This is a genomic window from Pantoea sp. JKS000250 (assembly GCF_003201065.1).
GTDB classification, from domain to species: Bacteria; Pseudomonadota; Gammaproteobacteria; order Enterobacterales; family Enterobacteriaceae; genus Pantoea; species Pantoea vagans.
Window position 1 is genome coordinate 1542779 of the sequence record NZ_QICZ01000001.1, and the last position, 456554, is coordinate 1999332.

A 456554-nucleotide genomic window follows, 5' to 3' on the forward strand; every position below is an offset into this window, starting at 1 on the left:
GCGCCGTCTGCTCGCTCACCGCCGTGTGCTGTTTCAGCGTGTCAGGATGCACGCCCAGCAGGCGAATTTTGGCATTTTCGCTGTAGGTCACAAAGCCGCTGGTGTAGAAGTCGCCGCTGCTTTCCACCGCGGCCAGCGTCATGCTGATCAGCCCCGCGGTACAGGATTCGGCAGTCGTCAGATGAAGTCCGGAGGAGAGTAAAATGTTACCCAGTTGCTCAGCGGTTTGATCTAATAATTTTGCCATTATGGTCTCCTGAGTATTCTGTCCTGAACACCAGGTATAGCGCAAAATCAGTGATTAAAAGCACGCAAGGCAATGTTTTTAAAGCGAAACGGTCTAAACCCGCAGCTGGATATGTGGCTTCCCACTTTCTGCCTGTGACACCACCTGCAAATCAGCCTGATACCAGCGCGTCAGCGTCTTTTCAGTCATCACCGTCTGCGGTGAACCCTGAGCCACCAGTCTGCCCGCGTGCAGCAGCAGTACGCGATCGGCCCATAATGACGCCAGATTAAGGTCATGTAACACGGTGCAGACGGTGAGATCACCCGTGCGCGTCAGCTGACGTAATAAACGCAGAGTCTGCTGCTGCCAGAAGAGATCCAGCGCCGAGGTCGGCTCATCCAGAAACAGCCAGCCGCGCGGTCTTCCCTCCTGCCAGAGCTGCGCCAGCACCCGCGCCAGCTGCACCCGTTGCTGTTCACCGCCGGAGAGCTGGCGGTAATCGCGATGCGCCAGCGAATCACAGCCGGTCAGTTGCATGACTTCAGCCACAATCTGCGACGTCTGCTTCTCAGGCCACGGCGCACGGCCCATCGCCACTACCGATTGCGCCGACTGGGTAAAAGTCAGGTTGTTCTGCTGCCGCATCACGGCCCGGCGTCGCGCCAGCTGCTCACGCGGCCATGCGGACATCACACGATCGCCCAGACGGCACTCGCCCCGGTCGGGCGCTAAAAATCCGGTGAGCAGCCGCAACAGGGTTGATTTACCTGCGCCGTTAGGCCCGATGAGCGCCACCCGCTCTCCACCTGACAGCGTAACGTCAAGATTATCGATAACGGTTTTGCCGTCGCGCGCCAGACAGAGTCCCGTCGCCTCTAACATCTCCATCATTCAAATCCTCGCTGCTGACGCAGGATCAGCCAGAGAAACCAGGGGCCGCCAATCAGGCTGGTCAGCAGCCCGACCGGCATTTCTGCCGGAACCACAAGTGTGCGCGCCAGCGTATCGGCCAGCAGCAGCAGAATCGCGCCTGCCAGCGCTGAACCGGGCAGCAGCCAGCGATGATCGCTGCCAAGACAAAAGCGCATCACATGCGGCACCACTAATCCCACGAAGCCGATCACGCCACTGACCGAGACCGCCGTACCGACCAGCAGCGCACTAAGGATCAGCAGCTGATGCTGGGTACGCTTCACATCAATTCCCATGTAGTGCGCATCCTCTTCACCTGCCTGCAGCAGGTTGAGATGGCGGGCACGGCTCTGTAACAGCAGCAACGCAGGCAGAATCAGCAGCAGGCAGATGAGCAGCGCAGGCCACTGCGCCTGGCTGAGGCTGCCCATCCCCCACAGTGACAGCTGACGCAGCTGCTGGTCATCGCTCAGCCACGACAACACGCCGACCGCCGCACCGCAGAGCGCATTAATCGCAATGCCGACCAGCAACAGCCGGGAGAGATTGCCCTCTGCCAGCCGACTGAAACTGAAGATCAGCAGCGTAACCAGCAGGCTGCCGATGAAGGCGGCAATCATCGGTAGCCACAGTGCCAGCTGGGGTGGCAACGCCAGTGGAATAACGATTGCCAGCGCGACCGCCAGCCCCGCGCCGCTGCTGATACCCAGCAGGCCAGGATCGGCCAGCGGGTTACGGAAAACACCCTGCATCACCGCGCCAGAGACCGCCAGCGCCATACCGATCGCCACCGCCAGCAGCACGCGTGGCAGGCGGATATTCAGCCAGATCTGCCAGATGAGATCGCTGAGCGGTGCCTGCAATAGCGCCCGCACCGACAGCGACATCGCCCCCAGATTCGCCGCCACTACCATCGCCACCAGCAGGAAAATCAGCATCAGCGTCAGACCCCGCAGCGCATTGCCATTAATCATGGTTCAGCGATTCCGCAGCCTGCCGCAATTTCATTATTGCCTGCGGCGTATCAAGGCCAAATCCCAGCAGCGCCTGGGTATCAATGATCAGCAGACGATGCTGCTGTCCGGCTGGCGTCAGCGCCAGGCCGGGTAACTGCCACAGTTGCGCTTCACCACCCAGGGTTTTCAGGCCATCCTCGCCGATCATCACCAGATCTGGCGCGGCGGCGATCACGCCTTCCTGCGACAGCGCCTGATAGTGCGGCACCGAACCCATGGCATTCTCCAGCCCGGCGCTGCGAATAGCGCCGTCGGCTGCGGTCTGATTTCCGGCCGCCATCGTTTTCATGCCGCTGTTTGCCATGATGTAGAGCACCTTCACCGGCAGCGATTGCTGCGGCAACTGGCGAATCTGCTGCGTTATTTGCTGCACCAGGGCCTGAGCTTCGCTTTCACGCTGCAGCGCCTGACCCACCGTGATAATTTTCTGCGGGATCGCCTGCAGACTGTTGTCGCCGCTGACCGTCACTACCCTGACGCCCGCGCGGGCAATCTGTTGTAGTACCAGCGACGGCTTTGCCTGCGCGCTGGCGAGCACCAGCGTCGGCTTCAGCGCCAGGATACCTTCGGCATTCAGCTGGCGCATATAGCCCACATCCGGCAGCCGGGCAGCCTGCACCGGACGCAGGCTGGTGCTGTCGCGCGCTACCAGCTGTGACTGAGCATCCAGCGAGTAGATAATCCGGGTGACGTCACCCCCAATCGACACCACCCGCTCCGCGGCCAGTGAGGGCAGCGTCAGCAGCAGCCACAACAGACTCAGGTGTTTCATGCCGCCGCTCCTGGCATGCGAAGTGCGTTCACCTGCTCACGCCAGCAGGCCTGTTCTGGCGTGCCTTCCGTACGCTGTCCATAGAGCTGGGCGATCTGCGTGCCGTCGGCGGCGAACAGTTCCAGGCTGGTCACAAAGCCATCGCCGGTGGGTTTGCGTGTAACCCAGCTTTCGCTGATCTGGTCCGCCATCAGGTGCAGCGTGAAGCGGGGATTGAAGATGTTGAGCCAGTTATCCATAGGTACCAGCTTCTCTACTTTGCCGGTGAAAATCTGGGTACAGCCACGGTTGCCGACAAAAATCATAATTTCGTTGCCCGCCTGCTGTGCCATCTCCAGGACACGCTCAAGTGCATCGTTGCCGGTCTGCCAGGCGAGATCCTCACCCACTGCGCGGAACGCCTGCGGCCGTGAGACCTGATGGCGCTTCAGCAGGGCAAAAAACTGATGAACATCGGTCATGGCGCGCCATTCACGGTCAATCGTGGTGGCATCAATGGTCTCTGTCTGAGTAGCAGCGGTAACCGGCTCAACCACCAGCGGCGTCGCAGCGGCGTCAGTGAAGTCGGCGATCAGCGCGTGCCATGCCGCCATGTTGGTCTGCTCCGTGACGTAAACTTTCAGCACCGCATCGCCGTGACGATCGAAGACCTGAATGCTGTGACGTACGCCCTTCGCGGTTGTCTCCTGCAGGGCAAAGGCGCTGAACCACTGTCCGACAAACAGACGCAGGTCGAGCGCCCGGGGATTCAGCACCAGGCCGCCATGTGCGCCGATCTGCACATTCTGATATTCGCCCAGATGCTCATGCACCGCATAAGCGTTACGGGTAATGCTTTTGGTCTCGCCGACCGCGCCCAGCGCCTTCAGCAGCGCCGGGAAATCGTGTTTCAGCGCCACGGCATCAACGCCGATACGCGCTTCACACAGTTCCGCTTCGCTGATACCGATCAGCGTGGCCAGATCGCGGGCATATTTCTTCGGATGTTCACTCTTCAGGGCGAGATAGTGCTGATAAATCGGGTTCATGGTTCGCTTCTCTTAGTCATGCCCTGCATCAGCGCAGGGCGGCGGTGATTAAAAATCGACATTAACACCTAACTGGAAAGTACGACCCGGCATTATGGCCAGTGCCTGATCGTTACGATCCTGTTGGGTAGCGCTGGTCAGCTGACGGCTGCTGAGGTAATCCCGGTATTTACGGTCGGTTATGTTGTAAAGCCCGCCGCTTAACCTGACGTTGTGCGTGACGCGCCAGTAGGCCGTCATATCCACCAGGCCATAACCCGGCACCCGCATGTAATCGGTGCTGGAGTCTGTCAGGCTGTTGCCGGTGTTGGTAAAGCTGTTGCGATTTGTGGCGCTGGCTTTCTTACCTTTAACAAACGTGGCGGTGACGGCAGCACCATAGCCGCGCGCCTCATCATCCCAGGCGAGTCCGACAATTGCTTTCATCGGCGCAACGCTCTCCAGGTCGACGTAGCGGTCTCCCAGGTAGCTCGACTTCGCCGCACCCTGGGTGTACCCAAACGCCAGATTAGCGCTCAGCCCCTCGACCTCGCTGAACCAGCTGCCGAAGTTCACCTTGCTGCTGATTTCAGCCCCATAGATATAGGCTTTGTCGCGGTTCTCCGCCTGATAGGTGGTATAGATGTTGCTGGGTACATTGACGAACTTACCCGGATTGGCCGCCCGGCTGTAGCGGGTAAAGGCAATGAAGTTTTTGTAGTCGTTATAGAACGCGGCAGCGTTAAGCGTCACGCCCTCTGCAACCTGGCCTTTTATACCCCATTCGTAGTTGTTGCTGGTTTCGGTTTTCAGATCGGCATTGCCAATCAGCGCATACTGCGCGGGACCGGCATAGCTGGAGCCAAGGTTCCATGAGCCATAGAGCTGAGAGTCGTTAGGGAACTGCGCGCCACGGGTATATTGCAGATAAGTCATCAATGCCGGGGTCAGATCGTACTGGAAGGCGATCGACGGCAACACCTGAGTGTCGCTGTTTGGCGAACCGTAGAGCGCGGAGACTTCGCTGGCGTCGAGCACACTGCTGTTTGTCGTCAGTGTCGCCATATCACGTGGGCGGGTGTTCTGATACGCCACACGCACGCCCGGCACGATAGCCGCACGGTGTCCGTCAGCATCGAAGCTGATGGTATCCTGCAGATAACCGCCAACCGTATAACTGCGGCTGTTAGCCTGCGGTTGCATGATCACGCTGGTGGCGCTCGCCGCAGGCGACTGACGGAAAGGCCGTTCGGTATCCACCAGACGTGCATTCAGCCCGGCGCTCAGTTCATGGCGCCCGATGCTTTTAAGCGCGCGGGTGTCAAAACCGTAGCTGTCGCTGTTGTAGTCGGAGTAGACGGTTTGCCAGGTGGTGGCACCTGACGGCATAAAGGTGTTGTCATGTGCCTGGGTCTGCTGCCAGTAAACGCGGGTTGTCAGACTGTCGATCAGGTCATTATAAGGCGTGTACTCATCCACCAGGCTGATGCCCCAGCGTCGTGTATCGCTCTGCTGCTGCGCCGTTCCCCAGACCGTATTGCCGGACGTGCTCCAGCTGTCGTAATGGCTGTGGTGCGTTTTGTGATAGTAATCGAAAGTCGCGCTGAGCTTGTGAAGATCATTGGGCTGCCAGATGCCCGAGGTCATAAAGGCATCGGAATGCCAGTTGGCTGGATAGGCATCAACCGTGTCACTGTTGTTGCGGGTCTGTTGGCCGTCACGACGACTGTAAACAAAGATCCCCCGCAGCGTATCATCGCCTGCTGCTGCCGTAACGCCGTTGTGCCAGCTGCGGCTGGCGGAGTCATAGTCGCTTTGATAACCGAAATAGTTGCCTTTACCAGGATGCAGATAGTCATCCGGGGATTTGTTACGGAACGAGACATTGCCGCCAATCGAGTTATTCGGCTGATCCACTGCCGTGGCACCCTTCTCAATTCCGATATGGCCAAACATATAGGGATCGATGTAATCGCGGCCAATCCCAAAGCTGTCGAGACCGGCACGTCCCACGTAGCTGCGGCCGGTGGCCTGCGGCAACGGAATGCCATCCACATCGAGACCCACGCGGTTGCTCTCTAAACCACGAATGTTGTAGCCGGTGTAACCGGCCCGGTCAAAGCCGCTCTTACCGGCTGAGGAGCCGCCACTGGTGCCGGTGGCGCTGATCAGCGGTTCATAACGCATGATCGATCCAAAATCAGTAGCGCCACGTTGCTGCAGATCGCTGGCAGAGAGCGTGGTTTTACTGCCCGCCGTTTGTTTAATTTCCGGTGCATTCACCGTCATTACCGGTTCAGCACTGCTGCCATAGCGGTCGGAAAGGGTCAGCGTGGCAGGTTCACTGCCCGCAGCATAGGTGCAGGTGGTATTGATAAAGGTGGCGAGCAACGCCAGCTCAGACAGACGCGGTTGCGTCAATCTCCGAAAACGTGGTGACATAGGCGCGAATTACCTGATTAATTGTTAGTATTCGCTCACTTGCTTGCTGGAACATAAAAAACGGCTCTGCATAAAAGCCGTAAAAAGTCAGAACATCATGCGGGTGTAATCATTATCGCCGCGAATTTAATGCAACTGATAATCATTATCAATCCTATTTACATTAAGACATAAACCACAGCGCACAAATTGTTAACCCGAATGCATCTGCATTTATCAATACGTAAAGGAAGAGAGTTATGGCGCAAAAACCTGTGGTTGTTATTCACTACTGTATGCAATGCAACTGGCTGATGCGGTCAGCGTGGATGGCACAGGAACTATTGCATACCTTCGCCGAGGATCTGGCAGAGGTCACGCTGAAACCCGGCACCGGCGGAATTTTTGAGATTACGCTGGATGGTCATCTGCTGTGGGAACGTAAGCGGGACGGTGGTTTCCCGGATGCGACTACTTTGAAACAGCGCGTGCGCGACATCTGTTTCCCGGATCGTACCCTGGGACACATCGACAAGAATAAGAGTGAAATCAGCTGATTAACTGTGTGTGATTTTATCAGCCGCGTCGTGCAGCGCCTTAATTAGCGTCTGCAGCGCGGCTTCTGAAATATCTTCCTGCGCCAGTCGTTGATTCAGAGCCATCTTTAGCCCGTGAATCGCCTGCTCCACAGCAGGAATACTGCGGTTATTGACCACGATCGCCAGCGTAGAGAGCCGCGTAATCAGGCTGGCTACGGTTTCGCGATTATCAGACAGCTGCGCCTCACCAGCCGCCGTCAATCGGTAGGCTTTACGCGCTGCCTGCGCATCCACCACCTGAATCGCCTCCATCTCTTCCAGCAGCGTCAGATTGGGATAGATGATCCCCGGGCTGGGCGAATACTCTCCCTTTGACAGCTCCTCAACGGACTTGATCAGCTCATAGCCGTGCGCCGCATTCTGCGCCAGGAAATGGAGCATCAGCAGGCGAATCTCACTCGCTTCCAGCATCTTTTCACGTCGTTTACGTCGTCCGCCGCAGCCGCCTGCGCGCGAAGTCTGTTCGTCAGATGAAGTGGACGTCGGATGCTGTTTCATGACCTGCCCTGCTGAAAAAAGGAGAGTGATGGTAGTCCGCCATCTGGCAAAACTCAATTGCCAGCGCGGCTTACTTCTGATGCCAGTAGGCCACCGCCCGTACGAAGTCGCTGTCGAGACCACGCTGCGAGGTAAAGTAGTCAGATAGCGCTTTGACAAACTCACCTTCGCCGGTCAGCCAGATAAAGTAATCCTCCGTCGGAATAGCGATCTGATCCAGCCGGGTAATCAGCTGGCTGAGCTGCGCTTTTTGCATCTGACCGCTGCCCAGCCAGTTTGTCGTTACGTCTGCCGTATCCGCTAAATAGTCGCGACCGGTCGCTTCATCGGTAAAGGCATAGAGATGCAGCGCCTGGGCGCGGGCGTCGCGCTTACGGCGGGCAAAAGCGGGCAGCCCGGTTTCGTCGCAGACGTAAAGCTGGAATGCGTAATCGGTCGGCACCACCAGCGAGCCGCGTGGCCCACCAACAATCAGTTTATCGCCCACCTGCGCCTGCGCGGCCCAGTCACTGGCCACGCCCTGCTGATGAATATAGAAGTCGAGGGTCAGTGAAGACTCACCATCGAATTCCAGCGGCGTGTAATCACGCGCCTGCGGACGTAAACCTTCCGGCCAGACAATACCTGCGTCGGTAATCTGTGGCAGAGCCAGTGCTTCACCTTCAGCAGAAGGGAAAAACACCTTGATATGGTCATCAAAGCCTGGCGACGTAAAGCCTGCCAGATCGCTGCCGCTGAACCGGATGCGCCAGAATTTCCCGGCAATCCTGGTTTTACTGGCGACCTGAATATGGCGAAAACGCAGTTCATTGCGGACGCGCTGCGGCGTGCGCTTATCGGCTGTTGTAGTCAAAATCTCTCTCCTGAAACAGGGTCTATGCCCGATAGTCAGGGGCATACCCGCCATGATTAAACAACAATGGAATAACAATCATTCTCATCTGAAGCGACAAGATTAGCTATGATATATCTTCGGCACAAGAACGAAAAATGCGATTCTGCAACTTAAGATATATTTTAAGCAGTGTCGTAAGCGAGGAGATACGGACGGGAAGCGGCATGAATCAGAAGCATCAGAGATGCAGCATGCAGGTAAAGAGTGCTTCAGATGCAGGTGAATGGGCCTCAGAGAGGAAGCCGCAGGTGCAGAGTATGAGCAGGTAAATCAGGCAGAAGCTGTCCGGCTCCTGACGAGCCGGGCATCATCTCGCGCCGCCGGTTCTGGCAGCGCATCAACACTTACAGCGTGTCGTTGAATCCGGAAAGGGAGGCATTGCTGCTGGTGTGATCCGGCAGTTCACCATCACCCAGAATTTCATGCTGGGTAACCTGAGAGTGCGGATGCAGTCCGGCAGGCGGTGAGAAAGGCTCAGCCTGCTGCGCCATCGCCATTGCAGGCAATGCCAGGATCAGGGAAATCATTAAGCGTCGCATAGTTGTCTTCGATTGTCGTTTTGGCCAGAAAAGGCCTGAAATGCAGATGAATGTTCCAGCCCTGCCACAGAAGTACGATGATTCAGATATGGCAAGGTTTCGGGGGAGGATTTTACGCCAGAATGGCAACTTATTTTATAAAATCGTGCGGTTTGTCACGGTTTATCGCACGAAAGATGCATTGGCAGGAGCAGAAGCGATCACCCCTGCCCTGCCGGCTACGCCTGCATCACCGGAATAGAAAAAACGCCGCTGAGCCAGTCGGGCTTACAGTGCGCAAAATCAAGACGCAACAGGTCTTTGCCCGGACGGCGCGACACGCCCAGCATGGGCAAATGCTGATAGTAAATATCCTCGATAAAGCGCGTCAGCTGCTCCGGCCTGCCGCTCCAGCGGATCGACGCATAGAGGCCGCACACCTCGCTCCAGCTGGCGGTATTGTCACCCAGCAGCCCGGCATGTTGTGGTGCCAGCGCCTGAAACAGGCTGATATTCTGTTGGTCTGCAGAGCTATGGCCGGGACCATACTGAAAGCCTAACCAGCCGTGCGTCGCATGGCTGCCCGCCAGCGCGACCAGATGCCGTGCCTGCTCTGCCACCCGGTGGTCGTGGTCGGCAATATACTCACCAAACCTGCACTCCCACTCCAGTGTCTCTCCGCACAGATGCAGTTCTTCCTCACGTTCCACCAGCGTCGCACGCTCTGCCAGCGATCGCACCAGAATGCGGCCATGGAAGTTTTTGACCGGCAAGTGAGGAATACGGCGAAACGCGCCAGGCGTCAGTGAAAAGTGGCCTTTGAACACCCGCGTGAAGTTTTGCTGGTTATCAAAGCCAAAACGTACGGCGATATCGATCAGCGTCATGCGTGTCAGACGCAGCGCCATGGCCGCCATCGTCAGACGCCGTTTGCGGGTATATGCCGCCAGCGTCTGTCCGGTCATCTCCTTGAACATGCGCTGCATGTGCCATTTGGAATAACCTGATTTCAGGGTGATTTGATCGATATTGAGATCGTCGGTGAGGTTGGCTTCTATCCACTCGACCAGATCGTTAATGTGCTGCTTTTTAATAGCCTGACTGAGCATGATGGCGATTTACGACGCGGGTTAGGACTGGAATTTTCGTTACAAAAGAATAACAAAAATTGCGAATCGGTGTAAGGAAAGGGTAAGGCGCACGCGCCTGTTCGGGGCGATTCCGCATTAATTGCTTAGGTTACTAACTAAAAAAGGCTGACTGACGTCAGCCTCAGACAACTCAGAATGTAAAGCGATGGGAGCATACGCCAGGAGCAAAGCATCGCGGGCCATGGATGGCCCGCGCTGAGCATGCCAGGGATGGTGTTTTTGCGTCTTTGCGGAGGGCGTATGCTCCCTGAGCTTGCTCGTTATCAATACTCGCAGTCGTCACGACAATTAATGACTACGCATTCCCGCCGCAGTCATCATCATACGGAACAGCGAGGCGACAACGCCCAGCGCCAGCACACTGGCGGCGTAGATAAACACCAGCCACATCACACGCTTCCACCACGGTGCTTTTGTCTCTGCGGTGTGATTGTGGTCTTTCATGCTGCTGAGGCTTTTCATATCAATGATATCCTGCGTCTGCTTTGATTTTTCCACGGAACACGTAGTAGCTCCAGAAGGTATAGCCCAGGATCATCGGGATAATCAGCAGGCTACCCACCAGCATAAAGGCCTGACTCTGCGGAGGTGCCGCAGCGGCCCAGATGGTCACGGATGGCGGAATAATATTTGGCCAGATACTGATGCCCAGTCCGGAGAAGCCGAGGAAGATCAGCGCCAGCGTCAGCAGGAACGGTGAATAGTGCGCCTCGCGTTTGATGGCGCGAATAATGCCCCACGAACAGAGCAGCACCAGCACCGGAACCGGCAGGAACAGGAACAAATTTGGCGTGCTGAACCAGCGATGAGAGATGTCGGCATGCGCAAACGGCGTCCACAGGCTGACGATGCCAATAATCACTAATAGCGCAATCACCAGCGGCGTCGCCAGCGCAGACATCTTACGATGCAGTTCATTCTCGGTCTTCATGATGAGCCAGGTACAGCCCAGCAGCGCATAGGCCACCACCAGACCCACGCCGCAGAACAGCGGGAACGGTGCCAGCCAGTCCATTGCGGAACCGGCAAAGCGGCGTCCCTCAACCGGAATACCATCCAGCAATGCACCGACCGCCACACCCTGACTGAAGGTGGCGATGATCGAACCGGCAATAAACGATTTGTCCCAGAATGCACGATGGCCTTCCACCGCTTTAAAGCGGAACTCGAAGGCAACGCCGCGGAAAATCAGACCGATCAGCATGGCGGTCAGCGGAATAGACAGTGCATCAGCGATGACTGCATAGGCCAGCGGGAATGCACCAAACAGGCCTGCGCCCCCCAGCACCAGCCAGGTCTCATTACCATCCCAGACCGGCGCGACGGTATTCACCATCATGTCGCGCTCGCCAGCATCTTTGTTGAACGGGAACAGCAGACCAATGCCCAGGTCGAAACCATCCATCACGATATACATCAGGGTTGCGAAGACGATAATCACAAACCAGATAACGGAAAAATCGATCATCTTAGTGGTCTCCATCCTTAAAGGTGGCAGCGGAAAGTGGACGCGCTGGCGTTTTCTTCTGACCCGGTCCACCCTCTTCGGTGATATGACCTTCGCCGACAACCGGTCCCTGCTTAATCAGACGCATCATATAGTGATACCCCACGCCAAACACCGAGCTGTAGACCAGAATAAAGGCAAGCAGGCTGATGCTCATGTGCATATCGCCATGTGCCGAGACCGCATCAATGGTGCGCTGCACGCCATAAACCACCCACGGCTGGCGACCGATTTCAGTGGTAAACCAGCCTGCCAGAATCGCAATCAGACCCGATGGACCCATCAACAGTGCAAACCACAGGAACGGACGCGACTCATAAAGACGCCCTTTGAAACGCAGCCACAGGCTGACCACGCCCAGTGTGATCATCAGCAGGCCCAGCGCCACCATCACGCGGAAGGACCAGAAAATTACCGTTGAATTAGGTCGATCCTCTTTCGGGAACGACTTCAGCGCCGGAACCTGCTTGTCCAGACTGTGCGTCAGAATCAGACTGCCGAGATAAGGCACTTCCAGCGCATATTTGGTGCGCTCCTGCTCCATATCGGGAATGCCAAACAGGATCAGCGGTGTGGCTTCACCCGGCGGGTTTTCCCAGTGTCCTTCAATCGCCGCGATCTTGGCGGGCTGATGCTCCAGCGTGTTCAGACCGTGAGCATCACCAATCATCGCCTGAATCGGCGCAACGATCAGCGCCATCCATAACGCCATGGAGAACATCCTGCGGATGGCAGGATTATTGTTACCCTTCAGCAGATGCCAGGCCGCCGATGAACCGACAAAGAAGGCACTCGCCAGGAACGCTGCCACCGACATATGAAACAGCCGGTAAGGGAAAGAGGGGTTAAAGACGATTTTGAACCAGTCCTGCGGAACCACGATGCCATTCTGAATGATGTAGCCCTGCGGCGTATGCATCCAGCTGTTAGAGGCCAGGATCCAGAAGGTAGAAATCAGTGTACCCAGGGCGACCATGCAGGTGGCAAAGAAGTGCAGACCCGGACCTACGCGATTCCAGCCAAACAGCATCACGCCCAGGAAGCCCGCTTCCAGGAAGAACGCCGTAAGCACTTCATAGGTCAGCAGCGGACCGGTGATACTGCCGGCAAACTCTGAGAAGCCGCTCCAGTTCGTGCCGAACTGATAAGCCATCACCAGCCCTGACACCACACCCATACCGAAGTTAACGGCAAAGATTTTGGACCAGAAATGGTAGAGATCGCGATAGGTTTGATCGCGGGTTTTGAGCCACATACCTTCGAGTACGGCCAGGAAGCTGGCGAGACCGATGGTGATGGCGGGAAAGATAATATGGAAGGAAACAGTAAATGCGAACTGAATCCTGGCCAGATGAAAGGCATCTAATCCGAACATTGCTTACCTCTTTGCCACATAGAACACCATGTATTTACTTATTATTAACAACTTAAGCCTGATGCGCTGACTTCTCTGCGCTTATTGAAATTCCCGCCGCAAATTTAGAACTATTCGCGACGAGGAAACAGAAACAGTGGGGTTAATGAAAACTATAACAGTCTTTGTTGATTTTGATCATTGTTTTTAACGGGAATTACTTATTTAAAAATAAGGCTTAAAGGTTAATCAGAGCGTATTTATGTGTCGTTAATGTTACGGTATTTGTCACTTTAAAAATTCACATCGGCAAAGCAAACCCTGACTAAAAAAAGCCTTCAACTGGCTGTTTTCAGACGTTATTTTGTTATAAACCCTGATTTCAGAAAGGTCAAATTTGAGAGCAAATAAATTAAATAATCTTATTTTTTAACGAGTTAAATCAGTAAATGAGTACCACCACCGATTTGTTTATTTTTTTGCATTACCCTTGCTAATTCAGACCTGCACCCAGGCAAAAAATAGCCAGAGCGGCGCCTTTAAGCGCCACGGGAGATGTTAATAAAATGGGTCAAAAAGCTGGGCTGAATTAACAGCGCGTCCGAAGCAGTCGGTTATTCCGGGCCAGAGCCTGATGAAATGATTTAATAACCAGCAAAGAGGCGAAAAAACCGCTTGGGTTATTTTCGCTGCCGTTACGTTATTCCGGTTTCAGGGAGAGAAATGGGAGAGAAGAACAGATTAAAAATCTCCTGCCAGCATCTCCACACCTTCACGACGGAATGGCTGACAGGCGGGGATTTTACTCAGCTGCAGACTTTTCACGCTGTGCCAGAATCCGGCTCAGGTTCAGCTCCAGCCAGTCCGCCAGCCCCACTACCTGTTCACTGACTTCGCGACCAAGCGGAGTCAGACGATACTCCACGTGCGGCGGTACGACATCGTAAGCGATGCGCTGCACGAAGCCATCTTCTTCCAGGTAGCGCAGATTCTGCGCCAGCATCCGTTCACTGACGCCACCGACCGCCCGGCGCAACGCACTGAAGCGCAACGTCTGGTCCTGTAAGGCCAGCAGAATCAGTACGCTCCAGCGGCTGGTCACCCGTTTCAGTACGTCGCGCGACGGACAGTTAACGTTAAGCAGTTCACCACGACTAAATTTTTCACTCAGCTTTTCAGACATTTAACCTGCGCACCTCAAACTAACAATTCTGTAAGTACTTACTAAAAATTAGTTTATACCCTAGTCTGAATTTCACCAACAGCCACAGGAGTCATCCCATGATTGCAGTTACAGGTGCCACCGGCCAGCTGGGCCGAATCGTTATCGATACATTACTGAAAAAAGTTCCGGCGGCAGAAATTGTTGCCGCTGTGCGTACGCCCGCCAAAGCGGCCGATCTTGCTGCGCTGGGCGTGATTGTCCGCCAGGCCGATTATGGCCAGCCAGAGACGCTGGAGGCCGCTTTTGCAGGCGTGGATAAGCTGCTGCTGATCTCGGGCAGTGAAGTTGGCCAGCGTGAGGCGCAGCATAAAGCTGTCATCGACGCTGCAAAGGCTGCAGGCGTGAGCTTTATCGCCTACACCAGTCTGCTGCATGCGGATACCTCACCGCTGGGTTTAGGTGTTGAACATCGCGCGACTGAAGCGCTGTTAAAAGCCGCGGGCATCCCGTTCGCCCTGCTTCGCAACGGCTGGTACACCGAGAACTATGCCGCCAGCATTCCTCCGGCGCTGGCACATCATGCGTTTATCGGCGCGGCAGGTGAAGGCCGCATCGCGTCGGCTGCCCGACAGGATTACGCTGAAGCGGCGGCTGAAGTAATGACTCGTGACGATCAGGCGGGCAAAGTCTATGAGCTGTCCGGCGACGACAGCTATACGCTGGCGCAATTTGCTGCGGAGATTGCCGCACAGAGTGGTGAGAAGGTCGATTACGTCAATCTGTCTCAGGCTGACTTTGCCGCCGCGCTGAAAGGCGCTGGCCTGCCAGAGGGTCTGGCGGAGATGCTGGCGGATTCTGATGCCGGTGCAGAAAAAGGTGGCCTGTTTGATGATTCGCGTCAGCTGAGCAAACTGATCGGTCGCCCGACCACAAGCTGGCAGGCGGTGATCCGCGCAGCACTGGCGAACCATTAATCCAGCTCTCTCTGAGCGGGCAACCCTGCCCGCTCACTTCTCACTCCTGCCCTGATTTCCGTTGCGTATGCCATTTTCTGCACCCTTTGCGGCTGCGGTTTCTTTTACAAAATGTGAATAAATGCCAGTTTTCTTCAGCTTAAATTTTTTTATTCATGCTGCTAAGAGATTCATCCGAAATGTGTTTTTTGTGAACACCGCTATATTTGGTTGAATTGACTGGAATTTATTAAAAAGCCTCGATTAATCGACAATTTTTATTACGTTCATAGATATTCTGCATTGTTGTTCCGCAGGATGAGAGGTCTATAATTTCTCCTTTGTGCAACCACGACCGCTCAGGAGGCCGTTATTAATACCCATCGCCAGCAACAAAATGCACTTGAAGAGGTTCGTGCCGGGGCGGAAGTTGAGTATCAATACGATCCCCATGAACTGAAACTGGATCGCATGCAGGATTCTGAACCGGAACCGGAGCTGATTGAAGGCTTACCGGCACCGGATGCGCTCACGCCTGCCGATCGTTATCTGGAACTGTTTGAACATGTCCAGATGTCGCGGATTTTTGAGGACAGCAAAACCTTCCCCGACTGTTCGCCTAAGTACGATCCGCTGGATGTGCTGATGCGCTATCGTCGACAGAAACGCAGCAGTGATTTCGACCTGTCGCGTTTTGTCGCCGATCACTTTTATCTGCCTGGCGTAAACGAAAGTTTTTATGTCTCCAACCCGGATAAATCGCTCAATGAGCATATCGATGATCTGTGGCCGGTTCTGACCAAAATGCCGCAGCAGCATATGCCGCACTCATCGTTGCTGCCGTTACCGAAACCCTATGTGGTACCGGGCGGACGCTTTGGCGAAACCTACTACTGGGACTCCTACTTCACCATGCTGGGCCTGGCGGAATCGGGCCGTGATGACCTGCTGCGTCATATGGCAGACAACTTTGCCTGGCTGATCGATAACTACGGCCATGTGCCAAATGGCAACCGTACTTATTATCTCAGCCGTTCTCAGCCGCCGGTATTTGCCCTGATGGTGGAGCTGTTCGAAGAGGATGGCGTGCGCGGTGCTAAGCGCTATCAGGAACAGCTGATGAAGGAGTATCAGTTCTGGATGGATGGTGCCGGCTCACTGATGCCAAACCAGGCTTATCGTCACGTCGTGCGGATGCCAAATGGCTCGCTGCTGAACCGTTACTGGGATGACCGCGATACGCCACGTGATGAGTCGTGGATGGAAGATGTTGAAACCGCGCGCGAATCTAAACGTCCGGCCAGCGAAGTCTATCGTGACCTGCGTGCTGGTGCTGAGTCGGGCTGGGATTACTCCTCGCGCTGGCTGCGTAACCCGAAACGTCTGTCGAGTATCCGTACGACACAGTTTATCCCTATCGATCTGAACGCGTTCCTGTACAAGCTGGAGCTGATGATTGCCACCCTGTCGCACGCCAAAGGCGAAGAGCTGACGGCGCTGGCCTGGCAGAAAAAGGCGGAAACGCGGAAACGCGCTATTACCCGTTACCTGTGGGACAGCACCGCTGGTGTGTTCCGTGACTACGACTGGCGTCGTGAGCGTTTTGGTGCCTTTACCGTTGCCTCGGTCGTTCCGCTGTTTGTGGGTCTGGCGACGCCGCATCAGGCGCACCTGCAGTCAATCTCCCTGCGTCATCTGTTGCTGAGCAACGGTGGCCTGCTGACCTCAATGGTGGAAAGCGGTGAGCAGTGGGACCGTCCTAACGGCTGGGCACCGATGCAGTGGATGGCCGTTGTTGGCCTGAATAACTACGGTGAAGAGACGCTGGCAAGTGAAGTCGCGGTGAACTGGCTTAATACGGTTAATAACTTCTATCAGCTGCACCACAAGCTGGTCGAGAAGTATGACATCAGCGGCGACCGCGCCCGTCCCGGCGGCGGCGGCGAGTACCCATTACAGGATGGCTTCGGCTGGACGAACGGCGTCACGCGTAAGCTGATGACGATGTATGGGCATTTAATGGCTGACTGAGTGTCGCAGCCTGTAAATCACTAAAACGCAAAAGCCGGGTCATTCCCGGCTTTTTTCATGCAGGCATTCAGGCGTTACTTCTTCGCCTCTGCGCCCGGCTGCGACGCACGTTGCAGGAATTTCTGAGTCACTTCAGGCAGGTGTTGCAGCAGCCACTCCGCCATAGCCACTTCCTGATCGCGAATCTCGTTAAGGATGCGAACGCCCTGCGTATCGCCCACCTGCTCCGCCGCAGCAATCAGGCTGGTGTAGCTGGCGATCTCAGCATTCTCAAAAACATAGCCACTGATGGCACCCTTTACCACTTCATCTGAGTTAAACATACCGCCTACCGCCTGACCGGTCGCCGCCATTTTACCCATCGCATCTTTCATCACAGAGTGATCGATAGCGTGGCTGTCGAGCAGCTGTTCCAGCAGGGTCAGCTGATGCTTAGTTTCTTCCAGATGTTGCGCCAGACGCTGTTCCAGCGCCGGATAGTGATCAAGACGGCCTGACATCTTGCTCAGCATGCTTTCTGCCTGCTTTTCCATCGCATGCGCATCGCGCAGCCAGTCATGATAATGTTCAATCGCAGTCATGTGTCACTCCTTAAGAGACGGTAATCGCCTCGGCTACCGAGGTGAGTTTCTCATCCGTTTGTTTCTCTTCATTCAGAGTCGCTGCCAGCAGCTCTGCCGCTTTGGTATAGCCCAGCTTCAGCGCCAGTGCATGCAGCGTGCCGTAAGTGGCAATCTCATAGTGCTCAACTTTCTGTGCCGCACCAATCAGCCCCTGATCGCGGACTTCGCCCTTTTCGACCGAGTCGATAATTTCCTGGGCTTCTTCAACCAGACCTTCAAGCGCATGGCATTTCATTCTTTTGATTTTGACTTCAGGTGTCACGTCTACCAGTTCATCCAGTCGTTCAATCTGAGCACGGGTCTCTTCAAGATGCTGATTAAACGCAGCGATAAGATTTTCGTCGCTGGCAGCACGCGCCATTTTAGGCAATGCACGGGTTATCTGTTTTTCAGCGCTGTATACATCGGAAAGGTCGTGGATGAACAGATCGTTTAACGTTTTCACTGTCATAAGATAGCCTCATTGATTAAAAAGCTGCGTCGGTAATAACGCAACGCCAGTCATATCGTTGGCACCTGAAAAGTTTAGTGGAGATTCTTAATATCGCACGCTGTGGCATTATGAATTTAATAAAAAAGTGGCATGCAAAATGCATTTTTCTTTTTGAAGCAGTCATTTAGCCGAAAAAGGTTTTAGGGCTGCGGCTTCGCTCGCTGCGGCGGAATTTGTACAAAGCAATAAATCTCTGTATAAATTTCTTAGGATTAAGTGTATAAAAAAAGCACCAGTCAAAACTTAGTTGTACGGAACTTTATTAAATCGTATAGATTTAATCGATCGGAAATAAAAAAACCGGCAGGAAAAACCCAACCGGTCTAATTAACAGCATCTCTCTGTGTCAATGATGAATCAGCGACATAATTCAGGAGGTAATTATCTTGCAGGAAAATGAAAAGAGAATCTGTGTAGCCCGGCAAACGCGTTAAGCTGCCATCCGGCAGCCTTAAAAGCGTTTAGCTTCTGCGGCTTACCTTACCTCCCTTGCGCCCGGCTTCGATGGCACGTTCGGGATCGTTCTTAAAGTTCCCGCCACTTTTCTGACCGCCCTTTCGCCCTGCTTCCGCAGCACGCTCTTTGTCAGCCGCAAAATTTCCGGCCCCACCACGATATTGAGTCATTCTGTGTTCCTCTTTGAAATTAAAATCAGAATTTGCACAGTTAATGCTTAATCAGGCCGATTCAGCAACCTAAATGTAGACAGAAAACCGCACCGTTCAAGCGAGACAAATAAAAAACCCGCTACCGATCTGACTTATTGGTCGTTCAACCCTCATCCGGACTGGTAACGCATTTCAACTATCTCTCTGTACTATTCAAAAAAGAGATACGGCCTAAAAAACATTGCTTCCAAAGATGGCCGCGCCCTATTAATCGATCATTTTCAAAAAATGTCCAATTGAAAAAAAGTAACCGAAGCGGCACTGAGATAACTTCATCAATATCAGTTAGTGAAGATGATCAACAAACGATCAATTTCCCTAAGCGAAGCGGTAAATATATTTACATAACGCTGTTTTAAAAGCTGAATTAAGCGAGACGCAAGACTTTGATCGCAACAGCTAAAAACAGCTGATTTTGATCAATAAATGATCAGTTGTACTAATTTAATGAAAGTTTTAATCAGAATGACACGCAATAGTCGGTACAGATATTCAGGATTAAACGAAGCGGTGATATTCAGGTAAATCGGGGATGAAAATCGGGTTTTCGGAATAGTACTAAAAAATGTTTTCTGTGGAGAAATTCATAGGTTTTATGAGCCTGCAGGCGGCGAGTAGAAGGAGAAATTAAAAAATGACGGATGGAATCGTGCAGTGCCTGTCGGGAAATCGTGCGTCAGTGGCCTGCAGGGAGGAAGCCTGGCAGCGTCAGAGGGGGTCAGACACGGCCGAATAAAAGGCAACACCACGTTTACCGTTTTTCTTTATGCGGTACATGGCTTCATCAGCACGTGCGAGGGCGGTATCAAAGTCATCTTTTACCTCAACCTGTGCCACGCCTACTGACGCGCCTATGTGCGCGTGCCCGTTAGCCAAATCAAAAGGGGTAAGCACCGCGTCAAGGCAGGCATGCGCCAGCTGTCTGACCTGCGGCTGCCTGAGTGCAAACGGCAATAGCAGGACGAACTCATCGCCGCCGAGCCGGCCAATAATCACTTCTGCCGGGGAGAGCTCAGTTAATCGCTGGCTTAACTGAATTAACACTTCATCACCGCTGCGATGCCCCAGGGTGTCGTTGACGTGTTTGAAGTTATCCAGGTCAATAAAGACAACGCAGAGCGGCCCCTGCGCTTTCATTTCACAGAAATCATTTTGCAGGGCATGGCGATTATTGAGCAGCGTAAGGGGATCGTGCAGCGCCAGCAGAGCGAGCTGTTCTTCATATTGCTTTTCTTTGGTCATGTCGATGTGAGTACCGATGACTTTAACCGGCTCGCCATGCGCGTTCCACTCGCTGACCCGGCCCCGATCCAGCACCCACGTGATACTGCCATTTTTGGCGATCATGCGATGCAGCGCTTCATAGTAAGGCGCTTTTCCGGCGATGTGATCGTTAAACGCGCGCAAAACTTCGGCGGCATCATCAGGATGCAGACTCTCTTTCCACGATTCGAAGTTGGCGTCGGTCTCTTTGGGCTGGAAGCCGAGCATCGCGCCCCAGCGCCGGTTGAAGATCACCAGTTTGCCGCTGGGAATATCGAGCTGCCACAGGAATAATCCGGTGCCATCCAGCGCCGCGTTGAGTTTTGTACGGGCGTCATGCGCTATACGCTTCAGACGCGCATTATGCTTTTTCAGGTTCTGTATCTGCAGACGCAACGCTTCTTCTGACATGACCGTGAGAGAACTGTAAAAAGGGCTATTGTGCCTGTCAGGTTGATTCTGTAAAGAGTGGCTAATAAAACACGATTAGCCGCGGTCAATTGCAGGCTGGACAGCACATCAGGCGGTGCGGGTCTGGCAACACAGCACAGAGGCGAAGCAGCAAAATGGTTTCACCGTGAAATCTGTTTGCATTGCTACAGCGTTGTGAGGCGAAATGCGCCGGACTGAAGTGAAATTCGGAAATGTCGGGGGAGTCTGGCGAACCTTCGATAACGGGTTCGTGCCATAACGCAAAAACCCGCCAGAGGCGGGTTCTTTAAATATGGTGCCCGAACCCGGACAAAAATGCCGGGAGCATTTTTGCATCGCGCGTCAGCGCGACCCGCAGGGCGAGCCACAGGATGTGGCGAGTGTATCGAATCTTCGATAACGGGTTCGCCTCAGAACGCAAAAACCCGCCAGAGGCGGGTTCTTTAAATATGGTGCCCGAACCCGGAATCGAACCAGGGACACGGGGATTTTCAATCCCCTGCTCTACCGACTGAGCTATTCGGGCAACGGGGCGCATTAAACCAAAGCGGCCCGGCAGCGTCAAACGCTTTTCACCAAAATCACATCGACTGACGGCTTTTCCATCAACTCAAATATCGGGTTTGACCCGGCGCAAAAATCTCGCGCCTGGCCGGATAAATTTTAGTCAGCGGAGCGGTAAAGGCTCCATTATGCCGCGATTTTGCCGATATAGGAGGCGAGACCAACACTAATAATAAGGATCGCCATGTTTTCCACCATTACATCAGGTATCGCTTCACGCCACGGCTGGCAGAAGCGGGCTCACTCAGCGGCCACGCTGAGCTCGCTCAACGGCTCAATCGCCATGGTTGAGTTCTCCCCCGATGGCACCATTCTCAGCGCCAATGCGCTGTTTCTGGCGCGCATGGGCTACACGCTGGCGGAGATTGAAGGCCAGCACCACAGCCTTTTTTGCACGCCGGAACAGCTTCAGTCGCGGGACTATCAGGACTTCTGGCTGCGGCTGAACCGGGGCGAAAGCTTCAGCGATAAATTTCTGCGCATGGCGAAAAATAGCCGCCCGATCTGGCTGGAAGCCAACTATGTGCCGGTGCAGAACCGCCATGGCCGGGTGATTAAAATCGTCAAACTGGCCACAGACATTACGGGCCATATCAACGATGCTCAGGAGCAGCGCGCCATTACCACCGCCATTGAACGGTCGATGGCGGTCATCGCCTTTAACCTCAAAGGTGAAGTGCTGAAAGCCAACGACAACTTTCTGAAAACCATGGGCTACCGTCGTGAGGAGGTAGAAGGGATCCACCACAGTCGCTTCTGTTCGCAGGCTGTACGCGACAGCCGTGAATATAGCGAGTTCTGGCAGCAACTGAACCGGGGTGAATTTGTCTCGGGTCAGTTTCCCCGGGTGAATAAACGGGGCGAGACGGTCTGGCTGCGCGCCACCTACAATCCGGTATTTGACGAACAGGGCCGGCTCTACAAAATCGTCAAATTCGCCACGGATGTGACCGCACAGGTGGAAAAGAATCAGCAGGAGCATGATGCGGCGCAGCGGGCTTATCACACCGCACTCCAAACAGATGAAAGCACAAAGCTGGGTGCCGATGTGATCGCCAGCAGCGTGGAAACCATGAATGCGCTGGCGGGTGAACTGCAGGGGATCTCCGGTGATATTACCGGACTGAGTGAGTCTTCCGATCGTATCGGCGCAATTGTGGAAGGTATTCGCCGGATCGCCGATCAGACCAACCTGCTGGCGCTGAATGCCGCCATTGAAGCAGCGCGGGCGGGCACCCATGGCCGCAGCTTTGCGGTGGTGGCTAATGAAGTCCGCACGCTGGCAGCCAACATTAACCGCGCCACTACCGACATTGAAAACCGGATTCAGCAAAATCATCTGCTGGCGAACCGGGCACTGAAAGGTATTGAGTCGAACCTGAAACGTGCCGATCAGGGCGTACAGCTGGCTCAGGAGGCGGGCGGCGTGATTGCAGAAATCCGTGAAGGCGCAACGGACGTGGTGCGTGCCATCGGACAGGTCACTAAAACGCTTAAAGTCTGATGCTCTGCGGGGGCCTTCGCCCCCCTTTTTTACGGTGTGGCCTGAGCGGGTGCTTCTGGCACCGGCGGGATAAAGATATGGTCCAGAATATCCCGCATCACGGGCGCAGCCGTTACCCCTTCCCCGCCACCATTCTCCAGAATTAACGCCACCGCCACTTTCGGGTCATTAAACGGTGCAAAGGCGGTGTAGAAGATATGGTCACGCAGCCGCACCGGGATCATCTTCGCGTTATAAGTCTGGTTCTGACGCAGGCTGAATACCTGTGACGTCCCGCTCTTCGCCGCGATGCCATAAGGAGCCGTATGGAAATATTTATAACCGGTGCCGTTGGGCGCGTTAGCCATGCCAAACATCGCGTGACGCACCAGCGACCAGTATGGTGAGTGAGGATCGCCAATCTGCGCCTCGTGCTGTTGTGGATGGTAGTTTTCCACCAGCGTGCCGCGCTGGGTTTTCTCCAGCAGGTGCGGTGCGATGACCCGACCGTTATTGATCAGTGCGACCATCGCCTTCACCATCTGAATCGGCGTCGCAATCCAGTAGCCCTGACCAATGCCTACCGAAACCGTATCGCCCTGATACCAGGCCTTTTTATGCACCTTCTGCTTCCACTCACGGCTTGGTAATAAGCCGTTGTACTCTTCATTCAGGTCGATGCCGGTCGATTTACCATAGCCAAACTGGCTGAGCATGGTGTGAATCCGGTCAATGCCCATCATGAAAGCCACCTGATAGAAGAAGGTGTCGGCAGACTCTTCTATCGCGCGAGTGACATCCAGCATGCCGTGCCCGGTTTTCTTCCAGTCGCGATAGCGCCGGTCCGTGCCCGGCAGCGTCCAGGTCGGCGCACCAAAGAACTGCGACTGTGGCGTAATCACATGGGTCAGCAGCGCCGACATCGCCATATAAGGCTTCACCGTGGAAGCGGGTGGATAGAGTCCCTGCGTGACGCGGTTGATCAGCGGCAGGTCTTTATCCTGCAGCAGCTTTTTGTAGGCCTGATAGCTGATGCCTTTCACAAACGGATTCGGGTCGTAGCTGGGACTGGAGACCATCGCCAGCACGGAGCCGTCGCGCGGATCTTCAATCAGCAGCGCCGCACGCTGTCCGGCCAGCAGGCTCTCCACATACTGTTGCAGATGCAGATCCAGCGTCAGCGTCAGGTTTTTACCCGCGACCGGCGGCACCTCTTTCAGCACCCGCACAATGCGGCCATGGTTATCCACTTCCACTTCCTGATAGCCCGGCTTGCCATGCAACAGCGCTTCGTAATAGCCCTCAATCCCCTGCTTGCCGATGTTGTGGTCAGCCGCATAGTTTTCGGCGATACCTTCCGCATTCAGCCGTTTGTAGTCGTTATCGTTGATTTTCGAGACATAACCGATCACATGGGCCAGATCGGCCCCATAGGGATATTCACGATCCTGGTAGGTCTCAATGCTGGCACCGGTAAAGCGGAACTGATTGACCGCAAAGCGGGCAACCTGCTCTTCGGTCAGCTCCTCCTTCAGCACGACCGGCTTGTAACGACTGGTCTGCTTCAGCGCACGGCGGAAAGTGTCGATCTCATCGGGTGTCAGATTTACGATGGGCGTCAGCGCCCGCAGCGTGGCGTTCATATCGTCAATTTTATAAGGCGTCAGCGTGATGGCGTACCAGCTGACGTTACGCACCAGCGGAATACCTTTGCGGTCATAAATCAGCCCGCGCGTCGGGGCGATGGGGATCATCTTGATGTCATTCTGGTTGGAGCGCGTCTGGTAGTAGGCATGGTCGCGCACCTGTAAGCGGAAAAGGTTTACGCCAAGAATAGTGAAACAGAGACAGACCAGAGCAAAGGCGATTGCGGCGCGACGGGCAAACAGCTTCTCTTCAGCATCGAAGTTACGAAAGTTCATCAGGGGGCATTATCAGGCGACTAATTATTATCTGTTATTGCACACTATGATAAAGCGCGATCGCCGGCGTGCCAGCGCGAAGATGCACAAGCCTCGGCAAAAGTGTGTCATTTGATGTGAATGTTACCGGGAAAGCGAGGCGGGAAACTCAGATCCTCCGGTTAAGGAGGATCTGAACAGGCGATCGGGCAGCGGTCGGGAATCGTCACCCGCCGCGCGGATTAATCACCCAGCAGGACAGACTCCAGCGCAATCTTGATCATGTCGTTGAAGGTTGTCTGACGCTCAGCAGCAGTCGTCTGCTCGTGCGTACGGATATGGTCTGATACGGTACAGATGGTCAGCGCTTTCGCACCGAACTCTGCAGCCACACCGTAGATACCCGCGGCTTCCATCTCAACGCCGAGGATGCCATATTTTTCCATTACGTCGAACATCTGCGGATCCGGCGTGTAGAAAAGATCGGCAGAGAAGATGTTACCCACGCGCGCTTCAACACCCAGGTTTTTCGCCGCATCAACCGCGTTACGCACCATGTCGAAGTCAGCAATCGCTGCGAAGTCGTGATCTTTGAAACGCATACGGTTTACTTTGGAATCGGTGCAGGCACCCATACCAATCACGATATCACGCAGTTTTACATCAGGGCGTACGGCACCGCAGGAGCCGACACGGATGATCTTCTTAACGCCGAAGTCCGTGATCAGCTCTTTGGTGTAGATGGAGCAGGAAGGGATACCCATTCCGTGACCCATTACAGAGACTTTACGGCCTTTGTATGTGCCGGTGTAGCCCAGCATGCCGCGCACGTTGTTCACTTCAACCGCATTTTCCAGGAAGGTTTCTGCGATGTGTTTTGCGCGCAGCGGATCTCCGGGCATCAGCACGACGTCTGCGAAATCGCCCATTTCAGCATTAATATGAGGGGTTGCCATTGTTTAATCCTTATTAAATTGCTGATTTACAGCATGTTCTTGCCATAGTCCATCTTGGACAGGCCAAAATAGTGTGCAATTGTCTGACCAATATCGGCGAAAGTCTCGCGGTATCCCAGTGAACCCGGCTCCACTTTCGGTCCGTAGATCAGAATCGGAATGTGCTCACGCGTATGCTCGGTGCCTTCCCAGGTCGGATCACAGCCGTGGTCAGCAGTCAGGATCAGGATGTCATCTTCGCCAACCAGCGCCATCAGCTCAGGCAGACGACGGTCAAACAGCTCCAGCCCGCCCGCATAACCGGCGACATCACGGCGATGTCCCCAGGTTGAATCGAAATCAACGAAGTTGGTGAACACAATCGCCTGATCCGGCGCGGTTTTCATCTCCTGAATCGTCGCGTCAAACAGCGCATCCAGACCGGTCGCTTTGACCTTTTTGGTAATGCCCTGCTCCGCATAGATATCGGCGATTTTACCCACGGAGATCACGTGACCGCCCTTCTCATCCACCAGCTTTTTCAGCATGGTGGCGGATGGTGGCTCAACAGCCAGATCGTGACGGTTGCCGGTACGCTCGAACTGACCCGCTTTATCACCCACAAACGGACGGGCGATCACGCGGCCAATGTTGTAGCCCCCTTCGGTCAGCTCTTCACGGGCGATTTCGCACAGCGCATAGAGCCGCTCAAGACCAAAGGTCTCTTCGTGACAGGCGATCTGGAATACGGAGTCCGCAGAGGTATAGAAAATCGGCTTGCCGGTTTTCATATGCTCTTCGCCCAGCTGGTCGAGGATCACCGTACCTGAAGAGTGGCAGTTACCGAGATAGCCCGGCAGGTCGGCGCGCGCAACCAGCTTGTCCAGCAGTTCCTGCGGGAAGCTGTTCTCTTTGTCGCTGAAGTAGCCCCAGTCAAACAGTACCGGCACACCGGCGATCTCCCAGTGGCCTGACGGCGTATCTTTACCTGACGAAAGCTCACTGGCGTAAGCATACGCGCCGGTGATTTTTGCCTCAGGATCCAGACCCGCCGGGAAGCGGCCGGTCGACAGCTCGGCGGCTTTACCCAGCCCCAGCGCGGTGAGATTAGGCAGATGCAATGGGCCTTTACGTCCCTTGTCTGCTTCACCGTTAAAACAGGCTTCGGCGATATGACCCAGGGTATCTGAACCTGCGTCGCCGAATTTATCGGCATCTTTACTGGAGCCAATTCCAAAGGAATCGAGAACCATAATAAAAGCACGTTTCATGCAAGTCTCCTGCGCATTGGCGCGTGACAAGTCAAAAAAAAGCGATCAGATCAGTATACCCGAATGCATCGCGGCTGGCACCGGTTACTGGTCAGTTAGCTGAGATCGCTCACACGGCGATAGACGACCGGCGTCTCAGCCGGGGCGGAATCCCCGAGCACCAGCGCAGCTTTAACCGCTGCGGCGGCCTGCTGCCATTTGTCTTCGCTGCTGGCGTGAATGACCGCCAGCGGACGATGCGCATCGGCACGTTCGCCCAGGGTGATCATTTCGCTGAAGCCGACGCTGTAATCGATGCTGTCGCTGGCGCGCTGACGTCCGCCGCCCATCGCCACCACCGCCAGACCCAGCGCACGGGTATCCATGCTGCTGACGATGCCTGGCTGGTCGGCATAGACCGGTTTGCTTAGCAATGGCGCGGGCAGATAAGCGTCGTAACGTTCGACGAAATCAGCCGGTCCCTGCTGGGCAGCGACCATGCGGCCAAACACCTCAGCCGCCTTACCGTTATCCAGCACCGTCATCAGCTTCTGACGCGCGTCGGCGTCGCTGGCGGCGAGTTTGCCGGAGATCAGCATTTCGCTACAGAGCGCCAGCGTCACTTCCAGCAGGCGCGGATTCCGCTGTTCACCGGTCAGGAAGCGCACCGCTTCGCGCACTTCCAGCGCGTTACCGGCTGAAGAAGCGAGAACCTGATTCATGTCCGTCAGCAGCGCGGTGGTCTGGCAGCCTGCGCCGTTGGCAACGCCAACAATCGACTGCGCCAGACTTTCTGAGGCTTCATAGGTTGGCATAAATGCGCCGGAACCCACTTTGACATCCATAACCAGCGCATCCAGCCCTTCTGCCAGTTTCTTGGCCAGAATCGAGGCGGTGATCAGCGGAATGGAATCGACGGTGGCGGTGATGTCACGCGTCGCGTAGAAGCGCTTATCCGCCGGGGCCAGCGAGCTGGTCTGGCCGATAATCGCCACACCGACCTGCTTAATGATGTCGCGGAAACGGTCATCACTGGGGAAAATATCGAAGCCCGGAATCGCTTCCAGTTTATCCAGCGTGCCGCCGGTATGACCCAGACCACGACCGGAAATCATCGGCACATATCCACCGCAGGCAGCGACCATCGGCCCTAACATCAGCGACGTCACATCGCCGACGCCGCCGGTCGAGTGCTTATCCACCACCGGCCCGTTAAGATTGAGTGATTTCCAGTTAAGTACCGTACCGGAATCACGCATCGCCATCGTCAGCGCGACCCGCTCTGGCAGCGTCATGTCGTGGAAATAAATGGTCATCGCCAGCGCGGCAATCTGACCTTCCGAGACGGTGTTATCACGCACGCCATTAATGAAGAAGCGAATCTCCTCTTCAGTCAGCGCCTGGCCGTCACGTTTTTTGCGAATAATTTCTTGTGGCAGAAACAAAGTAGCCCCCTGGTTCAGGGAAATCAGGATGGAGAACAGGCGGTCAGCGACCGCCTGAAAGATCAGTAACCCGCTTTGCTGGTGTCGCTGTCATGACCCAGGGTGTTGAGCAGGCTCGCCAGCAGGCTTGATGCACCAAAGCGGAAATGGCGTGCATCGGCCCAGTCGGCACCCAGCGTCTCTTCTGCCATCTGCAGATAGATCGCGGCATCTTCAGCAGTGCGCACGCCGCCCGCCGGTTTAAAGCCAACTTCCTTACTAACGCCTTTGTCACGGATCACATTCATCATGATCTGCGCCACTTCCGGCGTGGCGTTAACCGGCACTTTACCGGTGGAGGTTTTAATGAAGTCGGCACCCGCGTCGATAGCAATCTCAGAAGCCTGACGGATCAGCGCTTCTTCTTTAAGCTCACCGGTTTCGATGATGACTTTCAGCAGCACGTTCGCTTCAGCACAGGCGGTTTTACAGGCTTTCACCAGATCGAAACCAACCTGACTGTTACCGGCGATCAGCGCGCGGTACGGGAAGACCACATCCACTTCATCTGCGCCGTAGGCGATGGCGGCGCGGGTCTCTGCCAGTGCAATATCGATGTCGTCATTGCCGTGCGGGAAGTTAGTTACCGTGGCGATGCGGATTTCCGGCGTACCCTGCTCGCGCAGCGTTTTACGCGCAATCGGAATAAAGCGCGGATAGATACAGATGGCGGCGGTGTTACCTGCCGGGGATTTAGCCTGATGACAGAGGGCGATCACTTTTGCGTCGGTGTCGTCGTCATTCAGGGTGGTTAAATCCATCAGTTTCAGGGCGCGCAGGGCAAGAGGTTTAATATCGGTCATGAGGCTCTCCAAAAGATCGGGGTGCAACCCACCGGCTTGCCGGCGGAATGTTATAATAATAACACTCAGAAGCGGCCTGATATGTGCCAGTAGTCACATAGGGATAAGAAATTGATGCAATTGCGTCACAATCACTGTGACTTAAATCGCAGATAACAGCGTTTAATGGCCATTATACGCCAGCCGACCCAATGTTACTATTATCACATTTAAGCGCTGATGAGACAGATCCGGTCAGTTACGCAGCGTTGGGAAAGCGGGATCGAGCCGGAACAGCTGCTGACTGTTGTGCCACAGTGCATCGGCAATCTCTTCGGGTGACTCCTCTCGCAGGCTGCAGAGTACTTCCCACACCTGACGCGCCCGTTCCGGGCGGTTTGGCTGGCCCTGAAAGCCCTGCAGTGGCATATCGGGTGCATCGGTTTCCAGCAGCAGCGCAGAGAGCGGCAGCTGTGCTACGGTCTGACGGGTTTTGCTGGCGCGTTCATAGGTAATGGTCCCGCCAATGCCAATCGCATAACCCAGCTTAATAAAGGCCTGTGCCTGCTGCAGGCTGCCTGCAAAACCGTGCACCACGCCACGGCGCGGCAGATCGAGACGACGCAGAATCTGCGCCAGCTTGTCATGGGTGCGCCGCGAATGCAGGATCACCGGCAGCTGATACTGTTTTGCCAGCTTCAGCTGTGCTTCGAGAAAGCGTTGCTGCTTATCAAACTGCGGATTGTCGCGATAGAGATCCAGCCCGATCTCGCCGATCGCCACCAGCTTACGTGGCCGCTGTTGCAGTAAGGTTTCCAGCTGCTCAAGATGCACCTCAAGGTGATTTTCAATGACGATGGGGTGCAGGCCCAGCGCCGCGTAGAGCGGCGAATGTTCCGCGGCCAGCGCACAGACACGTTCGAAGCGGCTGGCATCAATCGCCGGAACAATGATCTTCTCTACGCCCGCCTCAGCTGCGCGCGCCAGGCTGGCGGCAACATCCCCTTCGAAAGGCGGAAAGTCGAAATGACAGTGCGTATCGATAAACGTCATGCCAGCGATCCCTTGTCGTAATCCGCATCATTGTCCGCCAGCGGCGGCGTGATAATCAATCGGGTATCCGGCGCATTGGCAACCGGCGCAGGCGGGGTGACGATACGCGCTGAGATCATCGGTTCAGCATCGCTCAGCCACTGGCCCAGCGTGGCGAGGAAATAGCGACCACAGCGCCGCCCCAGATGATAATCCTGATTCAGCGCGGCAACACGGCTGCCCAGGGCACTGCTGGCCAGCACGTGCGGCGGAAAAATTTCGATAATGCGCAAATCGTCGGGAGGATTCTCAATAAACTGCTGAATTTCCCGATAGCTCTGCTCATGCTTATTCAGCACGTTGATCATCGGCTGCAGCGCGCCAGTACTGAGCCAGCGCTCCATCCGTTTAAACCATTTTGGGGTGTAGAACATCTGCGATGGCACCGTGCGGATCACCACAATGGTATCCGCACCGCGACGTGCGGCCTCGCGCACCGGAATCGCATCGCTGATGCCACCATCGAGATAGCTTATCCCTTCCAGATTGACGCCCAGCCGGTAGAAACCGGGAATCGCACTGGAAGCTTTGATCAGATCCAGCCAGTTGTCGGCGGTGGGCGTAAAGTAGCCGGGCGAATAGTCGTCGCTGCGGCAGGCGCACATATAAAACTCGCGACCGCTGGAGAACAGCTGTTCCGCACTGCTCATCGCCAGCGGAAATTCACTGCGGGTGATATCGATCAGCCAGTCGAGGTCGATCAGATTGCCTCCGCGCACAAAACGCAGCGGATCAAAAAAGAGTTTACTGGTGGTATAGCGGGTAATCACGCGACGGGCGTAGCCGGGCTGACCACAGACAAAGGCAGAGAGATTTTGTGCACCGGCAGAGGTGCCAAGCATCAGCTGAAAAGGATTAAATCGGGCGCGCTGAAATTCGTCCAGTACCCCTGCGGTGAAAATGCCGCGCTGACCGCCGCCTTCACAGACCAGGGCAATTTTCTGAGCTTTAAAGGGTGTCAGGGCCAGAGGTTCAATGGCGCCGAGTGTGACGGGAATGCGTATACCCACTGTGCGAACCTCAAAAAAGGGTTCCGGGTATGCTGGAGGAGGGATCCGTTAAAGACAGCAGCATTCCGGAGAACCAGTCATCTATTCCTTTAACCGGCAGGCCAGCTGAACTGGCTTGCCATCGCAGCGATGTGAAGGTGTCCCTCTCTTCACGTCAGTCGCTGCAGATGACTGGTCTCCGCTCTATGCTTTGCGTTGCATTACACTGCAGGACTCATCGGCTAAAGCTTTTTACGGCCGGTAAACAGGCTGATGAGGAACAGGATAATACCAACGACGAAGACAACTTTAGCTGCCCATGCTGCTGTGCCCGCTAAACCGCCAAAACCTAACGCTGCAGCGATCAGTGCGATCACCAGAAAAATAATGCCCCAACGAAACATAAGCCTCTCCTTACCCTATTTAAAAATCGAACTGCTTATTTAATCCCCGGATGGGTATCTTTTATCCATGCGGTCAACGAAGTGACCGCACGCAAGCTTAAGATTTAACCGTCAGGTCATTCTTAACGCTTTTCACGCCTTCAATGGCTTTAGCGATGCTTTCTGCACGATCTGACTGTGCCTGAGTAGCAACATGCCCTGAAAGCTGAACAACACCGTCGGTGGTCTCAACTTTTACGTTGCGCGACGGAACAATGTCGTCTGCTAATAGCTTAGCTTTTATTTCGCTGGTCGTAGCGGCATCGCCGGCATAACCTTTCACTGAAGATGATTTGCTGTCTCTGACGTGTAGTTTGTCGCTGACGGATTTAACACCTTCGATTTTCTGCACCACCGCCACAGCCTTTTCAGCCTGATCCTGTGAGGTGACGAAACCGCTTAAGGTCACGACGCCGCTATGCGTTTTTACCGAGATATCCGTGCTTTTAATGGCGTCGTCATCCACCAGTGCCGCTTTGGCTTTGGCGGTGATGCCGCTGTCATCCATATAACCATCGACTTTTTTCATAGAACTATCGATTTTCGAACCCGCGCTGTCGGCTGTCTGTGACGCTTTCTGCGACACTGATTCGTCAGCCAGTGCACTGCCGCTGATCAGTGCTGAGCCAATCATGGCGGCCATCAGGGTTTTAGCAATCTTAGTCTTGTTCATCGATATCTTCCTTCTATCAGTTAACTCACCCAAAACTGTGGGCGAAACAGAGGCACAGGTGCCGCTGCGTTACAGGACGTAAGGACAAGAGAAGTCTCTTCCGCCGTCCGATAGAATAATCATAGACGGCATTTTGCGATTTGCCTGGCTAACTGGTTGATCACACGTCAAAACAGAAAAAAAACGGGGTTTTTAGGAGGAGTCTGGAGTGGGGAAATCAGGGCCATTCCCTGCTGGAATGGCCCTGAAACAGGCGATTAGTGCTCGCGCGTTTTACGGAAGGTCACGTCGGGATAACGTTCCTGCGTAATATTAAGATTGACCATGGTTGGCGCAATATAAGTCAAATTATTGCCGCCATCGAGCGCCAGGTTAACTTCGTTTTTACGCTGGAAGTCCTCAAACTTTTTCGCGTCGCTGCATTCAACCCAGCGCGCCGTAGAGACGTTAATCGCTTCGTAGATCGCTTCGACGTTATATTCGCTTTTCAGACGTGCAACGACCACATCGAACTGCAGTACCCCGACCGCGCCAACGATAAGATCGTTGTTATGCACCGGACGGAACACCTGCACGGCACCCTCTTCCGACAACTGAACCAGCCCTTTCAGCAGCTGTTTCTGCTTCAGCGGATCGCGCAGGCGAATACGACGGAACAGCTCTGGCGCAAAGTTCGGAATCCCGGTGAACTTCATGTTCTCACCCTGAGTAAAGGTGTCGCCAATCTGTATGGTGCCGTGGTTATGCAGACCGATGATATCGCCAGGATACGCTTCTTCAACGTGTGAACGGTCGCCCGCCATAAAGGTCAGGGCGTCGGAGATCACCACATCTTTGCCGGTGCGTACCTGACGCAGCTTCATCCCTTTTTCATATTTACCGGAGACCACACGCATAAAGGCCACGCGGTCACGGTGTTTCGGGTCCATGTTAGCCTGAATCTTAAACACGAAGCCGGTGAACTTCTCTTCTTTCGCTTCAACCGTACGGGTATCGGTCTCACGGGGCATCGGACGCGGCGCCCAGGAAACCAGGCCATCCAGCATGTGGTCAACGCCGAAGTTACCCAGCGCGGTGCCGAAGAAGACCGGCGACAGTTCGCCACTCAGGAAGGCCTCCTGCTCGAACTCGTGCGAGGCGCCCTGCACCAGCTCCAGCTCTTCACGCAGCTGTGCCGCCAGATCTTCACCGACCGCGGTGTCGAGATCCGGGTTGTTAAGCCCCTTCACGATGCGCACATCCTGAATGGTGTGGCCTTTACCGGTCTGGTAGAGATAGGTCTCATCTTTGTAGAGATGGTAAACCCCTTTGAACAGCTTGCCGCAGCCGATAGGCCAGGTGATCGGTGCGCAGGCGATTTTCAGCTCGCTTTCCACCTCATCCAGCAGCTCCATCGGATCGCGGATGTCACGGTCAAGTTTGTTCATAAAGGTCAGGATGGGCGTATCGCGCAGACGGGTCACTTCCATCAGCTTGCGGGTACGATCCTCGACGCCTTTGGCGGCATCGATCACCATCAGACAGCAGTCAACCGCAGTCAGCGTACGGTAGGTATCTTCCGAGAAGTCTTCGTGACCTGGGGTATCCAGCAGGTTCACCAGGCTATCGCGGTAAGGGAACTGCATCACCGAGGTGGTAATGGAGATACCACGCTGTTTCTCCATCTCCATCCAGTCCGACTTGGCGTGCTGGTTAGAGCCACGGCCTTTTACCGTACCGGCGGTCTGGATAGCCTGTCCGAACAACAACACTTTTTCGGTAATGGTGGTTTTACCGGCATCCGGGTGAGAAATGATCGCGAAGGTGCGGCGGCGTGCCACCTCTTCTAAAAAGGGATTAGACATGGAATTCTTCTCAATAGGCAGCGCAACGTACTGGCGCTGCTGATAAATCACGGTGGCCGGCAGAACCTTACCGGCGGGTAAACGGTGCCAAAACGATGTTTTATCGTTGGCGGGTCAGCGCGAAGTTACATTGGCGTGAAGTCCGGTTACCTGGTCAGCTTTAAGGCGGCATAGCATACAATATTTTGCGCGCGCGGCCTACAGGGAAGGGGGCGGGATTTCGCAGAGGGAGAATCGGAGAACAGCGGATGCGGCAACAGAATCGGGCAGGTCTGCACCCGCCCCCACTCTTTTATCCCAATACCTTTCTGACACAGGCTTTGAAGATCTGCACACCGATCTCCAGCGAGCTGAGCTCAAAACGCATGTCGGGATGATGCAGTCCTGGCGTCAGGTTAGTGCCCAGCCCCCAGAAGCCCGCCTTCACACCCGGACGCTTCACCGGATAGTAGAAAAAGTCCTCGCTGCCCGGCGTGGTTCGGGTCGGCAGTGCGCCCTCTTCACCCAGCACTTCAACGATGGCCGCGCGGATTACCGCCGTCGCCTCATCATCAATCTCGGCGGCGGGCATCTCTTTCAGCACGCGGACCTCGGCGGTGGCACCCAGTGCCGCCACGCTGTGAGTAATGGCACGCGTGACCTGCTCTTTCAGCTGCGTCATCGGCCCGTTCTCCTGAGAACGCAGATCCCACACCACGCGGGCTTCATCCGGCACCGAGTTGGTGACACCGGCATCACACAGGAAGCGGGTCGCCTTGACGCTCCAGGTCAGGCCGGGTGAAAGATGGAGGGCGTTGACGGCCTGAACCGCCTGCACGGCGGCATCCAGCGCGTTCACGCCAAGATGCGGTCGCGCCGCATGAGCGGGCTGACCTGTGATCGTCGCTTCCAGCGTGCTGCAGGCGGAGTAGAGCACCGCAGGCACCGCCTGACCAACCACGCACTCCTCAAGCGGACGCAGATGGAAGCCCAGAATCATCTCCACATCATCCAGTGCGCCACCTTCGATCATCGAGAGCGCACCGGCACCCAGCTCCTCGGCGGGCTGGAACAGAATCTTCAACCGGCCACGTTTCACCGTGCCCTCCTGCAGCAGCGCCGATGCTGCCGTCAGCACTACCGAAGAGTGTCCATCGTGACCACAGGTGTGACGCGCACACGGCACGCCATCAATGATGTGGCCCAGCGCATCCATATCAGCACGCAGCGCCAGCACCGGCCCCGGCACACCGCTGTCGATCTCCGCCACAATGCCGGTGGTGTTATTGATGTTGCGCGTCACCTTCAGGCCCGCTTTCTCGAGCTGATCGGCGATGTAGGCCGAAGTTTTCACCTCCTGAAAACCCAGCTCCGGAATTTCATGCAGATAGTGGTAATGCTCTAATACCTTAGACACAGCGTTACTCCTGAATAAACAGACGCATAACAGACATTGCGATCAGCGCGTTGATGATGCTCACCAGCATCAGCAGCGGCCAGTATTTTTTGGGCACATCGGCCACGCCCAGCAGCCGCCCCATATATTGCAGCTGCGATCCCATCAGGAAAATCGCCGGCGCCAGAATGGTGATATCTGCACCGGTCAGCAGCCCTTTGGTCAGCAGGCTTACCGCGACGCCGGTGCCCGCCGACGAGGAGAGCCAGGCGGTGAGCAACACAGTAATCGCCTCGCCCGGCAGGCCAAACAGCCCCATCACCGGCGCAAACACATGTCCGAGGAACTGCATAATGCCGAGTAGATTCAGCACTTCTGCCAGCACATAGGCCATCACCACATTCGGCATCAGATTGTGAATGGCGATGTGAAAGCCTTTACGCGCACCGGTCACAAACACATCAAAGGGATTACTGGGAGTGGCGATTTTATTTTCCATCCGCGAAATCCTTCTTATAAACACTGTTTAACACAGCGCGCGTTATCGCCGCACCGACAAATTTCAGCACGAACATTAATAACAGCGGAATAACGATCGGCAGCGTCATTGAGGCGAACAGCGCCGAACCGATGGCGAAGTAATTATTGATTAATCCGGCACCGGAATATTGCCAGGCACTCATCACCACCAGTTCTTTTTTGCCAATCTGTTTCTGGTCAGCCATCTCTTTGGTTAATGCCGCACCCGCGTCGGTGCTTTGCAGGTCAGTGATTAACGCCAGACCGCAACGACCCGGCAGCCCCATCAGCGGCTTAAGCAGCGGCGTCAGTAAGCGATGTGCCGCGCGAATCGCGCCATAGTGGGTAAAGATTTCCAGCACGCCCAGCGCCAGCATTACCGTCGGCGTCAGCGACAGGGCAAACAGGAAGCCTGCTTTGGCACTGAGTCCGCCTGCGCCGAGAAAGGTATTGCTGGCGGGATCTTTCATGGTGCCGAAGCTGCCGCCCAGCGTGGTGAAGTCAAACGCCCCCAGCCATTTAAGGCCCTCGACGTTATAAAACAGCCCTGAGAAAAACAGAATGGCAAAAATTAAAGCGATATAACTGCCTTTGGTCGCCGTCATTTTTACCGGATTAACCACACTCTCTTCTGACATTATTTTCTCCTGATAACATGGCCTGCCGCCCGTTTCCTGCCGTGGCAAGTTTCAATATATGGAACTCAGTTCTAAGCAGGATTTATGCCAGAGCCGCCTGGAGAACGATTGGTAACGCCTTATTTGCCGACACAGGACGTTTAATCCACGCCATACCTCTTATCGCGCTCTGAAAATGATTTTTCAGAACACAACGTTATATTTCCGGGACGTCATCAGATGGTGGGTATTTCGTCTGCCGCAGCGACCATTGCACCAGCAGAATAGCTATCGCCCGCACTATCATGGTGCTGATTCTCCTGATGTTGTTGCCTGATATTGCGCGATACAGAATGAGAATTGGTCGCATTCAATTTCCGAAATAATTCTATTTAAATCAATCAGATAAATTGACTTATTTTGCGGAAAAGGCTTCACTTTACTAACATGTATGATGCATAATTCACCGCATCCACCTGTTTATTTAACATCTTCTTAAAAGGACTCGGCCATGCTGACTGCTGAAATGACTGGGCGTTTAAACGACCAGCTGAACCTGGAATTTTTCTCTGCCAATCTTTATCTGCAAATGAGCGCCTGGTGCAGCGACAAAGGCTTTGAGGGTGCCGCTTCCTTCCTGAAGATGCATTCACGTGAAGAGATGCAGCACATGCAGCGTCTGTTTGACTACCTGAGCGATACCGGCGGTATGCCGGTGCTGGGCACCATCGCAGCGCCACCGGTTTCTTTCACCTCGCTGAATGAAATCCTGCAGCAGGCGCTGGAGCATGAGCAGCTGATCACCAGCAAAATCAATGAGCTGGCGCACGCCGCTATGACGTCACAGGATTACTCTACCTTCAACTTCCTGCAGTGGTATGTTGCCGAGCAGCACGAAGAAGAGAAGCTGTTCAAAACCGTGCTGGATAAACTGGCGCTGGTCAGCAACAGCGGCAACGGTCTGTTCCTGGTCGATAAAGACCTGGGCCGCATGAGCACCGAGAACCACGCAGAATAATATCTTTCAGGTCGGTTCAGGCTGCTGACAATTCCCTGGTACGCTTTCAGGAAGCAATGATAAAGCTTATGTAGCAGGGAATACGGTCAGAGGAGGAAAGCGTCCCGCGCCATGGACAAAAAACGCCGGGAGCGTTTTTGAACAACACAACGCGTTGGCCCGGCCAGGGGCGCACCTCCGGGATAAGGTGCGTAATCGCGCGGGTCGAGCGAGTCATGGATGACGGCTTTTGCGTCTTTCCGATCTGACCGTATTTCCTGCTCAAGCACGATCTCACAGCCAAGCAGGTCCAGTTTTGCTGTTGCCCTTAACGGCCCGCTTCGGGGCCGGACTTTTCTTCACTGCCTCCTCAACACAGCTATCCCAGCCGGTAACTCGCCGTTTTCTCGCCATTTACCCACAGCTCACGACGTTCACCCGCAGGCAGTAACAGCGTAATCTCCCGCCAGGCGGGCTGATAATCTCCGCGTTTTTCTACCGTCAGGTCGATGCGGGTAGCGCTGCTGCACAATGTCCAGCTCAGCCACAGCGCATTGCCCTGCTGCCAGCCATGGCTCTCGCCATCATCGTCAAACATTTCGCCCTGGATGGTTACGCCTTCCGGTGCCGGCCACAGTTGCCACTGCCGCACAGTATCGCGCCGCGCATCGGTGGTGGTTTCGCACTCACCCAGCGGGATCACCGCACCCGCCCGCACCAGCAGCGGCAGCCGATCCAGCGGCGCATCAAGGGTGATGGTCTCGCCGCCCGCAAACGCTTTGCCGCTGTGCCAGTCATACCAGCCGCCCTGGTTACGTGGCAGATAGACTTTCCGACTGCGCGCGCCCTGCTCCACGACGCTGGCGACCAGCAGATCGCGGCCCAGCATAAAGTCATCACACTCCTCATACGTCAGCGGATCCTGCTCATGGTCGAGGAAGGTCGGACGCAGCATTGGCTCATCTTCCACGCTCGCCTGCCATGCCAGGTTGTAGAGATAAGGCATCAGACGATAACGCAGGCGGATCGCTTCGCGGATCATCGGTGTCACGTCCGGGTACATCCACGGCTCGTTCACCGTGTGATCGTCATTCCACGAGTGGATGGTAAAGCGCGGATGCATCACGCCATTCTGAACCCAGCGCACAAACAATTCAGCGTCCGGCTTGTCGCCAGAGAAGCCGCCGACATCGTGTCCGACGTTAAACAGCCCGGAGAGACTCATTCCCAGCCCCATGCGGATGTTATAGCGCAGGGTCTGCCAGCTGGTACGGTTATCGCCGCTCCAGGTTTGCACATAGCGCTGCATCCCGGCACAGCCGGAACGGGAGATCAGATAGGGCCGCTTGTCTGGCGCAAACTGCTGCTGCGCTTCCATCGAGGCGCGCATCATCAGCAGCGGCATCACCGGCCGGATATGCTTGATGGCGATCGGCTGACCAAAACCGTGACAGCGCGCCTCACCATCCCACACTTCATATTCGTTGTTATCGTTCCAGGTGGAATCGATGCCTTTCTCCAGCAGCTGCTGCGTGACATTCTCCTGCCACCAGCGCACCGCTTGCGGATGGGTGAAATCAAGGTGCGATCCCTCATCATCCCAGAACACCGAACGCTCGGGACGATCGAACTCAGAGTCACGAATAAACAGCCCCTGCGTCGCCACTTCCTGGTAGCGCGGATGATCCTGCAGCAGACAGGGCTTGATGTTGGCCGCCAGCTTCATTCCGGCAGTGTGAAATGCGTCGCTCAGCGCGTTGGGGTTCGGGACTTTGTCGTAGTTCCAGTTGAAGACATAGCGCTTGTTATTGATCGAGGTATAACCGGAAGAGAGCTGGAACGAGTCGCAGGGGATTTCATGCTCGCGACACAGGCGGATAAAGGATTGCAGCTGCTGCTGTGCGTCCGGCGCGTCGGTGTAGTGCATGGTCGAACCGCTGTAGCCCAGGCTCCACCTCGGCTGAAACAGCGTACGCCCGGTCAGACGGACAAAAGCTTTGGTGACGTCGAGCAGCGTCGGGCCGAGCATCATATAGTAATCGAGATCGCCCGCCTCGGCACGGTAACGGCGATAAGGCAGATGGTAGTTATCCAGCTCGTTACCCAGATCGAGCCAGCTGCTGCTGAGGTTGTCATAAAACAGGCCGAAGCTGACGCCATCGCGCTGCGTCAGGGTAAACGGAATATGTTTATAGAGCGGATCGGTGCTGGCGGCGTTGTAGCCCATCGCGTCGAGATTACGCATCTCGAAACGCCGGTTAACGCGGTTCAGGTCGCCGCTCTTCTCGCCCAGACCATACACCCGATCCTGCGGCTGACGACGCTGATAGTGCTCGACGCCATCGCCGTGGGCATTGAGCAGATAGGCACCGGTGTGACGATCGGCGGTCAGCGGCTGCCAGCTGGCACCATCAAACTGCTCCCAGCTCAGGCAGAGCGGCTGATGCACGGTGACCCGCAGCTGTCGGGTGCTGATGCGCAGTTGCTGCGCATCATGCTCCACCTGAAACGCGGGCAGCGTAAAGCCATCCAGCGCCTCACGGTCACGTCCCTGCCAGGGCACATCGTGCTCTGGCGCAATGCTCCAGGTGCGGTTCAGCGCCAGCTCGCCGTCGCGCTTCAGCAGCACGCGCATCAGCTTCTCTTCCAGCACGTAAAGTCGCAGGAAATGTCGAGCGTCGACCTTGAGTTCAACAAAGTGATCGGCCTGCTGATGCAGCGTCCAGTTCTTCAGGGTTTTCATCGCGATATCCTTATGGGTTAGCAGGGCGCTGGCGGCGTTCGGCGATCAGCATCACCAGGAAAACGGCACCAATCAGGTCAAAGAAGCCCATCGCCACAAACAGCGGATTAAAGCCGATGGTATCGGCGGTAACACCGATAATCAGCGAGAAGATAAAGCTGGCGATCCAGGCGCAGGAGCCGCGCATGCCGTTAACGGTGGCCATCTGGCGGCGATCAAAACGCTCCACCACCAGCGCACTCAGCATGCAGGAGATCACCTGATGACCGAAGCCACCGACGGAGATCAGGGCGATCGCCAGCCAGGGATCTTTCACCAGCGTCATCAGCGCCAGCGACACCATCAGCAGCGCACCGGTGACGGAACTGGCGATAATGGAATTCACGCGGGTCATACCAAACCAGCGCACATAGATTCTGGTGAGATAGCCGCTGGCGACGCTGCCGAGGTCGGCGGCCAGAAACGGCAGCCAGGCGAACATGACGATCTGCTTAAGATCCATGCCGCGCTCGTTGGCAAGATAGAGTGGCACCCAGAAGCTCAGCACCGCCCAGGCGGGTTCAGCCAGAAAGGCTGGAATGGCGATGCCGTAGAATTTCTTCTCTTTACCAATCACTTTCAGCGCGGTGAAGAACGGCAGCTTTTCCCCCATCGCCTCGTTGTCCTGGTTAATAAAGGCGCGTTCATCATCGGAAAGACGGGGATGGCTCTCCGGCGAGTGATAGCCCCACCACCAGAGTCCCACCCACAGCAGGCCCAGGCCGCCGGTCAGCAGAAATGCGCCCTGCCAGCCAAAGGTAATGTGGGCAACATAGATAATCGGTGGCGCCAGCATCGCACCAATCGAAAAGCCGACGCCCGCCCAGCCCGCCGCAACCGGACGCTCCTTTTTCGGAAACCAGTCACCGATCGCTTTGGCGTTAGCAGGCGTGGCCGCCGCTTCGGACGCGCCCATGACAAAACGCAGCAGCGCCAGATGCAGCCAGCTTCCCGCACCGGCGTGCAGCAGACAGGTTACCGACCAGATCAGCGCGCAGATCAGGAAGCCCATCTTCAGTCCGATTACATCGATCAGCCAGCCGCAAATCGGCTGAAACAGGGTATAGGCGAGCTGAAATGCGGCTACGACCCACGAATACTGTTCGGTGGTCATGTTCAGACTGGTTTTCAGTTCCGATGCCAGAATGCCGAGGGAGTTACGGGTGATGTAGTTGACGGTCACACCCAGCAAAAACATTCCCAGCATCCACCAGCGCAAATTTTTAATCACGCGCACCGTGCGTGATGCACTGATGGGTTTCGTTGTTGATTCGAGGCTCATTGTGCCACTCCTGATTGCCATTGATGACGCACACCGCCTGCTGGCGTACCGCGTGTCCTTTTATCGAACTTAGAAAAGTGCGAAACGTGGGTACAGCCACTTTTTTGCAACGCTTTTCATGGCAGGCTTGATACCGACAGAAAATGGCTCTGAAACGCTTATCTGACGCGATTCAGCAGGCTATGAAAAATTTTTCATTAGCAGATTTGAAGGCGATCACAGAATGAAACAAAGGCTGAAAATCGGTGAGATTGCGGCGCTGAGCGGGGTCTCTATCAGCACGGTATCGCGGGTGCTGGCGGGAAAAGCGAATACCCGGCCCGCGACGCGGGACAAAGTGCTGGCCGTGGCGCAGCAGCAGGGCGTGCTGGATAACCTGCATAGCGGTCGCCTGCTGCTGAACAACCTGATGGTCTTTGCCCCGCCGCGCGCCTTTGACGTACGCAGCGACATTTTCTACTACAAGGTGATTCAGGGGATCAGCCAGGCGGTGGAGCCGCATGAGGTGCGGCTGCGCTACTGCCCGCTGGAAGAGGTGGAAAGTGATGCTGCGTTGTTTATCGACAAGATGCAGCAGACCGAAGCGGCGCTGCTGATCGGCATTGATGATGAGCATATTCATCAGCTGGCGGCGGAGATGAACAAGCCCTGCGTACTGATTAACGCCCGCGATCGCCGTATGCGCCTGCCCTCGGTCTCACCACATCATCAGCTGATTGGGGAATTCTCCGCGCGCTATCTGTTTGAGCAGGGACACCGGCAGATCCTGTCGCTGCACTGCCTGCGCCGCTACACCATGGAGCAGCGCTTACAGGGCGTACGTGACGCCTGGCACGCCATGAATCTGCGCTTTGACAGCCGCCAGCATCTGCTGACCCTGAACAGTTTCAGCAGCAATGAGGCGGCGGAGCGACTGGGTGAATATCTGCGCCACTGCCCTGACGCACTGCGCCCGACGGCGATTCTCGCCAGCGGGGATTACATCGCCGCAGGTGCCGTCACCGCGCTGGAGCAGGCCGGATTGCGGGTGCCGCAGGATATCTCAGTAATGAGCATGGACGGGTTTAACCTGGCCGCTATCCACGACATTCCGCTGACCTCGGTGCAGGTGCCACGTGATGAGCTGGGCGCCGCAGCAGTCAGAATGCTGCAGGAGATGCGGCTGAATCCCGGCACACCCACTGGCAGCCTGCTGCTGAATGGCAGGCTGGTGGTGCGCGAGTCGGTGCGCCGCATCCGCGATAATCTCAGCCATGCGCCGGTTCAGCAGCATGGCCTTTATGATTAACCCAGTGCTGATTAATCCAGCGTTTTCAGTCTCAATTCCGACGGCTGAGGCCGTCCGAACAGGAAGCCCTGGAACAGCGTACAGCCCTCATCGCGCAGCTTCGCGAACTGCTCATCGCTCTCCACGCCTTCAGCGGTAATCTGGATATCCAGACTGCGGCTCATGCCGGTAATCGCGCGGATAATCGCCAGCGCCTCGCGGCTGTCGCCCATATCGTTGATAAACGATTTGTCGATTTTGATTTTGTCGAACGGGAAGGATCGCAGATAGCTCAGCGACGAATAGCCGGTGCCGAAATCATCCAGCGCAATCTGTACGCCCAGCGCCTTGAGATTCTGCAGGGTACGGATATTCCCCAGTGAGTCATCCAGCAGCACCGATTCGGTGATCTCGACTTCCAGTCGCGCCGGATCGAGACCCGACTCTTTCAGCGCGCCTTCGACCACCGGCACCAGCGAGCTGTTTTTAAACTGCAGCGGTGAGAGGTTGACCGAGACCGACTGCTCCCCTTCCCAGCTCGCCGCTTCACGACAGGCTTCATAGAGCGCAAAAGCTCCCAGCATATGAATCAGGCCGGTCTCTTCTGCAATCGGGATGAAGTCGTTGGGCATGATCAGCCCGCGGATCGGATGATGCCAGCGCATCAGCGCCTCATAGCCAATAATCGTGCGATGATCGCCATTGGTGATGGGCTGATAGTAGAGCCGCAGATGCCCGCCGCTGATTGCATCGCGCAGATCGTTTTCAATCAGGCGGCGGCTGCGCGCCACATCATCCATCTCCAGCGTAAAGTGCTCATAGCGGTTGCGGCCATTACGCTTGGCTTCATACAGCGCCATATCCGCACAGCGCAACAGCTGCTCCGGCGTATTGGTGATGGTGGTGCTGAGCGCAATGCCTACGCTGAGCCCGACCGACAGATTATGACCCTCAACGTTAACCGGCGGACGAATCGCCTCGATCAAACGCTGCGCCACAATGCTCGCCTCCTCACTGTTCGCGACCGAGGGCAGCACGATAGCGAACTCATCGCCACCGATGCGCGCCAGCGTATCCTGATCGCGCAGCGTGTTACGCAGACGTTTAGCCACGCTGCGCAGCAACTCATCGCCAATCTGATGGCCCAGCGCATCGTTCACATTTTTGAAGTTATCCAGATCAAGGCACAGCGCGGCGGTCTGGCGCTGCGTCTGATTCGCGGTGCGCAACGCCTCACTCAGACGCTGGCGGAACAGAATGCGGTTCGGCAGGCTGGTCAGGTTGTCGTGGTGCGCCATATGGTGAATACGGGCATCGGCGGCACGCTGGTCGGTGACATCTTCCACCAGCAGCATCAGGTAGTTGCGGCGTGCATCCTGGCCATTAATCGCGGTGGCGCGGGTATGCAGAATGCGTTCGCCGCTGGCGGTCATCAGTAACTGCTCACGCTCATGCATGCCCTCACTGCGCAGTGCAACGTCCGCCAGATTGTTAAAATAATCACTGAGCTCAGGTGACATGCATTCGTGCGGACGCTTGTTGACGATCAGTGCTTTCGACAGGCCAAACAGTTGCTGAGTACGGTCATTCACCAGCAGGATCTCGCGGGTGATCGCATCTTCCACAATCACGCAGGAGGGAATATTAGCAATGATATTGTCCAGGAATTTAGATAAGGCGGTTTTCTGCGTGCTCTGGGCTTCGGCCAGATCCCGGGCGCGCAGGATCTGCTGCTCCTGCTCACGGCCTTCAGTGCGGTCGCGGGTGATCTTGGCGAAACCGATCAGCTTACCGTCATCATCATGGATCGCGTCGATGACCACATGCGCCCAGAACGCGCTGCCATCTTTACGGTAGCGCCAGCCTTCATCCTCAAAGCGGCCGGTTTTCAGCGCGATACCGAGGTTGGCTTCCGGCGTGCGGTTCAGTCGCTCCTGAGCGCTGTAAAACAGCGAGAAGTGCTGACCCACTACTTCTTCCGCTTTATACCCTTTGGCGCGCTGGGCACCGGCATTCCAGTTGACCACCACGCCGTCGACATCGAGCATATAGATGGCGTAATCGGTAACGCTCTCTACCAGCAGGCGAAAACGCTGCTCCTGTTCCCGTTGCTCACTGCGGACACGCTGCTGTTCGGTGCAGTCACGGGTGATTTTGGCGTAGCCCAGCAATTTACCCTGATCGTCACGGATCGTGTCGATCACCACATGGGCCCAGAACGCGCTGCCATCTTTGCGGTAGCGCCAGCCCTCATCTTCAAAACGGCCGGTACGATACGCAGTTTGCAGGTTCTGGCTGGGGATATGATTGAGTCGATCCTGCGCGCTGTAGAAACGGGAAAAATGCTGGCCAACAATCTCTTCCGCCACATAGCCTTTGGCCCGCTGTGCGCCGGCGTTCCAGTTCACTACGTTTCCGTCCTGATCGAGCATGTAGATGGCGTAATCGGTGACGCCCTCCACCAGCAGGCGGAAGCGCATCTCCTGTTCCCGCTCTTTGCGCTGCTGCTCCTGCTGCCGGGTGCAGTCACGGCAGACAGCAGCAAATCCTATCAGCTGAGTGGTCTCGTCGCGGATCGGATAGATGACCACGTGTGCCCAGAAGCTGCTGCCATCTTTGCGGCAGCGCCAGCCTTCGTTTTCGTAACGTCCGGTGGTGACGGCGATATCGAGTTCGCGCTGCGGCTGACCGCGACGGCGATCCTCGTCGTTGTAAAACAGGGCGGCGTGCTGTCCAATAATTTCGTCTGGCCTGTAACCAAGGACGTGCAGACCCCCACCGTTCCAGCTGGCGACAGTTCCGTCCGGTTTAAGCATGGTGATCGCGTAGTCGATCACGCTTTGTACCAGCATGCGATACATGACATCAGAGTTATTATCCATTGTTATTTGCCTGCTGATCGGTAGCCCGGTAAAGGCTTAAGAATGTTCTTAATCGCGAGCCGAGACTACAGCGGAAAAGGTCTGCGAAGACAAGCGTATTAAGAAGAATAACTAATCTTAACAGGGGAGTTATCGGCAGCGGCGAGCAAATGTTCAATGATGTGATGATCGGGATAAGCGCCTGAGCTCAGGCGTTAAGGCAGGTTTTACAGCCAGCCAGGTCAGAGCGCGAGACTGGCTCGCGCTTAATCATTTCTTGGCAGAAACGACGTTTACAGGTCCATCTGTTGCTGTAAATGCATCGCGGCAATCGGCTGCCAGATCTCGGTTAACGCGCCCTCTTTACCGGTGAACGGATCCTGTGTCGGCAACGGCACTTTTTTCACCTGCTCCTGCGCCATTTTCAGCTTCGCGGGTTCGTCGCGCAGCGTCTCAGGCGACATGCCGTGCGGATAGGCGCCAATCACCATAAAATCTTCGCTGGCGCTGACCTGCCGATGACCGACACCCGCCGGGATCAGCACCGCATCGCCTGCGCGCAGGGTGACCATCCGGCCACTGTCGCCGCCAAACAGCACTTCCGCCCAGCCTTCCGCAACCCCGAGCAGTTCATGGGTGTTGGGATGAAAGTGGGTATAGGGGAAAATCGGATAGCGCCAGGCAGGTGGCCAGCCGTTTTCGTCGAAAGTTTTTTCAAACCACGCTGCGATCTCCTCCTCTTCCGGCACCACGCGCGGCCAGATAATCAGAGGTAACGGGTTATTAGGTACGCCGCCCGACGGGATGGCGAGCATCAGATGCTGAGGATTATCAGAGGCCCCGGCCGCAAAAGTACCCGCGGCAAAGGACATCATTAATAACAGACTGGAGGATGAGGCACGCATACAGGTTCTCCGGTTTTTTTCTAAGTGTGGCAAACCCGCAGCACAATGCAATGTGCGCCAGACGACACAATTGAGATAATGGACTGATATTGCTGACTAAAGCCAAATGTGTCGTTAACAATAGGGCCAGATAGTGCCTGTACGCCTGCGGATAGCGGTTCTTACTGCGGCAAAGTGTTGCAAAATGTCAGGCGGCCCGGCACGCAGATACGGCAGCCCGATGTCCGGACACTCTTTTGATAAACTGTTATACAAAAATCGCACAGATCTGTTTCTGATATGCTTGACTGTTATCTGTTGTAATAGCTAACAGATGACAGTGAGGTAACAAATGGACGCTATTAAACAAATCCTGATTGACGAGATCGCCACGCTTAACCGCGAAGAACGTCGCGACAATTTGCCGCGCTTTAGCCTCTCGTTTCTGAAGAACCATCCCGGCCTCTGGGCCGTTATGTATCTCTGCTACGGCCTGTGCGTTGCGCTGATCTTCACCACCGAGATGCTCGGCTGGCCCGCGTTCTGGTTTGCCACCGCATTTGTGCTGGTGATGAGCGTGCTGATGCTGCTTGATATTAACCCGAAATATCGCTTTGAAGATATCGATGCGCTCGATCTGCGTGTCTGCTACAACGGTGAGTGGTATTACGTTCAGCCGGTGCGCGAACAGGCTATCTCACGCATTCTGTCGCTGCCTGAAACGCCGGAGCGGGTGAAAAGTGGTATCCAGCGTCTGCTGACGCAAAAAGGGGAAGTGGACTTTTATGATGTCTACTACCTGACCTGGGGCCACCAGGAAGCGGCACGCGTCTAATGCGCCTGCGGTTGCGCCATTAACTGACCCAGCGTTGCTATTGCCGCCTCGGCCCGACTATCCCACGGCCAGGCGGTATTCAGTCTGAAGCAGTGACTGAACTGCTCACCTGCCGAAAACAACTGCCCCGGTGCAATACTGATCCCCTGCGCCAGCGCCTGCTGGTAGAGCCGGGTAGTATTGATACTGTCCGGCAACGTCACCCAGAGAAAATAGCCGCCGCGCGCTTCGCTGACCGTCGCCTGCGGCGGCAGCACCTTCAGCAGCGCCTGACGCACCATCTGCTGTCGCTTCGCCAGTATCTGTCGCAGCCGCTTCAGATGGGTGTCGTAACGCCGCGTGGCAAGAAAGTCGGCCAGCGCCAGCTGCATCGGTGCGCTGGTCGAGAGCGTGCTCATCAGCTGCAGGCGCTGAATGCGCTGCGCATGCTGTCCCGCTGCTACCCAGCCGACGCGGAAACCCGCCACCAGCGACTTGGAAAACGAGCCACAGTGCAGCACGTTTCCCTGGCGATCCCAGGCCTTCGCGGGCAGCGGCGCAGCCTCACCCGCCCAGAGTTCGGCATAGACATCATCTTCAATCATCGGCACCTGATAACGCGCCAGCAGCGTCACCAGTTGCTGTTTGCGCTCCGGCGTTAACGTTACGCTCAGCGGATTCTGCAGCGTCGTCATCAGCCAGCAGGCTTTTACCGGCCAGCGTTGCAGCGCCTCCTCCAGCTGGATGAGATCGATGCCCTGCTTTGCATCGACCGGGATCGCCAGCGCCTTGAGCTTGAGCCGCTCAATCGCCTGCAGCGCGCCATAAAAACTCGGTTGCTCAATCACCACATAGTCGCCAGGCTCGGTCAGAGATTGCAGGCTGAGGTTCAGCGCCTCCAGTGCCCCGCTGGTGATGACAATTTCATCCGGCGACAGGGTGATGCCCTGACGCGCATAGCGCTGCGCCAGCAGCTGTCGCAGCGTAGCGTTGCCGGGTGGCAGATTGTGCAGCGCATCGGTTGGGGTCAGATGATGAGAGACGTTCGCCAGCGAGCGCATCAGCTGACGCTGCGGAAAGAGTGCCGGATCGGGGAACGCAGAGCCAAACGGCACGATGGCGGGATCGCGCGTGGCCTGCAGTACATCAAACACAAAGTCGTTGATATCGACCTGCTCACTGATCGCCACACTCAGCGGTGCAGCCGCTAAGGCACGCGGTGCCACGTAGTAACCCGACTGTGGACGCGAGACGATCCAGCCCTGACTTTCCAGCAGTTCATAGGCATGCAGCACCGTCATCAGGCTGACCCCCTGCTGCGCGACCTGCTGACGCAGCGACGGTAATCGGGTGCCCGGCAGCCAGATGCCGGCCTCTATCTGCTGCTGAATCTCATCCATCAAGCGCTGGTATTTCGCCACGGGTCGCCTCTCCTTGTTTACCGCGAGTCGTCTGACCGCGAGACTTTACCACGCACGGCGACCAATGACAGGCGGCGCGCATCGCTTATCGTCTCCGATTACGCTGATTCGGCGCTGCTCAGGCGCGTCAGATCACCGCCACCTGTGGCGTCAGGGGCTGATCGGCCTCAGTCATCGGGCTCACATTTGCCATCGCCGCTTCCGTTTCTGGCACCACAAAATTAGCCAGATCCGGCACCCGCTCAGGGGGAACCGGCTTGCCCAGCAGATAGCCCTGCAGCGTATTGCAGCCCAGGCTGGTCAGAAAGGCCTGCTGCTCAGCGGTTTCAACGCCTTCAGCCACCACTTTCAGCTGCAGCGACTGCGCCAGCGCCACAATCGCCGACACGATGGTGGCATCTTCTTTCTGATGCTGCAGCTCATTCACAAAGGCCCGGTCGATCTTAAGCTCGCTGGCCGGCAGCCGTTTCAGATAGAGCAGGCTGGAGTAGCCGGTGCCAAAGTCATCAATCGAGGCTTTCACGCCGAGCTGGGTCAGCTCGGTGAGAATACGCACGCTCTCATCGGGATCGCGCATCGCAGTGGTCTCCGTCACTTCCAGCGTCAGCAGTTCGGCCGGAATCTGATGTTTTGCCAGCGCATCCACCACCGTCTCTACCAGATTCGATTGTTCAAACTGCAGCGCCGACAGGTTCACCGCCACCGACCAGTCCGGATGGCCCTGCAGATGCCACTGGCGCAGCTGACGACAGGCTTCATGGATCACCCAGTTGCCGATGCTGACAATCATGCCGGTCTTTTCCGCCATCGGCAGGAATTTATCGGGTGACAGCAGGCCACGCTTCGGATGCTGCCAGCGCAGCAACGCCTCAAAACCGAGGATCGGGCCGCGCGGCGCACAATATTTGGGCTGATAGAACAGGCGCAGTTCGTCGTTCTCCAGCGCATGCCAGAGATCGTTATTCAGCTGAAGCTGGCTCTGCGCCTGAATGTTCATTGAGGGCTGGAAGAAGGTGTAGCCGTTGCGGCCATTATTTTTGGTGTGGTACATCGCCGCATCGGCGTTGAACATCAGTTCCCGCTCATCCACGCCATCACCGGGATAGACGGCGATACCCAGACTCAGTGAGACCACCAGTTCATAGCGTGAGATATCAAACGGGCGATCCACCGCTTTAACCAGCTTATCGGCGATGGCAGCTGCATCATTGGGATCGTCGATCTCAACCAGCAGCACAAACTCATCACCACCGAGCCGCGCCAGGGTGTAGTAGCCGGTCATCTGCTGACTCATCCGCTCGGTCACACCGACCAGCAGACTGTCGCCAATGTGATGTCCGAAGGCGTCGTTAACCGCCTTAAACCCATCGAGATCCATAAACATCAGGGCAAACTGCGTCTGCTCACGGTTCGCTTTGTTGATCGCCTGCTCCAGTCGATCCTCCAGCAGGATACGGTTCGGCAGCCGGGTCAGGTTATCGTGCAGCGCCAGCTGAGCCAGCTCGCGATTCGCTTCAGCCAGCGAACTGGCGAGAATCGAGGTACGCGCCTGCATCCGCGCATCCAGCATCGAGACCAGCAGGGTAATGCCCAGAATCGAGATGGTGACCACCGTGACCAGAATCGCCAGCCAGTTGCTGTTAACGCCCTGCCCGACCGGATGACTGTGGGTGGGAAACTCTGCTGCCATCATGCCGGTATAGTGCATGCCTGCAATCGCACAGCCCATCACCACCGAAGCGCCAATGCGCAGCAGTGTGACCCGGCCGGTCTGACCCTCACGCAGGTTAAACGCCAGCCACAGCGCCGCGCCCGAAGCGGCCAGAGCAATCACCACCGACAGCGCTACCCAGCCCCATTGCCAGACGATACCGGGCGAGAACATCAGCGCCGCCATGCCGGTGTAGTGCATCGCCGCGACACCACTGCCGAGGATCAGCGCGCCGCCCGCCAGGCGCGGCAAAGGCAGATTGCCACTGCTGCAGACCAGCCACAGTGCAAATATCGACGCGCAGACGGCAATGGCGGCGGAGAAGGCGGTAAGTCCGGCGTTGTAGCTCATGACCATCTCCATGCTCATCGACAGCATGCCGATAAAGTGCATCGCCCAGATGCCGATGCCCATGGAGAAACCGCCGCCGAACAGCCAGACCAGCGCCACTTTGCCGGTAGAATGTACCACCCGCCCCGCCATATCTAAGGCGGTAAACGAAGCCAGCATCGCGACAAGAACTGAGACGATGACGATAAAAGAGTCGTATGAGGTCGCTAACATAGTGCATTCCCGCGAAAGCCGTGCTGGTGGTTGGGCAGAGGTTTTTTAAATTTGTATGAGTTATCGGCATAGCCCGGCGGTTAATGAGCCGCGAACCCTGCCTCCTTTCCACTCATTCTGAGTGATGAAATCTATCGTCAGCTTCAGCCAGAAACCGACGACACCGGCTGCCGCAGTGCGGGAAAACTGAACGCGTCAACCCGATCCGGAGGCGTTGGCTTGCCCAGCAGATATCCCTGCAATGCATCAAAGCCTAAGCTGGTGAGCAGATGCTGCTGCTCTTCCGTCTCAACGCCTTCCGCTACCATGCGCAGGTTGAGGCTCTGCGCCAGCGTCAGCATGGCGCTGACCACGGTCGCATCTTCGCTGCCAGGTCGCAGGCAGTTGATAAAGCTGCGATCAATTTTAAGTTCACTGGCATCCAGATGCTTAAGATGCAACAGGTTGGCATAGCCGATGCCGAAGTTATCAATGGCGACGCTGACGCCTGCCTGCTGCAACTCCCGAATCCGCTGCTGGCTGAAAACAGGGTCGCGCATGGCAATCGTTTCGGTGATCTCCAGCATCAGCGCGCTCCCTGACAGCTGGTAACGCGCCAGCGTCCCGGTCAGCGTGCTGAGGAGATCACGCTGGTGAAACTGCAATGCCGAGAGATTCACCGAGACCGTCCAGTCGCTGTGTCCCTGGCTGTGCCAGATCCTTAACTGACGGCACGCCTCCTCAATCACCCAGTTGCCCAGCGCCACAATCTGACCGGTTTTTTCGGCGCGCGGCAAAAACAGCTCAGGCGTCAGCAGACCACGCTGCGGATGCTGCCAGCGCAGCAGCGCTTCAAATCCCATTAATCGTGTGCCGCCGGAACGGAATTTGGGCTGATAGAATAGCCGCATCTGCTGGCGATCGATCGCTTCCCACAGATCGTTGGCCAGCTCCAGCTGATACTGCGTTGCCGCGCTCATGGCGGGCTCAAACAGGCACCAGCCGTTTCGCCCACTGTGTTTGGTGTGGTACATCGCCGCGTCGGCATTAAACAACAGCTCCTGCCGGCTGCGGCCATGCAGTGGAAAGATCGCAATACCGGCACTGAGTGAAACGTGCAGTACATAGCGGTCAAGTTCAAACGGCGAACCGATTACTTTCACCAGTTTTTGCGCCAGCTGCCGGGCCGGGCTGATATCACACTCCGCCATCAGCACAAACTCATCTCCGCCCAGCCGCACCAGCAGCATGGTGTTACTGAGCTGACTGCGCAGCCGTTCCGCCACCGCCACCAGTAGCCGGTCACCGACGTGATGTCCCCAGGTATCATTGACCGCCTTGAAGCCGTCCAGATCCATATAGATCACGGCAAAGCGATCTTCATTCAGCGTCGCCTGTTTGATGGCGAGATCAAGCTGCTGCTCCAGCATCACCCGGTTGGGCAGCGCCGTCAGGTTGTCATGCATCGCCAGCTGACGCAGCTCCTGGTTAGCGCGATTGAGCCGGGTTGCCAGCCGCGCGGCGCGCACCTGAGCGTCCAGCATCGAACTCAGCAGGGTGATCCCCAGAATACTCAGCGTAATCAGCGAGACCCATACCGCCAGTCCCGGATTACTGACGCCGTGCGGCAGCATGGTGCTGTCGTGGCTGAACACCGCCGCCGCCATGCCCACATAGTGCATGCCTGCAATCGCGATCCCCATCACTATTGAGGCCAGCCCACGCATCAGCAGCAGATGATGGTCACCCTGCCGCAGATGAAACGCCAGCCACAGCGCCACCCCCGAGGCGACGAACGCAATCAGCACCGAGAGCGCCACCAGCATCGTATTCCACTCAGGTTGCGGATCAATCAGCAGGGCCGACATACCAAGATAGTGCATCACCACCACGCCCGCGCCCAGGATCAGCGTGCCGCGCAGCAGCCGCTGACGGGTGAGATGCAGGCCGCCAACCGTCTGGCCGAAGGCGAATATTGACGCCAGGATCGCCACCAGCAGCGAGAGGATCGTCAGCCGCGTGTCATAGCGCATCGTCATCGGCATCATCATTGCCAGCATCCCGATAAAATGCATGGCCCAGATGCCAATCCCCATTGCCGTGCCGCCCACCAGCAGCCAGAACCGCGCGCTCCAGCCATGGGAGACCGCCACCCGTCCGGCAGTGTCCAGCGCTGTAAAAGAGGCAATAAACGCCACGAGCAGCGAAACGCAGATCAGCACGCTATCCCAGGTGACAAGCAACATGTACAACTCCTCACCACCCGCAGAAAAGCAGGTGCTGTGTAAAGTCAGAAAAGTAATTTTAAAAACACCCAATGGGTGAAAGTTAATTAACTTCAGTATTTACTGGCCCTGAAGACCGGGCAAAACAGGCCCATAAACGCAGGGCCATTTGTGACCTGCATCTTATTAACCGCCTGCTGTCTCTGGCGGTAAATCGTTATTATGTCTGATTGGTACAGGAACATATCACCGAAGCAGAAAGCATACCAGAGGCCAAAAAAACAAGGGATTTTATTTTGCCGTCTCGCTTTTACGCCTTGCTGTAACTGGGTTATCGGCCAGAAAGACCATTTGATTAACGAAAAATAAACAGCCGCACTTCGCGTAACGCTTTAACTGATCTATAGTAAATAAAACTGATATAAATCATCATTCTTAAGTCTGAGATTTTTCTTAGGGCTACGGCGCTGCCGGACTTATTGTTTTTATTTCCTTACTTTGGGTTGAATCGTTAATAAACACCGGGTGAAAAAGCACTGACTCTCGATAATCCGTAAGGAAATATTATGAAACTCAAGCTTTTTCTGTTTGCCGCTGCAGGATTAACTGTTGCTGTTCCATCATTAACCCAGGCGGCTACGACCTCGGGAACCATCAATGCCACGTTAACACTGACCACCGGTTGTCTGGTAAACGGACAGTCAGCCACGGCGGGCGTTAACTTTGGTACCCTGAACTTTGGTAGCAGCGCCGCCACCTTTGATACCCTGAACGCCACCCTGGTCGGTGCAGCCGGTAACGGTATTTTTGTGCGCTGCACCACCGGTCAGGATTACAACGTGGTGGTGACCAGCAGCAATGCTGCGCCAGCCACTATCTATGGCACCGCCTCTACGTCGCCGCGTTATCTGATTCTGGGATCGAATAATGCGCAGGGTATCGCCTATACCCTCTACAGTGACGCCTCCTTCACCACGGCGATCGCCAACAATACGCCGATCGCCTCCAGTGGTACGACCGATCCGACGCGGGGAACCAACTACGCCATTTATGGCCGGGTGGTCGGCGGCGGCTTTAACCCCCTGATCCCTGCCGGAACCTATACCGATACGATCAACGTTGCCGTGAACTATTAACTGCTCTCGCAGGTAAAGAAAGGTGGTTCTCTGGCGAGCCTGCCTGACGATCGCACGCGGTCTGCCTTTGCTGATAGGGAGCGTTAACGCCTGGAGTCTGCCTACCAGCACTTTCCAGGTTACGGCGTCGATTGTGGCAGGCTGCGTGATATCCGGTACCAATACCGGCGTTTTCGGCACGCTTGATTTCGGCACGCAGTCTGGTGTGGCGACCAGCACCGTCAACGCCAGCTTCGTGCAGAGCACTTCCATTAACCTTGCCTGTACGCCAGGCACCACGCTGAGCATGAGCATCAATCAGGGCAGCAACTTCACGACGACCCGTAATCTGAAGCTGCCCAATTTCACCAATACCGTTCCCTATACGCTCTTTAGCAACGCCAGCCGCACCACGGTCATCCCGGTAAACCAGGCGGTGTCGCTGAGCTATAGCAATGCCAATAACATTACGCTGCCGATCTATGGCCAGCTACAACTGCCCGGCACTGCGCGCGCCGGCGTCTATACCGACACGCTGACCGTCACCCTGAGCTGGTGAGGTGATAGAAAACAAGGATATGATCATGAAGCCACTGCGCGCCCTGCTGCTGCTGAGTCCCACCCTGCTCTCTCCGGCCTTCGCCGCTAACTCGGTGATGATCTGGCCTATCGACCCCGCCATTAACCCTGAAGAGAAAGCCAGCGAACTCTGGCTGGAGAATCGCGGTAACAGTACGACCATGATGCAAATCCGGGTTTTCAGCTGGCAGCAGATTAACAGTCAGGAGCAGTATCAGACCCAGCAGCAGGTGGTCGCCAGCCCACCGATGGTGCGGATGGAGCCGGGCCAGAAACAGCTGGTCAGGCTGATTAAACAGACGCCCCCGGCGACTGGTAAAGAGCTGGCCTATCGGGTGGTGCTGGATGAGATCCCGACGCCGAACAATCCTGGCGAGAATCAGGCCGGGCTGACCTTTCAGATGCGCTATTCGGTGCCGCTTTTTGTGTATGGTACCGGGCTCTCCACCGACAGCGCCCGCCCTGCTCTGCGCTGGCAACAGGTCAGCGAGGGCGGCAAGCGCTGGCTTCAGCTGACCAACAGCGGCAACGGCCACGCCCGGCTCAGCAATGTGGCGATTGGCGGTCGCAAACTGGGCGAAGGCTTATACGGCTATGTGCTGGCAGACAGCACGCATCGCTGGCCGCTCACCTCGCCAGTGGGGGGCGAACTTACCGCTGACGTGAACAAAAGCCAGTGGCGCAGCGCTGCTCAGAAGTAAGCGCTGAATGAGACCCTTTTCCCTGCATCCCTGCGCGCTGGCGGTGGCCAGCGTGATTTACGCGCTTACGCCGGATCCTTTGCTGGCGGAGACTTACTCATCCCTGCCCCCGCCGCCCAGCCTGCAGAGCACCGGCAGCGGTCAGCGTTATATGCTGGAGCTGGTGATTAACCAGCAGGCGAACAGCAACATTGTGGCGGTGGAGCAGCGCGACGGTCATTTCTGGCTGCGCAGCGGCGATCTGCAGCGTGCCGGTCTGCCATCGGATAAGCTGGGCCAGCAGCCAGAGGTTGATGTCAGCAGCCTGCCATCCATCAGCGTGGAGTATGACGCTGCGCGGCAGCGCCTGCTGCTGACCGTGCCGCCTGACTGGCTGCCCGGTCAGGTCATTGGTGAGGCAAAGAACGGGCCGCGCTATCCAGGCCGCACCAGCAGTGGTGCGCTGATTAACTACGATCTTTATGCCAGCCGCACCGATAACAGCGGCACCCGCCTTGCCGCCGGACATGAACTGCGGATGTTTGGTGATACCGGACACGTCTCCACTAACGGAGTCTGGCAGCAACAGCTGGAAGGCAGTAAGACTTATCAGAACGATGGCTACATCCGCTACGACAGCTGGTGGAGCAATGAAGATGAGAACACGGCGGTAAGCTGGCGGGTTGGCGATCTGGTCACCGATTCGCTGGCGTGGAGCAGCAGCGTGCGGCTTGGCGGCATCCGCGTCGGCCGCGACTTCAGCGTCCGTCCCGATCTGGTGACCTATCCGCTGCCCGCTTTTTCCGGCCAGGCCGCCGTTCCCTCCACCGTTGATCTCTTTATCAACGGCTATCGTTCCAGCCAGGAAAATGTGCAGCCAGGCCCCTGGTCGATGACCAATGTGCCGTTTGTTAACGGCGCGGGTGACGCGGTGATCACCACCACCGATGCGGTGGGCCGTCGCGTCACTACCACCATGCCGTTTTACGTCTCCAGTAATCTGCTGAAGTCGGGCCTGTCGGATTATGCCTTTTCCGCTGGCGCGATCCGCGAGAACTACGGCATAAAAAACTTCGATTATGGGCAGGCCGCCGCCAGCGGTTCTTACCGATATGGCATGACCGACTGGCTGACGCTGGAGAGTCACGCTGAAGGCAGCGAAAGCCTGGCGATGGGCGGGCTGGGCGGTCAGTTGCGCGTCGGCAGCTGGGGCGTGGTCAACGGCGCGGTAGCGCAGAGTCAGCTTGAGGGCGAGAGCGGCAGGCAATACAGCTGGGGTTATCAGTACAACAACAGCTGGTTCAATATCGGCACGCAGCAGACCCAGCGCAGCAGCGACTTCGGCAATCTGGCGCTGGTCGGCAGCCGTGCCGGAAGCCAGGCGGATAGTCGTTACGCGCTGTCGCGCCGGAGTGCGCAGTACAGCGCCAGCGTCTCGCTGAACCAGTTTGGCAGCGTCGGTGCCGCTTTCATCGATATCACCGACGGCCAGGGCGACCGCACCCGCCTGTGGAACCTCTCATGGAGTAAAAACCTGTGGGGTAACAGCAGCCTCTATGTCTCTGCCAGCCGCGATCAGCAGGAGAAGAGCTGGACCGGTGCCCTCTCGCTGGTGATCCCGTTTGGTGAACAGGGCAGCGCGGCCATCAGCACCGAACGCGATCAGCGCGGTCGCGACAGCCAGCGTATCTACGCCTCCAGCGCCATGCCCAGCGACGGCGGGTTCGCCTGGGATGCCTCATGGGCGAATCAGAGCGGTGACAGCGGCGATTATCGTCAGGGCAGTCTGCGCTATCGCAATAACCAGATTGATACCTCCGGCGGTTTTTATGGCGATGATGACAACCTCACGCAATGGGCCGATCTCTCCGGTGCGCTGGTGTTAATGGATAACAGCGTCTTTGCCGCTAACGCCATCAACGACGCCTTTGTGCTGGTGAAAACAAGCTATCCCGACGTGAACGTGCGCTACGAAAATCAGTCGATGGGACGCACCAATCAACAGGGCTATCTGCTGGTGCCCGCCATCAGCAGCTACTATCCGGCCAAATATGATATCGACACCCTCGACCTGCCCGCCGATATGACCACGCCGCGGGTTGAGCAGCGCTTCGCGGTGAAACGTCAGAGCGGCTACCTGCTCAATTTCCCGGTGGAGAAACTGCGCGCCGCCAGTGTGATCCTGGTCGATGCGCAAGGCCAGCCGCTGCCGGTCTCAAGCCTGGTGCAGCGTCCTGACCATCCCACCGGATATGTCGGCTGGGATGGCATCGTCTGGATGGAAGATCTTACCGCCAGCAATCCGATCGAGGTAGTGACGCCAGATGGTCGCCGCTGCGAAACCGAATTGCATATCGCCAGCGGTCAGCCGCAGGCGCTGAAAACCTATGGCCCTCTGACCTGCGCGCTGCCGACTCCTGTTGCAGGCAGCGCTGCCGCGCCTGCTGAACCTTTTACGTCCGGAAATCCACTATGATGAGATCGCTGTTACTGGCTGGCCTGTTGCTGCTACTGCCGTCACTGAGCTACGCCGCCTGTACCCTGCCCGCCTCCACGGCAAGCTTTGGTTCGGTCACCACCTTTGTGGCGAATACCACCGTCAGCTCGGTCACCACCAACGCCAACGTCAACTGTGGCTCCGGCTCGTCGCTGTCGCTGCTCGGCAATAACCAGATAACCTTTCAGCTGACCGGCGCAACCACTGTCAGCGGCACGCGCGGCATCCTCAAGCGTAGCGGTGACACCGGCAGCGATAATGTGCCGGTGCAACTCTGCACCGACAGTGCCTGCGCCACCGAACTGACCATCGGTGGCACGCCCTTTGTCTATGGATCGCAGACTCTGATCAACCTGGCGGGTTTGCTGGGCAGCCTCAACTTTGCCATTCCGGTCTATCTGCGCACCGTTCCCGGTCAGGTGGTTGCCGCCGGAACCTATCAGGTGACGCTGAACATGGCGGTGACTTATCGCATCTGCACCAGCGTCGGCGTGGGCAATCTCTGCTTAAGTGAGCAGACCGGCAGCGGCGTAATCCCGATTAACATCACCGCTATCCTGACCAATGACTGCACGACGATTACCTCACCCAATATCAGCTTTGGCAGCGCGCCGCTGGTGGGCAGCTTTTCCACCGTCTCGCAGACCATCAACGTATTGTGCAGTAAAGGCAGCACCTATACCGTCGGACTGAGCAATGGCAGCTATGCGGTAAGCAGCGTCAGGAATATGGCGAGCGGGACGAATCGGCTGAGCTATGAGATTTATAAAAGTACCACCAGCAATCGCTGGGGCCCGGCAGGTACGGAACGCTGGAGCAGTACCACCTCGACGGCGGTATCTACGGATGGACTGACGCGCGGCTTTAACTACACCGCGCGCATCCTGACCACGCAGAACACGCCGCCTGCCGGTAACTACAGCGACAGCGTGGTGGTCGATTTGTCTTTTTAAAGGGAAGCGCTGGCCGGCGTCGCGCTGTGGCGCAACTGATACTGTTTCACCATCCGGCCAATCAACAGTGTACCGATCAGCCCGCAGACGGCAGCAAAGGTCAGCCAGACGCCCGGCATCGCCTTATCACCGGTGGCGTGGATCAGATAGCTGGAGATGGCAGGCGTGAAGCCGCCAAACAGCGCCGTCGCCAGACTGTAGGCCATAGAGAAACCGGCGGCGCGCACCTCAGCAGGCATAATCTCCGCCAGATACACCACCATCGCCCCGTTGTAACTCGCATAAAGAAACGACAGCCACAGTTCCGCTTCCAGCAGATGAGCAAAGCTGGCCGATCCCACCAGCCAGTGCAACACCGGCCAGGTGGTCACAATCATCAGCAGGGTAAAAATGATCAGCAGCGGACGGCGACCGACGCGGTCCGACAGCGCGCCCATCAGCGGCAGCCAGAACAGGTTTGAGACACCCACGCAGAGGGTGACCAGAAATGCCTGCTTATCGCTCATCATCAGCACGGTTTTACCAAAGGTCGGGGTAAAGGCAGTGATCATGTAGAACATCACCGTGGTAGTGACCACCATCAGCATGCCCGCCAGCACCAGCGCCCAGTTGCTGGCAACTGACCGCATGATTTCCGTCATGCTCGGGTGATGTTTACGTTTGCTGAACGCTTCGGTCTCTTCCAGCATCCGGCGAATGTAGAACAGGAAAGGCACAATCAGGCAGCCGACCACAAACGGGATACGCCAGCCCCACTCCGTCACCGCCTCTTTCGCCAGCAGATGATTGAGCATCAGGCCCAGCAGGGCGGCAAAAATCACCGCAATCTGCTGACTGCCCGACTGCCAGCTGACGAAAAAGCCTTTGCGACCTTTCGGCGCGACTTCCGCCAGATAGACCGATACGCCACCCAGCTCGACGCCTGCAGAGAAGCCCTGCAACAGGCGTCCCAGCAGAATCAGAATCGGTGCCGCCGCGCCCAGCGTGGCGTAGCCTGGCACCAGCGCAATGGTCAGGGTACCTATCGCCATTAAGCCCAGCGTCAGTAATAAGCCTTTACGACGACCATGATGGTCGATGTAGGCACCCAGAATGATCGCCCCCAGCGGGCGCATCAGGAAGCCGGCACCAAAGGTCATCAGGGTGAGCATCAGGGAAGCAAACGGGTCATCACCGGGAAAGAAGGTTTTGGCGATGGCGGTGGCGTAATAGCCAAACACCATAAAATCGTACATCTCCAGAAAGTTACCACTGGTGACGTTAAAGATGGTTCGGGCAGCACTTTTCGGCGGATTTTGTAAAGACGGGGTGTGACTCATAACGGCTTCCTGTTGTTTTTTAGCCGTTTTAGCCTGCCTGAGGCGAGATTAATGTGACCTGGCTCACCATTGCACTTTACAATTCTGTGTACATAAGTAACAACCAATTAACAATTCAGATCAGCCAGCATAAGTGATCCGCCAGGCGGCTGATCTGCCTGATTTTATCTGGCTGAAGAGTCGCCATAAAAAAAAGCGACCTTAACAGTCGCCTTTTCATGTTGCCGGATAACCCGCTATTTCTTCACGGTTTCCATGCCCATCAGGCCGATTTTCAGGTAGCCCGCCGTGCGCAGCTTATCCATGACGCTCATCAGCGTTTCATAATCTACCGACTTGTCAGCCTGGAAGAAAATGGTGGTCTCTTTGTTGCCCTGCGTCTGGCTGGTCAGTACATTCACCAGCGAGTCCGGGGTGACCTGATCGTTACCCACGTAAAGCTGTTTATCTGCTTTAATCGACAGATAGACCGGCTTTTCCGGACGCGGTTGCGGCGCGCTGGTGGAAGCAGGCAGATTAACGCGCACATCGACCGTAGCCAGTGGCGCGGCCACCATAAAGATGATCAGCAGCACCAGCATGACGTCGATAAACGGCGTCACGTTGATCTCATGCATTTCACCATCGGTTTCCAGATCGTCGTTTAATCGCATGGCCATAACAACTTACCCTAAGCGCAGTTTCTGGGCGGTCGCAGGACGCGGAACCTCTGTGGCGACGGTGCCCAGATCGATATCACGACTCTGCAGCAGCATCACCTGCGCGGCGACATCACCCAGCGAGGCTTTGTAGTTGGCAATCATGCGGGCAAAAACGTTATAGATGACGACGGCCGGGATCGCAGCAACCAGACCAATCGCGGTCGCCAGCAGCGCTTCGGCAATACCCGGTGCCACCACCGCAAGGTTGGTGGTCTGGGTTTTCGCGATGCCGATAAAGCTGTTCATGATGCCCCAGACGGTGCCGAACAGGCCGATAAACGGAGCGACAGACCCGATGGTCGCCAGGAAACCGTTGCCACGACCCGCATGGCGGCTGAAGGCGGCTACGCGGCGCTCAAGGCGGAAACTGGTGCGATCTTTAATGCCATTGGTATCTTCCACGCCAGCCGACAGTTCAAGTTCATTCTGCGCATCGTTCAACAGCACCACAGAGTGGCTGTGCCCGGTAAACGTCTGGGCAATGCGGGCGGCGTCATTCAGATTGCGGGCTTCGCCCAGTGCCAGTTGCTCACGCTTCAGGCGACGCTTAGCCGCGCTGAGTTCGGCATATTTGCCGAAGAAGATCGCCCAGGTCACCACTGAGGCCAATAACAGGCCAATCATGACCACCTTTACCACGATATCGGCATGTTGATACATGCCCCAAACGGAGAGGTCCGTTTGCATCAAATCACTGGCTACCACGCTGCTTCTCCAACTTCTGATTCAGGGATGCGAAACAAGCGCAAATAATAGCAAAACGGCGGCGAATTGATAGTCGTTCTCATTACTATTTACAAAGCTGATCCGCGTTATTGACCTGCTGTTGAGCAGGTTCAGGCACGGTTTGTGAGGATGTTTCTAAAATGTGAAGCCGCATGAAAATTTATTAAAACAACGTTTCAAAATGTGATGGAATTCATTCAATCAGCATTGCTGCATTTTACTCAGACACGTTTTCACTATGCTGGCTCCTTACGGCCCTCTGCGGTTAGCCCTGACCGCAGGCCGTCTTACCTCTGCGGGAGACAATATAATGAGAATGATGAGAACATGCGTGGCCAGTGCCCTGGCGGCGATGATAGCGAGCGCCACCGCCACGGCACAGGTGATTAAAGTGGCTGAAGTGCAGCCTGCCGGTTATCCCACTGTGGTCGCTCTGCAACATATGGGCGACAAACTGAAACAGGCCACCGATGGACGGCTGGAGATGAAGCTCTACGCCGGTGGCGTGCTGGGTGATGAAGATCAGACGCTGCAACAGGTGCAGCTGGGGGCTATCGATATGATCCGCGTCTCGCTGGCCCCGGTCACCTCGATTGCCCCAGAAACCAGCGTGCTGACCCTGCCCTACATTTTCCGCGACGTTAATCATATGCACAACGTGCTGGATGGCGATATAGGCCGCGAGATTGCCGACAAATTCGATAACGATCCCAACGCCCGCATGGTGTTCCTGGGCTGGACTGATGCCGGTGAGCGCAACATGATCACCAAGAAGCCACTGGTGAAGCCGGACGATCTCAGGGGCATGAAAATCCGGGTGCAGAACAGCGCCATCTCGCTGGCAACCCTGAAAGCGATGGGCGCCAATCCGGTGGCGATGGGCGTCAGTGAAGTGTTCAGTGCGATGCAGACCGGCGTGGTTGATGGCACCGAAAACAACCCACCTACCTTCGTCGCCCATAACTATATGCCGGTCGCGAAGTATTACACCCTCAGCGGCCACTTTATCCAGCCAGAGATGATCCTGTTTTCAAAACGCGCCTGGGATCGCCTGAAGCCCGACGATCAGGCCCTGCTGAAAAAGCTTGGCAAAGAGGCACAGGATGAGGAGCGCCAGCTCTGGGCGACCTATACCGAAGAGTCGATCGCCAAAATGAAGGCGGGCGGCGTCACCTTCCAGCAGACCGACCGCGACTTTTTCGTCAAAGCGACTCAGCCGGTACGCGATCAGTTTGGCGGCAAATATCAGGATCTGATGACCCGTATCGCTGAGGTGAAATAACCCTCCCCGCGCCACGCTGCCGTGTGGCGTACTTAATCAGGTATCAATTATGTCTGCTTATACGCGTCTGATGGATGGGCTTTATCTGCTCTGCATGCTGGTGGCCGCCGTGGCGCTGTTGATCATGGTGACGGTGATCCCGATTGGGATCTTCGCCCGTTACGTGATGAACGGCGCGCTCTCGTGGCCAGAGCCGGTTGCCATTATCTGCATGATTATTTTTACCTTTATTGGCGCGCCGGTGGGTCTGCGCGCCGGAACCCATATCTGCGTGTCGATGGTCACTGACCGCCTGTCGCCTGCCCGGCAGCGCCTGATGCTGCGCGTCAGCGATCTGTTGATGATCGTCACCTGTCTGGTGATCTTCCAGGCCAGTTACAGCCTGTGCGAAGCGATGTGGGTGCAGACCCTCGCCTCACTTCCGGCGGTGACCTACGGCGAGATGTATCTGCCGATCCCGATTGGCGCAATTTTCACCCTGCTGTTTGTTATTGAGCGCCTGCTGAGCGGCGATCAGAGCCAGCGGCCGATTGTCACGCTGGGCGGCACCCACTAACGCGGAGCAGAAAAATGGATGCATTGATCTTGATAGGCAGTTTGCTGGTGTTGCTGATGGTGGGTTTTCCGGTCGCCTTTGCGGTGGGACTGAGCGCCTTTATCGGAGCCTGGTGGATCGATCTGCCGCTGGAAGCGGTGGTGATTCAGGTGACCAACGGGATTAACAAATTTTCGCTGCTGACCATTCCGTTCTTTATCCTCGCTGGCGCGATTATGGCAGAGGGCGGTATTGCCCGTCGTCTAGTCAACTTCGCCTATATCTTTGTCGGCTTTATTCGCGGCGGACTGTCGCTGGTTAATATCGTCGCTTCAACCTTTTTTGGCGCTATCTCCGGGTCGTCGGTAGCCGATACCGCCTCGATTGGTTCGGTGATGATTCCGCAGATGGAGGAGAAAGGCTATCCGCGTGACTTTGCGGCGGCCGTAACCGCCAGCGGCTCCGTTCAGGCGGTGCTGACGCCCCCCAGCCACAACTCGGTGATTTACTCGCTGGCGACCGGCGGCATGGTGACTATCTCCTCGCTGTTTGTCGCCGGGATCTTTCCTGGCCTGCTGCTGGGGGCCTGCCTGATGGTGATGTGTCTGGGCTTTGCCCGTAAGCGCGGCTACCCCAAAGGCGAGCGTATTCCGTTTCGTCAGGCGCTGAAGATTTTCTTCGACGCGTTCTGGGGGCTGTTTACCGTCGTGATCATCATGGGGGGGATCCTCTCCGGCATCTTTACCGCCTCGGAGTCCGCTGCGATTGCCTGTATCTGGGCGTTCTTCGTCACCATGTTTATCTATCGCGACTTTAAATGGAGTCAGCTGCATATCCTGCTGTTCCGCACCATTAAAACCGTCACCATCGTAATGGTGCTGATCGCTTTCGCGGCCGGGTTTGGCGCGGTAATGACCTTTATGCAGCTGCCAACCATTATTACCGAAGCGTTCACCAGCTTCTCCGATAACAAATATGTGATCCTGATGTGTATCAACATCCTGCTGCTGGTGGTGGGCACGCTGATGGATATGGCGCCGCTGATTCTGATCCTGACGCCGGTGCTGCTGCCGGTAGCCACCGCGCTGGGGGTCGATCCGGTTCACTTTGGCATGATCATGCTGACGAACCTGGGCATCGGGCTGATTACGCCGCCGGTCGGCACCGTGCTGTTTGTGGCCAGCGCGGTGAGTAAGCAGAAGATTGAGCAGGTCGTCGGGGCGATGCTGCCGTTCTACGGCATGCTGTTCCTGGTGCTGATGCTGATTACCTATATTCCCGCCATTTCACTCTGGTTACCGCGCCTGATGGGCGTGATGTAAGGCAATGAAAACCGGCCCGCTCGCGGGCCGGTTTTTTTCCTGCGACGCACTCTGATAATCACCATTGAGTCTCAACCCTGCTGGCCGTTTCGTGATAACGTGAGAACTTAGTCTGAAGCGGTAAAGGCGACTCATGACCACCAGAAAAATTGATACCACGCTCGTTAGTGCAGGACGCAGCAAGCGTTATACCCAGGGCTCGGTGAACAGCGTCATTCAGCGCGCCTCTTCGCTGGTTTTTGATACGGTTGCGGAGAAGAAACGCGCCACCGCCGGTCGGGCAAAAGGCGAACTCTTTTATGGCCGTCGCGGCACCCTGACGCACTTTGCGCTACAGGATGCGATGACCGAGCTGGAAGGCGGTGCGGGCTGTGTGCTCTATCCCTGCGGCGCGGCTGCCGTGGCAAACGCGATTCTGGCGTTTGTCGAGGCGGGCGACCACGTACTGATGAGCGGTGCGGTCTATGAACCGACGCAGGACTTCTGTACTAAAATTCTCGCTAAGCTGCAGGTTTCCACGGGCTGGTTCGATCACTGCATCGGCAGTGAAATCGGTGAGCTGGTGCAACCCAACACCCGTGTTGTCTTCCTGGAGTCGCCCGCTTCAATCACGATGGAAGTTCAGGATATTCCGGCGATTGTGGCAGCGGTACGCGCTAAAGCGCCCGAGGCGATCATCATGATCGACAACACCTGGGCGGCCGGTATTCTGTTTGACGCGCTGGCGCACGGCATCGACATCTCGATTCAGGCTGGCACCAAATATCTGATTGGTCACAGCGATGCGATGATCGGCACGGCGGTCGCCAATGCACGCTGTATCGACCAGCTGCGTGAGAACTCTTATCTGATGGGCCAGATGGTGGATGCCGATACCGCCTACATGGCGAGCCGCGGTCTGCGTACACTGGGCACCCGTCTGCGTCAGCATGAAGAGAGCGCAATTCAGGTGGCTGAGTGGCTGGCGGCGCGCCCGGAAGTGGCACGTGTCAATCACCCGGCGCTGGCGCAAAGCAAAGGTCATGCATTCTGGCAGCGCGATTTTAACGGCAGCAGCGGCCTGTTCTCGTTCATCCTGCAGGAAAAATTAGACGCGCCCCAACTGGCGGAATATCTCGATCACTTCCATCATTTCAGCATGGCTTACTCCTGGGGCGGCTATGAATCGCTGATCCTGGCGAATCAGCCGGAAGAGCTGGCTGAGATTCGACCGGCGGGCGGTGTGGATTTCACCGGCACGCTGGTGCGGCTGCACATTGGTCTGGAGCACGTTGATGATCTGCTGGCTGACCTGGAGGCCGGTTTTGCGCGCCTGACGCGCTAAGTCAGATAAACAGAAAGTAAACAGAAGATAAACCACGTAGCGGCGGCCCGGAGAGTTTGCCGGGCACCGGCTCATTTGTTGTTAAAATTTATCCCGCATCGTTCAGCTTACCGGTGAGATTGCCGTGCTGCCTGAACGCAGACGGATTGTTCCTTGTGACGTGATGGAATCGCTAATGGGTGTTTTACACGAGATTGTCCAGGCGCTCTGGCATCAGGATTTTGCCGCGCTGGCAAATCCGGATGTGGTGTGGGTGGTGTACGGCGTGATGTTCCTGACGCTGTTTCTGGAAAATGGTCTGTTGCCCGCCTCTTTCCTGCCGGGCGACAGTCTGCTGCTGCTGGCAGGCGCGATGGTGGCTAAAGGGGTGATGGATTTTGTGCCGACGATGGTGATCCTCACGACCGCCGCCAGCCTCGGCTGCTGGCTGAGCTATCTGCAGGGCCGCTGGCTGGGGAATACCCGACTGGTGAAAAGCTGGCTGATGCATCTGCCGGCACAGTATCACCAGCGCGCCTGGAATATGTTTAACCGTCACGGGCTGATGGCGCTGCTGGTCGGCCGTTTTCTTGCCTTTATCCGCACTATCCTGCCGACCATGGCGGGCATTGCAGGCCTGCAGAATGGCCGCTTTCAGCTGTTTAACTGGCTCAGCGGCGTGCTGTGGGTCGGCATTGTGGTTGCCTTTGGTTATGGCATCAGCCAGGTACCGTTTATCAAGCGTCATGAAGATCAGGTAATGGCGATTCTGATGATACTGCCGATGGTGCTACTGGTGCTTGGCCTGTCCGGCAGCATTGTGGTGATCTGGAAAAAGCGTCGCCAGAAACGCGCCTGACGCGCGTCTGGCTTTCGGATCCGCCGCCACTCAGGCGGACGGATCCGCTACCGTCTGCCTGACACGACTCACCTCTTCCCCCGGCGTCACGCCGAAATAGCGTTTAAACTCTCGCGAAAATTGCGAAGGGCTTTCATAGCCCACCCGCACCGCCGCCGCACTCGCCTTGAGTCCATCGTGCAGCATCAGCAGCCGCGCCTGATGCAGGCGATAGCGCTTGAGATACTGTAACGGCGAGGTCTGCGTCACCGCTTTGAAATTATGGTGAAAGGCTGAGACGCTCATGTTCACTTCCGCGGCCAGCGCATCGACGCTGAGGTTTTCCGCATAGTGATTCTCAATCCGTCGCAGGGCGCGCGCGATGAGGCTGAACTGCGTCTGTCGGCTCACCAGCGAAAGCAGCGCGCCGCCAATCGGGCCGGTCAGCACATAGTAGATAATTTCCCGCACGATATGCGGCCCCAGCACGCGCGCATCGCGCGGCTGGGTCATCACATCCAGCAGTCGCTCCGCGGCGCACAGCATCGGTTCCGTCAGCCAGGCCGAGTGAATACCCGAAGTCTGCGGCTGCGGCTGAAACTGATCGTCGTCGCCAATTTCAATCAGCAGATCCTGCAGGCTGGCGGTATCAACCCTGAGACACAGCCCGGCAATCGGGATCTCCGGCGAGGCCCAGGTTTCGCACTCCACCGGCAGCGGCACGGTCAGCATCAGGTATTTGCTGGCGTCATACTGAAACACGGTGCTGCCGAGATAGCCGGTTTTGCTGCCCTGAAACAGGATGACAATGCCGGGCTGATACATCATCGGCGTACGGGGACGATATTGATTGGCATAAATCAGCGACACATTTTCGACCGGGCAAAGACGGTCGCGACCATGGGTCATTAAGGTGACTACCTGCTGTGCCAGCCGGTGACACAGTGCATCGTGCGCCATAGCGACTCCTTTACGGGCAAAAAGCCAGTGTGCCGTGCTAATGCCTGAACCGCCAGCAGCCTGGAGAATCAGGCAAGAAATTTACCGAATCGGGCAGAAGAGCAGACCCACTGTTGTTGCTGGCGCTGAGCAGGCTGAAAATTGTTGGCTAGACTTAAGCACAGTGAATTCTCACGGGTTAACCGCAACGGAAAGGAGCAACTATGGCAGACCAACCCATTATCAAACTGCGCGATGGCAATATGATGCCGCAACTCGGACTCGGTGTGTGGCAGGCCAGCATCGAAGATGCGCGTCATGCGGTGCTGAAAGCGCTTGAGGTCGGCTATCGCTCAATCGATACCGCCGCCGCCTATAAGAATGAAGAGGCGATTGGCCAGGCTCTGCAGGAAACCGACGTACCGCGCGAAGAGATTTTCGTGACCACCAAACTGTGGAACGACGATCAGCAGAATGTTCAGCAGGCGATGGAAACCAGCCTGGAGAAACTCAAACTGGATCAGGTCGATCTCTATCTGATGCACTGGCCGTGCCCGGAAAAAGACCACTACGTTGATGCCTGGAAGAAGATGATTGAACTGCAGCAGCAGGGGCTGACCAAAAGCATCGGCGTCTGTAACTTCCATGAAGCGCACCTGAAGCGTCTGCTGGATGAAACCGGTGTGACGCCGGTCGTGAACCAGATTGAGCTGCATCCGATGCTACAACAGCGCACGCTGCATGCGTGGAACGCGCTGCACCAGATCCAGACCGAATCCTGGAGTCCGCTGGCCCAGGGCGGCAAAGGGGTCTTCGACCAGGAGATCATCAAGTCGCTGGCGAAGAAATATGGCAAGACCCCGGCGCAGATCGTGATCCGCTGGCATCTGGATAGCGGTCTGGTGGTGATTCCGAAGTCGGTGACGCCAGCGCGTATCGAAGAGAACTTTAAGGTGTTCGACTTCCGTCTGGATAAGCATGAAGTGAGTGATATTGCGAAACTGGACAGCGGCAATCGTCTGGGACCGGATCCGGAAACCTTTAACTGACGTGAAGGTGACCTTAACCACTCCGCCCTGCTGTTGACGGGCAGAGAAGGCTTAACGCGGTCAGGCGTGTTCTTCCCACCTGACCGCGCTGTTATGCCGTGGGCTGCACCACCAGCTGACCCGCCGTACCACGATCGGCCAGTTCCAGGGTCTGACTGTGGTAGACAAACGGGAAGTGATCTGACGAACTTTGCGGGAAGCTGACCATCAGTTCCACGCTGCCATCGACCCACACCGTATCTTTCCAGCCACGATCTTCAGCCATCGGCTGTGCGCCATTCACACTTTTAATCAGGAACATCACGCCCTGAATATGCAGCGACTGCGGCCGATCGGCGTGCAGGATCCAGCGCTCAAAGGTGCCCTGCTGCGCAGTGGTGTCAATGCGGTTCATATCCCAGAGCGCGCCGTTAATGCCCGGCATGCTGTCACCGATGCGGAATTCACGGGTGCGCACCGCCACGCCATCCAGAATCTGGTCGGCCAGCAGCCGCATCGGCAGATTATCCGTCACCAGCGGCAGTAAGCCGGTTGGGCGCAGCGTCAGGATCAGGGTGGAAGTCAGAATAGAAGATGGCTCAAAGAAACCTCGCAGCCGATCCATAATGCCTGCCGCCGTTCCCGCCGTAATCGACACTTCGTCACCCTGCGACATATCCACCAGCACTTCACGACGTTCGCCCGGCGCCAGTGACAGACGCTGCACCGCAACCGGCGCAGGCAGATAGCCCTGATCGCTGGCAATCACCATAAACGGACGATTGTCGCTGAGCACCATCTCATAGCGTCGCGCATTCGAGGCGTTGAGCAGACGCAGGCGCACCCAGCCGCGTGACACCTCAACATAAGGATTGCGTACCCCATTCACCAGCAGCGTATCACCCAGGAAACCACCATCCTGCGGCGGGTCATAGACCGGCGTGGCAAAGTTATCGAGCCGCTTGTCCTGAATGATGATGGGGAAGTCATCGACGCCGTAATGCTTCGGCAGCGGCAGCTGTTTGCCGATGTCATCTTCCACCAGCCACATGCCCGCCAGACCGTTATAGATATGCGGCGCCATGCGGTTTGGGGTATTGGCGTGATACCAGCAGGTTGAGGCTGCCTGACGAATCGGCAGCACCGGCGCCCAGTCGACACCGGCCGACATCATACGTGGCGCGCCACCCATTAACGCACCCGGCAGCTGCAAACCGCTGACGGTCATGGAGACGGACTCATTCAGCCGGTTACTGTAGATCAGCTTAACGTCGTCACCGCTGTAAACCCGGACGGTCGGGCCAAGGTAGAGGCCATTAATGCCCCACACCGGCACTTTGTTATTGTCGCCATTGAATGACCAATGGCTGCGCTGCATCGTCAGAAACAGCGGCTGGCCGCGACGGGATTCCAGCAACGGCGGAACCGGAAGTGGCGTATCGCCATTGGCTGAAGAAGCGGCATGTGCCGCATGAGGGAGTAAACTGGCGCTAAGCGCCGCTCCGGCAGAAAGCTGGATGAACTGACGTCTGCTGAAAGACATAAAACTTCTGACCCTTTACGCGTGGCGCTAAGCGCCGGCCCTGTTTTTATTGATCTGTTTTTGCTGTGCTGCGTTCACGACGAGCCGGAAAAGGCTCGCCGCGCGGCATCCATGCAGGATAGTTCGGCGAATGACTGGCCGGTCAGATTTTTCCGTTTTTTTCGCGTTCTGCGACTTCGGCATTGAGCTCTTCCAGCTTCGCCGCCATCAGTTCGCGACAGTGAGTCGCCAGCTTACGCACCGACGAAGACTCGAATGCTTTTACATCAACCGGCGGCAGCATCTCAACAATGACCAGCCCGTTGTTCCAGCGATTGAGATCGATTTTGCCATGGGTATTGGAGACCACAATCGGAATGATCGGCACGCCCGCCGCCACGGCAGCGTGGAAGGCACCGGTTTTAAACGGCAGCAGGCCACGGCCACGGCTGCGCGTCCCTTCCGGGAACATCCAGATAGAAATGCGCTTGCGGTTAAACTGATCCACCAGCTCACCGATGGTGCCACGCGCTTTCGCCCGGTCATCGCGGTCAATCAGCAGGTTGCCGGTCAGCCAGTAGAGCAGGCCAAAAAACGGCACCCACAGCAGGCTCTTCTTGCCCACGGTGACCGTATAGGGCTGCACCATTTTGGCCGCGGTGACCATGTCGTAGTTGTTCTGATGGTTGGCGATATAGATCGCATTGCCATAATTCTCCGCGCCTTCCGGTCTGCGCAGATCGACTTTAAGACCAAATACCGTCGACAATTTGCCGAACAGATGGCCAAAAGTGGCGACGTGGCGCGGATCGCGTGGTGAAAAAAGACACCAGATACAGCCAAAGATACAGATCAGGATCGAATAAATGATGACGATAATAGCACGCAGAATCAGTAACATAGTTCCCTCATTGAGCCACGGCTGACGCAGGGTCAGCCGGGTTGTTTACGCTTCGCTATCCGGGCTCGCCGGACGCGCAGGCGCATCCAGTTCAACACGATCAATTTTTTGCAGGCCGCGCGGTAACAGCGTGCCGCGACGTCCGCGATCGGCGCGGAATTTCTGCAGCTCTTCACTGCGCAGCAGCATTTTACGCTTGCCCACGTGCAGTGTGATCGCGCTGCCCGGCGGCAGGATCATCAGCCAGGCCAGTTTGTCCTGACCCGCAGCGGCTTCTGCTGACGGAATGGAGATAATTTTGTTGCCTTTGCCTTTCGACATCTGCGGCAGTTCGCCAACCGGGAACATCAGCATGCGTCCCGCCTGGGTAATCGCCAGCAGCATGTCATCTTCATGATGCACCGCCATTGGCGTCATCACGCGGGCATTGTCCGGCAGCGTCAGCAGCGCTTTACCGGCGCGGTTGCGCGATATCAGGTCGCTGAAGGTACAGATAAAGCCGTAGCCCGCATCAGACGCCATCAGCAGGCGCTGGTCATCCGGCTCCATCAGCACCTGTTCTACCACCGCACCCGGCGGTGGCGTCAGCTTGCCGGTCAGCGGCTCGCCCTGTCCGCGCGCGGAAGGCAGCGATGTCGGATCCAGCGTATAACTGCGGCCGGTGGAGTCGATAAAGGCCACCGGCTGATTGCTCTTGCCGCGTGCGGCAGCCAGATAGCTGTCGCCCGCTTTATAGCTCAGTCCGGCGGGATCGATATCGTGGCCTTTGGCGCTGCGCACCCAGCCCATCTGCGACAGCACAATGGTGACCGGTTCAGACGGTACCAGCTCGGTTTCGCTCAGGGCTTTGGCTTCTTCACGCTCACACAGCGGCGAACGACGATCGTCGCCGTAGCTGGCGCTGTCAGCCTGTAACTCTTTTTTCAGCAGGGTATTCATCTTGCGTTCAGACGCCAGCGTCGCCTGCAGCTGATCGCGCTCTTTTTCCAGATCCGCCTGCTCGCCACGGATCTTCATCTCTTCCAGTTTTGCCAGGTGGCGCAACTTCAGTTCGAGGATCGATTCGGCCTGTGTTTCACTGATGCCAAAACGCGACATCAGGACCGGCTTCGGCTCATCCTCAGTACGGATGATATCGATCACTTCATCGATGTTCAGGAATGCAACCAGCAAACCTTCCAGAATATGCAGGCGGCGCAGCACGCGATCCAGTCGGTAGTTCAGACGACGTTTAACCGTGTCGCGGCGGAACACCAGCCATTCGGTCAGGATCTCGTGCAGGTTTTTCACCGCCGGGCGGTTATCCAGGCCGATCATATTGAGGTTAACGCGGTAACTCTTTTCCAGATCGGTGGTGGCGAACAGATGGTTCATCACCTGATCGAGATCGACGCGGTTAGAGCGCGGTACGATCACCAGGCGGGTCGGGTTCTCGTGATCTGATTCATCACGCAGATCCTCCACCATCGGCAGTTTTTTATTGCGCATCTGGTTAGCAATCTGCTCCAGCACGCGCGCGCCTGATACCTGATGCGGCAGCGCGGTGATAACCACCTCGCCCTCTTCTTTCTTCCATACCGCACGCTGGCGGATGGAGCCGCGCCCGGTCTGATAAATTTTGCGGATTTCGTCACGCGGCGTAATGATCTCAGCCTCGGTCGGGTAATCAGGCCCCTGAACAATATCCAGCAGCTGTTCCAGCGTGGTTTTCGGGGCGTCAATCAGCGCAATGGCAGCCTGAGCGACTTCGCGCAGATTGTGCGGCGGAATATCGGTCGCCATACCTACGGCAATACCGGTGGTGCCATTGAGCAGAATATTGGGCAGACGCGCTGGCAGAATTTTCGGCTCCTGCAGCGTGCCGTCAAAATTTGGCTGATATTCTACCGTTCCCTGGCCTAACTCACCTAACAATAGCTCGGCATATTTTGACAGGCGTGATTCGGTGTAACGCATAGCTGCAAACGACTTAGGATCATCCGGCGCACCCCAGTTACCCTGACCGTCGACCAGCGGATAACGATAGGAGAACGGCTGCGCCATCAATACCATTGCTTCATAGCAGGCGCTGTCGCCGTGCGGATGGTATTTACCCAGCACGTCACCCACGGTACGCGCCGATTTTTTAAATTTGGCGCTGGCATTGAGACCCAGTTCCGACATGGCGTAGATAATGCGTCGCTGTACAGGCTTCAGCCCGTCGCCGATATAAGGCAACGCGCGGTCCATGATGACGTACATCGAATATTTTAAATACGCATCTTCGGTAAAGGTATGCAGGGCAAGACGCTCTGCACCATCCTGCGTCAGTTCACTCATGAATTTTTCATCCTCACATCGTGACCCACAACGGCGGGACACCCGGCGGTGGTTTGGCGAGGATAGTACCTTATTCCCTGGTGTTAGTCACAGGGGAAGCACGGGACAAGAGGCGTCCCGCCGCGCGATTTCATGTGCCGGAGGCACGCCGGATTCAGACCGGCAAGTCCCTGACCTCTCTGCGGAAGTGAATCAGGGCTTTGCCCCTATCCACTGGCGGGCAATATCGCGATATTCACCGGTGGCGGTGCTGAGATGCACCCACTGATCGACATAGAGCTTCCAGCTGATGTCGTCACGCGGGATCATGTAAGCCTTCTCGCCATACTGCAGCGGTTTATCAGGATTGATCGCGCACAGCGTCGGGTAATGCTGCTGCTGAAAACGCGCTTCAGAGGCATCGGTGATCATCACATCCGCCTTGTTGTCGACCAGCTGCTGAAAGATGGTGACGTTATCGTGGAACAGCGTCAGCGAGGCTTCTGGCAGATGGCTGTGCACAAAGGCTTCGTTGGTGCCGCCAGCCGGTTCAATCAGCCGCACGTCAGGCCGGTTGAGCTGTTCGATGGTCTGCAAGCGCTCTTTATCACTGCAGCGCACCAGCGGGATTTTGCCATCCACGTCCAGCGGCTGCGCGAACCAGGCGGTCTGCTGGCGCTTCAGCGTGACGGAGACGCCGCCAACGGCGATGTCACACTGCTTTGCCAGAAAGTCTGGCATCAGGTTTTTCCAGCTGGTCTGTACCCACTCCACCTTCGCACCAAGCGACGTCGCCAGCGCGTTCGCCATGCTGATATCCAGCCCTTCATACTGACCATCGGGTCGCAGATAGCTGTAGGGTTTGTAATCGCCGGTGGTGCAGACTTTGAGCGTCTTAGAACTGAGAACGGTGTCGAGATGAGACTGCGCATGGACAGCACCGCTGGCCAGCAGCAAAGCGAGGATTAATTTTTTCATTCTGATTATTTTCTATGATTTTTTATGGTGAGTTTGCCCACCGATGGTGCCATAAACCGGCGTATTGTTGCTGCTACAGCAAAAGTGTTGTGATCAACCTCGCATTTTTCTGCGGCTGCGGCGCGCGTAAGCTGAGCGCCATATTCAGGAAACGAGGCAACCTATTCATGAGCAGGATTTTAATTATCGATGGCGGCAAAACTTTTGCCCACTCTAAAGGCGAACTGAACCACACGCTGACCGATGTTGCGGCCAGCCAGCTGCGTGACATGGGACATGAGGTGTCAGTCACCGTAGCTGACAGCGATTACGTGATCGCCGATGAAGTGCAGAAATATGTCGACAGCGATGTGGTGATTTATCAGATGCCGGGCTGGTGGATGGGCGAGCCCTGGACGGTGAAGCGTTACATCGATGAAGTCTTTACTGAAGGCCACGGTTCGCTCTATGCCAGCGATGGCCGTACCCGTTCCGATGCAGCAAAAAAATATGGTTCCGGCGGTCTGCTGCAGGGCAAAAAATATATGCTGTCGCTCACCTGGAATGCGCCGCTGCAGGCCTTTACCGACCCGGAGCAGTTCTTTGAAGGCGTCGGCGTCGATGGTCTCTATCTGCACTTCCACAAGGCCAACCAGTTCCTGGGAATGGACGCGCTGCCGACCTTTATCTGCAACGACGTGATTAAAGCGCCGGACGTGCCACGCGATATTGCCGCTTATCGGACCCATCTTAGCCGCGTTTTTGCGTAAGATGGTAAGGGGCTATCCCCTATTTTCCCACGAAAGAGGAATTCGCGAATGTTAACAGTCGTTGCTGAAATTTGTGTTAAACCCGGTCGCCGTCAGGCTGTGCTGGATGCAGTGAAAAAGCTGATCCCGCAGGTCTTAGAAGAAGATGGCTGCCATCAGTATGACGCGCTGCTGGATCACCAGGCGCAGGTGCCATGGAAGCAGAACTCGCCAGACTCTATTTTCATGCTGGAGCAGTGGGAAACGCTGCGCCATCTTGAGCAGCATCAGCAGATGCCGCACATGGATGCGCATCGCGCCATCATTAAAGATGATGTGATGGATGTGAAGATTCTGGTGCTGGAACCGAGTGCCTGATTATTGCTGAAGCCTTAACGCCGGTTGTGTAGCTGGGGTTAAGGCTGGTGATGAAGTCTCAGCGGGGTGCCTCTGGCAGCAATAAATTAGCTCAAAGCGCAGGGAACACGGTCAGAAGAGGAAAGCGTCCCGCGCCAGGGACAAAAACGCCGGGAGCGTTTTTGAACAACGCAAAGCGTTGGCCCGACAAGGGCGCACCTCAGGGATGAGGTGCGTAATCGCGCGGGTAGAGCGACCAGGGACTGGCTTGAGCGTCTTTCCGATCTGTCCATATTCCCTGAGCAGGCACAATCAGAAAGCAAAACCGGCCAGACTTTGTCACCCTCCTCAAACCTTTGTTCTGTGACAGAGGTTTTTTGTTTCTGACAGACCGGTTTAAAGCATCTGACGCCGATCAATCTCGGTGCGGAGAAAATCGAGAAAGCAGCTGATACGCGACGAGAGCGTGGTATTACGGTAATAAACCGCATGCACCGGCAACCGCAAATCGCGGGTTTCCGCGGTAAGAACCGGCACCAGTCGGCCAGCGGCACAATCTTCCCGGCTGACAAAGTCGGAGAGCCGTGCGATACCCTGTCCTGCCAGCGCCAGCTGCCGGATGGTTTCACCGCTGGAGGCTGCGAGTGTCGGCTTAACGCGCATAAAATCACCATCGGGCTGCCAGATCGGCCAGACGTTGAGGGTATCAGGATAGCTGAAGCCGATGGTCTGATGCTGCGCGAGATCGGCAACGCTCTGTGGCGTGCCCGCTTTCGTCAGATAGGCCGGACTGGCCATCAGCCGGATTGCACTACTGCCAAGCAGCCGGGAGCGCAGCGTGGAGTCGCGCAATTCCCCGATACGAATGGCAATGTCGGTCTGCTGCTCCAGCAGATCAATCATAATATCGTCGGTATTCAGCTCAAGCTGGATCAGCGGATAGCGGGCGCGAAAATCGTCCACCAGCGGCACAATCACATGCAGCATAAAGGGCGTCGCAGCGTTCACCCGCAGCCGTCCTGACGGCATCTCGCGCCGCAGCGCAATCTGCTCTTCCGCCTGCTCAACCGAGGCCAGGATCTGGCGCGCATGCTCCAGAAAGACCTGTCCCTCTTCGGTCAGTGCCAGCCGTCGGGTAGTCCGATGCAAAAGGGTGGTCTGCAGCTTACTCTCCAGCCGCGACAGCGCCCGGCTGATGCCCGAACTGGTCTGCGCCAGCTGCGATGCCGCCGCCGTAATGGAACCGCTGTCCACCACCGCCACCCAGGCGCGTAGCTCTTCCAGGGTAATTTTCACAAGGGTTACTGTCTCTGTTCTGAATCTGCCGGGTTCTCTGAGGATGTGCGGGCTGAAGCACAAAGAGAACAGGACGCTTTCGCGTCCTGTTTTTTACACTTCAATATCGGCCAAATCGCCTTTTTCCTGCAACCAGTTACGCCGGTCTTCGGAACGTTTTTTCGCGAGCAGCATATCCATCATGCGCAGCGTCTGGTCAACATCCTCTTCACTGATCGTCAGCTGGACCAGACGGCGGGTATTCGGATCCAGCGTCGTTTCACGCAGCTGTAACGGGTTCATCTCGCCCAGCCCTTTAAAGCGCTGAACGTTCGGTTTGCCCTTTTTGCGTTTCAGCTGCTCCAGCACGCCCTCTTTCTCATCTTCGTCCAGCGCGTAGTAGACCTCTTTGCCGAGATCGATGCGGTAGAGCGGCGGCATCGCAACGTAGACGTGACCATTTCTGACCAGTGAACGGAAATGTTTCACGAACAGCGCACAGAGTAGCGTAGCAATGTGCAGACCATCGGAGTCCGCATCCGCCAGAATGCAGATCTTGCCATAGCGCAGCTGCGACAGATCTTCGCTGTCAGGATCGATGCCGATCGCCACGGAAATATCATGCACTTCCTGCGACGCCAGCACCTCATCGGAAGAGACTTCCCAGGTGTTCAGGATCTTGCCTTTCAGCGGCATAATCGCCTGATATTCACGATCGCGCGCCTGTTTGGCCGAGCCACCTGCCGAGTCCCCTTCGACCAGGAACAGTTCTGTTTTATTCAGATCCTGCGCGGTGCAGTCCGCCAGCTTGCCCGGCAGAGCCGGTCCGCTGGTGAGCTTTTTACGCACCACTTTTTTGGCTGCCCGCATACGCCGCTGGGCGCTGGAGATCGCCAGCTCAGCCAGCATTTCCGCCGTCTGAATATTCTGGTTCAGCCACAGGCTGAAGGCATCTTTTACGACGCCAGAGACAAAGGCAGCACACTGACGGGAAGAGAGACGCTCTTTGGTCTGTCCGGCGAATTGCGGATCCTGCATCTTCACCGACAGCACATAGGCGCAGCGATCCCAGATATCTTCCGCTGAGAGCTTCACGCCACGCGGCAAAATGTTGCGGTATTCGCAGAATTCACGCATCGCATCCAGCAGCCCCTGACGCAGGCCGTTGACGTGCGTCCCGCCCTGCATGGTCGGGATCAGGTTAACGTAGCTTTCCGTTAACAGCTCGCCGCCTTCCGGCAGCCACAACAGCGCCCAGTCCACCGCTTCCACATCACCCGCAAAGCTGCCGACAAAAGGTTTTTCCGGCAGCGTCGGCAGGCCATTCACCGCTTCACACAGGTAGTCGGTCAGGCCATCTTCGTAACACCAGCGCTGTTCGGTATTGTTCAGCTTGTCTTTGAAGACAATCTCAACGCCAGGGCAGAGCACCGCTTTGGCTTTCAGCAGATGGGAAAGACGCGATACCGAGAAGCGCGGGCTGTCGAAGAAGCTTTCATCGGGCCAGAAATGGACGCGCGTGCCGGTGTTGCGTTTCGCCACCGTGCCGGTGACGGTAAGATCCTGCACTTTGTCGCCATTTTCAAACGCCATGTCATAGATTTCGCCATTACGGCGCACCGTGACTTCGACACGTTTTGACAGGGCGTTAACCACAGAAATGCCGACGCCGTGCAGGCCGCCCGAGAACTGATAGTTTTTGTTGGAGAACTTGCCGCCCGCATGCAGACGACACAGGATCAGCTCGACGGCGGGCACGCCCTCTTCCGGGTGGATGTCCACCGGCATGCCGCGACCATCATCAATCACTTCCAGCGACTGATCAGCGTGCAGAATCACTTCAACCCGCTTCGCATGGCCGCCCAGCGCCTCATCGACGCTGTTATCAATCACTTCCTGACCCAAATGGTTGGGACGCGTCGTATCGGTGTACATGCCCGGACGACGGCGAACAGGCTCAAGGCCAGTCAGGACCTCAATAGCATCCGCGTTATAGTTAGATTGACTCATCGTAAATGTCTGATTAGAAGGGTGAAATGGGGTGCGATTTCCGCATTACTCAGGGATGATTCAGACCGAGAAAGTCCAGAATCTGCGGGAAATGGCGCTCGAATCCAGTAAATGCATGATTACCGCCCTCTTCTACCGTATGACGGCACGCGCTGTAATAGTCGAGCGCCTGGCGGTAATCGAGAACTTCATCGCCGGTCTGTTGCAGCAGCCAGAGTAAATCGGGCGCTTCCAGCGGTTCAATCTGCATTACTTTGAGATCGTAAATGTGGCGTGACTCTAACACATATTGCTGGCCGGTGTAGGGATTCTGATTTTCGCCCAGGAAATCCGCCAGCAGCTCAAAAGGTCGCACCGCAGGATTAACGACCACGGCAGGCAGCATAAAGCATTGCGACAGCCAGGTGGCGTAATAACCGCCCAGCGAAGAGCCCACCAGCCCCAGCGTTTCGCCACTACGGCTCAGTACCAGATCTTCCAGCATGGCCGCGGCATCGGCCGGAAAAGTCGGCAACTGAGGCACGATCATCTCGATCCCGGGATGCTGCGTCTCTAACCATTGCCGGAACTGCGTTGCCTTCGCCGACTGCGGCGAGCTGTTAAAACCGTGCAGATAAAGCAATGCCGCCACGCGTCAGTATCCTTCTGAGTCTAAATCGGGACGAAAAGCGTCGGTGTCGAGCCGGTTGACCTCGGTCTCAAGGCCGCCATCCGGATGCAGGGTAAACCAGCGCCAGCCCGGTGCCACGGTATCAATTGTAAAGCTGGTGCAGTGCGGTTTGAACTGGACGCAGGTTGAGGGTGTGGCCAGCACGCGGCGGCCGTGCCACTCCAGATCCAGCTCCTGATGAATATGACCACAGACCAGCGTCCGGGCTAAGGGGTAGCGCTGTAACACCGCATCGAGCTGATGGGAATTACGCAGGCTGTGCTGATCGAGCCAGGTACAGCCCGAGGCCAGCGGATGGTGATGCAGCAGGACCAGCGTATGACGTTGCGGAAAGCGGGACAGTGCGTTGTCGAGCCACTCCAGCTGATAGTCGCTCAGCATCCCATGCGGGACACCGTAAACCTGGCTGTCGAGCAACACAATCTGCCACTGCTCACCCACCAGCACCTGCTTGTGGGCATTGATGTGCGCTGCCGCCAGCGTGTCGACCATCGCGGGCTGAAAGTCGTGATTACCGGGCAACCAGACACAGGGGCGCGGTAAACGTGAGATACCCTCAGCAAAATGCTGATAGGCTTCGACAGAGTGATCCTGGGCGAGATCGCCGGTGGCGATGATCAGGTCATAGTCGCGCTGTTGCGCAATAATCGCATCCAGCACCGCGTCATAACTCGACCAGGTGTTCACGCCAAGCAGCGATTCATGTTTTCCCGCGAACAGGTGAGTATCCGTGATTTGCAAAATCCTGATTTCGGAACCGTTCGCTGCAGGAAGAGTTAGCAGGCTATCCAAAGCGTTTCCTTCGTCTCCACGCCATTTACTGCATTATACGCATCAGCAGACCGGAACTGCCATTGCGCCATGCGCCAGGCAGTAGCGCAGCCAGTCTGCAAGAAACTGGTTTATCTGATGCTTTTCATCGCGCTGATGCAATTTTTTATTAGGATAATCATAGCGCGCTTTGAAGCGATAGATCTGTTGAGTTGAACACACTTCGGCGACCATCGCATCGTGATAGAGCCGGACCGACATTGAGGGCAGGCTCCAGTAACTTACGGCAGGCGCGACCTGGCGGATCTCCACCAGCGTGGTGTAGCGCGTCGACTCCTGAATCGTCAGCTGATAACGGGCGCCACTCACCTGATAAATCACCGATTCGCCCGCCTCATCGTTGCGCGGCAGCAGGCGGCGTAACTGGGCGAAGTTGGTTTCGCAGAGCCGCATCATTTCGGGAAAGTCAGGGGTATAGCGCTGTTTCATTTTTGTATCCACTCTTCGCGTAGTTTTTCATGGTGCAACGCCAGCCATTGCAGGGCGATGACAGACGCCGCATTGTCGATTATCCCCTCTTCCACCCAGCGATAAGCCTGTTCGCGGCTCACCACATGCACAAGAATATCCTCATTCTCTTCCTCCAGACCATGGCATCCCTCTGCCTGGCTGGCATCCACTTCCCCAATCAGCACCGACAGGCGTTCGCTGGTGCCACCAGGGCTGGCCAGATAGCTAAGCACAGGCTTAACCCGGCCAACGTCTAAACCTGCTTCTTCAACGGCTTCACGGCGCGCAACCTGCTCAACCGATTCGCCGGGTTCAATAATGCCGGCGACCATCTCCAGCAGCCAGGGTGAAGCACTGCTGTCATAAGCCGGGATGCGGATCTGTTCAATCAGCACCACTTCATCGCGTAAGGGATCATAAGGTAGCAGCACGGCGGCATGTCCGCGCTCAAAAACTTCACGCTGCACTTCCCCACTCATTTCGCCATTAAACTGGCGGTGGCGGAAGCGGTAACGTTCGACGGAAAAAAAACCATCATAGACGGTTTCGCGTGCAATAATTTCTACATCGTTTTTTGTGAAAGTCACAGGGGATTTTTTTTCTTCCGGCATCATCAGGTTCCTTGTGCAGATTGGAGTGGAGCGAAAAAAGCCTGTAACTGTGCTCCATGTAAGTAGTTCTTTCTGAATTATTTACGTAAATTAGGGGGAGAAGGCACGTTCAGCCAACTTATCTCACAGTTGCCCTCTGCTAGAATCGGCGATAATTTTTTGGCTTACCCGGCAGCGCACCCACTGCAATTTGCTGCAACAAAAGGAATGCAAATGAAAAAACTGCTCCCATTTTTAATTGGGCTGAGCCTGGGCGGTTTCAGCTTCGCCAGCCAGGCCGAAGACCTGCTTCAGGTTTACCAGCAAGCGCGTCTGAGCAACCCGGATCTGCGCAGCGCCGCTGCCGATCGCGATTCTGCTTTTGAGAAAATCAACGAAGCGCGCAGCCCCTTATTACCCCAGCTCGGCCTGGGTGCAGACTACACCTATAACAACGGCTATCGCGACAGCAGCGGTCTTCATTCCAACACGACCAGCGGCTCGCTGCAATTAACCCAGACTATTTTCGACATGTCGAAATGGCGCGCGCTGACCCTGCAGGAAAAAGCAGCCGGTATTCAGGATGTCACCTATCAGGTCGCACAGCAGGATCTGATACTGAACACCGCGACCGCCTACTTCAACGTGCTGAAAGCGATTGATACGCTTTCTTACACCGAAGCGCAGAAACAGTCGATCTATCGCGAGCTGGATCAGACCACGCAGCGCTTTAACGTTGGCCTGGTTGCCATCACTGACGTACAGAACGCCCGCGCGCAATATGACAGCGTACTGGCCAATGAAGTCACCGCGCGTAACAACCTTGATAATAACGTAGAAACGCTACGTCAGATCACCGGTATGGATTACATGTCGCTGGCTTCGCTGAGTATCGATCGCTTCAGAACCGATAAGCCCGAAGCGGTCAGTGCGCTGCTTAAACAGGCTGAAAGCCGTAACCTGTCGCTGCTCTCTGCACGTCTGAATCAGGATTTAGCCCGTGAGCAGATTCGCTCTGCAGAAACAGGTCATATGCCGACGCTGGATCTGACCGCCTCTACCGGCATGTCGAACAGCAAATATGGCGGCAGCCGTGCGAATCAGAGTGCCGGTTCTACTGACTCGATTACCGGTTCAAATCAGGTTGGCCTGAGCTTCTCTCTGCCACTCTATAGCGGCGGTAGCGTCACCTCTCAGGTGAAGCAGGCGCAGTACAGCTTCGTCAGCGCCAGCGAATCGCTGGAAAGCGCGCACCGCTCAGCCGTCCAGACGGTACGTTCATCGTTTAACAACGTGAATGCGTCTATCAGCAGCATCAACGCCTACAAACAGGCCGTCGTTTCTGCACAAAGCTCTCTGGATGCGTCAGAAGCAGGCTATCAGGTGGGTACGCGTACTATCGTCGATGTGCTCGATGCGACTACCGTGCTCTATAACGCGAAGCAGCAGCTTTCCGATGCGCGCTATAGCTACCTGATTAACCAGCTGAATATCAGCTATGCGCTGGGTACGCTCAATGAGCAGAGCCTGCAGAAACTGAACAGTCAGTTGGGTAAAGAGATCCCGACGTCACCGGAAACCGTGGCACCGGAAAATGCCCAGCAGACCGCACGTGTGGATAGCGGTCCGTCGGCAACCGGCTCTTCTGAGGCAGCGCGTCCTGCAGCTCGCCACAGCAGCGGTAATCCTTTCGGTAATTAATCTGCGGGCGGGCTGCTTTGCGGCCCGCCTCTCTGTTGAACGTATAACTAAGTAAAGATCCCTGTTGTATCAGGCCTCCAGCTTCAATTTTACCCCCCCATCCCCTATTCTATGCGCTACCTTTGGGCACAGGATAATCATAATGAAACGCACAAAATCTATTCGCTATGCCGCTTTTCGTAAGAGCTGGCAGGCACGCCATTTAACGCCCGTTGCTATCGCCGTTTCGGCGGTATTTATGCTGGCTGGCTGTGAACAGAACGATGAAACGGTTTCGATGTACCAGAACGCCGATGACTGTTCGAAAGCCAATCCGGGCCAGAGTGCGCAATGTACCACCGCATTCAATGAGGCTAAAAAAGAGGCGGAACGCACCGCGCCAAAATATGCCACCCGTGAAGATTGTGTCGCTGAATTTGGCGAAAACCAGTGTCAGCAGACACCGGCTCAGGCAGGTGTAGGCACCACCAATGCGGAATCACAGCAGAGCGGCGGAAGCTTCTGGATGCCACTGATGGCGGGTTACATGATGGGCCGCATGATGGGCGGTGGTTCAGGCTTTGCGCAGCAACCGCTGTTCTCGCCGAAAAATGCCCGTAGCCCGGCCAATGGTCAGTTTGTTGATGCATCGGGCCGTAACTACGGCGCAGCTACCTCCGGCAAAACCATGACCGTGCCGAAAACGGCGCTGGCACCAAAACCGGCCACCACGTCGACCATTACCCGTGGTGGCTTCGGTGAAACCGTTGCTAAGCAGAACAGCATGCAGCGCAGCAGCGCAACCGGCACCTCCAGCCGCTCAATGGGAGGCTAACGCCCCGATGGAACGCATTGCCATTTCAGAGCGCCCGGGCTGGCGCGAAAAAGCCACCGAGTTCGGCTTTCGTTTTCACACCATGCATGGCGAACCCTACTGGTGTGAAGAGGCTTATTACCAGTTTACGCTGGCGCAAATTGAGCATCTGGAAGAGGTCACCGCTGAGTTGCATCAGATGTGCCTGCAGGTGGTGGAAAAAGTGGTCAACAGCGAAGCGCTGCTGACTAAATTCCGTATCCCTAAACACACCTGGGATTTCGTGCGCGATTCATGGCATCAGCGTCAGCCATCGCTGTACTCTCGTCTGGATCTCGCCTGGGATGGCAAGGGTGATGTGAAGCTGCTGGAGAACAATGCTGATACGCCGACCTCGCTGTATGAAGCAGCGTTTTTCCAGTGGCTCTGGCTGGAAGACCAGCTTAATGCCGGTCAGCTCCCCGCCGGCAGCGATCAGTTTAATAGCCTGCAGGAAAAGCTGATTGAACGCTTTGCCGCGTTACATCAGCAGCACGGCTTTAACTGGCTGCACTTCGCCTGCTGTCGCGACACCGACGAAGATCGTGGCACCGTGCAGTATCTTCAGGATTGCGCCACCGAAGCGGGTCTGCCGAGTGAGTTTCTCTATATTGATGAGATTGGCCTGGGCGAAAAAGGTGAATTCACCGACGCTCATGATCAGGTGATTAGTAACCTGTTCAAGCTCTATCCATGGGAATTCATGCTGCGTGAAATGTTCTCCACCAAGCTGGGCGATGCGGGCGTGCGCTGGCTGGAACCGGCGTGGAAAAGCATCATTTCGAACAAAGCTCTTCTGCCGCTGCTGTGGGAGATGTTCCCGAATCACCCTAACCTGCTGCCCGCCTGGTTCGCGGAAGATGACGTGCCACACATGGAAAAATATGTGGTGAAGCCGCTGTTTTCACGTGAAGGGGCTAACATCCGCATCGTAGAGAATGGTCAGGAGATTGCCCGCGTTGATGGGCCGTACGGCGAAGAGGGAATGATCGTCCAGCAGTTCCATCCGCTGCCAAAATTTGGCGACAGTTATACGCTGATTGGTAGCTGGCTGATCGACGATCAACCGGCTGGGATCGGCCTGCGTGAAGATCGCGACCTGATCACTCAGGATCTTTCCCGTTTCTATCCGCATGCCTTTATCGGTTAACGCACCGCGATAATAACAGGCCAGCTTCTGGCCTGTTTTCTCTCAGCTTCGCCCTAACCTACCTGAACCGACAGCATGCTGATAGCACCCATCTCCATGCCATCAACCGGAATACTGATGACGTCATCCGGCTGACGTGCGCCCAGCACATAGAGCAGCGGCAGATAGTGCTCAGGCGTCGGGTTAGAGAGCGCCGCGCCAGGGTGATCCATAAAGTTGACCAGCGGATGAGAAGCCGCATTGCTCTGTACCGCCAGGTTGTCGCGGACGAACTGTTTGAAACTGCTGGCCCACGGATAGACTTCACTGTTGCCATCCCAGCGCACTTTACGCAGGTTGTGCACCACGTTGCCGCTGGCGACAATCATTACGCCCTGATCGCGCAGTGCTGCCAGTTTCTGGCCCATCTCAAAGTGCCATGCCGCAGGTTTAGTGCCATCAACGCTGAGCTGTACCACCGGAATATCGGCATCCGGGTACATCTTAATCAGGACGCCCCAGGAGCCATGGTCCAGTCCCCAATCCTGATCCAGCTTCACCTCAACGGGCGCTAACTGTTCCACCAGCTGCTGAGCCAGTTCAGGCGAACCCGGTGCCGGATAGCGCGTATCAAACAGCGCCTGTGGGAAGCCACCAAAATCATGAATGGTCTTCGGCTGTGCCATTGCCGTCACGGCGGTGCCACGCGTATACCAGTGCGCCGAAACCGCAATAATGGCGCGTGGACGTGGCAGCGTGTCGCCTGCGTGACGCCACGCGGCGGTATAGCGGTTCTCTTCAAGGGCATTCATCGGGCTGCCATGGCCTAAAAACAGGGCTGGCATGCGTAACTGGCTCATTCGTACTCTCCGGCATCCGGTGGTTTAATAGCCACTACGATACGCGCATTCGCCAGGTTATCACGCGGATAACCATGATGATGATCACCAGGAAATTTGAATGAAATCTGACGTGACAGATGGCACAGGTATTCAGCAGAGAGAAGTGTGGAAAAGCGCGAGTTCAGCCGGCGTCATGGCGGTATGAAAAAAATGAAACAGGCCCTGATCGGGGCCTGTTTATCGCAGCAGAAAGATTAGCTGGCGTGGCGCGTTTCGTGCGTACGACGCCAGGCGATCAGATCTTCAATAGTCACTACCGGCATGTTGTGCTGACGCGCAAACGTAATCGCTTCAGGCGCATGAGCCATGGTGCCGTCGTCGTTGGTCAGTTCACACAGCACACCCGCAGGCTTAAAGCCGGCCAGGGTCACTAAATCGATAGTCGCTTCAGTATGCCCGCCACGGGTTAACACGCCGCCTTCGCTGGCACGCAACGGGAAGACATGACCAGGGCGATGCAGATCGGCAGGTTTAGCATCATCGGCAATGGCCGCGCGGATGGTAGTGATGCGATCCTGCGCGGAGACGCCGGTGGTGACGCCTTCAGCCGCTTCAATGGTCACGGTGAAGCCGGTGCCAAAGGAGCTGGTGTTGTTTTCCACCATCATGGGCAGGTCAAGCTGCTGGCGACGCGCTTCGGTCAGGCAGAGGCAGACGATGCCGCTGCCGTGACGAATAGTCAGCGCCATCTGTTCAACAGTCATGGTTTCTGCGGCGAAGATCATATCGCCTTCGTTTTCACGATTTTCATCGTCGAGTACCATCACACCGCGTCCCTCACGCAGGGCGGCGATAGCACGTTCTACACGCTGTTCAGGCGTGCCAAATTCAGAAAGTAGCGTCTGATTCATGGTAATAAAAACCTTAAAATGTATGGGTTACCAGAATCAGGGCGTGCTTAGGAGTGACGTCAAAAAGACGTGGCAATAACGTGATGCAGACACAATTGTCCGACAGATGTCGTTACCCTCTCCCATCCGGACTGTAACCGTCGGCCCCGGAATTACACCGGATCTGCTGACCTTTACCTCTCTTTTCATCAAGATAAAGCGCTCGCGGGCTTTCAGCCGAAGCTGATTTACCGCCGGTGGGGAATTGCGCCCCGCCCTGAGAATAAGCCTTTCAACTATAACGCCGATCGTTTGAGGCGGCAATCATCAATAGCGCAATTGCTTTTGCATTTCCTGCGTTACCGATTTGAGGTTTATCCTTTTCATTTCTGGCATTACACTTAACACTTATTACGTTGGTAAACACGCTGACACAGCTCCCCGTAACCAGGAAATCATCATGATCGACACGAAAAAAATTGAACAACTTGCCCGTCAGGTTCACGAAGCGATGCCTAAAGGTGTTCGTGAGTTTGGTGATGATGTCGAAAAGAAAATTCGTCAGGTTCTTCAGGCGCAGCTGACCCGGATGGATCTGGTCAACCGTGAAGAGTTTGATGTGCAGACGCAGGTATTACTGCGTACGCGGGAGAAACTGGCGGCGCTGGAGCAGCGTCTGGCCCAGCTGGAAAGTCAGGGTTCATCAGCGGGTACGCCTCCGACGGCAACCGCACCGGCAACACCTGTTGCAGCGGCTACACCATCTGCTTCAGTAGCCACCTCACCCGCCGTTTCACCGCCACCGGTTGCCGATGTCGTGAAACCTGTTCCGGACAACAAGTCAGAATAAGCGTTAAGCGGGAGCCAGGCTCCCGCTTACCCTCTGCGTTAGCTGCCGCGAATGGTTTTGATGATGTTGGTAGTGGAGATACCATCTTCGAAGTTCAGCACCTGCACGTCGCCGCCATTTGCCCAAACTTCTTTACTGCCCGCGATATCTTCCGGCTTGTAATCACCGCCTTTGACCAGCAGGTCAGGCAGAATGCCTGCGATCAGCCGCTGCGGCGTATCCTCTTCAAAGACAACCACCCAGTCGACCGCTTCCAGCGCACCCAGCACGATCATCCGGTTTTCCTGCGGATTGACCGGACGGCTTTCACCTTTCAGACGCTTAGTAGACGCATCGCTGTTCACCGCAACGATCAGTCGATCGCCGAGCTTGCGGGCGTTGGCCAGATAAGAGACATGTCCCGCATGCAGAATGTCGAACACGCCATTAGTCATCACCACTTTTTCGCCACGACGGCGGGCCATCTCAACGGCGGCTTTTAACTGCGCTTCCGTCATGATACCAAAACCCTGTTCCGGGCGGGCATGAATCGCATTTTCCAGCTCAACCGTACTGACGGTCGAGGTACCGAGTTTACCCACCACCACGCCCGCCGCCGCGTTGGCCAGGAAGCAGGCTTCTTCCAGCGAGTCGCCCGCTGCCAGCGCTGCCGCCAGCACGCCAATCACCGTATCGCCGGCACCGGTCACGTCGTAGACTTCCTGCGCCTGAGTCGGCAGATGCAGAGGCGCTTTGCCCGGCTGCAGCAGCGTCATACCGTTTTCAGAACGGGTCACCAGCAGCGCGGAGAGATCAAAATCAGCGATCAGCTGCGTGCCACGCGCCACGATCTCCTCTTCATTTTTGCATTTGCCGACCACGGCTTCAAATTCGGAGAGGTTCGGCGTCAGCAGCGTCGCACCACGGTAGCGCGCAAAATCAGTGCCTTTTGGGTCGATTAATACCGGCACACCTGCTTCGCGCGCAAGGGTAATCATGGTCTGCACGCTGGAGAGCGCGCCCTTGGCATAATCGGACAGCACCAGCGCACCCGCTGCGGCCAGTGACTCACGCATCTTCTGGTGAATCGGCTCCGGATCGACCTGTTCAAAGCCCTCTTCGAAATCGAGGCGGATCAGCTGCTGATTGCGGGAAAGCACGCGCAGTTTGGTAATGGTCGGATGGCTTTTGACCGCCACGAAGTCACAATGAACGTTGACGTCTTTCAGCGTGTTGCTCAACACGCGTGCCGCATCATCTTCACCGGTCAGGCCAATTAGCCGGGACGCGGCACCGAGTGCTGCAATGTTCATCGCTACGTTTGCCGCGCCGCCAGGGCGCTCTTCAACCGTGTCCACTTTCACCACCGGAACCGGTGCTTCAGGGGAGATACGGCTGGTTGGGCCATACCAGTAACGATCCAACATTACATCGCCAACAACCAGCACTGAGGCTTGGCCGAACGCGGGCAGAGTCACTTTCATTCCAGACACTCCAGACTGCATTAAAAATAGTGCGCGGATGATAGCACAGTTGCGATTTGTGCTATCAGCATCACGCCAGGATAGACGCAGGCGTTATCAGCCAGCGCTGCCAGCTGTTCAGAACCGTCTGCCGTTCCGCTGCGTAAGCCTCTGGCTCAACGTGGCCCGGCAGCTCCTGCAGGGCGCGATGGTGCAGGGCGTCGCGCAGCGTGACATAAGCCTGCGTCAGCGCCTGCGCTTCATCGGCGGGCATTTTATGGTATTTCGCCATCAGCTCAAAAATGCGCACATTGTCAGACCAGCGCGTCAGTTCAGGCTGCTCAGCGGCGTAGCGTAAGACAAGATATTGGGCGATGAATTCAATATCAGTGATGCCTCCCGCATCGGCTTTGATATCCCAGCGACCTTTATGTTTGTTGCTGAGGTGAGCGCGCATCTTTTCACGCATCTCACGCACTTCGGTTTGCAGCGCGTCTGCAGGACGTGGCAGCGACAGAATCGTCTGACGAATCGCGTTGAAACGATCACCCAGCGCTGCTTCGCCAAACACCACGCGCGCCCGGACCAGCGCCTGATGTTCCCATGTCCAGGCTTCACTGCGCTGATACTCTTCAAATGCCTCAAAGGTACTGACCAGCATCCCCGCCGCGCCAGAAGGACGCAGACGCGCGTCCACTTCGTAGAGAATGCCGGAGGCAGTGCGGGTACTAAAGAGATGCATAATGCGCTGAGCGAGCCGCAGATAGAACTGACGACCATCGATGCTGCGATCCCCTTCGGTCACCGCGTCTGCCGGACAATCATGCAGGAAGACTAAATCGAGATCGGAACTGTACCCCAGTTCCCAGCCACCCAGCTTGCCGTAGCCCAGCACCGCAAAACCGCGTTCATGTTCATTGCTCAGGTGGGAAGGACGACCGTAGCGCTGCACCATCATGTTCCACGCCTGACGCACCACAGAGTCGATGATTGCTTCCGCCAGCCAGGTGAGATGATCGCTGACTTTCATCACCGGCAGCGTGCCCGCGATGTCAGCAGCAGCGATACGCAGATGCTGCGCCTGCTTAAACTGCCGCACCGCTTCCAGCTGCTGCTCTTCATCTTCAGTGGGGATGCGCAGCAGATACTGCCGCAGCTCGTCACGATAGGCGTCGGTGGCAGTCGGCTGATAGAGCGTGGCAGGATCGAGCAGTTCATCCAGCAACAGGGGGTGACGCGCCAGCTGGCTGGCTACCATCGGTGAGGCCGCACACAGGCGAATCAGGTGACGCAGGGCACCGTGATATTCGGTCAGCAGCTCCAGATAGGTGCTGCGGGTCAGCACGCCGAGCAGCAGTGGCGTCAGACGGCTCAGCGTGACCGCCGCGTCTTCACGCGGGCAGACCTCGCTCAGCAGGCGCGGCATCAGCTGATCCAGCGCCTGACGGCCACGCGGGCCGATGGTGCGCCGGCTGATGTCCTGACGAAACGCCTCCAGCGTCTGATGCAGCGTAAGCCGCTGATCGTCGCTGAGCTGCGGCACCAGCGGAGCCAGTTCACTATCTTCCAGCTGGTCCTGCCACAGCACCTGAAACTCCGCCAGCTCACGCTGATCGCCAATCTCAGGCGTATCTTCCCCAATCAGCTCATCAAAGATTGTCCGTACCGCTGCCATCTGAGCATCAAGTTGGATCATCAGCGCAGACCAGTCAGCACAATCCATCGCCCACGCCAGCCGGGCGCGATGCAGCTCATCCTCGGGCAGCGTCTGGGTCTGCTCGTCGCCCAGGCTTTGCAGCAGATTCTCCAGCCGCCGCAGGAACAGATAGGCGTCACGCAGCGCATCCACCTGCTCAGCAGGCAGCAGGGCCAGCGTTTTGATCGCCTCAAGCGTCGGCAGCAGCGAACGCAACTGAAGCGAGCGTTCACGTCCGCCGCGAATCAGCTGGAACACCTGCACGATAAACTCGGTTTCACGGATGCCGCCCGCGCCCAGTTTGATATTGTTTTTCAGCCCGCGTCGCCGGACTTCACGGCTGATCATCCCTTTCATGTTACGCAGCGACTGGATCACGCTGAAGTCGATGTAACGCCGATATACGAACGGCCGCAGCATCTGCTGCAGCTCCAGGCTCCAGCGGTCGTGGTCATCGCCCATCAGGCGGGCCTTGACCATGGCGTAACGCTCCCAGTCACGTCCCTGCTCCTGGTAGTAATCTTCCAGTGCGGCAAAGCTCATGACCAGCGGACCGCTGTCGCCAAACGGCCGCAGCCGCATATCCACACGATAGACAAAGCCATCCATGGTGGGTTGATCCAGGACTTTGATCAGCCGCTGGCCCATGCGGGTAAAGAACTGAGCATTATCGAGCTCACGCCGTCCGCCGCGCGTGGTGCCGTTTTCTGGCCAGGCGAAAATAAGGTCAATGTCAGAGGAGAAGTTCAGTTCACCGCCACCCAGCTTGCCCATGCCCAGAATCAGCAGCGGCTGCGCGTCGCCGTCGGCATTACAGGGCGTACCAAAATCACGGCAGCAATCCTGATATACCCAGTCACGCGCCGTGCTGATCAGCACCTCAGCTAAGAAACTAAGCTGTTGCAGACTCTGTTCAGTCGTGGCGTGTTGCAGAGCCTGCATCCAGGCGATACGCACCAGCATACGGCGGCGAAACAGCCGCAGTTCGCGCATCAGGCTCGCTTCACTGTCAATGCCGCTGAGTACCTCATTTAGCCATACAGCGTAGTGCTGCCACTCATCAGGCTGCGGCGGCTGGTCGAGCATCGTCTGCCACCAGTCGGGATGTTGTTGCAGGTTTTCCAGCACGAAATCGCTGAAAGCCAGCCCGGCGGCCTGCTCCGGGCTAAGCGAAGTCAGCGGAACCCCAAGCTGTCGGGCGGCCTGGTCGGCCTGGTCGCGTAGCAACGCGGGAAGTGCTGCCAACATAACGCCCTCCTTGATGGCGGTACGAATTACCCGTTAGCGGCCAGCGCCGCTGGTGAGCCAGAATGGCTGCTGTTTCAGAGCCTGCGACGTCAGCCAGGCTAATCCGGATGACTGCTTTTCATGAATCGCCGACAGCAGTTGCTGCCAGGGTTCGAGCCAGGCCATCACCGTTTCCACGGGATAGGAACCCGCCAGCAGGTGCACCGTCAGCAGCTGACGCGCCAGACGGGTAGCTTTGTCCTGATACTCATTGGGCTGTTTGACCGTGATGAATGTCTCTCTCAGATCGGCATTGACGCGGCTCAGCATGATGTCGCTGAAACGCTTAAACGAACCCTGCAGCTTGGCTTCTCCTTTGGCATCGATCCACTGACGCCACTGAGACTCCGCCAGCCAGTGGGTCAGCGCCAGCTGCGTTTCAATCGAGAGGGAAGATAAGCAGAACGCCGCCGCCTCCTGCTCTTCGTTTACCAGCGTCTCTTCCAGCGTGGTCAGCTGCTGACGCAGAGCACTGCTGGCTTTGCGTGGCACCAGCGCACCAAACAGGCTGAACGCCTGACGCAGCAGATCCAGCGCTTCGCGCACCGTATCCTGCGCCGCCGCGTTGCCGCGCAGCCAGACTTCTTCATGATATTGCCAGTGACGCAGCCCCGCCGCCATTGCAGCGACCATGCCCTGCTCAACGGTCGCTTTAGCGCCTGCTTTCAGCAGCGGGAAAGCCTCAATCTGGCGCGGCGGATTACCCTGCGCCAGCTGATAACCGCGGGCGGCTTTGCTCAGGCTGCCCATACGCAGACCGCCCAGCGCCACCAGTTGCTGCGCAAAGGCCAGCAGATCCTGGCGTTCGCCACTTTTCAGCTCCAGTTCGATCTCGCACAGCGGTTCGCTAAGCTCACCCGCCGTGACCGCGCCCTGATCAAACGCGACTTCAATTTCACTGTTGCCTGTGGTGATCAGCCAGATTTCGCGCTGGAAATGGGTGGTGAATAGCGGCTGTAACCGCTGTTGCAACGCCGCGACATCGGTGCCCTTAGGCCAGATCTCTGCGGGCAGGCGCGCAATATCCAGCACCGGCTCGCTGAGCTCAACGTTATATTCCGGACGCTGATGCAGGCCGCCGAGCGTCTGCCCCGCCGCTTTTAGCGTCATTTCATAGCGCTGATCGACGCCACGGATACGTAATCCCATATCCCAGCGTCGAAGCTGGTTGTCGTCAGTTTCGAAGTAGATGTTGGTCAGCTCGCGAGCAGCCTGATGCTGATGCGGCAGAGTGGAGAGCAGTTCAGCCAGTTTCCCGGCTGCCTGTGGAGTTGCAATGAACTTTAGTTCGATTTCGATGGTCATAATTTTTTATTCACTACGCCGCTGGCACTTAAGAGGGTTTTTCCTGCATATTTCAGGCGATTATCAGCAGGTTACTTACGCTGCCGCCTGGAGGGCAAGGGGTTATCAGGCGAAGATTAATGCACAGAAGCCGCGCTGTCTCTGCTTTCTTTGCTCTTTCGCAGACCTTTTCGCACTCTCATGAGACCAGGATAGTTCTCATTCAGATTTATGCGAGGCCTCTCCAGACTGTGCCGGTAAATTTTAGTCAGACTAAGCCAAACGAAATCGAATGAAAAAAATCACACTCGCTGGACTCACTTTGCTGGCCCTCAGCACCCTTGCACCTGCCCATGCCGATGAAAAACGCTATGTTTCTGATGAACTCTCAACCTGGGTCCGCAGCGGGCCGGGCGATCAGTTCCGCCTGCTCGGTAAGCTGAACGCCGGGGAAGAGGTGCAGCTGCTACAGACTAACAATGACACCCATTATGGTCAGATCCGTGATTCGGAAGGCCGCACCACCTGGATCCCCCTGTCGCAGCTCAGCGCCAATCCGAGCCTGCGCACCCGGGTGCCGCAGCTTGAGCAGCAGGTGAAAGATCTGACGGCCAAGCTGGATAACATCGACAACAGCTGGAACCAGCGTACTGCTGAGATGCAGAACAAAGTCGCCAGCAGCGACGGCGTGATCAACGGGCTGAAAGGCGAGAATCAGAAGCTGAAAAATGAGCTGATCGTCGCCCAGAAGAAAGTCAGCGCCGCTAACGTTCAGCTGGATGACAAGCAGCGCACCATCATCATGCAGTGGTTTATGTATGGCGGCGGCGTGCTGGGCGTTGGCCTGCTGCTGGGACTCTTACTGCCGCACATGCTGCCGCGCCGTAAGAAAAGCGATCGCTGGATGAACTGACCCCCTTCTGTCGGGTTTGAGCAGGGGATCGCAGGATCTCCCTTTTGGCATGTCTGCAATCCGGGGAATCTGTGCAACAATAAAATGAGATGCACCGCTGATTTCAGGCGCGGGATACGCCCGGCGTGCAGGTCATTTCTTTTTCTCTGGAGTTTTGCGTGAAGACGTTTCTTGTTGGCGGAGCGGTGCGTGATGCGCTGCTGAATCTGCCGGTTACAGACAAAGATTGGGTGGTAACAGGCTCCACGCCCGAAGCCATGCTTGAGCAGGGTTATCAACAGGTCGGTCGCGATTTTCCCGTTTTCCTGCATCCCGTCAGTCGCGAAGAGTATGCGCTGGCCCGGACCGAGCGGAAAAACGGGAAAGGCTACACCGGCTTTGTCACCTGGTCTGCGCCCGACGTGACGCTGGAGCAGGACTTACAGCGCCGCGATCTGACCATCAATGCTATTGCGCAGGATGAAAACGGCGAGCTGGTTGATCCCTACAACGGCCAGCGTGATATTGCCCAGCGCCTGCTGCGTCACGTCTCAGAAGCCTTCAGTGAAGACCCGCTGCGGGTATTGCGCGTCGCGCGCTTTGCTGCGCGTTTTGCCCATCTCAACTTTCGTATTGCCCCCGAAACCCAGCAGCTGATGCAGCAGATGGCCGAAAGCGGTGAGCTGTCGAATCTTACTGCCGAACGGGTGTGGAAAGAGACGGAAAAAGCGCTGAGTTCACGCAATCCGCAGGTCTATTTTCAGGTTCTGCGCGACTGCGGTGCGCTGCAGGTGCTGTTTCCTGAGCTGGATAATCTGTTTGGTATTCCTGCACCGATTAAGTGGCACCCTGAGATCGACACCGGTGTGCATACGCTGATGACGCTGGCGATAGCGGCCGCGCTCTCCAGCGAGATCGATGTGCGCTTCGCCACACTGTTTCATGACGTCGGTAAAGCGCTGACACCCCCTGCGCTGTGGCCGAGCCACCACGGTCATGGACTGGCAGGCGTTCCGCTGGTCGAGGCGCTGTGCCAGCGGCTGCGGGTGCCCAACGCAATTCGCGATCTGGCGCTGATCGTGACCGAGTTTCACGACATTGTGCACACCATTGAGCGGCAATCTGCGGCGTCACTGGTAGCGCTGTTCGACCGCATCGATGCCTGGCGTAAGCCGCAGCGCGTTGAGCAGATGGCGCTGACCAGCGAAGCAGATGCGCGCGGACGTGCCGGGCTGGAGAGTATGCCTTATCCGCAGGGCGACTATCTGCGTCGTGCTTTTGCGCTGGCGCAGGCGGTGCCGACAAAAGCGGTTGTCGAAGCGGGATTCAAAGGGATGGAAGTGCGGGAAGAGATGACGCGACGACGCACTGCCGCCGTCGCGCAGGGTCTGGCGATCGGGCAGCCTGACTAGCAGGCTGCCACGGGTTTACATGAATATCATGTAAACCGCTGCCGCCACGATAAAGCGGTAAATGGCGAACGAGACAAACGAGATGCGTTTGATCAGCTCAAGGAAGGCTTTAATCGCAATCAGCGCCACGATAAACGCCGTTACGAAGCCCACACCAAACATCGGAAAGTCTGCCATGGTCAGGAAGCCGATGCTCTTATACATGTCCAGTACGGTCGCACCCATCATCATTGGCACTGCCAGGATGAAGGAGAACTCTGACGCGGCATAGCGGCTCACACCCATCAGCATCCCGCCAGAGATGGTTGCACCGGAACGTGAGAAGCCCGGCCACAGCGCTAAGCACTGGAAACAGCCAATCATGAAGGCCTGACGATAGGTAATATCATCGACGCCGACGGCTTTCGGCTGTTTTGGCTTGAGATACTCTGCGGCCAGCAGCAGCACACCCCCCACGACCAGCGCGTACATCACGTTGATCGGATTGAACAGCGTTTTGATCTGATCGTGCAGCACCAGACCCACGACCACAGCCGGAACCATACCCAGCAGGATATGGATCAGCGACAGACGTCCGGTGCCAGTGCCTTCATGTTTGACTTCGCCAAAGTGAATGCCGATCAGGCCAAACAGACGGCGCCAGAACATCACTACTACAGCCAGAATCGATCCTAACTGGATCACAACTTCAAAGGTCTCGGCTTTTTCACCTTCAAAGCCCAGCAGGTGACCCACTATAATCATGTGCCCTGTGGAAGAGACCGGTAAAAATTCGGTCAGCCCTTCCACAACGCCCAGGATTGCAGCTACCCAAAGCTGATGAATATCTGCCATCAAATGTTCCCTCTATCCGTTTCAAAACCATTAAAAAGGCGGTAGCGTGTTGCTATCGCCTGAAATCATGCCGCAATTAGCCTGAATCAAACCTTAAGGTCCGCTCCGTTTCGCCTGCTGTAACGAAACGGTCCACGCTATGACAGACAGTAATTTGGTTTGGTTTCATTGTGATGGCAATCACATCGTATTTATTTAGGAATAGTCCCGCGCTCAATTCGCACCCCAACCTGCGCCGCCTGGGCTACAGCGCCCGGTTTGCTTACCTTTATACGCACGCCAGGCGAATTGAAACGGTTCATCAACAGATCCGCGATTTCTTCAGCTACCCGCTCAACCAGGGCAAAACGCCCCCCGTTCAGATGGGTCAGAATCGCCGAGGAGACATCGGCATAGCTGAGACAATCTTTCACATCGTCGCTGCTGGCCGCCAGACGATTATCCCAGGCCATTTCGACATCGAGCACCAGCTTCTGCTGTATACCCTGTTCCCAGTCGTAAACGCCAATGGTGGTGAACACCGTGAGTTGTTCTATAAATACGATATCCATGATGAGGGTCTCTGTTTTTGGCTAAGCCGGATACCACTTCCGGCGGATTATGCGTATTATCCACGGTTGATGAGATCAAAACGACCCTAAAGGGAACGGTACGGTGTTATGAGTGCTTTCGCGCTTGGTATGATTATTTTCGCGTATCTTTGCGGTTCGATTTCCAGTGCGATTCTGGTTTGCAAACTCGCTGGCCTGCCCGATCCCCGCACACACGGTTCCGGTAATCCGGGTGCCACCAACGTACTGCGTCTGGGCGGTAAAGCCGCAGCAGCAACCGTATTAGTGTTTGATGTGCTGAAGGGGATGGTGCCGGTCTGGCTGGCTTATCTGATGCACGTGACGCCGCTCTATCTTGGCCTGACCGCCATTGCCGCCTGTCTCGGACATATCTATCCGGTGTTCTTTCACTTCCGCGGAGGCAAAGGTGTGGCAACGGCATTTGGCGCGATTGCGCCGATTGGCTGGGACTTAACCGGGCTGGTCACCGGCACCTGGCTGCTCACAGTTTTACTCAGTGGCTATTCCTCGCTGGGGGCGATTGTCAGTGCACTGATCGCGCCATTCTATGTCTGGTGGTTCAAACCGCAGTTCACCTTTCCGGTGTCCATGCTCTCCTGTCTGATCCTGCTGCGTCATCACGATAATATTCAGCGGCTGTGGCGCGGTCAGGAAGGCAAAATCTGGAAGCGCAAAAAGAAATCTCAGCCATAAAAAAAGCCGGCAATAAGGTGTCCAAAAAATGTGGCTGTGCGACCGGCACTGCTCAGGAAACAGGGTCAGATCGGAAAGACGCAAAAGCCGTCATCCCTGACCGCTCGGCCCGCGCCATCCATGGCGCGTGACGCTTTCCTCTTCTGACCCAGTTCCCTGCGTGTTGAGCTTATCCGTTGCGGCCAGATGCACTCTCATTCAGGCTGTTGAGTCTGCTTTTTTTACGTCAGATGGCAGGCAACTCCGCCAGCGGCCAGCGCGGTCGCACACTGACACTTAACTCGCCCCGCGTTCCGCCTTTTAACCGCACCATGCCCGCATACGCGATCATCGCACCGTTGTCGGTACAGAACTCCGGGCGGGCGTAAAACACTTCGCCGCCGCGCTTTTGCATCATGACCGCCATCTGCTCGCGCAGTGTGCGGTTAGCGCTGACGCCCCCGGCAATGACCAGACGCTTAAAGCCGGTCTGATCCAGCGCGCGCTTACATTTTATCGACAGCGTATCCACCACCGCATCTTCAAAGGCGCGGGCGATGTCAGCACGGGTCTGCGCATCATCAGGATTGCCGCGAATCGTATTCGCGGCAAAGGTTTTCAGGCCGGAGAAGCTGAAGTCCAGGCCCGGACGATCGGTCATCGGCCGCGGGAAGGTGAAACGCCCTGCCGTACCCTGCTGCGCCATCTTCGACAGCATCGGCCCGCCCGGATAATCCAGACCCAGCAGCTTCGCCGTCTTATCAAAGGCTTCGCCCGCTGCATCATCGATCGATTCACCCAGCAATTCATATTCACCGACGCCAGTGACACTAATCAGCTGGGTATGTCCGCCGGAGACCAGCAGTGCGACAAACGGAAATTCCGGTGGATTCTCTTCCAGCATCGGTGCCAGCAGGTGGCCTTCCATATGATGAACCGGCACGGCAGGCACTTTCCACGCAAACGCCAGCGCGCGGCCAATGGTGGCGCCGACCAGCAGCGCACCCACCAGTCCGGGACCGGCTGTGTAAGCCACGGCATCAATCTGTTGCGGTTCAAGCCCCGCCTCTTTCAGCGCCGCCTGAATCAGCGGCACGGTTTTACGCACGTGATCGCGTGAGGCCAGTTCCGGCACCACACCGCCATAATCGGCGTGCAGTTTTACCTGGCTGTAGAGCTGGTTAGCCAGTAATCCAGCCTCGTCATCATAGATTGCGATGCCAGTTTCATCGCACGACGTTTCAATACCCAGAATTCGCATTGCATCACCTCATTCTTGCGGCGCGCAGTTTATCACAGCAATGCGATGTGCAGCGCGAGCATCCCGCGTAAAAAGTCATTTTCTGTCGGCTAAAGAGTGCGCTATACTCCCGCCCCTGGAAAAACCGGCAGCCGCACAGGCAAACGCTCCTGTTGGTTTCAAATTATCCATGGTGCTTTACAAACCAACATGAGTTGGAGTAAAATGCTGCACCATTTTGAAATGTGCTGGCGCCGCAGTCAGCAGCAAAACCGAATTTTATCGAGGTGAGAGTTACATGCCGGTAATTAAAGTACGTGAAAACGAGCCATTTGACGTAGCACTGCGTCGCTTCAAGCGTTCATGCGAGAAAGCAGGCGTTCTGGCTGAAGTTCGTCGTCGTGAGTTCTATGAAAAACCGACTACCGAACGTAAGCGCGCTAAAGCGTCAGCAGTTAAGCGTCACGCCAAGAAACTGGCTCGCGAAAACGCACGCCGCACTCGTCTGTACTAAGTCGTTCCGGAGGTCCGCCTCCACCGCGTGATTCACGCAGACAGAGTCAAGTAAAAGGCCGTGCTTTCCGAAAGGAAGCGCGGCTTGTTGCCGTTTATGAGCTGAAAATCTGGGGCGTATGGCTGGACGAATTCCACGCGTATTTATCAATGATTTACTTGCCCGCACGGATATCGTGGATCTTATCGATGCCCGCGTTAAGCTGAAAAAGCAGGGTAAGAATTTCCATGCGTGCTGTCCTTTCCATAATGAAAAAACGCCCTCTTTCACCGTAAACGGCGAAAAGCAGTTCTATCACTGTTTCGGCTGTGGTGCACACGGCAACGCTATCGACTTTTTAATGAACTTTGATCGTCTGGAGTTTGTTGAAAGTATTGAAGAGTTGGCCACTTCTCACGGTTTAGACGTGCCTTACGAAGCAGGCAGCGGGCCCAGCCAGATGGAACGCCATCAGCGCCAGAGCCTGTATCAGCTGATGGAGAACCTGAACGGTTTTTATCAGCAGGGTCTGCAGCAATCCAGTGCGCAGCCAGCACGCGACTATCTTGATCGTCGTGGTCTGAGCGCCGACATCATCAATCATTTCGCCATAGGTTACGCGCCAGCCGGCTGGGATAATGTTCTCAAGCGTTTTGGTAAGCAATCGGAAGACCGCGAATCGTTGATGGAAGCGGGCATGCTGGTCAGCAATGACAAAGGCCGTACCTATGACCGGTTTCGCGACCGCGTCATGTTTCCGATCCGCGATAAACGCGGACGCGTCATCGGTTTTGGTGGTCGCGTACTGGGTAACGATACACCGAAGTATCTGAACTCACCGGAAACTCCTATTTTCCATAAAGGCCGCCAGCTTTATGGCCTGTATGAAGCAGTTAAGAACCATCCTGAACCCGCCCGCCTGTTAGTGGTCGAGGGATACATGGACGTGGTTGCGCTGGCGCAGTACGGCATCGATTATGCCGTTGCGTCATTAGGCACCTCCACCACGGCTGAACACATTCAGTTGCTGTTTCGCAGTACCGACACCGTGATCTGCTGTTACGACGGCGACAGGGCGGGTCGTGAAGCGGCATGGCGTGCGCTTGAGACCGCATTGCCTTACATGAATGATGGTCGTCAGCTACGCTTTATGTTTTTACCCGATGGTGAAGACCCGGATACGCTGGTACGTAAAGAGGGTAAAGCCGCCTTCGAAGCGAGGATGGAGCAGGCGATGCCGCTCTCTTCGTTTTTGTTTGATAGCCTGCTGCCGCAGGTTGATCTGAGCTCACGCGACGGAAAAGCGCGTCTGAGCACGCTGGCTTTACCGCTGATTACGCAGATCCCCGGTGAAACCTTACGTATTTATATGCGTCAGGAGCTGGGGAACAAGCTGGGTATTCTTGACGACAATCAGCTTGAAAAGCTGATGCCAAAGCTGGCCGCAAGCGGAACGGCGCCGGTTGCGCCACCGCTGAAACGGACCACCATGCGTGTGCTGGTAGCATTGCTGATTCAGAACCCGCAGCTGGCGACCCTGGTGCCTTCGCTTGATGGGCTGTCTGAGTCAAAAATGCCGGGTTTACCGCTATTTATTGAGTTAGTGGGTCGTTGTACTGAGAATCCTGGATTGACCACCGGACAGCTACTAGAGTTATATCGCGGAACAAATTTTAGTCAGACGCTTGAAACGCTGGCGATCTGGAACCACATGATAGTAGATGAAGAAGCCGAAGCGGTGTTTCAGGACTCGCTGGCCAGCATCTACGATTCTGCTCTTGAAGAGCGCCTGGAATTTTTGATTGCGCGTGAGCGCACCCAGGGACTGAGCGCCGATGAGCGCCGTGAACTCTGGACACTCAGTCAGGCGTTTGCCAGGAAATAATTTTGCACGCTGCCCGTTCTGACGAAGGGCGGCGTGGCTGTTTTAAAGCCGGGAGCGTTAAGCCAGTCTGGTTACCGCCAGCGCACAGCTCCCGCAGCGTACTGAAGTACGTGAGGAGAGCGAGCACTGCCGGAAAGCAGAATGGCGAGTAAGCCAGGCCTGTACCACCAAAAATTTATACAAGCGGCTTAAGTGCCGATTACTGTTGGGCAAAGCCCACGCCGCGACGAAGGCAGCGGCAAGAATTAAACGCCTTCACTGCTATTGTTGGCGCGCTGCCGACCGACACCAATCTAATTTAACAGAAGTGTGGATACCGTCTTATGGAGCAAAACCCGCAGTCACAGCTCAAGCTTCTTGTCACCCGTGGTAAGGAGCAAGGCTATCTGACCTATGCTGAGGTCAATGACCATCTGCCGGAAGATATCGTCGACTCAGATCAGATCGAAGACATCATCCAGATGATTAACGACATGGGTATTCAGGTGGTTGAAGAAGCCCCGGATGCCGACGATCTGATGCTGAATGAAAACAGCTCCGATACTGACGAAGATGCCGCGGAAGCTGCCGCTCAGGTGTTATCCAGCGTTGAATCTGAAATCGGGCGCACCACCGACCCGGTTCGCATGTATATGCGTGAAATGGGTACCGTTGAACTGCTGACGCGCGAAGGCGAAATCGACATCGCCAAGCGTATTGAAGACGGTATCAACCAGGTTCAGTGTTCTGTAGCCGAATACCCTGAAGCGATTACTTATCTTCTGGATCAATACGACAAAGTTGAAGCAGGTGAATCACGCCTCTCCGATCTGATCACGGGTTTCGTCGATCCTAACGCAGAAGAAGATCTGGCCCCGACGGCAACGCACGTGGGCTCCGAACTTTCTGAAGCCGATCGTAACGACGACGATGAAGAAGATGAAGAGGATGATGACAGCTCCGACGACGATAACTCTATCGACCCGGAACTGGCGCGCGAGAAGTTTTCTGACCTGCGTAAGCAGTATGAAACCACCCGCGACGTGATTAAAAGCAAAGGTCGCAGTCATGCTGCTGCCGTTGCCGAAATTCAGAACCTTTCCGACGTCTTCAAGCAGTTCCGCCTGGTACCGAAGCAGTTCGATTACCTGGTAGGCAGCATGCGTACCATGATGGAACGTGTCCGTACCCAGGAACGTCTGATCATGAAGCTCTGTATTGAGCTGTGCAAAATGCCGAAGAAAAACTTCATCACGCTGTTTACCGGCAACGAAACCAATGAAAGCTGGTTCAAAGCCGCACTGGCCATGAACAAGCCGTGGTCTGAGAAGCTGCTGGAAGTGCAGGATGACGTAATGCGTTCCCTGCAGAAACTGGCACAGGTTGAAGAAGAGACCGGCCTGACCATCGAGCAGGTTAAAGACATTAATCGTCGCATGTCCATCGGTGAAGCTAAGGCCCGTCGCGCCAAGAAAGAGATGGTGGAAGCGAACCTGCGTCTGGTTATTTCGATTGCCAAGAAATATACCAACCGCGGTCTTCAGTTCCTCGACCTGATTCAGGAAGGTAATATCGGCCTGATGAAAGCGGTAGATAAGTTTGAATATCGCCGTGGTTACAAGTTCTCGACCTATGCGACCTGGTGGATCCGTCAGGCTATCACCCGCTCTATCGCTGACCAGGCGCGTACCATCCGTATTCCGGTTCATATGATTGAGACCATCAACAAGCTCAACCGTATTTCGCGCCAGATGCTGCAGGAGATGGGCCGTGAACCGACGCCGGAAGAGCTGGCTGAGCGTATGCTGATGCCGGAAGATAAAATCCGCAAAGTGCTGAAAATCGCTAAAGAGCCGATCTCGATGGAGACGCCGATTGGTGATGATGAAGATTCACATCTGGGCGATTTTATTGAAGACACCACGCTGGAGCTGCCGCTGGATTCTGCTACCTCAGAGAGCCTGCGTTCTGCTACTCACGACGTGCTGGCTGGCCTGACCGCGCGTGAAGCGAAAGTACTGCGCATGCGTTTCGGTATCGATATGAACACGGACCATACGCTGGAAGAAGTGGGCAAACAGTTTGACGTTACGCGTGAGCGTATTCGTCAGATTGAAGCGAAAGCCCTGCGTAAACTGCGCCATCCGAGCCGTTCGGAAGTGCTGCGTAGCTTCCTCGACGATTAAGTCCGACAAAAACCCCGGTTCGCCGGGGTTTTTTATGCCTGCCTGTTAGCGCCTCTCCCCTGCTCTTCGCAGGTTCAACTGCTCTCCGGATGCAGTTCCAGCCAGAGCTGACGATACGCCTCAACCATTTCGTCCAGTGATGCGCGATTCAGGCCGCTGGGATTGGGCAACACCCACACCTGCGTCTTTCCCATATAGATCGGCTGCTTCCCCCATTCGACTTTGCTCTGCTTAAAGGCGCGACGAAACGCATCTTTACCCAGAATCGCCAGCGCCGCGGGCTGATAATTCAGCACCTTTTCCATCAGACGTTTACCGCCGTCCCGCAGCTCATCAGGCGCTAACTCATTCGCCTGCACCGTGGGGCGCTCAACCAGCATCGTGATGCCGCAGCCGGTTTCCGTCAGGCGCTGCTCCTCTTCGGGTTTCAGCTGTTCCCGGGTGAATCCCGCCAGATGGATTACCTTCCAGAAGCGATTACCAGGATGTGCAAAGTGGAACCCCTGATGGGCCGTTGACTGGCCTGGGTTAATGCCGCAGAACAGCACATCAAGACCGGAACTGATGATGTCGCGGATAGCGTGTTCACTCATGCTGCGACCTCCAGCGTGCGCTGCTTCAGCGCTGTACGACTGCGTTGCAGCAGCACGCAGGCCTGCTCCGCATCCGGACAGGCTCGCGCCAGCGCCAGCGCGCCAATCATCTCTGCCATCATGCTTGAAGCCTGCGTATCCGCATCCGTCCACCCCAGCTCACTCAGCAACTGCGTCAGACGGGCATGCATCGTACTGAAGCCCTGAGCGAAGATCTGTCGCGCCGGTAGGGGAAGATGCGCCACTTCGCTCACCAGCGCTGCCAGCGGACAGCCCTGCGCCGGTGAATTGCGATGCGCCTCGGAAAGATAGCTATCAATAAAGTCTGCCAGCTGCTGCGCTGGCTGGCTCACGGACTGAGCGGGCTTAAAGGTATCGGCTTCAGCGAACATATGCTTCAGCACCTCCTCAACCAGCTCCTCACGTGACGCAAAATGCGCATAAAAACCGCCATGTGTCAGCCCTACCCGCTTCATCAGCGCCGCCACACCGATCCCTTCGGTGCCGGTTTCACGCATCACGCGCGCCGCCTCATCAAGGATACGCTGCCGCGTCTGTGCTTTGCTGCTCTGCTTCTCCATCTTATTTCCTTCGGTTTCTGCCCGGTAGCTTCTGGCTATTATAGTAATTATTACGGTCATCATATTCCAGCTTGACGGCTGATATGATGATCGTCATATTTATAGCCATTATGACGATCATCATACGAGGAAGAAAAGATGTCAAAATCAGGCACAGCATTAATCACTGGCGCATCCAGCGGTATCGGCGCGACTTATGCAAAACGACTGGCAGCACGCGGTTATGATCTGATCCTGGTCGCCCGGGATCAGGCGCGACTCACCACCCTGGCGGATGCACTGGCACAACAGCACGCTATCCGGGTGACCGTCATGAAGGCTGACTTAACGGAGGAGCAGGACCTGAAGCGCGTGGAGTCTGAGCTGGCGAACAACCCAGAGATTACGCTGCTGCTGAACAACGCTGGCATGAGCGTGGAAGGCGAGTTTCTGGAGGCAGACATTACACGCATCAACAACATGCTGGCGTTAAATATTCTGGCCCCAACCCGACTGGCACAGGCGGCTGGCCGGGCATTTAAAGCACGCGGTCACGGCACTATTATCAATATCGCTTCGGTGCTGTCGCTGGTGCATGAGATGTTCAATGGCGCCTATAACGCCACTAAGTCTTATGTGCTGACCCTGACGCGCGCCATGCAGCGTGAACTCGCGGAGAGCGGTGTGCAGGTACAGGCGGTGTTACCTGGTGCGACGCGCACCGAAATCTTTGACCGTGCCGGTCAGTCGATCAATGACATCCCGGCTGAGATGCTGATGGACGTTGATGAGATGGTGGATGCCGCGCTGGCTGGTCTCGACAGCAAAGAGGCGGTAACCATTCCGGCGCTGGAGGATCTGCAGATGTGGCACAACTACGATCGAGCGCGTGGTGCGATGGTTCCTCACCTTTCCAGGGATAAATCCGCATCACGCTATCGCCAGAAGTGAGTCAACGTTAACTCATCGCGGCTGAAGTCCGGTTTCGTTAACGGTACGGAGAAGCATTATCCGTGCCGTTTTGCGACTTCAGCTTCACGCGTTGCCAGATTTGTTATAGAAATCAGCAGCTAAATCACTGCTGCTTATTTCAGCAACCAGTGGCGGAGTGCTGGATTGCCCTGAAGAGATACTTTATAATCCCCGCTCCGCTGGCCCCTTAGCTCAGTGGTTAGAGCAGGCGACTCATAATCGCTTGGTCGCTGGTTCAAACCCAGCAGGGGCCACCAATTTTTAGCTGTAAAATCAGTAGATTAAAGCCACCTTTCAGGGTGGTTCTTTTGTTTTTTGTTTTCTGATTTCTGAAGCGGCGATAAAGGTGCGGCAGATGCTTTATGAGAGTCACATGCATAGCATCTGAAAGGCAATGCTTTACTAAGCACATCCTTGAGATCTACTGTTTTAGATATGAGAAAATAAGCAATAAAAAAGGCCACGTTCAGTATCATGACCTTGACGCCTGATAATATAATTACCGATTACGTGACAAAGGAATCATGCTTCTCCTTTTAGCTTATCCATCAGGTAAGCAACAAAGTAGGCCAGCATGAAGAACCCGAAGAAACCCACAATTTTCCACAGCCATCCATCAAGTAACAACAAAGAGAAAAATGCGGCAAATGAGCAAAGACCTGTAGAGATAGCTTCAAAAATATTTGTGGTTTGTATACCAATGAACTTAACGAACTTTAGAAGAAATGATTTTGCAGAGTTCATTTTGTATCCTTTCACACATTAATGGATGGCTATTGATATAAACCAGATAGGGCTCGAGTGGCTTCTCTACGAAGAAATAGACCATATCTAAATTTATTCGGGAAACCTTTGAATAAGTCACAGGGAATCTCATTTGCATCCGTCTTGATGCGCATGAAGCCTCTTCAATTAATCCTTGCAGCATAATAACATTCAAAGATAGCGACGAACCAACTCTTACAAAACGTTTGAAGGGCTCAACTGTAACGATACGAGTTAATATTTTTTTAGCGATAAACTGAGCCAGAATAAATTGCGAACCAATTCTTCCCCCTAGCCTGCCAGCACTATAACCCAGCTTACTATTGATAGCCTGTTTACCTTCATCATCAAGCTTTAAGTAAAAGTCGTTAATCACAATAGTAACCAGTTGCCGGATGGGTTCATGTCTGTCTGCGGTGGCTTTGATCAACCGCATAAACCGTTCTGTTTCCCGTTGATTCCGGTTCTTAAGATCGCTCCCGGCAAGACCGCTTCCCTCCCACGTTCTTACAACTCCCTGATACATGCCTGAAGGGACAGATGAGATACCCTCCATAATCCCACGTGCAATTTGCTTTGCGTCCATACCTTTCCTTGTAAGCAAATAATATTCGTCGCAAAGAATATCTAATATGAAATAGCACTTCAATTGACACCCTGTTTCAGCGCCTTTATTCATCAGTCATAATTTAAGTTTTACTGTTTTCGATAATTTTCAACAGAACAGTGACTTACCATGCGGTTATACGCTTAAATCTTATAGTGAATCTCAATCCAAATAATCTCTCCCCACCCTATTCCCTCGCGCAAACCCCATGCTATCTTGTGGTTTTGATTTTTTCAGTGGGCAAAATTGATGACAAAGTTGCGGGTAGGGATCGTGTTTGGCGGCAAATCGGCTGAGCATGAGGTGTCGTTGCAGTCGGCCAAAAATATCCTTGAGGCGATCGACAAAACCAGGTTTGACGTGGTGTTGCTGGGCATCGACAAACAGGGACACTGGCGTCTGAATGATGCGTCGAACTTCTTACTGAACGCCGAAAATCCGGCGTTGATCGCGCTGAATCACGCCGCTGAAGATGTGGCGCTGGTGCCGGGTAACACGCAGCAGCAGATCATCACCCGCCACAACGCCCATCCGCTGTCGCAGATCGACGTTATCTTCCCTATCGTGCACGGTACGCTGGGTGAAGATGGCTCCCTGCAGGGCCTGTTGCGCATGGCCTCGTTACCCTTCGTCGGTTCCGACGTGCTGGGTTCTGCTGTCAGCATGGATAAAGATTTTACCAAACGCCTGTTACGCGATGCTGGCCTCAACGTGGCGCCATGGCTGAGCGTCACCCAGGCGCAGCGCGCGCAACTGGACGCCGAAGCCGTGATTGCCCGCTTTGGCCTGCCGCTGTTTATCAAACCTGCCAACCAGGGTTCATCAGTTGGCGTCAGCAAAGTGGATAGCATTGAAGAATTTGATGCCGCGCTGGCGCTGGCCTTCTCCTTTGACCGCAAAGTGCTGATTGAGCAGGGCATCAAAGGCCGGGAGATTGAGTGCGCGGTGCTCGGCAACGATGCGCCGGAAGCCAGCCCCTGCGGCGAGGTGGTGGTGCATGACGCCTTCTACTCTTATGACACCAAATATATCTCTGAAAGCGGTGCACAGACGGTGGTTCCGGCAGCCATTGCAGCGGAAACCAGCGATGCAATCCGTGACGTCGCCATCAAAGCCTTCTCCGCGCTGGAGTGCTTTGGCATGGCGCGCGTCGATGTGTTCCTGACCAATGACGGCGAGATTATTGTCAATGAAGTGAATACCCTGCCCGGCTTCACCAATATCAGCATGTATCCGAAACTGTGGCAGGCGGCCGGACTCAGTTATCAGGATTTGATCAGCCGTCTGATCGACCTGGCGATTGAACGCCACCAGCAGGCCAGCACCCTGAAAAGCAGCGTCAGCTGACCGAACCCGGCGACGTGGCGCTATGCCACGTCGCTGGTAATGGCGCGGTAGTTAACCGGCGAAGTCTGATTACGGCCATTGCGCTTCGACAGATAGAGATTTTTATCCGCCGCGGAGATCAGCCGGTTGATCACGCGATGCCATTCCGTCGCCTCATCGGCACTGCCATGGGCCAGCCCCAGGCTGACGGTCACCGTGGCCGTGCTGCCCTGCAGCCAGAACTTCTCTTTCGCCATCTTCTGCCGGATTGCCTCCGCCAGAAAATAGAGCTTTTCCGCGTTCTGGTCGAACAGCACCACCACAAATTCCTCTCCGCCAAAGCGACAGATACGCCCCGCTTTACCCACTACCCGCTGCATCCGGCGGGCGATCTCTTCCAGCACGCTGTCACCTGCATCGTGACCAAAATTGTCATTGATAGCTTTGAAGTAATCGACATCCAGCAGGATCACGCCCACTCTCCGATCCGGGAAAATCGGCTCCGCACGCAGGCTTTCATATAAACCGGAACGTGACAGCAGGCGGGTCAGGAAATCGTAATTCGCGCGCAGCGCCAGACGCTGATTAAGCTGGCGGATTGCATCCATGCTTGCGGCCACGATCAGCGGACTGATCGCGATGGTTGCCACGCCCAGCCGCGCAGAGGTCAGATGGCTAATCGGCAACAGATTATCGTCGCCCTGAATGTTCATCACACCATGAGAGACCAGAATGATTTCGGTAATGCCGGTCAGCAGGATCACCAGGCTGGTCAGCGGCATCGGCAACACAATGGCGCACCAGACCAGCGCCGGAACCGGCAGCGTCAAACTGCCCGCGCCGCCCATCATCGCGCCGATCATCAGCGAAACCATCACAGCGATGACCGGTGCCAGTTTGCGGATTTGCAGAAACTGGCGGGGCGACAGCGACGACCAGTCGCGCGTCAGCAAAAAGGGCAGCAGCATCAGCCCGGTTGAGAACTGCTCGCTAAACCAGTCACCCCATGCCACCGCCAGTCCGGTATTAAAATCAGCCTGCTGTGCCAGTGCTCCCCAGCTGGCACAGGCCAGCGCGGCCAGCAGACAGGCCGGAAAAATACGCAGCACACTGGTAATACGCTCGCTGCCAGAGTCGTGCTGAAGATGCTTTACTAGCAGCGTGGCAGCCACCAGCACAAACAGAAGATTCGCCAGGTTGAGGGTAAATGCAGAGAGCGCCCAGCCAGAAAATACGGTGTCGTTAAACACCATCGCGGCAAAAATGGCCAAATAAGAGCGGGTCTGATGCAGAAAAGGATTACGGACGATAACGCCAGTGACGATCGCGTTGACCGGCCAGAACAGAGACAGCTCCTGGGGGAAACGCAGGTGTCCGCCGATAAAGCAAAACAGCAGCGTGATCAAAAACAGCGAAAATGCGTTCTTCTTAGCGTTGTGCTCTTCAAACAGCTGTATGCGCATACATCCGGACCTTGTCGCAGAGAGGCTGGCTGTCCACGCCAGCCTGAACAGGCGCGTGGTGTCAGAATGATTAAATCCTGAATACCCTCAATGTCATCCGGCGATAAAGCCTCATTTCACGGGCTGATTCAGGAAAGTTATCCTGCAGAGGTTAAACCCATCAGATGACAGCAGAAATTAGGAACTTATTATGCCTCGCAAATAAAAAAATCGGATATCCGAGATATCCGATTTTTGCCTTTTAAACGACTTTACCGTTGCGCTAAGCGCTATTTTACCGCGACCGGCCACTGACTCAGGCGGATGCCACGTTTGTCGGCGTTATCACCAAAATCTTTCAGCACCGCTTTAACGTCCGGATCGATATACTCCGCATTGTAGTTATCAACAATGACGACGCTGTTCTCCGGGATCTCATCCAGCAATCCCTGCAGCTTTGGATTGTGCATAAAGGTCAGGTTCTGCTGGAAACGCAGCACGTAGTGGTCGTCATAGCGGGTAAGCTGCAGCGCGTTACGATGGCTCTTATAGATGCTGTAGAGGATTTGCGTGGCGATGCCGATGCCGATACCGACCAGCATACCCAGCGTGATAATGCCGACGATGGTGGCCAGAAACGGCACGTACTGCTGTGCCCCCATCCGGAACTGCTCAACAAACAGTTTGGGTGTCGCCAGTTTATAACCGGTATAGAGCAGCACGGCAGCCAGGCTGGCCAGCGGAATGGCATTCAGCATCTCACTGAACCACATGCCGCAAATCAGCAGCAGCACGCCGTGAATGAAGATCGAGAGCTTCGTCTGCGCGCCCGCACTGACGTTGACTGAGCTGCGCACAATCACTGCCGTTATCGGCATCGCCCCAAGAAAACCGGCCGCCAGATTACCGATACCCTGCGCGAACATCTCTTTGTTGGGCGATGGCGCGGGTGTCTGAGGACGCAATTTTTTCAGCGCCTCCTGACTCAGCAGGGTCTCCAGACTGGCGACCAGTGCCAGCGTCACCGCAACCACCCAGACCTGCGGATTCTGCCAGGCCATCCAGTCGGGCGTTTCCAGTTCAGCCACCAGCGCAGAGACGGTGTCAAAAGCGGGCAACGAAATGCGCGCCAGCCCCTGGGTCATTTCAGGGAAGAGACGCCCTCCTGCTACCGTTGCCAGACAGCCGATGAGCACAGCAATCAGCGGGCCGGGGATCCAGGCGAGCGCTTTGATCCGTTTCACCGGCGCGGTCGTCCAGAGACACAAAATGGCCAGACCGACACCCGCTACCACGATTGCGGGCAGCGAGAAAGTCATCTGGCCGGTCACCAGCGACACCAGTTCTGCATCACCAGCGGCACCCAGCGCTACCGGGATCTGCTGCATGATCAGCAACAAGCCAATCGCCGCCAGCATCCCTTTGATGACACTGCCCGGCACCAGCGAAATAAACCGTCCGGCGCGCAGCAGACCAAATACGCATTGCAGTGCCCCGGCGATAATCAGCGCGGTGAGAAAGGCGGAGAAGCTGCCCAGTGAGGCCATTGAGGCGACGACGATGGTGACCAGGCCCGCCGCCGGGCCACTCACGGCAAACCGGGATGGACTCAGCGAGGTGACCACCAGGCCGCCAATCACACCGGTAAGGAGACCGGCAAACGGGGGTAATCCGCTGGCCTGAGCGATGCCAAGGCAGAGCGGTAAGGCGACCAGGAAAACCACCAGACCCGCAGGAATATCGCGACGCAGGGTATCGAGGTTCATAATGAAGGCTCCTCTGCAGATTGATGAATCAGCTCTTTGAGATGGCCGGAGCGCAGGTCGTAAACACAACCAAACACCTCCAGTTCCTGGCCCGATTGCCAGATTTGCCTGACCGGTTCAGATTTCACCAGTCTGGCGAATTGCGCCTTAACATTGGCCTCAACCAGCCGATCGAGCTGTTCACCCGGCGATGCGTCTGAGAGGGGCATTTCTGCCAGGCCATGCTGAATATCATCACGCAGGGTCTGGATGCGTCTCGCCAGTGCGCTCTCCTGCCCGTCCAGTACGCTGCCCGGCAGATTCTGCGCGGCTTCTACACCGCCACAGCCATAGTGACCGCTTAATACAATGCGTTTAACGCCGAGAAAGAAGAGTGCGTATTGCAGCACGCTCAGTAAATTGTCATCGTCCTCGATCACCATGTTGGCGATATTGCGATGCACAAAGAGTTCGCCAGGATGGGAGCCGGTTAAGACTTCTGCCGGAACGCGACTGTCAGAACAGCCAATCCAGAGTGAGTGCGGCTTTTGCTGATGAAGGAATTTATTAAAATAATCCGGATTACGCTGGCGGCGCTGTAATGCCCAACTGCGATTTTTCGCTAATAAGGGTTTAAGTGTCGTCACAATCATCTTCTCTCTACTACCGGGATGTCGCATCCTGGCTAACCACAAAGTGTATCGGCTCACAAATAAAGCGTGAGCCGCCAGGTTAATAAGAACTGAGTCACAGAAAAAGGTTATAGACGCTAACCAATTTCAATGCACGCGCAATATTTCACAGCGATTTAACAACGCGGTTTTTGTCAGTCAACGGTCAGTAAAGGTCAGGCTTAAGTAAATTTAATTCAGCAGCAGAAATGAGGTCAGATAAACCAATCGCCTTATTAATCCATTAAAATCAATTAGCTAAAAAAGAAGTAAAAATAAACTAAGGTTGCCGCTGACAAATAAATACAAACATTAAATAAGGGGATATTCACTGCCATACCAACCGGCGTGCTTTTTACCAGGAATACTCTTAATTAAAAAGTTAACCATTAGCACAATCCACCAGCTTAATTACTGACAGCCAGTTAAATATGCCTGTAATAAGAGAAGAATGAAGCAAGAGATGATTAATTTGATTTGCAGCAGAATAGTGACGGCAGTAAGTAAATCAGGGCCATTTCTGAACAGAGCCTGAACGGGCAGGCTCTTTTTCTTGACGAATTATTTACCGTTCCAGCTCTGCAGCCGTGATTCCCGCACCGACAGCTGCTGTTCGGGTGTCAGTTTATTGTAGTTTTCCGCCATTCCACTCTCCCAGTCGCCGTAGAGCGGATTCGGCAGCACGATGAACTGCGTACCAAACTGCTGGTGGTTAAGATTCACAAAATCGCGACGCGTCTGATTACCCTTATGCCAGGTCGAGCCACCGAAATCGTTGAGGTTGTCGCCGACATAGAGCACCACGTTGTAGCCCGCGTTTTTGATAGCATCGAAACGCGCCTGCTTGTTGGAGCTGTCGGTATTCAGACGTACCGTTTTATCGCTGACGTTCGGGAAGCCGAGCTGCTGCATATTGGCGACCGTGGCGGTGTAATCTTTCTGATCGCGGTTCGACACATAGAACAGCGTACCGCCATTCTCTGTCACATGACGTGCGAACGCTACTGCACCCGGCACCGCTTTCGCCTGACGCGCCTGCGTCCAGGCTGACCAGGTTTTGCTGCTGAACGGCTGGCCGTTCTTCGCCTGCCATGCACTGTAGGCGCTGTTATCCAGCATGGTTTCATCCAGATCGACAATCACCGCTTTGGGTTTGCCGGTCAGCGACGGTGCATGATCAAACGCCATGCGCGCGGTGTTAAACGCCTGCCAGGTCAGCGCCTGATATTCACCAGACTGCTGGAACCAGTTCAGCGCCAGCACCGATTGCTGGCCGAGCTGCTGTTGTGCGGTCTGATGTGACGACGAGGCGCAACCGGTCAGCAGCAATGCGACCAGTCCGGATGCAGCGAGTTTTGCGGAGGTTTTCATCATTTCATCCTTAAGGTGATAAAGGTCTGAGGAGAAGCTTCAAAAATGTAGCAGTTAACGTAAGCTGTGGGCAGCCCAACGCACGCTGTTATAACAGGAGATTCTTATGGCCGTGATCCCGCGCTCGCCATTGCTCGATTCGCTGGAGTGGCTCGATTATGCGTTTCAGCCCGCTGGTGAGCCGCCTCCCGCCGATGCCGCCTGGGGCCATCAGTGCCACAGCGCGACCGTGGTCACCGACATTGAGAACACCCCGTCGAAAAGCTGCGAGTCGGATGGCGTGATCGGCAGCGGGACGCGCCCGGTGGCGGTCTACACCGCTGACTGCCTGCCGGTGCTGTTCGCCGATCGTAATAAGCGAATCGTGGCGGCGGTGCATGCCGGACTTAAGGGCACGCTGGCGGGCGTGCTGACCCGCGCCGTGGAAAAACTGGGCGAGCAGGGCTGTGAGCCGCAGGATCTGGTGGTGGCCATCGGCCCGGCGATGGGGCCCTGCTGCTATGAACTGGCCGAACCGCAACTGGCGGAGATAGCGCAGAACCCGGCGTTTGCCCTCGGGCTGCGCTGGCACCAGAAGCAGCCGGTCAATCCGCTGGCGCAGCGTGCTCAGGCCTCTGCTCACCAGCAGGGCGTCTGGTTCGATTTGCCTGCGCTGGCGACGCAGTTGCTGGTGAACGCGGGCGTCCCGGCCGCGCAGATTGATAACGTGAATGTCTGCACCTACTGCATGGCTGAGAGCGGATCAAGCTACCGCTTTAATACTCACCATGGCAGCGGCTATCGCTCACGCTATTCGTGGATCCGGCGGCGTTAGCGGTTTCAGAGCCGGTTAATCGGTCTGAACATCAAAAGCGATGCAGGAGATGGCGGTGCTGCGTAACGCACAACCTCCCTGCTCCCACTCATTCGCCTTTCCCCACCGATGTTTATGATTTCACTCACACCCTGACATTCTTTCACTTTTTTTTAACGCAGAAGTGGCTAGAGTAAACTCATCCGACCACTTAACTGTGAGTGACTATCATGTCCGTCAATCCTGATTATCCTGCGCTGTTTACGCCGCTGGATCTTGGCTTTACTCAACTGAAAAACCGCTTTCTGATGGGATCGATGCACACCGGTCTGGAGGAGCATCCGGATGGCGCAGCCCGGCTGGCGGCGTTCTATGGCGAGCGGGCGCGTGAAGGCGTCGCGCTGATCGTCACCGGCGGCATTGCGCCCAATGCGCAGGGTGTCACCACCGCGCATGGCGCGATGCTTACCGATGAGGCGCAGTGCAGCTGGCATCGTCAGATCACGGCGGCGGTGCATCAGCATCAGGGCAAAATCGCCCTGCAGATCCTGCATACCGGCCGTTACAGCTATCAGCCCGATCTGGTTGCGCCTTCGGCACGTCAGGCCCCGATTAACCCGTTCACGCCACAGGCGATGAGTGAGGCGGCGATTGAACAGACCATTGAGGACTTTGCCCGCTGTGCCCGTCTGGCGCAGCAGGCGGGCTACGATGGCGTGGAGATTATGGGTTCCGAAGGCTACCTGATTAATCAGTTTCTGGTGAAGCACACCAATCAGCGCACCGATCGCTGGGGCGGCGACTTCCGCCAGCGGATGCAGTTCCCGCTGGCAATTACCCGCGCGGTGCGTGCCGCAACCGGCGACGCCTTTATCATCATCTTCCGGCTGTCGATGCTCGACCTGATCGAAGAGGGCAGCACGCTGGAGGAGACGCTGCTGCTGGCGGGCGAGCTGGAGCAGTGTGGCGTCACGCTGTTCAATACCGGCATTGGCTGGCACGAGGCGCGCATCCCGACCATCGCTACCTGCGTGCCGCGCGCGGCCTTTGCCTGGGTAACGCAGCGCCTGCGCGCCCACGTGTCTGTGCCGGTGATCGCCACCAACCGCATTAACCACCCCGCCGTTGCCGAAGAGCTGTTGCAGTCGGGCTGCACCGATATGGTCTCGATGGCGCGCCCTTTCCTTGCCGATCCTGCTTTTGTCAGCAAAGCACAGCGCGGCCAACCCGACAGCATCAACACCTGCATTGCCTGTAACCAGGCCTGCCTCGACCAGGTGTTTGCCGGGAAGATCACCTCCTGTCTGGTCAATCCGCGCGCCTGCCATGAGTCGCTGATGCCGGTCATTGCCACCATCGCACCGCGCAGGCTGGCGGTGGTAGGTGCCGGTCCCGCCGGAATGGCGTTTGCGTTGCAGGCAGCGCAGCGCGGTCATCAGGTGACGCTGTATGAAGCCGCGCCCGACATTGGCGGCCAGTTCAATATTGCCCGGCAGATTCCTGGCAAATCTGAGTTCAGCGAAACCCTGCGCTACTTCCGCAATCAGCTGGCGGCTGCGGGCGTGACGGTTAAAACCGGCTGTCGGGTCACGGCGGATCAGCTGTGTGACGCCGATGAAGTGGTGCTGGCAACCGGCATCCAGCCGCGCACGCCCGATATTCCGGGCATCGATCACCCCAGCGTGCTCAGCTATCTTGAGGTGCTGCGCGATAAGCGCCCGGTGGGTAAACGGGTGGCGATTATCGGCGCCGGCGGGATTGGCTTTGATGTGGCGGAGTATCTGTCACAGCCTTCCCATGACGAGGATCGGGCGGCGTTTTATGCCGAATGGGGCATCGACCACAGCCTGACGCAGCGCGGCGGCATCGTGAAACCTGAGCCGCCTGCCGCGTTACGGCAAATCTGGCTGCTGCAGCGCCGGACGGGGAAACCCGGTGCCGGCCTGGCAAAAACCACCGGCTGGATCCATCGCGCCAGTCTGCAGGCGCGCGGCGTGGAGATGTGGGGCGGCGTGGAGTACCTGGCGATTGATGACAGCGGCCTGCATCTGCGGCGCAACGGCGAAACGCTGCTGCTGGCGGTCGATAACGTGATTATCTGTGCCGGACAGGAGCCGCAGCGCGAACTGGAAGCCGCGCTGCGTGCACAGGGACAGGTGGTGACGGTAATAGGTGGCGCAGACGTAGCGCAGGAACTGGATGCGCGCCGCGCGATTGCGCAGGCGACGCAGCTGGCGTTAACGGTCTGACTAGCGCATTTTCACCGCGCGCAGCACCACAAACTTCTGGTTAGAGGCGATCAGCGTGCAGTTGCCGAACAGCTTCTTCAGCTTGTGGTGATAATCGAGGTGGCGGTTGCCGACAATACGCAACTCGCCGCCATACTGAAGGCAGCGTTTCGCATCGCGGAACATCTGCCACGCCAGATGATCGGTGACAGCGTGCTGCTGATGGAACGGCGGGTTGCACAGCACCGCGTGCAGCCGATCCGACGGATAGCCGCTCAGCACGTTGTTCACCAGGAACTGACAGCGCGACAGATCGTCAGGGCGGTTTACTTCCACGTTAAGCTTGCTGGAGGCGACCGCCATATAAGACTCATCAAAGAAATACACTTCGGCCTGCGGATTCTGCTCCAGCGCCACCAGCCCTACCACGCCGTTGCCACAGCCCAGATCGACAATCTCACCCTCAATGTTTTCCGGCAGATGCTGCACAAACAGCCGTGCGCCGATATCCAGCGACGAACGTGAGAAGACGTTGGCGTAGTTGTGAATCTGGTAAGGGGTGCCATCCAGCGGCCAGACCAGCGTCGGCGTCGCCTCACGCAGTGCAGGCTTGCTGAACTGGCTGAAAATCAGACGCGCTTTTTTCCACGCCAGTGAGGTTTTGGTTTCACCGATGATATGTTCGAACAGCTGCAGAGTCGAGTTATGGATCTCTTTGGCGCGCGCCGCCGCCAGAATCACCGTATCAGGTGTGACGACTTCGCGAATGGCTCGCAGCTGATGCTCCAGCAGCGCCAGCGTTTTCGGCACCTTAATCAGCACTGCCGCCGGAGCCGCCGGCAGTTCAGCCAGGCTATCAACAAAGTGTACGTCGCTATCATCCAGCCCATTAAAGGAAAGGTTCTGACGTGCGGCCTGCTGGCTGAGCCAGGAGTCGCTGACGTGCCAGACGGTGCGTGGACTCAGGGCGCAGGTTAATGCCCCGAAACTGTCGTTGAAGACCAGCACGGGTCCTTTCGGCAGCGCCTGCTGTAACAGATATTCATCAGCCGCATCCCAGGCTTGTAATGGACTTTCGTCACGCATCTGCGGGAAGCGATGCAGGATCAGTGTGCGATCGTTCAGTTCAAGTTGGCTCATGAATTCTCCGGCGTGGTACACTTTGGTTGATTTTCGCCCCAAAAACGGGGGCGCAGTATACTGTCTTTCGCCTGGAATCCCTAATGTCCTCACTGATCTACCTTCAGGGCTATCCTGCCCCTCTGCTTGAGCAGGTTCAGACGCTGATTACCCACCAGCGCTTAGGTGCGTTTCTGCAGGAACGTTATCCCGACACGCACGACGTGATGAGTGATAAAGCGCTGTATGACTACACTCAGGCGCTGAAAAACCGCTATATGCGCAACGCACCACCGATCAGCAAAGTGATGTGGGATAACAAGATTAAGGTGATGAAACACGCACTTGGCCTGCACACGGCCATCTCACGGATTCAGGGCGGTAAACTCAAGGCGAAAGCGGAGATCCGCATCTCGACCTTTTTCCGCCTCGCGCCAGAGCCGTTTCTGCGGATGATCGTGGTGCATGAGCTGGCGCACCTGAAAGAGAAAGATCACGATAAGGCGTTCTATCAGCTCTGCTGCCATATGGAGCCGGATTACCACCAGCTCGAATTTGATGCGCGACTCTGGATGACTGACCAGGCGATGCGCGGCAACGCAGCTTAAAGAAACTCCTGCGCTTTCTGAATCAGGCTGGTTTTGGTCAGCGCCCCCAGAAAGCGTCGCTCCCGGGGATTGTTCAGCACTGGCAGTCGCTCCAGCGTGACCGCCGCAAACGCCTCCCAGCCCTCGCGCATACTCTGATTCTCAAACACCACCGGGAAATCCTGATCCATCACGCACTGCACCGGTGAATCGAGGGTGATCTCCTGCGCCAGCACCCGGCGCGAAATCTCATGAATCGACACCACGCCGAGGAAAGCGCCGGCGGCATTAATGACATAGACGTAGCGTTCACGCTTCAGCGAGCTGACCGCCAGCGCCTGCCCCACTGACTCTTCCGGCTGCAGCGCCGCACCGGGAATGATTAACTCGGCAATGCGCATGTTATCGAAATCATATTTCGCCTCTGAACGGCTGAAATGATGACTCACTACTGGATAGGTACTGGCCGATTGCAGGCGATAGACCACCATTGAAGCCAGCACGGTGGCGATCATCAGCGGGAACAGCAGGCTGCTGTTAAGCGTCATCTCCAGCACCATCAGCATCGCCATCAACGGCGCCTGACTGACTGCCGCCAGCACCGCCGCCATGCCAATCGCGGCATAAAGCAGCACATTACCCAGCGGCAGATGCAGCGCTGCCCCCATCGTGGCGATGATGACGCCAAGCAGCGCGCCAATCAGCAGCGAAGGTGTGAAGAGTCCGCCGACGGCGTTCGACCCTACCGACAGGCTGGTGGCGAGGGTTTTCAGCACCAGCAACAGCAGCAGCCCCGGCAGCAGATAGTTGCCCGCCATCACTTTGACGATGACTTCATAGCCGTTGCCGAGGATATCGGTGGAGATCAGCGCCAGTAAGCCTACCGCAAAGCCGCCCACGCCCAGACGCACGGGCAGCGAGGCAACCCGGCTGAACATCATTTTGCTACGGGCGATGCACTTAATCAGCATCCAGCCCGCCAGTCCGGCGCTCAGACCAATCACTACCGTCATCAGCAGGCTGCTGAGATCCATGGCGAAGCTCGCCTCCGCCAGCGGATAGAGCGCGCTGCGAAAGCCCAGCGTCCACATGGTCATCACCGCCGTTGCCGAGGCGATGATCAGGGGGATCAGCCGCTGCAACGCGGAAATGCCGAAGGCGATCTCCGCGACGAAAATCGCGGAGGCCAGCGGCGCATGGTAGACCGACGCGAGGCCTGCCGCGGCCGCCATCGCCACCACGTCACTGTTTTTCAGGTTAAGCGAGGACGGTAACAGGCGGCCAATCGCGCTGCCGCACAGTGCCGAGAGCTGCACCATCGGCCCCTCTTTACCGATCGACGCACCGCTGCCGATACTGGCAATCGACGACAAGGCGCGGAACAGCGAGGTTTTGGTCGGCACCGCGTCGAGCCGGGCGTTGATCACTTCAAGGTAATCCGTTTTCACCGTCTGCTGCTGCTCGATGGCTACCGCATAACGCAGGAAATAGCCCGCCAGCACCCCGCCTGCGCCCACCAGCAGCGGCCAGAAGATCCACGGCCAGAGATGCAGTGATTCGGTAATGTCGCCGCTGCGGGCAAACAGCAGATGGTTGATCAGCTCAATGACGCCGCGAAAAGCCAGCGTCACCAGCGACGCCGCACACCCGACCGGAACGGCAATCAGCAATGTGGTCCAGTTTAATGCGTGCTTACTTGCTTTCACCTGTGCTCCCTGGTTGATGCCTGTTTATTATCGCTTCCGCATAGTATTGGAATGCGGATCGCAGGATCAATCCCTGCCTGCCCGGCGCGCTTGCACCGCGTCGGTGAGATGTTACTCTGCCGCTTTACCGCTGCCGGAGAGATGACGTGATTCGTTTTGCCATTGTGGGAACAAACTGGATTACACGCCAGTTTATTGATGCCGCTCATGAAACCGGAGCGATGAAGCTCTGCGCGGTCTATTCACGCAGTCAGCAACAGGCTGACGGCTTTATTGCCGATTATCCCTGCAAACAGACCTTCACTTCACTGGACGCCCTGGCCGCCAGCCCGGAGATTGATGCGGTCTATCTTGCCAGTCCCAATGCCCTGCACTGCGAGCAGGCGCTGCTGTTTATGTCGCACGGCAAGCATGTCATTTGCGAAAAACCGCTGGCCTCGAATCTGGCGGAAGCAGAGAAGATGATCGCTTGCGCCCGTGAGCATCAGGTGGTGCTATTTGAGGCGTTTAAAACCGCCAGCCTGCCGAATTTCCTGCGGCTGCAGCAGGCGCTGCCTGACGTGGGCAAACTGCGAAAAGCGCTGCTGAATTACTGTCAGTACTCCTCACGTTATCCGCGCTATCTTAACGGCGAGAACCCGAATACCTTTGATCCGCGCTGGTCAAATGGCTCGGTGATGGATATCGGTTATTACTGCCTGGCCTCGGCGGTGGCGCTGTGGGGCGAGCCGGATCGTGTGCAGGCCACCGCGACATTGCTGGCGAGCGGCGTGGATGCGCATGGCGTCGTCGTGCTGAACTACGGCGACTTCGACGTGACGATCCTGCATTCAAAGGTGAGCGATTCCAGCCTGCCCAGCGAGATTCAGGGTGAGGCGGGCGCGCTGGTGATTGAAAAGCTATCGGAGTGCCAGCAGCTGACCTTTATCCCTCGCGGTGCGGAAAAGCAGGCGCTGAGCCAGCCGCAGCATATCAACACCATGCTGTATGAAGCAGCCGCGTTTGCCCGGCTGGTTGAGCATCGTCAGGTGGACCATCCGGGACTGGAGGTTTCGCGCATTACCGCCGCGCTGCTGACTGAAATCCGCCGTCAGACCGGCGTGATTTTCCCGGCCGATCGGGCGGCTGTGTAAATATTTCTAAATATGTCTGCGAGGTGTTGCTTCCTGTGCGGCTAAACCGTAACTTACCCTCCTGCAAAGGGGAGTAACTTGTAAGCTGATTGATCGTCATTACGTTGCGCAAGCATCCGGTCATCAGGCAACCCGGAATCCATTTCTGTGTTGTAAGTGAGACCTTGCCGGAAGGCGAGGTTTGCTTACACAAAAATAAGCGGCTGACGTCTTCTGACTTCAGCCGTTTTTTTATTTTTAAGACAGGATACGAATATGCAAACTGTGGGTACGCCTTTACTCTGGGGCAGCTTTGCGGTTGTGGTGCTGATCATGCTGGCTATCGACCTGCTGTTGCAGGGACGCCGCGGCGCGCAGACCATGTCCTTCAAACAGGCGGCTGTCTGGTCGCTGATCTGGGTTTCTGTCTCACTGCTGTTCAGCGCCGCCTTCTGGTGGTATCTGGAGGGTAGCGCAGGACGTGAAGTGGCTAATACGCAGACGCTCGCCTTTCTGACCGGTTACGTGCTGGAAAAAGCGCTGGCGGTCGATAATGTCTTCGTCTGGCTGATGCTGTTCAGCTACTTCTCTATTCCGGCTAATCTGCAGCGCCGCGTGCTGATCTACGGCGTATTGGGCGCTATCGTACTGCGTACCATCATGATCTTCGCGGGTAGCTGGCTGGTCACGCAGTTCAGCTGGATCCTCTATGTCTTCGGTGCCTTCCTGCTGTTTACCGGCGTGAAAATGGCGCTGGCGAAAGAGGATGACGGTGCGGTCGGCGACAAGCCTGTGGTGCGCTGGCTGCGTAAGCATTTACGCATGACCGACGATCTCGACGGCGAGAAGTTCTTCACCCGCAAAAACGGCGTGCTGTTTGCGACGCCGCTGCTGCTGGTGCTGATTATGGTGGAACTCAGCGACGTGATCTTTGCCGTCGACAGTATCCCGGCGATCTTCGCCGTGACCACCGATCCGTTCATCGTGCTGACCTCAAACCTGTTCGCTATCCTGGGCCTGCGTGCCATGTACTTCCTGCTGGCGAACGTGGCGGAACGTTTCTCGATGCTGAAGTATGGCCTGGCGATTGTGCTGGTGTTCATCGGCTTCAAGATGCTGATTGTCGACCTTTACCATATCCCGGTCGGGATCTCACTGGGCGTAGTCGGTGCCATACTGGCGTCTACCCTGCTAATCAACGCCTGGGTTAACCGCAAAAGAGACCAGAAAAAGCTCGCACCATAATTACCTGCAGGGGCAGCGGATGCCCCTGTTTTATTTTGTGGCAGCCTGTCACGCCATTTCATCTCTCTGTCACACTTCCACTATCCAGCATAATAAAAACCTGACCTGTGCCACAGCGACAGAACTTTCTCTTTTCTCAGCCTGTCATTTCCTTATACTCCGCCGGGCAAACCGTTTTAGCCGATGTAAAACATCGCGTCTGAAACTACATCCGCGACAAAATATAGAAAATATTATGCAGAAAACTCTCTCCGCACGTCTGGGCACGCTGCTCGCCGGAAGCCTGGTGAAGCAAATCATGATTGGGCTGATCGCCGGTGTGGCGCTCGCCTGGATTTCACACGATGCCGCGCTGGCGGTCGGTCTGCTGGGTGAACTGTTTGTCAGTGCGCTGAAAGCGGTCGCGCCATTGCTGGTTCTGGTACTGGTCATCGCTTCGATTGCCAACCACCAGCAGGGCCAGAAAACCAATATCCGGCCAATCATCATGCTCTATCTGCTGAGCACCTTTTTCGCGGCGGTCGTCGCGGTGGTCTTCAGCCATCTGATCCCGCAAACGCTGACGCTGGCGGTGGGCAGCACGGAAATCGTTCCCCCTTCCGGCATTACCGAAGTGTTGCGTGGACTGTTGATGAGCATGGTGTCGAATCCGATCACGGCTCTGATGCAGGCGAACTACATCGGCATTCTGGTATGGGCGATTGGCCTGGGGCTGGCGTTCCGTCACAGCAGTGACAGCACCCGTGCTTTTCTCAACGATGCCTCTGAGGCGGTGACCTGGCTGGTGCGCTGCGTCATCCGCTGCGCCCCGGTTGGTATTTTCGGTCTGGTGGCGTCGATTCTGGCCTCAACCGGCTTTGGCGCGCTGTGGCAATATGCCCATCTGCTGGCGCTACTGCTGGGCTGCATGGTGTTGATGGCGCTGGTGGTAAACCCGCTGCTGGTGTTCTGGAAAATCCGTCGTAACCCCTATCCGCTGGTCTTCACCTGCCTGCGTGAGAGCGGCGTGACCGCCTTCTTTACCCGCAGTTCTGCCGCCAACATTCCGGTGAATATGTCGCTGGCGAAACGTCTGGATCTGGATGAGGATACCTATTCGGTGTCGATTCCGCTGGGCGCGACCATCAGTATGGCGGGTGCATCGATCACCATTACCGTGCTGACGCTAGCGGCGGTGCATACGCTGGGGATCAGCATTGATGTGCCGACGGCGATTCTGCTGAGTCTGGTGGCGTCACTCTGTGCCTGTGGTGCATCGGGCGTGGCGGGCGGTTCGCTGCTGCTGATCCCGGTTGCCTGCAATATGTTCGGCATTCCGAATGATCTGGCGATGCAGGTGGTGGCCGTGGGCTTTATTATCGGCGTCCTGCAGGATTCAGCGGAAACCGCGCTGAACTCCTCAACGGATATTCTGTTTACCGCCGCTGTCTGTCAGGCAGAAGCGGAGCGCGAAACCAGCCGGGCCTGATTCTGGAAGACAAAAAGACGATTAGTCGGTATATGGCCCTGGACGGCTCACAGTAAGCCTTTGCGCCTTGCCTGAACCAAGTACCGACTGAATTCGTTAACTGATTACATTTTTGAATTCAGATTTGGGTCTTACGCCTGTTTCACCTGATAAGCCGATAACAAGAAGGTCGCTTCAATGCCTGAATCACCAGGCAATGGGTAGCCGGGCGCGGCCTGACGTTTTTGGCATACTGCCCGTCCTTTAAAGCGGGCAGGATTTCAAATGGCGGACACGTTAGGGTGTGATAAACGCGATAGGGTTTAACGTGTGTCTTAAAACGAGCCCTTTCAGTAAGGTTTCAGATACCATCAAACAGAAAATCGAGGGCAGATTTTATCACCACCGCCTGACCGCTGATGTTCTCCACGTCTTCGCGTAGCGCCTTTTCCGGTAAACTCGCCATTTCGTGGGTCATCATCACGTATTTTTGCCCCTCTATGACCAGAATTGGCGTTAGCCGTTCAGCACGTGGCCCTTTGTAGTTCTCATGCGGGAACAGAGGAATAGCCATCCGGGTTTTCCGCCGGCCAATGATGTCGCTCTGAACGTCCAAAACTAATGGGTATATCTCCGCCTTCCCGGTGTTCCTGTAAACGTCAAACTGCATCAGAACGTCCTGTGTTCGTCAGAGAAAAGGCCATGCTCGTCACTGAGCTGGTTCAGATAGTCGATAGCGTCCGCGTTTTCATGTTTCCAGCGTTCTGCTGCGAGAGATTTCAGCTCTGCGCGCACCGCTTTAGCAAGTGTCTGAGAGAAGTTAATCCCTGCTTCACGCGCTTCCAGGGCCAGTTTCGTGTCGATAGTGACGTTGATGTTTTTTGTTGGTTTTGTGGCTACTTCACCCATATAAACCTCCAGCGTGCGTATTGATGTGGGTAGACTACGCACATCAATAGCTCGCAAACAAGGAAAATTAAGCCCAGGCGATCGAAAAGATGTTTCTTTGTGTCTGACATTCTCTTCGCCTTAAAGCGCAGGGAATACGGGCAGAGCAGGATAAGCGGTCCGCCCCCCGGATAAAAACGCCATGAGCATTTTTTGAACAACGCAAAACGTGGGTCCTGCAACCGGCCAGATTTTATCAACGATTTGAAACGACCCGCACTCTGGCGGGTCGTTTTTGTTTAGAGCGTCACACCGCTTTTGAAAATCGCCAGCTCGCGGAAATCGTTTTTCTCATTGTTGGTCTGCTGACCGCTGGCAATCGCCACAATGCTGTCGACAAAATCTTCCAGCATCGCATCCATGCTCATTCCCTCGATCAACCGTCCGGCATTAAAGTCGATCCAGTGCGGCTTTTTCTCCGCCAGCGGCGTGTTGGTCGCCAGCTTCACCGTCGGCACAAATCCCCCATACGGCGTGCCGCGTCCGGTACTGAACAGCACCATATGGCAACCGGCTCCGGCCAGCGCACTGGTGGCAACTGCATCATTACCCGGTGCGCTCAACAGATTCAGCCCCGGCGTTTTTAACCGCTCGCCATACTTCAGCACATCGACCACCTGGCTCTGTCCTGCTTTCTGGGTACAGCCCAGCGACTTCTCTTCCAGCGTGGTGATGCCGCCCGCTTTGTTGCCCGGTGACGGGTTCTCGTAGATCGGCTGCTGGTGATCGATAAAGTACTGTTTAAAGTCGTTGATCATCGCCACCGTTTTGCTGAAGGTCTCTTCGTCGCGGCAGCGGCTCATCAGAATCCGCTCTGCGCCAAACATCTCCGGCACTTCGGTCAGCACGGTGGTGCCGCCATTGGCGATCATCTGGTCTGAGAAACGCCCCAGCAGCGGGTTGGCGGTGATGCCAGAAAAACCGTCTGAGCCGCCGCACTCCAGACCAAACTTCAGCTCGCTGAGCTTGCCCGGCTCGCGCCGGTCGTGGCGCATTTTTTCATACAACGCATGCAGACGCTCCAGCCCGGCTTCCACCTCATCATCGTGCTGCTGGCAGACCATAAATTCGACCCGGTCACTTTCGAACGCGCCAAGCGTATCGCGGAAGGCATCGACCTGATTGTTCTCACAACCCAGACCAATCACCAGCACCGCGCCCGCGTTGGGATGGCGCACCATATTCTGCAGCATGGTGCGGGTATTTTCGTGGTCCTGCCCCAGCTGCGAGCAGCCGAAGGTGTGGCTGAACAGGAATGCACCATCAATGCCTTCTGCCTCCTGGGTCTCTTTCAGGAAACGCTGCAGGATCTGACGTGCAATCCCGTTGACGCAGCCAACGGTCGGCAGGATCCACAGCTCATTGCGGATGCCGACTTCGCCGTTAGCGCGACGGTAGATCTGCACCTCACGGTCACCCGGCTGCGGTGGCAGCGTCACAAAATCGGGCTGATACGCATAATGATCCAGATCGCTGAGATTAGTGCGGGCGTTCTGCGAATGGATGACCTCACCGGCGGCCACAGGTTGTGTGGCATGGGCAATTGGCAGCCCATATTTGATTACCAGCTCATCCTGCGCGATAGGCTTCAGGGCAAATTTATGCCCGCGTCCCACGGCCTGTTGCAGCGCCACGCTCAGTGGCGGCAGCGCTATCGTGGCGCCCGCATCCAGGTCACGTAACGCCACGGCGACGTTGTCGCGGGGATCAATTTTGATTGCATCTTGCATAGCGTTATCTCAGTTGGCTCAGCGCCTCACGCATTCCGTGAGCGATGATATTTTGCAGGTGTCGGGTAACAACCGCAGCCAGTCCGGGCTGACGGGTTAAATCTTCGCCCCAGTGTTGCGCGTCGCTGAGCACAGCGTGCACCAGCTGTTGCGGCGACATCTGGTCCGCATCAACCGCTTTCCAGCCGTCGGCGTAGCGCTGTAGCCACTGCGGCTCATCCTGTAACGGCCAGCTTTTTCCGGCTGACTCACCGTGGTAGAAAGCAATCAGCGCCGCCAGCGCAAAGGTGATGTGTGTCGGCCATTCACCGGTTTGCTGATGTGCGGCAAGCAGTGGCGTCAGGAGACGGGTGCGGAATTTGGTCATGCCGTTGAGGGCAATCGACAGCAGCGCGTGACGAATGAACGGATTGCGGAAGCGCCGCTGAACCGCATCGGCAAAGGCGTGCAGTTCGTTTGTCGGCAGATCCAGCGTCGGGATCACTTCGTGACGCAGCAGGTTGTCCACAAATCCGGCAATGGCCGGATCGGCCATCGCCTCACCCACGCTCTCAATCCCGGCCAGAAACGCCACCGGCACCATCGCGGTATGCGCGCCATTAAGGATGGCCACTTTCTGCGCTTTATAGGGCGCAATGTCATCCACATGCCGGACCTGCGGCGACAGCGCCGCCAGCTTCAGCTCACTGAACAGCGCCGACGGCCCCTGAATCACAAACTGATAGTAGACTTCACCCGCCACCAGATAGCGATCTTCATAACCCAGCTCACGTTGCAGCTGCTCGCTTTCCGCCGGGAAGCCGGTAACGATGCGGTCCACTAGCGTGTTGTAGAAGGCACAGTGCTGATGAACCCAGGTTTTAAATTCGGATGGCAGATGCCACTGATCGGCGTAGCGCAGAACCAGATCGCGCAACGCGTCGCCGTTATGGTCAATCAGCTCGCACGGCACCACCAGCCAGCCCCGATCGCTGGCCCCATTGAAGTGTGAATAGCGCGCCCACAGCAGTTGCGTCAGTTTGCCCGGGAAGCTACTGGCAGGCTGATCGGTGAGCTGGTCCGTGCCGACAAAAGTGATGCCCGCCTCAGTGGTGTTGGAAAAGACCATACGCAGGTCAGGATTCCGGGCCAGCGCCATAAATTCGCCGAACTGCTGCCAGGGCTGGATTTCACGGTTGAGGCTGCGGATCAGCCGGGTTTCGCTGACCTGCTCGCCCTGATCGTTCAGTCCGCGGATCAGCGTGGTGTAGAGGCCATCCTGCTGGTTCAGGCTGTCGCTGACTTCACGGTTGCGCGGCCGCACCACCACGATCCCGGCGTCGGTGCCCTGATGTTCATTCAGCCAGTCAACCTGCCAGTCGATAAAGGCGCGCAGGAAATTACCTTCGCCAAACTGGATCACCCGGTCGCGATAGACTGCACCGGGAAAGTCGTGGCGGTTTAGCCTTTTCATTATCAGGCTCCCAGCTCGATACCGAAGTAATCGCGGGCATTGTTAAAGCAGATGTTCTGTACCATCTGACCTAACAGCGCTTCATCGGCGGGGGCTTCACCCTGCTCTACCCAGCGGCCAATCATCTGGCACAGCAAGCGGCGGAAATATTCGTGGCGGGTGTAGGAGAGGAAGCTGCGGCTGTCGGTCAGCATCCCGACGAAGCGGCTCAGCAGGCCAATCTGCGCCAGCTGCGTCATCTGACGCTGCATACCGTCCAGCTGATCGTTAAACCACCAGGCTGAACCGAACTGCATTTTGCCCGCCTGACCTTCGCCCTGGAAATTGCCCGCCATGGTGGCCAGCACTTCGTTGTCGCGCGGGTTCAGGCAGTAAAGAATGGTTTTTGGCAGCGCATTATTGAGATTCTGCGCACCCAGCAGGCGTGCCAGCGGTTCCGCCAGCGGCTGGTCGTTGATGGAATCAAAGCCCACATCCGGCCCCAGCAGCTGATACTGGCGCGGGTTGGTATTGCGCAGTGCGCCAATGTGGTACTGCTGTACCCAGCCACGGCGGGCATATTCGCTGCCCAGCCAGACCAGTACCGCCGTTTTAAACTGGGCCGTTTCCTGCGGGTTCGGCGCGGCACCGCTACGACGACGCGCCAGGATTGCATCCAGCGTGGCGTCATCCGCCTCGGCATAACAGACCACATCCAGCGCGTGATCGGAAACTTTACAGCCGTGAGCCGCAAAGTGATCCAGCCGCTGATATAGTGCGCGGCGCAGATCGTCAAAACGCTGCACGCTGATGTCGGTCAGCTGCTCCAGCGTCGCGATCCACGGCAGGAAGGTGTCGGCTTCGATATTAAAGGCTTTATCCGGACGCCAGCTCGGCAGCACCTTGACGCTGAAGCTGGCATCGTCTGCCAGTACGCGGTGATGGCGCAGGTCATCCAGTGGATCGTCGGTGGTGCCGACCATCTTCACCTTCATCTGCTGCATGATGCCGCGCGTGGTAAAGCTATCCTGCGCCAGCAGTTCATTGCAGCGATGCCAGATGCTGTCGGCGGTTTTCTCAGAAAGTAGCGTATCGGTAATGCCGAAAGGCCGGCGTAATTCCAGGTGGGTCCAGTGATAAAGCGGGTTGCCGATGGTGTGCGGCACGGTGCGTGCCCAGGCATCAAATTTTTCACGATCGCTGGCGTTACCGGTACAGAACGCTTCAGCCACACCGTTGGCGCGCATTGCTCGCCATTTGTAGTGATCGCCCTTCAGCCAGATGTCATAAAGGTTAGCAAAACGATAGTTTTCGGCAATCTGCTGCGGCGGTAAGTGGCAGTGATAGTCGAAAATCGGCTGATCCTTCGCGTAGTCGTGATAGAGACGACGGGCGAATTCGCTATCCAGTAAAAAATCTTCGGTCATGAAACGTGACATACAAGCTTCCTCATCGACTGAACCACTGATGGCCCAAAGTTATCATACCAATTTTAGTCCGTTACGGATTTATTTGCGATCCTGCTCACATAAACGGCGGTCCCTGACTGCCGTTATGGACGTTTCTGTCGCCCGCAGCGCGCTAAATGGCTGTCATTACGCAGGTTTCCATTATCCCACAGTGCAGAAAGGGTTTTTGTGATGGCTCTCAACTTTTAAAGTTGTATAACAAGTTAGGCTCTCGCTCCATCATGAGGTCGTTAGAGACTCAGATAACGGCAAGGTCATAACAGGGTTGCTCACACAGAACCTGCGGGCGTGAGCAGAGCTGCATCACGTGCTGTCCCGCTCCAGATAACAACAGCGGCAAGACCGCATACAGAACTGGAAGAGGTAGAGGATGCGTAAGATCAAAGGGTTACGCTGGTACATGATTGGACTGGTGACGATCGGCACAGTGTTGGGATATCTGACCCGTAACACCATTGCCGTGGCGGCTCCGACATTAATGTCAGAGCTGCATATCACCACGCAGCAGTACTCCTACATCATTGCGGCCTATTCAGCCTGCTACACGCTGATGCAGCCGGTGGCGGGTTATGTGCTGGATCTTCTCGGCACCAAAGTCGGCTATGCCATGTTTGCCGTGTTGTGGGCAATATTCTGTGCCGCAACCGCGATGGCAGGCAGCTGGGGCGGCCTGGCTCTGGCACGTGGCGCCGTCGGCGCAGCTGAAGCAGCGATGATTCCGGCTGGACTGAAGGCAAGCAGTGAGTGGTTCCCGGCCAAAGAGCGTTCCGTCGCAGTGGGTTATTTTAATGTCGGTTCGTCTATCGGGGCGATGCTGGCTCCGCCGCTGGTGGTCTGGGCGATCGTGGCGCACAGCTGGCAGATGGCCTTTATCATGACCGGCGTACTGAGCATGGCCTGGGCGCTCTGCTGGCTGGTGTTTTACAAGCACCCGAAACAGCAGAAGAAGCTGAGCGATGAAGAGCGCGACTATATTCTCTCCGGTCAGGAAGCGCAGCATCAGACCGGCAACACCCGCAAAATGTCGGCCCTGCAGATTATCCGTAACCGCCAGTTCTGGGGCATTGCCCTGCCGCGTTTTCTGGCAGAACCGGCATGGGGTACGTTCAACGCCTGGATTCCGCTGTTCATGTTCAAGGTGTACGGCTTCAACCTGAAAGAGATTGCGATGTTCGCCTGGATGCCGATGCTGTTTGCGGATTTCGGCTGCATTCTGGGTGGCTATCTGCCGCCGCTGTTTCAGCGCTGGTTCGGCGTTAACCTGATCGTCTCCCGTAAGCTGGTGGTGACAATGGGTGCAGTGTTAATGATAGCGCCGGGCACCATCGGGCTGTTCACCAGTCCTTACGTCGCCATTGGTCTGCTGTGCGTCGGCGGGTTTGCGCATCAGGCCCTCTCTGGCGCGCTGATCACCCTGTCGTCAGACGTTTTTGGCCGCAACGAAGTTGCGACAGCTAACGGCTTAACCGGCATGGCCGCCTGGACCGCCAGCACCCTATTTGCGCTGGTCGTCGGCGCCCTGGCCGATACGCTGGGCTTCAGCCCGCTGTTTGCCGCACTGGCGGTGTTTGATCTGCTGGGTGCCGTTGTTATCTGGACGGTCCTGAAAAATAAACCGATTTCAGAGCTGAATACTGAAGCGGTTATTCCACAAGCTAGCATTGTTCGCAGTTAATCTGCCGGGCTGGCTTGCGCCAGCCCATTTCCTCGCACGCCCTGAAGTGGTATAACAACTTATCTGTCTGCTACCAGGATTGTGCTATGGACATCACTGAATCCCGTCGACTCTATCAACAGCTGGCCAGCGAGCTGAAAAGCCGCATTGAAACCGGAATCTATCCGGTGGGTGACAAACTGCCTGCTGAGCGCCTGATTGCCGAAGAGATGGAAGTGAGCCGTACCGTCGTCCGCGAAGCGATCATCATGCTGGAAGTGGAAGGCTATGTTGAGGTCCGTAAAGGTTCAGGCATTCACGTCATTGCCAGCCAGCAGCAGAATCGTATCGCCGCCACCAGCAGCCAGCTCGAGTTTGCCACCTTTGGTCCGTTTGAATTACTTCAGGCGCGCCAGCTGATTGAGAGTAACGTGGCGGAATTCGCTGCCACCCAGGTAACGCGTCAGGACATTATCGATCTGATGGCGATACAGGAAAAAGCCCGCCAGGAGGATCACTTCCGCGACTCCGAGTGGGACATGCAGTTTCATGTGCGTATTGCGCAATCCACCCAGAACAGTGCCTTAGCCGCCATCGTTGAAAAAATGTGGCTGCATCGTCTGCACAATCCCTACTGGCTTAAACTTCACGAACATATCGACCAGCGCAGCATTCTCAGCTGGTGCGACGACCACGATCAGATTCTTAAAGCGCTGATGCGTAAAGATCCCGCCGCCAGCAAACTGGCGATGTGGCAACATCTGGAAAATACTAAACAGATGCTGTTTAACGCGACGGCGGATGATTTTGAATTTAACGTGGATCGTTACATGTTTGGTGAAAATCCGGTCATCCTGCCTGATGGGTCCAATAACGCCCGCTAAACGTGCCTGAAAACCCCCTGAGATGGTCAGTTAATCTGCAATAGTGTCAGGTCATGTAAAGCTCCTTTTTACACGCCGTTTCACAAGGTAAAACTCCTGTTCGCCAGAGAGTTTTCCTGTCTCAGACAGGCGATTTTTGTTACAGTTATCGCCCTTTTATTACCCTTTGCGACAGGGTTTTATAAAGTCGCTGATTTAACAATCAATTCTGGAAGGATCCGGAAAACCCCGCCCAGGCTGCGCTCCTAAAATTTATAACGAAATGCCGGTCTGCGTTTAAGTCCCTGTGGGACATGTTTAACAATGATGTTCAGGAATGATTGATGGATATTTTGCAAGCGTTGCTGCATGCCCTGTGGCAACAGGACTACGAAACCCTCTCCGACCCCACGCTGGTATGGGCCATTTACGGCGTGCTGTTCATGATTTTGTTTTTAGAAAATGGCCTGCTTCCTGCCGCATTTCTGCCGGGTGACAGTCTGCTGATTCTGGTCGGCGTTCTGATTGCCAAAGGCACCATGAGTTTCCCATTAACGATTCTGGTTTTAACCACCGGAGCCAGCCTCGGCTGCTGGGTGAGCTACATTCAGGGCCGCTGGCTGGGCAATACGCCTACGGTACAGAAATGGCTCTCTCACCTTCCCGCCCAGTATCATCTGCGCGCGCACAGCATGTTCCACCGTCACGGCTTATCTGCCCTGTTGATTGGCCGCTTTATCGCCTTTGTGCGAACGCTGCTGCCGACCATCGCCGGGTTATCAGGCCTCAGCAATGCCCGCTTTCAGTTCTTCAACTGGGTGAGTGCTTTCCTCTGGGTAGTCATTCTGACCGTTATCGGCTTTGCGCTGGGTAAAACCCCCATTTTCCGTCGTTATGAAGATGAGATGATGTTCTTCCTGATGATGCTGCCACTGGCGCTACTGGTCTTTGGCCTGGTGGGATCGCTGGTCGTGTTATGGCGTAAGCGTCAGGCGAATCAGAACGGGAAAGCCGAGTAATGAAACTGCTGCAGGCTATTCCTAAACGGTGGATACCGTGGTTGATTGCTGGCGCGCTTGCGCTGACCGCGCTTTGTGTGGTTCCTCCTCTGATGCAGCACGAGACGGTGGTGCAGATTCGGGTTTCTCATGCTGGCGCAACGCTGCCTGATGGCTTTTATCTCTATCAGCAATTAAGCGCGCAGGGTATCCGTATCAAAAGCATCACACCGGCGGGTGACGCACTGATCATTCATTTTGACAGCGAAGAGCAGAGTCTGGCGGCGCAAAAAGTATTACGCCGCCTGCTGCCACAGGGCTTTATCGTCGCTCAGCACGATCACGCTCAGCACCTCTCTCTGGCGTAATCTGACCCTCTCTTTGCTTTCAGACCGCCGCAAAAGGGTGCGGCGGTCTGAAAGGCGCTCTATCTCCCGGTCTTCTTTGAACTTTTTACTATCGATGTCTATGCTTAACCGAGAGTCGATTTTCAGCACCTGCAGGCATAATGCCTGACGCGTGATGACGAATCAGGTCGCAATGGAAGGTTCAGGACCGATGAAATATCAAGTATTGCTGGGCGTCGCGCTGCTTTCGCTGTCGGGTTCGCTGCTGGCAGCAGAATCGCTTTGTGAACAGAAAGAACAGGATATTCAGCGTGAAATCGGGATGGCGCAGAAGCATAACAACCAGCGCCGGGTTAACGGCCTGGAGCGTGCGCTGACCGAAGTCCGGGCTGATTGCAGCGATAAAAAGCTGGAAGCCGCCCATCTGGAAAGAATTAATGCTCAGAAGCAGAAAGTGGCTGAGCGTGAGCACGCACTCAGGGAAGAGCGTGAAGAGGGCCATGACAGGGAGAAGATTGCCAAACGACAACAAAAACTGGATGAAGCGCGCCAGGAGCTGAAAAAGTTACAGGCGGAGCCCTATTAATCGGAATTAACCAACTGATGTTAAAGGAGTATTTTATGTCTAAAGACACATCATCGGAACATTTGCGTGCTGAACTGAAAAACCTTGCCGACACCCTGGAAGAAGTGCTGAGCAGCAGCACCGAAAAATCCAAAGGCGAGCTGGATAAACTTCGCAGTAAAGCGCGTGATGCGCTGGACAGCTCACGTGAGCGTCTGGGCGAATCAGGCGAGCGCATCGCAGCGACTACGCGCGAAGCGGCGCAGAAAGCCGAAGGCTACGTGCGTGAGAATCCATGGCATGGTGTGGGTATCGGTGCAGCGATTGGCGTCGCACTCGGCATGCTCATTTCGCGTCGCTAACCATGGCTGACTCACAGCAGAACCACGGCCCGGCTAAAGGGGTCATTAACATCGGCCAGCGTATCGTTACCACGCTGGTTGGCATGGTTGAGACACGCGTTCGTCTGGCAGTGGTGGAACTGGAGCATGAGAAAGCGAATCTGATACAGATGCTGTTGATGATTGGCCTGACAATGCTGTTCACTGCATTTGGTCTGATGAGCCTGATGGTTCTGATCATCTGGGCAGTCGATGCACAATATCGTCTGATGGCGATTGGCATCACGACCGGTACGCTGTTTTTGCTGGCGGTTATTTTCGGGCTCTGGACGCTTCACAAATCACGTCAGTCCACGCTGTTGCGCCATACGCGCAAAGAGCTGGAAACAGACCGTAATTTGCTTGAGGACCAGCGCTGATGAGCCGCCGCGAGCGTGAAGAACGCATCCATGAACTGCTTAAGCATGTGCAGCAGCAGCGGCTGGATTTAAGCGCTGCGCGGCGTGACTGGCTGGAAGGCACCGCCCACTACGATCGCGGCTGGTTTACTTTCCTCAGCTTACGTCGCTATCTGGCCATTGGCAGCAGCGCGCTCGCCGTTTACTCCATTCGCAGTCCGAGCAAGCTGTTACGCTGGGCGAAGCGGGGATTCGGTGCCTGGAGCACCTGGCGCATGATCAAGTCTGCTATGCCCCCGCGTTAATCCCGCTTAAAGCCGGTCCTGAAAAGGCCGGCTTTTCTTCTTCAGAATTTCTGAAGAACACTGACAGTATATCTCGCTTACAACCTTTCCACGCCGCGATTATCATCTCCAGCTATCAACCCAATGAATGCAGAACTGCTTTCAGCGGGCATAAACCCTGCGGGCAGCTTGCCCTGCATCCCTGATAGCGCTGGAGTAAATGATGAAAAAATTCGAAGACGTTGGTTTATTAGTGGCTCGTATCCTGATGCCAATCCTGTTCATTACGGCCGGCTGGGGCAAAATCACCGGTTATGCAGGTACTCAGCAATATATGGAAGCGATGGGCGTCCCTGGCTTTATGCTGCCACTGGTTATCCTGCTGGAGTTTGGCGGCGGTCTGGCGATTCTGTTTGGTTTCCTTACCCGTTTTACTGCCCTGTTCACTGCCGGCTTCACCATCCTGACCGCGTTTCTGTTTCACAGTAACTTCGCCGAAGGCGTAAACCAGCTGATGTTCATGAAGAACCTCTCTATCGCAGGTGGTTTCCTGGTGTTAGGTCTGGTCGGCCCGGGTGCATACAGCCTTGATCGCCTGATCAGCAAAAGAAAACCCCAGGCATCAATTGCGCGCTAATCTCACATAAAGCGTATTGCCACATATACTTAACAGGGCGGGGACATTTCCCCGCCCTGTTTGCATTGGAGCTATTATGGGACAGTTAATTGACGGTGTCTGGCATGACACCTGGTACGACACCAAATCTACCGGCGGACGTTTCAAGCGTTCAGAATCGGCTTTTCGCAACTGGGTAACGCCGGATGGCAGCGCCGGTCCGGTCGGTAAAGCGGGATTTGCCGCTGAGCGCGATCGCTATCATCTTTATGTCTCGCTGGCCTGCCCCTGGGCGCACCGCACGCTGCTGATGCGTCAGCTGAAAGGTCTGGACAGCATGATCGATGTCTCCGTGGTACATCCACTGATGCTGGAGAATGGCTGGACGTTCGATGACACCTTCCAGGATGCGACCGGCGATAAGCTCTACCAGAACGAGTTCCTTTATCAGCTCTATCTGCACGCCGACCCGCAATACAGTGGCCGCGTTACTGTGCCGGTATTGTGGGACAAGCAGCAGAACACCATCGTCAGCAATGAATCAGCGGATATCATCCGCATGTTCAACAGTGCGTTTGATGCGGTGGGCGCCCGTGCCGGTGACTACTATCCCGTTGCGCTGCGTGAAAAAATTGATGAGCTGAATGGCTGGATCTACGACACCGTGAATAACGGCGTCTATAAGTCGGGCTTCGCCACGTCGCAATCCGCGTACGATGAGGCTGTCACTGCGCTGTTTCATTCGCTGTCGCGCCTGGAGCAGGTCCTGGGCCAGCATCGCTATCTCACCGGCGATCAGCTGACCGAAGCGGATCTGCGTTTGTGGACCACGCTGGTGCGCTTTGATCCGGTCTATGTGACCCACTTCAAATGCGATCGTCACCGGATCGGTGATTACAGAAACCTCAGCGGTTTCCTGCGTGATATCTATCAGATGCCGGGCATGGCGGAGACAGTCAATCTGCCGCATATCCGTCATCACTACTACTGCAGCCACAAGACCATCAACCCGAGCGGCGTCATTTCGCTGGGCCCGGCGTTTGACTGGGATGAACCGCACGGCCGCGGTTAAATGTTGTTAGCGCCAAAAAGCAAAAACCCCGCCGAAGCGGAGTCTCTGGTAAAAGTCGACGCTGACCATTAAGCCGCATTCTTTTCATAGAGAGCGTCGTGGACAGTCATTCATCGCTGCCTGCACCAGGCCCACAAAAGCAAAAACCCCGCCGAAGCGGGGTTTATGGTAAAAAGTCGACGCTGACCGTTAAGCCGCGTTCTTTTCATAGAGAGCGTCGTGGACAGTCATTCATCGCTGCCTGCACCAGGCCCGCAAAAGCAAAAACCCCGCCGAAGCGGGGTTTCTGGTAAAAAGTCGACGCTGACCGTTAAGCCGCGTTCTTTTCATAGAGAGCGTCGTGGACAGTCATTCATCGCTGCCTGCAGCAGGCCCACAAAAGCAGAAACCCCGCCGAGGCGGGGTTTCTGGTAAAAAGTCGACGCTGACCGTTAAGCCGCGTTCTTTTCATAGAGAGCGTCGTGGACAGTCATTCATCGCTGCCTGCAGCAGGCCCGCAAAAGCAAAAACCCCGCCGAGGCGGGGTTTCTGGTAAAAAGTCGACGCTGACCGTTAAGCCGCGTTCTTTTCATAGAGAGCGTCGTGGACAGTCATTCATCGCTGCCTGCAGCAGGCCCGCAAAAGCAGAAACCCCGCCGAGGCGGGGTTTCTGGTAAAAAGTCGAAGCTGACCGTTAAGCCGGGTTCTGTCGTGGACAGTCATTCATCTAGGCCAGCAATCGCTCACTGGCTCAAGCAGCCTACCCGGGTTCAGTACGGGCCGTACCTTGTGAACCCCTATTTGGCCTTGCTCCGGGTGGAGTTTACCGTGCCACGAACTGTTGCCAGTCGCGCGGTGCGCTCTTACCGCACCCTTTCACCCTTACCTGATCCCATTTCTGGGCCATCGGCGGTTTGCTCTCTGTTGCACTGGTCGTAGGCTTGCGCCTCCCAGGCGTTACCTGGCACCCTGCCCTATGGAGCCCGGACTTTCCTCCCCTCTGCCCGTCTCCCCACAAGTGAGGACGACGACAAAGCGGCGACTGTCTGGTCAGCTTCGGCGCGGGATAATAGGACATTCGCCGGCATTTGTCACGCCTCTTGCTGCTCCAGCGCATACTTATAGAGGGCATTTTTCTTCACGCTGTGGATCTCAGCGGTCAGCGCAGCGGCGCGTTTCAGCGGCAGCTCTTTTTGCAGCAGCGCCAGCGTACGCAGCGCATCGGCCGGTAACGCGTCTTCGTCATCGACCTTGTGCCCTTCAACAATCAGCACCATTTCACCTTTACGACGATTCTCATCTTCTTTCACCCAGGCCAGCAGTTCGCCAACCGGTGCACCGTAAATTGACTCCCAGGTCTTGGTCAGCTCGCGCGCCAGCACGACGTAGCGTTCAGCCCCCAGCTCACTCACCATATCCTGCAGACTGTCGATCAGACGGTGGGTCGATTCATAAAAAATCAGCGTGCGTGGCTCCTGTACCAGCGCCCGCAGCGCATCGCAGCGGCCTTTGGTTTTGGCGGGCAGAAACCCTTCGTAACAGAAACGATCGGATGGCAGTCCTGCAGCACTTAACGCGGCAATGGCAGCACAGGCACCGGGCAGCGGCACCACACGAATACCCGCTTCACGGCAGCGACGTACCAGATGGTAGCCCGGATCGTTGATCAGCGGCGTGCCAGCATCGGAAACTAAGGCTATGCTTTGACCCTCCTGCAGCTTCGTTAACAGCAGTTCAGCCTTGTGCTGCTCGTTGTGGTCATGAAGTGAGAAGAGTCGCGCATTGATGGCGAAATGTTGTAGCAACAGCCCGGTATGACGTGTATCTTCCGCAGCGACCAGATCGACGCTCGAAAGCACCGTCAGCGCCCGCTGGGTGATATCACCCAAATTACCAATCGGGGTTGGAACGATGTAGAGCGTGCTGGCAGAAATCTCTGCCCGATCGAGTTGTTTCATTGTTTCATCCGAATTGCCGATTTAATATTGAGCATCTTGAAAAAAACATCACTGGATACAGTATGCTTCCTTCAAAAGTCGTTCGTCATAAAGCAGGACGCTTTCTGCCTGTCATTCTTGCTGGGCTGATTTTAGCCGCATGTAGCGGTCAGGGGCCGCAAACCTCAACCGTCAATATTCAGGGGCCAGTCACCGCCAGCTCCGCTTACTATCTGCAGCAAGCGCAGCAAAGCAGCGATGATAGCAAGACCGACTGGCAATTACTCGCAATCCGCGCCCTGTTGAAGGAAGGAAAGTATCCTGAGGCGACCCAGCAACTGAGCCAGTTGCCGCAGCAACTCTCTGAGACGCAGCAACAGGAATCCCTGCTGCTGAAAGCGCAATTGCTGATTTCACAGCAGAAAACCAAAGAGGCTGAACCGCTATTAGCTGCCGTGAAAACCGGTTCGCTGTCGCAGGATCAGCTGGCGCGTTATTACAGCCTGCAGATCGCCAGCGCCCAGGGTCGCCCTTCACTCTCACTGCTGCGCACCTATATTGCGCAGGAGCCGCTGCTGAAAGGCACCGATCATCAGGCCAACATTGACGCCACCTGGCAGACACTGACGCAGATGTCGCCGCAGGAGGCCAGCAACCTGGTGATTAATGCCGACGAAAATGTGCTGCAGGGCTGGCTCGATCTGCTCGCGGTCTGGCGCGCCAACGCGCAGGATGCGGAGATGCTGAAGTCAGCTATCAAAGACTGGCAGACCCGCTATCCACAGAACCCGGCGGCCAAAACGCTGCCGACGCAGCTAAGCCAGATGCAGAACTACACCAAAGCCTCAACCAGCATCATCGCGCTGTTGCTGCCGCTGAACGGCCAGGCGCAGGTGTTCGCGAATGCGATTCAGAAAGGCTTTAACGACGCGAAGAACGGCGTCTCCGCACCGGTCGCTCAGCCTGCTGCTGCCCAGCCTGCCGCTGCAGATGCGACGGCCAGCACGCAACCTGCCGCTGCAGCGGGATCGGCTGCCGATCCCATCAGCGCGCCGCAGCAGTCTGCTGACACCACAACACAACCTCAGTCACAGCCCCAGTCTCAGCCAGCTACTGCCGCACCGGCCAGCAACGCCCAGATTAAGGTCTATGACACCAGCAGCCAGCCTATTGAGCAGGTCATGCAGCAGGCTCAGCAGGATGGCGCGACTATCGTGGTCGGCCCGCTGCTGAAGAGCAACGTTGAAAAGGTCGCCAACAGCCAGACGCCACTGAATGTGCTTGCGCTCAATGAGCCGGAGAAGATCCAGAACCATCCGAATATCTGCTACTTTGCGCTTTCTCCTGAAGACGAAGCGCGCGATGCCGCGCACCATATCTGGGATCAGGGCAAACGCCAGCCGCTGTTGCTGGTGCCGCGCAGCGGACTGGGCGATCGCGTCACCAACGCTTTTGCTCAGGAGTGGCAGAAACTGGGTGGCAGCACCGTCATTCAGCAGCGATTTGGCTCGACATCTGAGCTGAAACAGGGCATCAACAGCGGTGCGGGCATCAGCTTATCGGGTACGCCGGTGAACGCTGCACCTGCTGAGCCGCAGGGTGTTTCGATTGCGGGCCTGACCATTCCGGCACCGCAACAGAGCACGCCAGATGTGGTCAGCACCAGCAGCGGTGGCGGCGTCGATGCGGTCTACATCGTCTCCACGCAGGATGAACTGCAGCTGATCAAGCCTATGATTGCCATGCGCACCGGCAGCCGCAGCAACATTTCGCTGTATGCCAGCTCGCGCAGCGCGCAGGCGGGTGCCGGCCCGGACTTCCGTCTGGAAATGGATGGCCTGCAGTTCAGCGATATTCCGCTGCTCTCCGGCAGCAACCCTGGCCTGATGCAGCAGACCTCAAAGTCATTCAATAATGACTACTCGCTGGTGCGTCTCTATGCCATGGGTATGGATGCCTGGACGCTGGCGAATCACTTCAACCAGATGCGTCAGTCTCCTGGCTTTACGCTGGATGGCAATACCGGCAAGCTCAGCGCCGACACGGATTGTGTGATCAACAGGAAGTTGACATGGAACCAGTATCGTCGGGGCGAAATCGCACCGGCCAACTAAATCGCCGTCAGATTGGTGCCGGGCATGAAGAAGATGCCCGGCGCTATCTGGAGCAGGCTGGCCTGATATGGGTCGCCAGCAATGTTCACTTTCGCAATGGTGAACTTGACCTGATTATGCGTGACGGGCACTGTTGGGTGTTTGTTGAAGTCCGCTACCGGCGCAATGCGCGTTATGGTGGCGCACTCGCCAGCGTTACCCGGAATAAACAACAAAAGCTGCTGCGCGCTGCCGCTCTCTGGCTGGCGCAACGCGGCGGCAGTTTTGAAACAGTGAATTGCCGTTTCGACATCATCGCCATTACCGGCAAGGCGCTCGAGTGGCTGCCGAATGCCTTTAATGCAGACGTTTAGAACCAGGTGGTCGTGTGCAGGAAAGAATTAAAGCGTGTTTTACCGAAAGTATTCAAACCCAGATTGCCGCAGCCGAGGCGTTGCCCGATGCTATCTCGCGCGCGGCTATGACGCTGGTACAGTCGCTACTGAATGGCAATAAAATCCTGAGCTGTGGTAACGGTGCTTCATCCGCCAATGCCCAGCATTTCGCCGCCAGCATGATCAACCGTTTTGAGACCGAACGCCCCAGCTTACCGGCGCTGGCCTTAAGTGCAGACAACGTGATGCTGACCGCGATTGGTAACGACCGTCTGCACGATGAAATCTATGCCAAGCAGGTGCGCGCACTGGGTCACGCAGGCGATGTGTTACTGGCTATCTCAACCCGGGGCAACACCCGCGACATCGTTAAGGCGGTAGAAGCGGCGGTAACACGCGATATGACTATCGTTGCGCTTACCGGGTATGATGGCGGAGAGCTCGCCGGACTGCTGGGTCCGCAGGATGTGGAAATCCGCATTCCGTCGCACCGCAGCGCCCGTATTCAGGAGATGCATATGCTCACCGTTAATTGCTTATGCGATCTGATCGATAACACTCTCTTTCCCCATCAGGAATGACCGAAGGAGCACGAATGAAAGCATTGAATGCTATAGCTATTCTGTTAACCGCCATGCTGCTGCAGGGCTGCGTTGCGGTTGTGGCTGGCGGCGCAGCGGTTGCCACCAAGACGGCGACCGATCCCCGCTCGGTAGGGACGCAGGTTGATGACGGCACCCTGGAGCTGCGCGTCACTAACGCGCTGGCAAAAGATCAGCAGATTAAAACCGATGCCCGCGTAGTCGCCACCGCCTATCAGGGCAAAGTGCTGCTGACCGGCCAGGCACCTTCGCAGGAGATCGCCAATCGTGCCAAACAGATCACCATGGGCGTTGATGGCGCAACCGAAGTCTACAACGAGATCCGCATCGGCCAGAAAGTGACGCTGGGCACCACGTCCTCCGACACCTGGATCACCACCAAAATTCGCTCGCAGCTGCTGGGCAGCGATCAGGTGAAATCCTCCAACGTGAAGGTGACGACAGAGAATGGCGAAGTGTTCCTGTTGGGTCTGGTGACGCAACAGGAAGCACAGGCCGCGGCCGATGTTGCCAGTCGCGTCAGTGGCGTGAAGCACGTCACCACCGCCTTTACCATGCTGAAGTAACCGATAAAAACGCAAAAAGGCGGCCCTGGCCGCCTTTTTTATTGCTTTTTTTTCAGACCGTTTCAGACCGGAATGTCGATAACCAGCGCGCGGGTCGCGGTTTTTGCAGTCAGCTGCAACTGCTTCTCTTCCTGCAAAAAGGCACCATCGCCACAGCCCAGCGTCTCCTGATGATCCGTGCCGGACATCGCCTCCAGCGAACCGTGAATCGACTGCAGATAGGCTCGCGGCCCCTGTATCGGCAGCGAGTAATGTTCGCCCGGTGCCAGCTCGACCTGATGGATCCACACCTGCTGACGCAGTTGCAGGCTGTCGTCCACGCCATCCGGCGAAGCAATCAGCTGAGACACGCGACCTTCCGTCAGGGCTATTTTCTGCATCCGCGGATTTTCGCGCTCCGGACAGGCGGCCAGCCAGAGCTGCATGCGCGTCAGCGGGCGATCTTTGCTCAGGTTAATTTCGGTGTAACTCACTCCGGGCTGAGCAGAGAGCAGCAGCGCTTCCCCTTCCCGCACGCTGATGGTGTTGCCTTCGCTGTCGCGGTATTCGGCTTCACCCTGCAGCACGATGTTCAGCACATCGACCTGAGGATAAGTGCGCGGCTGAAAAGCGGCACCCGGTGCCAGCACTTCCTGGTTCAGTACGCGCAGCGACGCGTAACCCATCAGTTTAGGATCAAAATAGTGGCCAAAAGAGAAACTGTAGCGGCCCTGCAACCAGCCGAAATCGGCCTGGCCACAGGCGGACGCACTGCGTGTCGTTATCATTATTTACCTCCGGCATCCGGTGACGAGGATCGGCCACGGACTTTATGCACCCATGGTAAAAGTCTGGACGCCGGATTGTTAGCCAGTTAATCTGCCCGGCATGTTCAAATTTCCTGACAGAGACCCGGGATGGCCAAAGAGCGTGCGTTAACCCTTGAATCGTTACGCGTTATGGATGCGATTGATCGGCGTGGCAGTTTTGCAGCAGCCGCAGATGAACTGGGGCGAGTGCCTTCCGCCCTCAGCTACACCATGCAGAAGCTGGAAGAGGAGCTGGATGTGGTGCTGTTTGACCGCTCCGGTCACCGTACCAAATTTACCAATGTGGGACGCATGCTGCTGGAGCGTGGCCGGGTGCTGCTGGAAGCGGCCGATAAGCTCACCACCGATGCAGAAGCGCTGGCGCGTGGCTGGGAAACCCATCTGACCATTGTTACCGAAGCGCTGGTGCCCATTGATGCGCTGTTTCCGCTGGTGACCCGTCTGGCCGACAAAGCCAACACGCAGTTTTCGCTGGTGACGGAAGTGCTGGCGGGCGCATGGGAACGACTGGAACAGGGCCGCGCCGATATCGTGATTGCCCCCGATATGCACTTCCGCGCCTCTACCGAGATCAACACCCGCAAGCTCTACACCATGATGAGCGTCTACGTCGCCAGTGCGGATCACCCGATTCATAACGAGCCGGAACCGCAGTCTGAAGTGACGCGGGTGAAATACCGTGGCATTGCGGTTGCGGATACCGCACGTGAGCGTCCGGTGCTGACCGTGCAGTTGCTGGATAAGCAGCAGCGCCTGACCGTGAGCAGTATGGACGACAAGCGGCGTGCGCTGCTGGCGGGCCTGGGCGTGGCAACCATGCCCTATTCATTAGTCGAGCAGGATATTGCTGAAGGTCGCCTGCGGGTAGTGAGTCCGGAGTATACTCGCGAGGTCGATATTATTATGGCGTGGCGGCGTGACAGCATGGGCGAAGCCAAATCCTGGTGTCTGCGCGAGATCCCGCGCCTGCTGGCGAAGAAAAACTAAGTATCATGGTTTCAGGGCGAAGCTAAGACCGGCTCAGGCAATCCATCGCCACCGCCCTGAAGCTGTTGAAATCGCTGCTGTCCCGCAGGCGGGTCATCGCCCGTTCACGCAGGAACGTCACAAACAGATCGTATATCGCCATTGCCTCTTCATACTCACTTTTGCTGATGGCCAGCAGGAAGATGACATAGGCGGTATCGTCGCCCCACGAGATGCCATGCGGAGCCAGCACGGTATAGACCACGGTTTTCTTTGCCAGCAGTCCCAGCGAGTGCGGCAGTGCGATCCCTTCGCCCAGCATGGTGCTGACAATCGCTTCACGCTCTTCAACCGACGGACAGAACGCCGCATCCACAAAGCCCTCCGCCTGCAGCTGATCGCACAGCTGACGAAACAGTTCAGACTGGGTCATCGGCCTGTCAACAATATGAAAGTGCTGGGCATCAAAAAATTTCGCCAACATATAGGGCCGCGTCCGGTCGACCAGCACCAGCTTGCCAATCTGCTCCAGCTGAAAACCGGTGGGAAACGGTGACATCACCACCACCGGTTTCTCTTTTTCACTGAGCCGGATGGTCGAGATAACAAAATCTTCGTCGATACGGCTGCGCGCCTCATATTCGCGCTGTGACAGGCGCGCCGTGACCTGTAACTGCGGGTATTTACGCAGCAGCATTGCCTCAATCATGCGCAGCGTAGAGTTACCGCTGTCGCACACCAGCAGCACCTGCGGATGGCGCTGATAGCCGACGTCATAGTGGCGCTCCAGCCCGACGCCAATATGCAGAACCAGAAAGCCGATCTCATTTTCGGAGATAACATACGGGGTATATTTCCCCCAGCTGGTTACCGCCGCTAAGGTGACATCGTAGGCCATCGGATAGTGCTGCTTGATGTTGCTGAGCAAGGGGTTGGGAATGTGGATCTGATAGCGCACCCGGGTAATCATGGTTTTGATGTGGGTGAGCAGATCGGCACGCAGTTGCTGATCGTTTTGCAGATTGAAGTTGTAGTGGGTGTTAATAAAGCTGAGCAGGTAATCCACTAAAGCGTCGGCGTCATCGGCATTAATAGCGCTGGGGGCGATCGCCTGAATGCGCCGCGCCGCAATATTGACCCGCAGCCAGTTCTCTTCCGCTGGTGAAATCGGTTTGCTGACCAGCGGGCGCATCAGATTAATCAGCTGATGTGCCGCTTCACGCACCTCATCACCAATCTCCTCGGCTCCCGGATCGTTTAACGGATAGCCTTCACTGATGCGACGCACCGCCACGGCGCAGTAAAGCCGCAGATAGCGCTCGCCCTCATCGCTGAGGCGAATATTGTGCTGGGCAAAGCAGTTTTGCAGCAGCGGGCGCAGCGTCTCCAGCATGCCGCTGTTGAGCGCTTCAATCGTCAGCAGCGGACTCTCCGGCTGCGCCTGATCGATTTGCCATAACAGATCGGTCAGGCAGGTCCGAATCGCCACTTCGCTGCCGAACAGCTTCATGCCGTAGTGTGGCTTGCTTTCAATAGTGAGGTGATAGCGCCCCAGCCATTCGCGGACTTCTGCCATATCATTCTGCAGGGTGGCGCGGCTGACAAACCACTCTTCGGCCAGCTCTTCAAGTTTCAGCGAATAGGCCGCAGTGAGAAAGCGGGTCAGCAGGTAGCGAACCCGGTCTGGCGAGGTGCGTGGCACCCGCAGCGGCGACGCGGTGTGCTGCTGCAGATGCTGAAAGCGCTGAGCATCCTCAATCTTCAGCTGATAGCCCGCGCCACGGCTCAGGATAAACTGCGCGCCATGCTCTGCCAGCAGCGCATTCAGCGCCGTGATATCGGTGCGCACGGTGCGGGTCGAGACGGCAAAACGCCGCGCCAGCTCATCCTGAGGCAGCGTTTCGTTTTGCAGGGCATCGAACAGTTGCGCGAGGCGCTGATTGGGAAATCTCACAAGCGTTACCTGTTTGCAGACAGAAAGTGGGAACATCAGCCTACGGCGATCGTCACACAACGTCCATGTTGCGCGATCGGCCTGCTGCAGGCTGATCGTGTCGATCTCTACGCCAGCAGCGTTTTACAGATGGTCAGTAGCTGCTGCACATCTTCGATGCGGGTCTCTCCGCTGGCTTTGTCGATGATCGAACTGTAGACGTGCGGGATCACTTTGCTGACGCCGGACTCCAGCGCAATGCGCACGATCTCGCCGAAATTCTCCAGATCGATACCGCCGGTGGGCTCCAGCCAGAAATCGAGTTTTGCACAGGCTTCCGCCACGGCGCGATACTCATCCACCACCTGCAGACCGCCCATCGGGAAATATTTCACCGAGCTGCCGCCCATATCCTGCAGCATCGCAATCGCCGTTTCGATAGGCACGATCCCGTCCTGCTGTTTTGCGCTGCGCGGTCCGGTAGAGATTTTCACCTGACCCGGCGTGCCGGTGGGCGAGATCAGACCGTTCACGATGGTCTGTGACTGGCCCAGCAGCGCACGACTGGTGGCGACGCCGGTAAAGACCTGGTTCACATGCTGCGGTTGCAGCACCGCGGAGATCTCACTCACCATCTGTGACTGATTAGGATCACCCGCACCCAGCCCCACCGACAGCGCATTATCAATCAGCGCAGCATACTCGCGCATATCAGCGATAGCGGCGTCATTGCTGGCGTAGTTTTTTGACAGCACGCCGACCAGCACGTGCCCTTCTGCTGCCTGCCAGATGGCGCGGGCGTTCTCTTTTGATCCCGCCAGGACGTTAAGGCAGATGCGATCCTGATAAAAGTTGGGGGTCAGCGTCATGCGTGTTTCTCTCCGTTTAACAGTGCCTGAATGCGGGTGAAAATAGTGTTCAGTTGATCAGCGCTGACGCTGCGCACGTCTGCTTCAATGATCCCCTCGTTGGCTTTGTAGCCACGGAAGTAGATCGCGACGTCGCCCTTTTTCAGCGCCTGCACCAGATCGCCGGTGCGCTGCTGGATTGCAGCTTCGTCAAAGGCGATCTCCGTGCGGGCGATATCACGTCCGGCGGCATCCCATACGATCCGAGCCGTCACGCCATGCAGGCCATTGAGCTGCTCAATAAACGGCGTCATTTTTTCCACCATCTGCGCGCCGCTGATTTTTGGCTGCGTCAGATAGTTTTCGATTGCCTGGGTCAGCCCCAGAATCCCCTCTTTGCCCACTTTCATTGCGCGGCCAATGCCGTTGGTCTGGCGTTTGACCCACTCAACGTAGTGGTGTCTGCCAATCACCAGCCCGCTGGTCGGCCCTTCAATCGCTTTTGCGCCGCTGTAGATCACCAGATCGGCACCCGCCTGGTAGTAGCACTGCAGATCCTCTTCCGCGGCTGCATCGACGATCAGCGGTACACCATGCTCACGCGCAACCGCCGCGGCCTGCGCTACATCAAGATGGCTCTTCTGCACGCAGTGATGCGATTTCACATAGAGGATTGCTGCGGTCTGCGGCGTGATCGCCGCCGCCAGCTGGGCAGGTGAGCACTCGTTGCTGTAACCCGCTTCCACCAGTTGCCCGCCACCCAGTGCCACCATGCTGCCGACCGGGGCGCCATAGTTCACGTTGTGGCCTTTCGGCACTACAATCTGGTGCGGGATGGTCAGCGGTGCGGCGTGCAGGTTATCCACCAGCCAGTCATTGTCTTTCACAATCACCGCCGCCACGCACTGGGCGATGCCTGCGGAGGCGCAGGAGACCACCAGCGCGTTCTCCACCTTCAGCAGACCGGCGATATAAGCACCGGTCTTATCCACCAGATCTTTCATTTCGAAGTAGTGGTCGAGGCCGTATTTCACCGTATCGATCACGTCACTCGACGGCGTAGAGACGCCGAGGATCGTCATACGGCCAGAGGCGTTAATTACCGGCTTCAGGCCATACTTTTCATATACCGAGGTCATGCGCTATTCCTTCTTCTGTCGCGATCCACGTGCCAGCGACCACGGCCGCCAGCGGAACCAGATGCTTCTCACCGGTTACCTGTTCACCTTCTGAATCGATAAAGGGCCGGCTTTCCTCTTTGACGCTAAAAACAGTCAGGTCGGCGTCATAGCCAACTTTCAGCTGGCCCTTGCGCAGCAGGCGCAGTCCTGTGGCCGCATTGACCGTCACGCAGTCGATCACCTGCGGCAGCGTCATACCGACGCTGAAGAATTTCGACATCACATGCGCCAGGCTGTGAACCGGCCCGGTCAGGCGATTACGGCAGTAGATGTCAGAGCTGATGGTGTCGGGCAGAATGCCCTGCGCAATCGCCACGCGGGCGACCTCGAAGCTGAAGCTGGCGCTGCCGTGGCCAACATCGAGTTTTACGCCACGTGCAATGGCATGTTTTACCGCCGCTTTGAGTTCACCCTGCGGCGTCAGAATGCGGTTGGGTTTGCCATTAAAGCAGTGCGTGATGATGTCGCCTGTGGTGAGCAGATCCGCAATCTGGTCGAGATTGGGTGGATTATTGCCAATGTGAACCATCAGCGGCAGACTGCCGCTCTCCTGCTGGATCGCTTTGGCTTTGATCAGCGGCTGGACGCCGTTCTGACCGACCACGCTGCTGCTGATGCGCGCCTTGAGGCCGACAATAAAATCGGGCAGTCGAGCCACGGCCTGCTGCACCGCCTCGCCATCGATCTGCGTCATATCGGCCAGCTCATTCTGAGTGACGATGCCGGTACGGGCGATATTGATCAGCGCATAGACCTGGGTTTGCGCCGCGCGCGTTAGCTGGTAGAAGTCATCAATGTGCTCTGCGCCGGTGCTGCCCGCATCAACCACTGTGGTGACGCCATGCGCCACGCCGATCGCGTCCGCTTCATCATGATAAATGGGCGATTTGGGATAGCAGTGAACGTGGGAGTCGATCCAGCCCGCGCTGAGGTAGTAGCGGCCCGCCAGATCGCGCTCACGCGGTGCGCTGCCCTGCACCTTGCCGATGGCAGCAATGCGGCCATCCTGCAGCGCAATATCGACCACCTGCTCATCGCTGAGGCGCGCATTGCGGATAATCAAGTCGTACATGGTTTCTCCTTAACGACAGCCCGCTGCCGGGCTGCCGGTGAGATCAGAGAGCAATCGGGAACAGCGCACCCAGGATCATCGCACCGAGGATGGCACCGCCGGTAATCGGCTTGTTCCAGAGATAGAACAGCAGCGCACCCAGCAGCGAGCCCAGACCAATCGGAATGGAGGCCGCCATGGCGGACAGGATGATCAGCGGCCCCAGAAAGCGGCCTGAAGCATTACCAGCACCCATCATCACGTCTGCGCCGTAGGTGGAGTCGCTCTGATTGATGGTGAATTTACGCGCCAGAATGATCAGGTAGCCAATCGCCACGCCAATCACCAGGCCCGTCGCCAGCGAAGCTGCGAAGTTCGCCACGGGGAAGATGATGCCCGCCCCCAGCAGCAGTGCCGGCACACCCAGCCGACCCCGGTCTGGATCGCGCCGCCGATATCGAGAATGCCCACCAGCGAGCCTTCAATAATGCGGGCAAACAGGAAGCTGGCACCAAAGGCGGCGACCGCGCCGTAGACGCCGGTTTCCATGCCGGCGCGCAGCATCGAGACAAACGCCACTTCGTTAAACGCGCCAATGCCATAGAGGTAATACATGTGGGTCCCGGCGAAAACCCCCGAGGAGAGCAGGCCAACAAAGATCGGGAAAGACCAGTCGGCGTACCAGAAGCCTTTATTTTCGTTCATCGCATCGCCTCTTATTTGCCGCTGACTGAGTTGTGGATCATGTCGAGCCAGCCGGGAATGCCGAGCTGGAAGGACTGCAGCAGCTTCATGTCGAAACCGCGGAAGAAGCCGCTCAGCACAAACAGCAGCACGATGGCGGTCATCATTACTTTGGTGACCCGGTTCCAGCCGCTCTCTTCCACGCCTTTACCGATCAGGATCCCCAGCACCAGACCTGGTACGGCGTTGCCCATGATCAGCTGCGCCAGACCGCCAAAAATGGTGGCCCAGAAGCCTGACTTTTTGCCTGCATCGATCGCCGCCAGCCAGAAGATGACCGGCATGACGGTGTTCACCAGCAGGTTTGCGGCGGGCACCAGCACTTTGACCGCCGTCACCTGCAGCGCAGCCGGCACAGCAGAGGCGGTAGAGTTGAGGAATGCGACCACGATCATGCCGATGATGCCGCAGGCGATGGCCATTTTTTTCGGATCGTGCAGCGTCTCCGCCACATTACGATTCTTCACCATCAGGGCAGCCGCACCCCAGTTTGGAATGATACGATGGTCCACATCCTGCGTGAATGAACCGGCTGCGACAGACGATGCCCAGGCATTGAAAAAGAAGCCAAGACCAAAGGAGAAATGAGATGCCGGATCGCCTTCACACGAGTTCAGCTCGCCCAGCGTACGAAACGCCCCCATGCCCTGGGTGGTGGGCGCGTGGAACATACGTGCAGCCCCCGCGCCAACGCCGACGCCTACCAGGCCCCCAATGATCAACGACTTAAACAAAATGATTAAAAACATGTTGTTGTACCTTGTTGTCGTTTTTACCCGCCCTATCCGCGCCGCCGCATCGCCCCGGCCTGACCGCCGCGCTATCGCTACAGCAGTGGAATGGGCAAACGGCGGGCTGATGTAAACAGGTTCTGTTTTATGATGCCGCCGTGAACGTCACCTGCTCGGTGTCGAAAACGGTGACGCTGACGGTGATCTCCAGCGTTACGCTGAAGCTCCGCCGTTGGCGCGCCAGAAAGAAAAAGAGAAACTTCTCGGTTCTGACGCTCTCCTGCGCACGCAGCACCCGGACATCCTGAGGTTCGATGCGCAGCAGAATTTTTTGCGTCGCGCGCAGAACCTGGTTCTGCACACGACTCAGGGCATCGGCAAAGGCTTTCGCTTTGGTGTCGCCTTTGCCCTCAACCGTCACCTGGGTAACGTAGTGTTCTTTCATAATCAGCTGCCGTGCTTCTTGTTCCAGGCCTGCACCAGCCGCTCGCCTAACTCTTCTTTATCCATAAAGCCGAAGCCCAGCACCGTGGCGCCTTCATTGATGGCGGTGACGCCTTCGTCAACAGAACGCATGCCGTGTTTGGCTTTGTAGCCATATTTGTTCTGCGCGGTGATAGCACCTGCGCCGCCGCTGCCGCAGAACGAGATGCCGAAATCGGCGTTTTCTGCCTTCATCACGTCACCCAGCTTCATGTCAGCGGCCACGCCTGGCACCACGACAGCACGACCACCCGCTTTCTCGATGCCCGCCGCCACTTTCTGGCCCTTACCTAAACGATCGCCAATCACTACTGTTACCATGGTGTGTTCCTCTCTAATTGTTTGATCGCGCAACTTCAATATGCACTGACAGCAGCCAGGCCTCTTCGCGGGGGAGATTGCCGAACAGGTCGACGACCTGCTGCGCCAGCGCGACCGTTTCAGGCGGAATATCCTCAAACAGCTCCGCTTCCACTTCCGGCAGCGGCTCCCCGCTCAGCGAGCGTGACGCCATGGCCCCGACATGCGATTGCAGCATCTGCTGCTGGACCGCATTGGGCTGAATGCCATGCTGCTGATAGATCGCCGCAATCTGCGTCATTACGCTGTCAGCCAGCTGTTGCACTTTCTCCGGTGGCGCTTCATACACCGGGACGCCGTTATTGCTCACCTTGCTACTCCTGTTAAACCGGATAATTCGCGTTAGAAATAAATTAGCGGTCATCACCCCGGCTGTGGAGAGGCAACATTTCCAGCAGTAAGTGGAAATTGAAGTGAAGGTTGTGCGTCAGATCGCAGGCTGCACGCTTAGTGCGATATACGTCGCAAAATGCGCCAAATGATGGCGTTAGCTTCGCAAGGCGGTGATGTTGTGCGGCGACCAGACTGCCGGGCGGTGGTTTACGGTGCGGTGATAAGCAGAAGTGATGGTAAAAACCGCCGGTCAGGCTGACCGGCGGTCGGATTAGCGGAATTTCTTATGGTTGGTATTACGGATGTCATCAAATTTAGCGGCTTCGCGCTTTGCGCCGTCCACGTTGTTGGCTTTCGCCAGCGCGCTGACCACGTCAATCTGTGCGATAAGTGAGTCGAGGCCCGCGTGGTAGTCTTTGATCTGCGCACTGTCAGCAGGCTGACCTTCCAGCTTATCGGGCGTCGACTTTTTGGCATCCTGCGCCGCGGTTCGCATTTTGGTTAACGCCTGCTGCATCTCCTGCGCACTGTCCGTTTTCTTAACGATTTTCAGATTCGCATTGAGCGTGTCCATATCCTGCTCCAGATCTGCCGCATAGAGGCTGACGCTGGAGAACAACAGAGAAGCCGACAACATTGCAATCACATGCTTACGCATCATTACTTCCTTTTTATTGTGATGAAAAAAAAGCAGCCAACAGGCTGCTTCAGGAATTCATCTTTATTGGCCCGCTATCTTCATCTCAGGCAGTAACACGGAACCGCACTGGATATTACTGCGGGTTTCAATATCGTCACCGATGGTCACCATGTTGTGCCACATCTCTTTAAGATTGCCGGCAATAGTGACTTCGCTGACCGGGTACTGAATGACGCCATTCTCAACCCAGAAACCGGCTGCACCGCGTGAGTAGTCACCGGTAATAGCGCTGACGCCCTGGCCCATCAGCTCGGTCACCACTAATCCGGTTCCCATCTGCTTCAGCAGGTCGTCAAAGCTGTGGCCCTGACCCGCAATGCGCCAGTTATGAATACCACCAGCATGACCAGTGCTGGTCAGACCCAGTTTACGGGCGGAATAGCTGGTCAGCAGCCAGGTCTGCAATACGCCATCTTTGATGATGTCGCGCGCCTGAGTCCGTACCCCTTCGCTGTCGAACGGCGTAGAGGCGAGCCCTTTCAGCAGGTGTGGCTGTTCACTGATGGTGAGCCACTCCGGCAGAATCTGCTGACCCATTGAATCCAGCAGGAAAGTCGATTTACGGTAAACGCTGCTGCCGCTGATCGCACCAACCAGATGACCAAACAAGCCGGTCGCCACTTCAGCGGCAAAAATCACCGGGGCTTTCATGGTCGGCAGTTTACGCGGGGCCAGACGGGAGAGCGTACGGCGCGCGCACTCGGCTCCTACCCACTCCGGGCTTTTCAAATCTTCAAATGCACGGCCAATGGTATAGGCGTAGTCGCGCTCCATGTTGCCATCCTGCTCAGCGATGACGCAGCTGGAGAGCGAATGGCGGCTTGAGCAGTAGCTCTGCAACATTCCGTGGCTGTTGCCAAAGACTTTGATGCCGACGTGGCTGTTGAAACTGCCGCCTTCGGTGTTGGTAATTCGCTTATCGGCACGCAGTGACGCCTGCTCCGCCTGCGCGGCCAGTTCAATGGCGCGGTCAGCGTCAATTTCCCACGGATGGTAAAGATCCAGATCCGGCGCATCATAGGCCAGCAGCTCTGCGTCGGCCAGACCGGCAAACGGATCGGGCGAGGTGTAGCGGGCAATATCAATCGCGGCCTGCACGGTACGTTTGATCGCATCCGGGCTGAGGTCGGTCGATGAGGCACTGCCTTTACGATTCTGATGATAAACGGTGATGCCCAGCGCACCGTCGCTGTTAAATTCAACGTTTTCCACTTCGCCATAACGGGTGCTGACCCCGATGCCGGTGGTCTTACTGACAGCCACTTCCGCGCTGTCAGTGCTTGCTTTAGCCAGTTCAAGTGCCTGCGCAATGGCCTGCTCCAGTACTTTTCGCTGTTCTGCAACCTGAGTAGATACGTTCATCGACCTGCCGTCTAATCTTATGTGTGAATGATTTGAGTCTATCAGAGTCAGAGAACAATTTCGCAGTCACCCGATAAACTGGTAGGATTAGCCTCTTTTTTTTGGGAGCCCGGAAATGACCAGACAGCCCGATGAGTGGCTCGACGATGTGCCAGATAATGACGAAGAAGAAGATGAAGAGATTATCTGGGTCAGTAAGAGTGAAATTAAACGCGATGCAGAAGAGTTAAAGCGCCTGGGAGCCGAACTGGTTGATCTGGGTAAAAACTCGCTGGATAAAATCCCGCTGGATGAGCGCCTGCGCACCGAGATCGAACTGGCACAGCGCATCAAGAAAGAGGGTCGCCGCCGTCAGCTGCAGCTGATCGGTAAACTGCTGCGCAGCATTGATGTGGAGCCTATCCGCATTGCGCTGGATAAGCTCAAGAATCGCCACAACCAGCAGGTTGCGCTGTTCCATAAACTGGAAATGCTGCGCGATCGTCTGATTGAGCAAGGTGATGAGGCGATGAGCGACGTGATTGCGCTTTATCCCGATGCCGATCGTCAGCAGTTACGCAGTATGATCCGTAATGCGCAGAAAGAGAAAGCGGGCAACAAGCCGCCGAAGTCTGCCCGTCAGATTTTCCAGTATCTGCGTGAGCTGGCCGAAGCGCAGTAATGCCATGGCGGGCAGTCTCGCCCGCCTCCCGGCAGCACTTACCGATAGATATAGAGAATACCGGTGCGCAGCCGCAACTGGCGTTCGCTCGATGTAGCAGAACGTCCGATATCACCAAAGGTGACGTAAGGCACCCAGACGCGATCGTTGCCAAGCGCATAATCGAACTGTAACTCCTGTTCATAGTCATCATGTTTATTAGCAAACAGTTTCGCATCCGCGTGCTTATACACCAGCTTATAGGTGGTGGTGAGGCGATCGGTTTTATTCCGCAGATAGAGATCAAAACGGTTAGCCGTGCGATGCCGGTCAGTATCGCAATAATCAATACCCCCGGTGCGGCAGTGATCGTCATGGGCATAATCAGTCAGTTCAAGGCGATATAATCCGCCAACAGACCAGCGGTCATTAATTTTATACCAGGGTGCCACACCAAACTTCCATTCGGTGCGCGAGGAGTTAAATTCCGGCTGAATAAAAGGCGATAGCGTCCAGTTCCCCCAGTACCAGGACTTCAGAAAAGTGACTTCCACCACATTTAACACGGTGTCGTTATAATATTTATCTTTTGGATCTGCGCCACCGGTTTTAAATTTGGTTTCGACGCCAAGAAACATATTATCCGGCAGTGTGGTACTCAGCCCCAGCTTGTCATAGTGTGTGCGGTCGCGAAGACGGTACTCGTGCCGGTAATCCACCGTAGCCGTTGCCAGCGCTGCCGCCGAAGTGCATAACAGCGTGACGCCCAGAGCTAATGATCGTGTTGTATTTTTTCCCATAAAAATGTCCTTATTCTCAGTAATAAGGGCAATGAATTATCCGAATTCATTTAACCCAAATTTAACTTATATTTAAACCCTGTATTAATATAAGATGCCACATAAAGAAAACCTGTTAATTGTTTCTTTAATCTGAATCCTTCTGATTATTATTTATTTCTCAGCTGCAACAGAGACGATGCTAAAAATAACCGGCAGGTGTGGCCTTTCTGTTTCAGACACTAATAAAGAAAATATGGCAACTGAAGGAAGAGTGAGCAGATCAGATTCAAACTATGCGGGATTTATTCAGGAAATAATATTAACGGCAATAACGCTTTAAAAAAAAGCGCCCGAAACGGGCGCCTGATTTTCAGGCCAGCCTGTCCAGCAGCTTCTGATGAATGCCACCAAACCCGCCGTTGCTCATCACCAGAATCGTGTCGCCAGGCTGAGCGGCTTTGGCCACCATTTCGACCAGGGTATCGATATCCGCGCTCCAGTGCGCAGGCGGAATGCACGCTTCTGCTACATCTGAAACCTGCCACGGAATATGGTGCGGCTGGAACAGGAAGACCTCATCAGCACGCGCCAGCGACGGCGCCAGGTCGTTTTTGCTGACGCCCATCTTCATCGTATTGGAGCGAGGCTCCAGCACGGCCAGGATACGTGCTCTGCCACCCACTTTACTGCGCAGGGCAGCCAGTGTCGCCAGAATGGCCGTCGGATGGTGAGCGAAGTCATCATAGACTTTGATGTTATTCACTTCGCCACGCACCTCCAGCCTGCGACGTGCATTGATAAAGGTGTTCAGCGCCTGGCCGGCATCTTCCGGCTTCACACCTACATGCCGCGCGGCAGCAATTGCCATCAGGCCGTTGTGCATGTTGTGTTCGCCCACCAGCGCCCAGTTCACTTCCCCGACTTTCTCACCGTCGAGCCAGATTTCCCAGTGAGACGCATCGTTGGTCAGCTTCTTCGCCTGCCAGCGCCCGTGCTCGCCAACGCTCTCCTGCTCGCTCCAGCAACCCATCGCCATCACCTGTTTGAGGTTAGGATCATGTTCCGGCAGCAGGATCTTGCCCTGGCCCGGCACGATCCGCACCAGATGGTGGAACTGTTTCTGGATCGCCCGCAGATCGTCAAAGATATCGGCGTGATCAAACTCAAGGTTGTTGAGGATCAGGGTCCGTGGAGAGTAATGGACAAATTTGGAACGCTTATCAAAAAACGCGCAGTCGTACTCATCCGCTTCAATCACGAAGAATGGACTTTTTCCTAATTTTGCCGAGACATCGAAGTTTCCAGGCACACCACCAATAATGAAGCCGGGTTCAAGGCCGCAGGCCTCGAGAATCCACGCTGCCATGCCGGCTGTGGTGGTTTTACCGTGGGTTCCGGCCACGGCCAGCACCCAGCGGTCGCGCAGCACGAAATCGTGCAGCCATTGCGGGCCGGAGAGGTAGGGAATGTTGCGTTCCAGCACTGCTTCCACACAAGGATTACCTCGCGTCATCGCATTGCCGATAATGACTAAGTCAGGCACCGGATCAAGCTGACTGGCGTCATAACCTTCCGTTAATTCAATGCCTTGCTGTTCGAGCAGTGTACTCATTGGCGGGTAAACGTTGGCGTCGGAACCGGTCACCTGATGACCCAGTGAACGAGCCAGCACCGCCAGACCACCCATAAAAGTGCCACAAATCCCGAGGATGTGAATGCGCATAACATGATCCATTACTCAAAAGTTCGGCGCACAGTGTAACGCCGCTCGCAGACGGAAGAAACGGATTAGGACTATGGTTTTTGAAGTTCAATCGGCTAAACTGCGTACGCATCCGTTGGCAGACTGTTACGCGTGCTGCCACTCCATCGAAGATTCAGGGAATGTGTTATGAAAACGTTGGGCGAATTTATCGTCGAGAAGCAGCACGACTTTCCGCACGCCACAGGTGAACTGACGGCGCTGATTTCAGCTATCAAGCTGGGTGCCAAAATTATCCACCGCGACATCAATAAAGCCGGTTTAGTGGATATTCTCGGTGCCAGTGGTGTGGAAAATGTTCAGGGTGAACAGCAGATGAAACTGGATCTGTTTGCCAACGAAAAACTGAAGGCAGCACTGAAAGCACGTGGCATCGTCGCCGGTATCGCTTCTGAGGAAGAAGACGAGTTCGTTATCTTTGAAGGTGAGGAAAACGGTAAGTACGTGGTGTTAATGGATCCACTGGATGGTTCTTCTAACATCGACGTTAACGTTTCCGTCGGTACCATTTTCTCTATTTATCATCGCGTCAGCGAGCCGGGTACGCCAGTGGTTGAAGCGGACTTCATGCAGCCAGGCAACAAGCAGGTTGCTGCCGGTTACGTGGTTTACGGCTCATCCACCATGATGGTGTACACCACCGGTGCAGGCGTGCATGCGTTTACTTACGATCCGTCACTGGGTGTGTTCTGCCTCAGCCACGAACGTATGACCTATCCACCAACCGGTTACACCTACTCGATTAACGAAGGTAACTACATTCGTTTCCCGCAGGGTGTGAAGAAATATCTGAAGTTCTGTCAGGAAGAGGATCTGCCAACGCACCGTCCTTATACCTCACGTTACATCGGATCGCTGGTCGCGGATTTCCATCGTAATCTGCTCAAAGGCGGGATCTACCTCTACCCAAGCACCGCCAGCCATCCTCAGGGCAAGCTGCGTCTGCTGTATGAGTGCAATCCGATGGCCTTTCTGGCCGAGCAGGCGGGCGGTAAAGCCAGCGACGGTCAGAAGCGTATTCTGGATATTCCACCGGTCACGCTGCATCAGCGCTGCCCGTTCTACTGCGGTAATGAGGCAATGGTAAACGACGTTGAGCGTTTCCTGGCTGAGTTCCCGGATTGCCGTCAGGGTTAATCTGGTCGTAGTATAAAAAGAGATATAAAAAGGGCGCGATTTCGCGCCCTTTTTGCTTTTATGCCGTCTGTAATCTGAACTGCGCCATGGTTGCCTGAAGCTGATCGGACTGCGCTTCCAGCGACTGAGTCGCGGCGGTTGCCTGCTCCACCAGCGCGGCGTTCTGCTGCGCCGCCGCATCCATCTGCGTGACCGCCAGATTGACCTGCTCAATGCCACGGCTCTGCTCGTCGGAGGCCATCGAGATCTCTTTCATCAGTGCCGTGACGCGCATGACCTCGCCAGAAATCTCATCCATGGTTTCACCAGCGCGCGTCGCCATCTCCGTGCCCTCTCTGACCCGCGTCTGTGAATCACTGATCAGCGTGCGAATCTCTTTGGCGGCGTTAGCGCTGCGCTGTGCCAGCGTGCGCACTTCATTCGCCACTACTGCAAAGCCCCGACCCTGTTCACCTGCGCGCGCCGCTTCCACGGCGGCGTTAAGCGCCAGGATATTGGTCTGGAAGGCGATGCCGTCAATCACGCTGAGAATGTCGCCGATGCGATTGGCGCTGTCGGTGATCTCATGCATTTTTTCCATCACGTAGCTGACCACCTCAGCGCCGCGATCGGCAGTCTCGGAGACCGCGCTAGCCAGCTGATTCGCCTGCTGAGCATTCGTGGCGTTAAGGCGCACGGTTGCCGTGAGCTGCTCCATGCTAGCCGCCGTCTGCTCCAGCGAAGCGGCAGACTCTTCGGTGCGCTGCGACAGATTGACGTTACCCGCGGCCAGTTCACGGCTGCCGATGTCGATCTGCATACTCGCTTCACGCACCTGACTCACCGAGGTGCGCAGTGACTGCTGCATCCCGCTCAGCGCGTGGTTAAGTCGTCCCAGCTCGTTGTTACTTGACGGTGGCAACGCCTGTGACAGGTCGCCCAACGCGATCTGCTCAAGATGGACAATTGCCTGGTTCAGCGGCTGCAGCAGCATCCGGCGCAGCAGTTGCCAGGCGAGCACCAGCAGCAGCAGGGTTAATACCCCCGCTACGGCGATCAGGATTTTCATTTTGGTTTCGTTGTAGGCCGCCTGTTCAAGCTGGGCCTGAGTGATCTGATCGGCCAGCTGGCTGAAGTCATTGACCGCCTTGTCGTAACTGGCCGCCAGCGTCGCCAGATTGCCTTCCAGCAGCTGGTAATATTCGTCGGTATATTGCTTATCCAGCGCATCCATCATCGGTTTGATGCCCTGATCGAGATAGGCTTTGTAACTGGCTGAAACCGCATCCGCCAGCATTTTGCCGTGCGCCGTCACTGTTCCGGCATCAACAAAACGCTTCAGGTGTTTCTGCGATGACACCACATCCGCCTGCGACAGTTTTGTCACTGCCGCGCCCTCTTCCAGCATACCAATTTCAATTTTACGTACCGCCAGCGCCGCGTTTGCGCGGGCCCGCATCAGATCGGAATTGCTCTTATACAGACTGTTCAGCTCGATCCCCTGAATGCGATTGATTACATCCAGCGAGCGATTGCCTTTATTAATTGCCACGATACCCATAAAACTCACCGCCAACAGCAGCAGTGTCATAAATGCCAGCAATGCCAGCAACCCCGTGCGAAGTGATAACTGTTTCATCCTGATAGTTTCCGTGTATGTGAAAAGGCGAATTTTGAAGCGGCCCTAAAGCGGAGAAATTATCGGCAGTAACGGGGCGAAACTTTAACTCTGATTAGTGTTAACAACTTGATCATCACAGAAACATCGCTCAATCTGATCGCCGCCTGCCCGCTATCCGGAGAAAAGAATGAAATCGGGATTACTTCTGATGCTACTGTTCGTCAGTACGGCGACGATAGCAAAGGATTTGCCTTCAGACGCCGCACTGGATCGCTGCCTCAATGACGCCTCTGCGACCCTTGCGATGAACCAGTGCTATGCTGCGGCCACAACGATCTGGGATCAGCAGATGAATCAGCAGTACAACACACTGATGAAGACCCTGAACGGCGACGCTAAAAACAGACTGCGTATTGCACAGCGCGCGTGGCTGAGCTACCGCGATAGCTGGCTTGCAGCGAGCCACAGCCAGCTGGCGACGCAGGGAACGCTGGGCAGCGTAGCGCTGAGTGCCCGGGCCTGAGCCTGGTACGCAATCAGGCATTGATGTTGCAGTCCCTCGGTAAAGGCAGTTGTGCCAACCCCGATGACTGCTGACCCATAACTCGCTTTTGCGCTGGCTGACGTCAGTGCGCTATTAACCTTCAGGGAGAAACCATGGCTGCTTACGCCTCGACATTGATTCTGATTGCCCTTGCCGTACTGAGCTATTTTGTTCACAACAACGCAGTCACCATTTCTATCCTGGTGCTGCTGGCGATTAAAATTACCCCGCTGGCGCAGTTCTTTCCCTACGTGGAAAAACAGGGCATTACCCTGGGCATCATTATTCTTACCGTGGCGGTAATGGCGCCGCTGGCCAGCGGCTCACTGCCCGCCTCCGCGCTGCTTAAATCCTTTGCCAACTGGAAGTCGATTGTGGCGATTGTGGTGGGGATTTTTGTCGCCTGGCTGGGCGGTCGTGGCGTGAACTTTATGAGCGTGCAGCCGTCGGTTATCGGGGGGCTGCTGATTGGTACGGTGATTGGCGTAGCGTTCTTCCGCGGCGTGCCGGTAGGACCACTGATTGCCGCAGGCATTGTTTCGCTGTTTGTGGCGGCTAAGTAGCGTTAGGGCGCATTCCGAAACGCCAAAAAGAGGGCATACTTTCAGAGTCAGTTGGCTATAATAGCCGACACTCAACATACGACTACTGAAGGAATGCCAGATGAGTTTGAACCAGGTGCCAGCAGGTAAAGACCTGCCAGAAGATATCTACGTTGTCATTGAGATCCCAGCGAATGCTGATCCGATCAAATATGAAGTTGATAAAGAGTCTGGTGCCCTGTTTGTAGACCGTTTCATGTCTACCGCCATGTTCTATCCGTGCAACTACGGCTACATCAACCACACCCTTTCTCTGGATGGTGATCCGGTTGACGTACTGGTTCCGACCCCGTATCCACTGGTCCCGGGCTCAGTGATCCGCTGCCGTCCGGTTGGCGTGCTGAAAATGACCGACGAGTCTGGCGAAGATGCCAAACTGGTTGCCGTTCCGCACACCAAACTGTCTAAAGAGTACGATCACATCAAAGATGTGAACGACCTGCCAGAACTGCTGCGTGCACAGATCACCCACTTCTTTGAGCACTACAAAGATCTGGAAAAAGGCAAATGGGTGAAAGTGGATGGCTGGGATAACGCCGAAGCCGCTAAAGCCGAAATCATCTCCTCTTACGAGCGTGCACAGAAGAAGTAATTCTGCTGCCGGTTTGTGAGTCGAAAAAAAAAACACCGTCCAACTGGACGGTGTTTTTGTTCAGGCCTCTGGCTCCTCATCGCGCTTCAGCCAGTCACCACTCATAATGCGCTGGCGTCCTGCCACTGAGCGTTGATAGACATAAAGCCATGCACTGCCAAACGGCGTCTGAGTCAGATAACGTTTGTACTCTCCCCCTTTGGTGCGAAGCGCATCCAGCTCCGCAAGGGTTGAGGCATCAATGCGGTACACTTCACACTGTACCGCTCCATTGCCCTCTATGACGCCGGGATAATGCCCCAGACTGTAAAGCTCAAAGCCTTCAATCTGGTGATCACCCAGCCACTGCGCATTCGTCATCCAGTGACTGTTTCCCTGTTTGCGCCGTAAACTGCCGTAGACAATTATTCGCATTGCTAAAACTCAAACTGATAGAGCAAATCGAGAGCCTGATCCACACCGGATACGGCTTCCAGATAGAGCTTAGGCATCAGGCGGTAACGCAAGGTTAACGTCGCCAGTGAATCAAATATGCCAACACCGTATTTTACCTGCAGACCCGGTAGTACATAGCCACTGACCTGCACCTGCTGGCTGTCGCCAACACCCGCAGTATCAACGGCCAGATTACTGACACCGAATGTCTCCCCGATTTTACCCACAACCTGCCCACTTTGTGCAACCCCTAAGCCAACAAGGGCCGAAGTAAGGGCGTTACTGTCGCCGTCACTGCCCAGTCCCTGACCACGCAGCAGGTAGGAAAGCGCTTCCTGCTGCGACATTGCCGGATCGGAGAAGACTTCTGCTTTCGGCTCATCAGCAAGGCCAGTGACGCGCAGACCGGCGGTGACGCCATCTTCAGTCGCATCCGGGTTACGGATAGCTTCCAGATTGACGTAAGGCTGATCAGGCGGACCGGCAAACTGCAGCTCGCCTTTACGGACGATCAGATCCTGACCATAAGCGTGGAAGCGACCGGACGGAATGTTGATCTGGCCATTCAGACCAAGCCCTGTCCTATCCTGTACCAGTTTAAGATCGCCATTCAGTTTCGCTTTCAGGCCAAATGCCGAGAGCCGCACATCGTTACCGACGTGGATCACCAGATTACTGTTAATCGGGATCGCGGCGGTTTGCGGTGCAATTGGCTTCAGCTGTTCATCCAGCATCACCTCATCCGACGAGACGCCAGTGGCGCTTTCCGGCACTTCCTGCACCGTGATGCGCGCCCACGGAATGTCGACCCGGCCATCAAGGTTAAAGGCGGCTGGCGTCGCTTCAAACACCAGATCCGGCGAGACATCCATACGCACCATCGGCGGTACGGTTACGCGAACCCGGCTGCCCTGCGCCGCAATGCGCGCACGCCAGTTATCAAGCTGACTCCAGTCCGCGTTACCGCTGAGGTTAATGTTGCCCTGCGCGGTCTGCACCAGCCCGTTCAGGGTCGAGCTCATGCCGTTGAACACCAGATTCAGGTTAGCGGCTGTGAGATCGACCGGCATAAAGTTGCCATCCACATCGACACCCGTCAGACCAAGCTGACCAAATACCTGCGGCTGCTGGATGCTGCCACCCAGACGCAGGCTGCTGTTCAGGCTGCCTTTGATCTTCTCACCCTGCATCAGCGCCGGATTGATCATCGCCAGCGAGATATTGCGGATATTAACGTTGCCGCCCAGCGTACGGCGGTTTTGCGGATCGTCGATCTGCACGTTGCCATCCAGCTGCCCGTTTTTGGCGATGCGGATCAGCCAGTCGAGCTTAGCACGTCCGTTTTGCAACGCGGCATTGAGGTTCAGCGTGTCGAAGGCGATCGGCAGGTTATTGCCCTGCACATCCTGCACCACTTTCACGCCGTTGCCTTTCAGCGCCACGGTGCCGGTCGGCAGCGCGCCGTCGGCCGTCCAGTTGACGCGCACATCGCCGCTGAACAGGCCGCTGAGCTGGGTCGCATCCGGCATAAACGGCTTCACCATCGCCAGGTCAAAGCGATTCAGCACGACATGCGCCTTGCCTGCCGGCCCGGCTTCTACCGGTTCTGGTACACAAATCTGTGCATTCGGGTTCTGCCAGCAGTGCGGCCCGATGGTCGCCGTCTGGCGGCTGTTGAGATAGTCGATGGCCATCGCGCGGGTCAGACGCCACTCGCCGACAGGCGTATCAAAATGGGTATCGTTCAGCGTGCCTCTCCAGCGTTCGGTCTGGCGATCGAAGCTGCCGTTCAGCGCCAGCTGGCCAGAGACCGGTTTGCCCTGCACATTCAGCTTCAGCTGATGCTGATGCTCGTTGCCGTCCGCATTCAGCGTCAGCAGGCTGATGTTCAGCGCATCCTGCTTCAGTTGCTCGACGCGCAGTTGCAGTTTACCCGCCACCTGTTCGCCGGAGCGCACGTCACCATTCAGCGTAACGCGATTGATCTGCATCTGCTGCCAGCGCAGACCACGGGCATTGAGATCGGCCAGCAGCTGTGGGGCTTTCAGGGTGCCACGCGCTTTGATAGTGCCGTTGACGACACCACCCAGACCGGGCAGCGCATTGTCGAGCTGTGGCGCGTCGATGCTGGCATCAAGATCCAGACTATCGCCCAGCGCCCCTTTGACATCCAGATGGTTGCGTCCCAGCGCCAGCTTAATGCCCGGCACCGTCCACTGGTTGTAGCTGTTACCGGTCAGCGAGCCGTCAGCGGTCACGGCATTCTGCTTCACGTTTCCTTTCAGCTGAAGCTGCGGCACACTCAGCTGCCAGCTGCCGCCATAGAGACTGCCGCGGGTGGTGATTTTTCCATCCAGCCGCGCCGGCCAGTCAGGATACTGTTTTGCGGTGTTGATCCCGGCCAGCGTCAGCTCACTGCGCCAGCTGATCGCCTTGCTCCAGTCCACCAGCGCGGTGAGGTCAATATTGCCCTGCAATGCAGCCACGCGCAGGCGATCCAGGCTGAACTGCTCAACATTGCCTTTACCCGTCAGCGAGACAGTGGCTGGTGGTACCGACTCGCCCTTCACGGCGGTCTGCAGTGACATCACATAGTCGGTGGCTTTGCCTTTAAACTGATAGTTCAGGTCATCCGCCTGATACTGAACCGGGCCGGTTAACGGCCAGCGTAACTGCGGGCTGGTTAACTGCAGTGACAGCGGCAGTCCTGCTACCGCCAGCTGCGTCGTGGCGTCCAGCTGCGCCTTCACCGGACCGGAAAGATTCAGTCCCAGCTTCAGCTCGTCGCGCATTGCACCATTCAGTTTCAGCGCCAGCTTTTCGCCTTTGATCGGATCGGTGTTAACCGTGCCGTTCAGGGTGAAATCGACCGGCCAGTTATCCGCCAGCGTCGCCTGTCCGCTGCCGTTGAGGTTGCCAAGATTCGAGTCCACTTCAAGCGTCGTCAGTTGCATATGACGATCGGCGGTTTTAGCTTTCAGCAGTAACCGGCTGACGGAGATATCGGTGTCGCCGGTAATGCGCAGCTGTTCACCCAGAATCTGCTGCACCTCAATATCCAGCGGCAGACGGAAATCGGGCAGCGCAGGCAGCAGCGGTTGGGCAAACATCGCCTGCAGCGTTTCACCCAGCGGTTTCTCCGCAGGATGAGGCTGCTGAACCTTCGGCTCCACCACCTCTTCATTCACGACTTTCGCCGCTTTCGGCAGCGCAATCAGCAGGCTTTGAATATGGGTCGGATTCAGCGTCAGCGCGCGATCCTGCCATTGCAGGCCAGTAGTGAAGTCGAGCAGCGAGATCGCCGTGTCATCCACTTTGACATTGATGTTGTGCAGGCCAAGGTGACGCAGCGTAATCGGGTATGGCGTACTGAGGTTAGTGTTGCCACTTTCCTCTTCCGGCGCTGGCGCAGCAGGTGTCATCTTCTTACTGTCGACGACCACGCTGATATCACGCAGGGAAACATCGTTAACGCATACGGAGGAGTGCAGCAGGCAGTTGAGATCCACCGCCAGATGGATTTGCCCGGCATCGACGCTGACGCCTGGCATCTCAAAACGCAGACCGTTGAGCGTCAGGTTACGCCAGCCGCCATCAACCTGTCTGATGGACAGGCCGGGCACCCAGCGCGATGCCCCCTTCAGCACTAAATGCAGCCCCGGCGTGGTACCGATTAAAAATGCCACACCGCCCAACAGCAGTACCAGAAAGATCAGAATACCGATCAGGACCTTTTTCCACAGCTTCATAGTTCTGGCCCCAGCCCTACGTAAAATTGTAATCCATGTGCCTCGTCATCCCCGATGGGTCTGGCGATATCAAATTTGATGGGGCCAACCGGCGAAGACCAGCGCACGCCGACGCCCGCGCCGGTTTTGATATTGCTCTGTTTGATGTCGTTAACGGCTTCACCCGAGTCAACGAACACCGCGCCCCACCATTTTCCGGTGACGTTGTACTGATATTCCAGCGATCCGGTGGCGAGTTTGGATGCACCAGTGAGTTTGCCGTCGTCGTCACGCGGTGAAATGTTTTTGTATTTGTAGCCGCGAATACTGCGGTCGCCCCCGGCAAAGAAGCGCAGATCCGGCGGCACTTTGTCAAAGTCGTTGGTTTCGATCCAGCCAAGATTGCCGCGCGCCACAAAGCGATGGCTGTCGCCCAGCGTGCGGATCCAGACGTTCTGCGCCTGCAGGATCAGGAAGTCAACGTCTGAACCCCAGGTCGTATCAGAGACGTCCACCGAGTAGCGCTGTGAATCGCCCCACGTCGGCATCAGACCGCCACGCGAACGGGTACGGTTTATGCTGACGCCGGGATAGAGCAGCATCGTGGTGTTGGTCACGCTGCCCTGCGTAAAGTGATCCAGGCTCCAGCGCAGGTTAACTGCCTTCTGCCAGCCGCTGCTGCTGTCCCAGTTACGCGACATCGCCAGCGTCGTGGTGTCGGCTTTAGTGTCGTTGAGGTCGGTGCGCTTCAGGCCGCCAGAGAAGGTGTAGTACTGCTCCAGCGGGCTTTTCAGCAGCGGCACTTTGTAGCTGAGATCGACCTGCTGTTCCGGCGCAGAAACGTAGGCGCTGGCCGCCAGGCTGTGGCCGCTATCGTTGATCCACGGTTTTTTCCAGGTGCCTTTCAGGCGCGGACCGACATCTGTGGAGTAGCCGACACCGGTTTCAATGGTGTTTTCGGTGCGGGGCGACATTACGGCATTCAGCGGCAGGACTTTGGTCTGGCGTCCCTTGCTGAATTCGGGCGCGACCACCACCGAATTAAACCAGCCGGTGGCGGAGAGACGCCGATTCAGTTCGGCTAAATCACGGGAGCTGTAGTAATCCCCCTCTTTGAACGGCACCAGGTTCTGCAGGTACTCTTCGCGAATCTGCGAACCCTGGAACGTGACGTCGCCAAAGCGATAGCGCTCGCCGCTGTCGTAATCAATATCCCAGAAGGCTTCCCGCCGCTCTACCGAGACGCCGAGTTGGCTTTTTTTAAAGGTGCCGTCGAAATAGCCGTTACGCAGCGCAAGATTTGAGAAGCCGCTTTTGAATTTGTCATATTGCCCGTGGTTAAGCTGCGTACCCACTTTGGGCCGTCCCTGCTTCACCCAGGCTTTATAATCTGCGTCATTGCGCGCATCGCCTTCGACCACGATGGTGCTGCCGCCGATTTTTACCGGTTCACCGGGGGTGACATGGGCCACTAATACCGGGCGTCCGCCCTGCGCTGGCGCGGGGCGGGATTCAAAATCAATGGTGGGTTCATAATAACCGAGTGCGCGCAGCCCCTCTTTTATCGCAACAGAAACACGCGCGCGAAAACGACCATCGTTAGAGACCTCATCGCTGCCGATGGTCGACAGGCGCGCCCTGACATTTCGCTGAAGATCCCCGGTTAAGCCGTCTACCTGTAATCGCACTGTCGCCGCCTCAAGGGCGGGCGCGGCAAGCAGCAGGCCAGCCATGCAATAAACATAAAATCGTGGCACCTGTACTCCTGTTAATCATGCCAGCCCCTTTTCCGCGGGGCACTTATTAATCATCTTTGCCCGCACTACCGCAACGGCAACACCCTCATCATAGCCGCACTTTATGGTAAACGGCGACGCAACGCTGACATCTAAGTCAAATAACAGGGTATTGTCGGTAAATGGAGATCGCGATACAACTCCCGAGGGGCGGAATGATCAAATCCGGATGACTCACTCAGATAAATCCGAGTCAATAACCGGCCGCTCTGGACGCAGATGCGGTGTGATGCGGCGGTTTGCCCTCTGGCGGCACAATGAGCGCTCCTGCTATAATCTGCCACCACAGGCATTCCGCCTGTTTTCATTTCTGCCCCGACATCTTTTTCCTGTCGAACAGGCGCAGACATTTTTGGCACGGATAGCTGTGATTCACGGATAAACCAACTCTGTTTGCGCTTACCCACGCTGCCCAGGCCAAAAATGACAAGTGGATAACCCTTTGGATCTCATATGTTAGATAGCTTGCTTGTCATTCTGTTGCTGATCGTAATCAGTGCCTTTTTTTCTCTGTCAGAGATATCGCTGGCGGCCGCCCGTAAGATCAAACTGAAACTGCTCGCCGATGAAGGCAACGTTAATGCGCAGCGTGTGCTTAAAATGCAGGAAACGCCGGGCATGTTCTTCACCGTGGTGCAGATTGGCCTTAACGCCGTCGCCATCCTGGGCGGTATTGTCGGCGACGCCGCCTTTTCACCGGTTTTCAGCGGCCTGTTTAACCGCTTTGTTTCACCGGAACTGGCGGAGCAGCTCAGCTTTATCTGCTCATTCACTATCGTGACCAGCCTGTTCATCCTCTTTGCCGATTTAACCCCAAAGCGGGTTGGTATGGTCGCCCCGGAAACCATCGCGCTGCGCATCATCAACCCAATGCGTTTCTGCCTGCTGGTGATGCGTCCGCTGGTCTTTCTGTTTAACGGCCTTGCCAACGTCTTCTTCCGTATTTTCAAACTGCCGATGGTGCGTAAAGATGACATCACCTCTGACGACATCTATGCCGTCGTTGAAGCGGGTGCGCTGGCGGGCGTGCTGCGTAAGCAGGAGCATGAGCTGATTGAAAACGTGTTTGAGCTGGAATCGCGTACCGTTCCCTCTTCAATGACCTCACGTGAGAATATCGTCTGGTTTGATCTGCATGAAGATGAGACCAGCCTCAAGACCAAAATCGCTGAACATCCGCATTCTAAGTTTCTGGTCTGCAGCGGTGATATCGATCATATCGTCGGTTATGTCGACTCTAAAGAGCTGCTGCTGCGTGTGCTGGGCAATCAGAGTATGGCGCTGAACAGTGGCCTGCAGATTCGCTCTGCGCTGATTGTGCCGGACACGCTGACCCTCTCCGAAGCGCTGGAAAGTTTTAAAACCGCTGGCGAAGATTTCGCGGTGATCATGAACGAGTATGCGCTGGTCGTGGGCATCATTACCCTGAATGACGTGATGACCACGCTGATGGGTGACCTGGTGGGCCAGGGCATGGAAGAGCAGATTGTGGCGCGCGATGAAAACTCATGGCTGGTTGAGGGCGGTACACCGATTGATGACGTGATGCGCGTGCTGGACATTGATGATTTCCCGCAGTCAGGCAACTACGAAACCATCGGCGGCTTTATGATGTATATGCTGCGTAAGATTCCGAAGCGTACGGATTTTGTGAAGTTTGCTGGCTACAAATTCGAGGTGGTGGATATTGATAGCTATCGCATCGACCAGCTGCTGGTTACCCGCATCGACGAACGACCGCCGGTGCTGAGCATGACGAAAAGTGAAGAAGAGTAGAATGACCGAGGGCCAGGTTCAGACTGTGAAATAAATAGTCTGACGGGCCAGACACTAAGGGCGCCATCGGCGCCCTTGATATTAGTTGAACTCAAGCTTGAGACGAACGACCTGGCGGTTAATTTCTGACATCACGCTCAGATGCTGTTTGTCTTTAACGCGCGGGATTAAGACTTTCCCTTTATCGAACTCGAACGCGCCAACGTCCTTGATATACAACCTTCCTTTGAACAGCGTTTTTACATATTTCGCTATTTGTAGCGGATTATAGCGCTGGAAGATCTTCATACTGACTAACTCCTGTACATTTTTAAAGCACGCTTCGCCGTTTCCAAATTTGGTTCCAGCCCATGAAGCGCGAATTCGCGATAACTATAGAACACTAAAATCGTCTGGTGTTCCGAAAAGTGAATTTTTTTACTGAATTGACACATCATTACAGAACACTCTGTTATCAGGGTCATACAAGACAGTATAAACCTTCATTGGTTAAGGAATTGTGGTGTCCATAACAAACCTGACACCTTTCCATGACAGGCGCATCATCCCTGCTTACTATTGCAGTAAAATGACTGACTGGTCCGATCACTTAAGGAAATAGCAATGCGAAACATTCTGACCGCTGTGGCGTTGTCTTTGCTGATACCAGCAAGCGTGATGGCCCATGACCTCAGGCTGGGATCACGAGTCCCCGCCACTGGCGTCAACGATAAGGGCGAATTGTTATTACAGCAGGAGAAGTTTAGCTACAAAAACTGGAATAGCGCGCAGCTCAGTGGAAAAATTCGCGTGGTCCAGCATATTGCTGGCCGCTCTTCCGCTAAAGAGATGAATGCGGCACTGATAGAGGCGATCAAAGCGGCGAAGCTGCCACACGATCGCTATCAGACCACCACTATCGTGAATACCGATGACGCCATTCCTGGCACCGGCATGTTTGTTCGCAGCAGCGTCGAGACCAACAAGCAGCAATATCCGTGGTCGCAGTTTATCATCGACAGCAAGGGCAATGTGCAGCATGCCTGGCAGTTACAGTCGGGCGGTTCCGCCATTGTGGTACTGGATAAACAGGGCAAGGTGAGATTTGTGAAGGATGGATCGCTGACGCAGGATGAAGTGACAAAGGTGATGGCGCTGCTGGCCTCACTGCTAAAAGAGTAATCGCTGAAATCCCGGCGGTCACAGCGCAACCGCCGGGATTTCATCAGCCTGCAAATTCAGACAGCATTAAAACAGGGAGACGCGGAAGCCAGGATTAAGGAAGGATTCGCGTGGCGCGTAGTCCAGGGTTTTACCCTGCCAGTCATGCACATGGGCGCCAGCGGCCATCGCCACGGCATGACCCGCGCCGGTATCCCAGATGTTGGTGGGCCCGAAACGGGGATAGAGCTGAGCTTTCCCTTCCGCCACCAGGCAGAATTTCAGAGAAGAGCCGGTGGCGACGGTCTGATGTTCACCCAGCTGTTTCAGGTACTCTTTCATCTCGGCGTCATCGCCATGTGAGCGGCTCACCACGACCAGCGGAGGACGCGCGTCACGGGCATGAATCTGTTCACGCTGACCGCCCTCCTCTTTCCACGCTTTACCGTCTGCAGCGGCGTACATGACGCCCAGCACCGGTGCATAAACCACGCCCATAACCGGCTTGCCCGCTTCGATTAGCGCAATATTGACGGTAAATTCGCCGTTGCGTTTGATGAACTCTTTGGTGCCATCCAGCGGATCGACCAGCCAGTAACGCTGCCAGTGCTGACGCACCTCCCAGGCTGGGGGATCTTCTTCTGACAGCACCGGGATCTCTGGCGATAACTGCTTCAGGCCCTTCATGATAACGTTGTGCGCCGCAATATCTGCAGCGGTCACCGGTGAATCGTCCGATTTGTGAGAAACGTCAAGCGGCGCGGCACCGTTATAGACCTGCATAATCGCGTCGCCCGCTTCGCGTGCCAGTTGGCAGATTTGCTCTAACATTTTTCACCTCGTTGTGTCTGTCTGCTGCGGGATAGGTTCACCCCAGCTAGTGACATTTTAGCAGTTCAGCCTGCAGTGCTCATGTGCAGGCAGGCTGACCCATCAATTCTTAGATATATCAATATCATAGTTATCCGACAATCGCCACGCCTGCGCCGCTGCGCCTCCGTCGTATAAGAATCCGCCGCTGGCTGATGCGTCAAAACGTTATATCCATCACGATTTAAAATGACTATCTGTCATGCTTTTACATTATTTTGAGAGCCTTAATTTAATTTGCAGCAGGAGCAAGCATGTTTAAGCCCGGAATGATGTTACTGGCCCTGAGCGTTTCCATCGCAACCCAGGCCGCAACGGTAGATTTGCGGATACTGGAAACCACCGATCTGCATAGCAATATGATGGATTTCGACTATTACAAAGACACCCCAACCGCGAAGTTTGGCCTGGTGCGAACCGCCACGCTGATTCACGCCGCGCGCCAGGAGGTGAAGAACAGTCTGCTGGTCGATAACGGTGACATCATCCAGGGCAGCCCGCTGGGTGACTATATGGCGGCCAAAGGATTACGTGAGGGCGAGATCCATCCGGTCTATAAGGCGCTCAATACGCTGGATTACAGCGTCGGCAACCTCGGTAATCATGAATTCAATTATGGCCTGCCCTACCTGAAAAAAGCGCTGGCAGGCGCCCGCTTTCCTTATGTAAATGCCAACGTGATTGACGTGAAGAGCGGCAAACCGCTGTTTACCCCATACATCATCAAATCCACCACGGTGGTTGATCGCGACGGCAAAACACAGACTCTGAAGATTGGCTATATCGGCTTTGTGCCGCCGCAGATTATGGTGTGGGACAAAGCCAACCTGCAGGGCAAGGTGCGGGTCGACGACATCACCGAAACGGCACGCCGTTATGTGCCTGAGATGCGCGCACAGGGTGCCGATCTGATTATCGCTATCCCCCACTCTGGCCTGAGCAGCGAGCCGTATCACACGATGGCAGAGAACTCGGTTTACTATCTCAGCCAGGTGGAAGGCATCAACGCCATCCTGTTTGGTCATGCACATGCGGTCTTCCCCAGTGAGGAGTTCGCAGCCATTAAGGGTGCGGACATTGCTAACGGCACGCTGAACGGCATTCCGGCGGTGATGCCAGGCATGTGGGGCGATCACCTGGGCGTGGTCGATCTGGTGCTGAGCAATCAAGATGGACACTGGCAGGTAAGCAGCGGCAAAGCGCAGGCGCGGCCGATTTATGATATCGCCGCGAAGAAATCGCTGGCGGCGGAAGATCCGGCGCTGGTGAAAGTGCTCGCTGACGATCACCGCGCGACGCGGGAGTTTGTGGCGAAGCCTATCGGCAAATCCGCCGATGTGATGTACAGCTATCTGTCGCTGGTGCAGGACGACCCGACAGTGCAGATCGTCAATAATGCGCAGCGCGCCTACGTAGAACACTTTATTCAGGGCGATCCGGATCTGGGCCGACTGCCGGTGCTCTCTGCTGCTGCGCCGTTTAAAGCGGGCGGACGTAAAAACGACCCATCGAGCTACACCGAAGTGGAGAAAGGCGCGCTGACCTTCCGTAACGCCGCCGACCTTTATCTTTATCCCAATACGCTGGTAGTAATGAAAGTCACGGGCGCACAGGTCAAAGAGTGGCTGGAGTGTTCGGCGGGCCAGTTTAACCAGATCGATCCGCACAGCAGCAAAACGCAGTCGTTGATCAACTGGGATTTCCGCACCTATAACTTCGACGTCATTGATGGGGTAAATTACCAGATCGATGTGACCCAGCCCGCGCGCTACGATGCGGAGTGTCAGCTGATCCACCCGGATGCTTCACGTATCCGTCAGCTCACCTGGCAGGGTAAGCCCGTCGATCCGCAGGCCATTTTCCTGGTCGCGACCAATAACTATCGCGCTTACGGCGGCAAGTTTGCTGGCACCGGGGATAAATACATTGCCTTTGCTTCGCCGGACGAGAACCGGGCAGTGGTTGCGGCTTATATCAGCGCGGAAACCAAAGCACACGGTGAAGTGCAGCCGAAGGCGGACAATAACTGGCGTCTGGCACCGATTACCTCATCCACCCCGCTCGATATTCAGTTTGAAACGGCACCGGGTGATAAGGCGACCGGCTTTATTCAGCAGCATGCACAATATCCGCTTCAGCCCAAAGGGACAGATGCGATTGGCTTTGCGATGTGGCAGGTGAATTTACAGCAGAAATAAGGCGGGAGAAGACGCTGCAACCGGGTTGGTTGCAGCGTCCGGGTATTACAGAATTTCCAGCAGCTCAACTTCGAAGATCAGGGTGCTGAATGGCGGGATAGAGGCACCCGCACCGCGCTCGCCATACGCGAGGTTCTGTGGGATGACCAGTTCCCATTTTGAGCCAACCGGCATCAGAGTCAGTGCTTCGATCCAGCCAGGGATAACACCGCTTACCGGGAATTCTGCCGGTTCGCCACGGGCAACCGAACTGTCGAATACGCTGCCGTCGATCAGTTTGCCGGTGTAGTGAACGCGTACGCGATCCTGACGTGATGGGATTGGACCTTCGCCCTGAGTAATCACGCTGAACTGCAGGCCTGATTCGGTGCTGCTCACGCCTTCACGCTGCGCATGTTCCTGCAGGAACGCCTGACCTTCTGCTGCCATGGCTTCGGTACGCTCACGACGTACGCCTTCCGCACGTTCGTGTACTTCACGCAGTGCGCGATGAACCACGTCAACCGGTACGGCCGGTGAGTTCCCTTCCAGCGCGTCGCGCAGACCCGCGAGCAGTGCTTCTGGTTGCAGACCCTGCAGACCAGATTCCAGCAACTGCTGGCCAACCTGTAAACCAATACCGTAACTTGCTTGTGCTTCGACGCTGTCGAAAGAAGGGGTAGTCATCTTCGTTCCTTTCACTCTCGGATAAATTCGAACCGGCAGCATAGCAGCGCAGGCCGCTGGCGTAAAATGCCCTGCGTCGCAGATGACTTTTGCGGGGGAAAGAGAAACAATAGAGCCGTCAAATTTATCAATGCTGGCAGGCACTTCGCGCCGGTATTGCCCATACTATAACTATCGATGGGGATCATCCCGTCTGTAGCACCTGAATAAGAGAGCAAACATGGGCCAGATTGCCCCACGACGCCGCAGGATGCGTGCACAACATATTGTATCCCGGCTGCAGAGCTGGCTGGCCGCACGCAGGTCACAGCAGCCTGCCGGAGAGGAGAAACCCCGAATGGCTTCAGACGCGTCATCCCGCCTGCCGACATGGCTTCAGCGTATCTGGCATTTTACCGACCACATTCGCTGGATGGACCCGCTGCCTGCGCCGCACCGTCGGGGCATCGTTGCCGCTCTGCTGGTGATGCTGGTGGCGTTTCTCTGGCCCGCCAGTACATTGCGCTATCCGGTTGATCAGCCTGTCGCACCGCAGGCTGAGAAAGAGGTGCCGATGCAGGCGGATATTTATGAAAACAACGGTACCCGTCAGCCTTCATCCTCGCAATCTCAGCAGACGCCAAAAGCCGATTCTCAGGGGGAATGGCGTAACCTGACCATTGCATCCGGTCAGACGCTGGCGCAGCTGTTTCGTGACAATAGCCTGCCGGTCAATGATGTGTTTGCGATGGCGCGGGTGGAAGGCAGCGATCAGCCGCTCAGCACACTGAAAAGTGGCCAGCAGGTTAAAATCCGTCAGGATGCGCAGGGCGTGGTAACAGGACTGACCGTGGATGGCGCTAACGGCCCGGTGCTGTTTACCCGTCAGCCCGATGGCAGCTTTATTCGCGCGCAGTAACGCGAACAGTGCCTGGAGAAAGGCATAAAAACAAAAACGCCGGCACAGGGCCGGCGTTAATGTCGTGCTCAGTTAATCAGGATTAACCAGCAACAACTTTCACGTTCAGTTTAGCGAAGACTTCGCTGTGAACCTGGAAGCTTACTTCATGCTCACCGGTAGTGCGCAGAACGCCGTTTGGCAGACGAACTTCGCTCTTAGCCACTTCAACCCCTGCTGCAGTCACTGCATCAGCGATGTCGCGGGTACCGATTGAACCGAACAGTTTACCTTCATCGCCTGCTTTAGACGTGATGGTTACCGTGCCCAGTGCATTGATTTTCTCAGCGCGAGCAGTTGCTGCAGACTGAACGTCAGCCAGTTTGGCTTCCAGTTCAGCACGGCGTGCTTCGAAGAACTCAACGTTTTTCTTAGTAGCAGGAACAGCTTTGCCCTGTGGTACTAAGAAGTTACGAGCGTAGCCCGCTTTAACGTTAACCTGATCACCCAGGGTGCCAAGGTTTGCTACTTTATCAAGCAGAATAACTTGCATTACCTTATCCTCTTAAAGTCGTTAATGGACAGTTGCCGATTACTGATGACGATCAGTGTACGGCAGCAGAGACAGGTAACGCGCGCGCTTGATGCAGCGAGCCAACTGACGCTGGTATTTTGCACGAGTACCGGTGATACGGCTCGGGACAATTTTACCGCTTTCGGTAATGTAGTTTTTCAACGTTGCGATGTCTTTGTAATCGATCTCAACAACGCCTTCCGCGGTGAAACGGCAGAACTTGCGACGACGGAAATAACGTGCCATTAGGCTAGTCTCCAGAATCTATCAATTCAATCTGCTCGGCATGGAACACCACTTTGCTCTGGCCATTTCGTGCCTGATGGCAACTAATGAAACCGTCGAGTGTGAGTTGCGTGCCGACCGTTATATGTTGAGTAATCACCTGATGGGCGCTGCCGCTAATAATAACAGGCATACGACACCAGGCTTGCCGGTGAAACCCGGCCTCCTCCTGCACTGAGCGGTGCTCAAGCACGAACTGACAGTGAGGAATTCCTGACGGGCTAACTCTTCGAACCGGTGTCCTGCACACAGTGCCAGACAGGCGAAGCCGATTGACCGTCACGATGGATTACTCTTCAGAATCCCCAGCATCTGACTCATCAGCGGATTCGTTAGCAAAATCTTCGCGACGATCACGACGCTCATCTTTCGCTTTAACCATCGGCGATGCTTCAGTTACCGCGTTTTTAACGCGCATAACCATGCTACGGATAACGGCGTCGTTGAAGCGGAAGTTCGTTTCCAGCTCATCGATCGCTTCCTGCGGCGCTTCAACGTTCATCAGAACGTAATGCGCTTTGTGCAGTTTGTTGATCGGGTAAGCCAGCTGACGGCGGCCCCAGTCTTCCAGACGGTGAATCGTGCCTTCTGCACCAGTGATAGCACCAGTGTAACGCTCGATCATGCCAGGAACCTGTTCGCTCTGGTCAGGATGAACCATAAATACGATTTCGTAATGACGCATCGAAATTGCTCCTTACGGATTATTCAGCCTCCTGTCGGGGTCAACCGCGGCCCATGGAAGCAAGGAACGTTATAGGCTGTGTCCCACAAAGGTTCGCTGTGACGAGCGCTTGTGGGACACAGCCTGAGAATGCGGCTGAAAAATTGACGCGTAATCATACTGGCGACGGTCCCCGAACTCAAGCGCACATTTAAACAAATTGCCGGCAGCGTGCCAGATACCGTGGCTTTTTGTGCTAATGATGTGAATACAGCGGGTTAATACCGCTTTGTTCAAAAACGCTGACAGAGAGGTTCAGAGGAACGATCTGGCGATAATATGCTCAGTCGCTAAACTGAATAAAGACGCGACGGTTCGCTTAGTGGCGTCATTGAGAGTGTGTTCCCTGAAGTGAGGAGTCGGGCATGAAAACGTTCGTCATCGCCACTTTACTGGGTCTCTTCCTGTCTCCACCCGCTCTTGCCAGCTATGCTGACTGTGCGCAGCAGATGAGAAGTCACAGCAGCGAAGCGGCATCGGGTTATGTCTACGTTAACCGGCTGGATACGCCGGAAAGAAACCCGGTTAATGCGCCTGCCAGAACAGCAGAAAAATCGTCTGCACACTGGTAAGGGCCGGTAAGTTTACGGGCGGCAGAGTCCTTCTCCGCCCGTTCATCGTTTAAAGCTGATTTTTAAAAAAACTGACCAGCGCCGTTAAAGCGGATGGGGTGATCTTGTGACCAATCTGCTTTTCTGACAGTGAGGTCAGATGCTGGGCCAGCCCGTTTTCACGCAGTGCGCGCTCCAGTCGTACGCTCTCCGCCCAGGGCACCACCTCATCCGCCTCGCCATGCCACAACAGCAACGGACGGTTTGACAGTGCCTCCAGATGGTTGCAGGGATCATAGTCCGCCAGCGGGGCCATGCGGGCCACAAACTGCGCCTTTTGCTCCGGCGTGTCAGCCACCAGCGGCGGAAACAGCGACTCGCTGAGCTGCATAAAATAGCCCGATCCCATCATGCAGGCGACGCTCTGAATCTGCGGATAACGTGCCATCGCACCCAGCGCCGTCATGCCGCCCATTGACGCACCCGCCACCGCGAAATGTCCGTCAGCGATCAGACTCTTATTACGCAGCGCAGTCTCCAGCAGCGGCAGCTCATCAATGTTCTGCTTCAGAATCTCCCAGAAGCGCCCCAGCCGTGCTTCGGCGTCACCGTGATAACGCGCGCCGTGCAGCTCGGCATCCGGCATGACTGCCCGAAATCCCGCCTGCGCCAGCGCAACGGCGAAGTAGGCGTAGACCTCTTTTGATGAGGTGAAGCCGTGATAAAACAGTATGGTCGGCAGTGGCTGATGTCGCTGTCCGGCAGGCGTAGCATGCAGGCATTCGATACCGGCCAGCGTTTCTGTGGTGAGTTCAATCATGGTCTCTCCTGAGCAGGGGCAAGGCGTGCCGTTCAAGTGTACGTTCTGCGGGTTAATTTGCGAAATTCCCCGCTGCGCTTAGTTATGCTTTTCCACGCTAAACTTTTTCCGCAGCGTGCCGTTGATCGTGTATTCCCCTAACTTGATCAAAGGTAATTTATGAAGCGTCTCTCTCTCAGCGGACTGAGTCTCGGAGTTAAGCTGTCTGTACTGACGTCTCTCAGCGTAGCGCTGCTGTTACTGGTACTGACACTGACTCAAAGCCACAACGCCTCGCGCCAGCTGGAAAATCTCGCCATTGATGACATGCACAATCAGGTGCAGGGCATCAGTGAAATGGTCACGATGTTCAATGCCACTCTCACCGAAGAGGTGTCTCATTACACCAGCCTCTTTACCAGCTTTCTGCCTAAGCGCTTTAGCCTGGATGAAAGCTCGCGGGTACAGGTCGGTGCCTTTTCGACGCCCGTGCTGCGCGCCGGGTTAAAAACGCTGAACCTCGACCAGAGCGCCGTAGACGATTTCACCGAACGTACCGCCGCCGTGGCGACCATTTTTGTGCGCGACGGCGACGATTTTATCCGTATTTCCACCTCCCTGAAAAAGCAGGATGGCAGCCGCGCGATTGGTACGCAGCTTGACCGCACAGGTGCCGCCTGGAAAAGCGTTCATCAGGGCGAGGTGTATCAGGGGCTGGCCACGCTGTTCGGCCACCGCTACATCACCCAGTATCAGCCAGTAAAAGATGAGAGTGGCAATGTCGTCGCCATCCTGTTTGTCGGCGTAGGCATTGATAAGCAGTATGCCCTGATGCGCGAGAAGATTCTGGCACGCCGGCTGGGCGACAGCGGCCATTTCTATGTGCTCAACGGCACGCCCGGCAAGAATCAGGGCGAGTATCTGTTCGATCAGCACAACGAAGGGAAACGGCCAGACTGGGATGACGCGACACTGCAGCCGCTGCTGACGCAGCCGCAGGGCATGCAGCAGGTGGAGATCAACGGTGAGCAGCAGATGCTGGCATGGCAGCAGTTGCCGGGCTGGAACTGGGTGATTACCGGTGAAGTTAACCGTGCCAGCCTGCTCGCCCCGATTACCCACAGCCGTAATCTGTTCCTGATTACCGGACTGATTCTGGTGGTGATCTTCGCGCTGGGCTTTGTCTGGTACAGCCGTCGGGCGATTACCCGTCCGCTGCAGCAGGTGATCCATCTGGCGGAGCAGTATGCCGCCGGAAATCTGCAGGTCCATATGGATACCCGCCGTCGTGATGAAGTCGGTCAGTTGATTATTGCGATTAACAGCATTGGCGATGGGCTGGAAAAAATCGTCGGCCAGGTGCGTGGCGCAGCGCAGGAGATCAGCGACGGCACGGACACCATCGCGGCCAGCAGCCATAACATCAGTGAGCAGATCGGGCGTCAGGCCAGCAGCGTGGAGCAGACCTCAGCCAGCATGGAGCAGTTTGGTGCCACGGTCGAACACACTGCTGACAGCCTGCGTCAGGCGATGTCACTGGTGGCCGAAGCCAGCGATATCGTCAGTCATGGCAGCCAGACGGTGGTGCGCTCGGTCAACACCATGTCAGCCATTAAGGTGTCATCGCAAAGCATTGCGGATATCACCCATGTGATTGAGTCGATCGCCTTCCAGACCAATATTCTGGCACTGAATGCGGCCGTTGAAGCAGCCCGAGCCGGTGAACAGGGCCGTGGCTTTGCCGTGGTGGCCGCAGAAGTGCGTGCGCTGGCACAGCGTTCCGCGCAGGCCGCCAAGGAGATAGATGGACTGATTGCCACCTCCATCACCAATGTGGCGGAGGGCCACCAGCTCTCTGAGCAGACGCGCGATGCGATGACCGACATTGTGACCCACATCGAACAGGTGCAGGCGCTGATGGGCGAGATCAACGTGGCAGCACAGGAGCAGGCGGCGGGTATCGGCCAGGTGAATCTGGCGATGAACCAGATCAGCCAGGCGACCCATCAGAACAGCGAACTGGTGGCACAGGCAGAAAACAGCGCACAGAACCTGAGTGATAAAGGGCATCACCTGACCCAACTGGTCAGCGTTTTCAGCCTTAAATCCTGACGTCATTCAGGACGATGACATACACTTACTGTTTCGTCCTGAACAGGGGTTTTGCTATGCGTTCCGCTTACTTACTGATAATAAGTCTGTTGCTGGCAGGCTGTTCTGCGCTTGAAACCACGCCCAAAGCCCCGCCTGCGCCAACCCAACAGGCGCAGGAGATTTCACGGGCACAGAGTGGCGGTTTGCCGAAGCTGGGTAACATTACCGTTAACGTGCATGGCTCACCGGATGATGCCCAGCGGGCCATCGCCGCTCAGGCTAATCAGGCTGGCGCGGCTTACTATCAGATTGTGATGCTGAGCGAAACGGTGATGCCCGGTTTATGGTACGCCAGCGCGATTCTGTACGGTGCCTCACCGGCCACAGGCACGGGCCAGTAACCGGTCAGTCACTGCAGCCTCAGACGGGTGCGAACCGCGCTGGTCGAGCCACTGCTGGCACCACGCATCAGCCAGGGGTGGCTCACTGTATTTCAGTAGCTGAGCGCCTGTCGCCAGCTGCAGCAGCGTGTGGGTGACGTCGCGCGCCTGCTCTTCGGGAACGTTCTTGAGCCTCAATCGCAGCTGACGCCAGCGCGTATCGAAATGCCGATTACTCCCTTTTACCGCCTCAAACTCCTGACTCAGCATCTCGGTCACCTCTGCATGGCGGCTGAGTACGCGCAGCACGTCAAGACACATTACATTGCCCGATCCTTCCCAGATGCTGTTGACCGGCATGTCACGATAGAGGCGCGGCAGCTCACTCGCTTCGCAGTAGCCGATGCCCCCCAGCACTTCCATCGATTCCGCCACAAACGGCGCACCCGCTTTGCAAATCACATATTTTGCCGCTGGCGTGAATAAGCGGGCAAAGGCGACCTCATGCGGTTTGGCCGGTTGTGACCAGGCACGAGCCAGACGCATCAGCAGGGCAGTTTGCCCCTCAAGCTGCAGCGCCTGCTGTGCCAGAACCTGCCGCATTAGCGGCTGATCCACCAGATTTTTCCCCATGACCTGACGCTGATGAGCATGCCAGAGCGCCACCGAGAAGGCGCGCCGCATCTGACCATGACTGCCGAGCGCGCAGTCAAAGCGCGTCATACCGGCCATTTTCAGGATCAGCCGTACGCCTTCGCCCTCCTCCCCCAGCAGCCAGCCGGTCGCGTCGCGAAACTCCACTTCGCAACTGGCATTTGAGCGATTGCCCAGCTTATCTTTGAGCTGCTCAAGCTGGATGGCGTTACGTGACCCGTCGGGCAACAGGCGCGGCAGGAAAAAGCAGCTTAGTCCCTCGGGCGTCTGGGCCAGGACCAGATGCGCATCACTCTGCGGCGCTGAGAAAAACCACTTGTGGCCGGTCAGCCGCCAGGCTTCACCCGGGCCTCGTGCGCCCAGCGGCTCGGCACGGGTGGTGCTGGTAAGCAGATCGCTGCCGCCCTGCTTTTCTGTCATGCCCATCCCGATCAGCAATCCGCGTTTCTGGTCGCCGGGTTGTGCGTGCGTGTCGTAGCGATCGCTGAGCAGCGGATCGAGCCAGCTTTCAAACGCGGCGGGCAGATAAGCCTGCAGCAGCGGAATGGCGGCGTGCGTCATGGTCACCGGGCAGAGCGTACCCGCATCTACCTGTGCGTGCAGAATAAAGCGTGCAGCGCGCGCTACACTGGCCTGTTCACGCACCGTCGGTTGCCAGCTGAGATTGTGCAGACGACTGGCGCAGACGCCCTGCATCAGCAGGTGCCAGGCAGGATGAAAGCGAACCTCATCCAGGCGCACGCCACGGGCATCGTAGCGCAGCAGTTCAGGCGGTTCAGCGTTGGCGAGCCGCCCCAGCTCCAGCGACTCGGCGCTGCCCAGCTGGCGGCCGACTGACGCCAGCCATTCCCCATCCCATCCGGCGCCTTCGCGTGACAGTGCCTCGCCAAGCGGCGTGTCGGACAGGAACAGGTTACTGTTGCTCAGAGGATGGGGCTGATTAAAAACGGTGTGTGTTGTCCAGGTCATAACCACTCCTCGCGGATGTCACTCACTAAGTATACCCGTCGTCTTTCAAGCTGCATTTTTGTTGGCTGCGTTCACTCACCCGAATCACTTACTCATGTAAGCTCATCGGGATTCGTTCTCTTGCCGCCTCAATGCAACCCGAAATCCTTTGGGTATATACGAATGACGCGCAGTTATGCCTGGTACAGAAACTAATTTGTGGCGAGGATCACATCGGGGATCAGGCGTTGCGCTGACGCACCGCTTCAAACAGGCAGACACCGGTTGCGACCGAGACGTTGAGTGAAGAAACACTGCCCGCCATCGGAATGCTGATCAGCTCATCACAATGCTCGCGGGTCAGACGACGCATGCCTTCGCCTTCCGCACCCATCACCAGTGCCATCGGACCGGTCATTTTGCTCTGGAAGACGGTATGATCCGCTTCCCCTGCGGTGCCGACCACCCAGATGTTGTACTCCTGCAGCAGGCGAAGTGTACGCGCAAGGTTAGTAACGCGAATCAGCGGCACATTCTCTGCCGCACCGCTGGCCACTTTTTTGGCCGTGGCATTCAGGGGAGCAGAGCGATCTTTCGGCACAATAATCGCATGAACACCCGCCGCATCGGCGCTGCGCAGGCAGGCACCCAGGTTGTGCGGATCGGTAACCCCATCCAGCACCAGCAGGAAAGGCTTCTCCAGGCTCTGCAGCAGATCCGGCAGGTCGCCTTCCTGATACTGACGACCCGGTTTTACCCGCGCCACGATGCCCTGATGCACACCACCTTCAACCTGGCTGTCAAGCCACTTACGCTCGGCCAGCTGAATCACGATCCCCTGAGCTTCCAGCGCGGCGACCACGGGTTGCAGGCGACGATCGTCGCGGCCTTTGAGGATAAAGACTTCCTGGAAACGTTGTGGATCACGTTCCAGCAGCGCCTGCACGGCATGGATACCAAAAATAATTTCGCTCATCGATCTGCTCAGTGGTTGGAAATGAATAAATGACCGCCCTTTCTGCGGAGAGAAAGGGCGGGTACGCGCATCCTGTTACGCTCAGCCTTCAGGCTCAGCTTTTTTTCTGGCGCGCTTCGCCCGGGTGGCGGCGGCGATTTTACGGGTTTTTTCCGAGACGTTTTTACTTTTTTTCTCGGTATTGGCCGCGGCAGGTTTGCCCTTGTCACCCCGGAATGCAGCATCCGGCTCGAAATTGGACTTTTTGTTCACGTTACGACGACGCTTCGCTGGCGCGTTGTCTTCACGCTTCGCCCGATCACGCGCGGTTTTACCTTCACCACGCACCTGACGCTGGCTGGAGATAAGAGCAAAGTCGATTTTGCGCTCGTCCATATGGACCGCCTCAACACGCACTTCAACGGTGTCACCCAGACGATAAGTGCGGCCGCCCGATTCACCGATCAGACGCTGACCTACCGGATCAAAGCGGTAGTAATCGTTGTCGAGGGTTGAAACGTGCACCAGACCATCGATGAACAGATCGCTCAGGCGGACAAAGAAGCCAAATCCGGTCACGCTGGAGATGACGCCGTTGAAGACGTTGCCGACCTGATCCTGCATGAAGTCGCACTTGAGCCAGTCCGCGACGTCGCGGGTTGCTTCATCGGCGCGACGTTCGGTCAGGGAACAGTGCAGACCCAGCTGCAGCATCTCCGGCATCTCGTAGTGATAGCCGCCGGTTGCTGTCGTCATATCTTTGGCGACATTGCGCTCCTTCGGCATCAGGTATTTGATGGCGCGTTGTACCAGGCCTTTACCTTCATCCTGCTCTTTTGCCAGCAGATATTTAATGGCGCGGTGCAGCGTCAGATCCGGGTAGCGGCGAATTGGCGAAGTAAAGTGCGCATACGATGAGAGTGCCAGACCAAAGTGACCGCGGTTTTCCGGATCGTATACCGCCTGCTTCATCGAACGTAGCAGCATGGTTTGCAGCATTTCTGCATCAGGACGATCGGCAACCTGCTTCAGCAGCGCCGCATAATCCACAGGCTGCGGTTTGTTGCCGCCTGGCAGAGTCAATCCCAGTTCGTTGAGCACGGTACGGAAGCTCTTGATGCTCTCATCGGTCGGGCGATCGTGATCGCGGAACAGTGCCGGTTCCTGATTTTTCTCAACGAAGCGTGCTGAGGCGATGTTCGCCAGGATCATGCACTCTTCGATCAGCTTGTGGGCGTCATTACGTGACGTGCGCTCAACCCGTTCAATACGGCGCTCGGCGTTGAAGATGAACTTCGCCTCTTCCGTTTCAAACGAGATACCGCCGCGCTCTTCACGTGCAGCGTCCAGTACCTGGTAGAGGTTGTGCAGCTCTTCAAGATCTTTGACCAGCGGTGCATACTGCTGACGCAGCTCTTTGTCGCCCTGCAGGATGTTCCAGACTTTGTTGTAGGTCAGACGCGCATGGGAGTTCATCACCGCTTCGTAATGCTTAAAGCCGGTGAGCTTACCTTTGGTCGAAATGGTCATCTCGCACACCATACAGAGTCGATCGACCTGCGGATTAAGCGAGCATAAACCATTCGACAGCACTTCCGGCAGCATCGGCACAACCTGCGACGGGAAGTAGACTGAGGTGCCGCGCTGATGCGCTTCGTCATCCAGTGGCGTGCCCGGACGGACGTAATAGCTCACATCGGCGATAGCGACCCACAGACGCCATCCGCCACCGCGTTTTTTCTCGCAGTAGACCGCATCATCAAAGTCACGGGCATCTTCACCATCAATGGTGACCAGCGGCAGTTTGCGCAGATCGACGCGGCCTTTTTTGGCCTCTTCCGGGACTTCTTCTTTCAGCTTGCTGACCTGAGCTTCCACTTCTGGCGGCCAGGTGTGCGGAATTTCATGGGTACGCAGCGCCATATCAACGGCCAGGCTGGTGCCCATATCATCGCCCAGAATCTCAGCCACTTTACCGATCGCTTTGGTGCGGCGGTTCGGACGCTGGACCAGCTCAACCACCACCACGGAACCCATGCGGGCATTCATCGTCTCTTCAGGCGGGATGAGGATATCAAAACTCAGGCGGCTGTCGTCCGGTACCACGAAGCCGGCACCGGCATCGGTAAAGTAGCGGCCAACGATCTGATTGTTGCGCGGTTCCTGCACGCGGACCACGCGCGCTTCGCGGCGGCCTTTGCGATCGGCACCCAGCGGCTGCGCCAGGATTACGTCACCATGCATACAGAATTTCATCTGCTCTGCGGAGAGGTAAAGGTCATCTTTCTGACCTTCTGCCCGCAGGAAGCCGTAGCCATCACGGTGGCCAATGACTTTACCGCGCAGGAGATCAAGACGTTCTGGCAGCGCATAGCATTGACGGCGGGTGAACACCAGCTGACCATCACGCTCCATGGCGCGAAGGCGGCGACGCAGCGCCTCAAGGTGCTCTTCTTCGTGCAGATTCATCTCTTCAGCCAGCTCTTCACGGCTGGCTGGTTTTTCACGTTTTTCTAACAGAGCCAGAATAAATTCACGGCTTGGAATAGGGTTTTCGTATTTTTCAGCTTCTCTATCCTGAAAAGGATCTTTTGACATAGCGGTTCCTCCGATGTCATTTAATATTTATTTCCGCCGGCGATTTGGACAGGATGATTTCATAAAGTGGTGTATTTCCTTCGACCAAATCTGCCAGCGTATAGCTATCCAGCTCCTGCAAAAAGCGCTGCACTGCATCGTGCAGTGCCTGCTTCAGACGGCAGGCTGGTGTGATGGAACAGGAGGCGCAGTCCACTAATTGTAGCGGTTCCATCTTGCGTACCACGTCGCCAATAACTATCTGACGAGGCGGCATACCCAGGCGAATGCCCCCATTTTTACCACGTGTTGCGGCAACGTAGCCCGCTCGGCTCAGCTGATTGATGATTTTGACCATATGATTACGGGACAAACCATAAGTATTTGTCACTTCCGTAATATTGGTCTGCTGACCTTCAGGCAACGCTGCCAGATAAATCAGCGCCCGTAAGCCATAATCAGTAAAACTCGTGAGCTGCACAGTAACCTCAGTGAACCTTCAGGCGTGGCATTGCATTATTCGCCCTGTGATTGATGTCAGAATTAAATCGGATCGTCATTCGATTAGCTACGATGATAAACCAGAGTCTGATTTGCCGTGCGTTTTTTTAAGCCAGCACAAGGTTTGACAAGCGAAGGGAGGTAAAGTGGCATCAAAGAGTGGAAAAACAAGGGCCGGACAGCGTCCGGCCTGAATGATTATGCGTCGAATGGATCGCGCAGAATCATCGTTTCACTGCGGTCTGGACCGGTTGAGATAATATCAATCGGCACACCCGTTACCTCTTCTACACGCTTAATGTAGTCGCGTGCAGCCTGAGGCAAACCTTCCAGCGTCTTCACGCCAAACGTAGTCTCGCTCCAGCCTGGCAGGGTTTCGTAGATCGGCTCAATGCCTTCCCAGTTCTCTGCCGCCAGTGGCGTAGTAGTCACTTCACGGCCATCAGGCATACGGTAAGCAACACAGATTTTCACCTCTTTCAGGCCATCCAGCACGTCCAGTTTGGTCATGCAGAAACCTGACAGGGAGTTGATCTGAACCGCGCGGCGAACCGCGACCGCATCCAGCCAGCCGGTACGACGACGACGTCCGGTGGTCGCACCAAACTCATTGCCCTGCGCACAGAGGAATTCGCCGGTTTCATCGAACAGCTCAGTCGGGAATGGACCTGCGCCCACGCGGGTTGAGTACGCTTTCACAATACCCAGCACGTAGTCGACATAGCGCGGACCAATGCCTGAGCCGGTTGCCACGCCACCTGCGGTCGTGTTGGACGACGTCACGTACGGATAAGTTCCGTGATCGATATCCAGCAGCGTACCCTGCGCGCCTTCAAACATAATCAGATCGCCACGCTTACGCGCGCTGTCCAGCAGTTCTGAAACGTCAACCACCATGCCAGTGAGGATGTCAGCGACTTCCATCACATCGCTCAGCACTTTGTCGAAGTCCACTGCCGGCTCTTTGTAGTACTCAACCAGCTGGAAGTTGTAGAAATCGACCACTTCTTTCAGCTTGGCAGCAAAGGTTTCTTTGTTGAACAGGTCGCTGACGCGCAGTGCACGACGGGCGACTTTGTCTTCATAAGCAGGACCGATGCCACGACCGGTAGTACCAATCGCTTTGGCACCACGGGCACGTTCACGCGCCATATCCATCGCAACGTGATATTGCAGAATCAGCGGACAGGCTTCAGAAATCAGCAGACGTTCACGTACCGGGATCCCGCGCGCTTCCAGGCCTTTCATCTCTTTCATTAAGGCTTCAGGAGAAAGCACTACGCCGTTACCGATAATGCTGGTGACGTTATCGCGCAGAATGCCAGAGGGGATCAGGTGGAGGACGGTTTTTTCACCGTTGATGACAAGCGTGTGGCCCGCATTGTGGCCGCCTTGATAACGCACAACGTAATTCGCGCGCTCAGTCAGAAGGTCTACAATCTTACCTTTACCTTCGTCACCCCATTGGGTGCCCAGTACGACGACGTTCTTACCCATTTCTCAAAATCACCGATTGCTTAAAAAAGGATTCTACCATCTGATCCCATGGTTTTCAGCACTTTTAGCATACGATTGCGCGCTTTTTTGCCTGAGTTTTGATCACTACAACATGTTGGGGATAATGGCGCGAAGAGGCACAATTTAGCCGGTCTTAACCCTGGTATCAGAGGTTGCCATGCAGGCTGAGCATGCAGTAAATCACCATGCCCGCGACCACCAGTCCGCCGCCAAAGCGATGCAGCAGATGGTCGGGTAAGCGGGTCATCGTCAGGATCATGCGTCGCCAGGCGCGTGGCATAAACATCGGTCCCAACCCTTCCAGCACTAATACCAGCGCCAGTGCCATCCAGATGCTTGTTTTCATCTTGCTACCCAAAAAAAAAGGCCGACAACATTGTCGGCCCACAGGTTATATCAGTTCTTAACGTGTCGCGTTAGAGGGCGCCTTCATATATCGGAAGAAGTCGCTATCCGGGCTTAACACCATCACATCCTGATTTTCATTAAAGCTGTTTTCATAGGCACGCAGGCTACGAATAAAGGCGTAGAAGTCAGGATCTTTGCTGAACGAATCCGCAAACAACCGCGCCGTTTCTGCATCACCGTCACCGCGAGTGATCAGGGCTTCACGCTGGGCTTCAGCCAGCGTACGCGTCACCTGATAATCGGCCTGAGCACGCAGTTTTTCTGCCTCTTCCTGACCCTGTGAACGCTGACTACGCGCTACGGCTTCACGCTCAGCACGCATACGGTTGAAGATTGCATCGGACACTTCGGTCGGCAGGTTGATCTGCTTGATGCGCACATCTACAACCTGAATACCCAGTGCAGCCATGCTGTTCGGATTCGGCGCTGGCTCGCTGCTGTTGGTTTCACGCTCTACACGGGCTGCTGCGCTGGCAATCGCATCATCAGCCGCAGGCGTGGCGATTTCATCATCGCTGCCCGCAGAACCGGTATTCAGCGCGTCACGCACATCGGTGGTCAGGCGACCACGGGAATCTGTGACGATATCCTTCACATCCAGACGACCCATTTCAGAACGCAAACGGTCACTGAACTTACGTTTCAGCAGCACTTCCGCCTGAGAAACATCACCGCCACCGGTTGCCAGGTAGTAGCGACTGAAATCGCTGATACGCCATTTGATGTAGGAATCCACGATCAGATCTTTCTTCTCTTTGGTGACGAAGCGATCGGCCTGGTTATCCATAGTCTGAATGCGTGCATCCAGCGTTTTAACCGTTTCCAGGAAAGGGATCTTAAAATGCAGACCCGGCTCAAACACCTGGGGTTTATTTTCGCCGTCGCGCAGGACTTTACCGAAGCGCAGAACAATGCCCCGCTGCCCTTCCTGCACCACAAACAGCGACGCATAGAGCGCCACCAGCACGACAATGATTAAAAATACTATTGGCTTACGCATCGATTACTCTCTCCCTTCGCGCTGGCTGTCGCTGCGCTGAGCATTCGCCCGACGCTGATCCATAATATTGTCCGGACTGTATGACGACGTGTCATTGCGGCTGGCGTTGCGATCGGAGGTGGCTGGCAGCGAAGAACTGTTACCGCCTTTCTGACCATTCTGACCCGATGTCGCCTGACCGCCACGCATCAGCTGATCCAGCGGCAGCATCATCAGGTTGTTACCCCGATCGTTAACCAGTACTTTGCGGGTATGGCTCAGCACACGTTCCATGGTCTCGATATAGAGACGCTCTTTGGTGATTTCAGGCGCGGCTTTATACTCCGGCAGAATCTTGGCGAAACGCGCCACTTCACCCTGTGCTTCCAGAACGGTACGCTCTTTGTAAGCGCGCGCTTCTTCCAGAATACGTTGCGCCTGGCCATTAGCACGAGGCTGAACTTCGTTGGCGTAAGCTTCTGCTTCACGAACATACTGTTCGCGGTTTTCACGTGCGGCAATCGCATCATCAAACGCAGACTTCACCTCTTCCGGCGGACGGGCAGCCTGGAAGTTGACGTCCAGCACCGCGATCCCCATGTTGTAAGGGCGAATTGTTTCATCGATTTCACGCTGGGTGTCGCTACGCACCACGGTACGGCCTTCGGTCAGAATGCGGTCCATGGTAGAACGACCAATCACGCCGCGCAGCGCACTGTCAGTGGCCTGACGCAGGCTGTCATCCGCGCTGGTCACGGCATAAAGATAACGTTCCGGATCGGTCACGCGATACTGCACGTTCATTTCCACGCGCACGACGTTTTCATCTGAGGTCAGCATCACGCCAGAAGCCGCCAGTTCACGCACTGCTTCAACGTTAACCGCGCGTACCTGATCAACAAATGTCGGTTTCCAGTTCAGACCGGGCTCAACCAGGTGACTGAACTTACCGAAGCGCGTTACCACGCCACGTTCCGCTTCTTTGATGGTGTAGAAACCGCTTGCAGCCCAGATGACTACAGCAGCAACAGCCACGATGCCAACGATTTTGCCACCGCTGCCGGAGCCGCGCTGACCGTTGTCGCTCTGTTTGCCACCGCCCAGTCCACCAAGCTTTTTGCTCAGCTTCCGGAAGATATCATCCAGATCAGGAGGTCCGGATTCCCGTCCTCCCTTATTTCCCCCAGAGTTGCCGCCTTGATTATTGCTGCTTCCCCACGGGTCGCGGTCCTGTCCGTTATTTCCGGGCTGATTCCACGCCATGTCTCTACTCCATTTATTGTAATTACGGTTTTTACCCTTCATCTTTCGGATTGCAGCGGTACTGGCTGCCTTCGCTCACCCCATTCACTTACCTTCGTAAGCGCCCGGGGATTCACTCAGTTGCCGCCTTGCTGAAATCCGAAATACCCGGGTAAATCCTGCGTATTCAGGCCTGCAACGAAAGTGCGACAATCTTCAATTTTTAAGGTAAATGCGTTTGGGCAATATCAAACAATGTAACTGGTCAGCGACGGTTCCTGTTTACATAAACGCATCCACTCAATGATGGGCATACGTATCTGCAATCCTACACTGCCGTCTTCTTCATTCCACTCTTTCTCAATCGCCTGCAACTGATAGAAACGGCTGCGAAGTCGCCCCGCCTCCGGTGGCAGACGTAACGCGTGCTGGGCAATTTCCCCTGACAGGCGCTCGGACAAAGCCTGCCACAGCAACGGAATGCCTTCACCGGTCTGGGCGGAAAGCCAGACGCGGATGGGCAGGTTCTCTTCGTTGCGATCGATACGCGGTTCGAATCCGTCGAGCATATCGATTTTATTCATGACCAGTAAGGTCGGAATTTCGTCCGCTTCAATCTCTTCCAGTACGGCATCAACGGCGGCGATATTTTCCGTAACGCGAAGATCGGCACCATCAATCACGTGCAGTAACAGCGTCGCCTGACGTGTCTCCTGCAGCGTGGCTTTAAATGCGGCAACCAGATCGTGAGGAAGATGGCGAATAAAGCCGACCGTGTCCGCCAGAACCACGTCTCCGACATCGGCAACATTCAGACGACGCAGTGTGGGGTCAAGTGTCGCAAACAGCTGGTCTGCGGCAAAGACGTTGGCAGAGGTCATAGCGTTAAAGAGGGTCGACTTGCCGGCGTTGGTGTAACCCACCAGCGAAACAGTTGGCACATCCGCTTTAGCACGAGACTGTCGTCCCTGCTCACGCTGTTTTTCAACCCGCTCAAGACGAGACAGGATCTGACTGATACGTCCGCGCAGAAGACGGCGGTCGGTTTCTAACTGTGTTTCACCCGGGCCACGCAAGCCGATCCCGCCTTTCTGACGTTCAAGGTGCGTCCAGCCACGTACCAGACGTGTCGCAAGGTGACGTAGCTGCGCCAGCTCAACCTGCAATTTACCTTCGTGGGTACGCGCGCGTTGGGCAAAAATATCCAGAATAAGACCAGTGCGATCAATGACACGGCATTCGCACAGGCGCTCGAGGTTTCTTTCCTGAGCGGGCGTAAGGGCATGATCGAATAATACGACCGATGCTCCAGTTGTTTTTACCGCATCGGCAATTTCAACGGCTTTTCCTTCACCGACAAAATACTTGGGGTGTGGCGCTTTACGGCTGCCAGTAACCACTTGCAGCGCCTCAACGCCAGCAGAAGAGACCAGAGTTTCAAACTCCTGTAAATCTTCTACTTCTTTGTCTTGGGAGAACCAGATGTGTACCAGTACGGCCTGCTCACCGGCATCATAACGGTCAAACAAGCTATAACCTCGCTAAATAAAAGACCAGGACGGAAAACCTCTGTTCTCCGTTCCTGGCTGTACGGCGACGCGTTATTCTGCGTTATCACCGTCTTGTTGTGGCTGTGGCTGCGCAGATGTGTTGCTGCCACCATGATGGTAATTGTTGCTGCCGCCACCGGTATTATTGCTATGGTGAGAAACCGGGCGCGAAGGAACGACGGTAGAAATGGCGTGCTTATAAACCATCTGGCTTACCGTGTTTTTCAACAAAATGACGAACTGATCAAATGACTCAATCTGACCCTGCAGCTTAATACCGTTAACCAGATAAATCGAAACCGGAACACGTTCACGACGCAATGCGTTCAAAAACGGGTCTTGTAATGATTGCCCCTTAGCCATTCTATCTTTTCCTTATATGCTTGTTGTTTGTTGCTAGTAGAACCTATGGTTCTGAAAAAAACTGCGTAAAAATTTGCGCACGATAACCCATCAATTGTACACAATCACCCATGCTTCGCACTAAGAACCTGTAACACTGTATCACGCGCCAGCCGGGGCTCGTCACTGTCAAGCCAGTGAACATTTTCCCAACCGCGTAACCAGGTCATCTGTCGCTTAGCAAGCTGCCGGGTTGCGCAAATTCCCCGATAAACCATCTCGCTGTAATCGATTTCGCCCGACAAATAAGACCACATCTGACGATAACCAACACAACGAATGGAAGGCATGTCCGTATGCAAATCACCTCGTGCAAACAGGGCCCGAGACTCCGCTTCAAATCCTGACGCCAACATCTGCTCAAAACGCAACGCGATGCGCTGGTGCAGCAATTCGCGGCTCGCGGGGGCGATGGCAAACTGTTGCACGTCGTAGGGTAACGCTTCACCGGATGTTTTTGTCAGTTCCGTTAAAGTTTTACCCGAAATAAAAAAAACTTCCAGTGCTCGCGAAAGTCTCTGCGGATCATTCGGATGAATACGACTGCCGGCAACCGGGTCGATTTCACACAGCTGGCGGTGTAAAGCTTCCCAGCCTTTTTCACGCGCCGTTTGCTCTATCCGCTGACGAACATCGGGATCGGCCGAGGGCAACGGCGACAATCCTTCAAGTAACGCCTTGAAGTAGAGCATGGTTCCACCAACAAGCAACGGTATTCGTCCGGCTTCAACGATATCCGCCATTTCTGCTAAAGCATCCCGCCGGAACTCCGCTGCCGAATAAGCTTCTGCGGGGTCGCGGATGTCGAGCAGACGATGGGGTGCCACTGCTAACTCCTCAGCCGACGGTTTCGCCGTGCCAATATCCATCTGACGATAGATTAAGGCAGAATCTACGCTGATTAGTTCCACTGGTAACTGCTTACGCAATTCAATTGCTAAAGCCGTTTTGCCAGACGCCGTGGGTCCCATCAAAAAAATAGCCTTTGGCCGGCCAGCCTGGTTTAGTTCACTCATGCTTCAACGCGTTGACCGCGCTCTCAATCTCTATGGGCTGTAATAAGCCTGAAGGCGGCGATTTCAGCAGCTGAGGGCAAAGCCGTTCAAGCTCTGCCAGCAGGTTGATCGCCTGTGAGTGATTCCAGTCAGAGGACTCTGTTTCCTGACGCCGCGCCAGCCACTGGGCCAGTTGCGTCGCAGAATTCTCCTGCTGCCGGGCGAGATAGCCTAACAGCTCAGGAATCAAGATTTGTAAATTTTGTGTTCGTAACGGTAAAGGCACCGCGCGCAACGTCACGTGGTCTCCTTCGGGCTGAAGTTCAATGCCCATCTGATTGAGCAGGCTGCTATTTTCTTTTGCCGCCTGTCGTTCTTCCTGGGCGACTTTCAGGCGCACCGGGATCAGCAATGGCTGCGGTTTAAGTCCCTCTTCGCCTGGTTCAAGCTGCGTCTGTTTCAGCCAGCGCGCCGCCACCGGCAACGCCATCAGCATTAATGTCTGATCCTGCTCCAGCAGTGCAAAATGATTGTGCAACACGGTCAGTACACGGCCAAAACTTTGAGCATGCGCGGCCAGTGGCGAAGGTCTTTCGGCCTGACGCGCTATCGGCTCGCGGGCTTTTGTCGGTGATGACGTGCTGACAGGGGTTTTCAGTAACTGCTGATAAACCGCCCCTTCACGCTGACGATACACATTCTCTTTGTTCTGCCAGGCCTGTGCAGGCTGTGTTTCACGCCCGGATGCTGCTGATTTCTTCTCGCTGGCAGACGCCGCAGGCTGCGCAAAATGATTACCGCCTGCTGCCTGACGGTTTTCCGGCTGCCAGCGCGGTGCGGGCTCTTCTGCCTGAAGCGCAGGTAAGTTCGGTGCCGCCATCGCCTGTAATGCGCTGACCACACCCTGATAGATAAAATCATGCACCAGGCGTGACTGATGAAACCGTACTTCATGCTTGGCCGGATGGACGTTGACATCAACCTGATGCGGGTCAATCTCCAGATAGAGCACATAAGCGGGCTGCTGGTCATCCTGAAGCTGGGTCTGGAATGCCTGGCGGATAGCGTGGTTAATCAGCTTATCGCGCATCATCCGGCCATTCACATAGCAATACTGCAGATCGGTGACCTGACGCGAACCGGCAGGGTCGGCAACCCAGCCGCGCAGCGAGAGGTCGTCATGCTGCCAGTCGATGCGCAGCGCATGCTGCATAAACGTGGTGCCGCAGATAGAAGCCAGTCGCCGTTCGCGCTGGCTCTCCTCGCTGACGGCCCGATACTGACGCATCATTTTACCGTTGTGGCTCAGCGACAGTGCCACGTCGAAACGAGCCAGGGCAATACGGCGAATGACCTCGTCGATATGACCGAACTCCGTTTTTTCGGTGCGCATAAATTTGCGGCGTGCCGGCGTATTATAAAACAGGTCCAGTACTTCCAGCGTGGTACCGCAGGGATGTGCCGCCGGTTTAACCGTTACCGCCATATCACGCCCTTCTGCATAGGCCTGCCAGGCTTCAGTTTGATCGGCGGTGCGTGAGGTGAGTGTCAGGCGGGAGACAGAACTGATACTGGCCAGCGCTTCACCGCGAAAACCCAGGCTCATGATCGCTTCCAGGTCATCCAGTGAGGCTATTTTACTGGTTGCGTGTCGGGCAAGTGCCATCGACAGCTCGCTTTTCACGATGCCGCAGCCGTTGTCACGAATGCGGATGAGCTTTGCGCCGCCCTTTTCAATATCAACGTCAATGCGCGTCGCGCCGGCATCCAGGCTATTCTCCACCAGCTCTTTAACCACGGAGGCAGGACGCTCAACCACTTCACCCGCCGCAATCTGGTTAGCCAGCTGGGGTGGTAAAATTTGAATCGGCATGATTTTCCTTTTAGCTGGCAGCCCGGCGCAGTGGCCGGGCAAACAATCAGGATGCAGGAATTTTAAGGTTCTGCCCCAACATGACGTTGGTCGACTTCAGATTATTAGTCTGCATTATCGCTTTCGGACTGACGCCGTAGTGTGCGGCAATGCCGGTTAATGAATCACCCACCACAACTTTGTGGCGCACAACGCCGCGTGGCGTAGCGGGCGCGGTGCGACTGGCGACTGCACTGGCCGGCACTTTCAGCCGCTGTCCGACCCACACCACATCCCGCTTCAGGGTATTCATCTCACGCAGGGTGTCCATGCTGACGCCATACTTCGCGGCAATCCCGGAAAGTGTCTCACCGCGCGTTACCGTATGGCGCTGCGTTGCGCCGGTATATTGCGTCACTCCGGTCGCCGGGTTGCTGGCGACGCTAACCGCTGGCGATGAGCCCAGCGGCCGGTTTTCCTCCTTTGGGATGGATTGTAGCGGGTGCGCCAGGAAATAAGTGCGCAGACCTTTGTAGATCGACTGCGCAATCTTATCCTGGTGTGCGCTACTGCCTAGCAGTCGCTCCTCCGAGGAATTACTGATGAAGCCGGTTTCCACCAGCAAAGAAGGAATATCGGGCGAACGCAGCACGCCCAGGCTGGCATGCTCAGGCAGACGTTTGTGCAGCGAGGTGACGCTGCGCATCTGCTGCAAGACTTTCTGCGCGATGTCATAACCGACACGCTGCGAGTGGCCGAACTGCAAATCCAGTACTGCCTGACTGAGGTAGGGATCGGCCTGACTGTTAGCCAGCAGGTCACCCGCGCCGCCCAGCAGCTCAGACTGTTTCTCTTTCTGTTCCAGCCAGTTTGCCATCTCGTTGTTGGCGCGACGGTTGGACAGGACCCAGACCGAGGCGCCGGTCGCCACATGGCTTGGCGCGGCGTCAGCGTGAATAGAGACCAGCACATTGGCATTAGCTTTACGCGCCACGTCGGAACGTCCCATGACCGAGATAAAATAGTCACCATCGCGCGTCAGGACGCCTTTGAACATCGGATCGTTATTGAGCAACACCCGCAGTTTGCGCGCAATGGCGATAGTGACGTTTTTCTCTTTCAGTCCGCGCTGCCCGATAGCGCCGGGATCCTGACCGCCATGTCCGGCATCGATTGCCACAATCACAGTGTCATTCTGGCTGACGGCAGTGCCGGGACGTACGGAACTCGCGGTGCTGGTCACGGACGTCACCGGATTCGAATTGAACGGGTTAGCCGCTGCGGCACTCTGCGCAGGTACGCGCGTCGGTGCTGTGACGGGCGCAGGCAGACTTCGCGTGACAGCGGGCGGCTTGCCGGTAATTGTGAAGACCACGCTGTAGCTGTTGCCATTGCGTTGGGTGACTGCCCGGGTTTTACCCGCCTGCGTCAGTTCAAACACCAGCCGCACGCTCTGTTTGTCTTTTGGGGTGCTGGTACGAATTCGCTTTACGATGTTTTCGCCACTGAAATTCAGCGGCAGCCCCTGAACTACGCCGCTCTGGCGCACATCCAGCACCACACGATTCGGGTTGTGCAGAGAGAAGAAGGCATAGACCGGCTGTCCGGCAAAGTTCAGCGTAACGGTAGCCTGACTATCGCCATTGGCCACTTTGATATCAGACAGCGTGGCGGCAAACAGGGGCGTACAGACCAGCAGCATCAATGATGCCAGTGCTATTTTCATCCGTGACATCATGCCTGATCCCTGCCCTGACCAACGTGTTCAAGCCATTGCTGGCCGGACGCGGATTGTGCCGTCAGTTCCGCTTCACGCGCCTCACCTACATAACGCAGCGTTAAGGTGAGATCGGGCTGCGGCAGAAAACCGGCACCCTGCTGCGGCCATTCCACCAGACAGATGGCTTCACCGCTGAAGTAGTCGCGGATGCCCATAAACTCAAGCTCTTCGGGATCCGCAAGGCGATAGAGGTCGAAGTGGTAGAGCGTACGGTCATCAAGCGAGTAAGGTTCAACGAGGGTGTAAGTAGGACTTTTGACATTGCCCTGATGGCCCAGCGCCTGCAGAAAGCCGCGGCTGAAGGTGGTTTTACCCGCCCCCAGATCGCCATAGAGATAAATCACTGCCGCGCTGCCACAGGCGCGCGCCAGCTGAGCGCCCAAACTGAGCGTAGCCGCCTCATCGGGCAAAGAGATAACACAGGTCTTCATGCTTCTTTATTCATCTCAGGATTAACAAACTGCCACAGCAGATCCAGTAAATCAGTGGCCAGCATACCGCGAGTACCGCGTTCTGCCGCAACCGCATCGGCCGCTGCACCATGTGCAACGCAACCCGCGCAGGCCGCATCGAACAGCGTCAGTTTCTGACCCACCAGCGAGGCAATAATTCCACTCAGAAGATCGCCCATACCGCCGGAAGCCATACCGGCATTGCCCACATCCGCAACGGCCATTTCGCCCTGCTCGCTGGCAATCAGCGTGCCGGCACCTTTCAGTACCACTACGCCACCATAACGTTGCGCCAATGTCTGCGCTGCATGTAAGCGGTCACTCTCAATTTCACTGGTCTCGATATTCAGCAAACGCGCCGCTTCGCCAGGATGCGGCGTAATAATGCGATTCTGACGTTTCTCAGCACTGATTGCCAGCAGGTTAAGTGCATCCGCGTCCCAAAGCATCGGCTTTTCACTGCCTGCTACCCGCTTCAGTGCCTGCTTTCCCCATTCACGCTGACCCAGACCGGGTCCAATCGCAATGACATCAGCCCACTCCAGCGCCTCCGTCAGGCGTTCATCCGTCAGTTCATCGACCATAATTTCAGGCCGTGCGGTCAGAATCGGAATAATATTATCTTTGTGAGTAAGTACTCGCACCAATCCACTACCGCTGCGTAACGCGGCTTCTGCCGTCATGCGTACTGCGCCAGCGGTACCTGCATCGCCTCCCACGACCAGCAGACGCCCATGACTGCCCTTGTGCGAGGTTGGTCTGCGTGGCTTAAGCCAGCGGGTTAATGTGCTGGCATCATAACGGGCGATAGGTGCCTCTTCTCCGGCCAGAAAAGCAGCCAGACCAAGATCGGCATACCAGAGCTTTCCGATGTAGTCTCGCGCCTTGCCAGTGATCTGGCCCGGTTTCAGGGCGATCATACTCAGCGTGTGACTGGCATTAATCACCTCGCCGGGCGCGGTGCCGTTGCGCGCGGATAAGCCGGAGGGCATATCAATGGCAACTGTCGGTGCTGCATGGGCGTTTGCCCGCTGGATCAGCATGGCATAGGGCTCTTCGGGCGCGCGATTGCTGCCGGTTCCCAGCAGGGCATCGACAATCACATCAATCTGCTCTGGCCAGGCCGCATCGGCCGCATGGATTTCACCGCCCGCGTCCAGCCATGCGTCCCGCGCGCGCTGCGCCTCTTCCGGCAGCGCTTTTTCACTTTCGCACGCCAGCACCGTAATGGTTTTCCCCGCCGCCTGGCCCAGTCGCGCCAGCACATAGCCATCACCGCCGTTATTGCCGTGACCGCACAGGATTAACCAGTGGCTGGCTTCGGGCCAGTGTGCTGTCAGATGCTCGTAAGCGGCCTGCCCGGCACGCTGCATCAGCTCATACAGAGTAATCCCGAGCACATCGGCTCCCTCTTGCTCAAGCTGCGCCACAGCCTGCGCAGGCCAGACAGAATATGGTAAACTGCGGCTGTTTTTCTTCGAATCCTGGTTACTCATGTCATACCCTCTCGATCTTCATGAACTCGCACAACAGATTAAACAGTGGGGATTGGATCTCGGCTTTCAGCAGGTCGGCATCACCGATACCGATCTCAGTGCAGAAGAGCCGCGCCTGCAGGAATGGCTGGATAAGCAGTATCATGGTGAGATGGCATGGATGGCGCGACACGGCATGATGCGGGCGCGTGCTCATGAGTTGCTGCCCGGCACGCTGCGCGTCATCAGCGTTCGTATGAACTACCTTCCGGCCAAAGCTGCCTTTGCCAGCACGCTGAAAAATCCCCGACTGGGCTATGTCAGCCGTTATGCACTCGGCCGTGATTACCACAAAGTATTGCGCAATCGACTGAAAAAGCTCGGAGAAATGATCCAGCAGCACTGTAGCGAGCTGAATTTCCGGCCGTTTGTGGATTCGGCACCGCTGCTTGAGCGCCCGCTGGCGGCTAAAGCCGGACTCGGCTGGACCGGCAAACATTCGCTGATACTGAATCGGGAAGCCGGCTCGTGGTTTTTCCTCGGCGAGCTACTGATCGACATTCCGCTACCGGTCGACTCCCCGCAGCAGGAGCAGTGTGGCCGCTGCGTTGCCTGCCTGACCATCTGCCCTACCAGCGCTATCGTTGAGCCTTACGTCGTCGATGCCCGGCGCTGTATCTCCTATCTCACCATTGAGCTGGAAGGGGCTATCCCGGAAGAGTTTCGTCCGCTGATGGGTAACCGGATTTATGGCTGCGATGACTGCCAGCTGATCTGTCCGTGGAATCGCTATGGACAACTCAGTGACGAAAGCGACTTTTCACCGCGTGCGGCGTTACATGCACCGGAGCTGCTCGATCTGTTTCAGTGGGACGAAGCGAAATTTTTACGCATCACGGAAGGCTCAGCGATTCGCCGTATTGGCCATTTGCGCTGGCTGCGCAATATTGCCGTGGCGCTGGGTAATGCACCCTGGTCGCCCCACATTATTCATGTGCTGGAACAACGACTGGGTGAGAGTGAACTGCTGGATGAACATATTCAGTGGGCAGTGAGGCAACAGCAGCAGAAACGCGAGCAGCTGGTAGTTGAAGTGCAGCCCGCCCAGCAGAAACGGCTGGTTCGTGCAGTTGAGAAGGGTTTACCGCGTGATGCATGATTGAACAGCGAGCCGCTGGATATCTTTTTCCACATGCTGTGAATAAAAATAAAAAGCTGTTGTCATTCAACTGCAACAACGCTGATTTCACTGTGAAACAACAAATTGAAATATCTTCATAAACATAAATATCAACAACTTATGAAAAAGTTGTGTTTATTTAATAATGAGACTACCGCTGCGGTTAAATCACAAAGCTGTGGATAACTCTGTTCAGAACGCATTTGCAGATCGCCCTGACAGGCACGAAAGATGGGAGGTGGTGCTGTGGATAACCTTCTGGAGACAACTAAAATCACGCGACCAAAAACAGTCGTATAACGAACTGAAACAGGGGGTGATGTAAAATCTGGAGCGGGAAACGAGACTCGAACTCGCGACCCCGACCTTGGCAAGGTCGTGCTCTACCAACTGAGCTATTCCCGCATAGAAGGGTACTGCTTTATAAAACTGGAGCGGGAAACGAGACTCGAACTCGCGACCCCGACCTTGGCAAGGTCGTGCTCTACCAACTGAGCTATTCCCGCAAAGAGGTTACTGCTTACATTTTAAATCTGGAGCGGGAAACGAGACTCGAACTCGCGACCCCGACCTTGGCAAGGTCGTGCTCTACCAACTGAGCTATTCCCGCGCCTTGTACCGACACTAAATTCTTCACCGGTACGGGGTGCGCATTATACGAGAAATCGTTGCTGCTGCAAGCGTCTGAAAGCAAAATTTTTCGCTTTCCGCGCGTTTGCTGATTAAATCAGCAACCTGGTGATTTCATGCGCACCCGTCGTCGATTAAAGCTGCAAAAAGTGTTCGCGGTAGTAAGCCAGCTCCGCCACCGACTCGCGGATATCATCCAGCGCCTGGTGCGTACCGCCTTTTTTGAAGCCGGGCAGGATTTCCGGTTTCCAGCGACGAGCCAGCTCTTTCAGGGTACTGACATCCAGATAACGATAGTGGAAATACGCTTCCAGCTCAGGCATATACTTAAACAGGAAGCGGCGATCCTGCCCGATACTGTTGCCACAGATAGGCGACGTGTTAGCCGGCACCCACTGTTTCAGGAATTCAATAGTCGTCAGTTCGGCTGCGCGATCGTCAATCTGGCTTTCCTTCACCCGCGCAACCAGACCGCTGTTGGTGTGGGTGCGGACATTCCACTCATCCATCAGCGCCAGCTGCGCATCGGACTGATGGACGGCCATGACCGGCCCTTCCGCCAGAATGTTCAGGTTGGCGTCAGTCACCAGGGTCGCAATTTCAATAATGCGATCGTGCGTCGGATCAAGTCCGGTCATCTCAAGATCAATCCAGATCAGATTCTGTTCATTTCCAGTAGCCATGCTGTTTCCTGCGGTTGCTGTAGTCGTCATTCACGATGAATAAGGTGTATCATAGACGTTTTGCCCAGCCGGGCGAAATCTGGCTAACGCTGTGAGGGTGAGTGAGTAAAAATAAACTGTCGAAGGGCCAACAACGTCGCGTAAGCGCTAACCACGATCGCCGTCTCAACCAGCGCAGAGAGCGTCCGGAAGCGGATGACAACCTGTTTGGTGAAGCTGCAGATGGGGTCGTTGTGAGCCGTTTTGGCATGCATGCTGATGTTGAGGATAGCGCAGGCGTCGCCCACCGCTGCAATATCCGCCGTACTATCCGTTCGCTGGTTACGGGCGACCGTGTGCTGTGGCGTCCGGCCACCAGCGGCGGCAAAGGCATTGTTGAAGCGGTGCATGAACGCACCAGCGTATTAACCCGCCCCGATTTTTACGACGGCGTAAAGCCGATGGCGGCGAATATCGATCAGATCATCATCGTCTCTGCGATCCTGCCGGAACTGTCGCTGAACATCATCGATCGCTATCTGGTTGCCAGTGAAACGCTGGACATCGAGCCGTTACTGGTCCTGAATAAAACCGATCTGCTGGATGACGAGGCGCGCGGCTTTGTTGATCAGCAGATGGATATTTATCGCGATATTGGCTATCGCGTGGTGATGGTCTCCAGCCGGGCGAAAAACGGCCTGGACGATCTGGAAGCGGCCTTAACCGACCGTGTGAGTATCTTTGCCGGTCAGTCTGGTGTCGGTAAGTCGAGCCTGCTGAATGCCCTGCTCGGCTTCGACAAAGATGAGCAGGTCGCGATTCTGACCAATGAAGTATCAGATGGCTCAGGCCTGGGCCAGCATACCACCACCGCATCCCGCCTGTATCACTTCCCGCATGGCGGCGATGTAATCGATTCTCCCGGCGTGCGTGAGTTTGGTTTGTGGCATCTGGAGCCGGAACAGGTTACGCGTGGCTTTGTCGAATTCCGCCCTTTCCTGGGCTATTGCAAATTCCGTGACTGCAAACATGGCAGCGATCCCGGCTGTGCGATTCGTGAAGCGGTCGAACAGGGAAAAATCAACCGGTCCCGTTTCGATAACTACCACCGTATTCTGGAGAGCATGGCGCAGGTAAAAACGCGTAAAAACTTCCCTGATGGTGAAAGTTAATCGGTGTAACCGCGTCTGAGCGGATGAGCTGCTGCATTTTGCGAGGTGGATTCCGATCAGGCGTCCGGAGCGTGCAGCGTGCCGGAAATCAGGTATAGTCGCCATCTGAACGGGGCACTGCTACAATCCGCCCCCTTTTTTACCATGTCCTGAAATAGCCAGGAGGCTAAGGTGTTTGATCGTTTAAAACTCGGCTTGAATCATATTCTCCCGAAGAAATGGCTGACTGAACTTGCCGGTTGGGGCGCCAGTCGCCGCGGTGGTTGGTTGACCAAACTGGTCATTGACATCTTTGTCTGGTTTTACAAAGTCGACATGGCGGAGGCGCGTAAGCCCGATACCGCCAGCTATCGCACGTTTAATGACTTTTTCGTTCGTCCGCTGAAAGACGATGCGCGTCCGGTGGATGCAGACGCCAGCCTGATCGCCCTGCCCGCAGATGGTGCTATCAGCCAGCTCGGCCATATTCATGGCGATCAGATTTTCCAGGCTAAAGGTCATCACTACACCATCGATGCTCTGCTGGCGGGTGATGAGCGGATGGCCGCTCAATTTGTGGAGGGTGAGTTCGTCACCACCTATCTGGCTCCGCGCGATTATCACCGCGTCCACATGCCGTGCAACGGTATCCTGCGTGAGATGATTTATGTGCCTGGCGATCTCTATTCAGTTAACCCGCTGACCGCGCGTAATATTCCCAACCTGTTTGCCCGTAACGAGCGCGTCATCTGCTATTTCGAAACGGATATCGGACCGATGGTGCAGATTCTGGTGGGTGCAACGATTGTCGGCAGCATTGAAACTGTCTGGGCGGGCACCATCACGCCACCGCGTGAAGGTGTGATCAAACGCTGGCACTATCCGGCAGCGGATGATGAAGGCGCGGTAGTACTGCTGAAAGGACAGGAAATGGGCCGCTTTAAACTTGGCTCTACCGTCATCAACCTGTTCGCACCTGGCCGCGTCAAACTGGCTGAAAGTCTGGAAGCAGAAAGCAAAACCCGTCTGGGCCAACCGCTGGCGATCGCGCTGCCTGTGGCGACAGACATTTCCGACGTCATCGTCGACTAAATTGAGTGTCCTCTGTGCGTTCGATTCTCCTCCTGCTGCTGAGCCTGTGGCTCAGCAGCCCGGCCTTCGCGGCCAGCCTTCCTGACGCCAGCCAGCTCAAACAGCAGCTGGAAGAGATAAAATCGGCCAAAAGTTCTCCATCCCAGGCGGAACAGATCCAGACGATTGAAGCTGCCTTGAACTTCCTCTCTGAACGCGATGACTCGCTGGAGCGCGCGGCGCAATATCAGCAGGTGATTGATGACTTTCCGCGTCTGGCGCGCGAACTGCGTCAGCAGATCGCCGCGCTGAGCGACAGCGGAAAAACCGTACGCAGCAACATGAGCAGCGCCGAGCTGGATCAGGAGATTCTGCAGGTCAGCAGCCAGCTGCTGGAAGAGGGGCGTCAGGCACGCCAGGAGCAGGATCGGGCGAGGGAAATCAGCGATTCGTTGTCGCAACTGCCGCAGCAGCAGACCGAAGCGCGCCGGGCGATGACGGAGAGTGAACGGCGGCTGCAGGGCGTCAGTACCAGTTCACCGCAGGGCCAGCTGCAACTGGCGGCGCGTCAGGCGGAAAGCGCCGCTAATAAAGCGCTGGTCGATGAACTTGAGCTGGCCCAGCTCTCCGCCAATAACCGTCAGGAACTGGCGCGGATGCGGGCTGAAGTTCACCAGCGTAAAGCGACACAGCTCGATAACTACCTGCAGGCACTGCGCAATCAGCTTAATGACCAGCGGCAACGAGAAGCGGAAGTCGCCTTGGCCCGCACTGAACAGCTGGCGGAAAACAGTGGCGATCTGCCACCAGCAATCAGCGATCAGTTTCGGGTTAACCGCGAACTCTCGGTTGCGCTGAATCAGCAGGCGCAGCGTATGGATCTGGTGGCATCGCAGCAGCGGCTGGCCACCAATCAGATTATTCAGGTCCGTCAGGCGCTCTCTACGTTGAGAGAACAGTCGCAGTGGCTGGGCGCCTCTAATCTGCTGGGCGAAGCGCTTCGGGCGCAGGTCGCACGTCTGCCAGAGATGCCTAAGTCCCAGCAGATTGATAATGAGATGGCACAGCTTCGCGTACAGCGTCTCTATTATGAAGATCTGCTGGAGCGTCAGGAGACGCTGCGCAAAGGACGGCAGGCCGATGGTCAGCCCTTCAGCGCAGAACAGAAGCGCATTCTTGATGCGCAGCTACGCACCCAGCGTGAACTGCTCAATTCCCTGATCTCCGGCTGTGACACCCTGATTCTGGAGATCACCAAGCTCAAGGTCGGCAACACTCAGCTGCAGGATGCGCTGACGGAAGTCAAAGACGCGACGCACCGCTATCTGTTCTGGACCGCTGACGTCAGTCCGATCGGTCTGAGTTATCCGCTGGATCTGGCTAAAGACCTTTCCCGCCTGCTGTCGCTGGATACGCTGGGTCAGCTCGGCAAAGCGATGGCGATGATGTTTACCAGCCGCAACTCGGTGCTGCCGATTATTGGTGCGCTGCTGCTGGTCGGTTTCAGCATCAGCTCGCGACGCCACTTCAATGCCTTTCTTGAACGTTCTGCCAGTAAAGTCGGCAAGGTCACCCAGGATCGTTTCCGTCTGACCATCCGTACCGTGTTCTGGTCGATTCTGGTGGCGCTGCCGCTGCCGGTGTTGTGGGGTGCACTGGGTTATGGCCTGCAGAACGCCTGGCCCTACCCTATCGCCGTGGCGATTGGCGATGGCATTACCGCCACGCTGCCGCTGCTGTGGGCATTTATGATCAGCGCCGCCTTTGCCCGTCCGAATGGCCTGTTCATTGTGCATTTCCGCTGGCCGCAGAACCGGGTGGCGCGCGCCATGCGCTACTACTCGCTGAGCATCGGGCTGATTGTGCCGCTGATTATGCTGCTAATCGCCTTTGGCAATCTGGAAGATCGGCAGTTCTCCTCGTCGCTGGGTCGCCTCTGTTTCATCCTGATCTGCGGAGCAATCAGCATTGTTACCGTCAGCCTGAAGCGGTCCGGTATTCCGCTCTATCTCGATAAAGAGGGAAATGGCGAGAACATAGTGAACCGGATGCTGTGGAACCTGATGATCGCCATGCCGCTGATGGCTGCCCTCGCCTCCGCTGTAGGGTATCTGGCAACCGCGCAGGCGCTGCTGGCGCGACTGGAAACCTCCGTCGCCATCTGGTTTCTGCTGCTGGTTATCTATCACATTATCCGACGCTGGATGCTGATTCAGCGTCGCCGTCTTGGATTTGACCGCGCCCGTCAGCGCCGTGCCGATATGCTGGCTAACCGGGCGCGCAGTGAAGAAGAAAAAGAGCAAAGCGCGCTGAATACCGACGCGATTGAAATCGAAGAACCGGTGATTGATCTGGATGCGATCAGTGCGCAGTCGCTGCGGCTGGTGCGTTCTATCCTGACGCTGATTGCCCTGGTCTCGGTGATCGTGCTGTGGTCAGAAATTCACTCGGCCTTCGGCTTCCTGGAGAATATTCAGCTGTGGGATGTCAGTACATCTGTACAGGGCGTGGAGTCGATTCAGCCAATTACCCTGGGGTCGGTGCTGATTGCTATTCTGGTGTTTATCATCACCACTCAGCTGGTGCGCAATATGCCCGCGCTGCTTGAGCTGGCACTGTTGCAGCATCTTAATCTGACGCCGGGTACCGGTTACGCCATTACTACACTGACCAAATATCTGCTGCTGCTGATTGGCGGGCTGATTGGTTTCTCGATGATTGGTATTGAATGGTCGAAACTGCAGTGGCTGGTTGCTGCGCTGGGTGTGGGACTGGGGTTTGGCTTGCAGGAGATTTTTGCCAACTTTATCTCTGGCCTGATTATCCTGTTCGAAAAGCCGATTCGTATCGGCGATACCGTGACGATCCGCGACCTGACCGGCAGTATTACCCGGATCAACACGCGTGCGACCACGATCACCGACTGGGACCGCAAAGAGATCATCGTGCCAAACAAGGCCTTTATCACCGAGCAGTTTATTAACTGGTCGCTGTCCGATTCCGTAACGCGGGTGGTACTCACTATCCCTGCCCCGGCCAAAGTCAGCAGTGAGCAGGTAACCACCATTCTGGTGCAGGCGGCCGAGCGCTGCAGTTATGTGCTTGATACGCCACCGCCGGAAGCGTTCCTCGTCGATCTGCAGCAGGGGATTCAGTTGTTTGAGATCAGGGTACATGCTGCAGAGATGGGGCACCGTATGCCGCTGCGTCATGAACTGCACCAGCTGATTCTGCTCGGATTTGAGCAACACGGTATCGAGATGCCGTTCCCACCGTTCCAGATGCGCATGGAAACGCTGGGTAAGAAGCTGCCTGCCAGCAACGGTGCGCCCGCGGCCCGCGCCTACAAATCTGGCGGCCTGTAATGCAAAACGCCCGGCAAAGCCGGGCGTTATTTCAGATCTGAGCCATCAGTTACTGTTTAACGAACTCTTCACCCTGAGCGATATCTTTCCTCAGCGTATTGAGCATGCCTGACAGCGCCTGCTGTTCGTAAGCGCTAAGTGTGCCAATTGGTCTGCGTTCAGCAATGCCATTTTTACCGAGCAGCAGCGGCTGAGAGAAGAAGCGGGCATATTCGCCCTCGCCTTCCACGTAAGCACACTCTACAACATTCGCCTCACCCTTCAACGCGCGTACCAGCGACAAACCAAAACGCGCGGCCGCCTGGCCCATCGACAACGTAGCCGATCCGCCACCTGCTTTAGCTTCCACGACTTCTGTGCCAGCATTCTGAATGCGTTTGGTTAAATCAGCCACTTCCTGATCGCTGAAGCTGACGCCTTTGACCTGTGACAGCAGCGGCAGAATGGTTACGCCAGAGTGGCCGCCAATCACCGGGACTTCCACCTGATCCGGCTGCTTGCCTTTCAGCGCGGCCACAAAGGTGTTAGCACGGATAATGTCCAGCGTGGTCACGCCAAACAGACGATTTTTGTCGTAGACGCCGTGCTTTTTCAGCACTTCTGCCGCAATGGCAACAGTGGTATTGACCGGATTGGTAATAACGCCAATCAAGGCTTTAGGGGCCGTTGTGGCAACCTGTTCAATCAGATTACGAACAATGCCTGCGTTCACATTAAACAGGTCAGCGCGATCCATACCAGGTTTACGTGCAACGCCCGCAGAAATCAGTACCACATCGGCACCCTGTAAGGCAGGCGTGGCGTCTTCTCCACTAAAACCTTCAATAGCGACAGCAGTAGGAATATGGCTGAGATCAACGGCAACGCCAGGCGTAACCGGCGCAATGTCATACAGTGAGAGTTCTGAACCTGCGGGAAGCTGGGTTTTGAGCAGAAGTGCGAGCGCCTGGCCTATGCCGCCAGCGGCACCGAGAACGGCAACTTTCATTCTTAACTCCTTATTAAGGTGGGGCAGAGATGGGCCGAAATTCTATCTGTGTCAGACCTTAATCAACTGCTCAGGCGATGATAAATATCCGCTGTTAATTCTACGTGTTTTCACACCTGCTCGCCGGATTCAAAAGTTACTTATCATTGCGCCTGAATGACCGACAACTTTGCCGTCGTCAGACAGAGAACGGCTATGTGCGTTTTCTGTTACTACTTCTGATACTACACCACCAATAATATAACAACTTTGCAACCTTCGCCTTTCGGGGCTGTGACGGGGGTTTTGGTCTGAGCGGATTTATTTGCTATTATCGCCGCCCGCTAGCCGCCCGAACTCTGCTCATCAATCGACCGATTGCATAAAAATGCATTTAAATGCATAATCACCACTCTGCCGCGGGCGGATGCGCGGTTATTCTCTCTATTTATTGGTAACCTATGCGAAACCCATCGAAACAAGACGATCTGATCAAGGCCTTTAAAGCCTTATTAAAAGAAGAAAAATTCAGTTCCCAGGGCGAAATTGTTCAGGCGCTTCAGGATGAGGGCTTTGAAAATATCAATCAGTCCAAAGTCTCGCGGATGCTGACCAAGTTTGGCGCAGTGCGCACCCGTAATGCCAGGATGGAAATGGTCTATTGCCTGCCCGCTGAACTGGGCGTGCCGACCACTACCAGCCCGTTAAAAAACCTGGTACTGGATATCGACTACAACGATGCGCTGGTGGTGATTCATACCAGTCCGGGCGCAGCACAGCTGATTGCACGTATGCTGGATTCACTGGGCAAAGCGCATGGGATTCTTGGCACGATCGCTGGCGATGACACAATCTTTATTACCCGTGCGCGCGACTTTACGGTTAAGCAGCTGCACAGCGCGATCCTCAACCTGTTTGAACAGGAACTCTGATCGCTGACTGACGGCCTGCTATCCCGCCCCGGGCCGTCAGTTTGTTCTCTCTGCCCATCGTTTTGCGGCACACTGCCGCGCTGTTTAATACTAATAAGCCAGCTTTAATACACCTGGCTCCTGGTCAGATCGCTTACTCTGCTTAACCTTCTGCGCTATTTTACACTGCTTTACATTAGTGATCCGGCATCATTGCCCGGATCCAGATCAAACTCCAGTCCAATACGCCTCATAGTTTCGCACTAAACGTTAAAGTGATCTATCTCACTGTTTTTCTGATTAAAATCATCGTAAAGGCTATTTTTTATGCTGTTTTTATAACGTTAAGTTATTAAAAGTAGGCATAAGGATAAAGAATCACAAAAAAACATTATTAGCCGGGTATTAATTTCTCTCGTTATTAGTTCTATACTTCTTTTCGTGATGCAAATCACACTAACTAGAAAGATAAAAATAGACGACGAGGAAATATCTATGAACGTAAAAACTACCATCGCTACCCTGAGCATTCTCTCTGCCCTGTCATTTGGTGCAGTAGCAGCAGAATCTATCGATGCCGCACAGGCACAGGATCTGCAGGCTGTCGGCACCATCAGTGTCAGCGGCGTCGCGGGTTCCCCGATGGATATCAAAAAGAAGCTCAGCGACAAAGCGGATCAGCAGGGCGCAAAAGCCTATCGCGTGATCGAGGCTTACAACAACGGCAATTATCACGCTACTGCCGCGCTGTATAACTAAACCCAATAATGCCAGCGGCTCTCTGTCTGACGCGCCTTTTTGCGCTCCGGAGGGCCGAAGCAAAATCTTCAGGAGAGTTGACCATGAAAATGAAATTAGCGATTGCTGCTCTTAGTCTGGCGTCCCTGTTTTCAGTGGGTGCCAGCGCCGCCAGCCTGGTATCGAATGAACAGGCGCAGGGTCTGCAGCCCATGAATCAGACCATCAGCATTGGTGGACGTAACGGCGACCAGACGCATATCCGTCAGGTGCTGTCAGAGAAAGCGGATGCACAGGGCGCAAGTCATTATCGCATCATCGAAAACAACCAGGACAACACCTGGCATGTCACCGCTGAGCTTTATAAATAATTAACCGTGATGACGCCTGAAGGCGCATAACAAATATCGACGACCGGCCCTTACGAGTAACCGCAGGTTGTTGAATGTATTGAGGAGATAATCATGAATATCAAAACAACCATCGCTACAGTCAGTCTGCTTTCCGTTATGGCGTTCGGCGCATCAGCCGCACAGCTGGTCACCAGCGAACAGACGCAGAACCTGCAGCCTGCGGGCACCGTAAGCATCAGTGGAACCGGGGGCTCCCCAATGGATTACCGCGCTGAGCTTTCACAGAAAGCGGATGAACAGGGTGCCAGCGCCTATAAAGTCATTGAAGCGCGCACCGGTGATAGCTATCACATCACTGCACAGCTTTATAAGTAATTCCTCGTCAGATCTATGACGAACCCTTTGGCCCCGCTCGCCGGGGCCTTTTTTCATCTGATGTATTATCTGACGTTAAAGTGCAGCCGGCCTTCCAGCTCCTCTTCCGCTTCATCAAATAACAGAATCAGCGCGCCATAGCGCCGTCGCTGTCCCCTGCCCAGATTGACAAACTCAATCTCCAGCGGCATCGGTAACAGATCTCCTGTCACGACATCCCACAATCCATCCAGATCGCAGATGCGGCGCTCCTCCAGTGCAAATCGCTCGCTGAACTGGCGAAAGAAATGGGACTGGTCGACTATTTCATTAAAATCAAAACGCTCGATTTTCATGCTGACGGCTCCCATGCTCCGTCTGCGGGCGACCTCTGCCGCCCGTTCATGACCGTTAGCTCAAACCGCCCAGGTGCAGCGCTTTGACCTCCAGATACTCTTCCATACCGAGTACCGAACCTTCGCGGCCCAGACCCGACTCTTTCACACCACCAAACGGCGCCAGCTCGGTGGAAACGGCGCATTCGTTAATGCCAATCATGCCGCTTTCCAGCGCCGCTGAAACGCGAAACACCCGTTGCAGATTCTGGGTATAAAAGTAAGCGGCAAGGCCGAATGGCGTATCATTGGCGCGGCGGATGACGTCATCTTCATCATCAAAGCGGAAACAGGCAGCTACCGGACCAAAGGTCTCTTCCTGCGCGAGCTGCATACCTTCGTGCGCCTCGGTAATGACGGTCGGCTGCCAGAAGTTGCCACCCAGCGCATGTCGCTCGCCACCCGCCAGTAATTTGCCGCCTTTGGCTACTGCATCTTTTACGTGCTGCTCAACCTTTTCCACCGCCGACGCTTCAATCAATGGCCCGACAATCACGCCTTCGTCCATGCCGTTGCCCACCTTCAGCTTGTTCACTTCGGCAGCCAGTTGCTGAGTAAACGCATCATAGACAGCGTTATGGATATAGAAGCGGTTTACGCTGACGCACACCTGGCCTGCATTACGGAATTTGTTGGCAATCGCACCCTGTACAGCGGCATCAATGTCGGCATCGTCGAACACGATGTATGGGGCATTTCCGCCTAATTCCATCGACACTTTTTTCATGGTTTCGGCAGCATTACGCATCAGCAGCTTGCCTACCTGGGTGGAGCCGGTGAACGAGATTTTACGCACCGCTTTGCTGGCCATGATCGCATCGCTGATGGCATGGGTATCACCCGCCACCGCATTCAGCACGCCATCCGGCACGCCCGCCTGCTTCGCCAGCGCCAGCAGGGCAAAGGCGGAGAGTGGCGTGTTATTAGCGGGTTTGATAATGCCGGTGCAGCCTGCCGCCAGAGCCGGACCCAGCTTGCGGGTCAGCATCGCCATCGGGAAATTCCACGGCGTAATGGCAGCCACTACGCCAATCGGTTCGCGGGTCGCCAGAATGCGGGATCCAGGTTTTGCCGGCGGAATGATCTCGCCGTTCGCCCTCTTCGCCTGCTCGGCGAACCACTGAATAAAGCTGGCGGCATATTCAACCTCTCCCTCCGCCTCCTTCAGGGGTTTGCCCTGTTCGGTCGTCATCAGCTCGCCCAGCCAGCGCTTGTTCTCAATGATCAGCTGGTACCAGCGAGTGAGAATTTCAGCACGCGCTTTTGCGGTCTGCTCCCGCCAGGCGGGAAAGGCGCGTTCCGCGGCGGCGATCGCCTGTTCCGTTTCCGCCTTACCGGCTTTTGCCACCTGCGCAATCACCTCGCCGGTTGCCGGATTGGTCACGTCAAAGGTGGACGCCGCCTGATGCCATTGGCCGTCCGCTAAATAGCCGGTCCGAAACAGTTCGCTCTCTTGCAGTGATTTCATTGATTCGCTCCTGTCAGTTTTGCTCTTCCGTCTGGAGAGTATAGTTGGCAAAAGCGACAGATTTTGTGATGGATAGGGATTGCACAGGCCGCTGCAGGTCGCAGCGGCCAGATTCAGATTTGGATGAGCGTGTTCTGGTATTTATCCAGCATCGTCGCCAGTCGTTTGACCGGTTCCGTTACGCTGACAGGAGCCTCGTAATGGACCAGTTTTTCCTGATAGACATCCAGCTCTTTGAGCAGACGTTCAAAGTAGTAACGGCGCTTGTCGTCGCTGCTGGCGGAGATCACCCGGTCGGCGGTGTAACGTAGCTGTCGGTGATACGCAGAGAGATCGGCGTTAACGGGCACTTCTGCGTCGCGTAATCGCTGATGACCGATAATCAGCGTCAGGGCGATGCGATATTTATTGATGTCGCCAGGAAACAGGTTCAGCAGCAGAAACAGTTGCTGATAGAGCGCCGGCAGATGATTTTCACGCCGACGCGCCTGATTGGTGGTCATGGCCGAGACCGCTGCATACATAAAGCGGTTCAGCAGTTTGCGGCCGGTGCGCGCCTTCGATTTATCCCGAATCAGCAGAATGACCATCATCGCGACAAAGCAGCCGATAACCTGACCGAGCACATTATCGAGGAAAACGTTAATGTGAAATTCCATCGGATTATCAAGGACCAGAACGTTAAGCGTACCAATCAACGCACCCAGCGTGCCGAGCTGACGCCGCTGAATGAAGATGCCGCCGATAAATCCCAGTATGCCGATGGCGATGCAGAGCAGTAGCGCGCTCTGCTGCGTCGCGGGCAGAACATACATAAAATAGAGCGCCCCGAGTGGAACCGCGACCGTCATGCCGTAGAGAAAATCCTTGGCCATCATCAGCGGATTAGGCATACGCATCGCCAGCGCGGTAATAACGGCCAGCATGACCATACAGCCACTGCCAGACGTCCAGCCCGTATAGAGCCAGAACAGCGAACCCAGCGCGGTTGCAACGAAGGTACGGATGCCGTTAATCATTGCATGATGTGTTTCAGCCGAACGCGCCTGAATCACCACTTCGCGCTGCAGAATCTCCTCTTCCAGCGAGGTTATCCGGCTGTTGCTTTTGATGCCTTTAAGCAGCAGCAGATATTCGGTGGCGCTGCCTACCCAACTGGCCAGCGTGACCGGCGTTATTTTGCCCGTAGCGCCAATCACCCGCCGCATCACTTTCATCCGCTTATGTACCTCTTCAACCGTCGAGGCCGGTTTTTCAACCATCAACCGATACTGGGGCGGAATGTAGTCCGGACGGGAATTCTGAATGAGGAAGGTTTCGGCAGCCTGCGTTATCAGCGTCAGTGACAGGGTATTAAGCATCTGCAAACGGCGGTTGCTGTTCTTCCAGCGTGACGACTCCATCATCAACTGGCTGCGCATGCTGTTCAGCGCCGTGGTACGCCGCACCAGCGCGCTCCAGGCTTTATCGACCTCTTCTTTATCACCATGGGCGACACAGAGTTGCAGCAGCTGGTAGTGGGCCACCAGCAGCGAATCAACTTCCGCATCGATCACTTTTTTAATCGAACGTGGCGAGAAGATCATGTCGGCCAGAATGGCGCACAGAATACCGAGTACGATTTCACTGCAGCGCTCAACCGCATATTGCGGCACCAGCGTCAGACCGCCGCTGGCATTAGCCGTCACCACAATAATCAGCGCGGTATAGCCCGCCAGTCCCAGCGCATAGGAGTTTTCTACCTTAATCAGCGAAGAGAGCCAGACGCAAAGCCCTGCCCAGATGCAGCACAGCAGCAGCATCACAACCGGCGCACGCACGGTGGCGATCATGATGGTGAGTGCAGCGATACAGCCGATGAATGTCCCGATAATACGTAAAACGCCGCGATAGCGCAGTGCACCGGAATAGGGATCGCCACCCGCTGCAAACGCGGTGCCGCCCGCCACGATCCCGGCGGTCATGACTGCCCAGCGTGGTGTTTCAAGGTTAAAGTGAAACCCTACCATCAGCGCTAACACCAGCGCGAAGGTCAGCTTTACCGGGAAACGCAGGAACTCGATCATATCGCCCTCTTAACCAAACTCACGCAGGCGATTGAACAGTCGGATCATGGGTGAAACCTGTTCAGGCTGACGATCGGCCTGACCGGTAATGACCACGGTCGCGGTGGTTCCCGCCGGGAAGCGATTACCGGGCTGCTGATCAAGCCGGATTCGCACCGGCACACGCTGTGCCAGACGGACCCACTCCAGATTGGAATCTACCGTTGCCATGCCTTTACTGTCGACCGAGCTGCTGCTGTTGGTGACGCCCGCCGCGACGCTGTCGACGGTGCCACGCAGCACAATGTTGCTGCCAAGTGGCGTCACTTCCGCGCGGAAGCCCTTCTCAACGCCGTGCAGTTTGGTCTCTTCCAGGTAAGCCAGCACATAGAAAGAGTGCTGCTGAACCAGCGCCACCGCCACAGAACCACGGGTAATAAATTCGCCCTGATAGACGTTGAGGTTGGTGACCCAGCCATCGGATGGCGCTTTCACGGTGGTGCGCTCAAGATCGATCTTCGCCAGATCGCGCGTCGCCACCGATTTTGCCAGCTGATGCTCGCTGGTTTGCAGATCGTTGTTAGATTGCTCGATCGCCTCGCGCGACATTGCAGAGGTACCAAGCTGATTACGGCGGCCGGCTTCGCGACGTTTCTCACTCACCAGGGCCTGGTAATATTCAACATCCGCCTGTGCCTGATCGAGCGCCTTCTGATAGCGAGGGCGGTCAACCACAAACAGCGTATCGCCCTTCTTCACCAGCTGGTTGTCGTGTACCGGAACCTCAGTAATCAGGCCAGTGACGTCAGGCGAGATCGCCACCACGTCAGCTGCAAAACGTGCATCACGGGTCCAGGGTGATTCGGTATAGAACACCCAGGCGCGGAAGATGATAACCACTGCGATGATGACCAGCAGAATCGTGATCGCGTAGCGCGCGATTTTTCTTATGAGTGCTTTCACTTCAACCTCAGACTAATAAACGGGAGACAAGGTAAAACACACAGCAGTAAAGCGCTGTATTAAAAAGTGCCGGATGCCAGACAAGATCGTAGATGCCGCTCGGCGTCAGCACGCGTTTCACTAACCAGAACAGCATCAGTGAAATAATCAATTCGATGAAAACGGGCGGAAAAGAGAGCCCAAACATGACAAATACCGGAAGCACACTCATCACAAATCCTTAGTTCGACCTTGCCGGGATACTTCGTTGCCCTTTCAGATGTTGCAGGAAAACCCTCTGGCAGCGCTATCCGAACCGCAGCTGGCTTAATAATAGCGTATCATCGAAGGGTTTAAGGCAATGAAGAATCACCGGGAAATACCCCGGCGCGCTTATAATAACGCGCCTGACTATAAGTTTTCTACAGAATGTGATCTAAATCACTTTTAAGCCAGAGTAAATAATGGAACGACTGAAAGGTATGTCTGTCTTCGCCAGAGTGGTCGAACTCGGTTCGTTTACTGCGGCGGCGCGTCAGCTCCATCTGAGCGTCTCATCCATCAGCCAGATCGTCGCGAAACTGGAGGATGCATTGCAGGTTAAGCTGCTGAATCGCAGTACCCGCAGTATCGGGCTGACCGAAGCGGGTAAAATCTATTATCAGGGCTGCCGCCGTATGCTGGCGGAAGCGACGCAGGTGCATGAACAGCTCTACGCGTTTAACAATACGCCGATTGGCGTGTTGCGGATTGGCAGCTCCTCGACCATGGCGCAGAATGTGTTAGCCGGTATGACCAGCGATATGCTGCGGGAGTATCCGGGGCTGAGTGTGAACCTGGTTACTGGCGTTCCGGCCCCGGATTTGATTGCGGATGGTCTGGATCTGGTGATTCGGGTGGGCGCATTAAAAGATTCCAGCCTCTTTTCGCGTCGTCTTGGCGCGATGCCGATGGTGGTATGCGCCGCAAAAAGCTATCTGGCCCAGCACGGCACGCCGGAGAAGCCGGGCGATATCGATAATTTTTCCTGGCTAGAATATAGCGTACGGCCCGACAACAATTTTGAGCTGATTGCACCAGAAGGCTTAGTCACCCGCCTCGCGCCACAGGGGCGTTTCGTGACCAACGATTCGCTGACGCTGATTCGCTGGCTCAAGTCGGGCAATGGCATCGCCTATGTGCCGATGATGTGGGTGATTGATGAGATCACCGCAGGCGAGATCGATATTCTGTTTCCGCACTATCAGTCCGATCCGCGTCCGGTGTATGCGCTCTACACCGAGAAGGATAAACTGCCGCTGAAGGTGCAGGTCTGCATCGATTATCTGACCGACTATTTTGAACAGGTGGCTGAACAGTATCAGCAGCACCGTAAAAGCTAACAACCCGCCGGGCGGCGGGTTGTTGAGGTCACATCAGGCGGTGCCGCCGATGGTCAGTTTATCCAGCTTCAGGGTTGGCTGACCGACACCGACCGGCAGGCTCTGACCCTCTTTACCGCAGACGCCCACGCCTTTATCCAGCGCCAGGTCATTACCCACCATTGAGATCTGCTGCATCGCTTCAATGCCGGAGCCAATCAGCGTCGCGCCTTTGACCGGTTTGGTGATTTTGCCCTTCTCAATCAGATAAGCCTCTGAGGTGGAGAAGACAAATTTGCCGGAGGTGATATCCACCTGACCGCCACCAAAGTTCGGCGCATAGATGCCGTATTCAACGCTCTCAATAATATCCTGTGGCGATGACTTGCCTGCCAGCATATAGGTGTTGGTCATGCGCGGCATCGGCAGATGCGCGTAGGATTCACGGCGTCCGTTACCGGTCGGGCTGACGCCCATCAGTCGCGCATTCAGCTTGTCCTGCATGTAGCCTTTCAGCACGCCGTTCTCAATCAGCATGTTGTACTGACCGGGAACGCCTTCATCATCGACCGCCAGTGAGCCGCGCAGACCTTCGAGGGTGCCGTCATCCACCACGGTACAGAGTTCAGAGGCAACCTGCTGACCGATTTTACCGCTGAACACCGAGGTGCCACGGCGGTTGAAGTCGCCTTCCAGACCATGACCGACTGCCTCATGCAGCAGCACACCTGGCCAGCCAGCACCCAGCACCACCGGCAACGCGCCAGCAGGTGCCGCCACGGCTGAGAGGTTAACCAGCGCCATACGCACCGCTTCACGCGCCCATGCGTCAGCACGTACGTCGCCATTTTCATCTTCAAGGAAGAACGCATAGCCGGTACGTGCACCGCCGCCGCTTGCGCCGCGCTCACGCTTGCCCTGATCTTCAACCTGGACGCTGATAGAGAGGCGAACCAGCGGACGAACGTCTGCCGCCAGCGTGCCATCAGTGGCCGCCACCAGCACCTGCTCGTAAACACCGGTCAGGCTGGCATTGACTTCCTGCACGCGCGGATCAGCCGCACGGGCGACTTTATCGACGCGATGCAGCAGGGCAATTTTGTCTTCACGCGTCAGGCTGCTCAGCGGATCGACCGCCGAATAGAGCGAACGGTTCATCACGGCAGAAAGCGTATGGGCCTTGCCGTTTCCCTGTTCGCGTACAATGCTGCGAGCCGCTTCAGAGGAAAGACGCAGCGCATTCAGCGTAATCTGGTCGGCATAGGCGAAGCCGGTTTTCTCACCGCTGACCGCGCGCACGCCGACGCCCTGATCGATATGGTATGAGCCATCTTTAATGATTTTGTCTTCCAGCACCCAGGATTCGTGAAAGCTGGACTGAAAATAGAGATCGGCATAATCCAGACGACGTTCTGAAAGCTGCCCTAACAGGGAAAATAGGTCCTGCTGATTAATGCCGTTAGCAGTCAGTAACTGCTCACTTACCAGGTTCAGAGTCATCGTTTCTCACTCATTATGTGCTCAGATAATCATAGCCTGCGGTAATTCCGGTACGGCGTCAAATTCACTTGTTGTCTGTTTCACGCGGTTTACGCAGCACTTCATTGATTTCCGGTTTATCCAGCGGGCCACTGATGTGATAACGCAGCAGCGATATCTTGTTCCACAGGGGTCCCAGAACTTTACTGGCGGCAAATACCGCCGCGCCAATCACCGGATTAATGGCAAAGGCAGTCGCTACGCCGACAGAGGCAGAGATCTCAGGCGCAACCACCGCTTCCATATCTATCTGACGTTTCACCAGGTCGAGATTGCCCTGCATGGCGATGTCGGCTTCCAGTCCATCCACCAGCAGGTTATCGGTGCGCATGACGCCGTTTTCGATCCAGGCCGTGCCGTTAATCGAATCGAAATAGAACGAGTTGGTAAAGGTGTCGCTGAAGTCGAAGCGCAGCTTGCGCAGCAGCGCATCGAAGCTCACCAGTCGCAGGATTTTTCCCGCCGTGCCGGTGTTCACATCCGCGATCTGGCCTTTGCCAAAGTGGGTCTTAAGGGTGCCGCTCAGCGTCTCTGCCGAGGGCTGCCACGGTGCAGAGCGCCAGTGCAGGTCGTAAGCAATATCAAAAGGCGCATCGCGCAGCGGGGTATTCACGCCAAACCAGTTGGTCGCATTATTAATATTCGGCCCCTTAAGCGTGCCCTTCAGCGAGGTGCGCTGGTCGTCCGCGCGATTAACCCACTCACCGTTAATTTTAAGCTGCGAGCTGCCGGTATCCACTTTTCCGTTAGTAAGCGCTAACGTATCTCCTTTAGGCTGCAGCATCGCGGAGACCTGACCATATTTCTGGCCCAGTACCCAGCACTCTTTACAGCGCAGCTGTAAGGCGGGCCACTGACTGAAGTTAATGTTTGTGGTTTGCTGAGAAGACGCTTTGCCGCCCTTGCCTGCCTCGTTTTCCCATTGCGGATTGTAGTAGAGGTAATCGAGGTTCACCTGCCATGGCGCTCTGGGGGCCATCGCCAGTTCACCGCGCAGCTCTTTCGCATTGACGCTGACCTGACCTCGGCCACCTGAACTTTGTGCCAGCGTCGCCTCAACCTCATGCCATTGCTGTCCGGCCAGCGTAACCGCAGGACTGCGCAGCGTAATGTTACCCGGCAGTGTAACGCCACCGGTCTGGAAGTCGCTCCCGCCGCCCGACACACCCGCTCCCGCAGAGCCGCCTGCAGCCATCATCGCTACCCAGGCCTCACCATCCAGCGCGGGCAGATTCAGTACCATGCCCTCATGATCAGGTAGCGCAGGCGTTTTCTGTGCATTATTCAGCCAGATGCCACGATCAACGCGCAGCGTCGGCTCCAGCAACCAGCGGCTGTTAAAACGGTGGTTTGCATCGACGCTGCCGCTGAGATCGAAATGGTTCAGGTCGCCGCTGGCCTGAATGGCAACTGGCATCGCCTCACCGGCTTTTTTATCGAGTGGTGCAGGTAAGTGACTGCTTACTTCTTTGGCATTACCGTTCAGCGTCACGTCATAACGTGCCCCGCCATGATGCGGCAGCGTAATATTGACGTCCCCCTGCCACGGCAGATGCCCGCCGAGCTGCTTGCTGACAGCTGCCGGAACCTGGCTGATTTTCGCGGGTTGCCAGTCGCCCTGAAGTTTGACGTTAACGCCAAAGTCATCCGGATTCTCCCGGGTGCTGAAACGGACGCCCATCGGCTGCCCAAACCAGTTCGCCCGCAGGTCCTCACTGGCCAGATTGCCGTTGTCATAACGGAAGCGGCCAGAAAGATTGTTGATGGTGGTTTTTAACGGTTTGATAAACAGCGAATTGTTATTGAGATCGACATTGCCGCGGGCGTGGACCTGCTCTCCATCCAGTGGAATATCCAGATTCAGATGACCACCGACACGGCCTTTAATTTCCAGTTGCTCCAGCGCGGCACCCAGTGACGGCTTAAGCGGCGTCTGATCGAAATAGTCAGCGATCTGCTGGCCTTCACCACTGATATCCCCGTCGATGATCAGTTTTTCTTTCAGGTAGTCAGGGATCACCGCCGTGACGTTGCGAGCATCTACTTCGCCCAGTCTGGCCACTGGCGCTTTCATCCACAGACCGTCGTTCAGGAAATTGAGGTCGACATCGAGATTGCTCAGCGCCGGCCATTTGGGCTGAAATGCATAGGTCGCCTGGCGAAGCGGCACCCAGACCTGGAACATGCCATCATTGTGCTTGAAAGGGAACAGCGCCGGGTTACCGGCAAACAGCAGCGTGGCGTTGTCCACCCTGCCACCCTTCACCGCCCCACTCAGATAGTGCGTCAGGCTGTTACCCATCAGCGGCACCGGGAAGTAGCGCCAGGCATCGCCCGCATCGGTAAGCCGGATACCCGCCAGAATATCCAGATGGGGCTCGCCGCCGCTATTCTGCTGGTAGCTGAAGTCGCCGCGCGCCCAGAGTGAGCGCGCTTCGAGGTCAAGGTTTTCACCCGCCAGCGTCAGGCCATGTTCATCTTTAAGCCAGCGCAGTGCCCCGGTCACCCGCTTAATCTCTAAGGGTGCCTGGAACATGTCGCCATAGGGGACGGTTGCCGCGCCCATATCCACACTGACCTGACCATGGCTCAGGCTGCCGCGTGCTTCTCCGCTCAGGTGACTGATGCCCGGCAACAGTTTCCAGTGCTGCCAGCTGAAATCACGCCACTTCACCTGTAAGCGGGTTTTTTCAGGCTGCTGTAATGGAATATCCAGCGCCAGGCCATCGATGGTGCCCTGTGGCTGCAGCGTCTGCCAGTTTTCAAACAGCGTCGGAGAGAGCGGCGCAAATAACGGAACGATCGGCGCAATATGACTCAGCACCAGCTGTGTGGCGCGCACCCGCACTTCCTGCTGACCATCCGGCCCCAGCAACTGCTTATCTTCAGGACGCCATAGCAGCGAGAAGTGACCGGCAGGCCAGGCCTCGCCGTCAGTACTGAGCCGCGTCTGCGGCACATTGACCACCCAGCCATTCTGGAAGCGTGACAGATGCGCGGTCAGCCCATCGACTTCTATGCGGTGTCGTCCGGTTTCGCCCTGCCAGCTGGCGCCGCCCTTGCGCAGCAGCAGATCGCCAGCATAGATGTCGCCATCACGCAGGTTAACCCAGGCCGCCAGGCTGAAGCGGGCGCTGTCCAGCCGAGTATTGTCGCGCACCCAGCGGCCCAGCCATGGACGCATGTCGACATCGTCGGCCTGCATCCAGATGCGGCCGTCATTAAGTAAACCGTTGCTGTCGTTAAGGTCGAGCCGCACCTGAACCACGCCGTGCTGACCGGTAAAGCTCGACAGACTGACTTCGCCTTCGGCGCGATGGCGGTTGTCTTCATTGACCCAGGTGAGTCGGGGGATCGCCAGCTCAGCATGCTGGCCGGAAGGCGTACGGAAACGAATGGTGCTGTCGCGCAGGTCAAAGTGGTCAAACTGACGCAGGAAAAGTTCGTTAATCTGCGCCGGACGGAAACTGTTTTTCTCTTTGTCGTTGTCGAGTAAGGGGCGATTCGTGTCGAGGTGCAGCTGCCAGAAGGTCAGATCGCGGAACTGCCAGCGCCAGTGCAGCAGAGACTGCCAGACGTCGAGCGCCAGATTGATACGTTTAATCGTGAGTTTGCCGTTTTCATGCAGATCGACGCTGAGGTCACGAACCTGCAGGGTTGGGCCGAAATTCTCCCATTTACCCTGTAACTGGCTGGCGTTGACCGGCACATCCGTTTTGTCGGAGATGAATTGCAGAAGGTTGTTGCGATAGCTGTCGAGATGCGGCATCACCAGACGCAATCCGCTGACCAGCAGCGCGACAATCACGATGATTGCCGCGACCAGCAGTAACAAAATCCTCGGCAACTGCCTCACTCACGCCTCTCCTTGTGTTCCGTAAACGACGGATAGTTGGTTCTCATACCCGACCGTCTTCGAATAAAAGCGTTAAAGATACGCATTTTATCCCAAACAAGGGCGTTTATTCAGCCCGATTACGGGCTGACGTTACATCATTACCACGTCGAACTGCTCCTGAGTGTAGAGCGCTTCAACATGAACTTTCACCTGCTTACCCACAAAGATTTCCACTTCAGCCAGCGCATGAGACTCGTCGGTTTTTAGCGCCTCACCGACTGTCGGTGAAACATAGACCAGGAAACGGTCAGAATCATAAGCGTGGTGAACCCGCACAATCTCACGCATGATTTCATAGCAGACCGTTTCAACCGTTTTCAGCGTGCCGCGCCCTTTGCAGACCGGGCAATCCTGGCACAGGACATGCTCAATGCTTTCACGGGTACGCTTACGCGTCATCTCCACCAGACCCAGCGCCGAAAAACCATTAATCCCGGTTTTAACCCGATCTTTACTGAGCGCGCTTTCCAGTGAATGCAGTACCCGGCGTCGATGGTCTTCATTGCTCATGTCGATGAAGTCGATAATGATGATACCGCCCAGATTACGCAGTCGCAGCTGACGCGCAATCGCCTGAGTGGCTTCAACATTGGTGTTGAATATCGTCTCATCGAGATTGCGATGCCCAACAAATGCACCGGTATTAATATCGATAGTCGTCATCGCTTCGGTCTGATCGATGATCAGATATCCGCCTGACTTTAGTTCAACTTTGCGATCCAGCGAGCGCTGAATCTCATTTTCAACGTCAAACAGGTCAAAAATAGGCTGTTTACCGTTGTAGAGCTCCAGTTTACCGGCCATCTCCGGAATATATTCGCCGGTAAATTCCACCAGCATGTCGCAGGTCAGACGCGAATCGACCCGAATGCGATCCAGCGCTGCGCCCGCGAAATCACGCAGGATACGCTGCGCCAGGGCCAGCTCGCCATAGAGCAGACAGCGGGTCTGGTTGCGCTTTTTACGCTCGCTGACTTTGGTCCAGAGACGTTTGAGAAAAGCCGCGTCCTGCGCCAGCTCCTCTTCGCCGATCCCTTCTGCGGCGGTGCGGATGATAAAACCGCCCAGATCGTCGCAGTAATCCGCCACCACCGCTTTAAGCCGATCGCGCTCTTTCTCACTCTCGATGCGCTGAGAGACACCGACGTGCGATGCGCCAGGCATAAAGACCAGGTAACGCGAAGGCAGGGTAATGTCGGTGGTCAGTCGGGCACCTTTGGTGCCCAGCGGATCCTTGACCACCTGAACCACCAGATCCTGTCCCTGACGCACCAGCTCGGCGATATCGCGCACGATGAAATTTTTCTTTTCGTCGCCCGCCACACATTCCGTATGCGGCATGATGTCAGAAGCGTGCAGAAAGGCGGCTTTTTCCAGGCCGATATCGACAAAGGCGGCCTGCATGCCGGGCAGAACACGGCTTACCCGTCCTTTGTAAATATTGCCAACAATGCCGCGCCGCGCTTCGCGCTCAATATGGATTTCCTGAAGGATGCCGCCATCAATGTAAGCAACGCGTGTTTCAGAAGGCGTGACGTTAACCAGTAATTCAGCCGTCATGTTGACCCCTTACGGCACGCAGTGACTGGAAATGGCTGAGCAGTTCCGCTGTCTCAACTAACGGTAATCCGACCACTGCATGATAACTTCCATTAATTTTGCGGACAAAGTTTCCTCCCCTGCCCTGAATACCGTATGCACCCGCTTTATCCATTGGCTCACCGGTCGCGATATAGTCGTCGATGTCGCTCTCAGTTAAGGTGCGGAATGTCACATCAGTCGTCACGATGCAATCCAGCGCCTGCTGGCTGTCGGCCAGCGCCACTGCCGTCATGACCTGATGCGTATGACCGGAGAGTTTACGCAGCATCGCGTGGGCATCGGCGGCATCGCGCGGTTTTTCCAGCACGTCACCATTCAGCACGACAATCGTATCTGCGCCCAGCACCGGCAGATCCTGCGCGGCCAGTTTTACGCCCGCCTGCGCTTTGTCATTAGCCAGACGGCGGACATAGCTCTCAGCCGCTTCATTCGGCTGACGCTGTTCTTCAACGTCAGTCACGATGCGCTCAAATGTCAGGCCAAGTTGAGTTAACAGCTCACGACGACGCGGTGAACCGGAAGCAAGATAGAGGATTACCATAAATTTCCTTATTGAACAGCGAACTGACGACGAATTTTTCTCATAAGTAAGAATAGCCAGGGCCAGAGAATACCGTCGACGACACTGCTCCAGAAAATTTCAGGTCGGAATGAAACGTTGATTACCAGGAATTCAGCCCAGAAGACAATTACATCCATCGCCAGTGACAGCACCATAACCATTAACGCTTGCTGCCACAACGCTAAGTTGCGGAATAACTGGAACTTAAAGGCTATCAGGTAGGCGATGATACTGAGTGCCAGCGCACGTACGCCCAGCGTGGATCCGGCAATCAGATCCATGATAGCACCCAGCATAAATCCGCTGCCGACGTTGACCCGATGCGGCAGTGCGAGAACCCAGTAGATAAGGATGAGCAGCAGCCATGAAGGCCGGAACATATAAATTTCATCCGGCCATGGCATGATCTGCAGGACTAACGCGACCAGGAAAGAGAGCCAGATGACCCAACGTCCCTGGCTGCGATATCGACTCAAGGCTGCCCCCCGCGTGAACGCGAGGAGTTGCTCTGTCCGCTACTGCCACTGCTGCCTGTTGATGGAGCAGGCGGTCCCATCTGTGCGGTAGGTGCAGGCGGACCCATTTCACCCGCAGGCGGTAAGACCTGCGGCATCATCTGCATCAGACGCTCATTCGCAACGCGATGAACCTCATCCTGCGGCAGCGGCATATCGCCATTGCGATCTGCGCCCCACAGCAGCAGCAGATAACGCAGACGCTGCAGACCCGCGGTCGGATGCGCCTGAATCACCGTGTAAGCGCGCTGAGTATCCACTTTCACTGAGGAGACCACGCCCACCGGATAACCCTCAGGGAAACGACCACCGATACCTGACGTCACCAGCACATCGCCGACCCGAATGTCCGTATTACCCGGCAGATGCTCAAGCTGGAGATCTTCAGTACAGCCGTTACCCGCGGCAATCACACGAATGTCATTACGCAGCACCTGAATAGGCAGCGCATGTGACGCATCGCAGATCAGCAGAACACGGCTGGTGAGCTGTCCGACGGCGATAACCTGACCGACCACGCCTTTATCACTGATGACCGGCTGACCTTCATAGACACCGTTAACGCTGCCTTTGTCGATCACCACCTGGTCGGTGTAAGGATCGGTGCCGGTGGAGATCACCTGCGTCACCATCTTTTGCTCATCCTGACGCAGCGGTGAACCCAGCAGTTCACGCAGGCGTGCGTTTTCCTGCTTATATTGCCCCAGCATTAGCAGGTTACTGTTTTTCAGGAAGAGCTCACGACGTAACGCTTTATTTTCCTGCTCCAGCTGCTGACGCGACGCCAGCGACTCCGACACGCCATCCAGCAGCTGACGTGGCCCATTAGCCAGGAAGTAAAACGGACTGACCGACGTATCCAGATAGTTGCGTATTTGGGTGAAAGAGCTCACACGGCTGTCGGCAATGATAATGGCAATTGCCACAATGACCGCCAGGAAAAGACGCAACTGCAGGGAAGGTCCCCTGCTAAAAATCGGCTTCATATAATCTGCGTGATCCTCGACAACAGGAGAGGAAGCGACGGCAAAACACCGTGCTTCCCTGGGCTGAACGCACTGTACCGGCACAGATTTCGCCGGTTCACATGCCACTCCCTCGCATGATCATTGCGTTCTCAGCCGGTTGAGGCAATTATTCTTCGCTGAACAAATCGCCGCCATGCATGTCGATCATTTCCAGCGCCTTGCCGCCACCGCGCGCCACACAGGTCAGCGGATCTTCAGCAACAACAACCGGAATACCCGTCTCTTCCATCAGCAGGCGATCCAGGTTGCGCAGTAATGCACCACCACCGGTCAGCACCATACCGCGCTCTGAGATATCGGAGGCCAGCTCAGGCGGACACTGCTCAAGAGCAACCATCACCGCGCTAACGATGCCGGTTAACGGCTCCTGCAGCGCTTCCAGAATTTCGTTGGAGTTCAGCGTGAAGCCGCGCGGTACACCTTCTGCCAGGTTACGGCCACGCACTTCAATTTCACGGACTTCATCACCCGGATAGGCTGAACCGATCTCATGCTTAATACGTTCTGCGGTCGCTTCACCGATCAGTGAACCGTAGTTACGACGCACATAATTAATAATAGCTTCATCGAAACGATCGCCACCAATACGTACGGATGAGGAGTAGACCACACCGTTCAGGGAGATCACCGCCACTTCGGTAGTACCACCACCGATATCAACGACCATTGAACCGGTCGCTTCAGAAACGGGCAGACCTGCACCAATGGCTGCAGCCATCGGCTCTTCAATCAGAAAGACTTCACGCGCGCCGGCGCCCTGAGCGGATTCACGAATCGCACGACGTTCTACCTGCGTAGCCCCGACGGGTACGCAGACCAGCACACGTGGGCTGGGACGCATAAAGCTGTTGCTGTGAACCTGCTTGATGAAGTGTTGCAGCATCTTTTCGGTCACGAAGAAGTCAGCGATAACGCCATCTTTCATCGGACGGATAGCGGCAATATTGCCTGGCGTACGGCCGAGCATCTGTTTGGCGTCATGACCTACGGCCGCGACGCTTTTCGGTGAACCGGCACGGTCCTGACGAATAGCAACCACGGAAGGCTCGTTCAGCACGATGCCCTGTCCTTTTACGTAAATCAGGGTATTCGCGGTACCCAGGTCAATGGACAAGTCGTTGGAAAACATGCCACGAAATTTTTTAAACATACTAAGGGATAATCCTGCAAGCTGGGGGCGGAAAATAAAATCCGCTTACTTTACCAACCACACGAAGCTGCCACAAGGCGCAAAAACGTTCTGCTTCGGTGAAAAAAGACGCCTGATTGCGTTTAAGTCATCTGAACCCGCGATCCGTAGCAGCAGAATGGCGACCAGACGCCATCAGTGCTGCATTTGCCTTGATTTCCGCTTGCCATGCCCGACATAAAATTTAACATTTCCGGCACGATGGTTATGGGTTCAGATGCGGCTTAACATTAAAAAAACCGTCAATTTCTGTCATTAAGACAGCAAATCATTAAATACGGTAACGTTGGGAATACTTCTTCACGTTACTGTTAACCGGAAGCGAAGGGGCAAAAAAGTCGCCCTGCCCGCCTGCCACACCTAGCGCCACTAATGTCTGCCACTCCGCTTTAGTGCGGACACCGGTAGCAAACACCTGAATACCCGTGGACTTACAGACCTCCAGCAGACTCTGTACAAACAGCTGATTGGCGGTCCGCCGTTCAATGTTGCGCACCAGACCCGCATCAAGCTTGATCAGTTCCAGCGGCAGGTGTCGTATATAGGCGCTGCTGACGACGGTTAAACCCGCCTGATTTACCGCTACCCGACAGCCAAAAGCCTTAAGTGCACGGAATACTGGCGTTAAATGGTCGATGTGTTGACAGACATCTGCCTCGGCAAGTTCAAATAAAAATCGTTTTCTTTGTGATTTGGGGCACTGCAGCAGCATATTCTGCAGCCAGAGGACAAATGAACGTTGCAGGAGAGAGGTTATCGTCACCGGCATCACCAGCGTCTCTTCCGGCCAGAGTTCAGAGAGTGCCGCGATGCGCGTGACCAGCTGACGATCCCAGCTATCAGCCATACCGAGCTGCTGCACCAGCGGCATATATTCTGCGGCCAGCACCTCTTTATCGCCATCGAAGATGCGGGTCAGCATGACCCGATGCTGTACCTTGCCTTCGGTATTCACGGTGGGTTTATGGTACAGCCGCGGACCGCCGCGACTAAGCGTGTTCTCCAGCAGGGTTCGCCAGCGCACGCTACCCCGCCCGGCGTCCTGAGGATTTCCTTCGCCATTAGTCCAGTTATTACCCCCCAGCAGTGCCGCACGTCGCGTGGCCATTTCGGCATTTTCTATCACCTGCAGGACGGTCTGCCCGCTGTGCCAGGCGGTGATACCGATGTGGATCAGATCATCGCGATTGACCAGGCGCATCGGCGGCAGAGAATCAACAGCATTGATCAGCTGATCGGCAATACTGTTTGCCTCTTTAAGACTGCGATGCGGCAGTAATACAGCAAAATCACTGCGAAAATAGCGTGCCAGCAAGGCGCCGGGATAGCGCAGCACAAAGGTAGAGAGCATGTTGACGAAATTGAACAGGTACTCCTCAACCAGCGCCGGCTCCAGTGAATCTTTCAGCGCGTCCAGATCGGGCAGGCGCACCATCATCACTACACCGTGGGTACCGACAGCTTCCTGATCTTCCAGCAGGGTCGCGAGCTGATTATCAAAGAACAGCCGGTTGTTAAGGCCAGTGCGTCCATCCTGCGCGGCAAAGGTGCGGATCAGCGTGTCGATACGCAGACGCTGTTCGCCCGCTTCCTGAAGATCCGCCAGCAGTACATCCATCGCGCGACTCGCTCTGGGTGGCCACTCATCCACATCCCGTTTCGGCACGACCCCGCGTTCGCCGTTGATAATCGCCTCTGCCCGTACTTCAAGATGCTCCATGCCACGCCACTGACGGCTGAGCCAGCGATGCATCATCAGCAACAGCAGACTCATCACCAGCATGGCCGTAAACAGAATGCCCAGCGTAGAGGTACCGGTGAATGAGCGCAGCCAGGTTTTGGCAGGATCAAGGGTGACAACCCGCAGCTGCAAACCGGTCTGATGCATCAAAGGCACATCGACCTGGATAAAACGATTGGGTTCGTCTTCCAGCATCTGGTTTTCGTGTCGGGAGAGTGTGAGGAAAGTCTGCCTGCCGTTATGAAGGGAAATCTGCTCGGCATTCATTATGGGCATCATGCGCGTAAGCCAGTTATGAAGCTGTTCTGGCGTCTCGGAGAACATCGCCTGATCGACCTCGGTCGCCAGCACCTGCGCCCGATGTTCAACCCGCTGATGACTGAACCAGAAAACACTGAATGCGCAGCCTGCCAGCATTAATGACATCGCCAGCAGGCTTAAAAAGGTAATAATCGCAGATAATTTTGTGGTTAATCGCATCCCTGTGCCTGTATTGCTGCGGTGATAACCGGATCACCCCACCTTGTACCGTCAGCCTGACGAAAACGCGAGCAAAATAGCATAATTTGCCGCTGCCGACAGCGCCGAGTCGCATGAAGCCGAAGTATATCGTCGGGACAGGATTGCTGATGTTGATCCCGACACTTTTCAGCGCATTCTCATCGCGCAGGCCAGCCAGGAAATTTCACATTTTCAGGGCGAAACTGGCTGATATCAGCGATAGTCATCATGCTGGTTGATGACATCCTGTCTGGAGAAGCCCCATGAAACGCATACCCTGTCTGACCGAAGCCGACGTAACGCCGGAAAGCATATTTAATATGAAGCGCCGCCAGGTGCTGAAAACACTGGGACTGAGCGCTGCGGCGATGGGTATGCCGGGCGTGGCAAATGCCGATATCCTCAGCTGGTTCAAAGGCAACGATCGCCCACCTGCCCCAGCAGGCCGGCCGCTCGACTTCACCAAACCGGCGCAATATCAGGCCGATCTGACGCTGACGCCTGCGGATAAAGTTTCTGGCTACAACAATTTCTACGAGTTCGGGCTGGATAAGGCCGATCCGGCTGCCAATGCCGGAACATTGAAAACAGAGCCCTGGAAACTGACCATTGATGGCGAAGTGTCGAAGCCCGTAACCCTGGATATGGATGACATCTTCAAACGCTTTGCTATGGAGCAGCGAATTTATCGCATGCGCTGCGTGGAGGCCTGGTCGATGGTGGTGCCCTGGGTAGGCTTCGAGCTGAATAAACTTCTCTCGCTGGCGGAACCCACCAGCAAAGCGCGCTTTGTTGCCTTTCAGACGCTCTACGATCCCGAGCAGATGCCGGGCCAGAAGGATCGCTTTATTGGCGGTGGCCTCAATTATCCCTATGTCGAAGGTTTGCGTCTGGATGAAGCAATGCATCCGCTAACCATACTGACCACCGGTGTCTATGGCAAAGCGCTGCCGCCGCAGAATGGCGCGCCGATTCGTCTGACGGTGCCGTGGAAATATGGCTTTAAAGGCATTAAGTCGATCGTCAAAATCACGCTGACCGACAAACAGCCGCCAACCACCTGGAACCAGATTGCCGCCGACGAGTATGGTTTTTATGCCAATGTGAATCCCCACGTTAATCATCCACGTTGGTCACAGGCGACAGAGCGGTTTATTGGCCCAGGCGGCAGTCTGAAGGTCGAACGTCAGCCAACGCTACTGTTTAACGGCTATGCCGAACAGGTGGCGTCGCTCTACCGCGGCATGGACTTACGGGAGAATTATTAGGTGGTGCGCCTGTCGATAAAACAGATCATGTGGCTCAAGGTGATTCTGCACCTGGCAGCCCTGTTGCCGCTGGTCTATCTGGTGCTTGCTGCGATGCAGGGTGGTCTGAGTGCGGACCCGGCAAAAGATATTCAGCATTTTACCGGCCGCATGGCGCTGAAGCTGCTGCTGGGTACGCTGCTGGTTTCACCACTGGCACGCTACGGCAGGCAGCCGTTATTAATCCGCACCCGGCGCCTGCTCGGCGTCTGGACGTTTGTCTGGGCCTCTCTCCACCTGCTGAGCTACTACCTGCTGGAATTGGGCGTGGATAATCTGCGTCTGCTGGGCAGCGAACTCATCTCCCGGCCCTATCTGACACTGGGAATTATCAGTTGGCTGATATTACTGGCCCTGGCGGTAACGTCGTTTCAGCGCGCTCAGCGCAGGCTTGGTAAACGCTGGCAAACCCTGCACAACGCGGTCTATCTTGTGGCGATTCTGGTGCCGATTCACTATATCTGGTCGGTAAAAACTGTGTCCCCGCAGCCACTTATCTATGCCCTCCTTGCTGCATTGCTGTTAGCCTGGCGTTACAAAAAATTTCTCAAATGGTGGCCCCGCTAGCACTTCACCCGTTGTTTTCCTCTGCTGTTTTCTGATAAAAGATGTGGCCCGCAGGCCACATCCGATCATCTTCGCAGATAAGACCAGTATTTTGCTGCGAAATGACACGAAACGGATATAATGCCCGGCTTTATTGCTCGTCGGGTCTTCTTTTTCAGCCTGAAAGGTGACAAATGAAGATTCGCAAGGTATTTTACGCGATGCCTCAATGATTGCGGGAGATGGCAGCACGATGGCGCATAAATTACATATTCTGCTTTTAAACGGGCCCAACCTGAATCTGTTGGGAACACGTGAACCTGAGAAGTATGGTCATTCCACGCTGAGTCAGATCGTTGATGATTTGACGCGTCAGGCAGACCAGTTGAATGTGGAATTGAGCCACCTGCAAACCAATGCTGAATTTCAGCTGATTGATCGCATTCATGAGGCCAAAGGCAATGTGGATTACATCATCATTAATCCTGCCGCGTTTACCCATACCAGTGTCGCACTGCGTGATGCCCTGCTGGCGGTAGAAATACCGTTTATCGAGGTTCATCTCTCAAATGTGCATGCCCGCGAGCCCTTCCGTCATCACTCCTATCTTTCTGATGTTTCTGCTGGCGTGATCTGTGGGCTTGGCGCTGACGGCTACACATGGGCTTTACAAACGGCAGTAAAACGCCTGTCTCAAACTAATTAATCAAACTGAGTACGGAACCCCACTCATGGATATTCGTAAAATTAAAAAACTGATCGAACTGGTTGAAGAGTCTGGCATTTCTGAGCTGGAAATCTCTGAAGGTGAAGAGTCCGTTCGCATCAGTCGTGCACCTGCAAACGTGGGTTACCCGATGATGCAGCAGGCTTACGCTGCGCCGGTTCAACAGCCTGCTCTGGCGACAGCCGTTGCCCCTGTTGCAGCCGTTGCCGAAGCGGCACCGGCTGAAATCAGCGGTCACATCGTGCGTTCACCAATGGTAGGTACCTTCTACCGTACGCCGAGCCCGGATGCGAAAGCCTTTGTGGAAGTTGGCCAGAAAGTGAATGCCGGCGATACCCTGTGCATCGTCGAAGCTATGAAAATGATGAACCAGATCGAAGCTGACAAATCAGGTGTGGTGAAAGCTATCCTGGTTGAAAGCGGTCAGCCGGTCGAATTTGACGAGCCACTGGTTATCATCGAGTAACGGGGCAGATCATGCTGGATAAAATTGTTATTGCTAACCGTGGTGAGATCGCACTGCGCATTCTGCGTGCCTGTAAAGAACTAGGCATCAAGACTGTTGCGGTGCACTCAAGCGCGGATCGTGACCTGAAGCACGTGCTGCTGGCAGACGAAACCGTCTGCATCGGCCCGGCGCAGTCAGTCAAAAGTTACCTCAACATCCCGGCGCTGATCTCTGCAGCAGAGATCACCGGCGCGGTGGCGATTCACCCTGGCTACGGCTTCCTCTCTGAGAATGCCGATTTTGCTGAGCAGGTTGAGCGCTCCGGCTTTATCTTTATCGGCCCGAAAGCAGATACCATTCGCCTGATGGGTGACAAAGTTTCTGCAATCAATGCGATGAAGAAAGCAGGCGTCCCGACCGTACCCGGTTCTGACGGTTCGCTGACGGATGATATGGAAAAAAACCGTGCCTTTGCCAGGCGCATCGGTTATCCGGTCATCATCAAAGCGTCTGGCGGCGGCGGCGGTCGTGGTATGCGCGTAGTGCGCGGCGACAAAGATCTGGAAGAATCCATCAACATGACGAAAGCGGAAGCCAAAGCGGCTTTCAACAACGACATGGTCTACATGGAGAAGTATCTGGAGAATCCGCGCCACATCGAGATTCAGGTACTGGCTGACGGTCAGGGCAACGCGATCTATCTGGGCGAACGTGACTGCTCCATGCAGCGTCGTCACCAGAAAGTTGTCGAAGAAGCGCCAGGCCCAGGCATCACAGAAGAACAGCGTCGCTTTATCGGCAACCGCTGTTCCCAGGCCTGTATTGAGATTGGCTATCGCGGCGCAGGTACCTTTGAGTTCCTGTACGAAAACGGTGAGTTCTACTTCATTGAGATGAACACCCGTATTCAGGTAGAACATCCGGTAACCGAGATGATCACCGGTGTGGACCTGATCAAAGAGCAGCTGCGTATTGCTGCCGGTCAGCCACTGTCAATTAAACAGGAAGATGTGATCATTCGCGGACATGCGGTCGAGTGCCGTATCAACGCTGAAGATCCAGTCACCTTCCTGCCAAGCCCGGGTAAAATCACCCGCTTCCACGCGCCAGGCGGTTTTGGCGTGCGCTGGGAGTCGCATATTTACTCAGGCTACACCGTACCGCCTTATTACGACTCCATGATCGGCAAGCTGATCACCTATGGCGAAACGCGTGACGTGGCTATCGCTCGTATGAAAAATGCGCTGGCGGAACTGATCATCGATGGTATCAAAACCAACGTTGAACTGCAGATGAAAATCATGTCCGACGAAAACTTCCAGCACGGTGGAACCAATATCCACTATCTGGAGAAAAAACTCGGCTTGCACGAGAAATAATCGCAACGCTGAGTCAGTCTGAGGCCGGTTAATCCGGCCTTTTTCTTTTGCCGCTGGCGTTAAGGTTGAATCATGGATGCTCGTTTTATACAGGCACATAAAGAGGCGCGCTGGTCGCTTTACCTCACACTGCTCTGGCTCGCTGCCTGGGGGCTTTCTGCCTGGCTGGGTGGCAGTGAAATCGGTGTTACCGGCCTGCCGCGCTGGTTTGAACTCTCCTGCCTGTTTGCTCCCCTGTTGTTCATTTTTCTGTGCTGGATGATGGTGCGGGTGATTTTCCGCGACATGCCGCTGGAGGATCAAAGTGAACAGTGAAATTATCCTGCCATTACTGATTTATCTGGTGCTGATTGCCGCGCTGTCGGTATTTGCCGTCCGTAAAAAGCGTGAAGGCAGCTTCCTGACTGAATATTTCCTTGGCAGCCGCTCAATGGGCGGATTCGTACTGGCGATGACGCTCACTACCACCTATATCAGCGCCAGCTCATTTATCGGGGGTCCCGGTGCCGCCTACAAATATGGGCTGGGCTGGGTATTACTGGCGATGGTGCAGGTTCCCGCCGTCTGGCTGTCGCTGGGTGTACTGGGGAAAAAGTTTGCCATTCTGGCACGCAAGCATAATGCGGTAACGCTGAATGATATGCTCTATGCCCGCTATCAGAGCCCGCTGCTGATCTGGCTGGCGAGTCTGAGTCTGCTGATTGCCTTTATCGGTGCCATGACGGTGCAGTTTATCGGTGGTGCACGGCTGCTCGAAACCGCCGCTGGCATCCCGTATGACACCGGCCTGCTGATTTTTGGTGGCACCATCGCGCTCTATACCGCTTTCGGTGGATTCCGTGCCAGCGTACTCAATGATGCCATGCAGGGCATTGTAATGCTGATTGGCACTTTTCTGTTGCTGTTCGCAGTGATTCATCAGGCAGGTGGCCTGAGCACGGCGGTGCAGAAACTGCATGACATCGATCCGGCTCTGCTGTCGCCACAGGGGCCGGGCGAGATTATTACGCCAAACTTCCTCAGTTCGTTCGTTGTGCTGGTCTGCTTTGGGGTGATTGGCCTGCCGCATACGGCGGTGCGCTGTATCTCTTATAAAGACAGTAAGGCCGTCCATCGGGCCATTATTCTGGGCACTATTGTCGTGGTGGTGTTGATGCTGGGCATGCATCTGGCCGGTGCGCTGGGCCGCGCGGTACTGCCGAATCTGACCGTGCCGGATAGCGTCATTCCGACGCTGATGATCACTGTTCTGCCACCGTTAGCGGCCGGACTGTTTCTGGCAGCCCCGATGGCCGCAATTATGTCGACAATCAATGCCCAGCTGTTACAGGCTTCAGCCACGCTGATTAAAGATCTCTACCTGCGTGTCGCCCCGCAGCAGCTGGAAAATGAGTCACGGCTGCGGCTGTTATCTGGCACCATTACCTTCGCACTGGGTATCCTGCTGCTGATTGCGGCATGGAATCCGCCCGATATGATTATCTGGCTCAACCTGCTGGCATTTGGCGGCCTGGAGGCGGTTTTCCTCTGGCCGCTGGTTCTGGGCCTCTACTGGGGACGTGCCAATGCCGCAGGCGCCATCACCGGCATGGTAACAGGTGGAGGCTGCTACGCTTTTATGGCGAGCCTTAACCTGCAGATTCTGGGTTTTCACCCTATCGTGCCCTCCCTGCTTTTAAGCCTGCTGGCATTTCTGGTGGGCAACCTGTTTGGACGCGCGCCGCACGTGGCCGACGCGCCGCAACATTGACGGAAAGAGAGACGTTATGCCGTGGATTCAAATCAAAATTAACAGCTCAGGTGAACATGCGGAAACGCTGAGCGATGCGCTGATGGAGATCGGTGCGGTTTCAGTCACCTTTCAGGATACCAACGACACGCCGGTGTATGAGCCGCTGCCAGGCGAAACGCGCCTGTGGGGCGACACCGACGTTATCGGCCTGTTCGATGCAGAAACAGATATGGCCCTGATTACTGCCGAACTGGCACAGCATCCGCTGCTGGGTGACGGTTTTCGTCACCGGCTCGAACAGATCGAAGATAAAGACTGGGAGCGCGAATGGATGGAAAACTTCCACCCGATGCGCTTCGGCGAGCGTCTCTGGATCTGTCCGAGCTGGCGTGATGTGCCGGATCCTGATGCCGTCAACGTCATGCTCGATCCCGGACTGGCATTTGGCACCGGTACGCATCCCACCACCTCGCTCTGTCTGACGTGGCTTGATGGGCTGGATCTGGAAGGCAAAACGGTGATCGATTTCGGCTGTGGATCCGGGATCCTGGCGATCGCCGCCCTGAAGCTGGGCGCGGCTCAGGCGATCGGCATTGATATCGATCCGCAGGCTATTCAGGCCAGCCGGGATAATGCTGAACGCAACGGTGTCTCCGATCGCCTGTCGCTCTATCTGCCCCACCAGCAACCTGACAATCTGCAGGCTGATGTGGTGGTAGCCAATATCCTGGCCGGCCCACTGCGTGAGCTGGCACCGTTGATCAGGGTACTGCCGAAGTCTGGCGGTCACCTGGGTCTTTCGGGCGTGTTAGAGAGCCAGGCGGAGAGCGTCTGTGAGGCCTATGCCAGCGAGTTCACACTCGACCCGGTTGCGGTCAAAGAGGAGTGGTGCCGGATTACCGGGATTAAATCCTGATTTTAGCGCTTGTCCGTTTGCGCTGATATCGCCGTCGCCATAACAAAGCGGCTTTACAGAATATTCAGCCAGCCCGTAGCGTAAGTTGCGGGCTTTCCCGATTTGAAATGGATGCTTGTATCGTTAATCACGGCCTGTGACGTTTTTTATCTGGCGAATTGACGTACTTTTCTGGAAAAACTTTTGCTCACAATTTCAGCATAAATATCTAAATCATTGTTATTTAAGACTATTAATGAATAACACCGATCATCATCCGGATTTCATTGATCTTTCTTGCTGATTGTTCAAAGTTTGGCCTTTCATCTTCCTGCAAAAATGCGTAATATACGCCGCCTTGCAGACACAGTATGGCCATTCTGACTTCATGCGTATTGGAAACCTCCAGCTGAGAAATCGACTGATTGCAGCACCGATGGCCGGTATTACCGACAGGCCGTTCAGGACGCTGTGTCACGAAATGGGTGCAGGCATGGCAGTTTCTGAGATGCTGTCTTCTAACCCGGAAGTCTGGGCTAGCGACAAATCTCGATTACGTATGGTTCACAGTGATGAGCCAGGCATTCGCGCCGTGCAAATTGCCGGTTGCGATCCCAGTGAAATGGCGCAAGCTGCACGCATTAATGTTGAGGCTGGTGCACAGGTCATCGACATTAATATGGGATGCCCTGCCAAGAAGGTTAACCGCAAAATGGCGGGTTCAGCCTTGCTGCAATATCCTGCCGTGGTGGAGTCTATTCTCTCCTCAGTGGTTAATGCAGTGAATGTGCCGGTTACGCTGAAAATTCGTACTGGCTGGGATCCTGAAAACAGGAACTGTGTCGCGATTGCCCAATTGGCTGAACGCTGCGGTATACAGGCTCTGACGATACATGGTCGCACTCGTGCCTGCCTGTTCAACGGAGAAGCTGAATATGACAGCATTCGGACAGTTAAGCAGAGTGTCTCCATTCCGATTATCGCGAATGGGGACATAACTGACCCGCATAAAGCCAGAGCGGTGCTCGACTATACAGGGGCCGATGCTCTGATGATAGGACGCGCTGCTCAGGGAAGACCGTGGATCTTCCGGGAAATCCAGCATTATCTGGACACTGGGGAGTTGCTTGCCCCGCTGCCGATGGCAGAGGTCAAGCGCTTGCTTGTTTCGCATATACGTGAGCTGCACGACTTTTACGGTTCAGGCAAGGGATACCGTATAGCGCGAAAGCACGTCTCCTGGTACCTGCAGGAGCACGCCCCGAATGACCAGTTTCGGCGCACATTCAACGCCATAGAGGATGCCAGCGAACAGCTGGAGGCGTTGGAGGCATACTTCGAAAATCTTGCGTAACGAAATAAAGAGCTGAAAGAACTATGTTCGAACAACGCGTAAATTCTGACGTACTGACCGTTTCTACCGTTAACTCACAGGATCAGGTAACTCAAAAACCTTTGCGTGATTCGGTTAAACAGGCACTGAAGAACTATTTTGCTCAACTGAATGGTCAGGATGTGAGCGACCTGTATGAGCTGGTTTTGGCTGAAGTCGAGCAGCCTCTGTTGGACATGGTGATGCAGTACACCCGTGGCAACCAGACCCGTGCTGCCCTGATGATGGGTATCAACCGCGGTACGCTGCGTAAGAAATTGAAAAAATACGGCATGAACTGATTTTTAGTTCTGTCTGTTAATCACGCCAGCCTTCGGGCTGGCGTTTTTATTTGTGCGTCATCGCACAAAGTAACGGCAGGGAGAGTGAAACAGTTGCCTGTCGTATGGTAACTATAGTTGCAATCGCTGGCGTGATATTTCATCCCCTCGCTTTCGTCCGATCTGATTTGATTTAAGTAATGTCCTGCCTCCAGCTTTGCTGCCTATGCCCGTCACTACTGGGCATGTGACGTCCTGCGCATAAAAAAGCAACGCCTTCTCTTCATACATTTCTGCCTGAGCGAGCGCTCACACTGCTCTCATATAGTGAAACTATTTGCACTAAATGTGATCGGGTCGACTCGCATTGCTTCCTTTTGGTGCGCCATATTAGCGAAACTTTCCAGGTGCTTCTGATTATTAACCGTTCTTTCATACGAATTCAGGATCCTGCAAACCTGGCATCAGCTTTGCAGAGTCGTGGATGGCTGACCGCCACAGACAGGAAAAACGCACACCAAAGTGCGCAAACATAACAACATGATCCCGCCACACAGGATGCTTTATGAAAAAGATGATGCTCTCTACGCTGATCGCTGCCGCCTCGCTGGTTGCCATTGCTCAGCAGGCACACGCAGGCACCACACTGGATGCGATAAAGAAAAAAGGTTTTGTTCAATGTGGTATCAGTGACGGCCTGCCGGGCTTCTCCTATGCAGATGCTGGCGGCAAGTTTACCGGTATCGATGTGGATGTGTGTCGTGCTGCGGCTGCCGCGGTATTCGGCGATGCGACCAAAGTGAAATATACCCCGCTGACCGCGAAAGAGCGTTTTACCGCGCTGCAGTCAGGTGAAGTGGATGTACTTTCACGTAACACCACCTGGACCTCATCGCGTGATGGCGGCATGGGCTTCCTGTTTGCGGGCGTGAACTATTACGACGGCATCGGCTTCCTGACTCACCAGAAAGCCGGTCTGAAAAGTGCGAAAGAGCTGGATGGTGCCACCGTCTGTATTCAGGCGGGAACAGACACCGAGCTGAACGTGGCAGACTTCTTCAAAGCCAACAAAATGCAATATACGCCGGTGACTTTCGACCGCTCGGACGAGTCAGCTAAGGCGCTGGACAGCGGTCGCTGCGATACGCTGGCGTCTGATCAGTCTCAGCTTTATGCCCTGCGCATCAAGCTCGGCAAACCCGATGAATTTATCGTCCTGCCAGAAGTGATCTCCAAAGAGCCGCTGGGACCCCTGGTGCGTCGTGGTGATGATGACTGGTTCACCATCGTCAAATGGTCGCTCTACGCCATGCTGAATGCCGAAGAGATGGGCATCAACTCGAAGAATGTTGATCAGATGACAGCTAAGCCGACCACGCCAGATATGGCGCATCTGCTGGGTGCTGAGGGTGACTTTGGTAAAGATCTGAAGCTGGATAACAAGTGGGCCTACAACATCATCAAACAGGTCGGCAACTATCAGGAAAGCTTTGACCGCAACGTCGGTAAAGACAGCGCACTGAAGATCGCGCGCGGTCAGAATGCGTTGTGGAATCAGGGCGGGATTCAGTACGCACCACCGGTACGTTAACAGACCTCACCAATCGGGCACCGTATTCTGCGGTGCCCTACCCCAGCTTTCGTTACTGAGGTTTCAACATGTCACAACGCCCAACCGTGAAAAGGGATTTTTCATTTGGTAATCCCACGGTTCGCGCCTGGATTTATCAGTTCATCGCCGTCGTCGCGGTGCTTGGTGTGGTGGGTTATCTGGTGCATAACACCATTATCAACCTTGCCAATCGCGGCATTACATCAGGGTTTGGATTTCTTGAGCGCACTGCCGGTTTCGGCATCGTTCAGCATCTGATTGAGTACACGGAGGGAGATACCTACGCGCGCGTGTTTCTGGTCGGATTAACCAACACGCTGCTGGTCTCTGCACTCTGTATTGTTTTCGCGTCGATTCTCGGATTCGCGGTCGGTCTTGCCCGCCTTTCTGATAACTGGCTGCTGCGGAAGCTCTCGAATATCTATATCGAAACCTTCCGTAATATCCCGCCTCTGCTGCAAATCTTCTTCTGGTACTTCGCGGTATTACGCAATCTGCCAGGCCCGCGTCAGGCGCTGAATGCGTTCGACCTGGCCTATGTCAGCAATCGCGGACTCTACGTCCCGTGGCCGACCTATGCACCAGGCAGCTGGCCGTTTGTTATCGCACTGCTGCTGGCCGTGGCTGTCAGCTATGGCCTGTACCGCTTTAACCGTCAGCATCAGCTGAAAACCGGTGAGTTACGTCGTACATGGCCCGCCGCTGCCGCAATGCTGATCCTCTTTCCTTTGCTTGCGCACCTTGGGTTTGGTGCAGCAACGCACTGGGATGTGCCGCAACTGCGCGGGTTCAATTTCCGTGGCGGCTCGGTGATGATTCCGGAGCTGGCGGCGCTGACCCTGGCACTGTCGATCTATACCTCGTCGTTTATCGCTGAAGTCATCCGCTCCGGGATTCAGTCGGTGCCGCATGGTCAGCACGAAGCTGCACGCTCGCTGGGTCTGCCAAATCCGGTGACGCTGCGTCAGGTGATTATTCCGCAGGCCATGCGCGTCATTATCCCGCCGCTGACCAGCCAGTATCTGAACATTGTGAAGAACTCCTCACTGGCCGCTGCTATCGGATATCCCGATATGGTGTCGCTGTTCGCGGGATCGGTGCTGAATCAGACCGGTCAGGCCATCGAGACGATTGCTATCACAATGGGCGTTTACCTGATTATCAGTCTGCTGATATCGCTGCTTATGAACTTCTACAACCGCAAAATTGCGCTGGTTGAGCGTTAAGAGAACGGGATAACTATGTCTGTCACTACGCATGAAACGCCCCCCGTGCCGACGACGCCTGTCAGTCGCGCCTGGCTTTGGGCTCGTAAAAACCTGTTTTCCAGCTGGTTTAACACGTTACTGACGCTGTTTTGCATCTGGGTTATCTGGCACGTCATTCCGCCTGCGCTGAACTGGCTGGTCTTTCAGGCAAACTGGATTGGCACTACGCGCGCCGATTGCACCAAAGAAGGTGCCTGTTGGGTCTTTATCCATGCGCGTTTCGGTCAGTTCATGTATGGGCTTTATCCACATGAGCTGCGCTGGCGTATTAACCTGGCGCTGGTGATTGGTCTGCTGTCGATTGTGCCGATGTTTCTCAAAAGCCTGCCCTATCGTGGACGCTACATTGCGGCCTGGGCCGTCATCTATCCGGTGATTGTCTGGTTCCTGCTGTATGGCGGCTATCTGGGACTGGAACGTGTGGAAACACGTCAGTGGGGCGGGTTAACGCTGACGCTGATTATCGCGTCGGTCGGTATTGCCGGTGCATTGCCGCTGGGCATCCTGCTGGCGCTTGGCCGTCGCTCACGGATGCCGGTGGTCCGCACGCTGTCGATTATCTTTATTGAGTTCTGGCGTGGCGTGCCCCTGATTACCGTACTGTTTATGTCATCGGTGATGCTGCCGCTGTTTATGTCTGAAGGCACCACCATTGATAAGCTGGTGCGTGCCCTGGTCGGTGTAATCCTGTTCCAGTCCGCCTATGTGGCGGAGGTGGTGCGCGGTGGCCTGCAGGCATTGCCGAAAGGTCAGTATGAGGCTGCAGAATCGCTGGCGCTGGGCTACTGGAAAACGCAGATGCTGGTCATTCTTCCCCAGGCACTGAAGCTCACCATCCCCGGCCTGGTTAACACCATCATCGCACTGTTTAAAGATACCAGCCTGGTCATCATCATTGGTCTTTTCGATCTGTTCAGCAGCGTCCAGCAGGCAACGGTCGATCCGACCTGGCTGGGCATGTCGACTGAAGGTTATGTCTTTGCTGCACTGGTTTATTGGATTTTCTGTTTTAGCATGTCGCGCTACAGCCAGTATCTGGAAAAGCGCTTTCACACCGGGCGTACATCGCACTGAGGTTTTACATGACTGACTCTATGACACACTCTTCCGACGCGTTGATGATTTCGCTTGAGAACGTGAATAAATGGTACGGGCAGTTTCACGTACTGAAAGACATTAACCTGCAGGTTAAACCCCGAGAACGCATCGTGCTGTGCGGCCCTTCCGGCTCCGGCAAATCGACCACGATCCGCTGTATCAACCATCTGGAAGAGCATCAGCAGGGGCGTATTGTTGTTGACGGTATCCACCTTAATGACGACGTGCGTAACATCGAGCGCGTACGCACAGAAGTGGGGATGGTATTCCAGCACTTCAATCTCTTCCCGCATCTGACCGTATTGCAGAACTGCACGCTGGCACCTTCCTGGGTGAGAAAGATTCCAAAGAAGGAAGCGGATGAACTGGCTATGCATTATCTGCAACGCGTGCGTATTGCTGAGCATGCGCATAAGTTTCCGGGTCAGCTTTCCGGGGGACAGCAACAACGTGTCGCCATCGCTCGCTCACTCTGTATGAAGCCTAAAATTATGCTGTTTGATGAGCCAACGTCAGCGCTGGATCCTGAGATGGTTAAAGAGGTGCTGGATACGATGATTGGTCTGGCTGAGGATGGGATGACCATGCTGTGCGTCACCCACGAAATGGGCTTTGCCCGAACGGTGGCTGACCGGGTGATCTTCATGGATCGAGGTGAGATCGTCGAAGTTGCGCCACCGCAGGAGTTCTTTGCGAATCCTCAATCGGAGCGTACCCGGGCGTTTTTATCGCAGGTTATTCACTGATTACCGACTCCGTTCATCTTACTACCCGGCCTGGTGCCGGGTTTTTTATGGCCTGACCAGCAGGTGCATTGAGCTGACTAACTGGATGCGATGATAAAGGTAAGGGACAGAAGGCTGATAAGAGGAGGTTTTATTGCAGATTATCGGCTTGCCACAACGAAAAAAGCCCTTCGCATATGCGAAGGGCTCTCTCTTATTTGATGCCTGGCAGTTCCCTACTCTCGCATGGGGAGACCCCACACTACCATCGGCGCTACGGCGTTTCACTTCTGAGTTCGGCATGGGGTCAGGTGGGACCACCGCGCTACAGCCGCCAGGCAAATTCTTTTATTTACCGAACTCGTGTCTTAACTGGTGCTGATACCCAGAGTCGAACTGGGGACCTCACCCTTACCAAGGGTGCGCTCTACCAACTGAGCCATATCAGCACACTAAATTTGATGCCTGGCAGTTCCCTACTCTCGCATGGGGAGGCCCCACACTACCATCGGCGCTACGGCGTTTCACTTCTGAGTTCGGCATGGGGTCAGGTGGGACCACCGCGCTAAAGCCGCCAGGCAAATTCTTTGTGCTCTGTCCTGTGTCTTCTGTGCTGATGCTGCGTTGGCCGCCCTCGCGCTGCTCAGTCACATACGTCAGTATGCTCCTTCACATCGGTCGGTTGCCGCCTTGCCTCAGCGCAGAATCCTTCGGACTTCAGTCCGCAGGATACAACTATTATCCGGTAACAAAGCTGAAAATCTGTCTCTCAAAAACGCCTCTGGCGTTGTAAGGTTAAGCCTCACGGGTCATTAGTACCGGTTAGCTCAACGCATCGCTGCGCTTACACACCCGGCCTATCAACGTCGTAGTCTTCAACGTCCCTTCAGGACCCTCAAGGGGTCAGGGAGAACTCATCTCGGGGCAAGTTTCGTGCTTAGATGCTTTCAGCACTTATCTTTTCCGCACTTAGCTACCGGGCAATGCCATTGGCATGACAACCCGAACACCAGTGGTGCGTTCACTCCGGTCCTCTCGTACTAGGAGCAACCCCCCTCAATTCTCCAGCGCCCACGGCAGATAGGGACCGAACTGTCTCACGACGTTCTAAACCCAGCTCGCGTACCACTTTAAACGGCGAACAGCCGTACCCTTGGGACCTACTTCAGCCCCAGGATGTGATGAGCCGACATCGAGGTGCCAAACACCGCCGTCGATATGAACTCTTGGGCGGTATCAGCCTGTTATCCCCGGAGTACCTTTTATCCGTTGAGCGATGGCCCTTCCATTCAGAACCACCGGATCACTATGACCTGCTTTCGCACCTGCTCGAGCCGTCACTCTCGCAGTCAAGCCAGCTTATGCCATTGCACTAACCTCACGATGTCCGACCGTGATTAGCTGACCTTCGTGCTCCTCCGTTACTCTTTAGGAGGAGACCGCCCCAGTCAAACTACCCACCAGACACTGTCCGCAGCCCGGATCACGGGCCTACGTTAGAACATCAAACATTAAAGGGTGGTATTTCAAGGTTGGCTCCACGCAGACTGGCGTCCGCGCTTCAAAGCCTCCCACCTATCCTACACATCAAGGCTCAATGTTCAGTGTCAAGCTGTAGTAAAGGTTCACGGGGTCTTTCCGTCTTGCCGCGGGTACACTGCATCTTCACAGCGAGTTCAATTTCACTGAGTCTCGGGTGGAGACAGCCTGGCCATCATTACGCCATTCGTGCAGGTCGGAACTTACCCGACAAGGAATTTCGCTACCTTAGGACCGTTATAGTTACGGCCGCCGTTTACCGGGGCTTCGATCAAGAGCTTCTCCTTGCGGATAACCCCATCAATTAACCTTCCGGCACCGGGCAGGCGTCACACCGTATACGTCCACTTTCGTGTTTGCACAGTGCTGTGTTTTTAATAAACAGTTGCAGCCAGCTGGTATCTTCGACTGGCTTCGGCTCGGGGAGTAAATCCCTCCACCTACGCGCCAGCGTGCCTTCTCCCGAAGTTACGGCACCATTTTGCCTAGTTCCTTCACCCGAGTTCTCTCAAGCGCCTTGGTATTCTCTACCTGACCACCTGTGTCGGTTTGGGGTACGATTCTGTGTTACCTGATGCTTAGAGGCTTTTCCTGGAAGCAGGGCATTTATCACTTCAGCACCGTAGTGCCTCGTCGTCACGCCTCAGCGTTGATAAGGGACCGGATTTACCTGGACCCTCCGCCTACACGCTTAAACCGGGACAACCGTCGCCCGGCTGATATAGCCTTCTCCGTCCCCCCTTCGCAGTAACACCGAGTACAGGAATATTAACCTGTTTCCCATCGACTACGCCTTTCGGCCTCGCCTTAGGGGTCGACTCACCCTGCTCCGATTAACGTTGAACAGGAACCCTTGGTCTTCCGGCGAGCGGGCTTTTCACCCGCTTTATCGTTACTTATGTCAGCATTCGCACTTCTGATACCTCCAGCATGCCTCACAGCACACCTTCGACGGCTTACAGAACGCTCCCCTACCCAACAACGCATAAGCGTCGCTGCCGCAGCTTCGGTGCATGGTTTAGCCCCGTTACATCTTCCGCGCAGGCCGACTCGACCAGTGAGCTATTACGCTTTCTTTAAATGATGGCTGCTTCTAAGCCAACATCCTGGCTGTCTGTGCCTTCCCACATCGTTTCCCACTTAACCATGACTTTGGGACCTTAGCTGGCGGTCTGGGTTGTTTCCCTCTTCACGACGGACGTTAGCACCCGCCGTGTGTCTCCCGTGATAACATTCCTCGGTATTCGCAGTTTGCATCGGGTTGGTAAGCCGGGATGGCCCCCTAGCCGAAACAGTGCTCTACCCCCGAGGATGAGTTCACGAGGCGCTACCTAAATAGCTTTCGGGGAGAACCAGCTATCTCCCGGTTTGATTGGCCTTTCACCCCCAGCCACAGGTCATCCGCTAATTTTTCAACATTAGTCGGTTCGGTCCTCCAGTTAGTGTTACCCAACCTTCAACCTGCCCATGGCTAGATCACCGGGTTTCGGGTCTATACCCTGCAACTTAACGCCCAGTTAAGACTCGGTTTCCCTGCGGCTCCCCTATACGGTTAACCTTGCTACAGAATATAAGTCGCTGACCCATTATACAAAAGGTACGCAGTCACCCCCATAAAGAAGGCTCCCACTGCTTGTACGTACACGGTTTCAGGTTCTGTTTCACTCCCCTCGCCGGGGTTCTTTTCGCCTTTCCCTCACGGTACTGGTTCACTATCGGTCAGTCAGGAGTATTTAGCCTTGGAGGATGGTCCCCCCATATTCAGACAGGATACCACGTGTCCCGCCTTACTCATCGAGCTCACAGCATATGTGCTTTTGTGTACGGGAGTATCACCCTGTACCCTGCGACTTTCCAGACGCTTCCACTAACACACATGCTGATTCAGGCTCTGGGCTGCTCCCCGTTCGCTCGCCGCTACTGGGGGAATCTCGGTTGATTTCTTTTCCTCGGGGTACTTAGATGTTTCAGTTCCCCCGGTTCGCCTTGCAGCACTATGTATTCATGCTGCAATGATGCACAGAGTGCACCGGGTTTCCCCATTCGGACATCGACGGCTGTAGCGGTTCATATCACCTTACCGTCGCTTTACGCAGATTAGCACGTCCTTCATCGCCTCTGACTGCCTGGGCATCCACCGTGTACGCTTAGTCGCTTAACCTCACAACCCACAGGCGTTTTACAACGCTGCGAGCTGCAAGCATTTGAGAGACTCGGACGCATCGTATTTTTCATTCTTATTACGGAGAATGAAAACGACACGTCGTTTCAATTTTCAGCTTGTTCCGGATTGTTAAAGAGCAAATATCTCAAACGCGGCCCGGCTGCTTACGCAACCAAATCGGTTTTGAGATACTGTATGGAGACACCTTTCACCTGTCACCAAGCAGGTGGCGTCCCCTAGGGGATTCGAACCCCTGTTGCCGCCGTGAAAGGGCGGAGTCCTAACCGCTAGACGAAGGGGACACGATAGTGTCACGACTTCGCAGCCGTCCTGCTCATTACTTTTTATCAGACAATCTGTGTGGACACTGCGCGGGAAGGTATCTTCAGGTAAGGAGGTGATCCAACCGCAGGTTCCCCTACGGTTACCTTGTTACGACTTCACCCCAGTCATGAATCACAAAGTGGTAAGCGCCCTCCCGAAGGTTAAGCTACCTACTTCTTTTGCAACCCACTCCCATGGTGTGACGGGCGGTGTGTACAAGGCCCGGGAACGTATTCACCGTGGCATTCTGATCCACGATTACTAGCGATTCCGACTTCACGGAGTCGAGTTGCAGACTCCGATCCGGACTACGACGCACTTTGTGAGGTCCGCTTGCTCTCGCGAGGTCGCTTCTCTTTGTATGCGCCATTGTAGCACGTGTGTAGCCCTACTCGTAAGGGCCATGATGACTTGACGTCATCCCCACCTTCCTCCGGTTTATCACCGGCAGTCTCCTTTGAGTTCCCGACCGAATCGCTGGCAACAAAGGATAAGGGTTGCGCTCGTTGCGGGACTTAACCCAACATTTCACAACACGAGCTGACGACAGCCATGCAGCACCTGTCTCAGAGTTCCCGAAGGCACCAAAGCATCTCTGCTAAGTTCTCTGGATGTCAAGAGTAGGTAAGGTTCTTCGCGTTGCATCGAATTAAACCACATGCTCCACCGCTTGTGCGGGCCCCCGTCAATTCATTTGAGTTTTAACCTTGCGGCCGTACTCCCCAGGCGGTCGACTTAACGCGTTAGCTCCGGAAGCCACTCCTCAAGGGAACAACCTCCAAGTCGACATCGTTTACGGCGTGGACTACCAGGGTATCTAATCCTGTTTGCTCCCCACGCTTTCGCACCTGAGCGTCAGTCTTTGTCCAGGGGGCCGCCTTCGCCACCGGTATTCCTCCAGATCTCTACGCATTTCACCGCTACACCTGGAATTCTACCCCCCTCTACAAGACTCAAGCCTGCCAGTTTCAAATGCAGTTCCCAGGTTAAGCCCGGGGATTTCACATCTGACTTAACAGACCGCCTGCGTGCGCTTTACGCCCAGTAATTCCGATTAACGCTTGCACCCTCCGTATTACCGCGGCTGCTGGCACGGAGTTAGCCGGTGCTTCTTCTGCGGGTAACGTCAATCGACGCGGTTATTAACCACATCGCCTTCCTCCCCGCTGAAAGTACTTTACAACCCGAAGGCCTTCTTCATACACGCGGCATGGCTGCATCAGGCTTGCGCCCATTGTGCAATATTCCCCACTGCTGCCTCCCGTAGGAGTCTGGACCGTGTCTCAGTTCCAGTGTGGCTGGTCATCCTCTCAGACCAGCTAGGGATCGTCGCCTAGGTGGGCCATTACCCCGCCTACTAGCTAATCCCATCTGGGTTCATCCGATAGTGAGAGGCCCGAAGGTCCCCCTCTTTGGTCTTGCGACGTTATGCGGTATTAGCCACCGTTTCCAGTGGTTATCCCCCTCTATCGGGCAGATCCCCAGACATTACTCACCCGTCCGCCACTCGTCACCCAAGGAGCAAGCTCCTCTGTGCTACCGTCCGACTTGCATGTGTTAGGCCTGCCGCCAGCGTTCAATCTGAGCCATGATCAAACTCTTCAATTTAAGTTTGATTTGCTTAAACAAGTTAAGCGGTGCTCATCTGTAAAACGTCATAATGAATTTCATTATGTGTTCACTCGTGAGGCTTTGATATTTTGTTGCGTCCGGAGACGCTGATATCAATCCTGCGAGTGCCCACACAGATTGTCTGATAAATTGTTAAAGAGCAGTGCGAACAGTGCGTTAGCGTCCTGTCGCGAGGTGGCGTATATTACGCTTTCCTCCTGCAGAGTCAACCTCTATTTCAGAAGTTTTTCTCCGGCGGCGCAGTCTCCTGTGCCTCTCAGCCCGTTTCCCGTTGCCGGTGTTCCGTGTCGATGGAGGCGCATTATAGGGATCCCGTTTGAGAGCACAACCCTTTTTTAGGATCTTTTATCTGAACGGTTATAAATGATCCAGATTGGTGAGATCGCCAGCGATCCCCGTCAGAATTGGCTTGTCAGCTGGCTAAAATGGCATCAGGCTGCAGTGAAAACAGAACAAAGGAGAACAAGATGACTTCCGCCCTACGTCCCTATAAAGATCTTTTCCCGCAAACGGGTCAGCGCGTTATGGTCGATCCAAGCAGTGTTGTTGTCGGTGATGTGATTATGGAAGATGACGTTAGCATCTGGCCGCTGGTTGCGATCAGAGGTGATGTGAATCAGGTCCGCATTGGTGCCCGTACTAACGTGCAGGACGGCAGTGTTCTGCACGTCACACATAAATCAGCCGCCAACCCCCAGGGCTTCCCTCTTATTATTGGCGAGGACGTCACCGTCGGGCATAAAGCGATACTACACGGCTGTACCATTGGCGATCGCGTGCTGGTCGGAATGGGATCGATTCTGCTGGATGGCGTAATAGTAGAAGAAGAGGTGATGATTGGTGCCGGAAGTCTGGTGCCGCCCGGTAAAAGGCTGGAAAGCGGCTATCTCTACCTGGGTAGCCCGGTAAAGCAGGTCAGGCCGCTGAATGACAGTGAGAAGGAAGGTCTGCGCTATTCCGCTAATAACTATGTTGGCTGGAAGGATGATTATCTGGCGGGAGATAACCAGATCCAGCCCTGATTATCTACATCATCCTGACGAATGGCCGCTTCGGCCTCATCTTCCAGATCCCAGCGATGGTGCTGAAACAGCGCCATCGCCTCTCCTTCACCAAAACGTGAATTCAGCGAATCGCGGCTGATTGCACAATTCAGCCGCATGCCGTTGACCAGTACTGGAAAACAGACCGCGTTCAGTTCAGCGTCATAGGATTCCTCATCCGGGAACTGTATCGCCTGATTCATGGCTGCATGGCCTGCTTAAGCTGAGCAATCACGGGCGTGATTTCCGGCATCACACCGTGCCATATGTAGAAAGCATGCGCAGCCTGACCCACCAGCATCCCCAGTCCATCGGCCAGATGATCACTCCCGTGCGCCTGACACCAGCGTAAAAAAGGCGTCAGCCCGCTTTGGTAAAACATGTCGTAGCAGCGCACTTCAGAATGGATGACCTCTGCAGGTAAAGGAGGCGTTTCTCCATTCACACCACTTGAAGTGGCGTTGATGATCAGATCAAAGCGCTGATCCGTCAGTTGCTCAAAACCAGATGCCCGGATAGTCCCGCTCGCGCTAAACAGGTTCGCCAGCTCTTCAGCGCGCGCGGCGGTACGATTGACGACGGTCAGTGTCACGCCTGCTGAAAGCAGCGGCAAGATAACACCGCGTGCGGCCCCGCCCGCTCCCACCAGCAAGACATTGTCGCCAGCGTTGATCATATTCAGCCGTTCAAGATCGCTTAACAGGCCGATACCATCCGTGTTGTCTCCCAGGATCTGCCCATCACTGAGCTTATTAACGGTGTTTACCGCACCGGACAGAGCTGCACGTTCGCTGAGCTGATCGGCAAATTCCCATGCCTGCTGTTTGAAGGGTAACGTCACGTTGGCACCACGACCTCCCTGTTCGAAAAAGGCAGAAAGCGATTGAGGAAAACCATAAACCGGGGCACAGATGCGACCATAGCGATGCTCAATGCCCGTCTGCTCAGCGAAAGCCTGATGGATCAGCGGCGATTTACTGTGGCTGATCGGATTACCGAAAACGGCGAAGTGATCCATGAATTAACCCTGACGTATGAGTTCGCCGCTGATGACATCGCGGATTTCAGAAGGATTGAGTCGTCCACCCGTTTTACCCGACAGAACCGGGAACGGCTCACCAAACTGCTGCTTCACTTCTTCAGCCGTACGGCAGGGAGGCTGGCCTGACAGGTTTGCGCTGGTCGAAACCAGCGGTTTGCCAAACGCCCGACATAGCGCCTGAACATCCGGATGGTCACTGACGCGAATGGCCAGTGAATCAAACTGTCCGGTAAGCCAGCGAGGCGTCTGTGGCGGCACAGGCACGACAAAAGTCACCGGGCCGGGCCAGCAGGCAAACATCCGCTCTCGCTGGACTACAGAAAGTTCGCGCGCCGAGATGTAAGGTTCTAGCTGACTGTAATCAGCCGCAATCAGGATGAGCCCCTTCTCTACCGGGCGCTGTTTCAGCGCCAGCAACGCCATAACGGCAGATTCACTGTCAGGGTCACAGCCCAGACCAAATACGGCTTCCGTGGGATAGGCGATGACCGCCTGACGATTCAGATGCTCTAAACAGGTCTCAAGTGAATCGGCGAGGTGTTGATTTTCCATGGTCTATGAATTCTCTTCAGCGATGGCTTTGCCACAACTCTTACTGGCGCAGAAGCGCTTAACGCCCTGCGCCGTCTTTTTCTCAACTAACAGCGGATACTCACAATAAGGACAGATTCCGGCAACGGGTGTCAGATTGACGACAAACTGGCAGGCCGGATAACGATCGCAGGAGTGAAACGTTTTGCCATAACGGGAGCGCCGCTGAACTAACCGGCCTTCATGGCACTGTGGACAGGCCAGCGAGGTTTCATCCGGTTTATCGATGGTTTCTGTGTATCCGCATTCCGGATAGAGGCTGCAGCCGATAAACATGCCAAAACGTCCCTGCCGCAACACTTTATCCGCACCACATTCAGGACAGGCGTGTCCTTCCAGCACTTTGACCACATGGCCATCGGCCTGCCCTTTTAAAGGTCGAATGTAGTCACAAGCCGGGTAGTTCGCGCAGCCCAGAAAAGGACCGTGTTTACCGGAGCGGATAACCAGTGCTGCCCCGCAAGCGGGGCAGGGATCCTGTTTACGCACGGTGAAGAGTGCAGCTTTACTCATAGCGATCAATGCATGAAAGGAAATTTAATGCAGCATACCTTCATTGGCGTCGAATAGCAGTTCTTCCATCTGCTGATAGGCATTTTCACATCCCGGGATGTTGAACAACACCATCAGCACCACCCATTTGAGATCCTCCAGATCAAACTCAGAGGTATCCAGCGCCATGATACGTTCGATGACCATTTCGCGGGTTTCCAGGTTCAGCACCTGAATCTGCTCCAGGAACAGCAGGAAACCACGGCTGTCAGCATCTAAACGTTTGCTCTCTTCATCGGTATAAATACGCATGGAGAGCGGATCATTTGTCAGTAAAATTGGTGCTACCAGACCTTCCTGATAGTCAGCCAGTCTTTCTAACCAGTTCAGCGCACTGTAAACATCTTCACGATGGAACCCGGCATCCGTCAGGTCATCTGTCAATCTGTCCTGATCAACACCCATTTCTGCTTCGTTGTGGATATATGTCTCAAACAAGTACATCAGTACGTCGAACATGGCATGCCCTCCTCAATCGGACATAGCCGCCGGGTACAGCTGCGATCCATCCTGCTAACTCCAGTTCCAGCAACTGAGCTGAGATAACTGGCACAGATTGGCCGGCACGTTCAGCGACAACGTCAACAGGTGTAACATCATCTCCTACGTTAGCCAACACATCAGCAAATGGCAATGGAGCATCGTCCCTCACCTCAGAATAAATTTCATCCGCCTGAGCCATGGGTAGCCAGTTAAGTGCATTTGCCAGATCTTCTGCGATGTTATTGGGATGAGCCACCAGCAGCGCGCCCTGCTGAATCAGCCAGTTTACGCCTTCGCTTAACGGGTTACCGAGTGCGCCAGGTAAGGCATAGACATTACGATTTTGCTCCAGCGCATAGCGAGCCGTCACCAGTGAGCCACTTTTCAGCGAGGCTTCTACCACCAGCACACCGTGGCTCAGGCCGCTAATGATACGATTACGGCGTGGAAAATTAAGGGGATGCGGTATGGTGGTCAGTGGAAACTCAGAAACGATAGCACCGCCCTGCCCTACAATCTCTGCGGCAAGACGGGTATGGTTTTTGGGATAAAGATGCTGCAACCCGCTTCCTAACACCGCCACCGTTTTACCGCCCACGTTAAGTGCGGCCTGATGCGCAACGCCATCAATACCCCGCGCCAGTCCGCTGGTGATGGTCAATCCGCCCAGGCTTAAATGCTGGGTAAACCAGTCACACCAGTAACGGCCATAGTGAGAGCTGTTCCGGCTTCCTACAATTGCTAACTGTGGTGTACTGATAACAGCAGGATCGCCATCAATATAAAGCAGCGGCGGAAAGCGATTGGTTTCTTTAAGACGGGCTGGATAAGCTGCATCCAGAGCGGTAATCAGATGATGAGCCGGACTCTGCGCCAGCCAGGAACAGACTTCCTCAATATTTTTTTCATTAAATTCATAATATTGCTGCCGCTGGCTGGCATCTAACCCAAGCCGGATAAGCTGCTCATCGTCTGCCAGTCCGGCACCTGTCTGCTGCGCCACGTCAACCCAGCGTTTTCCTGTCATTCCGGTGACGGCCGCCAGCCGCACATACTGCCCTGTTTTGTCCATCTCCTGCTCCCTGATCGCCCTTGCTTCCTGCCGCACAATGCTGTCAATCAGGCCTCGAAAAGTCTACAATATGAGGCAGTAATCTTTTCTTAACCGAATACAGATCTGGATATTTATGTCAGTTTTGCAGGTATTACATTTCCCTGACGAGCGTCTTCGCAAAGTCGCTGCGCCCGTTAAAGAAGTTAACGCAGACATTCAGCGTATCGTTGATGATATGTTCGAGACGATGTATGCCGAAGAAGGTATCGGTCTTGCGGCTACGCAGGTCGATATTCATCAGCGCATTATCGTGATTGATGTCTCTGAAAGTCGTGAAGAGCGTTTAGTCCTGATTAACCCTGAGCTGCTGGAAAAAAGCGGCGAAACCGGTATTGAAGAGGGTTGCCTCTCTATTCCGGAACAGCGCGCGTTTGTTCCACGTGCTGAGCGGGTAAAGGTTCGCGCACTTGATCGTGATGGTAAAAGTTTCGAGCTGGAAGCCAGCGAGTTACTGGCCATCTGCATCCAGCATGAGATTGATCATCTGGAAGGCAAACTGTTTATTGATTATCTGTCGCCTCTGAAGCGGCAACGAATCAAAACTAAGTTAGAGAAACTGGCGCGTCAGAACGCGCAGGCTTCCTGAGATCTTAAGAAGGGATAAACGTGTCTGCCCCGCTAAAAATCATCTTTGCCGGCACACCTGACTTCGCAGCGCGTCATCTTGACGCGCTGCTTGCTTCTGAACATCAGGTTATCGGCGTATTCACCCAACCCGACCGTCCTGCGGGCCGCGGTAACAAACTCACGCCGGGCCCGGTCAAAACGCTGGCGCTGGCACATGACATTCCGGTTTATCAGCCTAAGTCACTGCGACCTGAAGAAAATCAGCAGCTGGTCGCTGATCTGAAGGCAGACGTGATGGTCGTTGTGGCCTACGGATTAATTCTGCCAAAGGCCGTACTGGATATGCCACGTCTCGGCTGTATCAACGTTCATGGTTCGCTGCTGCCGCGCTGGCGTGGAGCCGCGCCTATTCAGCGCGCACTGTGGGCTGGCGACAGCGAAACCGGCGTGACCATCATGCAGATGGACGTGGGGTTAGACACGGGCGATATGCTGCATAAGCTGGCTTGCCCGATTACCGCTGAAGATACCAGTGCAACGCTCTATGACAAGCTGGCACAGCTTGGTCCACAGGGGCTGCTGGATACGCTGACGTTACTGAGCACAGGACAGGCTTCACCTGAAAAGCAGGATGAAACACTGGCCAACTATGCTGAGAAACTTAGCAAAGAGGAAGCACATCTCGACTGGACCCTCTCTGCAGACCAGCTTGAACGTTGTATTCGCGCGTTTAACCCGTGGCCGATGAGCTTTTTCACCATTGATGATCAACCCGTAAAAGTCTGGCAGGCAAGCGTTCTGCCGCACAGCGATCGTTCGCCGGGTGAAATTATCAGTGCGGATAAGCATGGCATAAAGGTCGCGACGGCTCAGGGTGTACTGAATCTGCTGCAGTTACAGCCTGCCGGTAAAAAACCGATGTCGGCTCAGGATCTTCTCAACTCGCGCCGGGAATGGTTTGAACCTGGAACCCTTCTCGACTGACTCCCAGGCCCGGTCACTCACCGGGCCTTTTGTTTGATGACAAAACCCTATGACTAAATCTATCAACCTGCGAAGCCTTTCCGCTCAACTTATTGAGCGTGTGGTCGACAAAGGCGAATCCCTGAATACCGCACTGCCGGCCGCCCAGAAAAAACTCTCTGACAAAGATAGCGCATTAGTGCAGGAAATCTGTTTTGGCGTATTGCGCACATTGCCGCAGCTTGAAGCGCTGATCGGCAGACTGATGGAGCGTCCACTGACCGGCAAACAGCGGGTTCTGCACTATCTGATTATGGTCGGGCTTTATCAGCTGGAATATACCCGTGTGCCTGCCCATGCCGCACTGGCAGAAACCGTCGCGGGCGCCGAAGTCCTGAAGCGTACCAGCCTGAAAGGCTTGTTAAATGGTGTATTACGCCAGTTTCAGCGCCAGCGGGAAGAGCTGCTTGCCAGCATTCAGGATGGTCCACAGCGTTATCTTCATCCGGGATGGCTGCTAAAGCGGTTACAGCATGCCTGGCCTGAACAGTGGCAGCAGATCGTCGAAGCCAATAATCTTCGTCCGCCGATGTGGCTGCGGGTTAACCGCCAGCACCACAATCGTGACGCATGGCTGGCCATGCTGGTCGAAAGCGACAGAAATGCACAACCCGCTGACGACGTACCGGATGCGCTGCGGCTTGACGCGCCTGCCCCGGTCAGCCAGCTACCCGGCTTTGATCAGGGTTGGGTGACCGTGCAGGATTTATCCGCTCAGCGCTGTGCTTTGCTGCTTGAACCGCAAAATGGCGAACAGATTCTGGATTTATGCGCGGCGCCTGGCGGTAAAACGACCCACATTCTTGAAATTGCGCCGGAAGCAGAAGTGATGGCCGTCGACGTAGATGCGCAGCGCCTTAAACGTGTTGAGGAAAATCTGCAGCGGTTGGGCATGAAAGCAGACGTTAAACAGGGTGATGGACGAACGCCGCAACAGTGGTGCGGTGATCGTCAGTTTGACCGTATTCTGCTGGATGCGCCCTGCTCTGCGACCGGTGTAATCCGACGCCATCCTGATATTAAATGGCTGCGTCGCGATCGCGATATCGCCGAGCTGGCAAAGCTTCAGAGTGAAATTCTTGACGCCATCTGGCCGCACCTGAAACCAGGCGGTACGCTGATTTATGCCACCTGCTCGATCCTGCCTGAAGAGAATCATCAGCAGATTGAGGCTTTCCTGCAACGCCAGCACGATGCTCAGGCAGAATCCCTCAGGGGTGCGCCGGCGAACGGCTTGCAGGTATTCCCGCAGGCCGAAGGCGGAGATGGTTTCTTCTACGCTAAGCTGATAAAGAAATCGGGTACAAACTGAGATGAGTATTGATAAGCGATGAAAATAATCATTCTGGGTGCAGGACAGGTTGGCGGAACCCTGGCAGAAAATCTGGTCGGTGAAAACAACGACATTACGGTGGTCGATACCGATTCTTCACGTCTGCGTCATCTGCAGGATAAGTTCGATTTGCGCGTTGTTCAGGGCCATGGTTCCCATCCGCGAATTCTGCGTGAGGCGGGTGCGGAAGATGCCGACATGCTGGTTGCCGTAACCAACTCGGATGAAACCAACATGATCGCTTGCCAGATTGCTTATTCGCTTTTCAATACCCCGAATCGCATCGCCCGTATCCGCGCGGCCGACTATTTGCGCGATGCAGACAAGTTGTTTATACCTGAAGCAGTGCCTATTGATCATCTGATCTCACCTGAGCAGCTGGTAATCGACAATATCTACCGGCTGATTCAGTATCCTGGCGCATTGCAGGTGGTTAACTTTGCTGAGGGAAAAGTCAGTCTGGCAGTGGTAAAAGCCTATTATGGCGGGCCGCTGGTAGGAAATCCGCTCTCGATCATGCGTGAGCACATGCCACACATCGATACACGCGTAGCCGCTATATTCCGGCAGGATCGTCCTATTCGTCCGCAGGGTTCAACCATTGTAGAAGCAGGTGATGAAGTGTTCTTCATCGCTGCCAGTCAGAATATTCGTGCGGTGATGAGTGAAATGCAGCGGCTGGAGAAACCTTATAAACGGATTATGCTGGTCGGTGGCGGCAACATCGGTTTCGGTCTGGCGCAGCGGCTTGAGAAGCACTACAGCGTTAAGCTGATTGAGCGGAATCCCCAGCGCGCAGCGGAACTTGCAGAACATCTGCATGACACTGTGGTGTTTTATGGCGATGCGTCCGATCAGGAGCTGCTCGCTGAAGAGCACGTTGAGCAGGTCGATCTGTTTATCGCCGTCACCAACGATGATGAAGCGAACATCATGTCAGCCATGCTGGCGAAAAAGATGGGTGCGAAAAAAGTGATGGTACTGATTCAGCGCCGCGCTTACGTCGATCTGGTCCAAGGCAGCGTCATCGATATCGCTATTTCCCCTCAGCAAGCCACGATCTCTGCTCTGCTGGGTCATGTGCGCAAAGCGGATATCGTGGGCGTTTCATCGTTACGACGCGGTATTGCAGAGGCGATCGAAGCGATAGCGCATGGTGACGAGTCGACGTCACGCGTTGTGGGTCGTTCGATTGATGACATCAAATTGCCGCCAGGGACTATTATTGGCGCAGTCGTTCGTGGTGATGATGTGATGATTGCCAATGATAACCTGCGTATTGAACAAGGCGATCATGTCATCATGTTCCTGACCGATAAGAAATTCGTGTCAGATGTGGAACGCCTCTTCCAGCCGAGTCCGTTTTTCCTGTAAATGCCGCTTTTACAGGCTAACTCAGCATGCTGCATGCAAAATTGCCGCTTAATTGGCTGTGTTGATGGCAAAAACAGTGAGGTTTGTTAGACTTTATGGCGTTGGCTTGGGCAAGGAGATAAGTATGAGTTTAATCAAAGAGTTTCGTGATTTCGCAATGCGCGGCAACGTAATGGATTTAGCCGTGGGTGTCATCATCGGTGCAGCATTCGGTAAAATCGTTTCATCATTAGTCGCTAATATCATCATGCCACCATTAGGCTTGCTGATCGGCGGAGTCGATTTCAAATCATTCGCATGGGTTCTTAAGCCCGCAACAGGCGATGCGCCAGCTGTTGTTATGCAGTACGGTATCTTCCTTCAGACCATATTTGATTTTGTCATTATCGCTTTCGCGATCTTTATGGCGATTAAGTTGATGAATCGTCTGTATAAGAAAAAAGAAGTGGAGAAGCCGGTTGCTAAACCGTCTAACGAAGAAGTCTTACTGACCGAAATCCGCGATCTGCTGAAACAGCAGAACACCCGGGTATAGTGAATAAGCCGCCACGAAGGCGGTTTTATTTACTATAAAAGCAGAAGGGCAGTGATAAGACGCTTTCTTATCACTGCCCTCCCATCCAGTCCCCTTACCATGTTTCTCTTTCCGCTTAAAACTGCCTTTACCCTTTTGCTTCTGCTCAATACGTTGTCGAAATAACGGGTCGTGCAGCAGTGCCTGAATCGCGTTATCGCGAATTTGCCCTTTAGTATGCTGATATTTACTCATAAAGCCTCCTGTTGAGATGGTCAGATACTCTATTCCTTTGCAGCAAAATAACAAGATGCTTATTTACTCAACGCCTCTCCACGCTCCAGTGCCTCAAGAATTGAGCACGAAATGCTACTGTGACTGTCACCACAACACGCATCCGAGAGGTGTCGCAAAGAGCGCTGCATCGTTTCTAATTCTGTGATCATCTGAGCCACTTCACTTAGCCGTTTTTCAACGATCGCTTTTGATTCCTGACATGTATGATGCGCAGGATCGACCCGGATGGAAAGCAGCTCTCTGATGGCTTCAAGGCTAAACCCGAGTTTACGACCGTAGCGGATAAATTTCAGACGCTGAAGATCGGCCTCGGTATATAGGCGAAACCCCCCTTCCGTACGACCGTCATGATCCATCATCTGCTGTTTTTCATAAAAACGGATGGTGTCTGGCGTGACGTCAGCAAGCTTAGCTAACTGTCCGATGCGAAACATCTACTCCTCCTCGCTGAAGTGATTCTGAAGGGCTGTCGAATAATCGCCATGCAGAAAATCCGTGCTCATACCCGCCTGGCGTAATCGCAGCGCCAGCAACTGAAGCCGATGACAATGATCCTGATAGTGATGATCCGCGGGATCGAGCTGGCGAATAAGATCGTTCACTTCCATCGCCTCCCGTCTTAACTCCAGCTCCGGCGGCAGAAAGCCCGCGTTTTTCAGTAGCCGGTAGCCCGCTCTTAATTCAGGAGGAACATGGCTGTCATCATCCAGCAGTAATGGCTTTCCAGAGCCCGGAAGATTGCTAAGCTCACCCTTTTCCAGCGCTGCCTTAATATGCTGTTCCGCAAGTTCATCAACCAGCCACATAATCGGCTCCTTTGAACATGAAAGACATCTTTCTAAGGTAGTAAATTTCAGGCAATAAAAAACCCGCCGAAGCGGGTTTTTTACGTTGCTACAGATTACTCTGCGGCTGCTTCTGCTTGAGCTTCTGGACGATCAACCAGCTCGATGTAAGCCATCGGAGCGTTGTCACCAGCACGGAAGCCACACTTCAGAATACGAGTGTAACCACCGGCACGGCTCGCGAAACGCGGGCCCAGCTCATTAAACAGTTTTGCCACGATCTCGTTATCACGAGTACGGGCGAATGCCAGACGACGATTAGCTACGCTGTCGGTCTTGGCAAGAGTAATCAGCGGCTCAACTACGCGACGCAGTTCTTTGGCTTTCGGCAGAGTCGTTTTGATGATCTCATGACGAACCAGAGAACCGGCCATGTTGCGGAACATAGCCTGACGATGGCTGCTGTTGCGGTTCAGTTGACGACCACTCTTACGATGGCGCATGACCTTATCCTTCTCAGTGAAACCTTAACCTGTGATCTGATTATTCATCAGCAATGCTTGCTGGCGGCCAGTTCTCGAGGCGCATGCCCAGAGAAAGACCACGCGAAGCCAGCACATCTTTAATCTCAGTAAGAGATTTTTTACCAAGGTTAGGCGTTTTAAGCAGCTCAACCTCGGTACGCTGTACCAGATCACCGATGTAGTGGATAGCTTCTGCCTTAAGGCAGTTAGCAGAGCGGACAGTCAATTCCAGATCGTCAACAGGGCGCAGCAGGATCGGATCGAATTCTGGTTTCTCTTCTTTGACTTCCGGCTGACGTACATCACGTAGGTCAACGAAAGCTTCAAGTTGTTCTGCCAGAATGGTTGCCGCACGACGAATCGCCTCTTCAGGATCGATTGTGCCGTTGGTTTCCATTTCGATGACCAGCTTGTCCAGGTCGGTGCGCTGCTCTACACGCGCTGCTTCAACATTGTAGGCGATACGGTCTACAGGGCTGTAGCAAGCGTCAACTAACAGGCGGCCGATTGGGCGCTCATCTTCTTCCGAATGAATTCGGGCAGAAGCCGGCACATAGCCACGTCCACGCTGAACTTTGATACGCATGCTGATAGCAGCGTTCTCATCGGTCAGATGGCAAATGACATGCTGAGGCTTGACGATTTCGACATCACCATCATGGGTAATGTCGGCTGCAGTCACAGGGCCAATGCCAGATTTATTCAGGGTCAGAATAACTTCATCTTTACCCTGAACTCTTACCGCCAGCCCTTTCAGGTTGAGCAGGATTTCCAGGATATCTTCCTGTACGCCCTCTTTGGTGCTGTACTCATGAAGTACACCATCAATTTCAACCTCGGTCACCGCGCAACCCGGCATGGATGAAAGCAGAATACGGCGCAGTGCGTTACCAAGAGTATGGCCAAAGCCACGCTCTAAAGGCTCAAGGGTCACCTTGGCGTGCGTCGAACTCACTTGCTCGATATCTACCAGGCGCGGTTTTAGAAACTCTGTCACAGAACCCTGCATTGTGTCCTCTCTTTGGTACTAAGCCTTACTTGGAGTAAAGCTCGACGATCAGGTGTTCGTTAATGTCCGCAGACAGATCAGTACGTTCAGGAATACGCTTGAACACACCTTCCATCTTAGTCGCATCAACTTCCAGCCAGGTTGGCTTTTCACGCTGCTCAGCCAGCTCCAGAGCGGCCTTCACGCGAGATTGCTTTTTGGCTTTCTCACGGATGCTAACGACATCATTCGGAGATACCTGATAAGAAGCGATGTTAACAACGCGGCCATTTACCAGAACAGACTTATGGCTCACCAGCTGACGTGCTTCTGCACGAGTGGCACCAAAGCCCATACGATAAACTACGTTGTCCAGACGACCTTCCAGCAGAGCCAACAGGTTTTCACCGGTATTGCCTTTCAGACGAGCTGCTTCTTTGTAATAGTTACGGAACTGACGCTCCAGCACGCCGTAGATACGACGAACTTTCTGCTTTTCACGTAACTGACCGCCGTAATCAGACAGACGCGGTTTACGCGCACCATGCTGACCAGGGGCTTGTTCAATCTTACACTTGGAATCAATCGCGCGAACGCCAGACTTAAGGAATAAGTCAGTGCCCTCACGACGGCTCAGCTTGAGCTTAGGACCCAAATATCTTGCCATTTTCTTTCTCCAACTATCCTAAAAAAACGGGCGTTATACGCGACGTTTTTTCGGCGGACGACAACCGTTATGAGGGATCGGAGTCACATCAGTAATATTAGTGATGCGGAAACCAGCGGCGTTCAAAGCACGAATCGTAGATTCGCGACCTGGACCCGGACCCTTTACCATAACTTCCAGGTTCTTAATTCCGTAATCTTTTACCGCTTCTGCACAGCGCTCTGCAGCGACCTGAGCAGCAAACGGAGTGGATTTACGTGAACCGCGGAAACCGGAACCACCGGCGGTTGCCCAACCCAGTGCGTTACCCTGACGATCAGTAATGGTAACGATGGTGTTGTTAAAAGAAGCATGGACATGAGCCACGCCATCTGAGACTTGTTTTCTTACACGCTTGCGTGCACGAACTGGTGCCTTTGCCATTATTTACTCACCCCGATTATTTCTTGATCGGTTTACGCGGACCCTTACGGGTACGTGCGTTGGTCTTAGTACGCTGACCGCGAACCGGAAGACCACGACGATGGCGCAAACCACGGTAGCAACCAAGGTCCATAAGACGCTTGATGCTCAGGGTGATTTCACGGCGCAGATCACCTTCTACAACGAATTTCGCAACTGCATCACGCAGCTGATCAATTTGTTCTTCAGACAGCTCACTGATCTTAACATTTTCAGCAATACCCGTTGAAGCGCAGATGGCTTTTGAACGGGTTTTACCGATACCGAAGATCGAAGTTAATGCGATAACGGTATGTTTTTGATCAGGAATGTTAATGCCTGCTATACGGGCCACTATGCACTCCTATAATTAAACAAGCACGTCCCATGCTGAAAAGCCCGTTTTCAGGATACTCAAATGGAAACGTACTGACATACAAAAGATTGGCTGGCTAATCTAGCCAGCTCAACCCGACTTTGCAAGAAAAATATGTGACAAAATCAGCCTTGGCGCTGTTTATGCTTTGGCTCGGCGCTGCAGATCACACGTACGACACCGTCGCGACGAATGATTTTGCAGTTACGACATAATCTCTTGACGGAAGCACGAACTTTCATTTTTACTCTCCGTAACTTCTCAACCAACTGAATTAACGGCCGTAGCCTTTCAGGTTAGCTTTCTTCAGTGCCGACTCATACTGACTGGACATCATCAGAGTTTGCACTTGAGCCATAAAGTCCATGATGACGACAACTACGATGAGCAGTGAAGTACCGCCAAAGTAGAAGGGAACCTTCATCGCATCACGCATGAACTCCGGGATAAGGCAGATAAAAGTAATATACAGCGCGCCGATTAAGGTCAGTCGCGTCATCACTTTATCAATATACTTCGCCGTTTGCTCTCCCGGACGAATTCCCGGTACGAATGCACCAGACTTCTTCAGGTTATCTGCTGTTTCACGTGGGTTGAAAACCAACGCCGTATAGAAGAAACAGAAGAAGATGATTGCAGTCGCATAGAGTAGCACATAAAGCGGCTGTCCTGGCTGCAAATACAGCGAAATTGTTGTCAGCCAGTTCCAACCGGTACCGCCCCCAAACCACGATGCAATCGTTGCCGGGAACAGAATAATGCTGGAAGCAAAGATGGCTGGAATAACGCCCGCCATATTCACTTTCAACGGTAAATGTGTGCTCTGTGCAGCGTAAACGCGACGACCCTGCTGACGTTTTGCGTAGTTCACCACAATGCGGCGCTGACCACGTTCAACGAAGATAACAAAGAAGGTCACTGCGAATACGAGTACTGCAACCAACAGCAACAGAAGGAAGTGCAGGTCGCCTTGCCGCGCTTGCTCGATGGTATGGCCAATGGCCGGCGGAAGACCCGCAACAATACCTGCGAAGATAATGATCGAAATACCGTTACCGATACCACGCTCAGTAATCTGTTCGCCCAGCCACATCAGGAACATCGTTCCTGAGACCAGACTCACAACAGCGGTAAAGTAGAAAGCAAAGCCTGGATTCATGACCAGGCCTTGCATCCCTGGCATATTCGGCAGACCGGTAGCAATACCGATCGACTGAAATATGGCCAATACCAACGTACCGTATCGGGTGTACTGGCTAATCTTACGACGGCCAGCCTCCCCTTCTTTCTTAATTTCCGCTAACGCTGGATGAACCACCGTTAATAACTGGATGATAATCGATGCCGAAATATACGGCATGATACCCAGTGCGAAAATAGAAGCACGGCTGAGAGCACCACCAGAGAACATGTTAAACATTTCAATGATGGTGCCACGCTGTTGCTCAAGCAGTTTGGCAAGTACAGTGGCATCAATACCAGGGATTGGAATAAAAGAGCCAATACGGAAGACAATGAGTGCGCCGATTACAAACAGCAGTCTGCGTTTCAGCTCACCAAAGCCGCCTTTGGCACTTTGAAAATCTAATCCCGGTTGTTTAGCCATCTGCTACTTATTCCTCGATTTTACCGCCAGCAGCTTCGATTGCAGCACGAGCACCTTTGGTGACACGCAGGCCGCGAACCGTTACCGGTGTAGATACTTCACCAGACAGAATTACTTTAACGAATTCAATCTGAACACCGACAATGTTGGCTGCTTTAAGCGCGTTCAGGTCGACGATACCGCCTTCAACTTTCGCCAGATCAGACAGACGAATCTCTGTGGTGATCATTGCTTTGCGAGAGGTGAAACCGAACTTCGGCAGACGACGGTACAGAGGCATCTGACCACCTTCGAAACCGCGACGTACGCCACCGCCAGAACGTGAGTTCTGACCTTTGTGACCACGACCACCGGTTTTTCCGAGGCCAGAACCGATACCACGACCCAGACGCTTGGTAGCGTGCTTAGACCCTTCGGCCGGAGACAGAGTATTTAAACGCATCTCTTACTCCTCCACTTTAACCATATAGGAAACCGCGTTAACCATACCGCGTACTGCAGGCGTGTCTTCACGCTCAACGGTGTGGCCAATACGACGCAGACCCAGGCCAACCAGAGTGGCTTTATGCTTAGGCAAGCGGCCGATTGAACTACGGGTTTGAGTGATTTTAATAGTCTTAGCCATCGTGATTACCCCAGAATTTCTTCAACGGATTTACCACGCTTAGCAGCGACCATTTCCGGAGATTTCATATTGCCCAGGCCGTCGATAGTTGCACGAACCACGTTAATCGGGTTAGTAGAACCATAGGCTTTTGCCAGTACGTTATGAACTCCAGCGACTTCCAGAACGGCGCGCATTGCACCACCGGCGATGATACCGGTACCTTCTGAAGCCGGCTGCATGAACACGCGGGAACCCGTGTGTGCACCTTTAACAGGGTGCTGCAGGGTGCCGTTGGTCAGCGCGACGTTAACCATGTTGCGACGGGCTTTCTCCATCGCTTTCTGGATCGCTGCTGGAACTTCACGCGCTTTACCGTAACCAAAACCTACGCGACCATTACCATCACCTACCACAGTCAGTGCTGTGAAGGAGAAGATACGACCACCTTTAACAGTTTTAGAAACACGGTTTACCGCGATCAGTTTTTCCTGCAGTTCGCCAGCTTGTTTCTCGATGTGTGCCATCTTAGACCTCTACCTTAGAACTGAAGGCCAGCTTCACGGGCAGCATCTGCCAGTGCCTGGACGCGACCATGATATTGGAAACCGGAACGGTCGAAAGAAACACCAGTGATGCCTTTTTCGATTGCGCGTTCTGCGATAGCTTTACCTACTGCAGCTGCGGCTTCTTTATTACCGGTATACTTCAGTTGTTCAGTGATAGCTTTTTCTACAGTAGAAGCAGCGACCAGAACTTCGGAACCGTTCGGGGCGATTACCTGTGCGTAAATATGACGCGGGGTACGATGTACCACCAGGCGAGTAGCACCCAGCTCTTTGAGCTTGCGACGTGCACGGGTCGCACGACGGATACGAGCAGATTTCTTATCCATAGTGTTACCTTACTTCTTCTTAGCCTCTTTGGTACGCACGACTTCGTCGGCGTAACGGACACCCTTGCCTTTATAAGGCTCAGGACGACGGTAGGCGCGCAGGTCCGCAGCAACCTGACCAATCAGCTGTTTATCAGCGCCTTTCAGCACGATCTCAGTCTGAGTTGGACATTCTGCAGTGATACCCGCGGGCAGCTGGTGATCGACTGGATGAGAAAAGCCCAGAGACAGGTTTACCACGTCGCCTTTAACGGCTGCACGATAACCTACACCAACCAGCTGCAGCTTCTTAGTGAAGCCTTCGGTAACACCGATAACCATTGCGTTCAGCAGCGCGCGAGAAGTACCCGCCTGCGCCCAGCCGTCAACGAAACCTTCGCGCGGAGCGAAAGTCAGAGCGTTGTCAGCATGCTTAACTTCAACAGCATCATTGATAGTACGAGTCAGCTCGCCGTTTTTACCTTTAATCGAAATTACCTGACCGTCGAGTTTTACCTCTACGCCGGCAGGAACAACGACAGGTGCTTTAGCAACACGAGACATATGTATCCTCCGATTACGCTACGTAGCAGATAATTTCGCCACCAAGACCTGCCTGGCGCGCTGCACGATCAGTCATGACACCTTTGGATGTAGAAACTACAGCGATGCCCATACCAGCCATTACCTTTGGCAGCTCATCTTTTTTCTTATAGATGCGCAGGCCAGGACGGCTTACTCGCTGAATGCTTTCTACAACAGCTTTGCCCTGGAAATACTTGAGAGTAAGTTCCAGTTCCAGCTTGATGTCGCCTTCGATTTTGAAATCTTCAATATATCCTTCTTCCTTCAGAACGTTGGCAATTGCCAATTTCAGCTTGGAGGAAGGCATGGTGACCGCAACTTTGTTCGCGGCCTGACCGTTACGGATACGGGTCAGCATATCCGCGATCGGATCTTGCATGCTCATCTGTGTTACTCCCGTGATTCAATTGGTGACAATTACCAGCTAGCCTTTTTCAGACCCGGAATTTCACCGCGCATGGCGGCTTCACGGACCTTGATACGGCTCAACCCAAACTTCCGCAGGAAACCGTGCGGACGACCTGTTTGACGGCAGCGGTTACGCTGACGTGAAGGGCTGGAATCACGCGGCAGACTCTGCAGCTTCAGAACAGCATCCCAACGGTCTTCGTCGGAAGCGTTCACATCAGAGATGATCGCTTTCAGTTCAGCGCGTTTAGCGAAGAATTTGTCTGCTAATTTTGCACGCTTAACTTCGCGCGCTTTCATAGATTGCTTAGCCATTAAGTAACCCTACCTTACTTACGGAACGGGAAGTCAAAGGCAGCCAGCAGAGCACGGCCTTCATCATCAGATTTCGCAGTAGTGGTAATGGTGATATCCAAACCACGAACGCGATCGACTTTGTCGTAGTCGATTTCTGGGAAGATGATCTGCTCACGTACACCCATGCTGTAGTTGCCACGACCATCGAATGACTTAGCGGACAAGCCACGGAAGTCACGGATACGTGGAACTGCAATGGTGACCAGACGCTCAAAGAACTCCCACATGCGCTCGCCACGCAGAGTTACTTTACAGCCGATCGGATAGCCCTGACGGATTTTGAAGCCTGCAACTGATTTGCGTGCTTTGGTGACCAGCGGTTTTTGACCGGAGATTGCTGCCAGGTCAGCTGCTGCGTTATCCAGCAGTTTCTTGTCAGCGATCGCTTCACCAACACCCATGTTCAGGGTGATCTTCTCGACCCGAGGGACTTGCATGACAGAATTGTAGCCAAACTCTGTCATGAGTTTCTGGACTACTTCGTCTTTGTAGTAATCATGCAGTTTCGCCATCGTACTACTCCAAATTACTTGATAGTTTCGCTGTTAGACTTGAAGAAACGGACTTTTTTGCCGTCTTCGAATCTAAAGCCTACACGGTCAGCCTTACCAGTTGCCGCGTTGAACAGTGCAACGTTAGAAACCTGAATAGCAGCTTCTTTTTCAACGATGCCACCTGGTTGGTTCAGGGCCGGAACCGGCTTCTGATGTTTTTTAACCAGGTTGATACCTTCAACGATGACCTTACCAGAAGACAGGACATTCTTAACTTTACCGCGCTTACCTTTATCTTTACCGGTTAACACGATAACTTCGTCGTTACGACGGATTTTAGCTGCCATTGTTCGCTCCTTAGAGTACTTCTGGTGCCAGAGAGATAATTTTCATGAACTTTTCAGTACGAAGTTCACGAGTTACCGGCCCAAAAATACGCGTACCGATAGGCTGCTCACTGTTATTGTTCAGAATAACGCATGCATTACCATCGAAGCGAATGACAGAACCGTCCGGGCGACGAACACCCTTCCTGGTGCGCACCACTACCGCCTTCAGGACATCACCTTTTTTGACTTTACCACGAGGAATTGCTTCCTTGATGGTAACTTTGATGATGTCACCGACGCCTGCGTAGCGACGGTGCGAGCCACCCAGAACCTTGATACACATTACGCGACGTGCACCGGAGTTGTCGGCGACGTTCAGCATAGTCTGTTCTTGGATCATTTTAGTGCTCCGCTAATGTCAACTACTACTTCGGGACCTAAACCTCAGGTCGTTAGAAAGCCCCATAATTGAGGGCGCGGCATTGTAACACCGGTTCTCACAGATGGGTAGAAAAAATAAACGGCTCTCAATCGAGCCGCTGATTTTCCCTGATGACAGGGAGGGCGTATTCTAGGGAATAGTGCGAACAGTAGCAAATGTAATCTGCCTTATTTTTCGTCGCCTCCCTAATAAAGTGCCCTTCTGACTCAACTAACCAGTTTTCTGGCCAGTTGGTTATGCTGATGCAGCACGGCTGGCAGTTCAATTCCGGCCAGTTGTCCGTCACGCACCCTGACTTTTCCGTTGATGATGCTGTAAGCGACCTGCCCCGGATTACAGAACACCAGGGCGGCGACAGGATCGTGCCCTGCCCCGGCAAGACCAATGCGATTCAGGTCAAAGATCGCCAAGTCAGCCATCATGCCCGGTGCAATGGCGCCCACGTCGTCGCGATTCAGCACTTTTGCTCCACCCAGCGTCGCCAGCTCCAGAGCCTGACGTGCCGTCATCGCATCCGGGCCGAACCCCACGCGTTGCAACAGCATCGCCTGACGTACCTCTGCCATCATGTCTGAGCTGTCATTGGAGGCTGACCCATCCACGCCCATACCGACATGGACACCGGCATCACACATGTGGCGTATCGGTGCAATACCCGAACCGAGACGCATGTTTGAACAGGGACAGTGTGCGACGCCGGTTCCGGTACGTGCAAAGAGCTCCATACCATGCTGATCCAGTTTAACGCAGTGTGCATGCCAGACATCCGGCCCTACCCAGCCGAGGTCCTCAACGTACTGCGCTGGCGTCATGTTGAATTTCTCGCGGCTATAGCGGATATCGCTGTCGTTCTCCGCCAGATGAGTATGCATCGAGACGTTGAAGCTGCGTGCCAGTGCAGCGGACTGCTTCATCAGCTCACGACTGACCGAGAACGGTGAACATGGTGCCACCACGATGCGTAACATCGAGCCGTGGCTGTCATCGTGATAGCGCTCAATCACACGCTGCGTGTCCCTGAGGATGGCGGCTTCATTCTCAACCAGCGAATCAGGCGGCAGGCCACCCAGGGATTTACCGACGCTCATGCTGCCCCGGCTGGCATGGAAACGCATGCCCATTAACGCTGCAGCCTCAATGCTGTCGTCAAGCTTACAGCCGTTAGGGTAGACATAGAGATGGTCACTGGTGGTGGTACAACCGGAAAGCATTAACTCGGCCATCGAAATCTGCGTTGAGATATGAATCATCTCAGGTGTCAGATTCTGCCATAGTGGGTAGAGGTGGGTAAGCCAGTTGAACAGTTCGCCGTTTTGTACCGCAGGAATAGCCCGGGTCAGGCTCTGATACATGTGATGATGCGTATTAATCAGGCCAGGTATAACAATGTGTCCCCGCAGATCGATAATCTCATCTGCGCTATCGGGTAACGATCCTGCTTCCCCGACCGCAACGATCTGATTTCCTTTAATCAGAATACTGGCGTTCCGTATTTCCCGCCGGTCGGCATCCATGCAGATCACGCATTCAGCATTCTTCAGTAACAGAGTTCGTTCCATGCTATTGCCTGTGGGTTGTGATTGTGTGCTACCCGATAATAGCGGCAAGCTTTTGGCAGAGCTAATCGCAGGCAACGCAGCTAACAGTGGCAGCTTTATCAGTGACCGGCGTAATCGGTCAGGACTCTCCATTTTCACAGCACATTTCCTTGTACAGTTATGATAACCCGGAACTTTATGGCCCGCAGCTTTCAGGCCTCATTGCCTGAACCGTCTCAGCTTAGACCTGACAATCTGCTAAATTTTTGAGCACCATCAAATCTGCTCTGTCACAGGCACAAATGGATCAACCCCCGATTACAGGCAAAAAAAAACCCCCTGCCGAAGCAGAGGGTTTCCTCAGAGAATACAATTCTTATTACAGAACCGCTTTCTCGATTACGCGAACCAGGGTCCAGGATTTAGTCTTGGACAGTGGACGGCATTCGCGGATTTCTACCACGTCACCAATTCCACATTCATTGTTCTCGTCATGGATGTGCAGCTTGGTCGTACGTTTGATGAATTTGCCGTAGATCGGGTGTTTCACAAAACGTTCGATAGCAACAACTGCAGATTTCTGCATTTTGTCACTTACTACACGACCCTGCAGAGTACGGATTTTATCGGTCATTACGAACCCGCCTTCTCAGTCAGTAAAGTCTTAACGCGTGCAACATCACGGCGAACCTGTTTCAGCAGATGAGTCTGCTGCAGTTGGCCAGATGCTGCCTGCATGCGCAGGTTAAATTGCTCACGCAGCAGATTAAGCAGCTCAGTGTTCAGCTCTTCAACGCTTTTTTCACGCAGCTCAGTTGCTTTCATTACATCACCGTCTTAGTTACAAAGGTGGTTTTGATAGGCAGTTTTGCTGCTGCCAGCTTGAATGCTTCACGGGCCAGCTCTTCTGGTACGCCGTCCATTTCATACAGGACTTTACCAGGCTGGATCAGGGCAACCCAATACTCTACGTTACCCTTACCTTTACCCATACGCACTTCCAGCGGCTTCTCGGTGATCGGTTTGTCCGGGAATACTCGGATCCAGATCTTACCTTGACGCTTAACTGCACGGGTCATAGCACGACGTGCTGCTTCGATCTGACGAGCAGTCAGACGACCACGGCCAACAGCTTTCAGACCGAAAGTACCGAAGCTGACATCCGTACCCGCAGCCAGACCGCGGTTACGGCCTTTGTGCACCTTACGGAATTTCGTACGCTTTGGTTGTAACATCAGCGACTCTCCTTACTTACGGCCTTTACGCTGCTGCTTTTTAGGTTGAGCAGCCGGTTCCGGTTGTTCAACAGCAGCCATACCACCCAGGATCTCACCTTTGAAGATCCATACCTTAACGCCGATTACACCATAAGTGGTGTGCGCTTCAGAGGTGTTGTAGTCAATGTCAGCACGCAGTGTGTGCAATGGCACGCGACCTTCACGATACCATTCGGTACGTGCGATCTCAGCGCCACCCAGACGGCCGCTAACTTCAACTTTAATACCCTTCGCGCCAAGACGCATGGCGTTCTGAACTGCACGCTTCATAGCACGACGGAACATCACACGACGCTCCAGCTGTGAAGTGATGCTGTCAGCTACCAGTTTCGCGTCCAGTTCCGGCTTGCGGACTTCGGCGATATTAATCTGTGCAGGAACGCCAGCGATTTTCGCGACGACCGTGCGCAGTTTTTCTACATCTTCGCCTTTCTTACCGATAACGATGCCCGGACGAGCGGTGTGAATAGTCACACGGATGCTCTTCGCTGGACGCTCGATAACGATACGAGAGACAGATGCTTTAGCCAGTTCTTTAGTCAGGAACTGACGTACTTTAAAATCGCTGTCCAGGTTGTCAGCGAATTCGTTGGTGTTCGCAAACCAGGTAGAGTTCCATGGTTTTACAATACCCAGGCGAATACCATTAGGATGTACTTTCTGACCCATTGCTAGTCTCCAGAGTCTCAGCGATCGGACACAACCACAGTAATGTGGCTGGTGCGCTTCAGGATGCGATCTGCACGACCTTTGGCACGCGGCATAATGCGTTTCATGGTCGGACCTTCATCAACGAAAATTTTCGTGATTTTCAGATCGTCGATATCAGCGCCATCGTTGTGTTCGGCGTTAGCAATGGCAGATTCCAGAACTTTTTTGACCAGTACAGCCGCTTTCTTATTGGTGTAGGTCAAAATGTCCAGTGCCTGCGACACTTTCTTACCGCGAATCAGGTCAGCAACAAGGCGAACCTTCTGAGCAGAAGAACGAGCGTGGCGATGTTGAGCTAAAGTTTCCATCTCTTCCTCCTACTTATTTCTTCTTGGCTTTTTTATCAGCCGCGTGACCGCGATAAGTACGTGTCGGCGCGAATTCACCCAGTTTGTGACCAACCATTTCGTCGGAAACAAAGACAGGAACGTGCTGACGACCATTATGGACAGCGATGGTCAAACCGATCATGTTAGGAAAGATCGTTGAACGACGGGACCAAGTGCGCAAAGGCTTCTTGTCACCGCTTTCCACCGCTTTCTCTACCTTCTTCAGCAAGTGCAGGTCAATAAAAGGACCTTTCTTGAGAGAACGTGGCATGGCTTATCCTCTAATATTATTTGCTACGGCGACGTACGATAAACTTATCGGTACGCTTGTTGCTACGGGTCTTCTTACCTTTGGTCTGAACGCCCCACGGAGTTACCGGGTGCTTACCAAAGTTACGACCTTCACCACCACCGTGCGGGTGATCAACTGGGTTCATCGCGGTACCACGAACGGTCGGACGAACACCACGCCAACGGGCTGCACCAGCTTTACCCAGAACGCGCAGCATATGCTCAGCGTTGCCGACTTCGCCCAGTGTTGCGCGGCAGTCAGACTCGACTTTACGCATTTCACCTGAACGCAGACGCAGGGTAACGTAAGAACCTTCACGCGCAACGATCTGCACGTAAGCACCAGCTGAGCGAGCAATCTGACCGCCTTTGCCTGGTTTCATTTCTACGTTATGCACGGTTGAACCCACCGGGATGTTACGCATCGGCAGTGTGTTACCTGCTTTGATCGCAGCATCAACGCCAGATTGGATCTGGTCGCCGGCTTTCAGGCCTTTAGGGGCCAGGATGTAACGGCGCTCGCCGTCTTTGTACAGAACCAGTGCGATGTTCGCAGAGCGGTTCGGATCGTACTCAAGACGTTCAACGGTTGCCGGGATACCATCTTTGTTGCGTTTGAAGTCAACAATACGGTAAGCCTGCTTGTGACCACCACCGATATGACGGGTAGTGATGCGACCATTGTTGTTACGGCCACCGGATTTGCTGTTTTTTTCTACCAGCGGGGCAAATGGTTTGCCCTTGTGCAGCTCCGCGTTTACCACTTTAACTACATGGCGACGACCCGGAGATGTCGGTTTACATTTAACAACTGCCATTGTCTTTCTCCTCCGACTTACTCAGCGCCGCCAGCGAAGTCCAGATTCTGGCCTTCTTTCAGGGTGACGTAAGCTTTTTTCCAGTCGCTACGACGACCGATACGCTGTCCTTGACGCTTAACTTTGCCCTTAACTACCAGGGTGTTTACGTCTTTAACTTCAACTTCGAACAGTTTCTCAACAGCAGCAACGATCTCTGCTTTGGTCGCGTCATTAGCAACTTTGAGAACGATGGTATTAGTTTTTTCCATCGCGCTAGATGCTTTTTCAGATACGTGCGGCGCGCGCAGTACTTTCAGCAGACGTTCTTCACGGATCATGCCAGCATCTCCTCAACTTGCTTAACTGCATCAGCAGTCATAACGACTTTGTCGAAGGCGATCAGGCTAACTGGGTCGATACCGGATGCATCACGCACGTCAACCTTGTACAAGTTACGCGCAGCCAGGAACAGATTCTCATCCAGTTCACCGGTGATGATCAGCACGTCTTCCAGAGCCATGTCTTTCAGTTTCTGTACCAGCAGCTTGGTTTTCGGTGCTTCTACAGCAAATGATTCGACAACGATCAGACGATCTTGACGTACCAGCTCGGACAGGATGCTTTTCAGCGCGCCGCGGTACATCTTTTTGTTAACTTTTTGACTGTGGTCCTGCGGCTTCGCAGCAAAGGTCACGCCACCTGAACGCCAGATTGGGCTCTTTACAGAACCTGCACGCGCACGGCCGGTGCCTTTTTGACGCCATGGCTTTTTGCCTGAACCGGTTACTTCGGCGCGAGTTTTCTGCGCGCGAGTACCCTGGCGGGCGCCAGATGCGTAAGCAACAACAACCTGGTGAACCAGCGCTTCGTTGAAATCACGACCGAAGGTAGTTTCGGAAACAGTCAGCGCGCTCTGCGCGTCTTTCAATACTAATTCCATTGCTATCCCCTTACGCCTTCACAGCTGGTTTAACGATCAGGTCGCTACCGGTAGCACCGGGAACTGCACCTTTAACCAGCAGCAGGTTGCGCTCAGCGTCAACACGTACTACGTCCAGACTCTGAACGGTTACGCGCTCATTACCCAGCTGACCTGCCATTTTCTTGCCTTTGAACACTTTGCCCGGAGTCTGGTTCTGACCGATAGAACCCGGAACGCGGTGAGACAAGGAGTTACCGTGAGTAGCGTCCTGGGTACGGAAGTTCCAGCGCTTAACGGTACCGGCGAAACCTTTACCTTTAGAGGTACCGGTTACGTCAACTTTCTTAACTTCAGCGAAAATCTCAACGCTGATGCTCTGACCTACAGAGTACTCTTCACCTTCAGCGGTGCGGAATTCCCACAGGCCACGGCCAGCTTCAACGCCAGCTTTAGCAAAATGACCAGCTTCAGGTTTGGTCACACGGTTTGCTTTTTTAGCACCGGTGGTAACCTGAATTGCCTGGTAACCATCGTTTTCCAGGCCTTTGACCTGAGTAACGCGGTTCGCTTCAACTTCGATTACGGTGACGGGGATAGAAACGCCATCTTCAGTGAAGATGCGGGTCATGCCCACTTTTTTACCGACTAAACCAATCATTGTTTCAACCTCTCAATCGCTCGATGACCTGATTAACCCAGGCTGATCTGCACGTCAACACCGGCAGCCAGATCCAGACGCATCAGAGCATCAACCGTTTTTTCAGTTGGCTCAACGATGTCTACCAGACGCTTGTGAGTGCGGATTTCGTACTGATCACGCGCATCTTTGTTAACGTGCGGAGAGATCAGAACAGTAAAACGCTCTTTGCGGGTTGGCAGCGGGATTGGACCACGAACCTGCGCACCAGTGCGCTTGGCGGTCTCAACGATTTCCGCGGTTGATTGATCGATCAGACGATGATCAAACGCTTTAAGACGGATACGGATTCTTTGGTTCTGCATGAGACCAGAGCTCCAAACTTTTTATAGACGAAAAAAATTACTACTCGAGCCCATTACGATTGATGGGAGAGTGTAATCGTTCAGCATATAACTCCCCAATTGGGAGTATTGTCAGGCGGCCTATATTTCAGCCGTCTGCGATTCTGCTCGAATCGCGCCTGCAATATCTGCAGGCCCGCGCATTATACGTAAATCTGTTCAGGAAGCAACCCGTGTTGCGGTTTTCCCTGTTAAATAGTGGCCGGTTCGTGCGGCACGCGTCGCAATGCATTGCCACAGAGCGGTTAAACCACAAATTTTGTTGCGAGCACTTTTCCGCCGTTATTTATCCATGGATGACACAGGATAAGAAGCCGATGAAAGTGCTCTTAACTTCTCATCCGGAGCAGCATCATGTCACTGTTCACTCAATTCATAGCACTCGCTGGCGGAGGCGCACTGGGAAGCTTTCTTTCGCTGGCCTGTGTGCGCTTCTCACCTGCCCTCTCGCCCGCTCAGTGGTTTGTCGCACTCTGCTTTCCCGGTTCACGGTGTGATTGTTGTCAGCAGCACCTGCTATGGCGCGATACGCTGCCATTGATTAGCTGGCCATGGTTAAGAGGCCGGTGCCGCTTCTGTCATCATCCGTTCGGTGCGAAAAGCTTTATCACTGAATGGCTGGTCGCAATACTTTGCCTGCTGGTGCTGCAAAGCTTCACCGATCCTGCCGACGCTATCTTCATCATTACTGCCTCCAGCCTGCTGCTTCTGGTGGCTGCCATTGATCGCCACCACTTCTGTATACCTGACCCGCTCAGCTATCTGCTGCTCTGGCTGGGATTACTTCACGCCACCGTAACCGGAAATGAAACAGCAGCGATATGGGGCGCCCTGTCGGGCTACTGTACATTATGGCTACTTGCCTGGAGCTATCGGCAGGTTCGGGGCCACGAAGGATTGGGTTATGGTGATATGAAGCTTTTCGCGGCGTTAGGGGCGTGCTGTGGATGGCAGGCACTACCCTGGATTGCACTGGGAAGCACTTTTCTGGCGCTGGCGACAATTGTAATGCTGCAGCGTCGGGGGATAATTCAGGGGAAAAGCCCGCTGCCGTTTGGCCCTTTCCTGGCCATTGCGGGCTGGGTAACGATCGTGCTGCAGACCCGATTCACTCTTCTTTGATTTGAGCCTGCAGATAGTTCTGGATGCCCATCTTCTGGATTAACTCAAGTTCCGTTTCAATCCAGTCGATGTGATGCTCTTCATCAGCCAGAATTTCAATCATCATGTCACGACTGACATAGTCATGTACCTTGTCAGCATAGGAGATGGCCTCACGCAGATCTTTAGCGCCTTCCAGCTCCAGATTCAGGTCTGAACTCAGCATCTCCTCGACGTCTTCACCAATACGCAGACGTCCCAGATCCTGAAGATTTGGAATGCCCTCAAGAAAGAGTATGCGTTCAATGTATTTGTCAGCATGCTTCATCTCGTCGATCGATTCGTGATACTCCACATCGTTGAGGCGCGTCAGCCCCCAGTTTTTAAACATGCGCGCATGCAGAAAGTACTGGTTGATGGCAACCAGTTCATTTCCAAGCAGTTTATTAAGATGGCTGATAACTTTGATATCGCCCTTCATTGTTAACCCTCCGCGTCTGGTTTATTAGAGCGTAGATGTGGTTAAAAAGAAGTCAAAAAAACGCGATAGATATTGTGGGTATTCACACATCCAGGGGCAGTCAGGCTATCTCTTTATAGAGCGGGGCATGCTGCATCTCTTCATCCATAATCTCACGCGCAGCACGAACGCATTTGCCACACTGTTTGCCTACCGGAACAAACTGGCGCAGCTGCTGAATAGATTTGGGCTGATATCGACGCACAACTTCACGAAGGGTTTTATCACTGATGGCATTACACAGGCAGACGTACATTGATTCATCACTCGGGTACATTTTCTGTACACAGTGTAAATGCGAATCGTTTTTATTTCAAACCTACCCTTTGCAGGGTTATGACCATTTTCAGAGCAAAAAAAAGAGCACCGGAGTGCTCTTTTTCACTGTGTTGCAATGGCCGTTTGCACGACCACAGCAGGTATCACAATTAAGCGATAACTTTAGCAACAACACCCGCGCCAACGGTACGGCCACCTTCGCGGATTGCGAAGCGCAGACCTTCGTCCATTGCGATTGGGTGGATCAGGGTAACAACCATTTTGATGTTGTCACCTGGCATGACCATTTCAACGCCTTCTGGCAGCTCTACTGAACCGGTCACGTCAGTGGTACGGAAGTAGAACTGTGGACGGTAGCCCTTGAAGAACGGAGTATGGCGGCCACCTTCGTCTTTAGACAGAACGTAAACTTCTGACTCGAACTGGGTGTGCGGCTTGATTGAGCCTGGCTTAGCCAGAACCTGGCCACGCTGGATGTCTTCACGCTTGATACCGCGCAGCAGAACACCACAGTTTTCGCCTGCCTGACCCTGGTCCAGCAGCTTACGGAACATCTCAACACCGGTACAGGTTGATTTCGCAGTATCTTTGATACCCACGATTTCAACTTCGTCGCCGACTTTAACGATGCCGCGCTCAACACGACCGGTAACAACAGTACCACGGCCAGAGATTGAGAATACGTCTTCGATTGGCAGCAGGAACGGCATGTCGATCGCACGCTGTGGTTCTGGGATATAGGTATCCAGATGCTCAGCCAGTTCGATAATTTTCGCTTCCCACTCAGCTTCGCCTTCCAGCGCTTTCAGAGCAGAACCACGAACGATTGGAGTGTCGTCGCCTGGGAAGTCATAGGCTGACAGCAGGTCACGAACTTCCATCTCAACCAGTTCCAGCAGCTCTTCATCATCAACCATGTCACATTTGTTCAGGAACACGATGATGTAAGGAACGCCAACCTGACGACCCAGCAGGATGTGCTCACGGGTCTGTGGCATCGGGCCATCAGTCGCAGCAACAACCAGGATCGCGCCGTCCATCTGCGCAGCACCGGTGATCATGTTTTTCACATAGTCGGCGTGGCCTGGGCAGTCAACGTGTGCATAGTGACGTGACGGGGTTTCATACTCAACGTGTGAAGTGTTGATGGTGATACCACGTGCTTTCTCTTCTGGTGCGTTATCGATCTGATCGAATGCACGAGCCTGGCCGCCGTAAGTTTTAGACAGTACGGTGGTGATAGCTGCAGTCAGGGTGGTTTTACCGTGGTCGACGTGACCGATGGTGCCCACGTTTACGTGCAGTTTGTTACGCTGAAATTGCTCTTTCGCCATGGCGATAATTCCTTACGTTGTGCCTTCACCATCTGGGTGAAGGCATCAGTTCAAATTTAAACCGTAGCTTATTTGCTACGAGCTTCAATAACGGCCTGCGCTACGTTGTTCGGCGCATCGTCATACTTCAGGAACTCCATGGAGTAAGAAGCACGACCTTTGGTCAGAGAACGCAGCTGAGTTGCGTATCCGAACATCTCAGACAACGGAACTTCAGCGTGAATCTGAACGCCAGTAGCGTTAGATTCCTGCCCTTTGAGCATACCACGACGACGGCTAAGGTCACCGATGACATCACCCGTGTTCTCTTCTGGCGTTTCAACTTCAACCTTCATGATAGGCTCAAGCAGAACAGGTGTCGCTTGTTTAAAGCCTTGTTTGAAGGCAATAGACGCGGCCAGTTTAAACGCCAGTTCTGAGGAGTCGACATCATGGTAAGAACCGAAGTGCAGACGCACGCCCAGATCCACAACCGGATAACCAGCCAGAGGGCCTGATTTCAGCTGCTCCTGGATACCTTTGTCAACCGCAGGGATGTATTCACCAGGAATCACACCACCTTTGATGTCGTTGACAAATTCGTAACCTTTCGGGTTCGAACCTGGCTCCAGTGGGTACATGTCGATAACAACATGACCGTACTGACCACGACCACCAGACTGCTTGGCGTGTTTACCTTCAACATCGGTAACTTTGTTGCGAATCGCTTCACGGTAAGCAACCTGTGGTTTACCCACGTTTGCTTCAACGTTGAACTCACGCTTCATGCGGTCAACGATGATGTCGAGGTGCAACTCACCCATACCTGCGATGATGGTCTGGTTAGATTCTTCATCAGTCCAGACGCGGAATGATGGGTCTTCTTTCGCCAGACGGCCCAGAGCCAGACCCATTTTTTCCTGGTCAGCTTTGGTTTTTGGTTCAACGGCGATAGAGATTACCGGCTCCGGGAACTCCATGCGCTCAAGGATGATGACGTTCTCTGGGTCACACAGAGTGTCACCAGTGGTCACATCTTTCAGGCCGATTGCAGCTGCGATATCACCCGCACGGACTTCTTTGATCTCTTCACGCTTGTTAGCGTGCATCTGAACGATACGGCCCAGACGCTCACGGTTTGACTTAACCGGGTTGAACACGGTGTCGCCAGTGTTAACAACACCAGAGTAAACGCGGAAGAAGGTCAGGTTACCTACAAACGGGTCAGTAGCGATTTTGAACGCCAGTGCAGCAAACGGCTCGTTGTCGTCTGAGTGACGAACAGCCGGCGTGTCTTTACCGTCGTCCAGCATACCGTTGATCGCGGTAACGTCAGTCGGTGCTGGCAGATATTCAACAACTGCATCCAGCATCGCCTGAACACCTTTGTTCTTAAATGCAGAACCACAGGTTACCAGGATGATTTCGTTGTTCAGAACACGCTTACGCAGAGATGTTTTGATCTCTTCTTCAGTCAGTTCTTCACCACCGAAGAATTTCTCCATCAGCTCATCAGAGCCTTCAGCAGCGGCTTCAACCAGCTTCGCACGCCATTCTTCAGCCAGTTCCTGCATATCAGCTGGAATATCTTCGTAAACGAAGGTCACACCCTGATCTTCGTCGTTCCAGTTGATTGCTTTCATTTTCACCAGGTCAACAACACCGGTGAATTTCTCTTCTGCGCCGATAGCCAGCTGCAGAGGAACGGGAGTTGCGCCCAGACGAACTTCCATCTGGTTAACAACTTTCAGGAAGTTAGCACCCATGCGGTCCATTTTGTTAACGAACGCAATGCGTGGAACTTTGTATTTGTTAGCCTGACGCCATACGGTCTCAGACTGTGGCTGAACGCCACCAACTGCACAGTAAACCATTACCGCGCCATCAAGCACACGCATAGAACGTTCTACTTCAATGGTGAAGTCAACGTGTCCAGGGGTGTCGATGATGTTGATGTGGTGTGGTTCGAACTGCTTAGCCATACCAGACCAGTAACAGGTGGTCGCAGCGGAAGTGATGGTAATACCACGTTCCTGTTCCTGCTCCATCCAGTCCATGGTTGCTGCGCCGTCATGTACTTCACCGATTTTGTGGTTTACACCGGTGTAGAACAGAACGCGTTCGGTAGTGGTAGTCTTACCGGCGTCGATGTGCGCACTGATACCGATGTTACGGTAGCGAGCAATGGGTGTTTTACGAGCCATTTGATTCCTCGGTTTTTCGGACGTTCAAAATTAGTCAACCCCAGCGGGTTGGCCCTTTGGGCGCCCGCTGGTTTAACAACTACGCGACTGTTACCAGCGGTAGTGAGCGAACGCCTTGTTGGCTTCAGCCATACGGTGAACGTCTTCACGTTTCTTCACTGCAGTACCTTTGTTCTCTGCAGCATCAGAAAGTTCGTTCGCCAGGCGAAGAGCCATTGATTTATCACCGCGTTTACGAGCAGCATCTACGATCCAGCGCATTGCCAGGGCATTACGACGAACCGGACGGACTTCAACTGGTACCTGATAAGTAGAACCACCAACGCGACGTGACTTAACTTCGACAGTCGGACGCACGTTTTCCAGCGCTACTTCAAAGGCTTCCAGGGAGTTTTTACCTGAACGCTGAGCCAGGGTCTCAAGCGCGGTATAAACGATTGATTCTGCAGTAGATTTTTTACCATCTACCATCAGGATATTTACAAATTTGGCCAGCAGCTCTGATCCGAACTTAGGATCTGGCAGAATTTTACGCTGACCAATGACGCGACGACGTGGCATGGAAATACTCCGTTGTTAATTCAGGATTGTCCAAAACTCTATGAGTTTATTATGACATTTAATTTAAAACGTTTGGCCTTACTTAACGGAGAACCATTAAGCCTTTGGCTTCTTCACGCCGTACTTGGAGCGAGCCTGCTTACGGTCTTTAACACCTGAGCAGTCCAGCGCGCCACGAACGGTGTGGTAACGCACACCTGGCAGGTCTTTTACACGACCGCCACGGATCAGGATCACGGAGTGTTCCTGCAGGTTATGACCTTCACCGCCGATATAGGAGGTAACTTCAAAACCGTTGGTCAAACGCACACGGCAGACTTTACGCAGTGCGGAGTTTGGTTTCTTAGGAGTGGTGGTGTACACACGAGTACAAACGCCACGTTTTTGCGGGCAAGCTTCCAGCGCCGGCACGTTGCTCTTTGCAACTTTGCGGACGCGTGGTTTGCGAACCAGCTGGTTAACTGTTGCCATTAAATAGCTCCTGGATTTGCTTTTGCTTCGTAAACACGTAATAAATCGCCTCGTAGAATTACGAGGAGGCAGAATTTTAGGGCTGAGTCAAAGGGGTGTCAAGAAATAACCAGGTTTTAGCCGATTACCAGACCATTTGTTGCGGATGCCTGATCGTTAGCGTGACAAAGCCAGTATAGTCTACCGACTGCACGCTGGTTGAAATTTGTTCAGTGAGTCCGCGCGCCTGGACATCTTCAGCAAGCACCCATAGCGTTGCTTTACACGCTGACAACTGCGCCAATGCGCGACTGCCTGCTAAGGCAGCCAGCACGCCATCCTGCAGCAGCAGCAGGTCATCCCCCTCACCCGCGATTAAAAGCAGGGTTTCGAGGTCACAGTGTGCCGGTGAATGCATTAAGGTGTGCAGCATTAACGTCTCTTAAAAAGTCAGAATGCGATCGTAGCTGGCCAGCGTCTGACGCAGCTCCGTCGCGTCCAGTAGCGTAACATCCAGCAACCGGTCAGCGTCAACCGCTAATCCACGCGTTATCAGCGATGTCCGGCAGAGATAACACTGTTCAATGTCATACAGCGCCAGCACGCCAAAGGTCGCGGCATAGTGACGACTCTTAATCGCCTCAGGCTGCTGGTGCAGATTGAGCTGCAGTACGCCATCACCAATAAAAAACAGGCCGATATCTTCACTGAGTGCCCCCGTGGCCAGCGCGGCATCCAGCCCTTCGCGCCCTGCACTGCTACCGTGCGGGGCCTGGGTAAAGACAAATGCGACACGATTCATCAGAACTGCACCATACGTTCACAGCTCAGCGCCGCTTCTGCCAGCGCACCCAGCCCGCTCAGGGTAAAACCCGGCTGCAGGTTACTGCCCGCCATCTGGAGTCGGGCCGCTTCCTGCTGATCGCTGACACCACGCCGCAGCGCAGCCGCGACACAGATGTTCAGTGCCACACCCTGCTCCTGATGTAATGTCTGCCACGCGCGCACCAGATCAAACTCATCGCTGGCCGGAGCGGTGAGCTGATTAGCGTTCAGCACCCCTTCGCGATAGAAGAAGACGCTTTCGAGCTGATGGCCCGCCGTCAGCAGCGCGCGGGCGAACAGATATGCACTGGTCGCCTGTTGCGTCCCATAAGCCGGGCCGGTGACCAGCAGGGTGTAACGCATTACCGATCCTGTCCCTGGAAGTCGCCATTTTTAAACTGGCGGATATAGAGATAAACGGTGTGCTTCGAGATGTTCAGCCTGTCCGCCACCTGATTGATGGCATCTTTAATGTCGAAGATTCCCTTCTCATACAGGTTCAGCACAATCTGACGATTCTTGGCGTTGTTCGACACGTTGCGATCGGCACTCACCTCTTCAATGGTGAACTCCAGCGTCTGCATCACCAGATCGTCGACCGAACTGGCGAAGTTGACGTTGGAATCAACCTGCTGCATCTCAGGCGGCATGAAAGTCGACATGATCTGTGAGAACGGCACATCCAGGTTCATGTTGATGCAGAGCAGGCCAATAACCCGTTGCTGGCGGTTACGGATCGCAATGGTGACCGACTTCATCAGCACGCCGCTTTTGGCACGCGTAAAATAGGCACGTGACACGTTGCTGTCCGCGCCATGCATATCATGCAGCATACGCAGGGCCAGGTCGGTAATCGGCGAACCGACTTTACGACCAGTGTGTTCACCATTGGCGATACGCACGGCCGAACACTTCAGATCTTCAAGCGAATGCAGGACAATTTCACAATGCGAGCCGATCAACATCGCCAGGCCATCCACGACAGCCTCGTACGATTTCAGAATATCGTAATCAGTTTCTTCGAACGGGCGCTGCTCCAGAAGATCGAAGTCGCTCAGTTCACCCGGATTGAATGGATTAGACATTGAAGAGTATCACCCTGAATGGCTGGAGCCTGTCACAGCGGCTTATGGGCAGACTCAATATTGGGATAATTAGGCAGGCATTAGTCTGGCAAATGTCGTCGGCTTATGCCAGAGGTTTGTCGTGAAGCTAAAATGAAACCGCCGCCCGGAGGCGGCGGTCAGCACATTACTGCGCTTTTTCTGCAGCAGCAGGCGCAGGAGCCTGTGCTTTTTCATCTGCTTTAGGCGCGGGTTTGATATCAAGCAGTTCAACATCAAAGACCAGAGTGGAGTTAGCCGGGATGCCCGGAACGCCGTTTTTGCCGTAAGCCAGATTCGGTGGGATCACCAGCTTGATCTTGCCACCTTTCTTCACGTGCTTCAGACCTTCAGTCCAGCCTGGGATAACGCCATCCAGACGGAATGAAAGCGGCTCACCACGGGTATAGGAGTTGTCGAATTCAGTACCGTCGATCAGCGTACCTTTGTAGTTAACCACGACAGTGTCGCTGTCTTTAGGTGCGTCGCCAGTACCTTCTTTCTCAACTTTATACAGCAGGCCGCTTTCGGTTTTCTTCACGCCGCTCTCTTTAGCAAATTTGGTTGCGAAAGCGTCGCCCTTTTCAGCGTTCTCTTTCGCATCTTTTTCCATTTTCGCTGAGGCTGCGCCTTTCACGCGGCCTTCAAAGGATTGCAGCGTCTGCTCAATCTCTTCGTCAGACAGTTTGCTCTTGCCACCAAACGCATCCTGAACACCAGCAATCAGCTGCTGCTTATCCAGTTTGATGCCCAGTTTTTCCTGCTCCTTCAGGGAGTTGTCCATGTAGCGACCCAGTGAAGCACCCAGTGCGTAGGCAGACTGCTGGTCTTCATCTTTGAAAGCCGCATTCTTAGGTGCCTGAGGCGCGGACTGTGGCGCGGCGGCTGGTGCAGCCTGTGGCGCCGCAGCGGTGTCTGCTGCCATTGCCATTGATGCATTCAGTGCAACAGCCATGGTGGTAGCTAACAATGTGACTTTAAACAGTGATTTCATCCATTCTCCAAAACCGAAGCGTCTAACCTCGGGAAACATTGCGGACTTCAGGGCCCACACTATAACTTTACGTGGCAGTGTCGAACACTCCCACAATGTAATTACCCGGTCTACCTCCGACCTTTATAACATCGGGAAGTTTCATCAGAGATGATGCCGCGCTGCCTTTTTTCAAGCGCAACGCCTCCGGGCGTGAAAAAAACAGGTGATTCCTGGCATTCAGGTCGTAGAATCACGCCCTGAGTCGCACCTTAACAGAGGAACAGGTCATGCAACAATCTGAGTGGGAACAGCGTCTGGAGACGTTAGAAAGTAAACTGGCCTTTCAGGAGATGACCATTGAGCAGCTGAACAGCGCGGTGGTTCAGCACGAGCTGGAGATGAACAAGATGCGTGAGCAGATGCGCATTTTAACCGACAAGCTCAAAGCGAATGCGCCCTCGATGGTCGCCTCACAGTCTGAAGAGACGCCACCGCCACACTACTGATGGTGGGCGGTGTCTGGCCCTGGCTCAGCCGGGCCGAACCAGAGTATCAGCCAAAAGAAAGGCCACCCGGAGGTGGCCTTGAAAGGTCTGTTGAGACTTAGTGGCTGCAGCCGCAACCGCCAGTACCACAACCGCCTTTACCGTGGTCGTGATCATGGCCGTGATCGTGGTCATGATGATGGCCATCTGCACCGTGAACGTGGCCATGAGCCAGCTCTTCCGGTGTGGCTTCACGGATAGCAACCACTTCAACGTTGAAGTTCAGGTTCTGACCCGCCAGCATGTGGTTACCATCAACCACGACGTGATCGTCTTCCACTTCGGTGATTTCTACCGGTACCGGACCCTGATCGGTCTCTGCCAGGAAGCGCATGCCAACCTGCAGTTCGTCAACGCCCATGAAGACGTCTTTAGGTACGCGCTGCACCAGGTTGTCGTCATACTGACCGTAAGCATCGTTTGCCGGGATATGCACGTCAAACTTGTCGCCGGCAACGTGGTTTTCCAGCGCATTTTCCAGACCAGAAATCAGGGAACCATGACCGTGCAGGTAGTCTAACGGTGCACTCACCGGTGACTCGTCAACTAACACGCCGTCTTCTGTACGTACCTGATAGGCCAGGCTTACCACCAGGTCTTTTGCTACTTTCATGATATCTCCTAACCGTTGAGAGCTGAGATCCCGTCTCATTGGTCTATTCTTGCGTGCAATAACACCAACCAGAAAGGTTCGGGGTTGAGTGCAAGAGGGGTTTCACTTTCTCTTGCGACTTCAGCCTTAATGGCGTCAATTGTAACGGAATTCAATCCCGCTGTAAGTTTAAGCGTGAAAAAAGCTGCCCGATTCCGCTATTCAGGATGGAAAATGCCGATAACCTGCTCATTGGTCCGAACCTGATCGCGCGCCTGCTTATCTGCCTCACGCATCTGATGACCACATTTCACACACTCCACCACATCGACATTGTTTTCACGCCACATCGCCAGCGTGTCCTTCTCCTGGCAGTGCGGGCATGTCGCACCGGCAATAAAACGTTTACGCATTAGCTTCTGCCTGTTTAAAAAGGTTATTGATCATCGTCCCAGCCGTCGATCTGCCGTTTTTCACGCTGCATTTCACGCTGGAAGATATCTTCCAGTTCACGCCGCGCTTCACGGACACGTGAAGCCTGTGCAGCGCTTTCAGAGAGCGTCGGCACCAGCTCGCGAAGCATCCGCATATCAAGCCGGCGAAAATGCTGCTGAGCGCGATGCGCCTGATGGGGATGCATCCCCAGTGACATCAATGTTTTACGGCCCAGCTCCAGTGCACTCGAGAAGGTCTCACGCGAGAACTGGGTAACGCCTGCCTGCAGCAGCTCATGCGCTTCCACACGGCCCCGGGCGCGCGCCTGAATCTGCAGCTGCGGAAAATGCTGCTGGCACAGATGCACGATAGTCATCACATCTTCCGGCTCATTACAGGTGATCACAATCGACTGGGCGCTGGCTGCACCGGCAGCACGCAGTAACTCCAGCTCGGTGGCATCACCGTAATAGACTTTGTAACCATATTTGCGCATCAGACTCACCACACTGATGTCCCGTTCCAGCACGGTAATGCGTTTGTTGTTCGCCATCAGCAGGCGACCTATCACCTGTCCGAAGCGACCAAAGCCCACCACAATGACCTGCGGCTGATCATCTTCGACAAAGTGTTTCTCTGCATTTTCGTCCGGCTCATTAAAGCGGCGTGCCAGCAGTCGGTCGATACCCTTCATCAGCAACGGCGTGGTCATCATCGACAGCGTCACCGTCACCAGCAGCATCGGCAGTTGATCGCCTGAGAAGAGCTTTGCCGACGAGGCCGCTGAAAAGAGCACAAAGGCAAACTCGCCGCCCTGACTCAGTACGCCAGCAAACTGCTGGCGCTCGGAACTGCGCAGGCCATAAATGCGCGCCAGCAGATAGAGCACCAGCGTTTTCACCGCAACCAGCGTTACCACGCCCAGCAGGATGGTCACAATATGGGTATAGAGCACTCCGAGGTTGAGTGCCATGCCCACCGAAATAAAGAACAGGCCCAGCAGCAGCCCCTTAAACGGATCGATAGCGACTTCCAGCTCATGCCGGTATTCACTTTCTGCCAGCAGGATCCCGGCAATAAAGGTGCCCAGCGCCATCGACAGGCCCAGCGCATCCATGAACAATGCGGAACCCAGCACCAGCAGCAGCGACGCCGCGGTAAAGACTTCGCGCACGCCTGATGCCGCGATGTAACGGAAGATCGGCCGCAGCAGATAGCGTCCGCCCACCAGCATGCCGGCAAACGCCAGCACTTTCATACCGACCTTCATCCAGTCGATGTGACCGCTGTCGGTGCCGGCCAGCAGCGGGATCAGCGCCAGCGCCGGGATGACAGCGATATCCTGAAACAGCAGCACCGAAAAGCCCAGTTGTCCGGCTTCGCTGCGGTTCATACCTTTATCCATCATCAGCTGCAGCGCCATGGCGGTCGAAGACATCGCCAGACCAATCCCGCCGATAATTGCCGCCTGCCAGCTAAAGTCGGTCAGCCATAATAAGCCACCCAGAATAGCCGCTGAGAAGATCACCTGCGCTGCGCCGACGCCAAAAATGGAGCGGCGCAGCGCCCACAGCTTTGCCGGGTTCAGCTCCAGCCCGATAATAAACATCAGGAAAACCACGCCAAGCTCAGAGAAGTGAAGAATCTCATCGACGTCGCTGATAAAGCCTAAACCCCACGGGCCGATAGCGATACCCGCCACCAGATAGCCCAGAACAGCACCAATACCGAGGCGAGCCGCCACCGGCACAATCAATACCGCCGCGACCAGATAAATCACCCCGGCGGTCAGCAGCGTTTGCCCTTCCATCTATATCCCTCCATTCGGCAGCGGTGCTGCCAGCCAGTCGCCATAGGCGCGGGCATAATTTTTCATTAACTCCGGACTCTGCCGACGCGCCCAGTAGACGATCATCGGCGGCATCCAGTGCATACGGCACATCTGCGCGGTCAGCTCAAAAGGACGCATAATGTCATTGAGCGAATAGCGGTTCAGACCCTGCTGTTTAAAAGCACTTTCCGGTTCTCCGGTCGTCACCACGCTGCGCCAGTACTTGCCTTCGAGCGCATTGCCATCCACACCATTGGCGAAACCGCGTGACAGAACGCGATCCAGCCACTCTTTCAGCAGCGCCGGACAGCTATAGGTATAGAGCGGATGCTGGAAAATGATGACGTCGTGTTCGCGCAGCAGCTGTTGTTCATAGTGAATATCGATAAAAAAATCCGGATAGGTCGCGTACAGATCGTGCACGGTGACGTGTTCCAGTGCCTGAGCCGGCTGCAGCAGGATCCGATTTGCGACCGAATCCTGTGATTCCGGATGAGCATAAAGCAGCAAAACCCTGGGTGGCTGCGACATCCTTTCCCTCCAAAGCGTCGTCATTGGTGCGGTTTTCCGCTACCATGCACGACGCAGCAAAATCTCATTATGTTGCCAGTAAATTAACATATTCTGACGATACGGCGCTTACATGATTGTCTTCTCAGCCTTACAAATTCGCCGCGGCATCCGCGTCCTGCTCGACAATGCCACCGCCACCATCAATCCCGGTCAGAAGGTCGGGCTGGTGGGTAAAAACGGCTGTGGGAAATCCACGCTGTTGTCGCTGTTAAAAGGTGAAATCACCAGCGATGCCGGTACCGTCACGTTCCCCTCTCACTGGGCGCTGGCCTGGGTGAATCAGGAAACCCCCGCGCTGGATAAAGCCGCGCTGGAGTACGTCATTGATGGCGATCGCCAGTTTCGCCAGCTTGAAGCAGAACTGGCAGACGCCAATCTGCGCGACGATGGCAATGCCATCGCGCTGCTGCATGGCAAGCTGGATGCGGTGCAGGCGTGGAGCATCCATGCGCGCGCCTCAAGCCTGCTGCATGGTCTGGGCTTCAGTCAGGAACAATTGCAGCGTCCGGTCAGCGACTTCTCCGGTGGCTGGCGCATGCGCCTCAACCTGGCCCAGGCGCTGATTTGTCGTTCCGATCTGCTGCTGCTGGATGAACCGACCAACCACCTCGATCTCGATGCGGTGATCTGGCTGGAGCGCTGGCTGAAGAGTTATGAAGGCACGCTGATCCTGATCTCGCACGATCGTGACTTCCTCGATCCGGTCATCGACAAAATTATCCATATCGAACAGGAGTCGATGTTCGAATACACCGGCAACTACAGCTCCTTTGAGCGGCAGCGCGTCGCCAAACTGGCTCAGCAGCAGGCGCTGTATGAGAGTCAGCAGGAGAAAGTGGCGCATTTACACAGCTACATTGATCGCTTCCGTGCGCAGGCCACCAAAGCCAAGCAGGCGCAGAGCCGCATCAAGATGCTGGAGCGTATGGAGATGATCGCGCCTGCCCATGTCGACAATCCGTTCAGCTTCACCTTCCGCAAGCCGGAGAACCTGCCTAACCCGCTGATGAAGATGGAGAAGGTCACCGCGGGCTATGGCGACCGTATCATTCTCGATGCCATCAAGCTCAACCTGGTTCCGGGATCGCGCATCGGCCTGCTGGGACGTAACGGCGCCGGTAAATCGACCCTGATTAAGCTGCTGGCGGGTGAGCTGGAAGCGATGGACGGCAAGATGGGGCTGGCGAAAGGGATTAAGCTCGGTTACTTCGCCCAGCATCAGCTGGAGTACCTGCGGGCTGACGAGTCGCCGCTGCAGCATCTGTCGCGCATTGCGCCTCAGGTGCTGGAACAGCAGCTGCGTGACTATCTGGGCGGCTTCGATTTCCGTGGCGATAAAGTCACTGAAAACACCGAGCGCTTCTCCGGCGGTGAGAAAGCGCGACTGGTGCTGGCCCTGATTGTCTGGCAGCGCCCTAACCTGCTGCTGCTCGATGAACCTACCAACCACCTGGATCTCGATATGCGTCAGGCACTGACCGAAGCGTTGATCGACTTCGAAGGTGCGCTGGTGGTGGTGTCGCACGACCGTCACCTGCTGCGCGCCACCACCGACGATCTCTATCTGGTGCACGATGGCAAAGTGGATGTGTTTGAGGGCGACCTCGAAGATTATCAGCAGTGGCTGAGCGATCTGCAGAAACAGCAGGCGCAACAGGATGCCGCACCGAAGCAGGATAACGGCAATAGTGCCCAGGCGCGTAAAGATCAGAAGCGCCGCGATGCCGAACTGCGCACCCAGACGCAACCACTGCGCAAAGAGATCGAGAAGCTGGAAAAGCAGATGAGCAAATGGCAGAGCCAGCTGGCCGATGCCGAAGCGCAGCTCTCAGACAGTGCAATTTATGATCCGAGCCGTAAAGCGGACCTGACCACCGCGCTGCAGCGTCAGGCGGAGAGTAAATCTGCGCTGGAAGAGGTTGAGATGGCGTGGCTGGAGGCCCAGGAACAGCTCGAACAGATGATGGCTTCATAAATAAACTCTCCCCGCTCGCGGGGAGAATCTTTTAACGCGGTTTATCGCCCAGCACCGTTGCCCGCTGCATGATGCGCCGGGCGGGATAGTAGTCGGCATTGGCATAATGCTGCGTCACCCGATTATCCCAGATAGCCAGATCGTCTGGCTGCCAGCGCCAGCGCACCTGAAACTCCGGTTTGGTGGCATGCGCAAACAGGAAGCCCAGGACGGCATCGCTCTCCTTCTCGCTTAAATCCACAATCCGAGTGGTAAAACCCTCGTTCACAAACAGCGCTTTTTTACCGCTGACCGGATGCGTGCGGATCACCGGATGCTGCACCGGTGGATGCTTCGCCACCGCCTGCTGCCAGCGCTGATGCTCCTCCTCGGTTTTGCGGTACTTATATTCCTGGAATGACTTTTTGAAATCATGCTCGGCACTCAGGCCTGCCAGCAACTGCTTAAAAGGCTCAGAGAGCGCCTCATAGGCCGCAATGCCGCTGGTCCAGAGCGTATCACCGCCCGCCTCCGGTAACACTTTTGAGGCCAGTAAAGCGATAGCCGGTGGCGTGTCGATAAAGGTGACGTCGGTATGCCAATTGTCGTTATCCGGCGGATTATCCTGATGCGTATCCAGCACGATAATCTCCTCAACGCCTTCTGCATGGGGATAGACCGGATGGATATGCAGGTCGCCAAAGCGGATCGCCAGGGCACGATGCTGTTCCGGCGTAATTTTCTGGTCACGCAGAAACAGCACCTGGTGGCGCAGCAGGCCATGGTAAAGCTGTTCAAACTGCGCATCACTTAATGGCCGGGAGACATCCAGGTTTGAAACCTGCGCGCCGATATAGGGACTAAGCGGGGTAAAACTGATACGTTCATTCATGACTGTTCTCCACTCCAGGGCGTCAGACGGCGCTGCAACGCGCGGAGCCCGAGTTCTAAACTAAAAGCGATAAAGGCGATCACTGCGATACCCGCCAGCACCACATCGGTGGCGAGAAACTCTCCCGCTGACTGCACCATAAAACCGAGACCCCGCGTGGCGGCAATCAGCTCCGCCGCCACCAGCGTTGACCAGCCCACTCCCAGACCAATGCGCAGACCGGTCAGAATCTCCGGCAGCGCGCCCGGCAGGATCACCCAGCGCAGCAGCTGCCAGCGGTTAGCCCCCAGCGAGCGAGCAGCGCGAATACGTACCTGCTGCGTGTTACGCACCCCGGCCAGGGTAGAGAGTGTCACGGGTGCGAAGATCGCCAGATAAATCAGCAGGATTTTCGAGGTCTCACCAATGCCGAACCAGATAACCATCAGCGGCAGATAGGCGAGTGGCGGAATCGGACGATAAATTTCAATCAGCGGATCGAGCAGGCCGCGAGCGACCGGGCTGAGGCCCATCAGAATTCCCACCGGAATACCGATAGCGGCAGCAGCCGTCAGCGCAATCAGCATCCGCGTCAGGCTGGCGGCCAGATGCTGCCACAGCGTGGCATCCATAAAGCCCTGCGCGCTGGCAATTACCAGCAGCTTGCTGAACACCTGCTGCGGCGACGGCAGGAACAGCGGAGCAATCAGGCCCAGCGCGGTGACGCCCCACCAGAGCAGTAACAGCAGAGAGAGGCTCAGCACGCTCAGCGTAAAGGCGGTTGAAAACGGCCAGCGCAGCCGACGGCGCACCGGCAGAGACTTATCGTGGATTAACGCGCTCATGCAAACGCCTCCCGCTGATCAAATACCCGGCTCAGCACATATTCGCGCTGGGCGATAAACTGCGGATCGGATTTGATGCTGCGGCACGACTCTCCCGCAGCAAAACGGCGGCCAAATTCGGGCCGTAGCCGCTCCACGATACGGCCCGGTCCGGGCGACAGCAGAATCAGTTCACTGGCGAGGAAAATCGCCTCTTCTATATCGTGTGTAATCAGCAGGATCTGCTTACCGCTGTCGCGCCACAGCGTCAGCAGCAGGGTCTGCATCTGCTCACGGGTAAAAGCATCCAGTGCGCCAAACGGCTCATCCAGCAGCAGCAGTTGCGGATCGGTGGCCAGCGCGCGGGCAATACCTACCCGTTGACGCTGACCGCCGGACAACTGCCAGATGGCGCGCTTTTCCGCCCCTTCCAGCCCAACCTGCCTGATGAGTTTCCGCGCTATGGCCTCACGTGCCTGGCGCGGCATCCCCGCCAGCTGCAGGCCAAAGGCGACGTTATCCAGCACGTTGCGCCACGGCAGTAACCCTTCATGCTGAAACACCACGCCGCGCTCCGCGCCTGGCCCGGTCACCGGCTGGTTATCCAGCGTGATGCTGCCCGACTCCACCGGCAGGAATCCGGCCACCAGATTAAGCAGCGTGGTTTTGCCACAGCCGGAGGGGCCGAGCACGACCAGCAGTTCCTGGCTATCCAGTTGCAGATTGATATCCTGCAACACGGGCTGTCCGGCATAACGGGCATTAAGGTGAGCGATGCGCAGCATAGTGCCTCCTTAGGGTTTAACTAATGGCTCGACGAAGCGGGAGGTCACATAACTGCTGTAGTCGTTATCTGCCTGCGGCACCCGGCCCTGCGCTTTCAGGAACTGCGCGGTATCGACGATCGCCTTATTGACCGGCTTGCCCAGCTGCTCAACCTGCTGCTGCGCCGTCAGGTAGGTATTGCCCCTCACCAGACCCGGCACCTGCGCTTCCGGCACGCCGCTCAGGCGTGAGAGTTTGCTGAGGTTATCAGGCTGCTTCAGCCAGCTGTCGGGACTGTTAAGGTAGGCCTGCTGCGCATCGATCGCGCTGCGGGCAAAGGCGGTCACGATCTCCGGATGCTGTTCGGCAAAATCTTTGCGGACTACCCAGACATCCAGCGTCGGTGATCCCCAGCTTCCCACTTCCGCAGAGTCGGTTAACACCTTGCCTTCTTTCTCCAGCTCATTGACTGCGGGCGCCCAGACGTAAGCACCATCAATATCGCCACGCTGCCAGGCCGCGATAATCGCTGGCGGCTGCAGGTTTATCAGCTGCACCTGTGACGGCTTAATGCCCCAGTGTTTCAGTGCAGCCAGCAGGCTATAGTGAGTAGTAGAGATGAACGGCACCGCAATGCGTTTGCCAATGAGATCTTTAGGAGAGGTAATGGTCTTTTTTACCACCAGCGCTTCAGAGTTGCCCAGCTGAGAGGCGAGTAAAAACGCTTCAATTGGCAGTTTCTGCGCTGCTGCGACCGCTAACGGACTGGAACCGATGTTGCCAATCTGGACGTCGCCGGACGCCAGTGCGCGTATGACGCCTGCACCGCTGTCAAACTTACGCCAGTCAACGCTGGCCCCGCTCTCTTTCGCAAAATTGTTGTCAGCCTGCGCCACTTTCGCGGGTTCGGCTGAGGTCTGGTACGCCACGGTGACATTGACCGCATCTGCCCGAAACGCCAGCAGTGCCAGCGCTGCGGCTAAAAAAGTTAAACGTGTTGCTGCCATGATCATTACCCCGCCGTTTTTATAGTGGAGGTAGTGTCTGCGGCCGCTATAGTTTCATAAAGGAATTAAAAATTATCCCTAATAGAAATAAGTTCTTAGATCACTATCTGCAAAACTAAGCTAAAAATCGCAAATGCTGAAAATAGCTAAAGTAAGCAAAAATGTCAGGCGCTCACATTATCCCTGTGCTATTGATATGCGTTCCCAATTTTTGCCTGTTAAGGTCTCTGTATCCGATGTCGATCGAGAAAGTCGCTCAGCTGGCTGGTGTCTCCAAAGCCACGGTATCGCGGGTTCTTAACGCGCATCCCGGTGTAAAGCCCGATACGCGTGAGAAAGTTCTGGCGGCAATCTCTGCCTGCGACTATCAGCCCAATCTGCTGGCGCGTCAGCTGCGTACGGCGCAAAGCAACATGCTGCTGGTGCTGATCTCGGATATCACGAATCCCTTCTGTTCACGCGTGGTTCAGGGCATTGAGGCCGAAGCGGAACTGCATGGCTATCATATCCTGCTCTGTAACTCCGCCTCGCAGCTTCAGCGCGAAGCCGCCTATCTGAGTCTGCTGACCGGCAAAGTGGTGGATGGCGTGATTACCATGGATGCGGCCTCAGGATTGCAGGATTTGCAGGCGCTGATCGCCGGTGCGCCCTGGGTGCAGTGCTGTGAATTTGATCCGGATATTCCCGCCTCCTCCGTCAGCATTGATCACCTTGAAGCCGCGCGTGACACCGTCCATTACCTCGCCGGTAAAGGGCGTAAACGCATCGGGCTGGTCAATGGCGACATGCGCTACCTCTACTCGCATCATCGTGAAAAAGGCTACCGGCAGGCGATTGAGGAGCTGGGGTATGCGTGGTCTGGCGTCTCTTATACCTATGAAATCTCTCCTGAAGCAGGCAGCCAGGGGCTGAGGGAGTTGATGGCGCTGCCGGAACCGCCGGATGCAGTGTTTGCGGTATCAGATGTACTGGCGGTGGGCGTGGTTCATGCGGCGCTGGAAGCAGGTCTGCGCGTGCCGGAAGATCTGGCGGTCGTCGGGTTTGATGGCGTGCCGTTTACCCGCAGCCTGAATCCACCGCTGACCACCATTGAGCAGCCGATGAATCAGCTCGGCGCGCGCAGCGTGCAGTTGCTGCTGCAGAAGATCCGCAATCCGAATGCGCCGGTCATCCGTGAGGTGCTGCCCTGGACGCGCGTTGAACGCGCATCCAGCTGACTCAGTGCCAGATTAACAGCACGCAGGCCGCAGTCAGCAGCCCCATAGCCAGGTTAAAGATTTTCCAGGCGCGACGGCTGCGCAGAATGCGGCCGATCATCGCGCCAAATGCCATCCAGATCGCGCCTGAGACCAGATTAACCAGAAACATGCCGACGCTTATCGCCATTACCGAATGACGATATGCATCACCCGCCAGACTGAAGCTGGCGACCGCGCCCAGCGCCATCAGCCAGGCCTTAGGATTGATAAGCTGCAGCAACCCACCCTGCCAGAACGGCATCGGCGCATCCGGTGCCTGATCGGTTTCCAGCTTTTCATAGCTGGACGTCGCTATCTTCCACGCCAGCCAGAGCAGATAGAGGCTACCGGCGATCTTCAGCACCAGGTGCAGCGACGGATAAAGCAGGATCAGACCGCCAACGCCAAAGGCCACCATCAGCAGCATCACCTGCATGCCGATCATGATGCCGATCATCAGCGGAATGGTGCGCAGAAAGCCAAAATTAGCGCCTGAGGCGGTGAGTAACATATTATTAGGCCCGGGCGTAATCGCCGCGACCCAAAGAAAGCCCAACATTGATAAGAAAAGACTCAGTTCCATAGCAATCGGGTACTCCTTACCCTTGCAAGAAAAAACTTATCGAAGCTAACAGTGTGATATGGAACAGACAAGCTTTTACCACATGAAATTTACCGGACCGGAAAACGAGCAATTCACGCCGCCTGACAGCCTGCGTAACGCCCACCTGCAGACAATGCTGCCGCGCCTGCTGCGTCGCCGTGTCACGTTCGTTCCTCACTGGGAGCGACTCGATCTGCCGGATGGCGACTTCGTCGATCTCGCCTGGAGCGAAGATCCACAACTGGCGCAGCATAAACCGCGCGTCGTGCTGTTTCATGGGCTGGAGGGCAGCTTTCACAGCCCCTATATTCATGGCCTGATGAACATCTGCCGTGCGCGCGGCTGGCTGGCAGTAGTGATGCATTTTCGCGGCTGCAGCGGCGAACCTAACCGGCTCAATCGCATCTATCACTCCGGCGAAACGGAAGATGCCCGCTTTTTCCTGCACTGGCTGCGTACCCGCTGGGGCCAGGTGTCGACCATTGCAATCGGTTTTTCGCTGGGCGGCAATATGCTGGGCTGCCTGCTGGGCCAGCAGGGCGCAGCTGCCGAAGTGGATGCAGGCGTCATTGTCTCCGCCCCGCTGTTGCTTGAGCCGTGTAGCGTAAAACTGGAACGCGGCTTCTCACGCTTCTATCAATACTATTTGCTGGCGCAACTGAAGAAAAATGCCCGCCGTAAACTGCACGCCTGGCCGGACACGCTGCCGGTCAATCTGGCGCAGCTAAAAGCACTGCGGCGACTGCGCGATTTTGATGATGCGATTACCGCCCGTGCCCACGGTTTTGTCGATGCAGCCGATTACTATCATCGTGCCAGCGCCATGCCCTGGCTGAAGCATGCAGAGAAACCGCTGCTGATCATCCACGCCAAAGACGATCCCTTTATGAGTGATGAGGTGATCCCGCACAGCAGCCAATTATCTGCCACTATTACTTATCAACTGACACCACACGGCGGCCACGTCGGTTTTGTCGGCGGGACATTACGCCAGCCCGAAATGTGGCTGGAACAGCGCATCCCGCAGTGGATCGCCCCTTTTCTGGATAACTGATCTCGTGATTATTCCCTGGCAACAGGTCTCTCCTGAGACCCTTGAAAATCTGATTGAAACCTTTGTGCTGCGAGAAGGCACTGACTATGGCGAGCATGAACGTAGTCTGCTGGACAAGGTGGCTGATGTGCGACGCCAGCTGGAAACCGGTGAAGTGGTGCTGGTATGGTCGGAACTGCATGAATCGGTCAATATCATGCCGCGCAAAGAATTTCGTGGCTGATGCACCCGGCACCCTTTCATGATAACAATGCTCATCGTCCGACCTCACAGGGAGCTTTTCTATGTCTGCACGTCATCCCATTATCGCGGTGACCGGTTCCAGCGGCGCAGGAACCACCACCACCAGCCTGGCGTTCCGCAAAATCTTTCAGCAGCTTGACCTGCATGCGGCGGAGCTTGAAGGTGACAGCTTTCATCGCTTTACCCGTCCGGAAATGGATATGGCGATTCGTAAGGCGCGCGATCTGGGACGTCATGTCAGCTACTTCGGCCCGGAAGCCAATGACTTTGGCCTGCTGGAACAGAGCTTTAAAGAGTATGGTCACAGCGGGCAGGGGCAGTCGCGTAAATATCTGCACACCTACGATGAAGCCGTGCCATGGAATCAGGTACCCGGCACCTTTACGCCCTGGCAGCCGCTGCCGCAGAACACCGATATTCTCTTCTATGAAGGGCTGCACGGCGGCGTGGTGACGGCGCAGCACAACGTGGCGGAACAGGTCGATCTGCTGGTGGGCGTGGTACCGATTGTTAACCTGGAGTGGATTCAGAAGCTGGTGCGCGACACCGGCGAGCGCGGTCATTCACGTGAAGCAGTGATGGATTCCGTGGTGCGCTCAATGGAAGATTACATCAACTACATCACGCCCCAGTTTTCACGCACCCATATCAACTTTCAGCGCGTTCCAACCATCGATACTTCCAACCCGTTCGCAGCCCGCGCCATTCCGTCACTGGATGAGAGCTTTGTCGTGATTCACTTTCAGGGGCTGGAGGACATTGACTTCCCTTACCTGCTGGCAATGCTGCAGGGTTCGTTTATCTCGCACATTAATACGCTGGTGGTGCCTGGCGGCAAAATGGGGCTGGCGATGGAGTTGATCATGGGCCCGCTGGTGAAACGGCTGATGGAAGGTAAACGGATTGAGTAAGAGAGCAGTTGACTTTCGTGCGGTAAAGAATGACTGCTGAGCAGGCTTCAGGGAGCATACGCCTTTCGCAAAGATGCAAAACCGCCATCCCTGGCGGGCTCAGCGCGGGTCATCCCTGGCCCGCTATGCTTTGCTACAGGCGTATGCTCCCTTCGCTTCACGTCCGGCAACCGCATCCGGTTTCAGTAAGACCGCTACAGACAAACCATGGGCACAACGAATCTGACAGCAGCATATAAGCTCAACACGCAGGGAACCGGGTCAGAAGAGGAAAGCGTCCCGCGCCAGGGACAAAAACGCCGAGAGCGTTTTTGAACAACGCAACGCGTTGGCCCGGTCACGGGCGCACCTCAGGGATGAGGTGCGTAATCGCGTGGGCCGAGCGCCCAAGGATGGTTTAAGCGACTTTCCGATCTGGCCCGGTTTTCTGCGCAGGCTCGATCTTACCACCCCCCAATGTTGCACGAGCCGTTAAGGGTCGTTTTCAGATACTACAGCTCAACCACCTCATAGCTATGCGTAATCGTCACACCTTTACCCAGCATGATCGCCACTGAGCAATATTTTTCAGCCGAAAGATCGACGGCGCGTGAGACCGCTTTATCCTGGAGCGCTTTGCCACTCACAATAAAATGCAGGTTGATGTGCGTAAAGATTCGCGGCGCCTCTTCACGACGTTCTGAGGTCAGTTTTACTTCACAATCAGCCACATCGTTGCGGCCTTTTTGCAGAATTGAAACCACGTCAATCGCGCTGCATCCCCCCGCCGCCATCAGCACCATCTCCATTGGGCTGGGCGCTTTATCACCCGAATTGCCATCCATCAGTATCTGATGGCCGGATGAGGATTCTCCGAGGAATGTCAGCCCTTCTACCCATTTCACTCTTGCCTGCATGATTTTTGCTCCGGAATACGCTGTTTTGTCGCCAGAGTACGCTTTCACCTGGTAAACAGCAATCCAGAGAAATCTGCCCGTAGCTGAAGCGAGACAACAGAAGACAGTCGGCAAAAGCTGTGCTACAAACAGTGCTGAAAATATTTTTCGTCACCCGATGGCGAAGCCGGGAAGAATGATGCGCACTGCGCCTGATGCGGCCCGAATAATTTCCTGAAAAGGAAACGCTTGAAGCTTTCACCGCCTGACAGGGAAAACTGCCCCCTGTATTTTGGGCACGATTACAACAGAGGATAATAGCGAATGGTTCTCGGCAAACCGCAAACAGACCCTACACTCGAATGGTTCCTGTCCCATTGCCATATTCACAAGTATCCATCCAAAAGTACGCTGATTCACCAAGGTGAAAAAGCAGAAACGCTTTACTACATCGTGAAAGGTTCCGTCGCGGTTCTGATTAAAGATGAAGAAGGCAAAGAGATGATTCTTTCCTACCTGAATCAGGGCGATTTTATTGGTGAGCTTGGCCTGTTCGAAGAAGGTCAGGAGCGCAGCGCCTGGGTACGTGCGAAAAGCGCGTGCGAAGTAGCGGAGATTTCTTACAAGAAATTCCGTCAGCTGATCCAGGTTAACCCCGACATCCTGATGCGACTCTCCTCGCAGATGGCGCGTCGCCTGCAGGTCACGTCTGAAAAAGTGGGTAATCTCGCTTTCCTCGATGTCACCGGACGCATTGCACAGACTCTGCTTAACCTGGCGAAGCAGCCAGATGCCATGACGCATCCCGACGGCATGCAAATTAAAATCACTCGTCAGGAAATTGGCCAGATTGTGGGTTGTTCACGTGAAACCGTGGGCCGTATTCTGAAGATGCTGGAAGATCAGAACCTGATCTCCGCACACGGCAAAACCATCGTCGTTTACGGCACCCGCTAATTCCTGTCATCCACGGCGTGATGGCAACATCACGCCGTTATTGTTTGTGTTGGGCCGATGTGGCGTCGAATCATTTACCATCCTGAAGTTAACTACGCCTTGCGGCAAACGCTGGTGCTCTGTCTGCCGGTGGCGCTGGGCTGGCTGGCTGGCGACCTGCAAAAAGGTCTGCTGTTCTCGTTAGTGCCCGCCTGCTGCAATATCGCCGGTCTTGATACTCCGCATAAACGCTTCTTCAAACGTCTGATTGTAGGCGGCAGCCTGTTTGCCCTCGGCAGTTTTCTGATCCAGTGGCTCACCCTGCATGCGATTCCACTGCCGCTGATCCTCTTCGCTATGCCTTTGCTGCTTGGCGTCACCGGTGAGATTAGTCCGCTGCATGGCCGTCTGCTGCCCGGCACCCTTATTGCCGCCATCTTTACCCTCAGCCTGATTGGGCGCATGCCCATCTATGTCACTCCGCTGCTCTATATCGGCGGCACGCTCTGGTATGGGGTATTTAACTGGTTCTGGTTTTGGCTGTGGAAAGAGCAGCCGATGCGTGAGAGCCTGAGCCTGATCTACCGCGAACTGGCCAACTACTGCGACGCCAAATATACCCTGCTGACGCAGCTGACCGATCCCGAAAAAGCGCTGCCGCCGCTGCTGGCTCACCAGCAGAAAGTGGTCGATCTGATCAACACCTGTTATCAGCAGATGCACATGCTGTCGGCCAGCCGCGATCACAGCCATAAGCGGCTGACGCGCGCTTTTCAGGTGGCGCTCGATCTGCAGGAGCATATCTCGGTCAGCCTGCACCGGCCGGAAGAAGTACAGAAACTGGTGGAGCAGAGCCATGCTGAAGCGGTGATCCGCTGGAATGCCAAAACCATCTCGGCCCGGCTGCGGGTACTGGCGGATAACATCCTTTATCACCAGTTACCCGACCGCTTTGCGATGGATAAACAGCTCGGCGCGCTGGAGAAAATTGCTCACCAACACCCCGATAATCCGGTGGGTAACTTCTGCCTTTATCACTTCAACCGCATTGCGCGCGTGCTGCGCACCCAGAAGCCGCTTTACCAGCGCGATCTGATGGCAGACCGCCAGCGCCGCCTGCCGCTGTTACCGGCGCTGCGCAGCTACCTCTCGTTTCGCTCGTCGGCGCTGCGAACGGCGGGTCGCTTTGCGGTGATGCTGATGCTGGGCAGCGCGCTGGCGCTGTTCTTCAACATCCCTAAGCCCTACTGGATCCTGATGACCATTATGTTCGTCAGCCAGAACGGCTACAGCGCCACCCGCGTCCGTATCCAGCACCGGGCGCTGGGCACCTTTGCAGGACTGGTGATTGCGGCTGCCACGCTGCGGCTGGCGGTGCCGGAGTCACTGGTACTGCTGATCATGCTGGCAATCACCTTTATCAGCTATCGCTTTACCCGCCAGTTCTATGGCTGGTCGATGATTGGCTTTACGGTTACGGCGGTTTACTCGCTGCAACTGCTGTCACTGAATGGCGCGCAGTTTCTGCTGCCGCGACTGATGGATACGCTAATGGGCTGTCTGATCGCCTTTGGGGGGATGCTGTGGCTGTGGCCGCAGTGGCAGAGCGGCTTATTGCGGCAGAACGCCCACGACGCGCTGGAAACCTATCAGGATGCGCTGCGGCTGTTGCTGGGCGATGAACAGTCGCCAGAGAAACTGGCTTATCAGCGCGTGAAAGTGAATCAGGCACACAATGCGCTGTTTAACTCACTGAATCAGGCGATGCAGGAACCGGCATTCAACTCCCGCTATCTGAGTGATATGCGGCTCTGGGTCACCCACAGTCAGTTTATCGTCGAGCATATCAATGCAATCACGATTCTGGCGCGCGAGCACACGATGCTGACCGCCTCGCTGGCTCAACGCTATCTGCAATCCTGCGAAATTGCGCTGCAGCGGTGTCAGCAGCGGCTGGAATATGATGGTGAAAGCTCACAGGTGAATCTGCTGGATGACCTGGAGAACATCAGTGAAGGACCGATCACGGTGGTGGAACAGCATGTGCGGCGCATTCTCGATCATCTGAGCGTGATGTACACCATTTCATCGCTGGCGTGGAACCAGCGACCGCAACATGGCCGCTGGTTAATCAGACGCTTACGCAAAAACTAAGCTAGCCGTTGAGCACTTTGCCGACGGCGGTGGTGAAGCGGCGCATGCCCTCTTCAATGTCAGCAGGCTCGATGATCAGCGACGGGGCAAAGCGCATCACGTCGGTGCCGGCCACCAGCACCATTACACCCTCAGCGGCAGCAGCATTCAGAATGTCGCGCGACCTGCCGGCATGCTGAGGTTTCAGCGCCGCGCCAATCAGCAGACCTTTCCCGCGAATGTCACTGAACAGGTCATACTTCGCGTCGATGGCCTGTAGCGCCGTAACAAAGTGCTGGCGACGCATCTCAACGCCCGCCAGCACGTCTGGCGTATTGATGATATCCAGCGCCGTTTCGGCGATGGCGCAGGCCAGCGGATTACCGCCATAGGTGGTGCCATGCACGCCTGGTGCCATAGTCGAAGCGATCTCATTGGTGGTCAGCATGGCGCTCACCGGGAAACCGCCGCCCAGCGCTTTGGCTGAGGTCAGAATATCGGGCTGGACGCCATAATGCTCATAGGCGAACAGTTTGCCGCTACGTCCCATACCGCTCTGCACTTCGTCCAGTACCAGCAGCGCCTGATGCTGATCGCAAAGTGCACGCAGTCCCTGCATAAATTCCTGCGTCGCGGGCATGACGCCGCCCTCACCCTGAATCGGTTCAACCACAATGGCGCAGGTGTGATCGTCAATGACCGCTTTCACGGCGTCCAGGTCATTGAACGGTACGTGGACGATATCCGCCGGTTTCGGGCCGAATCCATCAGAGTATTTTGGCTGGCCGCCGACCGTAACGGTAAACAGCGTCCGGCCATGAAAAGCGTTATGAAACGCGATGATCTTACTTTTGAACGGGCTGTGACGTTTGCAGGCATAGTAACGCGCCAGCTTAAACGCCGCTTCATTGGCTTCGGCACCGGAATTGGCGAAGAAGACGCGATCGGCAAAGGTCGCCTGAATGAGCTTACTGGCGAGACGCAGTGCCGGTTCGTTGGTAAAGACATTGCTGGTGTGCCACAGCGTTTCGCCCTGGCTTTTCAGTGTTTCCACCAGCGCAGGATGGCAGTGTCCAAGTGCGGTAACGGCAATACCACCCGAGAAGTCGATATACTCTTTGCCCTGCTGATCCCATACGCGACTGCCTTTGCCTTTTACCGGCACAAACTGCGCAGGTGCATAAACAGGCAAAATAACGTTATCGAACGTCTCCCGCGTGACCGCCATTTTTTCCGCTGCCATTAGTGACCCCATTTGAATGATTGTTGTGCAACATTGAAATAATAATCACAAAATATGCATAAAAAATCACTCAAAGGCAACTTATTGCGCAAGGAAATTGCGCAGCAGCTGATGTCCCTGCTCGCTGAGAATGCTTTCGGGATGGAACTGCACGCCTTCCAGCGCCAGGGTTTTATGGCGGAATCCCATAATTTCGTCAGGCTCGCCGTCACGCACCGTCCAGGCCGTCACCTCGAACGCATCGGGCAGGGAATCGCGCTGCACAATCAGCGAGTGGTAGCGGGTCACGGTAAGGGGATTATTGAGATTTCGGAACACGCCCTGGCCGGTGTGCTGAATCGCGGAGGTTTTGCCGTGCATCACCTGACGCGCCCGCACCACCTTCGCGCCATAGGCCTGCGCAATCGCCTGATGGCCCAGGCAGACACCCAGCACCGGCACGTTACCGGCGAAATGCCGAATCGCCGCCAGCGAGATGCCCGACTCTGACGGCGTGCAGGGGCCAGGGGAGATCACCAGATGGGTCAGCGGTAACGCTGCCATCTGCTCCAGGGTGATGGCATCATTGCGCACCACCTGAACCTGCGCGCCCAGCTCGCAGAAGTATTGATAAAGATTCCAGGTAAAGGAGTCGTAATTGTCGATAAGCAGCAGCATGACGCGTCCAGAATGATAAACCGCGCCGCTATTCTACGCGGTTAAGCCGCCTCACTCACCACTTTCGCAAACACCTGCTCCAGCGGAGTCAGGTCTCCGGCTACACCCGCCTGATTAGCGGCTTTCCAGCTTTCAGCATCCGTCTCTTCCCAGTTCAGCAGATAACCGGCATGCAGCGCCAACTGCTCAAAGAAAATCCGCTGCGCCCGGCCATTTCCATGACGGAAAGGATGCAGCATATTGATTTCGCAGTAGTAATGAGCGATGCGCTGAATAAATTCGTCACGCGGCAACTCAGCCAGGCCTTTCTCCTCTTCCAGCGCGGCCATCAGCGCGTTACCTTCCTTTTCGATATATTCAAAATGGCAGAACGGCGTCTCATCACGCCAGATATCGATGGTGCGCAGTTCGCCAGCCCAGCTGTAAATGTCCTGGAACAGCGTGCGGTGGATCTGGCGCAGGTAAGGCAATCCGGCATTACGCGGCCCCAGTTCCAGCGTGGTGGCACGCGCTGCACTGAAGCTCAGCTCCGCCTTGCGCAGTTGCGCGGCGTCATGAATGTCGGCCAGATTTTTCAGCACCGTGTCATGCTGCCACAGGTAAGGATCCTGGGTCACAGCGGTATTAGAGTCCATATTGCCTCCTCAGTGACGCCAGGCGTGCAGCCGCATCTTCACTGTTCAGGCTGGTTTCATTCGGCGCAAAGCCTTCCAGCTTACAGCTGGCCTGATAGCTGGCGCTTCGCCGCTGTTGCCACAGAGTGACCTTCTGTTTTTCGGTGAGTTTGTTCGCCATACCGCCTCCTGCTCAGGTTTTTGCCCTAAGTATAAGAGCAAATTCTGGCTTTGCCGGAAGCGACAGGCGGTCGCCATCCGCAGATGGCGACAAAAAGCGTTAAGGCAGGACTTTGGCAGAGAGGATAACTACCGGTTTGGACGGCACATTCTGGTACGGACCCACATCTTTGGTCGGAACCTGAGAAATTTTTTCAACCACATCCTGACCTTTCACAATCTTACCAAATACGGCATAGCCGAAATCGCGCTGGCCGTGGTCGAGGAAGGCATTATCCGCAACGTTGAGGAAGAACTGGCTGGTGGCACTGTCTTTATCGGCAGTACGCGCCATAGAGATGGTACCGCGCAGGTTACGCAGTCCATTGTCCGCTTCGTTTTTAATTGGCGCGTTGGTCTGCTTCTGCTGCATATCCGTGGTGAAGCCACCACCCTGCACCATAAAGCCCGGGATCACGCGATGAAAAATGGTGTTGTTGTAAAAACCGTTGTTGACGTAATCAACAAAGTTTTTCACAGAAACCGGCGCTTTCTGGTTATTCAGTTCGAGTTCGATATTGCCGGCGGAGGTGGTGAGCAGAACGTGGGTGTCACCTTTTGCGGCCAGCGCCTGGGCGGAAACGGAAGAGAGCGCTAACAGGGTGATGGCCGCTGTTAAAGTACGTTTAAACATGAAAGATTCCTTACCTGGGAGAGCGGGCACAAAAACGTGATTGATTGTAAAGAGACTCTATTCCATGAGCCAGCGTTTTACCTATATTTACGCTGTTGCGACAAAAGCGCTGAGCAAACGTTAAACAACCGTAATTGCGTGATTAAAATCACACAACACATGAAATATGGATCTGTAGTTTCACTGCTTGTTTATTAAGATCACAGTTCCGTTTACACTTTCTGACACTTTTTGGCACCCGGTTCTCAACAGGTTCAGAACATGACAAACCGTAATCGTATTGGCCTTACCTGGATAAGCTTCTTCTCCTACGCGCTGACCGGCGCGCTGGTGATCGTTACCGGCATGGTAATGGGCGATATCGCAAAAGATTTCCAGATCCCTATCTCCAGCATGAGTAACACCTTCACATTCCTCAACAGCGGCATCCTGGCGGCGGTCTTCCTGAACGCCTGGCTGATGGTGATTGTGCCACTGAAGCGCCAGCTGATTTTCGGCTTCGTCCTGATGGTGCTGGCGATAATCGGGCTGATGACCAGCCGCGATCTGACCATCTTCTCGCTCTGTATGTTTGTGCTGGGCGTGGTCAGCGGCATCACCATGTCGATCGGCACCTTCCTGATCACTCACATGTATGAAGGCCGTCAGCGTGGTTCACGTCTGCTGTTTACCGACTCCTTCTTCAGCATGGCGGGCACGCTGTTTCCGGTGCTGGCAGGCATTCTGCTGGCGCGTCAGCTACCGTGGTACTGGGTCTACGTCTGCATCGGCGTTATCTACGTCGCCATCTTCGTCATGACGCTGTTTGTGGAGTTCCCGGTGCTGCGCAAGCCTGAGAACAGCCCGGCCGTTGAGAAAGAGAAATGGGGTGTGGGCGTGCTGCTGCTGGCTGTCGCGGCACTCTGCTACATTCTGGGCCAGCTCGGCTTTATCTCCTGGGTGCCGGAATATGCCACCAAAGTCATGGGCATGAACATCAATGACGCCGGACAACTGGTGGGCAGCTTCTGGACGGCATATATGGTCGGTATGTGGGCCTTCAGCTTCCTGCTGCGCTTCTTCGATCTGCAACGCATTCTGATGGTGCTGGCGGGTCTGGCTACGGTACTGATGTACTGGTTCGTCAGCAGCAGCGATGCCGGCATGCTGAAATGGATCATCATGATTCTGGGCTTCAGCTCAAGTGCTATCTATACCACCATCATCACTCTCGGCTCGCTCCAGACCAAAGTGGCGTCACCGAAGCTGGTGAACTTCATTCTGACCTGCGGCACCGTCGGCACAATGCTGACCTTTGTGGTCACGGCGCCTATCGTTGAGAAAAGTGGTGTGCATACCGCACTGGCGACGGCGAATGCGCTTTACGCCGTGGTATTTGTGATGTGTGCCCTGCTCGGCTTTGTCAGCCGTCATCGTACTCACGGTCACGTCACGCATTAATCCTTCAGGGCGGCGAGCGATCGCCGCCCTGCTCATTAACGTCGGAAATCTACGCGCTCCCGTTCCCGCCAGTAAATCTCACTTTCTGCAGGCTTCGTCTCCGCCACCACCACGCCACGACGCACTGAATAGCGCACCGGGACCTGCCTTCTTACCGCATCAAAACCGCTCTCTGCTGGCAATATAATCAGACTGGCCTCGTTGCCGCTCTGAATGCCATAGCCTGCAAGCTGCATTGTCTTCGCGCTGTTATGCGTAATCAGATCCAGACCCGCATCAATCTGCTCATAGCCCATCAGCTGACAGACATGTAATCCCATATGCAGCACCTGCAGCATGTTGGCGGTGCCCAGCGGATACCAGGGATCAAACACATCGTCATGGCCAAAGCAGACGTTGATCTCTGCCTCCAGCATCTCTTTTACCCGCGTAATGCCGCGCCGCTTAGGATAGGTGTCGAAGCGGCCCTGCAGATGAATATTAACCAGCGGATTGGCGACAAAGTTAATGCCCGACAGCTTCAGCAGCCGGAACAGCCGTGAGGCGTACGCGCCATTGTAAGAGTGCATTGCGGTGGTATGACTGGCCGTCACGCGTGCGCCGTTGCCGTCGCGATGTGCCAGCGCCGCCACGGTTTCCACAAAGCGCGACTGTTCATCATCGATCTCATCGCAGTGAACATCGATCAGCCGATCATAGCGGTCAGCCAGCGCAAAGGTTTTATGCAGCGACTCGACGCCATATTCGCGGGTGAATTCGTAGTGCGGAATCGCACCGACCACATCCGCGCCCAGCCGCAGGGCCTCCTCCAGCAACGCTTCGCCGTTGGGATAAGAGAGAATGCCCTCCTGGGGAAACGCCACTATCTGAATCGTGATCCAGGGTGCCATCTCCGCTTTGACTTCCAGCATCGCTTTCAGCGCCGTCAGTGAGGGGTCAGACACGTCAACATGGGTGCGGACAAACTGAATGCCGTTGGCGATCTGCCACTTCAGCGTCTGCAACGCCCGCTGTTTGACATCTTCATGGCTGAGCAGCGCCTTTCGCTCGGCCCAGCGCTCAATTCCTTCAAACAGCGTGCCGGACTGATTCCATGCCGGTTCACCCGCCGTCTGGGTGGTATCCAGATGAATATGCGGCTCAATGAAGGGCGCGCAGGCTAAGCCGCCCTCGCCGTCCAGCGATTGCTCCACCGGAGAAGGCTGCTGCGGCTGGGCTGAAATTCGGGCTATTTTTCCGTCGGCGATTTCGATTTGCCACAATCCTTCCCGCCAGGGTAAACGCACGTTATTGATCCACTTAGGTGACAGCATGGCTGATTCCTTATCTGAAAAACCCGTGTGGTTAAAACTAACACGATTCATACCACCCGCGGCAATGCAGGATATTCAGCAGGTTAGCCGCGCCAGATAAACCTAATTAAAATCAACTATATAACTCTTAATGGGTATATGGCGTTGTGGTTGATGCATATCAATAAGCGTCAGAAAGGGCGCGCTATTGTAGCCGCAGATATCGCAAATTTGAGGCAAAAATGAGCAAGCACAATGTCGTCGTTATCGGTAACGGCATGGTCGGCCACCGCTTCATAGAAGAGTTACTTGAGAAAGCGGAACCCGACCAGTTTTCGCTGACCGTCTTTTGTGAAGAACCCCGCGTCGCCTACGACCGTGTCCACCTGTCCGCTTACTTCTCCCATCACACCGCCGAAGAGTTGTCGCTGGTTCGTGAAGGCTATTACGACAAACATCAGGTCAATCTGCTGCTGGGCGAGCGCGCCATCACCATTAACCGTGATGAGAAGCTCATCCACTCCAGCACCGGGCGAGCCGTTCACTACGACACGCTGATTTTTGCCACCGGTTCTTATCCGTGGATCCCGCCGATTAAGGGTGCCGAAGGCAGCGACTGCTTTGTCTACCGCACCATCGAAGATCTCAACGCCATTGAAGCCTGCTCGCGCCGCAGCAAACGCGGTGCGGTGATTGGCGGCGGCCTGCTGGGACTGGAAGCCGCGGGCGCACTGAAAAATCTGGGTATTGAAACCCACGTCATTGAGTTTGCGCCGGTACTGATGGCAGAACAGCTCGATCAGCAAGGCGGGGAACAGCTGCGTCGCAAGATTGAACAGATGGGCGTGCGGGTCCACACCAGCAAAAACACCCAGCAGATAGTGCATCATGAGCACGGCGGTAAAACGCTGCAGTTCGCCGACGGCAGTGCGCTGGAAGTCGATTTCATTGTCTTCTCCACCGGCATCCGCCCGCAGGACAAACTGGCAAAACAGTGTGGATTAACTCTGGGTCCGCGCGGCGGCATCGCCATTGATGACCAGTGCCGCACCAGCGATCCCGCCATTTACGCCATCGGTGAGTGCGCCGCCTGGCAGAATCGCGTCTATGGCCTTGTGGCGCCGGGTTACAAAATGGCGCAGGTCGCCAGCGACCAGCTGCTGGGCCGCGATAATGCGTTTACCGGCGCGGACATGAGCGCCAAACTCAAGCTGCTGGGTGTCGATGTCGGTGGCATTGGCGATGCGCGCGGCACCACGCCAGGCGCACGCAGCGTGGTCTGGCTGGATGAAAGCAAATCGGTCTACAAGCGTCTGATTATCAGCGAAGATCAAAAAACCCTGCTGGGTGCGGTGCTGGTGGGCGACACCAGCGACTATGGCAACCTGCTGCAGCTGGTGCTGAATGGTATTCCGCTGCCGGATAACCCTGAAGCGCTGATTCTGCCTGCGGGCAGCGGAGATAAACCGGCCATCGGCGTCGATTCCCTGCCTGACAGCGCGCAAATCTGCTCCTGCTTCGACGTCAGCAAAGGCGACATCATCAAAGCGGTTAAGGGTGGCTGTCAAACCGTGGCCGCGCTGAAAAGCAGCACCCGAGCCGGTACCGGCTGCGGCGGCTGTATCCCCCTGATCACCCAGGTACTTAACAGTGAACTCAGTCGTCAGGGTATCGAGGTCAATAACCACCTTTGTGCCCACTTCGCCTGGTCACGTCAGGAGTTGTATCACCTGATTCAGGTGGAAGAGATTAAAACCTTTGATGAGCTGCTGGCCCGCTATGGGCAGGGTTACGGCTGTGAAATATGCAAGCCCGCGGTTGGCTCCCTGCTCGCTTCCTGCTGGAACGAATACGTACTCAAGCCGCAGCACGCGCCGTTGCAGGACAGCAACGACCTCTATCTGGGCAATATCCAGAAAGATGGCACCTATTCGGTCATCCCGCGCTCGCCCGGCGGTGAAATTACACCACAGGGACTGAAAGTGATTGGCGAGATCGCCGAACGCTACCAGCTCTACACCAAAATCACCGGCTCGCAGCGCATCGGCTTGTTTGGCGCGCAGAAAGACGATCTGCCCGCTATCTGGTCACAGCTGATCGAGGCCGGATTTGAAACCGGTCAGGCCTATGCTAAAGCGCTGCGTATGGCGAAAACCTGCGTCGGCAGCGCCTGGTGCCGTTACGGCGTGGGTGACAGCCTCGGCTTCGGCGTTATGCTTGAGAACCGCTATAAAGGCATCCGTACACCGCACAAAATGAAGTTTGGTGTCTCCGGCTGCACCCGTGAATGCGCAGAGGCTCAGGGCAAAGATGTCGGCACTATCGCCACCGAAAAAGGCTGGAACCTCTACGTCTGCGGCAACGGCGGCATGAAACCACGTCATGGCGACCTGCTGGCGGCAGATCTCGATCAGCAGACGCTGGTCACCTATCTTGACCGCTTCATGATGTTCTATATCCGCACCGCCGATCGCCTGCAGCGCACCTCGCTGTGGCTGGAGAGTCTGGAGGGTGGCATCGACTATCTGCGTAGCGTGATCGTGGATGACAAACTCGGCCTTAACAGCCAGATGGAACAGCAGCTCGCCGCGCTGCGTGCCAGCGTTCGCTGTGAATGGCAGGCGACGCTGGAAGATGAGAGCCAGCTGACGCGCTTTGCCCACTTTATCAACTCGCCGCAGCGCGATCCTGCTGTGCAGCGGGTGGCAGAGCGCGATCAGCATCGCCCGGCGCGCCCCGAAGAACGTATTGCCGTGACCCTGATTGAGGAAACCGAATCATGAGCCAGTGGAATCCGGTGTGCCCGCTGACGCAGATCCTGCCCGCCACGGGCGTCTGTGCGCTGGTCAAAGGCCAGCAGGTGGCTATTTTCCGCCCGCGCGACGATGAGCAGCTCTATGCCATCAGCAATATCGACCCGTTTGCCGATGCCAGCGTGCTGTCACGCGGCATTATCGCCGAACATCAGGATGCGCTGTGGGTGGCCAGCCCGCTGAAAAAGCAGCATTTCCGCCTCAGCGATGGCTACTGCATGGAGGATGAAACGCGCTCCGTGGCGGCCTGGCCGGTGCGGGTCAATGCCGGACAGGTTGAAGTCTGCCTGTAACGCCTGTTAACAGCCCGCCTTAGCGGGCTTTTTTAAGGACCTCTGATGGACTATTTCCCCTTGTTCTGCCGCCTGCAGGGCCGACGCTGTCTGCTGGTCGGCGCGGGTGACGTGGCGGAGCGAAAAGCGCGCCTGCTGCTGGAGGCCGGTGCCGATCTTTGGGTCGGAGCCCCCGATTTCTCCCCTGCCTTCCTGCAATGGGCGCAGCAGAAAGCCGTCACGCTGCTACCAGGGCATTTCGATCCCGCGTGGCTGACCGGCTGCTGGCTGGTGGTCGCCGCCACCAGTGATAACGAGGTCAATCAGCAGGTGGCTGACACAGCTGAAAAACAGCAGATCTTCTGCAATCTGGTGGATGCGCCGCAGCAGGCCAGCGCCATTATGCCGTCGATCATTGACCGCTCACCGCTGATGGTCGCCGTCTCTTCCGGTGGACGCGCGCCGGTGCTGGCGCGGCTGCTGCGGGAGAAACTGGAGGCGATGCTGCCGCAGCATCTGGGTCAGCTGGCGCAGCTGGCAGGCGGCCTGCGCGATCGGGTGAAAAAGCAGTTCGGCTCCCTCAATGCCCGCCGCCACTTCTGGGAGCGCTTTTTTCACAGCGAACGGCTGGCCCAGACGCTGGCTAACGGCGACGGTGAACGCGCGGATCAGATTACCGACGCACTTTTTAGCGCAGACCTTCCGCAACAGGGTGAAGTAGCGCTGGTCGGTGCCGGTCCGGGCGATGCCGGATTGCTCACACTCAAAGGCCTGCAGCTGATCCAGCAGGCAGACGTCATCGTCTATGACCGGCTGGTTTCCAATGAAATCCTGAATCTGGTGCGCCGCGATGCCGAACGCATCTTTGTCGGTAAACGCGCCGGACATCACTGCGTGCCGCAGGATGCGATCAACCAGTTGCTCTGCGAACAGGCACAGTGCGGCAAACGCGTGGTGCGGCTGAAAGGCGGCGATCCCTTTATCTTTGGTCGCGGCGGTGAAGAGCTGGAAGCGCTGGCACAGCTGAAGATTTCGTTTAGCGTGGTGCCGGGCATCACCGCGGCATCAGGCTGTGCGGCCTACAGTGGCATTCCCCTGACCCATCGCGATCATGCGCAGAGCGTCAGGCTGGTAACCGGGCATCTGCAGAAATCCGGTACGCTCGCCTGGCAGACGCTGGCGGCAGAACAGCAGACGCTGGTGTTTTATATGGGGCTGGGCCAGGCCGGAGAAATTCAGCAGCAGCTGATAAAACATGGGATGCGGAGTGATATGCCGGTGGCGCTGGTGGAAAACGGCACCAGCACGCATCAGCGCGTGGTCACCGGGACACTGAAGGAGCTGGAAGCGTTAGTCGGTCAGGTGAGCAGCCCCAGCCTGATGATCATCGGCAGCGTGGTGAGTCTGCGCGACAGCCTGCGCTGGTTCTGAATGGGCAAATAAAAACGGCGGGCACAATGCCCGCCGTTTTTTATCCGCTCAGCCATTACGGCATCGCGACAAAGCCTACCGCCTCATAAACCTTCTTCAGCGTTTCCTGCGCCTGTGCGCGTGCTTTCGCCGCGCCATCACGCATTACCTGCTCCAGCAGCGCTTCATCGTTACGGAAGCTGTGATAACGCTCCTGCAGCTCAGAGAGCATGCCCGATACCGCATCGGCTACTGCGCCTTTCAGGTGGCCATACATCTTGCCTTCGAACTCCTGCTCCAGCTCGGCGATGGTTTTACCGGTCACGCCCGACAGAATATCCAGCAGGTTAGAGACGCCCGCTTTCTCTTTGATGTCGTAGCGCACCACTGGCGGCTCTTCAGAATCGGTAACGGCGCGTTTGATCTTCTTCACAACCGCTTTCGGATCTTCCAGCAGGCCGATGACGTTGTTGCGGTTATCATCAGACTTGGACATTTTTTTGGTCGGTTCCAGCAGCGACATCACGCGCGCGCCAGACTTCGGAATGAACGGCTCTGGTACCCGGAAGATATCGCCATAGATCGCATTGAAGCGATGCGCGATATCGCGGCTCAGCTCCAGGTGCTGCTTCTGATCTTCACCGACCGGCACCTGATTGGTCTGATAGAGCAGAATGTCTGCCGCCATCAGCACCGGGTAGTCGAACAGTCCGGCGTTGATGTTCTCTTCGTAACGTGCTGATTTGTCTTTGAACTGCGTCATACGGCTCAGTTCACCGAAATAGGCGTAGCAGTTCAGGATCCAGCTCAGCTGCGTGTGCTCTGGCACATGCGACTGAACAAAGATGGTGCTTTTTTGCGGGTCGATACCACAGGCCAGATAGAGCGCCAGCGTATCCAGCGTCGCTTTACGCAGTGCAGCAGGATCCTGACGCACGGTGATCGCGTGCAGATCAACAATGCAGTAAATGCAGTGGAAATCATCCTGCATCTGCACCCACTGACGCAGCGCTCCCATATAGTTGCCAATGGTCAGTTCGCCGGACGGCTGTGCGCCGCTGAAAACGATGGGTTTCATACTTAAGTCCTGATATTTACAGCCCCAGTGTGGGCAAAAGTTCGTCGAAAGAGTCGAGGGTTAAATCGGGCTGGCTGGTGGCAATCGGCTCGCCATAGTTATAGCCAAAGGTCATACCGACATTAGGTACGCCTGCCGCCTGCGCCGCCTGGATATCATTGCGAGAGTCGCCAACAAACAGCAACTCGTTCGGCAGTACGCCGAAGGTGCCCAGCACCATGAAGATCGCTGCAGGGTGCGGTTTTTTAACCGGCACATCGTCGCCACCGATAATCAGCGAAAACGCATCGGCAATGCCAAGCGATTCAAGCAGCGGTGCCACAAACGGCGTCGGCTTGTTGGTCACAATCGCCATCGGCAGCCCTGAAGCTTTTAAGGCATCCAGCGTCTGCTTCACCTGTGGGAACAGCGTGCTGCCCGCATCCACGGTGTCGGCGTAGTGGCGGTCAAACAGCGCGCGTGCATCACGCTGCTCTTCCGGCTGCGGCTCACGGCCCAGCGCGAAGGTCAGCGCACGGGCCATCATGATATCGGCACCGTTGCCAATCCAGGTTGAGACACGCTCAAGGCCCGCCTGCGGCAGCCGGAGATCGTTCAGCGTACGGTCGATCGCATCGGCAAGGCCTGGCGCGCTATCCACCAGCGTGCCATCGAGATCAAACGCCAGCGCACGAATATCAGTGAAATGAGCCATTGGCTTTCTCCAGTTCGTTGCGCATATCGTCGATCACTTTTTTATAGTCAGGATGACCGAATATGGCAGAACCCGCGACAAACATATCGGCACCGGCAGCCGCAATCTCGCGGATATTGTCGATCTTCACGCCGCCATCCACTTCAAGACGAATGTTGTAGCCGCTCTGATCGATACGTCTGCGCGCTTCACGCAGTTTATCCAGGGTGCCGGGAATAAATGACTGACCGCCAAAACCTGGGTTCACGGACATCAGCAGAATGATATCCAGCTTATCCATGACGTAATCGAGGTAGCTCAGCGGGGTCGCCGGATTAAACACCATACCCGCTTTACAGCCGTGCTCTTTGATCAGTTGCAGGGTGCGGTCAACGTGCTCGCTGGCTTCCGGATGAAAGGTAATATAGGTGGCACCGGCTTTGGCAAACTCCGGGATCAGCGCATCCACCGGTTTTACCATCAGATGCACATCGATGGGGGCAGTGATGCCATAGTCGCGCAGTGCTTTCAGCACCATCGGACCCATGGTCAGATTAGGGACGTAGTGGTTGTCCATTACGTCGAAGTGAACCACGTCACCTCCGGCCGCCAGCGCTTTGGCTGTGTCTTCGCCCAGGCGGGCAAAGTCCGCCGACAGGATTGAAGGGGCCAGCAAATATTGTTTCATCCGATTCTCCCACTGTTGTGCGCCAGCACTTAGGCTGGCGTAATGCGTTGGTCGCGGACGAAACAGACTAGCGATAAAGTGCCAGCAGTTCGTCGACCTTGGTGCGACCGGCTATGCTCCGGCTGATAGAACGCCGGGCTTTGACCACATGTAACACTGCATCCTGATACCATAAACGCGTCAGTGCAGTGTCGTGGTTAGAAATCAGTACCGGAATCCGGTGCTCCGACGCAGCCAGCTGTGCCGCTAACGCCGCCAGATTCTCCTGCTCACGCAGGCTGAAGCTGTTGGTGTGATAAGCCGTAAAATTGGCCGTGGCCGACAGCGGTGCATAAGGCGGATCGCAATAGACCACCGAGCCTTTACCGGCACTGGTCAGGGTAACATCGTACGATTCACAGACAAACGTCGCTTTTTGCGCGCGCTCGGCAAACCATAACAGTTCGGCTTCCGGAAAGTAGGGTTTGCGATAGCGGCCAAACGGCACGTTGAACTCACCACGCAGGTTATAGCGGCAGAGGCCGTTGTAACAGTGACGGTTCAGATAGAGGAACAGCAGCGCGCGCTGGTAGGCGTCGGTGCTGGTGTTAAATTCGGTACGCCGCTGGTAATAACAGATTTCGTTGTTACCTTCCGGCGTAAACAGCAGTTGCGCGTCACGGATGAAATCCGCCGTGCGCGTTTTGACAATGTTGTAGAGATTAATCAGGTCACTGTTGATATCAGCCAGATGGTAGCGATCAAATTCAGTGTTCAGAAACACCGAGCCCGCGCCAACAAATGGCTCGACCAGACAGTCGCCTTGCGGCAGATGACGATGGATCTCTTCTACTAAGGGAAATTTTCCCCCTGCCCATTTCAGGAAAGCGCGATTTTTTTTCATGCTGTCGTGGTTATTACATCTTATTGTGAGGCTGTGGCTGGACCGACAGCAGATCTGCGCTTAAAACGGGGCCAGAGCCTGGCCCCACATCCGCTATTGGCTGGCTTCTTTCTTCACCTGGCTGACGGGTTTTACCCACGGGTTCTTCGCACGCACGTCTGCAGGCAGCGATGCTACAGCGCGTTTGGCATCGGCCGGTGTGGCATAGGAGCCACTCACCAGTACGTACCACGACTGACCGTTACGGGTGGTTTTGTAGACGTGATATCCACTCAGATTTTGTTGCTTAGCCCAGGCATTCAGGCTTTCCGGCTTCGATGCACCACTCAGCTGCAGAGTGTAGCTGCCACCTGGCAGTGATTTGCTGGCTGAACTGCTGCCCGCAGCCGTGGTAGCTGGCGCAGAACTCACTGGCGTACGCGCTGGCGTGGTGTGCGTTTTGCTGTCACGGGTTACAGGCTTCGATGCTGTTTTATGCGATGAATCGTGCGCCGGACGAGCAGCGGTATTGGATTTGTTCGGTGTCTGACGGCCTGAAGGTGCCGTAACAGGATTAGCAGCCGTTCCGGCATTGCCGCTGACCGTTGCTGGCGCCGTTGGCAGTGAACTGCCGCCCTGCGTGCCCATCGCGGCACTGTCAACCTGCTGCTGCTGATTAGTCAGCGCGCTGTTCAGGTCGCCCGGCAGCGTGACACGCTGCTGGTTCGCGGGCGCATCAACCGGGGCGGCCTGCGTAGGCGTTGAAGCCACAGGCGGCATCGAGATGTCGCGCTGCGGATTAGAGGCAGCATCACCGCTGGTCGCCGCGTTATTTTCGCTGGTGGCGGGGGTAGTCTGCGCATCTGACGGAGGCGTCTGACCGCCGGACATTGAAGAAGAGCCGCCCAGGTCAATGTTCTTCTCGCTGCCGGAACCGCCATTGGTGGCAGGGGTTGTGCCCGCCGTGGCCGGTTTTTTCTCATCCGGGCCATTCAGCGCCGAACCAATTCCCAGTACCAGTAACAGCAGAACCAGGATCCCGACGCCCATCATGATACGCTGGCGCGATACCGGTGTTTTGGCCGCAGTAGAGGACTTACGAGGGCGCGAGGGACGGCGGTCGCTGGCGTCAGGCTTTAACTCGTCTTCCGGTTTAAACTCATCCATTTTGGCTCCTCCGTAAAGCGGCATTCCGCACTGCGCACCCTGCGCGCCGCGTCACCACTCAACTGCTTAATCTCAGGGTTGCTGACAATCGTTAATTGCAGCCAGCACCATATCATGTGCCACGCCACCACGCACTTCAGAGCGGCCAATCGACAGCGGGAGTATCAGCCGCAGTTCGCCCGCCAGAACTTTTTTATCGCGCATCATGTGCGGCAGATACATCTCTGCATTCATTGCCTGCGGCCCATGCACCGGTAAACCAGCACGCCTGAACAGGGCAATAATGCGGTCGGTCTCTTCCGCCCGGAATTGTCCCAGACGTTCAGCCGTGCGTGCTGCCATTACCATGCCCGCCGCAATCGCTTCACCGTGCAGCCAGTTGCCGTAGCCCATGTGTGCTTCAATCGCATGACCAAAAGTATGGCCCAGATTAAGCAACGCCCGCTGACCGTTTTCACGCTCATCGGCCGCCACGACGTCAGCCTTCAGTTCACAACAGCGACGAATGCAGTACGCCAGCGCCTGTTCATCCAGCGCCAGCAGAGCATCAAGATTCTGCTCCAGCCACTGGAAAAACGCACCGTCGAGGATAATGCCGTACTTAATGACTTCCGCTAAGCCAGACGCCAGCTCACGCGCAGGCAGCGTCTTCAGACAGGCCGTATCAATCACCACTGACGCGGGTTGATAAAACGCGCCGATCATGTTTTTGCCCAGCGGATGGTTAACGGCCGTTTTGCCGCCAACTGAAGAATCAACCTGCGACAGTAAGGTGGTCGGTACCTGGATAAAGCGTACGCCACGCTGATAACTGGCCGCAGCAAAACCGGTAAGATCGCCAATGACGCCGCCGCCTAAGGCGACAAGCGTCGTATCACGACCGTGCGGCTTTTGCAGGAGCGCGGTAAAGACCTGATCCATCACGGCCAGCGTCTTATACTGCTCGCCGTCGGGTAAGATCACCTGATCCACTTTTACACCTGCCGCTGTCAGCCGCGCTGTCAGCTGGTCAAGATAGAGCGGAGCCAGCGTCTGGTTTGTCACCACCATGGCGTTTTCGCCCGCGGTCAGCGGCCAAAAAGAAGCCGGATCGTTAAACAGTCCGGCGGCGATAGTGATGGGGTAACTGCGTTCCCCCAGTGAGACGGTGATCTTCTCCATGATGCCCGATACCTGTTAAAAAGCCTTCGAACGTTGGATCAACTTTTTTCCAACATGTGGATAATCTGATTCGCCACCACTTTTGCACTCTGATCATCTGTGCGGATGGTGACATCGGCGATCTCTTCGTATAGCGGGTTGCGTTCGCCAGCCAGCGCTTCAAGCACTTCGCGCGGCGGTGAATCCACCTGCAGCAACGGACGTTTTTTGTCACGTTGGGTGCGCGCCAGTTGCTTCTCGATGGTGGTTTCAAGATAAACCACAACACCGCGGGCGGAGAGACGATTACGCGTTTCCCGGGATTTGACGGAACCACCGCCTGTCGCCAGGACGATGCCTTGCTTCTCGGTCAGTTCGTTAATGATTTTTTCTTCGCGATCGCGAAAGCCAGCTTCGCCTTCGACATCAAAAACCCAGCCCACATCCGCTCCGGTGCGTCGCTCAATTTCCTGATCGGAATCGAAGAACTCCATGTTGAGTTGCTGAGCCAACTGACGGCCAATAGTGCTTTTGCCGGCACCCATCGGCCCAACCAGAAAGATATTGCGTTTCTCTGCCATTTTGTCGGTATTACTAAGAATTCGTTAATGATACCCCGCGTTCAGCATTTGCTGGCGGGACAGGAACTGAGACCTCATGAGCGTTAGCAAGAGTCAGATGAAAAATTATCTCAACACTCAAGGCTGTTTGGCAACCGATTATATTGCCTTCAGCACATCCATTTCTGAATTGGCCTGTGTTCGCGAAACTGTAACGCGCCAGCGCTGCGTCTTTACAACGCTGCTTACAGAGGAGTTTTCTGATCTGTTTGCCGGGATTTACCCTGCATAGACGGTTACACCGTATTGAAAATCGCTAAACCTTGTAAGCTAATTCCTCTCCTGCGTCAACGCAGATGGCCTTAAGGGACGCATTTTCCGTTTTATCCAGCCGTAAGCGCTGCTTCCCTGACCAATCGCGGCGTTATGAAGATCACCAGCTCTCTTTTTTTGCGCTGCTCCGATTGCTGACGAAACAACCCGCCAATCAGCGGCACATTTCCCAGCAGTGGCACTTTATTCTCTCCGTGACTACGCTGCTGCTGAAAGATACCCCCTAACGCCAGTGTTTGCCCGTCACTGACCGTGACCTGCGTCTCAATTTCCTGTTTATCAATGGATAATATGTCACTGTCGCCGGTTCTGATGCTGCGACCCGGCATGTTCTGACTGATATGGATCTTCAGCTGGATGCGGCCATTCCCGGAAATCGTCGGTGTCACCTCCATGCCCAGCACCGCTTCTTTAAACTCAATACTGGTGGCACCGCTGTTTCCCGCCGACACTTCATAAGGTATCTCCGTGCCCTGCTTAATCGACGCGGTCTGCTGATGTGAGGTAAAAAGGCGCGGACTGGCGATGATTTCAATCTGGTTCTCCTGCTCCAGCGCACTTAATTCCAGATCCAGAAGCTGACCGCCGATGCGCGCCAGCGCCATACCCACGCTGATGCCGGGTGAACTCACCGCCAGCGGAATATCCAGCCGGGGATGATGCAGGATGTCTGTCACGGCGGCGTCACCCGCCTGCAATCCCCACTTCACGCCCAGCTCCTGCAGATGCTCTTCGCTGATGGTGACGATATGCGCCGATAGCTCGATTTGCTCCAGTGGCAGGTCCAGTGCCCGTATCCAGCGTTCCGTCTCTTTCAACGCTGCCGCCGTATCGCGCAGTAACAGGGCGTTGGTGCGTTTGTCGACCGTCACGCTGCCGCGCGGTGTCATCAGCGACTGCCGCTCACTTAGCAGACTGGCATGCACCTCGCTGGCGCTGGCATAGCGCAATATCACGGCGCGCTGCTGCAAAGGCGTCTGCTGCAACTTTTCCTGCTGCTCCGCTTCCCGTGCCTGCTGCTGAGCCTGCTGCCAGCTCTCCGGATAGACCAGCAGCACATTATCCTGTTCTATCAGCGTCAGCTTTGCCATGCGCGCTACCAGGTCCAGCGCCTGATGCCACGGCAGGTTATCAAGCCGCAGCGATAACGACCCTTCCACCTCTGGCGCTATCATCAGGTTGATCTGCTGATAGTCAGCCAGCGCCTGTAAAATGCGCGCTACCGGCGCGTTATCAAATGTCAGGCTGAGAGGCTCCTCATCAGCGGCGTAAACCGGCAGCAGGCAGCTTATGAGCAGCAGCAGAGTAGCTATCCTTTTCATGCGAACGTCCTTTTAAGTAAAACGAAGTCTGTTGTGCAGTGCAGCTACTCGGTACCGCTAAGGAGAGGTTGCTGCGGGTCATATCAGCGAGTTGCCAGGGCGACAGGGGAAATGGCTTGCCTGTGCGGACTGCGACGCTCTCACCCTGCGGGTTTAGCAGCCAGGCATGAAAATCCGTCTCACGGCCAATGATCCCCTGCAGACGCCAGCCGGTAAGCGGCTCCACGAGCGCCTCACAAATCGAACCGGCAACAGGACGGAACGGATCACGTGCCAGCACACCGCCACAGCACAGCAGTAAAATCAGCAGGCTATGGCGCATCGTCGGGCTCCAGCCAGAGTTGAGCCACCAGATACTGCGGCTGCGCCAGCAGCTGGAAATGCACCGGAAACGCCAGAGAGTCATCGGCAAGCTCGGCAAAAAGTGACTGAAACGCTGGCCACTGCAGATGCAGGGTCAGCGTGCGTGAAGGAGAATCCGGCTGCCACTCTTCCAGCTGATGACGCCGTGCCGCCAGCATCGCTTCCACTGCCCGGCCCGATGCACCCGGTGCAGATCTGGCGGTCTGCATCGACTGCAGCTGCGCCTGCAACTGCGCTATATCCGGGTTCTGGCCCCACTGCCGCCGCCGCTGTTCCAGGGTACGGTTCAACTGCAACAGTTTCTGTTGTTCAGCGATCAGCGTCTGCTGCTGTGGCCGCAACCAGAAAACCCATGAGATCAGTAACAGGCCGGCTGAGACGGCGGAGAGCATGCCGTAACGCGGAAGTGCAGCCATCTGCCACCAGCGATCCCACCACTCATTCATCAGCAACCTCCTTCACCTCTGCCCGCAGTGAAAAGCGATAATGACTATCAGCCTGACGCTTAACGCTGCCCTGCCTCACCTCACCAAACAGCGCGACGGTGGTTAACTGCTCACGGAACTGCCGGACCGCCGCCATATCCTGCGCCAGCCCCTCCAGCGTGAGACGATTGTCGCGCTTCTCCAGCCGGGTCAGCCAGGCGGTGTCAGGCAGTAACGCGGGTAAATCGATCCAGAACTGATGCCATGCGGCCAGTTGTAATGCCTTCTGGCGCTGCTTCGCCTGCTGTTTTTGCACTGCCGTGCGCTGTGCCAGTAACGTCTTTTGCTGCGCCAGCTGCGCGTCCAGGTTTTCCAGCGCCTGCTGCTGTACCCTGCCCGTCTGCGCCACCTGCTCACGCGCCTGACAGATGCGCCAGCTTTGCTGCATGACTCCCACCAGAACAGCACTCAGCATCAGTAACAGCACGACAAGGCTCTGTCGCCGCTGCTGTTGCTGACGGCGCTGCCGCCACGGCAACAGATTCACTGCGACCATCATTGATCTCCGTCGCGCAGCGCCAGCCCGGCCGCCAGCGCAAAGGCACCCGGACTTTCCGGTAACGGCGGCTGTTTATAATGGAACAGATCAAAAGGGGAAAACGCGCGGGCATCAGCGGGCAGCGCAGAATTATCGGCTGAGCACCAGGCAACAGAACGGGCATCGGGGAAGGCCTGCTGCTGCAGTGCCGCAAGCGTGGTAGCTTCGCCGTTGTCAGCCGCGGTATGCACATCGCTCCAGAGCCAGCGGTTATCCTGCTGCAGCACCAGTACCGCACCCTCCTGCAGCGCGGCCTGCCGGGCCAGCCGCCTGAGCGCTTCGGTAGTCAGCTCGAACACCTGCGGCTTTAATCCCGCCTGCAGCAGTGGCGCTGCCCACTGGTCTATAATCTCCAGCCGGGCCGCCGTGACGCAGAGCTGGCCGCTCTGTGTGTCGGCCCGGTAATCCAGTGCCAGCGCAGCAGGCTCCAGCGGAAAGAGACGGCGCGCGGCCGCCTGCACATAGTGCCCCAGCGCAGGCTCATTGAGCGACTGTGCGGGCAGGGGAAGCTGGCGCTGCAGTACCAGCCGGGCGGGCAGCGCAACACGCAGCGAGTAACGACGCGGCAACCGCTGACGCCAGGCCGTTAAGGCTGCCAGTAATTCAGGCGAAGATTGCAGCACGCCGTTTCTTAACGTATCTTGCGGCAGCCGCTGCTGCCACCAGTGGCGTAGCTGCCAGCCATCACGACGAGGCTGGAGGGCCAGGGCACAAATCTGCCTATTCTGAATATCCAGCCCAATTTGCCAGGTATGAAAAGCCATGCGCGCGATCTCCTTATCGTCCGGGAAAGATGGACATATCAAAGCGTCTGGCTTGCCTTTATACTACCGCGCGGTTGTTTATAAACTGCTCAAACGACAAGAGATGGGAAATTCCAGGTGAAGTTCGTAAAGTATTTATTGATCCTTGCAGTGTGTTGCATCCTGTTGGGAGCTGGCTCGATTTATGGTTTATACAAATACATAGAGCCACAGCTGCCCGACGTAAACACGCTGAAAGATGTGCGTCTGCAAACCCCGATGCAGGTTTACAGCGCCGATGGCGATTTAATCGCCCAGTATGGCGAAATGCGCCGTATCCCTTTGACTCTGCAGCAAGTGCCACCTGTGATGGTGAAAGCGTTTATTGCGACCGAAGACAGCCGTTTCTATGAGCACCATGGTGTTGACCCTGTGGGTATTTTCCGTGCGGCCAGCATTGCGCTGGTTTCCGGTCACGCCTCACAGGGTGCCAGTACCATCACTCAGCAGCTGGCGCGTAACTTCTTCCTGAGCCCGGAACGCACTCTGATGCGTAAAATAAAGGAAGCGTTCCTGGCGATCCGCATTGAGCAGTTGCTGAACAAAGATGAAATTCTTGAGCTCTACCTGAATAAGATCTACCTCGGCTACCGTGCTTATGGCGTCGGCGCAGCTTCGCAGGTCTATTTTGGTAAGCCGGTTGACCAGCTGTCGCTGAGTGAGATGGCGATGATTGCCGGTCTGCCAAAAGCGCCGTCCACCTTTAACCCGCTGTATTCACCGAGCCGCGCCCTGTCACGCCGTAACGTGGTACTGGCGCGTATGCTGGATCAGCATTACATCACGCAGCAGCAGTATGACGAGGCACGCAATACGCCGCTGGTGGCGAAGTATCACGGTCCGGAAATCGCCTTCTCTGCCCCCTATCTCAGCGAGATGGTGCGTCAGGAGATGGTGAAACGCTACGGCGACAATGCCTATACCGACGGTTACAAGGTTTACACCACTGTCACCCGCCGTCTGCAGGAAGCCGCTCAGACCTCGGTGCGCAATAACGTCATGGCTTACGATATGCGTCATGGCTATCGCGGCCCGACCAGCGTGCTGTGGAAAGTGGGTGAACCCGCCTGGGATCAGACGAAGATTGAGAAGGCGCTGAAGCCGCTGCCGGTCTATGGACCGTTGCATCCGGCCGTGGTCACAGAAGCACGCAGCGATGAAGCGACCGTGATGCTGAAAGATGGCAGCAATGTGTCGCTGGCACTGGCGGGTGTGCGCTGGGCACGTCCTTATAAGTCTGACACCGTGCAGGGCCCGACGCCGAAAAGCGTGACGCAGGTCCTGCAGGCAGGCCAGCAGATCTGGGTGCGTAAAGTGGGTGACGACTGGTGGCTGGGCCAGGTGCCGGATGTGAACTCGGCGCTGGTCTCGCTGGACCCGAATGATGGTGCGGTGCGCGCGCTGGTGGGCGGTTTCGCCTTTAACCAGAGCATGTTTAACCGTGCGACCCAGGCGCTGCGCCAGGTCGGTTCTAACATCAAGCCTTTCCTCTATACCGCCGCCATGGATCGCGGGCTGACGCTCGCCTCCATCCTGAACGATGTGCCTATTTCACGCTGGGATGCGGGTGCCGGGGCTGACTGGCGTCCGAAGAACTCACCGCCAACGTATGATGGTCCGATTCGTCTGCGTCAGGGACTCGGCCAGTCGAAAAACGTCGTCATGGTACGTGCGATGCGTGCGATGGGCGTAGACTACGCCGCAGAGTATCTGCAGCGCTTTGGTTTCCCGGCTCAGAACATTGTGCACACCGAGTCGCTGGCATTGGGTGCAGCCTCATTCACACCGTTACAGGTGGTACGCGGCTACTCCGTAATGGCGAATGGCGGCTTCCTGGTCGATCCTTACTTCATTACTAAAATTGAGAATGAACAGGGCGGCACCGTATTTGAAGAGAAACCGAAGATCGCCTGTCCACAGTGCAATCTGCCGGTCATCTACGGTGAGACCAAAAAAGCGCTGGCGTTGAATGAAGAGAGCATCGAGAACGTTGCTGCTTCAAATAACAACCAGAATCAGGCGGTTCCTCAGCCTGAACTGGAGCAGGTTCCTGCGCAGGCACAGCAGGGTGAGCAGCAATATGCGCCGCACGTGATCAATACCCCCCTCACCTTCCTGATTAAGAGCGCGCTGAACAGTAATATCTTTGGCGAACCGGGCTGGATGGGAACCGGCTGGCGTGCCGGGCGTGACCTCAAGCGTAATGATATCGGCGGCAAAACCGGTACCACCAACAGCTCGAAAGACGCCTGGTTCTCGGGTTACGGCCCTGGCGTGGTGACGTCAGTCTGGATCGGTTTTGATGATGCGCGCCGCAATCTGGGCCGCAGCACGCTCTCCGGTGCGATTCCCGATCAGATTTCGGGCTATGAAGGTGGTGCTAAGAGTGCACAACCGGCATGGGATGAGTACATGAAGAGCGCGCTGGACGGTGTGCCGGTACAGCCGTTAACCCCGCCGGATGGCGTGATCACAGTGACTATCGACCGCAGCACCGGCAAGCTGGCCAATGGCGGTGGCAACACTCGTCAGGAGTACTTCATCAATGGCACCCAGCCAACCGAATATTCGGTGCATGATGTGGGTACGACGATTATGGATAACGGCGAGAGTCACGAGCTGTTCTGATGTGATATCCATCAATTGAAATTGTCTGAGGCTGGTCACTGTAAGGTGACCAGCCTTTTTTATCGGCCCGTTTATCCTGACGAAACAGGCGATGCTTTGCGTACCTGCGCGGCTCAGTCAGTCGGGGCGGGAAATAAGAAAGGTAAAAACCGAAGAAAGCATCATCTGTTGCTGAGAAAAATGCCGATCACTCTGAGCGATCGGCATTAATTGAGTCTGACAATATAAAGCAATGTGTATTAAGCGATTCAGTAAGTGAACCGAAGAAAAATAATATAGTTATTATATCGCTATGATTAGCGTAGTCTTCCCTGGTGCCAGCAAATATAATTATTGGCATATCAAACAAACAACGGTTACCAGCGTACTGTTAATTACGATCAATAACAGGAGGAATATTAACTCTTGCGCATCGCTTATCATCATGATAAGAATAGAAAGCTCAAAAAACCTCTAATTTGATTTAATCACCTATGGATATTTTTGTATATGGAAATTAAAGTGGGCCATACGCAAGACCCCAAAACCGAAGAATATATTATTCAGCGACTCTGGCAGCATAATGGACGCTTTGCTGACATTAACATGAAAACGCTGAATGTTATCCTGTATGACGATCAGAAAAATATCCAGGGTGGCCTGTTAGCCCATACCTGGTGCGGCACATTGGATATTCACTACCTCTGGATAGATGATGCCTGGCGCCTGCTTGGCACCGGACGTCAGCTGATGCAGACGGCGGAAGAGGAAGCACGAAATCGAGGCTGCCATATGTCCGTCGTTGACACGTTAAGTTTTCAGGCGCGTGGTTTCTACGAAAAGCTGGGTTATCGCGTTTATGGCGAACAGGATGGCTATGCGCAGCGCTACGCACGTTATTATCTGGCAAAAAGATTATAATCTGAACGCTTTCAGCGAGGCGCCATGGACAGCCCATACCGCAGTATCGATGAATTCATTTCTGCATTCGCCACCACCATGGATTTATTACCAACGCCCTGGGGTTTTAAGAATGCTGCATCGCAGCATCTTTATATGAATGAAGCTGCAAAATTGTATACTGCTACGCCTAAAAGTTATTTATTAGAGGGAAAAAAAGACTGTGAGTTTCCCACGCGCTGGAGTGATTGCGCCGATGAATTCTGCGATCACGATCAACAGGTAAAATTGAATAACCGTTGCGTAGCCGTGATTGAAACCCATTACTGGTATGGCAACAATTATCTTACCCCGTTTATCAGTGAAAAATACCCTGTTTTCGACAATCGAAATCAGTGGCTGGGCTGCATCTGGAATGCTCGTCCGGTTGATAACCTTACGGCAATGAGCTTTATCGACCCCAGAAAATCCTCTGTACTGACGACGCGTCTGGAACATGCCCTGTTCACCCCCGCCGAGCTGGATGTCATTTTTCTGCTGCTACGGCGCTTCAGCGCAAAAGAGATCGCCCGCATCTATAACCTCAGCGTAAAAACTGTCGGTAACCGCATCACCACGCTGTATCAAAAAGCGGGTGTGCATTCGCTACAACAATTTGAAAGCTACTGCCGTGCGGAGTCACTGGAGAATTATCTGCCAGAGCGGTTTCTCAGCACAGGCGTTATTTATATATAAACGGTAAGGAAACCCTGTCGTGAGTAAATTTGATGATTATCCACTGAGCCCTGTCCCGGCAAATAAAAGACTCTCACTGCTGAGCGTCGCTATTGTGCATATGGGTATGCTGACTGCGCTGGATCAGTTTATGCTCGGCGCGGTTCTGGGCAACAGCATGACGCTGGCAGAGGCGTTTACCGCAATCACGCTGGCCAGCCTGCTGTTTGGCGTGCTGACCTTTGCGCTCGGCTATGCAGGAATGCGCGAGGGACTGCCGGGGAGCTTGCTGGCGCGCTGGTGTGGTTTTGGTCGCCACGGCTCTGTGCTGATTGGCCTGCTGGTCGCGGTCAGCCTGCTGGGATGGTTCGGCATTCAGAACGCGGTGTTTGCCCGATCGCTGAGCTATGCCCTGAATGGCAAACTCAGCTTTGCAGAGTCGGCAGCACTTTCAGGTACCGTGTTGACGTTACTGGTTACCTTTGGCTTTAAGGCGCTGCGCTTTACCGCGCGCATTGCGGTTCCGCTTTTCATCGCGCTGGTCGGCTGGATTTTCTGGCACGCATTTCACGGTCAGTCTGGCCAGAACATACCGCCGGTTATCGCCAGCCAGGCCATTACTGTAAGCGCCGCGATGACCATGGTGATTGGTGGTGCAATTCTTGCCAGCCTGATGACGCCTGACCTGACGCGTTTTTCACGTCACGGCAAAGATGTGTTTGCCATCACGCTACTGACAATTCTGGCGGGCGAATATGGGGTCAATGGCGTAGCGATTCTTATCGCCAGAGAATTGCAGACATCAGATATCATCGCGATTATTACGCAAACCACCAGTTCACTGGGTTTGCTGGCTGTCGTTTTTTCTACCCTGCGCATCAATGACCTGAATCTCTATTCATCAACGCTGGGCATCGCTAACGCGATTGAAGGCGTGACCGGCTATAAACCGCGTTATCAGATGATTACGCTGCTGCTGGGGCTGCTCGGTACACTCTGTTCAGTGTTCGGGATTCTTGATCGTTTTGTCGATTTTCTGGAACTGCTGGGCGTCATCTTCCCGCCGATACTGGGCGTAATGATCGTTGACTACTACGTACTGAAAACTGACCGACAGACGCTGGCGCTCAGTCGTACCAGCGGTGCCTTACCGGCAACATCCCAGCTTATTGGCTGGCCCGCGCTGATCGCCAGCGTCGCAGGTGCGGCCACGGGTCTGCTGGTTGAGCGCGGCGTACCGGTGCTTAATTCAATTCTTGTCGCGTGCGTTATTTACCTGCTGACCGCGCCACTCTTAAAGCGATCATCGTCCTTACAGGAAAAAATTACTGCTGAATAAAGCAAAAACGCGCCTGTGGCAGGCGCGTTTCTTTTCTCAGCTGTTAGGCTTCAATAATTCAGCCGCCCCTGTTTCACCAGCCATTCGCGCGCCATAAACAGCGCACTGACATTGCGTGCCTCGCGGAACTCGGGTTCGTCCAGCAGCGACAGCATATCGCTCAGCGGCCAGCGGTGGACAATCAGCGGCTCCGGCTCATCGCCTTCCAGCTTTTCGGCGTAGAGACCTTCCGCTATCACAATATTCATCTTGCTGGAAAAATAGGAGGGGGCCATTGTGAGCTTACCCAGCGTGGTCAGCTGTTCGGCACCAAAACCCACCTCTTCTTTCAGTTCGCGCACCGCCGCTTCATTCACGGTTTCACCTGCATCGATCAGCCCTTTCGGAAAACCCAGCTCGTAAGTTTCCAGTCCGACGGCATACTCCTGAATCAGGATCAGATGGTCATCAATAATCGGCACAATCATCACCGCTTCACGCTCAGAGGGCTTCATCCGCTCATAAACGCGATGCGCCCCATTGCTGAAAGCCAGATCGACCGACTCAATAGTGAATAACCGTGAACGTGCCACGGCGGTGATATTGAGGATGTCGGGTTTTTTTGGAATTTTCATATCAGCCTCAAATTATTCTGTGTCGGCTATCTGGAGCGAATTAGCATACCTAACCACAGGCAATTGTGCGACAGTCAGGCAAGGACGTTATCGTTGCATAGATTACAGCGATTGAATAACAGCCTTTGGTTATCAGTTAAGACTAAATTTGCATTAGTCAATATGCTGCGATAAGTTTCAGATAATACCGATATTTAATCCAGTCTGTGCCAGTTACCATTCGGACAAGGCAGGGTTTAACAAATGCCAATAAGATATACGCTGGCACTATTTCATCGGGTGTCTGACTCCTCAGGGTTATATAATCTTCCGGAATGCCTCTTTTATAGTGAGCATAACCGGAGGCGAAAGTTTAAAGTGAAGGCAGCATTTTGGCTGAATTGAGCAGAGCATGAGCACAATCTTTATGATCCTGGCCATAGTGCTGACCTGTTCAATCCTGGCAGGTATTGGGTTCTGGTACGCTATGCGGCATCGCCCGCCGTTGGCGAAACCGCTGCCATTCATCAGTCCGCCCTGCCGTAAACTTTCTGCCCAGGAGCGTGAGGCGGTCGATAAATATGTCGCCGCGCTGGAAAAGCAGCCCCGTACCACGCTGACTACCGATAAGCGCAGCGCGCCTGAACGTCTGACACTCACGGCGCAGAGCAACAATGTCTATCCGGTTACCCGCGCCATTACCCGCTATGGCCTCTCGACTGACGATCCCCATAAATGGCGCTACTATCTGGATGAAGTTGAAGTTCATCTGCCGCCGCTGTGGGAACAGTACATCACCGACGAAAACTACGTTGAGTTAATCCGCACCCAGTCCATTCCGCTGGTAATCTCACTGAACGGCCACTCGCTGGTGGATTACGCGGTCGACCAGCAATCGCTGCCAACACTGATGCGCCCGGTGTCGACCAACGCCTCTATCCGCAAAGCAGAAACGGAAAATGTCGAACTGCTGCAGGTGCGCAAAGAGACAGCGGAAGAGTATCGGCTGTCACGGCCAGACGGCACGCGTGAAGCGGTGATGATCTCCCTTGCCTTCTTACTCTTTTTCTTCAGCCTGCTAGTGCCCACCGCACTAATGATCTGGCTGGTACTGACGGGCGCAGTCACGATCGCGGCCAGTCTGTGGCTGCTCTATCGTATTCCCGGTGAGCGCGGATTGCGTGATATCCACTGCCTGCGCGGCGCGCCAAAGCGCTGGGGCCTGTTCAGCGAATCTAATCAGGAGCAGAGCAACATTACGCTGGGGATTATTGACCTGGCCTATCCCCCGCACTGGCAGCCCTATGTGGCACACGATCTCGGTCAGGTGACGGATGTCGAAATCTACCTCAACCGCCAGGTGGTGCGTCAGGGACGTTTCCTGTCGCTGCAGGATGAAGTCAAAAACTTCCCTATCCAGCGCTGGCGGAAAAACGTGGTGCTGGCCTGTGGTTCGCTGATGGTGCTGACCATGCTGGTCACCTGGATCCCGCTGGGTATGCCGATTAAGCTCAGTCTGGCCTGGGCCAGAGGCACGGATAGTCTGGAGGTCAACAGCGTCGATAAACTCAGCAGCGTGCCGCTGAATATTGGCGACAATCTCAAAGTGAGTGGCACCGGCATGTGTTCCGTGCCGGACAACTACCAGAGCAACCGCAGTTACGCCTATATGCCGTTTGACTGCTCGGCGGTCTACTGGAATAACGCCATGCCATTACCGCAGCCACAATCTGACATCATAGACAAAGCCGCGGCGCTGCTGGATACCACGACAAAGCAGCTGCATCCGGAAACCAATACCGATCCCAAACTCAATCCACAGCTGGCGTCCGCGATTCAGAAGTCCGGCATGATTCTGCTGGATGATTTCTCCGATCTGGTGATGAAAACGCAGGATCTCTGCAATCAGCCGCAGGACTGTATGCGCCTGAAAAATGCGCTGGTGAACCTGGGCAATGCTAAAGACTGGGAAGCGCTGATGCGCCGGGCAGATTCCGGTCAGCTCAACGGCATGAATGTGCTGCTGCGGCCGGTAAGCGCCGAAGCGCTGGAAAATCTGGTCAATACCGCCACCTCGACCTTCTTTTTCCGTGAAACCCGTCGTGCGGCAGAAAATCTCAACAGCCCGCCGCCAGGGGGATTCCTGATCGTTAGCGACGAGGGTCGCCAGCTGGTGAATCAGCCACAGCCCACCGTGTCACTGTTTGATCTTGATCCCCCCTCTCAGTGGCACGAGCTGCAACGTATTTCTGCCATGCTGCTGCACACGCCGTTCAGCGCCAGCGGCATCATTACTGGCATTTCTACCGATGCCAACGGCACACGTCACATCATGCTGCACAATGAACCGGACGCTATGGCGCAGTGGCGCTATCTCGGCACCGTATTGCTGCTGCTGGTGCTGCTGACCTGCGGCGTGATCAACGGACTGCTGGCGCTGCGTCGCATGCACCGTAATCGCCAGCGCATGATCGATATCCAGCAATACTACGACAAGTGTTTCAACCATAACCTCGGCACTTTGCAGAGCGTGCGCTCGATATTCTGAGCCCTGCCCTTCTGTGCTACCCTGTCGCCCGGTTTTTTACAGGGTCTGACACTACGATGCTCAACTGGTCTGAGATTGATACCGTGCTGCTTGACATGGATGGCACGCTGCTGGATCTGGCATTCGATCGCCACTTCTGGCTGGAGCATGTCCCTGAACAGCTCAGCCAGCAACGCGACATCACCCGTGCAGAAGCCGACGCGATCATCACGGAAAAGTATCAGGCCGTCGCCCATACGCTAAACTGGTATTGTCTGGATTACTGGGCAGAGGCGCTGTCGCTGGACATCCGTGCCATGACCTGGGCGATGCGCAGCCGGATCGCACTGCGTGACGATACGCTGCCTTTTTTGCAGGCCCTGCGTCGCGCCGGAAAGTCCACGATTCTGCTGACCAACGCGCATCCTTACAATCTGGATGTCAAACTGGCGCAGACAGGTTTAGCGCCGCACCTTGATTTATTACTTTCCACCCATACCTTTGGGTATCCGAAAGAAGACCCGCGTTTATGGCACGCGGTACAACAGCACACCGGCTTTTCTGCGCCGCGCACGCTGTTTATCGACGATAGCGAATTGATTCTGGATGCTGCAACGTTATGGGGCATCGGCTGGTGTTTAGGCGTTAAGAATCCCGATTCGGGTCGTCCTGAACAAATCTTTCAGCGTCACCGCGCCACGGACGATTACCGGACGCTGATCTGAGTCAGGAGCAGTAATGAAAGAGAAAAGCAGCGAAGAGGTCCGCCTCGACAAGTGGCTGTGGGCAGCGCGCTTCTACAAAACCCGGGCGATGGCGCGGGAAATGATTGAAGGCGGCAAGGTGCATTACAACGGCCAGCGCAGCAAACCCGGCAAAGTGGTAGAGCTGAATGCGGAACTGACACTGCGTCAGGGTAATGATGAACGCACCGTGGTGGTGGCGGGTATCACCGCGCAGCGCCGTCCCGCCAGCGAAGCCCAGCAGCTCTATCACGAAACCGATGCCAGCATTGAAAAACGCGAAAAAATGGCGCAGGCGCGCAAGATGAATGCGCTGACTATGCCCCATCCCGATCGCCGACCTGACAAAAAAGAGCGTCGCGATTTGATGAAGTTTAAATTATCGGGCGATGAATAACGCCGTCTTCGCTGACGCACCATCGCCCCGTTCCAGTGAGAGAAAAAAATATGTCAGTCCAGGATCAACTACACCGTTATCTGTTTGAAAATGCCGCCGTGCGCGGCGAGCTGGTGAACGTCTCTGACACCTGGCATGAAACCGTGAAGAACCACGACTATCCGGCACCGGTTAAAACGCTGCTGGGTGAGATGCTGGTCGCCACCAGCCTGCTGACCGCTACGCTGAAGTTCGATGGCGAAATCACCGTGCAGCTGCAGGGTGACGGTCCGCTGTCGCTGGCGGTGATCAACGGTAACAACAATCAGGAGCTGCGCGGCGTCGCACGTATCAAAGGCGACATCGCGGACGACAGCACCCTGAAAAGCATGGTCGGCAATGGCTATCTGGTGATCACCATCTCCCCTGAAAAAGGTGAGCGTTATCAGGGCGTGGTCGGGCTGGAAGGTGACACCCTCGCGGCGTGCCTGGAAGATTACTTCATGCGCTCCGAGCAGTTGCCCACGCGCCTGTTTATCCGCACCAGCGACAAAGGCGCTGCCGGTATTCTGCTGCAGGTGCTGCCCGCGCAGGACACGGAGAAAGAGGTCTTCGAACACCTGGCGACCCTGACCGAAACCATTAAAACGGAAGAGCTGATCGATCTCCCTGCCAATGAGGCGCTGTGGCGTCTTTACCATCAGGAAGAGGTCACCCTCTACGATCCGCAGCCGGTGATCTACAAGTGCACCTGCTCGCGTGAACGCTGTGGCGAAGTGCTGACCACGCTGCCGCAGGAAGAAGTGGATGAGATCATCGCGGAAGATGGCAAAATTGACATGCACTGCGACTATTGCGGCTCAAACTACGTGTTTGACGCAGTAGACATTGCCGCCATCCGCAGCCACTCCCATGAGAATAACGACCGACTGCACTGATTAATCGGGCGGCGTCTGCCGCCCTTTCTCCATTCCCCCAGTCTATCCCCATAATTTTTCAGACAAATTATCTTTTTTTACTTTCATAACATCTTTTAAACGTTCGAAACATGGCCTTAACGCGCCCTGAGTCGCATTTTTAGATCACTGCCCTTTTTCCCTTAACGCAGAAGAGTAAACTGCGCGCGATCGTGCAAACGCCCGGAAGCCAGGGGCAGATGCCCTGAACAGCCCGGTTATCTTTGCAGGCTGTCGTAACGACGCGCAGTAAACCGTCAGTGATTCACCGCACCCGATACAACAGCCGGTGGCACGATCCCAACCTATCTCTGCTTTGCAGAACAGACACCGATTTAAGGAGCAGTAAAATGCGCGTTAACGGCCTGACCTCGCAAGACCTTGCCGCTTTGGGCATCGTGGATACCACGGAAGTGGTTTACAACCCTGATTACGACACGCTATTTCAGGAAGAGACGCGCCCGGACCTCGAAGGTTTTGCTCGTGGCACCCTGACGCAGAGCGGCGCGATTGCAGTAGACACCGGGATTTTCACCGGGCGATCGCCAAAGGATAAGTACATTGTGCGTGACGACACCACGCGCGATACCCTGTGGTGGAACGACCAGGGCACCGGCAAAAACGACAATCAGCCTCTGTCACAGGAGACCTGGAACGCGCTGAAAAGCTGCGTTACCCGCCAGCTTTCCGGCAAGCGTCTGTTTGTGGTGGATGCCTTCTGCGGTGCCAATGCCGATTCACGTCTGAGCGTTCGTTTTGTCACCGAGGTGGCCTGGCAGGCGCACTTCGTGAAAAACATGTTTATTCAGCCTACAGACGCTGAGCTGGCCGACTTCACGCCTGATTTTGTGGTGATGAACGGGGCCAAATGCACCAATCCGGACTGGCAGGCGCAGGGTCTGCACTCGGAGAACTTTGTTGCCTTCAATCTGACGGAACGCATGCAGCTGATTGGCGGCACCTGGTACGGTGGCGAGATGAAGAAAGGTCTGTTCGCCATCATGAACTACCTGCTGCCGCTGAAAGGCATCGCCTCAATGCACTGTTCAGCTAACGTCGGTAAAGCAGGTGATGTGGCGGTCTTCTTCGGCCTCTCCGGCACCGGCAAAACCACACTCTCCACCGATCCTGACCGCCAGTTGATCGGCGATGATGAGCACGGCTGGGACGATGATGGCGTGTTTAACTTCGAAGGCGGTTGCTACGCTAAAACCATCAACCTTTCTGAGCAGGCTGAGCCGGAGATCTACCGCGCCATTCGCCGCAATGCGCTGCTGGAAAACGTGGTAGTGCGCGAAGATGGCAGTGTTGATTACGCCGACGGCAGCAAAACAGAGAACACCCGCGTCTCCTATCCGATTAATCACATCGACAATATCGTGCAGCCGGTCTCAAAAGCGGGCCACGCGAAGAAGGTGATTTTCCTGACCGCCGATGCGTTTGGCGTGCTGCCACCGGTTTCACGTCTGACGCCGGAGCAGACGCAGTATCATTTCCTGTCAGGCTTCACCGCCAAACTGGCTGGCACCGAGCGTGGCGTGACGGCACCGACCCCGACCTTCTCCGCCTGTTTTGGCGCGGCATTCCTGACGCTGCATCCGACGCAGTACGCTGAAGTGCTGGTGAAGCGGATGGAGGCGTCCGGTGCGCAGGCTTACCTGGTCAATACCGGCTGGAACGGCAGCGGCAAACGCATCTCACTGAAGAATACCCGCGCCATTATCAATGCAATCCTGGCGGGTGAGCTGGATGATGCACCGACAGAAACGCTGCCAATCTTTAACCTGCAGATGCCGGTTGCGCTGGGCGAGCTGGACAGTGACACGCTCGATCCGCGTCGTAGCTGGGAAAGTGAAGAGAAGTGGACCGCTGCCGCCGAAGGTCTGGCACAGCGCTTTATTGATAACTTCGACAAGTATACAGATAACGCCGCAGGTGCTGCGCTGGTGAAAGCCGGTCCGCAACGCTAAAAGAACCGGCGCGGCAGTGATGCTGCCGCGCCGCGTTTATCAGTTTGAGATGCTGTTACTGCCATTGTTGTGACTCAGCGCCATCGTTTCCACTAACGGCAACCAGGCACGAATACGTAACCCGCCACGTTCGCTTTCGCCAATCTCCAGCGAGCCCTGATGGGCATCGATAATCCGCTGTACAATCGCCAGGCCGAGACCGGTTCCGCTGGTGCTGCGGGCGCTGTCGCCCCGCACAAACGGCTGGAACAGATGCGCCAGCTGATCCGGCTTGATGCCAGGTCCATCATCTTCCACCTGGAACCAGGCGCGATGCAGTTCCCGTCCGCTGCTGACCTTGATCCAGCCATTGCCGTAGCGTGCGGCGTTGACCACCAGGTTAGCCAGCGCGCGCTTAATCGACAGCGGGTTGATATCCAGCATTAACTCTTCCGGCATCACCGCATTTTCGATTTCACGCTCGTAGCCACTTTCCGCCGCCACCACTTCACCCAGCACGCTGTTCAGGTCGGCGCGCTCGGTCTGCATCTCCTGACCGGTGCGCAGGTAGTCGATGAACTGTTCGATGATGGCGTTGCACTCTTCGATATCTTTGTTAATCGATTCGGCCAGATAGCCATCCTGCTCGCTCATCATCTCGGTGGCGAGACGAATACGGGTCAGCGGCGTACGCAAATCGTGGCTGACGCCCGCCATTAACAGCGTGCGGTCATCCGCCAGCTGCTTCACCCCGGCCGCCATCTGATTAAAGGCACGCGTTACCGATCGCACTTCTGACGCGCCATACTCACGCAGCGGCGGCGGAATAATCCCGCGTCCCACCTGCAGAGCGGCGTGCTCCAGATCCACCAGCGGTCGGTTCTGGATGCGGATAAACAGCCAGGCACCGCCAATCGCCAGCAGCATAATCGCCAGGGTATAGCGGAACAGCGGTGAGAAGTCGCCCTGATGAATTTCCGTCAGCGGCACCCGCACCCAGATATCGGGCGACAGCCAGGTTTTCAGCCAGACCACCGGAGAGTTTTTGTTCACCTCAACCCGGACATCGGTCGGACCGCCGAGCTGCTGCCCCATCTGCTCGCTCAGGAACTCATAGTGCTGCGCCCAACGCAATCCGCTCTCCTCTGCTGCTGCATTGGTGTAGAGCGAGATCCCCAGTTCGCGGTAGATTTCCCGGCGAAACGCCGGGGGCACTTCCAGCTGCGTGCCATCTTCCAGCTGCAACCGGTCGGTCATCAGCATACGAACTTCGTAAGCGAGCACCTTATTGAACTGTTGCAGGCTGGGAAGAATGGCGAAGTTCAGCACCACCAGATAGGTCGTGACCAGGCTGACGAACAGCAGGGTAACGATCAGCAGCAGGGTGCGGGCAAACGAACTCCGTGGCGAGAAGCGCAGTCGCTTCATGCTTTACTGCCGTCCGGCACAAAGACATAGCCCAGACCCCAGACGGTCTGAATATAACGCGGATGCGCAGGATCCTCTTCCACCATGCGACGCAGGCGGGAGATCTGGACGTCGATCGAACGTTCCATGGCACTGTATTCACGGCCACGCGCCAGGTTCATCAGCTTGTCACGGGACAGCGGCTCACGCGGGTGGCTTACCAGCGCTTTCAGCACGGCAAACTCACCGCTGGTCAGCGGCATCGGCTCATCTTCACGGAACATCTCGCGGGTGCCGAGGTTAAGTTTGAATTTACCGAAGGCGATAATCGCCTCTTCCTGCGACGGTGCGCCTGGCAGTTCGTTGGCCTGACGGCGCAGCACCGCGCGGATACGCGCCAGCAGCTCACGCGGGTTGAAAGGCTTGGGAATGTAGTCGTCAGCGCCGATCTCCAGCCCCACGATACGGTCCACCTCTTCGCCCTTGGCGGTCACCATGATAATGGGCATCGGGTTGCTCTGACTGCGCAGACGACGGCAGATAGAGAGGCCATCTTCGCCCGGCAACATCAGATCGAGCACCATCAGATGAAAGGATTCACGGGTTAACAGACGATCCATCTGCTCGGCATTAGCGACACTGCGCACCTGAAAGCCCTGCTCGGTGAGATAGCGTTCAAGCAGTGCACGCAGACGCATATCATCATCGACGACCAGAATTTTGTAGTTCTCTTGCATTTTCAACTCCCAAAGGCGCTATTGCCTGAGCCAACATTGTTAAAAAAAGATGCCTTATAGTGACAGTCATTAATGGTTTATATTCTAGCCAAAATTGTTACAAAGCATATTAAACAGGAGCTTATATTTGAATTAAGGTGATTTCGGGCCTGTTTTAACCCATTTGCCCCTGCCCGGCCCCTGATACGGCAAATCTGAAAAAAAGGCCCTGTTTCTCTGTATCGCTGGCGTCAGAAGCGAGCCAGTTTTTAATCAATGAATCAATTCAGTGAGTTAGCAGATAATTTGACTTAATGATCAGCCATCATTGTAGATAAGCTCCAGATAATCTACCTCAACAGCGAAGCGGCAGCATAATATTCCAGTAAACCTGCGTAACGCCCCACGCTCCTCTCGGATTAGTTTCAGCGGCCCTCTCAGCAAGGCCAGTTTAAATTAAAGCCCTTTAAATCAATCAGTAAAGCCAACTTTTCGCCCCTCTCGTTTTGAACCAGACTGCTCTGGCAACATTCGATGTCTCAACGGGGAATACACAATGAAAAAAACAATTTTACTGCTGAGCGCGCTGGCATTAGGCAGCGTCAGCCCAGGTTATGCTGCCACAGCAACCGGTGAAGCCGCCGGTGCAGCAGCGACAACGACTGCAAAAGGTAACTCTGACGCCATCGGTGTGGGTGCAGTCGCAGCCCTGCTGGGCGTTGCGCTGGCCACCATGGGCGGCGGCGGCGGTGACGGTCACAGCACCGGCACCTCGACCACCACGGCGACTCACGCCGGAAAATAAGTTTAAGCATCTACTGGCTTCAGATTACTGATTTGATTTTGAATCACAGCACCAACCCTTTCGCCGCCGGGGAAATCAACGTGGGTTTTTAGCCTTTAAAAACCCTTTCCCCGACTCTTTTTTGCCGCGCCCTCTTTGCCTTACACTGTCGCTCCTGAGATCACTGTGGCCGGTATAGCATGAAAACCCGACTTATTACCCGCGAAGGCTTCGATAAGCTGAAAGCGGAACTCGACTATTTATGGCGTGAAGAGCGACCGGAAGTGACGAAAAAAGTCACCTGGGCTGCCAGTCTTGGCGATCGCAGTGAAAATGCCGATTATCAGTACAACAAAAAACGGCTGCGTGAAATTGACCGCCGCGTTCGCTATCTGACCAAAAGTCTTGAACAGCTGCGTATTGTTGACTATTCCCCCCAGCAGGATGGCAAAGTCTTCTTTGGTGCCTGGGTGGAAATTGAAAACGATGAGGGCGACCTCAAACGCTTCCGCATTGTGGGCTACGATGAGATTTTTGGCCGCAAAGATTACATCTCAATCGACTCGCCGATGGCGCGGGCGCTGCTGAAAAAAGAGGTCGGCGATGCCGCCACCGTTGAGACGCCACTGGGTCCGGCACTGTGGTATGTCAATGCGATTGACTACCCGCAATAACGATTCAGATTATCGCTGAAAGCCGCCCGCGTCTCTGGCAATTTTGACCATCAATCCGTATAACTGTCGGCTATTTCTCAACCCGGAAAGCAAGACAGTCCTGATGATGAAAGTTCTGAGCCAGATAATTGCCAGTGAGCTACAGGCGCGACCAGAGCAGGTTGACGCTGCCGTTCGCCTGTTAGATGAAGGGAATACCGTGCCGTTTATCGCACGCTATCGTAAAGAGGTCACCGGCGGCCTGGATGATACCCAACTCCGCCAGCTGGAAACCCGCCTCAGCTATCTGCGTGAACTTGAAGAGCGACGCCAGTCGATTCTGAAGTCGATTGACGATCAGGGAAAACTGACTGACGACCTCGCCCGCGCCATCAATACCACCCTCAGCAAAACCGAGCTTGAAGACCTCTACCTGCCCTACAAACAGAAACGCCGCACGCGTGGACAGATCGCGATTGAAGCCGGTCTGGAACCGCTGGCGGACACACTGTGGCAGGATCCGTCGCACATCCCTGAGCAGCTGGCGGAGCAGTATGTCGATGCTGATAAAGGCGTCGCCGATGTCCGTGCCGCGCTGGATGGTGCCCGCTACATTCTGATGGAGCGTTTCGCCGAGGATGCCGCGCTGCTGGCCAAAGTGCGTAACTACCTGTGGAAAAATGCCCACCTGGTCTCACGCGTGGTGGAAGGCAAAGAGGAAGCGGGCGCGAAGTTCCGTGACTACTTTGATCATCATGAAGCGCTGAGCACCGTACCGTCGCATCGTGCGCTGGCAATGCTGCGTGGCCGCAACGAAGGCGTGCTGCAACTCTCGCTCAATGCCGATCCGCAGTTCGACGAAGCACCGCGTGAAAGCCACGGCGAAACCCTGATTGCTGAACACCTGAACCTGCGCCTGAATAACGCCCCTGCCGACAGCTGGCGTAAAGCCGTCGTGAGCTGGACGTGGCGCATCAAGGTGATGCTGCATCTGGAAACCGAACTGATGGGTACGGTGCGCGAACGCGCAGAAGATGAAGCGATTAACGTCTTTGCCCGCAACCTGCACGACCTGCTGATGGCAGCGCCGGCGGGGATGCGTGCCACCATGGGACTGGATCCCGGCCTGCGTACCGGCGTTAAAGTCGCTGTGGTCGATGCCACCGGCAAAGTCGTGGCGACCGATACCGTTTATCCGCACACCGGCCAGACCGCCAAAGCCGCTGCCGCTGTTGCCGCGCTCTGCATTAAGCATCAGGTCGAGCTGGTGGCGATTGGCAACGGTACCGCTTCCCGTGAAACCGAGCGTTTCTTCCTGGATCTGCAGCAGCAGTTCCCGCAGGTCACGGCACAGAAAGTGATTGTCAGCGAAGCTGGCGCATCGGTCTACTCAGCCTCTGAACTGGCGGCGCTGGAATTCCCGGATCTCGATGTTTCGCTGCGCGGCGCGGTGTCGATTGCCCGCCGTCTGCAGGATCCGCTGGCCGAACTGGTGAAAATCGATCCGAAATCAATCGGTGTCGGCCAGTATCAGCATGATGTCAGCCAGAGCCAGCTGGCGAAGAAACTCGACGCCGTCGTCGAGGATTGCGTGAACGCCGTCGGCGTGGACCTGAATACCGCCTCGGTGCCGCTGCTGACCCGCGTCGCGGGCCTGACGCGCATGATGGCGCAAAACATTGTCGGCTGGCGTGATGAGAATGGCCGCTTCCAGAATCGCCAGCAGCTGCTGAAAGTGAGCCGTCTTGGGCCAAAAGCCTTTGAGCAGTGTGCGGGCTTCCTGCGCATTAACCACGGCGACAACCCGCTGGATGCTTCGACCGTCCACCCGGAAGCTTACCCGGTCGTGGAGCGTATTCTGGCCGCCACCGAGCAGGCACTGAGCGATCTGATGGGCAACGCGGGCAGCCTGCGTAATCTCAGCGCCCGCGATTTCATTGATGAACGTTTTGGTCTGCCGACCGTTACCGACATCATGAAAGAGCTGGAGAAGCCGGGCCGCGATCCCCGTCCTGAGTTCAAAACCGCGCAGTTCGCGGAAGGCGTGGAAACGCTGAACGATCTGACGCCGGGCATGATCCTCGAAGGTGCCGTCACCAACGTCACTAACTTCGGTGCGTTTGTGGATATCGGCGTGCATCAGGATGGCCTGGTCCATATCTCGTCGCTTTCTGACCGCTTTGTGGAAGATCCACATCAGGTGGTGAAAGCGGGTGATATCGTCAAAGTGAAAGTGATGGAAGTCGATCTCCAGCGTAAACGTATTGCCCTGACCATGCGTCTTGATGAGCAGCCAGGCGAAAGCAATGCACGTGGCGGCGCGAAGAATGCCGCCCCGCGCGAAGAGAAACGTCCGGCCGCCGGTAAAGGCCGTCCACGTCCGGTCAGCACGTCTGCGGGTAACAGCGCGATGGGTGATGCACTGGCCGCGGCATTCGGTAAAAAACGCTAATCTTTTCAGGGGGCCATCATCTGGCCCCCCTTTCACACCCTTCTCCCCGGTTGAAAATCCCCGCCATCGCGCTACGCTAAAAAGATGCCTGTCATAAAAACAACACCTGCTGTGGCACCCAATTCACGATGGAAACGATCACCGATCTGATTGAGAAGATTTATGCTGGCACATTCCCGGAGGCGACCTTTACGCGCCTGCAGGCTGACATCGCTACCGCCCGCGAGGCGATTAAGCTGCCGCGTAAGGCACACTGGGATGAACAGGATGTGGTGCTGATCACCTACGCCGATCAGTTTCGGGAAGCCGGTAAACCCACGCTCAGCACCTTTTCCCGTTTCTATCAGCAGCATCTGCAATCCACGTTTCCGCTGGTCCACCTGCTGCCCTTTTTTCCCTGGTCGTCCGATGACGGCTTTTCGGTGATTGATTATCATCAGGTCGATCCGCAGTGCGGCGACTGGCAGGATATTGCGCGCCTGCATCAGGAAACCCGGCTGATGTTTGACTTCGTCTGCAACCACATGTCGTCACGGAGCGCCTGGTTCCGCCACTTTCTGGCGCAGGATCCCGGCTGGAACGATTTCTTTATCAGCATGCCGCCCGCCACCGATCTCAGTGCCGTCACGCGACCGCGCACTTCGCCGCTGCTGACGCCGTTTAAGATGGCCGATGGCGACACCCGCTTCATCTGGACCACCTTCAGCGCCGACCAGATCGACCTTAATTTTGCCAATCCTGAGGTGTTGCTGCGCATGGTCAACGTGCTGCTCGACTACCTGATCCGTGGCGCTGACTATGTACGTCTCGATGCGGTCGGCTATATGTGGAAAACGCCCGGCACGCGCTGTATTCATCTGGAAAAAACCCATCAGCTGGTGAAGCTGTTTCGCGCCATTGCCGACCATGTCGCGCCTGGGACGGTGATTATCACCGAGACCAACGTGCCGCATCAGGACAACATCAGTTATCTGGGCAATGGGCACGATGAGGCGCAGATGGTCTATCAGTTTTCACTGCCGCCGCTGGTCCTGCATGCCATTCATACCGGATCGGCGCGCGCGCTGCGGCAGTGGGCCTGTTCGCTGGATCTCAGCAGCAACGACACCACCTTCTTCAACTTTCTGGCATCCCACGATGGTATCGGGCTGAATCCGGCACGCGGCATTTTGTCGGAGGTGGAGATTGTGGCGCTGGTGCGCGATCTGGCGCTGGAAGGCGCGCTCGTCTCCTATAAAAACAACCCCGACGGCACCACCAGCCCCTATGAAATCAACGTCACCTATCTGGATGCGTTAAATAGCGAAGCTGACGATGACGCCACGCGGCTGAAACGCTTTTTGCTGGCCCATGCGATTCTGCTGGTCTTTCCTGGCGTGCCGGCTATCTATATCCAGAGTTTTCTGGGCGGCCGTAACCATTATGATGGCGTACGCGCAGCCGGGCACAACCGGGCGATTAATCGGCAGAAGTATGATTTGCAGCAGATTGAGGCGGCGCTGGCGGGCGATGACTGGCTGCGTCAGCAGGTTTATACCCGTCTTGGCCAGCTGATTCAGTTACGACGTCGCCAGCCTGCGTTTCATCCTGATAATCCGATGACGATCTATGACAGCGAAAATGCCGTGCTGGTGCTCAGCCGTCATCAGCCAGAGAGCGGCGACGAACTGCTGTGCGTGTTTAATCTCAGTGGACGGTCAGTGATGACGCAACTGCCGGTAGCGCATACGTTGCAGGATGTGGTGAGCGGAGAGAAAATTGATGGCACCCAGCCGGTTAAGCTGGATGCCTGGCAGTTCATGTGGCTACGTTAATTACTTGTAGACTTCAGCGGTGGCGCTGAATTTACCGTGTTCGCGACCGGCGATCACCAGGTAATATTTACCGCCTTTTTCGTCAGCGAGCTTAGATAGCACTTTTTTAGCATCCATTGGCGAGGTGGTTTCCGCCGTGGTGTTAACGGTGCCAATCTTCTGCAGGTTCATTGTCTTAACTTCTTCTTTGGTGACTTCTTTCGCTGCCATCGCAGAAAATGAAATCGCGCCCATCATCATTGAAGCCACAACCCATTTAAAAACCTTCATTATGTTTACCCTCATTCATGATCCATTGTGAGATGTAAGCAGCCGCTAAACGCGTAAGGCAGTATGGAACGGCATAGTCATTTCCGTGACTAATCACATAAAATTGCAGCGGCCTTGCTCACAGAGAGAAGTATTGCTGCTGTCAGCGATTTTGCCAATATAAAGCAGCACTATCCTGATAAATTACTGATAAAGTTAGCAATATGCTGACAGAAGTTGTCAGGATGGGAAATAAAAGGTGCATGCGCTGCTTTTTCGATAACCACCGAAGGCGAATCTGGCAACATTTCATCTATCTCAGCGGCTATCCGGCGCGGCACCAGTCCATCCAGCGCCCCATAGAGTCGCAGGAACGGCAGCCTGATCTGCGGTAGCGCGTCGCGCAGATCGACCTGGCGCAGAATCTCCAGACCGCCATCCAGTACCGCTACCTCCGGCATCGGTTGTGACAGCACCACCTCTTTCAGCTGTCGCGCATCGGCACGCGCGGTTTCAGTGCCCAGCGTCTGCAGCGCCAGAAAGCGCTCCACCGTGCGCTGAAAATCGTTGCTGAGCATCTGCTGAAAGTTCTGCAGCGTCTCCGGTTTAATGCCGGGCCAGCGCTCTGTGGCGGTGAAACAGGGCGACGACGCCACGGTAATCAGTGCAGCCAGCTTTTCTGCCGCTGTCAGCGCCAGCTGCGTTGCCACCAGTCCGCCCAGCGACCAGCCCACGACTATCGCCTGCGGTGGCAGCAAAGGCAGTAGCTCTTCTGCCATCTGCGCCAGCGTCAGTGCACCAAAATCACCGCTTCGGCCATAACCCGGCAGATCGACCAGATGCAGGCGATAGTGCGGGCTGAGTCGCGGAATAATGCTTTGCCAGACTTCGGCATTCAGTCCCCATCCGTGCAGCAGCACAAGATCGCGTTTTCCTTCCCCGCAGGTGTGCCAGTAGAGCGACGTCATCAGTTACTATCCCGAAATTGATAAGGAGATCGCTATGCTAGCAATGCCCGCCCTGTGTTGGCTATGCCGGATGCCGTTACGGATAGCCCGGCACGGCATCTGCAGTTTATGCCTGCGCGAATTACCGCCGTTGCCATTGCTCTGCCCGCGCTGCGGATTACCGGCAGGCTCAGCAAAGGTCGCCTGTGGCCGCTGCCAGCTTAAACCGCCCGCCTGGCAGGCGCTGGTCTGCGTCAATGACTATTGTCCGCCGTTCAGCCAGTGGGTTAATCAGCTGAAGTTTTCTCACATAACCGCACTCAGGGTGATGCTGGCGCGGCTGCTTTTGCTAAGCTGGCTGAATGTTTACCGGCGTGGCACGGTGCCGCGTCCCGATCTGCTGCTGCCGGTTCCGCTGCACCGGCGGCGACGCTGGCAGCGCGGCTTCAATCAGACGGTACTGCTGGCCGCTCCGCTGGCGCACTGGCTGGGATGTGAATGGCGTGAAGGTGTTTCCCGCAGGCGCAGGGGCGCATTACAGCATCAGCTCAGCGCCCGGCAGCGCCGCACCAACTTACGCGGTGCCTTCCGCCTTGAAATGGCGGTGCAGGGACGCCATATCGCCCTGCTGGATGACGTCATTACGACCGGCAGTACCGTAGATGAAATCAGTCGTCTGTTACTGGCGCAGGGTGCCGCCAGCGTGCAGGTCTGGTGCCTGTGCCGTACCTTGTAGAGCGTCATTGATGGGCGTATTATAACCAACTAAATTAGTCAACTATTGAGCAATCGACATGATCCGAATTACTGACTCTGCCCAGGAACATTTTTCTAAACTGCTATCCAAACAAGAAGATGGCACCCAGATTCGCGTATTCGTGATTAACCCGGGTACGCCAACAGCCGAGTGTGGCGTCTCTTACTGTCCGCCCGATGCAGTTGAAGCTACTGACACCGAACTGAAGTTCGAAAAGCTCTCTGCCTACGTTGATGAGCTGAGCAAGCCGTATCTGGAAGATGCCGAAATCGACTTCGTTACCGACAATCTCGGTTCACAGCTGACGCTGAAAGCGCCGAATGCCAAAATGCGTAAAGTCTCTGATGATGCGCCCATGGTTGAGCGCGTTGAGTATCTGCTGCAGGCGCAGATCAACCCACAGCTGGCTGGCCACGGCGGTCGCGTGTCGCTGATGGAGATCACCGATGAAGGTTACGCCATCCTGCAGTTTGGCGGCGGCTGTAACGGCTGTTCGATGATCGACGTGACCCTGAAAGATGGTATTGAGAAAGAGCTGCTGGCCGCCTTCCCGGAACTGAAAGGCGTGCGCGATATTACCGAGCATCAGCGCGGCGAACACTCGTTCTACTGATGATAAAGCGCGGCAGCCCGGCTGCCGCGCCCTTCTTACTTCTCTTTCTTTCCTGACTGACGCTGCTGACTCACGACCTTCAGTAACGCATTCACTTCCTTGTCCGCAAAAATCTCCTCCAGCGTTTTGCTCAGCTTGCGTCGCCAGTTAGGGTACTGATCCACCGTACCCGGCACGTTAACCGGCGTGGTCATTCCGAGCCAGTCCTCCGGTTGTAGCCCCAGCAGCGCACTGTCGGTATCCGCCAGGAAGCGATGGATCGCCCGGTTCAGCGCAGGCGTCATAGCCAGCTTCTCCGCCTTCTTCTGGCTGCGAGCCGGTAAGGCACCCGCCTGATGCAGCGCATCCAGCAGCGCCTGCTTCTGTGCGGCACGCTGCTCATGTAACGCTTTTACCGCATCGCCCGGATAAAGACCCAGCTTCTCGCCCAGTTCCAGATCGCCCTGCTCCCAGAAGCCGGTCAGCGTCGGCAGATCATGGGTACTGGCGCTGGCGATAGACTGACGTGGATAGTCTTCAGGGGCGCGATAGCGCTCATCTTTCTCCTGCTCAAACCACAGCACCTTCCATGAAAAGACGCCGCTTTTACGCAGCAGGCTGACGATCTCCTGAGGCACGGTGCCGAGGTCTTCGCCAATCACCATACAGCGCAGCCGGTGGCTCTCCAGCGACAGAATAGCCAGCAGATCGTTGACCGGATAGGCCACATAAGCACCTTTATCCGCCGTCTCTCCGGCTGGCACCCACCACAGACGCAGCAGCGACATCACATGGTCGATACGCAGCGCGCCACAGTCACGCATATTGGCGCGCAGCATGTCGATAAATGGCTGATAGGCGCGCGCCTGCATCACATGCGGATCCATCGGCGGTAAGCCCCAGTTTTGTCCCAGCGGTCCCAGACGGTCAGGCGGTGCGCCCACCGAGGCCTTGAGGCGATAAAGCTCCGGGTCGTGCCAGGTCTCCGCACTGCCTTCCGCCACGCCCACCGCCAGGTCACGGTAGAGACCGACGCTCATGCCCAGCGCCTGACTGTGCGCCCAGCAGCCTGAGAACTGCTGCTGCGCCAGCCATTGCAGCCACTGCCAGAAGGCGATCTCCTGTTCATGCTGTTCACACCACTGCTGCACTTCCGGCGACTGACTGTTGCGCCACGCCTCTGGCCAGGCAGGCCAGCCGCCCTGCTGCGACTTGTCTGCCTGCCGCTCCAGCAGTATGCCATCGTAGGCAGCCTGATAGCGCAGGCTGTCACCGCCGTCACGCACAAAAGCAGCCAAGGAGAGAGGCTCTTCGCTCTGGCTGTCACGCGCCTGAAAGTGTGTCCAGGCATGGCGCAGCGCCGCCAGCTTCAGCGCCATCACGGCTTCGTAGTCAACCTGCTCCGCCTCACGTGCTTTGGTCAGCGCCTTCTGTGTTTTCGCGCTTTTCCACCATTTCTGCGCCGCCGCGCTTTGCTGAAAATCGGTCACCTGACTGACGTCGATATAGATTACGTTCAGCCAGCGGCGCGATGACGGACTATACGGGCTGGCAAAACCGGCGCTGGCGGGATAGAGCGCATGCAGCGGATTCAGCCCGACGAAATCGCCGCCGCGTTCAGCCAGCTGCACCAGCAGTTGATCGAGATCGCCGAAGTCGCCGATGCCCCAGTTCTGTTCAGAGCGCACGGTATAAAGCTGAACCAGTGCACCCCAGCGTTTTTCTCCGGCCTCCAGCGCCGGAGGCAGATAGCAGCGGCGCGGTGCGACGATAACCCGCGTCTGCCAGCTTTTCTTTCCTTTAGTGAGCGTCAGCTGGTGATAACCCTGGGTCAACGGTCCCGGCAGCGTAAAAGGCTCCCCGGCGGTTAACTCACCGCTGTGCTGTTTGCCCTTTTCAGTCTGCAATTGCCAGCTGTAAGTGCCACTGCCCTGAGCCGTCAGCTGTCGCTTACTGCTGCCGCTGAACACCGCGACCGGCGGCAACGGGGATTTACTGGCCTTCTGCGGTTCTGCCATCACCGCCAGCAGTGCGCGTTTGGTCTCATCGCTGACAGCCTCTTTCCTGCCGTTGACGTCGATGTAATCCAGTGAAATGCCTGCGGCACGGGCGGCCTGATCGAGTGAATTTTGCTTCATTGCTGCTCCTTAGCGCGGTGCCTGCCAGATACGTTGCTGATAGTCACGAATGGAACGGTCCGAACTGAACATGCCGGTTCGTGCCGTATTGAGGATGGCGGCGCGGGTCCAGCCTTCGGGGTCACGCCATAGCGCTTCCACCCGTTGCTGCGCCTCGATATAGGCCTGGAAATCGGCCAGCACCAGCCAGGGATCGCCGTGTTTCGTCAGGCTTTCCAGCATCAGGTCAAAGGCGTGCTTATCCCCATCGCTGAATTTGCCCTTCTCCAGCGATTTCAGTAAATCGTCCAGCGGCTTGTTCTGCTTACGCACCTTTTTCGGGTTGTAGCCTTTCGCCTTGAGCGCCTTCACCTCATCCACGGTGTGACCGAAGATAAAGATGTTCTCCTCGCCCACCTGTTCGGCAATTTCGACATTAGCTCCATCCAGCGTGCCAATCGTCAGCGCACCGTTCAGCGCCAGCTTCATGTTGCCGGTGCCGGAGGCTTCATAACCGGCGGTGGAGATCTGCTCAGAGAGATCCGCTGCCGGGATCATCTGCTCGGCCACGGTGATACGGTAGTCGGGGATAAACACCACTTTGAGTCTGTCGCCAACCCGCGGATCGTTGTTCACCACCTCCGCCACTTTGTTAATGGCGTAGATGATATTTTTGGCGAGGTAGTAACCCGGCGCGGCCTTAGCCCCGAACAGGAATACCCGTGGTGTAAAGGTGACATCTTCCGGTTTATTACACAGCGTCTGATAGCAGTAGAGGATATGCAGCAGGCTGAGATGCTGGCGCTTGTACTCATGCAGACGCTTGATCTGCACATCGAACAGCGCAGCCGGATTCACGATGATGCCGGTGTGCCGCGCGATATACTTTGTAAGCTGCGCTTTGTTCTGCTGTTTGATGCTGCGATAGCGCTGACGAAACGCCTGATCGTCGGCATAAGCCTCCAGACCGATCAATGCATCAAGGTTATTGGCCCACTCGGTTTTCAGCGTCTCATCAATCAGACCGGCCAGCGCCGGGTTACACTGCTTCAGCCAGCGACGCGGCGTAATGCCGTTGGTGACGTTATGGAATTTTTGCGGCCAGAGCTGGTGATACTCCGGGAAGAGATCGCTGACCACCAGACGGGAGTGCAGCGCCGCCACGCCGTTGACCGCAAAGCCGCTGACGACGCAGAGATTGGCCATCCGCACCTGACCGTCAGCCACCACCGCCAGCTTGTGCCACATCGCTTTGTCATCCGGCCAGCGCTGCTTCACCTGCTTCTTCAGTCGCTGATTAGTCTCTTTAATAATCAGCATGTGGCGCGGCAACAGGCTGCGCATCAGCTTCTCATCCCAACGCTCCAGCGCCTCCGGCATCAGCGTGTGGTTGGTGTAAGCAAACAACCGGCTGGTGATCTGCCATGCTTCATCCCAGCTCAGCTGATGCTCATCCAGCAGCACGCGCAGCATCTCCGGAATGGCAATGGTCGGATGGGTATCATTGAGCTGGATCACTTCGAAATCCGGCAGGCTGTGAATGCTGCGCCCCGCCAGATGGTGACGCCGCAGGATATCCGCCACCGCACAGGCGCACTGGAAATATTGCTGCATCAGGCGCAGCCGCTTGCCAGCCTGATGGTTGTCATTGGGATAAAGAACCTTGGTGAGCTTTGCCGCTTCGATACCGGGCTGCTCCGCCTGCAGGAAGTGGCCGTCATTAAAGGCGGTGAGATCAAACGGATGCGCGCTCACTGCCTGCCACAGGCGCAGCGGCAGCGTCACGCCGTTGCGGTAGCCGGTGACCGGCAAATCCCAGGCCTCACCGCGCAGCGTAAAATCGGGATGCCAGCGTACACCGCCGTTTTCCAGTTTTTCTACCCGACCGCCCATCGCGACGTCAACATCCAGCGCCGCGTTGTGGCGGAACCAGGGATAGCGTTCGCGCTGCCAGTCATCGGGCGCTTCAATCTGCTTACCCTCGTCAAAAGACTGGCGGAACAGGCCGTACTGGTAATTTAGTCCATGGCCGGTGGCGGACTGCCCTACCGTTGCCATTGAATCCATGTAGCAGGCGGCCAGCCGTCCCAGCCCGCCGTTGCCGAGCGCCGGATCGACCTCCTGCTCCAGCAGTTCGGTTAAATCGAGCTGCTGCTCAGCCAGCGCCGCTTTAACCTCGTCATACCAGCCGAGATTCAGCAGGTTGTTGCCGGTCAGACGGCCTATCAGAAACTCCATCGACAGATAATTAACGTGACGCTGCTGCACCGCCGGACGCGGTGCCGGTTGGGCGGCCAGCAGTTCGGCCAGCGCCGCGCTCACCGCCTGCCACGCCTGGTGCGGGGTCATCTGCTGTGCGGAGAGGAGACTTAACTGCTGCCACTGGCGGGTCAATGCGGCGTTAAAACGGGCTTTATTAAATTTTTGCTGCGGCATATCACTCCCTTCTGTTACGCAATGAGGTGAAGCAAAAATAGAAAGCGCACGGGCTGGCAACCGGGTGCCAGCAACCGTTAAGTAAAGACGTGAGTGAGGAAAAAAGCGACAGCAATCAAAGAAAAACGCCAGCCGGGCGGCTGGCGTAGCAGGAATCAGCAGAGTTCGAGGTGAACCTCTTGCTGCTCAATCACTTTCATAACGCTGGCGGGCGGCATTTTGTCGGTGTAGAGATAGTCCAGCAGACTCATGTTGCCCAGGTTAACCATGGCGTTACGACCAAACTTCGAGTGATCCACCACCAGCATCACGCAGCGTGAATTTTCAATGATGGCACGCTTGGTGCGGACTTCGTGATAGTCGAACTCCAGCAGCGATCCATCCATATCGATGCCGCTGATCCCCAGGATGCCGTAATCGAGCCGGAACTGGGAAATAAAGTCGAGCGTCGCTTCCCCCATCACCGCGCCATCGCGGGTCCGTACTTCACCGCCTGCGATGATCACCCGGAAGTCGGGTTTGCCCATTAACAGCATCGCCACGTTAAGATTGTTGGTCACCACACGTAAATCGCTGTGGTTGAGCAGCGCGTGCGCCACCGCTTCCGGCGTGGTGCCGATGTCGATAAACAGCGTGGCCCCATCCGGGATCTGGCTGGCAACACGCTGCGCAATCCGCGCTTTTTCCGCTGACCACATCATTTTACGATCGTGCCAGGCGGTATTCTCAGAGCTGGAAGGAAGCGCCGCGCCGCCGTGGTGACGCTGAATTTTGTTCTGATCGGCCAGATCGTTGAGATCGCGACGAATGGTTTGCGGGCTGACCTCAAAGTGATCCACCAGCTCCTCAGTACTGACATATCCCTGACGACGGACTAAATCGATAATCGCATCATGACGTTGCGTCTGCTTCACGTTCCTCTCCTGTTAACCCGCTTATATCCTGTCTAACGACGCGTGACGTGACGCGTATCCACCAGCGCCATCGCCAGCCCGACGACCAGACCGGCGACGTGCGCCGCGTTAGCAATCGCCAGACCAAAGACGCCGAACCAGCCAATCACCAGCCAGACCAGCGCAAATCCGATCAATCCCCTTTCAAGATAGACGCCGCTGTCAGGATCGCGCTCGCCGCGCAGCCAGCAGTAACCCATCAGCGCATACACCACGCCCGACAGACCGCCAAACCAAATGCCGCTGAACTTCGCCTGCAGCCAGCCGCTGAGCAGCGCCGAAATCAGCATAATCACGAACAGTTTGCCGCTGCCAAGGCGCTTCTCAACCGCCCCGCCGAGATACCACCACCACATCAGATTAAACAGGATGTGCAGCAGTGAAAAGTGCAGCAGCGCATGGCTGAACCAGCGCCAGACCTGCAGATGCTGGTCGGCATCCGGCCAGGAGAGCCAGGCCATCACGGTCTGATCGCCCATCACCTGCATCAGAATAAACACGACGATACAGAGCACCATCAGGGACATGGTCAGCGGACCGGCCCGCTCGCGGATGTTCGCCCAGATGTTGCTGCGCTCATAGCGCAGACCGCTGTCGGTCTTGCCGCTGTGCCAGCTGGCAGCCTGATAGCGCGGATGGTTAGGGTCGTGTAAAAACTGCTGAAGTTCGTTTTCGACTACTGAGATCTTGCTCTCGTCATCCAGCATGATGACGTAGTGATTTTCATGCTCGATGCGCAGCATGATGCCCTGCGTCGCCATGTAGTCCACAAACGCCTGCGCCATGCGCGGCTGATTAAACTGGGTAATGCGCATCAGTAACTCTCCATGTGACGGGCGGCAATTTATTCACTGCCGAGGGCAACCTGCTGAGGAAAGGCGGCACGCCAGGCATCAAAGCCGCCATCAATGCTGTAGGCCGCGCTGAAACCCTGTCCCAGCAGATATTGCGCCGCGCTTTTGCTGCTGTTGCCGTGATAGCACATTACCAGCACCGGCAGGCTGTGGTCTGCGCCACTGACAAAGTCGCTGAGGTTGGTATTGGTCAGATGCAGCGCGCCTGCCGCATGGCCCAGGGCATAACTTTGCGGATCGCGGATATCCACCAGCAGTGCACCCTCAGCCAGATGCGCCTGCGCCTGCTGCACGTTAATACATTCGAACATTTCCATGGAATCTCTCATAACAGCGTCGTCGTAATGGTGCGTAGTGTAACCCGAGAATCCACGCCGATAACCTGACAATCGTTACGGCTATCTGTTTTTTTGGTGGGCAGAATGTTAGCTATATCACGCAAAAATGTTTTTACCCGGTTAAAGACTGGCGTAAATGTTGGTTTGCGATTATTATTATGCTCGAAAACGAACATTAGAGAACTATTCCGAACATCGGAGGAGATGACGTGGAAACCAAAGACCTGATCGTGATCGGCGGCGGCATCAACGGTGCCGGCATTGCAGCAGACGCTGCAGGACGCGGACTGTCGGTGTTAATGCTGGAGGCGCGGGATCTGGCTTGCGCGACCTCCTCTGCCAGTTCAAAACTGATTCACGGCGGCCTGCGCTACCTTGAACATTACGAATTCCGTCTGGTCAGTGAAGCACTGGCCGAGCGTGAAGTCCTGCTGAAAATGGCCCCCCATCTGGCGTTTCCGATGCGCTTCCGTCTGCCGCACCGTCCGCACCTGCGTCCGGCGTGGATGATTCGCACCGGCCTGTTTATGTATGATCACCTCGGCAAGCGTACCAGCCTGCCAGGCAGTAAAAGTCTGCGGTTTGGCGCAGATTCGGCCCTGAAGCCGGAAATTACGCGCGGATTCGAATATTCTGACTGCTGGGTCGATGATGCCCGCATGGTAGTACTGAATGCGCAGGAAGTGGTGAAGCGTGGCGGTGAAGTCCGTACCCGTACCCGTGTAACCCGTGCCTGGCGTGAAGGTGGCCTGTGGAAGGTTGAAGCGGAAGATGTCGATACCGGCAAAACCTTTACCTGGCAGGCGAAAGGCCTGGTCAACGCCGCTGGTCCATGGGTCAAGCAGCTGTTTGATGACAGCCTGAAGCTGAAATCGCCTTACGGTATCCGCCTGATCAAAGGCAGCCACATCGTGGTGCCGCGCGTTCATACCGAGAAGCAGGCTTATATTCTGCAGAACGAAGATAATCGTATCGTGTTTGTCATCCCGTGGATGGATGAGTTCTCTATCATAGGCACCACCGATGTGGAGTACAAAGGCGATCCGAAAAACGTCAATATCGACGACAACGAGACCGAATACCTGCTGAAAGTGTTCAACGGGCACTTTAAAAAGCAGCTGATCGCCGACGATATCGTCTGGTCTTACTCTGGTGTGCGTCCGCTGTGTGATGATGAATCCGATTCACCGCAGGCGATCACCCGTGATTACACGCTGGACGTGCGCGACGATAATGGTCAGGCACCGCTGCTCTCCGTATTCGGCGGCAAGCTGACCACTTATCGAAAGCTGGCGGAACATGCGCTGGAAAAACTGGTGAAGTACTACCCGAACGCCGGTCCGGCCTGGACCAAAAACTGCGTGTTACCGGGTGGCAATATCTCCGGCACCCGTGAAGATTATGCAGCCAGTCTGCGTCGTCGTTATCCGTTCATCAGCGAAAATATGGCGCGTCACTTCTCGCGCACTTATGGCAGCAGCACGGAAACCCTGCTGGCTGGCGCGAAAAGTCTGGATGACCTGGGTGAGAACTTCGGACACGAGTTCTACGAAGCCGAACTGCGCTACCTGGTGCAGCATGAGTGGGTGCGTGAACTGGATGATGCTATCTGGCGTCGTACCAAACAGGGTATGTGGCTGACCAAAGAGCAGCAGGCTGGCGTTGCCGAGTGGCTGGCAGCGAAAGCGAAACCCGTTCTGTCACTGGCCTCCTGAGCAGAGACTTAAAATACAGAAAGCAGGCTTCGGCCTGCTTTTTTTATGGCATGTTCACCGGACCACTATTCAGATCTATTTCAGCGCTCACGACCAGAATAACCGCTAGATGAAAATTGAACATTGATCACACTTTTTTTTGTTAATCAGTTACGACCAGCAATATTCACTGCTGTAACTTTTACTTCATGTATCAGAGCCTAAACTCAACCCGTCGCTTATCTCTTCCCCCCTTTCTCTATCGTTACCTTAAATCTAACGTTCATTTTTTTTACTTAATTGAACGATGCATTAAGAAAGCTCAGACTTCCCTCAGCATAAACGAAGCAACAGCGATTCTAATCAGGAGGTTGAAATGAACACAGGCCAAACGCCTGCCCGGGAGTGGAACACACGCCGCAGTGAAAAAGCGCGCCGTATAGCTTCCTTTCCCCTTGATGGCAAAGTCATTCCTTCAGAAAGAGCTACCGAAGCACTGGAAACACTCATTGCACCAGGCGACCGCGTGGTGCTTGAAGGGAATAACCAGAAACAGGCTGACTTCTTATCCCGCACGCTGGCAGCGGTGAATCCGGCAAAGATTCACGACCTGCATATGATTATGCCCAGCGTCGGCCGCAGTGAGCATCTCGATATTTTTGAAAAAGGCATCGCCCGCAAACTCGACTTCTCTTTTTCCGGTCCGCAAAGTCTGCGCATGTCTCAGCTGTTACAGGATGGCCAGCTGGAAATCGGCGCTATCCATACCTATATCGAACTCTATTCCCGCCTCTATGTTGATCTCAGCCCGAATGTGGCATTGATTGCTGGCTACAAAGCCGACCGCAAAGGCAACCTCTATACCGGCCCGAGTACCGAAGATACCCCGGCACTGGTGGAAGCCGCCGCGTTTCGTGACGGTATCGTGATAGCCCAGGTCAATGAACTGGTCGATGACGAAACCGACCTGCCTCGCGTCGATATCCCCGGCTCCTGGATTGACTACGTCGTCGTCGCAGACAAACCGTTCTTTATCGAACCGCTGTTTACCCGCGATCCGCGCCTGATCAAACAGGAACATATCCTGATGGCGATGATGGCGATTAAAGGCATCTATGCCGAACACCAGGTGCAGTCGCTGAACCACGGTATCGGTTTTAATACCGCCGCGATTGAACTGCTGCTGCCAACCTACGGCGAGCAGCTCGGCCTGAAAGGCAAAATCTGTAAGCACTGGACGCTGAACCCGCATCCGACGCTGATCCCGGCGATTGAGAGCGGCTGGGTCGAGAGTGTGCACTGCTTCGGCGGTGAGCTGGGGATGGAAGAGTATATCCGCGCCCGTCCCGACATCTTCTTTACCGGCAGCGACGGCTCAATGCGCTCTAACCGCGCCTTCTGTCAGCTGGCCGGCCAGTACGCGGTTGATATGTTTATCGGTGCCACCCTGCAGGTTGATGGGCTGGCCAACTCCTCTACCGTGACGCGTGGTCGTCTTTCAGGTTTCGGCGGCGCACCTAACATGGGTCACGATCCCCATGGCCGTCGTCATGCAACGCCCGCCTGGCTGAACATGATCACCGAGCCAGACCCGATGCAGCGCGGTAAAAAACTGGTGGTGCAGATGGTCGAAACCTTCCAGGCAGGCGCGAAACCGACCTTCGTTGAAACCCTGGATGCGGTTGAGGTCGCCAAAACCTCCGGTATGCCGCTGGCACCGGTCATGATTTACGGCGATGACGTGACCCATGTGCTGACTGAGGAAGGCATTGCCTATCTCTATCGCGCAGAAAGTCTTGAAGAGCGTCGCGCTATGGTCGCTGCCGTTGCGGGCATTACCGACATCGGCCTGGGTGTGGATGCGGCACGCGTCGCAGCCCTGCGTAAAAGCGGCAAAGTGGTCTACCCGGAAGATATGGGTATCCGCCGCTCTGACGCCACGCGTTCACTGCTGGCAGCGGGCAGCGTCGCTGACCTGGTTGAATGGTCAGATGGCCTGTACAACCCACCTGCTAAATTCCGGAGCTGGTAAATGAAACTCCTGTCACAGACTCAAGCCGAGGCGCAGTCCAGCCAGCTGGCGACGATGGCGCGCGATTGTCTGATCGATGAAGCACGCCTGAGCCCTAAGCCGGGTCTGGTCGACAGTCGGGGAAACGGCGCGCATCAGGATCTGACGCTGGCGCTAATGGAGCGTTCCGCTCACAGCCTGATGCCAGCCTTTCTGGCGCTGGCCCGTCACAGCTGGCTGCGTCCCGCTGATATCGCCCTGCGCGAAACGGTAGGCCGCCTGGGCCGTGACGGTGAGCAGCAGATGATGGCGGCAACCGGCGGCGTTAACACCCATCGAGGCGCAATCTGGGCGCTGGGCTTGCTGGTGAGTGCCGCGGCCATGCACGGTGGCGCTGCCAGTGCCGACCAGCTGACCCGCACCGCCGCCGCACTGGCCAGCCTGCCCGACCGGGCTGCGCCAAAGCTGTTCAGCAAAGGGTTAAAAGCAATGCACCGCTATCAGGTGCCCGGCGCACGCGAAGAGGCGCAACAGGCGTTTCCTCACGTGATGAAGCTGGCGCTGCCGCAGCTGCTGACCAGCCGGGCGGTGGGTGCCAGTGAAAGTGAAGCCCGTCTTGATGCGTTGGTGGCGATCATGACCTCGCTCAGCGATACCTGCGTGCTGTCACGTGCGGGTATGACCGGACTGGTCGCCATGCAGCAGGGCGCACGCGCCGTACTGCTGGCGGGAGGCTGCCGCACAGCAGCAGGTCAGGTGGCGCTGTCGCAGCTTGACCGGCGCATGCTGGCGCTCAATGCTTCGCCTGGCGGGGCCGCCGATTTGCTGGCCGCGACGCTGTTTATTGATCGGGTCTGCTCGCCTGAACATTCTTATTTTTAGAGGCCATTATGGAACACATCACATTATCTTTACCTGCTAACCGCCTGCTCAATGGCAGAGCGCTGGCCGGGGTCGTTGGTTCCGGTGATATGGAAGTGCTGTACACCGCAACTGAAGGCCAGACACTGAACATCGATATCACCACCTCACTGGATAACAGCGACGCTCGCTGGAAGGCGCTGTTTGACCGCCTGAACTTAATTAACGGCCTGCCCGCCGGAAAGCTGATTATTCACGATTTCGGCGCGACACCCGGCGTAGCGCGTATCCGTATTGAACAGGTTTTTGAAGAGGTGAGCCATGCGTAACGATGCCAGTTTTATTGAATTACGGGCCCGTGAACGCGCCCATGCGCTGCTGGATGCAGGCAGCTACCGCGAACTGCTTGATCCGTTTGAAGGCATTATGTCGCCATGGCTGGCCCCGCAGGGCGTGGTGCCTCAGTCAGACGACGGCATGGTGGTCGCACGCGGCACCCTGAACGGTCAGCCTGCCGTGGTGGTTGCCATTGAAGGCACCTTCCAGGGCGGCAGCATGGGCGAAGTCTCCGGGGCGAAAATGGCGGCAGCGCTGGAGCTGGCGGCGGAAGACAATCGCAACGGCATTCCGACTCAGGCGGTGCTCTGCCTGGAAACCGGTGGCGTGCGCTTGCAGGAAGCGAATCTTGGCCTGGCGGCGATTGCGGATATTCACGCAGCGATTGTCGATCTGCGTCGCTACACCCCGGTTATCGGCATCGTCAGTGGCACCGTTGGCTGCTTCGGCGGGATGTCTATCGCTGCCGCACTCTGCAGCTACCTGATTGTCACGCGCGAAGCCCGTCTGGGACTGAACGGTCCACAGGTCATTGAGCAGGAAGCAGGCATTGAAGAGTATGACTCGCGCGATCGCCCGTTTATCTGGAGCATGACCGGCGGCGAAATCCGCTACGCCAGCGGCCTGGTCGATGCGCTGGTGAGTGACGGCATCAACGCGGTAAAAACCGCCATGAATGAGTTTATTGCCAAAGGCGTTCCGGCTCAGAACCGCAGCGATAACTATGCCGATTTTCTGTCACGTCTGTCGCAGTTTGATACCCGCCAGCAGGCGGATACCGCGCAGATTAAACAGCTTTTCGCCCGGGAGGAGAAATAATGACTCAGACAAGCAGCCGCGGTGCAACCTGGCTGGAAAAACTCGCACCCAATGCACAGCGTCTTAGCGGCCTGTGTGCCTCTGTTCAGGTGGCTGACGGCCAGCTCAATGGCGAAAACGTCCGCTTTATTGCCGTCGTGCCCGATCCACAAAACCACTATCCGCGCGCCGCGCAGGGTGAAGTCGGTCTGCTGGAGGGCTGGACGCTGGCGAAAGTGGTGAATGAAACGCGCGAAGCAGACAAAAACAGTGCCGTAAAACGTCCGATTGTGGCGGTGATTGATGTGCCAAGTCAGGCCTATGGCCGCCGCGAAGAGGCATTTGGTATTCATCAGGCGCTGGCGGGTGCAGCGGGGGCGTATGCCAACGCACGCCTTGACGGTCATCCGGTGATTGGCCTGATTGTCGGCAAAGCGATGTCCGGTGCGTTCCTGGCACACGGTTATCAGGCTAACCGACTGATTGCGCTCAACGATCAGGGTGTGCTGGTGCATGCCATGGGCAAAGCATCGGCGGCGCGTATTACGCTGCGTTCCGTGGAAGCGCTGGAAAAACTGGCTGCGACCATTCCACCGATGGCTTACGACGTAAATAACTTCGCCACGCTGGGCCTGCTCTCCGATCTGCTGAACGTGGGCAATCCTGATGCGCCGTCTGACGCCGATGTGGCGATGGTTGAGATTGCGCTGCACAAGGCGATCAGCGACGCTCGCCAGGATCCGAGCCTGAAAAGCCGCCTCGGTGCCTCCAATCGTCACAGCTCCTCCCTGGTTCGCGAACGTATGCGCGCGGCCTGGTAATTAACTAAAAAAATAAACCTGCCGAAACCGGTCTGACGGGGCGCATCGCTAATTGCGCCCCGGAGCAGTGGCCGTGTTCAGAATTATAAACATCGCTGTTTTTTAAAGAGTTCTTCTTAAATACAGGTGATTTATGATTTATATAATTGTTCATGCCCTTGCTCCGATCTTTGTCATTATGCTGCTGGGTTTCTGGGCCGGTAAGGCCGGAATGGTCAACAACAAAGATGTCTCTCTGCTTAATATCTTCGTGATGGATTTTGCACTGCCCGCCGCGCTGTTCAGCGCCACGGTTCAGACACCGTGGCCAGGCATTGTGGCGCAGTGGCCGCTGATTGTGGTGATCACCGGTGCAATGTGGATTACCTATGGCACCGTCTATTTCCTTGCGACCAAAGTGTTCAAAAAGTCACCGCAGGATGCGGCCGTTCTGACGCTGACCGTGGCGCTGCCTAACTACGCCGCACTGGGACTGCCCATTCTGGCCAGCGTGCTGGGTGAAAATGCGGCCACCTCCCTCTCCGTGGCGGTGTCGATTGCCTGTGGTTCAGTGCTGCTCACCCCGCTGTGCCTGCTGATCCTGGAACGTGAAAAGGCGTTTGCCGCAGGTACCGAACACGGTTCAACGCTGAAAATGCTGCCGATCCTGATGTGGCGTTCAGTAAAAAAACCTATCGTGATGGGACCGTTGATTGGGGTGGTTCTGTCAGCGCTGGGCGTTAAAATGCCGGATCTGGTGCTGGCCGCGATCAAACCGCTGGGCCTGGCGGCCACCGCCGCTGCGCTGTTCCTGACGGGTGTCATCCTCTCTGCGCGTCAGCTGAAACTCAACGCCGTCGTCGGCGTCGGTACTGTGGCTAAGCTGCTGATTCAGCCCTTTATCGCCTGGGGTCTGGTACTGGCGCTGGGACTTAACGGTTCAGTCGCCATCACCGCTATCCTGATGATTGCGCTGTCGGCCGGTTTCTTCGGCGTGGTGTTCGGCAACCGCTTTGGCGTGCAGTCACCCGATGCTGAAGCCGTGCTGCTGTTAAGCTCAATTCTGTGTATTTTATCGTTACCGCTGTTCATCACGCTGACATCAGGAATGTAATATGAGTGCGCCGCGCCCCCACGATCTGCTCTGGCTGCGTCACAGTGACGCGTTAGCCGCGGTTAAAGAGAGCTGGGTCAGCCCGTTCTGGCATCCCGATCTGCCGGTGGTGGTACGGCGCGACCACCGTGAATCCGGTCTGATTCCGGTGGGTGTGCGCGGTGAACGACGTGAGCAGCGCGCCGCCGGCTGGATTAGTCCAGCCGATATTGTCCGGATGGTGACGCCAGAGAGGCTGGCAGAACGGACATGGCTGCTGGATTCACCCTTTACCGCTTATGCGCCGGTTCGCGCGGCGATTGCGCTCAGCGAGACTCTCTGGCCCTGGCACTGGGGCATTACCGGCAGCACCGGTTATGCGCTGGCGACGCAGCGACTTGTGCTGCACGCTGCCAGCGATCTTGATTTAGTGATCCGCGCGCCAGAGCCACTGCCACGCGATGCGCTGCAACAGTGGCTGACGCAGACTGACGCACTGGACTGCCGGGTAGATACCCAGGTGGAAACGCCGTCTGGCGCGTTTGCGCTGAACGAGTGGCTGCGTGAGGGTCGCGTGCTGTTAAAAACCGATACCGGACCGATACTGACCGCTTCACCCTGGAGCAGGGAGAATCCATGAAAATACTCTTTACCTTTCCCGGCCAGGGCACCCAGCGTGCCGGGATGCTGCAGCATCTGCCCGACGGCGACGCGGTGTTAAACAGCGTGCGAGCGGTACTGGGCGACGAGACCGACCGGCTCGACAGCACTGATGCGCTGCGCCACACCCGCGCCGTCCAGCTCAGTCTGCTGATTGCGGGAGTCGCCTGGGCGCGCGAGCTGATCCGCCGTGGGGTGAAACCGGACATCGTCAGTGGTCTGTCGATTGGTGCATTTCCCGCTGCGGTGATTTCCGGCGCGCTCGATTTCAGCGACGCCCTGCGGCTGGTGGCGTTGCGCGGCGATCTGATGGAACAGGCCTATCCGCAGGGCTATGGCCTGACCGCCATCACCGGTTTAACGCTGAGTCGTCTTGAGAAACTGCTGGCTGGCAGCAATACCTACATCGCCAACCTGAATGCGGAAACGCAGATTGTCATTGCCGGTCGTGACGAGGATATGGCTGTCGTGGCGCAGAAAGCACTGGATGCCGGTGCCAGTAAAGCCGTTAAACTCGCGGTGAGCGTGCCGTCGCACTGCGCGCTGCTGGATAAACCCGCCGCTGAACTGGCGCGCGCATTTGAGTCCGTCAGCCTCTCGCGGCCCGATTGCGCTTACCTCAGCGGCTCCACCGGACGGGTGATTTGGGAGCCGGAAAAGATTGCTGACGATCTCGCCTTTAATATGGCGCGCACGGTGCAGTGGAATGATGCGATGGTTTCAGCTAATCAGCGCGATGCCCGACTGGCGATTGAGATGCCGCCTGGCAATGTGCTGACCGGCCTGACGCTGCAGGCGGGCTGGCAGGGCGAAGCGATTTGTCTGGAGCGTAACAGTATCGACGTTGCGCTGCATCTGGCTAAACGACTCAGTCAGTAAGGCTGCGGGCGTACATCCGCCCTTCTGCCGCCAGGGCCAGCAGGTCATTATCGCGTTCGCGACGGTGTGAGTAGACAATCGAAATCTGCTGACGCATCTGATAAGGCTCAGCCAGCGGCAGCAACTGAATGTTATTTTCATACACCTTCTTCATCCGTCCCGGGATCAGCGCCAGGCCAATGCCCGCCTGCACCAGGCTTATCATTGAGAAGATGTCATTTACCTGCGTGACCATGCGCGGTTCAAATCCGGCTATCTGAAACGCCTCCTGCGAACCGGTATAGGTGGCAAATCCCTCAGCCAGTGAAACAAAATCACGGTCGGCAAAATCACGCAGATCCACCGGGCCGGTTCCCTCCCGCGTCTCCCCGGCTGGCGCGGCCAGAAAGATACGGTCTTCAAACAGCGGAATCACATCAAAATGCGCATCGCTGAGTTCGCCGTCATCGGTGGCGATCAGAATGGCATCCAGCGCGTCATCTTCCAGCATGTTCAGCAGCATCTGATTGGAGCCCATGGTCAGATCAAGCTCCAGCGTGGGCCGGCGCAGTTTCATGCCCATAATCAGTCGGGGGATGGTTTCAAGCGTCAGCGAGTAGAGCGTGCCAAGCCGCAGACGACCCACACCGATACCCGCCACCTTGCGCGCCTCTTCAATACCTTTACCCATCAGGGTGGTCACGTCACGACAATAGTCCAGCAGCGTCCAGGCGGCAGGCAACGGCACCAGGTTACGGCCTTTGTGGATAAACAGCGGGCAGTCGATGCCCTCTTCCAGCGTGTGCAGCGCGCGGTGTACGCTGACGCTGCTGAGCGCCAGCACCTCCGCCGTGCGGGCAATATTCCCTTTGCTCATAAACATCATAAAGACGCTGAGCTTACGGAAGGTAATTTCCTGATTGATGTTGTCACTCATGGGACGCGGTTGCCTGTCGGGTCGTTTTGCTTTCCCGCATAGTAGCGATTCTCAGCCAGGGTGTAATGATCTGGCTCGCTCTGCGGGCAGATACCGGCACAGAAATCATAAGACGCTGAACCCTGTGAAAAAGCGTGCGGGATGGCGGGAGGGTCAGAACAGAAGATGGCAATGTGGCGGCCGGTTACCCGGCCGCACAGAACGTCAGAAAGGCGTACTGCCCGGACCCTACAGCCTTATTGGTGTAATGTTCCAGATCTCATCGGCGTACTCCTGAATGGTACGGTCCGACGAGAAGTAGCCCATGCCGGCGATATTTTTCGCTGCGCGGCGCTGCCACTCATCCGGTTTACGGTAGAGCGCATCCACCTTATCCTGGGTATCCACATAACTGCGATAATCCGCCAGTAACTGGTAGTGATCGCCGAAGTTAACCAGTGAATCGAACAGATTGCGGTAGCGACCCGGATCCTGCGGGCTGAACACGCCAGAGGCAATCTGTGTCAGCACCTGATGCAGTTCTTCGTCCTTTTCGTAATAGTCACGCGGGTTATAGCCGCCCTTACGCAGCGCTTCAACCTCCGGCGTGGTATTACCAAAGATAAAGATGTTCTCTTCCCCGACGTGATCCAGCATCTCAACGTTGGCGCCATCCAGCGTACCGATCGTCAGCGCACCGTTCAGCGCAAACTTCATGTTACTGGTGCCAGACGCTTCCGTCCCTGCGGTCGAGATCTGCTCAGAGAGATCGGCCGCCGGGATAATGATCTGCGCCAGGCTCACGCTGTAGTTCGGGACGAAGACCACCTTCAGTTTGTTCTTCACCTGCGGATCGTTGTTGATCACATTCGCGACATCGTTGATCAGATGAATGATGTGCTTGGCGACGTAATAAGCCGACGCTGCTTTACCGGCAAAGATATTCACGCGCGGCACCCAATCCGCCTGCGGATCGGCCTTGATACGGTTGTAACGGGTGATCACATGCAGCACGTTGAGCAGCTGACGTTTGTACTCGTGAATACGCTTGATCTGTACATCAAACAGCGCGTTCGGGTCGAGCACCACATCCAGATTCTTCGCTACCCAGTCGGCCAGCCGACGCTTGTTCTGATGCTTGGCAACCGCGACTTTTTCGATAAACGCCGGATAGTCGATCTGGGCTTTCAGCTCATCCAGCTGGCTGAGATCGGTACGCCAGTTGCGACCAATCTCCTCATCCAGCACCTCTGACAGCGCCGGGTTCGCCAGCGCCAGCCAGCGACGTGGAGTGACGCCGTTGGTTTTGTTGCAGAAGCGGCCCGGGAACAGACGGGAGAAGTCGGCAAACAGTGACTGCACCATTAAATTGGAGTGCAGCTCTGACACGCCATTCACTTTATGACTGACGACGACGGCCAGCCAGCCCATGCGTATCCGGCGTCCATCGTTTTCGTCGATGATCGAAATGCGCGACAGCAGATCCAGGTCATCAGGATAGTGATCCTGAATCGTCTTGAGGAAGAAGTCGTTAATCTCGAAAATGATGCTGAGGTGGCGCGGCAGGATCTTACCGATCATATCGACCGGCCAGGTCTCGAGCGCTTCGGTCATCAGCGTATGGTTGGTATAGGAGAAGACCTGACAGCAGACGTCGAAAGCGCTGTCCCAGCTGAATTTATGTTCGTCAATCAGCAGGCGCATCAGTTCGGGGATCGCCAGCACCGGATGGGTATCATTCAGGTGAATGGCGATCTTGTCCGCCAGGTTGTCCCAGGTCTGGTGCATCCGCCAGTGGCGATTCAGGATGTCCTGCACGGTCGCGGAGACCAGGAAATATTCCTGACGCAGACGCAGCTCACGGCCTGAATAGGTGGAGTCATCCGGGTAGAGCACGCGCGACACGTTTTCAGAGTGGTTTTTATCTTCCACCGCCGCAAAATAGTCACCCTGGTTGAACTTGCCGAGGTTGATTTCGTTGCTGGCCTGCGCACCCCACAGTCTTAGGGTATTGGTGGCATCCGTGTCGAAGCCCGGAATGATCTGGTCATAGGCCATCGCCAGGATCTCTTCGGTCTCCAGCCAGCGCACCTTCGTGCCTTCATGCTGAACGCGACCGCCAAAACGGACTTTGTAACGGGTATTGAAACGCTGGAATTCCCACGGATTACCATATTCGAGCCAGTAATCCGGCGACTCTTTCTGCTCACCTTCCACGATGTTCTGTTTGAACATGCCGTAATCATAGCGGATGCCATAACCGCGGCCCGGCATGCCCAGCGTCGCCAGCGAATCGAGGAAACAGGCCGCCAGGCGACCCAGACCACCGTTGCCCAGCCCCGGATCGTTCTCCTCTTCCATCAGCTCGGCCAGATCCAGACCCATCTCATCCAGTGCCTGGTTGAGATCGTCATAGATCCCCATCGCCAGCAGCGCATTCCCTAACGTGCGGCCCATCAGGAACTCCATCGACAGGTAATAGACCTGGCGGACATCCTGAGAGAGCTGAGCACGGCTGGAACGCAGCCAGCGCTCCACCATCCGGTCGCGCACTGCCAGCAGCGAGGCGTTGAGCCACTCGTGCTTGTTGGCGATCGAGGGATCTTTGCCGATAGTGAACATCAGTTTGTAGGCAATCGAATGCTTTAAGGCATCAACCGTCAACGTTGGCGAGGCGTAAGTGAAAGGTGCATTCATATCCAGTTTTCCCAATCCGTTACATCAAACGTTGGTAGAGATCACGGTAGGCTTGTGCGGCCACCTGCCAGCTAAAGTCCATGCCCATCGCCTGACGCTGAACGTAACGCCACAGTGAAGGACGGGACCACAACACAAACGCGCGCCGGATGGCCCGCAACAGCGACCAGGCATTGGCATCTTCAAAGCTGAAGCCACTGGCGATACCGTCGGCCAGGTTCTCCAGAGAGCTGTCATTGACGGTATCTGCCAGCCCGCCGGTGCGGCGCACTAACGGCAACGTACCATACTTCAGGCCATAAAGTTGAGTCAGGCCGCAGGGCTCAAAGCGACTCGGCACCACGATCACATCCGCGCCACCGACAATGCGATGGGAGAACGCTTCGTGATAGCCAATCTGCACACCCACGCTGCCCGGATGCTCCGCCGCTGCCGCCAGGAATCCCTGTTGCAGCTCGGCATCACCCTGTCCCAGCAGCACCAGCTGTCCGCCCTGCGCCAGCAGGCCAGGCAGCGCTTCCAGCACCAGGTCCAGGCCCTTCTGTTTAGTCAGTCGGCTGATCACGCAGAATACCGGCGCTTTATCATCCACCTTCAGCCCCATCGCCACCTGCAGCTGCCGCTTGTTTTCCGCTTTCGCTTCCAGCGTGTCGCGGTTATAGCGCGCACTCAGCAGCAGGTCGTGCGCCGGGTCCCAGATAGAGGGATCGACGCCATTGAGGATCCCGCTAAGACGGCCTTCCCGCATCCGCTGCGCCAGCAGGCTTTCCATGCCATAAGCAAATTCGGCAGAGGTAATTTCATGAGCGTAAGTCGGGCTCACCGCCGTAATGTGGTCAGCGTAAAAGAGTCCCGCCTTCAGGAAGGAGATCTGACCAAAGAACTCCAGCCCATGCATGTTAAAGAACGACCACGGCAGGCCAATCTCATCCATGTGATGCGCCATGAACAGCCCCTGGTATGCCAGGTTATGTACGGTGAAGACGGATTTAGCCGGACGACCACGCGCTTCCAGATAGGCGCAGGTCAGGCCAGCATGCCAGTCATGCGCATGCACGATCTCAGGACGCCACATAGAGTCCATGCCGCACGCCAGTTCACAGCCGACCCAGCCCAGCAGCGCAAAGCGCAGATAGTTGTCGACATATGCAAACTGCGACTCGTCATGGTAGGGACTGCCGGGACGATCGTAGAGGCCGGGCGCATCAATTAAGTAAATGCCCACACCATTAAATTCACCAAATAGCAGACGTATATGACCGGCAAATGTCTCTCGCTCCGTCACTACCTGGAGATCGGGTATGCCTTTGCGCAATGCGGGAAAAGCGGGCAACAGTACCCGTGTATCCGTGCCGCCCGCAATCTGCGCCTGAGGTAATGCCCCGACTACATCAGCCAGTCCGCCCGTTTTCAGCAGCGGGAAAAGTTCTGAACAGACATGTAAAACCTGCATCCTCGACCTCATTAAGTTATCCGGCACGCTCCGCGTGCCGATTGCGTAAGTTCCGCTTATCGCTTACAGCCCCGCTTTGGCCAGCCTTGCCAGCATGGCGCGGGTGACCAGTACGATCCCTTCATCCGAACGGTGAAACCGGCGACTGTCTTCATCGGGGTTTTCGCCAATAACCATGCCCTCCGGCAGTTCGCAGGCGCGATCAATCACACAGCGACGCAGGCGACACGATCGGCCCACTACCACATCAGGCAACAGTACAGTTGAATCAATATTGCAAAACGAGTTAACGCGGACGCGTGGGAACAGCACGGAATTGACCACCACCGAACCGGAGATGATGCAGCCGCCCGATACCAGTGAGTTCATGGTCATCCCGTGACTGCCGGAACGATCCTGAACAAATTTGGCCGGCGGCAGCGGCTCCATGTGAGTACGAATCGGCCAGGTGACGTCATACATATCCAGCTCAGGCATCACCGAGGCCAGGTCAAGATTGGCGCGCCAGTAAGCTTCCAGCGTTCCGACGTCGCGCCAGTAAGGCGGCGCATTGTCATCGTTCTGGACGCAGGAGAGCGCAAAGGAGTGCGCATAGCCTTCGCCGCTTGCCACGATTTTCGGCAGGATATCTTTGCCGAAATCATGGTTAGAGCCTGGCGTCTGCAGATCCTCCTCCAGCAGCTCATAGAGATAGTCCGCGTTAAACACGTAAATCCCCATGCTGACGAGCGACTGCGTGTCATCACCCGGCATGGTGGGCGGTTTCGCGGGTTTCTCCACGAAGTCGATCACCATGTTATCTTCGTCCACCGCCATCACGCCAAAGGCCGTAGCCTCATGTACCGGCACCGGTAAACAGGCGATGGTACATTTCGCCTCGTTCACCACGTGATCCAGCAGCATGCGTGAATAATCCATCTTATAAATGTGGTCCCCGGCAAGGATCACGATGTACTGCGCCTGATAGCGGCGAATTACATCAAGGTTTTGCGTCACGGCATCGGCCGTTCCGCGATACCACTGTTCGGTCGAAAAGCGCTGCTGCGCTGGCAGCAAATCGACAAACTCATTCATCTCTTCATTGAAGATCGACCAGCCACGCTGGATATGCTGAGTCAGGGTATGAGACTGATACTGGGTAATCACGCCAATCCGTCGGATACCGGAGTTGACGCAGTTGGAAAGGGCAAAGTCGATAATGCGGAACTTGCCGCCGAAATGCACCGCCGGTTTAGCACGTTTGGCCGTTAAATCGACCAGGCGCGTGCCGCGTCCGCCGGCAAGGATCAGAGCAACCGTCTGTGTAGGAAGCTGGCGGGCCAGCATCAGGTGATCTGTTCTGTCTAACTTAACCATGTCTGACTCCTTATGATTGCTTTTGGAACACGCACACACCGTGTGCGGGACCATGCCAGACAGTTAGCAGGATGGGGTTATCGTCCCCGGCGAAAGGAGGAAGGGCACGCCATTCTCCGTCTGGTAACACGATGTCATTCACCGTATCCGTGGCGTTTATTGTTATTAACCAGCGGCCGGACAGCAGGATCTGCAATCTGTGCATCCCCTGTGCCCATTCATCGTGTTGCAGTGGCTGGCCACCGGCATTGAGCCACTGCACATTACCGTCACCGTCCTGCCACCAGCGATCTGCGGTCAGCGCCGGAATGCGCTGGCGCAGAGCAATCAGTGCTGCGGTGAATCCGACTAATCCCTTCTCATCCGCCTGCCAGTCAAGCCAGCTCAGGGCGTTATCCTGACAGTAGGCGTTGTTGTTGCCGCGCTGCGTATGGCCGCGCTCATCGCCGGCCAGCAGCATTGGCGTGCCCTGTGACAGCAGCAGCGTCGTCAGCAGTGCCCGCACGCTGCGGCGGCGGCGTTCGATCACGTCAAAGCTGACGTTCAGCCCCTCTTTGCCGTGGTTGTGGCTGTAATTATCACCGTGGCCATCGCGGTTATCTTCCCCATTCGCTTCGTTGTGTTTACGTTCGAAGCTCACCACATCCCACAGCGTAAAGCCGTCATGGGCGGTGATCAGGTTAACCGTGGCGTGTGGCGGCCGGTCATCATGCTGATAGAGATCGCTGGAGGCGGCAAAGCGCCGGACGAACTCGCCATTGCTCAAGCCGCCATGCAGCCAGTAACGACGCGCGGTGTCGCGAAACTTATCGTTCCATTCGGCAAACGGTGGCGGAAAACGGCCAACCTGATAGCCGTCAGGGCCGATATCCCAGGGTTCTGCAATCAGCTTGACCTGAGAGAGCAGTGGACAGGCGCGTATCGCCTCAAAAAAGGGTGCATCACGCTGGTAATCGGGTGTGCGGCCCAAAACCGGCGCAAGGTCAAAGCGGAAGCCGTCGACATGGCAGACGCGCACCCAGTAGCGCAGCGCCTCTAAGGTCCACGCCATCACCTGCGGATGGTGGATATTCAGCGTGTTGCCGCAGCCGGTCCAGTTCTGATAACCGCCCTGCTCATCGAGCCAGTAGTAGCTGGCATTGTCGATACCGCGCATCGAGATCGTCGGGCCAATCTCGTCCAGTTCGGCAGTGTGGTTGAACACCACATCCAGCAGTACTTCAATACCCGCGGCGTGCAGGCTCTTGACCGCCTGCTGAAACTCCTGCAACGGCGTCACACCCGGCTGACCGGAGGCGTAACGGGGATCCACCGCCCAGAGCGCAAAAGGGTTATAACCCCAGTAGTTGCTCAGGCCAAGCTGCAGCAATCGCGGTTCGCTGGCGAAGTGGGCCACCGGCAGCAGCTCAAGAGTGGTAATTCCCAGCTTGCGCAGGTAATCCACCATAACAGGATGACCCAGCGCCGCGTAAGTCCCGCGCAGCGTTTCCGGAATTTCCGGATGCTGCTGCGTCAGGCCGCGCACATGGGCTTCATAAATTACCGTGTTGCCCCAGGCCGTACGTGGCGCGACATCGCCCTGCCAGTCAAAATCTTCGGCTACCACCACACCTTTAGGCGCAATCGCGGCGTTGTCATGCGGATCGGGCTGCGCTTCGCCGCCCTGAAACAGCGGGTCATCCGGAACATCGCCTTGCACCGCGCGGGCGCAGGGGTCAACCAGCAGCTTTGCCGGATTAAAGCGATGTCCCTGCTGCGGCGACCAGGGGCCATAAACCCGGTAGCCGTAGCGCTGTCCCGGTTTTAACGCCGGAACATAACCATGCCAGATATCCCCACTGCGGCCAGGCAGGTCAAGACGCTGTTCTGCGCCCTGTTCATCAAACAGGCAGAGCTCTACGCGCGCCGCATGCTGTGAGAACAGAGTGAAGTTAACGCCTTTGCCATCGTAACTGGCACCCAGCGGTTCGGGATCGCCGGCAGTAATGGTCATTCAGCCTCCCGCACCAGCCAGACTGTTGCCAGCGGCGGCAGATTGAGACTCAGCGACTGCGGTCGTCCGTGACTCTCCTGCTCATCGGTATACACCCGATGAATGCGCACGTCACTGCCGTGATACTCATGCTGATCTGTGTTCAGCACTTCACGCCAGTAGCCAGGCTGATTAACGCCAAAGCGATAGCCCGGACGCGGCACCGGGGTAAAGTTGCTGATGACGATCACTTCGTTGCCTTCACGGTCGCGGCGGACAAAGGCGAAGACGGAGTGTTCCGCATCGTTCACCACCAGCCACTCAAAGCCTGCCGGATCAAAGTCCAGCTGATGCAGCGGCGTGTAGTGCTGGTAGGTGTGGTTGAGGTCACGCACCAGACGCTGAACACCGTGATGCCAGTTGTCATCCCCTTCCAGCAGATGCCAGTCCAGGCTGACGTCGTGGTTCCACTCGCGGCCCTGAGCAAATTCATTGCCCATGAACAGCAGTTTCTTGCCCGGGAAGCCCCACATCCAGCCGTAGTAGGCACGCAGGTTGGCGAACTTCTGCCAGGCGTCGCCCGGCATACGATCGAGAATCGAGCGCTTACCGTGCACCACTTCGTCATGCGACAGCGGCAGCACAAAGTTTTCGGTGTAGTTGTACATCATGCCGAAGCTCATCAGGTTGTGATGGTGCTTGCGGTAGATGGGATCGACCTGCATGTAGTCGAGCGTGTCGTGCATCCAGCCCAGATTCCATTTGAACCAGAAGCCCAGTCCGCCGCCTTCGGTCGGACGTGTCACGCCAGGATAGTCGGTGGACTCTTCAGCCATGGTTACCGACCCGGACGCGACGGTGCCGAGCGTGCGGTTGGTGTAACGCAGAAATTCGATCGCTTCGAGGTTCTCACGGCCACCGAACTGATTCGGCACCCACTCCCCTTCGTTACGGCTGTAATCGCGGTATATCATCGACGCCACCGCATCCACGCGCAGGCCATCAATGCCAAAACGTTCGGTCCAGTAGAGCGCATTGCCCGACAGGTAATTGCTTACTTCGCGGCGGCCAAAGTTGTAAATCAGGGTGTTCCAGTCCTGATGGAAGCCTTCACGCGGGTCGCTGTGCTCATAGAGCTGCGTGCCGTCGAAGCGCGCCAGACCGAAATCATCGCTGGGGAAATGACCCGGCACCCAGTCGAGCAGCACGTTGAGGCCCGCTTCATGGGCGGCGTCAATAAAGGCGCGGAACTCATCACGGGTTCCAAAACGGCGGGTCGGTGCATACATGCCCAGTGGCTGATAGCCCCAGCTGCCATCAAACGGATGCTCGTTGATCGGCAGCAGTTCGATATGGGTAAAGCCCATCTCTTTAACGTAAGGCACCAGCTGTTCAGCCAGCTCCTTGTAGCTCAGCCAGAAGTTGTTGTCGGTGTGACGACGCCAGGAGCCCAGATGCACTTCATAGATGGAGATAGGCGCGTCAAAACCGTTGGCGGCTTTACGCTCCTCTTTCATCTCAACCGGCTCTGGCAGGCCACAGATCATCGACGCAGTTTGCGGGCGCATCTGCGCTTCAAAGGCGTAAGGATCCGCTTTGATGCGCAGTTCACCATTGGCATCGATAATTTCATATTTGTAGAGCTGACCGTTGACCGCGCCCGGTACAAACAGCTCCCAGATGCCCAGTTCCTGACGCAGGCGCATCGGATGACGGCGGCCATCCCAGAAGTTGAAGTCACCAACCACTGAGACGCGACGGGCGTTGGGTGCCCAGACGCAGAAGCGGGTACCGAAGACGCCATCGATGACGTCGCCATGCGCGCCCAGCGTCTCGTAAGGACGCAGGTGTGTTCCTTCCGCCAGCAGCCACAGATCCATCTCCTGCAGCAGCGGGCCAAAGCGGTAGGCATCATCGACCAGATTTTGCTGGCCGTGCCAGTTCACCGCCAACTGATAGCGGAAATGATTTTTACGGCGTGGAATGACGCCACTGAAGAAGCCGCGTGCATCCTCGCACACCAGCTGGGCCAGTTTACGCCCGGTGGAGGTTTCAATGACCCACACTTCGAGCGCTTCGGGGAGCAATGCCCTGACTTCCAGGCCTTGCTGAGTTCGGTGCATCCCTAGTAACGAAAAAGGGTCGGCATAATTACCCGCAAACAGGGCATTGATCGCATCGCGATCGGGAAGCTCTGACATGACTTTCTTCCTGTGATAATTGGCAGCCGAAATGAACGCAACATAGCCTGTCACGCTTCACCTGCGCTGCTCTTCATTGAGCCATACGTACAACGACAAAGAAGTCAGGCCATTCCGTGGGAAAATTTTTTTGCCGTGTACCACAACCATTTAGTCCGGAAAGCACAAGAGTGACCTGTGGCACATCATGGTTAAATCATAGCTTGGTCGCGGCAGTTGCCATGGACTTAAGCAAAATATTCTTTAGCGATCGGCAAAAAAGGGAAGCTGATCACTTAGTAAGCGAAACGGCAGATTGTTTCGTGTACGAAAGGGACAAAAAAGGCCGGATAAATCCGCGGATTAGTGTCATTTATGCTGCCCGGCGTGTCCGGATGAAAGACGCTGCATTTTTCACCGGACTGGAACAGCATCTCTGCCGGCAGACAATGTCAGACACCCGGCGTGATGAACGCAGACGGCGATGGAGAAAAGCTACCTGATAACGTGTTGTAAAGCGATGGTTAACAGCATGTTTCTAATCGACTCAGAGATAAGAGCATATAATGGCTAAGATACAGGGCACCTGTACTTCATCCTGCTCAGCATCTTCGTGTCGCCTGCTCTGTATTACAGGCAGAGTAACATTGTCGTTATGACCCAACGCCCTGACTGCACAGACACTCTGTAAGGATGCAAAAAGAATGGGTTATCGAAAAACAGGTTAAGCACGCCACACAGCCAGACGCCAGCCATCAGTGGCCCTACAAGCCATGAAGTACAGAGCGGTATGTTGCTTAAAACGCAATAACACCATTCCAGGCCAGTCAGCAAAAAAGCCCGCAACCATCAATGATGATTACGGGCTTTCATATAGCCATCCGATCTTTTTTGTCTTATCCGATCGGCATGACTCAGGCGATGTTTGCTGGTTAGTTGGTCAGCAACCGCAGCATGCGACGCAGCGGTTCGGCAGCGCCCCATAACAGTTGGTCGCCTACCGTGAAGGCGGAAAGGTACTCCGGCCCCATGTTCAGTTTACGCAGACGGCCAACCGGCGTGGTCAGCGTGCCGGTCACGGCGGCAGGCGTCAGTTCACGCATCGTCATCTCGCGATCATTCGGCACCACTTTGACCCACTCATTATGGGAGGCCAGCAGCTGTTCGATTTCAGCCAGTGGCAGATCGCGTTTCAGCTTCAGGGTAAACGCCTGGCTGTGGCAACGCAGCGCGCCGACGCGCACGCATAATCCATCAACCGGGATGACCTTAGAGGTGGCGAGGATCTTGTTGGTCTCCGCCTGGCCTTTCCACTCTTCGCGACTCTGACCGTTTTCCAGCTGCTTGTCGATCCACGGAATCAGGCTGCCCGCCAGCGGGACGCCGAAGTTGTCGGTTGGTAAGGTGCCGGAACGGGTGAAGTCGGTCACGCTACGCTCGATGTCGAGGATGGCGGAAGCCGGGTTCTGCAGCGCAGGCGCAACGTGATCGTGCAGCATGCCCATCTGGGTCAATAGTTCGCGCATGTGGCGCGCACCGCCGCCAGAGGCTGCCTGATAGGTGGCAACAGAGGCCCACTCCACCAGATCCTGCGCAAACAGGCCGCCCAGCGACATCAGCATCAGGCTGACGGTACAGTTACCGCCGACAAAGGTTTTGATGCCACGGTCAATGCCCTGGCGAATCACAGCATGGTTGACCGGATCGAGAATGATGATGGCATCATCCTTCATGCGCAGCGTAGAGGCCGCATCAATCCAGTATCCCTGCCAGCCGCTGGCGCGCAGCTTTGGATAGACGTCACTGGTGTAGTCGCCGCCCTGGCAGGTGATAATGATATCCAGCGCGCGCAGCGCTTCAATATCAAACGCATCCTGCAGGGTGCCCTGCTGTTTGCCCGCAAACGCGGGTGCCGCCTGACCATGCTGCGATGTCGAGAAGAAGACCGGATTGATTGCATCAAAATCACGCTCTTCACTCATGCGGGACATCAGCACTGAGCCGACCATGCCGCGCCAACCAACAAAACCTACATTCTTCATGTCGTGTCCGTCTAAGGCAGTTACACCTGCTTTTCATTTCAGAGGAGAGAGCCGCGTGCTATTTTCACGCCGCTCTGCGTAATAATAGGATTTACCTGTGTCCACTCACTCTACAAAATGCAGGCCGGGTAGCAAGTGAATTAATTCGATTACGCTAACTTTTTCAGCAGCGTAACTAATAACTCCGCTTTTTCGCGAACAACATGGCGCAAAACCGATGACTGAAATGATTTCGGCAACAATATTATTGTTGTTAATTATGGATCCACTGGGCAATCTGCCGATTTTTATGTCGGTTTTAAAGCATCTGGAGCCGAAACGGCGGCGGGTGGTGCTAATCCGTGAAATGCTGATTGCCCTGATCATCATGCTGCTGTTCCTGTTTACCGGCGAACGCATCCTGGCGTTTTTGAATCTGCGCACCGAAACCGTGTCGATTTCTGGCGGGATCATCCTGTTTCTGATCGCCATCAAGATGATTTTCCCGTCGGCTGAAAGCAGCAGTTCTGGCTTACCGGCGGGCGAAGAACCGTTCCTGGTGCCACTGGCGATTCCACTGGTGGCCGGGCCATCGCTGCTGGCCACATTGATGCTGCTGTCGCATCAGTATCCGCATCAGATGTCGCATCTGGTGGGTGCGCTGCTGATCGCCTGGGGCGTAACGGTCGCTATTCTGTTGATGTCTGGTCTGTTCCTGCGTCTGCTGGGCGATAAGGGTGTGAATGCGCTGGAACGCCTGATGGGATTGATACTGATTATGCTGGCAACCCAGATGTTCCTGGACGGCATCCGGGCTTATCTGAAGTTATAGAGAAAGGTCTGCGCTTCCCGTAATGCCGGGGAAGCGCAGAAACAGCAGGCCTAAGAGAGCAGTTCGAAAGCAATCATTCCAACAACTGCACCTACGGTGCCGAGAATGGTCTCCATCAGCGTCCAGGTTTTCAGCGTTTCCGCTTCGCTGGCTCCGGTGAAGCGGCCAAACAGCCAGAACCCGGCATCGTTCACATGGCTGATAATAATCGAGCCACCGCCGATGCAGATCGACAGCGCTGCCAGTTGCGCACCGCTGTAATGCAGCGGTTCAATCACCGGCATGATTAAGCCCACGGTGGTCAGACAGGCGACCGTCGCCGACCCCTGAATCACCCGCACCGCGCCCGACAGAATAAAGCAGGCCAGCGCAATCGGCAGACCCGCGCCGGTCAGCGCATTGCCCAGCACCGGCCCTACGCCTGAATCCACCAGCACCTGCTTGAATACGCCACCCGCACCAATCACCAGCAGGATAATCCCGGCCGGTTGCAGCGCGCTGCCGCACACCTGCATCACCCGCTCTTTATCCATACCCTGACGGTAAGCCAGGCCATAAATCGCCACCAGCAGCGCCAGCAGAATGGCAGTGAAAGGATGGCCGATAAATTCCAGCCACTCGTACAGCGTGGTGCCTTCGGTCGTGAAGCGTGCGCCGATGGTTTTCAGGCCGACCAGCACCAGCGGGAACAGGATCAGTGAGAGGCTGAAGCCAAACGACGGCAGCTTGCTCTCATCGACATCCGGCTGATGATCTTCCGGCGGTGCGCTGAAGGTAACGTGATTGCCGATGAAGTTGCCAAACAGCGGCCCGGCAATCAGCATGCCCGGGATCGCCGCGCAAAGACCCAGCAATATCATCCAGCCGAAGTCCGCGTGCATCTGTGAAGCCAGCAGCATCGGAGCCGGTCCGGGCAGCAGGAACGCCGCCGACGCGGCCACACCGGCAAACAGTGGAATGACCAGCTTCACCAGATTGCCGCCGGTACGCCGCGCCACCGCAAACGCGATGCTGATTAACAGCACCACCGCCACCTCAAAGAAAAGCGGCAGCGCGCAGATCAGACCGGCAATCCCCATTGCATAATGGGCGCGGCTCTGACCAAAGGTTTTCAGCATCCGGATGGCGATCTGATCCACGGCGCCGGTTTCATGCAGGATTTTGCCGAACATCGCGCCCAGCGCGACCACAATGGCAAGGAAGCCGAGCGTGCCGCCCATCCCCTTCTGCATGGTTTCCGCGATTTTGTTCAGTGGCATGCCGGAGAATAGCCCGGCACCGATGGAGACTAACATCAGCGCGACAAAGGCGTGCATACGGGCCTTCATCACCAGAAAAAGCAGCAGCAGGACGGAGCCTGCTGCGGTCAAAACGAGTGTTGCGGTATTCATCTCTAATCCTGGCTGATAGCGTCCTGGATAGTCGCAACCGTAGCCGCCACCACCTCGTCCAGTGAATGCGCGATATCCACGACCAGGACATCCGGCTCATCACTGCCCGGCTCTTCCAGCGTGGCAAACTGGGTGACCAGCATTTGCGGCTTGAAGAAGTGGCCTTTACGCGCCTTCAGGCGGGCTTCGATGGTGTCAAAATCGCCTTTCAGGTAAACGAAACGCAGGTTATCGTTGCCCTGACGCAGAATATCGCGATAACTTTTTTTCAGAGCTGAGCAGACAATGATGGAGATCGCCTGGGTGCGCTGCATGGCAAACGCGGCATCGTTCAGCGCCTGTAACCACGGCTGGCGATCGCTGTCATCCAGCGGATGACCATCGGCCATCTTCAGGATGTTGGCGCGCGGGTGGAGAAAATCACCGTCAAGAAAAGCGGTATTCAGCTGGTGAGAGACCTGGTTGGCGACAGCAGACTTTCCGCTGCCTGAAACGCCCATCAGGATAAAAACGTGATGCGACGGGGATTGCGTTGTCATTTTTCTGCTCCGGCAGGTGAGAATTTGCCAATGTTACCGATAACAATGTCGTTTCTCATTCTCCTGGCCGGTTAACAGCCTGGCAACCTTTTTACCAGGAAAAGCATGAAAGTGTGAGCTGACTCATAAAAACATCACAATCAGATGCTGCCACCTTCACTGATCTCAAAACCGATATCCCGCAGCGGATCATCACTGCTCTCACCGGCAATGCGCGCCAGCAACATCGCCGCCGCTTCACGTCCCATGCGGTCGCGCGGCGTCAGCACTGTCGCCAGCTGTGGTGTGACGACCTGACTGATATCATGGCCGTGAAAACCCGCTATCGCCATCTGAGTGGGTACCTGCAATCCCTGGCGCTGGCACTCAAACATCGCGCCGACCGCCAGGTCATCATTGGTACAGAACAGGCTATCCGTTTCAGGATAGAGACGTTGTGCTTCACGCAGCAGATCGCCACCGGCGCTGAATGATGAGGCATCCTCCATCATCACGCTGTGCGGCATCAGACCCGCTTCGCGCATGGCGATTTCATAACCGCGCTGCTTTTGCAGCGTGCGTTCATCAAGGCGTGCGCCAAGGTAGACGGTGTGACGATGGCCTTTGCTGAGGATCGCCTGTGTCATCTGCCGGGCCGCTTCGACGTTATCAAAGCCGACCGCCATGTCCAGGCAGGGTGTAACGCTGTCCATCACCTCAATCACCGGAATACCGGCCACTTCCAGCATACGCAGCGTGCCTGGCGTGTGGGTGCGTTCGGTGAGGATAACGCCATCGATGTTCCAGCCCAGCAGCGAGCGCAGTTGCAGCTCCTCTTTTTGCGGGTTGTAACCAAAGTGGGCGACCAGCGTCTGATAGTTGGCTTCGTCAGTGACGGCTTCAATGCCGCGCAATACGTCAGCAAAAACCTGGTTGGTGAGCGACGGCAGCAGCACACCGATGGCACGGCTGGTCGCGTTAGAAAGCATATCGGGGGCGCGATTGGGGATATAACCCAGCTCATCCAGTGCCACTGCAATCTTGTCCCGCAGGGCAACAGAGACCTGCTCAGGATTACGCAGGTAACGGCTGACGGTCATTTTAGTAATGCCGACGCGATCGGCAACATCCTGTAATACCGGTCTTTTCTTCTTCATCGTAGCGCCTGGGATCGCCCTGAAAGCTAAAGTACGATGAGTCTATCACTTTTCTGTCACAAAATTCCTAACCGGGCGCGACGAGGCGCGCCCGTTATCTGCTTAGACAGGTGGCAGATCAAACAGCAGGACTTCGGCCGCCGAGCTGGCTTCAATCGTCAGCGCGCTTTCGTCCCAGATCGCCAGGGCGTCGCTGGTGGTGACCGCGTTGCCGTTAACGGTAACATCACCTTTCACGACCTGAATCCAGATACGACGTCCCGCATCAATCGCAACGTTATCCTGCTCACCGGCAGCCAGTACCCAGCGCGACAAGGTCATGTCCTGATACACTTTCAGCGACCCTTCACGGGCATCCGGGCTTAACACCAGCTGGCGTCCCTGCACATCCGGGAAGCGGCGCTGATCGTAGCGTGGTTCAATGCCGGTACGCTCAGGAATGATCCAGATCTGATAGAGGTGCAACGGCTCGCTTTCGCTGGCGTTGTACTCAGAGTGACGTACACCGGTGCCGGCGCTCATGATCTGGAACTCACCAGCCGGGATCTGCTCTTTGTTGCCCATGCTGTCCTGATGCTCAACCGTACCGGAAAGCACGTAGGTCAGGATTTCCATATCTTTATGCGGATGGGTGCCAAATCCCTGACCGCCATCGATGACATCCTCATTGATGACCCGCAGCGCGGAGAAACCCATGAAGTTCGCATCGTGATAGCTGGCGAAAGAGAAGGTGTGCCAGCTATCCAGCCAGCCATGGTTTGCGTGACCGCGTTCTTCAGCTTTGCGTACATAGATCATGTTCAAATCTCCTCAATGTTTTTTATAGTGTGTCCCTGAGGCGGTTTGATTGATAGCTGAAAAACTTCACTCCTCTGTTCAAATTCATTGAATGATCGTGCAGGAGTGGCTGAAAAGCATTGAAGGAGAGCAGGCAAAAAAAAGCCAGCATCTAAGCTGGCGAAATAATACTGGAAGCAATGTGAGCAATGTCGTGCTTTTCCAGGCTGTCGGGCGACCTCCCGGAAACGCATGGCAATAATAATCATTATCATTCGCGTCTGTAAAGCCATTTTCACTTTTTTTAGCTTGATTAATGATCTGAATACCTTGATGTTTAAAAGGTTTTTATGGGAGAAAGGAGCGATCATGAGTGAAATAGTTGTCCGCCACGTCATGCCAGAAGATGCAGCCGCGCTGCACAGGATTTACAGTCAGCCAGATACCCAGGCCAGCACGCTGCATCTGCCTCACTCATCGCTACAGATGTGGCAGACCCGACTCGCTTCGCCACAGCCTCATTCACATCTGCTGGTGGCCTGCATCGACGAAGAGGTTGTTGGCCAGTGCGCATTGCATGTGGAGGAGCGCCCCAGACGCCGTCACGTCGCCTCTTTGGGGATGGGCGTGGATGAACGCTACCGGCAGCGAGGCGTCGGCACTGCACTCATGCGAGAAATGGTCTCGTTGTGCGACAACTGGCTACAGGTGAGCCGGATGGAGCTGACGGTGTTCGTCGATAATGGCCCGGCCATCGCCCTGTATCAGCGTTTCGGTTTTGAGATTGAGGGAACGGCTAAAGGATTCGCCATACGGCACGGTGAACTCATCGACGCGCATTATATGGCGCGGGTTAAAGCCTGACGTGTGATGATGAAAAAGGTCACCTGCTGGTGCCCTTTATGCTGAAAACCCTGGCACGGTTCGCTGTCAGTCATCGCCTGCACAGGAAACGGGGTCAGATCGGAAAGACGCAAAAGCCGTCATCCATGACACGCTCGGCCCGCGCGATTACGCACCTCATCCATGAGGTGCGCCCGTATCCGGGCCAACGCGTTGCGTTGTTCAAAAACGCTCCCGGCGTTTTTGTCCCAGTCGCGGGACGCTTTCCTCTTCTGACCCCGTTCCCTGCGCGTTAAGCTTATTTATTGCTGTCAGATTCACCTGGGTCAGGTTTGTATCAGTAACCCGCACTCAAATCATCAATGCTGCGCGGATCGGAAGCACCATACAGCATGCCGTCAGGCCCAATCATGATGCTCTGCGTACTGCCCATCGACGGCAGCACTTTCACATGCTGGCCTTTAGCTTCCAGCAGACGCAATGTATCAGGGCTGAAGCCCTTCTCCACCCGCAGCTGATCCGGCAGCCACTGATGATGGAAGCGTGGTGCGTTGGTGGCTTCCGCCACGTTCATCCCGAAATCAATGCTGTTCACCACCATCTGCAACACCGTGGTGATAATGCGGCTGCCGCCCGGACTGCCGGTCACCAGCCAGGTTTTGCCGCCTTTAGCGACGATGGTCGGCGACATTGATGACAACGGACGTTTCGCCGGCTGCACCGCATTCGCTTCCCCGCCCACCAGCCCGTAGACATTGGGCGTGCCCGGCTTGGCGGAGAAGTCATCCATCTCATTATTCATCAGGATGCCACTCTTGCCCGCCACAATTCCGCTGCCGAAATAGGTGTTCAGCGTGTAGGTGACCGCAACGGCATTGCCCTGCTTATCCACCACTGAGAAATGGGTGGTCTGGTTGCTTTCGTAAGGTTCGAGCTTGCCCGGTTTGATCTCACTGGAAGGCCGCGCCTTTGCCACGTCAATCTGCTGCGCCAGCGTTTTAGCATAGGCTTTACTGGTCAGCGCCTGCCAGGGCACCTTCACGAAATCGGGGTCGCCGAGATATTCCGAGCGGTCCGCGTAGGCATATTTTTCCGCTTCCGCCATCACCTGCATGGCGTCAGCGCTGCCAAAGCCCATCTTCGCCAGATCGAAGTTCTCCAGGATATTGAGAATCTGCACGATGTGGATACCACCGGATGAGGGCGGTGGCATTGAGAAGACTTCATAACCGCGGTAGGTACCACTGATGGGCTGACGCTCGACCGCCCGATAGGCCGCCAGGTCAGCTTTGCTGATCAGCCCGCCGTGCTGCGCCATCTCGCCGGCGATCTCATCCGCGATTTCACCTTTGTAAAAGGCATCCGGCCCCTGGCGGGCAATCAGTTGCAGACTGTGCGCGAGATTCTTCTGCACCAGCCGATCGCCCTTCTGCCACGGCGTGCCGTCCGGTTTGTAGAAGATCGCTTTGCTGTTGGGATGGGTGATCAGCACTTCTTTGCCATAGGTTTTCAGGTCATCCGCCAGCGCATCGTTGACCGGAATACCGTCACGCGCCAGTTTGATCGCCGGTGCCAGAAGGGTGCTCAGCGGCAGGGTGCCATATTTCTGCGCAGCCAGCGCCAGTCCGGCAACGGTGCCCGGCGTGCCGGAAGCCAGATGTGAGGTCAGCGACAGCTTACTGTCGGCGTTGCCCTGCTTATCCAGGAACATGTCGCGCGACGCGTGGCCCGGCGCCATTTCACGGAAATCGATAGCGGTAGCGCGGCCAGAAGCCGTGCGCAGCAGCATAAAGCCGCCGCCGCCCAGGTTGCCCGCCTGCGGATGGGTCACGGCCAGCGCAAAGCCCACGGCGACCGCGGCATCCACCGCATTCCCGCCCTGACGCAGAATTTCCACGCCCACCTGGGTTGCCAGCGCATCCACCGACGCCACCATGCCGTGCTGCGCTTTTACCGGGTGAAAAGTATCACTGTCCACACCGTAGGAGACCGGCGGAGCCTGAGTGGGCGCGGCGTTCGCGCCTGCCACCACGGTAAAACTCATCACCAGCGACCAGCTAAGCTGACGCACTGTCTGCTGCATTTTCATCCTGCCACCATCCCATGTTGTTATTTACATTTTTTTATCATTTCTGCAAGTGCCTACAAATACAGCAAAATAACCGGGGTTAAGTCAAATCAGGAATACATCTGAAAGTAAGGTCTGTGATATCGCGTAAACTTATGGGTGCGACCCTGATATCGGTGTGCGCCGTTGTGCACCCAAAAAACCTGTCGCGATAAAGGAAGGAGGAAAGATGAAAAAGTGGATGATTGTTTTAGCCGCCCTGCTGCCTTTCGCCAGTCAGGCGAACACGCTGAACAGCACCAACGATCCGAATAAACCGGGTTATAACCCGAGTCAGCAGCGGATGCAGTCGCAGATGCAGAGCCAGCAACAGCAGCAACAGCTGAAGCTGCGCCAGGATCAGCAGCGTCAGACGCAGGACATGCAGCGTAAAATGCAGGAGCAGCGCAACAGCGCCCAGCAGCGGGTGATTACCACGCAGCCGGGCCAGCAGAACCAGAATCCGAATCAGAACTAATGAAAATCGGGGCCAATGATGTCGATGCTGTCAGTACAGATGGCATCGACGCCCCACTTCAGCAATTCCCGCGCCCGGTCCGGGCTGTTCACGGTATACACCAGAATCTTCAGTCCGCCTGCTTTCAGTTCGGTGACCCGCTCAGCGGTCAGGACCTTGTGATTGAGATGAATGGAGACGCACGCCAGCGCGCTCGTTTTCTCCTGCCACTCGGGATCCCAGCTGTGCGACAGCAGGCCACGCGGCAACTGCGGCTCGACCTGCATCGCCGCTTCCAGCGCCTCAAAAGAGAACGACGAGAGCAGCGGTGCGGTCTGATCCTGCCACAGAATCACGGCAGCCTGCGCCACGGCGCGTCCGGTTTCAGCGTCGCTGCCGGTGGTCGGTTTGATCTCGATGTTCGCCATCATCTGATGCTGACGACAGCGTGCCGCTACTTCGTCCAGCCGCGCCAGCTTTTCGCCGGTAAATGCGTTGCCAAACCAGCTGCCCGCATCAAGCTGCGACAGCTTCTCCCACGGCAGCTGACCTGCCACGCCCCAGCCGTTGCTGGTGCGATCCAGCGTGTCGTCATGCAGCAGGAAGATCTGCGCATCCATTGATAATTTGGCATCAAACTCAATCATTTGATGACCATACTTTGCGCCGACATCAATTGCCGCCAGGGTGTTTTCCGGTGCCAGTTTACCGCCACCGCGATGGGCAACGATGCGGGGATAGGGCCAGTGTTGTGTGCTCATTCCAGACGCTTTCCATGGGTTGAATCGAAGAAGTGTAACGCATCTGACGGCAGATGCAGCCACAGCGTACTGCCTGGCTGCGGCCGTTCGCTGTGGGCTAAGCGTACCACCAGTGGCGTGTCCCCGATGCGACCATGTGCCAGATTATCGGCGCCCAGCATCTCCAGCGTATCGACGCGTAGCGGTACGCCGCCCTGCTCACGGCTGCTTTGCCGGATATGCTCTGGCCGGATACCCAGCACCACCGGCTGGTTAGCCCATTTCGGTTTACTGTCACTGAGCGGCAGTGCATGCGAGGCATCGAGATTAAAGCGCGAACCATCGCTGCTGATCTGCCCTTTCAGCAGATTCATCGCGGGCGCGCCGATAAACGAGGCGACAAACTGGCTGGCGGGACGTTCATACACGTCGACCGGCGTGCCGATCTGCTCGACGACACCTTTATTCATCACCATCACCCGCTGCGCCAGCGTCATCGCCTCAACCTGATCGTGCGTCACATAGAGACTGGTGGTCTGTAAGCGGCGATGCAGCTGCTGCAGCTCCAGCCGCATCTGCACCCGCAGGCGGGCGTCGAGATTAGACAGCGGCTCATCGAACAGAAACACCGCCGGTTCACGCACGATGGCGCGCCCCATCGCCACGCGCTGGCGCTGTCCGCCCGAAAGCTCGCGAGGCCGGCGCATCAGCAGGTGATCCAGCTCCAGACTGCGCGCCGCGTCGAGCACCCGCTGGCGGATCTGCTCTTTGCCCATCCCACGGATTTTCAGGCCATAGGCCATGTTCTCCTCCACCGACATATGGGGATAGAGCGCGTAGTTCTGAAACACCATCGCAATGCCGCGATCTTTCGGCTCTTCCTGAGTGACACGCCGGTTGTCGATATAGATATCACCGGAGGTAACGCGCTCCAGTCCGGCCACCATGCGCAGCAGGGTCGACTTCCCACAGCCGGATGGCCCGACCATCACCATAAACTCGCCGTCATTGATGGTGACGTTCAGCGGCTGAATGATCTGATTTTTACCATCGTAGGACTTGGTTACTGCCTGAAGGGTTACGCCTGCCATCTTATTTCTCACTCTCAACCAGACCGCGCACAAAGGCACGCTGCATGACTAACACCACCGCCAGCGGTGGGATCAGGGTTAATAACATTGCCGCCATCACTTCGTTCCACTGGGTTGGCGATCCGCTGGAGGAGATCATGCTTTTGATCCCCGCCACCGCGGTGCCGAGGCTGGCGTCATTGATGATCAGCAGCGGCCAGAGATACTGGTTCCAGCCGTAGATAAAGGTGATCACGAACAGCGCCGCCAGATTGGTTTTCGACAGCGGCAGAACAATGTCGATGAAGAAGCGCATCGCACTGGCACCGTCGATGCGCGCCGCTTCCACCAGTTCATCCGGCAGTGACATAAAGAACTGACGAAACAGAAAAGTGGCGGTCGCTGAGGCCATCAGCGGCAGGGTTAAGCCGCTGTAGCTGTCGAGCAGATTAAGGTCGGCAATCACCTGCACCGTGGGGAAGATACGCACCTCAACCGGCAGCATCAGCGTGATGAAGATCAGCCAGAAAAAGAGCGTGCGCAGCGGAAAGCGAAACCAGACCAGGGCAAACGCCGACAGCATCGACACCGTGATTTTGCCGAAGGTAATGCCCAGCGCCATGATCATGCTGTTGAGCAACATCAGGCCAAACGCCGGTCCGCTGCCGTTAACGCCGTGCGTCCAGATGCGCGAGATGTTCTCCCACAGATGCGTGCCCGGTACCAGCGTCATCGGCACCTGATAGACCGCCTCGTTATCCAGCGTCGCCGCCACAAAGGCAACATAGAGCGGAAACAGGATGGTAAGCACGCCCAGCACCAGTACGATGTGGCTGAAGAGATCCAGTCCGCGTCGATTCTCAATCATTGGTATTGCACCTTACGTTCAACAAAGCGGAACTGGAGCACCGTCAGCCCGATGACCAGCAGCATCAGCACCACCGACTGCGCCGCGGATGAGGAGAGATCCAGACCGGTAAATCCTTCGCGATAGATTTTATAGATCAGCGTGGTGGTCGCCTGCACCGGCCCGCCGCCGGTTGCGGCATCGATCACCGGGAAGGTATCGAAGAAGGCGTAGATCAGGTTCACCACCAGCAGAAAGAAGCTGACCGGCGTAATCAGCGGCAGAGAAAGGTTGAAGAAGCGACGCACCGGCCCGGCACCGTCGATGGCAGCGGCTTCCACCAGCGATTTGGGGATTGATTGCAGTGCGGCGAAGAAGAACAGGAAGTTGTAGCTCATCTGCTGCCAGATCGACGCCAGCACAATCAGGAACATCGCCTGACCGCTGTTCTGCGCATAGTTCCAGTTGTAGCCGATGTGGTTCAGCAGATAGCTGAACAGGCCCAGACCGGGGTTAAACAGAAACATCCAGAGCACCGCGGCCACCACCGGGGCAACGGCGTAGGGCAGCAGCAGCAGGGTCTGATAGAGGCGGCGCAGTCGCACCACATAATCCACCAGCGCCGCCAGCAGCAGCGAAAACACCATGCCGAAGACCGTGACCATGCTGCTGAATTTAATGGTGGTCCAGAACGAATCCAGATAGTAGGGATCGGCAAACAGGCGTCTGAAGTTTTCCAGCCCGACAAAGCTGCTGGAGATGCCAAAGGGATCGAGACTTTGCAGCGAGTACCACAGCGCTTCACCGGCAGGCCAGAGAAAGAAGATGGCGGTAATCAGCAGTTGCGGCAGCACCAGAAGATAAGGCAACAGGCTGGTGCGAAAGACCGGACGGGATGAAGACATGGCGTACCTGACGTCAGAAAAGAGGGGCCAGCCTGGGCTGGCCAGGGGAGAGATTACTTCATTTGCTGCTGGAAGCGGCGCAGCAGCTGGTTGCCGCGTTTCACTGCGTTATCCAGCGCGCTTTGCGGTGACTGTTTACCGGTCCAGACGCTTTCCAGCTCCTCGTCGATCACGGTACGAATCTGCGGCATGTTGCCCAGACGCATCCCTTTGGTGAACGGCAGTGGCGGCTTGTTCATCATCTGGCGGGTCGCGATATCTGCTCCCGGATTTTTGTCGTAGAAGCCCTGCTGTTTCGTCAGCTCGTAGGCGGCGGTGGTGATCGGCAGATAGCCGGTTTTCTGATGCCATTCCGCGGCGATTTCCGGTTTAGCCAGGAACTGCATAAACTCGGCCACGCCTTTATAGGTTGCCGCATCTTTGCCTTTCATCACCCACAGGCTCGCACCACCAATCAGGGCGTTCTGCGGCGCATTCGGTACGGTGTCGTCATACGGCATCATGCCGACGCCGAAGTTGAATTTAGCGTAATGACGGATATCGGCCAGCGAACCGGATGAGGCGGTAGTGATGCCGCAGTCGCCGTTGTAGAACTTGGCGGTGGACTCATCTTTACGGCCAAAGTAGGTGAAGTCGCCTTTCTTATTCATCGCTTCCAGCAGGTCGATATGACGAACCTGCACCGGCTTGTTGAACTCCAGCACCGCGTCGAGGCCGTCAAATCCGTTGTTCTCCGTCGCCACCGGCAATGCATGCCAGGCGCTGAAGTTTTCAATCTGGATCCAGCCCTGCCAGCCGCTGGCGTAACCACAGCTCAGGCCTGCTTTGCGCAGTGCCGCGGCATCGGTCGCCAGCTCCTGCCAGGTCTTCGGCGGCTGATCCGGGTCAAGGCCCGCTTTTTTGAAGGCGTCCTTGTTGTAGTAGAGCACCGGCGTCGAGCTGTTAAACGGCTGAGAGATCAGCTGACCTTTGCTGTCGCTGTAGTAGCCCGCCACCGTGGGTACGAACTGTTTTTCATCAAAGGGGATGCCGGCATCTTTGAAAACCTGATGCACTGGCACAATCGCCTTAGAGGCCATCATGGTTGCCGTACCGACTTCATAGACCTGCAGCACCGCAGGCGCTTTACCGCTGCGCACGGCCGCAATCCCTGCCGCCAGACTCTGCTCGTAGTTACCTTTGTAGGTCGGAACAATTTTGTAATCGGGATGCGTCTCGTTAAAACGCTGTGCCAGCGAATCCACTTCTTTGCCTAACTCGCCTTCCATAGAGTGCCAGAAGGGGATCTCAGTGGCGGCCATGGCATGGCTGCTGAGCGTCAGACCGAGCAGCACGCTCATCAGGCTACGACGAAAGGTAACGACGGACATAGAATTTTCCTGTGCAGGTAAATACGCGTGAAATCACGGATTTCTGGTTCGCGAAGTAACATGACACGGGGAAATGACGGATTAATAACAGGCAGATGACAGCGGGGTGACAGGCTTTATTGAGGAAAAGAGGACGCTGGCAGCACGGCGGCAAAACGCCCACGCTGCCAGTTTTTAGTTACATAAATTGCAGAGCAATTGGAAGCTGAAAATACCTTACTGAGGTTTTCACTTCACTGAAGTCGAAGGCCGTCGGCGGCCCCACTCAAACCAACACTCAAGGCCGTCGGCGGCGCAGCCAGGTTGCGGGCGGACAGCGCGCAGCCACCGGAACGTACACGTAGTACGTGAGGATGGCGAGCACTGCCCAACCGGAGCCTGGCAAGTAAGCCAGGCCGTGCCCCATCAGGCACCTAAGTAAGCGCTGCGGACGGCTTCGTTGGAGAGAAGAGCTGCACCGCTATCTTCGAGCACGACATGCCCGTTCTCCAGCACATAGCCCCGATCCGCCAGCTTCAGCGCCTGATTCGCATTCTGCTCCACCAGGAAAATCGTCATCCCTTCGCTGCGCAACTGCTCAATGGTGTCGAAGATCTGCTGAATAATGATCGGTGCCAGTCCCAGCGACGGCTCATCCAGCAGCAGCAGGCGCGGCTGGCTCATCAGCGCACGGCCAATCGCCAGCATCTGCTGTTCGCCGCCTGACATCGTTCCGGCGCGCTGGATTTTACGCTCCTCCAGCCGCGGGAAGAGTTCATACACGCGCTTAATCCGCGTCAGATACTCCGGGCGGCTGGCAAAAAAGCCGCCCATCGCCAGGTTCTCTTCCACCGTCATGCGCGAAAACACCCGCCGTCCCTCTGGCACGATGGCGATTGCTTCACGCATAATGCGCGCCGTTTGCCAGTCGGTAATCGCTTTGCCATCAAAGGTGATAGTGCCCTGGGTCGCGCGGGGTTCGCCGCACAGCGTGCCCAGCAGCGTGGTTTTTCCGGCTCCGTTAGCGCCAATCAGGGTGACAATTTCGCCCTGATTGATATAGAGGCTGACGTTGTGCAGCGCCTGAATTTTGCCGTAGTGAGCGCTGACGTTCTCAATGGTTAACATCGCATTTGCCATCTCAGGCCTCTCCTAAATAGGCACGAATGACATCCGGATTATTACGAATCTCCTCCGGCGTTCCGTTAGCCAGCGGCGTTCCCTGATTAACCACGTAAATACGGTCAGAAATACCCATCACCAGCTTCATATCATGTTCAATCAACAGCACCGACACCTTGTGTTCGCCACGCAGCTCCGCAATCAGCGCGTCCAGCTCATGGGTCTCTTTCGGGTTAAGACCCGCTGCCGGTTCATCCAGCATAAGGATCTCCGGGCGCGTTACCATGCAGCGCGCAATCTCCAGCCGACGCTGCTGACCATAGGCCAGATTACCCGCCTGACGGTTTGCCAGATCCAGCAGACCCACCCGCTCCAGCCAGGTCGCCGCACGATCCAGCGCCTCGCTCTCACTGCGGCGAAACGCCGGGGTTTTCAGCAGGCCGGAAAATACGCCGCTTTTCAGATGCTGATGCTGCGCGACCAGCAGGTTCTCAATCACCGTCATCTCACGGAACAGGCGCACATGCTGGAAAGTGCGCACGATGCCCATCCGCGCAATCTTCTGGCCCGGCAGCCCTTCCAGATGCTGCTCACGCAATTTGATCGTGCCGCCGGTGGGCTTGTAAAAGCCGGTCAGGCAGTTGAACACGGTGGTTTTACCGGCACCGTTGGGGCCAATCAGTGAAACGATCTCCTGCGGACGCAGCTCCAGTGCCACATTGTTCACGGCTAACAGACCGCCGAAGCGCATCATCAGGCCTTCAACGGCTAATAAAGGCTGAATCATGCCTGTTCTCCTTTTTTAGCGGCTCTGAGCTTCAGATGCGGACGCTTCATCGGTAATAATCCCTGCGGACGCCAGATCATCATCAACACCATCAGGCCACCCAGCACCAGCATGCTGTACTCATTAAGATCGCGCATCAGCTCGCGTGACACCACCAGCAGAATGGCGGCCAGAATCACCGCAAACTGCGAGCCCATCCCACCCAGTACCACAATCGCCAGCACAAAGGCGGACTCGACAAAGGTAAAGGACTCCGGACTGACAAAGCCCTGACGCGCCGCGAACAGACTACCGGCAAAGCCCGCAAATGCGGCACTGATGGTAAAGGCGGTCAGCTTGATGCGGGTCGGACTCAGGCCCAGTGAACGGCAGGCAATCTCATCCTCGCGCAGCGCTTCCCAGGCCCGGCCCAGCGGCATCCGCAGCAGCCGGTTGATCACAAAAAGCGTCAGTACTACCAGCAGCAGCGCCACCAGGTAGAGAAAGATGATGCGGTCGCTGGGATCGTACTTCAGCCCAAAGAAGTTGTGGAAAGTATCCCAGCCGCCTTCACGCGGCGTACGGCCAAACTCCAGACCAAACAGCGTCGGTTTCGGGATCTGGCTGATGCCATTTGGCCCGCCGGTCAGGGCGGTATTGTTCAGCAGCAGAATACGTACGATCTCACCGAAGCCCAGCGTCACAATCGCCAGATAGTCGCCGCGCAGTCGCAGTACCGGGAAGCCCAGCAGCAGGCCAAACAGCGCCGCAACCATGCCAGAGAGCGGCAGGCACTGCCAGAAGCCAAGACCGTAATAGTGGTTCAGCAGCGCAAAAGTATAAGCGCCGATGGCGTAGAAGCCGCCATAACCCAGTACCAGCAGGCCAGAGAGGCCGACGACGACGTTTAAGCCCAGACCCAGCATCACGTAGATCAGCGTCATGGTAGCGATATCGACGGTGCCGCGTGACACCAGGAATGGCCAGGCAATCGCGGCGATAATCAGCACCGCCATCACCAGCTTCTGCTTCGGCGTCGAGCCATCCAGACCAGGCAACACCAGCGCCGGACCAGAGATTTTCTTCAGGCCGCTTTGCCACACCGGGCGCAGCAGCTGGAACAGAAACACCACCGCACAGCCTGCGGCGATCCAGTTCCAGCGCACGCTACCGGCGTTCTGCACCACCAGATTCGTGCCGTCCAGATTCAGGCGCAGTCCCATAAAGAAGGTGGCCAGCACCAGCAGCATCATGGAGGAGATCAGGGCGTTGATAAAAGAGGTCTTCATACTTTTTCGACCTCCGGACGACCCAGAATCCCGGTCGGCATCACCAGCAGGACCACAATCAGCAGGGCAAACGAAACCACATCTTTATATTCCGTGCTGAGATACGCAGAAGTCAGCGCTTCAGCAATCCCCAGCACCAGGCCGCCAATCATGGCACCCGGAATACTGCCAATCCCACCCAGCACGGCAGCGGTGAAGGCTTTCATGCCCGCCATAAAGCCGATGAAGGGGTTGATCGAACCGTAAAACTGGCCAAGTAATACGCCCGCGACTGCCGCCATCGCGGCACCGATCACAAAGGTCAGCGAGATCACGCGGTCGGTGTTAATCCCCAGCAGGCTGGCCATTTTCAGGTCTTCTGCGCAGGCGCGACAGGCGCGGCCCATGCGGGAGTAACGGATAAAGGTGGTCAGCGCCAGCATCGCCAGGAAGGTCACCACCCAGATCACAATCTGCATGGTAGAGATGGTCGCGGCAAAACCGTTGCTCTCGCCTACCGTCCACTGTCCGGTGATCAGGCTCGGCAGCGCCAGGTCGCGTGAACCCTGGGTCAGGCTGACGTAGTTTTGCAGGAATATCGACATCCCGATGGCGGAGATCAGCGCAATCAGGCGCTTGGATGAACGCACAGGCCGGTAGGCGACGCGCTCAATGCTCCAGCCGTAAGCACTGGAGATAATGACTGCCATCACAAAGCCAGCTGCAATCATCAGCCAGGTGGTGTCGATGCCCATCATCATCAGGGCGGCAATCACGATAAAGGAGACATAGCTACCGATCATGTAAACCTCGCCGTGGGCGAAGTTAATCATGCCGATAATGCCGTAAACCATGGTGTAACCGATGGCGATCAGCGCGTAGGTGCTTCCCAGGGTCACACCATTAAACATCTGCTGAATAAAATAGAGGAACTGCTCGGACATACCTTGACCCTTACTTAACCGATCGCAGGCGATCGGGGTACAAAAAACGCCTGGCAAACGGGCACCAGGCGTTCGTGTCGCTGGTCAGGAGAAACCGGTTATCCGGCTTCCCGCTCACCACAAAACAGCCTGGTTTACTTCACAGCGGTCGAGGTGCCATCGGCATGCCATTTGAAGACGCCGAATTCAAAGCCCTTGAGATCGCCCTTCTCATCCCAGTTCAGGTTGCCCATCACGGTTGGGACCGCAGCGCCTTCCTTGAGGTTTTTCACGATAGCGTCCGGCTCTGCGCTCTTGCTGCGCTCCATGCCGGTTGCCAGCGACTGCAGTGCTGCATAGGTGGTCCAGACGAACGGGCCGGTCGGATCCAGTTTCTTCGCTTTCAGCGCGTCCACAATCGGTTTGTTGGTTTCAACCTGGTCGTAGCGTTTCGGCAGAGTCACCAGCATGCCTTCAGAGGCTGCACCGGCGATGTTCGACAGCGAGGCGTTACCCACGCCTTCTGGTCCCATAAATTGAGTTTTCAGACCCGCAGCGCGCGCCTGACGCACGATCTGCCCCATTTCCGGGTAGTAACCGCCGAAATAGACGAAATCGACGTTCTCTTTCTTGAAGCGGGCCACCAGCGTAGAGAAATCTTTATCGCCTGCGGTGATCCCTTCAAACATCACGATATTAGCGCCCTGCTTTTTCAGGCTCTCCTGCACGGAGCGCGCCAGGCCTTCGCCATACTGCTGTTTGTCATGCACCACAGCGATACGCTGCGGTTTCAGCTCGGTCATGACGTATTTCGCGGCGGTCGGCCCCTGATCGGAGTCGAGGCCGGTGGTGCGCATAATCAGTTTATAGCCACGGGAAGTCAGGTCAGGTGCGGTCGCGGCCGGGGTGATCATCAGCACGCCTTCATCTTCATAGATGTCAGACGCCGGCTGGGTGGAGGAAGAGCAGAGGTGGCCGATGACGTAGCGGATGCCGTCGTTAATTACCTTGTTCGCGACCGCAACCGCCTGTTTCGGATCACAGGCGTCGTCATATTTCACCGCCACCAGCTTGTTGCCGTTAACGCCGCCTTTGGCATTGATATCTTCAATCGCCTGCGTTGCACCGGCGAACTGCATGTCGCCGTACTGCGCCACCGGACCCGACATTGCGCCGACAATGGCCACTTTGATATCTTCAGCCAGCGCCGCATGGCTCATCGCCAGTGCTACACATCCCGCCAGTAATGCGCGACCTTTCATTTTCATCCTGACTACCCCATTTGTTTTGTCGTGTATGTTGTGAGTGCTTGCGTTGCCAGATAAAGTCGAAAACTGATTAATGATGAATGAGTTAGCGTACTTTTCTGACATTTATTAGTAATAAGGCTTTATTTTTCAGGTTATTAAACAGGAAGTTTCTTCTGTAAATCAACTGACACATTCAGAATTGACCGGGTTAAACAGCATAATACACTGGATGCAACGGCCGGTTTATGACCACTTTGCCAGCGTGTTATGCTGGATTGATCGCCCGCTATCCAGGTTTACTCCTGTTATCCTGGCATCCAGGCCATCTTTTGACCTGTTTTATTGATGAAAATGTGGTGGCCCTCTGGTTGTATACTTTCGCTACACTTTCCCCTTTTTTAGAGGTTTTTGTTATGAAGCTCACTATCCAGCGCCTGACTGCGCTGACGCCGCAGGACCGCATCGATCTTGGCAAAGTCTGGCCGGATCTGGAGATGGAAAAACTGGAACAGGGTTTGAGTGAGTCTCATCGTCTTTACGCGGCGCGATTTAACGACCGCCTGCTGGCGGGTTTGCAGCTGGAAATCTCCGGCATCCACGGCAAGGTTCACCGGCTGGCGGTGCGCGATGTCACCCGGCGACGCGGGGTAGGACAATATTTGCTGGAGGAGACGATCAGGCAGAATGGTTCAATTGCGGACTGGTGGATTGCCGATGATGGCAGTGACGATCAGCAGGTACGCGCGGCATTCATGCAGGCGTGTGGCTTCAGGGCGCAGAGTGACGGCTGGATACGGGCGGCTGACTAGCCAAACGCAGAAAACAAAAAGGGCGACATCATCTGTCGCCCCTTAAGGTGTTGAAGTGCGTTACGCTTCAATCGCCATACGCAGTTTCTTCATGGCGTTCTTTTCCAGCTGCCGGACACGTTCGGCGGATACGCCGTACTGATCGGCCAGCTCCTGCAGCGTGGTTTTATTGTCTTCGTCCAGCCAGCGGGCGCGAATGATGTGCTGACTACGCTCATCCAGACCTTCCATCGCATAGCTCAGCTTGTCAGCCGCGTGCGCATCCCAGTTGTCCTCTTCGATGCCGTCGGCAAAGTCAGAGGTTTTATCCTGCAGATACAGCACCGGTGCCATAGAACGGCCTTCGCTGCTCTCGTCGTCGGCAGACATATCAAAGGTCATATCCTGCGCGGCCATACGCGATTCCATTTCGCGCACGTCTTTGCTGCTTACGCCCAGCTCGCGCGCAACCATCTCGACTTCGTCCTGATTGAACCAGCCCAGACGCTGCTTGGTTTTACGCAGGTTAAAGAACAGCTTACGCTGTGCTTTAGTGGTCGCGACTTTCACGATACGCCAGTTACGCAGCACGTATTCGTGAATCTCCGCTTTAATCCAGTGCACGGCGAACGAAACCAGACGCACGCCCACTTCAGGGTTGAAGCGACGCACCGCTTTCATCAGGCCGATGTTACCTTCCTGGACCAGGTCAGCCTGTGGCAGACCATAGCCGGAGTAATTACGAGCGATATGAACTACAAAGCGTAGGTGTGACAGGATCAGCGTCTTAGCTGCTTCCAGATCGCCCTGGTAATGCAGCCGTTCAGCCAGCGCTTTTTCCTCTTCTGCCGAAAGCATCGGCCAGGTATTCGCCGCCCGGACGTAAGACTCCAGGTTGCCAAGAGGAGCAATAGCTAAAGTTTGCATTTCTTTGGTCATTCAAACCCTCACAAATTCAGTGGAATTGCCGCACATTTCCCTGCGCAGACGATACATTACGTCAACGTCACGCGAGATCCGAAAGCAATCTGTGCTACTTAGAGTGATAAAGTTATCCACAAGTTCAATTATAGCAGTGAATATTTTACACACAGATGACAGGAAGGGAAGAGGGGAAAATCCTCTGCACCCACCATCGGTAGCAGAGGACCATTATAACAAAAAAATGTTGCAGGCGTTTACTGCGGCGTAAATCGACGTAAATGTTGTACCGTCGCCAGCCAGGCTGCGACCCAGCCGATGATGGCCGCAATCAGCAGCAGCAGCAGCGCTTCATCCCAGGAAAAGCCTTCCAGCGAGAAAGTGGTACCAAATACGGTTGCCACACTGGCGACGACCGACTGCAGACGCAGCACCAGCACTTCTGACAGCAGCAGTGACAGCACTGCCCCACTGAAGCCCAGCAGCGCTCCGCCGTAGAGGAACGGACGCAGGATAAAGCCGTCAGTGGCACCAATCAGCTTCTGCACGTTAATAGTGTCGCGCCGGGCAAAGATGCTAAGACGGACGCTGTTACCGATCACCAGGAAGACCGCTATAATCATCAGCACGCCAATCATTGAGGCGATTTGCCCCACCAGCCCGGTCAGCGCCGCCAGCCGCGCAAACCAGCTGTCATCCATTCGCACTTCATCCACGCCCTGCACTTTGCTCACCCGATCGCGCAGGCTCTGCATGGTGTCTGAGTTCTGGAAATTGAGCTTAGGCGTGATGATGGCCACCGCAGGCAGCGGATTCTGCTCCAGCATATCCATTGCGCCACCAAAGCCTGACCAGTTACGGAATTCGTTTAGCGCCTCTTCCCGCGTCAGGTAGTTGACGTTATCCACGCCTTCAACCTGCTTGAGCTGTGCCACCACATTTTCTGCCGCCGTATCATCCAGCGTTTTGGAGAGATAAACGGTCAACTGCGGCGCCGGGTACCACTGCGTGGCCGCCTGGCTGACGTTTTTCCACACCATGTAGCAGACGCTGGGCAGCGTCAACGAAATGGCGATGACCATCACCGTCAGCAGCGTCGCTAGTGGCTGACGCCACATGTCCGAAAGTGTGCCGCGCAGCGCATAGCGCCACTGCTCCTGCCAGCCGCCCTTCAGCGCTTTACTCTTCGACTTCGACGGCTGCTTCGCTTTCGGTGCAGCCGGACGTTTAATACGTTTATTGACCATCGTGGCCTCCGTGCAGACGTCCCTGATTCAGCGTCATCATCCGGTAGTTGCGTCGGGCGATCAGGCCGCTGTCATGCGTCGCCATCAGGACGGTGACGCCGACGCGGTTAAACTCTTCGAACAGGCGCAGAATGTCTTCTGACAGCGCGTCGTCCAGGTTACCAGTCGGTTCATCGGCCAGCAGCACGGCCGGCTTGTTCACCACCGCACGGGCGATGCCCACACGCTGCTGTTCACCGCCCGAAAGCTGAATCGGATAACTTTTCGCTTTGTCGAGCAGGCCCACTTTATCCAGCGCCGCCGAAACGCGACGACGGATATCCTCACCGCTGGCACCGGAAATAATCAGCGGGATCGCCACGTTGTCATAAACCGACCGATCCATCAGCAGGTGGTGATCCTGGAAGATCATGCCAATCTGACGACGCAGGAAAGGCACCTCACTGTTACGCAGGCGGGAAATGTCATGGCCGCTGAACCAGATTTTTCCAGCACTCGGGCGCTCAATGCCACAAATCAGCTTCAGCAAGGTACTTTTACCGGCACCGGAGTGGCCGGTCAGAAACGCCATTTCGCCGGGACGCAGATGGAAATCTACCCCCTGCAGCGCCTGACGTCCGCCGAGATATGCCTTACTTACCTCTTCAAAGCGAATCATCCTAATTAGTCCTCTCGGGCAAACAGTGCCTCAATAAAATCTTCCGCCTTAAACGGCCGTAAATCTTCAATGCCTTCACCGACGCCGATGTAGCGAATCGGGATACCGAACTGATCGGCCACCGAGAAGATCACGCCGCCTTTGGCGGTGCCATCCAGCTTAGTGAGCGCAATCCCGGTCAGGCCGACGGCTTCATTAAACAGTCGGGCCTGGCTGACCGCATTCTGTCCGGTGCTGGCATCCAGCGTCAGCATCACTTCGTGAGGCGCGGAATCATCCAGCTTTTTCATCACGCGGGTGATTTTTTTCAGCTCTTCCATCAGGTGCGATTTGTTCTGCAGACGACCCGCCGTATCGGCAATCAGCACGTCAACGCCGCGTGATTTCGCGGCCTGAATGGCATCGAAGATCACCGAAGCGGAATCTGCGCCGGTATGCTGCGCAATGACCGGAATGTTATTACGCTGGCCCCACACCTGCAGCTGCTCAACCGCCGCGGCACGGAAGGTATCACCGGCCGCTAACATCACGGACTTGCCCTCGGCCTGATACTGGCGCGCCAGCTTACCGATGGTGGTGGTTTTACCCACGCCATTGACGCCCACCATCAGGATGACAAACGGCGTTTTGCCTGAAACGTCCAGTGGCGCATCCACTTTCGCCAGAATCGAGGCCATCTCTGCTTTCAGCAGACCGTAGAGCGCTTCCGCGTCACGCAACTGCTTGCGGTTTGCCTGCTGGGTCAGATTGGTGATGATGCGGCGCGTGGTATCCACGCCCACATCCGCAATCAGCAACTGCTCTTCCAGCTCGTCAAACAGGTCATCATCAATCTTTTTGCCACGGAACAGGCTGATAAAACCGGAACCGAGGTTCTGACGGGTTTTGACCAGGCTGCGCTTCAGGCGGGAGAAGAAGCCCTCTTTGCTGGGACGCTCCTGCTCCTGCACGATGAGCGGTGCGGCGGCCAGCGGCAGATCGCTGACGGTATCGGATAACGACTCAGTCGGTTCCTGGTCAGTGACGTCGGCGTCACCCAATGCCAGTGCGGTCAGCTCTTCCTCGGTCAGCGGCGCATCTGCTTCGCTATCCTGAGTATCAGCGACCGCTGCGTCATCCAGCACCTGTGGCGTGAGCACTTCGTTGTTTAACGGTGCTTCGCTGTGCGGGGGTTCGACGATCTCTGCATCGCCCAGCGCCAGCGCCGTCAGCTCTTCTTCGCTTAACGGCGCCTCGGTTTCGCTGTGCGGGATGTCAACGATTTCTGCGTCGCCGAGCGCCAGTGCCGTCAGCTCCTCTTCGCTTAACGGCGCGTCTGCGGGTTCCGCATCAGCGATCGGCGTAACCACATCGTCGGCGTCGATAACCGGCGTCGCGTCATGTTCAGGTGCAGCAACTTCCAGTAGCGCTTCAGGGTCGGCCTCAATCGGCTCAGCCTCATCCAGCACCGCAGGTGCTGATTCATGCGGCGCTGCCGCAGTGACTTCCGCCTCACGCTGCTGTCCGGCCACCGTTTCGGTGATGGCGACAGTCTCTTCCGCTTGTGCTTCAGCCTGGCTTAATGCCGGGGCTTCCTGTTCTGTCTGCTGCTGTTCGGGCTGAGCGACCTCTGGTGTCTGCTCCTCCGCTGCAGGTTGTTTCTCTTCCTCTTTGCCAAATCCCAGCCAGGAAAAAAAGCCACGTTTTTTCTCTTTTGCCATTGTGTGACGACACTCCTCGATGGCTTTGTCCCGGTCGCGCGTGGTTTCCAGGGGTAAATCAATGAAATTGGTCAGCGCCAGACCGGCGTAAACCGCAGAATAATGCATGACTTCAGCAACTCAGTAGTCTAACACTTTCCAGCCAGCTCACCACAGCACCCTTTTTTAACGTTTCTTCTCACCGATTCGCCCGTTAAACTACGCAACAAATTATGACGAGTTGTGAGCAAGATGAATAAAAACCCCCGCAATACAGGCGGTGCCGGGCAGATTCGCATCATTGGCGGTCAGTGGCGCGGACGCAAATTGCCGGTGCCGGACAGCGCCGGACTGCGCCCCACGACCGATCGGGTTCGCGAGACGCTGTTTAACTGGCTCGCCCCGGTGCTGCCAGAGGCGCGCTGCCTTGATTGCTTTGCCGGTAGCGGCGCATTAGGCCTGGAAGCGCTGTCGCGTTACGCGGGATCGGCGACGCTGCTGGAGCTGGAACGTCCGGTGGCACAGCAGTTAACAAAAAATCTGCAGACGCTGCGCGCTACGAATGCCACCGTGGTTCAGACCAATGCGCTAAACTGGCTGGCACAGGCGGGTACACCCTTTGACGTGGTGTTTATCGATCCGCCGTTTCGTCAGGGATTGCTGGAGCAGACGCTACAGTTGCTGGAGCAGAATAACTGGCTGGCCGATCAGGCGCTGATTTACGTCGAAAGTGAAGTGGAAAATGGCGCACCGCCGGTGCCGCCAGAGTGGGATCTTTATCGCGAGAAAATAGCCGGACAAGTGGCTTATCGTTTGTATCAACGTCAACAGGAGACGCAGGATGTTACTTAATTTGGGGCGTCTGTTGATGCTATGCGTGTGGGGATTTTTACTGGCTAATCTGGTCCATCCCTACCCGAAGCCACTGACTTATTTTATCAACGTTGCACTGATCTTCATGATCCTGATGCATGGTCTGCAACTAGTATTACTGCGCACGACGCAGACCAAAGATGCACCGCCGATTGACCGCGTCACCCAGGCGAAAGTGTTTCTGTTTGGCGTGTTTGAACTGGTCGCCTGGCAGAAGAAAAACTTCCCTCGCAAAAAGTAGTGTCGGGCGGGCGCAATGCCCGCCTTACTGCACGGGCGTGAAGCTGATAAAGCGCGTGCCCTGCATCTTCAGCTCTCCTCTCGCGCCTTTATCCAGCTGATGATACTCCCCCTCTTTAAGCTGCACTTTGATGTCGCTGTCACCGTTCAGCGGATGAAACAGCACCTCATACCGCATCTCTTCCCCGGCGATGACTTCACGCTGCCGTGAACGACGATTAGGCGAAGGGAATTCACGCTTAGTTTTGACTTCAGCCTGCAGAGCACGCGTGGGGGAGGCATCATTCACCGCAGCCTCACGCCGTTGCTTAATAAACTGACGACTCGCCAGCACGGCAATAATCGCCAGAACGATGATAAAGATTAACGGTGGTTTGCTCATAGCGCTCTCATGCCTGTTAAATCAGGCGGCAAAGCATACAACCAGAGTTGCCTGATTGTCACATCTCAGAGGCTTAACCTAAACTGGAAGGGATATTTTGGGATCTTTCACCATTTTGAGTAAAAAAAGGGAGAAACAATGCTCTGGTCTTTCCTCGCTGTACTTTTCTCCGGCTGGCTCTATGTCGATGCCACCTATCGCGGCCCACAATGGCAACGCTGGCTGTTTAAGCCCGTCACTCTGCTGCTGCTGGTCGGGCTCGCCTGGCAGGCTCCGGTGCTGCAAACCACGGACTATCTGATTCTGGCCGGTCTGGTTGCGACACTGGTCGGTGATGCGTTAACGCTACTGCCGCGTCAGCAGATGCTCTATGCCGTCGGGGCGTTTTTCCTGTCGCACCTGCTCTATACGCTCTGCTTCGCCGCCAGTATGACCATGACCTTCTTCTGGCCAATTCCGCTGACGCTGCTCATCATCGGTGCCGCCCTGATTGGCATTATCTGGAGCCGACTGGAGGATCTGCGCTGGCCTGTCTGCACCTTTATTGGCATGACGGTAGTGATGACCTGGATAGCGACCGAGCAGTACTTCTTCCGCCCGACCGATTACAGCTTCTCGATCATGGTCGGTGCCGGTCTGCTGCTGCTGGCCAACGCGGTCTGGTTCATCTCGCACTATCGTCGTCGCTTCAGCGCTGACAGTGCGATTGTGGCCGCCTGCTACTTTGCCGGTCACTTTATGATCGTGCGTTCACTGTGGGTCGTCTGAAAAATTAGTCTTGACTCTGGAGTTCACTCCAGAGTGTAGGATAAGGGATGAGCAACGTTGCTCATCCCGCGACTCTTACACTCCGGAGGTCATATGCATCAACATCACGCCTGTGGCTGCGGCAAACCGCGTGCCAGCCACGCCGCAGCAAAACCGCTGTGCCAGGTTCGTCAGGCCCGTCCACTCTCCCTTTCTATTCATGCTGCTACGCCCGTGACGGCGGATACGGCAGGCTGCTGCTGTGACTGCAACAGCAGCCCTGGCAATGAGGCCGACACTGCTGAGGAAAGCGACCGGCGAGGTGCCTGGCCCTTTAGCTGGCAGGTCAGCGGCATGGATTGCCCGGGCTGCGCCCGCACCATTGAAACCGCCGTCCGCCAGGTAAAAGGCGTGACCGATGCCCGCGTGCTGTTCAGCAGCGAGAAGCTGGTGGTGAACGCTGACAACGATGTACAAAGCGCCGTTGAACGGGCGGTAAAAAAAGCCGGTTTCCGGCTTGCTACACCTTCGGAGACGCCGTCCGCAAGCTCGCGCTGGCAGCAGAACCGGATACTGATTTTGCTGGCGCTGCTGGTGCTTGCCAGCAGCGTTCTCAGCCAGTTCGCGCCCGTCTGGGGCGATCGGCTGTTTGTGCTGACCACCCTGGTCGGCCTGGTCCCGGTCGCGCGCGGTGCCTGGCAGCGTCTGCGCAGCGGATCGCCTTTTACCATTGAGACATTAATGACGCTGGCGTCGGCAGGCGCGCTGATCATTGGCGCACATGCTGAAGCCGCCATGGTGCTGGTTCTGTTTCAGCTGGGCGAACAGCTGGAAAGCTATGCCGCGTCCAGGGCACGCAGCGGCGTCACCAGCCTGATGGCGTTGCGGCCTGAATCGGCGATTCGCCTGGAACAAGGCAAGCGCAGTGAGGTGCCGCTGGCGGCGCTGCAACCGGGTGATGTGATTGAAGTCGCGGCGGGCAGCCGTTTGCCGGTCGATGGCCGTTTAATCAGCCCGCTCGCCAGTTTCGATGAGAGCGCGCTGACCGGTGAGTCATTACCAGTCACCCGCGCCAGCGGTGAACAAATCCTGGCCGGGGCCACCAGCATCGACCGGCTGGTGACGCTGGAAGTGGTGTCAAAACCCGGTGAAAGCGCGATTGACCGTATCCTGCAGCTGATTGAGGAAGCAGAAACGCACCGTGCGCCGGTTGAACGCTTTATCGATCAGTTCAGCCGCATCTATACGCCGCTGGTGATGCTGCTGTCGCTGCTGGTGATGGTCGTGCCACTCCTGCTCTTCGCAGGCGACTGGCAGCCGTGGATCTACAAAGGACTGACCCTGCTGCTGATTGGCTGCCCCTGTGCGCTGGTGATCTCTGTGCCAGCCGCGATTACTTCCGGGCTGGCTGCGGCGGCGCGTCAGGGTGCACTGATTAAAGGTGGTGCGGCGCTGGAACGCCTGAGTTCGCTGCGCAGGATGGCCTTTGATAAAACCGGCACCCTGACGCTGGGCAAGCCCCAGCTGACGCAGATCCTGCGGTTTGGCACAGCCAGCGAGTCAGAGATGCTGGCGTTAAGCGCTGCGGCGGAACAGGGTGCGACCCATCCGCTGGCCAGCGCTATCGTGGCGGCCGCGCAGGCGCGTGATCTGGTCATTCCTGACGCGCAGGATCAGCAGGTACAGGCGGGACGCGGCATCAGTGCGCGGGTCTCAGGCCAGCAGATTCAGCTGCTGACGCCCGGCCATACGCCCGGCCTGACGCCGCAGCAAAGCGCGCAGATTGCGCAGCAGGAAGCCGAAGGTGAAACCCTGGTGGTACTGATGCGCGATGGCGAGGCGGTCGGTGCGCTGGCCCTGCGCGATCAGCTGCGCGACGATGCCGTGGAGGCGTTAAAAGCGCTGAAAAAGCTGGGCATTGAGAGCCTGATGCTGACCGGCGATAACCCGCGCGCGGCAGCAACCATTGCTCACCAGCTCGATATTGATTATCGCGCCAGCCTGCTGCCCGCCGATAAGGTGGCGGCCATCCGTGAACTGAGTCAGCAGCAGCCGCTGGCGATGGTCGGAGATGGCATTAACGACGCCCCGGCGATGAAAGCGGCGACGCTGGGCATTGCGATGGGCAGCGGCACCGATGTCGCGCTGGAAGCGGCCGATGCGGCCCTGACGCGGAATCAGCTCAGCAACCTGGCCCCGATGATTGCGCTGGCGCGTCGTACGCGGCGCATCATCCGCCAGAATATCGGCATTGCGCTGGGGCTGAAGGCGATTTTCCTGGTCACCACCCTGCTGGGTCTGACCGGACTCTGGCTGGCGGTGCTGGCAGATTCCGGTGCGACCGCGCTGGTCACCGCCAACGCGCTGCGGTTACTGCGGCGGCGCGACTGAGTAAAAGGCTCTGTCTGAAGAGTAGGGTTAACGGCGGCCTGAACGGCTGCTGTTAACCCGCCATACCTTTGCGGATCAGAAACTGATAGGGCAGCGTGTCGGTCTGCTGTGCCAGCAGGCCATGTTCCATGAAGCGGCAGAAGCCGGGAATATCGCGGGTCGTCGCCGGATCATCGGCGATAATCAGTAACGTCTCGCCATCCTGCAGGCTGCGTACGGTTTTGCGCACCATCATCACCGGCTCCGGGCAACGCAGGCCACGGGCGTCCAGCTGATGGTCGGCAGAGGAAAAAGCATCGCTCATAATCAACTCGGTTCAGGTAAGGGGCGCTCATTCTAGCGCGTGTTGGCGGTGAAGCAAGGCGATAACGATTGCGTTAAAATTAACCATTGCATAAAAAGCACAACGCGGTAATATGCCGCCGCTTTTTGCTCATAAAACTGCCAGGCGCTGCCCGAACGGCGTCCCGCAATGGGTTCCCTCACCCCAACATTAAAAAGGTTGAATATGCTCGCATTTTCTTCACGTCAGCGCATGCATGCGCTTTTCTGGTTATCGCTGTTTCACCTGCTGGTGATCACCTCCAGTAACTACCTGGTTCAGTTGCCGATCTCTGTCTTTGGCTTCCACACCACCTGGGGTGCGTTCAGCTTTCCGTTTATCTTCCTGGCGACCGATCTCACCGTGCGTATTTTTGGCGCACCGCTGGCCCGACGCATTATTCTGGCCGTGATGATCCCGGCGCTGTTTATCTCTTACGCTGTCTCGGCGCTGTTCTATCAGGGTGAATGGCAGGGCTGGCAGGCGCTGGAAGTGATGAACCTGTTTGTTGCCCGTATCGCCTGCGCCAGCTTTATGGCTTATGCACTGGGTCAGATCCTCGACGTTCATGTATTTAACCGTCTGCGTCGTCTGCCTCAGTGGTGGATAGCACCCGGCTGCGCCATGTTCCTGGGGAATATCAGCGATACGCTGGCCTTCTTCTTTATCGCCTTCTATAAAAGCCCCGATGCGTTTATGGCGCAGCACTGGGTCGAGATCGCCCTGGTGGATTACAGCTTCAAAGTGCTGATCTGCATGGTCTTCTTCCTGCCCGCCTACGGCGTACTGCTCAATGCTGCGCTAAAACGTCTGGCTGAACGCCAGACCGCCCGCCAGGTCAATTTCGGCTAATATCCCATACGGTTTCCGTTACTATCCGCTAAGATCTTCTGACAATCATCAGGTTGCGTTTGCAACCTGATTCCTGTTGTATTAATGCCTGACTGGAAACTTAAAAAAGGGATTCTGATGCGCAACCTGGTGAAATATGTAGGAATGGGTTTACTGGTACTTGGCCTGGCGGCCTGTGACCAGAAGAAAGATGAAGCGGCGAACGACAACGGCGTCAGCGCCAGTCAGTCGGCGCAGACCGTCACGCTGATGGATGGCAAACTGAGCTTCTCACTGCCACCAGGCATGTCAGATAAAAGCGGTAAACTGGGTTCGCAGACCACGAACATGCACGTTTATGCGGATGAAACCGGAGCCCGCGCGATTATTGTGATTGCCGGTGACCCGACCAATGACGGGCTGGATGTGCTGTCGAAGCGCATGGAACAGCAGCAGCGCAACCGCGATCCGCAGCTGCAGGTGGTGTCGAACAAATCTGTGACGCTGAAAGATCAGCCCGCTCAGCAGCTGGATACCGTGATTTCTGCCAACAACCAGACCTCATGGTCTTCCGTGGTTCTGGCAAAAGTGGATGGCAAACTGGTGACGCTGCAGATTACGCTGCCAGGCGATAATCAGCAGCAGGCCCAGAGCGATGCTGACAGCATTGTGAAAAGCATTACGCTGAAGTAAAACAAAAGGCGGGCTTCCCACAGGGAAGCCCGCCTTTATTCAGAGCACGTTATAACCCTGTATTTTCCCGAATATATTTCCGCGCTTTCACCGCATACTCAAACGGATTGGCCAGCGCCGGATCCTGCTCCGCTTCCACCACCATCCAGCCTTTGTAGCCGTAATCGTCCAGGATTTTAAACACTGGCTTAAAGTCGATCACGCCATCGCCCGGCACGGTAAAGGTGCCCTTTTTTACCCCTTCCAGGAACGAGAGATGATTCTCGCGTACCTCAGCCACTACTTCATCACGCACATCCTTGAGATGCACGTGGAAGATGCGCGGCAGATATTTTTCCAGTACCGCCAGCATCTTCTGCTGGGAGCCTTCGGAATAGTAGACGTGGCCGGTGTCATAGAGCAAACCGACCTGCTCGTCGGTCATCGCCATAAACCGATCAATCTCTTCCGTCGTCTGAATGCCGGTGCCCATGTGGTGATGCAGCGTCACGCGCATCCCCTTCTCTGCTGCGATGCGAGCCAGTTCGTTGTAGCCTTCTGCGGTTAACCGCCACTCTTCATCGCTGAAAATCGCTTTCTCTTCAAACACTGCCAGCGTGGTGCCCTGAATACTTTTACTCTGCTCAGAACAGCCAATCATCCGCGCGCCCATCGCATGCAGGAAGTTCATATGCTCGATGAACTGTTCGATGGTCTTCTCTTTGTCGCCGTTGGCAAAAAAGGTGCTGAACCAGGCGTTGCAGATTTCGATGCCGCGTATGTCGAGCATCGGTTTCAGAATCGCCGGATCGCGCGGATATTTGCTGCCCACTTCGCTGCCGGTAAAGCCCGCCAGCGCCATCTCACTGACGGTCTGCTGGAAGGTATTTTCACTGCCGAGATCCGGCATGTCATCGTTGGTCCAGCCGATCGGCGCGATCGCCAGTTTTACATTCTCTTTGTTCATCTTCTTATTCCCGGATGGAGCGCGGCCAGGCCGCAGAGAGAGCTAAATCAGTTATAGAAAGCAGGACGTGGTGGCATCTCTACCGGCTCAATCGCACCACTGTTCTGCGCTTTGATGCAGGCATCGGCGGCAACAGAGGCGGCGAAGCCATCCCAGGCAGAAGGACCGGTAAGCTGACCCGCTTTGATGTCGTTGATAAACGCCTGCAGCTCAACGTCATACGCCTCGATAAAACGATCTTTCCAGTCCACCAGAATGGTGTTCGACAGGCGGGCATCTTTGCGCAGCTGAACTGAAGATGGCTCTGGCAAGCGGGCAATCCCCTCTTCACCGACCACTTCACACTGAATGTCATAGCCGTAAGCGCAGTTAACGAAAATCTCGACGTCAATGCGCACCCCTTTGTGGGTTTCGAACAGGACGATCTGCGGGTCTTTCAGCTGACCGTGGGACTTTGACGTCACACGAGGGAAGATCACCTGCACCGTTTTATAGTCGTCACTGGTCAGCCAGCGCAGCACATCCAGCTCATGGATCAGGGTATTCGTGATCGCCATTGGCGTGGTGTAGTTTTCTGGCACGGTCGGGTTACGGTGCGCGCAGTGCAGCATCAGCGGCTCACCGATATCGCCATCGGTGATCACTTTTTTCAGGGCGCGATAGCCCGCATCGTAAGGACGCATAAAACCAACCTGCACCAGGCGTTTACCCGCCTGAATCTCTGCATCCACCACCCGGCGGCAGCCCTCGGCGCTCATCGCCAGCGGTTTTTCACAGAAGACCGGTTTACCGGCGGCAATCGCCGCTAAGGTGAACTCTTCGTGGGTCGGATCCCATGAGGTGACCAGCACCGCATCGACGTTGGGTGACTGAATCACATCGTGGCCATTTTCGAACACCTCCGCCTCAATGTTCAGGCGTTGCAGTGCGGCCCGCGCGCCGTCGACATTGATATCAGAGACAGCAACCACCTGAGCCCCCTGCAGCACATGGCTGCAGCGGCGAATATGTTCCTGACCAATTGCACCTGTACCGATGACGCCAAGTTTCAAAGTCATAATTACACCTGTGTAGGGTTCGTACGGAGAAGAGGAAAATGGGCCGCAGCACGGCCCGGAAATCAGTATTTGCGCGCCTGATCCAGATGGCTGTTGAGCTTGTCCGCCACCGCCTGAGCGCGTTCGGTTTTTGACGCCTGCGCCACGCCGACATGCCACCAGCTGAAATATTTGTGGATCATGGTTTTTGGCAGCACTTTGATGTCGATAAGGGTGGAGACCGTCTGAGTGCGGGCATCTTCCAGCGCCGCTTTAAGCTGTTCCAGGCTGGTGACGCGATAAGTTTTGCAGCCATAACCGGCAGCAATAGCCGCGAAATCGACCGGGATAAAGCCGCCGTCCAGCCTGCCGCTTTCCGCGTTACGGAAACGGAACTCGGTGGTGAAGCTGTCCATACCGTGTTCCATCTGCAGGTTGTTGATACAGCCGTTAGTCATGTTATCCAGCAGCACGACGTTGATCTTCGCCCCTTCCTGAATCGAGGTGACCAGCTCAGAGTGCAGCATCATAAAGGAGCCGTCACCGACCAGCGCATAGACCTCGCGCTGCGGCTGCGCCAGTTTTGCACCCAGCGCGGCATTGACTTCATAGCCCATGCAGGAGTAGCCATATTCGACGTGGTAGGCGTTGTAATCTTTGGTGCGCCAGACGCGCTGCAGGTCGCCCGGCAGGCTGCCCGCAGCTGCAACAACCACCGCATCTTTCGGCAGTTGCTCGTTTAAGGTGCCAAGCACGCTGCTTTGCGTCAGCAGTGACTGAGTCAGGCGGTTAAATTCTGCGAACACCGCTTCGCGGTCGAGATGGTCAGCAATCTCCGGCACAAAGTCGCCATCGTGATATTCCACCTGATAGACGCGCTGCGTCTCTTTCAGCAGCTGGCTCTGCGCCTGCTCAATCTGGCTGCCCCAGTCATTACTGTAGTGCTGTGAGGCCAGTGCAGCGGTGAGCGCGGTCAGCCCTTCACGGGCATCGGCCAGCAGCTGCACGCCATCGAGCTTGTAGCTGTCGAAGTTGCTGACGTTAATGTTCAGGAAGCTGACATCGGGATGCTGGAAAATCCATTTCGATGCGGTGGTAAAGTCGGTGTAGCGGGTGCCGATGCCGATGACTAAATCGGCCTCTTTCGCCAGCAGGTTCGCGGCCAGACAGCCGGTTTCGCCTACGCCGCCGACATTCAGCGGATGGTCAGAGACCAGCGTGCCCTTGCCCGCCTGCGTCTCGGCAAAGGGGATCTGATAGCGCTCGGCAAACTGGCGCAGCGCCTCGCCCGCTTCAGAGTATTTCACCCCGCCGCCGCAGATAATTATCGGCTTGCGCTTACGGTTAATCAGCGTCAGGGCATCCACCAGCTGCGCCGCGACCGGCAGGCGGCGATCCAGACGGTGCACGCGTTTCTGGAAGAAGTAGTCCGGGTAATCCCAGGCCTCACCCTGCACATCCTGCGGCAGCGACAGCGTGACCGCGCCGGTTTCGGCCGGATCGGTCAGCACGCGCATGGCATTGATACAGGCGGACATCAGCTGCTCAGGGCGGCTGACGCGATCCCAGTATTTGCTGACGGCGCGGAAGGCGTCGTTGGTGCTGATGCTGAGATCGTAGCTCTGCTCAATCTGTTGCAGCACCGGATCGGGCTGACGGGTGGCGAAGACGTCGCCGGGCAGCAGCAGCAGCGGAATGCGATTAGCGGTCGCAGTGGCGGCGGCAGTAATCATGTTAGCCGCACCCGGTCCCACAGACGAACTGCAGGCGATAATCTGACGGCGCAGCGACTGACGGGCAAAGCCGGTGGCAGCATGGGCCATGCCCTGCTCGTTACGACCCTGCCAGACCACCAGATCGCCGCTATCCTGTTCCAGCGCCTGGCCCAGCCCCAGCACGTTGCCATGGCCGAAAATCGCGAAGATGCCTTTGACGAACTTCGTCTCAGTGCCATCAACATCGATGAATTGATTATCAAGAAATTTAACCAGCGCCTGTGCCGTGGTCAGTCTGATTGTGCCCATGTTTCTTCCTTACATGCTGGTGGACCCCGACTTCCGCGACAACGCGCAAGGCGTTGTCATTGGCGGAAAAGCGGCCGGAATAACTGAAACGTGAGGCGATTATAAACAAATATATTTTTCATAAAACACGATTACAGAAGAAACATTTCATTTTGCGAGTGAGATCAAATTTAACGATGGCAACAGGTCTGGCGGGCGATCACGACGGGGAAATCTGGAACGTTTAGCAGAGAGTGGTTCATGATGAAAAAATTCATTTCAATGGGGCAGCTTGCCTGACTGGCGTACGGATTCCTGCGATCGCCTTCACAACCCTGACATACCGCACATCGTGACAGCAGAGACCGCGCAGGCGGGAGGCAATCAGGAGTTTTACCTGGTTCACAAAATTGCGATGGATATTTCATTTCATATTGAATATGGAATTTTTATTCCTCATACTTCTCTCATAGCCAGCCAGATACCCACAGACCCGGAAGCAGAGCCTGCCTGGATCGATCTTTTCGCCCGCCAGCTCTGCGAATCACAGAAGGAAACCACAGGTATGAGTACACAACAGAAGCCGCTTGATGTGATTTGTATCGGGCGCATCGCCGTTGATTTTTATGGCCAGCAGATTGGGGCACGGCTGGAAGATGTCACCTCCTTTGCTAAATATCTGGGCGGATCATCGGGCAACGTCGCTTATGGCACCGCGATTCAGGGGCTGAAATCGGCGATGCTGGCGCGGGTGGGAGATGAGCACAATGGTCGCTTTCTGCGTGAGGAATTGCAGCGCGTGGGCTGTAACACCGATGCTCTGATCACCGATGCAAAACGCCTGACCGGCATGGTGATTCTGGGGATTAAAGATGAAGAGACTTTTCCGCTGATTTTCTACCGTGATAACTGCGCTGATATGGGTCTGGTACCGGACGATATCGACGAAGGCTTTATTACCTCGTCCCGCGCGGTGGCAGTCACCGGCACGCACTTATCTCATCCGCAGACCCGTGAAGCGGTGCTGAAAGCGCTGGATATCGCCCGCCGCAATGGCCTGCGAACGGCGCTGGATATCGATTACCGCCCGGTGTTATGGGGACTGACTTCTCTGGGTGACGGTGAAACACGTTTCATTGAGTCGTCTCAGGTCACTCAGCAGTTGCAGGAAGTGGTGCACTATTTCGATTTGATCGTCGGCACCGAAGAGGAGTTTCATATTGCCGGTGGCAGCACCGATACCCTGACTGCGCTGAAGAACGTGCGTCAGGCGAGCCAGGCGACGCTGGTCTGCAAACGCGGTCCGCTGGGTTGCGTGGTGTTTGAAGGTGAAATTCCGGATAGCTGGGAACAGACTCAGCTGCACACCGGCGTGCGCGTCGACGTGCTCAACGTGCTGGGCGCGGGCGATGCCTTTATGTCTGGCCTGCTGCGCGGCTGGCTGAATGATGAAGGCTGGGAGCAGGCGTGCCGTTATGCTAACGCCTGTGGCGCGCTGGTCGTGTCACGCCACGGCTGTGCCCCTGCCATGCCAACCAAAGCGGAGCTGGATGATTTCCTGAGCCGCGACACAGAGGTGAAACGTCCCGATCTCGACAGTCGTCTGAACCATCTGCACCGTGTGACCACCCGTAAGCAGCAATGGCCGGAGCTGAACGTGTTCGCTTTTGACCATCGCAAACAGCTGGCGGATATGGCGCAGGAAGCGGGCGTTGATGAGAGCCGTATTCCACAGCTGAAACTGCTGCTGCTGGAAGCCGCTCAGCAGGCGGCCAGTGAGGCGGGATTAGAGAACAAAAGCGGCATTCTGGCGGATACCACGTATGGTCAGAAAGCCCTGAATGCCATCACGGGTAAGAAGTGGTGGATTGGCCGCCCGATTGAGCTGCCCAGCTCACGTCCACTGCGTCTGGAGCATGGCAACATCGGCTCGCAGCTAATCGACTGGCCCGCCGAGCATGTCGTGAAATGTCTGGTGTTTTATCATCCGCATGACAGTGCTGAACTTCGCAAAGAGCAGGATGACCTGGTGCTCGACGTCTGGAAAGGCTGTAACAAAAGTGGCCATGAGCTGCTGCTGGAAGTAATTCTTCCCGAGAACAACCCGGATAAGAATGAAGCCTATTACCTTGATATACTGAGTCATTTCTACAGTCTGGGTATTCAGCCGGACTGGTGGAAACTGCCTCCGCTATCCGCAGAGAGCTGGCAGGCGATCAGTCGTCTGATTGAGGAGCAGGATCCTCTCTGTCGCGGCATTCTGTTGCTGGGTCTGGATGCACCCGAAGAGAAGCTTAAAGCGGGCTTCGCCGCGGCGGCCAACGCGCCATGGGTAAAAGGTTTTGCGGTGGGTCGCACCATCTTTGGTCAGCCTTCGCGTCAATGGTTGCAGGGTGAACTGGACGATCAGGCACTGATTGAGACCGTAAAAGGCAACTATCTGCGGTTGATTGCGTACTGGCGGGCGGCCCGCGCCTGATTTGCTGCTCTGCCCCAGACTGTCTCAACCGCGATGGCCTCAGACTGCTGACTCACTCAAAGCAGGGTGAATGTTGCAGCAACGAATAAGCTCAGCGCGCAGGTAACACGGTCAGAAGAGGAAAGCGTCCCGCGCCAGGGACAAAAACGCCGGGAGCGTTTTTGAACAACGCGAAGCGTTGGCCCGGCAACGGGCGCACCTCATGGATGAGGTGCGTAATCGCGCGGGCCGAGCGGCCATGGATGGCTTGAGCGACTTTCCGATCTGACCGTGTTACCTGAGCCTGTGCGGACTCATAGCAGGCAGAGACAGACTTTTTAGTAATATCACGCCATCCCAACAGGGATGGCGTTTTACTGGTTACCCTTAATCCCTGCTGTCATTTCATCCCGGTTTTCACCCTGTCATTGCCCGCCTGGGCGCGCTAAAGCCAATCTGTGAACCATTTCATAAAGCCATGAAATAAACCGCTTCGTTGACGCAAACAAATGAAATTTTCCATCCATCTGATACTATAGCGCTCATTATGCAGCCATTATTCTAATGATACGGGCAGAAGTGATGAACAATAATCCCACCCAACTTTCTCTCTTGCAGGACGATATTCGTCGCCGCTACGAAACGCTGAGCAAGCGTCTTAAACAGGTTGCGCGCTACATCCTTGATAACAGTAACAGTATTGCTTTCGATACCGTCGCCTCGATTGCTCAGCAGGCCGATGTACCACCGTCGACGCTGATCCGTTTTGCGAATGCGTTTGGCTTCAGCGGCTTCAACGAAATGAAACAGGTTTTTCGTCAGCACCTGATGGAAGAGACGGTCAACTATACCGAGCGCGCGCGTCTGTTTCGTCAGACCTCAACGGACGACAGCGCCAGTGCGCCTGAGAGTCCGGCGGAGATCCTCAACGTCTTTACCATGGTGAACAGCCAGGCACTGCAGCAGCTGGCGATGCAGGTGAATCCTGAGCAGCTGAACAAAGCAGTAAAACTGCTGAATGAGGCTGAGAACATCTATGTAATTGGCCTGCGTCGCTCGTTCAGCGTCGCCTCCTATCTGGTCTACGCGTTGCGTCATCTGGAGCGTCGTGCGTTTCTGATTGATGGTCTGGGCGGGATGTTTACCGAGCAGCTCAGCCTGGTTAATCCGAAAGATGTGGTGATTGCGATCAGCTACTCGCCCTATGCGCGTGAAGCGGTCGAGGTCGTCGAAATGGGGGCCAAGCGTGGTGCGCATCAGATCGCCATTACCGACAGCCAGGTCAGCCCGCTGGCTGCCTTTAGCGATGTCTGCTTTGTGGTGCGTGAAGCGCAGGTCGATGGCTTCCGTTCGCAGGTCGCCTCACTCTGCCTGGCACAGACGCTGGCGGTGTCACTGGCGCTGAATAACGCCGATAGTTCCGCTCAGTAACCTGCGTTTCGCACAGTAAAAAAGGGCAGCCTAATCGGCTGCCCTTTTTTACAGGCATGCGCTGATAAAACCGCTGAGCCTTACTCTGTTCGTGGATAGCTGTCGCTGTTCACCCAGGCGTGATCTTTTTCCCAGCTGAATTTCCACAGCCGTACCGGCCCTGCCATCACGTTCAGATAGTAGTTGTTATATCCGGCCAGCGTCGCCACCGGATGATAGCCACGCGGCACCATCACGACGTCGCGGTTATAGGGTGCCATACAGGCATCCAGTGAGCGATCGTCGGTGTAAACGCGCTGCATGGCAAAACCAGGTTCCGGATCGAAACGGTGATAGTAGGTCTCTTCCAGGTAGGTTTCGTTTTCACTCTCCTCCTGATCATGCTTGTGGCTGGGATAGGAGCTGGTATCGCCTTCGTTGGTATAAACCTCCACCACCAGCAGACTGTCAGCGGGTTCAGTATCAGGCAGGATATTATGCACCAGACGCTGGTTGCGCCCTTTACCGCGATGCTCAACACCGACATCGGCTGGCGCAATCAGTCTTGCAGGCAGATTGCCCTGACCGGGCGCGTTACAGACGGCCAGCTCAAGATCGCTGTCAGCATAGACTTCCACTTCATCGTCATGCGGCACATACACGGAATACGGCGGCACGCGTTCGAAAGGCGACATGCGCTTACCGATTCTGGGAAACTCAGCATGGCGGGTTTTCACCGAGGCCAGCCCGGCCACCAGCACCAGACACAGCTCTTTATCACCGCTGGTCAGGCGCAGAGTTTCCCCTTTTTTCAGCAGATAAGCATCAAAGCCAACATAACGCCAGCCAGCACGCTCAGGCGTGACATGCTGAATACGGCCCTGTGCGTCCGGGGCCTGTGCTTTCGACAGTAAAGACATCCTGATCCTCCTCTCTGTCACGATTGACGCTGCGATCATTTCACGGGCGAGGTGCCCGCGAACAAAGCGACCGGCAGAGTCTCCTGCCGGTCGCGATCAGCGTTGAAATAGATCAGCCTAAGGTTGGCATACTGAATTCAGACACGGTCTGCTGACCGGACGGCCAGCGCACGGTGGCGGTTTTCATGCGGGTATAGAAACGCACGCCATCCGGCCCGTGAACATTAAGCGCGCCAAACACGGAACGCTTCCAGCCACCGAAGCTGTGGAATGCCATCGGCACCGGAACCGGCACGTTAACACCGACCATGCCCGCTTCAACGTTCTGCACAAACTCACGCGCGGTGTGACCGTTGCTGGTGAAAATTGCGCTGCCGTTACCAAACTCATGGCTGTTGACCAGCTGCAGCGCGCTGTCGTAGTCCGGTGCACGCATGATGCTCAGCACCGGCCCAAAAATCTCTTCACGCCAGATCACCATCTCAGAGGTGACGTTATCAAACAGCGTGCCGCCAACGTAGTAACCTTCGGCGTGACCTGCAACCTGCACGTTACGACCATCGACCACCAGCTTCGCGCCTTCCTGCTCGCCTTTGTCGATGTAACCCAGCACCTTCTTCTGATGCGCGGCTGAGACAACCGGTCCCATCTCATTTTCATCGGCACCCTGATTGATCCCAGGACCGATCCGCAACGCTTTCACCAGTGGCGTCAGACGGGCAATCAGCTTGTCAGCTGTGTCATCGCCCACCGCGACCACAACCGGCAGCGCCATGCAGCGTTCACCGGCCGAGCCAAACGCACCGCCCATAATCGCGTTAACGGTGGCATCCAGATCGGCATCCGGCATAACGATAGCGTGGTTTTTCGCCGCGCCAAACGCCTGCACCCGCTTACCGTGGGCGCTGGCAGTTTTATAGATATGCTCAGCCACACCGGACGAGCCGACGAAGCTCACCGCTGCGATGCGCGGATCTTTATAGAGCTGCTCAGCATCTTCGTTAGAGCTGTGCACCACGTTGAATACGCCATCCGGCAGACCCGCTTCGGTCAGCAGCTCGGCCATGCGCACGGCCGCAGAGGGATCCAGCGCCGGTGGCTTCAGAACAAAGGTATTACCGCAGGCCAGCGCGATCGGGAACATCCACAGCGGCACCATCGCCGGGAAGTTAAACGGCGTAATACCCGCTACGACACCCACCGGCTGCATCAGCGAAAAGCTGTCAACGCCGCCGCCGACGTTCGGGGAATATTCACCTTTAAGCAGATGGGGGATCCCGCAGGCAAACTCAATCACTTCAATGCCGCGCGTCAGTTCACCTAACGCATCAGACCAGACTTTGCCATGCTCAGAGACAATCAGCGCCGCCATCTCTTCACGATGCTGCTCCATCAGGGCTTTAAAGTTAAACAGAACGCGGGCGCGACGCAGTGGCGAGGTTTTTGACCAGGCCGCAAATGCGTCATGCGCGACACCAATCGCCTGGGCCACTTCATCGGCGGTACTTTGCGTCAGTTCACGTACCACTTTGCCGGTTGCCGGATCGTAAACAGGAATGGTTTCGTTGCTGGCGCTGAACGTCGTTTTGCCGCCAATAAAGTTACCTATGATTGTCATGATGTTGCCTCTTAAGATGGTTAAGTTCCCTGCAGACGGGCCCTGTGGCCTGCCACACTGCCTGACCAGGCAAACCTGAAAGCGTGCTATGAAGCTATTACAGTGGAATAAATTTTTCAAATAGTTCTTTTTGGAAAATTTGCTTTTAGCGGCACGGATCGCATTTTTGCCGCCCTCAAGCCACTGACGATGTCCTGATGGCAGGAGGCGTTTACCAGCGCTCAGCCTTAGTCAGGCAGGCGAAAAGCAGAGGCGGATAGAGCGGGTATTCCTGCGAAGTTGATCCAGCGTTTATGCATCGGACTGAAACGGAATATGAAATTAATGCGAGACCGATCTAATAATCTGCATTTCATAATTCACTATTAATGAAATAAATGTTTTCTTTAGTCCATCCTTCTCCTGTCCCGGAGTCAGCGCATGGCCATCGATCCCACCCGTTTCTGTATCAACCGCAAAATTGCGCCCCGGCTCTCGCTGGAGGCCTTCTTTCAGCTGATTCAGCGTCTGGGGCTGAGCAAGGTCGAACTGCGTAATGACATGCCGGGCGGCAGCGTCACCGATGACCTCAGCACCGATCAGCTGCGCGCCCTGGCGGATAAATATCACATCGATATCGTCACGATTAATGCGCTCTATCCCTTTAACCGGATCGATGACGCGCTGCTGACGCGGGCGGAGTCGCTATTACAGACAGCACAACAGATCGGCGCAAAAGCACTGGTGATGTGTCCGCTGAATGAGGGGATTACCGTGTCGCCTCAGCAGACGCAGGCGGCAATGCAGCAGCTGGCGCCGCGCTTTGCACACTATGGCATTCAGGGGCTGGTCGAGCCGCTGGGGTTTCCGGTCAGCTCACTGCGTTCGATCGTACAGGCGCAGCAGTTGATCGCCGCGGCGGATGTGCCCTTCAGGCTGCTGCTGGATACCTTTCACCATCATCTCTATGAACAGGCTGAACAGGAATTTCCGGCGGGTATCGATATTGACCAGATTGGGCTGGTGCATCTTTCGGGTGTGGAAGATCGGCGCCCGACTGCCGAACTGACCGACGACGAACGCATCATGCTGAGTGACAACGATGTGCTGAAGAGCGTGGTGCAGGTTAAACGGCTGGAGATGCTCGGCTACAAGGGCGTCTACGCTTTTGAGCCGTTCTCCGGTCAGCTCAACAACTGGACACCGGCGGAGATTGAACGCCAGATCCGCCACAGTATTGAACTGCTGCAGGCCTGAAACCTGTTCGCGCCCGAAATTTATTGGTTTATCTGTGTCTGAAAAGACGTTATGGCCCGCTGCTGGGCCATTTTTTTATCCTGATCAATCCCCGCTTACGGGCTCTGAAGCCTGACGCCGCTGCAGGCGCAGCGTGCAGAAGAAAGCGACGCAGACCAGCAGCGCCGTGAGCAAGTAGACGCGTGAGACACCGGCATAATTCATGATGAATCCGGCCAGTGGCCCGGTTATTCCCAGCGACAGATCCATAAAAGCGGTATAGGTCGCCAGGGCGCTGCCCTGATTCTGCTGCGGCACCACTTTTACCGCCACCACGCCCAGTGCCGGAAACACCAGTGAAAACCCGGCGCCGGTCATAAACGCGCCCGTTTTTGCCATCCACGGATCGCCTGCGGTGGCGACCAGAAAGAGCCCGGCAGCCTCAACCGCCAGACAAACGCTGGCGACCCGCAGGCCACCGTGACGGTTAATCGCATTCGGGAACAGCAGGCGCGCCCCGACAAAAGCGCCGCTGAACAGGGAAAGCGCAAAGGCGGCTCCCTCCCAGCCTTTATCCTGATAGAACAGCGTGATAAAGGTGGCAATCACGCCGAAACCCGCTGACCCCATCGCCAGAATCGCGCCAAAGCCAGCGATTTTCCCCAGCACCGCCCGAAACGGCAGAGGTCTGGCGCGGCTGGCTTTTACCGCCGGACGCGGGACCGCGCAGACGATGCCAACCACGCAGATGGCCACAATCACCAGCGATAGCCACAGCAGCCCACCGGCCCGGAAGATCACCACGCCCAGCGGCGCACCTATCGCCATCGCGCCATAGGTGACGATGCCGTTCCAGGAAATTACGCGGCCAATGTGCAGTGAACCGACCCGCGCTACCCCCCACAACGAAGTGCCGGTGCCGGTAAAGCTCTGGCCCACACCCAGAATCAACCGGCCCACACAGAGCAGTATCAGGCTCCAGAGCGGGGATGCGATCAGCGCCGCCAGCAGAATACACAACCCGCTAATCAGACAGCCCACCAGGCCCGTCACCACCACTTTCTTTGGCCCCCAGAGATCGGCATAGCGCCCGGCATGTGGCCGGCTCAGCAGCGTCGCCACATATTGCAGGCTGATCACCACGCCCGCCCAGAATGCGCTGAAGCCCAGCTGGTCATGCACCCAGCCAGGCAGGACCGCCAGCGGCAGACCAATGATGAGATAGCTGGCAAAGTTGTAGGCGACGATAGAGAGGATCAGCAGCGAGATGTTCAGGCTTCCGGATGGAGCATTCTGTTCCGCTGCAGGCTGTTCAGGCATAGGTTCTCGCACGTAGTTGGCTGAATGATAAGGTTTATCCTCTAACTATACCTGCTTTCGCCACCGGCGCATCACACTGGCACGGTTATCGGGCAGTAAAACGCGGCGCAAAAACAGGAACAGCAGGAGGTCGCGGTCCTGCCGTCATAGCTGAGTGCGGTGGCGCTGATTATCACGCTATTATGCCGCCGCGCTTTACCGTTTCTCTGATAAATCAGATTGTTAATTTTCTTTCAGCTACACTTCCAACAGCCAGATTACGTCACGGGAGAGGCAATGAGCGAGCTGCAACGGGAAAAGATTGGACAAAATATTCTGATAAAACTGGCGATGCTGGTCATCATTCTTGCCGGGGTTCGGGCCGCGTCCGATATTCTGGTCCCGCTTCTGCTGGCGGCGTTCTTTGCCATTGTGCTCAACCCGCTGGTGACAATGCTGATGCGTCGTGGCTTCCGCCGTGGACTGGCGATTGGGCTGGTCATTACTGTGATCTTCTGCGGTATCCTGCTGCTGGGTGCCATCATCGCCAGCTCAATGAGCGAGTTTTCTGACCTTTACCCGCAACTGCGCGCCACCATGGAACAGAAAATGACGGTGCTGCAACATCTGGCAGCGGGCTTTCATCTCAATATTTCTACCGACGCGCTGGTGCAGCGTTTCGATCCGAATACCATGGTGAACCTGGCGAGCGCGGCGCTCAGCGGCTTTTCGGGTGCGATGACCAATACTGTGCTGCTGGTGCTGACCGTGGTCTTTATGCTGTTTGAGGTTCACCATCTGCCTTACAAAATGCGTAACGCGCTGGTGAACCCGAAAATTCGTATCGCCGGGCTGCATAAGGCGCTGAAAGGTGTGACGCACTATCTGGCGCTGAAAACCCTGGTGAGTCTCATCACCGGCATCGCCGTCTGGCTGAGTCTCTATCTGCTGGATGTGAAGTTCGCGCTGCTGTGGGGCGTCGTGGCCTTTATCCTCAACTATATTCCTAATATCGGCCCGATTATTGCCGGCATTCCGCCCTTTCTGCAGGCGCTGTTACTGAACAGCCTGTTTGATGCCGCGATGGTGGCTGCGCTGTTTACCGCGATTCATATGGTGTTCGGCAATATGCTGGAACCGCGCCTGATGGGTCGCGGCCTGGGCTTATCAACGCTGGTAGTGTTCCTGTCTCTGGTCTTCTGGGGCTGGCTGCTCGGTCCGGTCGGCATGCTGCTCTCGGTGCCGCTGACCAGCATTACCAAAATCCTGATGGAGACCACGCCGGGCGGCAGCCGTCTGGCGATTATGCTCGGCACCGGACGACCTAAACGCGTCCGGGGACTAACCAAGTAGCCGCTGCTGCACGTGCTGCAGATGGCTCTCCATCGCCTGGCGAGCCGCTGCTTCATCGCCTGCCACAATCGCGTCGGCAATCTGCTGATGATCAGCGTTCATCGCCTGCGCAAAGCTGTTATCGGCATAATGGCGTTCCAGCCGCTGCACATGCGGGCTGTGACGCCGGTTCCAGAGCTGCTCCAGCAGGTCGCGTAACACGTCATTACCGCTCATCTCGCCGATCAGCAGATGGAAGCGTTTATCCTGCTCCAGAAACGCCGCATCGTTTTCATTGTAGTGCTGCAGTTCAGCGGTCAGCGCCAGCAGTGCCTCTCGCTGTACGGCGGTACCGTTAAGGGCGGCAAATCCTGCCAGCATGCCTTCAAAGGCTTCACGCGCCTGCAAAAGATCCTGCAGGCTGCAGGTTTCACTCTCCTGCGGGATGGCGGCCTGTGGCAGCGGCTGAGCGACGTAGATACCGTTGCCGGTGCGGATATCGACCCAACCGGTCATCTCCAGCGCAATCAATGCTTCACGCACTGACGAACGGCTGACACCTAACTGTTTTGCCAGCTCGCGTTCGGGCGGCAGCAGGCCGCCCGCCACAAAATCACCGCGCGTGATACCGGCCATAATGGCGTTGGCGATCTGACGATACAGGCGCTCCGTCTTGATGACTGGCAGGCTCATTACCCTCTCCTTTTATTCAGCATAAACCGCTCACTTGCCGGATGCAGTTTGTCATGCTGCGATCCGGATCACGGCCCTGATGTGTCCACTATCATACTCTTGGCCCAGCGGCCTGACCACTGGGCCACATCACAGTTGAGGAGTAAAAATGGAACATACATGGCGATGGTACGGCCCGAACGATCCGGTCTCCCTGGATGATGCGCGTCAGGCGGGCGCAACCGGTATTGTGACGGCGCTGCACCATATCCCTAACGGTGAAGTATGGCCGGTTGAGGAGATTAAAGCGCGTCAGGCACTGCTGGCGGAAAAGGGTCTGGTCTGGTCGGTGGTGGAGAGCATCCCGGTTCATGAGGCGATCAAAACCCAGCGCGGTGACTACCTTCGCTATATCGCCAGCTATCAGCAGTCGATACGCAATCTGGCCGCCTGTGGCATTGATACCGTCTGCTACAACTTCATGCCGGTGCTGGACTGGACGCGCACCGACCTCGCCTGGACGCTGCCGGATGGCGCAAAAGCGCTACGCTTCGACGCCGACGCTTTCGCCGCCTTCGAGCTGTATCTGCTGAAGCGTCCCGGTGCGGAGCAGGATTACAGCACTGCTGAGCAGAAGGCCGCCGCAGCGCGCTTTGCCGCGATGAGCGAAGAAGAGAAAAGCACCCTGGTGCGTAATATTATCGCCGGTCTGCCCGGTGCCGAAGAGGGTTACACCCTGGAGCAGTTTCAGACACAACTGGCACAGTATGCCGGCATCGACAAAGCGAAACTGCGCGAGCATATGGCAACCTTCCTGCGCGCCATCGTACCGGTTGCGGAGGAAGTGGGGATTAAACTGGCAGTGCATCCGGACGATCCACCGCGACCGATTCTGGGCCTGCCGCGCATCATCTCTACCCAGGAAGATATGCAGTGGCTGAAGGAAACCGTGGACAGTCTGCACAACGGTTTCTGCTTCTGTACTGGTTCCTATGGCGTGCGTGCCGACAATGCGCTGGTTGAGATGGCGGAAACCTATGCCGACCGCATCAACTTTGTCCACCTGCGCGCCACAAAGCGCGAGGCAAACCCCAGCAGCTTCCATGAAGCCGCGCACCTGGCGGGCGACGTCGATATGGTCGGCGTCATCAGGGTCATTCTGGCGGAAGAGCAGCGGCGGCGGCGGACGGGCAATCAGCGAGCAATTCCGATGCGCCCCGATCACGGCCATCAGATGCTGGACGACCTGCATAAACGTACCAATCCCGGCTATTCTGCCATTGGCCGGCTGAAAGGACTGGCTGAGCTGCGCGGCGTTGAAGTGGCGCTGAAACAGATCTATTTTGCTGATTAAGAATCACCTTTACCCTGCGTCCGCGCTCAGGCGGGCCAGGGTCACCCCAGGCGGCAGCAGCGATTCGTCCTTCTGCCCTGCCTCCCGTTCTCACCTGTTTTTTTGCTGAATACCAATAAAGGCAAAACAACCTGTCAATAAAATGTAAAGTCTGGTCGATAATTGACCTGAGTCAGTTCAGTTGATCGCAAAAACGCTAATCTGCACCGCCCGGAGAAATGCTATGCTGCGCCACTGATTAGCCCCTCCGTATAATACCAATAATATCCAGAGGATTTAGCGGTGCCGCTACTGAAACGAAAACGCGACTACGCCAGGCTGGTGATTATTATCTCCGGCGTGCTGCCTCTGATTATTGGCATTTTTTTCACGGCCCTAGATGCGCGCCACACCGTGCGGCAGCAGCAGGTGAACGCGGCAAAGACGCTGTTATCTCAGGCCGAGAGAATGAGCGACAGCGCCTGGAATATGATTACTGAGCTGCGCCAGTTTCAGCATCAGCCCTGCAGCCAGATTGAAAACCAGTTACAGCGCATCGGTGCGCTGAATCCCTATTTTCGCGCCATTGGTAAAATGGAAGAAAACAGAATTGCCTGCTCTTCAGCCTATGGTACGAAGCCTGCTTTTCTGAGCGATATGATCATGCGTGATGTGCCGGTCACCGGAAAAGCCTGGTGGAGCCTGTCGATTGCCGGAACGGCGGGTGTGCCGGACCGTCCCGCAGTGATTTTTATGCGCGATCTGCCCGATGGTGAGGGGTTCTGGGCAGTCGTTGATGGCCAGTATCTGATCGATTTTATGCGCGCCATCAGCAGTACCCATCTCTATCATTTCAGCATGGAATTTAACGACGGCGCGCCGATCTCGTTTGGCGATCCGCAAATCGCCCTGTCCGGCTGGTTTGAACCGCTGATTTATCAGGCCAGCTCCAGCCGCTATCCGCTCTCTGTCACCCTTATTGCCTCACCCTCTGAGCTGATCCTGGCCTGGCGTCAGGTAATGTTGATCATCATGCCGATGGCGATCATTTTCTCGATTCTGTTGATGATGCTGATGGCGAACTGGCTGCAACGGCGTATTTCCTGGCGCGATGAGATTCGGCGGGCCATCGCCAGCGGTCAGTTCAGGGCGCACTATCAGCCGGTCTATGACAACCGGCTGCAGCGCTGTAGCGGCGCAGAGGCACTGCTGCGCTGGACAACGCCCGACGGTAACGGCATCCGGCCCGATATTTTTATCGGTGCCGCTGAAGCGGAAGGCATGATTGTGCCGCTTACCCGTCATCTGCTCGATTTAATTGCAGAGGATGTGCAGGCGTGGCAGGTTGAACCAGGCTTCCATCTGGCCATTAACGTGGCGGCCGATCATCTGCAGCACCCGGACTTTGTCGACGATATGCTGCACTTTGCTGACCGGGTTAAAGATAAGCAGTTCCTGATTACCCTGGAGCTGACCGAACGCAGCCTGATCAAAGATGGCGTTGAGGTGGCACGCAAGCTGGAGCAGCTGCGCGGTTGCGGAATGAAAGTGGCGATTGATGATTTTGGTACCGGTCACTGTTCGCTGAGTTACTTACAGACCTTCACCATGGACTATCTGAAGATCGATCGCGGCTTTATCAACGCGATTGAATCCCTGGAGGGCAGAACCCCGGTGCTGGATGCAATCATTCAGCTCAGTCATGAGCTTGAGCTGGAAGTGCTGGGGGAAGGCGTCGAGAGCGCATTGCAGTTCAGCTATCTGCAACGGCGCGGCGTGGTCTTCATCCAGGGCTTTTATTATGCCCGCCCGATGGACAACGCGGCGTTGATTGCCTGGCTCGCCAGACAGGGCGAACAGCTGGTTAAAGCGGATCACGCCCCTGAGACTCATCAGACAGCCAGCATCTGAACCGACCCTGAACTTAACAGGCTTGCCGCGCAATATCGGCGTCTGTGTGTCTTTCGTTAGGTCGCATGGCTTACTGCCACCCTGCTCTGTATAGCGAATAACCACCTGCGGCGTCGGTATCGCCGCTCATCACCCCTTCCCGCCCCCAATTTGCTGAAAAAAACGGCGGTCGTCACGCAGCGTGATAATTTTTTTGCGCAGCTAATCAGCCGTATCAGTGGTAAAAATAGCCTGTATGTAGCCCAAACATGACAGATATCACACAAAAACGGTATACTCTGTCGCTGTTCGCAATAATAACAACAGTAATTATTGTGTCAGTGGGCGCGTAAACCGCGCTTATTTGAAGCTATGCTTAAATTTCTCAACGCAGCGGTCTGATGACTCACCGCGGCTCGCGCCGTTGAGGACTTTCGTGTTCCATTACAGGGTAATTCTATGAAATTGCGTAGGAAGCGTGTAAAACCAATTGGGATCGATGATGTGACCATCATCGATGATGCCCGTTTACGTAAAGCCATCACCGCGGCCTCTCTGGGTAACGCGATGGAGTGGTTCGACTTCGGTGTTTATGGCTTTGTGGCCTATGCACTGGGTAAAGTCTTCTTCCCGGATGCATCACCAGGCGTGCAGATGATCGCCGCGCTGGGTACCTTCTCTGTACCCTTCCTGATCCGTCCGCTGGGTGGTCTGTTCTTCGGTATGCTGGGCGACAAATATGGTCGTCAGAAAATCCTTTCCATCACCATCATCATCATGTCGGTCAGTACGTTCTGTATCGGCCTGATACCCTCCTATGCCTCCATCGGCATCTGGGCGCCGATTCTGCTGCTGTTAGCTAAGATGGCACAGGGCTTCTCGGTAGGCGGTGAATATACCGGTGCTTCAATCTTTGTCGCCGAATATTCGCCTGACCGTAAACGTGGCTTTATGGGGAGCTGGCTCGACTTCGGTTCGATTGCGGGCTTCGTGCTCGGTGCGGGCCTGGTGGTGCTGATCTCCTCCATTATCGGGGAAGAAAGCTTCCTTGAGTGGGGCTGGCGTCTGCCGTTCTTCGTCGCGCTGCCGCTGGGCATCATCGGTCTTTACCTGCGTCATGCGCTGGAAGAGACCCCGGCATTCCAGCAGCACGTGGACAAACTGGAACAGGGCGACCGCGAAGGCCTGCAGGATGGTCCGCAGGTTTCGTTTAAAGAGATTGCGACCAAACACTGGCGCAGCCTGCTCTCCTGTATCGGTCTGGTTATCGCGACGAACGTCACCTACTACATGTTGCTGACGTACATGCCGAGCTACCTGTCGCACAACCTGCACTACAGCGAAGATCACGGCGTGATGATTATCATCGCCATTATGATCGGTATGCTGTTTGTTCAGCCGATGATCGGCATGATGAGTGACCGTTTCGGCCGTCGTCCGTTTGTCATCATCGGCAGTATTGCCCTGCTGGTCTTCGCAATTCCCGCCTTTATGATGATCAACAGTGGCGTGCTGGGCCTGATTTTTGGTGGTCTGCTGCTGATGGCGGTGATCCTCAACGCCTTTACCGGTGTGATGGCCTCGTCACTGCCTGCGATGTTCCCGACGCACATCCGCTACAGTGCGCTGGCGAGTGCGTTTAACATCTCGGTACTGGTTGCCGGTCTGACGCCAACGCTGGCGGCCTGGCTGGTAGAAACCACCAGCAACCTCTACATGCCAGCCTACTATCTCATGGTGGTGGCGGTGATTGGTCTGATTACCGGTCTGTTCATGAAAGAGACGGCAAACAAGCCACTGAAAGGTGCGACGCCAGCGGCCTCAGACATGGAAGAAGCGCGCGAAATCCTGCAGGAGCATCACGATAACATCGAGCACAAAATCGAAGATATCGACGAAGAAATTGCCCGCCTGGAAGCGAAACGTAAAAACCTGGTGCAGCAGCATCCGGATATCAACGAGTAATCGTTCTGCTCTCCCGCCGCCCGGCGGGAGAGTCCTTTTCCCCTCTTATTACCGCACACAAACCTTCATGCCTCGCGGGCAAAGAGAGTAAACTGTCGTCACTTTTTTCACCTGCGTAAGAATGAAAATGTCTGATTATTCCCTTATCCAGCGCCCAAGAAGATTGCGCGCCAGCGCTTCAATGCGTGAAATGTTCCAGGAGTCTTCTCTGAGCCTGAACGATCTGGCTCTGCCTATTTTTGTTGAAGAAGAAGTCGACGATTACAAAGCGATTCAGGCGATGCCTGGCGTGATGCGTATTCCGGAAAAACGCCTTGCTTATGAGATTGAGCGCATCGCCAAAGCGGGCATTCGCTCGGTGATGACCTTTGGTATTTCGCACCATACCGATGCGACCGGCAGCGATGCCTGGAACGAAAACGGTCTGGTGGCACGCATGTCCCGCATCTGCAAAGACACCGTGCCGGAAATGATCGTGATGTCTGACACCTGCTTCTGCGAATACACCAGCCACGGTCACTGTGGCGTGCTCTGCGATCACGGCGTCGATAACGATGTAACCCTGGCCAATCTGGGTAAGCAGGCCGTGGTTGCCGCCGCAGCCGGTGCGGATTTCATTGCGCCGTCAGCGGCAATGGATGGTCAGGTTGAGGCCATTCGCCGGGCACTGGACGCGGCAGGCTTTACCCAGACCGCCATCATGTCCTACTCCACCAAATTCGCTTCATCATTTTACGGCCCGTTCCGTGAAGCCGCCGGAACGGCGCTGAAAGGCGACCGTAAAACCTACCAGATGAACCCGATGAACCGCCGTGAAGCGATCCGTGAATCGCTGCTTGATGCGGCCCAGGGCGCGGATTCACTGATGGTGAAGCCGGCAGGTGCCTATCTGGATATTCTGCGCGACATTCGTGAACGCACCGAACTGCCGCTGGCGGCGTATCAGGTGAGTGGCGAATACGCGATGATCAAATTTGCCGCACAGGCCGGTGCCATTGATGAGCGTAATGTGGTGCTGGAAAGTCTCGGTGCGATTAAACGCGCCGGTGCGGACCTGATTTTCAGCTATTTCGCCCTTGATCTCGCAGAACAAAAAGTGCTCTGATCCCCTCCTCATAAAGAGCGTGGTTGCTATATCACGCTCTTCTTCTTCGCCGTAAGGCAAACACCAGAACCTGGCTTCCGCTAAAACAATAAAGGTCTCTGTGATGAAAGCACCTGAAATCCCTGCCGACGAGGCACAACGTTTATCGCAGTTGCGTGCGCTGAACATAATGAACACGCCAGCGGAAGAGCGGTTTGATCGTTTAACCCGCCTGGCGCGCCGCCTGTATGACGTCCCTATCGCGTTAGTCAGCCTGCTGGAAAATGACCATCAGTGGTTTAAATCTGCTCAGGGCTATGAACCTAAAGGATCACCCCGCAACATCTCCTTTTGCGGCCACGCCATCCTGCAGGATGAGATCATGATCGTTGAAGATGCGCAAAAAGATGCGCGTTTTCATGATAACCCGCTGGTGACCGGCGAACCGCATATTCGCTTTTATGCAGGCTGTCCACTGCGTGCGCCCGGCGGCGCGAAAATGGGTACGCTCTGCATTATTGGTCGCGAACCACGTCAGTTCAACGAAGAGGATCAGGCCACGATGCGCGACCTGGCCGCGATGGCCGAAGCGGAACTGGTCGCCTTTCAGACCGCCACCTGCGATGAGCTGACCCAGATTACCAACCGTCGCGGCTTTATGACGCTGGGGCAGATGGTTCTGAATGAGTGCCTGATGAAAAACCGGCCCGCCTGCCTGACCTTTCTCGATCTCGACAAGTTTAAGCAGATTAACGACACGCTGGGCCACCGTGAAGGCGACCGCGCGCTGATGGACTTTGCCGATGCGATGAAGGTGGTGTTTAAGCACTCCGATCTGTTTGCCCGTCTGGGCGGCGATGAGTTCGTGGTGCTGTTTAACGGCCTGCAGCAGCAGCAGAGCGAAGCGTTACTCGCCCGGTTCGACCATTATCTGCAACAGCAGTCAGTCAGTCTGAATCGTCGTTACCGCCTGCAATTCTCGTCCGGCGTGGTGGAGTTTGACGCAGCGCATCCACAGTCGCTGGAACAGTTGCTGCACGACAGCGATGAGCAGATGTACCTCAGGAAAAAGCAGAAACGCGTAGCGGTTTGAGATCAGGCGCCGCAGCGCCTGACCATTCAGGGCCGCGCCAGATCGTCGAGCAGCGTCTGATTAAACGTTGCCGGTTCTTCCATTTGTGGCGCGTGCCCCATCCCGGGAAATTCAATTAAGCGCGCGCCCGGAATACGTTTTGCAGCCTCTTTACCCAACACCGCGTAATCGCCCAGCCGGGTTTTGACCTTTGCTGAGGCGATATCACTGCCGATGGCCGTGGTGTCTGAGGTGCCGATCATCAGAGTGGTCGGGACTTTCAGATCGCCAAATTCATAAAATACCGGCTGCGTGAAAATCATGTCGTAGATGAGAGCGGAGTTCCACGCCACTTTCTGATGTCCCGGCCCGCTGTTGAGCCCGGCCAGCATATCGACCCACCTGTCATAGTCAGGTTTCCAGCGCCCGACATAGTAGGTCTGCTGCTCATACTTCTTAATGCCCTCTGCGCTGAGTTTCAGTTCGCGCTGATACCACTGATCCACCGACCGCCACGGTGCGCCTTTGGCTTTCCAGTCCTCCAGCCCAATCGGGTTGACCAGCACCAGCTTCTGCGTCTGTTCCGGGTACATCAGCGCATAACGCGTGGCCAGCATTCCGCCCGTAGAGTGACCGATAATTACCGCCTTCTCCACACCCAGCCGGGCGAGCAGCTGATAGGTGTTTTCAGCCAGCTGCTGAAAGCTGTATTGATAGCTGGCGGGCTTGGTCGAGCTGCAGAAGCCAATCTGGTCGGGCGCGATAACGCGATAGCCCTGCTGACTCAGCGCGCGAATGGTCTCTTCCCACGTTGCACCACAGAAGTTTTTACCGTGCATCAGCACCACCGTTTTGCCATTGGCCTGTTGCACCGGCTTCACATCCATATAGCCCATACTCAGCGTTTGCTGCTGGGACTGAAAATCGAAATGCTGCAGAGGATAGGGGTAATGAAATCCTTCCAGCTGTTCGCCATAAACAGGCGCGGCACTGGCGGGCGCATGCGCAAATAAAGCCAGCGAGGTGAGCAAAGCGGCAAGCGGTTTTTTCAACGCGTATGTCGGGCTCATCCGGGGTTCTCCAGGTTAAAGGTGAGTCGTAAGCCTGGCATGTCGCGGCAGAAAATCTATTGATGGTCCGTGCTATGGCGTTGATTTCACAGACGCTGGCCGCCTTAACCGCGAAGCGGCAAGCGAAATACTATGCTCGCGTTTATCGTTATCCGCCCGGGATCAATTATTTCCCTTATAATTAACAACAGACTAATTACAATTCATCTGTTTTATTAAAAACTGCTGTTCATATTAATCTCTTCAGAGATAACGATTCAAATATTGAAAGAACTTTACGCAAAGAATAAGCACATTAAGATAAATAATTCATAATTCCGCTGAATTAAACAGGGGAGAACAGCTATGAAAGAAAACAGATATAACGAAAGCGTGATCGTCTCTATCACTGAGTGGATTAACAATAATCTCGACCAGCGTTTAAGCGTGGATGATATTGCAGAAAAAGCCGGGTATTCGAAATGGTATTTACAGAAACTCTTTGCCCGTTATCATAATGAAACGCTGGCGCGCTATATTCGTAAGAAAAAACTTAACGCCAGTGTGAATGATTTAAAAAACAGCCGCACGCCCATCATCAGCCTGGCGCTGAAATACCATTTTGAAAGCCAGCAATCTTTCACCCGCTCGTTTAAGCAGATTATGGGCTGCACGCCAAGCGCCTGCCGTAAACGACTGATGAGTGAAGAAGCGAAGCAGCAGATGGCCGACGTTGACGACCCCTGCGCGCTGTGCAGCTACGTCCGGCCAGGCAGTATAAAGCAGAGCTGTGGCGTAACAGTCCGGCCTGTTACGCGCTCAGCGCGCGGCTCTGCGCAGGCAGATGCTTTCTGCGATATCAGTTAATCAGGATTCATCCGGCTGATAATATTGCACACCAATCTTAATACGCTCACGTCCCTGGGTGACGCGATGACGATTGGTGTCGCGCAGTGAATAGACGCAGCCGCAATATTCCTGCTGATAGAAGCTCTCGCGCTTGCTGATTTCAATCATTCGCGCCGATCCGCCACCTTTACGCCAGTTAAAATCCCAGTAGAGCAGATCCGGATACGCCGCCGCTGCGCGGACACCACAGCTATTAATCTGCTTCATATCTTTCCAGCGTGAAATACCCAGACAACTGGTCATTACCGGGAATCCGTTTTCATGGGCATAGAGTGCCGTGCGCTCAAAGCGCATATCAAAGCACATGGTGCAGCGCTCACCCCGTTCCGGCGACCACTCCAGCCCGCGCGCCCGCTCAAACCAGTTATCCCGGTCGTAGTCAGCATCGACAAACGGCACGCCAAATTTCTCGGCAAAGCGAATATTCTCCTCTTTGCGCAGCTCATACTCTTTGAGCGGATGAATATTCGGGTTGTAGAAATAGATGGTGTATTCAATGCCGGAGGCCAGCATCGCTTCCATCACTTCCCCCGAACAGGGTGCGCAGCAGGAGTGCAGTAAAACTTTTTTATGGCCGCCCGGCAAGGGCAGCGGCTGACGCTGGAAAGGTTCAGACATAAGTACCTTCAATCAATAGCAGAAAGGCGGAAGTGTAATGCCGCAGGCGGTCAGTTGCAAAATCTGACCTGATGCAGGCTGCTTTGCATATTCGTGCCTTGGCTGCGGTTTCCCGTTTCTGCATCAACCTGCTGATCTCCGATGCTTTCTTTTCACAGCCATGTTGTGCGACCCCAGCGATAGCCGGAAGTGTGATCGGACCCACATTGATATCGACTATGTTTACATAACATTAACAATATTGACACTGAATCACCGCAAGGAGACTCGCATGGCCGCGGCTAAAAAATCGGGAAATCATCAGAACCGTTTTACCTGGTTCGTCTGTTTTATGGCGGCGCTGTCCGGCCTGTTGTTTGGTCTGGATATCGGCGTCATCGCAGGGGCCTTGCCGTTCCTGGCGAAAGATTTGCAGATTACCAACCATCAGCAGGAGTGGGTGGTGAGTTCGATGATGTTTGGTGCGGCGCTGGGTGCGCTGGCGGCGGGCTGGATGTCCTCAAAGCTGGGACGTAAGAAAAGCATGCTGGCGGGCGCGACGCTGTTTGTGATTGGTTCGCTGTGGTCCGCCTTTTCTCCCGATGTGGAGTCGCTGGTCTGTGCCCGTGTGATGCTGGGGCTGGCGGTAGGGATCGCCTCTTATACCGCGCCACTCTATCTGGCGGAGATTGCGCCGGAACGTATTCGTGGCTCAATGATTTCGATGTACCAGCTGATGCTGACCACCGGCATCGTGGTCGCTTATCTCTCCGACACCGCGTTCAGTTACAGCGGCAACTGGCGCGGGATGCTCGGCGTTATCGCTATTCCGGCGGTGATCCTGTTTATCGGCGTGCTGTTTTTGCCCAACAGTCCGCGCTGGCTGGCGGCGCACGGACGTTTCAACGAGGCGCAGCGCGTGCTGGATCGGCTGCGTAACAGCAGCGAACAGGCACGGGAGGAGCTGGAAGAGATCCGGGAAAGCCTCCAGGTGAAACAGCGCGGCTGGTCGCTGTTCCGCTCTAATGGCAATTTCCGCCGCGCGGTCTGGCTGGGGATGCTGCTACAGGTAATGCAGCAGTTTACCGGCATGAACGTGGTGATGTATTACGCCCCTAAAATCTTCAATATTGCCGGTTTCTCCAGCACCAGTGAGCAGATGTGGGGCACGGTGATTGTCGGGCTGGTCAACATGCTGGCCACGCTGATTGCCATCTTTTTTGTCGATCGCTGGGGTCGCAAGCCTATGCTCACCACCAGTTTTCTGGTGATGGCGGTGGGCATGGGCGTACTGGGCACGCTGCTGCATATCGGCGTCGAAACAGATTTCCGCAAATACTTTGCGGTCGCGATGCTGCTGATGTTTATCGTTGGCTTTGCAATGGCGGCCGGACCGGTCATCTGGCTGCTCTGTTCAGAGATTCAGCCGCTGAAAGGGCGTGACTTCGGCATTACTGCTTCCACCACCACCAACTGGGTCGGCAACATGATAGTGGGAGCCACTTTCCTGACGATGCTGGATCAACTGGGGAATGCCAACACCTTCTGGTTCTACGGCGCGCTCAACCTGGTCTTTATCGTGCTGACGATGATGCTGGTACCCGAGACCAAACATGTAACGCTGGAACACATTGAACGCAACCTGATGAAGGGTAAGGCACTGCGTGACATCGGGGCGTAACCGCCCCGTATCAGCCTACCACTGCAGCTGCTGGCCGGCGTAATCGACGTAGTGATGACCCCCGCGTCCGCGCCATTGGGTCAGCTGCTGAACGATACCGGCGGCGCTCTCTTCTGCCGTCAGCGGCGCACTCTCGCCGCCCATATCCGTTTTCACCCAGCCGGGATGCAGCGTCAGCAGCGTCCCGTTCCGTGCTTCAACCGCCGGTGTCAGCGTGCGGCTCAGCATATTCAGTGCGGCTTTGCTGGCCGAGTAAATCGGCATCTGCGCCTCCGGATTTTCATTCAGGCTGCCGAGCTGGGATGAGGTCAGCGCCAGTACGCCCTCTGGCTTCAGCAGCGGCAGCAGAATCTCTGCACTGCGAACCGGGGCTATCGCATTGGTCAGGAACAGCTGTGCCAGTTCCTGATCGTCACTCTGCGACACCTTCTGGTGCGAAGGCCCGAAAATCCCGGCATTGATCAGAATCGCATCGAACGCGTTGCCACTGAGCTGGCCCGCAAGCTGCTGAACCGCCGATGCGTCGGTCATATCCAGCGCCTGCCAGTCGATACCTGGCCTGTTGCCCTGTTCCGGAACACCGCTGCGATGGGTGGCTGTAACCTGCCAGCCGTCACCGGCAAACGCCTGCACGACCGCCAGACCGATACCGCGTGAAGCACCAATAATCAGAACTTCTTTTTGCTGCGCCATATTCACTCCTCGTTAATTGTCTCGCTACAAGCTTAACGGTATTTCCGCCCGGACAGCGGCCCGCTGTGCTTTTTAACCTGACGACCGCACTGAGGGTAAAAGCGCATGGCGCAACGCTGTTGATGGTTTTCCATCATAAAATTACTTTATCTTTTACTTTTAACCGGTTAGAAGAGATAAACAGTCTGGCAGGCAGCAGCTAATCGCCATTTACGCGTGGAGTCTGAATGAAAAAGCTCACCTTAGAGGTGGTGGCAAAAATGGCGGGCGTCGGGATTGCGACGGTTGACCGGGTGCTGAATGAGCGCGGCGGCGTCTCGCTGGAGACCAGCCGCAAAGTTCTGAAGGCCGCGCGTGAAGCGGGACTCCGGCGTCTGCTGCCAGAGGAGTATCAGCATCCGTGGCAAATCGAAGTCTTCCTTAGTAACAACGGCTCATCCTTTTTTCAGCAGCTCACCACCTGTTTCAGCGAGATCGCCAGTCAGCTTGGCTATCGCCGCCTGAAGCTGCACAAAACGCTCGTGGCCGAAGCGCAGCCCGAGCAGCTGGCGCAGAGCATTGTCGCCCGCAGCAGCACCCGCGACGGCATTATCGTGTTTGCACATGACTCACCGCCTGTCTATCGGGCACTGGCGCTGTGCCGCAGCCGCAATGTGCCGGTGATCACCATCGTCACCGATCTGCCCGACGCTGACCGCCTGTGTCATGTTGGCATCGACCAGTATCAGGCAGGCCGCACCGCGGGCCTGCTGATGAGTAAAACCCTGAACCAGCCCGGCGACATTCTGATGGTCAGCGGCCGCTTTGATTATCGCGCCCACCGTCAGCGTATCGCCGGCTTCCGTGAAGCCATGGAGCAGCGTGCGCCGCAGCGTTATCTGCGTGAGGTGCTGTCGGGTCAGGATCAGCGGGAAACCATCCGCAGCGAGCTGGCCCGCAATCTGCGTTCGTCACAGGCGATTGCCGGGGTCTACAACACCGGCATGGGCAACACGGACGTCAGCGATACCCTGCGCGCTCATCAGCTGCTGGGTAAATGCACCTACATCACCCATGAGCTTTATGATGTGACCCGTCAGCTACTGCTGAACGATGAAGTGGCGTTTACGCTGGATCAACATGCCCGGCAGCATGCCCGATTAGCGATCGATCTGATGCTGAGTCATCTGGAAACCGGCTATCAGCCGGATGTCTATCAGGCGGGTAAAGTCGCGTTCCGGCTGTTTACGGCGGAAAATATGGTGTGAGATGAACCCGGTTTCCCCTGATGAGACAATTTAATCAGGGAAAACCAGGTGAGCATTCTTAATCCGACTCGTCACGGCTTTCTTTGCTGTCCGGACTGTCGTCATCATTACCCTGACTCTTCTCCACTTCCTGCGGATGTCCCATCGAAAGTGCCGTGGCGCTGGCCGGATCGAACAGTGACAGACTCTCAATCTGGTCCACCATAATCACTTTACGGAACGACATCGCATCTTTAGGCTTCGAGTCGAGCGTGATCTCATGCTCGGCGTACCATTTGCTGTAGTTATGCTCTACCGCCAGCTTCAGCGTTTTGCTGTCGCGATAGCCGCTCAGCATCGGGATCAGCACGATGTTTTTGGTGCTCTCATATTCAAAGGTCGAGGCATGCACCATGCCGATGTAAATACGGCGCGACTTCAGCGTAATCCACGCCAGCTCGCCCTCTTCCATGCACTGAAACAGCAGTTGCTCCACGCCGTTGGATCGTGACAGCCGCTGATAGAGATCTTTACGCCCTGATACATTCAGGCGTGCGCTGCCCGCCCAGTTTGAGCGATAGAGGCAGAGCAGAATGGCGAAGGCGAGCATAATGACAACCGGTGCCTGGATGCCCAGGAAACTCCAGTTCATGAACTCCACCTGCCACTTCAGATGCACGCCGGGGATCATCTGCAGGGCATTGGCGATACCGGACATACAGAGCAGCAGCAGCCAGACGATGCCAGTGGCGAACACGCCCTGCAGAACAAAAATACAGCCGTAAAGCGCGACCAGAAAATAGACATCCCAGCCCGACGAGCGGCGGATTTTAAAGCGGCTGTTTAAATCACGGCTGGTGTACCAGTAACCACTGACCATCAGCACCATAAATATTGCGGTACCCACCTTACACTCCCTTTAACGTATTCACATGGCGGGCAAAATCTTCGTGGACTTCCTCACTCAGCGTATTGACCGAGATATTGCCGTTCTCATCAATAATGATGCGCTCACCTTCGGCGATGGAGTCGTTGATATCCTGACGGGTCATGATCTGTAGAAACTTCTCGGGACTGGCAAAGACCGACTTAACAAATTTAAACATAGCGATCCCATTGTTGGCCTGAAAATTGAAGTATGTGACCGAATCCACACTCTCGCCTGTTTAATTTCAGGTGAAATTTCTTAAAATCAATTAATTAGCGAAGCGGTATCCACACGATCCGGCCTGTTTTTGCAGAAATCTTCAACGTAACCAGCAGCCTGCCGCAAAAAGCCTCCTGTTTATACGGGTCTGGTATGCAACAACGCCGAATCGCCTCACCGCCGGAAAGCGCTAAGATCAATGGTTAGCCCTTTTCTGTCACCCTGTCTGAAACGCATCGAGGAAGGTTTGCATGAAATTACGAACACTGGGCCGAACCGGTCAGCGCGTCTCTGAAATTGGCTTTGGCGCATGGGCCATTGGCGGAACCTGGGGAGAAGTGAGCATGGAGGATGCCAAAGCCGCGCTGAACGCCGCGCTGGATGCGGGCATCACCTTTATTGATACCGCCGATGTCTATGGCGATGGCCGCTCCGAAAAGATTATCGCGGAGGTGCTGAACCAGCGCGGCGGGGAACGCCCGTTTGTCGCCACCAAACTGGGGCGTCGCCTTTCACCGCACGTGACTGAGGGCTACAACGCCGAAAATCTCAACGCCTTTATCGATCGCTCACGTGAAAATCTGCAGACCGAAACGCTGGATCTGGTGCAGCTGCACTGCCCGCCGACCGAGGTCTACTACAACCCGGACGTCTTCGCGGTGATGGATGAGATGGTGGCCGCCGGGAAAATCCGTCACTACGGCGTCTCAGTTGAGAAAGTCGAGGAAGGGCTGAAGGCGCTGGAATTTCCCAACGTCTCGTCGATTCAGCTGATCTACAACATTTTCCGCCAGCGTCCGGCGGAACTGCTGCTGCGTGAGGCAAAACGCCGTGATGTGGCGATCATCGCCCGTGTGCCACTAGCGTCAGGTCTGCTGACCGGTAAAATGAATGCCGACAGCGTGTTTGCCGTTGACGACCATCGCACCTTTAACCGCAATGGCGAAGCGTTCGATAAGGGCGAGACTTTCTCCGGCGTGCCGTATGAGGTGGCGCTGGAAGCGGTTGAGGAGATTCGTCGCTTCGTGACGGGTGATACCACCATGGCGATGTTTGCGCTGCGCTGGATCCTGATGAACGAAGATGTCAGCGTGGTAATCCCTGGCGCGAAAAATCGCGAACAGGCTGAAGCCAATGCCCGCGCCAGCGATGTCGATGCGCTCTCTGAGGAGACGATGGCAGCGCTGAAGCAGATCTATCAGGAGAAGATCGCGCCTCACGTGCATCAGCGCTGGTAGACGCGCGTTACAACGCCTGGGCGCAGGCCCAGGCGGAACTCCAGGCCCACTGGAAGTTATAGCCGCCCAGCCAGCCGGTGACATCGGCCACTTCGCCAATAAAGTAAAGCCCCGGCACCGCACGCGCCTCCATGGTTTTCGAGGAGAGCTGCGTCGTATCCACGCCGCCCAGCGTTACTTCCGCCGTACGATAGCCCTCTGTGCCGTTTGGCTGGATGCGCCAGGCGTGCAGCGTCTGCGCCAGCTCAGTTTGCTGTTTGCTGTTGAGCTGCTTCAGCGTGATGTCCGGCACCACCTTCAGCGCCTGAAGGACTTCCACCAGGCGCTTCGGCAGAATTTTCGCCAGGCTGTTTTTCAGGCTGAGATTCGGATGTGCTTCACGCTGTGCCGTCAGAAACGCCTCAAGCGGTGTGGCGGGCGACAGATCGATAGTGACGAATTCACCCGGCTGCCAGTAGCTGGAAATCTGCAATACCGCCGGACCGGACAGGCCGCGATGGGTGAAGAGCATCGCCTCTTTGAAGCGGGTTCCATCCTGCGCATCAATCGTGGTCTCCAGCGCCACGCCTGACAGCGTCTGCAGCTGCTCCAGCAGCGGCTTGTGCAGAGTAAAAGGCACCAGCGCCGCCCGCGTCGGAAAGACGCTCAGGCCGAACTGCTCCGCAATTTTATAGCCGAATGGCGAAGCCCCCAGACCTGGCATCGACAGGCCGCCGCTGGCGATGACCAGCTTCTCCGCCTGAACCGTACTGCCGTTGAGTTGCAGGGTATACCCGCTTTCATCGCGCGCCACGCTGAGCACTTCACTGCGCAGCCGCAGAGTGACATTGCCCTTGTCACATTCGGCCAGCAGCAGATCGACAATCTGCTGAGCCGAGTCATCACAGAAGAGCTGGCCCAGCGTTTTCTCATGCCAGGCAATCCCGTGACGATTGACCAGATCGATAAAATCCCACTGGGTATAACGCGCCAGCGCCGATTTACAGAAGTGGGGATTGTGCGACAGATAAGCCGCCGGTTCGGTATAGAGGTTGGTAAAGTTGCAGCGGCCACCGCCCGACATCAGAATCTTGCGTCCCGGCTTTTTGCCGTTATCCAGCAGTAACACGCGGCGTCCCCGCTGTCCGGCCTGGGCGGCACAGAACAGACCGGCGGCGCCGGCACCAATGATGATAACGTCAAACTGTTCCACTGCGGTTCACTCACTTAACTGGAAAGGCGCAGATTGTAGTGATCTGCTCACTGAGACGCCAGCGTCAAAAAATTGCCGTAAATGTGTCATATTGTATCTGCTTAATATCTAACCCTTTTTAGCTGAGTTACCCTTCAGCCTTACGACGAAAGGTCAAATTAACGCTATATTTTCCTTTCCCATACAGCACGTTGTCGCGGATAATGCGCCGCGTTCATGTCCTCCAAAAATGGCGTAACGTTTATGCTACATCTGTTTGCTGGTCTAGACCTCAGTACTAGCCTGTTATTGGTTCTTGCCCTGCTGTTTGTATTGTTTTACGAAGCGATCAACGGTTTCCACGACACGGCCAACGCAGTTGCGACGGTCATCTATACGCGTGCCATGCGTGCCCAGCTTGCTGTGGTGATGGCGGGTGTATTCAACTTCCTTGGCGTGCTGCTCGGTGGATTGAGTGTCGCTTACGCTATTGTTCATATGCTTCCCACCGATCTGTTGTTAAATGTTGGATCGGCTCACGGTCTCGCCATGGTGTTTTCTATGCTGCTGGCGGCGATTATCTGGAACCTCGGCACCTGGTATCTCGGTCTGCCGGCCTCCAGCTCCCATACCCTGATCGGCGCCATTATCGGTATCGGTCTGACCAACGCCCTGATGACCGGAACCTCGGTAGTTGATGCACTCAACATCCCGAAAGTCCTGAACATCTTCCTTTCTCTGATCCTGTCGCCGATTGTCGGCCTGGTGATGGCGGGCGGCTTGATCTTCATTCTGCGTCGCTACTGGAGTAATACCAAAAAGCGTGCGCGTATTCATATGACGCCTGCTGACCGCGAGAAGATCGACGGCAAGAAAAAGCCGCCGTTCTGGACCCGTATCGCCCTGATTGTTTCGGCAATTGGCGTGAGCTATTCGCACGGCGCGAATGACGGTCAGAAAGGCATTGGCCTGATCATGCTGGTCCTGATTGGCGTGGCTCCGGCCGGTTTCGTGGTAAATATGAATGCCTCCGGTTATGACATTACGCGTACCCGCGATGCGGTTAATCACCTGGAGCAGTATTACCAGCAGCATAACGCCTCGCTGACGCACATCATCCAGATGGCACCGCCTAAGCTGCCAACGCCGGAAGAAGTGCCAGCGACCAGCCCGCAGGAGTTCCACTGTGACAGCGCGCGTGCACTGCAGGCAGTTCAGCGTGCTCAGGTGTTGCTGAATAATCTGCAAAGCTACGACCAGCTGACGGTTGATCAGCGCGGTCAGATGCGTCGTCTGCTGCTGTGTATCTCAGACACCGCCGATAAAGCGGCCCGTCTGGAAGAGACATCACCGGATGACAAGCGCTTCCTCAATAAGCTGAAAAGCGACCTGCTTGGCACCATTGAGTATGCGCCGATCTGGATTATTGTGGCCGTCGCGCTGGCGCTGGGCATCGGCACCATGATTGGCTGGCGTCGTGTTGCCACCACCATTGGTGAGAAGATTGGTAAAAAAGGCATGACCTATGCACAGGGCATGTCAGCGCAAGTGACCGCCGCGCTGTCGATTGGCGTCGCCAGCTATACCGGCATGCCCGTCTCCACTACGCATATCCTCTCTTCATCGGTAGCCGGTACGATGCTGGTTGACGGGGGCGGACTGCAGAGCCGGACCATCAAGAACATCGCCATGGCGTGGATCTTCACCCTGCCGGTCTGTATTCTGCTGTCAGGTTCGCTCTACTGGATTGCCTTGAAACTGGTGTGATGCCAGCAGACAAAAGGGCGACGTAAGTCGCCCTTTTTAATGCCAGATCGCCAGAGCCACCAGACTTATCACTACCAGTCCGCACAGTGCACTGGTCAGAAGAAACTGCCCCCGCACCCGCTCGCAGCGCCGGATAAACTCATCGTCATGATGATCAAGATAGCGCTTTGCCCAGATATAGGTGACGAGCCGCACCTGCTTGCTCGGCTGACCGTGAGAGGTGAAGAATCCCGCCCCATCGACATACTGATACAGCAGCGGATCACAGCCCCGTAATACCGCCAGCAGGGCACGCAGCGATGAAAAATAGCGCGCCATATTCACGATACACACCACACAAAGAGCCCAAAAAAGCGCAATAGTGTTGATCATATTCTCCCCCTCCCGACTGGCATCGCAGCAACAGACTCAGCGTCAGACACTGTATCCGCCTGCAGAAAAAACCAGCCACTGAATCACCGGACTGCGAAAATTTTCGACCCCTGAGCGGCTGCGAACCGGACCGCCTTTTTTCAGTGTAGGAGAGTTCTTTACATTTTTTCCAACGATGATTTTCGTTCAGCGCGAGTAAATCTGGCATAGCCTTGATCTTATTCATAAGCCAGGCGGCAACGGCAGCATTTGCAGTGAGAGAAGGCTATACTCAGAACATAACAACATCATCACCTGCAACGCAGGTAGACACTTTGGTGGCGCTCATCGCCCGCTCGCGCAAAGGATTTCGCTAAGCTGTGACGCGGCAGGAACACCGGATGCCATCCTTAATCTCGTGAAAGGAGTTTTATCATGGCTTATAAACACATCCTGATTGCAGTAGACCTTTCTCCCGAAAGTCAGTTACTGGTGGATAAGGCCGTCTCGCTGGCTCGCCCGTATGATGCCAGAATTTCCCTGATTCACGTTGATGTGAATTACTCCGACCTCTACACCGGCCTGATTGATGTCAACTTAGGGGATATGCAGAAGCGCATCTCTGAAGAGACGCATACGGCGCTGAAAGGGTTATCAGATGCCGCGGGCTATCCGATCAGCGAGACGCTGAGCGGCAGTGGCGACCTCGGCCAGGTGCTGGTTGATGCGATCAAAAAATATGACGTTGACCTGGTGGTGTGCGGTCATCATCAGGATTTCTGGAGCAAGCTGATGTCTTCAGCTCGTCAGTTGATCAATACCGTGCATATCGACATGCTGATTGTGCCGCTGCGCGATGAAGACGAGGCGTAATTCAGCCGCTTAAATGAATAAAGCCGGCACGGAGCCGGCTTTTTTATACGTTTAAATCGGTTAAAGCGGAGGATAAATATCAAAGCGATGGCTTTTGGTTACGACCGCCGCCTGCGTCACGACACCCGCCAGCGGCGGTGCATAGTCTGGCCGCTTCACCACAATCCGTTTCTTCGCCAGCCGCCGGGCCGGTTCCAGTAGCGCATCGGCATCTTCATCCGGCCCTACCAGCGACTGAAAGACCCGCATCTCCTTTTTTACCAGCGCACTTTTCTGGCGATGGGGATACATCGGATCAAGATAGACCACATCCGGCTGCGGCGTAATCTCGCCCAGCGCCTGCGCACTGGCTGCATGAATCAGCGTCAGGCGGTCGCGCAGCCAGGGGCCAATTTCCGCATCCTGATAACCGCGCTGCAGGCCATCTTCCAGCAGCGCAGCCACGACAGGATGGCGTTCCAGCATCCGCACCCGGCAGCCGAGCGCCGCCAGCACAAACGCATCACGTCCAAGTCCGGCCGTCGCATCCACCACATCCGGCAGATAGCCGCCTTTAATGCCAACCGCTTTAGCGACAGCTTCGCCACGTCCACCGCCAAAGCGACGGCGATGCGCCATTGCCCCGGTGACGAAATCAACAAAAATACCGCCCAGCTTTGGCTCATCACGCTTGCGCAGCTCAAGGTGCGTCGGCGTTTGCACCAGTGCCAGCAGCGCGTCTTCGTCGTGCTCCAGCTGCCAGTGCTGCGCTAAACGTGATAAGGCGCCGTCTCCGGCGCCTGATTCATCGAGCAAACAGATTTTCACGAACCGACTTATCCCTGAATGCCGTAATGTTCCAGCATCGCATCGAGCTGTGGCTCACGGCCACGGAAGCGTTTGAACAGCTCCATCGGCTCTTCAGAACCGCCACGCGTCAGGATGTTATCCAGGAACGACTGACCAGTTTCACGGTTAAAGATGCCCTCTTCCTCGAAGCGGGAGTAAGCATCCGCCGCCAGCACGTCCGCCCACAGATAGCTGTAGTAACCTGCTGCATAGCCACCGGCAAAAATGTGGCTGAAGGCGTGCGGGAAACGGCCCCATTCCGGACTCGGAACGACTGCTACGCGGCTTTTCACTTCGCGCAGGGTTTCCAGAATCTGTGCGCCTTTCTCCGGATTAAACTCGGTATGCAGACGGAAATCGAACAGGCCGAACTCCAGCTGACGCAGGATAAACAGCGCGGCCTGATAGTTTTTCGCCGCCAGCATTTTATCCAGCAGTTCTTTCGGCAGCGGTTCGCCGGTCTCAAAGTGACCGGAGATAAAGGCCAGCGCATCCGGCTCCCAGCACCAGTTTTCCATGAACTGGCTTGGCAGTTCGACCGCATCCCATGGCACACCGCTGATACCGGAAACGCCAGGCGCTTCGATGCGGGTCAGCATGTGGTGCAGGCCGTGACCAAACTCATGGAACAGGGTAATCACTTCGTCATGGGTGAACAGCGCAGGTTTGCCTTTCACCGGACGGTTAAAGTTACAGGTCAGGTAAGCAACGGGCTTCTGCAGGCTGCCATCGGCTTTACGCATCTGGCCCACGCAGTCATCCATCCAGGCACCGCCACGTTTGTGCTCGCGGGCGTAGAGGTCGAGATAGAAGCTGCCGCGCAGTTCACCGGTTTCATCGAACAAATCGAAGAACTTCACGTCAGGATGATAAACCTCAACGTCGGTACGCTGCTTCGCAGTGATACCGTAAATGCGTTTCACCACTTCGAACAGACCGGCGACCGCGCGCTCTTCCGGGAAGTAAGGACGCAGCTGCTCATCGCTGATGGTGTAGAGATGCTGCTTCTGCTTTTCACCATAATAAGTGAGATCCCATGGATTCAGCTGCTCAACGCCATGCTCTTTCTGCGCGAAGGCGCGCAGCTGCTCCAGCTCTTTTTCACCCTGCGGACGGGCGCGTTCAGCCAGGTCATTCAGGAAGTCGATCACCTGAGACGGGCTTTGCGCCATTTTGGTCGCCAGCGATTTATCCGCGTAGGAGTCGAAGCCCAGCAGCTGAGCCAGCTCGTGACGCAGCGCCAGCTCTTCCGCCATGATAGGACCGTTGTCCCATTTACCGGCGTTCGGACCCTGATCGGAAGCACGCGTCGCATAGGCGCGATACATCTCTTCGCGCAGCGCCGCGTTATCGCAGTAGGTCATGACCGGCAGATAGCTTGGAATATCCAGCGTCAGCAGCCAGCCTTCCTGCTCTTTGGCTTCAGCCTGAGCTTTCGCCGCCGCCAGCGCGCTTTCCGGCATACCGGCCAGCTCGCTTTCATCGGTGATCAGCTTGCTCCAGCCCATGGTCGCATCGAGCACGTTGTTGCTGTAAGCCGAACCCAGCTCAGAGAGGCGCGCGGCGATTTCGCCATAGCGCTGCTGTTTATCCTTTGGCAGGCCGATTCCAGAGAGTTCGAAATCACGCAGGGCGTTATCGACCGCTTTCTTCTGCGCCAGATCCAGTGCCGCGTATTGATCGCCCTCTTTGAGGTTGCGATACGCCTGATACAGCCCTTCATGCTGACCGACCCAGGTGCTGTATTCAGAGAGCAGCGGCAGCGTCTGCTCATAGGCTTCACGCAGCTCCGGGCTGTTTTTTACCGAATTAAGATGGCTGACCGGGGAGAAAATACGGCTCAGGCGATCGTCGGTTTCCGCCAGCGGCTGAACCAGGTTATCCCAGGTGTACGGCGCACCCTGCGCCACCACTTTTTCGACTTCTGCGCGGCATTGGCTCAGCACTTCCGTCACGGCAGGAACAACATGTTCAGGCTGGATAGCAGAAAAAGGGGGGAGCGTAAAAGATGTCAGTAGCGGATTGGTCATAGCGCAGTCCTTTATCGATGTATGGGGCGCAGCGGGTCGCGCAACGCAATCTAAGTAACATGCGGCTTAGTGTAGTGAAAATCAATGGGGGTCAGGATGAGGTGGGGAAGAAACGCGCGAATGGCTACCCGAAAGCCCGCTGCTTTTAAACTATGGCTGCGATTGCGATGAGCGCGTCGGGCAGCTTTCCGTACCTGCATGCCTGCAACAGGATGCCGCGCCCTGTAATCCCGATTTGTTATCACGCTTCTGGCCCATCGCCAGGCCATCCCTGATATAATCGCGGATTCTCATGCTTTTCCTGCGTCGGTTGCTGTGCGTCGTTCTGTAGGTAATACGTGAGGTAATAATTGGTATAAATTGATTTTCCATCAATTAAAACCTTATACATTCAACAGGATAAACAATGCTGAGTTATCGCCATAGCTTCCATGCGGGCAACCACGCCGACGTGCTGAAGCACACTGTTCTGAGCCTGATCATCACGGCGCTGAAAGAGAAAGAGAAACCGTTTTTCTACCTGGATACCCATGCGGGCGCAGGCCGCTACCAGCTGAGCGGCGAGCACGCCGAGCGTACCGGTGAATATCTGGAAGGCATCGCGCGTATCTGGCAACAGCCCGATGCACCGGAACTGCTGCAACCCTATTTTGACGCCATCGGTGCGCTGAATCGTGGCCCTTCTCTGCGCTACTATCCGGGTTCACCGCTGATTGCCCGTCATCTGCTGCGTGAAGATGACCGGCTGCAACTCACCGAGCTGCACTCCAGCGACTATCCGCTGCTGCGCAACGAGTTCAGCAAAGACAACCGCGCGCGCGTCGACCGTGCCGACGGTTATCAGCAGTTAAAATCGAAACTGCCACCGCCGTCGCGTCGCGGTCTGGTGCTGATCGACCCGCCTTATGAGATGAAAAGCGACTACCAGGCAGTGGTGAAAGGCATTCAGGAAGGTCATAAACGGTTTGGCACCGGCGTCTTTGCGCTGTGGTATCCGGTGGTGTTACGTCAGCAGATCAAACACATGCTGCGCGACCTGGAAGCAACCGGCATCCGCAATATCCTGCAGATCGAACTGGCTGCCCGTCCGGACAGCGATCAGCGCGGCATGACCGCCTCCGGCATGATCGTGATTAACCCGCCGTGGAAGCTGGCCGATCAGATGAATACCCTGCTGCCATGGCTGCACAAAAAACTGGTTCCGGCCGGTACCGGTCACTTCGTGGTGAACCAGATCGTTCCTGAATAACCGATTATGTGGATTCTGCTGGCAGGCGCGCTGGGCGCGCTGCAACCCGCCCGGCGGCTGGCGCTACTGCTGTTAGCGCTCGCCGCGCTGCTGGGATTTTATCACGACGTCCTGACATGGCCAGTACTGCCGCTGCTGGCCGGGATCGCGGCACTGGTCGCGCTGCGCCGCTTTGACCCAATCCGTTCCCGGCAGCACATTCTGAGTGAAGCGCTGCTGGTGCTGATTTCGCTGGGATTGTTCCTCCATCTTTTTCCCGGCTTTCACAATCCCCTCGTCGTCGATGAGGTAAAGGTGGGCGCACAGAGCCTGCCGTTCAGTTTCTCCTTCAACTTCGATAAAGCGCTGATCCCCTTTGTACTGCTGGCCTGCCTGCCGACGCTGTTCCGCGCCCGGGCCTGTCCACCACGTTATCCGTGGATCGCTGCGCTGGCATTAATCGCCGCCGTGCCGCTGCTGCTGGGTAGCGCCGTGCTGCTGGGTGGTCTGGCCGTTGAGCCTCATTTTCCGCCCTGGCTGCCCGCGTTTATGCTGGCGAATCTGTTTTTTGTCTCGCTGGCCGAAGAGGCGCTGTTCCGGGGCTATCTGCAACAGCGGCTGAGCGAGAAGCTGGGTGGGTTGCCCGCGCTGCTGATTAGCACGCTGCTGTTCGGGCTGGCGCATGCAACCGGCGGCGTACTGCTGGTAGTTTTCGCGACGCTGGCCGGGCTGCTTTATGGTCTGGCGTGGCACTGGAGCGGCCGCTTATGGCTGGCAGCCGCCCTGCACTTCGCGCTTAACCTCACTCATCTGCTGCTGTTTACTTATCCGGCGCTGCATCACTAAACCGTAAACACCGCCAGGTCCGAGGCCAGCTCGGTGCGGGGGAAAATGGTCTGGCACTCCGCCAGCAGGCGGCTCATGTCCTTTGCCAGATAGCGGGAGCTGAAATGGGTGGCGATCATCCGCTTTGCCCCGGCGCGCTTTGCCACCTCCGCCGCCTGCAGGGTTGTGGAGTGCCCGCGCCCGTTGGCTTTCTCCACCATCGCCGCCTCCAGCGTGGTTTCATGCACCATCAGGTCAACCTCCGCCGCCAGCTGCAGCGCAACCTCCGTGGGAGCCGTATCGCCAAAGATGGCCAGCTTTTTACCGGGTGTCGCCGGGCCAAGGTAGTCAGCGCCGTTAATTACCCGCCCATCTTCCAGCGTCACACATTCCCCCTGCTTCAGCTGCTGGAACCACGGGCCGCGGGGCACGCCTTCGGCTTTCAGCCGCTCGGCATCCAGCAGGCCGGGTTTGTCATGCTGTTCAATGCGATAGCCAAAACACTCCACCGGATGGCTCAGCGGCCAGGCACTGATACGAAACTCACCGTCATCCAGCGTCCAGCCCGCCTCAATCTCAACAATGTTCAGCGGGTAGTCGGTGTAGGAACCGCTGATCGACAGCGCCGTCTCAACAAAGTTCTTCAATCCTCTGGGGCCATAAACCGTCATCGGTGAGGTCAGTCCGGCCATCGACCGGCTGGTGAGTAAGCCCGGCAAGCCGAAGATATGATCGCCATGCAGATGGGTGATAAAAATCTTATCCAGCTTTCCCGGTTTCAGGCTGGAGCGCATAAACTGTAACTGCGTGCCCTCCCCGCAGTCGAACAGCCAGGTTTCACCACTCAGCGCGCGGGTAAAAGCAATGGAGGTCACGTTACGTTGCAGGCTGGGAGCACCGCCGCCGGTGCCAAGAAAAGTAAGGTGCATGGTATGCTTCCCTGTAAGCGAGTGAAAAACAGAACCCTATTACAATCATAGGCGCAAACTTTGCGTCATTTCGACCCGTAGCGTTACACTCAACCCCAATTTTTTATGCAACCGGATGGATACTTCAATGACCCGACATTTCGACTATCTCGCCATTGGCGGCGGCAGCGGCGGCATCGCCTCGATTAACCGTGCAGCTATGTATGGCCAGAAATGCGCCCTGATTGAAGCAAAAGAGCTGGGTGGCACCTGCGTGAACGTGGGTTGCGTGCCGAAGAAAATCATGTGGCACGCCGCGCAAATCGCCGAAGCGATCCATCTTTATGGCCCGGATTATGGCTTCGATACTACCGTCAATCGCTTCGACTGGGCCACGCTGGTAAAAAACCGCAGCGCCTATATCGATCGCATCCATAGCTCGTATGACAACGTGCTGGGTAAAAACAAAGTTGAAGTGATCAAAGGCTTTGCCCGCTTTGTCGATGCGCACAGCGTTGAAGTGAACGGCGAGATTATTACGGCTAACCACATTCTGATCGCCACCGGCGGTCGTCCGGTCCACCCTTCTATTCCGGGTGCGGAGTACGGCATTGATTCCGACGGCTTCTTCGAGCTGGACGCACTGCCAAAACGCACCGCGGTTGTCGGTGCGGGCTACATCGCGGTTGAGCTGGCGGGCGTGGTGAATGCGCTGGGTTCAGAAACCCACCTGTTCGTGCGTAAACACGCGCCGCTGCGCAGCTTCGATCCGCTGCTCACCGAGACGCTGGTCGAAGTGATGAACACCGAAGGCCCGGCGCTGCATACCGAAGCCATTCCTAAGGCTGTGATCAAAAACAGCGATGGCAGCCTGACGCTGCAGCTGGAAAACGGCAGCGACTACACCGTAGATTGCCTGGTCTGGGCGATTGGCCGTGAGCCTGAAACGGACAATCTCAATATTCAGGCCGCAGGCGTGGCGCTGAACGAGAAAGGCTATATCAGCGTTGATAAATTCCAGAACACCAATGTCTCAGGCGTCTACGCCGTAGGCGACAACACCGGTGCGGTTGAGCTGACGCCGGTTGCGGTTGCCGCCGGACGTCGTCTCTCTGAACGTCTGTTTAACAACAAGCCGGACGAGCATCTGGATTACAGCAACGTGCCGACCGTGGTGTTCAGCCATCCGCCGATCGGCACCGTAGGACTGACCGAGCCGCAGGCGCGCGAACAGTATGGAGACGATCAGGTGAAGGTCTATAAATCGTCGTTTACCGCCATGTACACCGCGGTCACCCAGCATCGTCAGCCGTGCCGCATGAAGCTGGTGTGTGTGGGTGCCGATGAGAAGATCGTCGGCATTCACGGCATCGGATCCGGTATGGATGAGATGCTGCAGGGCTTCGCCGTGGCGCTGAAGATGGGCGCGACCAAGAAAGACTTCGATAACACCGTGGCGATCCACCCGACCGCAGCGGAAGAGTTTGTGACGATGCGTTAATCCGCACCGGGCTTCAGAAACAGAACAGGCGACCTTAAGGTCGCCTGTTTTTTTATGCCGCAGCCACTTCCGCTTTCTGACCGTGCAGTGCAGCACCGCGTCAGTGCAATTCAGCTTACGCGATCCAGCCAGCGGACATACGCCTGATCCCACAACGCTGCGGGCGTTCCCGCCTTGCCGAGGCCAAATCCGTGTCCGCCTTTGCTGATCTGAATCAGCTCAACCGGCACGCGGTTGCGGCGACAGGTGTCGCGCATCAGCTCGGTGTTAAACGGATTGGAGGTGTGATCGTCCTCGGCCTGCGCCAGAAACGTCGGCGGATATTGCCGGGTCACGTAGTTCTGCACTGACCAGTTCGCCTCATCCTGCGGCGTGGCATTTTTGCCGACCATCATCAGATGCGTATTGGTGTGCTGATAAGGGGCTTCCAGGGTGATGACCGGATAGATCAGGCCCACGCTGTCGACTTTCGGCACCACTTCATCCAGCGGATCGATGGCCGGATAAGATTCAAAGTCTGGCCGCGCCGCCGCCAGCCCCAGCAGATGTCCGCCTGCCGAGAAACCCAGCACATGCACCTTACGTTCGAAAGATCGCACCAGCCGGATGGCGCGCTGCGCATCCTGCAGTGGCGCCAGCCGACCCGCCTGCCACTTCTCATGCGGCAACCGGTAGCTGAGCACATAGGCAGTATAGCCACTGGCATTCAGCCAGCGCGCTACCGGCCAGGCTTCACGCGCCATGCCGATCCAGCGATACCCGCCGCCTGCGGCGATTAATACCGCTTCGCCATTCGGATTTTCTGGTTTAAACCGCTGAATCGCCGGGCTGACGATATTTGACCAGGATCCACTGCTGTTAATATGCAACTGGCCGGATGGGCCGCCGCCGCCGGGCGGATCGTCCGGCCAGAGGGGAATAATGTCATCGCGGGCAAATAATTTGCCGGTGGTCATGGAGAGCCCGAGCGCTCCCGTGCCGAGAATAAAGCGTCGACGCGTAATCATAATGCCTGTTGTGTGATGCCAGAGTAATGAGCAAGCCGTTGCGGCAGGCTACAGAAGAAGTAACAGATGCAAGTCTGGTGCCATGGGTGGCGATTATGTACGCAATAGCCCCAGGAAAGCCATAAAAAAAACGCGCCGGGCAGGCGCGTTTTTATTTCATTCCGTATGGTTAATCTTCCTGCTGGAACTGCGCCATCACGGCCTGTTCACACTGCTGTTCGTTGACGCGCAGTTTGGCCCGCTCATCATCGCCAAGTTGCAGCCAGGCACTGGCCACTTCACGCGCGGACTCTTCATCAAATTCCGGCTGATTCATCGCCGACGGTGACTGGCCGCCCGCCACGGTCGATTTCATCTGCTCGACGTAATGATCTGCAGTGGCGACCTTTTTCTCGCCGCTGACAATGTGGCACAACTGACTGGCGTAAACATTCTGCTCCGTATCAGCGTCGTCCGCTGCCAGCGCGCTGCCGGAGGCAAGGAGGCTTAGCAGCACTATCTGAGTGACTTTCATTTTTAACTCCTGTTCGTTCAGGTTAAACCTTGCGCTGAAGGGCTTCGAGGCGCTTCTGACGCCAGTTCAGCAGCGGCGTCACGGTGGTGCCGTGAACCACCACGCTGCAGACCACCAGCGTTAACGCTATATTCGTCATGATTTCCATCTGCGGGCCTTGCATGCCGTGCGTCCAGGCATAGGCGATGTAGTTCAGGCTGCCAATTCCCCGGATGCCCAGCCAGCCAATCAGCAAGCGCTGCCCGAGCGGCAGTCCGGCGCGCAGCGTCACTAGCCAGACGGCCATCGGTCGTACTACGGCAAACAGTACCAGCCCAATCAGCACGCCATAGATGTTCCAGTGCTGCGCCAGTGTGACGCCCAGTACGACCATCATGCCAGCCGCCAGTAAACGTTCAATAGTATCGCCAAAAGAGAGCGCGTCGCCTACTACAAACCCAATCGACTTCACCATATTATTGCCGCCCTGATGGGCCAGGCGTTTGTTAGGATTCACCAGCGCCTCAGAGGGCAATACGCGCTCATCGTCAGAGAGGTCTTCCGGCGGATGACGATGGAACACACCCAGTTCGGCACGGCGTAACCCCAGTCCGGCGGCGAAGGCGGCCAGGAAGCCGGAGGCACCCAGGTACTCCACCAGCGAATAACTGAGGGCTATCAGCGCCAGCGCCAGGAAATCATTGGGCGCAACGTCGCCATTCGCATTGCGCAGTCGGGTCGCCAGCATGCCGATTAACTGCCCCAGAACAAAGCCAATGATCAGACCGCCGCCAATCGCCCAGAGCACCTCGACCGCACCCCAGTGCGCCAGCATCGCGCCACTCAGGCTCTCGCCATTAAACAGCAGCAGCGCCAGCATCAGCAGGGGTAATGCGGAGCCATCGTTCATGCCCGCTTCACTGGAGATCGCCACCCGCAGCGAGTCATCATCCTGCGCATCGTTGACCGAGATTAAGCTCGCCAGCACCGGATCGGTCGGCGCGACAATCGCCCCAAACGCCAGCGCAATCGGCCAGTCTAATCCCACCAGGAAGTGTGCCAGCAGGGTCATCGCGGCGACGGTGAGCAGCATGGCGGGAAACGCCAGTTTCAGCCCGGTGTGCCAGCAGTTGTTCTGCAACGGCTGACGCAGCTTGAGACCGGTGATAAACAGCGAGGCCGCCATGGTGATTTCGGTGATATGGGCCACGGCTTCGGAATGGGTGACGATATCGAGGTGGATAACATCAAATCCCCACGGGCCGCACAGCATGCCCGCGATCAGGAACAGACCAAATGAGGTGACTGGCCCCCGGTGAATCCAACCGGAAGCCAGCGACATCAGCAGCAGAAGGCCGCCCGTCGCTGCTGTCCAGGCTAAAAAGTTCATAACACTCCAAAATATTTCGGGTTTATGAATAAGCCTGGCACATTTTTTGACGGGCGAGGCGTCAGTTTTTCAGATGACGACTGGCGAAGCGGACCGCGAGAGCCGCGGCACCGGCTAAAGTGGCGAGCGCAACGACGCCATTCCAGCCCCAGTGAGCCAGCGCCAGACTGCCCAGCGCCGCACCGGTCGCCATACCGATAAACACCACAGTAAACAGCAATGCATTCAGGCGACTGCGTGCTTCCGGTGCCAGGCCATAGACCAGCGTCTGATGCGCCACCAGCGTGGCCTGCACCCCTAAATCAAAGCCGATAGTACAGACCACAATCAGCGCCAGCTGTGCGGGCATGGGCAGCAGTGGCAGCAGAAACATCAGCGCAAAAGAGATCGTCACCAGCGCGGCACCGGCCTGCGTGACGCGTGCCGGGCCGATGCGGTCAGCAAAACTGCCCGCCAGCGGCGCGGCCATGGCACCTGCTGCCCCGGCTAAACCAAACGCCCCCGCCACCGCACTGTCGAGATGAAAGCGGTCGCTGAGCATTAACGCCAGCGTCGACCAGAAGGCGCTGAAGGCTATAGAGAGCAGACCCTGAGCCAACGCGGCGCGGCGCAGCGTCTGATGGTGACGCCACAGATGCACCAGTGACAGCAACAGGCGCGGATAGCTCACTGAGGTGCCCGGCGCGAAGCGTGGCAGCACCCGCCACAGCGTCAGCGTAATCAGCAGCACCGCCAGTGCGGCGATCATGTACATGGTGCGCCAGCCGAAATATTCCGCCACCACCCCGCTGACTACCCGCGACAGGAGGATGCCGACCAGCAGTCCGGTCATCACCGTGCCGACCGTTTTACCCCGGCTGCGTTCCGGGGCCAGCGTCGCCGACGCGGGCACAATATCCTGCGCCACGGTGGCGGTCAGGCCGGTAATAAAACTGGCAACCAGTAGCGCGCTGAGTCTGCCGGAAAAGCCACACAGCAGCAGCGCCGCGACCAGCAGTAAGCCTTTGATAAAGATAATGGTGCGGCGGTCATGACGATCCCCCAGCGGGGCCAGCAGCAGAATACCCAGCGCATAGCCCGCCTGAGTCAGCATCGGCACCATGCCAACTGCGCCGATGCCTGCATTAAACTGCTTACTGATGATATCCAGCATCGGCTGGCTGTAGTAAATCGATGCAACGCTGAGCCCGGCTCCGGCCGCCAGGGTAAACACCAGCGGCGTAGAGAGCGATTCATTTTGCGTCTGAGTCTGTATGGCTGACATGCTGTAATCCTCATCATTTCGTGCAACCATTAAAGCGCATTGTGGTTATACGCGGTAGACTGATACCAGACAAAACCGTTATGCGTGGCGCGTATGAACAATCCCAACAGCAGCGATCGCATCGACCTGATGCAGACATTTATCCGTATCGTCGAGAGCGGCAGCCTGTCCGCAGCAGCAGCCCAGCTTGGTACGACACAGCCCACCGTCAGCCGCCGATTGCAGACCCTGGAGCAGCGGCTGGGCCTCAAGCTAATCCTGCGCACCACCCATGCGCTGAAACTCACCGATGATGGCGAACGCTGCTACGCCCAGGCACGGCAGTTGCTGGCGACCTGGCATGCGCTGGAAGATGAGCTGACCGGTGCCAGCGATGACCCGGTCGGTACGCTGCGGGTTCGTGCGCCGCACGCCTTTGGTCAGGATCAGCTAATCGCGCCGCTGGTGGACTATCTGCACCGCTATCCCCGCCTCAATATCGAGTGGATGCTGAATGACCGCACGCCCGACTTCATGGCGGAGAACGTCGACTGCGCCATTCAGGTCGGTGCGCCCACCGATCCTTCGGTCGTGGCGATTCTGCTGGCCGAAGTGCCGCGCATTGTGGTGGCGGCCCCGCACCTGCTGGCGCAGCATCCGCCTATTGAACGTGTGGCACAGCTTCGCGATCTGCCCTGGCTGGCGCTGACCAGCTTTTACCGTAATGAAGTGGCGTTGCAGAAGATTGACGACGGCCAGCCAGTGAACCTGGCGATTACGCCCCGGCTGAGCAGCGACAGCTTATATGCAGTGCGCAAAGCGGCGCTGGCCGGGATGGGCGCGGCGATTGTCTCCTCGTGGGCGGTGCAGGAGGACTTAGCGGATGGCAGTCTGGTTCAGCTGATGCCCGCCTGGCAGGCCCCGCCGCTGCCGGTATGGCTGACCTATCCCTGGGCGAGTTACTACCCGGCCAGGCTGCAACACTTTTTTGCCATGATCAAAGAGGTGATGCCACAGCTGGCGGGCACGCGTCCGGCGTCGCAGCCAGCAGGTCGTTCAGGGGAAGCAGAGCGAAAGGGATAAAGCAGGCGCCCGCGTCAGCGGGCCGCCAGGTGATAAATTACTTTTTATCGTAGCGCGACATTTTGTCCAGCCAGCCCATCACAAAGGCCGAGAGCACAAAGGTCAGGTGGATAATCACGTACCACATCAGCTTGTCGTTTTCGACGTTGCGCGCTTCCATAAACACCCGCAGCAGATGAATCGAGGAGATGGCCACGATAGAAGCCGCGACTTTGTTTTTCAGCGAGCCGGAGTCCATCTTGCCCAGCCAGCTCAGCTTCTCTTTGTCTTCGTCGATATCAAGCTTGGAGATGAAGTTCTCATAACCCGACAGCATCACCATCACCAGCAGGCCGCCCACCAGCGTCATATCCACCAGCGACAGCAGCAGCAGGATCAGATCGTTTTCCGCAATGCTGAAAATGTTGGGCAGCAGGTGGAAAATTTCCTGGAAAAATTTAATGGTCAGCGCCAGCAATCCCAGCGAAAGTCCAATGTAAACCGGAGCCAGCAACCAGCGCGATGCATACATCAGGTTTTCGGTAAAACGTTCCATACAATCCCACGAATAATCAAACAGGTCCGGAAGTATAACCGATCCACTGTGAAGTTATTTCAGCCCTTCGTCAGAAATTTCAGGGACCGGCGGCAGCGGCAGTGAGAGACGAAATGCCGCGCCGCCTTCGGGTCGGTTCTCTGCCCAGATCTGGCCGCCGTGGCTCTCAATAATGGTTTTACAGATTGCCAGACCCAGCCCGACGCCCGGCACCGCCGACTCTTTATCACCGCGCCAGAACTTATCGAATATCCGGGTTAAATCGTCTTCGGCAACGCCCGGTCCGCTGTCCCACACCGCAATCTCCAGCCGTGTTGCAGCACGCCAGGCGCGGATGCCACGCGGCGCGCTGTTACCGGCATACTTCAGGCTGTTCTCAATCAGGTTGGTGAAGACGCGTTCCAGCAGCGTGCTGTCGCCTTTAATCAACACGATGTCATCCGGCAGATCGAGCTGAACCTCATGCCCTTTCAGCGACGGTGCCATGCTGCTCAGCGCGCCGCCGATCACCTCTTCCAGCGCCAGCCACTCTTCCCGCAGGTTAAGGCCGCCCGACTGAATGCGTGCCATATCCAGCATGTTGCTCACCAGCCGGATGGTGCTCAGCGTCTGCTCACGGATCTGGCTGGCCTGCGGCACATATTTTGAGTTGTCGCTGGCCAGGTCGAGCATCAGCATTTCCGCCTGACCAAACAGCACGGTCAGCGGGGTGCGCAGGTCGTGGGACAGCGCCGAGAGCAGCGCATTGCGCAGCTGTTCACGCTCGGCCGAGAGCCGGGATGCCGCCTCGCTGTGCGACAGCGCCATCCGCTCCAGCGCATTGGCAATCAGTACCGTAAAGGTTTCCACCAGCCGCTGCTGTTCGGGGATCATTAGCTGACGCAGGTTCTGCGGCTCCACCACCAGCAGACCCCGACAGTGTGCACCGCTTTTCAGCGGCAGGATCTGATAGGGCACCGCCGGTAAGGTATCGGTGCCCGCGCCCGCAGGCTGGCCTTTGCTGTAACTCCATTTCGCGATGGCGCGATCCGGTTCGCTGGCCGGTAACGCCTCGCCCACCGGTTGCAGCTCACCCTGCTCATCCGGCAGCAACAGCAGGCAGCGCGCCTGCAAAGTGGCGTCGAGCACCCGCTGGCTGGTGGCGGCGATATCCTGCGGCGTCAGCGCGCTGCCCAGCGATTTTGCCATCTCGTAGAGCTGCCGCGCCCGCTGCTCGCGGTAGCGCGCCACCCGCGCCTGATAACGCACGCCTGCCGTAAGGTTGCCGACAATGACGCCCACCGCCAGCATTACGCCAAAGGTCACCAGATATTGCAGGTCGGAGACCGCCACCGTGCCGGTGGGGGCCACAAAAAAGAGGTCGAAGGCGACGATATTCATCACCGTGGCGATCACCGACGGCCAGCGGCCATAGCGCAGCGCCACGATCACCACCGCCAGCAGGTAGATCATCACACAGTTGGCAGGGTCGAAATTGATCAGTACCGACTGTCCGGCTGCGGTGACGACGATGCAGAGCACCAGCGCCATCACCACGCCGCGCAGCTGAATGCGCCATTTTTCACTGGTCACGCGGCCATCCGGCAGTGGATGCGGCGCATCCTTCAGCGGCTCATCCAGTGCGACAACCAGCAGGTCGAGATCGGGGCCGAGCTGGCCCAGACGTTCGGCAAAACTGTCACGCCGCCAGCGTCGCAGCGGGCGACGACCGGTGACGATTTTGCCCAGGTTGTGCTCGCGGGCGTAGCCCAGCACCGCTTCCGCTTCATCCGGTTCCGACAGCGTGGCCGTTTCCGCACCCAGCTCCTGCGCCAGCTGTAAGGTGCGCAGAATCGCCCGTCGCCGCGCTTCGGGCAGCCGGTTAAGCCGGGGTGTTTCGACATAGACCGCGTGCCATTCACTGCCGAGCCGTGCCGCCAGCCGGGCAGCGGTACGCACCAGCTTTTCACTGCCACTGTCGTCACCAATGCAGAGCAGAATGGCGTCGCGGGTGTGCCAGACGCGATCCCGTCCCTGCTGATCGCGCCAGGCGCGCATCTGGTCGTCCACCCGATCGGCAGTGCGACGCAGGGCCAGTTCACGCAGGGCGAACAGGTTACCTTTGCGGAAAAAGTTTTCGATGGCGCGTTCCGCGCGGTCGCCAATGTAGACTTTGCCCTCTTTCAGCCGCTGCCGCAGATCGTCGGGCGGCAGATCGACCAGCACCACTTCATCAGCGCTGTCGAAAAAGGGATCGGGCACGGTTTCGCGCACCTGAATGCCGGTAACCCCGCCGACCACATCGTTGAGGCTCTCAAGATGCTGCACGTTCACAGTGGTCAGCACGTCGATGCCCGCTTCCAGCAGCTCTTCGATATCCTGCCAGCGCTTGGGATGGCGCGAGCCCTGCACGTTGGTGTGCGCCAGCTCATCCATCAGAATCACCGCCGGATGGCGGGCCAGCGCAGCATCAAGATCAAACTCCGCATGACGCGAGCGACCGGTTGCGCGCCGCGGCAGCAGGGTTAAGCCTGTCAGCAGCTGCGCGGTTTCCGGCCGTTCGTGGGTTTCTACCACGCCAATCAGCACATCCAGACCCTGCGCACGCAGCCGCTGTGCCTCCTGCAGCATGGCGTAGGTTTTGCCCACGCCTGCACAGGCACCAAAGTAAATCTTCAGCTGCCCGCGATGACTTTCGCGGTTAGCCTGCAGCAGCGCGTCGGGATCGGGACGCTGGGGTTCGTCGTGGTTCATCGCTTCCTTAACACCATTACCGTTCGTTGAGCGCCATGTTCAGCTGCAGCACGTTGAGGGTCGGCGTGCCGAGGAAGGGCATCAGCGGACGATGCGTCATCTTTTCAATCAGCGCCTCGACCTGCGCGACCGGCACGTTGCGGCTGGCAGCGATACGCGGAGCCTGCCACAGGGCAGCCTGGGGCGAAATATCCGGGTCCAGCCCGCTGGCGGAAGCCGTCACCAGCTCAACCGGCACGGCTGCAGGTGCCTGCGGATTGGCGGCCCGCAGTGCAGCGACGCGGTCGGCGACCGCTTTATCCAGCGCCGGGTTGCTGGCGGCCAGATTACTGCCTCCCGAGGCCAGCGGGTTATAGGCTTTATCACTGGTGGCTGAAGGACGGCCCCAGAAATAGCCGGGCTGGGTAAAGTTCTGCCCAATCAGCGCGGATCCGTGCGCCACGCCATCTTCTTCCAGCAGCGAGCCATTGGCCTGGGCCGGAAACAGCCACTGCGCCAGCCCGGTGGTGAGGAAAGGATAAACCACGCCGGTAACAAGCGTAAGCAGCAACAACAGTAAAATTGCCGGACGTAACTGACTCATTTTTTTCTCCTCAGGCCATGCCTGAAAGCACTAACAGCAGATCGATCGCTTTGATGCCGACAAACGGCACCAGCAGCCCACCCAGACCGTAAATCAGCAGGTTGCGGCGCAGCAGCGCAGCGGCACTCAGCGGGCGGTAGCTGACGCCTTTCAGGGCCAGCGGGATCAGGAAGATAATCACCAGGGCGTTAAAGATCACCGCCGACAGAATCGCGCTGGCAGGCGAGTGCAGCTGCATCACGTTCAGCATGTTGAGCTGCGGATAGGTCGCCGCAAACGCCGCCGGAATAATGGCGAAATATTTCGCCACGTCGTTGGCGATACTGAAGGTGGTCAGGGAACCGCGCGTCATTAGCATCTGTTTACCGATGTGCACCACTTCCAGCAGCTTGGTCGGGTTCGAGTCGAGATCGACCATGTTGCCCGCCTCTTTCGCCGCCTGCGTACCGGAGTTCATCGCCACCGCGACATCCGCCTGCGCCAGGGCAGGCGCATCGTTGGTGCCGTCGCCGGTCATCGCCACTAACCGTCCTTCTGCCTGATACTGGCGGATTAGCGCCAGCTTGGCTTCCGGGGTCGCCTCTGACAGGAAGTCATCCACGCCCGCTTCCGCCGCAATGGCCGCGGCGGTCAGCGGGTTATCGCCGGTGATCATTACCGTTTTAATGCCCATTTTGCGCAGTTCGGCAAAGCGCTCTTTGATGCCGCCTTTCACGATATCTTTCAGCGCCACCACGCCCAGCACGTTCGCGCCCTCGGACACCACCAGCGGCGTGCCGCCACTGCGGGCCACCTCTTCCACCTGCGCATTGACCTCGGCAGGGAAACGGCCATGGTTCGCTTCGATATGACGACGGACCGCATCGACCGCGCCCTTGCGGATCAGCCGCTCCTGCACGTTTACGCCACTCATGCGGGTCTGGGCTGAGAACGGAATAAAGCTGGCACCCATGCTGCTGAGATCGCGCTCACGCAGATTAAAGCGCTGCTTCGCCAGCACCACGATGCTGCGGCCCTCTGGCGTTTCATCAGCCAGCGAGGCGAGCTGCGCGGCGTCGGCCAGCTGCTCTTCGCTGACGCCCGGCGCGGGCAGGAACTGGGTCGCCTGACGGTTACCCAGCGTGATGGTGCCGGTTTTGTCCAGCATCAGCACATCCACATCGCCGGCGGCTTCCACCGCACGTCCACTGGTCGCAATGACGTTCGCACCCAGCATCCGGCTCATTCCCGCCACACCAATCGCCGACAGCAGGCCACCGATAGTGGTCGGGATCAGACAGACCAGCAGCGCCACCAGCACGGTGATGCTGACCGGCGTGCCGCCCCATGCCGAGAACGGCCAGAGTGTGACGGTCGCCAGCAGGAACACGATGGTCAGTGACACCAGCAGGATGGTCAGGGCGATCTCATTCGGGGTTTTACGGCGCTTCGCCCCTTCCACCATGGCGATCATCCGGTCAAGGAAGGTTTCGCCCGGGTTGGCGCTACAGGTGATCACCAGCCAGTCAGAGAGAATACGCGTACCGCCCGTCACAGAGGCGAAGTCACCGCCTGACTCACGGATGACCGGTGCAGATTCACCGGTAATCGCGCTCTCATCCACTGAGGCACCGCCCTCCATCACTTCACCGTCGCAGGGAATGATGTCGCCCGCTTCGACCAGCACCGCGTCGCCTTTACGCAGCGCATCGGCACTGACCTGCTGCCACTCCGCGCCATAGCGCGCCGCTGACAGTTTTTTAGCAAAGCTGGTCTTTTTGACCCCTTTCAGGCTGCTGGCCTGGGCCTTGCTGCGCCCTTCTGCCAGCGCCTCCGCCAGGTTGGCGAACAGCACGGTGAACCAGAGCCAGAGTGCAATCGCGCCGGTAAAGCTGGCGCTGCCGCTGATGCGGCCGGATAACATTGCCAGCGCCAGCAGCGTGGTCAGCACGCTGCCGAGCCAGACCACAAACATCACCGGATTACGGAACTGTACCCGCGGATCGAGCTTTTTCACCGCATCCCAGGCCGAGGTACGCAGCAGGGCTGCGTCAAATAACGCCTGTTGTTGACGACTCATGA

The 456554-nt window shown here is 55.9% G+C and carries 432 protein-coding genes, 7 tRNA genes, 4 rRNA genes, 1 other RNA gene, 2 pseudogenes and 1 riboswitch (2 of these 447 running past the window's edge); of the genes and pseudogenes, 162 read left to right on the plus strand and 284 right to left on the minus strand.

Annotated elements, in window-relative coordinates; all coding sequences use genetic code 11:
- From BY447_RS07365 to BY447_RS07390, 6 genes are all read right to left on the minus strand, one after another.
- Window positions 1-247 carry the 5' portion of a CinA family protein gene (locus tag BY447_RS07365; RefSeq protein WP_110330862.1) on the minus strand. The gene continues 251 nt to the left of window position 1, outside the view, so only the first 247 of its 498 coding nucleotides appear in the window; the start codon lies at window positions 245-247; the stop codon falls past the left edge of the window.
- 93 nt (window positions 248-340) lie between these two features.
- Window positions 341-1120: a heme ABC transporter ATP-binding protein gene (locus BY447_RS07370; RefSeq protein ID WP_110330863.1), complete on the minus strand. Its 780-nt coding sequence runs from the start codon at window positions 1118-1120 to the stop codon at window positions 341-343.
- Window positions 1117-2115 carry a FecCD family ABC transporter permease gene (locus BY447_RS07375; protein WP_110330864.1) on the minus strand — a complete coding sequence of 333 codons (999 nt, stop codon included), beginning with the start codon at window positions 2113-2115 and terminating at the stop codon, window positions 1117-1119. Before BY447_RS07375 ends, BY447_RS07370 begins: the two co-directional genes overlap by 4 nt.
- Window positions 2108-2929: a heme/hemin ABC transporter substrate-binding protein gene (locus BY447_RS07380; RefSeq protein WP_110330865.1), complete on the minus strand. Its 822-nt coding sequence runs from the start codon at window positions 2927-2929 to the stop codon at window positions 2108-2110. The genes BY447_RS07375 and BY447_RS07380 overlap by 8 nt, the downstream gene beginning before the upstream one ends.
- Complete coding sequence (locus BY447_RS07385; protein WP_110330866.1) at window positions 2926-3957, minus strand: ChuX/HutX family heme-like substrate-binding protein; 1032 nt, start codon at window positions 3955-3957, stop codon at window positions 2926-2928. Before BY447_RS07385 ends, BY447_RS07380 begins: the two co-directional genes overlap by 4 nt.
- A 48-nt stretch (window positions 3958-4005) precedes the next feature.
- On the minus strand, window positions 4006-6378 hold the full coding sequence (locus BY447_RS07390) for a TonB-dependent receptor domain-containing protein (RefSeq protein ID WP_110330867.1): 2373 nt from the start codon (window positions 6376-6378) through the stop codon (window positions 4006-4008).
- 239 nt (window positions 6379-6617) lie between these two features.
- On the opposite strand from BY447_RS07390, the gene BY447_RS07395 reads away from it, so the two are divergent.
- Window positions 6618-6914 carry a SelT/SelW/SelH family protein gene (locus BY447_RS07395; RefSeq protein WP_033733740.1) on the plus strand — a complete coding sequence of 99 codons (297 nt, stop codon included), beginning with the start codon at window positions 6618-6620 and terminating at the stop codon, window positions 6912-6914.
- On the opposite strand, the gene BY447_RS07400 is transcribed toward BY447_RS07395, so the two are convergent.
- The 8 genes from BY447_RS07400 to BY447_RS07440 form a co-directional block, all read right to left on the minus strand.
- The gene (locus tag BY447_RS07400; RefSeq protein WP_033784027.1) at window positions 6915-7454 is read right to left on the minus strand and encodes a PadR family transcriptional regulator; all 540 of its coding nucleotides are present in this window, start codon (window positions 7452-7454) and stop codon (window positions 6915-6917) included.
- 70 nt (window positions 7455-7524) lie between these two features.
- Window positions 7525-8352, minus strand: coding sequence for a siderophore-interacting protein (locus BY447_RS07405; protein WP_416376689.1), 828 nt, complete (start codon window positions 8350-8352; stop codon window positions 7525-7527).
- A 341-nt stretch (window positions 8353-8693) separates the two neighbouring features.
- Window positions 8694-8876: a hypothetical protein gene (locus BY447_RS07410; protein ID WP_223811653.1), complete on the minus strand. Its 183-nt coding sequence runs from the start codon at window positions 8874-8876 to the stop codon at window positions 8694-8696.
- Between the two features lie 230 nt (window positions 8877-9106).
- Window positions 9107-9976, minus strand: coding sequence for a helix-turn-helix domain-containing protein (locus BY447_RS07420; RefSeq protein WP_033784030.1), 870 nt, complete (start codon window positions 9974-9976; stop codon window positions 9107-9109).
- 330 nt (window positions 9977-10306) lie between these two features.
- Entirely contained in the window at window positions 10307-10480 is a 174-nt protein-coding gene (locus tag BY447_RS07425; RefSeq protein ID WP_071822193.1) for a DUF2474 domain-containing protein, read from the minus strand.
- 1 nt (window position 10481) lies between these two features.
- Entirely contained in the window at window positions 10482-11486 is a 1005-nt protein-coding gene (gene cydB, locus BY447_RS07430; protein WP_013359001.1) for a cytochrome d ubiquinol oxidase subunit II, read from the minus strand.
- A 1-nt stretch (window position 11487) separates the two neighbouring features.
- Entirely contained in the window at window positions 11488-12900 is a 1413-nt protein-coding gene (locus BY447_RS07435) for a cytochrome ubiquinol oxidase subunit I (protein ID WP_013359002.1), read from the minus strand.
- Window positions 12901-13681: 781 nt separating this feature from the next.
- Window positions 13682-14062, minus strand: coding sequence for a winged helix-turn-helix transcriptional regulator (locus BY447_RS07440; RefSeq protein ID WP_033784031.1), 381 nt, complete (start codon window positions 14060-14062; stop codon window positions 13682-13684).
- A gap of 98 nt (window positions 14063-14160) precedes the next feature.
- Here BY447_RS07440 and BY447_RS07445 point away from each other — a divergent pair, with 98 nt between their 5' ends.
- Together BY447_RS07445 and treF are read left to right on the plus strand one after the other, a co-directional pair.
- Window positions 14161-15018 (plus strand): SDR family oxidoreductase, encoded by an 858-nt coding sequence (locus tag BY447_RS07445; protein WP_110330870.1) that lies wholly within the window; start codon window positions 14161-14163, stop codon window positions 15016-15018.
- Between the two features lie 351 nt (window positions 15019-15369).
- Window positions 15370-17028: an alpha,alpha-trehalase TreF gene (gene treF, locus BY447_RS07450; RefSeq protein WP_071822194.1), complete on the plus strand. Its 1659-nt coding sequence runs from the start codon at window positions 15370-15372 to the stop codon at window positions 17026-17028.
- Between the two features lie 74 nt (window positions 17029-17102).
- Here treF and BY447_RS07455 read toward each other — a convergent pair whose 3' ends face one another.
- The 5 genes from BY447_RS07455 to BY447_RS07475 form a co-directional block, all read right to left on the minus strand.
- The gene (locus BY447_RS07455) at window positions 17103-17609 is read right to left on the minus strand and encodes a ferritin-like domain-containing protein (protein WP_110330871.1); all 507 of its coding nucleotides are present in this window, start codon (window positions 17607-17609) and stop codon (window positions 17103-17105) included.
- 10 nt (window positions 17610-17619) lie between these two features.
- Window positions 17620-18102, minus strand: coding sequence for a ferritin-like domain-containing protein (locus tag BY447_RS07460; protein WP_033784034.1), 483 nt, complete (start codon window positions 18100-18102; stop codon window positions 17620-17622).
- Window positions 18103-18605: 503 nt separating this feature from the next.
- Entirely contained in the window at window positions 18606-18770 is a 165-nt protein-coding gene (locus tag BY447_RS07465) for a general stress protein (protein ID WP_004571242.1), read from the minus strand.
- 750 nt (window positions 18771-19520) lie between these two features.
- On the minus strand, window positions 19521-20486 hold the full coding sequence (locus tag BY447_RS07470; RefSeq protein ID WP_110330872.1) for a diguanylate cyclase domain-containing protein: 966 nt from the start codon (window positions 20484-20486) through the stop codon (window positions 19521-19523).
- 471 nt (window positions 20487-20957) lie between these two features.
- Window positions 20958-21033, minus strand: a tRNA-Phe gene (locus tag BY447_RS07475).
- A 222-nt stretch (window positions 21034-21255) separates the two neighbouring features.
- On the opposite strand from BY447_RS07475, the gene BY447_RS07480 reads away from it, so the two are divergent.
- Window positions 21256-22575, plus strand: coding sequence for a methyl-accepting chemotaxis protein (locus tag BY447_RS07480; protein ID WP_110330873.1), 1320 nt, complete (start codon window positions 21256-21258; stop codon window positions 22573-22575).
- 29 nt (window positions 22576-22604) lie between these two features.
- On the opposite strand, the gene mrdA is transcribed toward BY447_RS07480, so the two are convergent.
- The 13 genes from mrdA to BY447_RS07545 all read right to left on the minus strand — a co-directional run bounded on the left by mrdA (window position 22605) and on the right by BY447_RS07545 (window position 36479).
- Window positions 22605-24476 (minus strand): penicillin-binding protein 2, encoded by a 1872-nt coding sequence (gene mrdA / locus BY447_RS07485; RefSeq protein WP_110330874.1) that lies wholly within the window; start codon window positions 24474-24476, stop codon window positions 22605-22607.
- Window positions 24477-24697: 221 nt separating this feature from the next.
- The gene (gene deoD / locus BY447_RS07490) at window positions 24698-25411 is read right to left on the minus strand and encodes a purine-nucleoside phosphorylase (protein WP_013359011.1); all 714 of its coding nucleotides are present in this window, start codon (window positions 25409-25411) and stop codon (window positions 24698-24700) included.
- 26 nt (window positions 25412-25437) lie between these two features.
- On the minus strand, window positions 25438-26661 hold the full coding sequence (gene deoB, locus BY447_RS07495; protein ID WP_095706683.1) for a phosphopentomutase: 1224 nt from the start codon (window positions 26659-26661) through the stop codon (window positions 25438-25440).
- A gap of 95 nt (window positions 26662-26756) precedes the next feature.
- On the minus strand, window positions 26757-28085 hold the full coding sequence (deoA, locus tag BY447_RS07500) for a thymidine phosphorylase (protein ID WP_110330875.1): 1329 nt from the start codon (window positions 28083-28085) through the stop codon (window positions 26757-26759).
- 62 nt (window positions 28086-28147) lie between these two features.
- A complete protein-coding gene (gene deoC / locus BY447_RS07505) occupies window positions 28148-28927 on the minus strand; it encodes a deoxyribose-phosphate aldolase (protein ID WP_013359014.1) in 780 nt (259 codons plus the stop codon).
- Window positions 28928-29161: 234 nt separating this feature from the next.
- On the minus strand, window positions 29162-29959 hold the full coding sequence (locus tag BY447_RS07510) for a TatD family hydrolase (protein WP_110330876.1): 798 nt from the start codon (window positions 29957-29959) through the stop codon (window positions 29162-29164).
- Window positions 29956-31008 carry a patatin-like phospholipase family protein gene (locus BY447_RS07515; RefSeq protein WP_033733866.1) on the minus strand — a complete coding sequence of 351 codons (1053 nt, stop codon included), beginning with the start codon at window positions 31006-31008 and terminating at the stop codon, window positions 29956-29958. Before BY447_RS07515 ends, BY447_RS07510 begins: the two co-directional genes overlap by 4 nt.
- Before the next feature lie 221 nt (window positions 31009-31229).
- Window positions 31230-31391, minus strand: coding sequence for a DUF1328 domain-containing protein (locus tag BY447_RS07520; RefSeq protein WP_003848537.1), 162 nt, complete (start codon window positions 31389-31391; stop codon window positions 31230-31232).
- 97 nt (window positions 31392-31488) lie between these two features.
- Window positions 31489-32103, minus strand: a complete 615-nt coding sequence (gene osmY / locus BY447_RS07525) for a molecular chaperone OsmY (RefSeq protein WP_013359017.1) — start codon at window positions 32101-32103, stop codon at window positions 31489-31491.
- 257 nt (window positions 32104-32360) lie between these two features.
- Window positions 32361-33947 carry a peptide chain release factor 3 gene (prfC, locus tag BY447_RS07530; RefSeq protein WP_033784671.1) on the minus strand — a complete coding sequence of 529 codons (1587 nt, stop codon included), beginning with the start codon at window positions 33945-33947 and terminating at the stop codon, window positions 32361-32363.
- A 292-nt stretch (window positions 33948-34239) separates the two neighbouring features.
- Window positions 34240-35343 (minus strand): M20 peptidase aminoacylase family protein, encoded by a 1104-nt coding sequence (locus BY447_RS07535; RefSeq protein WP_110330877.1) that lies wholly within the window; start codon window positions 35341-35343, stop codon window positions 34240-34242.
- Window positions 35344-35347: 4 nt separating this feature from the next.
- Window positions 35348-35821: a YjiG family protein gene (locus BY447_RS07540; RefSeq protein ID WP_110330878.1), complete on the minus strand. Its 474-nt coding sequence runs from the start codon at window positions 35819-35821 to the stop codon at window positions 35348-35350.
- A complete protein-coding gene (locus tag BY447_RS07545) occupies window positions 35811-36479 on the minus strand; it encodes a nucleoside recognition domain-containing protein (protein ID WP_110330879.1) in 669 nt (222 codons plus the stop codon). Before BY447_RS07545 ends, BY447_RS07540 begins: the two co-directional genes overlap by 11 nt.
- Before the next feature lie 490 nt (window positions 36480-36969).
- On the opposite strand from BY447_RS07545, the gene ftnA reads away from it, so the two are divergent.
- A complete protein-coding gene (ftnA, locus tag BY447_RS07550) occupies window positions 36970-37476 on the plus strand; it encodes a non-heme ferritin (RefSeq protein ID WP_010248984.1) in 507 nt (168 codons plus the stop codon).
- A 358-nt stretch (window positions 37477-37834) separates the two neighbouring features.
- Here the strand turns inward: ftnA and BY447_RS07555 are convergent, their stop codons facing one another.
- Together BY447_RS07555 and BY447_RS07560 are read right to left on the minus strand one after the other, a co-directional pair.
- Window positions 37835-40198 carry a TIM-barrel domain-containing protein gene (locus BY447_RS07555; protein WP_110330880.1) on the minus strand — a complete coding sequence of 788 codons (2364 nt, stop codon included), beginning with the start codon at window positions 40196-40198 and terminating at the stop codon, window positions 37835-37837.
- 10 nt (window positions 40199-40208) lie between these two features.
- Window positions 40209-41519 (minus strand): MFS transporter, encoded by a 1311-nt coding sequence (locus BY447_RS07560; protein ID WP_110330881.1) that lies wholly within the window; start codon window positions 41517-41519, stop codon window positions 40209-40211.
- A 223-nt stretch (window positions 41520-41742) separates the two neighbouring features.
- Here BY447_RS07560 and BY447_RS07570 point away from each other — a divergent pair, with 223 nt between their 5' ends.
- Window positions 41743-42807, plus strand: a complete 1065-nt coding sequence (locus BY447_RS07570) for a LacI family DNA-binding transcriptional regulator (protein WP_061063350.1) — start codon at window positions 41743-41745, stop codon at window positions 42805-42807.
- Window positions 42808-42818: 11 nt separating this feature from the next.
- Here BY447_RS07570 and BY447_RS07575 read toward each other — a convergent pair whose 3' ends face one another.
- Both BY447_RS07575 and BY447_RS07580 read right to left on the minus strand, forming a co-directional pair.
- Window positions 42819-45668 (minus strand): EAL domain-containing protein, encoded by a 2850-nt coding sequence (locus tag BY447_RS07575; RefSeq protein WP_110330882.1) that lies wholly within the window; start codon window positions 45666-45668, stop codon window positions 42819-42821.
- Window positions 45669-45940: 272 nt separating this feature from the next.
- Window positions 45941-46552 carry a cupin domain-containing protein gene (locus BY447_RS07580; RefSeq protein ID WP_110330883.1) on the minus strand — a complete coding sequence of 204 codons (612 nt, stop codon included), beginning with the start codon at window positions 46550-46552 and terminating at the stop codon, window positions 45941-45943.
- A gap of 331 nt (window positions 46553-46883) precedes the next feature.
- Between BY447_RS07580 and BY447_RS07585 the strand changes: the two genes are divergently transcribed.
- Window positions 46884-47366 carry a YlaC family protein gene (locus tag BY447_RS07585; RefSeq protein WP_013359026.1) on the plus strand — a complete coding sequence of 161 codons (483 nt, stop codon included), beginning with the start codon at window positions 46884-46886 and terminating at the stop codon, window positions 47364-47366.
- Here the strand turns inward: BY447_RS07585 and BY447_RS07590 are convergent.
- The 3 genes from BY447_RS07590 to BY447_RS07600 all read right to left on the minus strand — a co-directional run bounded on the left by BY447_RS07590 (window position 47363) and on the right by BY447_RS07600 (window position 53266).
- Window positions 47363-48766 (minus strand): PLP-dependent aminotransferase family protein, encoded by a 1404-nt coding sequence (locus BY447_RS07590; RefSeq protein WP_110330884.1) that lies wholly within the window; start codon window positions 48764-48766, stop codon window positions 47363-47365. The two genes, BY447_RS07585 and BY447_RS07590, sit on opposite strands and share 4 nt — an antisense overlap.
- Before the next feature lie 127 nt (window positions 48767-48893).
- Window positions 48894-51041 (minus strand): putative bifunctional diguanylate cyclase/phosphodiesterase, encoded by a 2148-nt coding sequence (locus BY447_RS07595; RefSeq protein WP_110330885.1) that lies wholly within the window; start codon window positions 51039-51041, stop codon window positions 48894-48896.
- A gap of 143 nt (window positions 51042-51184) precedes the next feature.
- Window positions 51185-53266, minus strand: a complete 2082-nt coding sequence (locus BY447_RS07600; protein WP_110330886.1) for a putative bifunctional diguanylate cyclase/phosphodiesterase — start codon at window positions 53264-53266, stop codon at window positions 51185-51187.
- Window positions 53267-53811: 545 nt separating this feature from the next.
- Here BY447_RS07600 and BY447_RS07605 point away from each other — a divergent pair.
- From BY447_RS07605 to BY447_RS07625, 5 genes are read left to right on the plus strand one after another with little or no spacing between them, the layout of a single operon-like run.
- Window positions 53812-54381: a spore coat protein U domain-containing protein gene (locus tag BY447_RS07605; protein WP_013359030.1), complete on the plus strand. Its 570-nt coding sequence runs from the start codon at window positions 53812-53814 to the stop codon at window positions 54379-54381.
- 22 nt (window positions 54382-54403) lie between these two features.
- Complete coding sequence (locus BY447_RS07610) at window positions 54404-54919, plus strand: spore coat U domain-containing protein (protein WP_013359031.1); 516 nt, start codon at window positions 54404-54406, stop codon at window positions 54917-54919.
- Window positions 54920-54944: 25 nt separating this feature from the next.
- Window positions 54945-55640, plus strand: a complete 696-nt coding sequence (locus BY447_RS07615) for a molecular chaperone (protein ID WP_110330887.1) — start codon at window positions 54945-54947, stop codon at window positions 55638-55640.
- Between the two features lie 7 nt (window positions 55641-55647).
- Window positions 55648-58095 carry a fimbria/pilus outer membrane usher protein gene (locus BY447_RS07620; RefSeq protein ID WP_110330888.1) on the plus strand — a complete coding sequence of 816 codons (2448 nt, stop codon included), beginning with the start codon at window positions 55648-55650 and terminating at the stop codon, window positions 58093-58095.
- Complete coding sequence (locus BY447_RS07625) at window positions 58092-59069, plus strand: spore coat U domain-containing protein (protein WP_013359034.1); 978 nt, start codon at window positions 58092-58094, stop codon at window positions 59067-59069. Before BY447_RS07620 ends, BY447_RS07625 begins: the two co-directional genes overlap by 4 nt.
- On the opposite strand, the gene BY447_RS07630 is transcribed toward BY447_RS07625, so the two are convergent.
- The 3 genes from BY447_RS07630 to exbB all read right to left on the minus strand — a co-directional run bounded on the left by BY447_RS07630 (window position 59066) and on the right by exbB (window position 61776).
- On the minus strand, window positions 59066-60388 hold the full coding sequence (locus BY447_RS07630; protein WP_110330889.1) for an MFS transporter: 1323 nt from the start codon (window positions 60386-60388) through the stop codon (window positions 59066-59068). The genes BY447_RS07625 and BY447_RS07630 overlap by 4 nt on opposite strands.
- A 236-nt stretch (window positions 60389-60624) precedes the next feature.
- Window positions 60625-61047: a TonB system transport protein ExbD gene (exbD, locus tag BY447_RS07635; protein WP_013359036.1), complete on the minus strand. Its 423-nt coding sequence runs from the start codon at window positions 61045-61047 to the stop codon at window positions 60625-60627.
- A 6-nt stretch (window positions 61048-61053) separates the two neighbouring features.
- Window positions 61054-61776 (minus strand): tol-pal system-associated acyl-CoA thioesterase, encoded by a 723-nt coding sequence (gene exbB / locus BY447_RS07640; protein WP_197061516.1) that lies wholly within the window; start codon window positions 61774-61776, stop codon window positions 61054-61056.
- Between the two features lie 358 nt (window positions 61777-62134).
- Here exbB and BY447_RS07645 point away from each other — a divergent pair, with 358 nt between their 5' ends.
- The 5 genes from BY447_RS07645 to BY447_RS07665 all read left to right on the plus strand — a co-directional run bounded on the left by BY447_RS07645 (window position 62135) and on the right by BY447_RS07665 (window position 67116).
- Entirely contained in the window at window positions 62135-63097 is a 963-nt protein-coding gene (locus tag BY447_RS07645) for a TRAP transporter substrate-binding protein (protein WP_416376690.1), read from the plus strand.
- 49 nt (window positions 63098-63146) lie between these two features.
- A complete protein-coding gene (locus tag BY447_RS07650; RefSeq protein WP_013359039.1) occupies window positions 63147-63653 on the plus strand; it encodes a TRAP transporter small permease in 507 nt (168 codons plus the stop codon).
- 14 nt (window positions 63654-63667) lie between these two features.
- Complete coding sequence (locus tag BY447_RS07655; protein WP_110330891.1) at window positions 63668-64954, plus strand: TRAP transporter large permease; 1287 nt, start codon at window positions 63668-63670, stop codon at window positions 64952-64954.
- A 133-nt stretch (window positions 64955-65087) separates the two neighbouring features.
- A complete protein-coding gene (gene metC / locus BY447_RS07660; RefSeq protein ID WP_110330892.1) occupies window positions 65088-66278 on the plus strand; it encodes a cystathionine beta-lyase in 1191 nt (396 codons plus the stop codon).
- Between the two features lie 175 nt (window positions 66279-66453).
- Window positions 66454-67116, plus strand: coding sequence for a DedA family protein (locus tag BY447_RS07665; RefSeq protein ID WP_033733897.1), 663 nt, complete (start codon window positions 66454-66456; stop codon window positions 67114-67116).
- Window positions 67117-67146: 30 nt separating this feature from the next.
- On the opposite strand, the gene BY447_RS07670 is transcribed toward BY447_RS07665, so the two are convergent.
- Window positions 67147-68055: an AraC family transcriptional regulator gene (locus BY447_RS07670; protein ID WP_013359043.1), complete on the minus strand. Its 909-nt coding sequence runs from the start codon at window positions 68053-68055 to the stop codon at window positions 67147-67149.
- A gap of 203 nt (window positions 68056-68258) precedes the next feature.
- Here BY447_RS07670 and dkgA point away from each other — a divergent pair, with 203 nt between their 5' ends.
- Window positions 68259-69083: a 2,5-didehydrogluconate reductase DkgA gene (dkgA, locus tag BY447_RS07675; RefSeq protein WP_013359044.1), complete on the plus strand. Its 825-nt coding sequence runs from the start codon at window positions 68259-68261 to the stop codon at window positions 69081-69083.
- 91 nt (window positions 69084-69174) lie between these two features.
- On the opposite strand, the gene ftsP is transcribed toward dkgA, so the two are convergent.
- The 4 genes from ftsP to BY447_RS07695 form a co-directional block, all read right to left on the minus strand.
- Window positions 69175-70605 carry a cell division protein FtsP gene (gene ftsP, locus BY447_RS07680; protein WP_110330893.1) on the minus strand — a complete coding sequence of 477 codons (1431 nt, stop codon included), beginning with the start codon at window positions 70603-70605 and terminating at the stop codon, window positions 69175-69177.
- Window positions 70606-70747: 142 nt separating this feature from the next.
- On the minus strand, window positions 70748-71485 hold the full coding sequence (locus BY447_RS07685; RefSeq protein WP_013359046.1) for a 1-acylglycerol-3-phosphate O-acyltransferase: 738 nt from the start codon (window positions 71483-71485) through the stop codon (window positions 70748-70750).
- A gap of 45 nt (window positions 71486-71530) precedes the next feature.
- Window positions 71531-73804, minus strand: a complete 2274-nt coding sequence (parC, locus tag BY447_RS07690; protein ID WP_110330894.1) for a DNA topoisomerase IV subunit A — start codon at window positions 73802-73804, stop codon at window positions 71531-71533.
- A gap of 192 nt (window positions 73805-73996) precedes the next feature.
- Window positions 73997-74761, minus strand: a complete 765-nt coding sequence (locus BY447_RS07695) for a transporter substrate-binding domain-containing protein (RefSeq protein WP_110330895.1) — start codon at window positions 74759-74761, stop codon at window positions 73997-73999.
- Window positions 74762-74928: 167 nt separating this feature from the next.
- Between BY447_RS07695 and BY447_RS07700 the strand changes: the two genes are divergently transcribed.
- Together BY447_RS07700 and BY447_RS07705 are read left to right on the plus strand one after the other, a co-directional pair.
- Complete coding sequence (locus tag BY447_RS07700; protein WP_013359049.1) at window positions 74929-75510, plus strand: NAD(P)H-dependent oxidoreductase; 582 nt, start codon at window positions 74929-74931, stop codon at window positions 75508-75510.
- 48 nt (window positions 75511-75558) lie between these two features.
- Window positions 75559-75867 (plus strand): putative quinol monooxygenase, encoded by a 309-nt coding sequence (locus BY447_RS07705; protein WP_110330896.1) that lies wholly within the window; start codon window positions 75559-75561, stop codon window positions 75865-75867.
- 375 nt (window positions 75868-76242) lie between these two features.
- Here BY447_RS07705 and BY447_RS07710 read toward each other — a convergent pair whose 3' ends face one another.
- The 6 genes from BY447_RS07710 to nudF all read right to left on the minus strand — a co-directional run bounded on the left by BY447_RS07710 (window position 76243) and on the right by nudF (window position 81693).
- Window positions 76243-77142 carry a LysR substrate-binding domain-containing protein gene (locus tag BY447_RS07710; protein ID WP_110330897.1) on the minus strand — a complete coding sequence of 300 codons (900 nt, stop codon included), beginning with the start codon at window positions 77140-77142 and terminating at the stop codon, window positions 76243-76245.
- A gap of 93 nt (window positions 77143-77235) precedes the next feature.
- Window positions 77236-79131 (minus strand): DNA topoisomerase IV subunit B, encoded by a 1896-nt coding sequence (gene parE, locus BY447_RS07715; RefSeq protein ID WP_033784060.1) that lies wholly within the window; start codon window positions 79129-79131, stop codon window positions 77236-77238.
- A 49-nt stretch (window positions 79132-79180) separates the two neighbouring features.
- Complete coding sequence (gene yqiA, locus BY447_RS07720) at window positions 79181-79762, minus strand: esterase YqiA (RefSeq protein WP_013359053.1); 582 nt, start codon at window positions 79760-79762, stop codon at window positions 79181-79183.
- A 3-nt stretch (window positions 79763-79765) separates the two neighbouring features.
- Entirely contained in the window at window positions 79766-80593 is an 828-nt protein-coding gene (gene cpdA, locus BY447_RS07725; RefSeq protein WP_013359054.1) for a 3',5'-cyclic-AMP phosphodiesterase, read from the minus strand.
- A gap of 42 nt (window positions 80594-80635) precedes the next feature.
- Window positions 80636-81061 (minus strand): DUF1249 family protein, encoded by a 426-nt coding sequence (locus tag BY447_RS07730; protein ID WP_008925735.1) that lies wholly within the window; start codon window positions 81059-81061, stop codon window positions 80636-80638.
- Complete coding sequence (gene nudF, locus BY447_RS07735; protein WP_033734725.1) at window positions 81058-81693, minus strand: ADP-ribose diphosphatase; 636 nt, start codon at window positions 81691-81693, stop codon at window positions 81058-81060. Before nudF ends, BY447_RS07730 begins: the two co-directional genes overlap by 4 nt.
- 213 nt (window positions 81694-81906) lie before the next feature.
- Between nudF and tolC the strand changes: the two genes are divergently transcribed.
- The 3 genes from tolC to BY447_RS07750 all read left to right on the plus strand — a co-directional run bounded on the left by tolC (window position 81907) and on the right by BY447_RS07750 (window position 85355).
- Complete coding sequence (tolC, locus tag BY447_RS07740; RefSeq protein ID WP_110330898.1) at window positions 81907-83373, plus strand: outer membrane channel protein TolC; 1467 nt, start codon at window positions 81907-81909, stop codon at window positions 83371-83373.
- 142 nt (window positions 83374-83515) lie between these two features.
- Complete coding sequence (locus BY447_RS07745) at window positions 83516-84187, plus strand: DUF1190 family protein (RefSeq protein WP_033733914.1); 672 nt, start codon at window positions 83516-83518, stop codon at window positions 84185-84187.
- Between the two features lie 7 nt (window positions 84188-84194).
- Complete coding sequence (locus BY447_RS07750; RefSeq protein WP_013359058.1) at window positions 84195-85355, plus strand: glutathionylspermidine synthase family protein; 1161 nt, start codon at window positions 84195-84197, stop codon at window positions 85353-85355.
- Window positions 85356-85408: 53 nt separating this feature from the next.
- On the opposite strand, the gene ygiD is transcribed toward BY447_RS07750, so the two are convergent.
- Window positions 85409-86194 carry a 4,5-DOPA dioxygenase extradiol gene (gene ygiD / locus BY447_RS07755; protein ID WP_110330899.1) on the minus strand — a complete coding sequence of 262 codons (786 nt, stop codon included), beginning with the start codon at window positions 86192-86194 and terminating at the stop codon, window positions 85409-85411.
- A gap of 236 nt (window positions 86195-86430) precedes the next feature.
- Window positions 86431-87087 (minus strand): 3,4-dihydroxy-2-butanone-4-phosphate synthase, encoded by a 657-nt coding sequence (gene ribB / locus BY447_RS07760; RefSeq protein ID WP_033784063.1) that lies wholly within the window; start codon window positions 87085-87087, stop codon window positions 86431-86433.
- Between the two features lie 110 nt (window positions 87088-87197).
- A riboswitch (FMN riboswitch) is annotated at window positions 87198-87355 on the minus strand.
- Between the two features lie 171 nt (window positions 87356-87526).
- On the opposite strand from ribB, the gene ubiK reads away from it, so the two are divergent.
- Window positions 87527-87916 (plus strand): ubiquinone biosynthesis accessory factor UbiK, encoded by a 390-nt coding sequence (ubiK, locus tag BY447_RS07765; RefSeq protein ID WP_095706653.1) that lies wholly within the window; start codon window positions 87527-87529, stop codon window positions 87914-87916.
- A 38-nt stretch (window positions 87917-87954) separates the two neighbouring features.
- On the opposite strand, the gene hldE is transcribed toward ubiK, so the two are convergent.
- From hldE to BY447_RS07780, 3 genes are all read right to left on the minus strand, one after another.
- Window positions 87955-89379 (minus strand): bifunctional D-glycero-beta-D-manno-heptose-7-phosphate kinase/D-glycero-beta-D-manno-heptose 1-phosphate adenylyltransferase HldE, encoded by a 1425-nt coding sequence (gene hldE / locus BY447_RS07770; protein WP_110330900.1) that lies wholly within the window; start codon window positions 89377-89379, stop codon window positions 87955-87957.
- 70 nt (window positions 89380-89449) lie between these two features.
- Entirely contained in the window at window positions 89450-92302 is a 2853-nt protein-coding gene (glnE, locus tag BY447_RS07775) for a bifunctional [glutamate--ammonia ligase]-adenylyl-L-tyrosine phosphorylase/[glutamate--ammonia-ligase] adenylyltransferase (protein ID WP_110330901.1), read from the minus strand.
- A gap of 33 nt (window positions 92303-92335) precedes the next feature.
- The gene (locus BY447_RS07780; protein ID WP_110330902.1) at window positions 92336-93646 is read right to left on the minus strand and encodes an inorganic triphosphatase; all 1311 of its coding nucleotides are present in this window, start codon (window positions 93644-93646) and stop codon (window positions 92336-92338) included.
- Between the two features lie 271 nt (window positions 93647-93917).
- Between BY447_RS07780 and BY447_RS07785 the strand changes: the two genes are divergently transcribed.
- Together BY447_RS07785 and BY447_RS07790 are read left to right on the plus strand one after the other, a co-directional pair.
- Window positions 93918-94538 (plus strand): TIGR04211 family SH3 domain-containing protein, encoded by a 621-nt coding sequence (locus BY447_RS07785; RefSeq protein ID WP_008925741.1) that lies wholly within the window; start codon window positions 93918-93920, stop codon window positions 94536-94538.
- A gap of 158 nt (window positions 94539-94696) precedes the next feature.
- The gene (locus BY447_RS07790) at window positions 94697-95929 is read left to right on the plus strand and encodes a multifunctional CCA addition/repair protein (RefSeq protein ID WP_110330903.1); all 1233 of its coding nucleotides are present in this window, start codon (window positions 94697-94699) and stop codon (window positions 95927-95929) included.
- 15 nt (window positions 95930-95944) lie between these two features.
- Here the strand turns inward: BY447_RS07790 and bacA are convergent, their stop codons facing one another.
- Window positions 95945-96763: an undecaprenyl-diphosphate phosphatase gene (bacA, locus tag BY447_RS07795; RefSeq protein WP_107320116.1), complete on the minus strand. Its 819-nt coding sequence runs from the start codon at window positions 96761-96763 to the stop codon at window positions 95945-95947.
- A gap of 191 nt (window positions 96764-96954) precedes the next feature.
- A complete protein-coding gene (gene folB / locus BY447_RS07800) occupies window positions 96955-97314 on the minus strand; it encodes a bifunctional dihydroneopterin aldolase/7,8-dihydroneopterin epimerase (protein WP_013359068.1) in 360 nt (119 codons plus the stop codon).
- Window positions 97315-97422: 108 nt separating this feature from the next.
- Here folB and plsY point away from each other — a divergent pair, with 108 nt between their 5' ends.
- The gene (plsY, locus tag BY447_RS07805; protein WP_003848436.1) at window positions 97423-98028 is read left to right on the plus strand and encodes a glycerol-3-phosphate 1-O-acyltransferase PlsY; all 606 of its coding nucleotides are present in this window, start codon (window positions 97423-97425) and stop codon (window positions 98026-98028) included.
- A 226-nt stretch (window positions 98029-98254) separates the two neighbouring features.
- Here plsY and tsaD read toward each other — a convergent pair whose 3' ends face one another.
- Window positions 98255-99268 carry a tRNA (adenosine(37)-N6)-threonylcarbamoyltransferase complex transferase subunit TsaD gene (tsaD, locus tag BY447_RS07810; RefSeq protein WP_110330904.1) on the minus strand — a complete coding sequence of 338 codons (1014 nt, stop codon included), beginning with the start codon at window positions 99266-99268 and terminating at the stop codon, window positions 98255-98257.
- 277 nt (window positions 99269-99545) lie between these two features.
- On the opposite strand from tsaD, the gene rpsU reads away from it, so the two are divergent.
- The 3 genes from rpsU to rpoD all read left to right on the plus strand — a co-directional run bounded on the left by rpsU (window position 99546) and on the right by rpoD (window position 103790).
- Window positions 99546-99761: a 30S ribosomal protein S21 gene (gene rpsU, locus BY447_RS07815; RefSeq protein WP_001144069.1), complete on the plus strand. Its 216-nt coding sequence runs from the start codon at window positions 99546-99548 to the stop codon at window positions 99759-99761.
- Window positions 99762-99879: 118 nt separating this feature from the next.
- Window positions 99880-101625: a DNA primase gene (gene dnaG, locus BY447_RS07820; RefSeq protein ID WP_095706648.1), complete on the plus strand. Its 1746-nt coding sequence runs from the start codon at window positions 99880-99882 to the stop codon at window positions 101623-101625.
- Window positions 101626-101948: 323 nt separating this feature from the next.
- On the plus strand, window positions 101949-103790 hold the full coding sequence (gene rpoD / locus BY447_RS07825; protein WP_013359071.1) for an RNA polymerase sigma factor RpoD: 1842 nt from the start codon (window positions 101949-101951) through the stop codon (window positions 103788-103790).
- 74 nt (window positions 103791-103864) lie between these two features.
- On the opposite strand, the gene mug is transcribed toward rpoD, so the two are convergent.
- Together mug and BY447_RS07835 are read right to left on the minus strand one after the other, a co-directional pair.
- Window positions 103865-104383, minus strand: coding sequence for a G/U mismatch-specific DNA glycosylase (gene mug / locus BY447_RS07830; protein WP_110330905.1), 519 nt, complete (start codon window positions 104381-104383; stop codon window positions 103865-103867).
- Window positions 104380-104964 carry a TetR/AcrR family transcriptional regulator gene (locus tag BY447_RS07835; RefSeq protein WP_110330906.1) on the minus strand — a complete coding sequence of 195 codons (585 nt, stop codon included), beginning with the start codon at window positions 104962-104964 and terminating at the stop codon, window positions 104380-104382. Before BY447_RS07835 ends, mug begins: the two co-directional genes overlap by 4 nt.
- Before the next feature lie 138 nt (window positions 104965-105102).
- Between BY447_RS07835 and BY447_RS07840 the strand changes: the two genes are divergently transcribed.
- Both BY447_RS07840 and BY447_RS07845 read left to right on the plus strand, forming a co-directional pair.
- Window positions 105103-105894 carry an SDR family NAD(P)-dependent oxidoreductase gene (locus BY447_RS07840; RefSeq protein ID WP_110330907.1) on the plus strand — a complete coding sequence of 264 codons (792 nt, stop codon included), beginning with the start codon at window positions 105103-105105 and terminating at the stop codon, window positions 105892-105894.
- A 202-nt stretch (window positions 105895-106096) separates the two neighbouring features.
- A tRNA-Ile gene (locus BY447_RS07845) sits at window positions 106097-106172 on the plus strand.
- Between the two features lie 265 nt (window positions 106173-106437).
- On the opposite strand, the gene BY447_RS07850 is transcribed toward BY447_RS07845, so the two are convergent.
- Together BY447_RS07850 and BY447_RS07855 are read right to left on the minus strand one after the other, a co-directional pair.
- Complete coding sequence (locus BY447_RS07850) at window positions 106438-106659, minus strand: hypothetical protein (RefSeq protein WP_051926536.1); 222 nt, start codon at window positions 106657-106659, stop codon at window positions 106438-106440.
- Window positions 106622-107266, minus strand: coding sequence for a hypothetical protein (locus tag BY447_RS07855; protein WP_110330908.1), 645 nt, complete (start codon window positions 107264-107266; stop codon window positions 106622-106624). Before BY447_RS07855 ends, BY447_RS07850 begins: the two co-directional genes overlap by 38 nt.
- Before the next feature lie 270 nt (window positions 107267-107536).
- On the opposite strand from BY447_RS07855, the gene ddlA reads away from it, so the two are divergent.
- Window positions 107537-108634: a D-alanine--D-alanine ligase gene (ddlA, locus tag BY447_RS07860; RefSeq protein WP_013359112.1), complete on the plus strand. Its 1098-nt coding sequence runs from the start codon at window positions 107537-107539 to the stop codon at window positions 108632-108634.
- A 20-nt stretch (window positions 108635-108654) separates the two neighbouring features.
- Here the strand turns inward: ddlA and BY447_RS07865 are convergent, their stop codons facing one another.
- The 4 genes from BY447_RS07865 to BY447_RS07880 all read right to left on the minus strand — a co-directional run bounded on the left by BY447_RS07865 (window position 108655) and on the right by BY447_RS07880 (window position 113842).
- The gene (locus tag BY447_RS07865; RefSeq protein ID WP_110330909.1) at window positions 108655-110076 is read right to left on the minus strand and encodes a diguanylate cyclase; all 1422 of its coding nucleotides are present in this window, start codon (window positions 110074-110076) and stop codon (window positions 108655-108657) included.
- Between the two features lie 269 nt (window positions 110077-110345).
- Window positions 110346-111821, minus strand: coding sequence for a SulP family inorganic anion transporter (locus BY447_RS07870; protein WP_110330910.1), 1476 nt, complete (start codon window positions 111819-111821; stop codon window positions 110346-110348).
- Window positions 111818-112453, minus strand: coding sequence for a carbonic anhydrase (locus BY447_RS07875; RefSeq protein WP_110330911.1), 636 nt, complete (start codon window positions 112451-112453; stop codon window positions 111818-111820). Before BY447_RS07875 ends, BY447_RS07870 begins: the two co-directional genes overlap by 4 nt.
- 579 nt (window positions 112454-113032) lie before the next feature.
- Window positions 113033-113842 (minus strand): 5'-nucleotidase, lipoprotein e(P4) family, encoded by an 810-nt coding sequence (locus BY447_RS07880; RefSeq protein ID WP_110330912.1) that lies wholly within the window; start codon window positions 113840-113842, stop codon window positions 113033-113035.
- 106 nt (window positions 113843-113948) lie between these two features.
- Here BY447_RS07880 and BY447_RS07885 point away from each other — a divergent pair, with 106 nt between their 5' ends.
- The gene (locus BY447_RS07885; RefSeq protein WP_033784079.1) at window positions 113949-114656 is read left to right on the plus strand and encodes a polyphenol oxidase family protein; all 708 of its coding nucleotides are present in this window, start codon (window positions 113949-113951) and stop codon (window positions 114654-114656) included.
- A 209-nt stretch (window positions 114657-114865) separates the two neighbouring features.
- On the plus strand, window positions 114866-116884 hold the full coding sequence (locus BY447_RS07890; RefSeq protein WP_110330913.1) for an FAD-dependent oxidoreductase: 2019 nt from the start codon (window positions 114866-114868) through the stop codon (window positions 116882-116884).
- Here BY447_RS07890 and rlmG read toward each other — a convergent pair whose 3' ends face one another.
- A complete protein-coding gene (gene rlmG, locus BY447_RS07895; protein ID WP_110330914.1) occupies window positions 116885-118003 on the minus strand; it encodes a 23S rRNA (guanine(1835)-N(2))-methyltransferase RlmG in 1119 nt (372 codons plus the stop codon).
- 83 nt (window positions 118004-118086) lie between these two features.
- Between rlmG and BY447_RS07900 the strand changes: the two genes are divergently transcribed.
- Window positions 118087-118590, plus strand: a complete 504-nt coding sequence (locus tag BY447_RS07900; RefSeq protein ID WP_013359120.1) for a M48 family metallopeptidase — start codon at window positions 118087-118089, stop codon at window positions 118588-118590.
- Here BY447_RS07900 and BY447_RS07905 read toward each other — a convergent pair.
- Window positions 118587-120275 carry a chloride channel protein gene (locus BY447_RS07905; RefSeq protein WP_110330915.1) on the minus strand — a complete coding sequence of 563 codons (1689 nt, stop codon included), beginning with the start codon at window positions 120273-120275 and terminating at the stop codon, window positions 118587-118589. The two genes, BY447_RS07900 and BY447_RS07905, sit on opposite strands and share 4 nt — an antisense overlap.
- 146 nt (window positions 120276-120421) lie before the next feature.
- On the opposite strand from BY447_RS07905, the gene BY447_RS07910 reads away from it, so the two are divergent.
- The 3 genes from BY447_RS07910 to sstT all read left to right on the plus strand — a co-directional run bounded on the left by BY447_RS07910 (window position 120422) and on the right by sstT (window position 124100).
- On the plus strand, window positions 120422-121408 hold the full coding sequence (locus BY447_RS07910) for a Gfo/Idh/MocA family protein (protein ID WP_110330916.1): 987 nt from the start codon (window positions 120422-120424) through the stop codon (window positions 121406-121408).
- 255 nt (window positions 121409-121663) lie between these two features.
- The gene (locus BY447_RS07915) at window positions 121664-122632 is read left to right on the plus strand and encodes a TerC family protein (protein ID WP_013359123.1); all 969 of its coding nucleotides are present in this window, start codon (window positions 121664-121666) and stop codon (window positions 122630-122632) included.
- Between the two features lie 235 nt (window positions 122633-122867).
- Window positions 122868-124100, plus strand: coding sequence for a serine/threonine transporter SstT (gene sstT, locus BY447_RS07920; protein WP_110330917.1), 1233 nt, complete (start codon window positions 122868-122870; stop codon window positions 124098-124100).
- 340 nt (window positions 124101-124440) lie between these two features.
- On the opposite strand, the gene BY447_RS07925 is transcribed toward sstT, so the two are convergent.
- The 5 genes from BY447_RS07925 to uxaC all read right to left on the minus strand — a co-directional run bounded on the left by BY447_RS07925 (window position 124441) and on the right by uxaC (window position 129628).
- Window positions 124441-124749: a CcdB family protein gene (locus BY447_RS07925; protein WP_110330918.1), complete on the minus strand. Its 309-nt coding sequence runs from the start codon at window positions 124747-124749 to the stop codon at window positions 124441-124443.
- Entirely contained in the window at window positions 124749-124988 is a 240-nt protein-coding gene (locus tag BY447_RS07930) for a type II toxin-antitoxin system CcdA family antitoxin (protein WP_013359125.1), read from the minus strand. The genes BY447_RS07925 and BY447_RS07930 overlap by 1 nt, the downstream gene beginning before the upstream one ends.
- Before the next feature lie 278 nt (window positions 124989-125266).
- Window positions 125267-126757, minus strand: coding sequence for a UxaA family hydrolase (locus tag BY447_RS07935; RefSeq protein WP_033784086.1), 1491 nt, complete (start codon window positions 126755-126757; stop codon window positions 125267-125269).
- A gap of 4 nt (window positions 126758-126761) precedes the next feature.
- The gene (locus BY447_RS07940) at window positions 126762-128210 is read right to left on the minus strand and encodes a tagaturonate reductase (RefSeq protein WP_110330919.1); all 1449 of its coding nucleotides are present in this window, start codon (window positions 128208-128210) and stop codon (window positions 126762-126764) included.
- A 2-nt stretch (window positions 128211-128212) separates the two neighbouring features.
- Window positions 128213-129628 carry a glucuronate isomerase gene (gene uxaC / locus BY447_RS07945; protein ID WP_110330920.1) on the minus strand — a complete coding sequence of 472 codons (1416 nt, stop codon included), beginning with the start codon at window positions 129626-129628 and terminating at the stop codon, window positions 128213-128215.
- A 400-nt stretch (window positions 129629-130028) separates the two neighbouring features.
- Between uxaC and BY447_RS07950 the strand changes: the two genes are divergently transcribed.
- The 10 genes from BY447_RS07950 (at window position 130029) to BY447_RS07995 (ending at window position 136796) form a co-directional block, all read left to right on the plus strand.
- Window positions 130029-131333: an MFS transporter gene (locus tag BY447_RS07950; RefSeq protein WP_095706629.1), complete on the plus strand. Its 1305-nt coding sequence runs from the start codon at window positions 130029-130031 to the stop codon at window positions 131331-131333.
- Between the two features lie 86 nt (window positions 131334-131419).
- Window positions 131420-132196, plus strand: coding sequence for a transcriptional regulator ExuR (exuR, locus tag BY447_RS07955; RefSeq protein WP_013359130.1), 777 nt, complete (start codon window positions 131420-131422; stop codon window positions 132194-132196).
- Between the two features lie 323 nt (window positions 132197-132519).
- Window positions 132520-133194 carry a DedA family protein gene (locus BY447_RS07960; RefSeq protein WP_003850219.1) on the plus strand — a complete coding sequence of 225 codons (675 nt, stop codon included), beginning with the start codon at window positions 132520-132522 and terminating at the stop codon, window positions 133192-133194.
- Entirely contained in the window at window positions 133194-133541 is a 348-nt protein-coding gene (mzrA, locus tag BY447_RS07965) for an EnvZ/OmpR regulon moderator MzrA (protein ID WP_013359131.1), read from the plus strand. The genes BY447_RS07960 and mzrA overlap by 1 nt, the downstream gene beginning before the upstream one ends.
- 190 nt (window positions 133542-133731) lie before the next feature.
- Window positions 133732-134106: a DUF1090 domain-containing protein gene (locus tag BY447_RS07970; protein ID WP_146210989.1), complete on the plus strand. Its 375-nt coding sequence runs from the start codon at window positions 133732-133734 to the stop codon at window positions 134104-134106.
- A gap of 35 nt (window positions 134107-134141) precedes the next feature.
- Window positions 134142-134447, plus strand: coding sequence for a DUF883 family protein (locus tag BY447_RS07975; RefSeq protein ID WP_033733985.1), 306 nt, complete (start codon window positions 134142-134144; stop codon window positions 134445-134447).
- A 2-nt stretch (window positions 134448-134449) separates the two neighbouring features.
- Entirely contained in the window at window positions 134450-134845 is a 396-nt protein-coding gene (locus BY447_RS07980; protein ID WP_033733987.1) for a phage holin family protein, read from the plus strand.
- Window positions 134845-135129: a YqjK-like family protein gene (locus BY447_RS07985; RefSeq protein ID WP_013359134.1), complete on the plus strand. Its 285-nt coding sequence runs from the start codon at window positions 134845-134847 to the stop codon at window positions 135127-135129. Before BY447_RS07980 ends, BY447_RS07985 begins: the two co-directional genes overlap by 1 nt.
- A 202-nt stretch (window positions 135130-135331) precedes the next feature.
- Window positions 135332-135745, plus strand: a complete 414-nt coding sequence (locus tag BY447_RS07990; RefSeq protein WP_013359135.1) for a DoxX family protein — start codon at window positions 135332-135334, stop codon at window positions 135743-135745.
- Window positions 135746-135821: 76 nt separating this feature from the next.
- Complete coding sequence (locus tag BY447_RS07995; RefSeq protein ID WP_110330921.1) at window positions 135822-136796, plus strand: glutathione S-transferase family protein; 975 nt, start codon at window positions 135822-135824, stop codon at window positions 136794-136796.
- Between the two features lie 658 nt (window positions 136797-137454).
- Here the strand turns inward: BY447_RS07995 and rnpB are convergent.
- Both rnpB and rsmI read right to left on the minus strand, forming a co-directional pair.
- Window positions 137455-137833: RNase P RNA component class A (rnpB, locus tag BY447_RS08000), an RNA gene on the minus strand.
- 33 nt (window positions 137834-137866) lie between these two features.
- A complete protein-coding gene (gene rsmI / locus BY447_RS08005) occupies window positions 137867-138733 on the minus strand; it encodes a 16S rRNA (cytidine(1402)-2'-O)-methyltransferase (protein WP_098052308.1) in 867 nt (288 codons plus the stop codon).
- Window positions 138734-138795: 62 nt separating this feature from the next.
- On the opposite strand from rsmI, the gene BY447_RS08010 reads away from it, so the two are divergent.
- The 4 genes from BY447_RS08010 to dolP are packed head-to-tail and all read left to right on the plus strand — an operon-like array spanning window position 138796 to window position 142368.
- Complete coding sequence (locus tag BY447_RS08010) at window positions 138796-140826, plus strand: penicillin-binding protein activator (RefSeq protein WP_110330922.1); 2031 nt, start codon at window positions 138796-138798, stop codon at window positions 140824-140826.
- Window positions 140784-141179 carry a YraN family protein gene (locus BY447_RS08015; protein WP_013359139.1) on the plus strand — a complete coding sequence of 132 codons (396 nt, stop codon included), beginning with the start codon at window positions 140784-140786 and terminating at the stop codon, window positions 141177-141179. The genes BY447_RS08010 and BY447_RS08015 overlap by 43 nt, the downstream gene beginning before the upstream one ends.
- A gap of 14 nt (window positions 141180-141193) precedes the next feature.
- Complete coding sequence (gene diaA / locus BY447_RS08020; protein WP_003855538.1) at window positions 141194-141781, plus strand: DnaA initiator-associating protein DiaA; 588 nt, start codon at window positions 141194-141196, stop codon at window positions 141779-141781.
- Window positions 141782-141795: 14 nt separating this feature from the next.
- Entirely contained in the window at window positions 141796-142368 is a 573-nt protein-coding gene (dolP, locus tag BY447_RS08025; protein WP_008925774.1) for a division/outer membrane stress-associated lipid-binding lipoprotein, read from the plus strand.
- Between the two features lie 62 nt (window positions 142369-142430).
- On the opposite strand, the gene BY447_RS08030 is transcribed toward dolP, so the two are convergent.
- On the minus strand, window positions 142431-143135 hold the full coding sequence (locus BY447_RS08030; protein ID WP_107320127.1) for a pirin family protein: 705 nt from the start codon (window positions 143133-143135) through the stop codon (window positions 142431-142433).
- Between the two features lie 129 nt (window positions 143136-143264).
- Between BY447_RS08030 and BY447_RS08035 the strand changes: the two genes are divergently transcribed.
- Window positions 143265-144164 (plus strand): LysR family transcriptional regulator, encoded by a 900-nt coding sequence (locus BY447_RS08035; RefSeq protein WP_013359142.1) that lies wholly within the window; start codon window positions 143265-143267, stop codon window positions 144162-144164.
- 22 nt (window positions 144165-144186) lie between these two features.
- Here BY447_RS08035 and BY447_RS08040 read toward each other — a convergent pair whose 3' ends face one another.
- The 11 genes and pseudogenes from BY447_RS08040 to pmbA form a co-directional block, all read right to left on the minus strand.
- Entirely contained in the window at window positions 144187-146097 is a 1911-nt protein-coding gene (locus tag BY447_RS08040) for a BglG family transcription antiterminator (RefSeq protein WP_110330923.1), read from the minus strand.
- A gap of 107 nt (window positions 146098-146204) precedes the next feature.
- A complete protein-coding gene (dagF, locus tag BY447_RS08045; protein WP_110330924.1) occupies window positions 146205-146945 on the minus strand; it encodes a 2-dehydro-3-deoxy-phosphogluconate aldolase in 741 nt (246 codons plus the stop codon).
- The gene (locus BY447_RS08050; protein WP_110330925.1) at window positions 146942-148063 is read right to left on the minus strand and encodes a DgaE family pyridoxal phosphate-dependent ammonia lyase; all 1122 of its coding nucleotides are present in this window, start codon (window positions 148061-148063) and stop codon (window positions 146942-146944) included. Before BY447_RS08050 ends, dagF begins: the two co-directional genes overlap by 4 nt.
- Window positions 148047-149177 carry an amidohydrolase/deacetylase family metallohydrolase gene (locus BY447_RS08055; RefSeq protein WP_110330926.1) on the minus strand — a complete coding sequence of 377 codons (1131 nt, stop codon included), beginning with the start codon at window positions 149175-149177 and terminating at the stop codon, window positions 148047-148049. Before BY447_RS08055 ends, BY447_RS08050 begins: the two co-directional genes overlap by 17 nt.
- A 43-nt stretch (window positions 149178-149220) precedes the next feature.
- Window positions 149221-149861: pseudogene (locus tag BY447_RS08060) on the minus strand (DUF4310 family protein).
- Window positions 149862-149872: 11 nt separating this feature from the next.
- Window positions 149873-150649 carry a DUF4311 domain-containing protein gene (locus BY447_RS08065; RefSeq protein WP_008925780.1) on the minus strand — a complete coding sequence of 259 codons (777 nt, stop codon included), beginning with the start codon at window positions 150647-150649 and terminating at the stop codon, window positions 149873-149875.
- Window positions 150650-150776: 127 nt separating this feature from the next.
- Window positions 150777-151076: a DUF4312 family protein gene (locus BY447_RS08070; RefSeq protein ID WP_013359149.1), complete on the minus strand. Its 300-nt coding sequence runs from the start codon at window positions 151074-151076 to the stop codon at window positions 150777-150779.
- Window positions 151077-151078: 2 nt separating this feature from the next.
- Window positions 151079-151435 (minus strand): SFCGS family glycine-rich protein, encoded by a 357-nt coding sequence (locus tag BY447_RS08075; protein ID WP_010256477.1) that lies wholly within the window; start codon window positions 151433-151435, stop codon window positions 151079-151081.
- Between the two features lie 13 nt (window positions 151436-151448).
- On the minus strand, window positions 151449-151784 hold the full coding sequence (locus BY447_RS08080; RefSeq protein WP_061063460.1) for a glycine dehydrogenase: 336 nt from the start codon (window positions 151782-151784) through the stop codon (window positions 151449-151451).
- A gap of 294 nt (window positions 151785-152078) precedes the next feature.
- On the minus strand, window positions 152079-152465 hold the full coding sequence (cybC, locus tag BY447_RS08085; RefSeq protein ID WP_033734013.1) for a cytochrome b562: 387 nt from the start codon (window positions 152463-152465) through the stop codon (window positions 152079-152081).
- A gap of 63 nt (window positions 152466-152528) precedes the next feature.
- Window positions 152529-153869 (minus strand): metalloprotease PmbA, encoded by a 1341-nt coding sequence (pmbA, locus tag BY447_RS08090; protein WP_013359153.1) that lies wholly within the window; start codon window positions 153867-153869, stop codon window positions 152529-152531.
- A 115-nt stretch (window positions 153870-153984) separates the two neighbouring features.
- Here pmbA and yjgA point away from each other — a divergent pair, with 115 nt between their 5' ends.
- Window positions 153985-154530, plus strand: coding sequence for a ribosome biogenesis factor YjgA (gene yjgA, locus BY447_RS08095; protein WP_013359154.1), 546 nt, complete (start codon window positions 153985-153987; stop codon window positions 154528-154530).
- Window positions 154531-154568: 38 nt separating this feature from the next.
- Here the strand turns inward: yjgA and BY447_RS08100 are convergent, their stop codons facing one another.
- Window positions 154569-155309, minus strand: a complete 741-nt coding sequence (locus tag BY447_RS08100) for an oligogalacturonate-specific porin KdgM family protein (RefSeq protein WP_110330927.1) — start codon at window positions 155307-155309, stop codon at window positions 154569-154571.
- Window positions 155310-155661: 352 nt separating this feature from the next.
- Window positions 155662-157014 (minus strand): UDP-N-acetylmuramate:L-alanyl-gamma-D-glutamyl-meso-diaminopimelate ligase, encoded by a 1353-nt coding sequence (gene mpl, locus BY447_RS08105; RefSeq protein ID WP_110330928.1) that lies wholly within the window; start codon window positions 157012-157014, stop codon window positions 155662-155664.
- Between the two features lie 168 nt (window positions 157015-157182).
- Between mpl and fbp the strand changes: the two genes are divergently transcribed.
- Window positions 157183-158190 carry a class 1 fructose-bisphosphatase gene (gene fbp / locus BY447_RS08110; RefSeq protein ID WP_013359157.1) on the plus strand — a complete coding sequence of 336 codons (1008 nt, stop codon included), beginning with the start codon at window positions 157183-157185 and terminating at the stop codon, window positions 158188-158190.
- Between the two features lie 58 nt (window positions 158191-158248).
- Here fbp and BY447_RS08115 read toward each other — a convergent pair whose 3' ends face one another.
- Entirely contained in the window at window positions 158249-159808 is a 1560-nt protein-coding gene (locus BY447_RS08115) for a methyl-accepting chemotaxis protein (protein WP_110330929.1), read from the minus strand.
- 169 nt (window positions 159809-159977) lie between these two features.
- On the opposite strand from BY447_RS08115, the pseudogene BY447_RS08120 reads away from it, so the two are divergent.
- The 3 genes and pseudogenes from BY447_RS08120 (at window position 159978) to ppa (ending at window position 161528) form a co-directional block, all read left to right on the plus strand.
- Window positions 159978-160387: pseudogene (locus tag BY447_RS08120) on the plus strand (lysozyme inhibitor LprI family protein).
- 60 nt (window positions 160388-160447) lie between these two features.
- Window positions 160448-160897 carry a DUF441 domain-containing protein gene (locus BY447_RS08125; RefSeq protein ID WP_013359160.1) on the plus strand — a complete coding sequence of 150 codons (450 nt, stop codon included), beginning with the start codon at window positions 160448-160450 and terminating at the stop codon, window positions 160895-160897.
- A 100-nt stretch (window positions 160898-160997) separates the two neighbouring features.
- Window positions 160998-161528: an inorganic diphosphatase gene (gene ppa, locus BY447_RS08130; RefSeq protein ID WP_003855519.1), complete on the plus strand. Its 531-nt coding sequence runs from the start codon at window positions 160998-161000 to the stop codon at window positions 161526-161528.
- A gap of 60 nt (window positions 161529-161588) precedes the next feature.
- Here the strand turns inward: ppa and BY447_RS08135 are convergent, their stop codons facing one another.
- The 3 genes from BY447_RS08135 to tamA are packed head-to-tail and all read right to left on the minus strand — an operon-like array spanning window position 161589 to window position 167424.
- A complete protein-coding gene (locus BY447_RS08135) occupies window positions 161589-161942 on the minus strand; it encodes a gamma-glutamylcyclotransferase family protein (RefSeq protein ID WP_013359161.1) in 354 nt (117 codons plus the stop codon).
- A 2-nt stretch (window positions 161943-161944) separates the two neighbouring features.
- Complete coding sequence (tamB, locus tag BY447_RS08140) at window positions 161945-165712, minus strand: autotransporter assembly complex protein TamB (protein ID WP_110330930.1); 3768 nt, start codon at window positions 165710-165712, stop codon at window positions 161945-161947.
- A complete protein-coding gene (gene tamA, locus BY447_RS08145) occupies window positions 165709-167424 on the minus strand; it encodes an autotransporter assembly complex protein TamA (RefSeq protein WP_199226949.1) in 1716 nt (571 codons plus the stop codon). The genes tamB and tamA overlap by 4 nt, the downstream gene beginning before the upstream one ends.
- 516 nt (window positions 167425-167940) lie before the next feature.
- Here tamA and BY447_RS08150 point away from each other — a divergent pair.
- Complete coding sequence (locus BY447_RS08150) at window positions 167941-169263, plus strand: hemolysin family protein (protein ID WP_013359164.1); 1323 nt, start codon at window positions 167941-167943, stop codon at window positions 169261-169263.
- 81 nt (window positions 169264-169344) lie between these two features.
- Here the strand turns inward: BY447_RS08150 and BY447_RS08155 are convergent, their stop codons facing one another.
- The gene (locus BY447_RS08155; protein WP_003855513.1) at window positions 169345-169551 is read right to left on the minus strand and encodes a DUF1107 domain-containing protein; all 207 of its coding nucleotides are present in this window, start codon (window positions 169549-169551) and stop codon (window positions 169345-169347) included.
- Window positions 169552-169866: 315 nt separating this feature from the next.
- Here BY447_RS08155 and BY447_RS08160 point away from each other — a divergent pair, with 315 nt between their 5' ends.
- The gene (locus BY447_RS08160) at window positions 169867-170424 is read left to right on the plus strand and encodes a YtfJ family protein (protein ID WP_110330932.1); all 558 of its coding nucleotides are present in this window, start codon (window positions 169867-169869) and stop codon (window positions 170422-170424) included.
- Between the two features lie 66 nt (window positions 170425-170490).
- Here BY447_RS08160 and cysQ read toward each other — a convergent pair whose 3' ends face one another.
- Window positions 170491-171234 carry a 3'(2'),5'-bisphosphate nucleotidase CysQ gene (gene cysQ / locus BY447_RS08165; RefSeq protein WP_033734032.1) on the minus strand — a complete coding sequence of 248 codons (744 nt, stop codon included), beginning with the start codon at window positions 171232-171234 and terminating at the stop codon, window positions 170491-170493.
- Window positions 171235-171527: 293 nt separating this feature from the next.
- On the opposite strand from cysQ, the gene BY447_RS08170 reads away from it, so the two are divergent.
- Entirely contained in the window at window positions 171528-173471 is a 1944-nt protein-coding gene (locus BY447_RS08170) for a bifunctional 2',3'-cyclic-nucleotide 2'-phosphodiesterase/3'-nucleotidase (protein WP_110330933.1), read from the plus strand.
- 45 nt (window positions 173472-173516) lie between these two features.
- Here the strand turns inward: BY447_RS08170 and fklB are convergent, their stop codons facing one another.
- On the minus strand, window positions 173517-174137 hold the full coding sequence (gene fklB / locus BY447_RS08175; RefSeq protein ID WP_010256433.1) for an FKBP-type peptidyl-prolyl cis-trans isomerase: 621 nt from the start codon (window positions 174135-174137) through the stop codon (window positions 173517-173519).
- A gap of 220 nt (window positions 174138-174357) precedes the next feature.
- Here fklB and BY447_RS08180 point away from each other — a divergent pair, with 220 nt between their 5' ends.
- Window positions 174358-175035: a LysM-like peptidoglycan-binding domain-containing protein gene (locus tag BY447_RS08180; protein ID WP_158280074.1), complete on the plus strand. Its 678-nt coding sequence runs from the start codon at window positions 174358-174360 to the stop codon at window positions 175033-175035.
- 82 nt (window positions 175036-175117) lie between these two features.
- On the opposite strand, the gene rplI is transcribed toward BY447_RS08180, so the two are convergent.
- The 4 genes from rplI to rpsF are packed head-to-tail and all read right to left on the minus strand — an operon-like array spanning window position 175118 to window position 176558.
- Window positions 175118-175567, minus strand: a complete 450-nt coding sequence (gene rplI, locus BY447_RS08185) for a 50S ribosomal protein L9 (RefSeq protein WP_003855506.1) — start codon at window positions 175565-175567, stop codon at window positions 175118-175120.
- A gap of 39 nt (window positions 175568-175606) precedes the next feature.
- A complete protein-coding gene (rpsR, locus tag BY447_RS08190) occupies window positions 175607-175834 on the minus strand; it encodes a 30S ribosomal protein S18 (RefSeq protein ID WP_002210155.1) in 228 nt (75 codons plus the stop codon).
- 4 nt (window positions 175835-175838) lie between these two features.
- The gene (gene priB, locus BY447_RS08195; RefSeq protein WP_013359169.1) at window positions 175839-176156 is read right to left on the minus strand and encodes a primosomal replication protein N; all 318 of its coding nucleotides are present in this window, start codon (window positions 176154-176156) and stop codon (window positions 175839-175841) included.
- 6 nt (window positions 176157-176162) lie between these two features.
- Window positions 176163-176558, minus strand: coding sequence for a 30S ribosomal protein S6 (gene rpsF, locus BY447_RS08200; RefSeq protein WP_003855334.1), 396 nt, complete (start codon window positions 176556-176558; stop codon window positions 176163-176165).
- Between the two features lie 404 nt (window positions 176559-176962).
- Here rpsF and BY447_RS08205 point away from each other — a divergent pair, with 404 nt between their 5' ends.
- On the plus strand, window positions 176963-177169 hold the full coding sequence (locus BY447_RS08205; protein WP_013359170.1) for a hypothetical protein: 207 nt from the start codon (window positions 176963-176965) through the stop codon (window positions 177167-177169).
- Window positions 177170-177218: 49 nt separating this feature from the next.
- Here BY447_RS08205 and yjfP read toward each other — a convergent pair whose 3' ends face one another.
- Complete coding sequence (gene yjfP, locus BY447_RS08210; protein WP_110330935.1) at window positions 177219-177968, minus strand: esterase; 750 nt, start codon at window positions 177966-177968, stop codon at window positions 177219-177221.
- 159 nt (window positions 177969-178127) lie between these two features.
- Between yjfP and BY447_RS08215 the strand changes: the two genes are divergently transcribed.
- Both BY447_RS08215 and bsmA read left to right on the plus strand, forming a co-directional pair.
- On the plus strand, window positions 178128-180059 hold the full coding sequence (locus tag BY447_RS08215) for a methyl-accepting chemotaxis protein (protein WP_110330936.1): 1932 nt from the start codon (window positions 178128-178130) through the stop codon (window positions 180057-180059).
- Between the two features lie 56 nt (window positions 180060-180115).
- On the plus strand, window positions 180116-180442 hold the full coding sequence (gene bsmA / locus BY447_RS08220; RefSeq protein ID WP_013359173.1) for a biofilm peroxide resistance protein BsmA: 327 nt from the start codon (window positions 180116-180118) through the stop codon (window positions 180440-180442).
- Here bsmA and BY447_RS08225 read toward each other — a convergent pair.
- The 15 genes from BY447_RS08225 to nnr all read right to left on the minus strand — a co-directional run bounded on the left by BY447_RS08225 (window position 180416) and on the right by nnr (window position 198730).
- Window positions 180416-182044 carry an isovaleryl-CoA dehydrogenase gene (locus BY447_RS08225; RefSeq protein ID WP_095706615.1) on the minus strand — a complete coding sequence of 543 codons (1629 nt, stop codon included), beginning with the start codon at window positions 182042-182044 and terminating at the stop codon, window positions 180416-180418. The genes bsmA and BY447_RS08225 overlap by 27 nt on opposite strands.
- Before the next feature lie 220 nt (window positions 182045-182264).
- On the minus strand, window positions 182265-182999 hold the full coding sequence (gene rlmB / locus BY447_RS08230; protein WP_033734044.1) for a 23S rRNA (guanosine(2251)-2'-O)-methyltransferase RlmB: 735 nt from the start codon (window positions 182997-182999) through the stop codon (window positions 182265-182267).
- An 81-nt stretch (window positions 183000-183080) separates the two neighbouring features.
- Complete coding sequence (gene rnr / locus BY447_RS08235) at window positions 183081-185576, minus strand: ribonuclease R (protein ID WP_013359176.1); 2496 nt, start codon at window positions 185574-185576, stop codon at window positions 183081-183083.
- 16 nt (window positions 185577-185592) lie between these two features.
- The gene (gene nsrR / locus BY447_RS08240; protein ID WP_013359177.1) at window positions 185593-186036 is read right to left on the minus strand and encodes a nitric oxide-sensing transcriptional repressor NsrR; all 444 of its coding nucleotides are present in this window, start codon (window positions 186034-186036) and stop codon (window positions 185593-185595) included.
- Window positions 186037-186254: 218 nt separating this feature from the next.
- Complete coding sequence (locus tag BY447_RS08245; protein ID WP_013359178.1) at window positions 186255-187553, minus strand: adenylosuccinate synthase; 1299 nt, start codon at window positions 187551-187553, stop codon at window positions 186255-186257.
- 166 nt (window positions 187554-187719) lie between these two features.
- Complete coding sequence (locus BY447_RS08250) at window positions 187720-187920, minus strand: DUF2065 domain-containing protein (protein ID WP_110330937.1); 201 nt, start codon at window positions 187918-187920, stop codon at window positions 187720-187722.
- 57 nt (window positions 187921-187977) lie between these two features.
- Complete coding sequence (hflC, locus tag BY447_RS08255; protein ID WP_013359179.1) at window positions 187978-188982, minus strand: protease modulator HflC; 1005 nt, start codon at window positions 188980-188982, stop codon at window positions 187978-187980.
- A 3-nt stretch (window positions 188983-188985) separates the two neighbouring features.
- Entirely contained in the window at window positions 188986-190224 is a 1239-nt protein-coding gene (hflK, locus tag BY447_RS08260) for an FtsH protease activity modulator HflK (RefSeq protein ID WP_013359180.1), read from the minus strand.
- Between the two features lie 227 nt (window positions 190225-190451).
- Complete coding sequence (hflX, locus tag BY447_RS08265; RefSeq protein ID WP_110330938.1) at window positions 190452-191732, minus strand: ribosome rescue GTPase HflX; 1281 nt, start codon at window positions 191730-191732, stop codon at window positions 190452-190454.
- A gap of 72 nt (window positions 191733-191804) precedes the next feature.
- On the minus strand, window positions 191805-192116 hold the full coding sequence (hfq, locus tag BY447_RS08270; protein WP_009087468.1) for an RNA chaperone Hfq: 312 nt from the start codon (window positions 192114-192116) through the stop codon (window positions 191805-191807).
- A 104-nt stretch (window positions 192117-192220) separates the two neighbouring features.
- Entirely contained in the window at window positions 192221-193171 is a 951-nt protein-coding gene (gene miaA, locus BY447_RS08275; RefSeq protein ID WP_013359182.1) for a tRNA (adenosine(37)-N6)-dimethylallyltransferase MiaA, read from the minus strand.
- Window positions 193164-195023, minus strand: a complete 1860-nt coding sequence (mutL, locus tag BY447_RS08280; protein ID WP_110330939.1) for a DNA mismatch repair endonuclease MutL — start codon at window positions 195021-195023, stop codon at window positions 193164-193166. Before mutL ends, miaA begins: the two co-directional genes overlap by 8 nt.
- Window positions 195024-195069: 46 nt before the next feature.
- Complete coding sequence (amiB, locus tag BY447_RS08285) at window positions 195070-196740, minus strand: N-acetylmuramoyl-L-alanine amidase AmiB (protein ID WP_110330940.1); 1671 nt, start codon at window positions 196738-196740, stop codon at window positions 195070-195072.
- Window positions 196737-197213: a tRNA (adenosine(37)-N6)-threonylcarbamoyltransferase complex ATPase subunit type 1 TsaE gene (gene tsaE, locus BY447_RS08290; RefSeq protein ID WP_033784115.1), complete on the minus strand. Its 477-nt coding sequence runs from the start codon at window positions 197211-197213 to the stop codon at window positions 196737-196739. Before tsaE ends, amiB begins: the two co-directional genes overlap by 4 nt.
- Window positions 197210-198730 carry a bifunctional ADP-dependent NAD(P)H-hydrate dehydratase/NAD(P)H-hydrate epimerase gene (nnr, locus tag BY447_RS08295; protein ID WP_072008987.1) on the minus strand — a complete coding sequence of 507 codons (1521 nt, stop codon included), beginning with the start codon at window positions 198728-198730 and terminating at the stop codon, window positions 197210-197212. The genes tsaE and nnr overlap by 4 nt, the downstream gene beginning before the upstream one ends.
- Between nnr and queG the strand changes: the two genes are divergently transcribed.
- A complete protein-coding gene (gene queG / locus BY447_RS08300; RefSeq protein WP_110330941.1) occupies window positions 198729-199868 on the plus strand; it encodes a tRNA epoxyqueuosine(34) reductase QueG in 1140 nt (379 codons plus the stop codon). The genes nnr and queG overlap by 2 nt on opposite strands.
- 350 nt (window positions 199869-200218) lie before the next feature.
- Here queG and BY447_RS08305 read toward each other — a convergent pair.
- The 4 genes from BY447_RS08305 to orn form a co-directional block, all read right to left on the minus strand.
- Window positions 200219-200294: transfer RNA gene (locus BY447_RS08305), tRNA-Gly, on the minus strand.
- Between the two features lie 25 nt (window positions 200295-200319).
- Window positions 200320-200395 (minus strand) — tRNA-Gly (locus BY447_RS08310).
- A gap of 28 nt (window positions 200396-200423) precedes the next feature.
- Window positions 200424-200499 (minus strand) — tRNA-Gly (locus BY447_RS08315).
- Window positions 200500-200653: 154 nt separating this feature from the next.
- Entirely contained in the window at window positions 200654-201202 is a 549-nt protein-coding gene (gene orn, locus BY447_RS08320; RefSeq protein ID WP_110330942.1) for an oligoribonuclease, read from the minus strand.
- A gap of 101 nt (window positions 201203-201303) precedes the next feature.
- On the opposite strand from orn, the gene rsgA reads away from it, so the two are divergent.
- From rsgA to mscM, 3 genes are all read left to right on the plus strand, one after another.
- Window positions 201304-202353 carry a small ribosomal subunit biogenesis GTPase RsgA gene (gene rsgA, locus BY447_RS08325; protein WP_033784116.1) on the plus strand — a complete coding sequence of 350 codons (1050 nt, stop codon included), beginning with the start codon at window positions 201304-201306 and terminating at the stop codon, window positions 202351-202353.
- Window positions 202354-202524: 171 nt separating this feature from the next.
- Window positions 202525-203424 carry an archaetidylserine decarboxylase gene (gene asd, locus BY447_RS08330; RefSeq protein ID WP_013359189.1) on the plus strand — a complete coding sequence of 300 codons (900 nt, stop codon included), beginning with the start codon at window positions 202525-202527 and terminating at the stop codon, window positions 203422-203424.
- Window positions 203425-203438: 14 nt separating this feature from the next.
- Window positions 203439-206768, plus strand: a complete 3330-nt coding sequence (mscM, locus tag BY447_RS08335) for a miniconductance mechanosensitive channel MscM (RefSeq protein WP_033784677.1) — start codon at window positions 203439-203441, stop codon at window positions 206766-206768.
- A 49-nt stretch (window positions 206769-206817) separates the two neighbouring features.
- Here mscM and mdh read toward each other — a convergent pair whose 3' ends face one another.
- A complete protein-coding gene (gene mdh / locus BY447_RS08340; protein WP_110330943.1) occupies window positions 206818-207756 on the minus strand; it encodes a malate dehydrogenase in 939 nt (312 codons plus the stop codon).
- 440 nt (window positions 207757-208196) lie between these two features.
- On the opposite strand from mdh, the gene argR reads away from it, so the two are divergent.
- The 4 genes from argR to yhcN (BY447_RS08360) all read left to right on the plus strand — a co-directional run bounded on the left by argR (window position 208197) and on the right by yhcN (BY447_RS08360) (window position 210112).
- The gene (gene argR, locus BY447_RS08345) at window positions 208197-208667 is read left to right on the plus strand and encodes a transcriptional regulator ArgR (protein WP_013359192.1); all 471 of its coding nucleotides are present in this window, start codon (window positions 208197-208199) and stop codon (window positions 208665-208667) included.
- Window positions 208668-209141: 474 nt separating this feature from the next.
- Window positions 209142-209405: a peroxide/acid stress response protein YhcN gene (gene yhcN, locus BY447_RS08350; RefSeq protein WP_110330944.1), complete on the plus strand. Its 264-nt coding sequence runs from the start codon at window positions 209142-209144 to the stop codon at window positions 209403-209405.
- An 83-nt stretch (window positions 209406-209488) separates the two neighbouring features.
- Window positions 209489-209755 carry a YdgH/BhsA/McbA-like domain containing protein gene (locus BY447_RS08355; protein ID WP_013359194.1) on the plus strand — a complete coding sequence of 89 codons (267 nt, stop codon included), beginning with the start codon at window positions 209489-209491 and terminating at the stop codon, window positions 209753-209755.
- A gap of 93 nt (window positions 209756-209848) precedes the next feature.
- Complete coding sequence (gene yhcN, locus BY447_RS08360; RefSeq protein WP_013359195.1) at window positions 209849-210112, plus strand: peroxide/acid stress response protein YhcN; 264 nt, start codon at window positions 209849-209851, stop codon at window positions 210110-210112.
- Between the two features lie 65 nt (window positions 210113-210177).
- On the opposite strand, the gene BY447_RS08365 is transcribed toward yhcN (BY447_RS08360), so the two are convergent.
- The 5 genes from BY447_RS08365 to aaeX form a co-directional block, all read right to left on the minus strand.
- Window positions 210178-210447 carry a barstar family protein gene (locus BY447_RS08365; RefSeq protein WP_013359196.1) on the minus strand — a complete coding sequence of 90 codons (270 nt, stop codon included), beginning with the start codon at window positions 210445-210447 and terminating at the stop codon, window positions 210178-210180.
- 55 nt (window positions 210448-210502) lie between these two features.
- Entirely contained in the window at window positions 210503-211954 is a 1452-nt protein-coding gene (locus BY447_RS08370) for an NAD-dependent succinate-semialdehyde dehydrogenase (RefSeq protein WP_110330945.1), read from the minus strand.
- Window positions 211955-212067: 113 nt separating this feature from the next.
- Window positions 212068-214020 carry a p-hydroxybenzoic acid efflux pump subunit AaeB gene (aaeB, locus tag BY447_RS08375; protein ID WP_110330946.1) on the minus strand — a complete coding sequence of 651 codons (1953 nt, stop codon included), beginning with the start codon at window positions 214018-214020 and terminating at the stop codon, window positions 212068-212070.
- A 9-nt stretch (window positions 214021-214029) separates the two neighbouring features.
- Window positions 214030-214962 (minus strand): p-hydroxybenzoic acid efflux pump subunit AaeA, encoded by a 933-nt coding sequence (gene aaeA / locus BY447_RS08380; RefSeq protein WP_013359200.1) that lies wholly within the window; start codon window positions 214960-214962, stop codon window positions 214030-214032.
- A gap of 7 nt (window positions 214963-214969) precedes the next feature.
- Window positions 214970-215173: a p-hydroxybenzoic acid efflux pump operon protein AaeX gene (gene aaeX / locus BY447_RS08385; protein ID WP_003855277.1), complete on the minus strand. Its 204-nt coding sequence runs from the start codon at window positions 215171-215173 to the stop codon at window positions 214970-214972.
- A 232-nt stretch (window positions 215174-215405) separates the two neighbouring features.
- On the opposite strand from aaeX, the gene aaeR reads away from it, so the two are divergent.
- A complete protein-coding gene (gene aaeR, locus BY447_RS08390) occupies window positions 215406-216323 on the plus strand; it encodes an HTH-type transcriptional activator AaeR (protein ID WP_013359201.1) in 918 nt (305 codons plus the stop codon).
- A gap of 33 nt (window positions 216324-216356) precedes the next feature.
- On the opposite strand, the gene tldD is transcribed toward aaeR, so the two are convergent.
- The 8 genes from tldD to csrD all read right to left on the minus strand — a co-directional run bounded on the left by tldD (window position 216357) and on the right by csrD (window position 228856).
- The gene (gene tldD, locus BY447_RS08395) at window positions 216357-217802 is read right to left on the minus strand and encodes a metalloprotease TldD (RefSeq protein ID WP_033784121.1); all 1446 of its coding nucleotides are present in this window, start codon (window positions 217800-217802) and stop codon (window positions 216357-216359) included.
- Between the two features lie 64 nt (window positions 217803-217866).
- On the minus strand, window positions 217867-221697 hold the full coding sequence (gene yhdP / locus BY447_RS08400) for an AsmA2 domain-containing protein YhdP (RefSeq protein WP_110330947.1): 3831 nt from the start codon (window positions 221695-221697) through the stop codon (window positions 217867-217869).
- A 132-nt stretch (window positions 221698-221829) separates the two neighbouring features.
- Entirely contained in the window at window positions 221830-223299 is a 1470-nt protein-coding gene (rng, locus tag BY447_RS08405) for a ribonuclease G (RefSeq protein ID WP_003855268.1), read from the minus strand.
- Window positions 223289-223882: a Maf family protein gene (locus BY447_RS08410; RefSeq protein ID WP_110330948.1), complete on the minus strand. Its 594-nt coding sequence runs from the start codon at window positions 223880-223882 to the stop codon at window positions 223289-223291. The genes rng and BY447_RS08410 overlap by 11 nt, the downstream gene beginning before the upstream one ends.
- A gap of 8 nt (window positions 223883-223890) precedes the next feature.
- Window positions 223891-224379: a rod shape-determining protein MreD gene (mreD, locus tag BY447_RS08415; protein WP_013359205.1), complete on the minus strand. Its 489-nt coding sequence runs from the start codon at window positions 224377-224379 to the stop codon at window positions 223891-223893.
- On the minus strand, window positions 224376-225404 hold the full coding sequence (gene mreC / locus BY447_RS08420; RefSeq protein ID WP_013359206.1) for a rod shape-determining protein MreC: 1029 nt from the start codon (window positions 225402-225404) through the stop codon (window positions 224376-224378). Before mreC ends, mreD begins: the two co-directional genes overlap by 4 nt.
- 148 nt (window positions 225405-225552) lie before the next feature.
- On the minus strand, window positions 225553-226596 hold the full coding sequence (gene mreB, locus BY447_RS08425) for a rod shape-determining protein MreB (protein WP_003855260.1): 1044 nt from the start codon (window positions 226594-226596) through the stop codon (window positions 225553-225555).
- 310 nt (window positions 226597-226906) lie between these two features.
- The gene (gene csrD, locus BY447_RS08430) at window positions 226907-228856 is read right to left on the minus strand and encodes an RNase E specificity factor CsrD (protein ID WP_110330949.1); all 1950 of its coding nucleotides are present in this window, start codon (window positions 228854-228856) and stop codon (window positions 226907-226909) included.
- A gap of 284 nt (window positions 228857-229140) precedes the next feature.
- On the opposite strand from csrD, the gene msrP reads away from it, so the two are divergent.
- From msrP to BY447_RS08500, 14 genes are all read left to right on the plus strand, one after another.
- A complete protein-coding gene (msrP, locus tag BY447_RS08435) occupies window positions 229141-230145 on the plus strand; it encodes a protein-methionine-sulfoxide reductase catalytic subunit MsrP (protein WP_013359209.1) in 1005 nt (334 codons plus the stop codon).
- Between the two features lie 3 nt (window positions 230146-230148).
- Complete coding sequence (msrQ, locus tag BY447_RS08440; RefSeq protein WP_033784679.1) at window positions 230149-230751, plus strand: protein-methionine-sulfoxide reductase heme-binding subunit MsrQ; 603 nt, start codon at window positions 230149-230151, stop codon at window positions 230749-230751.
- Between the two features lie 232 nt (window positions 230752-230983).
- The gene (gene aroQ / locus BY447_RS08445; protein WP_013359211.1) at window positions 230984-231436 is read left to right on the plus strand and encodes a type II 3-dehydroquinate dehydratase; all 453 of its coding nucleotides are present in this window, start codon (window positions 230984-230986) and stop codon (window positions 231434-231436) included.
- Window positions 231437-231461: 25 nt separating this feature from the next.
- A complete protein-coding gene (gene accB, locus BY447_RS08450; protein ID WP_013359212.1) occupies window positions 231462-231923 on the plus strand; it encodes an acetyl-CoA carboxylase biotin carboxyl carrier protein in 462 nt (153 codons plus the stop codon).
- An 11-nt stretch (window positions 231924-231934) separates the two neighbouring features.
- Window positions 231935-233284, plus strand: a complete 1350-nt coding sequence (gene accC / locus BY447_RS08455; RefSeq protein ID WP_033734071.1) for an acetyl-CoA carboxylase biotin carboxylase subunit — start codon at window positions 231935-231937, stop codon at window positions 233282-233284.
- Between the two features lie 72 nt (window positions 233285-233356).
- Entirely contained in the window at window positions 233357-233599 is a 243-nt protein-coding gene (locus BY447_RS08460; RefSeq protein WP_033784124.1) for a YhdT family protein, read from the plus strand.
- Window positions 233589-235034 carry a sodium/pantothenate symporter gene (gene panF, locus BY447_RS08465; RefSeq protein ID WP_110330950.1) on the plus strand — a complete coding sequence of 482 codons (1446 nt, stop codon included), beginning with the start codon at window positions 233589-233591 and terminating at the stop codon, window positions 235032-235034. The genes BY447_RS08460 and panF overlap by 11 nt, the downstream gene beginning before the upstream one ends.
- A gap of 16 nt (window positions 235035-235050) precedes the next feature.
- Window positions 235051-235932, plus strand: a complete 882-nt coding sequence (gene prmA / locus BY447_RS08470; protein WP_110330951.1) for a 50S ribosomal protein L11 methyltransferase — start codon at window positions 235051-235053, stop codon at window positions 235930-235932.
- A gap of 367 nt (window positions 235933-236299) precedes the next feature.
- On the plus strand, window positions 236300-237265 hold the full coding sequence (gene dusB / locus BY447_RS08475; protein ID WP_110330952.1) for a tRNA dihydrouridine synthase DusB: 966 nt from the start codon (window positions 236300-236302) through the stop codon (window positions 237263-237265).
- A gap of 23 nt (window positions 237266-237288) precedes the next feature.
- Window positions 237289-237585 carry a DNA-binding transcriptional regulator Fis gene (fis, locus tag BY447_RS08480; protein ID WP_003855228.1) on the plus strand — a complete coding sequence of 99 codons (297 nt, stop codon included), beginning with the start codon at window positions 237289-237291 and terminating at the stop codon, window positions 237583-237585.
- Window positions 237586-238129: 544 nt separating this feature from the next.
- Complete coding sequence (locus tag BY447_RS08485) at window positions 238130-239155, plus strand: amino acid ABC transporter substrate-binding protein (RefSeq protein WP_013359218.1); 1026 nt, start codon at window positions 238130-238132, stop codon at window positions 239153-239155.
- Between the two features lie 68 nt (window positions 239156-239223).
- Window positions 239224-240402, plus strand: coding sequence for an amino acid ABC transporter permease (locus tag BY447_RS08490; protein WP_107319092.1), 1179 nt, complete (start codon window positions 239224-239226; stop codon window positions 240400-240402).
- Window positions 240403-240417: 15 nt separating this feature from the next.
- Window positions 240418-241518, plus strand: coding sequence for an amino acid ABC transporter permease (locus tag BY447_RS08495; RefSeq protein WP_013359220.1), 1101 nt, complete (start codon window positions 240418-240420; stop codon window positions 241516-241518).
- Between the two features lie 8 nt (window positions 241519-241526).
- Window positions 241527-242288, plus strand: a complete 762-nt coding sequence (locus tag BY447_RS08500; RefSeq protein ID WP_013359221.1) for an amino acid ABC transporter ATP-binding protein — start codon at window positions 241527-241529, stop codon at window positions 242286-242288.
- Between the two features lie 202 nt (window positions 242289-242490).
- Here the strand turns inward: BY447_RS08500 and rrf (BY447_RS08505) are convergent.
- The 6 genes from rrf (BY447_RS08505) to BY447_RS08530 form a co-directional block, all read right to left on the minus strand.
- A 5S ribosomal RNA gene (rrf, locus tag BY447_RS08505) occupies window positions 242491-242606 on the minus strand.
- Window positions 242607-242640: 34 nt separating this feature from the next.
- Window positions 242641-242716 (minus strand) — tRNA-Thr (locus BY447_RS08510).
- A 14-nt stretch (window positions 242717-242730) separates the two neighbouring features.
- Window positions 242731-242846 (minus strand): 5S ribosomal RNA (gene rrf, locus BY447_RS08515).
- Between the two features lie 212 nt (window positions 242847-243058).
- Window positions 243059-245967 (minus strand): 23S ribosomal RNA (locus BY447_RS08520).
- A 230-nt stretch (window positions 245968-246197) separates the two neighbouring features.
- A tRNA-Glu gene (locus BY447_RS08525) sits at window positions 246198-246272 on the minus strand.
- A gap of 88 nt (window positions 246273-246360) precedes the next feature.
- Window positions 246361-247902: ribosomal RNA gene (locus BY447_RS08530) — 16S ribosomal RNA — on the minus strand.
- The 16S, 23S and 5S rRNA genes sit together here with 2 tRNA genes alongside, the layout of an rRNA operon.
- Window positions 247903-248393: 491 nt before the next feature.
- Here BY447_RS08530 and BY447_RS08535 point away from each other — a divergent pair.
- On the plus strand, window positions 248394-248948 hold the full coding sequence (locus BY447_RS08535; protein WP_110330953.1) for a gamma carbonic anhydrase family protein: 555 nt from the start codon (window positions 248394-248396) through the stop codon (window positions 248946-248948).
- Here the strand turns inward: BY447_RS08535 and BY447_RS08540 are convergent.
- From BY447_RS08540 to dprA, 6 genes are read right to left on the minus strand one after another with little or no spacing between them, the layout of a single operon-like run.
- Entirely contained in the window at window positions 248915-249172 is a 258-nt protein-coding gene (locus BY447_RS08540; RefSeq protein ID WP_095706606.1) for a DUF1488 domain-containing protein, read from the minus strand. The two genes, BY447_RS08535 and BY447_RS08540, sit on opposite strands and share 34 nt — an antisense overlap.
- Window positions 249169-249987, minus strand: coding sequence for a shikimate dehydrogenase (gene aroE / locus BY447_RS08545; RefSeq protein ID WP_110330954.1), 819 nt, complete (start codon window positions 249985-249987; stop codon window positions 249169-249171). Before aroE ends, BY447_RS08540 begins: the two co-directional genes overlap by 4 nt.
- Before the next feature lie 3 nt (window positions 249988-249990).
- Complete coding sequence (gene tsaC, locus BY447_RS08550; RefSeq protein WP_013359226.1) at window positions 249991-250563, minus strand: L-threonylcarbamoyladenylate synthase type 1 TsaC; 573 nt, start codon at window positions 250561-250563, stop codon at window positions 249991-249993.
- Window positions 250564-250566: 3 nt separating this feature from the next.
- Complete coding sequence (locus tag BY447_RS08555; protein WP_110330955.1) at window positions 250567-251115, minus strand: topoisomerase DNA-binding C4 zinc finger domain-containing protein; 549 nt, start codon at window positions 251113-251115, stop codon at window positions 250567-250569.
- A gap of 24 nt (window positions 251116-251139) precedes the next feature.
- Window positions 251140-251613, minus strand: a complete 474-nt coding sequence (gene smg, locus BY447_RS08560; RefSeq protein WP_033784131.1) for a DUF494 family protein Smg — start codon at window positions 251611-251613, stop codon at window positions 251140-251142.
- Entirely contained in the window at window positions 251585-252709 is a 1125-nt protein-coding gene (dprA, locus tag BY447_RS08565; RefSeq protein ID WP_033784132.1) for a DNA-protecting protein DprA, read from the minus strand. The genes smg and dprA overlap by 29 nt, the downstream gene beginning before the upstream one ends.
- A gap of 115 nt (window positions 252710-252824) precedes the next feature.
- Between dprA and def the strand changes: the two genes are divergently transcribed.
- The 5 genes from def to mscL all read left to right on the plus strand — a co-directional run bounded on the left by def (window position 252825) and on the right by mscL (window position 257583).
- Window positions 252825-253337, plus strand: a complete 513-nt coding sequence (gene def, locus BY447_RS08570; RefSeq protein ID WP_013359230.1) for a peptide deformylase — start codon at window positions 252825-252827, stop codon at window positions 253335-253337.
- Between the two features lie 20 nt (window positions 253338-253357).
- Window positions 253358-254302, plus strand: a complete 945-nt coding sequence (gene fmt / locus BY447_RS08575) for a methionyl-tRNA formyltransferase (protein WP_110330956.1) — start codon at window positions 253358-253360, stop codon at window positions 254300-254302.
- 49 nt (window positions 254303-254351) lie between these two features.
- Complete coding sequence (rsmB, locus tag BY447_RS08580) at window positions 254352-255653, plus strand: 16S rRNA (cytosine(967)-C(5))-methyltransferase RsmB (protein WP_095706604.1); 1302 nt, start codon at window positions 254352-254354, stop codon at window positions 255651-255653.
- Window positions 255654-255671: 18 nt separating this feature from the next.
- Window positions 255672-257048: a Trk system potassium transporter TrkA gene (trkA, locus tag BY447_RS08585; RefSeq protein WP_013359233.1), complete on the plus strand. Its 1377-nt coding sequence runs from the start codon at window positions 255672-255674 to the stop codon at window positions 257046-257048.
- Window positions 257049-257172: 124 nt separating this feature from the next.
- A complete protein-coding gene (gene mscL, locus BY447_RS08590; protein WP_033734108.1) occupies window positions 257173-257583 on the plus strand; it encodes a large-conductance mechanosensitive channel protein MscL in 411 nt (136 codons plus the stop codon).
- Here the strand turns inward: mscL and BY447_RS08595 are convergent.
- The 32 genes from BY447_RS08595 to rpsJ all read right to left on the minus strand — a co-directional run bounded on the left by BY447_RS08595 (window position 257533) and on the right by rpsJ (window position 274209).
- Complete coding sequence (locus BY447_RS08595) at window positions 257533-257817, minus strand: alternative ribosome-rescue factor A (protein WP_110330957.1); 285 nt, start codon at window positions 257815-257817, stop codon at window positions 257533-257535. The two genes, mscL and BY447_RS08595, sit on opposite strands and share 51 nt — an antisense overlap.
- A gap of 59 nt (window positions 257818-257876) precedes the next feature.
- Complete coding sequence (zntR, locus tag BY447_RS08600) at window positions 257877-258293, minus strand: Zn(2+)-responsive transcriptional regulator (protein ID WP_033784135.1); 417 nt, start codon at window positions 258291-258293, stop codon at window positions 257877-257879.
- Window positions 258294-258665 carry a DnaJ family domain-containing protein gene (locus tag BY447_RS08605; protein ID WP_110330958.1) on the minus strand — a complete coding sequence of 124 codons (372 nt, stop codon included), beginning with the start codon at window positions 258663-258665 and terminating at the stop codon, window positions 258294-258296.
- Between the two features lie 95 nt (window positions 258666-258760).
- Complete coding sequence (gene rplQ / locus BY447_RS08610) at window positions 258761-259147, minus strand: 50S ribosomal protein L17 (RefSeq protein ID WP_003850180.1); 387 nt, start codon at window positions 259145-259147, stop codon at window positions 258761-258763.
- 40 nt (window positions 259148-259187) lie between these two features.
- Entirely contained in the window at window positions 259188-260177 is a 990-nt protein-coding gene (locus BY447_RS08615) for a DNA-directed RNA polymerase subunit alpha (protein WP_003850179.1), read from the minus strand.
- 25 nt (window positions 260178-260202) lie between these two features.
- Entirely contained in the window at window positions 260203-260823 is a 621-nt protein-coding gene (gene rpsD, locus BY447_RS08620) for a 30S ribosomal protein S4 (RefSeq protein WP_008927131.1), read from the minus strand.
- A 33-nt stretch (window positions 260824-260856) separates the two neighbouring features.
- Window positions 260857-261246: a 30S ribosomal protein S11 gene (rpsK, locus tag BY447_RS08625; protein WP_004160563.1), complete on the minus strand. Its 390-nt coding sequence runs from the start codon at window positions 261244-261246 to the stop codon at window positions 260857-260859.
- Window positions 261247-261262: 16 nt separating this feature from the next.
- Complete coding sequence (gene rpsM, locus BY447_RS08630) at window positions 261263-261619, minus strand: 30S ribosomal protein S13 (protein WP_003850176.1); 357 nt, start codon at window positions 261617-261619, stop codon at window positions 261263-261265.
- Window positions 261620-261765: 146 nt separating this feature from the next.
- The gene (rpmJ, locus tag BY447_RS08635; RefSeq protein WP_010252805.1) at window positions 261766-261882 is read right to left on the minus strand and encodes a 50S ribosomal protein L36; all 117 of its coding nucleotides are present in this window, start codon (window positions 261880-261882) and stop codon (window positions 261766-261768) included.
- 32 nt (window positions 261883-261914) lie between these two features.
- Window positions 261915-263246: a preprotein translocase subunit SecY gene (gene secY / locus BY447_RS08640; protein ID WP_003850175.1), complete on the minus strand. Its 1332-nt coding sequence runs from the start codon at window positions 263244-263246 to the stop codon at window positions 261915-261917.
- Between the two features lie 7 nt (window positions 263247-263253).
- On the minus strand, window positions 263254-263688 hold the full coding sequence (gene rplO / locus BY447_RS08645; protein ID WP_003850168.1) for a 50S ribosomal protein L15: 435 nt from the start codon (window positions 263686-263688) through the stop codon (window positions 263254-263256).
- 3 nt (window positions 263689-263691) lie between these two features.
- The gene (gene rpmD, locus BY447_RS08650; protein ID WP_003850166.1) at window positions 263692-263871 is read right to left on the minus strand and encodes a 50S ribosomal protein L30; all 180 of its coding nucleotides are present in this window, start codon (window positions 263869-263871) and stop codon (window positions 263692-263694) included.
- A 5-nt stretch (window positions 263872-263876) separates the two neighbouring features.
- Entirely contained in the window at window positions 263877-264377 is a 501-nt protein-coding gene (gene rpsE, locus BY447_RS08655; RefSeq protein ID WP_003850164.1) for a 30S ribosomal protein S5, read from the minus strand.
- A gap of 14 nt (window positions 264378-264391) precedes the next feature.
- Window positions 264392-264745: a 50S ribosomal protein L18 gene (gene rplR, locus BY447_RS08660; protein WP_003850163.1), complete on the minus strand. Its 354-nt coding sequence runs from the start codon at window positions 264743-264745 to the stop codon at window positions 264392-264394.
- 9 nt (window positions 264746-264754) lie between these two features.
- Window positions 264755-265288, minus strand: a complete 534-nt coding sequence (rplF, locus tag BY447_RS08665) for a 50S ribosomal protein L6 (protein ID WP_013359237.1) — start codon at window positions 265286-265288, stop codon at window positions 264755-264757.
- 13 nt (window positions 265289-265301) lie between these two features.
- Window positions 265302-265694 carry a 30S ribosomal protein S8 gene (rpsH, locus tag BY447_RS08670; protein ID WP_003850158.1) on the minus strand — a complete coding sequence of 131 codons (393 nt, stop codon included), beginning with the start codon at window positions 265692-265694 and terminating at the stop codon, window positions 265302-265304.
- A gap of 32 nt (window positions 265695-265726) precedes the next feature.
- Window positions 265727-266032 (minus strand): 30S ribosomal protein S14, encoded by a 306-nt coding sequence (gene rpsN, locus BY447_RS08675; protein ID WP_008927132.1) that lies wholly within the window; start codon window positions 266030-266032, stop codon window positions 265727-265729.
- 14 nt (window positions 266033-266046) lie between these two features.
- Window positions 266047-266586 (minus strand): 50S ribosomal protein L5, encoded by a 540-nt coding sequence (gene rplE, locus BY447_RS08680; RefSeq protein WP_003850155.1) that lies wholly within the window; start codon window positions 266584-266586, stop codon window positions 266047-266049.
- Window positions 266587-266600: 14 nt separating this feature from the next.
- Window positions 266601-266915, minus strand: coding sequence for a 50S ribosomal protein L24 (rplX, locus tag BY447_RS08685; RefSeq protein WP_003850150.1), 315 nt, complete (start codon window positions 266913-266915; stop codon window positions 266601-266603).
- A gap of 10 nt (window positions 266916-266925) precedes the next feature.
- Entirely contained in the window at window positions 266926-267297 is a 372-nt protein-coding gene (gene rplN / locus BY447_RS08690) for a 50S ribosomal protein L14 (protein ID WP_006120590.1), read from the minus strand.
- A gap of 248 nt (window positions 267298-267545) precedes the next feature.
- Entirely contained in the window at window positions 267546-268898 is a 1353-nt protein-coding gene (locus BY447_RS08695; protein WP_110330959.1) for an 8-oxoguanine deaminase, read from the minus strand.
- Window positions 268899-269256: 358 nt separating this feature from the next.
- The gene (gene rpsQ, locus BY447_RS08700; protein WP_003850147.1) at window positions 269257-269511 is read right to left on the minus strand and encodes a 30S ribosomal protein S17; all 255 of its coding nucleotides are present in this window, start codon (window positions 269509-269511) and stop codon (window positions 269257-269259) included.
- On the minus strand, window positions 269511-269702 hold the full coding sequence (gene rpmC, locus BY447_RS08705) for a 50S ribosomal protein L29 (RefSeq protein WP_003850146.1): 192 nt from the start codon (window positions 269700-269702) through the stop codon (window positions 269511-269513). Before rpmC ends, rpsQ begins: the two co-directional genes overlap by 1 nt.
- A complete protein-coding gene (rplP, locus tag BY447_RS08710; protein ID WP_008927134.1) occupies window positions 269702-270112 on the minus strand; it encodes a 50S ribosomal protein L16 in 411 nt (136 codons plus the stop codon). Before rplP ends, rpmC begins: the two co-directional genes overlap by 1 nt.
- Window positions 270113-270124: 12 nt before the next feature.
- Window positions 270125-270823, minus strand: coding sequence for a 30S ribosomal protein S3 (gene rpsC / locus BY447_RS08715; protein ID WP_008927135.1), 699 nt, complete (start codon window positions 270821-270823; stop codon window positions 270125-270127).
- A gap of 17 nt (window positions 270824-270840) precedes the next feature.
- Window positions 270841-271173, minus strand: a complete 333-nt coding sequence (rplV, locus tag BY447_RS08720) for a 50S ribosomal protein L22 (protein ID WP_008927136.1) — start codon at window positions 271171-271173, stop codon at window positions 270841-270843.
- Window positions 271174-271186: 13 nt separating this feature from the next.
- The gene (rpsS, locus tag BY447_RS08725; RefSeq protein WP_001138115.1) at window positions 271187-271465 is read right to left on the minus strand and encodes a 30S ribosomal protein S19; all 279 of its coding nucleotides are present in this window, start codon (window positions 271463-271465) and stop codon (window positions 271187-271189) included.
- Between the two features lie 16 nt (window positions 271466-271481).
- Window positions 271482-272303, minus strand: coding sequence for a 50S ribosomal protein L2 (gene rplB, locus BY447_RS08730; protein WP_013359239.1), 822 nt, complete (start codon window positions 272301-272303; stop codon window positions 271482-271484).
- A gap of 17 nt (window positions 272304-272320) precedes the next feature.
- Window positions 272321-272623, minus strand: a complete 303-nt coding sequence (rplW, locus tag BY447_RS08735) for a 50S ribosomal protein L23 (RefSeq protein WP_003850708.1) — start codon at window positions 272621-272623, stop codon at window positions 272321-272323.
- Window positions 272620-273225, minus strand: coding sequence for a 50S ribosomal protein L4 (rplD, locus tag BY447_RS08740; protein WP_003850711.1), 606 nt, complete (start codon window positions 273223-273225; stop codon window positions 272620-272622). Before rplD ends, rplW begins: the two co-directional genes overlap by 4 nt.
- A 10-nt stretch (window positions 273226-273235) precedes the next feature.
- The gene (rplC, locus tag BY447_RS08745; protein ID WP_003850712.1) at window positions 273236-273865 is read right to left on the minus strand and encodes a 50S ribosomal protein L3; all 630 of its coding nucleotides are present in this window, start codon (window positions 273863-273865) and stop codon (window positions 273236-273238) included.
- Window positions 273866-273897: 32 nt separating this feature from the next.
- Complete coding sequence (rpsJ, locus tag BY447_RS08750; RefSeq protein ID WP_001181005.1) at window positions 273898-274209, minus strand: 30S ribosomal protein S10; 312 nt, start codon at window positions 274207-274209, stop codon at window positions 273898-273900.
- Between the two features lie 393 nt (window positions 274210-274602).
- Here rpsJ and BY447_RS08755 point away from each other — a divergent pair, with 393 nt between their 5' ends.
- Window positions 274603-275370 carry a prepilin peptidase gene (locus BY447_RS08755; protein WP_110330960.1) on the plus strand — a complete coding sequence of 256 codons (768 nt, stop codon included), beginning with the start codon at window positions 274603-274605 and terminating at the stop codon, window positions 275368-275370.
- Here BY447_RS08755 and bfr read toward each other — a convergent pair.
- The 11 genes from bfr to fkpA all read right to left on the minus strand — a co-directional run bounded on the left by bfr (window position 275357) and on the right by fkpA (window position 283598).
- Window positions 275357-275830: a bacterioferritin gene (gene bfr, locus BY447_RS08760; RefSeq protein ID WP_013359241.1), complete on the minus strand. Its 474-nt coding sequence runs from the start codon at window positions 275828-275830 to the stop codon at window positions 275357-275359. The two genes, BY447_RS08755 and bfr, sit on opposite strands and share 14 nt — an antisense overlap.
- Before the next feature lie 100 nt (window positions 275831-275930).
- A complete protein-coding gene (gene bfd, locus BY447_RS08765) occupies window positions 275931-276125 on the minus strand; it encodes a bacterioferritin-associated ferredoxin (protein WP_033784140.1) in 195 nt (64 codons plus the stop codon).
- A gap of 172 nt (window positions 276126-276297) precedes the next feature.
- Complete coding sequence (gene tuf / locus BY447_RS08770; protein WP_013359243.1) at window positions 276298-277482, minus strand: elongation factor Tu; 1185 nt, start codon at window positions 277480-277482, stop codon at window positions 276298-276300.
- Window positions 277483-277550: 68 nt separating this feature from the next.
- Window positions 277551-279665 (minus strand): elongation factor G, encoded by a 2115-nt coding sequence (gene fusA / locus BY447_RS08775; protein WP_033734130.1) that lies wholly within the window; start codon window positions 279663-279665, stop codon window positions 277551-277553.
- A 90-nt stretch (window positions 279666-279755) separates the two neighbouring features.
- Window positions 279756-280226 carry a 30S ribosomal protein S7 gene (gene rpsG, locus BY447_RS08780; RefSeq protein WP_009087603.1) on the minus strand — a complete coding sequence of 157 codons (471 nt, stop codon included), beginning with the start codon at window positions 280224-280226 and terminating at the stop codon, window positions 279756-279758.
- A gap of 96 nt (window positions 280227-280322) precedes the next feature.
- Window positions 280323-280697, minus strand: a complete 375-nt coding sequence (rpsL, locus tag BY447_RS08785) for a 30S ribosomal protein S12 (protein WP_003852912.1) — start codon at window positions 280695-280697, stop codon at window positions 280323-280325.
- Window positions 280698-280821: 124 nt separating this feature from the next.
- Complete coding sequence (gene tusB / locus BY447_RS08790) at window positions 280822-281109, minus strand: sulfurtransferase complex subunit TusB (protein ID WP_095706601.1); 288 nt, start codon at window positions 281107-281109, stop codon at window positions 280822-280824.
- 9 nt (window positions 281110-281118) lie between these two features.
- Entirely contained in the window at window positions 281119-281478 is a 360-nt protein-coding gene (gene tusC / locus BY447_RS08795) for a sulfurtransferase complex subunit TusC (RefSeq protein WP_110330961.1), read from the minus strand.
- The gene (gene tusD, locus BY447_RS08800) at window positions 281478-281864 is read right to left on the minus strand and encodes a sulfurtransferase complex subunit TusD (protein WP_110330962.1); all 387 of its coding nucleotides are present in this window, start codon (window positions 281862-281864) and stop codon (window positions 281478-281480) included. The genes tusC and tusD overlap by 1 nt, the downstream gene beginning before the upstream one ends.
- On the minus strand, window positions 281864-282586 hold the full coding sequence (locus BY447_RS08805; RefSeq protein WP_013359249.1) for a helix-turn-helix transcriptional regulator: 723 nt from the start codon (window positions 282584-282586) through the stop codon (window positions 281864-281866). Before BY447_RS08805 ends, tusD begins: the two co-directional genes overlap by 1 nt.
- Before the next feature lie 166 nt (window positions 282587-282752).
- Window positions 282753-283598, minus strand: a complete 846-nt coding sequence (fkpA, locus tag BY447_RS08810; protein WP_013359250.1) for an FKBP-type peptidyl-prolyl cis-trans isomerase — start codon at window positions 283596-283598, stop codon at window positions 282753-282755.
- Between the two features lie 269 nt (window positions 283599-283867).
- Here fkpA and BY447_RS08815 point away from each other — a divergent pair, with 269 nt between their 5' ends.
- Window positions 283868-284086 (plus strand): SlyX family protein, encoded by a 219-nt coding sequence (locus BY447_RS08815; protein WP_013359251.1) that lies wholly within the window; start codon window positions 283868-283870, stop codon window positions 284084-284086.
- 97 nt (window positions 284087-284183) lie between these two features.
- Here BY447_RS08815 and slyD read toward each other — a convergent pair whose 3' ends face one another.
- The 4 genes from slyD to kefG form a co-directional block, all read right to left on the minus strand.
- Window positions 284184-284738, minus strand: a complete 555-nt coding sequence (gene slyD, locus BY447_RS08820) for a peptidylprolyl isomerase (protein ID WP_110330963.1) — start codon at window positions 284736-284738, stop codon at window positions 284184-284186.
- A 197-nt stretch (window positions 284739-284935) separates the two neighbouring features.
- Window positions 284936-285130, minus strand: coding sequence for a YheV family putative zinc ribbon protein (locus BY447_RS08825; protein ID WP_010253033.1), 195 nt, complete (start codon window positions 285128-285130; stop codon window positions 284936-284938).
- Between the two features lie 23 nt (window positions 285131-285153).
- Entirely contained in the window at window positions 285154-286962 is a 1809-nt protein-coding gene (gene kefB, locus BY447_RS08830) for a glutathione-regulated potassium-efflux system protein KefB (RefSeq protein ID WP_013359253.1), read from the minus strand.
- Window positions 286963-287514, minus strand: coding sequence for a glutathione-regulated potassium-efflux system ancillary protein KefG (gene kefG / locus BY447_RS08835; RefSeq protein WP_110330964.1), 552 nt, complete (start codon window positions 287512-287514; stop codon window positions 286963-286965).
- Window positions 287515-287626: 112 nt separating this feature from the next.
- Here kefG and BY447_RS08840 point away from each other — a divergent pair, with 112 nt between their 5' ends.
- The gene (locus tag BY447_RS08840) at window positions 287627-289531 is read left to right on the plus strand and encodes an ABC transporter ATP-binding protein (RefSeq protein ID WP_110330965.1); all 1905 of its coding nucleotides are present in this window, start codon (window positions 287627-287629) and stop codon (window positions 289529-289531) included.
- Between the two features lie 31 nt (window positions 289532-289562).
- On the opposite strand, the gene tauD is transcribed toward BY447_RS08840, so the two are convergent.
- The 4 genes from tauD to tauA are packed head-to-tail and all read right to left on the minus strand — an operon-like array spanning window position 289563 to window position 292977.
- A complete protein-coding gene (tauD, locus tag BY447_RS08845) occupies window positions 289563-290402 on the minus strand; it encodes a taurine dioxygenase (RefSeq protein WP_110330966.1) in 840 nt (279 codons plus the stop codon).
- Complete coding sequence (gene tauC, locus BY447_RS08850; RefSeq protein WP_013359257.1) at window positions 290399-291226, minus strand: taurine ABC transporter permease TauC; 828 nt, start codon at window positions 291224-291226, stop codon at window positions 290399-290401. The genes tauD and tauC overlap by 4 nt, the downstream gene beginning before the upstream one ends.
- Window positions 291223-291990 (minus strand): taurine ABC transporter ATP-binding subunit, encoded by a 768-nt coding sequence (gene tauB / locus BY447_RS08855; protein ID WP_110330967.1) that lies wholly within the window; start codon window positions 291988-291990, stop codon window positions 291223-291225. Before tauB ends, tauC begins: the two co-directional genes overlap by 4 nt.
- A gap of 9 nt (window positions 291991-291999) precedes the next feature.
- Complete coding sequence (gene tauA, locus BY447_RS08860) at window positions 292000-292977, minus strand: taurine ABC transporter substrate-binding protein (protein WP_110331924.1); 978 nt, start codon at window positions 292975-292977, stop codon at window positions 292000-292002.
- A gap of 236 nt (window positions 292978-293213) precedes the next feature.
- On the opposite strand from tauA, the gene BY447_RS08865 reads away from it, so the two are divergent.
- Window positions 293214-294194 carry a LacI family DNA-binding transcriptional regulator gene (locus BY447_RS08865; protein ID WP_095706596.1) on the plus strand — a complete coding sequence of 327 codons (981 nt, stop codon included), beginning with the start codon at window positions 293214-293216 and terminating at the stop codon, window positions 294192-294194.
- Window position 294195: 1 nt separating this feature from the next.
- Here the strand turns inward: BY447_RS08865 and BY447_RS08870 are convergent, their stop codons facing one another.
- Window positions 294196-294798, minus strand: a complete 603-nt coding sequence (locus BY447_RS08870; RefSeq protein WP_013359261.1) for a LysE family translocator — start codon at window positions 294796-294798, stop codon at window positions 294196-294198.
- Between the two features lie 58 nt (window positions 294799-294856).
- Here BY447_RS08870 and BY447_RS08875 point away from each other — a divergent pair, with 58 nt between their 5' ends.
- The 3 genes from BY447_RS08875 (at window position 294857) to BY447_RS08885 (ending at window position 297027) form a co-directional block, all read left to right on the plus strand.
- A complete protein-coding gene (locus BY447_RS08875) occupies window positions 294857-295873 on the plus strand; it encodes a hydrolase (protein WP_110330968.1) in 1017 nt (338 codons plus the stop codon).
- 4 nt (window positions 295874-295877) lie between these two features.
- Window positions 295878-296096 (plus strand): YheU family protein, encoded by a 219-nt coding sequence (locus BY447_RS08880; protein ID WP_013359263.1) that lies wholly within the window; start codon window positions 295878-295880, stop codon window positions 296094-296096.
- Between the two features lie 61 nt (window positions 296097-296157).
- Window positions 296158-297027: a phosphoribulokinase gene (locus tag BY447_RS08885; RefSeq protein ID WP_013359264.1), complete on the plus strand. Its 870-nt coding sequence runs from the start codon at window positions 296158-296160 to the stop codon at window positions 297025-297027.
- 491 nt (window positions 297028-297518) lie between these two features.
- On the opposite strand, the gene BY447_RS08890 is transcribed toward BY447_RS08885, so the two are convergent.
- Entirely contained in the window at window positions 297519-297923 is a 405-nt protein-coding gene (locus BY447_RS08890; protein ID WP_013359265.1) for an OsmC family protein, read from the minus strand.
- 303 nt (window positions 297924-298226) lie between these two features.
- Here BY447_RS08890 and crp point away from each other — a divergent pair, with 303 nt between their 5' ends.
- The gene (gene crp / locus BY447_RS08895) at window positions 298227-298859 is read left to right on the plus strand and encodes a cAMP-activated global transcriptional regulator CRP (protein ID WP_003852956.1); all 633 of its coding nucleotides are present in this window, start codon (window positions 298227-298229) and stop codon (window positions 298857-298859) included.
- 57 nt (window positions 298860-298916) lie between these two features.
- On the plus strand, window positions 298917-300992 hold the full coding sequence (locus BY447_RS08900; RefSeq protein ID WP_013359266.1) for a YccS/YhfK family putative transporter: 2076 nt from the start codon (window positions 298917-298919) through the stop codon (window positions 300990-300992).
- 1 nt (window position 300993) lies between these two features.
- On the opposite strand, the gene argD is transcribed toward BY447_RS08900, so the two are convergent.
- The 5 genes from argD to ppiA all read right to left on the minus strand — a co-directional run bounded on the left by argD (window position 300994) and on the right by ppiA (window position 304338).
- On the minus strand, window positions 300994-302214 hold the full coding sequence (gene argD, locus BY447_RS08905) for a bifunctional acetylornithine/succinyldiaminopimelate transaminase (protein ID WP_110330969.1): 1221 nt from the start codon (window positions 302212-302214) through the stop codon (window positions 300994-300996).
- Window positions 302215-302295: 81 nt separating this feature from the next.
- Window positions 302296-302871 carry an aminodeoxychorismate/anthranilate synthase component II gene (locus BY447_RS08910; RefSeq protein WP_033784151.1) on the minus strand — a complete coding sequence of 192 codons (576 nt, stop codon included), beginning with the start codon at window positions 302869-302871 and terminating at the stop codon, window positions 302296-302298.
- 41 nt (window positions 302872-302912) lie between these two features.
- A complete protein-coding gene (locus BY447_RS08915; protein ID WP_110330970.1) occupies window positions 302913-303506 on the minus strand; it encodes a putative adenosine monophosphate-protein transferase Fic in 594 nt (197 codons plus the stop codon).
- Complete coding sequence (locus BY447_RS08920) at window positions 303496-303666, minus strand: YhfG family protein (RefSeq protein ID WP_013359270.1); 171 nt, start codon at window positions 303664-303666, stop codon at window positions 303496-303498. The genes BY447_RS08915 and BY447_RS08920 overlap by 11 nt, the downstream gene beginning before the upstream one ends.
- 99 nt (window positions 303667-303765) lie before the next feature.
- Window positions 303766-304338 carry a peptidylprolyl isomerase A gene (ppiA, locus tag BY447_RS08925; protein ID WP_003852970.1) on the minus strand — a complete coding sequence of 191 codons (573 nt, stop codon included), beginning with the start codon at window positions 304336-304338 and terminating at the stop codon, window positions 303766-303768.
- Between the two features lie 261 nt (window positions 304339-304599).
- Between ppiA and tsgA the strand changes: the two genes are divergently transcribed.
- Entirely contained in the window at window positions 304600-305778 is a 1179-nt protein-coding gene (tsgA, locus tag BY447_RS08930; RefSeq protein ID WP_110330971.1) for an MFS transporter TsgA, read from the plus strand.
- 35 nt (window positions 305779-305813) lie between these two features.
- Here the strand turns inward: tsgA and BY447_RS08935 are convergent, their stop codons facing one another.
- A complete protein-coding gene (locus BY447_RS08935) occupies window positions 305814-307091 on the minus strand; it encodes a cytosine deaminase (RefSeq protein WP_013359272.1) in 1278 nt (425 codons plus the stop codon).
- Window positions 307092-307312: 221 nt separating this feature from the next.
- Here BY447_RS08935 and nirB point away from each other — a divergent pair, with 221 nt between their 5' ends.
- From nirB to cysG, 3 genes are read left to right on the plus strand one after another with little or no spacing between them, the layout of a single operon-like run.
- Window positions 307313-309853: a nitrite reductase large subunit NirB gene (gene nirB / locus BY447_RS08940; protein ID WP_110330972.1), complete on the plus strand. Its 2541-nt coding sequence runs from the start codon at window positions 307313-307315 to the stop codon at window positions 309851-309853.
- On the plus strand, window positions 309850-310176 hold the full coding sequence (gene nirD / locus BY447_RS08945) for a nitrite reductase small subunit NirD (RefSeq protein ID WP_013359274.1): 327 nt from the start codon (window positions 309850-309852) through the stop codon (window positions 310174-310176). The genes nirB and nirD overlap by 4 nt, the downstream gene beginning before the upstream one ends.
- Window positions 310177-310221: 45 nt before the next feature.
- Window positions 310222-311586, plus strand: a complete 1365-nt coding sequence (gene cysG, locus BY447_RS08950) for a siroheme synthase CysG (protein WP_110330973.1) — start codon at window positions 310222-310224, stop codon at window positions 311584-311586.
- Between the two features lie 55 nt (window positions 311587-311641).
- Here the strand turns inward: cysG and trpS are convergent, their stop codons facing one another.
- The 7 genes from trpS to aroK all read right to left on the minus strand — a co-directional run bounded on the left by trpS (window position 311642) and on the right by aroK (window position 317754).
- The gene (gene trpS, locus BY447_RS08955) at window positions 311642-312643 is read right to left on the minus strand and encodes a tryptophan--tRNA ligase (RefSeq protein ID WP_013359276.1); all 1002 of its coding nucleotides are present in this window, start codon (window positions 312641-312643) and stop codon (window positions 311642-311644) included.
- A 16-nt stretch (window positions 312644-312659) separates the two neighbouring features.
- Window positions 312660-313337: a phosphoglycolate phosphatase gene (locus BY447_RS08960; RefSeq protein ID WP_061063545.1), complete on the minus strand. Its 678-nt coding sequence runs from the start codon at window positions 313335-313337 to the stop codon at window positions 312660-312662.
- A complete protein-coding gene (rpe, locus tag BY447_RS08965; protein ID WP_013359278.1) occupies window positions 313321-314004 on the minus strand; it encodes a ribulose-phosphate 3-epimerase in 684 nt (227 codons plus the stop codon). The genes BY447_RS08960 and rpe overlap by 17 nt, the downstream gene beginning before the upstream one ends.
- A 67-nt stretch (window positions 314005-314071) precedes the next feature.
- Window positions 314072-314887 carry an adenine-specific DNA-methyltransferase gene (gene dam / locus BY447_RS08970; protein ID WP_013359279.1) on the minus strand — a complete coding sequence of 272 codons (816 nt, stop codon included), beginning with the start codon at window positions 314885-314887 and terminating at the stop codon, window positions 314072-314074.
- A 93-nt stretch (window positions 314888-314980) separates the two neighbouring features.
- Window positions 314981-316033 carry an SPOR domain-containing protein gene (locus BY447_RS08975; protein ID WP_110330974.1) on the minus strand — a complete coding sequence of 351 codons (1053 nt, stop codon included), beginning with the start codon at window positions 316031-316033 and terminating at the stop codon, window positions 314981-314983.
- 72 nt (window positions 316034-316105) lie between these two features.
- Window positions 316106-317194, minus strand: a complete 1089-nt coding sequence (gene aroB / locus BY447_RS08980) for a 3-dehydroquinate synthase (protein ID WP_110330975.1) — start codon at window positions 317192-317194, stop codon at window positions 316106-316108.
- Between the two features lie 38 nt (window positions 317195-317232).
- The gene (gene aroK / locus BY447_RS08985; RefSeq protein ID WP_003852989.1) at window positions 317233-317754 is read right to left on the minus strand and encodes a shikimate kinase AroK; all 522 of its coding nucleotides are present in this window, start codon (window positions 317752-317754) and stop codon (window positions 317233-317235) included.
- 97 nt (window positions 317755-317851) lie between these two features.
- On the opposite strand from aroK, the gene BY447_RS08990 reads away from it, so the two are divergent.
- Window positions 317852-318025 carry a hypothetical protein gene (locus BY447_RS08990; protein WP_223811662.1) on the plus strand — a complete coding sequence of 58 codons (174 nt, stop codon included), beginning with the start codon at window positions 317852-317854 and terminating at the stop codon, window positions 318023-318025.
- A gap of 91 nt (window positions 318026-318116) precedes the next feature.
- On the opposite strand, the gene hofQ is transcribed toward BY447_RS08990, so the two are convergent.
- Genes hofQ through pilM form a run of 5 tightly spaced genes read right to left on the minus strand, consistent with a single transcriptional unit; the run spans window position 318117 to window position 321538 of the window.
- Window positions 318117-319388 (minus strand): DNA uptake porin HofQ, encoded by a 1272-nt coding sequence (gene hofQ / locus BY447_RS08995; protein WP_110330976.1) that lies wholly within the window; start codon window positions 319386-319388, stop codon window positions 318117-318119.
- Window positions 319327-319710, minus strand: coding sequence for a DNA utilization family protein (locus BY447_RS09000; protein ID WP_110330977.1), 384 nt, complete (start codon window positions 319708-319710; stop codon window positions 319327-319329). The genes hofQ and BY447_RS09000 overlap by 62 nt, the downstream gene beginning before the upstream one ends.
- The gene (locus BY447_RS09005) at window positions 319700-320197 is read right to left on the minus strand and encodes a hypothetical protein (protein ID WP_110330978.1); all 498 of its coding nucleotides are present in this window, start codon (window positions 320195-320197) and stop codon (window positions 319700-319702) included. Before BY447_RS09005 ends, BY447_RS09000 begins: the two co-directional genes overlap by 11 nt.
- Window positions 320190-320735 (minus strand): PilN domain-containing protein, encoded by a 546-nt coding sequence (locus BY447_RS09010; RefSeq protein WP_416376686.1) that lies wholly within the window; start codon window positions 320733-320735, stop codon window positions 320190-320192. The genes BY447_RS09005 and BY447_RS09010 overlap by 8 nt, the downstream gene beginning before the upstream one ends.
- On the minus strand, window positions 320732-321538 hold the full coding sequence (pilM, locus tag BY447_RS09015) for a type IV pilus biogenesis protein PilM (protein ID WP_061063551.1): 807 nt from the start codon (window positions 321536-321538) through the stop codon (window positions 320732-320734). Before pilM ends, BY447_RS09010 begins: the two co-directional genes overlap by 4 nt.
- Before the next feature lie 117 nt (window positions 321539-321655).
- Between pilM and mrcA the strand changes: the two genes are divergently transcribed.
- From mrcA to BY447_RS09035, 4 genes are all read left to right on the plus strand, one after another.
- The gene (gene mrcA, locus BY447_RS09020) at window positions 321656-324205 is read left to right on the plus strand and encodes a peptidoglycan glycosyltransferase/peptidoglycan DD-transpeptidase MrcA (RefSeq protein ID WP_110330980.1); all 2550 of its coding nucleotides are present in this window, start codon (window positions 321656-321658) and stop codon (window positions 324203-324205) included.
- A gap of 489 nt (window positions 324206-324694) precedes the next feature.
- Window positions 324695-325105, plus strand: a complete 411-nt coding sequence (locus BY447_RS09025) for a GNAT family N-acetyltransferase (RefSeq protein WP_110330981.1) — start codon at window positions 324695-324697, stop codon at window positions 325103-325105.
- A 24-nt stretch (window positions 325106-325129) separates the two neighbouring features.
- Window positions 325130-325819, plus strand: a complete 690-nt coding sequence (locus tag BY447_RS09030) for a helix-turn-helix transcriptional regulator (protein ID WP_110330982.1) — start codon at window positions 325130-325132, stop codon at window positions 325817-325819.
- Between the two features lie 19 nt (window positions 325820-325838).
- Window positions 325839-327137, plus strand: coding sequence for a cytosine permease (locus tag BY447_RS09035; RefSeq protein WP_110330983.1), 1299 nt, complete (start codon window positions 325839-325841; stop codon window positions 327135-327137).
- A 50-nt stretch (window positions 327138-327187) separates the two neighbouring features.
- Here BY447_RS09035 and nudE read toward each other — a convergent pair whose 3' ends face one another.
- Window positions 327188-327751, minus strand: coding sequence for an ADP compounds hydrolase NudE (gene nudE / locus BY447_RS09040; protein ID WP_110330984.1), 564 nt, complete (start codon window positions 327749-327751; stop codon window positions 327188-327190).
- Between the two features lie 391 nt (window positions 327752-328142).
- Here nudE and BY447_RS09045 point away from each other — a divergent pair, with 391 nt between their 5' ends.
- From BY447_RS09045 to pckA, 5 genes are all read left to right on the plus strand, one after another.
- Window positions 328143-330278: an intracellular growth attenuator family protein gene (locus tag BY447_RS09045; RefSeq protein ID WP_110330985.1), complete on the plus strand. Its 2136-nt coding sequence runs from the start codon at window positions 328143-328145 to the stop codon at window positions 330276-330278.
- 56 nt (window positions 330279-330334) lie between these two features.
- Window positions 330335-330982, plus strand: coding sequence for a GMP/IMP nucleotidase (gene yrfG / locus BY447_RS09050; RefSeq protein ID WP_013359289.1), 648 nt, complete (start codon window positions 330335-330337; stop codon window positions 330980-330982).
- Between the two features lie 13 nt (window positions 330983-330995).
- Window positions 330996-331397: a ribosome-associated heat shock protein Hsp15 gene (hslR, locus tag BY447_RS09055; protein WP_013359290.1), complete on the plus strand. Its 402-nt coding sequence runs from the start codon at window positions 330996-330998 to the stop codon at window positions 331395-331397.
- A gap of 50 nt (window positions 331398-331447) precedes the next feature.
- Window positions 331448-332314 (plus strand): Hsp33 family molecular chaperone HslO, encoded by an 867-nt coding sequence (hslO, locus tag BY447_RS09060; RefSeq protein WP_110330986.1) that lies wholly within the window; start codon window positions 331448-331450, stop codon window positions 332312-332314.
- A 368-nt stretch (window positions 332315-332682) separates the two neighbouring features.
- Window positions 332683-334302, plus strand: coding sequence for a phosphoenolpyruvate carboxykinase (ATP) (gene pckA / locus BY447_RS09065; RefSeq protein WP_013359292.1), 1620 nt, complete (start codon window positions 332683-332685; stop codon window positions 334300-334302).
- Between the two features lie 39 nt (window positions 334303-334341).
- Here pckA and envZ read toward each other — a convergent pair whose 3' ends face one another.
- On the minus strand, window positions 334342-335709 hold the full coding sequence (gene envZ, locus BY447_RS09070) for a two-component system sensor histidine kinase EnvZ (RefSeq protein ID WP_013359293.1): 1368 nt from the start codon (window positions 335707-335709) through the stop codon (window positions 334342-334344).
- Complete coding sequence (gene ompR, locus BY447_RS09075) at window positions 335706-336425, minus strand: two-component system response regulator OmpR (protein ID WP_003853014.1); 720 nt, start codon at window positions 336423-336425, stop codon at window positions 335706-335708. The genes envZ and ompR overlap by 4 nt, the downstream gene beginning before the upstream one ends.
- Before the next feature lie 535 nt (window positions 336426-336960).
- Between ompR and yjbE the strand changes: the two genes are divergently transcribed.
- From yjbE to BY447_RS09095, 4 genes are all read left to right on the plus strand, one after another.
- Complete coding sequence (yjbE, locus tag BY447_RS09080) at window positions 336961-337209, plus strand: exopolysaccharide production protein YjbE (RefSeq protein WP_013359295.1); 249 nt, start codon at window positions 336961-336963, stop codon at window positions 337207-337209.
- 179 nt (window positions 337210-337388) lie between these two features.
- A complete protein-coding gene (gene greB, locus BY447_RS09085; RefSeq protein ID WP_013359296.1) occupies window positions 337389-337862 on the plus strand; it encodes a transcription elongation factor GreB in 474 nt (157 codons plus the stop codon).
- Window positions 337863-337965: 103 nt separating this feature from the next.
- The gene (locus tag BY447_RS09090; protein WP_033784169.1) at window positions 337966-340293 is read left to right on the plus strand and encodes a Tex family protein; all 2328 of its coding nucleotides are present in this window, start codon (window positions 337966-337968) and stop codon (window positions 340291-340293) included.
- Between the two features lie 128 nt (window positions 340294-340421).
- Complete coding sequence (locus tag BY447_RS09095) at window positions 340422-342107, plus strand: alpha-amylase family glycosyl hydrolase (RefSeq protein ID WP_110330987.1); 1686 nt, start codon at window positions 340422-340424, stop codon at window positions 342105-342107.
- On the opposite strand, the gene BY447_RS09100 is transcribed toward BY447_RS09095, so the two are convergent.
- Together BY447_RS09100 and bioH are read right to left on the minus strand one after the other, a co-directional pair.
- Window positions 342108-342377 (minus strand): YdgH/BhsA/McbA-like domain containing protein, encoded by a 270-nt coding sequence (locus BY447_RS09100; RefSeq protein WP_003853019.1) that lies wholly within the window; start codon window positions 342375-342377, stop codon window positions 342108-342110.
- Between the two features lie 170 nt (window positions 342378-342547).
- Window positions 342548-343324, minus strand: coding sequence for a pimeloyl-ACP methyl ester esterase BioH (bioH, locus tag BY447_RS09105; RefSeq protein ID WP_110330988.1), 777 nt, complete (start codon window positions 343322-343324; stop codon window positions 342548-342550).
- Between the two features lie 34 nt (window positions 343325-343358).
- On the opposite strand from bioH, the gene gntX reads away from it, so the two are divergent.
- Together gntX and nfuA are read left to right on the plus strand one after the other, a co-directional pair.
- Window positions 343359-344039, plus strand: coding sequence for a DNA utilization protein GntX (gene gntX, locus BY447_RS09110; protein WP_110330989.1), 681 nt, complete (start codon window positions 343359-343361; stop codon window positions 344037-344039).
- 58 nt (window positions 344040-344097) lie between these two features.
- Window positions 344098-344673: a Fe-S biogenesis protein NfuA gene (gene nfuA / locus BY447_RS09115; protein WP_010253194.1), complete on the plus strand. Its 576-nt coding sequence runs from the start codon at window positions 344098-344100 to the stop codon at window positions 344671-344673.
- A 35-nt stretch (window positions 344674-344708) separates the two neighbouring features.
- Here nfuA and malQ read toward each other — a convergent pair whose 3' ends face one another.
- The 5 genes from malQ to glpE all read right to left on the minus strand — a co-directional run bounded on the left by malQ (window position 344709) and on the right by glpE (window position 351329).
- Complete coding sequence (gene malQ / locus BY447_RS09120) at window positions 344709-346790, minus strand: 4-alpha-glucanotransferase (RefSeq protein WP_110330990.1); 2082 nt, start codon at window positions 346788-346790, stop codon at window positions 344709-344711.
- 9 nt (window positions 346791-346799) lie between these two features.
- Window positions 346800-349205, minus strand: coding sequence for a maltodextrin phosphorylase (gene malP, locus BY447_RS09125; RefSeq protein WP_110330991.1), 2406 nt, complete (start codon window positions 349203-349205; stop codon window positions 346800-346802).
- 155 nt (window positions 349206-349360) lie between these two features.
- Entirely contained in the window at window positions 349361-350119 is a 759-nt protein-coding gene (locus BY447_RS09130; protein WP_110330992.1) for a DeoR/GlpR family transcriptional regulator, read from the minus strand.
- Window positions 350120-350151: 32 nt separating this feature from the next.
- Complete coding sequence (gene glpG, locus BY447_RS09135; protein ID WP_110330993.1) at window positions 350152-350973, minus strand: rhomboid family intramembrane serine protease GlpG; 822 nt, start codon at window positions 350971-350973, stop codon at window positions 350152-350154.
- A 29-nt stretch (window positions 350974-351002) separates the two neighbouring features.
- Window positions 351003-351329, minus strand: coding sequence for a thiosulfate sulfurtransferase GlpE (glpE, locus tag BY447_RS09140; RefSeq protein WP_049788879.1), 327 nt, complete (start codon window positions 351327-351329; stop codon window positions 351003-351005).
- A 230-nt stretch (window positions 351330-351559) separates the two neighbouring features.
- Here glpE and glpD point away from each other — a divergent pair, with 230 nt between their 5' ends.
- The 9 genes from glpD to mdcH all read left to right on the plus strand — a co-directional run bounded on the left by glpD (window position 351560) and on the right by mdcH (window position 360482).
- Complete coding sequence (glpD, locus tag BY447_RS09150) at window positions 351560-353065, plus strand: glycerol-3-phosphate dehydrogenase (protein ID WP_110330995.1); 1506 nt, start codon at window positions 351560-351562, stop codon at window positions 353063-353065.
- A 355-nt stretch (window positions 353066-353420) separates the two neighbouring features.
- Window positions 353421-355076: a malonate decarboxylase subunit alpha gene (gene mdcA / locus BY447_RS09155; protein ID WP_033734244.1), complete on the plus strand. Its 1656-nt coding sequence runs from the start codon at window positions 353421-353423 to the stop codon at window positions 355074-355076.
- Window positions 355077-355937 carry a triphosphoribosyl-dephospho-CoA synthase gene (locus BY447_RS09160; protein ID WP_110330996.1) on the plus strand — a complete coding sequence of 287 codons (861 nt, stop codon included), beginning with the start codon at window positions 355077-355079 and terminating at the stop codon, window positions 355935-355937.
- Between the two features lie 8 nt (window positions 355938-355945).
- A complete protein-coding gene (mdcC, locus tag BY447_RS09165; RefSeq protein WP_033784182.1) occupies window positions 355946-356245 on the plus strand; it encodes a malonate decarboxylase acyl carrier protein in 300 nt (99 codons plus the stop codon).
- Window positions 356238-357071, plus strand: a complete 834-nt coding sequence (locus tag BY447_RS09170; protein WP_013359311.1) for a biotin-independent malonate decarboxylase subunit beta — start codon at window positions 356238-356240, stop codon at window positions 357069-357071. Before mdcC ends, BY447_RS09170 begins: the two co-directional genes overlap by 8 nt.
- A complete protein-coding gene (gene mdcE / locus BY447_RS09175) occupies window positions 357071-357871 on the plus strand; it encodes a biotin-independent malonate decarboxylase subunit gamma (protein ID WP_013359312.1) in 801 nt (266 codons plus the stop codon). Before BY447_RS09170 ends, mdcE begins: the two co-directional genes overlap by 1 nt.
- 133 nt (window positions 357872-358004) lie before the next feature.
- Window positions 358005-358964 (plus strand): AEC family transporter, encoded by a 960-nt coding sequence (locus BY447_RS09180; RefSeq protein WP_013359313.1) that lies wholly within the window; start codon window positions 358005-358007, stop codon window positions 358962-358964.
- Window position 358965: 1 nt separating this feature from the next.
- On the plus strand, window positions 358966-359583 hold the full coding sequence (locus BY447_RS09185; RefSeq protein ID WP_013359314.1) for a malonate decarboxylase holo-ACP synthase: 618 nt from the start codon (window positions 358966-358968) through the stop codon (window positions 359581-359583).
- Window positions 359580-360482, plus strand: a complete 903-nt coding sequence (gene mdcH / locus BY447_RS09190) for a malonate decarboxylase subunit epsilon (RefSeq protein WP_095706574.1) — start codon at window positions 359580-359582, stop codon at window positions 360480-360482. Before BY447_RS09185 ends, mdcH begins: the two co-directional genes overlap by 4 nt.
- Here mdcH and BY447_RS09195 read toward each other — a convergent pair.
- From BY447_RS09195 to asd (BY447_RS09225), 7 genes are all read right to left on the minus strand, one after another.
- Window positions 360472-361398 carry a LysR family transcriptional regulator gene (locus BY447_RS09195; RefSeq protein WP_110330997.1) on the minus strand — a complete coding sequence of 309 codons (927 nt, stop codon included), beginning with the start codon at window positions 361396-361398 and terminating at the stop codon, window positions 360472-360474. The genes mdcH and BY447_RS09195 overlap by 11 nt on opposite strands.
- A gap of 228 nt (window positions 361399-361626) precedes the next feature.
- A complete protein-coding gene (gene glgP / locus BY447_RS09200) occupies window positions 361627-364074 on the minus strand; it encodes a glycogen phosphorylase (protein WP_110330998.1) in 2448 nt (815 codons plus the stop codon).
- A gap of 19 nt (window positions 364075-364093) precedes the next feature.
- The gene (gene glgA / locus BY447_RS09205) at window positions 364094-365527 is read right to left on the minus strand and encodes a glycogen synthase GlgA (RefSeq protein ID WP_013359318.1); all 1434 of its coding nucleotides are present in this window, start codon (window positions 365525-365527) and stop codon (window positions 364094-364096) included.
- Window positions 365528-365590: 63 nt separating this feature from the next.
- Window positions 365591-366883: a glucose-1-phosphate adenylyltransferase gene (glgC, locus tag BY447_RS09210; RefSeq protein WP_110330999.1), complete on the minus strand. Its 1293-nt coding sequence runs from the start codon at window positions 366881-366883 to the stop codon at window positions 365591-365593.
- Between the two features lie 10 nt (window positions 366884-366893).
- Window positions 366894-368876 carry a glycogen debranching protein GlgX gene (gene glgX / locus BY447_RS09215; protein WP_110331000.1) on the minus strand — a complete coding sequence of 661 codons (1983 nt, stop codon included), beginning with the start codon at window positions 368874-368876 and terminating at the stop codon, window positions 366894-366896.
- A complete protein-coding gene (gene glgB / locus BY447_RS09220) occupies window positions 368873-371056 on the minus strand; it encodes a 1,4-alpha-glucan branching enzyme (protein ID WP_110331001.1) in 2184 nt (727 codons plus the stop codon). The genes glgX and glgB overlap by 4 nt, the downstream gene beginning before the upstream one ends.
- A gap of 911 nt (window positions 371057-371967) precedes the next feature.
- On the minus strand, window positions 371968-373077 hold the full coding sequence (gene asd / locus BY447_RS09225; protein WP_110331002.1) for an aspartate-semialdehyde dehydrogenase: 1110 nt from the start codon (window positions 373075-373077) through the stop codon (window positions 371968-371970).
- A gap of 217 nt (window positions 373078-373294) precedes the next feature.
- Here asd (BY447_RS09225) and BY447_RS09230 point away from each other — a divergent pair, with 217 nt between their 5' ends.
- Window positions 373295-373888: a YhgN family NAAT transporter gene (locus BY447_RS09230; RefSeq protein WP_013359324.1), complete on the plus strand. Its 594-nt coding sequence runs from the start codon at window positions 373295-373297 to the stop codon at window positions 373886-373888.
- A gap of 50 nt (window positions 373889-373938) precedes the next feature.
- Here the strand turns inward: BY447_RS09230 and gntU are convergent, their stop codons facing one another.
- The 4 genes from gntU to BY447_RS09250 form a co-directional block, all read right to left on the minus strand.
- Window positions 373939-375279, minus strand: coding sequence for a gluconate transporter (gntU, locus tag BY447_RS09235; protein WP_008926287.1), 1341 nt, complete (start codon window positions 375277-375279; stop codon window positions 373939-373941).
- Window positions 375280-375281: 2 nt separating this feature from the next.
- On the minus strand, window positions 375282-375818 hold the full coding sequence (gene gntK / locus BY447_RS09240; protein WP_033784195.1) for a gluconokinase: 537 nt from the start codon (window positions 375816-375818) through the stop codon (window positions 375282-375284).
- 140 nt (window positions 375819-375958) lie between these two features.
- The gene (gntR, locus tag BY447_RS09245) at window positions 375959-376954 is read right to left on the minus strand and encodes a gluconate operon transcriptional repressor GntR (protein WP_033784196.1); all 996 of its coding nucleotides are present in this window, start codon (window positions 376952-376954) and stop codon (window positions 375959-375961) included.
- A 102-nt stretch (window positions 376955-377056) separates the two neighbouring features.
- On the minus strand, window positions 377057-377752 hold the full coding sequence (locus BY447_RS09250; protein ID WP_013359331.1) for a pirin family protein: 696 nt from the start codon (window positions 377750-377752) through the stop codon (window positions 377057-377059).
- 348 nt (window positions 377753-378100) lie between these two features.
- On the opposite strand from BY447_RS09250, the gene BY447_RS09255 reads away from it, so the two are divergent.
- A complete protein-coding gene (locus BY447_RS09255; protein ID WP_110331925.1) occupies window positions 378101-378595 on the plus strand; it encodes a GNAT family N-acetyltransferase in 495 nt (164 codons plus the stop codon).
- A gap of 316 nt (window positions 378596-378911) precedes the next feature.
- Here the strand turns inward: BY447_RS09255 and ggt are convergent, their stop codons facing one another.
- On the minus strand, window positions 378912-380663 hold the full coding sequence (gene ggt, locus BY447_RS09260; RefSeq protein ID WP_041457132.1) for a gamma-glutamyltransferase: 1752 nt from the start codon (window positions 380661-380663) through the stop codon (window positions 378912-378914).
- Window positions 380664-380871: 208 nt separating this feature from the next.
- Here ggt and BY447_RS09265 point away from each other — a divergent pair, with 208 nt between their 5' ends.
- Complete coding sequence (locus tag BY447_RS09265; RefSeq protein WP_013359335.1) at window positions 380872-381159, plus strand: DUF2756 domain-containing protein; 288 nt, start codon at window positions 380872-380874, stop codon at window positions 381157-381159.
- On the opposite strand, the gene ugpQ is transcribed toward BY447_RS09265, so the two are convergent.
- The 10 genes from ugpQ to BY447_RS09320 form a co-directional block, all read right to left on the minus strand.
- Window positions 381156-381899: a glycerophosphodiester phosphodiesterase gene (gene ugpQ, locus BY447_RS09270; RefSeq protein WP_110331003.1), complete on the minus strand. Its 744-nt coding sequence runs from the start codon at window positions 381897-381899 to the stop codon at window positions 381156-381158. The genes BY447_RS09265 and ugpQ overlap by 4 nt on opposite strands.
- Window positions 381896-382969 (minus strand): sn-glycerol-3-phosphate import ATP-binding protein UgpC, encoded by a 1074-nt coding sequence (locus tag BY447_RS09275; RefSeq protein WP_013359337.1) that lies wholly within the window; start codon window positions 382967-382969, stop codon window positions 381896-381898. The genes ugpQ and BY447_RS09275 overlap by 4 nt, the downstream gene beginning before the upstream one ends.
- A 1-nt stretch (window position 382970) precedes the next feature.
- On the minus strand, window positions 382971-383816 hold the full coding sequence (gene ugpE / locus BY447_RS09280; protein ID WP_013359338.1) for a sn-glycerol-3-phosphate ABC transporter permease UgpE: 846 nt from the start codon (window positions 383814-383816) through the stop codon (window positions 382971-382973).
- A complete protein-coding gene (ugpA, locus tag BY447_RS09285; RefSeq protein ID WP_013359339.1) occupies window positions 383813-384700 on the minus strand; it encodes a sn-glycerol-3-phosphate ABC transporter permease UgpA in 888 nt (295 codons plus the stop codon). The genes ugpE and ugpA overlap by 4 nt, the downstream gene beginning before the upstream one ends.
- Before the next feature lie 53 nt (window positions 384701-384753).
- Window positions 384754-386070, minus strand: coding sequence for a sn-glycerol-3-phosphate ABC transporter substrate-binding protein UgpB (gene ugpB, locus BY447_RS09290; RefSeq protein WP_110331004.1), 1317 nt, complete (start codon window positions 386068-386070; stop codon window positions 384754-384756).
- A 405-nt stretch (window positions 386071-386475) separates the two neighbouring features.
- Window positions 386476-387189, minus strand: coding sequence for a high-affinity branched-chain amino acid ABC transporter ATP-binding protein LivF (livF, locus tag BY447_RS09300; RefSeq protein WP_013359341.1), 714 nt, complete (start codon window positions 387187-387189; stop codon window positions 386476-386478).
- A gap of 1 nt (window position 387190) precedes the next feature.
- The gene (livG, locus tag BY447_RS09305; RefSeq protein WP_013359342.1) at window positions 387191-387958 is read right to left on the minus strand and encodes a high-affinity branched-chain amino acid ABC transporter ATP-binding protein LivG; all 768 of its coding nucleotides are present in this window, start codon (window positions 387956-387958) and stop codon (window positions 387191-387193) included.
- Window positions 387955-389226, minus strand: a complete 1272-nt coding sequence (locus tag BY447_RS09310) for a high-affinity branched-chain amino acid ABC transporter permease LivM (protein ID WP_110331006.1) — start codon at window positions 389224-389226, stop codon at window positions 387955-387957. Before BY447_RS09310 ends, livG begins: the two co-directional genes overlap by 4 nt.
- Window positions 389223-390149, minus strand: a complete 927-nt coding sequence (livH, locus tag BY447_RS09315) for a high-affinity branched-chain amino acid ABC transporter permease LivH (protein WP_009087789.1) — start codon at window positions 390147-390149, stop codon at window positions 389223-389225. The genes BY447_RS09310 and livH overlap by 4 nt, the downstream gene beginning before the upstream one ends.
- A gap of 134 nt (window positions 390150-390283) precedes the next feature.
- Complete coding sequence (locus tag BY447_RS09320) at window positions 390284-391396, minus strand: branched-chain amino acid ABC transporter substrate-binding protein (RefSeq protein WP_013359345.1); 1113 nt, start codon at window positions 391394-391396, stop codon at window positions 390284-390286.
- A gap of 395 nt (window positions 391397-391791) precedes the next feature.
- On the opposite strand from BY447_RS09320, the gene panM reads away from it, so the two are divergent.
- Window positions 391792-392187 (plus strand): aspartate 1-decarboxylase autocleavage activator PanM, encoded by a 396-nt coding sequence (gene panM / locus BY447_RS09325; RefSeq protein ID WP_013359346.1) that lies wholly within the window; start codon window positions 391792-391794, stop codon window positions 392185-392187.
- A gap of 60 nt (window positions 392188-392247) precedes the next feature.
- Here panM and rpoH read toward each other — a convergent pair whose 3' ends face one another.
- The 4 genes from rpoH to ftsY all read right to left on the minus strand — a co-directional run bounded on the left by rpoH (window position 392248) and on the right by ftsY (window position 396692).
- Window positions 392248-393105, minus strand: coding sequence for an RNA polymerase sigma factor RpoH (gene rpoH / locus BY447_RS09330; protein WP_003852201.1), 858 nt, complete (start codon window positions 393103-393105; stop codon window positions 392248-392250).
- Between the two features lie 239 nt (window positions 393106-393344).
- Window positions 393345-394334: a permease-like cell division protein FtsX gene (gene ftsX / locus BY447_RS09335; protein ID WP_110331007.1), complete on the minus strand. Its 990-nt coding sequence runs from the start codon at window positions 394332-394334 to the stop codon at window positions 393345-393347.
- Window positions 394324-394992, minus strand: a complete 669-nt coding sequence (gene ftsE, locus BY447_RS09340; RefSeq protein ID WP_013359348.1) for a cell division ATP-binding protein FtsE — start codon at window positions 394990-394992, stop codon at window positions 394324-394326. Before ftsE ends, ftsX begins: the two co-directional genes overlap by 11 nt.
- Window positions 394993-394997: 5 nt before the next feature.
- The gene (gene ftsY / locus BY447_RS09345) at window positions 394998-396692 is read right to left on the minus strand and encodes a signal recognition particle-docking protein FtsY (RefSeq protein ID WP_110331926.1); all 1695 of its coding nucleotides are present in this window, start codon (window positions 396690-396692) and stop codon (window positions 394998-395000) included.
- Window positions 396693-396923: 231 nt separating this feature from the next.
- Here ftsY and rsmD point away from each other — a divergent pair, with 231 nt between their 5' ends.
- On the plus strand, window positions 396924-397523 hold the full coding sequence (gene rsmD, locus BY447_RS09350) for a 16S rRNA (guanine(966)-N(2))-methyltransferase (RefSeq protein ID WP_110331008.1): 600 nt from the start codon (window positions 396924-396926) through the stop codon (window positions 397521-397523).
- Entirely contained in the window at window positions 397513-397785 is a 273-nt protein-coding gene (locus tag BY447_RS09355) for a DUF1145 family protein (protein WP_003852192.1), read from the plus strand. The genes rsmD and BY447_RS09355 overlap by 11 nt, the downstream gene beginning before the upstream one ends.
- A 24-nt stretch (window positions 397786-397809) precedes the next feature.
- On the opposite strand, the gene BY447_RS09360 is transcribed toward BY447_RS09355, so the two are convergent.
- Window positions 397810-398166, minus strand: a complete 357-nt coding sequence (locus BY447_RS09360) for a DUF2500 domain-containing protein (protein ID WP_013359352.1) — start codon at window positions 398164-398166, stop codon at window positions 397810-397812.
- A 138-nt stretch (window positions 398167-398304) separates the two neighbouring features.
- On the opposite strand from BY447_RS09360, the gene BY447_RS09365 reads away from it, so the two are divergent.
- Window positions 398305-398934, plus strand: coding sequence for a lysoplasmalogenase (locus BY447_RS09365; RefSeq protein WP_013359353.1), 630 nt, complete (start codon window positions 398305-398307; stop codon window positions 398932-398934).
- 93 nt (window positions 398935-399027) lie between these two features.
- On the plus strand, window positions 399028-401304 hold the full coding sequence (locus BY447_RS09370) for a zinc/cadmium/mercury/lead-transporting ATPase (protein WP_110331009.1): 2277 nt from the start codon (window positions 399028-399030) through the stop codon (window positions 401302-401304).
- 52 nt (window positions 401305-401356) lie between these two features.
- On the opposite strand, the gene tusA is transcribed toward BY447_RS09370, so the two are convergent.
- Window positions 401357-401608, minus strand: coding sequence for a sulfurtransferase TusA (gene tusA / locus BY447_RS09375; RefSeq protein ID WP_010253330.1), 252 nt, complete (start codon window positions 401606-401608; stop codon window positions 401357-401359).
- Window positions 401609-401812: 204 nt separating this feature from the next.
- Between tusA and BY447_RS09380 the strand changes: the two genes are divergently transcribed.
- Together BY447_RS09380 and BY447_RS09385 are read left to right on the plus strand one after the other, a co-directional pair.
- Complete coding sequence (locus BY447_RS09380) at window positions 401813-402478, plus strand: 7-cyano-7-deazaguanine/7-aminomethyl-7-deazaguanine transporter (protein ID WP_033784210.1); 666 nt, start codon at window positions 401813-401815, stop codon at window positions 402476-402478.
- Between the two features lie 117 nt (window positions 402479-402595).
- Window positions 402596-403150 (plus strand): DcrB family lipoprotein, encoded by a 555-nt coding sequence (locus BY447_RS09385; RefSeq protein ID WP_041457273.1) that lies wholly within the window; start codon window positions 402596-402598, stop codon window positions 403148-403150.
- Between the two features lie 49 nt (window positions 403151-403199).
- On the opposite strand, the gene iolE is transcribed toward BY447_RS09385, so the two are convergent.
- The 3 genes from iolE to iolD all read right to left on the minus strand — a co-directional run bounded on the left by iolE (window position 403200) and on the right by iolD (window position 407157).
- Window positions 403200-404096, minus strand: a complete 897-nt coding sequence (iolE, locus tag BY447_RS09390; protein WP_110331010.1) for a myo-inosose-2 dehydratase — start codon at window positions 404094-404096, stop codon at window positions 403200-403202.
- Window positions 404097-404143: 47 nt separating this feature from the next.
- Entirely contained in the window at window positions 404144-405154 is a 1011-nt protein-coding gene (locus tag BY447_RS09395; protein ID WP_110331011.1) for a Gfo/Idh/MocA family protein, read from the minus strand.
- A gap of 62 nt (window positions 405155-405216) precedes the next feature.
- Entirely contained in the window at window positions 405217-407157 is a 1941-nt protein-coding gene (iolD, locus tag BY447_RS09400; protein WP_110331012.1) for a 3D-(3,5/4)-trihydroxycyclohexane-1,2-dione acylhydrolase (decyclizing), read from the minus strand.
- A 544-nt stretch (window positions 407158-407701) separates the two neighbouring features.
- Here iolD and BY447_RS09405 point away from each other — a divergent pair.
- Both BY447_RS09405 and BY447_RS09410 read left to right on the plus strand, forming a co-directional pair.
- Window positions 407702-409615, plus strand: coding sequence for a bifunctional 5-dehydro-2-deoxygluconokinase/5-dehydro-2-deoxyphosphogluconate aldolase (locus BY447_RS09405; protein WP_110331927.1), 1914 nt, complete (start codon window positions 407702-407704; stop codon window positions 409613-409615).
- Window positions 409616-410176: 561 nt separating this feature from the next.
- Entirely contained in the window at window positions 410177-411025 is an 849-nt protein-coding gene (locus BY447_RS09410) for a MurR/RpiR family transcriptional regulator (RefSeq protein ID WP_033784214.1), read from the plus strand.
- Window positions 411026-411105: 80 nt separating this feature from the next.
- On the opposite strand, the gene iolB is transcribed toward BY447_RS09410, so the two are convergent.
- Entirely contained in the window at window positions 411106-411924 is an 819-nt protein-coding gene (iolB, locus tag BY447_RS09415) for a 5-deoxy-glucuronate isomerase (RefSeq protein WP_110331013.1), read from the minus strand.
- Between the two features lie 112 nt (window positions 411925-412036).
- Window positions 412037-413542, minus strand: a complete 1506-nt coding sequence (locus tag BY447_RS09420; RefSeq protein WP_095706558.1) for a CoA-acylating methylmalonate-semialdehyde dehydrogenase — start codon at window positions 413540-413542, stop codon at window positions 412037-412039.
- A gap of 420 nt (window positions 413543-413962) precedes the next feature.
- On the opposite strand from BY447_RS09420, the gene BY447_RS09425 reads away from it, so the two are divergent.
- Window positions 413963-414778, plus strand: a complete 816-nt coding sequence (locus BY447_RS09425; protein WP_110331014.1) for a TIM barrel protein — start codon at window positions 413963-413965, stop codon at window positions 414776-414778.
- 84 nt (window positions 414779-414862) lie between these two features.
- Here the strand turns inward: BY447_RS09425 and BY447_RS09430 are convergent, their stop codons facing one another.
- Window positions 414863-416077, minus strand: coding sequence for an MFS transporter (locus tag BY447_RS09430; RefSeq protein WP_110331015.1), 1215 nt, complete (start codon window positions 416075-416077; stop codon window positions 414863-414865).
- 276 nt (window positions 416078-416353) lie between these two features.
- Between BY447_RS09430 and BY447_RS09435 the strand changes: the two genes are divergently transcribed.
- Complete coding sequence (locus BY447_RS09435) at window positions 416354-417409, plus strand: AI-2E family transporter (RefSeq protein WP_013359367.1); 1056 nt, start codon at window positions 416354-416356, stop codon at window positions 417407-417409.
- Here BY447_RS09435 and BY447_RS09440 read toward each other — a convergent pair.
- Window positions 417398-418081: a FadR/GntR family transcriptional regulator gene (locus tag BY447_RS09440; RefSeq protein WP_033784220.1), complete on the minus strand. Its 684-nt coding sequence runs from the start codon at window positions 418079-418081 to the stop codon at window positions 417398-417400. The genes BY447_RS09435 and BY447_RS09440 overlap by 12 nt on opposite strands.
- A gap of 148 nt (window positions 418082-418229) precedes the next feature.
- Here BY447_RS09440 and uxuA point away from each other — a divergent pair, with 148 nt between their 5' ends.
- The 5 genes from uxuA to BY447_RS09465 all read left to right on the plus strand — a co-directional run bounded on the left by uxuA (window position 418230) and on the right by BY447_RS09465 (window position 425425).
- A complete protein-coding gene (gene uxuA / locus BY447_RS09445) occupies window positions 418230-419414 on the plus strand; it encodes a mannonate dehydratase (protein WP_110331016.1) in 1185 nt (394 codons plus the stop codon).
- Window positions 419415-419696: 282 nt separating this feature from the next.
- Window positions 419697-421304, plus strand: a complete 1608-nt coding sequence (locus BY447_RS09450; protein ID WP_110331017.1) for an EAL domain-containing protein — start codon at window positions 419697-419699, stop codon at window positions 421302-421304.
- A 438-nt stretch (window positions 421305-421742) separates the two neighbouring features.
- A complete protein-coding gene (gene proP, locus BY447_RS09455) occupies window positions 421743-423248 on the plus strand; it encodes a glycine betaine/L-proline transporter ProP (protein WP_013359372.1) in 1506 nt (501 codons plus the stop codon).
- A gap of 127 nt (window positions 423249-423375) precedes the next feature.
- Window positions 423376-424353, plus strand: coding sequence for a porphobilinogen synthase (gene hemB, locus BY447_RS09460; RefSeq protein ID WP_110331018.1), 978 nt, complete (start codon window positions 423376-423378; stop codon window positions 424351-424353).
- A gap of 103 nt (window positions 424354-424456) precedes the next feature.
- Window positions 424457-425425, plus strand: a complete 969-nt coding sequence (locus BY447_RS09465) for a sensor domain-containing diguanylate cyclase (RefSeq protein WP_013359373.1) — start codon at window positions 424457-424459, stop codon at window positions 425423-425425.
- A 26-nt stretch (window positions 425426-425451) separates the two neighbouring features.
- On the opposite strand, the gene BY447_RS09470 is transcribed toward BY447_RS09465, so the two are convergent.
- Window positions 425452-426474, minus strand: coding sequence for an alpha/beta fold hydrolase (locus BY447_RS09470; protein ID WP_110331019.1), 1023 nt, complete (start codon window positions 426472-426474; stop codon window positions 425452-425454).
- Between the two features lie 345 nt (window positions 426475-426819).
- Between BY447_RS09470 and BY447_RS09475 the strand changes: the two genes are divergently transcribed.
- Entirely contained in the window at window positions 426820-427320 is a 501-nt protein-coding gene (locus BY447_RS09475; protein ID WP_110331020.1) for a helix-turn-helix domain-containing protein, read from the plus strand.
- Here the strand turns inward: BY447_RS09475 and BY447_RS09480 are convergent, their stop codons facing one another.
- The gene (locus BY447_RS09480) at window positions 427321-427980 is read right to left on the minus strand and encodes an epoxyqueuosine reductase QueH (RefSeq protein ID WP_013359376.1); all 660 of its coding nucleotides are present in this window, start codon (window positions 427978-427980) and stop codon (window positions 427321-427323) included.
- A gap of 271 nt (window positions 427981-428251) precedes the next feature.
- On the opposite strand from BY447_RS09480, the gene BY447_RS09485 reads away from it, so the two are divergent.
- Entirely contained in the window at window positions 428252-429640 is a 1389-nt protein-coding gene (locus BY447_RS09485) for a sugar porter family MFS transporter (RefSeq protein WP_013359377.1), read from the plus strand.
- 15 nt (window positions 429641-429655) lie between these two features.
- Here the strand turns inward: BY447_RS09485 and BY447_RS09490 are convergent, their stop codons facing one another.
- Entirely contained in the window at window positions 429656-430333 is a 678-nt protein-coding gene (locus BY447_RS09490; protein WP_110331021.1) for an SDR family oxidoreductase, read from the minus strand.
- Between the two features lie 227 nt (window positions 430334-430560).
- Here BY447_RS09490 and BY447_RS09495 point away from each other — a divergent pair, with 227 nt between their 5' ends.
- Window positions 430561-431580 carry a LacI family DNA-binding transcriptional regulator gene (locus BY447_RS09495; RefSeq protein ID WP_013359380.1) on the plus strand — a complete coding sequence of 340 codons (1020 nt, stop codon included), beginning with the start codon at window positions 430561-430563 and terminating at the stop codon, window positions 431578-431580.
- Between the two features lie 58 nt (window positions 431581-431638).
- Here BY447_RS09495 and BY447_RS09500 read toward each other — a convergent pair whose 3' ends face one another.
- Together BY447_RS09500 and BY447_RS09505 are read right to left on the minus strand one after the other, a co-directional pair.
- On the minus strand, window positions 431639-432466 hold the full coding sequence (locus BY447_RS09500) for a hypothetical protein (RefSeq protein ID WP_110331022.1): 828 nt from the start codon (window positions 432464-432466) through the stop codon (window positions 431639-431641).
- 1 nt (window position 432467) lies between these two features.
- A complete protein-coding gene (locus tag BY447_RS09505) occupies window positions 432468-432665 on the minus strand; it encodes a hypothetical protein (protein WP_013359382.1) in 198 nt (65 codons plus the stop codon).
- A gap of 292 nt (window positions 432666-432957) precedes the next feature.
- Between BY447_RS09505 and BY447_RS09510 the strand changes: the two genes are divergently transcribed.
- Window positions 432958-433944, plus strand: coding sequence for an aldo/keto reductase (locus BY447_RS09510; RefSeq protein WP_110331023.1), 987 nt, complete (start codon window positions 432958-432960; stop codon window positions 433942-433944).
- A 7-nt stretch (window positions 433945-433951) separates the two neighbouring features.
- Here the strand turns inward: BY447_RS09510 and BY447_RS09515 are convergent, their stop codons facing one another.
- Entirely contained in the window at window positions 433952-435136 is a 1185-nt protein-coding gene (locus tag BY447_RS09515) for an NAD(P)/FAD-dependent oxidoreductase (RefSeq protein ID WP_013359384.1), read from the minus strand.
- A 243-nt stretch (window positions 435137-435379) separates the two neighbouring features.
- Here BY447_RS09515 and pitA point away from each other — a divergent pair, with 243 nt between their 5' ends.
- Window positions 435380-436882 carry an inorganic phosphate transporter PitA gene (pitA, locus tag BY447_RS09520; protein WP_143813135.1) on the plus strand — a complete coding sequence of 501 codons (1503 nt, stop codon included), beginning with the start codon at window positions 435380-435382 and terminating at the stop codon, window positions 436880-436882.
- Window positions 436883-436918: 36 nt separating this feature from the next.
- Here the strand turns inward: pitA and uspB are convergent, their stop codons facing one another.
- Entirely contained in the window at window positions 436919-437254 is a 336-nt protein-coding gene (gene uspB, locus BY447_RS09525) for a universal stress protein UspB (protein WP_013359386.1), read from the minus strand.
- A 414-nt stretch (window positions 437255-437668) separates the two neighbouring features.
- Between uspB and uspA the strand changes: the two genes are divergently transcribed.
- A complete protein-coding gene (gene uspA, locus BY447_RS09530) occupies window positions 437669-438106 on the plus strand; it encodes a universal stress protein UspA (RefSeq protein ID WP_013359387.1) in 438 nt (145 codons plus the stop codon).
- A 60-nt stretch (window positions 438107-438166) separates the two neighbouring features.
- On the opposite strand, the gene rsmJ is transcribed toward uspA, so the two are convergent.
- Complete coding sequence (gene rsmJ, locus BY447_RS09535; protein ID WP_110331024.1) at window positions 438167-438913, minus strand: 16S rRNA (guanine(1516)-N(2))-methyltransferase RsmJ; 747 nt, start codon at window positions 438911-438913, stop codon at window positions 438167-438169.
- A gap of 8 nt (window positions 438914-438921) precedes the next feature.
- Window positions 438922-440964 (minus strand): oligopeptidase A, encoded by a 2043-nt coding sequence (gene prlC, locus BY447_RS09540; RefSeq protein ID WP_013359389.1) that lies wholly within the window; start codon window positions 440962-440964, stop codon window positions 438922-438924.
- Between the two features lie 406 nt (window positions 440965-441370).
- Here prlC and BY447_RS09545 point away from each other — a divergent pair, with 406 nt between their 5' ends.
- On the plus strand, window positions 441371-442213 hold the full coding sequence (locus BY447_RS09545) for a 23S rRNA (adenine(2030)-N(6))-methyltransferase RlmJ (protein ID WP_095706545.1): 843 nt from the start codon (window positions 441371-441373) through the stop codon (window positions 442211-442213).
- Window positions 442214-442219: 6 nt separating this feature from the next.
- Window positions 442220-443038 carry a CPBP family intramembrane glutamic endopeptidase gene (locus BY447_RS09550; RefSeq protein ID WP_110331025.1) on the plus strand — a complete coding sequence of 273 codons (819 nt, stop codon included), beginning with the start codon at window positions 442220-442222 and terminating at the stop codon, window positions 443036-443038.
- Here BY447_RS09550 and rnz read toward each other — a convergent pair.
- Window positions 443035-443946, minus strand: coding sequence for a ribonuclease Z (gene rnz / locus BY447_RS09555; protein ID WP_033784232.1), 912 nt, complete (start codon window positions 443944-443946; stop codon window positions 443035-443037). The genes BY447_RS09550 and rnz overlap by 4 nt on opposite strands.
- A gap of 127 nt (window positions 443947-444073) precedes the next feature.
- Between rnz and gorA the strand changes: the two genes are divergently transcribed.
- Complete coding sequence (gorA, locus tag BY447_RS09560) at window positions 444074-445426, plus strand: glutathione-disulfide reductase (RefSeq protein WP_033784233.1); 1353 nt, start codon at window positions 444074-444076, stop codon at window positions 445424-445426.
- Window positions 445427-445536: 110 nt separating this feature from the next.
- Here gorA and BY447_RS09565 read toward each other — a convergent pair whose 3' ends face one another.
- The 4 genes from BY447_RS09565 to BY447_RS09580 all read right to left on the minus strand — a co-directional run bounded on the left by BY447_RS09565 (window position 445537) and on the right by BY447_RS09580 (window position 449580).
- Window positions 445537-446433 (minus strand): alpha/beta hydrolase, encoded by an 897-nt coding sequence (locus BY447_RS09565; RefSeq protein WP_013359394.1) that lies wholly within the window; start codon window positions 446431-446433, stop codon window positions 445537-445539.
- Between the two features lie 169 nt (window positions 446434-446602).
- Window positions 446603-446947 (minus strand): hypothetical protein, encoded by a 345-nt coding sequence (locus BY447_RS09570; RefSeq protein WP_033784234.1) that lies wholly within the window; start codon window positions 446945-446947, stop codon window positions 446603-446605.
- A gap of 22 nt (window positions 446948-446969) precedes the next feature.
- Window positions 446970-448316, minus strand: a complete 1347-nt coding sequence (locus BY447_RS09575) for a cation:proton antiporter (protein ID WP_110331026.1) — start codon at window positions 448314-448316, stop codon at window positions 446970-446972.
- Between the two features lie 61 nt (window positions 448317-448377).
- Entirely contained in the window at window positions 448378-449580 is a 1203-nt protein-coding gene (locus BY447_RS09580; RefSeq protein WP_110331027.1) for an MFS transporter, read from the minus strand.
- Between the two features lie 93 nt (window positions 449581-449673).
- On the opposite strand from BY447_RS09580, the gene BY447_RS09585 reads away from it, so the two are divergent.
- Window positions 449674-450642: a LysR family transcriptional regulator gene (locus BY447_RS09585; RefSeq protein ID WP_013359398.1), complete on the plus strand. Its 969-nt coding sequence runs from the start codon at window positions 449674-449676 to the stop codon at window positions 450640-450642.
- 37 nt (window positions 450643-450679) lie between these two features.
- Here the strand turns inward: BY447_RS09585 and BY447_RS09590 are convergent, their stop codons facing one another.
- The 5 genes in view from BY447_RS09590 to kdpA are tightly spaced (at most 54 nt apart) and all read right to left on the minus strand, a layout consistent with a single transcriptional unit that may run on beyond the window.
- The gene (locus BY447_RS09590; protein WP_003852093.1) at window positions 450680-451177 is read right to left on the minus strand and encodes a TIGR00645 family protein; all 498 of its coding nucleotides are present in this window, start codon (window positions 451175-451177) and stop codon (window positions 450680-450682) included.
- 54 nt (window positions 451178-451231) lie between these two features.
- On the minus strand, window positions 451232-453910 hold the full coding sequence (kdpD, locus tag BY447_RS09595) for a two-component system sensor histidine kinase KdpD (protein WP_110331028.1): 2679 nt from the start codon (window positions 453908-453910) through the stop codon (window positions 451232-451234).
- A 16-nt stretch (window positions 453911-453926) separates the two neighbouring features.
- Window positions 453927-454493, minus strand: a complete 567-nt coding sequence (gene kdpC, locus BY447_RS09600; RefSeq protein WP_110331029.1) for a potassium-transporting ATPase subunit KdpC — start codon at window positions 454491-454493, stop codon at window positions 453927-453929.
- Window positions 454494-454503: 10 nt separating this feature from the next.
- On the minus strand, window positions 454504-456552 hold the full coding sequence (gene kdpB, locus BY447_RS09605) for a potassium-transporting ATPase subunit KdpB (protein WP_110331030.1): 2049 nt from the start codon (window positions 456550-456552) through the stop codon (window positions 454504-454506).
- Window positions 456549-456554: the end of a potassium-transporting ATPase subunit KdpA gene (gene kdpA / locus BY447_RS09610; protein ID WP_110331031.1), read on the minus strand. It continues 1683 nt past the right edge of the window; 6 of the gene's 1689 nt are visible here — the last part of the coding sequence; its start codon lies off the right edge, out of view; it ends in the stop codon at window positions 456549-456551. The genes kdpB and kdpA overlap by 4 nt, the downstream gene beginning before the upstream one ends.

Excerpts from the sequence above, each read along its gene's own strand:
- livF (WP_013359341.1), bottom strand. The coding sequence starts at position 387,189 with ATGGCAAATGCGATGTTAACCATTGAGAACGTCAGCGCTCACTACGGC.
- BY447_RS07460 (WP_033784034.1), bottom strand. The coding sequence starts at position 18,102 with ATGACAGTGAAAACGTTAAACGATCTGTTCATCCACGACCTTTCCGAT.
- BY447_RS09480 (WP_013359376.1), bottom strand. The coding sequence starts at position 427,980 with ATGTCTGAACCTTTCCAGCGTCAGCCGCTGCCCTTGCCGGGCGGCCAT.
- ugpQ (WP_110331003.1), bottom strand. The coding sequence starts at position 381,899 with ATGAGCACACAACACTGGCCCTATCCCCGCATCGTTGCCCATCGCGGT.
- plsY (WP_003848436.1), top strand. The coding sequence starts at position 97,423 with ATGAGTGCTTTCGCGCTTGGTATGATTATTTTCGCGTATCTTTGCGGT.
- gntR (WP_033784196.1), bottom strand. The coding sequence starts at position 376,954 with ATGAAGAAGAAAAGACCGGTATTACAGGATGTTGCCGATCGCGTCGGC.
- BY447_RS09180 (WP_013359313.1), top strand. The coding sequence starts at position 358,005 with ATGATTTATATAATTGTTCATGCCCTTGCTCCGATCTTTGTCATTATG.
- accB (WP_013359212.1), top strand. The coding sequence starts at position 231,462 with ATGGATATTCGTAAAATTAAAAAACTGATCGAACTGGTTGAAGAGTCT.
- BY447_RS08960 (WP_061063545.1), bottom strand. The coding sequence starts at position 313,337 with ATGGCTCATTTCACTGATATTCGTGCGCTGGCGTTTGATCTCGATGGC.
- amiB (WP_110330940.1), bottom strand. The coding sequence starts at position 196,740 with ATGATGTCACGGATGAAAATAGCACTGGCATCATTGATGCTGCTGGTC.
- BY447_RS07580 (WP_110330883.1), bottom strand. The coding sequence starts at position 46,552 with ATGCGTGCCTCATCCTCCAGTCTGTTATTAATGATGTCCTTTGCCGCG.
- aroK (WP_003852989.1), bottom strand. The coding sequence starts at position 317,754 with ATGGCAGAGAAACGCAATATCTTTCTGGTTGGGCCGATGGGTGCCGGC.
- rpmJ (WP_010252805.1), bottom strand. The coding sequence starts at position 261,882 with ATGAAAGTTCGTGCTTCCGTCAAGAGATTATGTCGTAACTGCAAAATC.
- BY447_RS07440 (WP_033784031.1), bottom strand. The coding sequence starts at position 14,062 with ATGTCTGAAAAGCTGAGTGAAAAATTTAGTCGTGGTGAACTGCTTAAC.
- kefB (WP_013359253.1), bottom strand. The coding sequence starts at position 286,962 with ATGGAAGGGCAAACGCTGCTGACCGCCGGGGTGATTTATCTGGTCGCG.
- mreC (WP_013359206.1), bottom strand. The coding sequence starts at position 225,404 with ATGAAGCCGATTTTTAGCAGGGGACCTTCCCTGCAGTTGCGTCTTTTC.
- BY447_RS09095 (WP_110330987.1), top strand. The coding sequence starts at position 340,422 with ATGGAAACGATCACCGATCTGATTGAGAAGATTTATGCTGGCACATTC.
- rpoD (WP_013359071.1), top strand. The coding sequence starts at position 101,949 with ATGGAGCAAAACCCGCAGTCACAGCTCAAGCTTCTTGTCACCCGTGGT.
- pitA (WP_143813135.1), top strand. The coding sequence starts at position 435,380 with ATGCTACATCTGTTTGCTGGTCTAGACCTCAGTACTAGCCTGTTATTG.
- kdpB (WP_110331030.1), bottom strand. The coding sequence starts at position 456,552 with ATGAGTCGTCAACAACAGGCGTTATTTGACGCAGCCCTGCTGCGTACC.
- uxaC (WP_110330920.1), bottom strand. The coding sequence starts at position 129,628 with ATGTCACGTTTCATGACCGAAGATTTTTTACTGGATAGCGAATTCGCC.
- mdcH (WP_095706574.1), top strand. The coding sequence starts at position 359,580 with ATGAAAATACTCTTTACCTTTCCCGGCCAGGGCACCCAGCGTGCCGGG.
- rplQ (WP_003850180.1), bottom strand. The coding sequence starts at position 259,147 with ATGCGCCATCGTAAGAGTGGTCGTCAACTGAACCGCAACAGCAGCCAT.
- glgX (WP_110331000.1), bottom strand. The coding sequence starts at position 368,876 with ATGACCATTACTGCCGGCGATCCCGAACCGCTGGGTGCCAGTTACGAT.
- BY447_RS07975 (WP_033733985.1), top strand. The coding sequence starts at position 134,142 with ATGTCTAAAGACACATCATCGGAACATTTGCGTGCTGAACTGAAAAAC.
- gntX (WP_110330989.1), top strand. The coding sequence starts at position 343,359 with ATGCTAGCAATGCCCGCCCTGTGTTGGCTATGCCGGATGCCGTTACGG.
- BY447_RS09185 (WP_013359314.1), top strand. The coding sequence starts at position 358,966 with ATGAGTGCGCCGCGCCCCCACGATCTGCTCTGGCTGCGTCACAGTGAC.
- BY447_RS09580 (WP_110331027.1), bottom strand. The coding sequence starts at position 449,580 with ATGTCAGCCATACAGACTCAGACGCAAAATGAATCGCTCTCTACGCCG.
- envZ (WP_013359293.1), bottom strand. The coding sequence starts at position 335,709 with ATGAAGCGACTGCGCTTCTCGCCACGGAGTTCGTTTGCCCGCACCCTG.
- rng (WP_003855268.1), bottom strand. The coding sequence starts at position 223,299 with ATGACGGCTGAATTACTGGTTAACGTCACGCCTTCTGAAACACGCGTT.
- BY447_RS09275 (WP_013359337.1), bottom strand. The coding sequence starts at position 382,969 with ATGGCAGGCGTAACCCTTCAGGCAGTAACCAAGTCCTACGATGGTAAA.
- BY447_RS07750 (WP_013359058.1), top strand. The coding sequence starts at position 84,195 with ATGGAACGCATTGCCATTTCAGAGCGCCCGGGCTGGCGCGAAAAAGCC.
- BY447_RS09490 (WP_110331021.1), bottom strand. The coding sequence starts at position 430,333 with ATGGCGCAGCAAAAAGAAGTTCTGATTATTGGTGCTTCACGCGGTATC.
- dnaG (WP_095706648.1), top strand. The coding sequence starts at position 99,880 with ATGGCTGGACGAATTCCACGCGTATTTATCAATGATTTACTTGCCCGC.
- BY447_RS09010 (WP_416376686.1), bottom strand. The coding sequence starts at position 320,735 with ATGATGGTCGCAGTGAATCTGTTGCCGTGGCGGCAGCGCCGTCAGCAA.
- dusB (WP_110330952.1), top strand. The coding sequence starts at position 236,300 with ATGCGTATTGGAAACCTCCAGCTGAGAAATCGACTGATTGCAGCACCG.
- nfuA (WP_010253194.1), top strand. The coding sequence starts at position 344,098 with ATGATCCGAATTACTGACTCTGCCCAGGAACATTTTTCTAAACTGCTA.
- hofQ (WP_110330976.1), bottom strand. The coding sequence starts at position 319,388 with ATGAAAAGGATAGCTACTCTGCTGCTGCTCATAAGCTGCCTGCTGCCG.
- BY447_RS07630 (WP_110330889.1), bottom strand. The coding sequence starts at position 60,388 with ATGAGTCACACCCCGTCTTTACAAAATCCGCCGAAAAGTGCTGCCCGA.
- BY447_RS08100 (WP_110330927.1), bottom strand. The coding sequence starts at position 155,309 with ATGGGAAAAAATACAACACGATCATTAGCTCTGGGCGTCACGCTGTTA.
- parE (WP_033784060.1), bottom strand. The coding sequence starts at position 79,131 with ATGAGTCAATCTAACTATAACGCGGATGCTATTGAGGTCCTGACTGGC.
- BY447_RS08460 (WP_033784124.1), top strand. The coding sequence starts at position 233,357 with ATGGATGCTCGTTTTATACAGGCACATAAAGAGGCGCGCTGGTCGCTT.
- deoB (WP_095706683.1), bottom strand. The coding sequence starts at position 26,661 with ATGAAACGTGCTTTTATTATGGTTCTCGATTCCTTTGGAATTGGCTCC.
- bfr (WP_013359241.1), bottom strand. The coding sequence starts at position 275,830 with ATGAAGGGCGATATCAAAGTTATCAGCCATCTTAATAAACTGCTTGGA.
- mutL (WP_110330939.1), bottom strand. The coding sequence starts at position 195,023 with ATGCCGATTCAAATTTTACCACCCCAGCTGGCTAACCAGATTGCGGCG.
- dolP (WP_008925774.1), top strand. The coding sequence starts at position 141,796 with ATGAAAGCATTGAATGCTATAGCTATTCTGTTAACCGCCATGCTGCTG.
- BY447_RS07595 (WP_110330885.1), bottom strand. The coding sequence starts at position 51,041 with ATGTTAGCGACCTCATACGACTCTTTTATCGTCATCGTCTCAGTTCTT.
- crp (WP_003852956.1), top strand. The coding sequence starts at position 298,227 with ATGGTTCTCGGCAAACCGCAAACAGACCCTACACTCGAATGGTTCCTG.
- BY447_RS08205 (WP_013359170.1), top strand. The coding sequence starts at position 176,963 with ATGAAAACGTTCGTCATCGCCACTTTACTGGGTCTCTTCCTGTCTCCA.
- BY447_RS07885 (WP_033784079.1), top strand. The coding sequence starts at position 113,949 with ATGGCCGTGATCCCGCGCTCGCCATTGCTCGATTCGCTGGAGTGGCTC.
- BY447_RS08495 (WP_013359220.1), top strand. The coding sequence starts at position 240,418 with ATGTCTGTCACTACGCATGAAACGCCCCCCGTGCCGACGACGCCTGTC.
- BY447_RS07510 (WP_110330876.1), bottom strand. The coding sequence starts at position 29,959 with ATGACGTTTATCGATACGCACTGTCATTTCGACTTTCCGCCTTTCGAA.
- BY447_RS08245 (WP_013359178.1), bottom strand. The coding sequence starts at position 187,553 with ATGGGTAAGAACGTCGTCGTACTGGGCACCCAATGGGGTGACGAAGGT.
- BY447_RS08755 (WP_110330960.1), top strand. The coding sequence starts at position 274,603 with ATGTCACTGTTCACTCAATTCATAGCACTCGCTGGCGGAGGCGCACTG.
- mdcC (WP_033784182.1), top strand. The coding sequence starts at position 355,946 with ATGGAACACATCACATTATCTTTACCTGCTAACCGCCTGCTCAATGGC.
- BY447_RS08055 (WP_110330926.1), bottom strand. The coding sequence starts at position 149,177 with ATGTACGACTTGATTATCCGCAATGCGCGCCTCAGCGATGAGCAGGTG.
- ggt (WP_041457132.1), bottom strand. The coding sequence starts at position 380,663 with ATGAAAATGCAGCAGACAGTGCGTCAGCTTAGCTGGTCGCTGGTGATG.
- iolB (WP_110331013.1), bottom strand. The coding sequence starts at position 411,924 with ATGTCTTTACTGTCGAAAGCACAGGCCCCGGACGCACAGGGCCGTATT.
- BY447_RS09485 (WP_013359377.1), top strand. The coding sequence starts at position 428,252 with ATGGCCGCGGCTAAAAAATCGGGAAATCATCAGAACCGTTTTACCTGG.
- BY447_RS09005 (WP_110330978.1), bottom strand. The coding sequence starts at position 320,197 with ATGAATGAGTGGTGGGATCGCTGGTGGCAGATGGCTGCACTTCCGCGT.
- aaeR (WP_013359201.1), top strand. The coding sequence starts at position 215,406 with ATGGAACGACTGAAAGGTATGTCTGTCTTCGCCAGAGTGGTCGAACTC.
- BY447_RS07455 (WP_110330871.1), bottom strand. The coding sequence starts at position 17,609 with ATGACTGCGATTGAACATTATCATGACTGGCTGCGCGATGCGCATGCG.
- BY447_RS09475 (WP_110331020.1), top strand. The coding sequence starts at position 426,820 with ATGAAAGAAAACAGATATAACGAAAGCGTGATCGTCTCTATCACTGAG.
- tsaC (WP_013359226.1), bottom strand. The coding sequence starts at position 250,563 with ATGGAAAATCAACACCTCGCCGATTCACTTGAGACCTGTTTAGAGCAT.
- slyD (WP_110330963.1), bottom strand. The coding sequence starts at position 284,738 with ATGAAAGTAGCAAAAGACCTGGTGGTAAGCCTGGCCTATCAGGTACGT.
- BY447_RS07985 (WP_013359134.1), top strand. The coding sequence starts at position 134,845 with ATGAGCCGCCGCGAGCGTGAAGAACGCATCCATGAACTGCTTAAGCAT.
- rplW (WP_003850708.1), bottom strand. The coding sequence starts at position 272,623 with ATGATCCGTGAAGAACGTCTGCTGAAAGTACTGCGCGCGCCGCACGTA.
- deoD (WP_013359011.1), bottom strand. The coding sequence starts at position 25,411 with ATGGCAACCCCTCATATTAATGCTGAAATGGGCGATTTCGCAGACGTC.
- rplV (WP_008927136.1), bottom strand. The coding sequence starts at position 271,173 with ATGGAAACTTTAGCTCAACATCGCCACGCTCGTTCTTCTGCTCAGAAG.
- glgC (WP_110330999.1), bottom strand. The coding sequence starts at position 366,883 with ATGGTTAAGTTAGACAGAACAGATCACCTGATGCTGGCCCGCCAGCTT.
- rpmD (WP_003850166.1), bottom strand. The coding sequence starts at position 263,871 with ATGGCTAAGACTATTAAAATCACTCAAACCCGTAGTTCAATCGGCCGC.
- argR (WP_013359192.1), top strand. The coding sequence starts at position 208,197 with ATGCGAAACCCATCGAAACAAGACGATCTGATCAAGGCCTTTAAAGCC.
- deoC (WP_013359014.1), bottom strand. The coding sequence starts at position 28,927 with ATGACCGATATTAAACCTCTTGCCCTGCGCGCCCTGAAACTGATGGAT.
- BY447_RS07425 (WP_071822193.1), bottom strand. The coding sequence starts at position 10,480 with ATGAAAAGCCTCAGCAGCATGAAAGACCACAATCACACCGCAGAGACA.
- BY447_RS08695 (WP_110330959.1), bottom strand. The coding sequence starts at position 268,898 with ATGGAACGAACTCTGTTACTGAAGAATGCTGAATGCGTGATCTGCATG.
- csrD (WP_110330949.1), bottom strand. The coding sequence starts at position 228,856 with ATGCGATTAACCACAAAATTATCTGCGATTATTACCTTTTTAAGCCTG.
- mug (WP_110330905.1), bottom strand. The coding sequence starts at position 104,383 with ATGAGTGAACACGCTATCCGCGACATCATCAGTTCCGGTCTTGATGTG.
- dagF (WP_110330924.1), bottom strand. The coding sequence starts at position 146,945 with ATGACGCTGACCCCCAACTTTTATCAGGATCGCATCTGCCTTAACGTC.
- BY447_RS08490 (WP_107319092.1), top strand. The coding sequence starts at position 239,224 with ATGTCACAACGCCCAACCGTGAAAAGGGATTTTTCATTTGGTAATCCC.
- rlmG (WP_110330914.1), bottom strand. The coding sequence starts at position 118,003 with ATGAGCCAACTTGAACTGAACGATCGCACACTGATCCTGCATCGCTTC.
- BY447_RS07395 (WP_033733740.1), top strand. The coding sequence starts at position 6,618 with ATGGCGCAAAAACCTGTGGTTGTTATTCACTACTGTATGCAATGCAAC.
- mscL (WP_033734108.1), top strand. The coding sequence starts at position 257,173 with ATGAGTTTAATCAAAGAGTTTCGTGATTTCGCAATGCGCGGCAACGTA.
- BY447_RS09570 (WP_033784234.1), bottom strand. The coding sequence starts at position 446,947 with ATGAAAGTCACTCAGATAGTGCTGCTAAGCCTCCTTGCCTCCGGCAGC.
- BY447_RS07780 (WP_110330902.1), bottom strand. The coding sequence starts at position 93,646 with ATGACCATCGAAATCGAACTAAAGTTCATTGCAACTCCACAGGCAGCC.
- BY447_RS09410 (WP_033784214.1), top strand. The coding sequence starts at position 410,177 with ATGAACAATAATCCCACCCAACTTTCTCTCTTGCAGGACGATATTCGT.
- BY447_RS09575 (WP_110331026.1), bottom strand. The coding sequence starts at position 448,316 with ATGAACTTTTTAGCCTGGACAGCAGCGACGGGCGGCCTTCTGCTGCTG.
- rplR (WP_003850163.1), bottom strand. The coding sequence starts at position 264,745 with ATGGATAAGAAATCTGCTCGTATCCGTCGTGCGACCCGTGCACGTCGC.
- BY447_RS07990 (WP_013359135.1), top strand. The coding sequence starts at position 135,332 with ATGAAAAAATTCGAAGACGTTGGTTTATTAGTGGCTCGTATCCTGATG.
- ygiD (WP_110330899.1), bottom strand. The coding sequence starts at position 86,194 with ATGAGCCAGTTACGCATGCCAGCCCTGTTTTTAGGCCATGGCAGCCCG.
- BY447_RS07480 (WP_110330873.1), top strand. The coding sequence starts at position 21,256 with ATGTTTTCCACCATTACATCAGGTATCGCTTCACGCCACGGCTGGCAG.
- tauC (WP_013359257.1), bottom strand. The coding sequence starts at position 291,226 with ATGAGCGCGTTAATCCACGATAAGTCTCTGCCGGTGCGCCGTCGGCTG.
- yjgA (WP_013359154.1), top strand. The coding sequence starts at position 153,985 with ATGACCAGACAGCCCGATGAGTGGCTCGACGATGTGCCAGATAATGAC.
- malP (WP_110330991.1), bottom strand. The coding sequence starts at position 349,205 with ATGCCGCAGCAAAAATTTAATAAAGCCCGTTTTAACGCCGCATTGACC.
- mdcA (WP_033734244.1), top strand. The coding sequence starts at position 353,421 with ATGAACACAGGCCAAACGCCTGCCCGGGAGTGGAACACACGCCGCAGT.
- BY447_RS07980 (WP_033733987.1), top strand. The coding sequence starts at position 134,450 with ATGGCTGACTCACAGCAGAACCACGGCCCGGCTAAAGGGGTCATTAAC.
- trkA (WP_013359233.1), top strand. The coding sequence starts at position 255,672 with ATGAAAATAATCATTCTGGGTGCAGGACAGGTTGGCGGAACCCTGGCA.
- BY447_RS09230 (WP_013359324.1), top strand. The coding sequence starts at position 373,295 with ATGACTGAAATGATTTCGGCAACAATATTATTGTTGTTAATTATGGAT.
- BY447_RS08900 (WP_013359266.1), top strand. The coding sequence starts at position 298,917 with ATGTGGCGTCGAATCATTTACCATCCTGAAGTTAACTACGCCTTGCGG.
- aroQ (WP_013359211.1), top strand. The coding sequence starts at position 230,984 with ATGGCGCATAAATTACATATTCTGCTTTTAAACGGGCCCAACCTGAAT.
- BY447_RS08990 (WP_223811662.1), top strand. The coding sequence starts at position 317,852 with ATGAAAAATTATCTCAACACTCAAGGCTGTTTGGCAACCGATTATATT.
- hflC (WP_013359179.1), bottom strand. The coding sequence starts at position 188,982 with ATGCGTAAGCCAATAGTATTTTTAATCATTGTCGTGCTGGTGGCGCTC.
- BY447_RS08155 (WP_003855513.1), bottom strand. The coding sequence starts at position 169,551 with ATGAAGATCTTCCAGCGCTATAATCCGCTACAAATAGCGAAATATGTA.
- BY447_RS07880 (WP_110330912.1), bottom strand. The coding sequence starts at position 113,842 with ATGAAAACCTCCGCAAAACTCGCTGCATCCGGACTGGTCGCATTGCTG.
- rnz (WP_033784232.1), bottom strand. The coding sequence starts at position 443,946 with ATGCACCTTACTTTTCTTGGCACCGGCGGCGGTGCTCCCAGCCTGCAA.
- BY447_RS09360 (WP_013359352.1), bottom strand. The coding sequence starts at position 398,166 with ATGAGCAAACCACCGTTAATCTTTATCATCGTTCTGGCGATTATTGCC.
- BY447_RS09585 (WP_013359398.1), top strand. The coding sequence starts at position 449,674 with ATGAACAATCCCAACAGCAGCGATCGCATCGACCTGATGCAGACATTT.
- yrfG (WP_013359289.1), top strand. The coding sequence starts at position 330,335 with ATGCTCAACTGGTCTGAGATTGATACCGTGCTGCTTGACATGGATGGC.
- BY447_RS07935 (WP_033784086.1), bottom strand. The coding sequence starts at position 126,757 with ATGCAAGATGCAATCAAAATTGATCCCCGCGACAACGTCGCCGTGGCG.
- BY447_RS07605 (WP_013359030.1), top strand. The coding sequence starts at position 53,812 with ATGAAACTCAAGCTTTTTCTGTTTGCCGCTGCAGGATTAACTGTTGCT.
- BY447_RS08500 (WP_013359221.1), top strand. The coding sequence starts at position 241,527 with ATGACTGACTCTATGACACACTCTTCCGACGCGTTGATGATTTCGCTT.
- BY447_RS07615 (WP_110330887.1), top strand. The coding sequence starts at position 54,945 with ATGAAGCCACTGCGCGCCCTGCTGCTGCTGAGTCCCACCCTGCTCTCT.
- tauB (WP_110330967.1), bottom strand. The coding sequence starts at position 291,990 with ATGCTGCGCATCGCTCACCTTAATGCCCGTTATGCCGGACAGCCCGTG.
- BY447_RS08870 (WP_013359261.1), bottom strand. The coding sequence starts at position 294,798 with ATGGAACTGAGTCTTTTCTTATCAATGTTGGGCTTTCTTTGGGTCGCG.
- rplD (WP_003850711.1), bottom strand. The coding sequence starts at position 273,225 with ATGGAATTAGTATTGAAAGACGCGCAGAGCGCGCTGACTGTTTCCGAA.
- kdpD (WP_110331028.1), bottom strand. The coding sequence starts at position 453,910 with ATGAACCACGACGAACCCCAGCGTCCCGATCCCGACGCGCTGCTGCAG.
- rpsG (WP_009087603.1), bottom strand. The coding sequence starts at position 280,226 with ATGCCACGTCGTCGCGTCATTGGTCAGCGTAAAATTCTGCCAGATCCT.
- nudE (WP_110330984.1), bottom strand. The coding sequence starts at position 327,751 with ATGAAAATTCCAAAAAAACCCGACATCCTCAATATCACCGCCGTGGCA.
- exbB (WP_197061516.1), bottom strand. The coding sequence starts at position 61,776 with ATGCAAACGGACCTCTCCGTTTGGGGCATGTATCAACATGCCGATATC.
- rpsQ (WP_003850147.1), bottom strand. The coding sequence starts at position 269,511 with ATGACCGATAAAATCCGTACTCTGCAGGGTCGTGTAGTAAGTGACAAA.
- rpsR (WP_002210155.1), bottom strand. The coding sequence starts at position 175,834 with ATGGCACGTTATTTCCGTCGTCGCAAGTTCTGCCGTTTCACCGCGGAA.
- rplC (WP_003850712.1), bottom strand. The coding sequence starts at position 273,865 with ATGATTGGTTTAGTCGGTAAAAAAGTGGGCATGACCCGCATCTTCACT.
- BY447_RS08160 (WP_110330932.1), top strand. The coding sequence starts at position 169,867 with ATGCGAAACATTCTGACCGCTGTGGCGTTGTCTTTGCTGATACCAGCA.
- aaeB (WP_110330946.1), bottom strand. The coding sequence starts at position 214,020 with ATGATCGAGTTCCTGCGTTTCCCGGTAAAGCTGACCTTCGCGCTGGTG.
- queG (WP_110330941.1), top strand. The coding sequence starts at position 198,729 with ATGTCATACCCTCTCGATCTTCATGAACTCGCACAACAGATTAAACAG.
- argD (WP_110330969.1), bottom strand. The coding sequence starts at position 302,214 with ATGGCAGCGGAAAAAATGGCGGTCACGCGGGAGACGTTCGATAACGTT.
- BY447_RS07625 (WP_013359034.1), top strand. The coding sequence starts at position 58,092 with ATGATGAGATCGCTGTTACTGGCTGGCCTGTTGCTGCTACTGCCGTCA.
- BY447_RS07705 (WP_110330896.1), top strand. The coding sequence starts at position 75,559 with ATGTTAACAGTCGTTGCTGAAATTTGTGTTAAACCCGGTCGCCGTCAG.
- BY447_RS07655 (WP_110330891.1), top strand. The coding sequence starts at position 63,668 with ATGGATGCATTGATCTTGATAGGCAGTTTGCTGGTGTTGCTGATGGTG.
- ubiK (WP_095706653.1), top strand. The coding sequence starts at position 87,527 with ATGATCGACACGAAAAAAATTGAACAACTTGCCCGTCAGGTTCACGAA.
- BY447_RS09355 (WP_003852192.1), top strand. The coding sequence starts at position 397,513 with ATGTTACTTAATTTGGGGCGTCTGTTGATGCTATGCGTGTGGGGATTT.
- BY447_RS09265 (WP_013359335.1), top strand. The coding sequence starts at position 380,872 with ATGAAAAAGTGGATGATTGTTTTAGCCGCCCTGCTGCCTTTCGCCAGT.
- BY447_RS08410 (WP_110330948.1), bottom strand. The coding sequence starts at position 223,882 with ATGGTAATCCTCTATCTTGCTTCCGGTTCACCGCGTCGTCGTGAGCTG.
- BY447_RS09545 (WP_095706545.1), top strand. The coding sequence starts at position 441,371 with ATGCTGAGTTATCGCCATAGCTTCCATGCGGGCAACCACGCCGACGTG.
- BY447_RS07650 (WP_013359039.1), top strand. The coding sequence starts at position 63,147 with ATGTCTGCTTATACGCGTCTGATGGATGGGCTTTATCTGCTCTGCATG.
- ftsP (WP_110330893.1), bottom strand. The coding sequence starts at position 70,605 with ATGTCTTTCAGCAGACGTCAGTTCATCCAGCTTTCTGCCGGAGCGGCG.
- BY447_RS07925 (WP_110330918.1), bottom strand. The coding sequence starts at position 124,749 with ATGCAGTTTGACGTTTACAGGAACACCGGGAAGGCGGAGATATACCCA.
- pilM (WP_061063551.1), bottom strand. The coding sequence starts at position 321,538 with ATGGCTTTTCATACCTGGCAAATTGGGCTGGATATTCAGAATAGGCAG.
- BY447_RS07410 (WP_223811653.1), bottom strand. The coding sequence starts at position 8,876 with ATGATTTCCCTGATCCTGGCATTGCCTGCAATGGCGATGGCGCAGCAG.
- mdcE (WP_013359312.1), top strand. The coding sequence starts at position 357,071 with ATGACTCAGACAAGCAGCCGCGGTGCAACCTGGCTGGAAAAACTCGCA.
- BY447_RS09100 (WP_003853019.1), bottom strand. The coding sequence starts at position 342,377 with ATGAAGGTTTTTAAATGGGTTGTGGCTTCAATGATGATGGGCGCGATT.
- ppiA (WP_003852970.1), bottom strand. The coding sequence starts at position 304,338 with ATGTTTAAACGTACTTTAACAGCGGCCATCACCCTGTTAGCGCTCTCT.
- BY447_RS08070 (WP_013359149.1), bottom strand. The coding sequence starts at position 151,076 with ATGAAAGAACACTACGTTACCCAGGTGACGGTTGAGGGCAAAGGCGAC.
- BY447_RS08885 (WP_013359264.1), top strand. The coding sequence starts at position 296,158 with ATGTCTGCACGTCATCCCATTATCGCGGTGACCGGTTCCAGCGGCGCA.
- BY447_RS07470 (WP_110330872.1), bottom strand. The coding sequence starts at position 20,486 with ATGTCAGAAGAAGCGTTGCGTCTGCAGATACAGAACCTGAAAAAGCAT.
- rpe (WP_013359278.1), bottom strand. The coding sequence starts at position 314,004 with ATGAAACAATATTTGCTGGCCCCTTCAATCCTGTCGGCGGACTTTGCC.
- BY447_RS08595 (WP_110330957.1), bottom strand. The coding sequence starts at position 257,817 with ATGAGTAAATATCAGCATACTAAAGGGCAAATTCGCGATAACGCGATT.
- ribB (WP_033784063.1), bottom strand. The coding sequence starts at position 87,087 with ATGAATCAGACGCTACTTTCTGAATTTGGCACGCCTGAACAGCGTGTA.
- ppa (WP_003855519.1), top strand. The coding sequence starts at position 160,998 with ATGAGTTTGAACCAGGTGCCAGCAGGTAAAGACCTGCCAGAAGATATC.
- BY447_RS09495 (WP_013359380.1), top strand. The coding sequence starts at position 430,561 with ATGAAAAAGCTCACCTTAGAGGTGGTGGCAAAAATGGCGGGCGTCGGG.
- dprA (WP_033784132.1), bottom strand. The coding sequence starts at position 252,709 with ATGGACAAAACAGGGCAGTATGTGCGGCTGGCGGCCGTCACCGGAATG.
- BY447_RS09430 (WP_110331015.1), bottom strand. The coding sequence starts at position 416,077 with ATGCCTGAACAGCCTGCAGCGGAACAGAATGCTCCATCCGGAAGCCTG.
- rpsL (WP_003852912.1), bottom strand. The coding sequence starts at position 280,697 with ATGGCAACAGTTAACCAGCTGGTTCGCAAACCACGCGTCCGCAAAGTT.
- BY447_RS09025 (WP_110330981.1), top strand. The coding sequence starts at position 324,695 with ATGGAAATTAAAGTGGGCCATACGCAAGACCCCAAAACCGAAGAATAT.
- BY447_RS07915 (WP_013359123.1), top strand. The coding sequence starts at position 121,664 with ATGCAAACTGTGGGTACGCCTTTACTCTGGGGCAGCTTTGCGGTTGTG.
- BY447_RS07445 (WP_110330870.1), top strand. The coding sequence starts at position 14,161 with ATGATTGCAGTTACAGGTGCCACCGGCCAGCTGGGCCGAATCGTTATC.
- BY447_RS07400 (WP_033784027.1), bottom strand. The coding sequence starts at position 7,454 with ATGAAACAGCATCCGACGTCCACTTCATCTGACGAACAGACTTCGCGC.
- tuf (WP_013359243.1), bottom strand. The coding sequence starts at position 277,482 with ATGGCGAAAGAGCAATTTCAGCGTAACAAACTGCACGTAAACGTGGGC.
- BY447_RS07560 (WP_110330881.1), bottom strand. The coding sequence starts at position 41,519 with ATGAGCCTCGAATCAACAACGAAACCCATCAGTGCATCACGCACGGTG.
- cydB (WP_013359001.1), bottom strand. The coding sequence starts at position 11,486 with ATGATCGATTTTTCCGTTATCTGGTTTGTGATTATCGTCTTCGCAACC.
- yjbE (WP_013359295.1), top strand. The coding sequence starts at position 336,961 with ATGAAAAAAACAATTTTACTGCTGAGCGCGCTGGCATTAGGCAGCGTC.
- BY447_RS09170 (WP_013359311.1), top strand. The coding sequence starts at position 356,238 with ATGCGTAACGATGCCAGTTTTATTGAATTACGGGCCCGTGAACGCGCC.
- BY447_RS09395 (WP_110331011.1), bottom strand. The coding sequence starts at position 405,154 with ATGACTTTGAAACTTGGCGTCATCGGTACAGGTGCAATTGGTCAGGAA.
- cysG (WP_110330973.1), top strand. The coding sequence starts at position 310,222 with ATGGACTATTTCCCCTTGTTCTGCCGCCTGCAGGGCCGACGCTGTCTG.
- BY447_RS09425 (WP_110331014.1), top strand. The coding sequence starts at position 413,963 with ATGGCCATCGATCCCACCCGTTTCTGTATCAACCGCAAAATTGCGCCC.
- BY447_RS09510 (WP_110331023.1), top strand. The coding sequence starts at position 432,958 with ATGAAATTACGAACACTGGGCCGAACCGGTCAGCGCGTCTCTGAAATT.
- ugpA (WP_013359339.1), bottom strand. The coding sequence starts at position 384,700 with ATGTCTTCATCCCGTCCGGTCTTTCGCACCAGCCTGTTGCCTTATCTT.
- accC (WP_033734071.1), top strand. The coding sequence starts at position 231,935 with ATGCTGGATAAAATTGTTATTGCTAACCGTGGTGAGATCGCACTGCGC.
- BY447_RS07390 (WP_110330867.1), bottom strand. The coding sequence starts at position 6,378 with ATGTCACCACGTTTTCGGAGATTGACGCAACCGCGTCTGTCTGAGCTG.
- BY447_RS07855 (WP_110330908.1), bottom strand. The coding sequence starts at position 107,266 with ATGGACGCAAAGCAAATTGCACGTGGGATTATGGAGGGTATCTCATCT.
- livG (WP_013359342.1), bottom strand. The coding sequence starts at position 387,958 with ATGATTCAGCCTTTATTAGCCGTTGAAGGCCTGATGATGCGCTTCGGC.
- hemB (WP_110331018.1), top strand. The coding sequence starts at position 423,376 with ATGTCTGATTATTCCCTTATCCAGCGCCCAAGAAGATTGCGCGCCAGC.
- BY447_RS09405 (WP_110331927.1), top strand. The coding sequence starts at position 407,702 with ATGAGTACACAACAGAAGCCGCTTGATGTGATTTGTATCGGGCGCATC.
- BY447_RS08840 (WP_110330965.1), top strand. The coding sequence starts at position 287,627 with ATGATTGTCTTCTCAGCCTTACAAATTCGCCGCGGCATCCGCGTCCTG.
- bsmA (WP_013359173.1), top strand. The coding sequence starts at position 180,116 with ATGCGTTCCGCTTACTTACTGATAATAAGTCTGTTGCTGGCAGGCTGT.
- folB (WP_013359068.1), bottom strand. The coding sequence starts at position 97,314 with ATGGATATCGTATTTATAGAACAACTCACGGTGTTCACCACCATTGGC.
- iolD (WP_110331012.1), bottom strand. The coding sequence starts at position 407,157 with ATGGGCACAATCAGACTGACCACGGCACAGGCGCTGGTTAAATTTCTT.
- dam (WP_013359279.1), bottom strand. The coding sequence starts at position 314,887 with ATGAAAAAAAATCGCGCTTTCCTGAAATGGGCAGGGGGAAAATTTCCC.
- BY447_RS07950 (WP_095706629.1), top strand. The coding sequence starts at position 130,029 with ATGCGTAAGATCAAAGGGTTACGCTGGTACATGATTGGACTGGTGACG.
- BY447_RS07930 (WP_013359125.1), bottom strand. The coding sequence starts at position 124,988 with ATGGGTGAAGTAGCCACAAAACCAACAAAAAACATCAACGTCACTATC.
- glgP (WP_110330998.1), bottom strand. The coding sequence starts at position 364,074 with ATGAATGCACCTTTCACTTACGCCTCGCCAACGTTGACGGTTGATGCC.
- BY447_RS07645 (WP_416376690.1), top strand. The coding sequence starts at position 62,135 with ATGAGAACATGCGTGGCCAGTGCCCTGGCGGCGATGATAGCGAGCGCC.
- uxuA (WP_110331016.1), top strand. The coding sequence starts at position 418,230 with ATGGAACATACATGGCGATGGTACGGCCCGAACGATCCGGTCTCCCTG.
- BY447_RS07970 (WP_146210989.1), top strand. The coding sequence starts at position 133,732 with ATGAAATATCAAGTATTGCTGGGCGTCGCGCTGCTTTCGCTGTCGGGT.
- BY447_RS09380 (WP_033784210.1), top strand. The coding sequence starts at position 401,813 with ATGCTCGCATTTTCTTCACGTCAGCGCATGCATGCGCTTTTCTGGTTA.
- glnE (WP_110330901.1), bottom strand. The coding sequence starts at position 92,302 with ATGTTGGCAGCACTTCCCGCGTTGCTACGCGACCAGGCCGACCAGGCC.
- rpsH (WP_003850158.1), bottom strand. The coding sequence starts at position 265,694 with ATGAGCATGCAAGATCCGATCGCGGATATGCTGACCCGTATCCGTAAC.
- BY447_RS07665 (WP_033733897.1), top strand. The coding sequence starts at position 66,454 with ATGGGTGTTTTACACGAGATTGTCCAGGCGCTCTGGCATCAGGATTTT.
- ftsX (WP_110331007.1), bottom strand. The coding sequence starts at position 394,334 with ATGGTCAATAAACGTATTAAACGTCCGGCTGCACCGAAAGCGAAGCAG.
- msrP (WP_013359209.1), top strand. The coding sequence starts at position 229,141 with ATGAAACGCATACCCTGTCTGACCGAAGCCGACGTAACGCCGGAAAGC.
- ugpB (WP_110331004.1), bottom strand. The coding sequence starts at position 386,070 with ATGTCCGTCGTTACCTTTCGTCGTAGCCTGATGAGCGTGCTGCTCGGT.
- BY447_RS09505 (WP_013359382.1), bottom strand. The coding sequence starts at position 432,665 with ATGTTTAAATTTGTTAAGTCGGTCTTTGCCAGTCCCGAGAAGTTTCTA.
- hldE (WP_110330900.1), bottom strand. The coding sequence starts at position 89,379 with ATGAAAGTGACTCTGCCCGCGTTCGGCCAAGCCTCAGTGCTGGTTGTT.
- glpE (WP_049788879.1), bottom strand. The coding sequence starts at position 351,329 with ATGGAAATGTTCGAATGTATTAACGTGCAGCAGGCGCAGGCGCATCTG.
- orn (WP_110330942.1), bottom strand. The coding sequence starts at position 201,202 with ATGGCTACTGGAAATGAACAGAATCTGATCTGGATTGATCTTGAGATG.
- rpsU (WP_001144069.1), top strand. The coding sequence starts at position 99,546 with ATGCCGGTAATTAAAGTACGTGAAAACGAGCCATTTGACGTAGCACTG.
- sstT (WP_110330917.1), top strand. The coding sequence starts at position 122,868 with ATGCAGAAAACTCTCTCCGCACGTCTGGGCACGCTGCTCGCCGGAAGC.
- BY447_RS07785 (WP_008925741.1), top strand. The coding sequence starts at position 93,918 with ATGAAAAAAATCACACTCGCTGGACTCACTTTGCTGGCCCTCAGCACC.
- BY447_RS08605 (WP_110330958.1), bottom strand. The coding sequence starts at position 258,665 with ATGTGGCTGGTTGATGAACTTGCGGAACAGCATATTAAGGCAGCGCTG.
- BY447_RS08015 (WP_013359139.1), top strand. The coding sequence starts at position 140,784 with ATGGAACCAGTATCGTCGGGGCGAAATCGCACCGGCCAACTAAATCGC.
- BY447_RS08010 (WP_110330922.1), top strand. The coding sequence starts at position 138,796 with ATGCTTCCTTCAAAAGTCGTTCGTCATAAAGCAGGACGCTTTCTGCCT.
- BY447_RS08890 (WP_013359265.1), bottom strand. The coding sequence starts at position 297,923 with ATGCAGGCAAGAGTGAAATGGGTAGAAGGGCTGACATTCCTCGGAGAA.
- rpoH (WP_003852201.1), bottom strand. The coding sequence starts at position 393,105 with ATGACCAAAGAAATGCAAACTTTAGCTATTGCTCCTCTTGGCAACCTG.
- pmbA (WP_013359153.1), bottom strand. The coding sequence starts at position 153,869 with ATGAACGTATCTACTCAGGTTGCAGAACAGCGAAAAGTACTGGAGCAG.
- tsgA (WP_110330971.1), top strand. The coding sequence starts at position 304,600 with ATGACAAACCGTAATCGTATTGGCCTTACCTGGATAAGCTTCTTCTCC.
- secY (WP_003850175.1), bottom strand. The coding sequence starts at position 263,246 with ATGGCTAAACAACCGGGATTAGATTTTCAAAGTGCCAAAGGCGGCTTT.
- BY447_RS08150 (WP_013359164.1), top strand. The coding sequence starts at position 167,941 with ATGTTAGATAGCTTGCTTGTCATTCTGTTGCTGATCGTAATCAGTGCC.
- BY447_RS07585 (WP_013359026.1), top strand. The coding sequence starts at position 46,884 with ATGGACGCTATTAAACAAATCCTGATTGACGAGATCGCCACGCTTAAC.
- osmY (WP_013359017.1), bottom strand. The coding sequence starts at position 32,103 with ATGAACAAGACTAAGATTGCTAAAACCCTGATGGCCGCCATGATTGGC.
- nudF (WP_033734725.1), bottom strand. The coding sequence starts at position 81,693 with ATGCCGGAAGAAAAAAAATCCCCTGTGACTTTCACAAAAAACGATGTA.
- mpl (WP_110330928.1), bottom strand. The coding sequence starts at position 157,014 with ATGCGCATTCACATCCTCGGGATTTGTGGCACTTTTATGGGTGGTCTG.
- BY447_RS07520 (WP_003848537.1), bottom strand. The coding sequence starts at position 31,391 with ATGTTTCGTTGGGGCATTATTTTTCTGGTGATCGCACTGATCGCTGCA.
- rpsC (WP_008927135.1), bottom strand. The coding sequence starts at position 270,823 with ATGGGTCAGAAAGTACATCCTAATGGTATTCGCCTGGGTATTGTAAAA.
- bfd (WP_033784140.1), bottom strand. The coding sequence starts at position 276,125 with ATGTACGTCTGCCTGTGTAATGCCATCAGTGATAAAACCCTTCGTGAA.
- yjfP (WP_110330935.1), bottom strand. The coding sequence starts at position 177,968 with ATGATTGAACTCACCACAGAAACGCTGGCCGGTATCGAATGCCTGCAT.
- BY447_RS08065 (WP_008925780.1), bottom strand. The coding sequence starts at position 150,649 with ATGTTTTTAATCATTTTGTTTAAGTCGTTGATCATTGGGGGCCTGGTA.
- BY447_RS07730 (WP_008925735.1), bottom strand. The coding sequence starts at position 81,061 with ATGAAACAGCGCTATACCCCTGACTTTCCCGAAATGATGCGGCTCTGC.
- exuR (WP_013359130.1), top strand. The coding sequence starts at position 131,420 with ATGGACATCACTGAATCCCGTCGACTCTATCAACAGCTGGCCAGCGAG.
- BY447_RS09590 (WP_003852093.1), bottom strand. The coding sequence starts at position 451,177 with ATGGAACGTTTTACCGAAAACCTGATGTATGCATCGCGCTGGTTGCTG.
- BY447_RS07385 (WP_110330866.1), bottom strand. The coding sequence starts at position 3,957 with ATGAACCCGATTTATCAGCACTATCTCGCCCTGAAGAGTGAACATCCG.
- BY447_RS08915 (WP_110330970.1), bottom strand. The coding sequence starts at position 303,506 with ATGGACTCTAATACCGCTGTGACCCAGGATCCTTACCTGTGGCAGCAT.
- trpS (WP_013359276.1), bottom strand. The coding sequence starts at position 312,643 with ATGAAACCCATCGTTTTCAGCGGCGCACAGCCGTCCGGCGAACTGACC.
- glgB (WP_110331001.1), bottom strand. The coding sequence starts at position 371,056 with ATGTCAGAGCTTCCCGATCGCGATGCGATCAATGCCCTGTTTGCGGGT.
- BY447_RS08250 (WP_110330937.1), bottom strand. The coding sequence starts at position 187,920 with ATGAAAACAAGCATCTGGATGGCACTGGCGCTGGTATTAGTGCTGGAA.
- tsaE (WP_033784115.1), bottom strand. The coding sequence starts at position 197,213 with ATGAAGACCTGTGTTATCTCTTTGCCCGATGAGGCGGCTACGCTCAGT.
- BY447_RS08170 (WP_110330933.1), top strand. The coding sequence starts at position 171,528 with ATGTTTAAGCCCGGAATGATGTTACTGGCCCTGAGCGTTTCCATCGCA.
- BY447_RS08865 (WP_095706596.1), top strand. The coding sequence starts at position 293,214 with ATGTCGATCGAGAAAGTCGCTCAGCTGGCTGGTGTCTCCAAAGCCACG.
- fbp (WP_013359157.1), top strand. The coding sequence starts at position 157,183 with ATGAAAACGTTGGGCGAATTTATCGTCGAGAAGCAGCACGACTTTCCG.
- BY447_RS08615 (WP_003850179.1), bottom strand. The coding sequence starts at position 260,177 with ATGCAGGGTTCTGTGACAGAGTTTCTAAAACCGCGCCTGGTAGATATC.
- pckA (WP_013359292.1), top strand. The coding sequence starts at position 332,683 with ATGCGCGTTAACGGCCTGACCTCGCAAGACCTTGCCGCTTTGGGCATC.
- smg (WP_033784131.1), bottom strand. The coding sequence starts at position 251,613 with ATGTTCGACGTACTGATGTACTTGTTTGAGACATATATCCACAACGAA.
- gntU (WP_008926287.1), bottom strand. The coding sequence starts at position 375,279 with ATGAATACCGCAACACTCGTTTTGACCGCAGCAGGCTCCGTCCTGCTG.
- bacA (WP_107320116.1), bottom strand. The coding sequence starts at position 96,763 with ATGGCAGATATTCATCAGCTTTGGGTAGCTGCAATCCTGGGCGTTGTG.
- BY447_RS07850 (WP_051926536.1), bottom strand. The coding sequence starts at position 106,659 with ATGAACTCTGCAAAATCATTTCTTCTAAAGTTCGTTAAGTTCATTGGT.
- BY447_RS07890 (WP_110330913.1), top strand. The coding sequence starts at position 114,866 with ATGTCCGTCAATCCTGATTATCCTGCGCTGTTTACGCCGCTGGATCTT.
- tusC (WP_110330961.1), bottom strand. The coding sequence starts at position 281,478 with ATGAATCGTGTCGCATTTGTCTTTACCCAGGCCCCGCACGGTAGCAGT.
- aaeX (WP_003855277.1), bottom strand. The coding sequence starts at position 215,173 with ATGAGTGTGCTTCCGGTATTTGTCATGTTTGGGCTCTCTTTTCCGCCC.
- hfq (WP_009087468.1), bottom strand. The coding sequence starts at position 192,116 with ATGGCTAAGGGGCAATCATTACAAGACCCGTTTTTGAACGCATTGCGT.
- BY447_RS07835 (WP_110330906.1), bottom strand. The coding sequence starts at position 104,964 with ATGGAGAAGCAGAGCAGCAAAGCACAGACGCGGCAGCGTATCCTTGAT.
- rpsD (WP_008927131.1), bottom strand. The coding sequence starts at position 260,823 with ATGGCAAGATATTTGGGTCCTAAGCTCAAGCTGAGCCGTCGTGAGGGC.
- BY447_RS08910 (WP_033784151.1), bottom strand. The coding sequence starts at position 302,871 with ATGCTGCTGCTTATCGACAATTACGACTCCTTTACCTGGAATCTTTAT.
- tusB (WP_095706601.1), bottom strand. The coding sequence starts at position 281,109 with ATGCTGCACACCTTAATGCATTCACCGGCACACTGTGACCTCGAAACC.
- rlmB (WP_033734044.1), bottom strand. The coding sequence starts at position 182,999 with ATGAGCGAAATTATTTTTGGTATCCATGCCGTGCAGGCGCTGCTGGAA.
- BY447_RS09435 (WP_013359367.1), top strand. The coding sequence starts at position 416,354 with ATGAGCGAGCTGCAACGGGAAAAGATTGGACAAAATATTCTGATAAAA.
- BY447_RS08875 (WP_110330968.1), top strand. The coding sequence starts at position 294,857 with ATGGAACAGACAAGCTTTTACCACATGAAATTTACCGGACCGGAAAAC.
- BY447_RS08225 (WP_095706615.1), bottom strand. The coding sequence starts at position 182,044 with ATGACCTGGACAACACACACCGTTTTTAATCAGCCCCATCCTCTGAGC.
- cysQ (WP_033734032.1), bottom strand. The coding sequence starts at position 171,234 with ATGTTAGAGCAAATCTGCCAACTGGCACGCGAAGCGGGCGACGCGATT.
- prlC (WP_013359389.1), bottom strand. The coding sequence starts at position 440,964 with ATGACCAATCCGCTACTGACATCTTTTACGCTCCCCCCTTTTTCTGCT.
- BY447_RS07840 (WP_110330907.1), top strand. The coding sequence starts at position 105,103 with ATGTCAAAATCAGGCACAGCATTAATCACTGGCGCATCCAGCGGTATC.
- proP (WP_013359372.1), top strand. The coding sequence starts at position 421,743 with ATGAAATTGCGTAGGAAGCGTGTAAAACCAATTGGGATCGATGATGTG.
- rplN (WP_006120590.1), bottom strand. The coding sequence starts at position 267,297 with ATGATCCAAGAACAGACTATGCTGAACGTCGCCGACAACTCCGGTGCA.
- BY447_RS08075 (WP_010256477.1), bottom strand. The coding sequence starts at position 151,435 with ATGGTAACAGTAGTGATTGGCGATCGTTTAGGTAAGGGCCAGAAAGTG.
- rpmC (WP_003850146.1), bottom strand. The coding sequence starts at position 269,702 with ATGAAAGCAACTGAGCTGCGTGAAAAAAGCGTTGAAGAGCTGAACACT.
- gntK (WP_033784195.1), bottom strand. The coding sequence starts at position 375,818 with ATGACAACGCAATCCCCGTCGCATCACGTTTTTATCCTGATGGGCGTT.
- tamA (WP_199226949.1), bottom strand. The coding sequence starts at position 167,424 with ATGGCTGGCCTGCTGCTTGCCGCGCCCGCCCTTGAGGCGGCGACAGTG.
- BY447_RS07420 (WP_033784030.1), bottom strand. The coding sequence starts at position 9,976 with ATGCTCAGTCAGGCTATTAAAAAGCAGCACATTAACGATCTGGTCGAG.
- miaA (WP_013359182.1), bottom strand. The coding sequence starts at position 193,171 with ATGAGTGAACTAAACCAGGCTGGCCGGCCAAAGGCTATTTTTTTGATG.
- BY447_RS07620 (WP_110330888.1), top strand. The coding sequence starts at position 55,648 with ATGAGACCCTTTTCCCTGCATCCCTGCGCGCTGGCGGTGGCCAGCGTG.
- BY447_RS09195 (WP_110330997.1), bottom strand. The coding sequence starts at position 361,398 with ATGAGTGACAACATCAATCAGGAAATTACCTTCCGTAAGCTCAGCGTC.
- BY447_RS09465 (WP_013359373.1), top strand. The coding sequence starts at position 424,457 with ATGAAAGCACCTGAAATCCCTGCCGACGAGGCACAACGTTTATCGCAG.
- BY447_RS09250 (WP_013359331.1), bottom strand. The coding sequence starts at position 377,752 with ATGATCTATGTACGCAAAGCTGAAGAACGCGGTCACGCAAACCATGGC.
- BY447_RS08030 (WP_107320127.1), bottom strand. The coding sequence starts at position 143,135 with ATGATAACGACACGCAGTGCGTCCGCCTGTGGCCAGGCCGATTTCGGC.
- BY447_RS07575 (WP_110330882.1), bottom strand. The coding sequence starts at position 45,668 with ATGGATAATAACTCTGATGTCATGTATCGCATGCTGGTACAAAGCGTG.
- BY447_RS07670 (WP_013359043.1), bottom strand. The coding sequence starts at position 68,055 with ATGGCGCACGATGCACTGTGTCACCGGCTGGCACAGCAGGTAGTCACC.
- metC (WP_110330892.1), top strand. The coding sequence starts at position 65,088 with ATGACCACCAGAAAAATTGATACCACGCTCGTTAGTGCAGGACGCAGC.
- nnr (WP_072008987.1), bottom strand. The coding sequence starts at position 198,730 with ATGAGTAACCAGGATTCGAAGAAAAACAGCCGCAGTTTACCATATTCT.
- cybC (WP_033734013.1), bottom strand. The coding sequence starts at position 152,465 with ATGCGTAAGCATGTGATTGCAATGTTGTCGGCTTCTCTGTTGTTCTCC.
- tsaD (WP_110330904.1), bottom strand. The coding sequence starts at position 99,268 with ATGCGAATTCTGGGTATTGAAACGTCGTGCGATGAAACTGGCATCGCA.
- hslR (WP_013359290.1), top strand. The coding sequence starts at position 330,996 with ATGAAAGAGAAAAGCAGCGAAGAGGTCCGCCTCGACAAGTGGCTGTGG.
- BY447_RS08555 (WP_110330955.1), bottom strand. The coding sequence starts at position 251,115 with ATGAGTAAAGCTGCACTCTTCACCGTGCGTAAACAGGATCCCTGCCCC.
- rpsJ (WP_001181005.1), bottom strand. The coding sequence starts at position 274,209 with ATGCAGAACCAAAGAATCCGTATCCGTCTTAAAGCGTTTGATCATCGT.
- BY447_RS07570 (WP_061063350.1), top strand. The coding sequence starts at position 41,743 with ATGAAACAAAGGCTGAAAATCGGTGAGATTGCGGCGCTGAGCGGGGTC.
- BY447_RS07600 (WP_110330886.1), bottom strand. The coding sequence starts at position 53,266 with ATGTTGCTTGTCACCTGGGATAGCGTGCTGATCTGCGTTTCGCTGCTC.
- fis (WP_003855228.1), top strand. The coding sequence starts at position 237,289 with ATGTTCGAACAACGCGTAAATTCTGACGTACTGACCGTTTCTACCGTT.
- BY447_RS09320 (WP_013359345.1), bottom strand. The coding sequence starts at position 391,396 with ATGAAAATGAAAGGTCGCGCATTACTGGCGGGATGTGTAGCACTGGCG.
- exbD (WP_013359036.1), bottom strand. The coding sequence starts at position 61,047 with ATGGCCATGCGATTAAACGACGATCTGGAAACCGATGGTGAAATGCAT.
- ftsE (WP_013359348.1), bottom strand. The coding sequence starts at position 394,992 with ATGATTCGCTTTGAAGAGGTAAGTAAGGCATATCTCGGCGGACGTCAG.
- BY447_RS07865 (WP_110330909.1), bottom strand. The coding sequence starts at position 110,076 with ATGCGCATACAGCTGTTTGAAGAGCACAACGCTAAGAAGAACGCATTT.
- BY447_RS08125 (WP_013359160.1), top strand. The coding sequence starts at position 160,448 with ATGGCTGCTTACGCCTCGACATTGATTCTGATTGCCCTTGCCGTACTG.
- nirD (WP_013359274.1), top strand. The coding sequence starts at position 309,850 with ATGAGCCAGTGGAATCCGGTGTGCCCGCTGACGCAGATCCTGCCCGCC.
- BY447_RS08815 (WP_013359251.1), top strand. The coding sequence starts at position 283,868 with ATGCAACAATCTGAGTGGGAACAGCGTCTGGAGACGTTAGAAAGTAAA.
- glpG (WP_110330993.1), bottom strand. The coding sequence starts at position 350,973 with ATGCGCATTACCCAGTTTAATCAGCCGCGCATGGCGCAGGCGTTTGTG.
- BY447_RS07940 (WP_110330919.1), bottom strand. The coding sequence starts at position 128,210 with ATGAAAAGGCTAAACCGCCACGACTTTCCCGGTGCAGTCTATCGCGAC.
- BY447_RS08135 (WP_013359161.1), bottom strand. The coding sequence starts at position 161,942 with ATGCGAATAATTGTCTACGGCAGTTTACGGCGCAAACAGGGAAACAGT.
- yhcN (WP_013359195.1), top strand. The coding sequence starts at position 209,849 with ATGAATATCAAAACAACCATCGCTACAGTCAGTCTGCTTTCCGTTATG.
- ugpE (WP_013359338.1), bottom strand. The coding sequence starts at position 383,816 with ATGATTGAGAATCGACGCGGACTGGATCTCTTCAGCCACATCGTACTG.
- tauA (WP_110331924.1), bottom strand. The coding sequence starts at position 292,977 with ATGGCAGCAACACGTTTAACTTTTTTAGCCGCAGCGCTGGCACTGCTG.
- prmA (WP_110330951.1), top strand. The coding sequence starts at position 235,051 with ATGCCGTGGATTCAAATCAAAATTAACAGCTCAGGTGAACATGCGGAA.
- mrdA (WP_110330874.1), bottom strand. The coding sequence starts at position 24,476 with ATGAACTTTCGTAACTTCGATGCTGAAGAGAAGCTGTTTGCCCGTCGC.
- mzrA (WP_013359131.1), top strand. The coding sequence starts at position 133,194 with ATGAAACTGCTGCAGGCTATTCCTAAACGGTGGATACCGTGGTTGATT.
- livH (WP_009087789.1), bottom strand. The coding sequence starts at position 390,149 with ATGTCCGAGCAGTTCCTCTATTTTATTCAGCAGATGTTTAATGGTGTG.
- ddlA (WP_013359112.1), top strand. The coding sequence starts at position 107,537 with ATGACAAAGTTGCGGGTAGGGATCGTGTTTGGCGGCAAATCGGCTGAG.
- fkpA (WP_013359250.1), bottom strand. The coding sequence starts at position 283,598 with ATGAAATCACTGTTTAAAGTCACATTGTTAGCTACCACCATGGCTGTT.
- BY447_RS07375 (WP_110330864.1), bottom strand. The coding sequence starts at position 2,115 with ATGATTAATGGCAATGCGCTGCGGGGTCTGACGCTGATGCTGATTTTC.
- ompR (WP_003853014.1), bottom strand. The coding sequence starts at position 336,425 with ATGCAAGAGAACTACAAAATTCTGGTCGTCGATGATGATATGCGTCTG.
- rpsK (WP_004160563.1), bottom strand. The coding sequence starts at position 261,246 with ATGGCAAAGGCACCAGTTCGTGCACGCAAGCGTGTAAGAAAACAAGTC.
- uspA (WP_013359387.1), top strand. The coding sequence starts at position 437,669 with ATGGCTTATAAACACATCCTGATTGCAGTAGACCTTTCTCCCGAAAGT.
- BY447_RS07685 (WP_013359046.1), bottom strand. The coding sequence starts at position 71,485 with ATGTTACTGATTCTGCGTGCTATTATCGTCATCATTTATTCGATCCTG.
- prfC (WP_033784671.1), bottom strand. The coding sequence starts at position 33,947 with ATGTCTAATCCCTTTTTAGAAGAGGTGGCACGCCGCCGCACCTTCGCG.
- fusA (WP_033734130.1), bottom strand. The coding sequence starts at position 279,665 with ATGGCTCGTAAAACACCCATTGCTCGCTACCGTAACATCGGTATCAGT.
- BY447_RS07555 (WP_110330880.1), bottom strand. The coding sequence starts at position 40,198 with ATGAAAACCCTGAAGAACTGGACGCTGCATCAGCAGGCCGATCACTTT.
- hslO (WP_110330986.1), top strand. The coding sequence starts at position 331,448 with ATGTCAGTCCAGGATCAACTACACCGTTATCTGTTTGAAAATGCCGCC.
- rpsN (WP_008927132.1), bottom strand. The coding sequence starts at position 266,032 with ATGGCTAAGCAATCTATGAAAGCGCGCGAAGTTAAGCGTGCAAAATTA.
- ftsY (WP_110331926.1), bottom strand. The coding sequence starts at position 396,692 with ATGGCAAAAGAGAAAAAACGTGGCTTTTTTTCCTGGCTGGGATTTGGC.
- BY447_RS08805 (WP_013359249.1), bottom strand. The coding sequence starts at position 282,586 with ATGTCTAATCCATTCAATCCGGGTGAACTGAGCGACTTCGATCTTCTG.
- glgA (WP_013359318.1), bottom strand. The coding sequence starts at position 365,527 with ATGCAGGTTTTACATGTCTGTTCAGAACTTTTCCCGCTGCTGAAAACG.
- tldD (WP_033784121.1), bottom strand. The coding sequence starts at position 217,802 with ATGACTCTGAACCTGGTAAGTGAGCAGTTACTGACTGCTAACGGCATT.
- asd (WP_110331002.1), bottom strand. The coding sequence starts at position 373,077 with ATGAAGAATGTAGGTTTTGTTGGTTGGCGCGGCATGGTCGGCTCAGTG.
- rplP (WP_008927134.1), bottom strand. The coding sequence starts at position 270,112 with ATGTTACAACCAAAGCGTACGAAATTCCGTAAGGTGCACAAAGGCCGT.
- BY447_RS07870 (WP_110330910.1), bottom strand. The coding sequence starts at position 111,821 with ATGAACCTCGATACCCTGCGTCGCGATATTCCTGCGGGTCTGGTGGTT.
- fklB (WP_010256433.1), bottom strand. The coding sequence starts at position 174,137 with ATGACTACCCCTTCTTTCGACAGCGTCGAAGCACAAGCAAGTTACGGT.
- tusD (WP_110330962.1), bottom strand. The coding sequence starts at position 281,864 with ATGCGTTACACCCTGCTGGTCACCGGCCCGGCTTATGGGACGCAACAG.
- BY447_RS09420 (WP_095706558.1), bottom strand. The coding sequence starts at position 413,542 with ATGACAATCATAGGTAACTTTATTGGCGGCAAAACGACGTTCAGCGCC.
- rplO (WP_003850168.1), bottom strand. The coding sequence starts at position 263,688 with ATGCGTTTAAATACTCTGTCTCCGGCCGAAGGGTCTAAGCACGCTACC.
- BY447_RS08825 (WP_010253033.1), bottom strand. The coding sequence starts at position 285,130 with ATGCGTAAACGTTTTATTGCCGGTGCGACATGCCCGCACTGCCAGGAG.
- BY447_RS08370 (WP_110330945.1), bottom strand. The coding sequence starts at position 211,954 with ATGAAATCACTGCAAGAGAGCGAACTGTTTCGGACCGGCTATTTAGCG.
- BY447_RS09000 (WP_110330977.1), bottom strand. The coding sequence starts at position 319,710 with ATGCGCCATAGCCTGCTGATTTTACTGCTGTGCTGTGGCGGTGTGCTG.
- BY447_RS07540 (WP_110330878.1), bottom strand. The coding sequence starts at position 35,821 with ATGGAAAATAAAATCGCCACTCCCAGTAATCCCTTTGATGTGTTTGTG.
- BY447_RS09045 (WP_110330985.1), top strand. The coding sequence starts at position 328,143 with ATGAGCACAATCTTTATGATCCTGGCCATAGTGCTGACCTGTTCAATC.
- BY447_RS09255 (WP_110331925.1), top strand. The coding sequence starts at position 378,101 with ATGAGTGAAATAGTTGTCCGCCACGTCATGCCAGAAGATGCAGCCGCG.
- BY447_RS09030 (WP_110330982.1), top strand. The coding sequence starts at position 325,130 with ATGGACAGCCCATACCGCAGTATCGATGAATTCATTTCTGCATTCGCC.
- rpsS (WP_001138115.1), bottom strand. The coding sequence starts at position 271,465 with ATGCCACGTTCTCTCAAGAAAGGTCCTTTTATTGACCTGCACTTGCTG.
- tolC (WP_110330898.1), top strand. The coding sequence starts at position 81,907 with ATGAAAAAACTGCTCCCATTTTTAATTGGGCTGAGCCTGGGCGGTTTC.
- BY447_RS07875 (WP_110330911.1), bottom strand. The coding sequence starts at position 112,453 with ATGATTGTGACGACACTTAAACCCTTATTAGCGAAAAATCGCAGTTGG.
- BY447_RS08050 (WP_110330925.1), bottom strand. The coding sequence starts at position 148,063 with ATGACCTCGGTATATGAAAAGTATGGCCTGAAGCCGGTAATTAACGCC.
- greB (WP_013359296.1), top strand. The coding sequence starts at position 337,389 with ATGAAAACCCGACTTATTACCCGCGAAGGCTTCGATAAGCTGAAAGCG.
- BY447_RS07695 (WP_110330895.1), bottom strand. The coding sequence starts at position 74,761 with ATGAAAAAATTAATCCTCGCTTTGCTGCTGGCCAGCGGTGCTGTCCAT.
- tusA (WP_010253330.1), bottom strand. The coding sequence starts at position 401,608 with ATGAGCGATGCTTTTTCCTCTGCCGACCATCAGCTGGACGCCCGTGGC.
- BY447_RS09565 (WP_013359394.1), bottom strand. The coding sequence starts at position 446,433 with ATGATTACGCGTCGACGCTTTATTCTCGGCACGGGAGCGCTCGGGCTC.
- rpsF (WP_003855334.1), bottom strand. The coding sequence starts at position 176,558 with ATGCGTCATTACGAAATCGTATTTATGGTTCATCCTGACCAGAGCGAA.
- BY447_RS07435 (WP_013359002.1), bottom strand. The coding sequence starts at position 12,900 with ATGTTCGGATTAGATGCCTTTCATCTGGCCAGGATTCAGTTCGCATTT.
- BY447_RS07995 (WP_110330921.1), top strand. The coding sequence starts at position 135,822 with ATGGGACAGTTAATTGACGGTGTCTGGCATGACACCTGGTACGACACC.
- BY447_RS09310 (WP_110331006.1), bottom strand. The coding sequence starts at position 389,226 with ATGAAGACCTCTTTTATCAACGCCCTGATCTCCTCCATGATGCTGCTG.
- BY447_RS07545 (WP_110330879.1), bottom strand. The coding sequence starts at position 36,479 with ATGTCAGAAGAGAGTGTGGTTAATCCGGTAAAAATGACGGCGACCAAA.
- malQ (WP_110330990.1), bottom strand. The coding sequence starts at position 346,790 with ATGAAGCAAAATTCACTCGATCAGGCCGCCCGTGCCGCAGGCATTTCA.
- rsmD (WP_110331008.1), top strand. The coding sequence starts at position 396,924 with ATGAATAAAAACCCCCGCAATACAGGCGGTGCCGGGCAGATTCGCATC.
- BY447_RS08365 (WP_013359196.1), bottom strand. The coding sequence starts at position 210,447 with ATGAAAATCGAGCGTTTTGATTTTAATGAAATAGTCGACCAGTCCCAT.
- aroE (WP_110330954.1), bottom strand. The coding sequence starts at position 249,987 with ATGGATCACTTCGCCGTTTTCGGTAATCCGATCAGCCACAGTAAATCG.
- uspB (WP_013359386.1), bottom strand. The coding sequence starts at position 437,254 with ATGATCAACACTATTGCGCTTTTTTGGGCTCTTTGTGTGGTGTGTATC.
- mdh (WP_110330943.1), bottom strand. The coding sequence starts at position 207,756 with ATGAAAGTTGCCGTTCTCGGTGCCGCTGGCGGCATAGGCCAGGCGCTC.
- rnr (WP_013359176.1), bottom strand. The coding sequence starts at position 185,576 with ATGTCAAAAGATCCTTTTCAGGATAGAGAAGCTGAAAAATACGAAAAC.
- tamB (WP_110330930.1), bottom strand. The coding sequence starts at position 165,712 with ATGAAGCTGTGGAAAAAGGTCCTGATCGGTATTCTGATCTTTCTGGTA.
- rsmI (WP_098052308.1), bottom strand. The coding sequence starts at position 138,733 with ATGAAACAACTCGATCGGGCAGAGATTTCTGCCAGCACGCTCTACATC.
- kdpC (WP_110331029.1), bottom strand. The coding sequence starts at position 454,493 with ATGAGTCAGTTACGTCCGGCAATTTTACTGTTGTTGCTGCTTACGCTT.
- BY447_RS07960 (WP_003850219.1), top strand. The coding sequence starts at position 132,520 with ATGGATATTTTGCAAGCGTTGCTGCATGCCCTGTGGCAACAGGACTAC.
- BY447_RS08920 (WP_013359270.1), bottom strand. The coding sequence starts at position 303,666 with ATGGCGAACAAACTCACCGAAAAACAGAAGGTCACTCTGTGGCAACAG.
- bioH (WP_110330988.1), bottom strand. The coding sequence starts at position 343,324 with ATGACGTCGCTCTACTGGCACACCTGCGGGGAAGGAAAACGCGATCTT.
- BY447_RS09385 (WP_041457273.1), top strand. The coding sequence starts at position 402,596 with ATGCGCAACCTGGTGAAATATGTAGGAATGGGTTTACTGGTACTTGGC.
- BY447_RS09090 (WP_033784169.1), top strand. The coding sequence starts at position 337,966 with ATGATGAAAGTTCTGAGCCAGATAATTGCCAGTGAGCTACAGGCGCGA.
- def (WP_013359230.1), top strand. The coding sequence starts at position 252,825 with ATGTCAGTTTTGCAGGTATTACATTTCCCTGACGAGCGTCTTCGCAAA.
- aroB (WP_110330975.1), bottom strand. The coding sequence starts at position 317,194 with ATGGAGAAGATCACCGTCTCACTGGGGGAACGCAGTTACCCCATCACT.
- BY447_RS08540 (WP_095706606.1), bottom strand. The coding sequence starts at position 249,172 with ATGAATCAGGCGATACAGTTCCCGGATGAGGAATCCTATGACGCTGAA.
- panM (WP_013359346.1), top strand. The coding sequence starts at position 391,792 with ATGAAGCTCACTATCCAGCGCCTGACTGCGCTGACGCCGCAGGACCGC.
- BY447_RS07700 (WP_013359049.1), top strand. The coding sequence starts at position 74,929 with ATGAGCAGGATTTTAATTATCGATGGCGGCAAAACTTTTGCCCACTCT.
- BY447_RS09370 (WP_110331009.1), top strand. The coding sequence starts at position 399,028 with ATGCATCAACATCACGCCTGTGGCTGCGGCAAACCGCGTGCCAGCCAC.
- rsmB (WP_095706604.1), top strand. The coding sequence starts at position 254,352 with ATGACTAAATCTATCAACCTGCGAAGCCTTTCCGCTCAACTTATTGAG.
- BY447_RS09440 (WP_033784220.1), bottom strand. The coding sequence starts at position 418,081 with ATGAGCCTGCCAGTCATCAAGACGGAGCGCCTGTATCGTCAGATCGCC.
- zntR (WP_033784135.1), bottom strand. The coding sequence starts at position 258,293 with ATGTTTCGCATCGGACAGTTAGCTAAGCTTGCTGACGTCACGCCAGAC.
- rplB (WP_013359239.1), bottom strand. The coding sequence starts at position 272,303 with ATGGCAGTTGTTAAATGTAAACCGACATCTCCGGGTCGTCGCCATGTA.
- BY447_RS09365 (WP_013359353.1), top strand. The coding sequence starts at position 398,305 with ATGCTCTGGTCTTTCCTCGCTGTACTTTTCTCCGGCTGGCTCTATGTC.
- BY447_RS07370 (WP_110330863.1), bottom strand. The coding sequence starts at position 1,120 with ATGATGGAGATGTTAGAGGCGACGGGACTCTGTCTGGCGCGCGACGGC.
- BY447_RS08115 (WP_110330929.1), bottom strand. The coding sequence starts at position 159,808 with ATGAAACAGTTATCACTTCGCACGGGGTTGCTGGCATTGCTGGCATTT.
- rplX (WP_003850150.1), bottom strand. The coding sequence starts at position 266,915 with ATGGCAGCTAAAATCCGTCGTAACGACGAAGTTATCGTGTTAACCGGT.
- BY447_RS07405 (WP_416376689.1), bottom strand. The coding sequence starts at position 8,352 with ATGCCCCTGACTATCGGGCATAGACCCTGTTTCAGGAGAGAGATTTTG.
- BY447_RS07465 (WP_004571242.1), bottom strand. The coding sequence starts at position 18,770 with ATGACTCAATATCGTGGTGGGGCCGGAAATTTTGCGGCTGACAAAGAG.
- iolE (WP_110331010.1), bottom strand. The coding sequence starts at position 404,096 with ATGAACAAAGAGAATGTAAAACTGGCGATCGCGCCGATCGGCTGGACC.
- BY447_RS08935 (WP_013359272.1), bottom strand. The coding sequence starts at position 307,091 with ATGCTGTCACCTAAGTGGATCAATAACGTGCGTTTACCCTGGCGGGAA.
- BY447_RS08215 (WP_110330936.1), top strand. The coding sequence starts at position 178,128 with ATGAAGCGTCTCTCTCTCAGCGGACTGAGTCTCGGAGTTAAGCTGTCT.
- BY447_RS07900 (WP_013359120.1), top strand. The coding sequence starts at position 118,087 with ATGTCCTCACTGATCTACCTTCAGGGCTATCCTGCCCCTCTGCTTGAG.
- rplI (WP_003855506.1), bottom strand. The coding sequence starts at position 175,567 with ATGCAAGTTATTCTGCTTGATAAAGTAGCAAACCTTGGCACCCTGGGT.
- parC (WP_110330894.1), bottom strand. The coding sequence starts at position 73,804 with ATGAGTGAACTGACGCAGGATGGTGCAGAGCGTCTTGCCCTGCATACC.
- BY447_RS09550 (WP_110331025.1), top strand. The coding sequence starts at position 442,220 with ATGTGGATTCTGCTGGCAGGCGCGCTGGGCGCGCTGCAACCCGCCCGG.
- BY447_RS08485 (WP_013359218.1), top strand. The coding sequence starts at position 238,130 with ATGAAAAAGATGATGCTCTCTACGCTGATCGCTGCCGCCTCGCTGGTT.
- tauD (WP_110330966.1), bottom strand. The coding sequence starts at position 290,402 with ATGAATGAACGTATCAGTTTTACCCCGCTTAGTCCCTATATCGGCGCG.
- BY447_RS08180 (WP_158280074.1), top strand. The coding sequence starts at position 174,358 with ATGGGCCAGATTGCCCCACGACGCCGCAGGATGCGTGCACAACATATT.
- ftnA (WP_010248984.1), top strand. The coding sequence starts at position 36,970 with ATGCTGACTGCTGAAATGACTGGGCGTTTAAACGACCAGCTGAACCTG.
- dkgA (WP_013359044.1), top strand. The coding sequence starts at position 68,259 with ATGGCAGACCAACCCATTATCAAACTGCGCGATGGCAATATGATGCCG.
- nirB (WP_110330972.1), top strand. The coding sequence starts at position 307,313 with ATGAGCAAGCACAATGTCGTCGTTATCGGTAACGGCATGGTCGGCCAC.
- rpsE (WP_003850164.1), bottom strand. The coding sequence starts at position 264,377 with ATGGCACACATCGAGAAACAAGCTGGCGAACTGCAGGAAAAACTGATC.
- BY447_RS09470 (WP_110331019.1), bottom strand. The coding sequence starts at position 426,474 with ATGAGCCCGACATACGCGTTGAAAAAACCGCTTGCCGCTTTGCTCACC.
- hflK (WP_013359180.1), bottom strand. The coding sequence starts at position 190,224 with ATGGCGTGGAATCAGCCCGGAAATAACGGACAGGACCGCGACCCGTGG.
- kefG (WP_110330964.1), bottom strand. The coding sequence starts at position 287,514 with ATGTCGCAGCCACCCAGGGTTTTGCTGCTTTATGCTCATCCGGAATCA.
- yhcN (WP_110330944.1), top strand. The coding sequence starts at position 209,142 with ATGAACGTAAAAACTACCATCGCTACCCTGAGCATTCTCTCTGCCCTG.
- BY447_RS08535 (WP_110330953.1), top strand. The coding sequence starts at position 248,394 with ATGACTTCCGCCCTACGTCCCTATAAAGATCTTTTCCCGCAAACGGGT.
- BY447_RS09160 (WP_110330996.1), top strand. The coding sequence starts at position 355,077 with ATGAAACTCCTGTCACAGACTCAAGCCGAGGCGCAGTCCAGCCAGCTG.
- BY447_RS08035 (WP_013359142.1), top strand. The coding sequence starts at position 143,265 with ATGGCCAAAGAGCGTGCGTTAACCCTTGAATCGTTACGCGTTATGGAT.
- rplE (WP_003850155.1), bottom strand. The coding sequence starts at position 266,586 with ATGGCGAAACTGCATGATTACTACAAAGACGAAGTAGTCCAGAAACTC.
- mreB (WP_003855260.1), bottom strand. The coding sequence starts at position 226,596 with ATGTTTAAAAAATTTCGTGGCATGTTTTCCAACGACTTGTCCATTGAC.
- gorA (WP_033784233.1), top strand. The coding sequence starts at position 444,074 with ATGACCCGACATTTCGACTATCTCGCCATTGGCGGCGGCAGCGGCGGC.
- BY447_RS07380 (WP_110330865.1), bottom strand. The coding sequence starts at position 2,929 with ATGAAACACCTGAGTCTGTTGTGGCTGCTGCTGACGCTGCCCTCACTG.
- BY447_RS08975 (WP_110330974.1), bottom strand. The coding sequence starts at position 316,033 with ATGGATGAGTTTAAACCGGAAGACGAGTTAAAGCCTGACGCCAGCGAC.
- rplF (WP_013359237.1), bottom strand. The coding sequence starts at position 265,288 with ATGTCTCGTGTTGCTAAAGCACCTGTCGTTGTTCCTGCCGGCGTAGAG.
- BY447_RS08355 (WP_013359194.1), top strand. The coding sequence starts at position 209,489 with ATGAAAATGAAATTAGCGATTGCTGCTCTTAGTCTGGCGTCCCTGTTT.
- BY447_RS07745 (WP_033733914.1), top strand. The coding sequence starts at position 83,516 with ATGAAACGCACAAAATCTATTCGCTATGCCGCTTTTCGTAAGAGCTGG.